At 59.7% G+C, this 461373-nt stretch carries 417 protein-coding genes, 10 tRNA genes, 1 pseudogene and 1 riboswitch (1 of these 429 only partly in view); of the genes and pseudogenes, 226 read left to right on the top strand and 202 right to left on the bottom strand.

Annotated features, from left to right (window positions below):
- Window positions 1–28, bottom strand: partial view of a porin gene (locus tag N2601_RS05880; protein ID WP_104822916.1) — the beginning only. It extends 1076 nt beyond the left edge of the window; 28 of the gene's 1104 nt are visible here — the first part of the coding sequence; it begins with the start codon at window positions 26–28; its stop codon lies off the left edge, out of view.
- A 394-nt stretch (window positions 29–422) separates the two neighbouring features.
- Between N2601_RS05880 and N2601_RS05885 the strand changes: the two genes are divergently transcribed.
- The 6 genes from N2601_RS05885 (at window position 423) to exoR (ending at window position 8743) form a co-directional block, all read left to right on the top strand.
- Window positions 423–496, top strand: a tRNA-Cys gene (locus tag N2601_RS05885).
- Window positions 497–759: 263 nt separating this feature from the next.
- A complete protein-coding gene (locus N2601_RS05890; protein ID WP_199773543.1) occupies window positions 760–1431 on the top strand; it encodes a protein-L-isoaspartate O-methyltransferase family protein in 672 nt (223 codons plus the stop codon).
- 242 nt (window positions 1432–1673) lie between these two features.
- Window positions 1674–2603 carry a DUF2497 domain-containing protein gene (locus N2601_RS05895; protein ID WP_104825080.1) on the top strand — a complete coding sequence of 310 codons (930 nt, stop codon included), beginning with the start codon at window positions 1674–1676 and terminating at the stop codon, window positions 2601–2603.
- Window positions 2604–2724: 121 nt separating this feature from the next.
- The gene (locus tag N2601_RS05900) at window positions 2725–5568 is read left to right on the top strand and encodes a valine--tRNA ligase (RefSeq protein WP_104822917.1); all 2844 of its coding nucleotides are present in this window, start codon (window positions 2725–2727) and stop codon (window positions 5566–5568) included.
- Window positions 5569–5979: 411 nt separating this feature from the next.
- On the top strand, window positions 5980–7233 hold the full coding sequence (locus N2601_RS05905) for an OmpP1/FadL family transporter (protein WP_104822918.1): 1254 nt from the start codon (window positions 5980–5982) through the stop codon (window positions 7231–7233).
- 706 nt (window positions 7234–7939) lie between these two features.
- On the top strand, window positions 7940–8743 hold the full coding sequence (gene exoR / locus N2601_RS05910) for an exopolysaccharide production regulator ExoR (protein WP_104822919.1): 804 nt from the start codon (window positions 7940–7942) through the stop codon (window positions 8741–8743).
- 9 nt (window positions 8744–8752) lie between these two features.
- Here exoR and xth read toward each other — a convergent pair whose 3' ends face one another.
- A complete protein-coding gene (gene xth, locus N2601_RS05915; protein ID WP_104822920.1) occupies window positions 8753–9544 on the bottom strand; it encodes an exodeoxyribonuclease III in 792 nt (263 codons plus the stop codon).
- A 130-nt stretch (window positions 9545–9674) separates the two neighbouring features.
- The gene (gene erpA / locus N2601_RS05920) at window positions 9675–10007 is read right to left on the bottom strand and encodes an iron-sulfur cluster insertion protein ErpA (RefSeq protein ID WP_104822921.1); all 333 of its coding nucleotides are present in this window, start codon (window positions 10005–10007) and stop codon (window positions 9675–9677) included.
- A 315-nt stretch (window positions 10008–10322) separates the two neighbouring features.
- Between erpA and N2601_RS05925 the strand changes: the two genes are divergently transcribed.
- The 13 genes from N2601_RS05925 (at window position 10323) to N2601_RS05985 (ending at window position 25936) form a co-directional block, all read left to right on the top strand.
- The gene (locus N2601_RS05925) at window positions 10323–11540 is read left to right on the top strand and encodes a deoxyguanosinetriphosphate triphosphohydrolase (protein WP_104822922.1); all 1218 of its coding nucleotides are present in this window, start codon (window positions 10323–10325) and stop codon (window positions 11538–11540) included.
- Window positions 11541–11594: 54 nt separating this feature from the next.
- A complete protein-coding gene (gene argS / locus N2601_RS05930; RefSeq protein WP_104822923.1) occupies window positions 11595–13355 on the top strand; it encodes an arginine--tRNA ligase in 1761 nt (586 codons plus the stop codon).
- Between the two features lie 62 nt (window positions 13356–13417).
- Window positions 13418–16285, top strand: a complete 2868-nt coding sequence (locus N2601_RS05935) for an SPOR domain-containing protein (protein ID WP_104822924.1) — start codon at window positions 13418–13420, stop codon at window positions 16283–16285.
- A 113-nt stretch (window positions 16286–16398) separates the two neighbouring features.
- Window positions 16399–17412 (top strand): beta-N-acetylhexosaminidase, encoded by a 1014-nt coding sequence (gene nagZ, locus N2601_RS05940; protein WP_104822925.1) that lies wholly within the window; start codon window positions 16399–16401, stop codon window positions 17410–17412.
- Between the two features lie 123 nt (window positions 17413–17535).
- Window positions 17536–18381: a segregation and condensation protein A gene (locus N2601_RS05945; protein ID WP_104822926.1), complete on the top strand. Its 846-nt coding sequence runs from the start codon at window positions 17536–17538 to the stop codon at window positions 18379–18381.
- Window positions 18382–18421: 40 nt separating this feature from the next.
- Complete coding sequence (gene scpB, locus N2601_RS05950; protein WP_260303970.1) at window positions 18422–19102, top strand: SMC-Scp complex subunit ScpB; 681 nt, start codon at window positions 18422–18424, stop codon at window positions 19100–19102.
- 235 nt (window positions 19103–19337) lie between these two features.
- Window positions 19338–19541 carry a twin-arginine translocase TatA/TatE family subunit gene (locus N2601_RS05955; protein WP_104822927.1) on the top strand — a complete coding sequence of 68 codons (204 nt, stop codon included), beginning with the start codon at window positions 19338–19340 and terminating at the stop codon, window positions 19539–19541.
- A gap of 55 nt (window positions 19542–19596) precedes the next feature.
- The gene (tatB, locus tag N2601_RS05960) at window positions 19597–20286 is read left to right on the top strand and encodes a Sec-independent protein translocase protein TatB (protein ID WP_104822928.1); all 690 of its coding nucleotides are present in this window, start codon (window positions 19597–19599) and stop codon (window positions 20284–20286) included.
- Entirely contained in the window at window positions 20283–21110 is an 828-nt protein-coding gene (gene tatC, locus N2601_RS05965) for a twin-arginine translocase subunit TatC (protein WP_104822929.1), read from the top strand. Before tatB ends, tatC begins: the two co-directional genes overlap by 4 nt.
- Before the next feature lie 100 nt (window positions 21111–21210).
- The gene (serS, locus tag N2601_RS05970; RefSeq protein WP_104822930.1) at window positions 21211–22494 is read left to right on the top strand and encodes a serine--tRNA ligase; all 1284 of its coding nucleotides are present in this window, start codon (window positions 21211–21213) and stop codon (window positions 22492–22494) included.
- A gap of 72 nt (window positions 22495–22566) precedes the next feature.
- Window positions 22567–23340, top strand: a complete 774-nt coding sequence (surE, locus tag N2601_RS05975) for a 5'/3'-nucleotidase SurE (RefSeq protein ID WP_104822931.1) — start codon at window positions 22567–22569, stop codon at window positions 23338–23340.
- Window positions 23337–23990, top strand: a complete 654-nt coding sequence (locus N2601_RS05980; protein ID WP_104822932.1) for a protein-L-isoaspartate(D-aspartate) O-methyltransferase — start codon at window positions 23337–23339, stop codon at window positions 23988–23990. Before surE ends, N2601_RS05980 begins: the two co-directional genes overlap by 4 nt.
- A gap of 170 nt (window positions 23991–24160) precedes the next feature.
- Window positions 24161–25936, top strand: a complete 1776-nt coding sequence (locus tag N2601_RS05985) for a peptidoglycan DD-metalloendopeptidase family protein (protein ID WP_104822933.1) — start codon at window positions 24161–24163, stop codon at window positions 25934–25936.
- Between the two features lie 165 nt (window positions 25937–26101).
- Here the strand turns inward: N2601_RS05985 and N2601_RS05990 are convergent, their stop codons facing one another.
- Window positions 26102–26974, bottom strand: a complete 873-nt coding sequence (locus N2601_RS05990) for an ATP-binding protein (protein WP_104822934.1) — start codon at window positions 26972–26974, stop codon at window positions 26102–26104.
- Window positions 26975–27180: 206 nt separating this feature from the next.
- On the opposite strand from N2601_RS05990, the gene yajC reads away from it, so the two are divergent.
- From yajC to N2601_RS06015, 5 genes are all read left to right on the top strand, one after another.
- Entirely contained in the window at window positions 27181–27528 is a 348-nt protein-coding gene (gene yajC / locus N2601_RS05995) for a preprotein translocase subunit YajC (protein ID WP_104822935.1), read from the top strand.
- A 166-nt stretch (window positions 27529–27694) separates the two neighbouring features.
- Window positions 27695–30232 carry a protein translocase subunit SecDF gene (secDF, locus tag N2601_RS06000; protein WP_104822936.1) on the top strand — a complete coding sequence of 846 codons (2538 nt, stop codon included), beginning with the start codon at window positions 27695–27697 and terminating at the stop codon, window positions 30230–30232.
- A 4-nt stretch (window positions 30233–30236) separates the two neighbouring features.
- Complete coding sequence (locus N2601_RS06005; protein ID WP_104822937.1) at window positions 30237–30623, top strand: Mth938-like domain-containing protein; 387 nt, start codon at window positions 30237–30239, stop codon at window positions 30621–30623.
- A 17-nt stretch (window positions 30624–30640) separates the two neighbouring features.
- A complete protein-coding gene (locus tag N2601_RS06010) occupies window positions 30641–31501 on the top strand; it encodes a phytoene/squalene synthase family protein (RefSeq protein WP_104822938.1) in 861 nt (286 codons plus the stop codon).
- Between the two features lie 75 nt (window positions 31502–31576).
- Entirely contained in the window at window positions 31577–32038 is a 462-nt protein-coding gene (locus N2601_RS06015; RefSeq protein ID WP_104822939.1) for a hypothetical protein, read from the top strand.
- Between the two features lie 6 nt (window positions 32039–32044).
- On the opposite strand, the gene trmFO is transcribed toward N2601_RS06015, so the two are convergent.
- From trmFO to N2601_RS06030, 3 genes are all read right to left on the bottom strand, one after another.
- Window positions 32045–33481, bottom strand: a complete 1437-nt coding sequence (gene trmFO, locus N2601_RS06020; RefSeq protein WP_104825082.1) for a methylenetetrahydrofolate--tRNA-(uracil(54)-C(5))-methyltransferase (FADH(2)-oxidizing) TrmFO — start codon at window positions 33479–33481, stop codon at window positions 32045–32047.
- A gap of 113 nt (window positions 33482–33594) precedes the next feature.
- Window positions 33595–33738, bottom strand: a complete 144-nt coding sequence (locus N2601_RS06025; protein ID WP_065091553.1) for a DUF1127 domain-containing protein — start codon at window positions 33736–33738, stop codon at window positions 33595–33597.
- Window positions 33739–34055: 317 nt separating this feature from the next.
- Entirely contained in the window at window positions 34056–34202 is a 147-nt protein-coding gene (locus N2601_RS06030; protein ID WP_007690983.1) for a DUF1127 domain-containing protein, read from the bottom strand.
- Window positions 34203–35106: 904 nt separating this feature from the next.
- Between N2601_RS06030 and N2601_RS06035 the strand changes: the two genes are divergently transcribed.
- The 4 genes from N2601_RS06035 (at window position 35107) to tig (ending at window position 38878) form a co-directional block, all read left to right on the top strand.
- A complete protein-coding gene (locus N2601_RS06035; RefSeq protein WP_104822940.1) occupies window positions 35107–36261 on the top strand; it encodes a DUF2157 domain-containing protein in 1155 nt (384 codons plus the stop codon).
- The gene (locus N2601_RS06040) at window positions 36258–36875 is read left to right on the top strand and encodes a GDYXXLXY domain-containing protein (RefSeq protein ID WP_104822941.1); all 618 of its coding nucleotides are present in this window, start codon (window positions 36258–36260) and stop codon (window positions 36873–36875) included. Before N2601_RS06035 ends, N2601_RS06040 begins: the two co-directional genes overlap by 4 nt.
- Before the next feature lie 144 nt (window positions 36876–37019).
- A tRNA-Leu gene (locus N2601_RS06045) sits at window positions 37020–37104 on the top strand.
- Between the two features lie 274 nt (window positions 37105–37378).
- On the top strand, window positions 37379–38878 hold the full coding sequence (gene tig / locus N2601_RS06050; RefSeq protein ID WP_104825083.1) for a trigger factor: 1500 nt from the start codon (window positions 37379–37381) through the stop codon (window positions 38876–38878).
- 349 nt (window positions 38879–39227) lie between these two features.
- On the opposite strand, the gene sthA is transcribed toward tig, so the two are convergent.
- The 6 genes from sthA to phaC form a co-directional block, all read right to left on the bottom strand.
- On the bottom strand, window positions 39228–40631 hold the full coding sequence (gene sthA / locus N2601_RS06055; RefSeq protein WP_104822942.1) for a Si-specific NAD(P)(+) transhydrogenase: 1404 nt from the start codon (window positions 40629–40631) through the stop codon (window positions 39228–39230).
- Between the two features lie 104 nt (window positions 40632–40735).
- Entirely contained in the window at window positions 40736–41332 is a 597-nt protein-coding gene (locus tag N2601_RS06060) for a dual specificity protein phosphatase family protein (RefSeq protein WP_104822943.1), read from the bottom strand.
- 260 nt (window positions 41333–41592) lie between these two features.
- Window positions 41593–42444, bottom strand: a complete 852-nt coding sequence (gene radC / locus N2601_RS06065) for a JAB domain-containing protein (RefSeq protein ID WP_445944987.1) — start codon at window positions 42442–42444, stop codon at window positions 41593–41595.
- Between the two features lie 3 nt (window positions 42445–42447).
- Window positions 42448–43284 carry a type I methionyl aminopeptidase gene (gene map, locus N2601_RS06070; RefSeq protein WP_104822945.1) on the bottom strand — a complete coding sequence of 279 codons (837 nt, stop codon included), beginning with the start codon at window positions 43282–43284 and terminating at the stop codon, window positions 42448–42450.
- A 2-nt stretch (window positions 43285–43286) separates the two neighbouring features.
- The gene (gene sfsA / locus N2601_RS06075; protein ID WP_260303853.1) at window positions 43287–44036 is read right to left on the bottom strand and encodes a DNA/RNA nuclease SfsA; all 750 of its coding nucleotides are present in this window, start codon (window positions 44034–44036) and stop codon (window positions 43287–43289) included.
- A 13-nt stretch (window positions 44037–44049) separates the two neighbouring features.
- Window positions 44050–45891 carry a class I poly(R)-hydroxyalkanoic acid synthase gene (phaC, locus tag N2601_RS06080; protein ID WP_104822947.1) on the bottom strand — a complete coding sequence of 614 codons (1842 nt, stop codon included), beginning with the start codon at window positions 45889–45891 and terminating at the stop codon, window positions 44050–44052.
- 159 nt (window positions 45892–46050) lie between these two features.
- On the opposite strand from phaC, the gene N2601_RS06085 reads away from it, so the two are divergent.
- The 4 genes from N2601_RS06085 to recJ all read left to right on the top strand — a co-directional run bounded on the left by N2601_RS06085 (window position 46051) and on the right by recJ (window position 51200).
- A complete protein-coding gene (locus tag N2601_RS06085; protein WP_104822948.1) occupies window positions 46051–46512 on the top strand; it encodes a hypothetical protein in 462 nt (153 codons plus the stop codon).
- Window positions 46513–46735: 223 nt separating this feature from the next.
- Window positions 46736–47956, top strand: a complete 1221-nt coding sequence (locus N2601_RS06090; protein ID WP_028753861.1) for an LL-diaminopimelate aminotransferase — start codon at window positions 46736–46738, stop codon at window positions 47954–47956.
- 60 nt (window positions 47957–48016) lie between these two features.
- Window positions 48017–49336, top strand: a complete 1320-nt coding sequence (locus N2601_RS06095; RefSeq protein ID WP_104822949.1) for a homoserine dehydrogenase — start codon at window positions 48017–48019, stop codon at window positions 49334–49336.
- A 58-nt stretch (window positions 49337–49394) separates the two neighbouring features.
- Entirely contained in the window at window positions 49395–51200 is a 1806-nt protein-coding gene (gene recJ, locus N2601_RS06100) for a single-stranded-DNA-specific exonuclease RecJ (protein ID WP_104822950.1), read from the top strand.
- A gap of 61 nt (window positions 51201–51261) precedes the next feature.
- Here recJ and N2601_RS06105 read toward each other — a convergent pair.
- The 5 genes from N2601_RS06105 to N2601_RS06125 form a co-directional block, all read right to left on the bottom strand.
- Window positions 51262–51336, bottom strand: a tRNA-Glu gene (locus tag N2601_RS06105).
- Between the two features lie 119 nt (window positions 51337–51455).
- Window positions 51456–51530 (bottom strand) — tRNA-Glu (locus N2601_RS06110).
- Between the two features lie 83 nt (window positions 51531–51613).
- Window positions 51614–51688: transfer RNA gene (locus N2601_RS06115), tRNA-Glu, on the bottom strand.
- A 157-nt stretch (window positions 51689–51845) separates the two neighbouring features.
- A complete protein-coding gene (locus N2601_RS06120; protein ID WP_245463955.1) occupies window positions 51846–52589 on the bottom strand; it encodes a hypothetical protein in 744 nt (247 codons plus the stop codon).
- 266 nt (window positions 52590–52855) lie between these two features.
- The gene (locus N2601_RS06125; RefSeq protein ID WP_104822952.1) at window positions 52856–53296 is read right to left on the bottom strand and encodes a VOC family protein; all 441 of its coding nucleotides are present in this window, start codon (window positions 53294–53296) and stop codon (window positions 52856–52858) included.
- 196 nt (window positions 53297–53492) lie between these two features.
- Between N2601_RS06125 and N2601_RS06130 the strand changes: the two genes are divergently transcribed.
- The 6 genes from N2601_RS06130 (at window position 53493) to N2601_RS06155 (ending at window position 57025) form a co-directional block, all read left to right on the top strand.
- Complete coding sequence (locus N2601_RS06130; RefSeq protein ID WP_028753855.1) at window positions 53493–54071, top strand: cold-shock protein; 579 nt, start codon at window positions 53493–53495, stop codon at window positions 54069–54071.
- A 1-nt stretch (window position 54072) separates the two neighbouring features.
- Window positions 54073–54585 (top strand): DUF192 domain-containing protein, encoded by a 513-nt coding sequence (locus N2601_RS06135; RefSeq protein ID WP_104822953.1) that lies wholly within the window; start codon window positions 54073–54075, stop codon window positions 54583–54585.
- Between the two features lie 129 nt (window positions 54586–54714).
- Window positions 54715–54791 (top strand) — tRNA-Pro (locus N2601_RS06140).
- Between the two features lie 562 nt (window positions 54792–55353).
- The gene (locus N2601_RS06145) at window positions 55354–56292 is read left to right on the top strand and encodes a hypothetical protein (protein WP_104822954.1); all 939 of its coding nucleotides are present in this window, start codon (window positions 55354–55356) and stop codon (window positions 56290–56292) included.
- 256 nt (window positions 56293–56548) lie between these two features.
- Window positions 56549–56854, top strand: coding sequence for an ETC complex I subunit (locus tag N2601_RS06150; protein ID WP_104822955.1), 306 nt, complete (start codon window positions 56549–56551; stop codon window positions 56852–56854).
- Between the two features lie 94 nt (window positions 56855–56948).
- A tRNA-Arg gene (locus N2601_RS06155) sits at window positions 56949–57025 on the top strand.
- 44 nt (window positions 57026–57069) lie between these two features.
- On the opposite strand, the gene N2601_RS06160 is transcribed toward N2601_RS06155, so the two are convergent.
- The 8 genes from N2601_RS06160 to N2601_RS06195 form a co-directional block, all read right to left on the bottom strand.
- Complete coding sequence (locus N2601_RS06160) at window positions 57070–58257, bottom strand: IS481 family transposase (protein WP_104822956.1); 1188 nt, start codon at window positions 58255–58257, stop codon at window positions 57070–57072.
- 153 nt (window positions 58258–58410) lie between these two features.
- Entirely contained in the window at window positions 58411–60168 is a 1758-nt protein-coding gene (locus tag N2601_RS06165; RefSeq protein ID WP_104822957.1) for an adenylate/guanylate cyclase domain-containing protein, read from the bottom strand.
- A 177-nt stretch (window positions 60169–60345) separates the two neighbouring features.
- On the bottom strand, window positions 60346–60510 hold the full coding sequence (locus N2601_RS06170) for a hypothetical protein (protein ID WP_199773544.1): 165 nt from the start codon (window positions 60508–60510) through the stop codon (window positions 60346–60348).
- Between the two features lie 153 nt (window positions 60511–60663).
- Window positions 60664–60903, bottom strand: a complete 240-nt coding sequence (locus N2601_RS06175) for a hypothetical protein (RefSeq protein ID WP_104822958.1) — start codon at window positions 60901–60903, stop codon at window positions 60664–60666.
- 152 nt (window positions 60904–61055) lie between these two features.
- Window positions 61056–61829, bottom strand: coding sequence for an amino acid ABC transporter ATP-binding protein (locus N2601_RS06180; RefSeq protein ID WP_104822959.1), 774 nt, complete (start codon window positions 61827–61829; stop codon window positions 61056–61058).
- A 17-nt stretch (window positions 61830–61846) separates the two neighbouring features.
- A complete protein-coding gene (locus tag N2601_RS06185; protein WP_104822960.1) occupies window positions 61847–63001 on the bottom strand; it encodes an amino acid ABC transporter permease in 1155 nt (384 codons plus the stop codon).
- A 1-nt stretch (window position 63002) separates the two neighbouring features.
- Window positions 63003–64193, bottom strand: coding sequence for an amino acid ABC transporter permease (locus N2601_RS06190; protein ID WP_104822961.1), 1191 nt, complete (start codon window positions 64191–64193; stop codon window positions 63003–63005).
- A gap of 93 nt (window positions 64194–64286) precedes the next feature.
- The gene (locus N2601_RS06195; protein WP_260303854.1) at window positions 64287–65312 is read right to left on the bottom strand and encodes an amino acid ABC transporter substrate-binding protein; all 1026 of its coding nucleotides are present in this window, start codon (window positions 65310–65312) and stop codon (window positions 64287–64289) included.
- Between the two features lie 370 nt (window positions 65313–65682).
- On the opposite strand from N2601_RS06195, the gene N2601_RS06200 reads away from it, so the two are divergent.
- Window positions 65683–66873: a cystathionine beta-lyase gene (locus tag N2601_RS06200; protein ID WP_104822963.1), complete on the top strand. Its 1191-nt coding sequence runs from the start codon at window positions 65683–65685 to the stop codon at window positions 66871–66873.
- Here the strand turns inward: N2601_RS06200 and N2601_RS06205 are convergent, their stop codons facing one another.
- Window positions 66874–68037, bottom strand: a complete 1164-nt coding sequence (locus tag N2601_RS06205; RefSeq protein WP_104822964.1) for an FAD-dependent monooxygenase — start codon at window positions 68035–68037, stop codon at window positions 66874–66876.
- Window positions 68038–68066: 29 nt separating this feature from the next.
- Window positions 68067–68312: a zinc-finger domain-containing protein gene (locus N2601_RS06210; RefSeq protein WP_028755005.1), complete on the bottom strand. Its 246-nt coding sequence runs from the start codon at window positions 68310–68312 to the stop codon at window positions 68067–68069.
- Window positions 68313–68511: 199 nt separating this feature from the next.
- Here N2601_RS06210 and N2601_RS06215 point away from each other — a divergent pair, with 199 nt between their 5' ends.
- A complete protein-coding gene (locus N2601_RS06215; RefSeq protein WP_104822965.1) occupies window positions 68512–69294 on the top strand; it encodes an alpha/beta fold hydrolase in 783 nt (260 codons plus the stop codon).
- Between the two features lie 9 nt (window positions 69295–69303).
- On the opposite strand, the gene N2601_RS06220 is transcribed toward N2601_RS06215, so the two are convergent.
- Window positions 69304–70104: an enoyl-CoA hydratase-related protein gene (locus N2601_RS06220; protein ID WP_104825084.1), complete on the bottom strand. Its 801-nt coding sequence runs from the start codon at window positions 70102–70104 to the stop codon at window positions 69304–69306.
- A gap of 76 nt (window positions 70105–70180) precedes the next feature.
- Here N2601_RS06220 and cysE point away from each other — a divergent pair, with 76 nt between their 5' ends.
- The 5 genes from cysE to clpA all read left to right on the top strand — a co-directional run bounded on the left by cysE (window position 70181) and on the right by clpA (window position 75334).
- On the top strand, window positions 70181–71038 hold the full coding sequence (gene cysE, locus N2601_RS06225; protein ID WP_104822966.1) for a serine O-acetyltransferase: 858 nt from the start codon (window positions 70181–70183) through the stop codon (window positions 71036–71038).
- A gap of 128 nt (window positions 71039–71166) precedes the next feature.
- Window positions 71167–71370, top strand: a complete 204-nt coding sequence (locus tag N2601_RS06230) for a DUF3126 family protein (RefSeq protein WP_104822967.1) — start codon at window positions 71167–71169, stop codon at window positions 71368–71370.
- Between the two features lie 413 nt (window positions 71371–71783).
- On the top strand, window positions 71784–72152 hold the full coding sequence (locus N2601_RS06235; RefSeq protein WP_104822968.1) for a phasin family protein: 369 nt from the start codon (window positions 71784–71786) through the stop codon (window positions 72150–72152).
- 289 nt (window positions 72153–72441) lie between these two features.
- Window positions 72442–72795 (top strand): ATP-dependent Clp protease adapter ClpS, encoded by a 354-nt coding sequence (gene clpS / locus N2601_RS06240; RefSeq protein ID WP_028755011.1) that lies wholly within the window; start codon window positions 72442–72444, stop codon window positions 72793–72795.
- 10 nt (window positions 72796–72805) lie between these two features.
- Window positions 72806–75334, top strand: coding sequence for an ATP-dependent Clp protease ATP-binding subunit ClpA (clpA, locus tag N2601_RS06245; protein ID WP_104822969.1), 2529 nt, complete (start codon window positions 72806–72808; stop codon window positions 75332–75334).
- 115 nt (window positions 75335–75449) lie between these two features.
- On the opposite strand, the gene N2601_RS06250 is transcribed toward clpA, so the two are convergent.
- The 4 genes from N2601_RS06250 to N2601_RS06265 are packed head-to-tail and all read right to left on the bottom strand — an operon-like array spanning window position 75450 to window position 78318.
- Window positions 75450–75878: an HIT family protein gene (locus N2601_RS06250; RefSeq protein ID WP_104822970.1), complete on the bottom strand. Its 429-nt coding sequence runs from the start codon at window positions 75876–75878 to the stop codon at window positions 75450–75452.
- 41 nt (window positions 75879–75919) lie between these two features.
- Window positions 75920–77107, bottom strand: coding sequence for a GNAT family N-acetyltransferase (locus tag N2601_RS06255; RefSeq protein ID WP_104822971.1), 1188 nt, complete (start codon window positions 77105–77107; stop codon window positions 75920–75922).
- A gap of 12 nt (window positions 77108–77119) precedes the next feature.
- Window positions 77120–77851 carry a glycerophosphodiester phosphodiesterase gene (locus N2601_RS06260; RefSeq protein WP_104822972.1) on the bottom strand — a complete coding sequence of 244 codons (732 nt, stop codon included), beginning with the start codon at window positions 77849–77851 and terminating at the stop codon, window positions 77120–77122.
- The gene (locus N2601_RS06265; protein ID WP_104822973.1) at window positions 77851–78318 is read right to left on the bottom strand and encodes a RidA family protein; all 468 of its coding nucleotides are present in this window, start codon (window positions 78316–78318) and stop codon (window positions 77851–77853) included. The genes N2601_RS06260 and N2601_RS06265 overlap by 1 nt, the downstream gene beginning before the upstream one ends.
- A gap of 197 nt (window positions 78319–78515) precedes the next feature.
- Here N2601_RS06265 and N2601_RS06270 point away from each other — a divergent pair, with 197 nt between their 5' ends.
- The 18 genes from N2601_RS06270 (at window position 78516) to lpxB (ending at window position 97972) form a co-directional block, all read left to right on the top strand.
- Window positions 78516–79340, top strand: coding sequence for a cell envelope integrity EipB family protein (locus N2601_RS06270; RefSeq protein WP_104822974.1), 825 nt, complete (start codon window positions 78516–78518; stop codon window positions 79338–79340).
- 219 nt (window positions 79341–79559) lie between these two features.
- Window positions 79560–80639 carry a toxic anion resistance protein gene (locus N2601_RS06275; RefSeq protein WP_104822975.1) on the top strand — a complete coding sequence of 360 codons (1080 nt, stop codon included), beginning with the start codon at window positions 79560–79562 and terminating at the stop codon, window positions 80637–80639.
- A gap of 5 nt (window positions 80640–80644) precedes the next feature.
- Window positions 80645–82216: a VWA domain-containing protein gene (locus N2601_RS06280; protein WP_260303971.1), complete on the top strand. Its 1572-nt coding sequence runs from the start codon at window positions 80645–80647 to the stop codon at window positions 82214–82216.
- Window positions 82217–82223: 7 nt separating this feature from the next.
- Window positions 82224–82841, top strand: a complete 618-nt coding sequence (locus tag N2601_RS06285; protein WP_104822976.1) for a 5-bromo-4-chloroindolyl phosphate hydrolysis family protein — start codon at window positions 82224–82226, stop codon at window positions 82839–82841.
- On the top strand, window positions 82841–83947 hold the full coding sequence (locus tag N2601_RS06290) for a substrate-binding domain-containing protein (RefSeq protein WP_260303855.1): 1107 nt from the start codon (window positions 82841–82843) through the stop codon (window positions 83945–83947). The genes N2601_RS06285 and N2601_RS06290 overlap by 1 nt, the downstream gene beginning before the upstream one ends.
- Before the next feature lie 189 nt (window positions 83948–84136).
- Window positions 84137–84904 carry a 30S ribosomal protein S2 gene (rpsB, locus tag N2601_RS06295; protein ID WP_028755022.1) on the top strand — a complete coding sequence of 256 codons (768 nt, stop codon included), beginning with the start codon at window positions 84137–84139 and terminating at the stop codon, window positions 84902–84904.
- A gap of 272 nt (window positions 84905–85176) precedes the next feature.
- Window positions 85177–86103, top strand: coding sequence for a translation elongation factor Ts (gene tsf, locus N2601_RS06300; protein WP_104822979.1), 927 nt, complete (start codon window positions 85177–85179; stop codon window positions 86101–86103).
- Between the two features lie 156 nt (window positions 86104–86259).
- The gene (gene pyrH / locus N2601_RS06305) at window positions 86260–86979 is read left to right on the top strand and encodes a UMP kinase (RefSeq protein ID WP_104822980.1); all 720 of its coding nucleotides are present in this window, start codon (window positions 86260–86262) and stop codon (window positions 86977–86979) included.
- Window positions 86980–87035: 56 nt separating this feature from the next.
- Window positions 87036–87596, top strand: coding sequence for a ribosome recycling factor (frr, locus tag N2601_RS06310; RefSeq protein WP_028755025.1), 561 nt, complete (start codon window positions 87036–87038; stop codon window positions 87594–87596).
- Between the two features lie 107 nt (window positions 87597–87703).
- Window positions 87704–88450 carry an isoprenyl transferase gene (locus tag N2601_RS06315; RefSeq protein WP_104822981.1) on the top strand — a complete coding sequence of 249 codons (747 nt, stop codon included), beginning with the start codon at window positions 87704–87706 and terminating at the stop codon, window positions 88448–88450.
- Window positions 88450–89283 (top strand): phosphatidate cytidylyltransferase, encoded by an 834-nt coding sequence (locus tag N2601_RS06320; protein WP_104822982.1) that lies wholly within the window; start codon window positions 88450–88452, stop codon window positions 89281–89283. The genes N2601_RS06315 and N2601_RS06320 overlap by 1 nt, the downstream gene beginning before the upstream one ends.
- A 24-nt stretch (window positions 89284–89307) precedes the next feature.
- A complete protein-coding gene (rseP, locus tag N2601_RS34190) occupies window positions 89308–90981 on the top strand; it encodes an RIP metalloprotease RseP (protein ID WP_104822983.1) in 1674 nt (557 codons plus the stop codon).
- 200 nt (window positions 90982–91181) lie between these two features.
- The gene (gene bamA, locus N2601_RS06330; protein ID WP_104822984.1) at window positions 91182–93515 is read left to right on the top strand and encodes an outer membrane protein assembly factor BamA; all 2334 of its coding nucleotides are present in this window, start codon (window positions 91182–91184) and stop codon (window positions 93513–93515) included.
- Between the two features lie 50 nt (window positions 93516–93565).
- A complete protein-coding gene (lpxD, locus tag N2601_RS06335) occupies window positions 93566–94633 on the top strand; it encodes a UDP-3-O-(3-hydroxymyristoyl)glucosamine N-acyltransferase (protein WP_104822985.1) in 1068 nt (355 codons plus the stop codon).
- Window positions 94626–95099: a 3-hydroxyacyl-ACP dehydratase FabZ gene (gene fabZ, locus N2601_RS06340; protein ID WP_028755031.1), complete on the top strand. Its 474-nt coding sequence runs from the start codon at window positions 94626–94628 to the stop codon at window positions 95097–95099. The genes lpxD and fabZ overlap by 8 nt, the downstream gene beginning before the upstream one ends.
- A complete protein-coding gene (lpxA, locus tag N2601_RS06345; RefSeq protein WP_104822986.1) occupies window positions 95096–95911 on the top strand; it encodes an acyl-ACP--UDP-N-acetylglucosamine O-acyltransferase in 816 nt (271 codons plus the stop codon). Before fabZ ends, lpxA begins: the two co-directional genes overlap by 4 nt.
- A 1-nt stretch (window position 95912) precedes the next feature.
- Window positions 95913–96794 (top strand): LpxI family protein, encoded by an 882-nt coding sequence (locus N2601_RS06350; RefSeq protein ID WP_104822987.1) that lies wholly within the window; start codon window positions 95913–95915, stop codon window positions 96792–96794.
- Complete coding sequence (gene lpxB, locus N2601_RS06355) at window positions 96791–97972, top strand: lipid-A-disaccharide synthase (protein ID WP_104822988.1); 1182 nt, start codon at window positions 96791–96793, stop codon at window positions 97970–97972. Before N2601_RS06350 ends, lpxB begins: the two co-directional genes overlap by 4 nt.
- Window positions 97973–98002: 30 nt before the next feature.
- On the opposite strand, the gene gltA is transcribed toward lpxB, so the two are convergent.
- Window positions 98003–99292, bottom strand: coding sequence for a citrate synthase (gene gltA / locus N2601_RS06360; RefSeq protein ID WP_104822989.1), 1290 nt, complete (start codon window positions 99290–99292; stop codon window positions 98003–98005).
- Between the two features lie 280 nt (window positions 99293–99572).
- On the opposite strand from gltA, the gene N2601_RS06365 reads away from it, so the two are divergent.
- Window positions 99573–102032, top strand: a complete 2460-nt coding sequence (locus N2601_RS06365) for a ComEC/Rec2 family competence protein (protein ID WP_104822990.1) — start codon at window positions 99573–99575, stop codon at window positions 102030–102032.
- Here the strand turns inward: N2601_RS06365 and lexA are convergent.
- From lexA to N2601_RS06380, 3 genes are all read right to left on the bottom strand, one after another.
- Window positions 102013–102735: a transcriptional repressor LexA gene (lexA, locus tag N2601_RS06370; protein ID WP_104825086.1), complete on the bottom strand. Its 723-nt coding sequence runs from the start codon at window positions 102733–102735 to the stop codon at window positions 102013–102015. The genes N2601_RS06365 and lexA overlap by 20 nt on opposite strands.
- 393 nt (window positions 102736–103128) lie before the next feature.
- Window positions 103129–103620: a DUF2721 domain-containing protein gene (locus N2601_RS06375; RefSeq protein WP_104822991.1), complete on the bottom strand. Its 492-nt coding sequence runs from the start codon at window positions 103618–103620 to the stop codon at window positions 103129–103131.
- A gap of 105 nt (window positions 103621–103725) precedes the next feature.
- Complete coding sequence (locus tag N2601_RS06380) at window positions 103726–105759, bottom strand: mechanosensitive ion channel family protein (RefSeq protein WP_104822992.1); 2034 nt, start codon at window positions 105757–105759, stop codon at window positions 103726–103728.
- A 538-nt stretch (window positions 105760–106297) separates the two neighbouring features.
- On the opposite strand from N2601_RS06380, the gene N2601_RS06385 reads away from it, so the two are divergent.
- From N2601_RS06385 to N2601_RS06450, 14 genes are all read left to right on the top strand, one after another.
- Entirely contained in the window at window positions 106298–107185 is an 888-nt protein-coding gene (locus N2601_RS06385; protein ID WP_104822993.1) for a VOC family protein, read from the top strand.
- Window positions 107182–108021: a 3-deoxy-8-phosphooctulonate synthase gene (kdsA, locus tag N2601_RS06390; protein WP_104822994.1), complete on the top strand. Its 840-nt coding sequence runs from the start codon at window positions 107182–107184 to the stop codon at window positions 108019–108021. The genes N2601_RS06385 and kdsA overlap by 4 nt, the downstream gene beginning before the upstream one ends.
- Before the next feature lie 149 nt (window positions 108022–108170).
- A complete protein-coding gene (gene eno, locus N2601_RS06395) occupies window positions 108171–109445 on the top strand; it encodes a phosphopyruvate hydratase (RefSeq protein ID WP_104822995.1) in 1275 nt (424 codons plus the stop codon).
- Window positions 109446–109719: 274 nt separating this feature from the next.
- Window positions 109720–110031, top strand: coding sequence for an FtsB family cell division protein (locus N2601_RS06400; protein ID WP_104822996.1), 312 nt, complete (start codon window positions 109720–109722; stop codon window positions 110029–110031).
- A 157-nt stretch (window positions 110032–110188) separates the two neighbouring features.
- Window positions 110189–111232 carry a pyruvate dehydrogenase (acetyl-transferring) E1 component subunit alpha gene (pdhA, locus tag N2601_RS06405; RefSeq protein ID WP_104822997.1) on the top strand — a complete coding sequence of 348 codons (1044 nt, stop codon included), beginning with the start codon at window positions 110189–110191 and terminating at the stop codon, window positions 111230–111232.
- Window positions 111233–111250: 18 nt separating this feature from the next.
- Entirely contained in the window at window positions 111251–112621 is a 1371-nt protein-coding gene (locus tag N2601_RS06410; RefSeq protein WP_104822998.1) for a pyruvate dehydrogenase complex E1 component subunit beta, read from the top strand.
- Window positions 112622–112636: 15 nt separating this feature from the next.
- Complete coding sequence (locus N2601_RS06415) at window positions 112637–113983, top strand: pyruvate dehydrogenase complex dihydrolipoamide acetyltransferase (RefSeq protein WP_104822999.1); 1347 nt, start codon at window positions 112637–112639, stop codon at window positions 113981–113983.
- 25 nt (window positions 113984–114008) lie between these two features.
- Window positions 114009–114650: an SGNH/GDSL hydrolase family protein gene (locus N2601_RS06420; RefSeq protein ID WP_104823000.1), complete on the top strand. Its 642-nt coding sequence runs from the start codon at window positions 114009–114011 to the stop codon at window positions 114648–114650.
- A 108-nt stretch (window positions 114651–114758) separates the two neighbouring features.
- Window positions 114759–116204, top strand: coding sequence for a dihydrolipoyl dehydrogenase (gene lpdA / locus N2601_RS06425; protein WP_260303856.1), 1446 nt, complete (start codon window positions 114759–114761; stop codon window positions 116202–116204).
- A 55-nt stretch (window positions 116205–116259) separates the two neighbouring features.
- Window positions 116260–116514 carry a GlsB/YeaQ/YmgE family stress response membrane protein gene (locus N2601_RS06430; protein WP_104823002.1) on the top strand — a complete coding sequence of 85 codons (255 nt, stop codon included), beginning with the start codon at window positions 116260–116262 and terminating at the stop codon, window positions 116512–116514.
- 13 nt (window positions 116515–116527) lie between these two features.
- Window positions 116528–116776: a GlsB/YeaQ/YmgE family stress response membrane protein gene (locus N2601_RS06435; protein WP_104823003.1), complete on the top strand. Its 249-nt coding sequence runs from the start codon at window positions 116528–116530 to the stop codon at window positions 116774–116776.
- A gap of 36 nt (window positions 116777–116812) precedes the next feature.
- Window positions 116813–117784, top strand: a complete 972-nt coding sequence (gene lipA / locus N2601_RS06440; protein WP_104823004.1) for a lipoyl synthase — start codon at window positions 116813–116815, stop codon at window positions 117782–117784.
- A 152-nt stretch (window positions 117785–117936) separates the two neighbouring features.
- Window positions 117937–118530 carry an AAA family ATPase gene (locus N2601_RS06445; protein ID WP_445944988.1) on the top strand — a complete coding sequence of 198 codons (594 nt, stop codon included), beginning with the start codon at window positions 117937–117939 and terminating at the stop codon, window positions 118528–118530.
- 9 nt (window positions 118531–118539) lie between these two features.
- Window positions 118540–118986, top strand: coding sequence for a type II toxin-antitoxin system RatA family toxin (locus N2601_RS06450; RefSeq protein ID WP_104825088.1), 447 nt, complete (start codon window positions 118540–118542; stop codon window positions 118984–118986).
- 15 nt (window positions 118987–119001) lie between these two features.
- Here N2601_RS06450 and N2601_RS06455 read toward each other — a convergent pair whose 3' ends face one another.
- Both N2601_RS06455 and N2601_RS06460 read right to left on the bottom strand, forming a co-directional pair.
- On the bottom strand, window positions 119002–119499 hold the full coding sequence (locus N2601_RS06455; protein ID WP_104823005.1) for a CinA family protein: 498 nt from the start codon (window positions 119497–119499) through the stop codon (window positions 119002–119004).
- The gene (locus tag N2601_RS06460; RefSeq protein ID WP_104823006.1) at window positions 119496–120716 is read right to left on the bottom strand and encodes a bifunctional 2-C-methyl-D-erythritol 4-phosphate cytidylyltransferase/2-C-methyl-D-erythritol 2,4-cyclodiphosphate synthase; all 1221 of its coding nucleotides are present in this window, start codon (window positions 120714–120716) and stop codon (window positions 119496–119498) included. Before N2601_RS06460 ends, N2601_RS06455 begins: the two co-directional genes overlap by 4 nt.
- Window positions 120717–120936: 220 nt before the next feature.
- On the opposite strand from N2601_RS06460, the gene dusB reads away from it, so the two are divergent.
- The 8 genes from dusB to hflX all read left to right on the top strand — a co-directional run bounded on the left by dusB (window position 120937) and on the right by hflX (window position 131181).
- Window positions 120937–121965 (top strand): tRNA dihydrouridine synthase DusB, encoded by a 1029-nt coding sequence (gene dusB / locus N2601_RS06465; protein WP_104823007.1) that lies wholly within the window; start codon window positions 120937–120939, stop codon window positions 121963–121965.
- Window positions 121962–123116, top strand: coding sequence for a two-component system sensor histidine kinase NtrB (locus tag N2601_RS06470; protein WP_104823008.1), 1155 nt, complete (start codon window positions 121962–121964; stop codon window positions 123114–123116). The genes dusB and N2601_RS06470 overlap by 4 nt, the downstream gene beginning before the upstream one ends.
- Entirely contained in the window at window positions 123113–124564 is a 1452-nt protein-coding gene (ntrC, locus tag N2601_RS06475; protein WP_104823009.1) for a nitrogen regulation protein NR(I), read from the top strand. The genes N2601_RS06470 and ntrC overlap by 4 nt, the downstream gene beginning before the upstream one ends.
- A 287-nt stretch (window positions 124565–124851) precedes the next feature.
- A complete protein-coding gene (locus N2601_RS06480) occupies window positions 124852–127125 on the top strand; it encodes a sensor histidine kinase NtrY-like (protein WP_104823010.1) in 2274 nt (757 codons plus the stop codon).
- Window positions 127115–128479 carry a nitrogen assimilation response regulator NtrX gene (gene ntrX, locus N2601_RS06485; protein WP_104823011.1) on the top strand — a complete coding sequence of 455 codons (1365 nt, stop codon included), beginning with the start codon at window positions 127115–127117 and terminating at the stop codon, window positions 128477–128479. Before N2601_RS06480 ends, ntrX begins: the two co-directional genes overlap by 11 nt.
- Before the next feature lie 74 nt (window positions 128480–128553).
- Window positions 128554–129417 (top strand): D-amino-acid transaminase, encoded by an 864-nt coding sequence (locus tag N2601_RS06490; protein ID WP_104823012.1) that lies wholly within the window; start codon window positions 128554–128556, stop codon window positions 129415–129417.
- 108 nt (window positions 129418–129525) lie between these two features.
- Window positions 129526–129768: an RNA chaperone Hfq gene (hfq, locus tag N2601_RS06495; protein ID WP_007693481.1), complete on the top strand. Its 243-nt coding sequence runs from the start codon at window positions 129526–129528 to the stop codon at window positions 129766–129768.
- A 48-nt stretch (window positions 129769–129816) separates the two neighbouring features.
- Window positions 129817–131181: a GTPase HflX gene (gene hflX / locus N2601_RS06500; RefSeq protein ID WP_199773572.1), complete on the top strand. Its 1365-nt coding sequence runs from the start codon at window positions 129817–129819 to the stop codon at window positions 131179–131181.
- A gap of 106 nt (window positions 131182–131287) precedes the next feature.
- On the opposite strand, the gene mazG is transcribed toward hflX, so the two are convergent.
- Together mazG and N2601_RS06510 are read right to left on the bottom strand one after the other, a co-directional pair.
- Complete coding sequence (mazG, locus tag N2601_RS06505) at window positions 131288–132124, bottom strand: nucleoside triphosphate pyrophosphohydrolase (RefSeq protein WP_104823014.1); 837 nt, start codon at window positions 132122–132124, stop codon at window positions 131288–131290.
- 25 nt (window positions 132125–132149) lie between these two features.
- The gene (locus N2601_RS06510; protein WP_104823015.1) at window positions 132150–132737 is read right to left on the bottom strand and encodes a deaminase; all 588 of its coding nucleotides are present in this window, start codon (window positions 132735–132737) and stop codon (window positions 132150–132152) included.
- A 294-nt stretch (window positions 132738–133031) separates the two neighbouring features.
- Between N2601_RS06510 and cysG the strand changes: the two genes are divergently transcribed.
- The 5 genes from cysG (at window position 133032) to N2601_RS06535 (ending at window position 138033) form a co-directional block, all read left to right on the top strand.
- Window positions 133032–134468, top strand: coding sequence for a siroheme synthase CysG (gene cysG, locus N2601_RS06515; RefSeq protein WP_104823016.1), 1437 nt, complete (start codon window positions 133032–133034; stop codon window positions 134466–134468).
- 3 nt (window positions 134469–134471) lie between these two features.
- Window positions 134472–134786, top strand: coding sequence for a DUF2849 domain-containing protein (locus tag N2601_RS06520; RefSeq protein WP_104823017.1), 315 nt, complete (start codon window positions 134472–134474; stop codon window positions 134784–134786).
- A 7-nt stretch (window positions 134787–134793) separates the two neighbouring features.
- Window positions 134794–136467: a nitrite/sulfite reductase gene (locus tag N2601_RS06525; protein ID WP_104823018.1), complete on the top strand. Its 1674-nt coding sequence runs from the start codon at window positions 134794–134796 to the stop codon at window positions 136465–136467.
- 10 nt (window positions 136468–136477) lie between these two features.
- Window positions 136478–136990: a DUF934 domain-containing protein gene (locus tag N2601_RS06530; RefSeq protein ID WP_104823019.1), complete on the top strand. Its 513-nt coding sequence runs from the start codon at window positions 136478–136480 to the stop codon at window positions 136988–136990.
- A 230-nt stretch (window positions 136991–137220) separates the two neighbouring features.
- On the top strand, window positions 137221–138033 hold the full coding sequence (locus N2601_RS06535; protein ID WP_104823020.1) for a ferredoxin--NADP reductase: 813 nt from the start codon (window positions 137221–137223) through the stop codon (window positions 138031–138033).
- A 127-nt stretch (window positions 138034–138160) separates the two neighbouring features.
- Here N2601_RS06535 and N2601_RS06540 read toward each other — a convergent pair whose 3' ends face one another.
- The 4 genes from N2601_RS06540 to N2601_RS06555 form a co-directional block, all read right to left on the bottom strand.
- On the bottom strand, window positions 138161–138775 hold the full coding sequence (locus N2601_RS06540) for a GntR family transcriptional regulator (RefSeq protein WP_104823021.1): 615 nt from the start codon (window positions 138773–138775) through the stop codon (window positions 138161–138163).
- A gap of 285 nt (window positions 138776–139060) precedes the next feature.
- The gene (locus N2601_RS06545; protein WP_104823022.1) at window positions 139061–139267 is read right to left on the bottom strand and encodes a hypothetical protein; all 207 of its coding nucleotides are present in this window, start codon (window positions 139265–139267) and stop codon (window positions 139061–139063) included.
- Window positions 139268–139439: 172 nt separating this feature from the next.
- Entirely contained in the window at window positions 139440–139697 is a 258-nt protein-coding gene (locus tag N2601_RS06550; protein WP_104823023.1) for a GlsB/YeaQ/YmgE family stress response membrane protein, read from the bottom strand.
- A gap of 136 nt (window positions 139698–139833) precedes the next feature.
- Complete coding sequence (locus N2601_RS06555) at window positions 139834–140040, bottom strand: hypothetical protein (RefSeq protein WP_158704449.1); 207 nt, start codon at window positions 140038–140040, stop codon at window positions 139834–139836.
- 462 nt (window positions 140041–140502) lie between these two features.
- Here N2601_RS06555 and N2601_RS06560 point away from each other — a divergent pair.
- Window positions 140503–140578: transfer RNA gene (locus N2601_RS06560), tRNA-Lys, on the top strand.
- 94 nt (window positions 140579–140672) lie between these two features.
- Here N2601_RS06560 and N2601_RS06565 read toward each other — a convergent pair.
- A complete protein-coding gene (locus tag N2601_RS06565) occupies window positions 140673–140906 on the bottom strand; it encodes a helix-turn-helix domain-containing protein (protein ID WP_104823026.1) in 234 nt (77 codons plus the stop codon).
- Window positions 140907–141191: 285 nt separating this feature from the next.
- Here N2601_RS06565 and N2601_RS06570 point away from each other — a divergent pair, with 285 nt between their 5' ends.
- Complete coding sequence (locus N2601_RS06570) at window positions 141192–141944, top strand: cytochrome c biogenesis CcdA family protein (RefSeq protein WP_104823027.1); 753 nt, start codon at window positions 141192–141194, stop codon at window positions 141942–141944.
- Window positions 141945–141990: 46 nt separating this feature from the next.
- Complete coding sequence (locus tag N2601_RS06575) at window positions 141991–142953, top strand: AEC family transporter (protein WP_104823028.1); 963 nt, start codon at window positions 141991–141993, stop codon at window positions 142951–142953.
- Here N2601_RS06575 and N2601_RS06580 read toward each other — a convergent pair.
- Window positions 142930–144132 carry a UbiH/UbiF family hydroxylase gene (locus N2601_RS06580; protein WP_104823029.1) on the bottom strand — a complete coding sequence of 401 codons (1203 nt, stop codon included), beginning with the start codon at window positions 144130–144132 and terminating at the stop codon, window positions 142930–142932. The two genes, N2601_RS06575 and N2601_RS06580, sit on opposite strands and share 24 nt — an antisense overlap.
- Before the next feature lie 213 nt (window positions 144133–144345).
- Here N2601_RS06580 and pcsA point away from each other — a divergent pair, with 213 nt between their 5' ends.
- The 15 genes from pcsA to N2601_RS06655 all read left to right on the top strand — a co-directional run bounded on the left by pcsA (window position 144346) and on the right by N2601_RS06655 (window position 162500).
- Window positions 144346–145071, top strand: coding sequence for a phosphatidylcholine synthase (gene pcsA, locus N2601_RS06585; protein ID WP_104823030.1), 726 nt, complete (start codon window positions 144346–144348; stop codon window positions 145069–145071).
- Between the two features lie 12 nt (window positions 145072–145083).
- Window positions 145084–146067 carry a quinone oxidoreductase family protein gene (locus N2601_RS06590; protein WP_104823031.1) on the top strand — a complete coding sequence of 328 codons (984 nt, stop codon included), beginning with the start codon at window positions 145084–145086 and terminating at the stop codon, window positions 146065–146067.
- 40 nt (window positions 146068–146107) lie between these two features.
- Window positions 146108–147682: an ABC transporter ATP-binding protein gene (locus N2601_RS06595; protein ID WP_104823032.1), complete on the top strand. Its 1575-nt coding sequence runs from the start codon at window positions 146108–146110 to the stop codon at window positions 147680–147682.
- Complete coding sequence (locus N2601_RS06600; protein ID WP_104823033.1) at window positions 147672–148757, top strand: ABC transporter permease; 1086 nt, start codon at window positions 147672–147674, stop codon at window positions 148755–148757. Before N2601_RS06595 ends, N2601_RS06600 begins: the two co-directional genes overlap by 11 nt.
- Before the next feature lie 2 nt (window positions 148758–148759).
- Window positions 148760–149680, top strand: coding sequence for an ABC transporter permease (locus N2601_RS06605; RefSeq protein WP_104823034.1), 921 nt, complete (start codon window positions 148760–148762; stop codon window positions 149678–149680).
- A 49-nt stretch (window positions 149681–149729) separates the two neighbouring features.
- Window positions 149730–150806, top strand: a complete 1077-nt coding sequence (locus tag N2601_RS06610) for a BMP family ABC transporter substrate-binding protein (RefSeq protein WP_260303857.1) — start codon at window positions 149730–149732, stop codon at window positions 150804–150806.
- Between the two features lie 149 nt (window positions 150807–150955).
- Window positions 150956–151918, top strand: coding sequence for a galactofuranose ABC transporter, galactofuranose-binding protein YtfQ (gene ytfQ / locus N2601_RS06615; RefSeq protein WP_104823036.1), 963 nt, complete (start codon window positions 150956–150958; stop codon window positions 151916–151918).
- Between the two features lie 189 nt (window positions 151919–152107).
- Window positions 152108–153631, top strand: coding sequence for a galactofuranose ABC transporter, ATP-binding protein YtfR (gene ytfR, locus N2601_RS06620; RefSeq protein WP_260303858.1), 1524 nt, complete (start codon window positions 152108–152110; stop codon window positions 153629–153631).
- Entirely contained in the window at window positions 153628–154656 is a 1029-nt protein-coding gene (locus N2601_RS06625) for an ABC transporter permease (protein WP_104823038.1), read from the top strand. The genes ytfR and N2601_RS06625 overlap by 4 nt, the downstream gene beginning before the upstream one ends.
- A complete protein-coding gene (gene yjfF, locus N2601_RS06630; RefSeq protein ID WP_104823039.1) occupies window positions 154653–155621 on the top strand; it encodes a galactofuranose ABC transporter, permease protein YjfF in 969 nt (322 codons plus the stop codon). Before N2601_RS06625 ends, yjfF begins: the two co-directional genes overlap by 4 nt.
- 15 nt (window positions 155622–155636) lie before the next feature.
- Window positions 155637–156383: a FadR/GntR family transcriptional regulator gene (locus tag N2601_RS06635; RefSeq protein ID WP_104823040.1), complete on the top strand. Its 747-nt coding sequence runs from the start codon at window positions 155637–155639 to the stop codon at window positions 156381–156383.
- 102 nt (window positions 156384–156485) lie between these two features.
- On the top strand, window positions 156486–157847 hold the full coding sequence (glmU, locus tag N2601_RS06640; protein WP_104823041.1) for a bifunctional UDP-N-acetylglucosamine diphosphorylase/glucosamine-1-phosphate N-acetyltransferase GlmU: 1362 nt from the start codon (window positions 156486–156488) through the stop codon (window positions 157845–157847).
- Window positions 157848–158066: 219 nt separating this feature from the next.
- Complete coding sequence (glmS, locus tag N2601_RS06645; RefSeq protein ID WP_104823042.1) at window positions 158067–159893, top strand: glutamine--fructose-6-phosphate transaminase (isomerizing); 1827 nt, start codon at window positions 158067–158069, stop codon at window positions 159891–159893.
- A 176-nt stretch (window positions 159894–160069) separates the two neighbouring features.
- The gene (locus N2601_RS06650) at window positions 160070–160774 is read left to right on the top strand and encodes a DUF502 domain-containing protein (protein WP_104823043.1); all 705 of its coding nucleotides are present in this window, start codon (window positions 160070–160072) and stop codon (window positions 160772–160774) included.
- A 229-nt stretch (window positions 160775–161003) separates the two neighbouring features.
- Window positions 161004–162500 (top strand): esterase-like activity of phytase family protein, encoded by a 1497-nt coding sequence (locus N2601_RS06655; RefSeq protein ID WP_445944989.1) that lies wholly within the window; start codon window positions 161004–161006, stop codon window positions 162498–162500.
- A gap of 43 nt (window positions 162501–162543) precedes the next feature.
- On the opposite strand, the gene recG is transcribed toward N2601_RS06655, so the two are convergent.
- Window positions 162544–164649: an ATP-dependent DNA helicase RecG gene (gene recG / locus N2601_RS06660; RefSeq protein WP_104823044.1), complete on the bottom strand. Its 2106-nt coding sequence runs from the start codon at window positions 164647–164649 to the stop codon at window positions 162544–162546.
- Window positions 164650–164821: 172 nt separating this feature from the next.
- Between recG and N2601_RS06665 the strand changes: the two genes are divergently transcribed.
- Both N2601_RS06665 and mfd read left to right on the top strand, forming a co-directional pair.
- Complete coding sequence (locus N2601_RS06665) at window positions 164822–165136, top strand: FAD assembly factor SdhE (protein ID WP_104823045.1); 315 nt, start codon at window positions 164822–164824, stop codon at window positions 165134–165136.
- Entirely contained in the window at window positions 165133–168633 is a 3501-nt protein-coding gene (mfd, locus tag N2601_RS06670; protein WP_104823046.1) for a transcription-repair coupling factor, read from the top strand. Before N2601_RS06665 ends, mfd begins: the two co-directional genes overlap by 4 nt.
- 12 nt (window positions 168634–168645) lie before the next feature.
- Here the strand turns inward: mfd and N2601_RS06675 are convergent, their stop codons facing one another.
- The 4 genes from N2601_RS06675 to N2601_RS06690 form a co-directional block, all read right to left on the bottom strand.
- A complete protein-coding gene (locus tag N2601_RS06675) occupies window positions 168646–169443 on the bottom strand; it encodes a class I SAM-dependent methyltransferase (protein WP_104823047.1) in 798 nt (265 codons plus the stop codon).
- Window positions 169444–169593: 150 nt separating this feature from the next.
- A complete protein-coding gene (gene ubiA / locus N2601_RS06680; protein WP_104823048.1) occupies window positions 169594–170508 on the bottom strand; it encodes a 4-hydroxybenzoate octaprenyltransferase in 915 nt (304 codons plus the stop codon).
- 140 nt (window positions 170509–170648) lie between these two features.
- Window positions 170649–171320 (bottom strand): DsbA family oxidoreductase, encoded by a 672-nt coding sequence (locus tag N2601_RS06685; protein WP_104823049.1) that lies wholly within the window; start codon window positions 171318–171320, stop codon window positions 170649–170651.
- Window positions 171321–171432: 112 nt separating this feature from the next.
- A complete protein-coding gene (locus N2601_RS06690) occupies window positions 171433–173244 on the bottom strand; it encodes an extracellular solute-binding protein (RefSeq protein WP_104823050.1) in 1812 nt (603 codons plus the stop codon).
- A gap of 266 nt (window positions 173245–173510) precedes the next feature.
- Between N2601_RS06690 and N2601_RS06695 the strand changes: the two genes are divergently transcribed.
- Window positions 173511–174170, top strand: a complete 660-nt coding sequence (locus N2601_RS06695; RefSeq protein WP_104823051.1) for an invasion associated locus B family protein — start codon at window positions 173511–173513, stop codon at window positions 174168–174170.
- A 135-nt stretch (window positions 174171–174305) separates the two neighbouring features.
- Here the strand turns inward: N2601_RS06695 and hspQ are convergent, their stop codons facing one another.
- The 3 genes from hspQ to N2601_RS06710 all read right to left on the bottom strand — a co-directional run bounded on the left by hspQ (window position 174306) and on the right by N2601_RS06710 (window position 176677).
- Entirely contained in the window at window positions 174306–174635 is a 330-nt protein-coding gene (gene hspQ / locus N2601_RS06700) for a heat shock protein HspQ (protein ID WP_104823052.1), read from the bottom strand.
- 234 nt (window positions 174636–174869) lie between these two features.
- Complete coding sequence (gene glnA / locus N2601_RS06705) at window positions 174870–176279, bottom strand: type I glutamate--ammonia ligase (RefSeq protein WP_104823053.1); 1410 nt, start codon at window positions 176277–176279, stop codon at window positions 174870–174872.
- 59 nt (window positions 176280–176338) lie between these two features.
- A complete protein-coding gene (locus N2601_RS06710; RefSeq protein ID WP_003539626.1) occupies window positions 176339–176677 on the bottom strand; it encodes a P-II family nitrogen regulator in 339 nt (112 codons plus the stop codon).
- A 350-nt stretch (window positions 176678–177027) separates the two neighbouring features.
- On the opposite strand from N2601_RS06710, the gene N2601_RS06715 reads away from it, so the two are divergent.
- Entirely contained in the window at window positions 177028–178503 is a 1476-nt protein-coding gene (locus tag N2601_RS06715) for an NAD(P)H-hydrate dehydratase (protein WP_104825090.1), read from the top strand.
- 6 nt (window positions 178504–178509) lie between these two features.
- On the opposite strand, the gene N2601_RS06720 is transcribed toward N2601_RS06715, so the two are convergent.
- Both N2601_RS06720 and uvrA read right to left on the bottom strand, forming a co-directional pair.
- Window positions 178510–179316 (bottom strand): DUF72 domain-containing protein, encoded by an 807-nt coding sequence (locus N2601_RS06720; RefSeq protein WP_260303859.1) that lies wholly within the window; start codon window positions 179314–179316, stop codon window positions 178510–178512.
- A 133-nt stretch (window positions 179317–179449) separates the two neighbouring features.
- Window positions 179450–182371: an excinuclease ABC subunit UvrA gene (gene uvrA / locus N2601_RS06725; protein WP_260303860.1), complete on the bottom strand. Its 2922-nt coding sequence runs from the start codon at window positions 182369–182371 to the stop codon at window positions 179450–179452.
- Window positions 182372–182673: 302 nt separating this feature from the next.
- On the opposite strand from uvrA, the gene N2601_RS06730 reads away from it, so the two are divergent.
- Window positions 182674–183234, top strand: a complete 561-nt coding sequence (locus tag N2601_RS06730) for a single-stranded DNA-binding protein (protein WP_104823056.1) — start codon at window positions 182674–182676, stop codon at window positions 183232–183234.
- A 75-nt stretch (window positions 183235–183309) separates the two neighbouring features.
- On the opposite strand, the gene N2601_RS06735 is transcribed toward N2601_RS06730, so the two are convergent.
- Window positions 183310–183942, bottom strand: a complete 633-nt coding sequence (locus tag N2601_RS06735; RefSeq protein ID WP_104823057.1) for a MarC family protein — start codon at window positions 183940–183942, stop codon at window positions 183310–183312.
- 225 nt (window positions 183943–184167) lie between these two features.
- Here N2601_RS06735 and gyrA point away from each other — a divergent pair, with 225 nt between their 5' ends.
- Window positions 184168–186972, top strand: a complete 2805-nt coding sequence (gene gyrA / locus N2601_RS06740; protein ID WP_104823058.1) for a DNA gyrase subunit A — start codon at window positions 184168–184170, stop codon at window positions 186970–186972.
- Between the two features lie 116 nt (window positions 186973–187088).
- Here gyrA and N2601_RS06745 read toward each other — a convergent pair.
- The 3 genes and pseudogenes from N2601_RS06745 to N2601_RS06755 form a co-directional block, all read right to left on the bottom strand.
- Window positions 187089–187274, bottom strand: a pseudogene (locus N2601_RS06745) (hypothetical protein); the annotation flags it as partial.
- Between the two features lie 366 nt (window positions 187275–187640).
- Complete coding sequence (locus tag N2601_RS06750) at window positions 187641–187799, bottom strand: hypothetical protein (RefSeq protein ID WP_162950149.1); 159 nt, start codon at window positions 187797–187799, stop codon at window positions 187641–187643.
- A gap of 94 nt (window positions 187800–187893) precedes the next feature.
- Window positions 187894–188361, bottom strand: coding sequence for a hypothetical protein (locus N2601_RS06755; protein ID WP_245464005.1), 468 nt, complete (start codon window positions 188359–188361; stop codon window positions 187894–187896).
- Between N2601_RS06755 and coaD the strand changes: the two genes are divergently transcribed.
- The 7 genes from coaD to N2601_RS06790 all read left to right on the top strand — a co-directional run bounded on the left by coaD (window position 188311) and on the right by N2601_RS06790 (window position 193943).
- Window positions 188311–188814 carry a pantetheine-phosphate adenylyltransferase gene (gene coaD, locus N2601_RS06760; protein WP_199773545.1) on the top strand — a complete coding sequence of 168 codons (504 nt, stop codon included), beginning with the start codon at window positions 188311–188313 and terminating at the stop codon, window positions 188812–188814. The genes N2601_RS06755 and coaD overlap by 51 nt on opposite strands.
- A gap of 35 nt (window positions 188815–188849) precedes the next feature.
- A complete protein-coding gene (locus N2601_RS06765) occupies window positions 188850–189422 on the top strand; it encodes a peptidylprolyl isomerase (RefSeq protein ID WP_104823060.1) in 573 nt (190 codons plus the stop codon).
- Window positions 189423–189449: 27 nt separating this feature from the next.
- Window positions 189450–189959 (top strand): peptidylprolyl isomerase, encoded by a 510-nt coding sequence (locus N2601_RS06770; protein ID WP_104823061.1) that lies wholly within the window; start codon window positions 189450–189452, stop codon window positions 189957–189959.
- 73 nt (window positions 189960–190032) lie between these two features.
- Window positions 190033–191118 (top strand): tRNA preQ1(34) S-adenosylmethionine ribosyltransferase-isomerase QueA, encoded by a 1086-nt coding sequence (queA, locus tag N2601_RS06775; RefSeq protein WP_104823062.1) that lies wholly within the window; start codon window positions 190033–190035, stop codon window positions 191116–191118.
- A 6-nt stretch (window positions 191119–191124) separates the two neighbouring features.
- Window positions 191125–192255, top strand: a complete 1131-nt coding sequence (tgt, locus tag N2601_RS06780; protein WP_104823063.1) for a tRNA guanosine(34) transglycosylase Tgt — start codon at window positions 191125–191127, stop codon at window positions 192253–192255.
- A gap of 245 nt (window positions 192256–192500) precedes the next feature.
- A complete protein-coding gene (locus N2601_RS06785) occupies window positions 192501–192941 on the top strand; it encodes a VOC family protein (protein WP_104823064.1) in 441 nt (146 codons plus the stop codon).
- 231 nt (window positions 192942–193172) lie between these two features.
- On the top strand, window positions 193173–193943 hold the full coding sequence (locus N2601_RS06790; protein ID WP_104823065.1) for a cell wall hydrolase: 771 nt from the start codon (window positions 193173–193175) through the stop codon (window positions 193941–193943).
- Window positions 193944–193964: 21 nt separating this feature from the next.
- Here N2601_RS06790 and N2601_RS06795 read toward each other — a convergent pair whose 3' ends face one another.
- The 6 genes from N2601_RS06795 to N2601_RS06820 form a co-directional block, all read right to left on the bottom strand.
- The gene (locus tag N2601_RS06795; protein ID WP_445945005.1) at window positions 193965–194378 is read right to left on the bottom strand and encodes a DUF4864 domain-containing protein; all 414 of its coding nucleotides are present in this window, start codon (window positions 194376–194378) and stop codon (window positions 193965–193967) included.
- A gap of 129 nt (window positions 194379–194507) precedes the next feature.
- The gene (gene fabF / locus N2601_RS06800; protein ID WP_104823066.1) at window positions 194508–195773 is read right to left on the bottom strand and encodes a beta-ketoacyl-ACP synthase II; all 1266 of its coding nucleotides are present in this window, start codon (window positions 195771–195773) and stop codon (window positions 194508–194510) included.
- A gap of 21 nt (window positions 195774–195794) precedes the next feature.
- The gene (locus N2601_RS06805) at window positions 195795–196301 is read right to left on the bottom strand and encodes a winged helix-turn-helix transcriptional regulator (RefSeq protein ID WP_104825093.1); all 507 of its coding nucleotides are present in this window, start codon (window positions 196299–196301) and stop codon (window positions 195795–195797) included.
- Window positions 196302–196379: 78 nt separating this feature from the next.
- Complete coding sequence (locus N2601_RS06810) at window positions 196380–196844, bottom strand: hypothetical protein (RefSeq protein ID WP_104823067.1); 465 nt, start codon at window positions 196842–196844, stop codon at window positions 196380–196382.
- Window positions 196845–196883: 39 nt separating this feature from the next.
- Entirely contained in the window at window positions 196884–198785 is a 1902-nt protein-coding gene (locus N2601_RS06815; protein WP_104823068.1) for an ABC transporter ATP-binding protein, read from the bottom strand.
- A gap of 2 nt (window positions 198786–198787) precedes the next feature.
- Entirely contained in the window at window positions 198788–200662 is a 1875-nt protein-coding gene (locus N2601_RS06820; protein ID WP_104823069.1) for an ABC transporter ATP-binding protein, read from the bottom strand.
- A 294-nt stretch (window positions 200663–200956) separates the two neighbouring features.
- Between N2601_RS06820 and N2601_RS06825 the strand changes: the two genes are divergently transcribed.
- Entirely contained in the window at window positions 200957–201613 is a 657-nt protein-coding gene (locus N2601_RS06825) for a dihydrofolate reductase family protein (RefSeq protein ID WP_104823070.1), read from the top strand.
- A 175-nt stretch (window positions 201614–201788) separates the two neighbouring features.
- Window positions 201789–202865: a D-alanine--D-alanine ligase family protein gene (locus N2601_RS06830; RefSeq protein ID WP_260303861.1), complete on the top strand. Its 1077-nt coding sequence runs from the start codon at window positions 201789–201791 to the stop codon at window positions 202863–202865.
- 170 nt (window positions 202866–203035) lie between these two features.
- Here the strand turns inward: N2601_RS06830 and N2601_RS06835 are convergent, their stop codons facing one another.
- The 4 genes from N2601_RS06835 to metG are packed head-to-tail and all read right to left on the bottom strand — an operon-like array spanning window position 203036 to window position 206707.
- Window positions 203036–203527 (bottom strand): YbaK/EbsC family protein, encoded by a 492-nt coding sequence (locus N2601_RS06835; RefSeq protein WP_104823075.1) that lies wholly within the window; start codon window positions 203525–203527, stop codon window positions 203036–203038.
- A complete protein-coding gene (locus tag N2601_RS06840; protein ID WP_104823076.1) occupies window positions 203524–204351 on the bottom strand; it encodes an MBL fold metallo-hydrolase in 828 nt (275 codons plus the stop codon). Before N2601_RS06840 ends, N2601_RS06835 begins: the two co-directional genes overlap by 4 nt.
- 4 nt (window positions 204352–204355) lie before the next feature.
- The gene (locus N2601_RS06845; protein WP_104823077.1) at window positions 204356–205138 is read right to left on the bottom strand and encodes a TatD family hydrolase; all 783 of its coding nucleotides are present in this window, start codon (window positions 205136–205138) and stop codon (window positions 204356–204358) included.
- A 15-nt stretch (window positions 205139–205153) separates the two neighbouring features.
- Window positions 205154–206707, bottom strand: a complete 1554-nt coding sequence (metG, locus tag N2601_RS06850) for a methionine--tRNA ligase (protein ID WP_104823078.1) — start codon at window positions 206705–206707, stop codon at window positions 205154–205156.
- Window positions 206708–207012: 305 nt separating this feature from the next.
- On the opposite strand from metG, the gene N2601_RS06855 reads away from it, so the two are divergent.
- Window positions 207013–207756: a sulfite exporter TauE/SafE family protein gene (locus N2601_RS06855; RefSeq protein WP_445945006.1), complete on the top strand. Its 744-nt coding sequence runs from the start codon at window positions 207013–207015 to the stop codon at window positions 207754–207756.
- Here the strand turns inward: N2601_RS06855 and N2601_RS06860 are convergent.
- The 6 genes from N2601_RS06860 to N2601_RS06885 all read right to left on the bottom strand — a co-directional run bounded on the left by N2601_RS06860 (window position 207753) and on the right by N2601_RS06885 (window position 213825).
- Window positions 207753–208790: a DNA polymerase III subunit delta' gene (locus N2601_RS06860; protein WP_104823079.1), complete on the bottom strand. Its 1038-nt coding sequence runs from the start codon at window positions 208788–208790 to the stop codon at window positions 207753–207755. The two genes, N2601_RS06855 and N2601_RS06860, sit on opposite strands and share 4 nt — an antisense overlap.
- Complete coding sequence (gene tmk / locus N2601_RS06865) at window positions 208787–209470, bottom strand: dTMP kinase (protein ID WP_104823080.1); 684 nt, start codon at window positions 209468–209470, stop codon at window positions 208787–208789. Before tmk ends, N2601_RS06860 begins: the two co-directional genes overlap by 4 nt.
- A gap of 153 nt (window positions 209471–209623) precedes the next feature.
- Window positions 209624–210838, bottom strand: coding sequence for a D-alanyl-D-alanine carboxypeptidase family protein (locus N2601_RS06870; protein WP_104823081.1), 1215 nt, complete (start codon window positions 210836–210838; stop codon window positions 209624–209626).
- Window positions 210839–210909: 71 nt separating this feature from the next.
- Window positions 210910–212088 (bottom strand): septal ring lytic transglycosylase RlpA family protein, encoded by a 1179-nt coding sequence (locus N2601_RS06875; protein WP_104823082.1) that lies wholly within the window; start codon window positions 212086–212088, stop codon window positions 210910–210912.
- A 248-nt stretch (window positions 212089–212336) separates the two neighbouring features.
- Complete coding sequence (locus tag N2601_RS06880; protein WP_104823083.1) at window positions 212337–213209, bottom strand: sigma-70 family RNA polymerase sigma factor; 873 nt, start codon at window positions 213207–213209, stop codon at window positions 212337–212339.
- Window positions 213202–213825, bottom strand: a complete 624-nt coding sequence (locus tag N2601_RS06885) for a flavodoxin family protein (RefSeq protein WP_104823084.1) — start codon at window positions 213823–213825, stop codon at window positions 213202–213204. The genes N2601_RS06880 and N2601_RS06885 overlap by 8 nt, the downstream gene beginning before the upstream one ends.
- Window positions 213826–214104: 279 nt before the next feature.
- On the opposite strand from N2601_RS06885, the gene N2601_RS06890 reads away from it, so the two are divergent.
- Window positions 214105–215772 (top strand): arylsulfatase, encoded by a 1668-nt coding sequence (locus N2601_RS06890; protein ID WP_104823085.1) that lies wholly within the window; start codon window positions 214105–214107, stop codon window positions 215770–215772.
- 264 nt (window positions 215773–216036) lie between these two features.
- On the opposite strand, the gene N2601_RS06895 is transcribed toward N2601_RS06890, so the two are convergent.
- Both N2601_RS06895 and N2601_RS06900 read right to left on the bottom strand, forming a co-directional pair.
- Window positions 216037–216126 (bottom strand) — tRNA-Ser (locus N2601_RS06895).
- Window positions 216127–216249: 123 nt separating this feature from the next.
- A complete protein-coding gene (locus tag N2601_RS06900) occupies window positions 216250–216504 on the bottom strand; it encodes a hypothetical protein (protein WP_104823109.1) in 255 nt (84 codons plus the stop codon).
- 190 nt (window positions 216505–216694) lie between these two features.
- Between N2601_RS06900 and N2601_RS06905 the strand changes: the two genes are divergently transcribed.
- Window positions 216695–217291, top strand: a complete 597-nt coding sequence (locus tag N2601_RS06905) for a DNA-3-methyladenine glycosylase (RefSeq protein ID WP_104825097.1) — start codon at window positions 216695–216697, stop codon at window positions 217289–217291.
- Window positions 217292–217414: 123 nt separating this feature from the next.
- Here the strand turns inward: N2601_RS06905 and N2601_RS06910 are convergent, their stop codons facing one another.
- The 5 genes from N2601_RS06910 to N2601_RS06930 form a co-directional block, all read right to left on the bottom strand.
- Window positions 217415–218959 (bottom strand): DHA2 family efflux MFS transporter permease subunit, encoded by a 1545-nt coding sequence (locus N2601_RS06910; RefSeq protein ID WP_104823110.1) that lies wholly within the window; start codon window positions 218957–218959, stop codon window positions 217415–217417.
- Window positions 218952–220190 (bottom strand): HlyD family secretion protein, encoded by a 1239-nt coding sequence (locus N2601_RS06915; protein WP_104823111.1) that lies wholly within the window; start codon window positions 220188–220190, stop codon window positions 218952–218954. Before N2601_RS06915 ends, N2601_RS06910 begins: the two co-directional genes overlap by 8 nt.
- Window positions 220183–220647, bottom strand: a complete 465-nt coding sequence (locus tag N2601_RS06920; protein WP_104823112.1) for a MarR family winged helix-turn-helix transcriptional regulator — start codon at window positions 220645–220647, stop codon at window positions 220183–220185. The genes N2601_RS06915 and N2601_RS06920 overlap by 8 nt, the downstream gene beginning before the upstream one ends.
- Before the next feature lie 161 nt (window positions 220648–220808).
- Window positions 220809–222443: a glycosyltransferase family 2 protein gene (locus N2601_RS06925; protein WP_245463958.1), complete on the bottom strand. Its 1635-nt coding sequence runs from the start codon at window positions 222441–222443 to the stop codon at window positions 220809–220811.
- Between the two features lie 591 nt (window positions 222444–223034).
- A complete protein-coding gene (locus N2601_RS06930; protein ID WP_104823113.1) occupies window positions 223035–223829 on the bottom strand; it encodes a helix-turn-helix transcriptional regulator in 795 nt (264 codons plus the stop codon).
- Window positions 223830–224875: 1046 nt separating this feature from the next.
- On the opposite strand from N2601_RS06930, the gene N2601_RS06935 reads away from it, so the two are divergent.
- The 5 genes from N2601_RS06935 (at window position 224876) to N2601_RS06955 (ending at window position 232252) form a co-directional block, all read left to right on the top strand.
- Window positions 224876–225805, top strand: a complete 930-nt coding sequence (locus N2601_RS06935) for a fibrinogen-binding protein (RefSeq protein WP_104823114.1) — start codon at window positions 224876–224878, stop codon at window positions 225803–225805.
- A gap of 154 nt (window positions 225806–225959) precedes the next feature.
- Window positions 225960–227987 carry a hypothetical protein gene (locus N2601_RS06940; RefSeq protein ID WP_158704453.1) on the top strand — a complete coding sequence of 676 codons (2028 nt, stop codon included), beginning with the start codon at window positions 225960–225962 and terminating at the stop codon, window positions 227985–227987.
- 24 nt (window positions 227988–228011) lie between these two features.
- Window positions 228012–230354, top strand: coding sequence for a type I secretion system permease/ATPase (locus tag N2601_RS06945; protein ID WP_104825099.1), 2343 nt, complete (start codon window positions 228012–228014; stop codon window positions 230352–230354).
- Window positions 230355–230359: 5 nt separating this feature from the next.
- A complete protein-coding gene (locus tag N2601_RS06950) occupies window positions 230360–231721 on the top strand; it encodes an HlyD family type I secretion periplasmic adaptor subunit (protein ID WP_104825100.1) in 1362 nt (453 codons plus the stop codon).
- A 39-nt stretch (window positions 231722–231760) separates the two neighbouring features.
- A complete protein-coding gene (locus N2601_RS06955) occupies window positions 231761–232252 on the top strand; it encodes a hypothetical protein (protein WP_104823116.1) in 492 nt (163 codons plus the stop codon).
- Window positions 232253–232283: 31 nt separating this feature from the next.
- Here the strand turns inward: N2601_RS06955 and N2601_RS06960 are convergent, their stop codons facing one another.
- Entirely contained in the window at window positions 232284–232565 is a 282-nt protein-coding gene (locus N2601_RS06960) for a hypothetical protein (RefSeq protein ID WP_104823117.1), read from the bottom strand.
- A 180-nt stretch (window positions 232566–232745) separates the two neighbouring features.
- Between N2601_RS06960 and N2601_RS06965 the strand changes: the two genes are divergently transcribed.
- The 5 genes from N2601_RS06965 to N2601_RS06985 are packed head-to-tail and all read left to right on the top strand — an operon-like array spanning window position 232746 to window position 238233.
- Entirely contained in the window at window positions 232746–234638 is a 1893-nt protein-coding gene (locus N2601_RS06965; protein WP_104823118.1) for a peptidylprolyl isomerase, read from the top strand.
- A gap of 25 nt (window positions 234639–234663) precedes the next feature.
- A complete protein-coding gene (trpD, locus tag N2601_RS06970; protein ID WP_104823119.1) occupies window positions 234664–235680 on the top strand; it encodes an anthranilate phosphoribosyltransferase in 1017 nt (338 codons plus the stop codon).
- A 12-nt stretch (window positions 235681–235692) separates the two neighbouring features.
- The gene (gene trpC, locus N2601_RS06975) at window positions 235693–236508 is read left to right on the top strand and encodes an indole-3-glycerol phosphate synthase TrpC (RefSeq protein ID WP_104823120.1); all 816 of its coding nucleotides are present in this window, start codon (window positions 235693–235695) and stop codon (window positions 236506–236508) included.
- A gap of 1 nt (window position 236509) precedes the next feature.
- Window positions 236510–237004, top strand: a complete 495-nt coding sequence (gene moaC, locus N2601_RS06980; RefSeq protein WP_104823121.1) for a cyclic pyranopterin monophosphate synthase MoaC — start codon at window positions 236510–236512, stop codon at window positions 237002–237004.
- Window positions 237005–237006: 2 nt separating this feature from the next.
- The gene (locus N2601_RS06985; RefSeq protein WP_104823122.1) at window positions 237007–238233 is read left to right on the top strand and encodes a molybdopterin molybdotransferase MoeA; all 1227 of its coding nucleotides are present in this window, start codon (window positions 237007–237009) and stop codon (window positions 238231–238233) included.
- Window positions 238234–238300: 67 nt separating this feature from the next.
- On the opposite strand, the gene gnd is transcribed toward N2601_RS06985, so the two are convergent.
- On the bottom strand, window positions 238301–239326 hold the full coding sequence (gnd, locus tag N2601_RS06990) for a phosphogluconate dehydrogenase (NAD(+)-dependent, decarboxylating) (protein ID WP_104823123.1): 1026 nt from the start codon (window positions 239324–239326) through the stop codon (window positions 238301–238303).
- A 432-nt stretch (window positions 239327–239758) separates the two neighbouring features.
- On the opposite strand from gnd, the gene tehA reads away from it, so the two are divergent.
- Together tehA and N2601_RS07000 are read left to right on the top strand one after the other, a co-directional pair.
- Window positions 239759–240712, top strand: coding sequence for a dicarboxylate transporter/tellurite-resistance protein TehA (gene tehA / locus N2601_RS06995; RefSeq protein WP_260303862.1), 954 nt, complete (start codon window positions 239759–239761; stop codon window positions 240710–240712).
- Between the two features lie 36 nt (window positions 240713–240748).
- Window positions 240749–241120 (top strand): VOC family protein, encoded by a 372-nt coding sequence (locus tag N2601_RS07000; protein ID WP_104823125.1) that lies wholly within the window; start codon window positions 240749–240751, stop codon window positions 241118–241120.
- Window positions 241121–241167: 47 nt separating this feature from the next.
- Here N2601_RS07000 and N2601_RS07005 read toward each other — a convergent pair whose 3' ends face one another.
- Window positions 241168–242301 carry a citrate synthase gene (locus N2601_RS07005; protein WP_104823126.1) on the bottom strand — a complete coding sequence of 378 codons (1134 nt, stop codon included), beginning with the start codon at window positions 242299–242301 and terminating at the stop codon, window positions 241168–241170.
- Between the two features lie 84 nt (window positions 242302–242385).
- Between N2601_RS07005 and N2601_RS07010 the strand changes: the two genes are divergently transcribed.
- On the top strand, window positions 242386–243474 hold the full coding sequence (locus N2601_RS07010; protein WP_104823127.1) for a citrate synthase/methylcitrate synthase: 1089 nt from the start codon (window positions 242386–242388) through the stop codon (window positions 243472–243474).
- A 29-nt stretch (window positions 243475–243503) separates the two neighbouring features.
- Here the strand turns inward: N2601_RS07010 and N2601_RS07015 are convergent, their stop codons facing one another.
- On the bottom strand, window positions 243504–244379 hold the full coding sequence (locus N2601_RS07015; RefSeq protein WP_199773549.1) for a LysR family transcriptional regulator: 876 nt from the start codon (window positions 244377–244379) through the stop codon (window positions 243504–243506).
- Between the two features lie 509 nt (window positions 244380–244888).
- On the opposite strand from N2601_RS07015, the gene N2601_RS07020 reads away from it, so the two are divergent.
- Complete coding sequence (locus N2601_RS07020; RefSeq protein WP_199773550.1) at window positions 244889–246790, top strand: TPR end-of-group domain-containing protein; 1902 nt, start codon at window positions 244889–244891, stop codon at window positions 246788–246790.
- Window positions 246791–246808: 18 nt separating this feature from the next.
- On the opposite strand, the gene N2601_RS07025 is transcribed toward N2601_RS07020, so the two are convergent.
- The 4 genes from N2601_RS07025 to N2601_RS07040 form a co-directional block, all read right to left on the bottom strand.
- The gene (locus tag N2601_RS07025) at window positions 246809–248668 is read right to left on the bottom strand and encodes a CHASE2 domain-containing protein (RefSeq protein ID WP_260303863.1); all 1860 of its coding nucleotides are present in this window, start codon (window positions 248666–248668) and stop codon (window positions 246809–246811) included.
- Window positions 248669–248681: 13 nt separating this feature from the next.
- Window positions 248682–249209 carry a FecR domain-containing protein gene (locus N2601_RS07030; protein WP_104823130.1) on the bottom strand — a complete coding sequence of 176 codons (528 nt, stop codon included), beginning with the start codon at window positions 249207–249209 and terminating at the stop codon, window positions 248682–248684.
- A gap of 87 nt (window positions 249210–249296) precedes the next feature.
- Window positions 249297–250346, bottom strand: a complete 1050-nt coding sequence (locus N2601_RS07035) for a HoxN/HupN/NixA family nickel/cobalt transporter (protein WP_104823131.1) — start codon at window positions 250344–250346, stop codon at window positions 249297–249299.
- 142 nt (window positions 250347–250488) lie between these two features.
- The gene (locus N2601_RS07040; RefSeq protein ID WP_104823132.1) at window positions 250489–250881 is read right to left on the bottom strand and encodes a rhodanese-like domain-containing protein; all 393 of its coding nucleotides are present in this window, start codon (window positions 250879–250881) and stop codon (window positions 250489–250491) included.
- 65 nt (window positions 250882–250946) lie between these two features.
- Between N2601_RS07040 and ftrA the strand changes: the two genes are divergently transcribed.
- Window positions 250947–251984, top strand: coding sequence for a transcriptional regulator FtrA (ftrA, locus tag N2601_RS07045; RefSeq protein ID WP_104823133.1), 1038 nt, complete (start codon window positions 250947–250949; stop codon window positions 251982–251984).
- On the opposite strand, the gene N2601_RS07050 is transcribed toward ftrA, so the two are convergent.
- The 4 genes from N2601_RS07050 to N2601_RS07065 all read right to left on the bottom strand — a co-directional run bounded on the left by N2601_RS07050 (window position 251947) and on the right by N2601_RS07065 (window position 256198).
- Window positions 251947–253575, bottom strand: a complete 1629-nt coding sequence (locus N2601_RS07050; RefSeq protein ID WP_260303864.1) for a CTP synthase — start codon at window positions 253573–253575, stop codon at window positions 251947–251949. The two genes, ftrA and N2601_RS07050, sit on opposite strands and share 38 nt — an antisense overlap.
- 144 nt (window positions 253576–253719) lie before the next feature.
- Entirely contained in the window at window positions 253720–254274 is a 555-nt protein-coding gene (gene secG / locus N2601_RS07055; protein WP_104823136.1) for a preprotein translocase subunit SecG, read from the bottom strand.
- Between the two features lie 115 nt (window positions 254275–254389).
- Window positions 254390–255160 (bottom strand): triose-phosphate isomerase, encoded by a 771-nt coding sequence (gene tpiA, locus N2601_RS07060; RefSeq protein ID WP_260303866.1) that lies wholly within the window; start codon window positions 255158–255160, stop codon window positions 254390–254392.
- A gap of 141 nt (window positions 255161–255301) precedes the next feature.
- A complete protein-coding gene (locus N2601_RS07065) occupies window positions 255302–256198 on the bottom strand; it encodes an alpha/beta hydrolase (RefSeq protein WP_260303867.1) in 897 nt (298 codons plus the stop codon).
- A 200-nt stretch (window positions 256199–256398) separates the two neighbouring features.
- Between N2601_RS07065 and parE the strand changes: the two genes are divergently transcribed.
- The 3 genes from parE to N2601_RS07080 all read left to right on the top strand — a co-directional run bounded on the left by parE (window position 256399) and on the right by N2601_RS07080 (window position 261062).
- Window positions 256399–258462, top strand: coding sequence for a DNA topoisomerase IV subunit B (parE, locus tag N2601_RS07070; RefSeq protein WP_260303868.1), 2064 nt, complete (start codon window positions 256399–256401; stop codon window positions 258460–258462).
- 148 nt (window positions 258463–258610) lie between these two features.
- Window positions 258611–259744 carry an esterase-like activity of phytase family protein gene (locus N2601_RS07075; RefSeq protein WP_260303869.1) on the top strand — a complete coding sequence of 378 codons (1134 nt, stop codon included), beginning with the start codon at window positions 258611–258613 and terminating at the stop codon, window positions 259742–259744.
- A gap of 139 nt (window positions 259745–259883) precedes the next feature.
- Window positions 259884–261062 (top strand): AI-2E family transporter, encoded by a 1179-nt coding sequence (locus N2601_RS07080; protein ID WP_104823141.1) that lies wholly within the window; start codon window positions 259884–259886, stop codon window positions 261060–261062.
- Between the two features lie 64 nt (window positions 261063–261126).
- Here the strand turns inward: N2601_RS07080 and N2601_RS07085 are convergent, their stop codons facing one another.
- The 4 genes from N2601_RS07085 to N2601_RS07100 form a co-directional block, all read right to left on the bottom strand.
- Window positions 261127–261591, bottom strand: a complete 465-nt coding sequence (locus N2601_RS07085) for a GNAT family N-acetyltransferase (protein ID WP_199773551.1) — start codon at window positions 261589–261591, stop codon at window positions 261127–261129.
- Between the two features lie 34 nt (window positions 261592–261625).
- Window positions 261626–262765 (bottom strand): DUF2336 domain-containing protein, encoded by a 1140-nt coding sequence (locus N2601_RS07090; protein WP_445944990.1) that lies wholly within the window; start codon window positions 262763–262765, stop codon window positions 261626–261628.
- A 130-nt stretch (window positions 262766–262895) separates the two neighbouring features.
- On the bottom strand, window positions 262896–263501 hold the full coding sequence (locus N2601_RS07095) for a flavin reductase family protein (protein WP_104823143.1): 606 nt from the start codon (window positions 263499–263501) through the stop codon (window positions 262896–262898).
- The gene (locus N2601_RS07100) at window positions 263501–264088 is read right to left on the bottom strand and encodes a nitroreductase family protein (protein ID WP_104823144.1); all 588 of its coding nucleotides are present in this window, start codon (window positions 264086–264088) and stop codon (window positions 263501–263503) included. Before N2601_RS07100 ends, N2601_RS07095 begins: the two co-directional genes overlap by 1 nt.
- A 110-nt stretch (window positions 264089–264198) precedes the next feature.
- On the opposite strand from N2601_RS07100, the gene N2601_RS07105 reads away from it, so the two are divergent.
- Window positions 264199–265329 carry a hypothetical protein gene (locus N2601_RS07105; RefSeq protein ID WP_104823145.1) on the top strand — a complete coding sequence of 377 codons (1131 nt, stop codon included), beginning with the start codon at window positions 264199–264201 and terminating at the stop codon, window positions 265327–265329.
- Between the two features lie 35 nt (window positions 265330–265364).
- Here the strand turns inward: N2601_RS07105 and N2601_RS07110 are convergent, their stop codons facing one another.
- The 5 genes from N2601_RS07110 to N2601_RS07130 form a co-directional block, all read right to left on the bottom strand.
- Complete coding sequence (locus N2601_RS07110) at window positions 265365–266204, bottom strand: lysophospholipid acyltransferase family protein (RefSeq protein ID WP_104823146.1); 840 nt, start codon at window positions 266202–266204, stop codon at window positions 265365–265367.
- Window positions 266205–266349: 145 nt separating this feature from the next.
- Entirely contained in the window at window positions 266350–268338 is a 1989-nt protein-coding gene (gene thrS, locus N2601_RS07115; RefSeq protein WP_104823147.1) for a threonine--tRNA ligase, read from the bottom strand.
- A 126-nt stretch (window positions 268339–268464) separates the two neighbouring features.
- Entirely contained in the window at window positions 268465–268992 is a 528-nt protein-coding gene (locus N2601_RS07120) for a DUF1697 domain-containing protein (RefSeq protein ID WP_260303870.1), read from the bottom strand.
- On the bottom strand, window positions 268989–269426 hold the full coding sequence (gene yidD / locus N2601_RS07125; protein ID WP_260303871.1) for a membrane protein insertion efficiency factor YidD: 438 nt from the start codon (window positions 269424–269426) through the stop codon (window positions 268989–268991). The genes N2601_RS07120 and yidD overlap by 4 nt, the downstream gene beginning before the upstream one ends.
- A 15-nt stretch (window positions 269427–269441) precedes the next feature.
- Window positions 269442–269903 (bottom strand): iron-sulfur cluster assembly scaffold protein, encoded by a 462-nt coding sequence (locus N2601_RS07130; protein ID WP_260303872.1) that lies wholly within the window; start codon window positions 269901–269903, stop codon window positions 269442–269444.
- Between the two features lie 293 nt (window positions 269904–270196).
- On the opposite strand from N2601_RS07130, the gene folE reads away from it, so the two are divergent.
- The 3 genes from folE to N2601_RS07145 all read left to right on the top strand — a co-directional run bounded on the left by folE (window position 270197) and on the right by N2601_RS07145 (window position 272364).
- Window positions 270197–270820, top strand: coding sequence for a GTP cyclohydrolase I FolE (gene folE / locus N2601_RS07135; RefSeq protein ID WP_104823151.1), 624 nt, complete (start codon window positions 270197–270199; stop codon window positions 270818–270820).
- Window positions 270821–270845: 25 nt separating this feature from the next.
- Window positions 270846–271295 carry a phosphoribosyl-AMP cyclohydrolase gene (gene hisI, locus N2601_RS07140; RefSeq protein WP_260303873.1) on the top strand — a complete coding sequence of 150 codons (450 nt, stop codon included), beginning with the start codon at window positions 270846–270848 and terminating at the stop codon, window positions 271293–271295.
- 103 nt (window positions 271296–271398) lie between these two features.
- The gene (locus N2601_RS07145) at window positions 271399–272364 is read left to right on the top strand and encodes a patatin-like phospholipase family protein (RefSeq protein ID WP_104823153.1); all 966 of its coding nucleotides are present in this window, start codon (window positions 271399–271401) and stop codon (window positions 272362–272364) included.
- Between the two features lie 172 nt (window positions 272365–272536).
- Here the strand turns inward: N2601_RS07145 and N2601_RS07150 are convergent, their stop codons facing one another.
- Window positions 272537–272971, bottom strand: a complete 435-nt coding sequence (locus tag N2601_RS07150; protein ID WP_104823154.1) for a CBS domain-containing protein — start codon at window positions 272969–272971, stop codon at window positions 272537–272539.
- Between the two features lie 173 nt (window positions 272972–273144).
- Window positions 273145–273906 carry a rhomboid family intramembrane serine protease gene (locus N2601_RS07155; RefSeq protein ID WP_445944991.1) on the bottom strand — a complete coding sequence of 254 codons (762 nt, stop codon included), beginning with the start codon at window positions 273904–273906 and terminating at the stop codon, window positions 273145–273147.
- Window positions 273907–274228: 322 nt separating this feature from the next.
- On the opposite strand from N2601_RS07155, the gene N2601_RS07160 reads away from it, so the two are divergent.
- From N2601_RS07160 to N2601_RS07190, 7 genes are all read left to right on the top strand, one after another.
- Window positions 274229–274858 (top strand): PAS domain-containing protein, encoded by a 630-nt coding sequence (locus N2601_RS07160; protein WP_260303874.1) that lies wholly within the window; start codon window positions 274229–274231, stop codon window positions 274856–274858.
- Between the two features lie 84 nt (window positions 274859–274942).
- Entirely contained in the window at window positions 274943–275572 is a 630-nt protein-coding gene (locus tag N2601_RS07165) for a PilZ domain-containing protein (RefSeq protein ID WP_260303875.1), read from the top strand.
- A 70-nt stretch (window positions 275573–275642) separates the two neighbouring features.
- Window positions 275643–276605 carry a prolyl aminopeptidase gene (gene pip / locus N2601_RS07170; protein WP_260303876.1) on the top strand — a complete coding sequence of 321 codons (963 nt, stop codon included), beginning with the start codon at window positions 275643–275645 and terminating at the stop codon, window positions 276603–276605.
- Window positions 276606–277007: 402 nt separating this feature from the next.
- Complete coding sequence (locus tag N2601_RS07175; RefSeq protein WP_445944992.1) at window positions 277008–277613, top strand: transglutaminase-like cysteine peptidase; 606 nt, start codon at window positions 277008–277010, stop codon at window positions 277611–277613.
- 440 nt (window positions 277614–278053) lie between these two features.
- On the top strand, window positions 278054–278812 hold the full coding sequence (locus N2601_RS07180; protein ID WP_104823160.1) for a hypothetical protein: 759 nt from the start codon (window positions 278054–278056) through the stop codon (window positions 278810–278812).
- Window positions 278813–278941: 129 nt separating this feature from the next.
- Window positions 278942–280471 carry a serine hydrolase gene (locus tag N2601_RS07185; RefSeq protein ID WP_104823161.1) on the top strand — a complete coding sequence of 510 codons (1530 nt, stop codon included), beginning with the start codon at window positions 278942–278944 and terminating at the stop codon, window positions 280469–280471.
- Window positions 280472–280603: 132 nt separating this feature from the next.
- The gene (locus N2601_RS07190) at window positions 280604–280879 is read left to right on the top strand and encodes a hypothetical protein (protein ID WP_104823162.1); all 276 of its coding nucleotides are present in this window, start codon (window positions 280604–280606) and stop codon (window positions 280877–280879) included.
- 54 nt (window positions 280880–280933) lie between these two features.
- Here the strand turns inward: N2601_RS07190 and N2601_RS07195 are convergent, their stop codons facing one another.
- Both N2601_RS07195 and N2601_RS07200 read right to left on the bottom strand, forming a co-directional pair.
- Window positions 280934–281371, bottom strand: coding sequence for a DUF1489 family protein (locus N2601_RS07195; protein ID WP_104823163.1), 438 nt, complete (start codon window positions 281369–281371; stop codon window positions 280934–280936).
- Between the two features lie 59 nt (window positions 281372–281430).
- Window positions 281431–282837 (bottom strand): L-serine ammonia-lyase, encoded by a 1407-nt coding sequence (locus N2601_RS07200; RefSeq protein ID WP_104823164.1) that lies wholly within the window; start codon window positions 282835–282837, stop codon window positions 281431–281433.
- Window positions 282838–283036: 199 nt separating this feature from the next.
- Here N2601_RS07200 and N2601_RS07205 point away from each other — a divergent pair, with 199 nt between their 5' ends.
- The 3 genes from N2601_RS07205 to N2601_RS07215 all read left to right on the top strand — a co-directional run bounded on the left by N2601_RS07205 (window position 283037) and on the right by N2601_RS07215 (window position 285272).
- The gene (locus N2601_RS07205; protein WP_104823165.1) at window positions 283037–283729 is read left to right on the top strand and encodes a DUF599 domain-containing protein; all 693 of its coding nucleotides are present in this window, start codon (window positions 283037–283039) and stop codon (window positions 283727–283729) included.
- A gap of 67 nt (window positions 283730–283796) precedes the next feature.
- Entirely contained in the window at window positions 283797–284786 is a 990-nt protein-coding gene (locus N2601_RS07210; RefSeq protein WP_104823166.1) for a DUF1624 domain-containing protein, read from the top strand.
- A 12-nt stretch (window positions 284787–284798) separates the two neighbouring features.
- Window positions 284799–285272, top strand: coding sequence for a methyltransferase family protein (locus N2601_RS07215; protein ID WP_104823167.1), 474 nt, complete (start codon window positions 284799–284801; stop codon window positions 285270–285272).
- A 26-nt stretch (window positions 285273–285298) separates the two neighbouring features.
- Here N2601_RS07215 and N2601_RS07220 read toward each other — a convergent pair whose 3' ends face one another.
- The 3 genes from N2601_RS07220 to mgtE all read right to left on the bottom strand — a co-directional run bounded on the left by N2601_RS07220 (window position 285299) and on the right by mgtE (window position 287771).
- A complete protein-coding gene (locus tag N2601_RS07220; protein ID WP_104823168.1) occupies window positions 285299–285748 on the bottom strand; it encodes a hypothetical protein in 450 nt (149 codons plus the stop codon).
- Between the two features lie 95 nt (window positions 285749–285843).
- Window positions 285844–286230, bottom strand: a complete 387-nt coding sequence (locus N2601_RS07225) for a MerR family transcriptional regulator (protein WP_104823169.1) — start codon at window positions 286228–286230, stop codon at window positions 285844–285846.
- Window positions 286231–286352: 122 nt separating this feature from the next.
- Entirely contained in the window at window positions 286353–287771 is a 1419-nt protein-coding gene (gene mgtE, locus N2601_RS07230) for a magnesium transporter (protein WP_104823170.1), read from the bottom strand.
- Between the two features lie 196 nt (window positions 287772–287967).
- Here mgtE and N2601_RS07235 point away from each other — a divergent pair, with 196 nt between their 5' ends.
- Complete coding sequence (locus tag N2601_RS07235; protein ID WP_104823171.1) at window positions 287968–288462, top strand: peptide deformylase; 495 nt, start codon at window positions 287968–287970, stop codon at window positions 288460–288462.
- A gap of 84 nt (window positions 288463–288546) precedes the next feature.
- Here N2601_RS07235 and N2601_RS07240 read toward each other — a convergent pair whose 3' ends face one another.
- A complete protein-coding gene (locus tag N2601_RS07240) occupies window positions 288547–289062 on the bottom strand; it encodes a hypothetical protein (protein WP_104823172.1) in 516 nt (171 codons plus the stop codon).
- A gap of 187 nt (window positions 289063–289249) precedes the next feature.
- Between N2601_RS07240 and N2601_RS07245 the strand changes: the two genes are divergently transcribed.
- Window positions 289250–289399: a hypothetical protein gene (locus tag N2601_RS07245; protein WP_158704454.1), complete on the top strand. Its 150-nt coding sequence runs from the start codon at window positions 289250–289252 to the stop codon at window positions 289397–289399.
- A 559-nt stretch (window positions 289400–289958) separates the two neighbouring features.
- Here N2601_RS07245 and N2601_RS07250 read toward each other — a convergent pair.
- A tRNA-Leu gene (locus N2601_RS07250) sits at window positions 289959–290043 on the bottom strand.
- Window positions 290044–290286: 243 nt separating this feature from the next.
- Between N2601_RS07250 and lipB the strand changes: the two genes are divergently transcribed.
- Window positions 290287–291003, top strand: coding sequence for a lipoyl(octanoyl) transferase LipB (lipB, locus tag N2601_RS07255; protein ID WP_104823173.1), 717 nt, complete (start codon window positions 290287–290289; stop codon window positions 291001–291003).
- A gap of 6 nt (window positions 291004–291009) precedes the next feature.
- Here the strand turns inward: lipB and N2601_RS07260 are convergent, their stop codons facing one another.
- On the bottom strand, window positions 291010–291432 hold the full coding sequence (locus N2601_RS07260) for a helix-turn-helix domain-containing protein (protein ID WP_104823174.1): 423 nt from the start codon (window positions 291430–291432) through the stop codon (window positions 291010–291012).
- Window positions 291433–291650: 218 nt separating this feature from the next.
- Between N2601_RS07260 and N2601_RS07265 the strand changes: the two genes are divergently transcribed.
- The 8 genes from N2601_RS07265 (at window position 291651) to N2601_RS07300 (ending at window position 299028) form a co-directional block, all read left to right on the top strand.
- Window positions 291651–292586, top strand: a complete 936-nt coding sequence (locus N2601_RS07265) for a DMT family transporter (RefSeq protein WP_104823175.1) — start codon at window positions 291651–291653, stop codon at window positions 292584–292586.
- An 80-nt stretch (window positions 292587–292666) separates the two neighbouring features.
- Complete coding sequence (locus N2601_RS07270) at window positions 292667–294676, top strand: acetyl-CoA carboxylase biotin carboxylase subunit (protein ID WP_104823176.1); 2010 nt, start codon at window positions 292667–292669, stop codon at window positions 294674–294676.
- A gap of 101 nt (window positions 294677–294777) precedes the next feature.
- Window positions 294778–295905, top strand: coding sequence for an S-(hydroxymethyl)glutathione dehydrogenase/class III alcohol dehydrogenase (locus N2601_RS07275; RefSeq protein ID WP_104823177.1), 1128 nt, complete (start codon window positions 294778–294780; stop codon window positions 295903–295905).
- A gap of 145 nt (window positions 295906–296050) precedes the next feature.
- Window positions 296051–296488, top strand: a complete 438-nt coding sequence (locus tag N2601_RS07280) for a VOC family protein (RefSeq protein ID WP_104823178.1) — start codon at window positions 296051–296053, stop codon at window positions 296486–296488.
- Window positions 296489–296602: 114 nt separating this feature from the next.
- Complete coding sequence (gfa, locus tag N2601_RS07285; protein ID WP_104823179.1) at window positions 296603–297178, top strand: S-(hydroxymethyl)glutathione synthase; 576 nt, start codon at window positions 296603–296605, stop codon at window positions 297176–297178.
- An 89-nt stretch (window positions 297179–297267) separates the two neighbouring features.
- Window positions 297268–297732 (top strand): YaiI/YqxD family protein, encoded by a 465-nt coding sequence (locus tag N2601_RS07290; protein WP_104823180.1) that lies wholly within the window; start codon window positions 297268–297270, stop codon window positions 297730–297732.
- Window positions 297729–298562, top strand: coding sequence for an S-formylglutathione hydrolase (fghA, locus tag N2601_RS07295; protein ID WP_104823181.1), 834 nt, complete (start codon window positions 297729–297731; stop codon window positions 298560–298562). Before N2601_RS07290 ends, fghA begins: the two co-directional genes overlap by 4 nt.
- 151 nt (window positions 298563–298713) lie before the next feature.
- Window positions 298714–299028, top strand: coding sequence for a DMT family transporter (locus N2601_RS07300; protein WP_104823182.1), 315 nt, complete (start codon window positions 298714–298716; stop codon window positions 299026–299028).
- A 116-nt stretch (window positions 299029–299144) separates the two neighbouring features.
- On the opposite strand, the gene N2601_RS07305 is transcribed toward N2601_RS07300, so the two are convergent.
- From N2601_RS07305 to N2601_RS07340, 8 genes are all read right to left on the bottom strand, one after another.
- A complete protein-coding gene (locus N2601_RS07305) occupies window positions 299145–299528 on the bottom strand; it encodes a DoxX family protein (RefSeq protein ID WP_104823183.1) in 384 nt (127 codons plus the stop codon).
- Window positions 299529–299666: 138 nt separating this feature from the next.
- Complete coding sequence (locus N2601_RS07310) at window positions 299667–300059, bottom strand: DoxX family protein (protein WP_104823184.1); 393 nt, start codon at window positions 300057–300059, stop codon at window positions 299667–299669.
- A gap of 120 nt (window positions 300060–300179) precedes the next feature.
- Window positions 300180–301712 (bottom strand): acyl-CoA carboxylase subunit beta, encoded by a 1533-nt coding sequence (locus N2601_RS07315; RefSeq protein WP_104823185.1) that lies wholly within the window; start codon window positions 301710–301712, stop codon window positions 300180–300182.
- A gap of 62 nt (window positions 301713–301774) precedes the next feature.
- The gene (locus N2601_RS07320) at window positions 301775–302251 is read right to left on the bottom strand and encodes a hypothetical protein (RefSeq protein ID WP_104823186.1); all 477 of its coding nucleotides are present in this window, start codon (window positions 302249–302251) and stop codon (window positions 301775–301777) included.
- A 69-nt stretch (window positions 302252–302320) separates the two neighbouring features.
- Window positions 302321–303106, bottom strand: coding sequence for an ATP12 family chaperone protein (locus tag N2601_RS07325; RefSeq protein WP_104823187.1), 786 nt, complete (start codon window positions 303104–303106; stop codon window positions 302321–302323).
- A gap of 9 nt (window positions 303107–303115) precedes the next feature.
- A complete protein-coding gene (locus N2601_RS07330; protein WP_104823188.1) occupies window positions 303116–303769 on the bottom strand; it encodes an HAD-IA family hydrolase in 654 nt (217 codons plus the stop codon).
- Window positions 303766–304764: an RluA family pseudouridine synthase gene (locus tag N2601_RS07335; protein WP_104823189.1), complete on the bottom strand. Its 999-nt coding sequence runs from the start codon at window positions 304762–304764 to the stop codon at window positions 303766–303768. The genes N2601_RS07330 and N2601_RS07335 overlap by 4 nt, the downstream gene beginning before the upstream one ends.
- A gap of 206 nt (window positions 304765–304970) precedes the next feature.
- Entirely contained in the window at window positions 304971–305504 is a 534-nt protein-coding gene (locus tag N2601_RS07340) for a copper chaperone PCu(A)C (protein WP_104823190.1), read from the bottom strand.
- Window positions 305505–305687: 183 nt separating this feature from the next.
- A riboswitch (glycine riboswitch) is annotated at window positions 305688–305775 on the top strand.
- 147 nt (window positions 305776–305922) lie between these two features.
- On the opposite strand from N2601_RS07340, the gene gcvT reads away from it, so the two are divergent.
- From gcvT to N2601_RS07360, 4 genes are all read left to right on the top strand, one after another.
- Complete coding sequence (gcvT, locus tag N2601_RS07345) at window positions 305923–307059, top strand: glycine cleavage system aminomethyltransferase GcvT (protein WP_104823191.1); 1137 nt, start codon at window positions 305923–305925, stop codon at window positions 307057–307059.
- Between the two features lie 28 nt (window positions 307060–307087).
- Window positions 307088–307450 (top strand): glycine cleavage system protein GcvH, encoded by a 363-nt coding sequence (gene gcvH, locus N2601_RS07350; protein ID WP_104823192.1) that lies wholly within the window; start codon window positions 307088–307090, stop codon window positions 307448–307450.
- Entirely contained in the window at window positions 307450–310314 is a 2865-nt protein-coding gene (gene gcvP, locus N2601_RS07355) for an aminomethyl-transferring glycine dehydrogenase (protein WP_104823193.1), read from the top strand. The genes gcvH and gcvP overlap by 1 nt, the downstream gene beginning before the upstream one ends.
- 240 nt (window positions 310315–310554) lie before the next feature.
- Window positions 310555–310839, top strand: a complete 285-nt coding sequence (locus tag N2601_RS07360) for an addiction module antidote protein (protein WP_104823194.1) — start codon at window positions 310555–310557, stop codon at window positions 310837–310839.
- 23 nt (window positions 310840–310862) lie between these two features.
- Here the strand turns inward: N2601_RS07360 and sufA are convergent, their stop codons facing one another.
- From sufA to N2601_RS07395, 7 genes are all read right to left on the bottom strand, one after another.
- Window positions 310863–311252: a Fe-S cluster assembly scaffold SufA gene (gene sufA, locus N2601_RS07365; protein WP_104823195.1), complete on the bottom strand. Its 390-nt coding sequence runs from the start codon at window positions 311250–311252 to the stop codon at window positions 310863–310865.
- 76 nt (window positions 311253–311328) lie between these two features.
- Window positions 311329–311709 carry an SUF system Fe-S cluster assembly protein gene (locus tag N2601_RS07370; protein ID WP_104823196.1) on the bottom strand — a complete coding sequence of 127 codons (381 nt, stop codon included), beginning with the start codon at window positions 311707–311709 and terminating at the stop codon, window positions 311329–311331.
- 11 nt (window positions 311710–311720) lie between these two features.
- Window positions 311721–312962, bottom strand: a complete 1242-nt coding sequence (locus N2601_RS07375; protein WP_104825103.1) for a cysteine desulfurase — start codon at window positions 312960–312962, stop codon at window positions 311721–311723.
- Between the two features lie 14 nt (window positions 312963–312976).
- On the bottom strand, window positions 312977–314251 hold the full coding sequence (sufD, locus tag N2601_RS07380) for a Fe-S cluster assembly protein SufD (protein WP_104823197.1): 1275 nt from the start codon (window positions 314249–314251) through the stop codon (window positions 312977–312979).
- A gap of 22 nt (window positions 314252–314273) precedes the next feature.
- The gene (gene sufC / locus N2601_RS07385; protein ID WP_104823198.1) at window positions 314274–315029 is read right to left on the bottom strand and encodes a Fe-S cluster assembly ATPase SufC; all 756 of its coding nucleotides are present in this window, start codon (window positions 315027–315029) and stop codon (window positions 314274–314276) included.
- Between the two features lie 74 nt (window positions 315030–315103).
- The gene (gene sufB, locus N2601_RS07390; RefSeq protein WP_104823199.1) at window positions 315104–316573 is read right to left on the bottom strand and encodes a Fe-S cluster assembly protein SufB; all 1470 of its coding nucleotides are present in this window, start codon (window positions 316571–316573) and stop codon (window positions 315104–315106) included.
- A 148-nt stretch (window positions 316574–316721) separates the two neighbouring features.
- On the bottom strand, window positions 316722–317888 hold the full coding sequence (locus N2601_RS07395; RefSeq protein WP_104823200.1) for a cysteine desulfurase family protein: 1167 nt from the start codon (window positions 317886–317888) through the stop codon (window positions 316722–316724).
- A 233-nt stretch (window positions 317889–318121) separates the two neighbouring features.
- Between N2601_RS07395 and N2601_RS07400 the strand changes: the two genes are divergently transcribed.
- Entirely contained in the window at window positions 318122–318799 is a 678-nt protein-coding gene (locus tag N2601_RS07400; protein ID WP_104823201.1) for an alpha/beta hydrolase, read from the top strand.
- A gap of 35 nt (window positions 318800–318834) precedes the next feature.
- On the opposite strand, the gene N2601_RS07405 is transcribed toward N2601_RS07400, so the two are convergent.
- Window positions 318835–319350, bottom strand: coding sequence for a GNAT family N-acetyltransferase (locus N2601_RS07405; protein WP_104823202.1), 516 nt, complete (start codon window positions 319348–319350; stop codon window positions 318835–318837).
- Window positions 319351–319505: 155 nt separating this feature from the next.
- On the opposite strand from N2601_RS07405, the gene tyrS reads away from it, so the two are divergent.
- Both tyrS and N2601_RS07415 read left to right on the top strand, forming a co-directional pair.
- Complete coding sequence (tyrS, locus tag N2601_RS07410; RefSeq protein WP_104823203.1) at window positions 319506–320762, top strand: tyrosine--tRNA ligase; 1257 nt, start codon at window positions 319506–319508, stop codon at window positions 320760–320762.
- 148 nt (window positions 320763–320910) lie between these two features.
- Window positions 320911–321237, top strand: coding sequence for a hypothetical protein (locus N2601_RS07415; RefSeq protein ID WP_104823204.1), 327 nt, complete (start codon window positions 320911–320913; stop codon window positions 321235–321237).
- A gap of 30 nt (window positions 321238–321267) precedes the next feature.
- Here N2601_RS07415 and N2601_RS07420 read toward each other — a convergent pair whose 3' ends face one another.
- Entirely contained in the window at window positions 321268–324687 is a 3420-nt protein-coding gene (locus N2601_RS07420; protein ID WP_104823205.1) for a YhdP family protein, read from the bottom strand.
- A 130-nt stretch (window positions 324688–324817) separates the two neighbouring features.
- Here N2601_RS07420 and N2601_RS07425 point away from each other — a divergent pair, with 130 nt between their 5' ends.
- The 5 genes from N2601_RS07425 (at window position 324818) to N2601_RS07445 (ending at window position 329734) form a co-directional block, all read left to right on the top strand.
- Window positions 324818–325300, top strand: a complete 483-nt coding sequence (locus N2601_RS07425) for a peroxiredoxin (RefSeq protein ID WP_104823206.1) — start codon at window positions 324818–324820, stop codon at window positions 325298–325300.
- Entirely contained in the window at window positions 325300–326130 is an 831-nt protein-coding gene (locus N2601_RS07430) for a ferritin-like domain-containing protein (protein WP_104823207.1), read from the top strand. Before N2601_RS07425 ends, N2601_RS07430 begins: the two co-directional genes overlap by 1 nt.
- 116 nt (window positions 326131–326246) lie before the next feature.
- Complete coding sequence (locus N2601_RS07435) at window positions 326247–327578, top strand: M23 family metallopeptidase (protein WP_104823208.1); 1332 nt, start codon at window positions 326247–326249, stop codon at window positions 327576–327578.
- 198 nt (window positions 327579–327776) lie between these two features.
- A complete protein-coding gene (locus N2601_RS07440; RefSeq protein WP_104823209.1) occupies window positions 327777–329297 on the top strand; it encodes a DEAD/DEAH box helicase in 1521 nt (506 codons plus the stop codon).
- A 14-nt stretch (window positions 329298–329311) separates the two neighbouring features.
- Window positions 329312–329734, top strand: a complete 423-nt coding sequence (locus tag N2601_RS07445; RefSeq protein ID WP_104823210.1) for an NUDIX domain-containing protein — start codon at window positions 329312–329314, stop codon at window positions 329732–329734.
- 3 nt (window positions 329735–329737) lie between these two features.
- Here N2601_RS07445 and N2601_RS07450 read toward each other — a convergent pair whose 3' ends face one another.
- Genes N2601_RS07450 through N2601_RS07480 form a run of 7 tightly spaced genes read right to left on the bottom strand, consistent with a single transcriptional unit; the run spans window position 329738 to window position 335481 of the window.
- Window positions 329738–330058 carry a TfoX/Sxy family protein gene (locus N2601_RS07450; protein WP_104823211.1) on the bottom strand — a complete coding sequence of 107 codons (321 nt, stop codon included), beginning with the start codon at window positions 330056–330058 and terminating at the stop codon, window positions 329738–329740.
- A gap of 3 nt (window positions 330059–330061) precedes the next feature.
- Window positions 330062–331696, bottom strand: coding sequence for an NTP transferase domain-containing protein (locus N2601_RS07455; protein WP_104823212.1), 1635 nt, complete (start codon window positions 331694–331696; stop codon window positions 330062–330064).
- Window positions 331693–332400 (bottom strand): XdhC family protein, encoded by a 708-nt coding sequence (locus tag N2601_RS07460; protein WP_104823213.1) that lies wholly within the window; start codon window positions 332398–332400, stop codon window positions 331693–331695. The genes N2601_RS07455 and N2601_RS07460 overlap by 4 nt, the downstream gene beginning before the upstream one ends.
- Window positions 332400–332729, bottom strand: coding sequence for an XdhC family protein (locus tag N2601_RS07465; RefSeq protein ID WP_104823214.1), 330 nt, complete (start codon window positions 332727–332729; stop codon window positions 332400–332402). Before N2601_RS07465 ends, N2601_RS07460 begins: the two co-directional genes overlap by 1 nt.
- 7 nt (window positions 332730–332736) lie before the next feature.
- Window positions 332737–333984 (bottom strand): vWA domain-containing protein, encoded by a 1248-nt coding sequence (locus tag N2601_RS07470; protein WP_104823215.1) that lies wholly within the window; start codon window positions 333982–333984, stop codon window positions 332737–332739.
- 4 nt (window positions 333985–333988) lie between these two features.
- Window positions 333989–334927: an AAA family ATPase gene (locus tag N2601_RS07475; protein ID WP_104823216.1), complete on the bottom strand. Its 939-nt coding sequence runs from the start codon at window positions 334925–334927 to the stop codon at window positions 333989–333991.
- A 35-nt stretch (window positions 334928–334962) separates the two neighbouring features.
- The gene (locus N2601_RS07480; RefSeq protein WP_199773472.1) at window positions 334963–335481 is read right to left on the bottom strand and encodes a flavin reductase; all 519 of its coding nucleotides are present in this window, start codon (window positions 335479–335481) and stop codon (window positions 334963–334965) included.
- A 144-nt stretch (window positions 335482–335625) separates the two neighbouring features.
- Here N2601_RS07480 and N2601_RS07485 point away from each other — a divergent pair, with 144 nt between their 5' ends.
- The 4 genes from N2601_RS07485 to purB all read left to right on the top strand — a co-directional run bounded on the left by N2601_RS07485 (window position 335626) and on the right by purB (window position 339399).
- Window positions 335626–336708, top strand: a complete 1083-nt coding sequence (locus N2601_RS07485; RefSeq protein WP_104825105.1) for a branched-chain amino acid ABC transporter substrate-binding protein — start codon at window positions 335626–335628, stop codon at window positions 336706–336708.
- Window positions 336709–336801: 93 nt separating this feature from the next.
- Window positions 336802–337488 (top strand): ribulose-phosphate 3-epimerase, encoded by a 687-nt coding sequence (gene rpe / locus N2601_RS07490; RefSeq protein WP_104823217.1) that lies wholly within the window; start codon window positions 336802–336804, stop codon window positions 337486–337488.
- On the top strand, window positions 337475–337996 hold the full coding sequence (locus N2601_RS07495; protein ID WP_104823218.1) for a hypothetical protein: 522 nt from the start codon (window positions 337475–337477) through the stop codon (window positions 337994–337996). The genes rpe and N2601_RS07495 overlap by 14 nt, the downstream gene beginning before the upstream one ends.
- A gap of 101 nt (window positions 337997–338097) precedes the next feature.
- The gene (gene purB, locus N2601_RS07500) at window positions 338098–339399 is read left to right on the top strand and encodes an adenylosuccinate lyase (RefSeq protein ID WP_104823219.1); all 1302 of its coding nucleotides are present in this window, start codon (window positions 338098–338100) and stop codon (window positions 339397–339399) included.
- A 5-nt stretch (window positions 339400–339404) separates the two neighbouring features.
- Here the strand turns inward: purB and N2601_RS07505 are convergent, their stop codons facing one another.
- Window positions 339405–339875: a low affinity iron permease family protein gene (locus N2601_RS07505; RefSeq protein WP_104825106.1), complete on the bottom strand. Its 471-nt coding sequence runs from the start codon at window positions 339873–339875 to the stop codon at window positions 339405–339407.
- Window positions 339876–340059: 184 nt separating this feature from the next.
- Window positions 340060–340866, bottom strand: coding sequence for a DUF2189 domain-containing protein (locus N2601_RS07510; protein WP_104823220.1), 807 nt, complete (start codon window positions 340864–340866; stop codon window positions 340060–340062).
- A gap of 176 nt (window positions 340867–341042) precedes the next feature.
- On the opposite strand from N2601_RS07510, the gene N2601_RS07515 reads away from it, so the two are divergent.
- From N2601_RS07515 to N2601_RS07535, 5 genes are all read left to right on the top strand, one after another.
- Window positions 341043–341597: an RBBP9/YdeN family alpha/beta hydrolase gene (locus tag N2601_RS07515; RefSeq protein ID WP_104825107.1), complete on the top strand. Its 555-nt coding sequence runs from the start codon at window positions 341043–341045 to the stop codon at window positions 341595–341597.
- Window positions 341598–341860: 263 nt separating this feature from the next.
- Entirely contained in the window at window positions 341861–342625 is a 765-nt protein-coding gene (gene purC, locus N2601_RS07520; RefSeq protein WP_015340039.1) for a phosphoribosylaminoimidazolesuccinocarboxamide synthase, read from the top strand.
- A gap of 17 nt (window positions 342626–342642) precedes the next feature.
- Window positions 342643–342885 (top strand): phosphoribosylformylglycinamidine synthase subunit PurS, encoded by a 243-nt coding sequence (purS, locus tag N2601_RS07525; RefSeq protein ID WP_104823221.1) that lies wholly within the window; start codon window positions 342643–342645, stop codon window positions 342883–342885.
- Between the two features lie 104 nt (window positions 342886–342989).
- Window positions 342990–343661: a phosphoribosylformylglycinamidine synthase subunit PurQ gene (purQ, locus tag N2601_RS07530; protein WP_104823222.1), complete on the top strand. Its 672-nt coding sequence runs from the start codon at window positions 342990–342992 to the stop codon at window positions 343659–343661.
- Window positions 343662–343794: 133 nt separating this feature from the next.
- Window positions 343795–344199 (top strand): hypothetical protein, encoded by a 405-nt coding sequence (locus N2601_RS07535; protein WP_104823223.1) that lies wholly within the window; start codon window positions 343795–343797, stop codon window positions 344197–344199.
- A 250-nt stretch (window positions 344200–344449) separates the two neighbouring features.
- On the opposite strand, the gene N2601_RS07540 is transcribed toward N2601_RS07535, so the two are convergent.
- Complete coding sequence (locus N2601_RS07540; RefSeq protein ID WP_158704455.1) at window positions 344450–345376, bottom strand: TlpA family protein disulfide reductase; 927 nt, start codon at window positions 345374–345376, stop codon at window positions 344450–344452.
- 474 nt (window positions 345377–345850) lie between these two features.
- Window positions 345851–346006 (bottom strand): DUF1127 domain-containing protein, encoded by a 156-nt coding sequence (locus tag N2601_RS07545; protein ID WP_445944993.1) that lies wholly within the window; start codon window positions 346004–346006, stop codon window positions 345851–345853.
- A 188-nt stretch (window positions 346007–346194) separates the two neighbouring features.
- Between N2601_RS07545 and N2601_RS07550 the strand changes: the two genes are divergently transcribed.
- From N2601_RS07550 to N2601_RS07565, 4 genes are all read left to right on the top strand, one after another.
- Window positions 346195–347613 (top strand): aminotransferase-like domain-containing protein, encoded by a 1419-nt coding sequence (locus tag N2601_RS07550; RefSeq protein ID WP_260303877.1) that lies wholly within the window; start codon window positions 346195–346197, stop codon window positions 347611–347613.
- A gap of 152 nt (window positions 347614–347765) precedes the next feature.
- Window positions 347766–348383, top strand: a complete 618-nt coding sequence (locus tag N2601_RS07555) for an acyloxyacyl hydrolase (RefSeq protein WP_199773473.1) — start codon at window positions 347766–347768, stop codon at window positions 348381–348383.
- 155 nt (window positions 348384–348538) lie between these two features.
- Window positions 348539–350749: a phosphoribosylformylglycinamidine synthase subunit PurL gene (purL, locus tag N2601_RS07560; RefSeq protein ID WP_260303878.1), complete on the top strand. Its 2211-nt coding sequence runs from the start codon at window positions 348539–348541 to the stop codon at window positions 350747–350749.
- 17 nt (window positions 350750–350766) lie between these two features.
- Window positions 350767–351000: a BolA family protein gene (locus tag N2601_RS07565; protein ID WP_004108912.1), complete on the top strand. Its 234-nt coding sequence runs from the start codon at window positions 350767–350769 to the stop codon at window positions 350998–351000.
- Here N2601_RS07565 and N2601_RS07570 read toward each other — a convergent pair.
- Together N2601_RS07570 and N2601_RS07575 are read right to left on the bottom strand one after the other, a co-directional pair.
- Complete coding sequence (locus tag N2601_RS07570) at window positions 350986–352191, bottom strand: hypothetical protein (RefSeq protein ID WP_104823229.1); 1206 nt, start codon at window positions 352189–352191, stop codon at window positions 350986–350988. The genes N2601_RS07565 and N2601_RS07570 overlap by 15 nt on opposite strands.
- A 142-nt stretch (window positions 352192–352333) precedes the next feature.
- Entirely contained in the window at window positions 352334–352633 is a 300-nt protein-coding gene (locus tag N2601_RS07575; protein WP_104823230.1) for a hypothetical protein, read from the bottom strand.
- Window positions 352634–353008: 375 nt separating this feature from the next.
- On the opposite strand from N2601_RS07575, the gene grxD reads away from it, so the two are divergent.
- From grxD to N2601_RS07590, 3 genes are all read left to right on the top strand, one after another.
- Window positions 353009–353344 (top strand): Grx4 family monothiol glutaredoxin, encoded by a 336-nt coding sequence (grxD, locus tag N2601_RS07580; RefSeq protein ID WP_104825108.1) that lies wholly within the window; start codon window positions 353009–353011, stop codon window positions 353342–353344.
- A 140-nt stretch (window positions 353345–353484) separates the two neighbouring features.
- Entirely contained in the window at window positions 353485–354717 is a 1233-nt protein-coding gene (locus N2601_RS07585) for a multidrug effflux MFS transporter (RefSeq protein ID WP_104823231.1), read from the top strand.
- Between the two features lie 13 nt (window positions 354718–354730).
- On the top strand, window positions 354731–356011 hold the full coding sequence (locus N2601_RS07590) for a multidrug effflux MFS transporter (protein ID WP_104823232.1): 1281 nt from the start codon (window positions 354731–354733) through the stop codon (window positions 356009–356011).
- Window positions 356012–356034: 23 nt separating this feature from the next.
- Here the strand turns inward: N2601_RS07590 and N2601_RS07595 are convergent, their stop codons facing one another.
- The 12 genes from N2601_RS07595 to N2601_RS07650 form a co-directional block, all read right to left on the bottom strand.
- The gene (locus tag N2601_RS07595; protein ID WP_104823233.1) at window positions 356035–356955 is read right to left on the bottom strand and encodes an adenylate/guanylate cyclase domain-containing protein; all 921 of its coding nucleotides are present in this window, start codon (window positions 356953–356955) and stop codon (window positions 356035–356037) included.
- A gap of 142 nt (window positions 356956–357097) precedes the next feature.
- Window positions 357098–357922 carry an inositol monophosphatase family protein gene (locus N2601_RS07600; protein WP_104823234.1) on the bottom strand — a complete coding sequence of 275 codons (825 nt, stop codon included), beginning with the start codon at window positions 357920–357922 and terminating at the stop codon, window positions 357098–357100.
- Window positions 357923–357940: 18 nt separating this feature from the next.
- Window positions 357941–358768 carry an inositol monophosphatase family protein gene (locus tag N2601_RS07605; RefSeq protein ID WP_104823235.1) on the bottom strand — a complete coding sequence of 276 codons (828 nt, stop codon included), beginning with the start codon at window positions 358766–358768 and terminating at the stop codon, window positions 357941–357943.
- A gap of 89 nt (window positions 358769–358857) precedes the next feature.
- Window positions 358858–359730: a tRNA 2-thiocytidine(32) synthetase TtcA gene (gene ttcA / locus N2601_RS07610; protein ID WP_104823236.1), complete on the bottom strand. Its 873-nt coding sequence runs from the start codon at window positions 359728–359730 to the stop codon at window positions 358858–358860.
- A gap of 60 nt (window positions 359731–359790) precedes the next feature.
- Window positions 359791–360720, bottom strand: coding sequence for a glutaminase (locus N2601_RS07615; protein WP_104823237.1), 930 nt, complete (start codon window positions 360718–360720; stop codon window positions 359791–359793).
- Between the two features lie 71 nt (window positions 360721–360791).
- Window positions 360792–361409 (bottom strand): 30S ribosomal protein S4, encoded by a 618-nt coding sequence (rpsD, locus tag N2601_RS07620; protein WP_104823238.1) that lies wholly within the window; start codon window positions 361407–361409, stop codon window positions 360792–360794.
- Between the two features lie 232 nt (window positions 361410–361641).
- Window positions 361642–363159: an ATP-binding protein gene (locus tag N2601_RS07625; RefSeq protein ID WP_104823239.1), complete on the bottom strand. Its 1518-nt coding sequence runs from the start codon at window positions 363157–363159 to the stop codon at window positions 361642–361644.
- A 128-nt stretch (window positions 363160–363287) separates the two neighbouring features.
- Window positions 363288–364433, bottom strand: coding sequence for an alpha-hydroxy acid oxidase (locus tag N2601_RS07630; RefSeq protein ID WP_104825109.1), 1146 nt, complete (start codon window positions 364431–364433; stop codon window positions 363288–363290).
- A gap of 88 nt (window positions 364434–364521) precedes the next feature.
- The gene (locus N2601_RS07635) at window positions 364522–364986 is read right to left on the bottom strand and encodes a GNAT family N-acetyltransferase (protein WP_104825110.1); all 465 of its coding nucleotides are present in this window, start codon (window positions 364984–364986) and stop codon (window positions 364522–364524) included.
- A gap of 2 nt (window positions 364987–364988) precedes the next feature.
- The gene (murI, locus tag N2601_RS07640) at window positions 364989–365789 is read right to left on the bottom strand and encodes a glutamate racemase (RefSeq protein WP_104823240.1); all 801 of its coding nucleotides are present in this window, start codon (window positions 365787–365789) and stop codon (window positions 364989–364991) included.
- Window positions 365770–366612 (bottom strand): RNA methyltransferase, encoded by an 843-nt coding sequence (locus tag N2601_RS07645; RefSeq protein ID WP_104823241.1) that lies wholly within the window; start codon window positions 366610–366612, stop codon window positions 365770–365772. The genes murI and N2601_RS07645 overlap by 20 nt, the downstream gene beginning before the upstream one ends.
- Window positions 366613–366771: 159 nt before the next feature.
- On the bottom strand, window positions 366772–367362 hold the full coding sequence (locus N2601_RS07650; RefSeq protein ID WP_104823242.1) for a hypothetical protein: 591 nt from the start codon (window positions 367360–367362) through the stop codon (window positions 366772–366774).
- 235 nt (window positions 367363–367597) lie between these two features.
- On the opposite strand from N2601_RS07650, the gene N2601_RS07655 reads away from it, so the two are divergent.
- Both N2601_RS07655 and N2601_RS07660 read left to right on the top strand, forming a co-directional pair.
- Window positions 367598–368812, top strand: a complete 1215-nt coding sequence (locus N2601_RS07655) for an NADP-dependent isocitrate dehydrogenase (RefSeq protein ID WP_104823243.1) — start codon at window positions 367598–367600, stop codon at window positions 368810–368812.
- 118 nt (window positions 368813–368930) lie between these two features.
- Entirely contained in the window at window positions 368931–369557 is a 627-nt protein-coding gene (locus tag N2601_RS07660; protein ID WP_260303879.1) for a glutathione S-transferase family protein, read from the top strand.
- Between the two features lie 46 nt (window positions 369558–369603).
- Here N2601_RS07660 and N2601_RS07665 read toward each other — a convergent pair whose 3' ends face one another.
- The 3 genes from N2601_RS07665 to recA all read right to left on the bottom strand — a co-directional run bounded on the left by N2601_RS07665 (window position 369604) and on the right by recA (window position 374591).
- Window positions 369604–370455 (bottom strand): AraC family transcriptional regulator, encoded by an 852-nt coding sequence (locus tag N2601_RS07665; protein ID WP_104823245.1) that lies wholly within the window; start codon window positions 370453–370455, stop codon window positions 369604–369606.
- A 135-nt stretch (window positions 370456–370590) separates the two neighbouring features.
- On the bottom strand, window positions 370591–373251 hold the full coding sequence (gene alaS / locus N2601_RS07670) for an alanine--tRNA ligase (protein WP_104823246.1): 2661 nt from the start codon (window positions 373249–373251) through the stop codon (window positions 370591–370593).
- Between the two features lie 254 nt (window positions 373252–373505).
- Complete coding sequence (recA, locus tag N2601_RS07675; RefSeq protein ID WP_104825111.1) at window positions 373506–374591, bottom strand: recombinase RecA; 1086 nt, start codon at window positions 374589–374591, stop codon at window positions 373506–373508.
- A 239-nt stretch (window positions 374592–374830) separates the two neighbouring features.
- Between recA and N2601_RS07680 the strand changes: the two genes are divergently transcribed.
- Both N2601_RS07680 and N2601_RS07685 read left to right on the top strand, forming a co-directional pair.
- Window positions 374831–375775: a carbohydrate kinase family protein gene (locus tag N2601_RS07680; RefSeq protein ID WP_104823247.1), complete on the top strand. Its 945-nt coding sequence runs from the start codon at window positions 374831–374833 to the stop codon at window positions 375773–375775.
- A gap of 46 nt (window positions 375776–375821) precedes the next feature.
- Window positions 375822–376748, top strand: a complete 927-nt coding sequence (locus N2601_RS07685; RefSeq protein ID WP_104823248.1) for a pseudouridine-5'-phosphate glycosidase — start codon at window positions 375822–375824, stop codon at window positions 376746–376748.
- A gap of 47 nt (window positions 376749–376795) precedes the next feature.
- Here N2601_RS07685 and trpS read toward each other — a convergent pair whose 3' ends face one another.
- Both trpS and cckA read right to left on the bottom strand, forming a co-directional pair.
- Window positions 376796–377812 carry a tryptophan--tRNA ligase gene (gene trpS, locus N2601_RS07690; protein ID WP_104823249.1) on the bottom strand — a complete coding sequence of 339 codons (1017 nt, stop codon included), beginning with the start codon at window positions 377810–377812 and terminating at the stop codon, window positions 376796–376798.
- A 304-nt stretch (window positions 377813–378116) separates the two neighbouring features.
- Entirely contained in the window at window positions 378117–380735 is a 2619-nt protein-coding gene (gene cckA / locus N2601_RS07695) for a cell cycle histidine kinase CckA (RefSeq protein ID WP_260303880.1), read from the bottom strand.
- Between the two features lie 288 nt (window positions 380736–381023).
- On the opposite strand from cckA, the gene N2601_RS07700 reads away from it, so the two are divergent.
- Window positions 381024–381998, top strand: coding sequence for a flagellar biosynthetic protein FliO (locus tag N2601_RS07700; protein WP_104823251.1), 975 nt, complete (start codon window positions 381024–381026; stop codon window positions 381996–381998).
- Between the two features lie 92 nt (window positions 381999–382090).
- Here N2601_RS07700 and dksA read toward each other — a convergent pair whose 3' ends face one another.
- Entirely contained in the window at window positions 382091–382510 is a 420-nt protein-coding gene (dksA, locus tag N2601_RS07705; RefSeq protein ID WP_028753038.1) for an RNA polymerase-binding protein DksA, read from the bottom strand.
- Window positions 382511–382790: 280 nt separating this feature from the next.
- Here dksA and N2601_RS07710 point away from each other — a divergent pair, with 280 nt between their 5' ends.
- From N2601_RS07710 to N2601_RS07725, 4 genes are all read left to right on the top strand, one after another.
- Window positions 382791–383282 (top strand): SixA phosphatase family protein, encoded by a 492-nt coding sequence (locus N2601_RS07710; RefSeq protein WP_104823252.1) that lies wholly within the window; start codon window positions 382791–382793, stop codon window positions 383280–383282.
- A 124-nt stretch (window positions 383283–383406) separates the two neighbouring features.
- Entirely contained in the window at window positions 383407–384882 is a 1476-nt protein-coding gene (locus N2601_RS07715; protein WP_260303974.1) for a YcjX family protein, read from the top strand.
- Window positions 384879–385967: a YcjF family protein gene (locus tag N2601_RS07720; RefSeq protein ID WP_104823253.1), complete on the top strand. Its 1089-nt coding sequence runs from the start codon at window positions 384879–384881 to the stop codon at window positions 385965–385967. Before N2601_RS07715 ends, N2601_RS07720 begins: the two co-directional genes overlap by 4 nt.
- A gap of 112 nt (window positions 385968–386079) precedes the next feature.
- Entirely contained in the window at window positions 386080–386634 is a 555-nt protein-coding gene (locus N2601_RS07725; protein ID WP_104825113.1) for a hypothetical protein, read from the top strand.
- A gap of 108 nt (window positions 386635–386742) precedes the next feature.
- Here the strand turns inward: N2601_RS07725 and folK are convergent, their stop codons facing one another.
- The 3 genes from folK to folP form a co-directional block, all read right to left on the bottom strand.
- Entirely contained in the window at window positions 386743–387192 is a 450-nt protein-coding gene (folK, locus tag N2601_RS07730) for a 2-amino-4-hydroxy-6-hydroxymethyldihydropteridine diphosphokinase (RefSeq protein WP_245463978.1), read from the bottom strand.
- 61 nt (window positions 387193–387253) lie between these two features.
- Window positions 387254–387616 (bottom strand): dihydroneopterin aldolase, encoded by a 363-nt coding sequence (gene folB, locus N2601_RS07735; protein WP_104825114.1) that lies wholly within the window; start codon window positions 387614–387616, stop codon window positions 387254–387256.
- Window positions 387617–387621: 5 nt separating this feature from the next.
- Window positions 387622–388485 carry a dihydropteroate synthase gene (folP, locus tag N2601_RS07740; RefSeq protein WP_104823255.1) on the bottom strand — a complete coding sequence of 288 codons (864 nt, stop codon included), beginning with the start codon at window positions 388483–388485 and terminating at the stop codon, window positions 387622–387624.
- A gap of 103 nt (window positions 388486–388588) precedes the next feature.
- On the opposite strand from folP, the gene N2601_RS07745 reads away from it, so the two are divergent.
- Window positions 388589–389209, top strand: coding sequence for a DUF922 domain-containing Zn-dependent protease (locus tag N2601_RS07745; protein ID WP_104825115.1), 621 nt, complete (start codon window positions 388589–388591; stop codon window positions 389207–389209).
- A gap of 425 nt (window positions 389210–389634) precedes the next feature.
- Here the strand turns inward: N2601_RS07745 and N2601_RS07750 are convergent, their stop codons facing one another.
- Window positions 389635–389955 carry a 2Fe-2S iron-sulfur cluster-binding protein gene (locus N2601_RS07750; RefSeq protein ID WP_104823256.1) on the bottom strand — a complete coding sequence of 107 codons (321 nt, stop codon included), beginning with the start codon at window positions 389953–389955 and terminating at the stop codon, window positions 389635–389637.
- Between the two features lie 151 nt (window positions 389956–390106).
- Window positions 390107–390475, bottom strand: a complete 369-nt coding sequence (locus tag N2601_RS07755) for an Hpt domain-containing protein (protein WP_104823257.1) — start codon at window positions 390473–390475, stop codon at window positions 390107–390109.
- A gap of 492 nt (window positions 390476–390967) precedes the next feature.
- Between N2601_RS07755 and N2601_RS07760 the strand changes: the two genes are divergently transcribed.
- Complete coding sequence (locus N2601_RS07760; RefSeq protein ID WP_104823258.1) at window positions 390968–398071, top strand: apolipoprotein A-IV repeat region-like domain-containing protein; 7104 nt, start codon at window positions 390968–390970, stop codon at window positions 398069–398071.
- A 135-nt stretch (window positions 398072–398206) separates the two neighbouring features.
- Here the strand turns inward: N2601_RS07760 and N2601_RS07765 are convergent, their stop codons facing one another.
- The 10 genes from N2601_RS07765 to N2601_RS07810 form a co-directional block, all read right to left on the bottom strand.
- Window positions 398207–398533 carry an RcnB family protein gene (locus tag N2601_RS07765; protein ID WP_104823259.1) on the bottom strand — a complete coding sequence of 109 codons (327 nt, stop codon included), beginning with the start codon at window positions 398531–398533 and terminating at the stop codon, window positions 398207–398209.
- A 203-nt stretch (window positions 398534–398736) separates the two neighbouring features.
- Window positions 398737–400347, bottom strand: a complete 1611-nt coding sequence (locus N2601_RS07770) for a glycoside hydrolase family 43 protein (protein ID WP_104823260.1) — start codon at window positions 400345–400347, stop codon at window positions 398737–398739.
- A 123-nt stretch (window positions 400348–400470) separates the two neighbouring features.
- Window positions 400471–401502, bottom strand: coding sequence for an L-glyceraldehyde 3-phosphate reductase (gene mgrA, locus N2601_RS07775; protein WP_104823261.1), 1032 nt, complete (start codon window positions 401500–401502; stop codon window positions 400471–400473).
- A gap of 69 nt (window positions 401503–401571) precedes the next feature.
- Window positions 401572–402705 (bottom strand): Gfo/Idh/MocA family protein, encoded by a 1134-nt coding sequence (locus tag N2601_RS07780; protein ID WP_104823262.1) that lies wholly within the window; start codon window positions 402703–402705, stop codon window positions 401572–401574.
- Window positions 402706–402715: 10 nt separating this feature from the next.
- Window positions 402716–403477, bottom strand: coding sequence for a sugar phosphate isomerase/epimerase family protein (locus N2601_RS07785; protein WP_104823263.1), 762 nt, complete (start codon window positions 403475–403477; stop codon window positions 402716–402718).
- Window positions 403478–403558: 81 nt separating this feature from the next.
- Window positions 403559–406036 (bottom strand): beta-mannosidase, encoded by a 2478-nt coding sequence (locus N2601_RS07790; protein ID WP_104823264.1) that lies wholly within the window; start codon window positions 406034–406036, stop codon window positions 403559–403561.
- 56 nt (window positions 406037–406092) lie between these two features.
- Window positions 406093–407184, bottom strand: a complete 1092-nt coding sequence (locus N2601_RS07795; protein ID WP_104823265.1) for an ABC transporter ATP-binding protein — start codon at window positions 407182–407184, stop codon at window positions 406093–406095.
- Window positions 407185–407187: 3 nt separating this feature from the next.
- Window positions 407188–408117 (bottom strand): carbohydrate ABC transporter permease, encoded by a 930-nt coding sequence (locus tag N2601_RS07800; RefSeq protein WP_245463980.1) that lies wholly within the window; start codon window positions 408115–408117, stop codon window positions 407188–407190.
- Between the two features lie 4 nt (window positions 408118–408121).
- Window positions 408122–409027 (bottom strand): carbohydrate ABC transporter permease, encoded by a 906-nt coding sequence (locus N2601_RS07805; RefSeq protein WP_104823267.1) that lies wholly within the window; start codon window positions 409025–409027, stop codon window positions 408122–408124.
- 218 nt (window positions 409028–409245) lie between these two features.
- Window positions 409246–410481 (bottom strand): ABC transporter substrate-binding protein, encoded by a 1236-nt coding sequence (locus tag N2601_RS07810; RefSeq protein WP_104823268.1) that lies wholly within the window; start codon window positions 410479–410481, stop codon window positions 409246–409248.
- A 461-nt stretch (window positions 410482–410942) separates the two neighbouring features.
- Between N2601_RS07810 and N2601_RS07815 the strand changes: the two genes are divergently transcribed.
- Window positions 410943–411977, top strand: coding sequence for a LacI family transcriptional regulator (locus tag N2601_RS07815; RefSeq protein WP_104825116.1), 1035 nt, complete (start codon window positions 410943–410945; stop codon window positions 411975–411977).
- Between the two features lie 64 nt (window positions 411978–412041).
- Here N2601_RS07815 and gndA read toward each other — a convergent pair whose 3' ends face one another.
- Window positions 412042–413469: an NADP-dependent phosphogluconate dehydrogenase gene (gene gndA, locus N2601_RS07820; protein ID WP_104823269.1), complete on the bottom strand. Its 1428-nt coding sequence runs from the start codon at window positions 413467–413469 to the stop codon at window positions 412042–412044.
- Between the two features lie 287 nt (window positions 413470–413756).
- Between gndA and N2601_RS07825 the strand changes: the two genes are divergently transcribed.
- On the top strand, window positions 413757–414155 hold the full coding sequence (locus tag N2601_RS07825) for an SRPBCC family protein (RefSeq protein ID WP_104823270.1): 399 nt from the start codon (window positions 413757–413759) through the stop codon (window positions 414153–414155).
- A gap of 90 nt (window positions 414156–414245) precedes the next feature.
- Here N2601_RS07825 and N2601_RS07830 read toward each other — a convergent pair whose 3' ends face one another.
- From N2601_RS07830 to N2601_RS07860, 7 genes are all read right to left on the bottom strand, one after another.
- Window positions 414246–414863, bottom strand: coding sequence for an ABC-type transport auxiliary lipoprotein family protein (locus N2601_RS07830; protein WP_104823271.1), 618 nt, complete (start codon window positions 414861–414863; stop codon window positions 414246–414248).
- A gap of 38 nt (window positions 414864–414901) precedes the next feature.
- Window positions 414902–416272, bottom strand: a complete 1371-nt coding sequence (locus tag N2601_RS07835; RefSeq protein ID WP_104823272.1) for an MlaD family protein — start codon at window positions 416270–416272, stop codon at window positions 414902–414904.
- 9 nt (window positions 416273–416281) lie between these two features.
- Window positions 416282–417145: an ABC transporter ATP-binding protein gene (locus N2601_RS07840; protein ID WP_104823273.1), complete on the bottom strand. Its 864-nt coding sequence runs from the start codon at window positions 417143–417145 to the stop codon at window positions 416282–416284.
- Window positions 417146–417157: 12 nt separating this feature from the next.
- Window positions 417158–418318 carry an ABC transporter permease gene (locus N2601_RS07845; RefSeq protein WP_104823274.1) on the bottom strand — a complete coding sequence of 387 codons (1161 nt, stop codon included), beginning with the start codon at window positions 418316–418318 and terminating at the stop codon, window positions 417158–417160.
- Window positions 418319–418472: 154 nt separating this feature from the next.
- Window positions 418473–419693, bottom strand: a complete 1221-nt coding sequence (locus N2601_RS07850; protein ID WP_104823275.1) for an MFS transporter — start codon at window positions 419691–419693, stop codon at window positions 418473–418475.
- A 166-nt stretch (window positions 419694–419859) separates the two neighbouring features.
- Window positions 419860–420666, bottom strand: coding sequence for a UDP-2,3-diacylglucosamine diphosphatase (locus N2601_RS07855; RefSeq protein ID WP_104823276.1), 807 nt, complete (start codon window positions 420664–420666; stop codon window positions 419860–419862).
- 112 nt (window positions 420667–420778) lie between these two features.
- Window positions 420779–421534: a glycerophosphodiester phosphodiesterase gene (locus tag N2601_RS07860; protein WP_158704456.1), complete on the bottom strand. Its 756-nt coding sequence runs from the start codon at window positions 421532–421534 to the stop codon at window positions 420779–420781.
- Window positions 421535–421770: 236 nt separating this feature from the next.
- Here N2601_RS07860 and N2601_RS07865 point away from each other — a divergent pair, with 236 nt between their 5' ends.
- Window positions 421771–424083: an NADP-dependent malic enzyme gene (locus tag N2601_RS07865; RefSeq protein WP_104823278.1), complete on the top strand. Its 2313-nt coding sequence runs from the start codon at window positions 421771–421773 to the stop codon at window positions 424081–424083.
- A 229-nt stretch (window positions 424084–424312) separates the two neighbouring features.
- On the top strand, window positions 424313–425071 hold the full coding sequence (locus tag N2601_RS07870; RefSeq protein ID WP_104823279.1) for a hypothetical protein: 759 nt from the start codon (window positions 424313–424315) through the stop codon (window positions 425069–425071).
- Here the strand turns inward: N2601_RS07870 and N2601_RS07875 are convergent.
- From N2601_RS07875 to N2601_RS07885, 3 genes are all read right to left on the bottom strand, one after another.
- On the bottom strand, window positions 425031–426788 hold the full coding sequence (locus tag N2601_RS07875) for an ankyrin repeat domain-containing protein (RefSeq protein ID WP_104823280.1): 1758 nt from the start codon (window positions 426786–426788) through the stop codon (window positions 425031–425033). The genes N2601_RS07870 and N2601_RS07875 overlap by 41 nt on opposite strands.
- Window positions 426789–426954: 166 nt before the next feature.
- Window positions 426955–427782, bottom strand: a complete 828-nt coding sequence (locus N2601_RS07880; protein WP_104823281.1) for a TolB family protein — start codon at window positions 427780–427782, stop codon at window positions 426955–426957.
- Between the two features lie 29 nt (window positions 427783–427811).
- Window positions 427812–429491 carry an NAD+ synthase gene (locus N2601_RS07885; RefSeq protein ID WP_104823282.1) on the bottom strand — a complete coding sequence of 560 codons (1680 nt, stop codon included), beginning with the start codon at window positions 429489–429491 and terminating at the stop codon, window positions 427812–427814.
- 190 nt (window positions 429492–429681) lie between these two features.
- Between N2601_RS07885 and N2601_RS07890 the strand changes: the two genes are divergently transcribed.
- Window positions 429682–431610, top strand: coding sequence for an LTA synthase family protein (locus N2601_RS07890; protein ID WP_104823283.1), 1929 nt, complete (start codon window positions 429682–429684; stop codon window positions 431608–431610).
- A gap of 190 nt (window positions 431611–431800) precedes the next feature.
- Window positions 431801–432349, top strand: a complete 549-nt coding sequence (locus N2601_RS07895; RefSeq protein ID WP_104823284.1) for a DUF1003 domain-containing protein — start codon at window positions 431801–431803, stop codon at window positions 432347–432349.
- 89 nt (window positions 432350–432438) lie between these two features.
- Here the strand turns inward: N2601_RS07895 and N2601_RS07900 are convergent, their stop codons facing one another.
- The 5 genes from N2601_RS07900 to rpiA all read right to left on the bottom strand — a co-directional run bounded on the left by N2601_RS07900 (window position 432439) and on the right by rpiA (window position 437350).
- On the bottom strand, window positions 432439–432864 hold the full coding sequence (locus tag N2601_RS07900; RefSeq protein ID WP_104823285.1) for a GFA family protein: 426 nt from the start codon (window positions 432862–432864) through the stop codon (window positions 432439–432441).
- Between the two features lie 156 nt (window positions 432865–433020).
- Entirely contained in the window at window positions 433021–434394 is a 1374-nt protein-coding gene (locus N2601_RS07905) for a class II 3-deoxy-7-phosphoheptulonate synthase (protein ID WP_104823286.1), read from the bottom strand.
- Between the two features lie 147 nt (window positions 434395–434541).
- Complete coding sequence (gene gor, locus N2601_RS07910) at window positions 434542–435927, bottom strand: glutathione-disulfide reductase (RefSeq protein WP_104823287.1); 1386 nt, start codon at window positions 435925–435927, stop codon at window positions 434542–434544.
- Window positions 435928–436065: 138 nt separating this feature from the next.
- Window positions 436066–436635: a DUF2059 domain-containing protein gene (locus tag N2601_RS07915; RefSeq protein ID WP_104823288.1), complete on the bottom strand. Its 570-nt coding sequence runs from the start codon at window positions 436633–436635 to the stop codon at window positions 436066–436068.
- A 13-nt stretch (window positions 436636–436648) separates the two neighbouring features.
- Entirely contained in the window at window positions 436649–437350 is a 702-nt protein-coding gene (rpiA, locus tag N2601_RS07920; protein ID WP_104823289.1) for a ribose-5-phosphate isomerase RpiA, read from the bottom strand.
- A 195-nt stretch (window positions 437351–437545) separates the two neighbouring features.
- Here rpiA and N2601_RS07925 point away from each other — a divergent pair, with 195 nt between their 5' ends.
- The gene (locus tag N2601_RS07925) at window positions 437546–438220 is read left to right on the top strand and encodes an HAD family hydrolase (RefSeq protein ID WP_104823290.1); all 675 of its coding nucleotides are present in this window, start codon (window positions 437546–437548) and stop codon (window positions 438218–438220) included.
- A gap of 185 nt (window positions 438221–438405) precedes the next feature.
- Entirely contained in the window at window positions 438406–439575 is a 1170-nt protein-coding gene (locus tag N2601_RS07930; RefSeq protein WP_104823291.1) for a TIGR02281 family clan AA aspartic protease, read from the top strand.
- A 184-nt stretch (window positions 439576–439759) separates the two neighbouring features.
- Here the strand turns inward: N2601_RS07930 and N2601_RS07935 are convergent, their stop codons facing one another.
- The gene (locus N2601_RS07935; RefSeq protein WP_104823292.1) at window positions 439760–441661 is read right to left on the bottom strand and encodes a L,D-transpeptidase family protein; all 1902 of its coding nucleotides are present in this window, start codon (window positions 441659–441661) and stop codon (window positions 439760–439762) included.
- A 417-nt stretch (window positions 441662–442078) separates the two neighbouring features.
- On the opposite strand from N2601_RS07935, the gene fumC reads away from it, so the two are divergent.
- Window positions 442079–443470, top strand: coding sequence for a class II fumarate hydratase (fumC, locus tag N2601_RS07940; protein ID WP_104823293.1), 1392 nt, complete (start codon window positions 442079–442081; stop codon window positions 443468–443470).
- A 65-nt stretch (window positions 443471–443535) separates the two neighbouring features.
- Here fumC and N2601_RS07945 read toward each other — a convergent pair whose 3' ends face one another.
- On the bottom strand, window positions 443536–444201 hold the full coding sequence (locus N2601_RS07945; protein WP_104823294.1) for a glutathione S-transferase family protein: 666 nt from the start codon (window positions 444199–444201) through the stop codon (window positions 443536–443538).
- Window positions 444202–444490: 289 nt separating this feature from the next.
- Here N2601_RS07945 and N2601_RS07950 point away from each other — a divergent pair, with 289 nt between their 5' ends.
- The 3 genes from N2601_RS07950 to N2601_RS07960 all read left to right on the top strand — a co-directional run bounded on the left by N2601_RS07950 (window position 444491) and on the right by N2601_RS07960 (window position 448572).
- Window positions 444491–445543: an AraC family transcriptional regulator gene (locus N2601_RS07950; protein ID WP_104823295.1), complete on the top strand. Its 1053-nt coding sequence runs from the start codon at window positions 444491–444493 to the stop codon at window positions 445541–445543.
- A gap of 162 nt (window positions 445544–445705) precedes the next feature.
- A complete protein-coding gene (locus N2601_RS07955; RefSeq protein WP_104823296.1) occupies window positions 445706–447313 on the top strand; it encodes a fumarate hydratase in 1608 nt (535 codons plus the stop codon).
- A gap of 191 nt (window positions 447314–447504) precedes the next feature.
- Entirely contained in the window at window positions 447505–448572 is a 1068-nt protein-coding gene (locus tag N2601_RS07960) for a GGDEF domain-containing protein (protein WP_104823297.1), read from the top strand.
- 66 nt (window positions 448573–448638) lie between these two features.
- Here the strand turns inward: N2601_RS07960 and N2601_RS07965 are convergent, their stop codons facing one another.
- Entirely contained in the window at window positions 448639–449247 is a 609-nt protein-coding gene (locus N2601_RS07965) for a pyridoxamine 5'-phosphate oxidase family protein (protein WP_104823298.1), read from the bottom strand.
- A 58-nt stretch (window positions 449248–449305) separates the two neighbouring features.
- Window positions 449306–450277, bottom strand: coding sequence for an alpha/beta hydrolase (locus N2601_RS07970; RefSeq protein WP_104823299.1), 972 nt, complete (start codon window positions 450275–450277; stop codon window positions 449306–449308).
- A 45-nt stretch (window positions 450278–450322) separates the two neighbouring features.
- On the opposite strand from N2601_RS07970, the gene N2601_RS07975 reads away from it, so the two are divergent.
- Window positions 450323–450805 carry a MarR family winged helix-turn-helix transcriptional regulator gene (locus N2601_RS07975; RefSeq protein ID WP_104823300.1) on the top strand — a complete coding sequence of 161 codons (483 nt, stop codon included), beginning with the start codon at window positions 450323–450325 and terminating at the stop codon, window positions 450803–450805.
- Here N2601_RS07975 and N2601_RS07980 read toward each other — a convergent pair.
- Window positions 450802–452001: a low temperature requirement protein A gene (locus N2601_RS07980; RefSeq protein WP_104823301.1), complete on the bottom strand. Its 1200-nt coding sequence runs from the start codon at window positions 451999–452001 to the stop codon at window positions 450802–450804. The genes N2601_RS07975 and N2601_RS07980 overlap by 4 nt on opposite strands.
- A gap of 25 nt (window positions 452002–452026) precedes the next feature.
- Entirely contained in the window at window positions 452027–452401 is a 375-nt protein-coding gene (locus N2601_RS07985) for a gamma-butyrobetaine hydroxylase-like domain-containing protein (RefSeq protein WP_104823302.1), read from the bottom strand.
- Window positions 452402–452536: 135 nt separating this feature from the next.
- On the opposite strand from N2601_RS07985, the gene moaA reads away from it, so the two are divergent.
- Window positions 452537–453586: a GTP 3',8-cyclase MoaA gene (gene moaA / locus N2601_RS07990; protein ID WP_104825117.1), complete on the top strand. Its 1050-nt coding sequence runs from the start codon at window positions 452537–452539 to the stop codon at window positions 453584–453586.
- Between the two features lie 81 nt (window positions 453587–453667).
- Here the strand turns inward: moaA and N2601_RS07995 are convergent, their stop codons facing one another.
- Window positions 453668–456202, bottom strand: a complete 2535-nt coding sequence (locus tag N2601_RS07995; RefSeq protein WP_104823303.1) for a methyl-accepting chemotaxis protein — start codon at window positions 456200–456202, stop codon at window positions 453668–453670.
- 329 nt (window positions 456203–456531) lie between these two features.
- Here N2601_RS07995 and N2601_RS08000 point away from each other — a divergent pair, with 329 nt between their 5' ends.
- From N2601_RS08000 to mobB, 3 genes are read left to right on the top strand one after another with little or no spacing between them, the layout of a single operon-like run.
- Window positions 456532–457443 carry a DMT family transporter gene (locus N2601_RS08000; protein WP_104823304.1) on the top strand — a complete coding sequence of 304 codons (912 nt, stop codon included), beginning with the start codon at window positions 456532–456534 and terminating at the stop codon, window positions 457441–457443.
- An 11-nt stretch (window positions 457444–457454) separates the two neighbouring features.
- Window positions 457455–458105, top strand: coding sequence for a molybdenum cofactor guanylyltransferase MobA (gene mobA / locus N2601_RS08005; protein ID WP_104823305.1), 651 nt, complete (start codon window positions 457455–457457; stop codon window positions 458103–458105).
- Window positions 458102–458635, top strand: a complete 534-nt coding sequence (gene mobB / locus N2601_RS08010; RefSeq protein ID WP_104823306.1) for a molybdopterin-guanine dinucleotide biosynthesis protein B — start codon at window positions 458102–458104, stop codon at window positions 458633–458635. The genes mobA and mobB overlap by 4 nt, the downstream gene beginning before the upstream one ends.
- A gap of 46 nt (window positions 458636–458681) precedes the next feature.
- Here mobB and N2601_RS08015 read toward each other — a convergent pair whose 3' ends face one another.
- Window positions 458682–461096, bottom strand: coding sequence for an OmpA family protein (locus N2601_RS08015; RefSeq protein WP_104823307.1), 2415 nt, complete (start codon window positions 461094–461096; stop codon window positions 458682–458684).
- Between the last annotated feature and the right edge of the window lie 277 nt (window positions 461097–461373).

The raw sequence follows: 461373 nt of genomic DNA on the forward strand, positions 1-461373 counted from the left end.
AGCCGAGAAGAAGGCTCTTGATGTTCATAATAACTCCAATCTTTTCCTGATTGGGCATGAGATATCGCGCCGAAAAGACGACGTGCCCAACCCCATCCCGTTCATGTTCCCTATCAGTAGGTGCGAAGTAATAAGCCTCGCGAACTATTTCCTGAACCCGTCTCAATGATTTGACAAGATACTAAGACTGACGAACTATTCGCACGCTACTCGAAAAAGAATCTTGTTGCAAAAATGACGCAATCCGCCAATTGGCGGCCTTCGGAGGTTTAGTTGGTGCTTAATAAATCGTTAAGCTTTGCCGCGCCTTGCCGAGTTCATAGGCTGGAAATCAAGTTATTTGATCATCAGCCGCGATAGGTCTTGCGCTCCAATAAGATTCGTTCTAAACGCCCGCCATCACTCGCCTTTACAAATCGGATGGCCTCGTGGCGGAGTGGTTACGCAGAGGACTGCAAATCCTTGAATCCCGGTTCGATTCCGGGCGAGGCCTCCATCCTTCTCCTATCTCATCTCTAATTGGTTGATTTCGGCCCGCCTTTTGGAAGATGTGGCAGTTTGTTCCTGCTTTAGCGTCCATTGGCTTCGGGTTGAGGCATCGATTTGACTGGCACAATAGGGAACGCCTGTTGTTGCGCCGCGACGCCATGCCATGAATCTCTGCGCCCGACGCTGCGATGCCTTGAAAGCGTAGCCGCACGCGATTAAGACACGCTGAGCATACAGCAACCCCGGCTTTGCCTTTGGGCGCGAGAGGATATGATGGATTTCGAAGCAGCACGCGTGAAAATGGTCGAGAACCAGATCCGCACGACGGATGTCACCTCCCATTCCGTGTTGAACGCGTTTTTGACGGTACCGCGCGAGAATTTCGTGCCGGAGAAGTCGAAGCTCCTGGCCTACATCGACAATGACATTGAGGTCAGCCCCGCAGCTTCCGGCAAGCCGGCGCGTTTCCTGATGGAAGCCTCGCCGCTGGCAAAGCTGCTGCAGCTCGGTGAAATCACCAAGGAAGACAAGGTTATCGATGTCGGCTGCGGCACGGGTTACGTCTCGGCACTCCTGTCGATCCTTGCAGGCACCGTTGTCGCACTTGAATCCGATGAGGCGCTGGCTGCAGAAGCCAAGGCCAATCTCGCCGCGCTCGGTCAGGCAAACGTGACCGTCGTTACCGGCGAGTTGGAAAAGGGCCATGCCGGCAGCGGTCCCTATGACGTGATTTTCGTCGATGGTTCGGTCGAAGAAGTGCCGCAGGTGCTTCTTGACCAGCTTGGCGAAGGTGGCCGGTTGATCGTCGTCCTCGGCTATGGCCACGCCGCGCGCGCCACCGTCTTCATACGCGAGCGTGGCGCCCTTTCCGAAAACGTCTTCTTCAACGCTTCGGTCAAACCGCTGCCGGGCTTTGCCAAGGCCAAGGCATTCGTATTCTGACCGCTTAAGCGGTTGAACCATCCTTTTGAGACGGGCGCTTCGGGCGCCCGTTTTTCGTTGGGCATTTGGAGAGAGAAGTCCACAATATCAGGTGATTCGCAGCCACCGTAACAAAACTGTGCATCAGGTGGCTTAGTGCTATCGCGGTGATTTTTTTCCCAAGGGTAGTATTCTACGCTGGCGCTGATTCGGGCGCTGCTTTGGCGGGAATCCGGTCGTTGTCTGGGAAAACGGGGATGAATATGGCTCAGCCAAGTGTAGTGCGTGAACCGTCCATGGAAGAGATTCTGGCGTCGATCCGCCGGATCATCGAGAACAACGAGCCCGGCGCCGGCAAATCCATTTCGCCGTCTCTGCCTGCTGTTTATACCCTTGCCGATGATGAGCAGGATGACGATATCCACCTGACGGTCGATGATCAATTTGCTGCTGCCGAAATGGATGACGTGCCGTCGGCCGCAGCCGCTGTCCCCGAGCCGCGTTTTGTCGCCGCCAATTCGCAGATTCCGATGCGCGAGCCGGAAGCGCCCGCCCGCACCATGTCGCTCGCCGATGTCGCCGCGCGCGTTCGTGCCGCTTCCGAGCGCAATGCCGCACAACTGAATTCGGCGCGCGAAACGCCGCAACCGCGCGAATTGCCGCCGGCCATGGCCGCGCGTCTTGCCGAGCCGCGTGTCGATCCGGTCGCCGACGTGCCCTTGCGTAGCGCGATCGCCGAAGCGCCTGCACCGGCAGTGACCTCGCCGGTCGTGGCCCCGCCCGCCGCTGCCCTTCTCGCCGAAGCTGTGGTTGCACCAGCCAAGATCGAACCACAGCCTGAGTCGATCGAAGAGCGCAAGGCTGCTGCCATTGCTCCTACTGCGGCCGCTTCAGTTGAGATGCCGGTTTTCAATCAGCCGCCATCTACGACAGCCGCGGATCGCTACCTGCCGCAAGTGCAGGCTGAGCTTACATCCTCGTTGATGTCGGAAGCGGCCGGTGCGCAGGTTGCCCGTTCCTTCGGCGAGCTCGCGGCTGCCATCGACGGCAGCGAGCGCCGGTCGCTTGACGAAATCGCCCAGGAGATGCTGCGGCCGATGCTGCAGGAATGGCTGGACGATAATCTGCCGACTCTGGTCGAGCGTCTCGTGCGCGAGGAAATCGAACGAGTGGCCCGCGGCCCGCGTCGCTGACAGCCTGAGCCCCGGGTAGACGATCCGCCGCTCCGGCTTCCGGGGCGGCTTTTTTATTGACTTGCCCGCGACCATCCTATTTACAACCCGCATCACCGAACCCTCCAGATCCGGTCCCCAAATGCTCGACAAGACCTATGATTCCGCCGCCGTCGAACCGAAGATCGCCCAGAAATGGGATGAGGCCGACGCCTTTCGCGCTGGTGCGAACGCCAAGCCCGGCGCGGAAAGCTTCACCATCGTCATCCCGCCGCCGAATGTCACCGGTTCGCTGCACATGGGCCATGCGCTGAACAACACGCTGCAGGACATTATGGTGCGGTTCGAGCGCATGCGCGGCAAGGATGTGCTCTGGCAGCCGGGCATGGACCATGCCGGCATTGCCACGCAGATGGTTGTCGAACGCCAGTTGATGGAGAGGCAGCAGCCCGGCCGCCGCGACATGGGTCGTGACGCCTTCATCGAAAAAGTCTGGGAATGGAAGGCGGAATCGGGCGGCCTGATCTTCAACCAGTTGAAGCGCCTGGGCGCTTCCTGCGATTGGTCGCGCGAACGCTTCACAATGGACGAGGGCCTGTCCAAGGCTGTTCTCGAAGTCTTCGTCACGCTCTACAAGGAAGGACTGATCTATCGCGACAAGCGGCTGGTCAACTGGGATCCAAAAATGCTGACGGCGATTTCGGATATCGAAGTCGAGCAGCATGAGGTCAACGGCCATCTCTGGCATCTGCGCTATCCGCTCGAAGAAGGCGTCACCTATCAACATCCGATCGCTTTCGATGAAAGTGGCAAGCCGACGGAATGGGAAACGCGCGACTATCTCGTTGTCGCCACCACCCGCCCGGAGACCATGCTCGGCGATACCGGCGTCGCCGTTCATCCGAGTGACGAGCGCTACAAGGCGATCGTCGGCAAGCATGTTATCCTGCCGATCGTCGGCCGGCGCATTCCGATCGTTGCCGACGAATATCCGGATCCGACCGCGGGTACCGGCGCCGTCAAGATGACGCCGGCGCATGATTTTAACGACTTCGACGTCGGCCGGCGTCGCGGCCTGCGCGTCGTCAATATCCTGACAGCCGATGCCCATATCACCATCAAGGATAACGAGGATTTCCTCGAAGGTGTCGACAATCCGGCGGCGTTGCATGGCGCCTGGGATGAGCTTGAGGGTAAGGATCGTTTCGAAGCCCGCAAGATCATCGTCCGCATCTTCGAAGAGGCTGGTCTGCTCGATAAGATCGAGCCGCACAAGCATACCATCCCGCATGGTGACCGTGGTGGTGTGCCGATCGAACCGCGCTTGACCGAACAATGGTATGTCGATGCCAAGACGCTTGCCGAACCGGCAATCGCCTCCGTTCGCGAAGGCCGCACCAAGCTCGTTCCGAAGAGCTGGGACAAGACCTATTACGACTGGATGGAGAACATCCAGCCCTGGTGCATTTCCCGACAGCTCTGGTGGGGCCACCAGATCCCGGCATGGTATGGTCCGGACGGTCAGGTCTTCGTCGAGAAGACGGAAGAAGAGGCGCTGCAGGCCGCCATCCAGCATTATCTTTCGCATGAAGGGCCGATGAAGGCCTATGTCGAGGACTTGCTGGAAAACTTCAGGCCGGGCGAAATCCTGACGCGTGACGAAGACGTGCTCGATACCTGGTTCTCCTCGGCGCTCTGGCCGTTCTCGACGCTCGGCTGGCCGGATGAGACGCCGGAACTGGAGCGCTACTATCCGACCAATGTGCTGGTCACCGGCTTCGACATCATCTTCTTCTGGGTTGCCCGCATGATGATGATGGGCCTGCATTTCATGCAGGACGAAAACGGCGAGCCCGTCGAGCCTTTCCACACGGTCTATGTTCACGCCCTAGTGCGCGATAAGAACGGGCAGAAGATGTCGAAGTCCAAGGGCAACGTCATCGATCCGCTCGAACTGATCGACCAGTACGGCGCCGATTCCCTGCGCTTTACGCTGGCGATCATGGCGGCGCAGGGTCGCGACGTGAAGCTCGATCCGGCCCGCATCGCCGGCTACCGTAATTTCGGCACCAAGCTTTGGAACGCTACGCGCTTTGCCGAGATGAACGGCGCGAAGAGTGATCCGCATTTTGTCCCGGAAGCAGCCGAACTCACTGTCAACCGCTGGATCCTGACGGAGCTTGCCCGCACTGAGCGTGATGTTACCGAAGCGTTGGAGGCCTATCGTTTCAATGATGCCGCCGGCTCGCTCTATCGCTTCATCTGGAACCAGTTCTGCGACTGGTATCTCGAACTCTTGAAGCCCGTGTTCAGCGGTGACGACGAGAACGCCAAGGCGGAGGCGCAATCCTGCGCCGCCTACGTTCTGGAAGAGACCTATAAGCTGCTGCATCCCTTCATGCCCTTCATGACCGAAGAGCTGTGGGCGCATACGGCAGGCGAGGGCAGGGAACGCCATGGCCTGATCTGCCATGCGGACTGGCCGGCGCCCTCCTATGCCGACGATGTCGCTGCCGATGAGATCAACTGGTTGATCGATCTCGTCTCAGGTTTGCGCTCCGTACGCTCGGAAATGAACGTGCCGCCGGCCGCCACCGCGCCGCTGGTGCTCGTCGGCGCCAACAGCCTGACGCGCGAACGCCTGTTCCGCCATGACGCGGCGATCAAGCGGCTGGCGCGTGTCGAGAAGATTTCGCTCTCCGACACCGCGCCGAAGGGTGCGGCGCAGATCATCGTCGGCGAAGCGACAGCCTGCCTGCCGCTCGGTAACCTCATCGACCTCGCTGCCGAAAAGGCGCGTCTCGAAAAGGGGATCGCCAAAAACGAACAGGAAATGGCCCGCATCGTCGGCAAGCTCTCGAACGAGAAGTTCGTCGCCAATGCTAACCCGGATGTCGTCGCCGCCGAGCGCGAGCGCTTGGGCGAACTCGAAGGCCAACTTTCGAGCCTCAAGGTTGCGCTTGACCGGGTCAGCGAAGCCGGCTGAAGAAGCTGTAACAATCTGAATGTAAGGGTACGCAGCGAAGGCAGCGTGCCCTTTTTCTTTGCGCGGCTGATTCGATGGCAAGCGTCAGAAAAATGTGTCGCTTTTCAAGACACTCCAGCTTCGCACAGGCAAGAAAGGTTACCCCTAAATTGGTAGGGTTTATTGAAAAGCCGGACTGTTGTCAGATTGTAACAGAATTGTTGCAGTGTGGAATGAAAATCTAACCGGGGCCCATTATAGAGATTAGAGAAGCAAAAAATGCCTAAACTTGGCTATGATTGGGCGTGCAGATCACTTTCTTACGTAAGTCAATCAATATCTCACAACATTGTGGATTGCCGGCGCCGCATTGCCAATTCGGGTGATCGTCGCAACAATCGGATTAATGAATACGAAATCGGGGGAGACACAATGGCATTTCGTATTGCGCTGAGGGGCGCATTTGCATTCATTATCGGCTCGTCATTCGCCAGCGCCGCTTTTGCGGGCGGGCTTGATCGCGCCGGCTACGATATTGACTTACTTTTCGATAAGGGACGTTACGTTTTCGAGTCCGGCGTGACCTATGTGATGCCCGACCGTAAGCTGAAGAATGCAAAGGACATCGATCCGACCGATGGCAACCTCAATGGCCGTCCGCATTCGGTCGATGCCGGCGAGAATTTTGCGGTGCCTTATATCGGCTTCAAGATCGGCATTACCGATGACATCGACTGCATGGCCGATTACTCCGAGCCGTTCGGCGCACACACCAATCCGGGTCTGAACTGGGCCGGCGCCAACAATGAAATCGAGACCAAGGTGCGTACGCACAATTATGCGGCGACCTGCTCTTACAAGTTCGATGCGGGTCCGGGTCAGCTACGCCTGATCGGCGGCGGTTTCTATCAGGAAGTCAGCGGCTACAAGTCCCGTCTGGTCTCCGTCGTTCCCGCTCCGTTTTCCGCCGTCTATGACGGTGTCGGCTCGCTGGATGTCGACGGTCATGGCTGGGGCTGGCGCGCCGGTCTTGCCTATGAGATCCCCGAATATGCCCTCCGTACCAGCCTCGTTTACAACAGCCGGGTCAAATACGATAACCTCAAGGGCACCGTCGATCTGACGGAACTGCCGCCGGTCCGCGCGTTCTTCGGCAAAGCCACGTCCGTCTTCGGTTCGGCCGATGCACCGGACTCCTTGGAATGGAAGGTGCAGAGCGGCATCGCGCCGGACTGGCTGGCCTTCGGTTCGGTCAAGTGGACCAACTGGAGCGTTCTGCAGAGCATCGCGCTTTGCCCGACCTCCACGCGTGGCATATCCTGCCATACGGGCGGCGCGACCGAGCTCACCTCGCTCGATCTGCTTTACCAGGATGGCTGGACGGTCACCGGCGGCATTGGTCATAAGTTCAATGACCAATGGAGCGGCGCGCTCAGCTTGAGCTGGGATCGCGGCACAAGCCAGGGTTATGGCTTGAGCTCGGATACTTGGACGCTCGGTGCTGGTCTTTCCTACAAGCCGACCGAACATGTCGAGTTCACCTTCGCCGGCGCGCTGGGCCTGCTGACCAGCGGCAAATCCGGCACCATCACCTCCAACGGCATCACCTACGGCAATGACGCGACCTACAGCTACGGCAATGATCTCGTCGCGGCATTGTCGACGTCGATGAAGGTTAGATTCTAAGCATAAATCATTGAACTGAAGCAGCTTTCGAGGTCTCGTCCTCGCCGCTTCAAGCGATTCCCGCGCCGCGAGCCCTTTTTGGTCTCGCGGCGTTTTAATTCCAAGTTTGGCGCCAAGCCGTTTTCAGATCCGACCGGCAAAACCGTCTCACCTAGCGTTTCGTGGTTAACGAAACCTCAAGATCGGCAAACTCTTTGTGACGAATCAGCAACACTTTATTTCAACAGATTACGGGCGTGTATCCGGCGCCCAATTTGTCCATTTCCCGCCACAAATGGGGAGCAGCGATTATACGGGCACAGGGGAAGGCCTTAGTAGAAAGTGCGTAAACGGTTGATGGGTCAGTTTACACTTCGGAAAAAAGAGCAATTCGGGATCGGAACGGTGACGTTCACGACGCAGCCGGAAACGCATTATTTCCCGAAGGAATCATACACCCGTTCGATCGTAAATCTCTCTCTTTGGACAGCGAAGCGGCGGGCTGTTTCAAGGGCGACATGTGACCGCGTCAGCGTGGATGCTCGTTTGGACATAATTTCAGACTACGCTCGGAAATGTGGCGAACGGCGTTGGGCTGGTGTCCTGCAGACCTCCTCAAAAGGGGATCTCGCTGGTTTGCGCGCCGGTAGGGAATACATTCGCAGGCCTTACGGTGCAGATGGGATCACCGTAGCGGATGCGAATGGAGCGAAAGAAATCGACTGTTATGTTTAAGTCCGAGTTCATATCAGCGAGAATGATGATGCTCAGCCTGTCGCTTGCCACCTCTGTGGCACTCGCAGGCCAAGCCCTGGCATTCGATATCAATGCGGGTGTCACAAAGGAATCGGGGCCCTTCGATCTCTTCAAATTCGGCTTCCGGGCCTACAAGAATGGCCAGAAGGAAGAGGCGGTCGAAGCCTATCGTTACGCCGCCGAGAAGGGGCACACTGGCTCGCGTTGGGCGCTGGCCAATATGTATGCCGACGGCGATGGCGTGACCCAGGACGATTTCGAAGCCTTCAAGATCTATAGCGAGATCGCCCAGCAGGGTGTAGAGCCCGGCTCCGAAGATACCGGCTTCTTCATCAACGCACTGCTTGCGCTCGCCAATTACTACAAGACCGGCATTGCAAACAGCCCGGTCAAGGTCGACCTCAATCAGGCGCGCCAGCTCTATTTCCAGGTCGCATCGACCTTCGGCGTTCCCGAGGCGCAGTTTCAGCTCGCGCAGATGATGCTGGCAGGTGAGGGCGGCTCGGCCAATGTGCAGCAGGCCAAGAAGTGGCTGAACCAGGCCCGTAAGAGCGGCCATCCCGGCGCAATGTCCGTCTTTGGCAATATTCTCTTCCAGGAAGGCCAGTCAGTGCGCGGCCTCGCCTTCATGACGGCGGCGCTCGAAAAGTGCAAGCCGAAGGATTGTCCATGGATGCAAGACCTGCAGGAGCAGGCCTTCTCGATAGCCAGCGAAGACGACCGTCGCGTCGCCGTTTCCATGGCGCATCAACTGGACGTCGCCGGCGCCGAATAATCCCCGATCTCAGCCTTGAAAATCGAAATGCGCAATGACGGGAACGTGGTCCGACGGCTTTTCCCAGGCACGCACGTGCTTTTCGATTGCAGCCGACGTCAGGCGATCGGCCGCTTCCGGCGAAAGCATTAGGTGATCGATGCGAATGCCGTTGTTCTTCGGCCAGGCGCCCGCCTGGTAATCCCAGAAGGAATAAAGCTTGGTCGCGTCCGTCGTGGCGCGCACCGCATCGGTGAAGCCGAGATGCTCGAGCTGGCGGAAAGCCTGGCGGGTTTGCGGCAGGAACAGCGCATCGTTTTCCCAGACTTTCGGATCGAAACAATCATGCGGTTCCGGGATGACGTTGTAGTCGCCGGCGAGGATGATCGGCTCCTCAAGCTCCAGCCGACCGACGGCGAATTTCCGCAGGCGTTCCATCCACGCGAGCTTGTAGGGATATTTTTCCGTATCGATGGGATTGCCGTTCGGTAGATACAGGCAGCAGACACGAAGCGCGCCATGCCCCGGCACAGAGAACACCGCTTCGATGAAGCGGGACTGCTCATCGGCGTCATCGCCAGGCAGGCCGCGCGTCACTTCGTCGGGCTTCATCTTGGACAGGATCGCCACGCCGTTGAAACCCTTCTGCCCATGCGTCTCGGCGTGATAGCCCAGCGCTTCAATCTCAAAGCGCGGAAAGCCTTCGTCGACCGTCTTGATCTCCTGCAGGCAAACGATATCGGGATCGGAGTCCTTCAGCCACTGGCACAGGTTCTCGATACGCGCCTTGACGCCGTTGATGTTCCAGGTGGCGATCTTCATGAAGGGACGGCTCCTCTGCTTCGGTTTTTCTTTTATCCGCAGCAAACGACCTTGGCCACCCGTCCAAATGAAAACCGGCCGTAAGCAACAGCTTCCGACCGGCAATCAATCTGTGGAAAAATCAGCAGAGTCAGATCGAAAAACTCGTGCCGCAGCCGCAGCTTGCGACCGCATTCGGATTCTTGATCTGAAAGGACTGACCGAGCAGATTATCGACGAAATCGATCTCGGAGCCGGCCATATAGACCAGCGACAATTGGTCGATCAGTACCGTAGCGTTGCCCTTTTCGACAACGATATCATCTTCTTGCGGTCCGTCGGCAAGATCGAATTTGTAGGAGAAGCCGGAGCAGCCGCCGCCTTCGACGGCGACGCGAAGCGCTCGCTTGCCGGTTTCGGCGCTGACGATGGCGGCGATTCGCTTTGCCGCTGCATCCGATAGGGTTACACTCGTCTCAGTCATGCCTTCCTCCTGCCGGGGTCAAGATCCGGAGAGAACCAATGAGCCGTCCGCCTTTCAAACGGCTGATATCCATAGCCTTTATCATGAAAGTGCGGCCGTTGACAGCTATGGTTTCATGGTTGAGCCATGTGCCATTTTGCTGTTTTTCTTTGGTATAGGTATGAAGGCCGTGAAGCGGCGTCAATGGGCCAGAGCATCCCGCGTTTGAATGGCATCATCAAAATGCGGAGAAGATGCTCTGGATTGGAAGGAATGGGGCGACTTTCACGCGTTCAATCGAAAGCGCGGGCGCTCTAACGCCGGAATGGATGGATAATGACGATCGACAGGCATGCATTGGGTTTCGGTTATGGTGAGCGGGCTATCTATGCGACCGATCCCCGGGAATCGCGTGGACGGCTTTATGAAGAGGGATCGAGCCCGACGCGCTCCGATTTCCAACGCGACCGCGATCGCATCGTGCATACCACCGCTTTCCGACGGCTGAAGCACAAGACGCAGGTTTTTATCGCGCAGGATGGCGATCACTATCGTACGCGCCTGACGCACACGATCGAGGTGGCGCAGATCGCCCGCGCCTTGGCGCGCGCCCTGAAGCTCGACGAGGATCTTGCCGAAGGCGTGGCGCTCGTCCACGATTTCGGCCACACCCCCTTCGGCCACACCGGTGAAGACGCGCTGCATGAGGTGCTGCTGCCCTATGGCGGCTTCGATCACAACGCGCAATCGCTGCGCATTGTGACGAAGCTCGAGCGGCGTTATGCCGAATTCGATGGTTTGAATCTCACCTGGGAAACGTTGGAGGGGCTGGTCAAGCACAACGGTCCGCTGCTGACATCAGATGGCAAGGGCACGCGCGGCCCCGTGCCGCAGCCGATCCTCGACTATTGCGAAATCCACGATCTGGAGATTGCGACCTTTGCGAGCCTTGAGGCGCAGGTGGCGGCAATCGCTGACGACATCGCTTACAATACCCATGACATCGATGACGGCCTGCGCTCCGGCTATCTGAATTTCGAGATGCTGGAGGAGATTCCATTTCTTTCGGCGCTGATGGCCGAGGTGAGGGCGCTTTATCCGCATCTGGAGCCGAGTCGCTTCACGCATGAGATCATGCGCCGGCAGATCACCCGCATGGTGGAGGATGTGATCTCCGTTGCGCAAAAAGCGCTGGGCGAGATCAGGCCGAGCAACGTTGCCGATATCCGCGCTGCTGGCCGCATCATCGCCACCTTCTCTCCGGAAATGGCCGAGACGGACAAGCAGATCAAGCAGATGCTCTTCAAACGTATCTACCGCCATCCGGATATTATGCGCATCCGCGCCGGCGCAGCACAGATCGTCACCGATCTGTTCCGCGCCTATATGGACAATCCCCAGGAGATGCAGAGCCATTATTGGGTCGACCATATCGCCGGCCTCGCCGTTGCCGCCAAGGCTCGCCATGTCGGCGACTATCTAGCGGGGATGACCGATACCTACGCCATCAGCGCCCACAGGCGTTTGTTTGACCAGACTCCCGATTTGCGATAGGCAGCGGCGGCGTCGGGCCGACAGGGCCCGCCCAAGCTATGCGTGGACACTATGATGAACCTTTTCACCGATTTCGAAGTCAGAATTAAGAACGCTCTTGAACAAATTGATATTGTGAAGGAAAAGCGATCCGAACTCGACTTTGGACGCATCGGCGTGGAGCCGCCGCGAGATCCCAGCCACGGCGATGTCGCCACCAATGCGGCCATGGTGCTGTCGAAGCCGCTCGGCACCAATCCCCGCGCGCTCGCTGAGATCATCATCGGCAAGCTGAAGGAAGATGCCGATGTTGCCGAGGTTTCGGTGGCTGGCCCCGGCTTCATCAATATTCGCCTTTCGGTTGGCTATTGGCAGCGCCTGCTGGCGACGATGATCTCCGAAGGCCAAAAATTCGGACGCTCGACCCTTGGTGCAGGCCAGAAAGTCAACGTCGAATATGTCTCCGCCAATCCGACGGGGCCGATGCATGTCGGCCATTGCCGCGGCGCCGTCGTCGGCGATGCACTGGCGAATCTGCTCGGTTTTGCCGGCTATGACGTTACCAAGGAATATTACATCAACGACGCCGGCTCGCAGATCGATGTGCTGGCGCGGTCGGTCTTCCTCCGTTACCGCGAGGCGCTTGGCGAGCAGGTCGGCGACATCCCGGCCGGTCTCTATCCCGGCGACTATCTCGTTCCGGTCGGTGAGGCACTGGCGAAGGAATTCGGCACCAAGCTGCGTGGCATGCCGGAAGATCAATGGCTGCCGATTATCAAGGAACGCGCCATCGACGCGATGATGGCGATGATCCGTGCCGATCTGGAAGCGTTGAACGTCCATCATGACGTCTTCTTCTCCGAGCGGACGCTGCATGCCAATGGTGCCGCCCTGATCCGTACCGCGATCAACGACCTGACCTTCAAGGGATACGTCTACAAGGGCGCGCTGCCGCCGCCGAAGGGACAGTTGCCGGAAGATTGGGAAGATCGTGAGCAGACCCTGTTCCGTTCGACGGAAGTGGGTGACGACATCGACCGTCCGCTGATCAAGTCGGATGGCTCCTATACCTATTTCGCCGCCGACGTCGCCTACTTCAAGAACAAGTTCGACCGCGGCTTCAACGAGATGATCTATATTCTCGGCGCCGACCATGGCGGCTACGTCAAGCGGCTGGAAGCCGTGGCGCGTGGTGTTTCGGACGGTCAGGCGAAACTGACGGTGCTGCTGTGCCAGCTCGTCAAGTTGTTCCGTAATGGCGAGCCGGTGAAGATGTCGAAGCGCTCTGGCGACTTCGTCACGCTGCGCGACGTGGTCGAAGAAGTCGGCCGCGATTCTGTACGCTTCATGATGCTGTACCGGAAGAATTCCGAACCTCTGGACTTCGACTTCGCCAAGGTGACCGAGCAGTCCAAGGACAATCCTGTCTTCTACGTGCAATACGCACATGCGCGCTGCATGTCGGTTTTCCGGCAGGCCAAGGAAGCCTTCCCCGATCTCGATATTGCCTCGCTCGATCTGGCAAAAGCGGTCAGCGGCGCGATCTCCGATCCGACCGAATTACAGCTCATCGCAAAGATTGCGGAATTCCCGCGAATCATTGAGGCTGCAGCCCAGTCGCAGGAGCCTCACCGCATCGCTTTTTATCTTTACGATCTGGCAAGTTCCTTCCATGGACATTGGAATAAAGGTAAAGATTTACCTGAATTACGATTTGTTAACGATAAGAACCGAGAATTAAGCATTGCCAGACTTGGGCTGGTGCACGCTGTCGCGTCGGTTTTGAAGTCAGGTCTTGGTATAACCGGGACCGCAGCACCGGATGAAATGCGATAAACGTCACCATTTACCCACATTGCGCTGGCATTTATCTGTAGCGTTTGCGAGTGGATTGGGTGATGGCAGAAAAACAGTTGGCGTATCGCGCAAGCGGAAACGACGAGTTCTTTGCGGATGATGATCCGCTTGCCGAACTCGCCCGCATCGTCGGTTTCGAGCCGCGGCCTGCCGCCCAGGCGGCGCCCGCAGCCCAGCGGCAAGAGCCGGCCTTCGATCTCGAAGATGAGCTCTTGCGGGAGTTCGAGCGTTATGATGCGCCTCGTTTGAGTCCTGCTGATGACATTCCGGTCTCGCCGGAAGATCAGCCTTTTGCCGGCGAAGCCCAGCTCTCGCATCCGGTCGAGCCGGTGCGCAGCGAACCTCAGTTTGCCGAGTTGCCGCAGCCAGTGGCTCCGGCCAAGCCAACCGTCGGTGCACGCGATCTGATCGACGAACTGGAAATGTCGATCGCGCCGGCCTTGCAGCCAGCTCCTGCTCCGCAGCCCGTTCCGGCACCGCAGGCGGTAGCTCCGGCTCCGAAGCCTGCGCCGCTGCCGCAGTCCGCTGCCGCCACCGTGCGGCTGCCGCTTGCTAATTTCACCGTTGCGGCTCCGACGCAAGCAAAGCCTTTGGCTCAAGCTCCGGTCGCGCCGCCGGTTGTTCAGGCGCAGCCGCCCATCGAAACGGCGCTCGATTTCGATCTGCCGATGATGCAGGACCTGCCTCAGCCTCGGCCCGCCGTGGCTCAACCGGATGCGCCGGTCGCCAGGGCGCCGGAGCCCGTCCAGATGGACGCTGCGGCTCTTTCCGCCGAAATCGACGATCTGCTGGCCGATGTCGACCGCTATCCGGTTCCCTCCAGGGGTGCCGCGCCGACGGCGAAGGTCGAGCCGAGCTTCGATATTTTCGGCTTGGAGCCCAAGGCGCCGGCAGCACCTGTTGATGCCCCCGTCGCTGCTGTGACTGCGCCCGTTGCTGTGCCTCCGCAGCGCGAAGAGCCAAAGCCGATCGCTCTGGAAGCCGAAGATCCCTTCGCCGGCCAGGACTTCGAGTTCGATCTCGCAGATATCGAGATGGAACTTGCCGAGCTCGATTTTGCCGAAACGAACAAGTCCGCACCGATCCCGCAGCCTGCGCCCGCTCCGGTGGTTGCGCAGCAGCCTGCTCCGATTGTCTCTCGGGCAACCCCGGTAGCGCCGCCTCCGGCTGCTCCCGTCGTCACTGTGGCAGCGATGACTGCCGCAGCTGCTGCGCCCAGCGTCATGCAGCCTCCGCGTCAGGAGCCGGCTCCGCAGCGCCCGGCTGAGCCCGTCGCTGTTGCTACAGCTCCGATGGCCCGCAAGGCTGCGCCTGTTCTTGATGCCGATCAGGCTCTGCCATTCGATCCGTCCGAAATCTCCGATACTGAAGATCGTGTCGAGAACTTCGAAGGCTCGCATGTTCCAAACCTGCCGCCGGTCGAGCCGGAAGAGCCGATCGTGGTGCCGCCGGAATATGATTTCGACATCGACTCGGAGATGGCGAGCCTGTTCGGTACGCCCGCCAAGGAAGCGGCCCCCGAGCCGATCAAGCCGGCTGCCGCAGCCGCCCTCGGCGGCGCCGCGATGGCCGCATCCTGGTCCAAGAATGCGGCAGCAAAGCCTGCTGCTGTGGCCAAACAGCCTGCAGAGGAATTCGACGAGTTCGAACGGGCGTTGGAAGAGGATTTCCGCCGCAGCTACCGTGAAGCGTCCAATCCGGTCGAGAACGTCGCCCGCATGACGCTGAACCCGGCCGCTGTGGCCGGCCGTCGTCCGGCGCGCTCGTTCCGTGGCATGGCGACCGCCGCTGCCGTCATCGCAGTTCTGGGTCTTGGCGCCTATGGTATCTACGGCTGGGTTCGTCACGGTTCGCCGATTTCGACCTTCTCCGGCGAGCCGCGCGTCATCACTGCCGATGCCGATCCGGTCAAGGTCGCTCCGGAAAATCCAGGCGGCACGGTTGTTCCCAATCAGGACAAGGCTGTCTACGACCGCGTGGCCGGCGACAGCACTGCGGCGCCGAAGCAGAAGGAACTGGTTTCCTCCAATGAGCAGCCGGTGGATGTCGTCCAGAAGACGCTGATCCCCGAATCTGTATCGCCTGACGACGGCAGCGACGATCAGGTCACTCCGACTCCGGTCGGCGAAACTGAGGATCCGCGGCTGTTGCCGAACCAGAACGGCAACAATGCCAATACGGCCGCCAACGATGATTCGCAGGTTCCGTCGGTATCGCCGCGCAAGGTGCGCACGATGATCGTCAAGCCAGATGGCTCGCTGGTTGCCCGCGAGGAGCCGGCTGTCGACAACACCACGACGGCCGCCTCTCCGGCTTCGACACCGAAGACGCCGGCTGCAAAACCGCCGGTCGGCAATCAAGTCGCCTCCGCCGATCTTCGCCCCTCGACGGCAGAGACGCAGGCCTCGCAACCGGCTGCGGACCAGGCCGACGACGGCGACTCAGCCAGCGCCGAAAGCACGCCGATCCGTGTCGTGAAGACGACTCCGGTTCCGACCTCGCGTCCGGCACAGCAGCCGGCCAAGGCCGCCCCCGCCGTCCCTGCCGCTGCCACAAATAACGCCGCCGCCGCGCACCCGGCTCCGGCTCAGCCGAAACCGCAACAGGTCGCGTCGGCGAGCCCGGCTGCGGCCCAGGCTGCTCCGGCCGCGTCGGCAAGTGCAAGCGGTGCTTACGGCGTTCAGATCGCTTCGCTGCCTTCCGAGGCGGAAGCGCAGAAGTCGCAGGCCAATCTGAAGGTCAAGTTCGCCAGCGTCATCGGTGGTCATCCGCTCGAAATTCGCAAGGCCGATATCGCTGGCAAGGGCACCTACTATCGCGTCCGCGTCGTCGCCGGCTCCAAGGATGAAGCTGCCGACATCTGCCAGCGTTACCGCGCCGCAGGCGGCACCTGCCTGATCTCTAAATAGGAGATCGAGGCCCCAAGATTGTTGAAAGCGGCGGGCCGAGGCTCGCCGTTTTCTTTTGTGTATCTCGGTTTGAGGTTATTCGCATTTCGCGAGGTGGCCTTTATGATTCGAACATGACCGAATCAAAATCCATGATCCTCGGCTGTAGCGGCCATTCCATCACGCCCGAAGAGCGTTCCTTCTATCAGTCGGAACAGCCATGGGGCTTTATCCTGTTTGGACGCAACATTTCCGAGCCCGCGCAGATAGCCGATCTCGTCGCTTCGTTACGCGATAGCGTCGGCCGTGATGCACCGGTATTGATCGATCAGGAGGGGGGCAGGGTGCAGCGCATCCGTCCGCCGATTCTGCCGCATTATCCGTCCGGCCAAGCACTGGGCGATATCTATCGCAAAGATCGCGAACAGGGCCTGCGCGCCGCCTGGCTGATGTCGCGGCTGCATGCCTTCGATCTCCTGAAGTTCGGCATCAACGTCGATTGCCTGCCGGTGCTCGACGTGCCCGTCGAAGGTTCGAGCAATGTTATCGGCAACCGCGCCTATGGCGGCGATCCCGCGACGGTGACGGAGATGGGGCGCGCGGCCGCCGAAGGTCTGAAGGCTGGCGGCGTGCTGCCGGTGATGAAGCACATGCCCGGGCATGGCCGCGGCTTTGCCGATTCGCATCATGAATTGCCGGTCGTCACGGTTCCGCGTGCGGAGCTGGAGGCGCATGATTTTCCGCCCTTCGTGGCGCTCAAGGACGAGTTGATGGCAATGACCTGCCACGTCGTCTTTACCGACATCGACCCCACCAATCCGGCGACGACGTCGCGCAAGGTCATCGACGAGATCATTCGCGGCCATATTGGCTTCCAGGGGCTGCTGCTTTCCGACGATACCTCGATGAACGCTCTAGCCGGCACAATCGGCGAGCGGGCGGCGAATATTGTTGCGGGCGGATGCGATATCGTGCTGCACTGCAATGGCGTCATGGATGAGATGCAGCAGGTGGTGCGTAATGTTCCGGTGCTGGCCGGAGCTTCTCTGGCGCGTGCGAAAGCGGTCGAGGCAGCCTTCGGCCGCAACGACGGTGCCGACGAGGCTTCGATCCGCGCTGAATTCGACGCGATATTTGCGGTGGCGTAAGACCGAACTCTACAGCGCCGCGCGTCTTTTAAGACGCGCTAAGGACGCTGTAGCGCTTTGAAATGCTGCATAATTCCTTAAATCGGTACCGATTTAAGGAATTATGCAGTAGGGATCTGAAAGGTGAACAAGGTGGACGGCACGGAAAACAGCCTGCAGGCGGCGGCGCCGATGGACAAGCTGTGGCAGGACAATAGTGCCGAGCGCGGCATGCATGAGCCTGCCCTGGTCGTCGATATCGCCGGTTTCGAAGGCCCGCTCGACCTTCTGCTGCATCTTGCCCGCAACCAGAAGGTCGATCTGTCGCGTATCTCCGTGCTGGCGCTCGCCGAGCAATATCTGTTGTTCATCGAGCGTGCCCGCCGGATCCGTATCGAGCTTGCCGCCGATTACCTAGTCATGGCCGCCTGGCTCGCCTATCTCAAGTCGAAGCTGCTCATTCCGCAGCAGAGCAAGGAAGACGGTCCGACCGGCGAGGAAATGGCCGCAACGCTTGCCTTCCGGCTGAAGCGTCTGGAGGCGATGCGGGATGCGGCAACCGGCCTCGTCAACCGCAATCGTCTCGGCCGCGACGTCTTCGTCCGCGGCGCGCCCGAACATATTCCCGACCGGCGCCAATCGGCCTATGACGCAAGCCTCTATGATCTCTTGACTGCCTATGCCGGCCTGCGTCAGCGCCAGGCGATCACGCAGGTAACGATCGAGCGTCGCCGCGTTTGGTCGCTGGTCGACGCCCGGACGATCCTCAACCGCATGATCGGCGAGATCACCGACTGGACTGCCTTGGAACACTATCTGCTGCGCTATATGACCAGCGCGAGCGAGCGTGTCACCGCCATCGCCAGCGCCTTTGCCGCCTCGCTGGAACTCGTGCGCGAGGGCAAGCTGGAAATCCGCCAGGAGGGCGCGTTTCAGCCGCTCTATATGCGTCGCGGGCCGAACCATATAGAACTCGAAGCGGCGGAATAGAGCAGGAGCGAGCGTGACCGGCCCGGACGACGACCACCATATGGACGATGAAGCGGCTGCGCCGACAGAGCCGGCCGTCGACGAACACCTCATCCGCGAGGCCGAACGCATCGCCGAGGCCTTGGTCTTCGCCTCCGCTCAGCCGGTGTCCGAAGGTTTTATCGCCGATCGCGTTCCCCGCGGCATCGATGTGCGCTCCATCATGCAGCGTCTGAAGGCCGATTATGCGACGCGTGGCGTCAATCTGATACAGGTCGACGGCGCCGCCGATCTTTCCTTCGTAATTCGCCGCGATGACAACGAGGTGCGAAAACTGTCGCGTGCAGCACTCGAAGTCCTGGCCATCATTGCCTATCACCAGCCGGTGACGCGCGCCGAGATTGAAGATATCAGAGGCGTGCAGACCTCCAAGGGGACGTTGGACGTCCTGATGGAATCCGGCTGGGTTCGGTTTCGCGGTCGCCGGCGCACCCCCGGCCGTCCGGTGACGCTGGGTACGACGCGGGATTTTCTCGATCATTTCGGGCTGGAAGAGCTGCGAGACCTTCCCGGTCTCGAGGAATTGAAGGGGGCAGGGCTGCTTTCGGGCCGTATTCCCGCCAACTTCAACATTCCGTCGCCATTGATGAGCGACGAATTGACCGAGGACGAAGATCCGATCACGCAACTGGATCTGGAGGAACTCGGCCTTCTGGCGCCAGGCGGCGCTTCGGACGAATAAGCGGGTCGTTGCAGGCCGATTGGCCGCGCAAAGCTTTTTTCCAGACAGTGACAGCAAGTCTCGGTTTTGCCATTAGCGGCTTCTAATATGTGGGCCGTTCTCCTCATTTGGAGATGTTCGACTGCGGCTTTGGCGCTCGCTATCCCCAAGTGCGCCGGTGCAGCACATTTTGGTGTTTGAAAAACGTCCGTAAACGTCTTACATCGGGAAGACGTTGAAATTGGGAGTTATCGCAATGGGTTCTCTAAGCATATGGCACTGGCTTATCGTCCTGGCCATCGCGCTGTTGTTGTTCGGCCGTGGAAAGATCCCGGAGCTGATGGGTGACGTTGCCAAGGGCATCAAGAGCTTCAAAAAAGGCATGAGCGACGAGGATGAGACGCCGTCTCAGACGACAGCGTCCCGCACGGTTGAACACAAGGCCGACGAATCGAAATAATCATGTCGGGTGCGCAGGGAGTTGAGACGCTCGCTGTCGGCCCAGGAGCCTTTTCATGTTCGACGTAGGCTGGTCTGAGCTGCTGGTTATCGCCGTCGTGGCGCTTGTGGTCATTGGCCCTAAGGAACTGCCGGCAACGTTGCGGACAATCGGCAAAATGACGGCGCGGGCCCGAAAAGTGGCGGGCGAGTTCCGCGCGCAATTCGATGAGGCCATGCGCGAGGCGGAGCTGGACGATGTGCGCCAGACGATCTCCGATGCGCAAAAGCTCAATCCGGTCAATTCATTGCGGGAAGCAATGAACCCGCTGCGGCAGATGGGCAACGAGATCAAGGCCGACTTGCAGCGTTCGACGACCGCCGATCAGCCCGTCGCGGCAACATCGACACCGGCCGAACCTGTGTCCGAGCCGTCCATGGGGCTGCCGGAAATGCCTCCAATCGTTCCGGCAGCTAACGAGGCCGCACCGGCCGTATCGTCCGCGCCGCTTATGCCGCAGCCGGCCGCCGTTGCTGGGGAAGCGCCTGCTAAGCCGAAAGCTGTTCGCAAGCCTCGGGCAAAAGCACCGGGCAAGACGGACGAGGTCGCTGCTGCGCTGGTCGACACATCGGTTGTCGCGGAAAAGCCGAAGCGGGCGCCTCGCAAGGTTGCAGCGGCCACGGCCGATGCTCCAGCCGCCGCGGCCTCTCCCAGGAAGCGCCCTGCAGCGAGCAAAACAACGCCTAAGAAGAAGGACGAGGCATGACGGGTGACATCGACGATAAGCCGCAGCCGCTTATCGAACACCTCATGGAATTGCGCACGCGGCTGATCTGGTCGCTGGTGGCGTTTTTCATTGCCTTCATCGGCTGTTTCGCCTTTGCCAAGCACCTCTTCAACTATCTGGTCTACCCATACAAATGGGCTGTCGTCTGGGCGCATCTCGATGTTACCAAGGCCGAGCTGATCTATACCGCACCGCAGGAGTTTTTCTTCACGCAGGTGAAGGTCGCCATGTTCGGTGCGCTGGTGATCTCTTTCCCGATCATCGCTGCACAGGTCTATAAATTCGTCGCGCCCGGGCTCTACAAGAACGAGCGTTCTGCTTTCCTGCCGTTCCTGATCGCATCGCCGATTCTGTTTTTGATGGGCGCCGCACTCGTCTACTTCTTCTTCACGCCCATGGTGATGTGGTTCTTCCTGAAGATGCAGCAGGCACCGGCCGATGGTCAGGTGGGCATTGCGCTGCTGCCGAAGGTCTCGGAATATCTCAGCCTCATCATGACGCTGGTCTTCTCCTTCGGTCTCGTCTTCCAGCTTCCGGTCATCACTACGCTGCTGGCGCGCGTCGGCCTGCTGACATCGGCTTGGCTGGCGCAAAAGCGCAAGTTCGCGATCGTCTTCGCCTTCATCGTCGCCGCCGTGCTGACGCCGCCGGATCCGATGTCCCAGATCGGCCTTGCACTGCCGACGATCCTTCTCTACGAGATTTCCATCTACGCGGCGCGACTCGTGGAACGCCAGCGTGCCCGGCAAGCGCTCGAGGAGAGTGACGAGACGTCCGATGTCGCCAAGACGGATAGCGTCTGAGCGGCAGGTCCGCATCGTCTTTCCATAAGGTTCTGCCGGTTTAATCTCCGTCCGAAATCTCGGGCGGAGTCATCATCTTGTGCAACGACCTGGAACGACGATGCTTGATATCAGATGGATTCGTGAGAATGCCGAGGCTTTGGATGCAGCGCTTGCTAAGCGCGGAGCCGAGCCTTTGTCGCAAAGCCTCATTGCGCTCGACGAGAAGCGCCGCTCCGTCATCCAATCCGTCCAGGATATGCAGTCTCGCCGCAACGCCGCTTCGAAGGAAATCGGCGCGGCCATGGCGCAGAAGAACACCGAGCTTGCCGAGAAGCTGAAGGCGGAGGTCGCCGAGATCAAAACGTCGCTGCCGGCCGCGGAAGAAGAGGAGCGCGTGCTGACGGCCGAGCTCAACGACGCCCTGTCGCGCATTCCCAATATTCCGCTCGACGACGTGCCGGTTGGCAAGGATGAGCACGATAATGTCGTCAAGCATGCCTGGGGCGCCAAGCCGACCTGGAACCATCCGCCGAAGGAACATTACGAGATCGGCGAAGCGCTCGGCTACATGGATTTCGAGCGCGCTGCCAAGCTCTCCGGCTCGCGTTTCACCGTGCTGACCTCGCAGCTTGCGCGCCTGGAACGGGCGCTCGGCCAATTCATGCTGGACCTTCATACAGGTGAACACGGCTATACCGAAGTCAGCTCTCCGTTGATGGTGCGCGACGAGGCCATGTTCGGCACCGGCCAATTGCCGAAATTCGCCGAGGACCTGTTCAAGACCACGGATGGCCGTTGGCTGATCCCGACTGCCGAAGTAACGCTGACCAACCTCGTCTCCGGTGAAATCCTCGATCAGGAGAAGCTGCCGCTGCGCTTCACGGCGCTGACGCCGTCTTTCCGGTCGGAAGCAGGTTCGGCCGGTCGCGATACGCGCGGCATGCTGCGCCAGCACCAGTTCTGGAAATGCGAACTCGTTTCCATCACCGACGCAGAAAGCTCGATTGTCGAGCACGAGCGGATGACCGCCTGCGCCGAGGAAGTGCTGAAGCGTCTTGGCCTGCATTATCGTGTCATGACGCTGTCGACCGGCGACATGGGCTTCGGCGCCCGCAAGACCTACGACCTGGAAGTATGGCTGCCGGGGCAGGACACCTATCGCGAAATCTCCTCCTGCTCGGTCTGTGGCGATTTCCAGGCGCGGCGCATGAATGCCCGCTATCGCGGCAAGGACGACAAGGCTACGAAATTCGTCCACACGCTGAACGGCTCCGGCACTGCCGTTGGCCGCTGCCTGATCGCCGTTGTCGAGAATTATCTGAATGACGACGGCTCAGTCACTGTTCCGGACGCACTGCTGCCATATATGGGTGGTCTGAAGAGAATCGAGCGGGCAGCCTGATTTGACGGGACATGATTTTGTCCGAAAACCGCTTCGCGCTATTCGGGATCATGTTTTTGAGCGGTGGGGGCAATGCGGATACTTCTGACCAATGACGACGGCATTCATGCCGAAGGACTGGCCGTGTTGGAGCGCATCGCCCGCACCATGTCCGATGACGTCTGGATCGTGGCGCCGGAGACGGATCAAAGCGGCCTTGCCCATTCGCTGAGCCTTTCCGAACCGTTGCGTCTGCGCAAGGTCTCCGACAAGCATTATGCGCTGCGCGGTACGCCGACGGATTGCGTCATCATGGGCATCCGCCAGGTCATGGACATCAAGCCGGACTTGGTGCTCTCAGGCGTCAATTCCGGCTCCAACGTTGCCGACGATGTCACCTATTCGGGCACGATTGCCGGCGCGATCGAGGGTACGCTGCAGGGCGTGCGCTCCATCGCGCTGAGCCAAGCCTATGTGCATGAGAACGGGACACGGGTCGTTCCCTGGGAGGTGGTGGAGGCGCATGCGCCCGCGCTTCTCAGCAAGCTTATCGATGTCGACATGCCCGACGGCACCTTTCTCAACTTGAACTTCCCGAACTGCCAACCGGACGAAGTTTCGGGCACAGAAGTCACCGCGCAGGGCAATCTCGCCTTCAATCTCCAGGTCGAGGAACGGGCCGATGGCCGTGGTTTCCCGTATTACTGGTTGCGCTTCGGCGAACGCAGCGGCATCTTTCGCCCCGGCACCGATATCCATGCCTTGAAACAAAATCGTATTTCGGTAACTCCTTTGAAACTCGATTTAACGGATTATTCGGCGCAAGACCGCGTGGCGCGGGCGCTCGGGTACGGAGTAGCGGATTGACATCTCGTCTGGTCGAGAAGGAAGGCTTTGCAGCCGTCGTGCTGCGGCTGCGGGCCGAAGGCATATTGGACATCGATCTGATGACGGCCGTCGAACAGACGCCGCGCCTACCCTTCGTGCCGCTGCAATTTGCCGATGATGCCTATTCCAGCCGAACGATCCCGATCGAATGCGGTGCCTTCATGGAAGGCATCGATCTCGTCGTCCGCATTCTGCATAGCCTGAAGATCAAGCCAGGCCATCGCGTTCTCGAAATCGGAACCGGCAGCGGCTTCACTGCTGCCGTCATGGGCCGCATTGTCGAGCGGGTGCTGACGGTCGATCGCTACAAGACGCTGACGACGGCAGCGCAGCAGCGCATGGATACGCTCGGCCTGCGCAATGTCATCATCCGCCAGGCTGACGGCAGCGTCGGTTTGCCGGGCGAGGGGACTTTCGATCGCATCCTGGTGACCTCCGCCTTCACCACCATGCCGCGCTTCTTTGCCGAGCAATTGGTTTCCGGCGGGTCGATGATTGCGCCGTTGATACTTTCAGACAATGTCTGCCGCATGGTGCGTCTCACCAAGACCGGCAGTCGCTTCGAGCGCGAGGAACTCTTCGATGTTCCTTATCAGCCGATCGTGCCGATGCTCGCCTCTTATCTTTGAGGCCTAATTTAGATTGAAATCCTTGGAAGTATCCCGCGAACGCGGGGTTTCATCTTCTATGGTTAGCAATTCCTCAAAAAAACACATGTGACGCCAGTGCTTTAACCGCATGGTAAGATTAACGCGCTTTAATCGACCCATAATCGGTTGCGTCTCAAGTGGGTCGAGTCATGGGTTTCAGTCTTTCGTCAAACTTCGGTAAATCGGCAGGGAAAGTCTTGGTGGCCGTTCTCCTGGCGAGTACCGCGACAGCTTGTAGTTCGGACACGACGCGCTTCGGCGGGCTCTTTGCGGGCTCTCCGGATCAGACGACGACCGGCTCGATCAATCGTCGCGGCTTGAATGGGGCAGATGGCGATCCCGTGCCGCGTGCCGATCTCGCCCAGGGCGGCGGTTATCAGCAGCAGGATTATTCGCAGCAGAACGCACCGGTGACGAGGCCATATCCGAATTCTCCGGCCCGTTATAATCCATCCTATTCGAGTGCTCGCGTATCAAGCGCTCCCGTCGCGATCCAGCGGACCGAGCTTGCAGCGCCGACTGCTTCCGCAGCGCCGGTTCGCTCGCATGTCGCCTCCAAGGGAGAAAGCGAAGCGCTTGCCCAGCCGTTCCCCGCATCGCGTGGCAAAGCTGCGGTATCCCGCGCAGAACCGGCTCTGGCTCCGGATACGATGTCGACCGGCACGATCAAGGCGCCGACTGCCGCAGCACCTTCATCCGGCTGGACGGCAGTCAACGCGCCAAGCGTCACGCTGCGTCCCGGCGAAAACATAAGCCTGCTGTCGCGCCGCTACGGCGTTCCGGAAAAAGAAATCCTGCGCGCCAACGGCTTGAAGAACAGCGCCAGCGCTCAGCCCGGCCAGCAGATCATCATCCCGACCATGAACGGTGCCGGTGCTCCGAGCCCGGCCAAAGTGGCCTCGGAAGCGACCGACCTTTCCAAGGGTGGCAAGATGCCCGCGCCGGTCAAGGCTCCGGAGCAGGATGCCGTGGTGCTGCCATCCAACGGTCAGATGCGTGGCAAGTCGCAGGCCGGCCTCGCCGATCCCAGCAAGCTCGCTGCCGGTAACGGCAAGGGTCCGCAGCCGAAGGGCGATGGCACCTATGTCGTCAAGCCGGGTGACTCGCTTGCCAGGATCGCGAAAAACGCCGGCGTCAGCGTCGATGCGCTCAAGCAGGCAAACCACATACAGTCGGGCGGCGGCGTCCGTATCGGCCAGACGCTGAAGCTGCCGCACGGTGCAGTTGCCGAGGCCGAACCGGTGAAACCCGATCCGGTAAAAACCGCCTCGATCGAGCCGCAAAAGTCCGCCGTGAAGTCTGTTGCAGTGCCGGCCATGGAGCCGAAGCAGGCGGCTGCTGAGCCGACCGTAAAACCGGCTGCGAAAGCCGCCGCGACTAAGACTGCCGCCGCAGAGCCGGCAGCAAAGGCAGCGCCCAAGGCCGTCGCCGCAGCGCCGGCCGCCGATGCCGCCAAGCCCCAGGCGGTCGCGGCCGCAGCGCCGACCCAGTCCGTCGGCGACGCCGCCGCCAAGGCCGACGTGCAGGCGGATGCTCCGGAAGCGACGGGGATCGGCAAATACCGCTGGCCAGTCCGCGGCGCGGTCATTGCCGGCTATGGCTCCAACGTCAACGGCAGCCGCAACGACGGTATCGACATCTCGGTTCCGGAAGGCACCCCGATCAAGGCCGCTGAAAACGGTGTCGTCATCTATGCCGGCAACGGCCTGAAGGAACTCGGAAACACCGTCCTCGTCCGTCACGACGACGGCACGGTCACGGTCTACGGCCATGCCGATGCACTTAGCGTCGCCCGTGGCCAGAAGGTTCAGCGCGGCCAGACGCTGGCCACGTCCGGCATGAGCGGTGACGTCAAGCAGCCGCAGCTTCACTTCGAAGTCCGCAAGAATTCGGCCCCGGTCAACCCAATGACGTTCCTTGAATAGGTAGTGCGTCTCAAGGAGTCTGCAAAAAGCCCGGCTACCACCGGGCTTTTTGTCGTTCTAAAGCGCATCGCGATCTCTGGGATCCGCTCTTTGCGCATTAGGTTCTTAATTTTGCGCATGTCGTTGTCGCACGGCCGCTGCGCGACATGATTTGGAAGGCGATGGTCAATCCCGCTCCAGCACGATCCGCTGCCGACCGGCAAGATCCTGGATATATTGCCACGCCACGCGCCCGGAGCGGGCGCCGCGTGTCGTTGCCCATTCCAGCGCCTCGTGATGCATCTGGGCGCGATCAAGCGTGAGCTTGAAATAATCGGCATAGCCGTCGATCATCTGCAGATAATCTTCCTGACTGCACTTGTGGAAGCCGAGCCAGAGACCGAAACGGTCGGAGAGCGATACCTTTTCCTCCACCGCTTCCGAAGGGTTGATGGCCGTCGATTGCTCGTTTTCCATCATATGCCGCGGCAGCAGGTGGCGGCGGTTCGATGTGGCGTAGAACAGCACATTGTCCGGCCGGCCTTCGACACCGCCGTCCAGCGCCGCCTTCAGCGATTTGTAGGCGGTGTCGTCGTGATCGAAGGAAAGGTCGTCGCAGAAGACGATGACCCGATGCGGCGTGGCTTTCAGGATATCGAGCAGTACCGGCAAGGAGGAAATATCCTCTCGATGCACTTCGACCAGCTTCAGCGAGACGCCGGTGGCGCGGCGCACATCCTCATGCACGGCCTTGACGAGCGACGACTTGCCCATGCCGCGCGCACCCCAGAGCAAGACATTGTTGGCGGCGAAGCCTTCGGTGAAGCGCAGCGTATTTTCGTGTAAAATGTCGCGCACATGGTCGACGCCCCGGATGAGGGTCAGCGCCACGCGGTTCGGCCGGGCAACGGGCTGCAGATAGAGCCGGGTAGGGGCCCAGACGAAGCAATCGGCAGCGTCCCAATCGTTGACGGCCGGTGCCGGGCCGGCGAGGCGTTCAAGCGCGTCGGCGAGGCGGCGGACTTCCGCAAGGATCAGCGTGTTTTGATCTTCGGTCACCGTTTTTCCTCCAGAACGTTAGTCGGGAAAGGAGTAAAATGCTCCCTGTCTTGGCGGGTACCATGCTCCTTTCGGGCCCGAAAGGCTAAGAGGCCTGGAAAACAGTACGGTCCGCGGCTGTTTTTGTTGCATTCGCGATGATCACAACTATATTCCGGCCACCTGACGCGGGGCCCGTTCCCGCAAGGAGTTCAAGGGAGTTCTCGATGTTTATCACCAACGCATATGCGCAGAGCGCGACAGATTCAGCCGCAAGCGCCTTTGGCGGTTCCGGCTTTGAAATGATCATCCTGTTTGTGCCGCTGATGGTGGTTTGGTATTTCCTTCTTATCCGCCCGCAACGCGCACAGGCGAAGAAGCGTGAGGAAGTCCTGAAGAATATCCGCCGCGGCGACCAGATCGTCACGAGCGGCATCGTCGGCAAGGTCACCAAGGTCGTCGACGACAAGGAACTGGAAGTCGAAATCGCCGAAGGCGTCCGCATCCGCGTTGTGCGCAGCGCCATCACGGAAGTCCGCGTCAAGGGCGAGCCGGTCAAGGCTGACGCTGCGTAAGGTTTGACGGGCAGGTGGGGCCGAGCAGCTTGCCACGCCAGCGTGCAGTTTCGAAAATCGGATTCGACTTTCGAAGAGAACTGTGCGCAAATTCAAAGTGTTACTGCGCCTTTGTGTGTCCCGGTGATTGTGGGGGCGCAGTGAGAAGCCAAAACTCGAGAGAGCGATGCTGCACGTCTCCTGGTGGAAGACCGTCCTGATCTGGTTCGCCGTTCTCTTGAGCGTTCTCCTTGCCGTGCCCAATCTGCTCAGCGATCAGCAGCTCTCCTCTTTTCCGGCCTGGTTTGCGCGAAGCAAAGTCGGACTCGGGCTCGATCTTGAGGGCGGTTCACATATCATGCTCAAAATCGAGCGTGGCGATGTCGTCCGGGATCGGCTGGAGACTGTTGTTGGCGATATCAGCGCCAGGCTGCGCACGGTCAATATCAGCTATTCCGGTCTTACCGGCACTGGCCAGAAGATCCAGCTCCGCATCAACGATCCCGCGCAGGTGCAGGCTGCTGTAACTGCCTTGAAGCCGATCACCAGCGGCAAGACGGGAGTGGTCTTATCGCAGGGCGACAATGGTGCCCTGACCGTCGATATTACCGATGCCGGCATCGATGAGCGTGTCTCTGCATCGATGACGCGCTCGCTGAAAGTCATCCGCAATCGTATCGCTCAGTTGGACGTCGGTGAGCCACTGATCCGCCGGCAAGGCGCGGATCGTGTCGTCATTCAGGTGCCGGGCCTTGCCGATCCGCAGCGCCTGAAGAACCTCCTGAACCAGCCAGCCCAGCTCAGCTTCCGTCTGATCGATCAATCCATGTCGGTGCAGGATGCCATCAATGGCCGCCCGCCCGCCGGTTCGGAAGTGCTGTTTTCCGAAGATGACCCTCCAGTTGGCTATCTCGTCCAGAAGCAGCCTCTCCTCTCGAATATCGACTTTGCCGATGCTGTGGCGGTGTCCAACACCCAGAACAATAACGGCAATATCTCCGTCAAACTGACGGCCGAAGCGACCACCCGTTTTGCACAGACGACGGCTGCCAATCTCGGCAAGAATGTCGTGGTCGTGCTTGACGACCAGGTCATCTCGGCGGCCGCCTTGAAGACCGCAATCACCACCGGCGATATCGATATACCCGGTGATTTCACGGCGCAGGGCGCGCAGGATCTCGCCGTCATGCTGAAGTCCGGGCCATTGCCCGCGACGCTGACGACGGTCGAAGAGCGAACCATCAAGCCCGGTTTGGGCAATGAAACGATGCGCTCCGGCATAACCGCTTGCATTGTTGCCGCCATTTTCGTTGCCGCGCTGATGATCGGCTTCTACGGACTGCTCGGCGTCGCCGCGACGATTGCACTTGTCATCAACATCATCATGGTTCTGGCAATCATGGGGCTGTTCGGCATCACGCTGACCTTGCCCGGGATTGCCGCCATCGTTCTCATCATTGGTATCGCGCTCGATGCCAATGTGTTGATCTACGAACGCGTCCGGGAAGAAGAAAAGAAGACCCATCTTCTCGTCGACGCGTTGCGCCACGGCTTCAACCGAGCCGCTGCCACCGTAGCCGATGCCAACCTCACGCTGCTCATCGTCGCGGCCATCCTCTTTTATGTCAGCAGCGGCGCGGTGCGCGGCTTTGCCGCGACCTTGATAGCAGGCGTTTTCACCACCTTCTTTACCGCTTGCTTCGTGACGCGTTCGCTCGTCGACGCCTGGATTTCGCATCGCAAGCCGCGCGTGCTGCTGGCGGGTGTGCGAAGCGGCATCTTCGACGGCGCCAATATTCGCTTCATGGGTATCCGCCGCTATTCGTTTACGGTGTCGGCGGCGCTGTCGGTCGCAACCCTGCTTGCCTTCGCAACGATCGGCATGCATCTCGGTATCGATTTTACCGGCGGGTCGATCATCGAAGTTCGCGCCAAGCAGGGCGTTGTCGATCCGGCCAATATTCAATCGCGTCTGCAGGACGTCGTTCCGGGCGATGTACAGGTCGAGCGGCTCGACGATCGGCTAAGTGCGGTGATCCGAGTGCATGCGCAGCAGGGCGGCGAGAACGCCGAACAATCCGCCGTGACCCTCGTGCGCGACGAACTAGGCAGGGAATACGACTTCTCCCGTGTCGAGGTCGTCGGCCCTGCCGTTTCCGGCGAAATCAGCGCGACGGCGTCGCTTGCGGTTCTCGCGGCGCTGGCTGCGATCCTCATCTATATCTGGCTGCGTTTCGAGTGGCAGTTTGCCGTTGGCGCGATTGTCGCCACGCTGCATGACGTCATCCTGACGCTGGGCCTCTTCGTGCTGACCGGCATGGAATTCAACATGACGGGCATTGCGGCACTTTTGACCATCGTCGGCTATTCGCTGAACGATACCGTCGTCGTCTATGACCGGATGCGCGAGAATCTCAGACGCTATTCGCAGATGCCGTTGCCGATTCTGATTGATGCCTCCATCAATCAGACGCTGTCGCGCACGGTTCTGACCTCGGCGACGACTTTGCTGGCGCTGCTCGCGCTCTGTATATTCGGCGGCGAGGTGATCCGCTCCTTCACCTTCGTCTTGCTCTTCGGCGTCGCGGTCGGCACCTTCTCTTCGATCTATATTGCGGCCCCGGTCCTGATCGTCTTCAAGCTACGCCCGGATAGATTCCAGGCTGGCGGCGAAAACAAGGGACAGGCAGGCGGCGACGTTCAATCAGGCAAACCAGCGGTGTGACAAAGTGGCAAAAGGCATAGAAATACGGAACGCGCATTTTCCCGGCCGCGCACCGATCGACGCTTATGGCAATGGCGGTTTTCGATTTGCCGACATGTCGCATCGCGGCTCGCTGCTCTGCCTGCCCTCCGGCATTTACGGCTGGGACATGACGCTGGAGGATGCGTTGACGCCGGCGCATTTCCAGAAAGTGCTCGATGAGGCTGCCGAGATCGAGGTGTTGTTGGTCGGCACCGGCCTGGAACTGCGGCCTTTGCCATCGGAGCTGAGGGCGGCTTTCCGCGCCAGGCAGATTTCTTCCGATTCGATGAATACGGGAGCGGCGGTGCGCACATTCAACATCATGCTGGCCGAGTCGCGCGCCGTTGCCGCGGCGCTGATCGCCGTTTGACGAGGATCAGGCAGGGCATGACGACATTAGCTGCGCCCCGTAGCAACCAGGATCTTTGCCTGGCGACGCTTCGCGACACCGATCGCGACCGCTATCTTGCCTGTCTGCTGGCGCCGGAGGATAAGCGCGGCGCTCTCGCCGCACTCTACGCCTTCAATGCGGAGCTGGCGCGCATCCGCGATTTGGTCCACGAGCCATTGCCGGGCGAAGTGCGCATGCAATATTGGCGCGATCTGCTCGAGGGACAGGCGCATGGGTCGAGCGCGGCCAATCCCGTGGCTGCCGAGCTGCTCGCCGCGATCGAGCTGCATCGCCTGCCGCGTCAAACGCTGATCGATATGATCGATGCGCGCATCTTCGATCTCTACGACGACCCGATGGAAACGCGCGGTACGCTGGAAGGCTATGCCGGCGAGACGGCGTCGGCGCTGATCCAGCTTGCGAGCCTCGTGCTGTCGCCGGAGGATGCCCGCCGCTCGGCCGACGCTGCCGGCCATGCCGGCGTGGCACAGGCGATTGCCGGGCTGCTGTTGCTGATGCCGATGCACCGCCATCGCGGACAGCTCTATCTACCGTTGGAAATCTTGACGGCAACCGGTCTCGATCGAGATGCTTTTCTCGCTGGCGAGGACAAGGCACGCATTTCTGCCGCCATCGAAGCTTTCGCCGGCCTCGGCCGTGAGCATCTCGCGAAGGCGAGAGCTGCCGGCAATATTTCGCCGGCGGTATTTCCGGCTTTCCTGCCGGTGGTTCTGGCAGAGCCGGTGCTGAAACGCGCGCAGGCGCTGGGCGCCGACCTGTTCGATCGATCGTTCCTGCAGCCACAATGGCGCCGGCAGATGCGCATGGCTCTGGCCTCGGTGACCAGGAAAATCTGAAACTGACCACGTTCGCGCAAGTCTCAGAGCTTATAGAGATTGCCGAATATTTGCCCGCATCCCAGGAGAGCCGCTATGGGCATCATCGTCTGGTGCATACTCTTTGCGATCGTCGTTTTCTTTGCCTTCTTCGCAACGCGCATGGCGTCGCAGAACAAGGAAGATGGTCTGCACGATACCGGTCTTGCCATTCTGGAGTTCGGCCGCGCTTTTCCGACGGAAGCCATCCGGCAATTGCAGACCACGGCCAATGGCCAAGCGGTTTTCGTGCGCTTGCATGATGACAAGGCCGGCTTCATGCGGAGCCTGCGCAATCACTTTGCCGTTCATCTGATCGAGCCGGGCAGGGCACATGCCAAGGATTCGGGAAGCGGTCGCGGCTTGACCATCGATTTCCTGGACGCCCCGCACCATAACGGCACATTCGAATTCGCGACGCCCGCGGAGGCAGCAGAGGTCTCACTCTGGCTGCTCGGCAATTATGTTGCGAGCGATGATTCCAAGTCCTCGGCTACCAAGCCAGCGGCAAAGGCCTAAAGAGGCTCAGGCGCTTTTGATGATCGCGGGTGCCTGAACCCCCAGCCACGCAGCGCAATCCGCCAGTGCCCGCTTGGCGATCAGTTGCCGTTTCATGATCGTCTTGTCCTTGCCGCGGAAGCGCTTGACGCCCTCCGGCTTGACGATCGAACCCGGTTCCAATTCCGGAAACAGCCCGAAATTGATGTTCATCGGCTGGAAGGAGCGCTTGCCCGGCTCTTCATCGGAAACGATATGGCCGCCGGTAATGTGGTTGAGCAGCGAGCCCAGCGCCGTCGTGTCTGGCGGCAGGGACGGCGACTCGCCCCTGTGCTCGGCTGCCGCGAAGCGACCGGCCAGCAGACCGATGCTGGCGCTTTCGACATAACCTTCACAACCGGTGATCTGGCCGGCAAAACGCAGGCCCCGCCGCGATTTCAGCGAGAGCGAGCGGTCGAGCAGCGTCGGCGAATTGATATAGGTGTTGCGATGCAGGCCGCCGAGCCGTGCGAATTCGGCATTCTCCAGGCCTGGGATCAGCCGGAAAATCTCGGCCTGCGCGCCATATTTCAGTTTCGTCTGAAAGCCGACTATGTTGTAGAGCGTGCCGAGCGCATTGTCCTGGCGTAGCTGTACGACCGCATAGGCCTTGACGCCGGGGTTATGGGCATTTGTCAGGCCCATCGGCTTCATCGGCCCGTGGCGCAACGTCTCGCGCCCGCGCTCGGCCATGACCTCGATCGGCAGGCAGCCGTCGAAATAGGGCGTGCCTTCCCATTCCTTGAAACCAACGGCGTCGCCGGCGATCAGCGCGTCGACGAAGGCGTTATATTGGGCTTCGTCCATCGGGCAGTTGATGTAGTCCTTGCCCGTGCCGCCCGGTCCCACCTTGTCGTAGCGGGATTGGTGCCAGCAAATGTCCATGTTGATGCTGTCGCGGTAGACGATCGGCGCGATGGCGTCGAAAAAGGCAAGTGCGTCCGCGCCCGTCTCTGCCTGGATGGCACTGGCAAGCCCCGGCGCGGTCAGAGGCCCGGTGGCGATGATCGCCCGACCCCACTCCGTCGGGGGCAGGCCCTGGACTTCCTCGCGAACGACCGTGATCAGAGGGTGGTTTTCGATCGCCTGCGTTACCGCCTCCGAAAATCCGTCGCGATCTACCGCCAACGCGCCGCCGGCGGGAACCTGATGCTTATCGGCGCAAGCCATGATCAGCGAGCCGGCCAGGCGCATTTCCGCATGGATGACGCCGACCGCATTGCTGGTCGCATCGTCTGAGCGGAAGGAGTTGGAACAGACGAGTTCGGCCAGACCGTCGGTCTTGTGCGCCTCGGTGCCACGCACGCCACGCATTTCATGCAGGATGACGGGCACGCCGGCGCTGGCGATCTGCCAAGCGGCTTCGGAGCCGGCAAGGCCGCCGCCGATGACATGGATGGGAGAAATGGAGTTGGTATTTGTCATGCGCGCGTCATTACCACGGGCAGGCCGGCGATCCAATTGCTTTACGCGGAAGCCGGAATCAAAAACGGCGCCGAAGAGCGCCGTTTTGAAGCAGTCCACTCAGTCCGTTGCGATTAACGGAAAGAGCGGGAAGCGATGTTGCGGATTTCGTAGCGGCTAACGCCGATATCCGACAGGGTCTGGCTGGAGAGGTTGCCGAGCTCGTTCAGGGTGCGGCGATAGCTAATCCAGTTCTTGGCAATACGAAGCGGGTTCATTTTCTTGTCCTCAGTCATCTAGTTGCGAGCGGCACGATTGCCGCCTCAGCGCTTGATATTCATATAGGCGCGAGAACGAATATTTTGCAGTGCAAATAAAAAGCGTCTGCTATGCATTTGTGCAATATGACGCCCAAAAAGCCATCACTGCCCAAATTTTATATGACATGTTAGAGCGTATGACTTGAAGCGTGGCAGTGATTGCTTGCGAGGGCAAACGGCGTGCACAAATGACGCGCAAAAAAGAACGCCCGCCGCGGTTGTCCGCAACGGGCGTTGTGTAGGCTGTCGCTATTTTAGCGAAGCCAATCCGGCAGTTAGCGGCCGGTGGCTTCGCGAGCTACGCGATGGATGTCCGAACGGTCGATGCCGAGGTCGTGCAGTTCGCGAGTGCTCATGCGGCCGAGTTCGGTAACGGTCTGACGGTACTTGCGCCAGTTGTTGAAAGAGCGGGTCAGGTTCATTTTATATCCCTTTCGAGGATTTGGAGATCTCGTCGGTTCCGCGATTGGTTCCGTCCTCGATCTGATGAATGCGAATATATGCTGCACTGCGAAAATCAAAAAGAGCGATTGCTACATGCCACCTATGCGCAAGATGCAATCCAATAGGGGGGTTGGTTAACGCGGTGACCGCTTTTTGTGCATAACGGAGTTGCGCGAAAGCAGCCATTTGGCATGCAATTGGTTGAATTTGCGAACTTTAGCTCAAATCATGAGCAATTGATCGGGCGCCGCCCATCCGCGGTCGGATCCATATCATCCTGCGAGCCCGTAACGGATTGTAGATCGCTAGAGATTGAGCGCACGAGAAAATTCCCGTTGCCGCATGCTTTGCGCTCTTCCAAATCCTTGAGCCGCCTAAAAGGGGCGCGCAAACGATCTCCGCCGATTCGTAGGGCAATAACCGATTTAATGGGAGATAAAAAATAACGCCCACCGCGGGAGGAGGATGCGGTGGGCGTCATTTGTGGTGATTGACGACTGGGAGGAGGAGTGTCGTCAATCCATCGGAGCGCACTGGGAGGAGGAGTGTGCGGCTCCGAATTCTATATGAGGAATTCATCCTCAGGCTCTTTCCGGCTTTCGCCGAAGCGGCGCGCCACGCCGTCCTTCGATGCTCATAAAATAGTATGACTTTTGATTTTTGTGCAGCGCAATAATTTCATAGGAGGTATGCTTCATATGCATACGTTGACGCGCATCAATACCGCAAACGACCATTATGCGAAGTAAGCCTTAACTCTGCATTAACACGGTGCGGCCTTGCGCGAAGCTCGGCCTGTTTTGAAACGCGAAAGAGCGACCTCGATCGCACCCATTTTGTGATAAGACACTCAGGGATGTTGGAATCGCTGTCAGGGGCGCGATGTACCGGGCTAGGCTGGAGCGTGATCTTAAGGTCTGGGTGAATAAGGGGTTGGTCGATGGGCCGGCAGCGGCAGCGATTCTCAATGAATATGACAGCCGCCCGGCAAGCTTCAGCCTTGGCCGCGTGCTCGCCGTCATGGCGGCGCTGTTAGTCGGCGCCGCGATCCTGTTGTTCGTCGCCTCGAATTGGGAGGCGATTCCAAGGATCGTCAGGCTCTTAGGGCTTATAGCGCTGATCTGGGCCTTTTATCTTGGCGGCGCCTATTCATTCGCGCGCGGCCACCCGGTTCTCGGCTCGGCGGTGCTGATTCTCGGTACGATGAGTTTCGGCGGCGCCATGTCGCTTGTCGGCCAGATGTATAATCTATCCGGCGACGAGCTGACGATGATGATCGTCTGGTTCGCGGTTGCCGCCGTCGCTGCCGTATTGTTTCGCTCGAGCGGGCAGGTGGCACTTGCCGGCTTCCTCGCTTGGGGCTTTTGCGGCTTCTATCTTTGGGATCATTTCGACGTTTGGTACGGCATCATGCCCTGGGCGCCGCCGGTTATGGCGGCCGTGCTGATCGCCCTTGTCCGATACGTCGATGCGCCAAGATCCCGGCATCTTGCCTATCTGATGCTTGTTGGCTGGCTGACTTGGATTTTCGCACAGTATGAGAGCCTGCATGCGGCTATCCTGCTTGCTACTGCCGGCATGATTGCCTTCCTGGCCGCCAGCCTCCAGATCTCGCCATTGACGCGGATCGCACGCACTGCCGGGGCAGCGCCGGCCTTCTACAGCTTCCTCATCGCTGCCATCGGTCTCTTCGCAATTCATGGAGAGATCAGCGACGGCGTTTTTGAGAATAATATATGGGTTGCAAACAAGCTGCCTCTCATCGTGATCGCTTTCGCGACGCTCGCAAGTGCGATCGTTGCCATCATTCTGAGCGGCCGCGATAACGGTGCTGTGCGCTATCTCGCTTATGTCGTCTTTGCCGGTGAAATCCTCTATCTCGCCGGCGAGACGGTCGGTTCGATCATAGGCACATCGGGATTCTTCCTGATCTGCGGTGTATTGGTCGCGATCGCCGCCTGGCTGGTCATCCGGTTGGAGCGGCGATTTTCCCATCATGACGGCGCTGAGAGTGACAGGCAGGGGGCGCGGGCATGACGATGACAGCCGAGCCGGGCACCGTTGTACGCAATGTCAGCCGCCGCATGTGGATTGCCGCTATGATCGTCGCAGCGCTGCAGACGGCCATCCTCGGCTATATGGTTGGCGAGCGGGCTTGGGGCCTGCGGAGCGGCGTCGAGGTTCTGTTGAAAACCGCCCCGATCGATCCGCGCGATTTGCTGCGCGGCGACTATGTGACGCTGAACTACGATATTTCGCGAGTGCCGGTGTCGACCGTGATCGGCGGAGTGCCGACGGAAAATCGGAAAAACCAGATTTTGTCCGTCCGCCTGAAGAAGCAGGATGACGACTATTGGGGCATCATCGAATCGTCCTTCGGGGCACTGGAGCCGAAACCGGACACGGTCGTTCTCAAAAGCCTGCCTTTCGACTATTTTTCTTACAGCGATAGCGCGCCGTCGCACGCGACGATCTGGGTCACCTACGGTATCGAACGCTATTATGTGCCTGAAGGCGACGGTCGTACCATCGAGGATGCGCGCAATCACGACCGCGTCGCGATTGCCGCCCGCGTTTCGTCCGATGGCGCGGCGCATATCAGAAGCCTGCTTCTCGATGGCAAAGCCGTCTACGAAGAGCCGCTTTACTGACAGCGTTTCCCTATAAAACCAAACAAGGTTCATGGACGGTCGTAGAACCGTCATTTTTCCTTTGCGTGGTTGAAAACGGGTGATATAGAGACGCCGCGCTCCGGAAGGCCCCATGGGCAGGCATTGCCGTGCGGTTTTGGGAACGCGGGTATGGTGAAATTGGTAGACACGCCAGATTTAGGTTCTGGTGCCGCAAGGCGTGGGAGTTCAAGTCTCTCTACCCGCACCAAGGCTGCCTTGTGGACGGGAGAGGCTTAACGGTCTGTCTCCTGACCCGCGGTGGACGCGCCATTTTGCCTAGAGCATCCCGCTTTCTGATGGAAAGTGGACAAGATGCCCTAGATTCCGAGAGGAAGAGCGACCTTTGCGCATTCGTTCGAACGCGCGGCGCTCTAGCAAAATGATGAGGAATTGCATCCAAGCCACGCTCGGGATTTTCCGGCGTCGTGCTCATCGAAACGAACGGCTGTCTGGGCACGGCCGCCATGAATGAAGGTAGGACAATGCAGGTTATCGAAACGCTCGCTGAAGGGCTGAAGCGCGAAATCAAGGTGGTCATCCCGGCCAAGGACATGGAAGTTCGCATGAACGAGCGCCTGGCCGAGGTCAAGGACAAGGTCCGTATCAACGGTTTCCGTCCGGGCAAAGTGCCGGTTGCGCATCTGAAGAAGGTCTATGGCAAGTCGATCATGGCCGACCTCGTCAACGAGATCGTTCGTGACCAGCCGCCGGCAATCCTGACCGAGCGCGGCGAAAAGTCGGCAACCCAGCCGGAAATCGCCATGACCGAGGACAAGGACGAGGCTGAAAAGATCCTCGCCGCTCAGGCCGATTTCGAATTCACGCTCTCTTATGAAGTCATCCCGGCAATCGAGCTGAAGTCGGTCAAGGGCATCAAGGTTACCCGCGAAGTTGCCGAAATCGGCGAGGACGAAGTCACTGAGCAGATCCTCAAGATCGCTGAAAGCGCCCGCAGCTACGAGACGAAGAAGGGCAAGGCCGCCAACGGCGACCGCGTCACCATAGACTACCTCGGCAAGGTTGACGGCGAAGCCTTCGACGGCGGCAAGGACGAAGACGCTCAGCTCGTCCTCGGCTCCAACCGCTTCATCCCGGGCTTCGAAGAGCAGCTCGTCGGCGTCAAGGCGGACGATGAAAAGACCATTACCGTGACGTTCCCGGCCGACTACCCGGCCAAGAACCTTGCCGGCAAGGAAGCCACCTTCGACATCAAGGTGAAGGAAGTCGCAGCTCCCGGCGATATCGAAATCAACGACGAACTCGCCTCCAAGCTCGGCATCGAATCCGCCGACCGCCTGAAGGAAATCGTCCGCGGCCAGATCGAAAGCCAGTACGGCTCCGTCACCCGCCAGAAGGTCAAGCGTCAGCTCCTCGACCAGCTCGACGAGATGTACCAGTTCGACACCCCTCAGAAGCTGGTTGAAGCAGAATTCGCCAGCATCTGGCGTCAGATCCAGACCGATCTCGATGAATCGGGCAAGACCTTCGAAGACGAAGACACGACCGAAGAAAAGGCACGCGAAGAATATCGCAAGCTTGCCGAGCGCCGTGTCCGCCTTGGCCTCGTTCTCTCCGAAATCGGCGAAAAGGCCGGCGTCGAAGTGAGCGAAGACGAAATGCAGCGTGCGCTCTATGCGCAGCTCCAGCAGTTCCCGGGCCAGGAAAAGGAAATCCTGAACTTCTTCCGCAACACCCCCGGCGCTTCCGCCAACCTGCGCGCGCCGATCTTCGAAGAAAAGGTCATCGACCACCTGCTGACCGAAGTCGACGTCACCGACAAGACCGTTTCCAAGGAAGCGCTGCTGGCTGACGACGAAGCTGAAACGGAAGACAAGCCGGCCGCCAAGAAGGCTGCTCCGAAGAAGAAGGCTGCTGCCAAGGCTGAAGCAATCGAAGTCGCCACCGAAGGCGAAGAAGCTGCCGCCGCTCCGAAGAAGAAGGCCGCTCCGAAGAAGAAGGCTGCTGAAGACAGCGCCGAATAATTCGGATTTGCTCCGGAACTGATCAGAGCCCTGCCGTTCGCGGCGGGGCTTTTTTTTGTGCAGATCAGGGAAAAACTCCCTCTCCCCGTCAAAACGGGAGAGGGGCTGGGGTGCGGGGCAACAAACTATCCGCGAAGACTGAAATCTAGGATTTGGGAGCAGGCGCGAAGCGCAGGTCAGACGCTTCAGCGTCATTGTCCGATTGGCGCAGAACACGGGCACGTTGGGTTATCTCAGATTTCGGGCCACGCAATTGACGGTCCCCGCGGAAAGCCTCTCACCCTAACCCTCTCCTCGCAGGCGGGGAGAGGGACTCCCCCTCGATCCGTCGCGCTTGCACAGCCTCTACTCAAAGCTCCGACTTGATATCGCCCATGCGGTTCCATGCATCCAGGCCGGCGATTTTGTAGGCTTCGGCGAGCGTCGGGTAGTTGAAGGTGTTTTCGACGAAATATTCCACCGTGCCTTTGAGGTTCAATACCGCCTGGCCGATATGGACGAGTTCGGTCGCGCCTTCGCCGACGATGTGGACGCCGAGAAGGCGGCGGGTCTTCAGCGAGAAGATCATCTTCAGGAGGCCGGTGTCGAGGCCCATGATATGGCCGCGCGACGTCTCGCGGAAACGGGCGATGCCGCACTCGTAGGGAATGTGACGTTCCTTGACCTCTTCTTCGGAAAGACCGCAGGTGGAGATTTCCGGCACGGCATAGATGCCGTAGGGGAAGTATTTCGGTGGCTCCTTGGCGATGGCACCGACGGCGACGCGGGCGGCGATGCGGCCTTGTTCCATCGAGGTTGAAGCAAGGCTCGGAAAGCCGACGACGTCGCCAGCCGCAAAGATATGCGGGACGTTGGTGGCAAAGGTTTCGGGATTGACGCTGAGGCGGCCGCGATTGTCCGCCTCGAGGCCGGCAGCAGCCAGATTGAGCGTGTCGGTGGCACCCATGCGGCCGGCGGCAAACAGCACCATGTCGGTGATGATGCGGCGACCATTGTCCAGCAACAGTTCCACCTTGCCGTCCTGGCGGGTGACCTTTTCGGCCTTTTGCCCCAGCAGCAGCTTCATGTTGCGGTCGCGTAGCTGATAGATGAAATCCTCGACGATTTCCTTGTCGATGAAGTCGAGCATCGTCGATTTCGGATCGATCAGCGTCACCTGCGTGTCGAGCGCGCTGAAGATCGTCGCATATTCGATTCCGATGACGCCGGCGCCGATGACGACCATCGAACGCGGCAAATCCTCGATCTCCAGCAATTCGTCGCTGTCGAGAACGGTCTTGCCATCGAAGGGCATATAGTCGGGACGGAAGGGCTTGGTGCCGACCGCGAGCAGAATGCTGGCGCCCGTGACATGGACGACTTCGCCGTCGTCCTTGACCACCTGCATGGTCTGCGGATCGACGAAGCTCGCCTTGCCGCGTATATGCTGTACCCGGTTGCGAGCGAATTGATGCTCCAGAACTTCGACTTCATGGTCGAGAGTGATCAACAGGCGGCGACGCAGGTCCGCGGCGCTGATTTCCTGCTTCACGCGATAGGCGCGGCCGTAGAAGCCGCGTTCGCGCCAGCCGGAGAGATTGAGCGCGGTCTCGCGCAGCGTCTTCGACGGAATGGTGCCGGTATGGACGGAGACACCCCCGACACGCTTGCCCTGTTCGATCACCAGCACCCTCTTGCCGAGCTTGGCGGCCTGAATGGCGCCTCTGCGGCCTGCGGGGCCGCTGCCCACGACTATGAGATCGAATTGGTCCATCGGAAGCCTCGGGTGATTGGATTTATGGAATCAATGTCGCAACGCAACATGCTGTCCGTCAACCGGTAGCGGCTCAATGTTACAGATTATCTAACAGGAAATGATCAGGAGCTGGAAAGGCCGAGCCAAGGCTCCAGCTTTTCGAAAGTCCGGTCCATGGCATAGGCATGGGTGAAGGAAAGCGGCAGATGTCCGTAGATGATCGACATCTGATCTTCCGCGGCCGCTTCGCCGGCTTTGGCGATAGCAGCGAGATAGAGGGCCGAGGCAAGCCCCGTGCGATCTGCGCCGGCCTGGCAATGGATCAACAACGGCTTCGGCGCATCGCGCATGATCTCAACAAGCCGCGCTGCCTGCTCCTGGGTCAGCTCGTGGCCGGAGGACATGCGAAAATCAATATGATTGATATTGAGTTCCTTCGCCTGGGCGACTTCGTTGTCGTACCAGGTGCGGCCGCTATTGTCGCCGCGCAAGTTGATGATGGTCTTGATACCATATTGCTTCTGCAGTTCCGCGATCGTCGCCGGCGATGGCTGAGAAGAGCGGTAGACCTCGCCTGCGATGACGGGATGGAAATTCGTCGTCCACAGCATATGGGCGTAGAAGCCGCCGGCAATCAGCGCAAAAGGAGAAAATGCAAGAAGGACACCACGACCGATGCGGCGCAGACGACCAGAAAGCAGCAATGACGTCTTCGGCATGTAGTCTCCGGGGTACGCCGCAGCTCGAGCGGATAAGGCGCAAACAAAACAATCGCTTCCGTGTGCAAACGCACCGATCTGGAGGCGTTATCCTTGTGTCAGAACATCCTGACAAATACCTGAAAAGCGCAAGGGGAGGTGCTGAGGCAGGAAACTATCGATAGGTCAGAATTCAACGGTATTGCTTATGTCGTAAAGTATAATAAAAACAAATTATTATGCGGGTATTCTGATGTTGCAATCTATCCAGAGGTGTCGATTCAGACTAGCCGCAACGCCCTGAAGCTGACATGGCCGTTCTTGCCGATGATAATATGATCGTGAACGGTGATACCCAAAGGGCCGGCCGTGTCGATGATCGTCTTTGTCATGTCGATATCGGCGCGCGAGGGTGTAGGGTCGCCGGAAGGATGGTTGTGCACGAGAATCACGGCCGTGGCCGAGAGTTCGAGCGCACGTCTGACCACCTCGCGCGGATAGACCGGCGTATGGTCGATCGTTCCCAAACCCTGCACCTCATCCGCGATCAGGGCATTGCGCTTGTCGAGAAACAGGATTCGAAATTGTTCGCGCGTCTCATGCGCCATTGCGGTGTGGCAATAGTCGATCAGAGCCTTCCAGGAGGAGAGCACCGGCTTGCCCGTCAGCTCGCTTTTCAGCATGCGCTGCGCCACGCTTGCCACCAGCTTCAGATCGAGCGCCACGGCTTCGCCGACGCCGCTGATTTCCTGCAGCAGATTGGCCGGCGCGCCGAAGACGCCGCCGAGCGTGCCGAAGCGAGCAAGCAGCGCCTTGGCGATCGGCTTGGTGTCGCGGCGCGGAATCAGCCGAAACAGCAGGAGTTCGAGGATTTCGTAATCGGCAAGCGCCGCATTGCCCCCATCGCGATAGCGATTGCGCAGGCGTTCCCGGTGACCGTGATAATGAGCCTCGGCATTGGCCGGCACGCTCGGCGGCTTCGCCGGTTTGTCGCGCAGCGCGGTTTTGGTGGATTGATGGGCGAAAAACAGCCGCTCGTCGAAAAGCGGAGCTTCTTCAAGGCTATCCGTCGCGCCGCCGCTATCGATGGGCATGTCGCCATGTCCGGAGGAAGAAGCGGGGCGCTTCGCCATGCATTACCCCTGCAGCGGTGGCAGGCCGGGACGGTCGAGGCCGCCGGGCGACAGGGTGAAGATCTCGCAGCCGGTGGCAGTGACACCGACGGTGTGCTCATACTGCGCAGATAGCGAGCGATCTCGGGTGACTGCCGTCCAGCCGTCGCCAAGCACTTTCACATGCGGTCGTCCGAGATTGATCATCGGCTCGATGGTGAAAATCATGCCTTCACGCAGTTCCGGGCCCTCGCTGGCGCGGCCGTAATGCAGGATGTTCGGGGAATCATGGAAGAGGCTGCCGACGCCGTGGCCGCAGAAATCGCGCACGACGGAGCAGCGCTCCGCTTCGGCATAGGCCTGGATCGCTTCGCCGATTGCGCCGGTGCGAGCACCGGGACGCACGGCGGCGATGCCGCGCATTAGCGATTCGTAGGTCACTTCCAGCAGCCGCTCCGCCGAGCGCTTGATCTCGCCGACGGGATACATGCGGCTGGAATCGCCGTGCCAGCCGTCGAGCACGTAGGTCACGTCGATATTGACGATATCGCCGTCGCGCAGCGGCTTGTCGTTGGGAATGCCGTGGCAGACGACGTGATTGATCGACGTGCAGGAGGATTTCATATAACCGCGATAATTCAATGTCGCCGGGTAGGCGCCATGATCCATGCCGAATTCGAAGACGAAGCGATCGATGACATCAGTCGGTACGCCAGGCCCGACGATGGCGGCCAGTTCGTCGAGGCAACGAGCGGTCAACTGGCATGCCTTGCGCATTCCTGCGAAAGCGTCGGGGCCGTAGAGGCGGATGGCGCCTGTGTTTTTCGACGGCGCCGTTGCCGCTTCGATGTAATTCACCATGATCAGCCTTCAGCAGAAATCTTTATACTGGTATTTAATGCAGCTATGCCGGGTTCGTCTATCGGGATCAACCCTGCGGGCGTTATTTCCGTCGGCGAGACCTTGCATTTGACAGCATAGACTTCGACGCCGCGCTTCAAAGCTCGCTCAAACGCCGCGGCGTAGACGGTATCGAGATCGCCACAGACGCGAAAGCGCCGGCAGTCGTGCCGCTGGATCACGAATAGCATGACGGCGCGGTATCCCGCTTGCGCCATATCGCCGAGTTCTTCGAGATGCTTGGCGCCACGGGCTGTCACCGTATCGGGAAATTCGGCAAGGCCCGGCTGGCGCATGAAATGCACATTCTTGACTTCGACATAGGTGGTTGTCCTCAAGGGATCGGTCAAGAGCAGGTCGATGCGGGAATTGCGGCCGTAATTTTGCTCACGCCGAACGGTCGTGTAGTCGCCGAGATCGGAAATCTGCCTGAGCGCGATTGCCTCCGCCGCCAACCGGTTCGGCATGGCGGTGTTGACGCCGACCGTGGTGCCATCTGCTTCGATCAATTCGAAAACGTGCCGATATTTACGCTTCGGACTGTCGTGTTCTGAAAGCCAGATGCGCGAACCGGGTGTTGTCAGGCCCTGCATCGAGCCGGTGTTTGGGCAGGAGCCGGTGATGATCTCGCCGCTCTCCAGTTCGGCATCGAAAAGGAAGCGTTTATAGCGGGCGATCAGCCGTGCGGGGACGAGGGGCGGGTCGAACAGCATGAATGGTCGCCGCTTAGGCGCGTTCCATGACGAAGCTGCCGGGTGCTTCCTCAATGGCGTTCAGCGCCGCGCCACCTGGCTTGCGGGCGGGAACCATGCGGCTGTCGTTGCCTTTGATCCATTCAAGCCAATGCGGCCACCAGGAGCCCGGCGTCTCCTTGGCTTCGCCCAGCCAATGATCGTAATCGCCCTTGACCGGGCCGCCGGTCCAGAACTGATATTTGTGCTTGTCCGGCGGATTGACGACGCCGGCGATATGACCGGAGCCAGTCACCACGAATTCCACTGGCCCGCCGAAGAACTGACTGCCGATGAAGACGGATTTCGCCGGTGCGATGTGATCCTCACGTGTTGCCAGATTATAGACGGGTATCTTGACGTCCTTCAGCGACAGCTTTTTGCCGTCGAGCACCATCTTGCCCTGGCTCAAAGCATTGTCGAGATAGCAATTGCGCAGATAAAATGAATGGTTGGCGGCCGCCATTCGCGTGGAATCGGCGTTCCAGAACAGAAGATCGAAGGGTAGGGGTTCCTGGCCCTTCAGATAGCTGTTGACGAAATAGGGCCAGATCAGCTCCGAGGCGCGCAGCATGTTGAAGGCTGTCGCCATTTTCGAGCCCTCGAGATAGCCGACCGCCTTCATCTGCTCTTCCAGCGCCGAGATCTGCTCTTCATCGACGAAAACCTTGAGATCGCCGGCAAAGGTGAAATCGACCTGCGTGGTCAGGAAGGTGACGGTGCGGATGCGTTTGTTCTTTTCCTTGGCATGCAAAGCAAGCGTTGCCGCCAGCAGCGTACCGCCGACGCAATAACCGACGGCATTGACCTCTTTCTCGCCGGTTGCCTTCTCAATCTTATCGAGCGCGAAATCGATGCCTTCGCGCGCATAGGACGTCCAGTCCTTCGCCGCGTGGCGCTTATCCGGGTTCACCCAGGAGATGACGAAGACCGTGTGCCCCTGTTCGACACACCATTTGATGAAGGATTTCTGCGGGTTGAGATCGAGAATGTAGAATTTGTTGATCCAGGGCGGGCAGATCAGCAGCGGCCGCTTCAACACTTTATCCGTTGCCGCTTCATATTGAATGACCTGGCAGACATCGCTCTGCGCAATCACCTTGCCGGGCGTCAATGCCATGTCTCGGCCAACAGCGAATTTCGTCATGTCGGTCTGGCGCAACCGCAATTCGCCGCGACCGGCGCTGATATCCTCGGCAAACATTTTCATGCCGCGCACGAGGTTTTCAGCGTTGGAAGCGACAGTCTCGCGATAAAGCTGCGGATTGGTGGCGACGAAATTGGCCGGCGATAGCGCCGCGGTGATCTGCTTGGTGTAGAAGGAGGCCTTGTGGCGTGTGTGTTCGTCCAGCCCTTCGGCGTCGGTGACCATCTTGTCCGCCCAACCGGCGGTCAACAGATAGGTTTGACGCAGGAAATCGAAGAAGGGATTTTTCTGCCAATCCTCGTCGGCGAAGCGCCTGTCTTTGACCGGTTCAGGCTCGGGTGCCGAATCACCGCTGAGGCGCTGCATGGTTTTCGTCCATAGGCCGAAATAGCCGGATAGCAGATAGGTCTGTGCCTCCAATGTCCGGCGCGGATCGGAAAGCCAGTATTCGCTGACCTTGGAAAGCGTCTTGACGATATCGGTCATCGGATCGGCGACGGTGTCGACCTTCTCGCCGCGCTCGCGCGGCGCAAGCCATGCGGAAGCGGCCTTGCCGAGATTTTCCAACGCGCGGGCAAAGTTGACGGCCATCGCCTCGGGATCCCTAACGATGTAAGGCTCGACTGACTTAGGGTCGAAGCCGGCAAAGGCGCCGTTGCCTTCACTATGGTCCCGCTTGCTGTCGGTCACGCATCATCCTCCCGGCGGCAGCTCTCTTTGTTTTCCATTTGTACATCTTGCGGGAAAAGGAATACAAGTCGAATGAAACGCAACCCTGCTCTTGCTTTGCTGCTGCGACAAATTTAACAGTCGCAACCCACGGCAAGGCAATAGGGCAGGACGGACAATATGGGCGGCGGCATGGTGGCAAGACTCAACCGGTATTCCGTACTCTGCGGTGCTTTGTGCGCCTGTCTCGCGCTGGCGCTTGCCGGCTGCTCGACGCCTGCGGAAAAGGCAGCCTTTGCCAAGAGCAAGCAGGCGCCGCAAGCTGTGGTCGTCAAGTCCGCTGAAGGCAAGCCGGTCGATGAAGGCAACACGCAGCAGCACTACAAGGACGGTTACCCCTCCTTCAACGCTCCTCCGACGGCGGCGAATGTGCAGATCAACGACCAGCAGGCGGCCGATATCGGCAAGCAATTGACGGCGCTCGGTGCGCAGCGCAAGGCCGGCACGATTTCGGAAGCGGAATATCAGAAACGTGTCGCCGAGATGCGCAAGCTCGCGGCCGAACACGGCCAGGATACGCTGTCGCAAATCCAGCAGCAGAGCGCCGAGCCCAGCCAGACGCCCGCGCCGACGCAGAATTAGCCTTGCGTTTCAGGCGATTTGGACGCAAAGCGTTCAGCTAGGCTGAATTTCGATGTTTCTTCCTGGGTTGATAGTGCATTGCGTCTATAACCGCCAAAGATTCACCGTATCCTTCGCGTCAGTATAGTTGCGGCGCCGCGATTCCGGAGTTCGTATCGCGGCTCACCGGGAGATTGACGAACTTCATTGCGGTTGTGAGGGCCGCTGTCCCATGGGGAAAGAAATGGAAGAGTTTCATAAAGTCCGGCGCTTGCCGCCCTACGTCTTCGAACAGGTCAACCGTTTGAAGGCCAGCGCGCGAGCGGGCGGGGCCGACATCATCGACCTCGGCATGGGCAATCCGGACCTTCCGACCCCCAAGGCCATCGTCGATAAGCTGTGCGAAGTGGTCCAGGACCCGCGCACGCATCGCTATTCCTCGTCCAAGGGCATTCCGGGACTGCGCCGTGCGCAGGCCGCCTATTATGCCCGTCGCTTCGGCGTCAAGCTCAATCCGGATACGCAGGTGGTCGCCACCCTCGGCTCCAAGGAAGGCTTCGCCAACATGGCGCAGGCGATTACGGCGCCGGGTGATGTAATCCTTTGCCCGAACCCGACCTATCCGATCCATGCCTTCGGCTTCCTGATGGCAGGCGGCGTCATCCGCTCGATGCAGGTCGAGCCGGACGACAGCTTCTTCCCGCCGCTGGAACGGGCCGTGCGCCACTCTATCCCGAAGCCGCTGGCCTTGATCCTCAACTATCCGTCGAACCCGACGGCCTATGTCGCGACGCTCGATTTCTACAAGGAAGTCATCGCTTTCGCCAAGAAGCACGACATCATCGTGCTCTCGGATCTGGCCTATTCGGAAATCTATTTCAACGACGATCCGCCGCCGTCCGTTCTGGAAGTTCCGGGCGCGATGGATGTCACCGTCGAGTTCACCTCGATGTCGAAGACCTTCTCCATGCCTGGCTGGCGCATGGGCTTTGCAGTCGGCAACGAGCGCCTGATCGCGGCGCTGACACGCGTGAAGTCCTACCTCGATTACGGTGCCTTCACGCCGATCCAGGTGGCGGCAACGCATGCGCTGAACGGTGACGGCTCCGATATTGCGGAAGTTCGCAACATCTACAAGCGCCGCCGTGACGTGCTGGTCGACAGCTTCGGCAAGGCCGGCTTCGACGTGCCGCCGCCGGCAGCGACGATGTTTGCCTGGGCGAAAATCCCGGAAAAATTCCGTCATCTCGGCTCGCTGGAGTTCTCGAAGCTTCTCGTCGAGAAGGCCGACATCGCGGTGGCGCCCGGCATCGGCTTCGGCGAGCAGGGCGACGACTACGTCCGCATCGCGCTGGTCGAGAACGAGCATCGCATCCGCCAGGCAGCGCGCAATCTGAAGCGCTTCCTCTCCACAGCGGATGAGACCATGCATAACGTGATTTCACTGAACGCTCACCGCTCTTAATTTCTCACGGCAGCCGTTCCCGCGGCTGCCGTGTCCCAAGACATTGATCAGGAATTGTTCATGGCAGATGCCCTCAAAATCGGCATTGCGGGCTTGGGCACCGTTGGTGCCTCGCTCGTCCGTATCATTCAGAGCCGCGCCAACGAGCTTGCCGTCACCTGCGGCCGCCCCGTCAAGATCGTCGCCGTAACCGCCCGCGATCGCACCAAGGATCGTGGCATCGACCTCACCGGCATCGAATGGTTCGGCGGCCCGGTCGACCTGGCGCAGAAGGCCGACATCGACGTCTTTGTCGAGCTGATCGGCGGTGCCGAAGGCGCGGCCAACGCCGCCGTGCGTGCGGCTCTTGCCCGTGGTCTGCATGTCGTCACCGCCAATAAGGCGCTGCTCGCCTATCACGGCGTCGAACTTGCCGAGATTGCCGAGGAGAAAGGCGCACTGCTCAACTTCGAAGCGGCCGTCGCCGGTGGCATTCCCGTCATCAAGGCATTGCGTGAATCCCTGACCGGCAACACGATCTCGCGCGTCTACGGCATCATGAACGGCACCTGCAACTACATCCTGACCCGGATGGAGAAGGAGGGCCTGTCCTTTACCGATTGCCTGAAGGAAGCCCAGCGTCTCGGCTATGCCGAAGCTGATCCGGCCTTCGACATCGAGGGCAACGACACGGCACACAAGCTCGCCATCCTGACGACGCTTGCCTTCGGCAACCGCATCGCGGCCGATGATATCTATCTCGAGGGGATCACCAATATCTCCATCGAGGACATCCGCGCCGCAGCCGACCTTGGCTACCGCATCAAGCTGCTCGGCGTCGCCCAGCGCACCGAAACAGGCATCGAACAGCGCGTTCACCCGACCATGGTGCCGCTCGAATCGGTCATCGCCCAGGTCGATGGCGTCACCAATGCCGTCGCGATCGAATCGGACATTCTCGGCGAACTGCTGATGGTCGGCCCCGGCGCCGGCGGCAACGCGACGGCTTCCTCCGTACTCGGCGATATTGCCGACATCGCCAAGAGCCAGCCGGGTGCGCAGCGCGTGCCGGTGCTCGGTCACCCTGCCAAGGCGCTGGAACCCTATCGCAAGGCGCAGATGCAGAGCCACGAAGGCGGCTATTTCATCCGCCTGACCGTTCTCGACCGCACCGGCGTTTTCGCCAGCGTCGCGACCCGCATGGCGGAAAACCACATTTCGCTGGAATCGATCGTGCAGCGCGCGACGCAGCATCTGGCGCCGGCCCATCATCAGACGATCATCCTCGTCACCCATGCGACGACGGAGGATTCGGTGCGCAAGGCTGTCGCCGCGATCAAGACCGAGGGCTATCTTGTCGGCGAGCCGCAGGTCATCCGCATCGAGCGGCCGAAGGAATAATTCCGACGACTAAGGCCCGCTCCGGTAAATCGGAACGGGTCTTCCAATTCTGGGAGAGATGGTGGAACAGCCGGCAGATCCTGTGCAGCGGGCATTTCTGGGCGTCGAACGCTCCGTCTCCGGCAATCGCTGGATTTCCCGGCTCGACCAGGCCGGCCAGAATCGGGCGCTGGCCATCGCGCAAACGCACGGGCTGCCGGATCTGATTGCCCGCGTTCTCGCCGGCCGCGGCGTCGGCCTCGAAGAGGCCATGGCCTTCCTCGACCCCACGATCCGCAGCCTGATGCCAGACCCCCATCTGCTGACCGACTGCGAGAAGGCAGCACAACGTCTCCTGCGCGCCGTTAAGGCGGGCGAGACGGTTGCGATCTTTGGTGACTACGACGTCGACGGCGCGGCATCCTCGGCGCTGCTCTACCGCTTTCTCACCCATTTCGGCGTGCCGGCCAGCATCTATATCCCAGACCGCATCTTCGAAGGCTACGGCCCGAATCCCACTGCCATCAACCAGCTCATCGATAATGGCGCAACGCTGATCGTTACCGTCGATTGCGGTTCCACCAGCTTCGAATCGCTGGAAGCGGCGAAGGCCCGCAATATCGACGTCGTCGTCATCGATCATCACCAGGTTGCGCATGAGCTGCCGCCTTGCCATGCGCTGGTCAATCCGAATCGAGAGGACGATCTATCGGGGCAGGGACATCTCTGTGCTGCCGGCGTTGTCTTTATGGTTCTGGTCGCGGCCCTGCGGCAGTTGCGCGAGGCTGGCGATGCCCGTGTGCGCTCCATCGACCTGCTTGCCTGGCTCGATATCGTCGCGCTGGCAACTGTCTGCGATGTCGTGCCGCTGAAAGGGCTGAATCGTGCTTACGTCGTCAAGGGCCTGATCGCCGCGCGCCATCAGGGCAATCCCGGCCTGGCCGCCCTATTTCGAAAAGCTGGGCTCGGCGGCCCTGTGAGCCCGTATCACTTTGGTTTCATGATCGGCCCGCGCATCAACGCCGGCGGGCGTATCGGTGATGCCGCGCTTGGCGCCCGGCTGCTGACGCTCGACGTTGCCTCCGAGGCCGAGACGATCGCGGAGAGGCTGGACGAGCTCAACCGCGAACGCCAGGCGATGGAAGCCGCCATGTTGCAGGAGGCTGAAGCTGAAGCGCTGGCCGAATACGGCAACGGCGACGGAGCCTCCGTTATCGTCACGGCACGGGAAAGCTGGCATCCCGGCATCGTTGGCCTGATTGCCTCTCGGCTGAAGGATAAGTTCCGCCGCCCCGCCTTTGCCATTGCCTTTGATTCGATGGGGCGAGGCACTGGCTCCGGTCGCTCGATCAACGGTTTCGACATGGGCCGCATGGTGCGCGCTGCCGTCGATGCTGGCCTGCTCGTCAAGGGCGGCGGTCATGCCATGGCGGCGGGTCTGACGGTCGAGCGCGCCAATCTCGGCAAACTCCGGGCCTTCTTCACGGAGAAGGCGGAGAGACAAGTCGCCGGCCTCGTCGCCAACGAAACGCTGAAGATAGACGGTGCTCTCGGTGCTGGCGGCGCGACGGTGGAGCTGGTCGATCAGCTTGAAACTGCCGGCCCCTACGGTTCCGGCCATCCGCAGCCGATCTTCGCTCTTCCGAGCCACCGCCTGCGCGATTCGCGCTTGGTCGGCCAATCCCATATCAAGATCACCCTGGAGGCCCAGGACGGTGGCCGCCTCGACGGCATCGCCTTCCGCGCCGTTGAAACGCCCCTTGGCGAGCTGCTGCTCTCCTCCCGCGGATCCCAGATCCACATCGCCGGCACCCTCGGCGCCGACCATTGGCAGGGCGCAAGGCGTGTCCAGTTGCGTGTCATGGATGCCGCCAAGGCGCCATGAGCTGCGCACGGAAACTGTCGCGTTAATGATGAAGAATCAGAGCTTTAGGGAAGGGAAACAGTGGCACGCCCTAGGGGAGTCGAACCCCTCTTTACAGAATGAAAATCTGTCGTCCTAACCGATAGACGAAGGGCGCGTGCTGTGGCGCCCTTATAGTCAGCACCTTTTGTTCCCGCAAGCGGAAAATCGAGAAAAATCTACGGGTAAGGGCGAATTTTTCGAGGTACTTGTGGAAAAGTTCGTGGTGGGTCCGATTGGTACGCCCTAGGGGAGTCGAACCCCTCTTTACAGAATGAGAATCTGTCGTCCTAACCGATAGACGAAGGGCGCAGGCTGCGCTTGCGACCATATAGGAATAGCGCAAAGCCACCGCAAGCGGAAGGTAGCTCATTGTTGTAGGAGAGGAAGAACAGTGGCACGCCCTAGGGGAGTCGAACCCCTCTTTACAGAATGAAAATCTGTCGTCCTAACCGATAGACGAAGGGCGCGTGCTGTTGTGTGGCGCGCTTATAGCGGGGTGATTTCATTCCCGCAAGCGTCTATTTCGCTTTTTCTTGGAAAAAATGACAGAAGCGTAACGGCGCATCGAAGCTTGAATAAGCTCGCCTTAACAGCATGTTGCGGGAGTTTGCAGATGGGACCGGTTTAGAACCCCGATCCGCTCTGCGGCTGGGTTATCAGCGGCTTGCCATCCTGGCCCTGGCCCTTCGACGCAACGATATGCGCCAGCATCAGTGCTTCCTTGCTGTCGATTCTGCGGGCACTGGAGCCGCGGGCGGGCAAAATTTTCGAGGGCGTGGCGTCCGCTGTCGGCCTCATCGGGCTTCCCGACGCGTTGGCGGCGTTGCGGATGACGGGCGGAGGGATGACCGCCTCGGATGTCTGGTCGACGGGCATGCCGCCATTGCCCTGTTGTGGCGTGACATTCTGCGTCGCACTGGGCGGCATACTGTAGACGCTGCGCATGATCGGACTAGGTCCCTGCGGCTGTCCGCCACCCGGCTGGGTGGCCAGCGTTCCATCCGGATTGACGGCAATCGGCGCGGGCGTCGAATAGATGCTGCTTCTATTGGCATTGACCGCGGTCGGCTGCGTCACCAGGCCGGCCATGCCGGCCGGCGCGTCTGTTGCCACAGGCGCTGCCCCGGCGGGTGCCGGCGGGAAAAAGGATTGATTGCCCGTGGCTTCAGCTACCATCTGCGGATGCGCGCCGTGAACGCTGTGTACCAGCGGATCGCGATAGGCGTCGCCCTTTTGCCGTTTCGCGTCGGCTTTGGTGTTGAGAGCGTCGGCGAGCTCTTCGGCAGCATTGGGCTTCGGCTCGACCTCGGCTGCCTGTTTCGGCTTGCTGCCTGTCGTCGCGCAGCCGGCGAGCATCAAAAATGACATGGCGATGGCAATAGTGCTTGCGAGCTTTTTATTGCCGGATAGAATCTGCCGATCGCACAAAGGACGTTCCCCGCTTAAAAGTTGGCACCGGAACGGCCTCTTGCGAGGGACGATGATGTCGAGCGGCTTCCTACTGGGAACGATGACCGCGCGAAATCCGATGCATGATGCTTCGAGTCGTCCAAGCATGCCGGAGAGCGGGTGCGGCCGGCAAGCGCGAAACCGGTGGCTCCGCGCGCGCCGTAAGCCTCGCGAAAGCTAGCGCCTCACCAGGCGCCGGTATTGGGCATCGAAGCCCAGGGCTCGGCCGAAGCAAGGTCGGCACCCTTCTGCAGGATCTCGATGGAAATGCCGTCCGGAGACCGCACGAAAGCCATGTGACCATCGCGGGGCGGCCGGTTGATAGTAATGCCATTGTCCATAAGTTTCTGGCAGATTGCGTAGATGTCATCGACCTCATAGGCGAGGTGACCGAAGTTCCGTCCTCCGGTATACTCTTCAGGGTCCCAGTTGTAGGTGAGTTCCAGACTGGGCGCGCCGCTGCTTCGGGATGCGTCTACATCCTCGCTGGCAGCAAGGAAAACGAGAGTGAAACGGCCTTTCTCGTTTTCGTAGCGACGGGTTTCGGTGAGGCCGAAGAGAGTGCTATAAAAGTGTAGTGAGGCGTCGAGATCGGTAACGCGGACCATGGTGTGAAGATAACGCATTCTGTTTCCTCTCTAATGTTTGTGCTGAGACGATCTGAAACGAGACACCAGCTTCAGGCAAGACTCGGCGCGCTAATCTACGGATGGGAATAAACGAAAACTAGGACTTGCGCTTTTCCGTTACCAAGATGTTAATCTTGATTTCAAGGAATCAGTTAACTGTAACAGTGTGACGCGTAATCGAGGGTTGGCTAAGATGGGTGACAGAATTTCATCGAAGGGTATCGTCGACTTCGGAGAGATGTCGGGCGAAGCCGTCGAGCTCATCGAAATCTCCGGCGTCGTCAAATGGTTCGATGTCGCCAAGGGTTTTGGCTTCATCGTTCCGGATAACGGCATGCAGGACGTTTTGTTGCATGTGACATGCCTGCGCCGCGACGGTTATCAGACCATTCTCGAGGGCACGCGCATCGTCGCGCTGATTCAGCGCCGTGAACGTGGCTATCAGGCTTTCAAAATCCTCTCGATGGACCAGTCGACCGCCGTGCACCCGTCGCAGATGCCGCCGGTGCGCACCCATGTCCAGGTCACTGCGACAAGCGGCCTCGAGCGCGCCTTGGTCAAGTGGTTCAACCGCACCAAGGGCTTTGGTTTCCTGACGCGCGGTGAGGGCACAGAGGACATCTTCGTGCACATGGAAACGCTGCGTCGTTTCGGTCTGGCGGAGTTGCGGCCGGGACAGGTAGTCCTTGTCCGTTTCGGGCCGGGTGAGAAGGGCCTGATGGCGGCAGAGATCCATCCGGATGCGCCAAGCCCGGTGACGCGGCCGCATTGATATGACCACCAGAGTTATGTTTTCTGCTGTTTTGAAGAGCGCCATCGTGGCGCTTTTTCTTGTCGGGGCATCCGCTCCCGCCTTTGCCGCGCAAGCGGCCAGCGAAAAATCGATGGCGTTCGATTCGGAGCCGCTATCGATCAAAACGGCCAAGGGCGTAACGCACAAGTTCACCGTGGAATTGGCATTGACCGAGCCGCAGCTCGAGTTCGGCCTGATGTATCGCAAGAGCATGCCGGACGATCACGGCATGCTTTTCGATTTCGGTGCGCCGCGCCCGGTCATGATGTGGATGAAGAATACCGTGCTACCGCTCGATATGCTTTTCCTGGACAGGAGTGGCGTCGTCACGCACATTCAGGAAAACGCCGTACCCTATTCTGAAACGATCATCAGCTCCGGCGGGTCAGTGCTTTACGTCATCGAGCTGAACGGCGGCATCGCAAGAAAACTCGGCCTTGCCGTCGGCGACAAGGTGACGAGCGCTACGATTTCCGCAAAACTCGGCAAGTAGATTTTCCCCGGGGATCGGAGCTTCAACGCCATTTTAGCTGTTGCAGCACGAGGATGAACCGTGTATCTCCGCACTCGTTCTGCAAAGCGGGACGACGCGGTCTCCTCAAAGAGATTATGCGTGAGGGTACGGAGTGTAGCGCAGTCTGGTAGCGCATCTGGTTTGGGACCAGAGGGTCGGGAGTTCGAATCTCTCCACTCCGACCATGTTTTCCCTGTGAAATACCTGTGCCTCTTTGTTTGGCGAGCCGCAGCGGTTCGAATTCGATTCCGTTGTGATGCAAGATCTCATGCCTGTTGCGGATGAGAGTACAAGGACGAAATGCGCACTTTCTACGCGACATTCTTTGTATGTCGACCCGTGTGCATCGGCGCGCCGTCCAGATTTGCGTCCCTTCTTAATGAGCGCTGACGCGAATCCTTGAAAATCATTTTCCTGCATTTCTTGTAGGTAAATGCCAAATGATAACAGCTTTCCACATAGCGTGCTCGAATGAGTTATCTTCGCAGAAGATATGATGCCAACCGAGAAAATTAAAAACTCTGGGTTGTCAAATAGCTAATTAGTATTATGTTGTATTCGCATTGCTAATGAATAGTGCTTATCAGGCGTGTTTTTGAATGCTCGGCCTCGGTCGAGATGATGATTCCAACCATTCAATCAGGAGAGAGAAGGAAGCGCTCAGTCGCCAGGGATGGCGCGTGAGTGCGGCCAAAATTGAACGCGTTGGTGCATTCCTCACTCGCGCATCTAAAGGAGGATATTTCGATGAACGCAGTGACTGTTCCAGTCGCGGGTCAGATCGCGGCTCCCAATGGTGAGATACCTGCCGGCACCACCATGCAATTGAACCAATGGGCGATAAGCCCAAATAATCTGTACGTGTTGATAATGCAGACCGACGGCAATCTGGTGCTTTACCAGGTCGATGGCGCGCCGCCGAAGCCAAATTCAACTTTCCAGGGCTACGCGATATGGTCGTCGAATACAGACGATGACATCCCATTTGTCTTCGCTATTCAGACCGACGGCAATCTCGTGATCTACAACGAATCCGTTAATCCGCGCCAAGTGATGTGGAGTCCAAACACGCAGAGCTCCTCACCAGCGTACCTTGCGGTGCAGGCCGACGCTAACCTCGTTTACTATGACACGTCCAAGGGCGTGATCTGGACGTCAAACACCCAAGTCTACATGCCGCCGATGGTGCCGACGTTAGCGAACGGCGCTACCGGCCGGTTCGACTGGAGGGACGTTGCCTGGCACAGTCTCAACAACGAAGGTGACAATGGATCGATCCCAACAGTTTCGCTAAGCAGCGATACCTTGACATTCTCGGGCGGCTTTCAGTGGGAAGCCCCCGTTATCGGGTCTGGAACGGGCGACATTTACATCCAGATCTCGTTAACGCCAGTAACTTGCTCGGTCACGATAAAGATGACCGGGTATCCACTTGACGGCAATAACATGTCTCAGTCGGGAACTTGGCAACTGACCCCGGGGGACGAACCCGTCTTGACGTGCAATCTCGATAATGGGGGAACTCTAATCATAAGCACCTTTGACGGCGGTGGAATCTGGTGGCCTGGGGTCGAGATCGAATACATGTATGGTTTTGATCTCTGCTTCGAGAACATGTCCGGCGCTTCGGCTTCCGCAATCGCTACACAGCAGACGCGTGAATCTCCGCTGAGAAACGCGGTTTGATCAGATCTGTAGAGACTGGGATCGGCATGCTGATATCAGCATGCCGATCCATCTCCGATTCCAAGCAGGATTGTCCGCGGTCACAAGTCGAACGCGACGGTGTCGCCTAAGTGAAGCTTGGGCAGCCCGCCTTTTTGCTTGAAAACAAAGGGATTCGCGGCTAAGCAAATCCCACAATGCTCAGCCTTCATGGGGCCGGGCGAAGACGAGAGAAGCAAAGGCGGGACTGTCCCGCTTATCCGGAGGCGCTGCAGCGATGCCTGCCAAGATTTACCGTCCCGCAAAAACCGCCATGCAATCCGGCAAGGCCAAGACCCATCTGTGGGTTCTGGAATTCGACCAGGAAATCCCGCGCAAGATCGATCCGATCATGGGCTATACATCGTCGGCCGATACGCGCCAGCAGCTCAAGCTGACTTTCGAGACGCAGGAGCAGGCCGAGGCCTATGCCCAGCGCAACAGCATCGAATACCGCGTTCTCGCTCCCAAGGACGCCAACCGCCAGGTGGTTTCCTATACCGATAACTTCCGTTTCAATCGCATCCAGCCCTGGACCCATTGATCCGGCACACGTCGAATTCGCTGCCTATTGAGTTTGACGGAAGTTTCAGGCATGTGTTGCCAGCCGCGGGCAGTTCGCGGCGGCTTGGCTTTCAGGCCCCTTAGCTCAGCTGGATAGAGCACCTGCCTTCTAAGCAGGTGGTCGCAGGTTCGAATCCTGCAGGGGTCGCCAAAAACCTTCTTGTCCATACCGAAGAGATAGGTAACAGTTTGTCCCTAAGAGATGGGTGACAACCTCGTGCCGAACGGGTTGTCGATGGTTTGCAAGGTCCTCTGTTCCAGGTCGATATATCCCAGATCATAATGCATGAAGCTGACGAGCCAAATGCCGTCGTCGACTTCTTTGATGCCGAGTTTTTGTCCTGCCATAACGGTCGAGATATTGATCTTCTTGCGGTGCATGCAGATGCGGCCGCAGTTGGTGACGAGCGCATCCCTGTCGTGGAAGGGGTAATTGATCTCCGGCAGGCCCTCATAGGATCTCGATGATGAGACATAGAGGCTGCCCGGCGTTCTCATGTTCAGTGCCTCGTGCGGCCGTTCGGTATTGAATTCGCTGACGAATGCATCGAAGCGGGCCTGCTGCTGCAGGATGTTTCTGCCGGGCGGACGGGTAGCCTCTTTCTTCAGCGTCAGGTGCATACGCTCGTGCCGGCCGTTGTCTTGCGGATGGCCTGGCCTGATGCGTTCGAGCACGATGCCGAGTCTCAGCCACCAAACGGACAGCTTGGACAGATTGTAGAGGCCGTTGGGCGAGGCAAACGGCAAGCCGTTGTCGCTGCGGATGGCGAGCGGCAGGCCGCGCTCGGCAAACAGCCGGCAGAAGGCCTCGAACACGCCCTGCTCGCGCGTTGATTCAAAGGCTTCGCAGGCAAGAAGGAAACGCGAGGCCTGGTCGGTCACCGTCAGCGGGTAACAGTATCCGCCATTGCCAAGTTTGAACTCGCCCTTGAAGTCGGCGCACCACAGATCGTTCGGCATGAGCGCCTGGGATAAGGCCGTTCCCTCGGCTCGATGGCGTTGCCGCTTGCGGGCATGAGCGACCAGCCCGTGCCGGTCGAGAATGGCATGCACCGTGCTTTTGGCGGGCACACGTATATCGCCGGCAAGCTTCCTGACCAATAACTCGCGGATCTTACGCGCACCCCAATGCGGCTTGTCCTTCTTGAGCCGCACGATCATCGCCTCGACCGGCTCGGGCAACTGATTGGCATAGCGCACCGGCCGACGTGACCGATCCGTCAGTGCCTCCAACCCCTCGTCCTTGTAACGGTTGAAGATCTTGTAACCGGTCTTGCGCGAGATGCCGAACGCACGGCACACATCGCTCATGCCTTCGCCCTCAAGCAGACGGGCGACAAATCGAAGACGTTCCTCCATAACCGAAGTCTCTCTCCACGGCATCAACACCTCCCGCCAAAGCGAAAAGTGTCACCCATGTCTCCGGTACAAAACGTCACCTATCTCTCAGGTCGGGCATTCATTAAACAATGCGTTATGTGATTTTTGGTGGGTTTCAACCTATTTTACGACGCTGTGTGCGACGATATGGCACGGCTACTGAATGGCTAATCCCGCGCGAAATGCACCATTTCTGATTGCTGCAAGCGCCGGAGGATTGGTGACCGGATATCCCTCTATGAATATCTCGGCAGAAAAGCCGGGAGCGCTGTCATGCAGACAGGCGGAAAACCTTGCCGATTCAGATTTCTGCTCTAACATCGCGAAGGCCATAGACAAAAACAGGAGTGTGGCAGGCGCTTGTGGTGGAGCGTGATGGAGTGCCGCCACACTCTCTCTGTAGAATCCGGCGATAAAGCAGCAGCGGCCGAGCATACCGTAATACCAGGGAATGTGGGGGTTCAAGCGGATGGCTCTCCGCGAGAGTTCGCAGGCCTGCTCCGGACTACCGGCCACTAGGGCTAAGTTTCCGGCCAGCAGCGCAAGGGTGTCGGCATCATTTGGGTATGCCTGTAAGACGAGGCTATGCTCGTCCAACGCGGCTTCGAAGTTCCCTTGCAAAGCTCGGAAGCTGGCGCGGCAAAGCCGAGCCGCGGTGTCATCCGGATCGAGCGCCAAGGCTTGTTCGATGCAGCTTTCAAAGCGTTGTATCCAGGCTGAATTATCTCTAGCAAAACCGTTATAGACCCCTGAGGAATATGCGAGCCCCAAGATGGTCCAGGCTCTTGCGAGTGTTGGATCGAGTTCGACTGCGCGGGACAGAAAACGGATTGCTTCAGCGTTAGACGCGCGCGTGAACAGGTCGTGTTGTTCGTGGCCGAGGAGGTAGCAATCATATGCTTGCAGGCTGGCTGGTTTCTTACGCCGGACAACATCCCGTCGAAATCCCAGAAGTTTACCGCAACAGGTACCAAGAACGTTGACCACGTTCTCGGTGACCATGTCCTGCATCGTAAACAGGTCATCGGCCGATTGATCGTATCGAGCCGTCCAGAGGCTAGCTCCACTGCAGGCATCGACAAGCTGTACTGAAATCCGGACGTGCTGTCCGGCTGCTTGCAGGTTTCCCTCAAGAACGTAGTCAGCTTTCAGGTCGCACCTGATTGATCGGAAGTCGTTCTGTCCCCCTTTGTACAAAGCCATGGTTTGACGGGAAATCACCGCAAGGTCGGGATATCGCGCGAGGTCGGCAATGATGTCAGCGGATATTCCGGCGGCAAGCCGTTCCCATCGGTCGTCTGCACTCAGATTGTCGAACGGGAGCACGGCGATAATCGGTGGCCCAGAGATATCTTTGGCGACCGACGACCGAGACGGAATGCCACTCCTTGCCAACCCCGCCGTATCCCAATTCACCTGAAAAACGGGAATGGCCTTGGGAAGGTTCTTCAAAGCATACTTGCCGAGGCTAGTCAGCCTAAACGGCACCTTGCCGTCAATATGCTCTCGGACTGATCCGGAAATGTATATCCCTGACGCGACTGCGATCCCTTGCAATCGCGCAGCCACATTGACGCCGTCACCCAGCAGATCGTCTCCCGCTACCACGACATCGCCGAGATTGATGCCAATACGGAATTCCAGCGGGCGGTCATCTACAACATCGTTAGTTCGATCTGCGAGGTTGCGTTGAATTTCCACCGAACAGCGAACCGCCTGAACGGCACTTGGAAACTCGGCCATGATACCGTCACCGGCCAAGCCGAAAATGCGGCCGCCGTGTTCTTTCACAAGGCTGTCGATCTTTTCGCGACACTTGTCCAGCGCCCGTATCGTCCCCTCTTCGTCAAACGCCATCATACGGCTGAAGCCGACAACGTCAGCCGAAAGGATGGCTGCAAGCTTTCTATCCACAGTACGCCCCCGCGACAGATCACTTTCATGACCAATATGCGCCAATCCGTAATCAAACGACAGGGTTGCTATTGGAGTGAATGCTAAAATATGTCGGGCGGCGAGCTAAGACGAGTAACAATCTGTTCTGTAAGGCACACGGTAGATAAAGATTAACAGTGGTCTGCCAGGTCGTGATTAGAAACGCGTCTCCATTGGCCAACCGCCAGCATCCGCCGGTCTGGTTGCATTCACTGCCATGTCGATGAGGTCATAACCGGCCACTGCACCGATCACTCTTACGACGATGATTGCCGCGCCGAGAAACGCCAGCGCAGCGATTATCCTGTCGCTTTTCTTCACGTCCCGTCTCGTCCCCCCAATGACTACAAACTGCATCCCCACGCAGCCGGCGGCAGTATATCGGGTTTATAGTGGGGCGCTACGGCTATATTTAGGTCGCCGACCTTTGCATTAAGCGCGCTTGAGACAGGACGCCTTCGGGCGATGATTCGGTCAGGCGGCGTTCAAGTCGGCGATCTCGCCGTGCCGTGCCAGGAGGCGAGGGGACGTCATGTCGCCGGTCTCTTCGTCGACCATGACCGCATAGGCGGCAACGCCGACGAAACGCGCGGCCATGGAAAGGGCGATCTTTTCGGCGCTGGCGGCGCTTGACGCCTGCCGCATCTCTCCCGGCACCAGATTTCCGCGGTTCTTCTTATAGGGAAGGATAATAAACTTTTCGCCGGATGCCATTGTGCTCGCCCTGATTTGTTCACACAATGTTCTGGTTTGCGTGGAGTGTCAATATGGTTAATCGTAACCGCCGTCGCAATTCCGACCCACATATTGAAAAACCCGCCGGCTGCGTCACAGCCGACGGGTTTTTGATCATCGGCATGGTCCGCTTAGTGCAGGATCTGGCTCAGGAACAGCTTGGTGCGTTCGTGCTGCGGGTTTTCGAAGAATTCCTTCGGTGAGTTCTGTTCGACGATCTGGCCTTGGTCCATGAAGATCACGCGGTTCGCAACCTGGCGGGCGAAGCCCATTTCGTGGGTGACGCAGAGCATGGTCATGCCTTCTTCGGCCAGACCCACCATGGTATCCAGCACTTCCTTGATCATTTCCGGGTCGAGCGCCGAGGTCGGCTCGTCAAACAGCATGATCTTCGGGTTCATGCAGAGCGAACGGGCAATCGCGACACGCTGCTGCTGACCCCCGGAAAGCTGGCCAGGATATTTCTTCGCCTGCTCCGGGATCTTGACGCGGGTGAGGAAGTGCATCGCGATTTCTTCCGCCTGCTTCTTCGGCATCTTGCGCACCCAGATCGGCGCCAGCGTGCAGTTTTCCAGGATCGTTAGATGCGGAAAGAGGTTGAAGTGCTGGAACACCATGCCGACTTCGCGGCGCACTTCGTCGATCTTCTTCAGATCGTTGGTGAGTTCCACGCCATCGACGATGATCTGGCCCTTCTGATGCTCCTCAAGGCGGTTGATGCAGCGGATCATCGTCGACTTGCCCGAGCCGGAAGGCCCGGCAATAACGATGCGCTCGCCGCGCATGACCTTCAGGTTGATGTCGCGCAGTACGTGGAAATCGCCGTACCACTTGTTCATGTTGATCATTTCAACCGCGACTTCCGTGTCGGAAATGGTCAGTTTTTTTGGTTGGGCGTCAGCCATATTTTTTCCCTCGGTTTTTATCGTTTGTGGCCAGTATCGAGATGGCGTTCCATGAAGCCTGAATAGCGCGACATGCTGAAGCAGAACAGCCAAAATATGAAACCGGCAAACACCAGTCCCGTAATCGGCGTCACGGCGCTTGCCCAGTTCGGGTCGGAAAAGTTCTGACGAACGATACCGAGCAGATCGAACATGCTGATGATCGACACCAGCGACGTGTCCTTGAACATGCCGATGTAGGTGTTGACGATCCCGGGTATCACCAGCTTGATCGCCTGCGGCAGAACAATCAAGCGCATCTTCTGCCAGTAGCCGAGACCAAGCGAATCGGCACCTTCGAATTGGCCCTTCGGCACAGCCTGAAGACCGCCGCGGATAACTTCGGCGATGTAGGCCGAGGTAAACATCGAGACACCGACCACGGCGCGCAGCAATTTGTCCACCGTCCAGCCCTGCGGAAGGAAGAGCGGCAGCATGACGCTGGCCATGAACAATACCGTGATCAGCGGAATGCCACGGATGATTTCGATGTAGAGCACTGACAGCATGCGGATGACGGGCATTTTCGAACGCCGTCCGAGTGCAAGCATAATGCCGAGCGGAAAGGAGACCACGATCGCGACAAAGGAAAGGACCAGCGTCACCATGAGGCCGCCCCATTTCTGCGTTTCCACGACCTCCAGGCCAAAGCCACCGTAAAGCAGGAAAAATGCGACGATCGGCAGCACGATGAATGCCAGGATGGCATTCAATCCTTTTCTCGGCACCGACGGTATCAGCATCGGCACAAACAGGATGATGGTGATAATCGCAACGAGAGCCGGCCGCCAACGTTCTTCCGGCGGGTAAAGACCGACCATGAAGATGGTGAACTTCGCCCGGACGAACGCCCAGCAAGCGCCGCTCCAGCCATCCGGTTGTGTTCCGCCTTGCACGGTGGTCGCACAGAAGGTGCGATCGGCACCGCTCCAGGCGGCTTGGATGAACAGCCAGTTGACAATATGCGGAACGGCCCAAGCGAGGAAGGCTATCGCAAGGATGGTCAGAACCACGTCTTTCGGCGTCGCCAGCAGATTTTTTCTGAGCCAGTGAACGACGCCTTTTTCGCTCGATGGAGCCGGCAGTTGCGGAAGGATTGTTTTGCTTACAAAGCTTTGGCTTCCGTTGGACATCTTATCTCTCCACCAAAGCCATCTTGGCGTTGAACCAATTCATGAACAGGGAGGTCGCTATGCTCAGCGCAAGGTAGATGACCATCCAGATCACAAAGACTTCGATCGCGCGGCCGGACTGGTTGAGAATGACGCCGCCGACGGCGACCAGATCGGCATAGCCGATCGCAATCGCGAGCGAGGAGTTCTTCGTCAGGTTGAGATACTGGCTCGTCAACGGCGGAATGATGATGCGCATTGCCTGCGGAATGACGATGAGCCGGGTGATGGCTGGGGCGCGAAGCCCTAGCGCGCCGGCCGCTTCCGATTGCCCCTTGGCCACGGCGCGAATGCCGCCGCGAACGATTTCGGCGATGTAGGAGGCGGTGTAGAAGGAAAGCGCGAGGAACAGCGAGATGAATTCCGGCCCAATGACAGAGCCGCCGGTCAGATTGAACTTGCCAGCGACCGGATAGTCAAAGGACAGCGGCATGCCGGCTGCGAAGAAGGTCAGGAGCGGCAAGGCGATGAATATGGCCACAGACACCCAGATGGTGTGAAACTGTTGACCGGTCGCCGCCTGGCGCTTGTGCGCCCAGCGGGCCATGAAGAATATGGCCACGATGGCGACCACAATCGCGATGCCGACAGCCCACATGCCGCTTGCGAAAATCGGGCTCGGAAAGGCAAGGCCGCGATTGCTGAGATAGCTGGAGAACGGCAGATGCACGGCCTCACGCGCCTGCGGCAGCAGCACCAGAACGCCGCTATACCAGAAGAAGATGACGAGCAGCGGCGGGATATTGCGGAACAGCTCGACATAGGCCTGGCAAAGCTTCGCGATCAGCCAGTTGTGCGAAAGCCGGCCGATGCCGACGATGAAGCCGATGATTGTCGCCGCAATGATACCTGATACTGCGATGAGAACGGTATTGAGCAGGCCGACGATGAGCGCTTGGATGTTGGTGGAATCGCTCGAAAATGGAATCAGCGCTTGGCCGAGATTGAAACCGGCGCGTCCGCCGAGAAAAGCAAATCCAAAAGGCTGGTTCGACGCACGCAGATTTTCGACGGTGTTGTGAATAATGAATCCGACGAGCGCCAACAGAATGATGACGGTAAGAACCTGGTAAACCAGACCTCGGACTTTGGGATTATTGATCGCTGATCCGGACGAGCGTTCGCCTTCGGGCGAATTTATTGTAATTGCCATGCAGACTTTTTCCCCTCTATGCCCGTTTCGGGCTTGTTTTCTTAAGGGAGGAAAGGCGGCGAGCCGCCTTTCCCAATGTCATACGATCACGGTTCAGCGAATCGGCGGTGCGTACTGAATGCCGCCCTTGTTCCAGAGGGCGTTCAGGCCACGCTGAATCTTCAGCGGGCTGCCGGCGCCGATGTTGCGGTCGAAGACTTCGCCATAGTTGCCGACGCCCTTGATGACGTTGTAGGCCCAGTCGTTGGTCAGGCCGAGGTCGGTGCCGATGGTCGAGCCCTGCTCGACGCCGAGGAAGCGCTTGATATCCGGATTGGCCGAACTCTTCATCTCGTCGACGTTCTTCTGCGTAATGCCGAATTCCTCGGCATTGATCAGAGCATAAGCGGTCCAGCTTATGATATCGAACCACTGGTCGTCGCCCTGGCGAACGGCCGGTCCAAGCGGCTCCTTGGAAATGATTTCCGGCAGAACGACGTTGTCGTCAGGGTTCTTCAGGGTCAGGCGCAGGGCATAGAGGCCGGACTGGTCGGTGGTGTAAACGTCGCAACGGCCGGAGTCGTAAGCGGCGTTGACTTCTTCGAGCTTGTCGAAGACCACCGGATTGTACTGAAGATTGTTGGTCTTGAAGTAGTCGGCGAGGTTGAGCTCGGTCGTCGTACCGGATTGAACGCAAACGGCCGCGCCGGAGAGTTCCAGAGCCGACTTCACGTTAAGTTCCTTACGAACCATGAAGCCCTGGCCGTCATAGTAGGTAACCGGACGGAAGTTGAGGCCGAGCGCGGTATCGCGGTTGATCGTCCAGGTGGTGTTGCGAGAAAGCAGGTCGATTTCACCGGACTGCAGTGCAGTGAAGCGGTCTTTCGCGCTAAGAGGGGTGTATTTTACCTTGGTTACGTCGCCAAAGACAGCCGCAGCGACGGCCTTGCAAAGATCGACGTCGAAACCGGCATAGTTGCCAGAGGCATCGGGCTGCGAGAAGCCAAGAAGGGCGCTATTCACGCCGCATTGAACAAAGCCCTTGGCCTTCACATCGCTGAGCGTCGAAGCCGACGCGCCAGAAGCGGTGTATGCCAAGGCTGCCGCTCCGAGGAATACGGACAGAGCAATCTTTTTCATCTTTCCCAACCTTTGTCTATTATAGTTAAAGCGTATCGCTCCCGAAGCAGGCTCTCGGAGAACCGTGTTCCTCACTCTCCCGGTGCGAGTGGTTCTATCACAGTCGCAAATGCATTTCCGGTCAAGACGCCGCCTAAATTATTGAGAAATAATTCGGAGTTTTCATCTGTTTCGGCTCGAAAGCGAGCGGTTGGCTTCTATTTGGGCAGCATTTTGCCAAAAAACTGCGCGGAAATGACGTATTTATTCCGCCATTCCGGTATTTTAGCTAATACCTAATATTAGGATTCGCTGGATCGCTCGGGGTTGACCCCGCCGGGCTTGGCAGCCACTAATCGAAGTCCCCACAGCGCCAAAGGCATACCCAGACATGAAAGACAAAGACACATTGCTGCAAAACGCCGGCATCAACACGCGTTTGTCCCACATCGGCAATTCGCCCTCCGATTTCCATGGTTTCGTCAATCCGCCGGTCGTGCATGCCTCGACGGTACTGTTTCCGAATGCGCGAACCATGGAGACGCGCGATCAGAAATATACCTATGGCACGCGCGGCACGCCGACGACCGATGCGCTTTGCGACGCTATCGATGCGCTGGAGGGATCAGCGGGAACGATCCTGGTGCCCTCCGGGCTTGCGGCGATCACCGTGCCTTTCCTTGGCTTTCTCTCCGCAGGCGACCACGCCCTGATCGTCGATTCGGTTTATGGGCCGACGCGTATCTTCTGCGATACCATGCTGAAGCGTCTCGGCGTCGAGGTCCAATATTACGACCCGTTGGTCGGCGCCGGCATCGAGCAACTGATCAAGCCGAACACCAGGCTGGTGCACACCGAAGCGCCGGGCTCCAATACCTTTGAAATGCAGGATATTCCCGCGATCTCGGCCGTCGCTCATCGCCATGGCTGCGTCGTCACCATGGACAATACCTGGGCAACGCCCCTTTATTTCAAGCCGCTGGATCATGGGGTCGATATCTCCATTCATGCGGCAACGAAATATCCGGCTGGGCACTCCGATATTCTGCTGGGAACGGTATCCGCCAATGCGGCCCATTGGGACCAGTTGAGGGAAGCCAATATCCAGCTCGGCATCTGCGGCGCGCCGGACGATGCCTATCAAGTGCTGCGGGGCCTGCGCACCATGGGCGTGCGCCTGGAACGGCATCAGGAAAGCGCGCTCGCCATAGCGCAGTGGCTCGAGAGCCGCGAGGACATCGCGCGCGTGCTGCATCCGGCATTGCCAAGCTTCCCAAGTCATGAACTTTGGAAGCGCGACTTCAAGGGATCGAGCGGCATCTTCTCCTTTGTGTTGGCCGTCGACCGTCCGGAGAAATTCAGGGCCAAGGCGCACGCCTTCCTCGACGCGCTGCGGATTTTCGGTCTGGGTTATTCCTGGGGCGGCTTCGAGAGCCTCGCACTGCACGTCAATCTCAACGACCGGCGCATTAGCAAGGCGCCGCCGGAAGGGCCGGTCCTGCGCCTGCAGATCGGTCTTGAGGATGTCGCCGATATCAAGGCCGATATCGAAAAGGGTCTCGCTGCAGCGAAAGAGGCCTGATCAGCCGATAGCGCGATAGCCGTAGATCCAATCCAGGTCCGCCGCGAGACTTTGCGGCGGACGCATGGAGAGAACAAAATCACGGGCTAGTCGCACCGGTCCGCGAGCATGATAGGCAAATTGGTTGAAGGCGGCGCGCTGGCGCAGGCGCGCAATGCGCGGCATACGGTGCTTTTCGAAAAGATCGAGCGCTTCGGCGAGGGGGCGTGAGGCCACCATGCCGGCAAGTTCGAAGGCATCCTCGATTGCCATGGCGGCACCTTGGGCCGCAAAGGGCATCATCGCATGCGCCGCATCGCCGATTAATATGACATCCTTGCCATTGTGCCAGCGGCCGACGCTCGCTTCGTAGAGCGGCCAAAAGGTGGCTTGCTCCTGGCGTTCGAGCATTGCCGTGATGGCATCGTTCCAGCCTGAGAAGCGCTGCAGAAGATGCTCGCGTTGCGCCTTGGTGCCGGCGGCGCTCCAATCATGGCCCGAAGTGCTTCCGGAGATGTTCGCCACGATATTGAAGGCGGCATGTTCCTTGATCGGATAGCAGACGAGGTGTGCCGAAGGACCGAGAAACGCCGTCACGCTCGATCTGTCGAGTACGCTTGGGGCGGATGCCTCGGGGATGATGAAACGCCAGGCGATATTACCGGAGAAATGCGGCGAAGGGCCACCGGGCACCAATGCGCGCGTCTTCGACCAGACGCCATCGGCACCGACGATCAGATCCACGTCCATGCCACCGATCTCGTTCAATCCGTTTTCGTCTATCCTATCGATATCGTGGCCGAGATGCAGCGTGCAAAGCGGATTGGCTGTCACCGCATCGAGAAGCGCCTTTTGCAGCGTCGCGCGATGAACGGCGCCATAGGGAGAGCCCCAGCGCTTCCTGGCGAAGGTGCCGCAGGGTACGGATGCGATCAGCCGCAAGGATGAGCCGGAGACCAGCCGCACTTCCGTCGGTTCCAGCCAGACAGGCTGGAGAGTATCGAGCACGCCGAGCGTGTCGAGGATGCGGGATGCATTGGGAGAAATTTGCAGGCCGGCGCCGACCTCGGTCAGTGCTTCGGCCTGTTCGAAAATAGCGGCACGAATGCCGTGCCTCGCCAGCGCCAGCGCCGCGGTAAGGCCGGCTATTCCGGCACCGATGATCGCGGCGGTCTTGATCGGCATTCAGCTATGTCCGATCCGCTCTCGGGATATCAAGCGGCCTTGAAGTGGAAGACGCAGCCGGCCGGATTGGTTTCGTCCGCTTTCAGCGACGGATTGTAGCGATAGAGCGTCGAGCAGTAGGAGCAGACCTTCTCGCTTTCATCGCCCATGTCGATGAAGATATGCGGATGGTCGTAGGGGACCGAGGCGCCGGTGCACATGAATTCCTTCACGCCGATCTCGATAACGCGGTGTCCGCCGTCGTTCTGGAAGTGGGGAATATTGTGGCCGGCCATGATGATCTCCGAATGCGTCTTGCCTAGATGGCATGAATGTTGCGCCAGACTTGATTGCCCCTCTTTATAATCCTTCTCGCCGATTGTGTAGTGCGAAAGTCCGGCTCGGCGCACAGATTTTCGCAAGCGCGGGGTTCACCTGATATTGTCGATAAAATAAGGTCCGCAGCAAAGAGACGATGTTCACGAAGATCTTGCCATGAATTTGAATAGTCCTGCCTTTTCCTATTTCACCAATGACGGGCTCAAGCTGGCCTATTTCGACGAGGGCGATCCGAATGGCGCGCCGGTCTTGTTGATTCATGGTTTTGCCTCGACCGCGATTGCCAATTGGGTCAATCCGGGCTGGCTGAAATCGCTGGGCGAGGCTGGTTACCGCGTCATCGCCATCGACAACAGGGGCCACGGCTTGAGCGACAAAGCCTATGATGCCGAGGCCTATCGTCCTTGGGTCATGGCGGAAGACGCGGTTGCGCTGCTCGATCATCTCGGCATCCCGCAGGCCCATATCATGGGATATTCCATGGGCGCGCGCATCTCGGCTTTCCTGGCGATGGCCCATCCCGATCGTGTCCGCTCGCTCGTATTCGGCGGGTTGGGCATCGGCATGATCGATGGTGTCGGTGATTGGGATCCGATCGCCGATGCGCTATTGGCGCCATCGGTTGACGATGTCACGCATCTGCGCGGCCGCATGTTCCGCGCCTTCGCCGATCAGAACAAGAGCGACCGTGAGGCGCTTGCCGCCTGTATCAGAGGCTCGCGTGATCTGGTCGCCAAGGAAGATGCGGCAAAGATTAAGGCGCCGACCCTAATCGGCGTCGGCACCAAAGATGACATTGCCGGTTCGCCGCAGGAACTCGCGGCGCTGATGCCGCATGCCGAGGCGCTGGATATCCCGAACCGGGACCACATGCTCGCCGTCGGCGACAAGGTATTCAAACAGGCTGTCCTGGAATTCTACCAACGCCTGGCGAATTGATGGATTAAGTCACTTCCCGGTGAAATGCGGTTTTCGCCGCGCGGCAAAGGCTGCGCGGCCCTCGGCATAGTCGGCGCTGTCGAAGGTCTCGGCACCGATCACCTCCGCCTCGCGCAGCAGGTCGCTATCCTGTTCGAGCACGGCACGAACCGCGAGCTTCGAGGCATGCAGTGCGATCGGCGCATTGGCGGCAATCGCGCGGGCGAGAGCCGAAACTTCGCCGTCGAATGCGTCGACTGCGATCTCTTCCAACAGAAAGCCGGCCGCGACCATCTTGCCGGCCGACATCGGTGCGCCGGTGAAAAGCGTGACCTTGGCCATCTGCGGTCCGAGCGCGTTGACGATGTCTTGCACCGCGTCCGCAGGGTAGGCGATGCCGAGGCGCACGGCTGGCACCGAGAAACGCGCGCCTTCCTCGGCGACACGCAGATCGCAGGCGGCGGCAATGCCAAAGCCGCCGCCGTAACAGATGCCGCGGATCGCCGCGATCGTCGGTACTCGGCAATGGCGGATCGCGGTGAAGGCGGCGCTGTTCAGCGCCTCGTAGGCGACAGCAGTTTCGGCATCCTTGCGCAGGCTGTCGAATTCGCTGATATCGGCGCCGGTCGAAAAATCCTGCGCCGCGCCGCGGATGACGATCACATGCGCATGTGCCTTGTCGGTCAAAAGGCGAATGGCCTGGGGTATGGCGCGCCACATCGCCGCAGTGAGGGCGTTCTTGCGGTCGGGATTATCGATGGTGAGAGTGCCAATGGCGTCGCTGCACGTAGCGCGCAGGAAACCGCCAGCAAAATCATGCTCAAAACTCATGCGCGCCGAACCCATTTATGTTGCCGGAGTTTTACTCTATATAATGTTTCACCGACAGGAAATCAGGAGACCGTCAATGGTCGCAGCAACGGACATTCGCCAGGTTGAAGGCGTGGGGCCGGTAAAGGTCGTCGATCCCATCTGGGGCAGCGTGCGCGAGGAAGCACGCGCGGCCGCCGAGCGGGATCCGCTTCTGGCCGCCTTCCTCTATTCCACGATCATCAATCACCGGTCGCTTGAAGAATGCGTCATCTATCGCATCTGCGAACGTCTCGACCATCCGGACATGCAGGGCATCCTGCTGCGCCAGACCTTTGAGGAAATGCTGGCCGATTGGCCGGAATGGGGCTCGATCCTGCGCGTCGATATTCAGGCCGTCTACGACCGCGATCCGGCTTGCCTGCGCTTCATGGAGCCGGTCCTCTATTTCAAGGGCTTCCACGCCCTGCAGACGCATCGTCTGGCCCATTGGCTGCTCAATCGCGGTCGCCGGGATTTTGCGCTCTATCTGCAGAGCCGCTCCTCCAGCGTTTTCCAGACCGATATCAACCCGGCTGCGCGCATCGGCAAGGGCATCTTCCTTGATCATGCGACCGGCCTGGTGGTCGGCGAAACGGCCGTTATCGGCGATAACGTCTCGATCCTGCACGGCGTCACTCTCGGTGGCACCGGCAAGGAAGGCAGCGACCGTCATCCGAAGATCGCTCATGGAGTGCTGATCGGCGCCGGCGCCAAGATCCTCGGCAATATCCAGATCGGCCATTGCTCACGCATCGCTGCCGGCTCGGTGGTGCTGAAGGAAGTGCCGCCGAAGACGACGGTGGCCGGCGTGCCGGCCAAGGTGGTCGGTGAAGCCGGCTGTTCGGAGCCATCCCGCTCTATGGATCAACTCCTAGCCGAGCAGGTCGACCAAATCATGGGTGCCGGAATCTAACGGAAATCCCACCTGAATGTCAGGGTTTTGCGCTGCCGGCAAAGGCTGAAGGCGCGCTTCCGGTCTTTACACCGCCGCTTTTCCTATGCAAGAAGCGGCCAAGCTGAGAATCCTCACGGAGATGAATTGTGAAGCCTGACGAAATCAAGAAGCTCGACACCTACTTCAAACGCACGTTCAATCCGCAGATGGTGGTCAAAGCCCGCCCGCGCAAGAACGATTCCGCAGAAGTCTATCTTGGCGAAGAGTTCTTGGGCGTTGTCTACATCGACGACGAAGACGGCGACCGTTCCTACAATTTTTCCATGGCCATCCTGGACGTCGATCTCTAATCGACAGCGTGGCCGTTTGGCGCGCTCGACCTCTGGTCGATCCCGCGGTTTCCAACAAAGCTGGTATCAGAGAACCGCATTTCACTGAAATGCGGTTCTTTTTTTGAAAAAAACCCTGCAGTAGGCTAAACGCTACTCATTTGCGATCGAATTTAGTCGATTGCCTGCCGAAATTCTTTTTTTCATCGAAATCGAATATTTCTGCCTAAGCCTTAAGTTGTAGCTCGTTTGATATATATTAGCAAAAACAGAAGGATGCCTTCCACGCGCTCCTACGGTCATTGCTTTGTCATTGGAAATGCAATCTTGAGTCGATATTGCGCCGCACAAGACTACTTGACTATTTGTGCGTCGCATTTAGATTTTTTCCCGTAACCCGGCCGTCGGCCAAACCAACAAAGGGACGGAGAAGTATGTTCAATTTCGATGAAGCGAACAAGAAGGGCAAGGAAGCCATGGACACGGCGCTGAAGAGCTATTCCGATGTCACCAAGGGTTTCCAGGCGATTGCTGCTGAAGCCGCCGAATACTCCAAGAAGTCCTTCCAGGACGGCGTTGCGCATTTCGAAACGCTGGCCGGCGTCAAGAGCTTCGAGGCTGCTTTCGAACTGCAGACCGGCTTCGTAAAGTCTTCCTATGAAAACTTCGTTGCCGAAGCGACCAAGCTGGGCGAAATGTACGCCGATCTCGCCAAGACCGTGTACAAGCCGTACGAAGCTCCGGTTGCCGCCGCCACCAAGGCTGCCGGCAAAACCCCCGCTTCGGTTGCACCTGCTGCATAAGCACCTCGCTTAAGCACAGTGAATTTACGAAAGACCGGCTGCGCAACCCGCGGCCGGTCTTTTGCGTTGCCGATTTCCGATCTTGGCCCGATCGTCGCCGCGACTTTTTTGATCATGACCCACTTTGGCAACGAATTCTGATTGCAGTGTCCGGTAGGGGGCTTAAAATCGCACCAATATGAACTAAGTTAGGGGTTCGGATATCCGGCCCGACAGAGTCAGTTACCCAATCCAGTTTGCCAAGTCGGAATGCGATAGCTTCTGCCGGATGATTTGAGGAATGAATGAAATGATCGCTGAGCCGATCCGGATGCAAAACGACAGCGAAAGGAACGGGGACAACGGAAATCGCGGGACCTCGGTGATCACGCGCACCAAGCCCAAAACCAAGAAACCCAACCTGTACCGCGTGCTGCTTCTGAACGACGACTACACGCCCATGGAATTTGTGATCCATATCCTGGAGCGTTTCTTCCAAAAGGATCGAGAGAGTGCCACCCGCATCATGCTTCATGTCCACAATCACGGCGTCGGCGAATGCGGGATATATACATATGAAGTAGCTGAAACGAAGGTGAGCCAGGTGATGGATTTTGCCCGGCAGCACCAGCATCCGCTGCAATGTGTTATGGAAAAGAAGTGAGGATCTGAACGTGCCAACATTTTCGCCTAGTCTTGAGAAGGCGCTGCATCAGGCACTGACCTACGCGAACGAGCGGCATCACGAATATGCCACGCTGGAACATCTGCTTTTGGCTTTGGTGGACGACGCCGATGCCGCGGCTGTCATGGGCGCGTGCAATGTTGATCTCGACGCGCTCCGTAAGACGCTGACTGAATACGTCGATAATGAACTTTCAAATTTGATCACCGGTTATGACGAGGATTCGAAGCCGACGTCCGGTTTCCAGCGCGTCATCCAGCGCGCCGTCATCCATGTTCAATCCTCGGGCCGCGAGGAAGTAACGGGTGCCAACGTTCTCGTCGCGATCTTTGCGGAACGGGAAAGCCATGCGGCCTTCTTCCTGCAGGAGCAGGAAATGACCCGCTACGATGCGGTCAACTACATCTCCCACGGCATCGGCAAGCGGCCGGGGTCCTCCCAGACCCGGACACCGCGCGGCGCCGAGGATACCGAATCCGAAAGCAAGCCGACCTCCCGCGGCGAGCAGGAGGAAGGTAACAACAAGAAGCAGCAGGATGCTCTGAAGGCCTATTGCGTCAATCTCAACGAGAAGGCGAAAAGCGGCAAGATCGACCCGCTGATCGGCCGCAACTCCGAAGTCAGCCGCACCATCCAGGTGCTGTGCCGCCGTTCGAAGAACAACCCGCTCTACGTCGGCGACCCCGGCGTCGGCAAGACCGCCATCGCCGAAGGTCTTGCCAAGCGGATTGTCGAGGGCAAGGTGCCCGAAGCTTTGGCCGACGCCACCATCTTCTCGCTCGACATGGGCACGTTGCTTGCCGGTACCCGCTATCGCGGTGACTTCGAAGAGCGCCTGAAGCAGGTGGTCAAGGAGCTGGAAGAATATCCGGGCGCCGTGCTGTTCATCGATGAGATCCATACCGTCATCGGCGCCGGTGCTACCTCCGGCGGCGCTATGGATGCATCGAACCTGCTGAAGCCGGCCCTGTCTTCCGGTGCGATCCGCTGCATCGGTTCGACCACCTATAAGGAATACCGTCAGTTCTTCGAAAAGGACCGGGCACTCGTCCGCCGCTTCCAGAAGATCGACGTCAACGAGCCGACCATTGAGGATGCTATCGAAATCATGAAGGGCCTGAAGCCCTATTTCGAAGAGTATCATCACCTTCGCTACTCGAACGACGCCATCAAGACGGCGGTCGAGCTGTCGGCTCGCTATATCTCCGACCGCAAGCTGCCGGACAAGGCGATCGACGTGATCGACGAAACGGGTGCTGCGCAAATGCTGCTGCCGCCGTCGAAGCGCCGCAAGCTGATCACCGAAAAGGAGATCGAAGCGACGATCGCGACCATGGCCCGCATTCCGCCGAAGACGGTTTCAAAGGATGACGAGATGGTTCTCGCCAACCTCGAGCAGGAACTGCGTTCGGTCGTCTACGGTCAGGATACGGCAATCGAAGCGCTTTCGACCTCGATCAAGCTCGCCCGTGCCGGCTTGCGCGAACCGAACAAGCCGATCGGCTGCTACGTCTTCTCTGGCCCCACCGGTGTCGGCAAGACGGAAGTCGCCAAGCAGCTTGCTTCCTCGCTCGGCGTCGAGCTGCTGCGCTTCGACATGTCGGAATATATGGAGCGTCACACGGTTTCCCGTCTGCTCGGCGCACCTCCCGGCTATGTCGGCTTTGATCAGGGTGGTCTGCTGACCGACGGCGTCGACCAGCATCCTCACAGCGTCGTCCTGCTCGACGAAATCGAGAAGGCGCATCCGGATATTTTCAATATCCTGCTGCAGGTCATGGACCATGGCGCGCTGACCGACCACAATGGCAAGAAGATCGACTTCCGCAACGTCATCCTGATCATGACGACCAATGCGGGCGCATCGGAAATGGCCAAGTCCGCCATCGGTTTCGGTTCGTCCAAGCGTACGGGCGAGGATGAAGAGGCTCTCAACCGGCTCTTCACCCCGGAATTCCGCAACCGTCTGGATGCGACCATTCCGTTTGCAGCGCTGCCGACCACGGTCATCCACAAGGTCGTGCAGAAGTTCATCATGCAGCTCGAGGCTCAGCTTTCCGAACGGAACGTTACCTTCGATCTGCACGAGGACGCGATCGCCTGGCTGTCCGAGAAGGGTTACGACGACAAGATGGGTGCCCGCCCGCTGGCACGCGTCATCCAGGAACACATCAAGAAGCCGCTGGCGAACGAAATCCTCTTCGGCAAGCTGAAGAAGGGCGGCGTCGTCAAGGTCACCGTCGGTAAGAAGGAAGACGGTACGACCGGCATCCTGCTCGACTCCATCGCAGATACCGCGCCGATCCGGCCGAAGCCGGAAGCCGAAGTGGTCGACTCCGTGGTCGATGTGGAAGAGGATGACGGAGACACCGTCAAGACCAGAAGCCGCGTCGGCAAGGCTGGCAGCGCTTCCGACGCTCGCCGCTCGCCGAAGACGCCGTCCTCTGCCAGCGATGGCGAGTCGGATAACAAGTCGTTGCGCAAGGGCAGCACGGTGCCGAAGGTGCCGCGCAAGTAACCGGCGATTGGTCGACCGAAAAAATAGAATGGCTGCATTGGCGACAATGCAGCCATTTTCATATGTTTATAAACTATATCTCATAAAAAGATTTAAGAAGATCGGCGCCTTTCGATCAGTGCAGGAGTTCGATGATCTTCTTGGCATTCTCCGCTAGAACCGCACCATCTTCCATTTTGCCCGAATGCGGCTTCAGGGCGATGCCCTCATGGCGCGGGATGATGTGGAAATGCAGGTGGAACACCGTCTGACCGGCGGCCGGCTCGTTGAACTGGGCGATATAGACGCCATCCGCATCGAAAGCCTCCTGAATCGCGATGGCGACTTTCTGGACCGTGGTTATCAGATGAGGCAGGGTGCTCGGATCGGCGTCGAGAAGATTGCGCGAAGGGGACTTCGGCAGCACCAGCGTATGGCCGGGCGCCTGTGGCATGACATCCATAAAGGCGACCGTGTGTTCATCCTCGTAGACACGATAGGACGGGATCTCGTCTTTCAGGATCTTCGCGAAAATATTGTTGGCGTCATAGGCGGGGCTGGTCATCCAGGGTCTCCTCGTCTTCCGATTACAATTGTCCAGAGCAGCTAGATATCTTGCCGCTCGCCTTTGCGGAAGGGGCTGTGCTCGGCCAGAATTTCACTCATCTCCTCCACTTGCTCGCGCTCGTGCTTGAGATAGTCGGCAACCGCGCGGCGCAAGCCCTGATGGCCGATATAATGCGCCGAATGCGTAATGACCGGCAGATAGCCGCGGGCGAGCTTGTGTTCGCCCTGTGCGCCGGCTTCGACGCGCTTCAGCCCCTTAGCCAGCGCGAAATCGATCGCCTGATGATAGCAGACTTCAAAGTGCAGGAAGGGATGATCTTCGATGCAGCCCCAATGCCGCCCATAGAGCGTTTCGCCGCCGATGAAATTGATCGCCCCGGCGATATAGCGGCCCTCGCGTTTGGCCATCACCAGCAGGATATCGTCGGCCATCCGCTCGCCGATCAGCGAGTAGAACTTGCGGGTGAGATAGGGCCGGCCCCATTTGCGGCTGCCGGTATCCATATAGAAAGTGAAGAACTGGTCCCAGATCCGCTCGGTGAGATCGCTGCCGGTCAGCCACTCGATGCTGATGCCGCCTTCAAGGGCGGTGCGACGCTCCTTTTTCAGCGCCTTGCGCTTGCGCGACGCCAGCGTTTCCAGGAAGGCGTCGTGATCGGCATAGCCATCGTTGATGAAGTGGAACTGCTGGTCGGTACGATGCAGATAGCCATCGCCTTCGAAGACGGAAATCTCTTCTTCCGGCAGGAAGGTAATGTGGGCGGAGGAAACGCCAAGCTGCCGGGTTACCTCCTTCAGGCTTTCGGCGAGTGCCGGCTGGATCACAGTGCGATCCTGCCCCTCGGCAACAAGCAGGCGCGGACCGGTTGCCGGCGTGAAGGGAATGGAGCACTGCAGCTTCGGGTAATAACGACCGCCCGCGCGCTCAAAGGCATCAGCCCAGCCGTGATCGAAGACATATTCACCCTGGCTGTGATTCTTGAGGTAGCCGGGCACGGCGCCGATCAACTCGCCGCTATCGGTTTCGAGCAGCAGGTGATTGCCGAGCCAGCCGGTTTTATCAGTGGCGGAGCCTGACTCCTCCAGTGAGGACAGAAAAGCATGCGAGACAAACGGATTATACGGCAGCACCGTACCCGCTCTCGATGCCCCGGCGAGCTTGGACCAGCCCTCCGGAGCAATGTTTTTGAAGGAACGCTCGACTCGAATGGATAATTCGTCTGTCATCAAATTCGTCTGTTACGAAGAAAGGGCAGGGCTCTCCCTTGGGTCGAACCCTTCGAAGGTCATTTGGTCTGCGTTGGCGAATGTGTGTTTACGGGCCGCTTCGTCGCGCACGGTCCAGGTGATGACCGGGATGCCGCGCTGGCGCTGCGCCGTGATGAAGGGGTTCGGCAGGTGGCCATAGAAATATGAGATGAAGTCTAGCCCAAGCTGCATGGCTTCGTCATGCTTAAAAAATGTCTCGGGCTCGTTTCCATCCGCCGTCAGGCCGACAGGGTAGGGTGCGTTGAGCGCCTTCAGATCCTTGAGCAGCCAATGGTCGAAGCTCATCAGCGCGACATGACCCTTGTAGCCTTCCAGCACCTCCAGCACGGATTCCGCAAAGCCCTCATCGTCGCCTTCGCGGCCCTTAAGCTCCAGCACCAAAGGCACCTTGCCGTCGCAGAGCCTGAGGAGCTGTTTCAGCGTCGGGATCTTGTCGTTGGTGCCGCCGACCGAAAGCAGGCCGAGTTCGGCAGAGGTACGGTCGCGAAGCTGGCCGGGGAGATTGCAGACGCGCTGCAGGTCGTCGTCATGAAAGACGACCGGAACGCCGTCGGCTGCATAGTGCAGATCGCATTCAATGGAAAAATCCGCCTCGATTGCCCGGCCAAAGGCCGACAGCGTGTTTTCCCAAACCTGCTTGTTCATGTCGTGATAGCCGCGATGGGCGACAGGACGTTCGGTAAGCCAGGCAATCTTGCTCATTATGCGATTTCCATGATGGCATCGATCTCGACGGCGGCGTTCAGCGGCAGCGCCGCCATGCCGACCGCGGCGCGCGCATGCTTGCCAGCGTCGCCAAGTACATTTGCCAGAAGATTGGACGCGCCGTTGATCACAAGATGTTGTTCGACGAATTCGGGTACCGAAGCGACGAAACCGTTCAGCTTGATGATGCGCTTGATGCGGCCGAGATCGCCATCCAAGGCCGCCTTCGCCTGGGCGAGGATATTGATGGCGCAAAGCTCGGCAGCGCGTTGGCCGCCGGCAACGTCGACATCCTTGCCGAGAAGGCCGGTGACGCCGAGCTTGCCGTTTTCCATCGGCAACTGCCCGGACAAATAAAGAAGATTGCCGCTGATGACATAGGGTACATAGTTTGCGGCCGGCGCAGCGGCCTGAGGCAGGACGATGCCAAGCTCCTTCAGACGGCTCTCGATAGCGTCGGACATTTTCATCTCCCGTTTTGTTGTAAAATCTTCAAAAATCCGGCATCAAGCTTAGATTCCCTTTGCCGGGCGCGAGGCGATCTTGGACGAGATAACGCCAAATCAAAAGGCAGAGCGAGATGACGAATTGATGACGGGCCGCCTCACTCTAGCCGAAGCGTTCTTATAGCATCGCGTGCGAGTCCAACAGGAGATAATGAATGTTCCGCTCGAGTCTTGCCGCCGTTATCGTTTCGAGTTTAGGCGTCGCGTCTCTGGGCGTGTCCGCCGCCGCGGCGGGTCCGACTGGGTTGATCGCGCATCGCGCCGTCTACGATCTCGAACTGAAGGACGCATCAGACCGATCGGGCATCGCCGGCATGTTCGGCCGTATGGTCTATGAGTTCGACGGCTCCGATTGCACCGGTTTCACTACCAATTTCCGTTTCGTCACACAGATCGACACGGGTGATTCAACGCGCGTCAGCGACCAGCAGACGACCACATTCGAGGATCTCGTCAAGCGCACTTTCCGCTTCGAGACCAAATCCTATACGGACGATCAACTCGACAAGGACGTGCGCGGCGCGGCGGCCGACGATCAGAAGGGGATTAAGGTCGATCTGACCCAGCCAAAAGCGAAGCAGATCGAACTCATCCAGAGCCGCTTTCCGACAGAGCATATGCTCGACATCATCCATAATGCCAAGCTGGGCAGGAATTTCTTCGAGGCCGAGGTTTTCGACGGCTCCGATGATGGGGATAAGTCGTTGATCGCAACAACCGTCGTCGGTAAGCAGGCGACTCCTGCAACCGATGACCCCGATGCCGAAAAGGCCGGCATCTTCGCCAAAACGCCGTTCTGGCCGGTTACCGTCGCCTATTTCAACGACAAATCCAAGGGCGACGCCATTCCGGTCTATCGCATGTCGTTCAAGCTCTATGAAAACGGCATCACCCGCGACCTCACCATGGACTATGGTGATTTCGTTCTGACCGGCAAGCTCTCCAAGCTTGAAGTGCTCGACACCAAGGCCTGCCAATAGGCTTTGCGAGGCGCAGGCCACAAGGCAAATCTTCGTCATAAAACTGTGTCCGAAGCTTCACTATTCTGGGAAGCATTCGGCACGCCCTTGAGTGAGTCTCAGTTCCGCAGTGCCGATCTGAAATTGTAGCGGGCCATGCGGGCCGAGCCGGTTATTGAAGAATGATCGGCAGATGTTCCGTAGTCCAGGTCCGTGTTGATAGACGAGAAAGCACGAGCTATGGCCAATACTGATCTCGCCCCGACCGCAAGTACCACTTTGCCGGTCGTTGCCGCCGATCCGGCGGAAATCGCCCGCATCGGCGACACCATCGATCTGACCGACCGCGCCGGCATTTCTGTTTATGGCGACCGCGCCCAGCAGTCTGTCTCCGACTATTCTGACCGGATTCTCCGCGAGGTCCGCAATCGGGATCTCGGCGAAGTTGGCAAGTTGCTGACCGATATCATCATCAAGTCGAAGAAGCTCGACCCGGCATCGCTGAAGGATGAGGGCTTTCTTTCCAAAATATTCTCGTCGTTCAAGGCCCGCCTGGAGCGCTTCAAGGAGGAATTCGAGGATGTGGCCGGCCAGATCGACCGCATTGGCCTCGAGCTCGACCGGCATAAGGATACGCTGCGCCGCGACATCGCACTTCTCGACGATCTTCACGAGGAGACGAAGCAGTCCATCCTGCAGCTCGACGCCTATGTGCAGGCTGGCAAGACTTTCGCAGAGCGTTTTCGCAGTGTCGAACTGCCGAAGTTGAAAAGTGCCGCCGAGGCCGCGGCTGCCAATCCCGGCGGCGGTATGCTGGAGGCTCAGACCTATCAGGACAGCTTGCAGGCCCTCGACCGATTGGAGAAGCGGGTGTTCTACCTGCAGCAGGCGCGCCAGCTCGGCATTCAGCAATTGCCGCAGATCCGCATCGTGCAGGCCGGTGACGAGACGCTGATCGAGAACCTGCAGGCGACGTCGGCGCTGACGGTGCCGGCCTGGAAGCAGAAGATGGTGATCCTGCTTGGGCTGTCGAGGCAGAAATCAGCGCTTGAGCTGCAGAAGACCGTGACCGACGCCACCAACGACATGATCCGACAGGCGTCCGAGATGATGAAGGACCAGGCGATTGCCATCGAACAGCAGTCGCAGCGCGGTATCGTCGATATCGATACGCTCGCTGCCGCCAACCGTGACCTGATCGATACGATCAACGGTGTCCTGAAGGTGCAGGAAGAAGGCCGCAGGAAGCGCGCTCAGGCTGAGCAGCAGATGGAGAAAATGACCATCGATCTCAAGAAAGCGATGATCGAGGCGCGATGAGCGGCATGATGATCCGCACACTCCTCACCGGCCTGGCGCTGACGGCAGCTCTAGCCCTGACGGGCTGCAATTCCGGCGCAGGACCGAAGTTCTCGATCGTCTCCGGCTCGGAAAACACCGTTATCCAGCCGATCGTCGAAGAATTCTGCAAGCAGAAGAGCGCGACCTGCAGCTTCACCTACGAAGGCACGCTGGATATCGGCCTTGCGCTGCAAAGCAATGAGGGTGTCGAGCAGGACGCGGTCTGGCCGGCATCGAGCGTCTGGGTTGACATGTTCGACACCAAACGCCGGGGGAAGTCCCTGACCTCGGTGGCGCAGACACCGGTCATCCTCGGCGTGCGCAAATCCAAGGCACAGGCGCTCGGCTGGATCGGCAAGCCGGTCTTTATGAAGGACATATTGGCGGCAGTGAAGAGCGGCTCGCTGAAGTTTCTCATGACCTCGGCAACCCAGTCCAATTCAGGCGCGAGCGCCTATTTGGCTATGCTCTCCAGCGCGCTTGGCAATAAACCCGTCATCGAGCCGGGCGATCTCGACAAGCCCGACCTCCAAGGCACCGTCAGGGCGTTGCTTGCTGGGGTCGAACGCTCGTCCGGGTCCTCCGGCTGGCTCGCGGACCTCTACACGGACTCCGCTGGCAAGGGCGTGCTCTACGATGCCATGTGGAATTACGAAGCGGTGCTGAAGGAGACCAACGACAAGCTTGTCGGCATGGGCAAGGAGCCGCTCTATGCGATCTATCCGGCCGACGGTGTGGCGATTGCGGATTCACCGATCGGCTTTATCGATCATGGACGCGGTCCTGAGGTCGAGACCTTCTTCAACGAACTCGTTGCCTATCTGCGTTCCGCGCCTGTGCAGAAGCGTATTGCCGATACCGGCCGCCGCATTCCGTTGGGAGACGTCGCCGCCAAAGCGGACCCGAATTGGAATTTCGATCCGACCCGGCTCGTAACGGCGATCCGCATGCCGGAGCCGGCTGTGATTCGCCAGGCGCTCGATCTCTACCAGGGCGCTTTGCGTAAGCCTTCGCTGACGGCTCTTTGTCTCGACTTCTCCGGTTCGATGGGAGGCAAGGGCGAACAGCAATTGCAGGCGGCCATGCAGTTTCTGTTCAATCCAAATGAAACTGGCAAGGTGCTGGCGCAATGGACGCCGGCGGATCGCATCATGGTCATTCCTTTCGACAGCCGCGTGCGGACGACCCTTTTGGCGACGGGCGACCCGGCGCAACAGAAGAGCCTTGTCGAGAAGGTGTCGCTGCAGCATGCCGATGGCGGTACCGATATGTACGCCTGCGCAAGCCGAGCGCTTGATCGCATGAAGGATACCCCAAATCTGTCGTCCTATCTGCCGGCGATCGTCATCATGACCGATGGAAAGTCCGAGGATGCAAGCCGCGATTTTCTGAGCGAGTGGACGGCAACCAACCCGCATGTGCCGGTCTTCGGCATCACCTTTGGCGACGCCGACAAGTCGCAGCTTGATGCCTTGACCAAAGCGACATCGGGGCGTGTATTCGATGGCCGCGGCGATCTCGTCAGCGCGTTCCGCGCTGTGCGTGGTTACAACTAGGACAGCAATGCGTAACTGGTTCGGCAATGACTGGAATTGGATCGTGGCGGGGCTTGCCGCTGCGATCGTCGTTCCCGTCTTGAGCTTCTTTGCGAAGATGCCATTGTGGATCGCGGCCGTCATCGGTCTGCTCGTCTTTGCAGGTCTTGTCTTCACTCTGTCGCCGCGCCGGCTTTTCGAAGGTCTGGATGCCAAAGCCATCGGCAGGGGACGTCTCGATTTCGCGCGCGATCTCTTGAATGCGGCTGCACCGGCGGCGCAGAGGCTGGAAGCCTCGGCGGACCACATTACCAATAAGGTGACGGCAAAGCGCGTGCGGCATCTGGCCGAAATCGCCGCAGATGTCTTTGCCAAGGTGGAGGCGAGCCCGGAAAGCGCCGGCACCGTACGGCGGTTCCTCAGTTACTATCTGCCGCGCGCGGCTGAAGTCGCCGAGGGTTTCGCCACCCTCGAGGCCAAACGCGTGCCCGACCAAAAGCGATTGCAGGATGTGGAGCTGGTGCTCACCAAGCTTGAGGACGCCTTCGTGCATTATTCGGATAGCCTCGTCGACGACAGGCTCGACACGTTGGACACGGAGCTGCGCCTTATACAGGCTTCGCTCAAAGAGGATATCGGACGCTGATGGCCATTTCTCGCCGCGCCTTTGGAGTGGGACTTCTTGCTGCCGGCGTCGCCGGCACCGGCGGCTATTTTGCCGCGAAGGACCGGCCGGAGTTCCAAGGGCTACTCGGCAACCGCACGAAACTCTTCGGCTTCATCGGCGGAGAGAAGGAAGCGTTTCTGGCTGACGAGGATGTCGTCGGCGCTCTGCGGGGCTACGGACTGGATATAGATACGCGTGTGGCCGGCTCCGTCGAGATGGTGCGCGAGCAGGCGCTTCTGCAGCAGAACCCCGCTTTCCTCTGGCCATCCTCCTCGATCATGGTCGATATCGCCCGGCAGAACGGCATCAAGATCCGCAACGACCGTGTCGTGCTGAATACGCCGGTGGTTGTCTACACCTGGCAGCCGGTGGTCGACGGATTGATGAAATCCGGGCTGGTTACCGTGACACCCGCGGGACAGCATCAGCTTGATCTGAAGGCATTGCTCGATGCCGTCCTTGCGGGAACGCACTGGTCCAAGCTCGGGGTCGCCTCGCTCTACGGGCAGGCGCGTATCGTTTCGACCGATCCGAATCGCTCCAATTCCGGCTTCATGTTTGCCGGATTGGTGCTGAGCCTATTTGCCGGCAACGTCGCGACTGCCGCCGATCTCACACAGTCCGGCGACAAGGCACAGACGATCTTTCGCAACATGGGCTTCAAGTCGCCGTCATCCGGCAAGCTTTTCGATCAATATCTGGCCGGCGGCCTTGGTGGCGAACCGATGATCGTCGGCTACGAGAATCAGTTGGTCGAATGGATCATCGCCGATCCCGAACGCTGGAAGCGCGTTCAAGCGAGCTCGACGGCAAAGCCCGTCGTCCTCTACCCGCATCCGACCGTCTATTCCTCGCATCCTCTGATCGTCGTCGACGAGACCGCCAACCGGCTGATGGATGCGCTGACAAGCCCGAAGCTGCAGGAACTTGCCTGGACCAAGCACGGTTTCCGTGGGCCATTGGGCACGGCAACCGGAAATGCACATGACGCCATTGCGGGCCTGCTGCCGGATGAAATCGACGCGGTCTTGCCCATGCCGGACGCCAACGTCATGCTGGCGCTGCTCAATAAGGTCGCGAGCTGAGGGCAGGGGTCTGTCGCATTTTTTCTGCGTAAGCCTTGCATTCTCGGTAAATCGAATGTATGGGCAGCCGCATTCCACACGTAAGGCATGGGATTGTCCGGGAGAAATCCGGATCGTTCCGCCCGGTGGCTTCCTCGAAGAGGAGGCTGTTCGCCTTGCGGAGGTTCAACCGGAAAAGGAGTCAAAGGCATGGCATTGCCTGATTTTTCTATGCGTCAGCTTCTGGAAGCTGGTGTACACTTCGGCCACCAGACGCATCGCTGGAACCCGAAGATGAAGCCGTACATCTTCGGCGATCGTAACAACATCCACATCATCGACCTCGCCCAGACGGTTCCGTTGCTGAGCCGCGCTCTGCAGGTTGTCAGCGACACCGTTGCCCGTGGCGGCCGCGTCCTGTTCGTCGGCACCAAGCGCCAGGCGTCCGAACTGATCGCCGACAGCGCCAAGCGCTCGGCTCAGTACTACGTCAACGCCCGCTGGCTCGGCGGCATGATGACCAACTGGAAGACGATTTCGAATTCCATTCAGCGTCTGCGCAAGCTCGACGAAATCCTCAACGGCGAAGCCCAGGGCTTCACCAAGAAGGAACGTCTGAACCTTGAGCGCGAGCGCGAAAAGCTGGACAAAGCTCTCGGCGGTATCCGCGATATGGGCGGCACTCCGGACCTGATGTTCATCATCGACACCAACAAAGAAAAGATCGCGATCGACGAAGCCAAGCGCCTCGGCATTCCGGTCGTCGCCATCATCGACTCGAACTGCGATCCGGACCTGATCGACTATCCGATCCCGGGCAACGACGACGCCTCGCGCGCCATCGCTCTCTACTGCGACCTGATCTCGCGCGCTGCCATCGACGGCATCGCCCGCCAGCAGAGCGCATCCGGCCGCGACCTCGGCGCTTCCGTCGAAGCTCCTGTCGAGCCGACCCTGGCGGACGGCACCGAAGCCTGATCGCGTCTTGTGGCGGACAAAAGCTTGTCCGCCCGAGCGTATTGATATCCGGGATAAGGCCGTTTGCGACTTCAAGGAGTTCGAGCGGCCTTATCGCGTTTTTGGTAACGCCTCGCCTGGGCGGAAAATCCAGGCATGTTCCAAACAGAATTCCACAGTATGACGCTGCTTCATAACGCTGTCATACTTACGGGTACATTTCGTCCCTCAAATCGGTGCCGCTTCGGCTTAAAGCCGTTTGCCGCACCGTATGAACCGACAAGAGGAAGCTTATGACCGAGATTACGGCTGCACTGGTGAAAGAACTGCGCGAAAAGTCTGGCGCAGGCATGATGGACTGCAAGAAGGCGCTGACCGAGACGAACGGGGATATCGAAGCCGCGATCGACTGGCTGCGCGCCAAGGGCATCTCCAAGGCCGACAAGAAGTCCGGCCGCACCGCCGCTGAAGGCTTGGTCGCCATTGCCGGCGCCGGCCACAAGGCCGTCGTGGTCGAGCTCAACTCTGAAACCGACTTCGTTGCCCGTAACGATGCCTTCCAGGATCTTGCTCGTGGCATCGCCGAAGTTGCGCTGTCCACCAACGGTACTGTCGAAGCCGTTTCGGCTGCGACCTATCCCGCCTCCGGTAAGCCGGTCGCCGACACCATCAAGGACGCGATTGCAACCATCGGCGAAAACATGGCGCTTCGTCGTGCGGTCAAGTTGGAAGTTGAGCACGGCGTCGTGGCGACCTACATTCACAACGCTGCTGGCGACGGTATCGGCAAGCTGGGCGTTCTGGTTGCCCTGAAGTCGGTCGGTGACAAGGCCGTTCTGACGTCGATCGGCCGCCAGGTTGCCATGCACATTGCTGCTACGAACCCGCTCGCCATCCGTCCGGAAGAAGTTGACGCTGCCGTCGCCGAACGCGAACGTAACGTCTTCATCGAGCAGTCCCGCGCCTCCGGCAAGCCGGACAACATCATCGAAAAGATGGTCGAAGGCCGCATGCGCAAGTTCTTCGAAGAAGTCGCTCTTCTGTCGCAGGCTTTCGTCATTAATCCGGACCTGACCGTCGCCGCTGCCCTCAAGGAAGCTGAAAAGACCGCCGGCGCGCCGATCGAAATCACCGGCATGGCTCGTCTGCTTCTCGGCGAAGGCGTCGAGAAGGAAGAGACCGACTTCGCTGCCGAAGTCGCCGCTGCCGCCAAGGGCTGATCAACGAATTCATTTCGTCTGTTGACGAAACGAAACCATATCCCAGATAGGTGAAACCATATCAGGGGAAACCCGTGGGCATCGCGTGACAACGCGGTGCCCTTCGTGTATCCGGCATTCACAATTATTACCCCGCGATCACTTCAAGGAGCGACAATGTCCCAGCCGATCTACAAGCGCGTATTGCTCAAGGCCTCCGGCGAAGCTCTGATGGGCAGCCAGGGGTTCGGTATCGACGTTACCGTCGCTGACCGCATTGCATCCGATATTGCCGCAGCGCGCGAAATGGGTGTCGAGGTCGGCGTCGTCGTCGGCGGCGGCAATATCTTCCGTGGCGTTGCCGTGGCCTCCAAGGGCGGAGACCGCGTGACCGGCGACCACATGGGCATGCTCGGCACCGTCATCAACGCTCTGGCGCTGGCCACCTCGCTGCGCAAGCTGGACATCGATACGGTGGTGCTCTCAGCCATTTCCATGCCGGAGATCTGCGAGAGTTTCTCGCAGCGTGCGACGCTCTATCATCTGTCGCTCGGCCGCGTGGTGATCTTTGCTGGCGGCACCGGCAATCCCTTCTTCACCACCGATTCCGCCGCAGCGCTGCGTGCCGCCGAAATGGGTGCGGAAGCGATCTTCAAGGGAACGCAGGTCGATGGCATCTATTCCGCCGATCCGAAGAAGTTCCCGGACGCCGAGCGTTTCGAACATTTGACCCACAGCCAAGTGCTGGAAAAGGGCCTCGCCGTCATGGATGTGGCCGCCGTGGCGCTTGCACGGGAAAATTCAATTCCGATCATCGTCTTTTCCATTCATGAAAAGGGCGGTTTCGCAGAAATCTTGACCGGCGGCGGTCGTAAGACCATCGTATCCGACAATTGACGTTCCTGTGGCACCGGGCCTTCCCGGCGCCGCCTATTACACGGGAGTATAAAAACATGAGTGAAGGCACCGACCTCAAGGAACTGAAGCGCCGCATGGACGGCGCCATCGCGGCATTCAAGAGCGATATCGCCTCGCTGCGCACCGGGCGCGCGTCCGCCAACATTCTCGATCCGGTCACAGTTGAAGCCTATGGTTCGCGCATGCCGCTGAACCAAGTTGCCAACATCACCGTGCCCGAGCCGCGCATGCTGACCGTCTCCGTTTGGGACAAGTCGATGGTTGGCGCCGTCGAGCGCTCGATCCGCGAATCCAATCTCGGCCTCAACCCGATCGTCGATGGCCAAAATCTGCGTATTCCGTTGCCGGAACTCAACGAGGAGCGCCGCCGTTCTCTGGTCAAGGTCGCCCATGAATATGCCGAGAAGGCGAAGGTGGCGATTCGCCATGTCCGCCGCGATGGCATGGACGGTCTCAAAAAGGCCGAAAAGGACGGTGTAATCGGTCAGGATGAAAGCCGTGCCCAGTCCGAGCGTGTACAGAAGATGACGGACGATACGATTTCCGACATCGACCGCTTGCTAGCCGACAAAGAAAAGGAAATCATGCAGGTCTGATTGCGCGCTAGAGCATCCCGCTTTCAATGGGGAAATATTGAAAGCGGCGAGGGTGCGCTAGATTTGAAGCCCTAGAGCATTTTCCTGCCTAACGAAACCGGATCCATATGACAGTTCCCACGTTCTCTGCCATACCTGATCACGTGGCCATTATTATGGATGGCAACGGGCGTTGGGCCAACGCGCGCAGTCTGCCGCGCACCATGGGCCACCGCAAGGGCGTGGAGGCTGTGCGCGAAACTGTACGGGCGGCCGGCGATGTCGGTATAAAATATCTGACGCTCTTTGCCTTTTCCTCGGAGAATTGGCGTCGTCCGGAAACCGAGGTGAGCGATCTCCTCGGCCTGCTCAAGGCGTTCATCCGCCGGGATCTTGCAGAACTCCATCGCCAGAATGTCCGCATCCGCGTGATCGGCGATCGTTACAATCTGCGCAGCGATATCCTGCCGTTGTTGATCGAAGCGGAAGAGACCACCAAGGACAACACGGCGCTGACGCTGGTAATCGCCTTCAATTACGGCTCCCGCGATGAGATCACCCGTGCTTTCGTCAGCCTCGCCAAGGATGTCGAGACCGGGCGCCTGCGCCCGCAGGACATCCGTCCCGAATTGATCGATGCACGGCTGGATACCGCCGGAATTCCCGATCCCGATCTCATCATTCGCACCAGCGGCGAAGAACGGCTGTCGAATTTCCTGCTCTGGCAGGCCGCCTATTCGGAATTCATGTTCATGCCGGAATATTGGCCGGACTTCAGCCGCGACCTGTTCTTCTCCGCGCTGGAAAAATACGCTGCGCGTGATCGACGCTTTGGCGGTCTTTCCGCCAAACAGGCGGCGGCCGTGGGGTCCTGATGAGCCGCGAACTCAGGCTGCGCATCATTTCCGGCATCGTTCTTGCCGTAGTCGTTCTGGCTGCCACCTGGTATGGCGGTCTGAGCTTTCGTATTCTGGCGGCGGCGATCGGCCTGCTCGTCTATTACGAATGGTCGACGATAACGGACCTGCATGGCCGCGATCCACAGGGCAATGCGCTTGGCTGGCTGGGCCTGGTGCTCATAGCCGGCGCGACGCTGATGGCGGAATCCGTCTATTCCCTCGAGGTGTTAGTCATCTTTGTTGCGGTCACGGCGATCATGGTCGCCGTGCGCCATAAGAGCTGGTGGTTGCCCGGTGGAATATTCTATGCGGGACTGACGGCGATCGCCCTTGCCGAGATTCGGGATGACGATCTGCGCGGCTTCGTGCTGATGCTGTTCATTTTCGCCACCGTTTGGGCGACGGATATCTTTGCCTATTTCGTCGGTCGCGCCATCGGCGGTGCCAAGCTTGCGCCGCGCATATCGCCTGGCAAGACCTGGTCGGGCGCCATCGGCGGCGCCATCGCCGCGGTGGTGGCCGGAACAGCGGTCGTCTGGAGCTTTTTCTCGGCAGATGGTTTATGGATTCCTGCGCTTACGCTGGTTCTGTCAATCTGTAGTCAAATTGGCGATTTATTCGAGTCTTTCATCAAACGCCGCTTCGGCGTCAAGGACTCCAGCCACCTGATTCCAGGCCATGGCGGCGTCATGGACCGGGTCGATGGACTAATTTTTGCTTGTTTTGCGGCGTTTTTGTTGGCTATCGTAATATCACTGACAATGAGCGGCGAGACTATGTCATTGGGCGGCGTTCTGCTCGGTGTCTGAAATCAACGCGAACAGGATCGTTGCATGGGTAGCGTGGCAGGCATCATCGGCTTCTTGACGAACAACGTCATCACGTTTGTTTTCGTTCTGTCATTGCTCGTCTTCGTGCACGAAATGGGTCATTATCTGGTCGGGCGCTGGTCCGGCATCCGTATTATGGCCTTTTCGATTGGCTTCGGTCCGGAAGTCGCCGGCTTCACTGACCGCCACGGCACGCGCTGGAAGCTATCGGTCATTCCGCTCGGCGGCTATGTCCGCTTCTTCGGCGACGAGGATGCCTCCAGCAAGACCGATGTCGATCAGCTCTCGGCCATGACGGAAGAGGAGCGCGCCCGGTCTTTCGCCGGCGCCAAGCTGTGGAAGCGAGCCGCAACTGTCGCGGCAGGTCCGATCGCCAACTTCATTCTCGCCATCGCAATCTTCGCCGTTCTCTTCGGCGTCTATGGTCGTACCGTCGCCGATCCGGTCGTGGCCGTGGTCATGCGCGGCGGTGCCGCCGCTGAAGCGGGGATCGAACGCGGCGACCGTCTCGTCGCGATCGACGGCACCAAGGTGACGACGTTCGACGAGGTGCAGCGTTATGTCGGCCTGCGGCCCGGTCGCAATATCGTTCTGACCGTCGAACGCGACGGTCAGAAGCGCGACTTCCGCATCGTGCCGAAACTCGTGGAAGACACCGATCAGTTCGGCAACAAGATGGAAATGGGGCGCATCGGCATCGCGCTCGTCGATCCGCTGGTAACGGCGATCGAGCCGGGCGGACCGGCAGCGAAGGCGGGCGTGCAGGCGGGCGATCGCCTGATCGCCGTCGACGGCAATAATGTCGCGACCTATTATGATATCGCCCGCTATGTCACCGATCGCGCTGGAAAAAACCTCGTTTTGACGGTCGAACGCAACGGCCAGACGCGCGATTTTCCGATGGTGCCGGAAACATTGACCGCGACAGACGCTTCCGGAAAGAAGAAGGACGTCGGCAGCATCGGCATTTCGCCGATCGACCCGCTCGTCGCTTCAATCGCACCGGATAGCCCAGCGCAAGAGGCTGGCATCGCGCTTGGCGACCGTATCCTCTCCGTGGACGGGCGTGTGATCGATTCCATCGGCGAAGTGCAGCGTTATGTGGCGTCCCGTCAGGACAAGCCCGTGACGTTGTCCGTCAAGCGTAGCGGCGGGACACTTGACGTCCAGGTCACTCCGAAGAAGACCGAAGAGCCGGATGCCTTCGGCAACGAGATGGAGATCAACAGCATCGGGATTACCGACGGCCAGAAGCCCTTCAAGCTCCGTTATGAGGCATATGGCCCGTTTCAGGCGCTGGGCGAAGGCGTCAGGCAGACCGGCAGCATCGTGTCCGGCACCTTCGAATATCTCGGCAATGTCATCGGCGGTTACATGAAGGCGGATCAGCTCGGCGGCCCCATTCGGGTGGCTCAGCTTTCCGGCCAAATGGCAACCCTGGGCTTTTCGGCGGTGCTCCAATTCGCCGCCATACTTTCTGTTTCCATTGGGTTATTAAATTTGATGCCGGTGCCGGTACTTGATGGCGGGCACTTGATGTTCTATGCGATTGAAGCCGTGAGGGGAAAACCATTGGGTGCTCGGGCACAAGACATCGCTTTCCGAATTGGTTTTGCGATGGTGCTGTCACTCATGGTGTTTGCGACATGGAATGACATCAGCTCCAGGATAGGCTGATGGGGCATTTAGAGAGGAAATTACGATTTATTTACGATGTTTCAAAGCTGTAGTGGCGAATGAGCCACGGTTTGAAATGAAGTAAACAGAAATTAACTTGCTCCCTTGCTTGTATGTCAAAAGCGGGTAAAACGACACACGTGGCCGGAATCGGGTTCGCTCGGGGCTGGGGACGACTGATAAAAAGGTAAGAAGTGAAAATGAAGGCTGGTTCAAGATTATTGAACGCAGTGTCGGCGGTAGCGCTGTCTGCAGGTGTTGTTGCGTCGGGCGCTGGTGTTATCACCCTTGCTTCTGCCTCAGTCGCAGAAGCCGCTGTCATACAGCGGGTCGATGTCAGGGGAGCTGGACGCGTTGGTGCAGAGGCTGTTCGCGACAATATCACGATCAAGCCCGGCAAGAGCTTTTCGCCAGCCGACATCGACAATTCGGTAAAGCAACTTTATGCCACCGGATACTTCTCCGATGTAAACATGACTGTCTCTGGCAGCACGCTGGTCATTGCCGTCAAGGAAAACCAGTTGATCAATGCCGTGGTTTTCAACGGCAACCATAAGATCAAGGACGACAAGCTCCAGGGCATCGTTCAGACCCATGCCGCCGGTCCTTACAGCGAAACCCAGGTCCAGGCCGACATCAAGACCATCAAGGACGCTTACGCCGCAATTGGCCGTAATGAAGTCCAGGTGACGACGCAGACCGTTCCGGTCGCTGAGGGCCGCATCAACGTGGCCTTCGTCATCAACGAAGGTGACCGCACCAAGATCGACAAGATCAATTTCTCGGGCAACCAGGCTTACAGCAGCGGCCGTCTTGCTTCGGTGATCAGCACCAAGAAGTCGAACTTCCTGTCGTTCCTGACCCGCAAGGACGTTTATAGCGCCGAGCGCCAGCAGGCGGACCAGGATGCGCTGCGTCAGTTCTACTACAATCACGGTTATGCCGACTTCCGCATCGTCAGTGCCGATGCGACGCTGAACGAGCAGAACAACGAATACACGCTGAACTTCAACGTCGATGAAGGTCCGCGCTACACCTATGGCGACATCAACGTGGTGTCGACGGTCGAGGGCATCAATGCGGACGACCTGAAGAGCCTGGTCATCACCCACAAGGGCGATGTCTACAGCGCCAAGGATATCCAGACCTCGATCGAGAACATTTCCAAGCGCGTTGCTGCGGCCGGCTATCCGTTCGCCCGCATCACGCCGCGCGGCAATCGTGACCTCACCGGCCACACGATAGGTATTGAATATTTGGTCGATCAGGGCGAACGCGCCTATGTCGAGCGCATCGAAATCCGCGGCAACACCCGCACGCGTGATTACGTCATTCGCCGCGAGTTCGATCTCAATGAAGGCGATGCCTTCAACCAGGAAATGATCACCCGCGCCAAGCGTCGCCTCGACGCCCTCGGCTACTTCACCAAGGTTGACATTAGCACGGCCCAGGGCAGCGCTCCGGATCGCGTCGTCGTGATCGTCAACGTCGAAGACCAGCCGACCGGTTCGTTTGGTATCGGTGCTGGTTACGCCGTCGGCAACAACGGCGGTCTGCTGCTCGAAGCTTCGGTCGAAGAAAAGAACTTCCTCGGTCGGGGCCAGTACATCCGTATCGCCGCAGGTGCCGGCACGGAAGGCAACCGTACCTATAACATCTCGTTCACCGAGCCCTATTTCCTCGGCTATCGTCTGGCTGCCGGCTTTGACATCTTCAGGAACCAGACCTCGAGCGACGATTTCTACGATTATTCGGAAGAAGGCTTCTCGCTGCGCGTCACCGCGCCGATCACCGAGAACCTGGCGACGACCCTGCGCTACAACTACAAGCGTCTTCAGTATGATGGCACCGACGATTGGGAGAACAATCTGTCGGCTCCGTATCTGAATCTCGTGAACAACAGCCCGTGGGTGCAGTCGACGATTTCGCAGACCTTTACCTACAACACGCTCGACGATCAGAACCTGCCGCGCGAAGGTATCATCGCCAAGTTCACGCATGAATATGCGGGTCTGGGCGGCGACTCCGACTTCTACAAGCTGAGCGGCAAGGCGCGTTACTACAAGATGATCAGCGACGAAGCCGACATCATCGGCTCGCTGACGGTTGGCGCCGGTTATGTCATGCCGACAGGCGATCACCTGAACGTCTTCGATCAGTTCACGCTCGGTGGCCGTGAAATCCGCGGCTTCGAGAATGCCGGTATCGGTCCGCGTTCGTCGCATGGCGATGCGCTCGGCGGCACGACCTACTTCACGGCTTCGGCTGAAGCAAGCATGCCTATGCCGGGCGTTCCGCAGGATATCGGTCTGCGCGTCGCAGCCTTTGCCGATGCGGGTACGCTCTACGGCAACAAGGCTGACCTCTTCGGTGACGTACTGCACAACGACAGCTCGATCCGTGCTTCGTTGGGTGCGGGCCTGATCTGGTCGTCGCCCTTCGGCGTCATCCGAGTTGACTATGCCGTGCCGGTTCTCAAGGAAGACTACGACAAGACTGAGAATTTCCGGTTTGGCATCGCCAACCAGTTCTGATATCGGCAGCCCAGAACTGCGGGCTTAACACCGTTCTGGAGCTGGTGCTTATGGAACATATCGATTTTTTCCCGTCCCATGATGGCGTCAGCCTTCGTGCGCTGGCCGAGTATCTTGGGGCGGAACTTGCTGACGAGGCCTTTGCCGGCGTCGTCATCAAGTCCATCGCTCCCGTCTACCGGGCGGGCGAAGGCGACGTTTGCTACATTCTCTCCCGGAAGAATCGTGCGGAACTGGAGACCTGTCGGGCTTCGGCGATCATTTGCTTGCCGGCGCTGAAGTCTTTCGTTCCCGCGCATATCCCGGTCCTCCTTTCCAGAAAGCCGCACACGGATTTCGCGCTGGCGGGCGCTCTGCTGCATCCGCAAGCCATGCGTCCGGTTGCACTGACCTCTGCGCCAACGCTGATTTCGCCGGCGGCCTTCATCGATCCGACCGCCAAGCTTGAGGCTGACGTCGGCGTTGAGCCGTGCGCGGTTATCGGACCGGGTGCTGAGATCGGGGAGGGTACGCGCATCGGAGCCGGCGCGATGATCGGGCCGGGTGTCAAGATCGGGCGCAATTGCACGATCGGCGGCGGCGCCAGCGTGCTTTGCTCCTACCTCGGCAATGGCGTCATCATTCACAATGGCGCGCGTATCGGCCAGGATGGTTTTGGATATGCGCCAAGCCCGCGTGGTATGGTGAAGATCGTGCAGATCGGCCGTGTCATCATTCAGGACAATGTCGAGATCGGCGCCAATACCACGATCGATCGCGGCACCATGGATGACACTGTCATCGGCGAGGGCACCAAGATCGACAATCAGGTGCAGATCGGACATAACGTCCGCATCGGCCGCCACTGCGCGATCGTCAGCCAGGTCGGCATTGCCGGCAGCACGGTGATCGGCGACGGTGTGCAGATCGGTGGTCAGGCGGGCTTGAACGGCCATATTCATATCGGCGACGGTGTTCAGATCGGTGCCAAAAGCGGCGTGATGAACAGCATTCCGGCGGGCGAGCGCTATGCGGGCCTTCCGGCACGGCCATTGTGGGATTTTCTAAGAGAGTCGGCGGAGATCGCAAAACGGTCAGGAGCCAGAGAAAAGAAGGACGGGAGTGCGGAGCATGACTGAAGAAGCCAAGACGTCGCTGTCGTCGGCAGACGTCATCGAGATCATGAAGCTTTTGCCGCATCGCTATCCCTTCCTGATGGTCGACAAGATCATCGAGATCGATAGCGATAATTCCGCGATCGGCATCAAGAACGTCACCGCAAACGAACCGCAGTTTACCGGCCACTTCCCGGGATCGCCAATCATGCCGGGCGTTCTGCTCATCGAAGGTATGGCGCAGACGGCAGGCGCGATCTGCGCCCGCAAGGACGGAATCGGCGGCAATCTCGTCTACTTCATGACGATCGACAATGCCCGCTTCCGCAAGCCGGTCGTACCTGGCGATCGTGTTGAATTCCACGTTGTCAAGCTGAAGCAGCGCGGTACGATCTGGAAGTTCCATTGCGACGCCAAGGTCGATGGCTCGCTGGTTGCCGAGGCCGATATCGGCGCGATGATCGTACGGAAGGACCAAGAGCAGGCATGAGCAGTATTGCAAAAAGCGCGCGCATTCATAAGCTCGCGGTCGTTGAGGATGGAGCGGTCATCGGCGAGAATGTCGTCGTCGGCCCGTTCTGCCATGTCGGCCCCAAGGTCGTGTTGCATGATGCTGTTCAGCTCTTGACGCATGTGGTTGTGACCGGCCGGACGACGATCGGCAAGGGCACGAAGATATTCCCGATGGCGGTCGTCGGTGGCGATCCGCAGAGCGTGCATCACGGCGGCGAAGAGACGACGCTGGACGTCGGCGAGAATTGCACGATCCGCGAAGGCGTGACGATCAATACCGGTACCGCCGACTACGGCGGCAAGACCATCATCGGCAACAACAACCTGTTCCTTGCCAATTCCCACGTCGCCCATGATTGCCGCGTCGGCAACAACGTCATCATGTCGAACAATGTCATGCTGGCCGGGCATGTCACCGTCGAAGACCGCGCCATCCTCGGCGGTGGCTGCGCGGTGCATCAATTCACCCGCATCGGCCGTCAAGCCTTCATCGGCGGTCTTTCGGCCGCCAGCTATGACGTCATTCCCTATGGCATGCTGAACGGAAATCCAGGCGTACTCTCGGGTCTCAATATTGTCGGCATGACGCGCGCCGGAATTGAGCGCTCGGTCATCCATACGGTTCGTCGCGCCTATAAGAGCATTTTCGAAGGCGAAGGCTCGATCCGCGACAATGCGGCGGCGATCCGCGAAGAATATGCCGATTGTAAGGAAGTGATCGAGATCCTCGATTTCATCGCCGCCGAAAGTGATCGCGCATTGTCGTCACCCAATCGCGGTAAGGGCTGAGGTGGCCGCGAGCGGTCAAAACCATGCGGGCAGGCTGGCGATCATCGCAGGCAGCGGCTTTTTGCCGGCCTATGTTGCCGATGCCGCCCGGCAGGCAGGCGAAAATCCCGTTATCATTGCGCTGACGGATGAGGCGGATCGCGACTGGTCCGCTTTCGATCATGCCAATCTCGGCGTCGGCAATTTTGCCGGCCTGGAGGCCATGTTTCGCCGCTATGGAGTCGACCGGGTCGTCATGTCCGGCGCTGTCGCGCGTCGTCCGCCCTGGCGCGATGTGCGTCCGACCTGGCGCGTGATCAAGGAATTGCCGTCGACCATCCGCACCCTTCTTTCCGGCGGCGACAATGCTGTGCTGCAGATGGTTATCCGTTTGATCGAGGCCGGCGGTGTCCGCGTCGTCGGCGCGCATGAGATCGCGCCGGATCTGCTGGCGACCACCGGGCCGCTCGGCCGTTTCTCGCCATCGGAAGAGGATCTGCGCGATATCGCGCAGGGAGCGAAGGCAGCCATTGCCCTTGGATTGCTGGATGTCGGGCAGGGTGCCGTCAGCGTCGGCGGCCGTGTCGTGGCGCTGGAGGGCGCCGAGGGCACAGACAAGATGATCGAGCGCGTCTCCGGTTTGCGAGCCGAAGGGCGCATATCGGCGCGTCGCCGGGGCGTATTGGTGAAGCTCTGCAAGCCGCAGCAGGACGTGCGCGCCGACCTTCCGTCGATCGGGGTTTCGACCGTGTTCAACGCAAAGAAGGCCGGCCTTGCCGGCGTCGCCGTCGAGGCGGGCAGGGCGCTGGTGCTGGAGCGCGAAGCGGTCATTGCGGCTGCCGACGAAGCCGGGCTGTTCGTCTGCGGCATCGATCGCGGCCTTAGCGCGGAGGGCTTTATGTGAGCGGTGTGCCGTTAAAGCTTGCCGTCGTAGCCGGCGAGGTCTCCGGCGATCTGCTCGGCGGCGATCTCGTCGCGGCATTGAAGCAACGTTACGATGGCGCCGTCGAACTGATCGGCGTTGGTGGCGATGCCCTGGAAGCACAGGGTCTGCGTTCGCTTTTTGATTATTCCGAACTGTCGATCATGGGTTTTGCGCAGGTCATCAAGCGACTGCCGAAACTGCTTGCCCGCATCCGCCAGACGACGGACGCCATTATCGCAGCCAAGCCGGACGTGCTCCTGATCATCGATAGCCCGGATTTCACCCATCGCGTTGCCAAGAAGGTGCGCGCGGCGCTGCCGGACTTGCCGGTCGTCGACTATGTCTGCCCGAGCGTGTGGGCGTGGAAAGAATATCGCGCGCAGAAAATGCTCGCCTATGTCGATCATGTCCTCGCCATCCTGCCGTTCGAGCCGGCAGCGATGCAGCGCTTGGCGGGGCCGGCCACGACCTATGTCGGCCATCGGCTGACGGTGGATTCGAGCTTGGTCGAAACCCGCCGCCGGCGTGCGCTTCGCCCTTTCGGCGCGCCTGACGGAGAAAAGACGATCCTGTTGCTTCCCGGTTCGCGTTCCTCGGAAATCCGTCAGCTTCTGCCGGTTTTCGAGCAGGCGGTAACGGAGCTTAGCCGGCGAAACGATCGCGTTCGTTACGTGTTGCCGACCGTTCCGCGACAGGAGGCATTGGTGCGCTCCCTCCTTGAAAACTGGCGCGTCAAGCCAGATGTCTTCGTCGGCCAGGATGCCAAATGGAACGCTTTCGCGGAAGCGGATGCGGCGATGGCGGCTTCCGGCACCGTGGTGCTGGAATTGGGCCTTGCGGGCGTTCCCGTCGTCTCGGCCTACAAGACGGAATGGCTTGCCCGATTCGTACTCTCGCGCATCAAGACCTGGACGGCAGCTCTGCCGAATTTGATTGCCGACTATGCCGTCGTGCCCGAACTGATCAACGATGTGCTGCGCCCCGGTCTGCTGGCGCGCTATATGGAGCGGCTGTCGAGCGATACGCCCGAGCGTGCAGCCATGCTTCAGGGTTACGATCTGGTCTGGCAGCGGATGCAGACCGAGGAGCCGCCCGGCGAAAAGGCCGCGGCGATCGTTCTCGATGTCCTGTCCAAGAAAAAACCCGGCCATTTCTGACCGGGTTTTTTGTTGTCTCGCTTCTTCGGCTTAACGCTTGGAAACCGGAACGTATTCGCGCTGCGGTTCGCCGGTATAGAGCTGGCGCGGGCGGCCGATACGCTGTTCCGGATCTTCGATCATCTCGTTCCACTGGGCGATCCAGCCGACGGTGCGGGCAAGCGCAAACAGCACCGTGAACATGGTCGTGGGGAAGCCGAGAGCCTTCAGCGTGATGCCGGAGTAGAAGTCGACATTCGGGTAAAGCTTCTTCTCGATGAAATAGTCATCGGTCAGCGCGATACGCTCCAGTTCGATCGCGATGTCGAGCAGCGGATCGTCCTTAATGCCGAGTTCGCCGAGAACCTCGTGCGCCGTCTTCTGCATGATCTTGGCGCGCGGATCGTAGTTCTTGTAGACGCGATGACCGAAGCCCATCAGCCGGAACGGATCGTTCTTGTCCTTGGCGCGGGCGATATATTCCGGAATGCGGTCAACCGTGCCGATTTCCGTCAGCATGTTGAGCGCAGCTTCGTTGGCGCCGCCGTGAGCGGGACCCCAGAGGCAGGCGATGCCGGCGGCGACGCAAGCGAAGGGATTGGCGCCGGAAGAGCCCGCGAGGCGAACCGTCGATGTCGACGCATTCTGCTCGTGATCGGCGTGCAGGATGAAGATGCGGTCCATGGCGCGGGCAAGCACCGGGTTGACCACATATTCCTCGCAGGGCACGGCAAAGCACATGCGCAGGAAGTTCGACGCATAATCGAGGTCGTTCTTCGGGTAAACGAAGGGCTGGCCGATATGGTACTTGTAAGCCATGGCGGCAAGCGTCGGCATCTTGGCGATCATGCGCAGGCTTGCGACCATGCGCTGGTGCGGATCGGTGATGTCGGTGGAGTCGTGATAGAAGGCCGACAGAGCGCCGACGCAGCCGCACATGACGGCCATCGGATGCGCATCGCGACGGAAGCCGGTGAAGAAGCGAGACATCTGTTCATGCACCATGGTGTGGTGCACGACCCGGTAGTCGAAGTCCTTCTTCTGGGCTGCGGTCGGCAATTCGCCGTAGAGCAGCAGGTAACAGACTTCGAGGAAGTCGCCGTGTTCGGCAAGCTGTTCGATCGGATAACCGCGATGCAGCAGAACGCCTTCGTCGCCATCAATAAAGGTGATGCTGGATTCGCACGACGCAGTCGAAGTGAAGCCAGGATCGTAGGTGAAAGTGGAGGTGTTCTTATAAAGGGCACCAATATCAATGACACTTGGGCCGATGGTTCCGGACTTAACCGGCAAATCCACCGTCTTTTCACCCCAAGTTAGTTTCGCGCTTTGTTCCGTCATGCTGATCCTCCAAGATTTGGCGGGATTGGCGCCTTAAAAAGCGCCAAAGGGTTAAGCGACTAACGATTAGCTATATGATCCAGAGCCTAATGCCAAGTTATCCTTACGCCTATTTGTGCATTGCAGTATCAACTTTTGGGCACTGCGGTAGAAGGGACCGTTTTGCGCAAGCGTGAATTAGCGTCTTTTGTCGGCGATGATGCCGATTTCAGTTGAAATCACTGGCCGGTGACGGCAAAACTCCCGCTATAGCTGTAGTTTTGCGTGGGCGCTGGAATATATGCCTAATTTAGAGGCACCGGATCCGCAGGTAGATAGTCGGGAATTGGCTGCGGTTGCCGTGCGCGAGCAGGGCGTGGGCGCCGTTATTTCTCGTGCCAAAGCGTCGCGGCCGGAGCGGACACAGGACCACGCCGCGCTTATTGCCCGTCTTCGCCTCGCGGCGGGCAGCATCCGACTCGGCATTTACCATTTAGCCGAAGAAGAGGCGGCGCACGGTCGCGCGATGCTATTTGCGCCGGTCTACATCGGCGCCGGCGCGATCGTCTGGTTCTCAGTCGGAGCCGATCCGCCGCCGCAGGCTGTTTTTACGGCCCTCCTTATCTTCGCTGTCGCATTCTTCCGCCAGCAGCAGGCGGGGCGAGTGCTACAGCACATATTGTTTGCCGGCATGCTGGTGTGCTCCGGCATGGCTCTGGCGCAATGCGAAACCTGGCGCGCATCGACGGTGATGCTCGACTCTGCGGTGACGACCACCATCACCGGGCGGATCGAACGGCGTGAAGCCGACGACAAGGGCCGTTGGCGCTATGTCGTCGCCCTGGAGGCAACGGAAAAACCGACCATTCGCAGGCCGCCGGCGCAGATCACCATTTTCGTGCGCAAACAGCTCCAGCCCTTCGAACTCGGCGACCGCATTCAGGGTAGAGCGCGGTTGACGCCGCCGGCCGGACCTGCCTTGCCCGGCCTCAACGATTTCGCCTTCAGCGCCTATTTCGATGGCACCGGCGCGAATGGCTTTGCCTATGGAACGCCGACACTATTGTCACCGACTGGTGATGTAGTTCAGGGATCGGTCCTCGACAAGGCGGATATCTGGCTTGCCGGTTTGCGCAGCCATATCGGCGATAGAATCAGGACGCTTTTGCCCGGAGACACCGGCGCCTTTGCGGCTTCGCTTGTCACCGATGAGAGACGAGCGATCTCAGACGATACGACGGAAGCGCTGCGGACCTCGGGTCTTGCGCATATCATTGCCATCTCCGGCCTGAACATGGCGCTCTCCGCGGGCATCTTTTATGTCGGTTTACGCTACGCCCTCAGTCTGTTTTTCGGCGTGGCACAGGCTTGGCCAACAAAGAAGATTGCGGCCTTCGGCGCGCTAGTTACAGTGACGGCTTATTATCTCATTTCCGGCTTCGGGGTATCCGCGGAGCGTGCCTTCATCATGATGGCTATCATGCTGATCGCCGTGCTCTTCGACCGACCATCCATTAGCCTGCGCAACGTGGCGCTATCGGCGATAGTCATTCTCATACTGTCGCCTTCGCAGGCGCTCGGACCAAGTTTTCAGATGTCTTACGCCGCGACCCTGGCGTTGGTGTCCGGCTATTCGCTCTGGGCGAGGAGGCCGCATCGGGAGAGCGTTCTCTCCCGGTTCCGGGTCATGCGTCCGCTGCTCTTCGTTTCCCGTTTCTTCGGAAGCATATTGTCGACCTCTTTTATAGGCGGCGCATCGACGGCAATCTTCTCGATAGAACATTTTCACCGGTTGGCGACATATGGCCTCGTTGCCAATCTGGCGGCTATGCCGGTCGTCTCCTTTGTCGTCATGCCGTTTGGCATGGCGGCGACGCTACTGATGCCATTTGGCGTTGATGCCCCTTTCTGGCAGATAACCGGCTGGGGACTTGATGTCGTCATCGTCATTGCCAAAACGGTTGCCGCCTGGGGCGGTAATATTCCCTTCGGCCGGCTGCCGGTCTGGCTGTTCCCGACGGTCATAGCCGGCTTCTTGCTGATGACCTTGCTGAGAACATGGCTGCGACATGCAGGTGCGCTCTTGATCACCGGTTCGGTCGCAGTCGTGGCGCTCGGCCCCGGTGTCCTGAAGCCTGATCTCATGATCTCCGAGGACGGCACGCTGGTCGCCTTGTTGCGCAACGGTGCGTTGACGACAAACCGCGAAAAACCGCCGGATTTCATCTTCGAGCAATGGCAAAGAGCATTGGCGATCACCGAGCAGCAACCGCCAACGATGCTTCCGCCGGATAGTCAGCTCCCCAAAATCAGCAAATCAGACAAGCATCGTCGCCTGAATTCCGAAGAACAGAGCGCCGTTCGAAAGGCGATGGATGCGGCATTAGACGCGGCCGGGCCGGGCGGTTTCGCCTGCCAAAAAGGTGCATGGTGCGTGGCAATGCTGGATAATGGCGACATGCTTGTCACCATTGAAGATGCCGCCTATCTCGCTCCGGCCTGCGACACGGCCAATATCGTCATCACCTCCGTACGGCTGCGTCTTGATCGCTGCCGCTCTGGCGCCACGCTCTTCACAGGTGCAACATTGCGCCGCACAGGGTCCATCGAAATGAGCCTTAGCACCGATAAACCGATAATGACGGCAGCGTTTGAAAACCTTTCGCGGCCATGGAGCCTGCATCGCTCCTACGACTGGCGAACAGACACTTTTGGCGCGCCGCTCAAGCCGGCGTCACCGGTCAGTGATAGCGGCGAATGAGACCGACGAGCTTGCCTTGTACCTTCACTCGATCCGGCCCAAAGATGCGGGTTTCGTAAGCAGGGTTTGCCGCTTCAAGCGCGATCGAGGCTCCCTTGCGGCGGAAGCGCTTCAATGTCGCCTCTTCATCATCGACGAGAGCGACGACGATGTCGCCGGGATTGGCGGTCGTGGCGTTGCGGATGATGACGGTATCGCCGTCAAAGATGCCGGCATCGATCATGGAGTCGCCCTTGACCTCCAGCGCATAATGCTCGCCGGAGCCGAGCATGTCGGCGGGAACGGTGATGTCGTGAGTATTGTTCTGGATGGCCGAGATCGGAACGCCGGCGGCAATGCGGCCCATGACGGGTACCGAAACCGAACTGTTGTTGTCCTCACTCACCGGCTTGGTGGGTGCGGGCGGCGGCACAAGTTGCGGCTTGCCAAGGCTACCCTCGATGACGCTTGGCGAAAAGCCGCGGCGAGGCTGCAGGCTCGGGCTATAGGCCTCCGGTAGCTTGATGACCTCCAGCGCCCGGGCCCGGTTCGGCAGGCGACGGATGAAGCCGCGTTCTTCCAAAGCCGTGATGAGACGGTGAATACCGGATTTGGACGCAAGGTCCAGCGCATCTTTCATCTCGTCGAAAGATGGCGGAACACCGGACTCCTTCATTCGTTCGTGAATGAAGAGAAGCAGTTCCTGCTGCTTGCGCGTCAACATCGTTTTGAACCTCGGGACTGAGAAGGTGTCGTGAAACAAATCCAGAACGGACACTATATGTTCCATATGTGTTCCGCAAGCCCTTAAATTTCGGTGAACATTTTGTAGGTGCATCAAATAAATGGGAACATAACAGGTCCCGGGCAGATGACTTTTTTCCCGGCACCTTCAAACTAAATAGCAGAAATATATGCGGAATCGGGCGAAGCAAAATTTCGGACGATCCCAAAACGGATTATCTCCAAGGCGGCGAAAAGCCATGTTCTTCGTTCTATAAGCTCTTTGGAGGACGACACTCTCCGAACCATGGAGAGCAAGCTATGGATCTGACTGGGAATCCGGATTTCTGAGGGGCCGGGATTGGTGCCATCCGTAGTAATATTCGATGGGATATCAATAGGTTGAACTTTTCCTCGAACTCCCGTGCCGGTGCTCGAGCAAGGTACGGTCGTTGGCGATCTGCCTTAGCATGCTGCGCCCGGCCAGAATCATCTCGACGAGAAAGGCCACAAAGGCGCCCATGAGTGCGAAGACGGCAAGGCCAAAGAGCCAGAGCAGCAATTGCTCGCGAAATTGCTGTCGAATTGCACCGCCCATGAGGCCGAGCGTCGCAAGGCATGTGAACACGCCCGATGCCGTGCCGAGCAGAACTGCGATCTCCAGCGCCAATGTTCGCCGTCGCAGATAATAGAGCTGCAGCAACCGCGTTTCATCCGGGTCCTCAGAGGTCACCCGTTCGAAAAGGCTGTTGACCCGGTCGGAGACGCGGGCGAGCCTGGCCGAGAAGACATTGAGGCACCCGGCGGTGCCCGCCAGCAGAAAGACCGGTGTCAGCGCTATTTGAATAACGTGCGCGGCAATAGACGTCAGATGGTCATTCAGCACATTGGATCTCCTTTCTGTCCAACGTCATCCGGTATCGGCTCCAGGGTTGTCGCCTTGCCAAAGAGGGCGCGGAGATGAGGCTGGTGACTGATCTCGCGCGAACGTTCAGGTCGGCGGCGCTGCCGATTGCGTCATTTGCTCAGCGATCTTCTTTCTCTGCAGTGTCATGGCTGCGATCGCGGCATCGGATTTTTCCTCGCCACCCACCTGCACTGTCGGCTGAGCGAAGTCGATGCCGTTTTCCATGAAGGCGTCGCGGATCATGGTATAGGCCTGGCGCCGTATGTAGGTTTGCCGACCGGGGAGGGCGGTAAAAGCAAAGCTCAGTTCGATACCGAAGTCGCCAATTTGCTCCACCCCCTTCATTTTCAGGGTCTCAAGAATCTGCGGTCCGATTTCCGGATCTTCTTTCAACTGCTCTCCGATTTGCTTGACGATCCTTTTCGCCTTGGCGACGTCGGTATTGAACGGAACCCGTAGCAGGAATTTATCGATCGCCCAGTCGCGGCTCATGTTCTGAACGGCGCCGAGTTCGCCGAAGGGAACTGTGAACACCGGACCATGATGATGTCGAAGCCTGACGGAACGCAGGCTGAACGATTCCACGGTTCCCTTGTAGCTGCCGCTTTGAACGTATTCGCCGACGCGGAAGGCATCGTCCATCAGGTAGAAAATGCCGCTGACGATATCCTTGACGAGCGTTTGCGAGCCGAAGCCGATCGCCACGCCGAATATGCCGGCCCCCGCAATCAACGGCCCGATCTGCACGCCCATTTCGGACAGCACGGTGAGGACGGCGGCTGCGATAACGATGGCTGCCAGTGCGTTGCGGAAGATCGGCAACAGGGTGCGAAGGCGGCCCGCGCGCGCGGCTTCCGCCGATGGCGAGGAGGCACTGCTATCGGCGGCGCTCAATTTCTCGTCAATGAATGCCCTCGACAATTGCCAGCAGAGATCGGCCAAAATCAGAACGACGACGCTCTTCAGCGCACCGCGAACAGCGGCGTCGATCGCCGGATTTTCTCGTGCGAGGATGTTGGGATCATAGTGCCAGACGACGGTAATCCAGGCGACCGCGGCTACGATGACGAGCGCCCGCGCACCGCGGATGGCCAGCACCATGCGCGCACTGTTCTTGTTGTCACCAGGCCAGCGTCCCTTTGCGAATGCTTCGGCCGTCCGTCCGACGGCAGTCAATAGCCCCGGAAGAACAACGACATAGATGCCAAGCCAGAAAAGGCCGACGAAGTTGGCCACCCAAAGAAGCCAGAGGCAGGCAACGTAGAGTGAATAAAGGATGTTCATAAGCGTCAGCTGTCGGGCAGCGGTTTCCTTGCCCGGTCGCCGCCATACGGCTTCGAGCGTAATCAGCAATAGGAGAATGGAGAACCCGTGGGAGACGACGGTGCCGACATCTCCGTCGATGGAGAGCGGTCTGGTCAGCGACGTCGTGGCGCCGGCTATCGCCAAAACGGCAATGAAGAGACAAGCCCTACGATAGCCGAAGGCCGACAGAGAGCCCGCGTCCATCGATAGTCTGCAGACGGCAAATGCGAGGCGAGCGGCAATGAATGCCGTCAGATAAAACAGGATCACCACATGCAGTAGCGGCGGCCAGTCAATGGCTAGGAAAATGGCGGAGCTGACGAGGGTGAAAGTAATCCACGGTCCTAATTCTCCGATCGTATGTGCGACAAGAGGATTTGGAAACTGGGCTTTCAGGACGGTTTTCTTGAAAAACCATTCCGCAGCGAGACCGACGCAGACCAATGCGGCGAACATGACGACGGCAGGCGCAAAGCCGTTGTTCCTTGCCTGCTCACGCACCCTGCTCGCTGCAGCGGCGAGCTGCCCCGGTACATTGGGAATCGCCGACCGTAGCGCCTTATATCGGGCGCGAGCGCGGGCCTCTCCGGTTTCGACCAGCGTCGCCGTCGCCGAAGGTGCCGGCTGTTGCTCGGCTGCTTGCCGCTTTTCCAGCCATTGGCGCAGCTCCGGATCATTCATCAGACGCAGCAATTCCGATAGCTTTGCAGGCGGTGCTGTGGGGGCCGTTTCGGGGGTCTGCGCGTGGCACAGTTGCGGCGCAATAGCCGTGAAAACAAGGATAAGTGCAACGGCGACCAAGCCGCTGGGCATAAGGGAAATCAAGCGAGCGACAGAATCCGTGAACCTTCGGACGTGGCCCACCAGGGCCAGACAAAGAGAAGCCGTCAAATGTAAGACCGGGCGTATGGGCGCCCCCTCGACGAGCATCAAGCGCATGTCTCCCCCAAGCACCCGACAATCAGATTGAGTACTGCTGCAAAGATAGAAGTAACGACGGGCCGCTTTTCTGCCTTTCCGAGATCGGATGGTGAATTGCGTTGCCGTTGGACAATCCGAACTGAAGAATGCGCGTCTTTGTCTTGCTGCCGGGAAACGGACTTTTCGGCGCTATCCTCACCCGTATCACTTACCTGTTGCCGCACTACAGGTCATTTATTGCAGTATGATGCGGATATTGCTCGAATTATTGCCCTCTCACAAGGGAGAGTTTGGTGCCAGCACATATATAATTCGGCTAGTTCGCGTGCGGATTTTTGCGGGAGCGCTCTTCTGTCGTCTGCTCCGACGCTTTGATCTTGAATTGAGCGGCAGATGGGCGCAAACCTGCCGACGAATGAAGGGGGAGACCATGACCTCATCGCCGCATCCGCTGGATCATCTCGTTCTGCCGACGGTCAATATCGCCTTGGCGCGGGAGCGGCTGGGCAAGCTTGGTTTCACCGTAGCGTCCGATGCCCGACATCCCTTCGGCACGGAGAATGCCTGCGTTTTCTTTGCTGACAGGACCTATCTGGAACCCTTGGGTGTTGCATCGCAGGAGCAGTGCGAGGCGAGCGTGGGGGAGGGCAATGTTTTCGTCGCCCGCGACCAAGCCTACCGTTTTCGCATCGGCGATGAGGGATTTTCGGCCGTCGTTTTCGGCACGGACGACGCGGTCGCCGATGACGAACGATTCCGGGTCAACACCATATCAGCCGGAAACATGCTGGATTTTGCCCGGCCGATGCGTATGCCGGATGGCTCGGAGGTGACGGCAGGTTTCCGTCTTGCTTTCGCAGCCGATTTGCGTTCGCCGGATTTCTTCACCTTCTGCTGCCAGCGCATCAATCCATTGCCGGCCGATCGCGGCGCCCTGGAGCGGCATGCCAATGGCGTGACCGGCATAGCAAGGGTTGCCGTCTCGGCGCCGAATCCGGCTGCGTTCCGTGGCTTTTTCGAGCAGGTCGTCGATGGACCAAAGATATCGGATCATTCCTTCGGCTTGACGATCCACGCGGCCAATACCGGGATCGAGGTTCTGACCCCGGAGGGCATGGAAGCCTTCTACGATCTATCCTTGTCGGGGGACGATCCCGGCCTTCGCGCACGGGCAATCCTTTTCAAGACGCGCGATCTTTCCGTGACATCGTCGCATTTGGCTGCTAACGGCGTCACATACACGCGTAAGAACAATCGTATTTTGGCAAAGCCCGCCCCCGGACAGGGCGCGTTGTTCGCCTTCGAGGAGATAGCATGAGCACCAATTCCGAAGTGATCGTCGGCGAGGGCGCATCCAAGGTTCTGTTTTCCAATAGCGCCAAGCTGTCGCTGATCGCCGGCCCCTGCCAGATGGAAAGCCGCGATCATGCCTTCATGATCGCCGGCGTGTTGAAGGAACTCTGCGACAAGCTCGGTATCGGTCTTGTCTACAAGTCGTCCTTCGACAAGGCGAACCGCACGTCGCTCTCCGGCAAGCGCGGCATCGGGCTGGAAAAGGCATTGGAGGTCTTTGCCGATCTCAAGAAGGAATATGGCTTTCCCGTCTTGACCGACATCCATACGGAAGAACAGTGCGCCATTGTCGCCAAGACGGTCGATATTCTGCAAATCCCGGCCTTTCTGTCGCGCCAGACCGATCTTCTTGTCGCAGCCGCCAAGACCGGCCGCGTCGTCAACATCAAGAAGGGTCAGTTCCTCGCGCCCTGGGACATGAAGAACGTGCTCGCCAAGCTGAATGAGAGCGGCAATCCCAATGTGCTTCTGTGCGAGCGCGGCGCGTCCTTCGGTTACAATACGCTCGTTTCCGACATGCGCTCGCTGCCGATCATGGCGGCGATGGGTGCGCCGGTGATTTTCGATGCGACGCATTCCGTACAGCAGCCGGGCGGACAGGGTGGTTCGACGGGCGGCGACCGCCGATTCGTCGAAACCCTGGCGCGCGCAGCGGTCGCTGTCGGCGTCGCCGGCCTCTTCGTCGAGACGCATGAGGATCCGGACAATGCCCCTTCGGACGGTCCGAACATGGTTTATCTGAAGGACATGCCGCGGCTTCTGGAAAAGCTGCTTGCCTTCGACGCGATCGCCAAGGCCTGAGAAATGGGAGGCGTTCAACAGGCTGACATGAATTTGCGCTACGCGGCCTGTAGGCGCTTCAATCGAGGATGCGGGGCGGCATTGTAATTTCCGCACCTTCGACTTAGACAGATTTCAATCGATTATAACCCAGCGAGCAGGAAGCTATCATGACCGCAATCACCGACATTATCGCCCGCGAGATTCTCGACAGCCGTGGCAATCCCACCGTCGAAGTCGATGTGTACCTGGAAGACGGCAGCATGGGCCGCGCTGCCGTTCCGTCGGGCGCTTCGACCGGCGCGCATGAAGCCGTCGAAGTTCGCGACGGCGGCAAGCGTTATCATGGCAAGGGTGTCGAGAAGGCCGTCGAAGCCGTCAACACCGAGATCTTCGATGCGATCGGCGGCATTGACGCGGAAAACCAGATCCAGATCGACAACATCATGATCGAGCTCGACGGCACGCCGAATAAGTCGCGCCTCGGTGCCAACGCCATCCTCGGCGTATCGCTCGCAACTGCCAAGGCTGCCGCCCAGAGCGCCAACCTGCCGCTCTACCGTTACGTCGGCGGCGCTCACGCCCGCCTGCTGCCGGTTCCGATGATGAACATCATCAACGGCGGCGCTCATGCCGATAACCCGATCGACTTCCAGGAATTCATGATCCTGCCGGTCGGCGCAGATACCCTTCGCGACGCCGTCCGCATGGGCTCGGAAATCTTCCACGTCCTCAAGAAGGAACTGGCATCGCAGGGCCACAACACCAATGTCGGCGACGAAGGCGGTTTCGCGCCCGGCCTTTCCAGCGCGCCGGCTGCGCTCGACTTCATCATGAAGTCCATCGAAAAGGCCGGCTACAAGCCCGGCGAAGAAATCGCTCTCGGCCTCGACTGCGCTTCGACGGAATTCTTCAAGGACGGCAAGTACGTTCTGGAAGGTGAAGGCCGCACGCTGGAATCCGGTGCCATGGCCGAGTACCTCGCCGAACTCGCCGCCAAATATCCGATCATCTCGATCGAAGACGGCATGGCCGAAGACGATTGGGAAGGCTGGAAGATCCTGACCGAACTGACCGGCAAGAAGACGCAGCTCGTCGGCGACGACCTGTTCGTCACCAACTCGGCTCGTCTGCGCGATGGTATCCGCATGGGTGTGGCCAACTCGATCCTCGTCAAGGTCAACCAGATTGGCTCGCTGACGGAAACGCTTGACGCCGTCGAAACCGCGCACAAGGCCAACTACACGGCCGTCATGTCGCACCGTTCCGGCGAAACCGAAGATTCGACCATTGCCGATCTCGCTGTTGCCACCAACTGCGGTCAGATCAAGACCGGCTCGCTGTCGCGCTCGGATCGTCTTGCCAAGTACAACCAGCTCATCCGCATCGAAGAAGCGCTCGGCCCGCAGGCTCAATATGCCGGCCGTTCCATCCTTCGCGGCTGATAATGCATACCCCTGAAAATCCAAGGGATTTTCGCAAAGGCCTATTCTGCGTCGGGTAACAATCCGAGTCGCCTTATAAGCCAATAATTTCCAGCTCTTGAACCGCGCCTTCGGGCGCGGTTTTTTGTTGGAAAAATGGCAGAGTCAACGGATGGTTAATCTCTGGCGGCTAGTGTTGTCATAGATGTTTGATTTAGCATGATCTTATCCGGAAACCCGTTGTGCGGACCTGAGGTCGGGATCATTCTCGGTAGAGCCTTTTGAGCAAGCGAGTATGTGGACAAAATATCATAAGAAGAGAAAGTTCGGCCGTTTCGTTCTCCCCGCTATCACGGTCGCCTTCGTGAGCTATTTCGGCTACCACTGCGTTCACGGCGACTACGGTCTGAAGGCAACCGAGGTTTTCGAGAAGCAGCGCATCGACCGCGGCAAAGAGCTTGCCGATCTCGTCGCCAGGCGCGAACACCTTGAAAAGGAAGTAGCTTTGCTCAGCGATGGCTCGCTGGACAAGGATATGCTCGACCAATATGCGCGCTATCAACTGACCTATTCCAAAGCCGACGAGATCGTTATTTTCAACAAATAGCCGCAATTAACCGAATTTCGGTTAATTGCCTTTTTTGTAAGCATATCAATCGCTTGCAAAGAATATGAGCCATGCAATTATAGCATTGCTGTGGCGAGCAATCTTCCCTATGTTACGCGGCACTACAAAACGAGGCTACTCACATAGGGAGGGTTGAATGGCGCCGCGAAAAACCGCGTCCGTTTCCAGCCGTAAGACAACATCCAAGCCTGTCAAAGACACCAATGGTGGTGCGATCGCGGATTTCGACCGCGATGAGGAGCTCAAGGCCTATCGTGAGATGCTCCTGATCCGCCGCTTCGAAGAGAAGGCCGGCCAGCTCTACGGCATGGGCTTCATCGGCGGTTTCTGTCACCTTTACATTGGCCAGGAAGCTGTCGTCGTCGGCATGCAACTGGCGCTGAAGGAAGGCGATCAGGTCATCACCGGCTACCGCGACCACGGTCACATGCTGGCAACCGGCATGAGCGCCCGCGGCGTTATGGCCGAGCTTACCGGACGCCGGGGCGGCTATTCCCGAGGGAAGGGTGGCTCCATGCACATGTTCTCCAAGGAAAAGAACTTCTACGGCGGCCACGGCATCGTCGGCGCGCAGGTCGCGCTCGGCACGGGCCTCGGCTTCGCCAACTGGTACCGCGGCAATGACAATGTCAGCGTCGCCTATTTCGGCGATGGCGCCGCCAACCAGGGCCAGGTCTCCGAAAGCTTCAACATGGCGCAGCTCTGGAAGCTGCCGGTGATCTACGTGATCGAGAACAACCGTTACGCCATGGGCACGTCGACGGCGCGCGCCACCGCGCAGGCGGACTTCTCCAAGCGCGGCTCCTCCTTCGGCATTCCCGGCATTCAGGTCGACGGCATGGATGTCCGCGCCGTCAAGGCCGCTGCCGACGAAGCTGTCGAATATTGCCGGTCCGGCAAGGGCCCGATCATTCTGGAAATGCTGACCTATCGCTACCGCGGCCATTCCATGTCGGACCCGGCCAAGTATCGGTCCAAGGACGAAGTGCAGAAGATGCGCTCCGAGCATGACCCGATCGAGCAGGTTCGCGCCCGCCTTCTGGAAAAGGGCTGGGCGTCGGAAGACGATCTGAAGGCGATCGACAAGGATGTCCGCGATATCGTCGCCGACAGTGCCGATTTCGCCCAGAACGATCCGGAGCCGGATGCTTCCGAGCTCTACACCGACATTCTGCTCTAAATCGGGGAGGGACGATCCATGCCCATCGATATTCTCATGCCTGCCCTCTCTCCGACGATGGAAGAGGGCACCCTTTCCAAGTGGCTCAAGCAGGAAGGTGACAAGGTCACCTCCGGCGACGTCATTGCCGAAATCGAGACCGACAAGGCCACGATGGAAGTGGAAGCCGTCGACGAAGGCACGATCGGCAAGCTGCTGATCGAAGCCGGCACCGAAGGCGTCAAGGTCAACACCAAGATCGCGATCCTGTTGCAGGACGGCGAATCCGCTTCGGACATCTCGACGGCGAAGGCCGCTCCGGCCGCCGAACCGGTCAAGACCGAAGCGCCCGCCGCCGCTGCCCCGGCGCCCGTTCCGGCACAGCCGAAAGCCGCCCCTGCCGATCCGGAAATTCCGGCCGGCACGGAAATGGTGTCGATGACAGTGCGTGAAGCGCTGCGCGATGCCATGGCCGAAGAAATGCGCGCCGATCCGGACGTCTTCGTCATGGGCGAAGAAGTTGCCGAATACCAGGGCGCCTACAAGGTTACCCAGGGCCTGCTGCAGGAATTCGGCCCCCGCCGCGTTGTCGATACCCCGATCACCGAGCACGGCTTTGCCGGTGTCGGCGTCGGTGCTGCCATGGCCGGCCTTCGCCCGATCGTCGAGTTCATGACCTTCAACTTCGCCATGCAGGCGATTGACCACATCATCAATTCCGCTGCCAAGACGCTCTACATGTCCGGCGGCCAGATGGGCGCTCCGATCGTCTTCCGCGGCCCGAACGGCGCGGCAGCCCGCGTCGCCGCTCAGCACAGCCAGGACTATGCGGCCTGGTACAGCCAAATTCCGGGCCTCAAGGTCGTCATGCCCTATACGGCAGCCGACGCCAAGGGCCTGCTGAAGGCCGCGATCCGCGATCCGAACCCGGTCATCTTCCTTGAAAACGAAATTCTCTACGGTCAGCACTTCGATGTGCCGAAGCTCGACAATTTCGTTGTGCCGATCGGCAAGGCCCGCATCCATCGCTCCGGCAAGGACGCAACGGTCGTCTCCTTCGGCATCGGCATGACCTATGCCACCAAGGCGGTTGCCGAGCTCGAAGCCCAGGGCATCGATGTCGAGCTAATCGACCTTCGTACCATCCGCCCGATGGACCTGCCGACCGTCATCGAATCGGTCAAGAAGACCGGTCGCCTGGTGACCGTCGAGGAAGGCTATCCGCAGTCCTCCGTCGGCACGGAAATCGCAACCCGCGTCATGCAGCAGGCCTTCGACTATCTCGATGCGCCGATCCTGACGATCGCTGGCAAGGATGTGCCCATGCCCTACGCCGCCAATCTCGAGAAGCTGGCGCTTCCGAATGTCGGTGAAGTGGTCGATGCGGTGAAAGCCGTTTGCTACAAATAAGGGGAGGGCTCTTCGATGCCTATCAACATCACCATGCCTGCCCTCTCGCCGACCATGGAAGAGGGCAACCTCGCCAAATGGCTGGTCAAGGAAGGCGATAAGATCAAGTCCGGTGACGTCATCGCCGAGATCGAGACCGATAAGGCGACGATGGAAGTCGAGGCCGTCGATGAAGGCACCGTTGCCAAGATCGTCGTTCCCGCCGGCACCGAAGGCGTCAAGGTCAATGCGCTGATCGCGGTTCTGGCTGGCGAAGGCGAGGATGTCTCTGCCGCTGCCTCGGGCGCCGCTGCTCCGGCTGCTGCGGCACCTGCACCTGCGCCGAAGGCAGACACGGCTCCAGCCCAGTCCGCACCGGCCGCTCAGCCGGCGCCGGCCGCGCCTGCGGCTCTCTCGACGGATGGTCATCGCACCTTCGCATCGCCGCTCGCTCGGCGTCTTGCTAAGGAATCCGGCATCGATCTGACTGCGCTCGTCGGCTCCGGCCCGCATGGCCGTGTGGTCAAGAAGGACATCGAAGCCGCCGTCTCCGGCGGTGTTGGCAAAGCCGCTCCGGCGGCTGCTCCCGCCGCCCAGCCGGCCGCTGCTGCACAGGCTCCGGCCGCAGCCGCGCCGAAGGGCATGTCGGACGATGCCGTCCTCAAGCTGTTCGAGCCCGGTTCCTACGAGCTCGTGCCGCATGACGGCATGCGCAAGACGATCGCCAAGCGCCTGCAGGAATCCAAGCAGACGATCCCGCACTTCTACGTCTCGGTCGATTGCGAACTCGACGCGCTGCTGGCGCTGCGCACGCAGCTCAACGATTCGGCACCGAAGTCGAAGGACGGTGCGCCGGCCTACAAGCTCTCGGTCAACGACATGGTCATCAAGGCCCTGGCGCTGGCGCTGCGCGACGTTCCGGATGCCAATGTGTCGTGGACCGACAGCAGCATGGTCAAGCACAAGCATGCCGATGTCGGCGTTGCCGTTTCCATTCCGGGCGGCCTGATCACGCCGATCATCCGCAGCGCCGAACTGAAGACCCTCTCGGCCATCTCCAACGAGATGAAGGACTACGGCAAGCGCGCCAAGGAACGCAAGCTGAAGCCCGAGGAGTATCAGGGCGGTACGACGGCCGTGTCCAACATGGGCATGATGGGCGTCAAGAACTTCGCCGCCGTCGTCAACCCGCCGCATGCGACCATCTTGGCCGTTGGCGCGGGCGAGCAGCGTGTGATCGTCAAGAAGGGCGAGATGGCCATCGCCACCATGATGACCGTCACGCTGTCGACCGACCATCGCGCCGTCGACGGTGCGCTTGGTGCGGAACTGCTGGCGGCCTTCAAGGGCTACATCGAAAATCCGATGGGGATGCTCGTCTGAGCCTTGTCGTCAAACGGAGGCATGCATGACCAAGACCGTTCTGTGTTATGGCGACTCGCTGACATGGGGCTATAGCGCCGAAACGATCGGTCGTCATGCTTTCGAAGATCGGTGGCCGAGCGTGCTGCAAAAGGCGCTCGGCGATCAGGTCCGGATGATTCCGGAAGGGCTGAACGGCCGCACCACGGCTTTCGATGACCATCTCGCCGATTGCGACCGTAACGGCGCGAAGGTATTGCCGACGATCCTGCAGACGCATGCGCCGCTCGATCTCGTCATCATCATGCTGGGCACCAACGACATGAAGCCGGTGATCGCCGGTTCGGCCTTTGCTGCCTTGCAGGGCATCAGCCGGTTGATTCAGCTCATACGCAATCATACATGGGCGTTCGAATATGATGTCCCCGACATTCTGATCGTCGCGCCTCCCGTCATCACCGAGACCGCCAATCCGGCTTTCGCCGCTCATTACCTCGGCGCGATCAAGGAGTCGGCGAAGCTTGCGACGCTCTACCGCGATCTGGCCGACGAGCTTGGCTGCGGTTTTTTCGATGCAGGCACGGTTGCCGTGACGACGCCGCTCGACGGGGTGCATCTCGATGCGGAAAACACCCGGGCGCTCGGTCGTGGCCTCGAGCCGATCGTGCGAATGATGCTTGGACTTTAACTATTTGATTGAGCACGATCTTGCTCGCCGCTTCGGTTCGGCATCGTGCTTCGGGAAAATTAAGGCAGGCTGCGCTTCGATCGGCCGCCAACCAAAGGCAGGAAACATATGGCTGAGAATTACGACGTCATCATCATCGGCTCTGGCCCTGGCGGCTATGTCGCCGCCGTGCGCGCCGGCCAGCTTGGCCTGAAGACGGCGATCGTCGAACGCGAGCACCTGGGCGGCATCTGCCTGAACTGGGGCTGCATTCCGACCAAGGCGCTGCTGCGTTCGGCCGAAATCCTCGATCATTCCAATCATCTGAAGGACTACGGTCTTGTCCTCGAAGGCAAGGTAACGCCGGATGTCAAGGCGGTCGTCGCCCGTTCGCGCGGTGTTTCCGCCCGCCTCAACACGGGTGTTGGCTTCCTGATGAAGAAGAACAAGGTCGATGTGATCTGGGGCGAAGCCAAAATCACCAAGCCCGGCGAAATCGTCGTCGGCAAGTCGACCAAGCCGGTTGTCGAGCCGCAGCATCCGCTGCCGAAGAACGTCAAGGGCGAGGGCACCTATACCGCCAAGCACATCATCGTCGCCACGGGCGCCCGCCCGCGCGCGCTGCCCGGCATCGAGCCGGATGGCAAGCTGATCTGGACCTATTTTGAGGCACTGAAGCCGGATTTCCTGCCGAAGTCGCTGGTGGTCATGGGTTCCGGCGCGATCGGCATCGAATTTGCGAGCTTCTATCGCTCGATGGGTGTCGATGTCACCGTCGTCGAAATCATGCCGACCATCATGCCAGTCGAAGACGCCGAAGTCTCCGGCATCGCCCGCAAGCAGTTGGAAAAGCGCGGCCTGAAGATCTTCACCAAGACGAAAGTCACCAAGGTCGACAAGGCTGCGAACAGCATCACCGCGCACATCGAGACCGAGGACGGCAAGGTACAGCAGATCACGGCTGACCGCATGATCTCCGCCGTCGGCGTGCAGGGCAACATCGAAAATCTTGGCCTGGAAGCGCTCGGCGTGAAGACCGATCGCGGTTGCGTCGTCATCGACGGCTACGGCAAGACCAATGTGCCGGGCATCTATGCGATCGGCGACGTCGCCGGTCCGCCGATGCTGGCGCACAAGGCCGAGCATGAGGGCGTGGTCTGCATCGAGAAGATCGCCGGCCTGCCGAACGTGCATCCGACCGACAAGAGCAAGGTGCCGGGCTGCACCTATTGCCAGCCGCAGGTCGCCTCTGTCGGCCTGACGGAAGCCAAGGCAAAAGAACTCGGCCGCGACATTCGCGTCGGCCGCTTCCCGTTCACCGCCAACGGCAAGGCGATCGCGCTTGGCGAGGACCAGGGCCTCTGCAAGGTCATCTTCGACAAGAAGACCGGCGAACTGCTCGGCGCGCATATGGTCGGCGCCGAAGTCACCGAACTGATCCAGGGCTTCGTCGTCGCCATGAACCTGGAGACGACGGAAGAGGAACTGATGCACACGATCTTCCCGCATCCGACCGTTTCGGAAACGATGAAGGAAGCCGTGCTGGACGCTTACGGACGCGTGCTCAACGCTTGATAATCTCCTGGCTCGCCCTTTATCCAGAGGGTGGAAAACAGGAAAGGAAATCAATATGTCTATCACTACGGAAGGTTGGGTCGTCTTTCTTCTTATCGGTCTGGTCGCGGGCTTTCTCGCGAGCCTGGTCGTCGGTGGAGGCGGGCTCATCAGTTGCCTGGTGAGCGGCGTGATTGGTGCTTTCGTGGGCGGTTTCCTGTTCCATTATTTTGGGATTTCGCTCGGCATTGAAAATGCACTGGTGGTGGAAATCATCCATGCCACCGTCGGTGCGATCATCGTGGTGCTATTGGCGAGATTAATCGCCTGAGATCGGGGATGTGATGGAAAGTGTCGGCTGGCTGGGTCTGGTCATCATCGGCGGTCTCGCGGGCTGGCTTGCGGGAAAGCTGATGGAGGTGCGCTACGGCATCATCCTCAACATCGTGCTTGGCATTGCCGGCTCGGTCGTTGCCGCTGCCATTTTGGTGCAATTGCATGTCGGCGTGCCCGGCGGCCGGATCGGCTATTTCGTCACCGGTTTCATTGGTGCGTGCATTCTGATATTTCTCGCCAAACTCGTCCGGCGATGAATGGGCCGCGACTGAGCGGCGGAAAGTAGACATTTCATGGTCACGATTCTCGACACGATCAATCCAGACGCAAAGCGGGTCAGGCATCCGGAAAAGGCGCATCGGCCGGATACGGAAGTCCTGCGCAAGCCGGATTGGATCCGTGTCAAGGCGCCGACATCGAAGGGCTATGCCGAGACCCGCTCGATCGTGAAGGAACACAAGCTCGTCACGGTTTGCGAAGAGGCCGGCTGCCCGAACATCGGCGAATGTTGGGACAAGAAGCACGCCACCTTCATGATCATGGGCGAGATCTGTACCCGCGCTTGTGCCTTCTGCAACGTCTCTACCGGCAAGCCGAACGCGCTCGATATGGCCGAGCCTGAAAACGTCGCCAAGGCCGTCAAGGAAATGGGCCTCAGCCACGTCGTCATCACCTCCGTCGATCGCGACGATCTGGAAGACGGCGGCGCCGAGCACTTCGAAAAGGTGATCTGGGCGATCCGCGCCGCTTCGCCGACAACGACAATCGAAATCTTGACGCCGGACTTCCTGAAGAAGCCGGGCGCATTGGAGCGCGTCGTCGCCGCCAAGCCGGACGTCTTCAATCACAATATGGAAACCGTCGCCGGCAACTATCTGACCGTACGTCCCGGCGCCCGCTATTTCCACTCGATCCGCCTGCTGCAGCGGGTCAAGGAACTCGATCCGACCATGTTTACCAAGTCCGGCATCATGGTCGGTCTCGGTGAAGAGCGCAATGAAGTGCTGCAGTTGATGGATGATCTCAGGACGGCCGATGTCGACTTCCTGACCATCGGCCAGTATCTGCAGCCGACACGCAAGCATCATCAGGTCATGAGCTTCGTCACGCCGGATGAATTCAAGTCCTACGAGACGGTTGCCTATACCAAGGGCTTCCTCATGGTCGCCTCCAGCCCGCTCACCCGCTCTTCCCATCACGCCGGCGACGATTTCGCCCGGCTGCGGGCTGCCCGCGAGAAGAAGGTTCTGCTGGCCGCAGAGTAAAATACAAGTCTCTTGCCTTTTGAACGAACCGCGGCGATTGTGCCGCGGTTTTTCGTTCGCGCCGTCACCTGTTCGTCATTGGAGCGGCCTAAGGGACACGCCGCCGTTTGTTACCGGTTTCGGCGCTTTAGAATCGACTATGGAGCTGGACCGTGGAGCAGATCGTCGCGCCGCAGGCGCTCCCTTATGCCGTCGATATAGAGACGGCAGTGTCTATTCTCAGAAGTGCCAACCGGATTCTCGTCATCGGCTGTTCCGGTGGAGGCAAGTCGACGCTGGCGCAGAAGATCGTTGTTTGCCTGGACTTGCCTTACGTCTCAATGGATCGGGAGTTTTTCTGGCTGCCTGGCTGGATGAAGAGAGACAAAGCGGAAGAGCGCAATCTAATTGCGGGGAAAGTCGCAGAGGATCGCTGGCTGATTGATGGGACAGGGCCGTCAAGCTTCGATCTGAGATTACCGCGGACCGAACTTGTTCTTTGGGTGCGTATGCCGCGCTGGCTATGTATGTGGGGGGCTCTATCGAGAGCGTTGCGATGGCTGGGACGGTCGCGCCCCGATATGGCGCCGGGTTGTCCAGAGCGCATCGATTGGGAGTTCCTGCGTTACATATGGGATTGGGAGCGGAAATTTGCGCCGAAAGTGCTCGCGGGCCTCATCGAACACGGCCCCGATGTGCCTGTTCTGCAGCTAAAATCCCGCGGCGAAATGCGTCAGCTTCTTGATCTTCTGAACCGTCCTGCTTAATTGCCGCTCATGCCTCAGTTCGAAACGCACCGCCCCGTCCCACACTCGCCTGAACAGATGTTCGACCTCGTCGCCGATGTCGAGCGCTATCCGGAATTCCTGCCGCTTTGCGAGGCGCTGATTGTCCGCAATCGCAAGGAGCGCGACGGCAAGATCCTGCTGATTGCCGATATGACTGTCGGCTACAAGGCGATCCGCGAGACCTTTACGACGCAGGTGCTGCTCAACAAGCCGGAACGGGCGATCGACGTGAAATATATCGACGGGCCGTTCAAATATCTCGACAATCGCTGGCGCTTCACGCCATCGGAAAACGGCGGCTGCAGCATTGATTTCTTCATCGACTATGAGTTCAAGAGCCGCATCCTCGGCGCCCTGATGGGGTCGATGTTCGATCGCGCTTTCCGTATGTTCACGGATGCCTTCGAGACACGCGCGAAGAAGATCTACGCCTGAGGCGGGAGTTAGGCATTACTTGCCGAGAGTGATCAGCATTTCCAATGCGGTCTTCAAGGTGGCGAGCCGAACCTTGTCGCGGCCGATATCGCCATAGCGCATTTCATGATGGATGAGTGCGCCGTTACGCGCCTTGGCGGCGAGGTGGACCAGCCCCACGGGCTTTTCCGCAGAGCCGCCAGCGGGTCCGGCAACACCGGTGACTGCGACGGCAAAGTCAGCCCGGGAGCGGAAAAGGGCGCCATGCACCATCTGCAGCGCCGTCTCCCTGGAAACAGCACCGAACTGCACGAGCGTCTGCTCCTGCACGCCGAGCATGTCCATCTTCGCCGTATTCGTATAGGTCACGAAGCCGCGGTCGACGACGGCTGAGGAACCGGGAATTTCCGTCAAAGCGCCCGCGATCAGCCCGCCGGTGCAGGATTCCGCCGTGGCGACCATCCAGCCTTTGGCGGCGAAATCGGTGATGATGCCCTGGGCGAGCGCGAGAATATCGTCGGGAAAATGCGTCATGCCTTGCCTCCGCGATAAACCACCGTTGCCGTCGCGATAGCTGCGATGCCCTCGCGGCGGCCAACGAAGCCGATCTTTTCGTTTGTGGTCGCCTTCACCGAGCAGCGCTCCAGGCTGATTCCCAGGAACTCGGCGAGTTTCGCGCGCATCGCCTCACGGTGCGGTCCGACCTTCGGCGCTTCGGCAATCAACGAGATATCGGCATTCATGATGGTGCCGCCGTGATCGCGCACGATCTTTGCCGCATGTTCGATGAAGATGCGGGAGGGGGCGCCCTTCCATTGCGGATCGGAGGGCGGAAAATGGTCGCCTATATCGCCGGCGCCACAGGTGGCGAGCAAGGCGTCCGTCAGCGCGTGCAGGGCGACATCGGCGTCGGAATGGCCCTTCAGCTTTTGGTCATGCGAAATGAAGACGCCGCAAAGTGTTACGCCGTCGCCCGGCTCGAGCTGGTGGACATCGTAGCCGTTGCCAGTGCGCACATCCGGCAGCAGGCCTGCGGAAAGCTTTTCATCGGCCATGGCGATATCCCTTTTGATCGTCAATTTCACATTGTCCGAACTGCCGGCAACGAGCGTCACCGGCAGGCCGTTCCATTCGGCGATCGCGGCATCGTCGGTGAAATCCGTCTTATTCTCGGCGGCGGCTTTTTCATGCGCCGCTAGAATATCGGCGTATCGGAAAGACTGCGGTGTCTGCGCGGCGTAAAGGCCCGAGCGGGGTACGGTTTCGGTTACTAGTCCAGCCGCATCGGCCCGTTTCAGCGTATCCGTCACGGGCATGGCAGGCAGCACGGCAGGTGCACCGGCAGCCAGCGCGGCGGCGACGCGATCGAGCAGATCATGGTCGAAGAAGGGGCGTACGGCATCATGGATCATGACATGCGTGACGCCGGCATTTTCCAGTTTCCGCAACCCCGCAAGCACCGATTGCTGACGGGACACGCCGCCAAAAGCAATCTCGACCTCGGACGAATCGGCAGCCTGTTGCAGCGCGGCTTGGAGCAATGTCTCGTCGTCGCGATGAATGACAACCACGATCTTTGCCGCCTGCGGCCATGTCACGAATTTTTCAAGCGTATGCGCAATAACCGACCGGCCGCCGATCGGGCGATATTGCTTCGGACCTTCTTCGGGCGATCCCGCCCGCTCGCCACGTCCGGCTGCAACGATCACGATTCCGATCGACATCGGTTGCAATGAGTGCATTTGCGTCATAAACCCCCAGGGATGAAAGGCTTTCGCTCCAGCATGATCCCCAAAAGTGTGAAGCGGTTCTTGGATGGGATCATGATAAGCAGATCGCCAAAGCGGGATCTCGCTCTAGCAGGGTCTATCGCCTCGAATAGGTATTTTCCAGCATTTGCCCAAAAAATATCGGCGTTCTCCGAAACCTCTTGGCAAGCTCCGCAAGACTGTCTAAAAATAGTGCAAATATATGGTGTGCCTGAAAGATAATCATTTGTTTCCGTCCGAGCTTGCAGCCCCATTTTCCATCGGCCCGGTGCCCATCCGCAATCGCGTGATCCTCGCGCCGATGTCGGGGGTCACCGATTTGCCTTTCCGGCAGCTCGCCTTGCGCTATGGGGCCGGCCTGGTCGTGACGGAAATGGTCGCCAGCCGTGAATTGGTGCAGGACACGGCGGAATCCTGGGCGCGCCTGAGAAGTGCCGGCCTGAAGCCGCATATGGTGCAACTGGCCGGCCGCGAGGCGCATTGGATGGCCGAGGCGGCGAAAATTGCCGCCGACAATGGCGCTGACATCATCGACATCAATATGGGATGCCCGGCCAAGAAGGTCATCGGCGGCTATTCCGGCTCGGCGCTGATGCGCGATCCGGATCACGCGCTGAGCCTGGTCGAGGCGACGGTTAAGGCGGTCGATATTCCTGTGACGCTGAAGATGCGGCTCGGCTGGGACGAAAATACCATCAACGCGCCGCTTATCGCCCGCCGAGCCGAGGAAGCTGGAATCCAGCTCGTGACCATCCACGGTCGCACGCGCATGCAGTTCTACGAGGGCAGGGCGGATTGGGATGCGATCCGCGCCGTTCGCGATGTCGTCTCCATTCCGCTGGTGGCCAATGGCGATGTCGACACGCCTGAGGATGCGCTTGAGATACTTCGCCGCTCCGGCGCTGATGCGGTCATGGTCGGTCGCGGCTGTCAGGGGCGGCCGTGGCACGCGGGCGTGCTTGCCGGCCATCGTCACCCGGACCGCAGCGAGATCGCCGATATCGCCTTAGAACATTATCAGATGATGCTCGCGTTCTATGGCGAAGCCGTTGGTATTCGTCATGCCCGTAAACATCTCGGCTGGTATCTGGACCGTTACGCTCCCACCATAACAGGCGCTGAAAAGGCAGGGGTCATGACTTCGAAAGACAGCCGGGAAGTGGCGGCATTGTTCCATGCGGCTCTGCGGACCGCGTCCGATCTCGCCCAAGGCGTCCAGGAGGCCGCATGAGTTCCAAATCCGATTCCGGAGCCGCGGATCATATGGGCAGCGTGGCCATGGCCGTTCTCAACGCGATCCAGAACCCGGTCGTGATGGTCAACGAGGCCGGCCTGATCGCTTTTGCCAACTGGGAGGCCGAAGCCTTTTTCGGCGCCAGCGCCTCGCATCTGTCCCGCTATGAGATTTCCACCTTCATTCCCTTCGGCAGTCCGCTGCTGGCGCTGATCGATCAGGTGCGCGAACGCCGTGGCCCGGTCAACGAATACCGCGTCGATCTCAGCTCGCCGCGTCTCGGCCAGGACAAGCTTGTGGACATTTATGTCGCGCCGGTTTCAAGCGAACCCGGCTCTGTGGTGATCGTCTTTCAGGAACGGTCGATGGCCGACAAGATCGACCGGCAATTGACCCACCGGGCTGCCGCCCGTTCGGTGACCGGCCTTGCGTCGATGCTGGCGCACGAGATCAAGAACCCGCTCTCCGGCATCCGTGGTGCGGCTCAATTGCTAGAACAATCGGTGGAGGATGATGATCGCGGGTTGACGCGCCTCATCTGCGACGAGACCGATCGCATCGTCTCGCTGGTCGACCGCATGGAGGTCTTTTCCGATGAGCGTCCGATCGACCGTGTGCCGGTCAACATCCATTCCGTCCTAGATCACGTGAAGGCGGTCGCCAAGGCCGGTTTTGCGCGCAATATCAAGGTCACCGAGAATTATGACCCGTCATTGCCGGCTGTTTATGCCAATAGAGACCAGCTCGTGCAGGTCTTTCTCAATCTGGTGAAGAATGCTGCCGAAGCCATCGGCGATCGGCCGGATGGCGAGATCATGCTGACGACGGCCTATCGCCCGGGCATCCGCCTTTCCGTGGCCGGCACGCGCGAAAAGATTTCGCTGCCGCTGGAATTCTGCGTGATCGACAACGGCCCGGGCGTGCCCTCCGATCTTCTGCCGCATCTCTTCGATCCGTTCATCACGACGAAGACGAACGGGACCGGCCTCGGCCTCGCGCTGGTCGCCAAGATCATCGGCGATCATGGCGGCATCGTCGAATGCGATAGCCAGAATCACCGCACCACTTTCCGCGTCCTGATGCCGGCCTCCAAAGGCATTACGCTTGAAGACGCTCCTCTTCCGAACTCCACAGGGACTACTCGATGACAGCTACGATCCTTGTCGCTGATGACGATGCGGCCATCCGTACCGTGCTCAATCAAGCCTTGAGCCGCGCGGGTTATGATGTGCGCATCACATCCAATGCCGCCACGCTCTGGCGTTGGGTTTCCGCCGGCGAAGGCGACCTCGTTGTAACCGATGTCGTGATGCCTGACGAAAACGCCTTCGACCTGCTGCCGCGTATCAAGAAGGCGAGGCCGGAGCTGCCTGTTCTGGTCATGAGTGCGCAGAATACCTTCATGACGGCGATCAAGGCCTCTGAAAAGGGCGCCTATGATTATCTGCCGAAGCCCTTCGACCTGACGGAGCTGATCGCCATTATCGGCCGCGCTTTGTCCGAACCGAAGCGCAAGCCCGCCAAGCTTGATGACGACATACAGGACGGAATGCCGCTGGTCGGCCGCTCTGCCGCCATGCAGGAAATCTACCGTGTGCTGGCGCGTCTGATGCAGACCGATCTGACGCTGATGATCACCGGTGAATCCGGCACCGGCAAGGAGCTCGTCGCCCGCGCGCTACATGATTACGGCAAGCGCCGCAATGGTCCCTTCGTCGCCATCAACATGGCGGCAATCCCGCGCGACCTGATCGAATCCGAATTGTTCGGTCATGAGAAGGGCGCCTTCACCGGCGCGCAGACGCGCTCGACCGGCCGCTTCGAGCAGGCCGAGGGCGGCACGCTGTTTCTCGACGAAATCGGCGACATGCCGATGGACGCCCAGACGCGTCTGCTGCGCGTCCTGCAGCAGGGCGAATATACGACCGTTGGCGGCCGTACGCCGATACGCACCGACGTCCGTATCGTTGCCGCCACCAACAAGGATTTGAAGCAGGCGATCAATCAAGGCCTCTTCCGCGAGGACCTCTATTACCGCCTCAACGTCGTGCCGCTGCGCCTGCCGCCGCTGCGCGATCGTGCCGAGGATATTCCCGATCTCGTCCGCCATTTCGTGCAGCAGGCTGAGAAAGAGGGGCTGGGCTCCAAGCGTTTCGACCAGGAAGCTCTGGAACTAATGAAGGCCTATCCTTGGCCTGGCAACGTGCGTGAGCTGGAAAATCTTATCCGTCGGCTGATGGCGCTCTATCCGCAGGATGTCATCACCAAGGAGATCATCGATGCCGAACTGCGGGCTGATGTGCCCGACAGTCCGATCGAAAAAGGCCCGGTCCGCACGGGGAATATGACCATCGCCCAGGCGGTCGAGGAGAATATGCGCACCTATTTCGCGAGCTTCGGCGACAATCTGCCGCCGCCCGGGCTCTATGATCGCATCCTCACCGAAATGGAATATCCGCTGATCCTTGCGGCATTGACCGCAACCCGCGGCAATCAGATCAAAGCCGCCGATCTGCTCGGTCTCAACCGCAATACACTGCGCAAAAAGATCAGAGAACTGGGTGTTTCCGTCTATCGAAGCTCCCGGACGGCTTGACAATGTGATCGGATGCGTTGCATTTTCGCCACAATGCGTTGCTTAAAGGTCACGCAGCCGGTTCACTGTTTTTATGGTAATGATTCGTCGGGTGTGTTCCCACGCAAGGGGAAATTGTTCAGCAGTTTCAGTTCATTGTTCCAATGATTTGAAGCGGAGGTTTTGCGTCGAGCGCGAGGCCGGATGACGGTTCCCACCTTTGCCTGTCACTCCTGCTGCTGCCAAAACGGTGCTGATGCAATTTTGGCCAAGGCGCCGACCGCCGCCTGGGCCCGGAGACGATGGGAATGAAGCAGGACGCGGTGTCGCCGCAAGCGAGCGACGAGGCGGTCGTCAAAGTGACGGACCGTCGAGCATCCTTCGCCCTCCCTGGCCTGATCTTGGCCGGCGGCGCGCTTTTGTGCGCGATTGCGACGCTTCTGATGCTTCTGGGGCTGACACCGATTGCCCCTACATCCTCTGTCGTCTTCACCTCCGTTGTGATCAACGGCCTGTTCGTTCTGGGGCTGATCGCCCTGATCGCACGCGAAGTTGCGCGCCTTGTGAAAGCGCGCAGTCGCGGCCGCGCGGCGGCGCGTCTGCATATCCGCATCGTCGTTCTCTTTTCCATCGTTGCGATCACCCCGGCGATCCTCGTGGCCATTGTCGCCAGCTTGACGCTGAATGTCGGCCTAGACCGCTGGTTTGCGCTGCGCACGCAGCAGATCATCAGTTCCTCGCAGAATGTCGCCCAAGCCTACCTGATGGAGAACGCCAGCTACCTGCAGGGCCAGACCGTTTCCATGGCGAACGATCTGGAGCGCAATCGCACGCTCTACAGCCTCGACCGCACCGGTTTTGCCGATCTGATGACCCGCCAGGCCAAGGGCCGCGGTTTGCTGGGCGCGTTTCTGGTGCGCCGTGACGGCAGCGCGATCGTTCAGGCCGACATCAAGACTGAGCGTCCGCTGCCGGCCATTCCGAAGGATGCGCTCGACGCCTCCGCGGACGGCCAGCCGACGCTCATACCGCCCGGAGTGACCAACCTCGTCGGCGCCATCCTCAAACTGGACGAGATTCCCGGCTCCTTCCTCTATACCGTCCGGGCCGTCGATCCGCGCGTCATGAACGCGATGCGCATGGTCGAAGACAACACGGCCGAATACAAGGCGATGGAAGCAGGACGCATGTCCCTGCAGATCGCCTTTGCCGTGCTCTATATCGGCTTTGCGCTGATCGTGCTTCTGGCGGCGATCTGGACCGCGATCGCGGTTGCCGACCGCATCGTTCGGCCGATCCGGCTTTTGATCAGTGCAGCCGACAATGTCGCCTCCGGCAACATGAATGTGCTGGTGCCGGTGCGCGCGGCCGATGGCGACGTCGGCAGCCTGTCGCGCACCTTCAACAAGATGATCGCGGAGATACGCACCCAACGCGACGAGATTCTTGAAGCCAAGGACGAGGTGGATGACCGCCGCCGCTTCATCGAAGCGGTGCTCTCCGGCGTCACTGCGGCCGTGATCGGCGTCGAACACGACCGGCGCATCACCATTGCCAACACATCTGCCGAAGAGCTGCTGACCCTGAAGAGCGATGAGCTTGTCGGCAAGAACCTGGCGGAGATAGCCCCTGAGGTCGAGCAGGTGGTGACGGAAGCGACGACCCGGCATCGCAATGATTTCCGCAAGCAGATCAGCCTGGTGCGCGGCGGTACGGTGCGGACGCTGAGCGTCCAGGTGACGCGCGAGGAGTCGCGCGACGCGAATGAATCCTACGTCATCACGCTCGACGACATCACCGATCTGGTCATCGCCCAGCGCTCGACCGCTTGGGCCGATGTCGCCCGCCGTATCGCGCATGAGATCAAGAACCCGCTGACGCCGATCCAGCTTTCCGCCGAGCGCATCCGCCGCCGCTTCGGCAAGAATATCGCCGAGGCCGATCGCCCGGTCTTTGATCAATGTACCGACACGATCATCCGCCAGGTGGGCGATATCGGTCGCATGGTCGATGAATTCTCGTCATTTGCCCGCATGCCGAAACCGACGATGGAACCGAGCGATCTGCGCGACATCCTGCGCGACGCGGTGTTCCTGCGCGAAATGGGAAACAATCACGTCAAGTTCGAGCGCGAACTCGGGGACGAGCGACTGGAAGGCATGTTTGACACGCGCATGCTGGGTCAGGCTTTCGGCAATCTCATAAAGAACGCCGTCGAGGCGATCGAGGGCGTGCCGAGCGGCGAGACCCGCGAGGAGCCTAAGGTCCTTGTACGTTCATCCCTGGATGCTGAGCGCGATCGCTTTACGGTCGACGTCATCGACAATGGCCGCGGCCTGCCGGTCGAGAATCGGCACAGCATTCTCGAACCTTACATGACGATGCGCGAGAAGGGGACGGGCCTCGGTCTCGCGATCGTCAAGAAGATCATTGAAGACCATGGCGGGCAGCTCGAATTGCATGATGCTCCCGCCGATTTCGACCAGGGCAGGGGTGCCATGATCCGCGTGCATTTGCCGCGTCGTGAGCAGGCCGCCGTCGCCCAGACAGCAAGTGACAAGGAAAGCGTATATGGCATCTGATATTCTCGTGGTGGATGATGAGGAAGATATCCGCGAAATCGTTTCGGGAATTCTTTCAGATGAGGGGCATGAGACTCGCACTGCGTTTGATAGTGACAGCGCTTTGGCGGCGATCTCCGACCGCGCGCCGCGGCTGATCTTCCTCGATATCTGGATGCAGGGCAGCAAGCTCGACGGACTGTCGCTGCTGGATGAGATCAAGACACGGCATCCGGAGCTGCCTGTCGTGATGATCTCCGGCCACGGCAACATCGAAACCGCCGTCTCCGCCATCAAGCGCGGCGCCTTCGATTTCATCGAGAAGCCGTTCAAGGCAGACCGGCTGATCCTGATCGCCGAACGGGCGCTGGAAAATTCCAAGCTGAAGCGCGAGGTCTCGGAGCTCAAGCGCCGCACCGGTGATGCCGTCGAGCTGATCGGCACGTCGGTTGCCGTTTCGCAGCTTCGCCAGACCATCGACAAGGTCTCTCCCACCAATAGCCGCGTGATGATCTTCGGCCCCTCCGGTTCCGGCAAGGAGCTGGTGGCCCGTATGATTCACAAGAAGTCGTCGCGCGCCAATGGTCCTTTCGTCGCCTTGAATGCCGCAACGATCACGCCCGAACGCATGGAGATCGCCCTGTTCGGGACCGAGGGTTCGCCCGGCCAGCCACGCAAGATCGGCGCGCTGGAAGAGGCGCATCGGGGCATCCTCTATCTCGACGAAGTCGGCGAGATGCCGCGCGAGACGCAGAACAAGATCCTGCGCGTGCTGGTCGATCAGCAATTCGAGCGCGTCGGCGGCTCGAAGCGGGTGAAGGTCGATGTGCGCATCATATCGTCGACGGCCTACAATCTGGAAAGCCGGATTGCCGAAAGCCTGTTCCGCGAAGATCTCTACCATCGCCTGGCCGTGGTGCCGGTGCGGGTGCCTGCTCTCGCCGAGCGGCGCGAGGATATTCCATTCCTCGTCGATCAGTTGATGCGGCAGATTTCCGAGCAGGCCGGCATCCGCTCGCGCCGGATCGGCGACGACGCCATGGCGGTGCTGCAGGCGCATGATTGGCCGGGCAATATTCGCCAGCTTCGCAACAATATCGAACGCCTGATGATCCTGGCGCGCACCGATGGCCCGGATACGCCGATTACGGCGGAGATGTTGCCGACCGATCTTGGCGACATGCTGCCGAAGGTCTCCGCCAAGAACGACTATCACATCATGACGTTGCCGCTGCGTGAAGCGCGTGAAATGTTCGAGCGCGACTATCTGATTGCCCAGATCAACCGCTTCGGCGGCAATATTTCGCGCACGGCCGAGTTCGTCGGCATGGAGCGCTCCGCGCTGCATCGCAAGCTGAAGTCGCTCGGCGTCTGAAATCATTTGCGCGGCGGTGACGACCTGCCGCGCAACTCCTTCATGTCCTTATAAAACTCTGCTCAGGGTCCGCCATGCCGAGAATAGCTTATGTGAACGGCCGTTACGTCAAGCACAGCGACGCGATGGTCCATGTGGAGGATCGCGGTTATCAATTCGCCGACGGCGTCTACGAGGTTTGCGAGGTCCGTCACAGCCTGATCGTCGATCTGACCCGGCATCTCGACCGTCTCAACCGCTCCCTCGGCGAGCTGCGCATCGCCTGGCCGATGAGCCGCGCGGTGCTGATCCATGTGATTCGCGAGACTCTGCGCCGCAATCATGTCCGCAACGGCCTTTTCTATCTGCAGGTTACGCGCGGTGTTGCCCGGCGGGATCATGTTTTCCCGGCCCCAGGGACGCCGTCCTCGATCGTCGTCACCGCCAAGAGCACCGATCCGTCCATCATCGCCAAGAAAAATGCCAATGGCATCAAGGCGATTACCGTGCGCGACAACCGTTGGGATCGGGTCGACATCAAGTCGGTCGGGCTTCTGTCGAACGCGCTGGCTCGCCAGCAGGCCAAGGAAGCCGGCGCGCAGGAAGCCATCTATATCGACCACAACGGCATGGTGAAGGAGGGGGCAGCGACCAACGTCTGGATCGTCGATTCCGATGGCAACCTGGTCACGCGTCCGGCCGAGCACGGCATTCTGCGCGGCATCACGCGCACGACGCTGATCGACGTTGCCGCGAAATTGGAGCTTCCCATCGTCGAGCGGTTTTTCTCCGTCGAGGAGATGATGGCGGCGCGCGAAGTGTTCATCACGGCGGCCACAAGCATTTGTTTTCCGGTGGTCGCCATCGATGGCGAGACGATCGCCAACGGTCATCCGGGAACCGTTTCGCAGAAAATCCGCGAAGCCTTTTTCGACGTTGCGGAAAAGACTGCGATTTGATACCAACATTCGCTGGAGAGGGGAGAATGAGGGTATCTCCTGTCCGGGGTCTCAGTATATCTTGATATTTCACCGGCTTAGGCCGGCAAAAAAGAAAGAAGCGGCGCGATGGCGGAACGTTCTCAGAACTTGCAGGACCTATTTCTCAATACTGTTCGCAAGCAAAAGATTTCACTCACAATCTTTTTGATCAATGGCGTAAAGCTCACGGGCGTTGTTACGTCTTTTGACAATTTCTGCGTCCTGCTGCGCCGAGACGGCCATTCTCAGCTCGTCTACAAGCATGCGATCTCGACGATCATGCCTGGCCAACCGATGCAGATGTTCGAGAGCGAAGAAGTCGCATCCTAACTAGGATTTGCCGTTATCACGACACGCGATACGAAAAACGATTCCATCATCCCGGAAACAGCAAAGCATCGGGATGATACGCATGCTGTCGTCATTGTGCCTGTCCTGAAGCAGGCGCGCGCATCGCGCACCGCGCAGGCAGATGGTGCGACGACGACTACACGTTCCCCCGAAAGCCGGCTCGAAGAAGCCAAGGGTCTGGCGCTTGCCATCGACCTGGACGTCGTCAATGGCTCGATCGTGCCGATCAGCGATCCGCGTCCAGCGACGCTTCTCGGCACAGGCAAGATCGAGGAAATCCGCGCGCTGCTCGATGAATTTAACGCCGGCCTGGTGATCGTCGATCATCCGCTGACGCCGGTACAGCAGCGCAACCTCGAGAAGGAATGGAACGCCAAGGTCATCGACCGCACGGGTCTCATTCTCGAAATCTTCGGCCGCCGCGCCTCCACCAAGGAAGGCACGCTGCAGGTCGATCTCGCACATTTGAATTACCAAAAAGGCCGGCTGGTTCGAAGCTGGACCCACCTTGAGCGCCAGCGCGGCGGTGCGGGCTTCATGGGCGGCCCCGGTGAAACCCAGATCGAGGCCGACCGGCGCATGCTGCAGGAGCGGATCATCCGGCTCGAGCGCGAACTGGAACAAGTGGTGCGCACCCGTCAGCTTCACCGTGCCAAGCGCAAGAAGGTGCCGCACCCGATCGTGGCATTGGTGGGCTATACCAATGCCGGCAAATCGACGCTGTTCAACCGAATTACCGGCGCCGGCGTCCTGGCCGAGGACATGCTGTTTGCGACGCTCGATCCGACGCTTCGGCGCATGAAGCTGCCGCATGGCCGCACCGTGATCCTCTCCGATACCGTCGGCTTCATTTCCGACCTGCCGACCCATCTGGTGGCCGCTTTTCGCGCTACGCTGGAAGAAGTCCTGGAAGCCGACTTGATCCTGCATGTGCGCGATCTTTCGGATGACGACAACCCAGCGCAGAGCGCCGATGTCATGCGCATCCTCGGCGATCTCGGCATTGGCGAGGCGGAAGGGGCGGAGCGCATCCTCGAGGTCTGGAACAAGATTGATCGACTGGAGCCGGAGGCGCACGATGCCATCGTCCAGAAGGCATCAACCGCCGAAAACGTGATCGCGGTCTCGGCAAGGAGCGGTGAGGGCGTCGATCGCCTGATGAACGAAATCAGCCGCCGGCTTTCCGGTGTCCTGACCGAGACGACGATCACGCTGCCCGTCGACAAGCTGGCATTGTTGCCCTGGCTTTACAATCACGCCATCGTCGATAACCGGGAAGACAACGAGGACGGCACGATCACGTTGGATCTGCGCTTGACTGAGACGGAAGCCGCGGAGCTGGAACGGCGCATGGGCAACGGCCCGAAGCCGCAGCGTGAGGATTGGGAATAGGCGTCCTCGAGCGGTTCAGCTTTTCACGGAATGGCAGAACCGCTCTATCCTTTTGTTTTTTCGCAATTCCGGACGGAAAACCGCTTCGCACTTTTCCTGGATTGCTCTACTCGGCGAGCTGACGCTCGATCGCCTTCGCCGCCTGCCAGATATCTTCCATCCGTTCCAGAGAAGCGCCGTCCAGGGTTTCCCCTTCGGCGGCAAGTGTCGTTTCGATGTGATTGAAACGGCGGCGGAACTTCGTGTTGGTGCCGCGCAATGACTGCTCCGGGTCTGCCTTCACATGCCGCCCGATGTTGACGACGGCGAAGATCAGGTCGCCCAGTTCGTCGCCGACCTTGGCCTTGTCGCCGCTCGCAAGCGCCACCCGCAATTCATCGATCTCCTCCTCGATCTTGTCGAGGATCGGCTCGGGTGCTGACCAGTCGAATCCGACTTTGGCGGCGCGTTCCTGCAATTTCAGGGCCTCGGTCAAAGCGGGGAATGTGCGCTGCACCGAGCCGAGGAAACCGGTTTTGAAATCTTCGGCAATACCCCGCCGCGCCCGCCGCCCGGCGCGCTCGCGCTTCTCTTCCGCCTTGATCTCCTCCCATTGCAGCTTCACAGCGTCGGGCGTGTCGGCGCCGGAGACGGCAAAGACATGCGGATGCCGGCGGATCATCTTGCGGGTAATGGCTTCCACCACATCGCCAAAGGAGAACTCGCCCGCTTCCTCGGCCATGCGAGCGTGGAAAACGACCTGCAGCAGGAGATCGCCGAGCTCCTCGCAAAGATCGTCCATATCCCTGCGTTCGATCGCATCGGAAACCTCGTAGGCTTCCTCGATCGTATAGGGCTTGATGGTCTCGAAGGTCTGGACAATGTCCCAGGGGCAACCGGTCTCGGGATTGCGCAGCGCCGCCATGATTTCGATCAGGCGGGATATGTCTCTCGATGCTTGCATCGGGGCCTCTATAGTCTTGTCTATCTCAGTTCAGTGGAATGTCATTGTCGCTCTTGGTCGCCTGATAGCTATCAGAGAGCGCGTTATAGGCGGCCTTGATGCGCGCCGTCTGTTCCTTGAGTGCCGCCTTCAGCGGGTCCGCCTCGGTTTCGACGAGATCGGCGACGGCAAAGCTGTTCCAGAAGGCGTTCTGCCGGCGATAGTCGCCCGGTTCCAGTCCGAAGACTTCTTTCAGGATCTTCAGGTCATGCGGGATCGCGAAGGCGTCGCGGGAATCCTCATGGCTGAAGAAGTAATAGAAATTATCGAAACCGGCCCAGGTGATTGCCGACATGCACATGCTGCAAGGTTCGTGCGTAGAGAGGAAGATCAGCTCCTTGGTCGCAGGCTTCTCGCCGAGTTCGTAGAAGCGCTTCAACGCATGCACTTCGCCATGCCAAAGCGGATTTTCGAGTTCGTTGTTCGTTTCGGCAATGACCAGCGACAGGTCGGATTTGCGCAGGATCGCGGCGCCAAACACCTTGTTTCCGGCGGCAACGCCCCTTTGCGTCAATGGCAGGATATCGTGTTCCATCACATCGAGGAGGCGAGGGGCGATGGTGTTGGCGGACAAGCGGCACACTCCGAAACTTTTTCCCTATCTTAACGGCATCGTCGGCCCTGCGGAATGCGCAAATGACGTATGGACTCCATTTGCCACAGGCAATAGGAATATCCGTGATAGCAAGAAGTCCTAAAAGTCTATGGATTTCCTGTATTTATGCTATTCTGACTGACTGGTGAGTTTTGCTCAAATCGGACAGATGTCGAGCAAAAGAATACGGACTCGGCGGAGCATTAGAATTTCTGTTTCTTCAATCTCCTGGCCGGTAAGGTGATATTCGGGCAATCTCGAAGTGGAATGATAATGCCTCCCAGGACTCAACAGCTTTCGGTGTTTCCCGCCTTCTTTCGCGTGGAAGGAAGGATCGCGGCTGTCTTCGGCAATGGTGATGAAGCCTTTGCCAAGACGCGGTTGCTGATGAACACGCAGGCGAAGATCGTCGCCTATACGCAGACGCCGGAGGCCGATTATCACTCCTTCCTGATTGCCAACCGCATCGAGACGGTGCGTGCAGCCTTTTCGCCGGATCAGGTCCAGGGCGCTGCCCTCGTGTTCGCCGCCACTGGCGATGCCGAAGCCGATCGCGCTATTGTTGATGCCGCCCGCGCCGAAAGAATTCCGGCGAACGCCGTCGATCAGCCGGACTATTGCGATTTTTACACCCCGGCGCTGGTCAATCGTGCCCCTGTGGCCGTTGCGATCGGTACCGAAGGCGCCGGCCCCGTGCTGGCGCAGATGATCCGCGCGCAGATCGATCAGATACTCTCGCCCTCGCTCGGCAAGCTCGCTGAACTGGCGACGAGCTATCGCAAATCCGTCGATCGTCTCGTGCCGCGCGGCGTCGCTCGCCGCGTCTTCTGGCGCCGCTTTTTTTCCGGTCCGGTTGCTGACGCCGTCAGTGCGGGCCATTTGCTGCAGGCGGAACGCGCTGCGGACAGCTTGCTGTGCTCGATGCATAAGGTCGAGGGCCATGTGTGGCTGGTCGGTGCCGGTCCTGGCGCGGAAGATCTGCTGACCCTGCGCGCCCAGCGCGTGATGATGGAAGCTGATGTCATCGTCTATGACGCGCTCGTCCCGCAGGCCATTGTTGATATGGGCCGCCGGGACGCTGAGCGTCTTTCCGTCGGCAAGCGCAAGGGCTGCCATACCAAATCCCAGGAAGAGATCAACGATCTGCTGGTGCAGCTTGGCCGCGACGGCAAGCGCGTTGTGCGGCTGAAATCCGGCGATCCGCTGGTCTATGGCCGGGCGGGCGAAGAGATGGCTGCCCTGCGTGCCGCTGGCGTTACCTATGAGATCGTTCCGGGCATCACCTCGGCCTTTGCTGCGGCTGCCGATTTCGAGCTGCCGTTGACATTGCGCGGCGTTGCTTCATCGCTGGTCTTCACCACTGGTCACGACCTGACCGGCGACGTTCTGCCGGATTGGGCAAGCCTTGCCGTATCCGGCGCGACCATCGCCGTCTATATGGGCCGTACGGTGGCCGCATCCGTTGCTGGCCGCCTGATGGACGCCGGGCTTCCGCCTGAGACGACTGTTGCCGTCATCGAGAACGCCAGCCGCCGCGACCGGCGCCTGATGCACGGCACATTGAAAGATTTGCCGGACCTGGAGCATCGCGATGAGCTGAGCGGTCCGGTCATGGTTATCATAGGCGATGCCGTCGCCGGCGCCAATTTCGAACAGTCCGAGCCGCTGGTCCGTCAGGAGACCGCTGCTCAAGAATTTGCAAGGAGCTGATCCATGGTCGACAAGGTTCTGACCGCAAACCGGCTGACCGACGGCATTGCCGTCTGGTGGAATGCCAATGGTGAGTGGGCAACCTCGCTGCAAGGGGCGCTGGTCGCTCGTCATGCCGAGGCGGAAGCCGCGCTCGAGGCGATCGGCAAGCAGGCCTATGCCGACAACAAGGTTGTCGATGTTGCTCTGATCGAGATCCAGGAAACCGGCGGCAAGCTCTGGCCGCTGCGCCTGCGCGAGCGCATTCGCGCCGAAGGTCCCACTATGGAATACGCGCCGGGCTATGCCGCGGCCGATCCGGAATTCATTGCAGTCTGAGGAAATCATGTATCGTTACGACGAATTTGACCACGCCTTTGTTGCGGAACGGGTTGCACAGTTCCGCGATCAGGTGCAGCGGCGCCTTTCGGGTGAACTCTCGGAAGATGCGTTCAAGCCGCTGCGGCTGATGAATGGCGTCTATCTGCAGCTCCATGCTTACATGCTGCGCATCGCCGTTCCTTATGGCACGTTGAGCTCACGCCAGATGCGTATGCTCGCCCATATCGGGCGCACCTATGACCGCGGTTATGGCCATTTCACCACCCGCCAGAATCTGCAGTTCAACTGGCCGAAGCTGTCCGATATACCCGATGTGCTTGCCGACCTCGCTTCCGTCGAGATGCACGCCATCCAGACGTCGGGCAATTGCATTCGCAATGTCACAGCCGACCATTTTGCCGGTGCTGCCGCTGACGAAGTCGCCGACCCGCGTCCCTATGCGGAAATCCTGCGGCAGTGGTCCTCGGTCCACCCGGAGTTCTCCTTCTTGCCGCGCAAGTTCAAGATCGCCGTCACCGGCGCCGAGCGCGACCGCGCCGCCATCCAGGTGCACGACATCGGCCTGCATCTGAAGAAGAACGACAAGGGCGAAATCGGCTTTGCCGTCTACGTCGGTGGCGGGCAGGGCCGTACGCCGATGGTCGCCAAGCTGATCCGCGACTTCCTGCCGGAAGAAGACCTGCTGTCCTACACGACCGCCATCGTGCGCGTGTACAATCTGCACGGCCGCCGCGACAACAAATACAAGGCCCGCATCAAGATCCTCGTGCACGAAACCGGGGCTGAGGAATTGACCCGCCAGGTCGAGGCCGAGTTTGTGAAGCTGAAGGACACCGAACTGAAGCTTCCCGAAGCGGACGTTCAGGCGATCGCTACCTATTTCGCGCCGCCGGCTCTGCCCGAGCGTGCCGAAGGCTGGGAAAACCTTGCCCGCTGGAAAAAAGCCGATCCGGATTTTGCCCGCTGGGTGCAGCAGAATGTGCAGCCGCACAAGAACCCCGATTATGGCATGGTGACGATCTCGCTGAAGCCGATCGGCGGTATTCCGGGCGATGCTTCGGATGCGCAGATGGACGTGGTCGCCGATATCGCCGAAGAATATGCTTTCGACGAAATCCGCGTCAGCCATGAGCAGAATCTGATCCTGCCGCATGTGGCGCTGGCCGATCTCGAGGCCGTCTATCGCGGTCTGGTCGCCGCCGGTCTCGAAACGGCTAATGCCGGCCTGATCACGGATATTATCGCCTGTCCGGGGCTGGACTATTGCGCTCTCGCCAATGCCCGTTCGATCCCGGTTGCGCAGGAAATTTCCAAGCGCTTCGGTTCGGCCGAGCGTCAGGCCGAAATCGGTGAGCTGAAGATCAAGATTTCTGGCTGCATCAACGCCTGCGGTCACCACCATGTCGGCCATATCGGCCTGCTCGGCGTCGAGAAGAAGGGTGCGGAACTCTATCAGATCACGCTTGGCGGTTCCGGCGACGAACATACCTCGATCGGTGAGATCATCGGCCGCGGCTTTGAGCCGGACAAGGTGACCGACGCGATCGAGACAATCGTCGATACTTATCTCGGCCTGCGCTTGGAACCCTCCGAAACCTTCCTCGCCGCCTACCGCCGCGTCGGACCGCAGCCTTTCAAGGACGCGCTCTACGGCTCGGCTGCGGCTGAAGCGGCGTAAGGAGATGGCCATGACGAAGATTTGGCGGGAAACCGGTTTTGTCGCAAACGATCTCTGGATCATCGAGACCGATGAGCCGAAGGCGACCGAAGAGCAGAAGCCTCTGCTTGGCCTCGATGCCTTGATTGCCAAGGCCGAGGAAAGCAACGATGTCGGCCTTGGCGTATTGATCAAGCCGGCTGACGATGTGACGCGGCTGGAGCCCTATCTCTCCCGCCTGGAGATCGTCGCCGTAGCGTTTCCGGCTTTCAACGATGGCCGCGCCTTCAGCCATGCTTCGCTGCTGCGTCAGCGCCTTGGTTATGCCAATGAGCTGCGTGCGGTCGGCGATGTGCTGATCGACCAGATTCCGTTGATGCTGCGTGTCGGTATCGACAGTTTTGCGGTTACCAACGAGACGGCGCTGAAGAGGCTTTCGGAGCAGCGCCTTCCGGGCATTCCGCATCACTATCAGCCGACCGCCCGGCAAGCCGAAGATGGCCAAGCCTTTAGTTGGCGCCGTAAGGCGGCTAAAACGGCCTAATTCGGCTTCTAGCCCAGGGATGCCGGCAATGCGAAATACATCGGATTGCCGCATTCTTGGTATATACGGCTCACATGATGCGTGAATCCTGACCGGAACACGCATATTTTATGCCGGCGCCGTGGGATGGAATAGAATGCCTTTAAATCGGGGCTATATTATAATATCAGCCTCGCAAAACGCAGCCTGCCAAGAATGACGTGTACGACGAATACGGGATCCGATACCGAATGAACGCCCCTGCCAAGACCGAAGAGTTTGTTTCCGCAGTGCCCGCCGGCGTCTTTGCCGAGAAGGTACTGAGCGTGACACATTATACCGACCGGCTCTTTCGCTTTACGATGACCCGGCCGCAGGGCTTCCGCTTCCGCTCGGGCGAATTTGCGATGATTGGCCTCATGGTCGACGGCAAGCCGCTTTATCGCGCCTATTCGATCGCGAGCCCCGCCTGGGCCGACGAGCTTGAATTCTTCTCGATCAAGGTTCCGGACGGTCCGCTGACCTCGCATCTGCAGAACATCAAGCCGGGCGACGAGGTGCTGATGCGCAAGAAGCCGACGGGTACGCTGGTGCTCGACGCGCTGACGCCTGGCAGAAGGCTCTATATGTTCTCGACCGGCACCGGCATCGCGCCCTTCGCCAGCCTGATCCGCGACCCTGAGACCTACGAGAAGTTCGAGGAAGTGATCCTCACCCATACGACCCGTGATGTCGCCGAGCTGAAATACGGCTTCGACCTCGTCGAGGAAATTCGCAACGATGAAATCCTGAGTGAAGTCGTCGGCGACAAGCTGCGCCATTATGCGACCGTCACCCGCGAAGAGTTTCCCTTCAAGGGCCGCATTACCGATCTCATCGAAAACGGCAAGCTCTTCACCGATCTCGGCGTCCCCGCATTGGATCCTGCCATCGACCGCGGCATGATCTGCGGCTCCTCGGCGATGCTGAAGGATACCAAGGATCTGCTTGAGAAGGCAGGTCTTAGCGAGGGCGCCAACAGCAAGCCGGCCGAATTCGTCATCGAACGCGCCTTCGTCGGCTAAGGCCGTTTTCCATCCGGGATTGCAAAAAAGATAAAGCGGTTCTGCGTTCCCATGAAAGGCTGAACCACTCTCTGAACCTTCGGATATCGGAATAGGCAAGGCGGTCTCGACAGCGAGGCCGCCTTTTTCATCTGTCGCTGAGATAATCGATCAGAGCCGCCATCGTCTTGCGGGCATCTTCGCTGTTGCCCCCATGGATCGCCCTGATGACGCTGACATGCAATGCGATCGAGCGGTCCATGCCGTCAGGCGTCGCGGTCGAATACCAGAGCCGACGTGAATGGGTCTGCACTGGCCCAAGTGCGGCCGTGATGAAGCCGTTCGGACAGGCATCCTCGAGAATTTCATCAAACGTCTTGTCGGCGGCAAAGAAGCCCGGCAGATCGCGCGTTGCGGCGCACTCGGTCATCAGCCGGGCGCATTCGAGCAGTTGTTCCCGCTGTTCCTCAGTGGCATGGCTGGCGACCAGCGACGCGGCGATCGGTTCGAGTTCGCGCCTGACCTGCATGACATGCATATGGTCTGCCAGCCGAATCTCCGCGATCTGCAATCCCACGCGCGGCCGTACATGGATCAGCCCTTGCCATGCCAGCTTCTGGATTGCCTCGCGCACCGGCGTGCGCCCATGGCCGGCCAATTCGATCAGTTGCTTTTCCGTGACCAGTGCACCCGGTTTCAGCGCCAGCGTAACGATCCGATGCTCGAGGGCGAGATAGGCGCGGTGGCTTTGCGAATTCTGCATTCCCGGATGATTCCATTGATACATCAAAAGTTGGCATGTCGTTGCCGCGATGGCAAGCGACTGTGATATATCAGGCAAGGGCGATGCAGGCGTAGCCTATTTGCACTCCGGTCGAACGATCGTGCTCACGTGGAATGCCTGCTGCAGTCGGGCGAACTCGCAGCAAAGTCTTTCCCGTATCGGGAAGGTGCTGGCGAGCGGACCTGTCGAAGTTCTGATTTGGTGGAGTCAACCGGTCAAAGGGCCGGGCGAGAGAGCCCGGCATTCTCTAGCCGTGATAGGGGATCAATAGCCGATTGCGGAAGAAAGGCTGGGCGGCTTCCGCTTGGCAGCCATCAGCAAATCCAGTTCCGTAGCAGATGGTCCGAACTTGTCGAAGAGCCGCTTGGCTTCCTTGTCATCGAGGCGATACTTTCGTGCGAATTCGGCGATGCTGTAGGGGCGACCGCGTATTACCTTCCGGCCCGGCGTCTGATTGGCGCTTTGGGTCATGCTTCCAACCTCCTCTTCCGTCTACCAACAAAAGCTAGGGCTGCGGGCGAGGTTGAAAAGGGTTGTGAAAGCCAAAATGTCACATAAATACAATAAAAAAGGGAAGGCGAGATATCCCCGTCTTCCCCTTGACTATCTCTGTCCTGACGGATTTTGCTCGCTGAGCGGGCGCCTATCGTCTGATCAACCGACCGACGAAAATCAGGATGCAGGCGCCGATGAAGCCGGTGATCAGATAGTTGATCCATGCGTTGAACGGCAATGCGATGTGCAGAATCCCCAGGAGCCAGCTAGCAACAATCGCCCCGACAATGCCGAGGATGATGTTCATGATAAGACCCATGTTGCTTTCCATGAGCTTTTCGGCGAGCCAGCCTGCGAAGCCGCCAATGATGATTGCTGCGATCCAACCGACGTGTGCGTCTTCCATAGAAATCCTCCTGAGGGAATCGGCGGGTTGCCAATAAATTTCGATATACACCAAAAGCGATTCGGGCCGCAAACAATTGCGTCTGGGTTGCGATCAGAGCCGCTGGCGTGCAGATCCCGATTATTAAGGAAGAATGTTACCGTTGTTCCGGCGTGGCGAAGCAAGCTCTGAGATCGGCAAGCTGTTTTCTCAGCTCCTCGGCGACTTCATCGGTCGTGTCGATGAACCGGTTGTTTTCGACGGCGTGTACACGAATGCGGCCCTGCTTCAGACAATGCAGATGGAAACGCAAAAATTGCTCCTGTGCCTTGCACCATTTATCGAGTTCGGATTTCTGCTTCATTGGCGTCCCCGACCCAGTGCCGGCCTCAACCTGATTCTGAACTGATGTCTCAAGAATTCAGGCGTCAAGCATTCAAAAAATCATCCTATCATACCGTGGTAACATTCTGAGGCAGTGATTGCCGAGTCAGTCATTTGAATGAGAAAAGCGTAGTTGCCACTCTAAAGGTGTGCGGCAAATCTCCCGAAAAGGCAGGTATAACCTATAAGATAATCCTTAAATTGAGGAATTCTGCGGTTTCCTATCATCAAAACGACCAATCCTTGCTTTTTTCGCGAAGAAAGACGCGGCTTCCTATGCTGATCTTCCCGATTTGCGCATCGACACAGGCAGCTTTCACCACTTCGACATGCGGAAAAGCGTTGTACGTCGTCGTAACCGCGATTTTATGGGTTGACCGCAATAGGGCGTCTGCATATGTTCCGCGCACTTCCAGCCGGGGTGCAATCATCCGCGGACGGGGAGAGCGTAGCTCAGCCGGTAGAGCAACTGACTTTTAATCAGTAGGTCATGGGTTCGAATCCCATCGCTCTCACCAAAAACTCAGTAAAATTAGCAGCTTAAGGTGTGGGCACGGCGGGATATATGATTCGCTGCACCGAAGAATCACGACTTGGTCCGTGGCCGGCTTATTATCCGGCGGATGCGCGCTCTACATAACGCATGATTCTGGTTACGGTCGATCGACTGACGCCAGCCTCGCGGGCGATGCAATCCATCGACTTTCCTTCGGCTTTTAGCCGCAACACGCACTCGGCTTTATGCCTCATCGCACCGGCAGACGAATCGTGTACCGGAATCATGCCAAGGGAACCGCTATTTTCGATCCCTAAGGCTTCGAAATGCTGCATATCAACAGACGCCATAACACGCTCCTCGCAGTCGTGGGACGATTAGGAACAATGGTGCCCATGTCGAGCGAGGTAAATTCGGATATTAGCAGTATGTGAAAAAGGCACTAATTGGTGAACTGCTTCCGCCATCCGTATATGCCGCTGCACAGTGCCATGGTTCAGGCGGGATCCTCCTGGCCGATTTTTCATCCAAGGATCAATGAAATGGCATCGCTCGCGCGCCCCTCGAAAAGGTGATTGGCCTTCCGGCTCCAGCAACGCTAGTAAGACGGCTGAATGACATAGCCGGAGTCTATCGTGTCGCTTGCCGATATCTCGCTTCTGAGCGCCTTGCTCGCCGGAGCCCTTTCGTTTCTTTCGCCCTGCGTGCTGCCGCTGGTGCCGCCTTATCTCTGCTATATGGCCGGCATTTCCGTCGAGCAATTTCGCGGTGGCGGAGCGGCCGTCGCGGCCGGGCCAGGCGTTCGCGGCAATGTCCTGTTTTCGGCGCTGTTCTTCACGCTTGGCTTTGCGACCGTGTTCATTGCGCTTGGCGCTGGCGCGTCCTCGATCGGCATTCTGCTGCGCCAGCATCTCGATATCCTAGCGAAAATAGGCGGCCTGATCATCGTCGTCATGGGCCTGAATTTCCTCGGCGTTTTCCGGCTCGGCATTCTCGCCCGCGAGGCGCGTTTCCAGGGCGGCGGCAAACCGGCGACGCTGACAGGCGCCTATATCATGGGTCTTGCCTTCGCCTTCGGCTGGACGCCCTGCATCGGTCCGGTGCTGGGCGCGATTCTCGGCGTTGCGGCTTCGCGTGAGACGATCGGCGCGGGCGCGGGGCTGCTCGCCATCTATTCGCTCGGCCTTGCTATCCCCTTCTGGATCGCTGCCGGTTTTTCCGGTGCCTTCATGACCTTCCTTGTTCGCTTCCGCCGCCATCTCGGCACGGTGGAGAAGGTCATGGGCGGGCTTCTGGTGCTCACCGGTCTGGCGTTCATATTCGGTTATGTCAGCGACATGGCGATCTGGTTTCAGCAGACCTTTCCAATCCTGACGCAAATCGGCTAAGCAACTCCAGTCTCCCTTTCCAATCACCCAAAATGGGATATGCCCGATGGCTGACATTGTCGGTCTGTTGCTGCCGTTCTTCGGCCTGATCGTAATCGGTTACATCGCCGCGCGCATCACCAGACAGCCGGCGGAAGCACTTGGCTGGCTCAATACCTTCATCATCTATGCGGCGCTGCCAGCCCTGTTTTTCAAGCTCGTCTCGCAAACGCCGATCGAACAATTGACGCGCGCCGATTTCATCATCACCGATCTGGCCGCGACCTATCTGATCTTCCTGCTGCTGTTCCTGGCCGGATGCTTTCTGCGCCGCAATTCGCTGGCCGACAGCACGATCCAGGCTTTCGCCGGCGCCTACGGCAACATCGGCTATATGGGGCCGGGTCTGGCGCTGCTGGCGCTCGGCGAAAAGGCCGCCGTTCCTGTCGCCCTGATTGTCTGCTTTGAAAATGCGCTGCATTTCATCGTCGCGCCGGCGCTGATGGCGATCGAGGGCGGCGACAAGCGATCGTCCGGACGGCTTGTCGCCGACATTGCCAGAAGAGTGCTGCTGCACCCCTTCATTGTGTCGACCGCGCTCGGCTTCGTCGCCGCTGCTTTTTCGGTCGGCCAGCCGGTCGCCTTCCAACACTTTGTCGACTATCTGGCGCAGGCCGCCGCACCCTGCGCATTGTTCGCCATGGGCGTGACGTTGGCGCTGCGGCCGCTGAAGCGTGTCCCGACCGAGATCGGCTATATCGTTCCGGCCAAACTCATTCTGCATCCGCTGGTCGTTTATGTCGCGCTGCAGGCAGTCGGCGGCTTCGATCCGATCTGGATCGAATCAGCGGTATTGCTCGCCGCCCTGCCAACGGCGACGAATGTATTCGTCATCGGCCAACAATATGGCGTCTGGCAGGAGCGGGCCTCCGCGACGATCCTCATCACCACCGCTTGTTCAGTCGCGACGGTCTCGCTGGTGCTTTATTTGATCAAGTCCGGTGCCCTACCGGCGCAGCTTTTCCCGTAACATCGACGGAAAACCGCGTAAGCCGCCGCCCGGCTCGATGCCTTCACGCATGACGATGTTGCGCAGTGGCGGAATGGCCGAAAGGACGTGCAGCCCCGCGGCTCGCAGCATCTGAACGGGGAGAAAATCCGAAAGCAGAGAGCGGTTCAAGAGATCGACGCTCGCTGTGCGGCTAATGATATCGACGCGGCGACGGCGGTCGAAACTGCCGCCGGCGGATGCTGAAATCGGCTGTCCGGTGGGGCTTGCCAGAATTTCGACGAGCGTCAGTATATCGCGCAGGCTGAGGTTCAGCCCCTGGGCGCCGATCGGTGGGAAAACATGCGCGGCCTCACCGATCAGCGCGGTGCGGCCCTTGCCGAAGCGATAGGCCGTCATGCCGGAGAGCGGCCAAACCTGCACGCTGTCCTCGACCGTAACCTTGCCGAGCATCGATTGCATGCGGTCCTCGATCAGGCGGCCGAGATCTTCCAGCGATTTTTCGGCATTGGCAGCGGCTTCCGCCGGCTTTTGTACCCAGACGAGGCTGGAGCGATTGCCGGGCAGGGGGACCTGGGTGAACGGCCCGCTTTCTGTGTGGAACTCCGTCGAGATGTTCTGATGCGGCAGCGAATGCGCAAAGTTCAGCACCATGGCCGATTGCGGGTAGGACCAGGTCTTGACCTTGATCCCGACCGTTTCCCGCACCATCGAATTGCGCCCATCCGCACCGACGACAAAGGCAGTGTCGAGCGTTTCGCCGTCTTCGAGGGTGACGGTGACGCCATCGTCGCGGACAGTGACCTCGGAGGCCGCCATTTCGATAAGCGTGATATTGCCCTCCGCTTTTACGGCTTCGCTGAGGGCGCTGAGCAGTGCGGCGTTCGGTATATTATAGCCGAAGGCGTCGAGGCCGATTTCAGAGGCGCGAAAGGCGACGGTCGGCGCACGCAGCAGCCGCGTCGTGCCGTCGATGATCTGCATGGTGGTCAGGGGGGCGGTCGAAGGCGCAATCCTGTCCCACAGCGCCAGCCGCTCCAGGAAGCGAATCGATTGGTCCATCAGCGCCGTGGTCCGCCGGTCGGCCTTGTTATGCGGCTGGGCTATGAGGGCAATGGCTCGCCCACCGCGCGCCAAGGCTATCGCCGCGATCATGCCCGCCAGACCGCCGCCGATGACGGCCACTTCAACCTGCTTCATATCGATGCCTCAATTATCTTTCTTTCTGAAAATAGACGCTTAGCCTGTTGAAATCCATGGGATGAAACATCGCAGCGGGTGAAAATGACAAGAACTCGCGCTAGCCTGTGGTACATGGACGCTTTTGCGCTGGCAGCGCCGCGTAAAGGGTGCATATTAGCAAGAAAAATCGCCTGCCGGGGCAGGTAGATAAGCAGGCGAGTAACGGGGCGGATGAAAATCTTCAATTATAAGCGGGTGCCTTACGCGGAAATCCGTGCCTTTTCCGTACATATATTGACGGCATCCGGCTCGTTCCTTGCCTTTCTCGGCGTTGTCGCGGCGGCGGAACATCGCTTTGTCGATATGTTCTGGTGGCTCGGTCTGGCTCTGCTTGTCGATGGCATCGATGGACCGATCGCCCGCAAGGTCAGCGTCAAGGAAGTGTTGCCGAACTGGTCCGGCGATACGCTGGATAACATCATCGACTACGTGACCTATGTGCTTCTGCCCGCTTTCGCGCTTTACGAAAAAGGCATGATCGGCGAGCCCTGGTCCTTCGTCGCTGCGGGGATGATCGTCGTCTCCAGCGCCATTTATTATGCCGATATGGGCATGAAGACGGAGGAATATTTCTTCTCCGGTTTCCCGGTCGTCTGGAACATGGTGGTCTTCACGCTCTTCGTCATCGACGCTAGCGCAACAACCGCCATGGTCCTCGTGGGCGTCTCCGTCGTCCTGACCTTCCTGCCGATCAATTTCTTGCATCCGGTGCGCGTCAGGCGGCTGCGGCCGCTCAATCTTGGTATATTCCTGCTTTGGTCCGCCCTCGGAATCTATTCATTGCTGATGCATTTCGTCATGCCGCAATGGGCTGTTGTCTTGTTTATCGTCAGCGGCATCTATCTTTATTGCATCGGCGCCGTGCTGCAGTTTTTCCCGTCCCTCGGGCGTCAATGAGGATTGCGCATCATGAAGAAGACTAAGGCCATTCGCATCCACGAAAATGGCGGTCCTGATGTCATGAAGTTCGAGGAGGTCGATCTGCCGTCTCCGGGCGCCGGCGAGGTGCAGATCCGTCACGCTGCGATCGGCCTTAATTTCATAGACGTCTATTTCCGTTCGGGCCTTTACAAGGCACCCTATTTTCCTCTGCCGCTCGGCAAGGAAGCCGCGGGCACGATCACGGAAGTCGGGCCGGGCGTGACCGATTTCGCCGTCGGCGATCGTGTCGCCTATGTCGGCAGCGACGGCGCCTATAGCATCGAGCGCAACATAGAAACCCGCCATCTGGTCAAGGTGCCTGACGATATCCCACTCGAAACCGCGGCATCGATGATGCTGAAGGGGATGACGGCCGAATACCTCTTGAACCGCACCTTCAAGGTCGGCCCCGGAACGACGCTGCTGTTTCATGCCGCAGCAGGTGGCGTCGGCTTGATCGCCGGCCAATGGGCCAAGGCTCTCGGAGCCGGCACCGTCATCGGCACTGCCGGTTCTGCGGAAAAGGTCGAACTGGCATTGGCGCACGGCTATGACCACGTCATCGATTACAGTAAGGAGAGCTTTGCCGATCGTGTCCGCGAGATTACCGGCGGCAAGGGCGTCGACGTCGTTTACGACTCGGTCGGCAAGGACACGTTCCCACATTCGCTCGATTGCCTGAAGCCGCGCGGCATGTGGGTGACCTTCGGTCAATCGTCCGGCCCGATCGAGAACTTCAATCTCGCCATCCTCAATCAGAAGGGTTCGCTTTTCGCCACGCGGCCAAGCCTTTTCGCCTATGTCGCAACGCCTGAGGAGCTGAGAGCCAGCGCGAAAGCATTATTTGCTGTTGTGCAAAGCAGCAAAGTGCGTATCAATGTGAACCAGACCTATCCGTTGAGCGATGCGGGGCGCGCGCACACGGATCTGGAAACAAGAAAAACGAGTGGAACTACGCTGCTGATCCCATAGATCCGAAAGGGCAGGACAGTGGGAAGGAAATGAGGGGAACGTGTCGTCATTCGATGTGCCGGCAACCGGTGCGTTATTGTCGGTTCGCAAACTGACTAAGCTGTTCGGTAGCTTTGCTGCCTGCAATGGAATTGATCTGGAAATTCAGCCCGGCGAGATTCACGCTCTGCTCGGTGAGAACGGCGCAGGCAAATCCACTCTGGTGAAGATGCTGTTCGGCGTTTTGGAGCCGACCGAGGGCGAAATCGCCTGGCAAAACCAACTCGTCTCGATTGGCTCGCCGGGCGAAGCACGCAAGCTTGGCATCGGCATGGTGTTTCAGCATTTCTCCTTGTTTGAGGCGCTGACGGTCGCTGAGAATATCGCCCTTTCCCTTGATGACAGCATTCCGATCGGCAAGATCGCTGAGGAGGCTGCCAGCCTGTCGCAAGCCTATGGCCTGCCGCTGGATCCCCATGCTCATGTCGCTGACCTTTCCGTCGGCGAGCGCCAGCGTATCGAAATCGTCCGTGCGCTGCTGCAGAATCCGAAGCTGATCATCCTCGATGAGCCGACCTCGGTGCTGACACCGCAGGAAGCCGACCGCCTGTTCGAAACGCTCTTCCGGCTCCGGGACGAAGGCCGTTCGGTGCTCTATATCAGCCACCGCCTGGAGGAGGTGCAACGCATCTGCTCCCGCGCTACGGTGCTGCGCCATGGCAAGGTAACCGGTGCCTGTGACCCACGGCAGGAAACGCCCGGCTCGCTCGCCCGCATGATGGTCGGCAGCGATGTTGCCAGCGTGCAGCATGAAGGCCTTGGCAAGAAGGGCGATATCCAGCTCGAGGTCGCCGGTCTCTCTGTGCCCGCGCGCGCGCCCTTTGCCATGTCGCTGAAGAATGTTTCGCTCCGCGTACGCGCGGGCGAGATTCTGGCGATCGCCGGCGTTGCCGGCAACGGGCAGGGGGAGTTGTTCGATGTCGTTTCCGGCGAACATACCGTGCCTTCAGACGATTTGATCCTGGTGCGTGGCCAGGCGGTCGGCACCAAGGGTATCAATACGCGCCGCCTGCTGGGTGCCGGTTTCGTGCCGGAAGAGCGGCATGGCCATGCGGCGGTGTCGGGGCTGAAGCTTTCAGACAATCTCGTGCTGGCCCGCAGCAAATCGGACCGCCGGGCCTTCCTCGGCGGTGGTTTCCTGAAGGTGATCCGTCGGGGCGCGGTCAAACAGGCGACCAAGCGCATTTCCGAAGCCATGGACGTGCGCAAAAGCGGCGAGGACCCGACTGCGGGCTCGCTCTCTGGCGGTAACCTGCAAAAGTTCATCGTCGGTCGTGAGCTGGACCGGCAGCCGACGGTGCTGGTGGTCAATCAGCCGACCTGGGGTGTCGACGCGGGTGCCGCAAGCCATATTCGTCAGGCGCTGGTCGATCTTGCCCGCAACGGCTCGGCCGTGCTGGTCATCAGCCAGGATCTCGACGAAATATTCGAGGTGGCCACCGATATTGCCGTCATTTCGGAAGGACGGCTGTCGCCGGCTTATCCGGCGGGCGAGCTGACACGGGAAAAGATCGGTCTCCTAATGGGCGGCCTGCATGAATCAAAGACGCATCCGGAGCCCATGCATGCGCATTGAACTTGAAAGGCGCCCGCAGGCTTCGAAACTGTTCGGCTTCCTGTCGCCGCTGCTCGCCCTCGCGCTGGCGCTGATTGCCGGTACCATTATGTTCGCCGTCCTCGGCAAGGACCCGGTGGAAGCGCTGGACGCTTTCTTCGTCGAGCCTCTGCTGGAAGTCTGGTCGCTGCACGAACTGGCGATCAAGGCGGGGCCGCTGATCCTGATCGCGGTCGGCCTTTGCGTCTGCTATCGGTCCAACAACTGGAACATCGGCGCCGAAGGCCAATTTACCATCGGTGCGGTCGCCGGCTCCTACATTCCGATTGTCTTCACCGATTGGCATTCGCCGATGGTCCTGCCACTGATGCTGATCGCCGGCGCTGTCGGCGGGGCGCTCTATGCCGCCATTCCGGCGTTGTTGAAGGCGCATTTCAACACCAATGAGATCCTGACGAGCTTGATGCTCGTTTATATCGGGCAGCTCTACCTGGATTGGCTCTCACGCGGCCCTTGGCGCGATCCGCAGGGCCATAATTTCCCGCAGAGTATCGATTTTCCGCCGGAGGCGGTGCTGCCGGCGATCTGGGCGGACTCCGGTCGGGCGCATTGGGGGATCGTCTTTGCCATCGTCGCGGCGATCCTTGCCTGGTTCATGATGAAATACACGCTGAAGGGCTTTGAGATAACCGTTCTTGGCCAATCGGAACGAGCAGGCCGCTTCGCCGGCTTTTCCTCCAAGAAAATGGTCTGGTTCGGCTTCCTCTTCTCCGGCGCGCTGGCAGGCCTTGCCGGCATTTCCGAGGTTGCGGGTTCGATCGGCCATCTGCAGCCGGCAATATCGCCGGGCTACGGCTTTACCGCCATCATCGTTGCTTTCCTGGCGCGTCTCAATCCGCTCGGCGCGATCCTTTCCGGCTTCGTGCTGGCGCTGACCTATCTTGGCGGCGAGGCGGCGCAATTATCGCCCGGCATCTCCGCCAAGGCGGCGAGCGTCTTCCAGGGGTTGTTGCTTTTCTTCGTGCTCTCCTGCGATACGCTGATCAACTATAAGATCCGGCTGGTCTGGTCGCGGGTTCGGGGAGGTGCGGCATGAGTATGAGTGTCTTTGAAGCGATCCTCCTCACCATCATCACGGCCTCGACGCCGCTTGTTATCGCCGGCCTCGGCGAACTTGTGGTGGAACGCTCCGGTGTGCTCAATCTTGGCGTCGAAGGCATGATGATCATCGGTGCTGTCGCCGCCTTCGTCGGCGCACAGGTGAGCGGATCGCCCTATGTGGGCCTCATCGCCGGCATTGCCGGCGGCGCGCTATTTTCGCTGTTGTTCGGCTTCCTGACGCTGACGCTGGTGACCAATCAGGTGGCGACGGGTCTGGCGCTGACCATCCTTGGCCTCGGTCTCTCCGGCATGATCGGGGAAGGTTATGTCAGTGTGCCCGGAGTGCAGTTGCGGGAAATCGTCTTCCCGGTCTTGTCCGATATTCCGCTCGTCGGGCCGGTGCTGTTCAAGCAGGATCTGACTTTCTATCTGTCGATCGCGCTGCTCATCGGGGTCAACTGGTCCCTCTTCCGCAGCCGCAGTGGCCTGAAGCTGCGCGCCATCGGCGACAGTCATGGCTCGGCACATGCCCTCGGCATCGACGTCATCCGCACGCGCTATCTCGCCGTCATGTTCGGCGGCGCCTGCGCCGGGCTCGCTGGTGCACAGTTGTCCCTGGTCTACACGCCGCAATGGGTCGAGAACATGTCGGCCGGCCGCGGCTGGGTGACACTGGCCCTTGTTGTCTTCGCGTCGTGGCGGCCGATGCGCGTCCTGGCCGGCGGCTATCTCTTCGGCGCAGTGACGATCCTGCAGTTTCATGCGCAGGGCTTCGGCGTCGGCATTCCCTCACAGTTTCTGTCGATGCTACCCTACGCATCGACTATTGTGGTTCTCATCATCATCTCTCAAAATCGTCGGGCGACATTGATCAACACGCCAGCGTCGCTTGGCAAGGCCTTCGTTCCGGAGCGCTAAGAACAACAACCGGACGGATTTCGTAAATATCAAACCAGCAGGGGTAACCATGAAAAAACTAGCACTCGCACTCGCCACCACGGCCGCTGCCATTGTCGGCTTCGGCGCTGCGGCCGAAGCGGCTCCGACCAAGGTCTGCTTTGTCTATGTCGGCTCGCATACGGACGGCGGTTATTCGCAGGCGCACGATCTCGGCCGTCAGCAGGTCCAGAAGGAGTTTGGCAACAAGATCGATACGCCTTATCTCGAAAACGTACCGGAAGGCCCGGACGCCGAACGCGCCATCGAGCGACTCGCCCGCTCCGGCTGCTCGCTGATCTTCTCCACATCGTTCGGCTTCATGGACGCGACCGTCAAGGTCGCCGCGAAGTTCCCGAAGGTTAAGTTCGAGCATGCGACCGGCTTCAAGAGCGGCCCGAATCTCGCCACCTACAACTCGCGCTTCTATGAAGGCCGCTACATCCTGGGTCAGATCGCTGCCAAGACGTCGAAGAATCACGGTGCCGCCTACATCGCTTCCTTCCCGATCCCGGAAGTGGTGATGGGCATCAACTCCTTCGAGCAGGGCGCGCGCTCGGTCGATCCGAGCTTCAAGCTCAAGGTCGTCTGGGTCAACACCTGGTTCGATCCCGGCAAGGAAGCCGACGCTGCCAAGGCCATGGTTGACCAAGGCGTCGATATCTTGACGCAGCACACCGATACGACGGCACCGATGCAGGTGGCTGAAGAGCGCGGCATCCATGCCTTCGGTCAGGCGTCCGACATGATCGCCTCCGGCCCGAAGGCGCAGTTGACGGCCGTCGTCGACACCTGGGGCAACTACTACTCCAAACGCGTCCATGCGCTGCTTGACGGCACCTGGAAGGCCGAACAGAGCTGGGATGGCCTGAAGGACGGCATTCTGAAGATGGCGCCGTACACCAACATGCCCGACGACGTGAAGAAGATGGCTGAAGAGACCGAAGCCAAGATCAAGTCCGGCGAACTCGCGCCCTTTACCGGCCCGATCAACAAGCAGGACGGTACGCCCTGGCTGAAGGCCGGCGAGAAAGCCGATGACGGTACTCTGCTCGGCATGAACTTCTATATCGAAGGCGTCGACGACAAGCTGCCGGCTTCAAAATAAGAAAATCAGGCGGAAAACGCTTGAGTTGAAAAGGGCGTCCAAGGGACGCCCTTTTTTGTTGCAGTGCGTCATAGAATCCCGATTTACAAAAGTATTACTATATGATTTTTTGCCTTCGGCCGTAGGAGTTGGCCAATTGGGAGGACATCATGAAATTTAAGACTGCACTGGTGAGTGCCACGATTCTTGCTGCTTGCATGTTTACGACCGCATCGGCAAAGAATTTGGTCGTCGGCTTTTCGCAAATCGGTTCGGAATCCGGCTGGCGTGCGGCGGAAACGACGGTTACGAAACAGCAGGCTGAAAAGCGCGGCATCGACCTCAAATTCGCCGATGCCCAACAGAAGCAGGAAAACCAGATCAAGGCGATTCGCTCCTTCATCGCGCAGGGTGTCGACGCGATTCTCCTGGCGCCCGTCGTGGAAACGGGATGGGACTCTGTTCTGAAGGAAGCCAAGGAAGCCAAGATCCCCGTCATCCTGCTTGACCGCACGATCAACGCCCCGAAGGATCTCTATCTGACCGCCGTTACCTCGGACCAGATTCACGAAGGCAAGGTTGCCGGTGACTGGCTTGTGAAGACTGTCGGCGACAAGAAGTGCAATATCGTCGAGCTGCAGGGCACCACCGGTTCCTCGCCGGCCATCGCCCGCAAGAAGGGCTTCGAAGAAGCCATCAAGGGCCATGACAACCTGAAGATCGTCCGCAGCCAGACCGGCGATTTCACCCGCGCCAAGGGCAAGGAAGTCATGGAAAGCTTCCTGAAGGCCGAAAATGGCGGCAAGGACATCTGCGCGCTCTACGCTCATAACGACGACATGGCCGTTGGCGCTATCCAGGCGATCAAGGAAGCCGGCCTGAAGCCGGGCAAGGATATCCTGACCGTATCCATCGATTCGGTTCCGGACCTCTTCAAGGCCATGGCGGCCGGCGAAGCAAACGCGACGGTGGAACTGACGCCGAACATGGCCGGCCCCGCCTTCGATGCCCTCGACGCGTACCTCAAGACCAAGAAGGAGCCGCCGAAGTGGATCCAGACCGAGTCGAAGCTGTACACACAGTCTGACGACCCGCAGAAGGTCTACGAGGAGAAGAAGAACCAGGGCTATTGATGTAAAAAAAGCGAACCGCATCGGCTGGCAAACGGCCGATGCGGGCTTTTCTACGCGGCATTGCGGGCGGGGAAGCTTCCGCATTTAGGTGAACTACCCGAATGCGAGTAAGATGTACGCACGGCGCTTTAGCGAGCGGCGTATTTCGCACCTTTGCATACCGGCTCAATTCAAGGAAATTCTTGCTCCATGGCTCACGATGTCGAGCGTCTTCTGACGGCTACCGGCTTCTGCAAATATTTTCCCGGCTCCACCGCTCTGGATCATGTCGATTTTACGTTGCGGCGGGGCGAGGTTCATGCGCTTCTCGGCGAAAATGGTGCTGGGAAATCGACGCTGATCAAGTGCATGACCGGCGCCTATCGCCGCGACGCAGGCAGCCTTGTTCTCGATGGCGCCGAAATCGACCCGCACGATACGCTGGCGGCGCAGAAGCTTGGTATCGGAACGGTCTATCAGGAGGTGAACCTCCTTGCGAATTTGAGTGTAGCGGAAAATCTGTTTCTCGGCCGGCAGCCAAGACGGCTCGGCATGATCAGCAGCCGTGCGATGAACAGCATGGCGAAAGACCTGTTGTCGCAATACGGCATAGACATCGATGTCAGCCGTCAGCTCGACCGTTTCTCCGTCGCAATTCAGCAAGTCATCGCGATCGCACGTGCCGTGGATCTCTCTGGCAAGGTTCTGATCCTCGACGAGCCGACGGCCAGCCTCGATACGCACGAAGTTGCCATGCTTTTCGGTATTATCCAGAATCTGAAGCAGCGCGGATTAGGAATTGTTTTCATTACGCATTTTCTTGAGCAGGTCTATCAGATTTGCGACCGCATAACCGTTCTGCGCAACGGCCGCCTTGTGGGCACGCGCGATGCGGAGGGCCTTTCCCGGCAAACCCTGATCGCCATGATGCTGGGCCGCGAACTCGCGCAGGTCGAAGCGACCGCGAAGCAGGCGGTCGGCGAAAGCGGGCCGGTCAGATACCGCTTCACCAATTTCGGCAAACGCGGCAAAATTAAGCCCTTCGACCTGGAGGTTCGGGTCGGAGAAGTGGTTGGGATTGCCGGTCTGCTGGGCTCAGGACGCACGGAAACCGCGGAAGTGCTCTTCGGCGTCGAGCGCGCCGACAGCGGCGAGGCAAAGATCGAGGACAGGAATGTGACCCTTTCGGGCCCTCGCGCTGCCATCAAGAGCGGCTTCGGCTTTTGCCCCGAAGACCGCAAGACGGATGGCATCATCGGCGATCTTTCCATCCGCGAAAACATAGTCATGGCGCTCCAGGCCCGCCGCGGCTGGGCGCGCCCATTACCGCGCAGCGAGCAGAACGCGATCGCCGATCGTTATATCAAGGCGCTGGATATCCGCACCACCGACCGCGAAAAGCCGATAAGGCTGCTGTCCGGCGGCAATCAGCAGAAGGCCATTCTGGCGCGCTGGCTGGCGACCAATCCCAATTTCCTGATCCTGGACGAGCCGACGCGCGGCATCGATGTCGGCGCGCACGCGGAGATCATCCGACTGATCGAAGATCTTTGCCAGCAGGGAATGTCGCTAGTCGTGATCTCGTCCGAGCTGGAGGAACTCGTGGCCTATAGTTCCCGCGTCATCGTGCTGCGTGACCGCGAACATATTGCCGAACTGACAGGCGACAAGATTACCGCCAGCCATATCGTCGACTCGATCGCGACGGGCGAGAGCAAGCGGGAGGAAGCATGAGTTCCCAGATCAAGGCCCTGTTGCTTCGATTGGCCCCGCAGCTCATTGCGCTGTCAGCGATTCTTCTATTGAATTTCATTATGTTCCCACAGTTCTTTCATCTGGAACTGCAAAATGGCAGATTGTATGGCAGCATCATCGATGTTCTCAATCGCGGTGCGCCCGTAGCGCTTCTGTCCATCGGCATGACGCTCGTCATCGCCACCAAGGGCATCGATCTCTCGGTCGGCGCGGTGATTGCAATTTGCGGCGCCGTTGCCGCATCCGCCATCGTCTCCGGACATTCTCTCGCCTATACGCTGATACTGACCATCGGCGTCGGGCTTGCATGCGGGCTTTGGAACGGGTTCCTCGTCGCGGTTCTCGATATTCAGCCGATCATCGCCACGCTGGTGCTGATGGTCGCCGGCCGCGGGATAGCCCAATTGATCACCGAAGGCGTCATCATGACCTTCAATGACGATGGGCTCATCTTCTTGGGAAGCGGGTCCTTCGGCTCCCTGCCGATGCCTGTCGTCATCTGGCTGTTGGTGGCATTGGCGGTTATTCTTCTGGTGAGACGCACGGCTCTCGGCATGCTCGTCGAGGCGATCGGCATCAACCGGCGGGCCAGCACGCTGTCGGGCATTCAGACGCCGGTGCTGCTGATCGCCGTCTATGCGCTGAGCGGCCTGTGCGCTTCGATCGCCGGCATCATCGTTTCCGCCGATATCAAGGGCGCCGATGCGAACAATGCCGGTCTTTGGCTCGAACTTGACGCGATCCTGGCCGTCGTCGTCGGTGGCAATTCCCTTCTTGGCGGCCGTTTCAGCATCGTCGGCTCACTGATCGGCGCGATGATCATCCAGTCGGTCAATACCGGCATTCTGCTGTCCGGCTTCCCGCCGGAGTTCAATCTGGTGATCAAGGCCGTCATCGTCATCATCATTCTGGTCATCCAGTCTCCAGCTCTCCAATCCGTCTCGTCGTTTTTCTGGCGTCGGCGGGGCGCGGCGCAGATGATCCATGAGGAGCAGGCAAAGTGAATTCGAAATATCTTCCTCTGCTCGTGACGATCGTCATTTTCCTGCTGGCCTACACCGGCTGCGTGATGGAGTTTCCGACCATGCTGTCGACGCGCGTCGTCGGCAATCTGCTGACGGATAACGCTTTTCTCGGAATTGCCGCCGTCGGCATGACGTTTGTCATCCTTTCCGGCGGCATCGATCTGTCGATCGGTTCGGTCATCGCCTTTACCGGCGTCTTCCTGGCTATCATTCTGCGAGATACCTCGATCCATCCGTTGCTCGCCTTCGCGCTTGTTCTGGCGATCACGACGATCTTCGGCGCGGGCATGGGTGCCATCATCCACTATCTCAGCATGCCGCCCTTCATCGTCACTTTGGCGGGCATGTTTCTCGCGCGCGGCATCGCTTTCGTCCTCTCGATCGACAGTATCCCGATCGAGCATGATTTCTATTCGCAACTGAGCGATCTCTATCTATTGCTGCCAGGCGGCGGCCGTCTGACGCTGATCGGCGGTATCATGCTGATCGTCTTTGCAGGCGGCATTGTGCTGGCGCATCGCACCCGCTTTGGCGCCAACGTCTATGCGTTGGGCGGCGGGGTGCAGACGGCTCAGTTGATGGGTGTGCCGGTCGGCCGCACAACGATCCAGATCTATGCGCTGTCCGGCTTTCTCGCCGGTCTATCCGGAATCGTTTTTTCGCTCTATACGTCGGCAGGATATTCGCTGGCTACGGTTGGGGTCGAGCTGGATGCCATTGCCGCCGTGGTCATAGGTGGAACATTGCTCACGGGGGGAGCAGGGTTCGTTGGAGGAACTCTCATCGGAATTCTCATACAGGGCTTGATTCAGACTTATATCACCTTTGATGGAACGCTCTCCAGTTGGTGGACTAAGATATTAATCGGGCTGCTGCTCTTTGCGTTTATTCTGATGCAGAAGGGACTTCTGCTGCTTTCCCGCTTCAATCGACGTTACGCTTAGGGAAGGACAGAGTGTTTGCGCGGCCGATTGCTTGAAACCAGGAAAACCGAAGGAAAATCCCGAACGAGCCATGCTCAGGTCGTGGATGATCTTGGAAAAGCGATTGTGTCCGGCGCCTTTCCCATCGGCAGCATTCTCCCTGGCGACAGCGATCTTCTGCAGCGGTTCAAGGTGTCGCGCACCGTGCTGCGCGAGAGCATGAAGACGCTCGCGGCAAAAGGATTGGTCGTGCCGCGCGCCCGCGTCGGAACCCGTGTCACCGAAAAGATCCATTGGAACATGTTCGACAGCGCGGTGCTGACCTGGCACTTTGAAAGCGGCGTCAACGAGGAGTTCCTTCTCCACCTCTACGACATTCGTTTGGCCTTCGAGCCGTTTGCCGCCAGCCTCGTGGCGAAGCGGGCCAGCCCCGAAGAAATCGAGTCGTTGCGAAAGCTGGCGATGGCCATGGCCGCGCCGGAACATACGCCTGATAGTCTCGCCGTCGCCGATCTTCACTTTCACCTGGCGATCACGGAAGCCTCCCACAATCCCTTCATGCGTTCGCTCGGCGGCCTGATCGAAGCGGCCCTCGTCGGCATGTTCCGGATGAGCGCACCTCCGACCAGCAACGGCTTCGGCAATATTGCCGATACGCATATGGCGATCGTCGACGCTATCGCCGCCGGCGACGAATTGGCGGCGCACAAGGCGATGGAATTCGTTATTTTCGACGGCCGCCGGCATGTCCAGCAAGCCTTCGCGGCGCTCGCGGACGCTTGACGTCTACGTCTAATTTCGCCGTAGTTCACCGCTCAACTAGTTGCTATGAGGAGATGAGGCCTGCTCTCGGGCCTCATCGGACCGTATCTTTCGGAGCTTGAAATGGAACGCACCTGCCTCGCCATCATCCTCGCCGCCGGCGACAGCACCCGCATGAAGTCGTCGATCTCCAAGGTGCTGCACCCAATCGCCGGCCGTCCGATGATTGCACATGTGATGGACGCGATTGCCAAGACCGATATTTCTGCTGCCGCGCTCGTGGTCGGCCGCAACGCGGAGGAGGTCACTGCGGCGGCCGCCGTCGGCGGCGTCAAGGTGGAAGCCTATCTGCAGAAAGAGCGTCTCGGCACCGGCCATGCAGTGCTTGCGGCGCGCGAGGCGATCGCCAAAGGGTATGACGATATTCTCGTGGCCTATGGCGACGTACCGCTGCTCACCGATGCGCCGCTTCGCGCGGCACGTCAGGGGCTAGCCGATGGCAATGACATCGTCGTCATCGGCTTTCATACGGAAAACCCCAACGCCTATGGCCGGCTGCTCGTCAAGGACGGCGAGCTGATCGCCATCCGTGAGGCAAAGGACGCGACCGACGCCGAGCTTGCGGTTACCTGGTGCAATAGCGGCCTGATGGCGATCAACGGCCGCAAGGCGCTCGATCTGCTCGACCGTATCGGCAACGACAATGCCAAGCGCGAATATTATCTGACCGATCTCGTCGAGATCGCCCGCTCTCTCGGCGGCCGCGCGGTCGCCGTCGATGCGCCCGAAGTGGAGATGACCGGCTGCAACAACCGCGCCGAACTCGCCGTTATCGAGCGGCTCTGGCAGGAGCGGCGCCGTCATGAGCTGATGCTTTCAGGCGTCACGATGATTGCGCCAGAAACGGTGTTTCTTGCCTATGACACGGTAATTGGCCAGGACGCGCTGATCGAGCCGAACGTCGTCTTCGGCCCCGGCGCCGTCATCGATGGCGGCGCGGTCATCCATGCCTTTTCGCATATCGAAGGCGCCCATGTCAGCGCCGGCGCCACGGTCGGCCCCTTCGCGCGGCTGCGTCCGGGTGCGGACCTTGCCGGCGGCTCGAAGGTTGGTAATTTCTGCGAGGTGAAGAACGGCAAGATCAGCGAGGGCGCGAAGGTCAATCACCTGACCTATATCGGCGATGCCACGGTCGGCGCCGGCAGCAATATCGGCGCGGGCACGATCACCTGCAACTATGATGGCGTCAACAAGCACGAGACGCATATCGGCGCCAACAGCTTCATCGGCTCGAACTCGTCGCTGGTTGCGCCCGTGCGTATCGGCGACAACGCCTATGTCGCCTCAGGCAGCGTCATCACCGAGGATGTGCCTGCCGATGCGCTTGCCTTCGGTCGCGCCCGCCAGGAGGTAAAACCTGGCCGTGCCAAGGTCATTCGCGAGAGAGCCTTGGCCATCAAGGCAGCGAAGAAGGGCAGCCACTAAGCCTAAAGTCCAGCGCATGAGCCCTTAAATCGGAATCGATTTAAGGAAAGGAATATGCGCTACTCTAAAGTCCTACTGCGTTCTCAACGCGTCCTTTGGATCCGCGTTGCAGTAGGGTCGCGTAACGGTCGGAAACCGAAAGTGACCATCGCGGCAATTGAGAAAACTATAAGAATCATTAGGACTTGCGCCAAGATTTTGGGCCAGACGGAGAATTGCATGTGCGGCATTGTCGGGATTGTCGGAACGAAGCCTGTGGCGGCACGATTGGTGGATGCCTTGCGGCGTCTCGAATATCGCGGCTACGATTCGGCTGGCGTTGCCACCATCCATAACGGCGTCATGGACCGCCGCCGCGCCGAAGGAAAACTCTTCAATCTCGAAAAGCGACTGGATGTCGAGCCGCTACCGGGCGTCACCGGCATTGCTCACACCCGCTGGGCGACCCATGGCGTTCCCAACGAAACCAACGCCCATCCGCATTTTGTCGAAGGCGTCGCCGTCGTTCACAATGGCATTATCGAGAATTTCTCCGAGCTGCGCGAGGAATTGAAGGCCGAAGGCCGGGTCTTTGCCACACAGACCGATACGGAAGTTGTTGCGCATCTTCTGGCGAAATATCTCCGCCAGGGCCTCGATCCGCGCGCAGCCATGCTGAAGATGCTGAACCGCGTCACCGGTGCCTATGCACTGGTCGTCATGTTCCAGAACGATCCCGACACGCTCATGGCGGCCCGCTCCGGCCCGCCGCTCGCCATCGGTTTCGGCAATGGCGAGACATTCCTCGGCTCCGACGCGATTGCGCTGGCGCCCTTCACCAACGAGATTACCTATCTCGTCGACGGCGACTGCGCGATCATCACCCGCGATGGCGCCACGGTTGTCGATTTCAGCGGCCAGGAGGTCAGCCGCGTTCGGCAGATATCGCAGGCGACTGCCTATGTCGTCGACAAGGGCAATCATCGCCACTTCATGGAAAAGGAAATTTACGAGCAGCCGGAGGTGATCTCCCATGCGCTCAGCCAATATGTCGATTTCGCCAGTCATCGAGTGCGCCCGAATGCGTCGGCGATCGATTTCAGCGCGGTGTCCAGCTTGGCGATTTCAGCCTGCGGCACGGCGTATCTTGCCGGCCTGATCGGCAAATATTGGTTCGAGCGTTATGCCCGCCTGCCGGTCGAGATCGATGTGGCTTCCGAATTCCGCTATCGCGAAATGCCGCTATTGCCCTCGCAGGCTGCGCTATTCATCTCGCAATCCGGCGAAACGGCGGATACGCTTGCATCGCTGCGCTACTGCAAGGATCATGGCCTGAAGATCGGTGCCGTGGTCAATGTGAAGGAATCGACCATCGCGCGCGAATCCGATGCGGTGTTCCCGATCATGGCCGGCCCCGAAATCGGGGTTGCCTCTACCAAGGCCTTCACCTGCCAGCTTGCTGTGCTCGCATCTTTGGCGATCGGTGCCGGCAAGGCGCGTGGTACGGTCAGCGCTGAGGACGAACAGGCGATGGTGGGTCATCTCGTTGAGATGCCGCGCATCATGGCCCGGGTGCTGAACATCATCCAGCCGCAGATGGAAAGCCTTGCCCGTGAGATCTCAAAGTTCAACGACGTGCTTTATCTCGGACGCGGCACCAGCTTCCCGCTCGCCATGGAAGGCGCGCTGAAGCTCAAGGAAATCTCCTACATCCACGCCGAAGGCTATGCTGCCGGCGAGCTGAAGCACGGTCCGATCGCGTTGATCGACGAGAACATGCCTGTTATCGTCATTGCGCCCTATGACCGCTTCTTCGACAAGACCGTCTCCAACATGCAGGAGGTGGCGGCCCGCGGCGGCCGCATCATCTTCATCACCGACGAGGCAGGGGCTGCGGCTTCCACCTTGCCGACAATGGCGACGATCACCCTGCCGGTTGTCGATGAAATCATCGCACCGATCATCTTCTCGCTGCCGATCCAACTGCTCGCCTATCACACGGCAGTCTTTATGGGCACGGACGTCGATCAGCCGCGCAATCTCGCCAAGTCGGTGACGGTAGAATAGGCCGTATTCCCCGCTCTTTTCCTAAAATAACGTCGTCGTGAATGGGGCGCCGATTCCCATTGATGACATGACTGCCGGGTTGTGCGACGCGCCGATTTCTGGCACGTTTTACGGAGGAGATGGTGGGGGAATTTGCCGGTTAGCGGTGGCGACGGAACGGAGTTTTCGAACGGCGAATGACGGAAAAACCCATCAAAGTGTCTGTGGCAACGCGGATCAGAAATAATTTCCTGGCGGGCCTGATTATCTGCGCGCCGATCGCCATTACGCTCTGGCTCACTTGGTCTGTGGTCCACTGGGCCGATAGCTGGGTCAGGCCCTATATTCCGGCCCGCTATGATCCCGAAAGCTATCTGAACTTCGCGGTTCCTGGCACCGGCTTGGTGATCGCGATGATCTTCATCACGATCGTCGGTTTCCTCGCCAAAAACCTCATTGGCCAAAGCATCGTCCGTTTCGGCGAATCGATCGTTCATCGTGTGCCGCTGGTGCGAACCATCTATAAGAGCGTGAAGCAGATTTTCGAAACCGTGCTGAAAGAGCAGGGCACGTCTTTCAAGAAGGTTGGCCTAATCGAATATCCGAGCCCCGGCCTCTGGTCGATGGTGTTCATCTCGACCGATGCCAAGGGTGAAATCGCCTCCAAGTTTAACGCTATGGGGCATGACATGGTGGCCGTTTTCCTACCGCCGACGCCGGTGCCGACAGCCGGTTTTCTGGTTTTCGTTCCGCGTGAAAAGATCACCATTCTCGACATGAGCCCGGAAGACGGCGCCAAACTGCTGATCTCCGGCGGATTGGTCTCACCGGAATATCGGGAAAAGCTGATCGGCAAGGAACTGCCTCCGCCGGCGCCTGTTCCCGCAAAGACTTTGTCTTAGAGCCAGCCATTTCCTGATCTCCCCCTCTATCGCCCACGCGTTTGGGGCGAGTTGTCATGTCCTTATCATGTTGCCGTCTTAGACCGTCTGCCAGAAAGGCAATCGGGCGCATCTCATTGTCGAATGTCTGGGCTCAGTGCCGGACGTATCGTTCGACGCGGCTTCAGGCCGGGTCTGGAGGTGAATGCCGTTCCAGCCAAAAGGGCTTTTTCATCAGGAGGATATTGCCGTGAAAAATGTGCATTCAATGACTTTGCCGCTGCTCTCCGTAGCGCTCGCCACTTTCGTTTTTGCTGCGCCGGCCGCAGCCCTCGCCGATAATTCCGTTACCGTCGGCAATGTCACGCTGGTCAACAAGGGCCGCGTCGCCGTCGGGCGCATCCCGGCCAATCAGCGCGACAAGTTCGGCGAGACCTTCGGCTCCGGTTCGGGCATGTCCATCGACACCAAGAGCTGGGTGCGCAATGCCGATGGTTCCTACAAGGGTTCGCTGTGGCTGCTGCCGGATCGTGGCTATAATGCTGTCGGCACTACCGACTATCGTCCGCGCCTCAACACCGTCGATATCCAGTTGACGCCGGTTGCTCCGGGCGCAACACCGCCGGCCGGCAAGGAACAGTCTGGCGTCGTCGCCAAGCTTGCCGACACCATACTGCTCACCGACAACAAGGGCGCCGATACGACCGGTCTCGACCCTGCTAACGGCACTCGCCATCCGGAAGGCAGCATGCCGCTGCTGCCTCAAGCGCCGAACGGCAAGATCTCGCTCGACAACGAGGCCATCGCCCGTCTGTCCGACGGCACGATGTTCATCAGCGATGAATATGGCCCCTATATCTACCGCTTCTCCGCTACGGGCCTAATGATGTCTGCCACCCAGCCGCCGGCTGCACTGCTGCCGATGCGCAATGGCGCGGTGAACTTCGCTTCCAACAATCCGGGGCCGGGCGAAACGGCTCCCGATCCGAAGGATCCGACGAGCGGCCGCCAGAACAACCAGGGCCTCGAGGGCATGTCGATGACCCCGGACGGTAAGTTCCTGATTGCCGTGCTGCAGTCGGCAACCCGCCAGGATGGCGGCGATTCCAGCTCGACCCGACAGAACACCCGCGCGCTGATCTACGATGCCGCTGATCTGGCGCATCTGAAGCTCGTGCATGAATATGTCGTGCCGCTGCCGGTCTTTAAGGACGACAAGGGCAAGACGCTCGTCGCTGCCCAGAGCGAAATCGTGGCCCTGTCGCCGACAAACTTCCTGATGCTCGCTCGCGATAGCGGCAATGGTTACGGTGTGAAGGGCGATAAGTCGCTTTACCGCAGCATCAACATCGTCGATGTCTCGGCGGCCACGGATATTGCCGGCAGCAAATTCGATGCCGACACGGCGCTCGCTCCCAAGGGCGTTCTCGATCCGTCGGTAAAGCCGGCTGCGGTCAGCCAGTTCATCGATATCAACGATAGCGCCGATCTGGCTCGTTTCGGTCTCCACAATGGCGCGCCGAACGATCGGAACAACCTCTCCGAAAAGTGGGAGGCCATGTCGCTCGTCAGCGTGCAGGATCCGAAGCTGCCGGATGACTACTTCCTGTTTGTCGCCAACGACAACGATTTCCTCACCCAGGACGGTTTCCAGGTTGGCGCGGCCTATAAGGGCGATGGCGGAGGCGATGTCGACACCATGTTCCAGGTGTTCCAGGTGACGATCCCCGGCCTGTCGGCCAAGTAACGGCCTTTTGATCTGGATGGACGCGATTGCCGCGTCCATCCACCTATCCCGCCCTAAGGAACCGGATCGCCTCGTCGCGGCGGAAAAGATAGAGCAGGGTGCGCACCGCCATGCCGCGCTCGCCCGTCAGCTCCGGATCGCGCTCAATGAGATAGGCGGCGTCCTTGCGAGCGATTTCCAAGAGATCGGCATGGGCTTCGAGGCTGGCGATGCGGAAGCCCGGCGTGCCCGACTGGCGCGTGCCAAGCAACTCACCCTCGCCACGCAGCTTCAGGTCTTCCTCGGCAATTCGGAACCCATCCTCCGTGTCGCGCATGATCGAGAGCCTCGCATGGCCGGTTTCGCCGAGTGGCCCCTTGTAGAGCAGGATGCAGGTGGATGCCTCGTCGCCACGTCCGACGCGCCCACGCAACTGGTGCAACTGCGCCAGGCCGAAACGCTCGGCATGCTCGATCACCATGATGGTCGCATCCGGCACATCGACGCCGACCTCGACGACAGTCGTAGCAACCAGCAGGCGGATCTCGCCATTCTTGAAGGCCATCATCACGGCATCTTTTTCCGGTCCGCTCATGCGGCCGTGAATGAGCCCGATGCCGGGTCCGAGCGCCTTGGTCAAACTTGCGTGCCGCTCCTCGACCGACATTAAATCGGATTCTTCGGTTTCCTCCACAAGTGGGCATATCCAATAGGCCTTTTTGCCTTCGGATAAAGCGCTCTTCAGCCGTGAAACGATATCGCCGGTTCGTTCCGTCGGAATGGTGATCGTCTGGATCGGCTTGCGTCCGGCGGGCTTTTCCGTGAGCTTGGAGACATCCATGTCGCCGAAGGCGGCGAGCACAAGCGTCCGCGGGATCGGCGTTGCCGTCATGACCAGCATATGCGGCGAGATACCCTTCGCCGTCAGCCGCAAGCGCTGGTGTACGCCGAAGCGGTGCTGCTCGTCGACGACGGCCAGCATGAGATTGGCGTAGGTCACGCTGTCCTGAAACAGCGCATGCGTGCCGATGACAATCTGCGCTTCGCCGGAGGCGATACGTTCCAGGATGGCGTCGCGCTCGCGGCCCTTGGTGCGCCCGGTCAGCACTTCGACGGAGAGATTGGCACCGGCCGCGAATTTCGAGATCGTCGCATGATGTTGCCGCGCCAAAATTTCGGTCGGCGCCATCAACACCGCCTGACCGCCGCTTTCGATGACCGCGGCAATCGCCATCAGCGCCACCAGCGTCTTGCCGGCGCCGACATCGCCCTGCAGCAGCCGCAGCATGCGCTCCGTTCCGGCCATATCCTTGAGAATATCGGCCACGGCCTCCCTCTGACTGTTCGTCATCGAGAAGGGAAGGGATTCCAATATGTTCTGGCTGATTGTTCCCGTGGGATGCACAGGCTGCCCGGCAACCTTGCGCAGACGCTGACGCACCAGCGACAGCGACAACTGCCCGGCGAGGAATTCGTCATAGGCAAGCCTACGACGGGCCGGCGCCTGGGGATCGATATCGGCGGCATCCCGCGGCGCGTGCAGCATGTGAAAGCTGTCTGAGATGGAGGGGAAGCCCTGCTTCTGCGTGAGCGCCGCATCGTCCCATTCGGGCAGTTGCGGCATGCGCGTCATCGCCCCTTCAATGGTCTTGCGCAGGAATTTCGGCGAGAGCCCGGCGGTCAGGGGATAAACCGGCTCGACAAGCGGCAGGTTCTCCGCCTCGCTTTCGCGCATGATATAGTCCGGATGCACCATCGACGGGCGGCCGTTGAACCAGTCGACCTTGCCGCTGACGGTCACCACCTCATCGATCGGCAGTTGCTTTTCCAGCCATTGCGCCTTGCCACGGAAGAACACCAGACCGAGTTCGCCGGTTTCGTCATGCAGGAAGACGCGATAGGGCACATTGCTGCGTGGATTCGGCGGCGGCTGATGGCGGTCGACGCGGCCCGTGATGGTGACGATCGTGCCCTGGGGCGCGCGAGCAATGCCCGGCTGCTCGCGCCGGTCGATGATGGAATGCGGTGCATGGAAGAGCAGATCGATGACGCGGCAGTCGTCTATGCTCTCCCGATCGAGCAGCTTCACCAGCAGTTCGGCAAGCTTCGGCCCAACGCCGGGCAGCGAAGAGACGGAAGCAAAGAGTGGATCGAGCACGGCGGGACGCATGGCCGGCAAAATGCGACGGGGAGGGTGGCTTGGCAAGGCCTGACGGTCATGCTGGCCTTTTCGAGGCGCACACTCCCCGGAAAATTGCACGCCGCATGCTTTTTTCCGAAAAACCGGTTCCCACCTTTCAAGGCTGGTTTTATAGAGACGCATCAACATAAAGGTGTTTTTGATGACTGGGCTGACTCTCAGCAGTGCCGATCTCGATCCCCGCCGCCGGCGCATTCTGTTTCGCTGTTGGCATCGCGGTATCCGCGAGATGGATCTTGTGTTCGGTCAGTTCGCCGACAACGAATTGCCCGGGCTTGCCGAGGCCGATCTCGATGAACTCGAGCGCATCATGGCCGAGGAAGATAACGATCTCGTCAAATGGATACTCGGAACGCAGCCGGTACCGGAGCATCTACGGACGCCGCTGTTCATGCGCCTTGCCGCCTATAAGCCCGATTTCGAGCAGATCGCCGAAAAGCTTGGGATAACCAGATGATCCCTGGTTTCGACGCGAAGAAACTGATCGCGGCAAGCGAGCCGCTGACGATCGGCCACGTTCCCGCCGGCCTGGAGCCTTTCCTGCTGGCTGAACTGGCGAGAACCGGCCAACCGGTTGCCTATGTCATGTCCGACGGCCAGCACATGGCCGATGTCGAACAGATGCTCGGCTTCATCGCGCCCGAAATTCCGGTATTGACGCTGCCCGCCTGGGACTGCCTTCCCTATGACCGCGTTTCGCCAAGCTCCGATACCTCAGCCCGCCGTCTGGCGGCACTCTCAGGCCTCATCGCCCACCATCACAAGCCGCATGCGGCGATCGTCCTGGTGACGGTCAATGCTATGCTGCAGAAGGTCGCGCCGCAGGATGTGATCGAAAGCCTGGCCTTCTCGGCCCGGCCGGGCAATCAGGTGCGCATGGACGACATCGCTAGCCGTCTGGAGCGCAATGGCTTCGATCGCGTTGCGACCGTGCGCGAAGTCGGCGAATATGCCGTGCGTGGTGGTATCCTCGATGTCTTCGTGCCGGGCACGGAAGAGCCGGTGCGCCTCGATTTTTTTGGCGACACGCTGGAAAGCATCCGCAGCTTCGATCCCGCCAGCCAGCGCACCACCGGCCAGATCCGCTCCCTCGATCTCAATCCGATGAGCGAGGTAACGCTGACGCCGGATACGATCAGTCGTTTCCGCAAGAACTATCTTTCCGCTTTCGGCGCGGCGACGCGCGACGACGCGCTCTATGTCGCCGTCTCGGAAGGCCGCCGCTATGCCGGCATGGAACACTGGCTACCGCTGTTCTACGAGAAGCTGGAGACTGTTTTCGATTATCTCCGCGGCTTCCGGCTCGTCACCGACCATACGGTGCGCGAAGCTGCCGAGGAGCGCTCCAAACTCGTTTTCGACTATTACGATGCTCGTCTGAATTCCGGGCAGGCGGCCAAGGGGCAGATGGCGCAAGGCACGCCCTATAAGCCGGTAACGCCCGGCCAGCTCTATCTTGACGGCGGCACCTTCGCCAAAGCGCTCGATGCCTTCGATGCCATGCGCATCTCGCCTTTCAATGAACACGAAGGCGAGGCCCGCCGCGTTGTCAGCGTCGATGCCCGGCAGGGGCCGCGCTGGGCGCGGTCCGCGACCGAGAGTGCCGACAGCGAGCGCGTCAACGTCTTCGATGCCGTCGTCAAACATATTGCCGACAAGCGGGCTGCGGGCGGCAGGGTGCTGATTTCAGCCTGGACGGAAGGTTCGCTCGATCGCCTGTTGCAGGTGTTGGCCGAACACGGGCTGGCTCGCGTCAAGACAATCGAGGCTTTCAAGGACCTCAACACCCTGGCGAAAGGCGAGGCGGCTGCGGCCGTGCTGAGCCTGGAAGCAGGCTTCGAGGCTGGCGATCTCATCGTCATCGGCGAGCAGGACATTCTCGGCGACCGCATGGTGCGCCGCTCCAAGCGCCGCAAGCGCGCCGCCGATTTCATCTCCGAAGTGGCCGGTCTCGACGAGGGTTCGATCGTCGTTCACGCCGAGCACGGCATCGGCCGTTTCGTCGGTCTGCGCACCATCGAGGCCGCCGGCGCGCCGCATGCCTGTCTTGAGCTACAGTATGCGGACGAGGCCAAGCTGTTCCTGCCGGTCGAAAACATCGATCTCCTGTCGCGCTACGGCGGCGAGGGCACCGAGGCGCAGCTCGACAAGCTTGGCGGCGGCGCCTGGCAGATGCGCAAGGCCAAGCTCAAGAAGCGCCTGCTGGATATGGCGGGCGCCCTGATCCGCGTCGCGGCAGAACGGCTGACGCGGCATGCGCCGGTGCTGACCTCGCCGGAAGGGCTCTATGACGAGTTCGCCGCGCGCTTCCCCTACGACGAGACCGAAGACCAGATGAACGCCATCGATGCGGTGCGCGACGATCTCGGCGCCGGCCGCCCGATGGATCGCCTCGTCTGCGGCGACGTTGGTTTCGGCAAGACGGAAGTGGCCCTGCGCGCCGCCTTCGTGGCCGCCATGAACGGCGTGCAGGTCGCCGTCGTCGTGCCGACGACGCTGCTTGCCCGTCAGCATTTCAAGACCTTCTCCGAGCGTTTCCGCGGTTTGCCGATCCGTGTGCAGCAGGCTTCGCGCCTCGTTGGCGCCAAGGATCTGGCACTGACCAAGAAGGAAGTGGCCGACGGCAAGACCGATATTGTCGTCGGCACGCATGCGCTGCTCGGCGCCGGCATCCAATTCGCCAATCTAGGCCTGCTGGTCATCGACGAAGAACAGCACTTCGGCGTCAAGCATAAGGAGCGCCTGAAGGAGCTGAAGAGCGACGTGCATGTGCTGACGCTGTCGGCAACGCCGATTCCGCGCACGCTGCAGCTTGCCATGACGGGCGTGCGCGAACTGTCGCTGATCACTACGCCGCCGGTCGACCGTATGGCGGTGCGCACCTTCATCTCGCCCTTCGATTCGCTAGTCATCCGCGAAACGCTGATGCGCGAGCACTATCGCGGCGGCCAGAGCTTCTATGTCTGCCCGCGTCTGGCCGATCTCGCCGACATCCACGCCTTCCTGCAGTCCGATGTGCCGGAGCTGAAAGTGGCCGTCGCCCATGGCCAGATGCCTGCCGGTGAGCTCGAAGACATTATGAACGCGTTCTATGAAGGGCGCTATGACGTGCTGCTCTCGACGACCATCGTCGAATCCGGCCTCGACGTGCCAACGGCCAATACGCTGATCGTCCACCGCGCCGACATGTTCGGCCTGGCGCAGCTCTATCAGTTGCGTGGCCGCGTCGGCCGGTCGAAAGTGCGCGCCTTCGCCCTGTTCACCCTCCCGGTCAACAAGGTGCTGACGACGACGGCGGAGCGCCGCCTGAAGGTGCTGCAGTCGCTCGATACGCTCGGCGCCGGCTTCCAGCTCGCCAGCCACGACCTCGATATTCGCGGCGCCGGCAATCTGCTGGGCGAGGAGCAGTCCGGTCATATCAAGGAAGTGGGCTTCGAGCTTTATCAGCAGATGCTCGAAGAGGCTGTTGCCGAGGTCAAGGGCGTTGACGAGATCCAGGACACCGGCTGGTCGCCACAGATTTCCGTCGGCACGCCCGTCATGATCCCCGACGATTACGTGCCGGACCTGCACCTGCGCATGGCGCTCTATCGCCGTCTCGGCGAGATCACCGAGATCAAGGAGATAGACAGTTTCGGTGCCGAAATGATTGACCGCTTCGGCCCGATGCCCATCGAAGTGCAGCATCTCCTCAAGATCGTCTACATCAAGTCGCTCTGCCGCGTCGCCAATGTCGAAAAGCTCGACGCCGGCCCGAAGGGCGTCGTCGTGCAATTCCGCAATAAGGAATTCCCGAACCCCGCCAACCTCGTCGGCTATATCGCCAAGCAGGGCACAATGGCGAAAATCCGCCCCGACCAGAGCGTATTCCTGACGCGAGATCTTCCGACGCCGGAAAAGCGGCTGCAGGGCGCGGCTGTGGTTATGACGCAGTTGGCGGAATTGGCGAAGTAGACGGGAGGCTCATCAGTCGCCTTTGCGGCTGATGAAGAGCCCCGTTTCCTTCTCGGTTTCAAGCACGCCGTTACCAGCCTCGAACGCCTCGGCAATTGCCTTGCGAAATTCGGCAAGCTGCGCCTCGTCGGCCTCATCGCCGGGAGGATAGGAGGTGAGGGCGCGGTACACGTCTTCCGGCTCCGTCACGCGAAGGCGAGCCGGATGCTCGGTCATCCTGACATTTCCGAATTGGCTCTGCATGAGCCGTTCAGCGGCATCGTAGCCGAAGGCCGCGCCGGCGGGGTCATAGGGCGGGCTGCCGAATACGGTGGTCAGCTCGTACATCTTGCGCATGTTGCCGGCTCCGTTGGTCGTCACTGCGAGGAAGCCGCCCGGCTTCAGCACGCGATGCATTTCCGCGATGGCTTTGAAAGGGTCCGGCAGGTGATAGAACATATGCATCGCGATGACGGCATCAAAGGAGCCATCCGCAAAGGGCAGGGCCGCAGCATCGGCCCGCTCACCAGTGACGCCGGCAAAGGGCAATGCCCTGCATCGCTCCATGGCTTCTTGAATCATGCCGGGAGAAAGATCGGCAAGCGTCAGGTCCAGATTTGCCGGTAGTGACGCGACCGTTGCCGCCCAGAACCAAGCGGGGCCACAGCCGATATCGAGAATGCGATCTCCGGATTTCAACGGAAGCTGCTGGGCGACCCATGGAAACCAGCCGATTTCTGCAACGGCATATTCGCTGTTCAGCCGGCCGCGCGCAGCCAGCTTTCTGCTATCCGCATATTGCTTGTCATTGACAGAGGTTATCGACGACATATCCGGTTGTCTCCCGATCTGGTGCCGAAAATCCCGCGTTTTTCCTTCTAGCGCAGCCCCGAAACATGCAAGTCTCAGCGGTCCGCCAATTGCGATCCGCAGCCTACAATAGACGCCTGTTGAACGCTAACTCTCTTTATGGTTGGCTTATTATAGCGTTCCGGCGAAGGCCGCTGCAGCCAGCAATACGCCTGTAAGAATGTTCGCCAGAAACAGTCGGTAATTCACCTCGGGGCGCGAAAGATCGAGGCGCCAGGTCTGCCAGCAGAGATGTGCGGCGATGACAAGCATCCCGATGACGTAGGGCAATGACATGCCGACCATCCATCCACCAACCGACCATGCTGCAACGGTCATGGCGTAGAACAAGCCGATACACGCCTTGCCGTGCTTACCAAACAGGATTGCGGTCGATTTCAAACCTAGTCGCCTATCGTCGCGAACATCGACATAGGCATAAACGGTATCGTATCCGATCTGCCAGGCGATAGCTCCGAGCCACATCAGAAGCGCACCGGCCGGGATCTTGCCGATGACCTCCGACCACGCCATCAGCATTCCCCAATTGAATGCCGCGCCAAGAACGGCCTGAGGCCAATATGTGAACCGCTTGCAGAGCGGATAGACAAAGACGAGGGGCAAAACGCAGATTGCGACGAGGCGTGTATAGGGCGTCAGGAAGAACAGAAGCAAAGCGGCCAGCGTGAGTTCCGCCGCCAGAAACATGAGCGCCTGTGGCACGCCGATCTGCTCGCTCGCCAAAGGTCGAAAGCGGGTCCGTTCCACATGGCCGTCGAACTTCCGATCCGCAATGTCGTTGACCGTGGAGCCTGCGCTCCTCATCAGCAATGCGCCGAGCGAGAAGATGAACAGATGCCGAAGGTCCGGAAAGCCTTGCGAGGCTTGGATAAGCGCGGCCCAGCACGGGAAAAGAGTGAGCCATATGCCGACCGGGCGATCCAGCCGTGCGAGCCGCGTATAGGGTCTCAATGCCGAAGGCAAACGGCGATCCACCCAGTCGCCTAGCTTTATATCGCTTAAATCGGGGCGGGCAGAAGCGCTCATCATCCAAATCCGGCGGCTAAATCGAGGACGCAAAATAGAGGCTTTTGCGCATGCTGCAACAGCCGGAATCGGCCTGCGCCAATTTGGCCTGGACATTGCCGACGACATCCACCGCCCGGCGCCAAAACCCCAATCTTCCCTCAGTTCATCCCAGCCCGCGCCTCGGCCTTCATCTTGGCGATATCGCGCAGCGCCCCAACCAGCACATCCGGCGTCTGCGCGCCGCTCACGGCATATTGCTGGTCGAAGATGAAGAAGGGGACGCCGGTGACGCCGATCTTCTGGGCGGCGTCGATTTCGCCGATGATGAGAGCGCGGTCCGCATCCGAGGCGAGCAGGGTGGCGATGACGGAGCGGTCGAGCCCGGCCTTTTCGGCGATATCCAGCAGCACGGCATGGTCGCCGACATTGCGGCCTTCCTCGAAATTGGCCTTGAACAGGGCGCTGACCACCTTTTCCTGCTTCTCGCGATCCTCCGTTCCCGCCCATTGGATGAGGCGATGGGCGTCAAGGGTGTTTGGGCCGATCTTGATCGCGTCGAAATCGAAGTTGATGCCCACTTCGCGGCCGAGATCGGTCAACATCTTGTGCCCCTGCGCGACACGCTCCGCGCCGCCAAGCTTCTGCTCAAGCGCCTTCTTCTGGTCGACGCCTTCGGGCGGATAGTCGGGATTGAGGCGATACGGTCGCCAGTTGATATCGACGCCCACTTCGTCCTGCACTTCGGCGATTGCCAGCTCCAGCCGGGCCTTGCCGAGATAGCACCACGGACAAACGACGTCCGAGACGATATCGATCGTGATGCGTTCCATGGCTCAATCCTTCCACTCTATGGGGCTTCAAGGTCCCATCTAGGCCGGTTGGCTGGCAGCTTCAACCGGTTACCGAAAAGGAACCGGGTAAACATCTGCCGGCAAAGGCGTTTTATTGCACCGACGCATCCCACCAGACGGGCAACTGATAGCCATAGAGCGGCAGGACATCGGGATGGGCGATGCGGCTGCGCCGCGCCACCCATTGCTGGTCGATATGGTAGAGCGGCACGAGGTAATAGCCCGAGATCAGGATGCGGTCGAACGAGCGCACGGCATCGCGGAAATCCTCGGCCGAGTGGGCCGTCAGGAAATGCGACATCAGCGTATCGACATCCGGGTCGGCGACCCCGGCGAAATTGAAGCTGCCTTCGGTCTTGGCGGCGATCGAGCTCCAGCGCCCGAGCTGTTCGGTGCCTGGCGACAGCGACGAGGGATAGGACTTGATGATCATGTCATAGTCGTAGCTGATCGTACGACGCTGATACTGCGAATCATCGACCGTGCGGATCGTGACCGCGATGCCAAGCAGCGCCAGCGACCGACGGTAGGCGATCGCGATGCGCTCCTGGTCGGCGTTCTGCGTCATGATCTCGAAGCTGAGCTGGCGCCCGGCGCTGTCGACCATCTTTTCGCCCTGGATCGTGTAGCCGCCTTCCTTGAGCAGATTTACGGCCTTGCGCAGGATAGCCCGGTCGCGGCCGGAACCGTCGCTGACGGGCAGCTTGTAGGTGCCATCAAGCACATCGCGATCGATGCGATCCTTGATCGGGCCGAGCATGGCGAGTTCATGCGCATCCGCGGGCACACCGAACGACGAGAGGTCGGAGTTTTGCCAGTAGCTTTCGCTGCGCGTATAGGCGCTCGAGGAAAGGTTCCGATTCACCCATTCGAAGTCGAAGGCGAGCGTCAGTCCCTGCCGAATCTTCTTGTTGGCAAAAATCGGCCGCCGCGTATTGAAGACAAAGCCGAACATGCCGCTTGGCAGCTTCGGCCTGAAGACGTCCTTGATGACAGCGCCTGAAGTCACGGCCGGGAAATCATAGGCCGCCTGCCAATGGCCCGGACTGCCGTCAGGATAGATGTCGATATCGCCTTTCTTGAAGGCTTCGAACAGCGTGGTCTCCTGCAGGAAATAATTGACGGCGATCTCGTCGTAATTGTCGACGCCAACCTTCGACGGAATACCCTTGCCCCAATAATCGGGATTGCGCTCAAAGACGATGCGTTGACCGGGATCAATGCTCTTGACCCTGTAAGGGCCGGAGCCGATCGGGATGCTGAGCGTCGTCCGATCGAAACTGTCAGGGTCTGTCGCGTGCTTCGGCAGGATCGGCAGCGATGATGCGATAATCAGTGGCGTTTCGCGATTGGCCTTGTCGTTGAAGCGGATCAGCACGCTATGATCGCCGACCTTCTCGACGCTGCCGACAGTGTCGAGCCAGGAGGAAAACGGCACCCGCCCCTTGTCGTGCAGCAGTTGGAACGTGAAAATCACATCCTCGGGCGTCACCGGCTGCCCGTCCGACCATTTGGCGTTTGGATTGAGGTTGAACCGGATATAGCTTCGGCTGTCGTCCCATTCGGCCGTTTGGGCCAACAGACCGTAGAGCGTGAAGGGTTCGTCGCGCGAGCGCTGCATCAGCGATTCGTAGATGAGATTGCCGAAATCCGGATCCCACATGCCCCGCGCAGTCGTGCGCATGCTCTTCAGAATAAAGGGATTGAGATTGTCGAAGGTGCCGACGACGCCATAGTTGATATGGCCGCCCTTTTTGACGTTCGGATTGACGTAGGGAAAATGCGTATAATCCGCCGGCAAGGCAGGATCTCCATGCATCGCGATGCCATAGAGCGGCTCGGCGGCCGCCGCACTGCAGAATGCTGAGAAGAACAGGAAAATAGCGATCCGGAGCGCTTGCATGGCATCCTTTCCGGTAAGGGGCATGATTCTGCGGAACCTTATCATGAGAGTGCCGAATCCAACACGCGCCCACCGGAATTCTTGGATCTTGACAGAAAAGACCAAAGAAAAGCTGGATATCCGCGCCCGTGCGATGTAACAGGAGTGCCGGGTTTCCCGGGTCATGCATTTGCCTTAATCTTTCGACAGGTGGACGGCGGTTTGACCCGATTGGCATGGGGCGGCAGGCTGTCGTCCCGCATCGGATTTCAGGAGGCGGTTTCGCTATGACGTTCAAGACTGACAACAAAATGCGGGCAGGACTCTCTGCTCTGGCTCTCATGATCGGTGCAGCGCTTCCGGCTGCTGCTTTCGCTCAGGATGCCTCGGATGCAGCTCCCGCTGACGGCGGCGCCAACGCCAACCAGCCGCGCCTCGGCTGGTACAAGACCTGCACCAAGCAGGACGACGCCGATATCTGTATCGTTCAGAACCTGATCATGGCCAACAACGGCCAGTTGGTGACCGCAGTCGGCCTCATCTCGGTCGACGGCAAGGTCAACCGCAAGATCCTGCAGATCTCCGTTCCGACGGCACGTCTGATCGCTCCGGGCATCACCATGCAGGTCGACGGCGGCAAGGGCCAGAAGATCGACTACGCTGTCTGCCTTCCGGACAAGTGCACGGCCGAAGTCCCGCTGACCGACGCCATGATCGCGGCCCTGAAGAAGGGCACCGACGTGACCTTCACCTCGATCAACTTCCGTCGCGCTCCGAACCCGATCAAGATCTCGCTCGACGGCTTCGGCGCTGCCTATGACGGCGCAGCGATCTCCGACTCGAAGCTGGCCGAAAGCCAGAAGAGCCTGCAGGACAGCATGCAGAAGAAGGCCGAAGAAGCCCGCAAGAAGCTGGAAGACGCTCAGAAGGCCGCAAAGCAGCAGTAAGCCGCAGCGCTTTCAAGATTTTACAAAAAAGCCCGGCTCTGCGCCGGGCTTTTTTGTAATGGCCATAAGTCCAAAAACACGAAAGGGAAGACGTTGGGAGCGTCTTCCCTTCGAAAACTTGCATGAAATTGACGCTTAGTGGGCGAAGCTCATCTTGGGCTTGAACTCGCCTGTAGGCGCTTTATCGAAGATCTGAGCAATCTGCGGGTTACGAAGCGGGACACCGCTCTCGTCGCTGATCAGGTTCTGCTCGGACACGTATGCGACATATTCCGTCTCGTCATTTTCGGCGAGAAGGTGGTAGAAGGGTTGGTCCTTGCTGGGCCGCACTTCTGCCGGAATGGAATTCCACCATTCTTCAGTATTGGCGAATTCCGGGTCGACGTCGAAGATGACACCGCGGAAGGGAAACATCCGGTGCCGAACCACGTCGCCTATGTTGAATTTTGCGTAGCGTTCTTTCATGGCGCGACTTCCTTTCAAGCAATCATGTGGTGAATTCCACCGCCGATATCAAGGATTCTGCCCCGATTCCTTCATTCAGTTGTCACATTCGAACAACGCTGTTCGCCCTACATTGTTCGATTGCGCGATACACGAATTGTAATGTCCAGCAAGGCAGCCGTGACCGAAAATACGTCTGCCTCACGCTTGCCAGCAAGCAAAAGCCCCGGCTGACCGAGGCTTTCGCCTCGGTTCTTATGCCGAGTAATACATGTCGTATTCGACCGGATGCGGGGTCATTTCGAAGCGCATGACTTCCTGCATCTTCAGTTCGATGAAGGCATCGATCTGGTCGTCGTCAAAGACGCCGCCGGCGGTCAGGAACTTGCGGTCCTTGTCCAGGCTTTCGAGCGCTTCGCGCAGCGAGCCGCAGACCGTCGGGATCTTCTTCAGCTCCTTCGGCGGCAGGTCGTACAGGTCCTTGTCCATGGCCTTGCCCGGATGGATCTTGTTCTTGATGCCGTCGAGGCCGGCCATCAGCATGGCGGCAAAGGCGAGATAGGGGTTGGCGGTCGGGTCGGGGAAGCGGACTTCGACGCGCTTTGCCTTGGGGTTGGAGCCGAACGGGATGCGGCAGGAGGCGGAGCGGTTGCGGGCCGAATAGGCGAGCAGAACCGGAGCCTCATAGCCCGGCACGAGACGCTTGTAAGAGTTCGTCGACGGGTTGGTGAAGGCGTTGATCGCCTTGGCATGCTTGATGATGCCGCCGATGTAGTAGAGGCAGCTCTCGGAGAGGCCTGCATATTCATCGCCCGCGAAGGTCGGCTTGCCGCCCTTCCAGATCGACTGGTGAACGTGCATGCCCGAGCCGTTGTCGCCGAAGATCGGCTTCGGCATGAAGGTTGCCGTCTTGCCGTAGGCATTGGCGACCTGGTGAACCACGTACTTGTAGATCTGCATCTTGTCGGCGTTGCGCACCAGCGTGTCGAACTTGATGCCAAGTTCGTGCTGAGCAGCCGCGACCTCGTGGTGATGCTTTTCGACGACGACGCCCATCTCGGCGAGAACCGTCAGCATTTCCGAACGCATGTCCTGGGCACTGTCGACCGGCGGAACCGGGAAGTAGCCGCCCTTGACGCGCGGACGGTGGCCGAGGTTGCCGGTTTCATAATCGGTGTCGTCGTTGGACGGCAATTCGCTGGAGTCGAGCTTGAAGCCGGTGTTGTACGGATCGGCCTTGTACTTGACGTCGTCGAAGACGAAGAATTCGGCTTCCGGACCGAAGAAGGCGGTGTCGCCGATGCCGGATGCCTTAAGATAGGCTTCGGCCTTCTTTGCGGTGCCGCGCGGATCGCGGTTGTAGGCTTCGCCCGAGACCGGATCGAGAATGTCGCAGAGGATGACCATGGTGGATTGCGCGAAGAACGGATCCATGTGAACCGTTTCGGTATCGGGCATCAGCACCATGTCGGATTCGTTGATGGCCTTCCAACCCCCAATCGAGGAGCCGTCGAACATCACGCCGTCGGCGAACATGTCCTCGTCGACGCAGACGACGTCCATCGTGACATGCTGCAGCTTGCCCTTGGGATCCGTGAACCGCAGGTCAACGAACTTGACGTCGTTATCCTTAATTTGTTTGAGAATTTCGCTTGCGGTCGTCATTAAAATTACTTCCCTTGACTTAGATGACGATTACGAGCCTGGCCGCAACAGCCGGGCGGTTAGATGGCGTCTATACCTGTTTCTCCGGTGCGGATTCGAATGACCTCTTCCACATTGGAGACGAAAATCTTTCCGTCGCCGATCCGGCCGGTCTGCGCAGCCTTGCGGATGGCGTCGATCACCGCTTCCGCATTCTCGTCCGCCAATACGACTTCGACCTTCACCTTAGGCAGGAAGTCGACGACGTATTCGGCGCCACGGTAAAGCTCCGTGTGGCCTTTCTGACGACCGAAGCCCTTCGCTTCCGTGACAGTGATGCCTTGCAGACCGACTTCTTGAAGGGCTTCCTTCACTTCGTCCAGCTTGAAAGGCTTAATGATCGCTTCGATCTTTTTCATGAGAAAATGTCTCTCCGCTTCTCCCGTTACAGCAGGACCATTCCCCGCTTGCCCAACCTGATGCACGTATCATGCCAGTTCACAGAGGCCTGCCGTAAAAAATCTCGGCGAATTGGCGCCGAGACCCCGGATTGATGAGGATTTTTCGGAAAAATGGAAGCGTTTTCGCACCGAAACGCGTGAGATGAAGCAAAATTTTGCAAAAAAGTGCTGTATTTCTCACAATTGTACCTCAAGCGCATTTTGAGTGCGTTTGCGTAATTATTATGCAAATGCATTCTGGTTGAGCAAATGGTGCCTCGAAATCATGGTTGTTTTTCAGGCAGGTTTCGCATTCAATGATGGCCATCATGATGTCACCGCTCGCCGATCTGCTTCTTTCACCCGAGGATATGGCCGCCGTCGATCGAGCGGCCGCCGCGTCTGGCATCGACTCCTACGGACTTATGGAAAGAGCAGGCCAGGCGGTCGCCGCGAGCGCCCTGCGGCATTTCCCCGAGACATTGCGATTTATCGTGCTCTGCGGCCCCGGCAACAATGGCGGCGACGGCTACGTCGCGGCGCGTGCCCTGCGGCAAACCGGCGTGGAGGTCCAACTCTTTCACCTCGGCGATCCCAAAACGCTGAAAGGCGATGCCGCCCGGGCCTTTGCGGAGTGTCCGGTTGGTGGCGAGACACTCGGGCGCTATTCGCCGCGCCCGGGAGACGTCGTCATCGACGCCATTTTCGGCGCCGGCCTCTCCCGTCCCGTCCCCGATGAGGTAGCGGCGATCATCGCGGAGATTGCTGAGGCTCATATTCCCGTTATTGCCGTCGACTTGCCCTCCGGTCTCGATGGTCGCAGCGGCCAAGTGCTGGGTGCCGCTTTTCGCGCCGTGCGTACAGTCACGTTCATGACCCGTAAGCCTGGTCACCTGCTAATGCCGGGGCGCGATCTTTGTGGCGTGCTGGAAGTTTTCGACATCGGCATTCCCGCGCGCATTGTCCGTGCCCATGCGAACGGCCTGATCGCGGAAAACACGCCGGCGCAATGGCAGGCCGACCTGCCGGCGGCTGCCACGGATATCCACAAATACAAGCGTGGCCATCTGGTGGTCTTTTCCGGCGGAGCGACCGCTACGGGCGCAGCGCGCATGTCGGCCATGGCGGGGCTTAAGGCGGGGGCAGGGCTCGTCACCATCGCCTCCCCGGAACAGGCGCTGATGGTCAACGCGGGACTGTTGACGGCAATCATGCTGCACGGGGTCGACGATGAAGCTGCGTTACGCGCTTGGCTCACCGACCAGCGCCTCTCGACGTTCGTCCTCGGCCCTGGCTTCGGCGCCGGCGAGAAAGCCAGGCAATTCGCATTGGCCGTGAGTGACCGCCATCTGGTCCTGGATGCCGATGGCATCACGTCGTTTCGCGATGAACCCCAACGCTTGTTCGATGCTTTCGCCAATGGCCCGACGCGGCTGGTGTTGACGCCGCATGAGGGGGAGTTCGCGCGCTTATTTCCCGATATCGCCGCCGATGAGGCGTTGAGCAAGGTCGAGAAGGCGAGGGCAGCGGCGGCGCGCGCTCATGCCGCCATCATCTACAAAGGCGCCGACAGCGTCATTGCCGCTCCCGACGGCCGAGCCTTGATCAATGCCAATGCGCCGCCCTGGCTTGCCACCGCCGGCTCCGGCGACGTGCTTGCAGGCATCATCGGCGGACTTCTGGCACAGGGCGCGTCTGCGTTCGAAGCGGCGGCGGCTGGCGTTTGGCTGCATGGCCTGGCCGGACAGCGCGCGGGAAAAGGGCTGACGGCCGAAGACCTCGTTGCCCGTGTCGCTCCCTTTTGAAAACAACTATTTCGCCACTCCCTCCTGCAGCGCGATCGCGCCATGCGGAGCATTGACCTTGCCCTCATGGATCATGAAGGCAAAGACGTCGCGAGGCTCAGCCTTGACCTTGCGGGTCTCATCGATCAACGGCAGGTCATCGGGTATCTTGCCTTCGGCCCATGTTTGCAACCGCTTCGCCCAAGCCTTCAAATCTTTCGGCGGATAGCAGGTCTTGATATCGTCGGAGCCCTTCTGCAGACGGGCATAGACGAAATCGGCGGTCACATCCGCGATCATCGGATATTCGAAATGCTCAGCGCAAACCGGCGCGATATTGTATTTGGCGAGCAGAGCGATGAATTCCGGCACCTTGAACGAGTCATGCCTGACCTCGACCACGTGTTTCAGCGCCAAGCCGTCCTGCTTATCCGGCAGCAACTTCAGGAATGCCTCGAAGTCATCCGGATCGAATTTCTTCGTCGGTGCGAATTGCCAAAGCAGCGGCCCAAGATGATCGCCCAATTCGCTGATGCCGGAGTCGAGGAAGCGCTGCATCGACTCTCCCGCTTCGGAGAGCACGCGCCGGTTGGTGACGAAACGTGTCGCCTTGAGAGAGAAGATGAAACCATCCGGCACATCGGCAGCCCATTTCGCAAAAACCTCCGGCTTCTGCGTGCTGTAATAGGTGCCGTTGACCTCGATCACCTTCAGCCTGCGGCTGGCGAAATTGAGCTCGTCCTTCTGCTTGAGCGTGTCGGGATAAAATGCCCCGCGCCAGGGCTCAAAGGTCCAGCCGCCGATGCCGGTTCGGATCGTACCTGCAGTGGTCATTCTCTCCTCCATTGATCGGCTAGTGCATGTCGCGCAAAAGTGTGCAGCGGTTTTGCGATAACGACATGCACAAAACCAAAAACTTAAAGCGCAAGAAGCGAGTCTGAAAGATCGCGACGCGCTTTAAGCTAGCTCACTCCGCGGCTACCACCTTTTTCATCGGCCGCCGCTCCAGCAATTCCTTCAGGAACTGACCGGTATAGGAACGCTTCTCCTTGACGACAGTCTCCGGCGTGCCTGCCGCGACGATCTCGCCGCCGCCATCTCCGCCTTCGGGACCGAAGTCGAGGATCCAGTCGGCCGTCTTGATGACCTCGAGATTGTGCTCGATCACAACAACCGAATTGCCCTGGTTGACCAGTTCGTGCAGCATTTCCAAGAGTTTGGCGACGTCGTGGAAGTGCAGGCCGGTGGTCGGTTCGTCTAGGATATAGAGCGTGCGACCAGTCGATCGCTTCGACAATTCCTTGGCCAGCTTGACACGCTGCGCTTCGCCGCCCGAAAGCGTATTGGCCTGCTGACCGACCTTGATATAGCCGAGGCCGACATCTTTCAGGGACTGCAGCTTGTCGCGCACGGCAGGAACGGCCGCGAAGAAATCGACGCCCTCTTCGACCGTCATGTCGAGCACATCGGCGATCGACTTGGTCTTGAAGGTGACGTCCAGGGTCTCCCTGTTGTAGCGCTTGCCGTGGCAGACATCGCAGGTAACGTAGACGTCCGGCAGGAAGTGCATCTCGATCTTGATGACGCCGTCACCCTGGCAGGCTTCGCAACGGCCGCCCTTGACGTTGAAGGAGAAGCGGCCCGGCTGATAGCCGCGCGCCTTGGCTTCCGGCAGACCGGCGAACCAATCGCGGATCGGCGTGAAGGCGCCGGTATAGGTTGCCGGGTTCGATCGCGGCGTGCGGCCGATAGGCGATTGATCAATGTCAATCACCTTGTCGATATGTTCGAAGCCATCGATGCGGTCATGATCGGCCGGGATTTCGCGCGCGCCCATGACGCGGCGGGCTGCCGACTTGTACAGCGTCTCGACCAGGAACGTGGACTTGCCGCCGCCGGAAACGCCGGTGACTGCAGTGAAGACGCCGAGCGGGATCGAGGCCGTCACGTTCTTGAGGTTGTTGCCTCTCGCGCCGATAACCTTGATCTCCTTGCCCTTCTTGGCCTTGCGACGCTCGTCGGGGACTGGCACGCCGAGCTCGCCGGAGAGATATTTGCCGGTCATCGATTTCGGGTTGGCCATGATGTCCTGCGGCGTGCCATGCGCCACCACTTCGCCGCCATTCACGCCGGCGGCCGGGCCGATATCGACGACGTCATCCGCCGTCAGAATGGCATCCTCGTCGTGTTCGACAACGATGACCGTATTGCCGATGTCGCGCAGATGTTTCAGCGTTTCCAGCAGGCGGGCATTGTCGCGTTGATGCAGGCCGATCGACGGTTCGTCAAGAACATAGAGCACACCCGTCAGGCCTGAGCCTATCTGCGAGGCCAGGCGAATACGCTGGCTTTCGCCGCCGGACAGCGTGCCGGAATTGCGCGACAGGCTCAGATATTCAAGGCCGACATCGTTGAGGAAGCGCAGGCGATCACGGATCTCCTTGAGGATACGCACGGCGATCTCGTTCTGCTTGTCGGTGAACGTCTCCGGCAGCGCGTTGAACCAGTCGCGGGCAATCCGGATCGACATTTCAGCCACCTGGCTGATGTGCAGCTTATTGATTTTTACCGCCAGCGCTTCCGGCTTCAGGCGATAGCCGTTGCAGGCAGGGCAGGGCGCGGCCGACATATAACGTTCGATCTCCTCGCGCGCCCAGGCGGAATCCGTTTCCTTCCAGCGCCGCTCGAGGTTCGGCACGATGCCTTCGAAATTCTTATGCGTCGTATAGGAACGGGCACCGTCGGCGTAGTGAAACTCGATCTTGTCCTCGGTGCCATTCAAAATGACATCTTTTGCCGTGTCGGACAGGTCGCTCCAGCGGCTGCCGAGCTTGAAGCCGTAATGCTTGCCGAGTGCTTCGAGCGTCTGATTATAATAGGGCGAGGTCGATTTGGCCCATGGCGCGACGGCGCCGTCGCGCAGCGTGCGCTCAGGTTCCGGCACGATCAGCGCCGGATCAATCTTTTGCAGCGAACCCAGCCCGTCGCAGGAAGGGCAGGCGCCAAAGGGATTGTTGAACGAAAACAGCCGCGGCTCGATTTCCGGAATGGTGAAGCCGGAAACCGGGCAGGCGAACTTTTCCGAAAAGAGCACGCGCTCATGCGTCTCGTTCAACGATTTGTTGGCCGAGCCGCCGGCCGCGGTTTCTTCCGGCGGCAACGGCTTGTCGGCGAATTCCGCAATGGCAAGGCCCTCGGCAAGATGCAACGAGGTTTCGAAGCTGTCCGCCAGGCGCGCCGACACGTCGGGCCTGACGACGATACGGTCGACCACCGCGTCGATATCGTGCTTGTATTTCTTGTCGAGCGCCGGCACATCGGCGATCTCATAGAACTGCCCGTCGACCTTGACGCGCTGGAAGCCCTTTTTCATGAGCTCCGCCAGTTCCTTCTTGTATTCGCCCTTACGGCCGCGCACGAGCGGCGCCAGGATATAAAGCCTGGTGCCTTCACCGAAGGCAAGCACGCGGTCGACCATCTGGCTGACCGTCTGGCTCTCGATCGGCAGGCCTGTGGCCGGCGAATAGGGCACGCCGACGCGGGCGAACAGAAGGCGCATGTAATCGTATATTTCGGTAACGGTGCCGACCGTCGAGCGCGGATTGCGCGACGTGGTCTTCTGCTCGATCGAAATCGCCGGCGATAGGCCGTCGATCTGGTCGACATCCGGCTTTTGCATCATCTCCAGGAACTGCCGCGCATAGGCCGACAGGCTCTCGACATAACGGCGCTGCCCTTCGGCATAGATCGTGTCGAAGGCGAGCGAGGATTTGCCCGAGCCAGAAAGGCCGGTCATGACGATCAGCTTGTTGCGCGGAAGATCGAGATCGATCCCCTTGAGATTGTGCTCGCGCGCGCCACGTATGGAAATAGTCTTCAGTTCACTCATCGTCGTCTGCGGTCCCTTGGTGTCTGCCCTTATTTAGTGATGCCCGCCCGCGAGTCGAGGCTGAAATGAAGGGCAACGCCAGGTTTTCGATTCGGTTGACAGGATCATAGAGGTGAATTAGAACAAAGAAAGAACAAATTTGCCTTCGGGTCAAGGCCGCGTATCATTTCGCATTTCATATAATGTCTGTGGATGAGCGCAGCAGATGGGGCCACGTAAATAGCGCCTGATGGCGGCAATGGTCTAAGGTGCGTGGATAGAATTTCAGAGCCGTCGATGGGCGGCAAGCAGGGTAGGTAATCATGGCCGGTAGTGTGAACAAGGTAATTCTGGTTGGAAATCTCGGGGCGGACCCGGAAATCCGCCGTACGCAGGACGGCCGTCCGATCGCCAACCTCAACATCGCGACGTCGGAAACCTGGCGCGACCGCAATTCCGGCGAGCGCCGGGAAAAGACGGAATGGCACCGCGTCGTGATCTTCAATGAAGGTCTCTGCAAGGTTGCCGAACAATATTTGAAGAAGGGCGCCAAGGTCTATATCGAGGGCGCACTTCAGACGCGTAAATGGCAGGATCAGAACGGCCAGGATCGTTATTCGACCGAAATCGTGTTGCAGGGCTTCAATTCGACGCTGACCATGCTGGATGGCCGTGGCGAAGGCGGCGGCGCTGTCGAAGGCGGTCGGGGTGGACGCGGCGGCGGTGACTTTGGCGGTGGTTATGGTGGCGACTATGGTGGTGACGACTACGGCCAGCCCTCGTCGCAATCGTCGGGCCGTGGCGCCAGCGGTGGCCGTGGCGGCGCCGCAAGCGGCGGCGGCAGCAACTTCTCGCGCGATCTGGACGACGATATTCCGTTTTGATCCCGTCGCTTTGATCGGCAAGTCGTATCGAGTTGAGTTGAACGGCCCGTCTTTCCGGCGGGCCTTTCTGTAAGTTTATGTGAGCTTGAGCGCCGCTTTCGCGCCATCCACGACGAATTGGGCAGCGAGCGCGGCGAGGATGACGCCGAGCAGGCGCGTGAGGATGGCGCGGCCCGTTGACCCCAGCATACGGTCAAGCCTCTCGGAAATAGCTAATGCCGCATAGACCAGCCCGAGATTGATCGCGATAACGAGGATCAATTGAGCTCGGTCGAGCATTGTCTGAAGCGAACCGGCCAGCAGGATGGTTGCCGAAATGGCGCCAGGACCCGCGATCAGCGGCAGAGCCAAGGGAAACACCGCGATATTCTGGATATGATCCTTGGTGATTGCGACTTCCGTCGTCTTTTCCTTTCTGTCCTGCCGTCTCTCGAACACCATCTCGAAAGCGATCCAGAAAAGCAGCAGGCCGCCCGCTATACGGAACGCACCGATGGAGATGCCGAGAATGCCAAGCACGCTGGCGCCGAACAAGGCAAAGGCCGCCATGATGAAGAATGCGATCAGCGAGCCGCGCAATGCCACCTGATGGCGTTGAGCCCGGTTCATGCCAGCCGTAAGGCCGATGAACAGCGGAGCAAGACCTGGCGGATCGACTGTGACGAGCAGCGTTGTGAAGGCATTGATCAGCGTGTCCGCGCTCGCCATATGATCCCCGGCATTTGTTTCTATTTGTTGTTGGCCCATTGATATGCGAGGAATGACGTTTCGCAAAGCGCAATGCGGGCTCGCCAAAACGTTCTGCCACGGAAATGTTCGATTTAGCGGGTTAAGAGGGCAAAAGCCTGTTCAAAAGCACCCGTCAAAATTGGCGCTTGCAGGGCCTTTCGGCTATAAATTTCGCAGTGATTCTAAAAGAGATCGTGATCTGTTTTGACTGAGCAAACACCACCCGGCGGCGGGAAGCTCCCGCCAGGCATCGAGCCGATTTCCATCATGGAGGAAATGCAGCGGTCGTATCTCGATTACGCGATGAGCGTGATCGTCAGCCGCGCACTTCCCGATGTTCGCGATGGTCTCAAGCCCGTCCATCGGCGCATTCTGTACGGCATGTCGGAACTCGGGATCGACTGGAACAAGAAATACGTAAAATGCGCTCGCGTCACCGGTGACGTGATGGGTAAATACCATCCGCACGGCAACCTGGCGATTTATGACGCGCTCGCGCGCATGGCGCAGCCCTGGTCGCTTCGCCTGCCGCTGATCGACGGTCAGGGCAATTTCGGCTCCGTCGACGGCGATCCGCCGGCGGCCGAACGTTATACGGAATGCCGCCTGCAGAAGGTCGCGCATTCGCTGCTCGACGATCTCGACAAGGAAACGGTCGATTTCCGCGAGAACTATGACGGCACATTGAGCGAGCCCGTCGTCGTCCCGGCAAAGTTCCCGAACCTGCTGGTCAACGGCTCCGGCGGTATCGCCGTCGGCATGGCGACCAATATTCCGCCGCACAATCTTTCCGAAGTGATCGACGGCTGTATCGCGCTGATCGACAATCCGGCGATCGAGCTGCCGGAGATCATGCAGATCATCCCGGGTCCGGATTTTCCGACCGGCGCGAAGATTCTCGGCCGTGCCGGCATCCGCTCGGCCTACGAGACCGGACGCGGCTCCATCGTCATGCGCGGCGTCGCGACGATCGAGCCGATGCGTGGCGACCGCGAACAGATCATCATCACCGAGATTCCTTATCAGGTGAACAAGGCGTCGATGATCGAGAAGATGGCCGAACTCGTGCGCGAAAAGCGTATCGAAGGCATCTCCGACCTGCGCGACGAATCCGACCGCCAGGGCTATCGCGTGGTGATCGAGCTGAAGCGCGACGCCAACGCCGAGGTCATCCTCAATCAGCTTTATCGCTATACGCCGCTGCAGACCTCTTTCGGTGCAAACGTGGTGGCGCTGAATGGCGGTAAGCCGGAGCAACTGACCCTTCTCGACATGCTGAGGGCCTTTGTGTCCTTCCGCGAGGACGTGGTCAGCCGCCGCACCAAATATTTGCTGCGCAAGGCGCGCGAACGCGCCCACGTCTTGGTCGGTCTCGCCATCGCGGTCGCCAATATCGATGAGGTGATCCGCGTTATCCGTCATGCGCCCGACCCGCAATCGGCGCGTGAAGAGCTGATGACCCGCCGCTGGCCGGCGGCAGACGTCGAATCCCTTATCCGGCTAATCGATGATCCGCGCCACCGCATCAACGAAGACGGCACCTATAATCTGTCGGAAGAGCAGGCGCGCGCCATTCTCGAGCTGCGTCTTGCCCGTTTGACGGCACTTGGCCGTGACGAAATCGGCGACGAACTCAATAAGATCGGCGCCGAGATCAAGGACTATCTCGATATCCTGTCGTCGCGTGTTCGTATCCAAGCCATTGTAAAAGAAGAGCTTGCAGCCGTTCGCGACGAATTCGGCACGCCGCGCCGCACCGAAATCGTCGACGGCGGCCTGGAGATGGATGACGAGGACCTGATTGCCCGCGAGGACATGGTCGTTACCGTTTCCCACCTTGGCTACATCAAGCGCGTGCCGCTGACCACCTATCGCGCCCAGCGCCGTGGCGGCAAGGGCCGCTCCGGAATGACCACGCGTGACGAGGATTTTGTTACCCGGCTATTTGTTCTCAATACGCATACGCCGGTTCTCTTCTTCTCGTCGCACGGTATCGTCTACAAGGAGAAGGTCTGGCGCCTGCCCATCGGCACGCCGCAGTCACGCGGCAAGGCGCTGATCAACATGCTGCCGCTGGAGCCCGGCGAGCGCATCACCACGATCATGCCACTTCCGGAAGACGAGAGCACCTGGGACAATCTCGACGTCATGTTCTCGACGACGCGCGGCACCGTGCGCCGCAACAAGCTGTCGGACTTCGTTCAGGTCAATCGCAACGGCAAGATCGCCATGAAGCTGGAGGAAGAGGGCGACGAAATCCTCTCCGTCGAGACCTGCACCGAGCATGACGACGTACTGCTGACCACGGCGCTCGGCCAGTGTATCCGTTTCTCGGTTTCGGACGTACGCGTCTTTGCCGGCCGCAACTCGATCGGCGTTCGCGGCATCAGCCTTGCATCCGGCGACCGCATCATCTCGATGACCATCGTCCGCCATGTGGACGCGGAACCTTGGGAACGCGCGGCTTATCTCAAGCGCTCCGTCAGCGAGCGTCGCTCGGCGACGGGCGAGGACGAGGAAATCGCGCTGGTTGGCGAAGAAGTCACCGAAGAGGGACAGCTCAACGACGAACGCTATGAAGAGCTGAAGGCGCTCGAGCAGTTCATCCTGACTGTCTCTGAAAAAGGCTTCGGCAAGCGCTCGTCTTCCTACGATTTCCGCATTTCCGGCCGCGGCGGCAAGGGTATTCGCGCTACCGACACGTCGAAAACCGGCGAGATCGGCGAGCTTGTGGCCGCCTTCCCGGTTGAGGAGGGTGATCAGCTCATGCTGGTGTCGGACGGGGGCCAATTGATCCGTGTTCCCGTCGGCGGCATCCGCATTGCCAGCCGCGCTACCAAGGGCGTCACCATCTTCTCGACCGCCAAGGATGAGAAGGTCGTTTCGGTCGAGCGTATCAGCGAGCCGGACGGCGAGGACGATGCGAGCGACAATGGTGCCGAGGACGACGCTGCGAACGGCGATGCGGAAGTCTCGAACGGCGATGCCGAGGGTACGACCGAAGAATAAGGTTCAGTGAACTCAGCACATGGAATGACGACCGGGCGGCTTGGCTGCCCGGTTTTTTGTTGATCTCGTGGTTTTCGGGCAGCCGCGCAATGGACGATCGCATCCGCACCCGTCAGCACTTTGCGCAACAGCACGGCGTCCGCAAAATCTCCGACGACATGCGTCGTCGAAAACGGCGAACGATCGATCCCGACAACCGCGTGATTTGTCGCCAAGGCGTTAAAGATCGCACGGCCAAGCCGCCCGGAACTGCCTGTAAGAGCAATGCGCATATCGATCCCTCTATGAGACTGGATAGCCATAGCACGATTGAAGCGATTGCCGCGCTACTTGTCGCAAGAGCAGCGCCCCGTAGTGGCGCCGGGGATCGGGGAAAGGCTCGCGGGCGTAACGGCATAAAAAAACCGGACGCTGGGGGAGCGTCCGGTTCGAATTAACCCGAGCGATTGGAGGGCCGCACTCGGGATCAGGAAATATCGCAACACCCTTTGGTTCAGAGGGCCTTATGGTGTTTGTTCAGCTTCTTGCTCTCCTCGCTTTCGCGGTGGAGCGCTGAGATTGTGGACGCGACGGATACAACGAACATGCTGCTGATGAAGAGCGTAAGCACCGTTAATATCGTGAACATGATCGCTCCCTTCCTCTCGTGGAACTAGCGTTCAGATCCCTTAATACTGGCTGGTGGTAACGAAGGGACGAGCCGAAGCAAAGGGACCGTAGATCTTCGACTGGTCAGGCTTTTGATCGTAGAGAGCGATTGTCGCTGCAAGCATTCCCGAAATCATGGTCATCCAAACGACGTTAATAAGGGTGATCTTATCGGGCATACTCTGTTTCCTTCTTACCGCAATGAGCAAATCTAAGGTTCGGGCTTTAACGCGGCGGCCGATGAATGGTTCCGCCTTGATGTTGAGCGTCTGTTTACCAACGTCCATCTGAAGCGACCTTGAATGCCTTGTTCATCTGGCGTTCAGATTCGCGATGCGTTTTGCGCATGGCGTTGGCGATTTCTTGAGCAGAATTGGTGGTGTTAGCCGGGGAAGCCCATTCTATTTCGTAGTTGTTCGCGAAAAGATGAACGGCGTATTCAAGAGCGAAAGAGCCGATAACGGCGACTGCAACAATAAGGACCAACATGGCCTGATCTTCCTTGAGCCAGAGGCGGGTGAGCCGATGAAAGCGGCCCGTTTCGATGTTGGTGCGAATAGAGCATTGTTGATCTGAAACGGGCTTGAACGCCGCATTCATCTGCTGTTCAGAGGCAGCCAAGTGGTTGTAAATGACTTGCGATACCGGCCCATCCGTGACAAAAGGCTGCAAACAACGAGCCGGTCTGGTATGACGACAGCCTTTTATCCTGGATCTTTCGATCCGATGACCAATGGACATCTGGATGTCCTCGTGCAGGCGCTGAATGTCGCCTCCAAGGTTATTGTCGCGATCGGCATTCATCCTGGCAAGAAACCGCTTTTCTCCTTCGAGGAACGCGCGGAATTGATCACCCGGTCGCTTGCCGAAGCGCTGCCGCAGAAGGTTGGGGATATCTCCGTTGTCGCCTTCGACAATCTGGTGGTCGACGCGGCGCGCAAGCATGGCGCGAGCCTTTTGGTGCGCGGCCTGCGTGATGGCACCGATCTTGACTATGAAATGCAGATGGCCGGCATGAACCGCCAGATGGCGCCTGATATTCAGACCCTGTTTCTGCCGGCCGGCACGGCATCGCGGCCTATAACCGCCACATTGGTGCGGCAGATCGCATCCATGGGCGGCGATGTCAGCGCTTTCGTGCCCGCAGCGGTTCTTGAAGCCCTGACAGGCAAGCTAAAAGATACGGTCCAATAAAGACTGGCCGAAATCATTTTCCGAACGGAGCACCCATGAAACTCTTTCATCTCGCATTGGCAGGTTTTCTCAGCCTTGCCGCCTTCGCAGGCAGCGCCTTCTCGGCCGCGGCCGACGATTTTCTGACGATCCAGCTCAAGGATGGCCCGGTCGTCATTCAGTTGATGCCGGATGTTGCTCCGAAGCATGTCGCACAGATCGAAGCGCTGGCGAAGAAGGGTGCATATGACAATGTCGCCTTCCATCGTGTCATCGACGGCTTCATGGCACAGACCGGCGACGTGCAGTACGGCAACATGACCAAAGGTTACAATCCTCAGAAGGCCGGTACCGGCGGCTCCGATATGCCCAATCTTCCGGCCGAATTCTCCAAGGTTCCGTTCAAGCGTGGCACGGTCGGCATGGCGCGTGCCCAGGATCCGAATTCCGCTAACTCGCAGTTCTTCATCATGTTCGCCGACGGCGACTTCCTGAATGGCCAGTACACGGTCGTCGGCAAGGTCGTCTCCGGCATGGAATTCGCCGACAAGATCAAGCGCGGCGAAGGCCAGAACGGCGAAGTGAGCAACCCCGACCGCATGGTCAAGGTCACGGTCGGCAAGAAGTAAAATTCGAGAAGAGAAGAGGAAACAAAAATGGCTGAGATCAAGGATCCCGAAAACACCCTCGTCCTGGAAACCACCAAGGGTCAGGTCGTCATTCAGTTGCTGCCGCAGGTAGCGCCCGAGCATGTCGCCCGCATCAAGGAACTTGCCCGCGAGAAGGCTTATGATGGCGTCGTTTTCCACCGCGTCATCGACGGCTTCATGGCCCAGACCGGCGACGTGCAATACGGCAAGCAGGGCAGCGAGAGCTTCAATCCCGGCCGTGCCGGCATGGGCGGCTCCTCGAAGCCCGACCTGAAGGCCGAATTTTCCGCAACGTCGCACATTCGCGGCACCTGCTCGATGGCTCGTTCGCAGAACCCGAACTCGGCCAACTCGCAGTTCTTCATCTGCTTCGCCGACGCTCCGTGGCTGAACAAGCAGTACTCGGTCTGGGGCCAGGTCATCTCCGGCATGGAAATTGTCGACCAGATCAAGCGCGGCGAGCCGGTGAAGGATCCGGACTCGATCGTATCCGCTCGGGTTGCCGCTGACGTCTGATCGTGATTATTCCTGAAGCCCGCCTCTCGCGCTTTGGCGTGGGGGCGGGTTTCGCTTTGCTGAGATTACCAGAATGCGCGTTGACCTTTTCGATTTCGACCTGCCGGATGAGCGCATTGCGCTGAGACCCGCCGAGCCGCGTGACAGCGCGCGCCTGCTCGTCGTCGATCCGAATAATGGCGAGGCGGCTCTGAGCGATCATCACATCCGCGATCTGCCATCTTTCCTGCGACCGGGCGATGCTGTCGTCTTCAATGACACTAAGGTCATCCCGGCCCAGTTGGAGGGCATTCGTCATCGGGAAGGCGCGCCCGGTCAGCAGGTGTCGGCGACGCTGCATATGCGCGCCGCGCCCGACCGCTGGAAAGCTTTCGCCAAGCCGGGCAAGCGCATCAAGATCGGCGATCGCATCCAGTTCGGCCATGGCGAAAATGTTTGCATCCTTGGCGCTCTTGACGCCGTGGTCGAGGAGAAGGGTGAGGGCGGCGAGATCACGTTGCGCTTCGATCTCTCCGGTCCGGCGCTGGATGAGGCGATTGCCGCAGTAGGCCATATTCCGTTGCCGCCCTATATCGCCGCCAAACGGCCGGAAGACGAGCGCGACCGCACGGACTACCAGACAATCTACGCTCGTGAGGAGGGCGCCGTTGCTGCGCCGACCGCGGGCCTGCATTTTACCCCGTCGCTGTTTACCGCGCTTGATATCATGGGCGTCGAGCGGCATTTCGTGACGCTGCATGTCGGCGCCGGTACGTTTCTGCCCGTCAAGGCCGACGACACTGAAGACCACAAGATGCATTTCGAGATCGGCTATGTCGACGCGACGACGGCGGCGAAGCTGAATGCGGTGAAGGCGAGGGGCGGGCGCATCGTCTGCGTCGGCACGACCTCGCTACGGCTGATCGAAAGTGCCGCCGGCGATGACGGAACGATCAAGCCCTGGCACGGCGCGACCGGCATCTTCATCACGCCCGGCTATCGCTTCAAGGCGGTCGATCTCTTGATGACGAATTTCCATCTGCCGCGTTCGACGCTGTTCATGCTGGTATCGGCCTTTGCCGGCCTTGATACCATGCGCGCGGCCTACACCCATGCTATTGAGACAGGCTATCGCTTCTATTCCTATGGCGATGGCAGCCTGCTCTACCGGAAAGACTAAGACGAGATGAGCGAGAGCTTTCAGTTCCAGTTGAAAAAGACCGATGGCGGTGCCCGTCTCGGCGAAGTTTCCATGCCGCGCGGCACGATCCGCACGCCGGCCTTCATGCCGGTCGGCACGGTCGGTACCGTCAAGGCGATGTATCTCGATCAGGTACGCGAGACCGGCGCCGACATCATTCTCGGCAATACCTATCACCTGATGCTCCGCCCGACCGCGGAGCGTGTCGCCCGCCTCGGCGGCCTGCACGAGCTGATCCGCTGGCAGCATCCGATCCTTACTGACTCCGGCGGCTTCCAGGTCATGTCGCTCTCCGGCCTGCGCAAGCTCGACGAGAAGGGTGTCACCTTCAAGTCGCATGTCGACGGCAGCACGCATCACATGTCGCCGGAGCGCTCGATCGAGATCCAGGGCCTGCTCGGCTCCGACATCCAGATGCAGCTCGATGAATGCGTGGCGTTGCCGGCGACGCCGAAGGAAATCGAGCGCGCCATGGAAATGTCGCTGCGCTGGGCCGAACGCTGCAAGGTGGCTTTCGGCAATCAGCCCGGCAAGGCGATGTTCGGTATCGTGCAGGGCGGCGATGTTCCGGAGCTTCGCGTCCGTTCCGCGCAGGCGCTGAGCGGCATGGACCTCAAGGGCTATGCCGTCGGAGGTCTTGCCGTCGGCGAGCCACAGGAAGTCATGCTACGCATGCTTGAGATCACTCTTCCCGAGCTGCCGACGGAGAAGCCGCGTTATCTCATGGGCGTCGGCACGCCGGACGATATCCTGAAGTCCGTCGCCCGCGGCATCGATATGTTCGATTGCGTGATGCCGACCCGCTCGGGCCGTCATGGCCTCGCGTTTACGCGTAGGGGCAAGGTCAATATCCGCAATGCCCGTCACGCGGAGGACATGCGCCCGCTCGATGATCAATCGAGCTGCCCGGCCTCGCGCGATTATTCCCGCGCCTACCTGCACCATCTCGTCCGCGCCAACGAAGCGCTCGGCGGCATGCTGCTTTCCTGGCACAATCTTGCCTACTACCAGGAACTGATGCACGGCATTCGCCAGGCGATCGCCGAGGGCCGCTTTGCCGATTTCATGGCAGAGACTCAGGAGAATTGGGCAAGGGGCGATCTCGAGCCGGCGTGATTCAAGAACGGCTAGAGTGGCGATGCGCTGCTCTTGAACATGTCCCGATTCCGCGCTAATTGAAGCCTGTCGAAAAAGGCAGGGTTGGTTTCGGTAGGCCCAATCCCTTCCATCCGGAAGCTCTGCTCCATGCCATAGGCATGAGGGCCCGCGACGCGGAACTTGGCCATTGTGGCCGAGTACCCCGCGTTGGTGTGGGCCGTTTCGAGCGACACGCCTCTGCGGGGAGACCCCTTGGAGCTGTCATGCGACTGAATCACCTGGATTTACATGTTCCCGACGTCGCCGCGACGCGGGATTTTTTTGTTTCCGTCTTTGATTTCACCGAAATCGAAACCCGTGGAGCGAACGGCCTCGCCATCCTGCGCGACGATGCCGGGCTCGAACTGGTCATCAGCCATCCGGTCGAGAGGTTCGGCGGAGCTGATTCAATATCGGTCGGCCGCAACACCTATCACATCGGCTTCATGCTGCCGTCGCGCGAGGCTGTGGACGCACAATTCGAGCGCGCCAAATTGGCCGGCTGCGAAATCTGGAAACCGCCGTCGGCTATGCGGGGCGGTTGGTTGTTTTATTGCTTCGCACCAGGACGAATTCTGGTCGAAGTCGGCTGGCGTCCGGAACCTAAATATCAATTAGAAAATATAATATCCGCAATGGCTTATGTCTCAGTCTTTGTCTCATGAATTAGGCGTTTTCAGGTGGTCTAACTGGGCTCTTCCGAAAGGCCGCCTGAGACGACGGCGCGATAAGAAAGCGTTTGCAAAAACAGCGAATCGTAATAAATGATCCTTCAGCCGGTGGTAAGATCCACTGACTATTTTGGTGCTTTGCGTTTGAAATTCCTTTGAACTTCGGCTACAAAGCGTTCCACTTTATCGATAAGGGCTCACTAATAATATAGGAGGCACCTGCCGTTGAGGGCGCAACGCGCATTGGGGACCTGTCTTTCCGGACTCATATTTGTCGGATTGGCAGCGACGGGCTGCACGACGGTGGCGAAAGCACCCTCGACCAGCCAAAACTCTTCCAAGTCCATTCGACCGACGAAGGTAACCTACAATTACACCGCAAAAGATCGCGACTGTTTGAAGCGAGCGATGTATTTCGAGTCCGAGCATTCGGACCATGATGGATACATGGCAGTGGGATCGGTCGTGATGAACAGATTGACCTCCGGTGCCTACGCCTCGTCGATCTGCGGCGTCGTCGCGCAAAAAAGGCAATTTGCGCCAGGCGTGATGACGAGGGTGGTCAGCGACCTGGCCGAACCTGATCTCAACCAGGCGGCATCGGAGGTTCTCAATGGAGAACGACATCCGGGTGTCAAGGATGCGATGTTCTTCCACACGGACGGTCTGAAATTCCCTTACAATAACATGCACTATGTCGCCGTGGCCGGCGGAAACGCTTTCTATGAGAAGCGTGGGCAGGATGGCGCCCTTGAAACGCCAGCGCCACTTCCGGCCTACGAAGTTGCGATGAACTATGTGCCTGTGCAAACGGTCACAACAACGCAATTTCCGGTTTTGTTGCCACCTGCAGACCAGATTCCGATCCCGGCGCCGGATCCAATGACGACTGCAAGCATCAGCGCAACGCCAACGTCTACTGTAGCTGTTCCCTTACCGCGGCCAGCATTGGATGCGGCGGTTCAGCCTGTCAGTTTCAGCAGGGCAGGTGGCTAAAAGAGGCGAGGGGAATTCTGATCAGATTCCCTCGCTTGTCGCGTTCGGCAGGATCTGCACGCCGTTGATCTTATAACTGCCATCGGGCTGACGGGCGATCTGATAGATCGCCGTCCAGTCCTTGCCGTCCGTGCCGGTGATCAGCACTTCCTGATAGACGACCGCGCCGTTGTCGATGGCGCGGCTCTTGCCGAAGGCGTAGTTGCCTGGGTGATAGACCGGCTGATAGCTCTTCTTCACCATGGCGAAGAAGCTGTCCTTGTCCGGAAAAAGCGCCTTGATGCCGGGGGCAGCGAAGGAATAGGCCGAATCCGCATCATTGTGCAGGAAAGCTTCGATCTGTTCCTGAATCAACGTCTGCGCCGATTGCACGGGGTCTTCCGCTCGTGCGCCGGGGCGAGGGCGAGGGTAATGCAGAGGGCGGCTGCAAGAGATAAAGCGCGCATGGACGATCTCCGGCAATATCCAGGAGAGCATAGCGCGCTTTATGCCTTTGCAGAAGGGATGCAGAGTATCGCAGGGATCAGCTATGTAGTCGCCGAAGCCCGGAGAAGCCGAACCCGATCATTGCCAGCGGCGGAACAGAGCACTGGCATTCACGCCGCCGAAACCGAAACCGTTGGAGATGGCATATTCCATTGCCATCGGCCGAGCTGTTGCGCCAACAATATCGATACCGTCGGCCGCCGCGTCCGCCTCCTGCAGATTGCGGGTCGGAGGCGCAATCTGGTCGCGCAACGCCATGATGGTGAAGACCGCTTCCAGGCCGCCGGCAGCGCCAAGAAGATGGCCCGTCGCTGCCTTCGTGCCGCTGACGGCGATGCCGCCGTCGCGGCCGAATACCGTTTTGATCGCTTCCATTTCGCCACGGTCGCCGACCGGCGTTGAGGTGGCGTGGGCATTGAGGTGCTTGACCTCACTGGGAGAAATCCGCGCCTGCGACAGTGCCGCCAGCATCGCCCGGCGCGCCCCGTCGCCATCTTCCGGACCGGCGGTCATATGATAGGCATCGGCGGCGGTACCATAGCCGACGAGTTCGGCGAGCGGCGTAGCGCCGCGGGCGAGAGCGTGGTCCAGTGTCTCGATTACCAGCATGCCGGCGCCTTCGCCCATGACAAAACCGTCGCGGCCGGCGTCGAAGGGGCGAGAGGCTTCCTCCGGCCGGTTGCTGAAGCCGGTGGAGAGCGCCCGTGCCGCGGCAAAGCCGCCGAGGCTGACCTTGTCGATGCAGGCCTCCGCGCCACCGCAGATCGCGACATCGGCTTCACCGGCACGGATGAGCCGCGCCGCATCGCCAATCGCCTGGACACTTGCCGCACAAGCGGTTACCGGCGCGCCGAGCGGCCCCTTATAGCCATAGCGAATGCTGACCTGGCCGGCTGCCAAATTGACGAGGAATGAGGGGACGGTGAAGGGCGACAGCCGCCGCACGCCGCGCGCCTCGGCAGTGCGCACCGCGTCGGCAATTGCCGGAAAGCCGCCGATACCGGAGGCGATGACCGTGGCGGTGCGTTCGAGTTCTGCGGGATCGGTCGGCTGCCAGCCGGCTTGCCTGATTGCTTCTTCTGCGGCCGCCATGGCGAAGAGGATGAAGCGATCCATCTTCTTCTGGTCCTTCACCGGCACGTAGCGATCGGCATCGAACCCGGCTTCGCTATCCTCCTCAAGGCTCGGCACGACACCACCGACCTTGGCGGCCAGATCGCCGACCATCGTCTCCGGCAGAAGCCTGAGGCCCGAGCGCCCTTCGACCAGCCGCTTCCAGGCGGCATTGACGCCGACGCCCAGCGGCGAAACCAGTCCCATGCCCGTTACGACGATTCGATCCATAATGGAGTACTCCTATCTTTATCAGGCGTCGAAGCCCAGGAACCATGCCTTCATCTGCGCGATCCGTTCATGCACGGCCTCGTCGGCCGCCGGTCCGGGAACCAGAATCGTATCTTCGGGATGAAAAGCGCGGCCGGTTACGCGGTCGATGAGAAGGGGATCGCGATCCTCACCCGTCGCCGGGTCGACCAGCCGCATGGCAACCTCCTCGGGCGGCAAATGCCGGTTGCCCCAGGTAAACAGCGCCATGAGAACGGGAAAGAAGTCGCGCCCCTTTTCCGTCAGCACGTATTCGTAGCGTGGCGGCCGCTCATTGTAGAGGCGGCGTTCGAACAGGCCCTCGTCCGTCAGATGTTTCAGCCGCCGCGTCAGGATATTCGGCGCAACACCAAGATTCTTCTGGAATTCATCAAAGCGCGTCAGACCCTGAAGCGCATCGCGCAAGATCAGAATGCTCCACCAGTCGCCGACGCTTTCGAGCGCACGGGCGGCAGGACATTTGAAGGCGCTGAAGCTTGTTCTCTGCATGGCCGAGGCGAATAGCATGAGTTACTATCATCATGCAAGTCACTAGGCTTGAATGGCGGGGTGTCTCGCTAAACAGCGTTACGGAAGCTCGGCCAAGGGCTTGAGTTTTCCTTGGTATCTGAAGGAAATGAGAAAAATATAGATCAATAATAAGAGAAACGGTGTTGAGCGGACAATGGCGACCCATACGTCGGTTGACGCATACAGGGCTAAGAATGCGTCTAGCGCTGCCAAAGCCAATGCCCACGCAAAAAGCATCAAGTAGATTTCACGCCACACCTCGCCCGTAAATAATGAGCTTTTCTCGAACAATATTGTTCTGGCAAGGGATCTCCAGAAGGCAAGAACAAGGAAAATCAGCGCAAAATATGTGGCTCGCAAGACCGGTTCGAGCTTTATGCTGAATTCCGTGCGTTCGACGAAATGTTGAAAGATCTGATCTGGAGCGCCGTTAAATATCACGCCTCCGATGAGTACGATCAGACAAACTCTCCACAGTATCGACAACGAGGCCTTTGCATAGCGTCTGAAAAATGTGATCAACGCTTCAGTCTCCAGGTCTTCAGTTTTAAAAGCGAACTGCTAGGTGCGCGATTCCACTGGCACCGAAGCACTCACTTCCTCCTCCGGAATATCGTCGAAGGACGCATAATTGAGGTTATAAAGCTTCGAATAGAGCTTGCCATTGGCCATGAGCTGATGGTGATTGCCGCTCTCGATCAATTGGCCGTTCTGCAGGACGATGATGCGATCGGCCTCGCGGATGGTGGCGAGGCGGTGAGCGATCACAAGGCCGGTGCGTCCCTCGAGCAGCTTCACCAGCGCCTTCTGGATCAGCATTTCGGTATAGCTGTCGATGTTCGCGGTTGCCTCGTCGAGCACGAGTATCTTCGCGTCGGCGACAAGGGCGCGGGCAAAGCTGACAAGCTGGCGCTGGCCGAGCGACAAGCCGCTGCCACGTTCACCGAGAACGGTATCGTAGCCATCGGCAAGCCGCATGATGAACTCATGCGCACCCACCGCCTTTGCGGCCTCGACGATCTCTTCGCGCGTCGCTTCAGCCTTGTTGTAGCGTATGTTCTCCAGCACGGTGCCGGTGAACAGGAATGGCTCCTGCAGCACCATTGCGATCTGTCGGCCGAGCGAATCCTGGGTGAGGGAGCGCACATCATGGCCGCCGACGAGCACCTGACCCTGCTGCACCTCGTAGAAACGATGGATCAAGGCCATGGAGCTCGATTTGCCGGAGCCGGTCGGGCCGATCAGAGCTACAGTCTCGCCGGGATTGACCTTGAAGCTGACATTCTTCAACACCGGATGCTTCGGATCATAACCGAAGACGACGTCCCGGAATTCGACCGAGCCGTCCATATCCGCCGACAGCACCTTGGCGTCCGGCGCATCCTTGATATCGACGGGCACGTCGAGCACGTCCGTCAGCCGCTGGCCGGAGGCCATGGCGCGCTGCATGACGGAATATTGCATGGTGAGCGAGCGGATAGGGTCGAAGAAGCGCTGAATGTAGAACAGGAAGGCGACCATGACGCCAACGTCGAGCCTGTGGTTCAGCACCATCGAACCGCCCACGATGATGACGATGGCCATCGCCATGCCCGTCAGCGTATCGACGATCGGCACCATGATCTGTGCGTATCTCGCGGCGGTCAGATGTGCCTTGAGGTTAGTATATGCCTTATCGTCGAAGAGACCGAAATTGACGCTCTGCCGGTGCATGCCCTGAACGGCGCGCACTCCATGGATCGCCTCGGCCAAGGCGCCATTGGTGACGGAGTTTGTCTCATGCGCGTTCATGAAGGCGACGCGTGCCTTCGGAAGCCAGAATAGGCGGACAACGAAAAGGATCGGCATGACCGATAGCGTCAGCAGGCCAAGCCGGAAATCGAGCGAGAGAATGACGATGACGATGCCGAAGAGCAGGGCAATATCGCCGACGGAAAGCACCGATGTTTCAAGGAATTCCTGCATGGAGTTGACGTCGCCCTGCAGGCGCGACATCAACCGGCCGACTTCGGTCTTGTCCATGAAGGAGAGTGATACCCGCTGCAGATGCGCAAACATCGCCCGGCGGATATCGAAGAGCACTTCCTCCGCGACCTGGCCGACAAAGGTCTCCTGCACATAGCTGGCAGCATAATTGACGAGAATCGCCGCCGTGAAGATCGCCAGGGCCAGCCAGAGCGCCGAATAGTTGGTCGCGCCAGGCGCCATCGCGTGATCGATCGCATAGCGGATGACGAGCGGGATGACGATCTGCGACCCGGTGAAGAGAAGCACGGCTCCGACGGAAATGTAGATCTGGCGGCGGTAGGGGCTGACGAACGCCCAGATGCGGCGGATGATCTTGCCGTCGAAGACCTTGCCGAAAATCTCTTCCTCGACGCGATGGGAGCCGACCACAGCGCGGGGAGGGCGGCGCCCGTCTTCGCGCACGTCGTTGCGTTCGGTTTCAATGGTTTCCGACATCGTCAGGCCTCCCTTTTCGCCGCTACGACCCTGGAGACATCGCTGTCCGGGCGGACCTGCAGGTCGTACAGCGCCTTGTACCGCCCACCGGCAGCAAGGAGCTGCTCGTGGGTTCCACGCTCGACGATCTCACCGTCTTCGACAAACAGGATCTGGTCGGCATGCATCAGCGAACTCAGGCGATGGGCGACAACGAGGGTCACCCGATCGCGGGCAAACCGCTTCATGGCGCTGCGGATGCGTTGCTCGGTTGCGGCGTCAATGGCAGCGGTCGAATCATCGAACACCATCACCGCTAGCTTCAGCATCAACGTGCGGGCGATCGTCAAACGCTGGCGCTGGCCGCCGGAAAGCGACACGCCGCGTTCGCCGACGACGGTGGTATAGCCGGCCGGCAGGCCGAGAATATAGTTGTGCAGTTGGGCGGATTCGGCGGCGCGCTCGATGCGCTGTTCCTTCGCCCAGGGATCGCCGTAGGCGATATTATTTTCGATGCTGGTCGTGAACAGGAAGGAATCCTGCTGCACGACGGCCACCGACTGGCGCAGCGACTGCAACGTCGCCTTGCGGATATCCTGGCCGTCGATCGTGATCCGTCCGGATGTGACGTCATAGAAGCGCGGGATCAGATGCGCGATGGTGGATTTGCCGCTGCCGGGCGGGCCGACAATGCCGATCGTTTCGCCGCGCTTCGCCTCGAAGCTGACATTCCTGAGGATGGGGCGGTTTTCCGAGCCGGGATAGGTGAAGCCGACACTTTCGAAGCGCAGAACGCCGTCCGTAACGGCAAGCGGCTTGGCGTCCGGCGCATCTTTGATGGCGATGTCGAGGTCGAGCAGGGCGAACAGCCGCGAGCCGCAGGTCGATGCGCGGGCAAACGCGTTGACCATCAGGCCGAGCTGGCGCACCGGCATCTGCAGAATGGTCATGAAGGTCAGGAACGAGGCGAGGGTGCCGACACTGATCTCGCCCGCAATCACCTTGGTGCCGCCAACCCAGAGCACGAGGCCCATGGCGGCGAAAAAGGAGAAGTTCATGGCGCTGGTATTGACGACGCGGATACCGACGCGTTTGTGAGCAAGGGTGAGCGCATTGTGCGAGGCCCTATCGAACTTCATCAGTTCGTGGGCCTGCGCCGCGAAGGCGCGCACGACACGAATGCCGCCGAGGTTTTCCTCCATCACGCGGGTCAGCACCGATAGCCGTTCCTGCAGTTCGAGCCAAGTCGAACGCAATCTGAGCTGTGTCACGGAGGAACGCCAGGCAACGAAGGGCACGAAGCTCAGCGCCAGGAGCCCGAGCAGGACATCGGTCGACAGCAGCATGTAGGCGCCGACGCCGATCAGCATGGTGAGTAGCACCATGCGCACCAGCGCCGTCGAAAAATACATGCGCACGCCTTCGAGATCGAGCAGGCCGACGGTAATCAGATCGCCGGAATGCACATTGTCGTGGAAGCTGAAGGAGAGCTGCTGGATCTTTTCATAGCAGGCGAGCCGCAGCTCGTAGCCCATGTGGTGTCCGACGGCTTCGCTGAAATAGTTCTGCACCATCGTGAAAAGGCCGCGCAGGATGCTGACGATCAGCAGGAGTAGGGCGGTCGTCAACAATGCATTTTCCGCGAGCTGGCCGGCCGCGCCGCCGGCAACCACCGTTTGTGTTTGATCGACCGCGCGGCCGAGCAGGCGCGGGATCGAGAGCTGCAGCGTCGCCGCAACGAATGTTGCGCCGATCGCCAAGCCGGTCTGCCAGGGATGGCGCAGCGTCATATGCGTGATCCGCACGATGGTGGAGAGACCCCGACCCCAACCAGCCGCATTGACATGCGCCAACGAAGCCAATGGCTTCGCCGCGCTTCTTGATGAATCGCTGCTCACGCTCTTATCCAGGCATTTTTGAACGAGGCGGGCCCGAAATCGGGTTCGGATCGCAAAGGGAATATTGGTAGGACGAATGTCGCCGATTCCGGACCGTCATTCAAGAGTCAAATGGTCACAAGTGCCACCTGGGCGTTAGATTGCGTGTTCGGCGATGGGCGGTATTCGACTGTGTCGCGCGGCGCAATTCGAGCTCGGACCTGAAAAGCTTCGGACAAAAATTTCAAGCGTCTGTCGGTTTCACCTGGAGAGAAACGTCCTCGGATCGACAAACCCAAACTCAAGGAGGACATCATGCGCAGGATCATCGCAGCCACATTCATCAGCCTCGACGGGGTCATGCAGGCGCCGGGCGCTCCGGAGGAGGATCCGACCGGCGGATTTCGGTTCGGTGGCTGGACGTTTCCCTATTTCGACGAAGCGACGGGTTCAGCCCTGGGCCAGATATTCGGCAAGCCCTTCGACCTGCTGCTTGGCCGCAAGACCTACGATATCTTTGCTGCTTATTGGCCCTATGCCGGCGAAGATGACTCTATCGGCGTGTTGTTCAACAAGGTCACCAAATATGTTGCGACCCGCGGCGATATCAGGCTTGATTGGAACAACAGCCAATCGCTCGGAACTGACGTTACGGCAGCGCTGACCGAGCTTAAGAAAGGCGAGGGGCCGGATCTCCTGATCCAGGGGAGCGGCAACCTTATTCAGACCCTGCTTCGTCACGGATTGATCGACGAATATACGGTGCTGACCTTCCCTGTGCTGCTTGGCAAGGGCAAAAAGCTGTTCGCCGAGGGAACGGTTCCGGCCGCGCTGAAACTCATCCGCTCGCAATCCTTCCCGAGCGGCGTCATCATGGCGACTTACGAGCCAGCCGGTGACGTCAAGACCGGTTCCTTTGCCCAGCAGGCCCCGTCTGAGGCCGAGATCCGGCGCCGTCAGAGCTTGGAATAGCCTGCAGATGATAGCACCATCCCGCCATACCCGCGTCCGTCGGGCATGGCGGACTTTGCCGTACTTCAGCCGGAAACATCGGAGATGAGGATGCAGCTCGCCACCGCATTTTCGCCAATCGTGGCGTTGCGATTGGCTCCCGACCTCGCAACCCGAACCATTCCGGAGAACATTTATGACAGACGCCGCGGCATCCTCGAAACTGCGCATCGCCGTGCTTTTTGGTGGGCGTTCCGCCGAGCACGACGTCTCGGTGCTGTCTGCGACGAATGTCATGCGTGCCCTGCAGCCGGCCAAATACGATGCCGTGCCCATCTTCGTCACCCGCGAGGGAAAGTGGCTCCTGAGCTCTTTCGAGGACGGCAAACTGTCGACGCCGGAGAGCGGGACAGAAGTCTGTCTTGTGCCCGGTGGGCGCGGACGGATGATCGCGATTCCGGCTGGCGATAGCCCCCGCGACCTGCCGAAGATCGATATCCTGTTTCCCGTCCTGCATGGGCCGCATGGCGAGGATGGCTCGTCCCAGGGGCTTGCCGAAGTCGCCCGGGTGCCGCTTGTCGGATGCGGTATCCTCGGTTCGGCGGTTGCGCTGGACAAGGACATCGCCAAGCGGCTGCTGAACCAAGCAGGTCTGGCTACGGCGCGAGGAGTCACCATTCACGAGACCGGCGCGCCTTCCTTCGCCGATCTCGAACGCATGCTCGGACTGCCCGTGTTCATCAAGCCGGCGCGTCAGGGATCGTCGGTCGGCGTCAGCAAGGTTATGACGGCCAGTGAATATGAAGCAGCGCTCGCGGAAGGCTTCAAGCATGACCGCAAGCTGCTTGCGGAGGAGTTCATCCGAGGCCGCGAGATCGAATGCAGCGTGCTGGAGGATACAGCAGGCAATCTCTTCGTTTCGCGTCCTGGCGAAATCGTGCCGGCAGAAAGTCATGGTTTTTATAGCTACGACGCAAAATATATCGACGAGAACGGCGCGGCTTTGAAAGTGCCGGCTGAGCTGCCGGAGGAGATCGAGCGCCGGCTCCGCGAGACGGCAGGCAATGCCTTCCGGGCGGTTGGCTGCGATGGCATGGCGCGCGTCGATTTCTTCGTGACCGCGGACATGCAGTTTCTCGTCAACGAGATCAACACGATTCCCGGTTTCACCGATATCAGCATGTATTCCAAAGCCATGGCGGCGAGCGGCATCAGCTATGCGGAGACCATCGACCGGCTTGTGGCGCACGGGCTGGCACGCGCCGCGCGATAAGTCATAGTGCGGCGCCGCTGCGAAATTTCTGAATTTCTGCGGCGGCGGCAAGCTAAGGAGGGAAGAACGTTGTTGCAGTTCGAACTGGAACGTTCCCAGCTACAAACGAAAGTCAGATAAGATAGATTATGGAACAAAAATCGATATCAGGCGAGTGAGCTGAACTCGCCTCAAGCCGCCTTTACGCGGATGATCTGGGCTCCGGTCTTCTCGGCCAAGGTTTTGGGATCGCAAGCAAAGATGCTGTCTGGCCGTCCTGCTGCGCACCAAACCTGGTCGTAGCCCAACAGGCTTTCGTCGATGAAAACCGGCAGCTTCACACGATGGCCGATCGGGCCGACGCCGCCGATGGCGAAGCCGGTTTCGTCGCGGACGCGGTCGATGTCGGCGCGCTTGAGGCGCAGCCCGCAAGTGGTCGCGATATATGCCGTATCGGCATTGTGGGCGCCGGAAACAAGGAGCAGCGTCAGGCCGTGGGTCTCCGCATTGACGAAGACCAGCGATTTGACGATCTGGCCGACGGCGCAGCCGGCCGCCTTGGCCGCTTCTTCGGCTGTGCGGGTCGATTGCTCCATGCGCTTGATGACGATGTCGAGGCCGAGATCGCGGGCCGCCTGTTCGACGCGTTCCAGACTTGAAAGCTTTTTGCTGTCCTCGCTCATAGATCATCATCCTCCACATCGAGTTCGATCCGCATCTGGTCGTAAGCCGGCTCGACATTCTCAGGTGTTTCCGCAAGCACGGTCGCGTAGTCGAGTGGTGTGTGCATATGCGTCAGGATCGCGCGGCGTGGCTGCAGCCGTTCGATCCAGGCGAGCGATTGTTCCAGCGAGAGATGGCTTGGATGCGGCCGGTATTGCAGCGCATCGATGATCAGGACGTCGAGATCTTGAACTCTCTCGACAGATTCCGCTGGGAAGTCGCTGATATCGCTGCAATAAGCAAGGCTGCCGATGCGAAAGCCAAGCGAGTGGATGTCGCCGTGCTGCTGCCTGTGCGGCCAGAAGCTGATCGGACCGCCCGGCCCTTCGACCGTGAAACTCTTGTCCAGGCTTTCGATGATGATCGGCCGGACGATCGGCGGATAGTTACTGCCTGGCGGCGTCTCCAGACAATAGCCGAAGCCCTCGCGGATGCGGTCCATGGTCGGCTGATCGGCATAGATCGGAATGCGCTCATGCGAATTGTGGAAGAAACCACGCAGGTCGTCGATGCCGTGAATATGGTCGGCATGGGCGTGCGTATAGAGCACCGCATCGACAGAGCCGACGCCAGCGCGGATCATCTGCTCGCGAAAATCCGGGCCGGTATCGACGACGACGGTGGTGATGCCGCCATCCGGCGCGATCTGCTCGATCATGAAGGCAGCACGCGTGCGCCGGTTTTTCGGATTCTTCGGGTCGCAGGCGCCCCAATCGCCGGTAATGCGCGGCACCCCCGGCGACGACGAGCAGCCCAATATGGTGAAGCGCCGCCGGTGTGTCACGCCGTCAGACCCTCGTCATGCGGGAGAAGCAGCGGAACGCATTCTGGGTGGTGATCTCTGCGATCTCGTCCATGCTGACGCCGATCGTATCCGCCAGCACCTCGGCTGTGTTGACGACGTAGGATGGCTCATTGCGTTTGCCGCGCCAGCGCTTCGGCGCAAGGTATGGCGCATCCGTCTCGACCAGCAGCCGGTCATGCGGGATCGTTTTGGCGATCTCGCGCAGCTCTTCCGATTTCGGGAAGGTCAGAATACCGGAGAAGGAAATATAGCCGCCAAGCTCGACGCCGGTGCGGGCGAGGGCCGGGCCGGAGGAGAAGCAATGCAGGATGAAGGGGAAGGCCCCCTTCCCTGTTTCCTCGGTCAGGATCGCGGCCATGTCCTCATCGGCGCTGCGGCTGTGAATGACCAGCGGCAGCTTCGTTTCGCGTGCGGCCGCGATGTGGCGCAGGAAGCCGGTCTTCTGATCTTCCGGCTTGACGGTATCGTAGAAATAATCGAGACCCGCCTCGCCGATCGCGACGATCTTCTCGTGCTGGTTTGCCAGCCGCACAAGGTCTTCCGTCTGGATATCCAGTTCCTGGTCGGCGCTGTTCGGATGCGTGCCGACCGAGCAGAAAACCGAGGGATAGCGCTCTGTTATCGCAAGCAATCCATCGAGCTTTCTGACCTTGGTCGAGATGGTGACCATCTGCTTGACGCCAACCTCATGGGCGCGCGCGACGATCGCGTCGCGTTCCTCCGCGAAGTCGGCAAAATCCAGATGGCAATGCGTATCGATCAACATGGCAGTAGAAAAACCTTATTCGACTTCCGGCGCCACATAGCGCGGGAAGACGGGCTTGGGCGCTTCCAAGGGCGTTCCGGGGATAAGGCGGCCGGCCTCGCCGAGCGCCGCGAAATCGCGCTTGTCGGCGGGAATAGCGATCAGATCCAGCAGCTTGGCAGAAGACTCCGGCATGAAGGGCTGCAAGAGAATGCCGATCTGGCGGACGACATCGGCGGTAACGTAGAGCACGGTCGCCATGCGAGCCGGATCGGTCTTCTTCAGTGCCCAAGGCTCTTGGCCGGCGAAATAGCGGTCGCTTTCGGAGACGACGGCGATGATCGAAGCCAGCGCGCGGTGGATGAGCTGCTTGCCCATGTCCTCGCGCGTGGAGGCCAGCAGCGCATCGGCCTGCGCCAGCAGCGCCTTGTCCACGTCGGTCAGCTCTCCGCATTCTGGGATCTTGCCGTCGCAATTCTTGACGATCATCGAGAGCGACCGGCTGGCGAGATTGCCGATGCCGTTGGCAAGATCGGAGTTGATGCGGGTGCCGATCGCCTCTTCGCTGTAGCTGCCGTCCTGGCCGAAGGAGACTTCGCGCAGGAAGAAATAGCGCACCTGGTCGAGGCCGAAATGGTTCACCAGATTGACCGGATCGACGACGTTGCCGAGCGACTTCGACATCTTCTCGCCCTTGTTGAGCAGGAAGCCATGGGCATAGACGCGCTTCGGCAGCGGCAGCTTGGCCGACATCAGGAAAGCCGGCCAGTAGACGGCGTGAAAGCGGATGATGTCCTTGCCGATGATGTGCACATCGGCCGGCCAGTATTTCGCCCGCGGATTGTTCCGGTCCTCGATATAGCCGGTCGCCGTGATGTAGTTCGTCAGTGCATCGACCCAGACATACATGACATGGGCGGGATCGTTCGGCACCTTGATGCCCCAGTCGAACGTCGTGCGTGAAATCGACAGGTCCTTGAGGCCTGATTTGACGAAAGAGATCACCTCGTTGCGGCGCTCGGCCGGACCGATGAAATCGGGGTTCTCCTCGTAGTGCTTCAGCAGTCGGTCTTGGTATTCCGAGAGCTTGAAGAAGTAGCTCTCCTCCTGCACCCATTCTACCGGCGTGCCCTGAGGCCCGTAACGGACGCCATCGGCGCGAAGCTCGGTCTCATTTTCCTGGTAATAGGCCTCGTCGCGCACCGAATACCAGCCGGCATAGGAATCCTTGTAGATGTCGCCGGCATCGGCCATCAGGTTCCAGATGTTCTGCGAGGTCTCGTGATGGCGGGCCTGCGTCGTGCGGATGAAGTCGTCATTCGAGGCATTGAGCAGCTTGCCCATGGCCTGGAACTCGTCCGAATTGCGGTCGGCTAGCTGCTGTGCCGTCAGGCCTTCGGCGCGCGCCGTCTGCTGCATCTTCTGGCCGTGTTCGTCCGTGCCGGTCAGGAAAAAGACATCGAGCCCGTCCAGCCGCTGGAAGCGCGCCATGGCGTCGGTGGCAATCAGCTCATAGGCATGGCCGATATGCGGCTTGCCGTTGGGGTAAGCGATCGCAGTGGTGATGTAGAACGGGGTCTTGTCGGTCATATCAGGCAATGGTCCGGTTTACGGTTTCGTCATTGTTATTCTTGCACTCGCTCGCTTTAGCGCATGTTTGCTGGGAGTGAAACACCAAGTTTCGCGCTCGCAGCATTCCACGTTCCGTGGACGTCCTCGCTTGACTCGATCCAGCCCCGGCTTTACCCCTTCAGAAAACAAAAGCGCAGGACAGGGACCGCCGTGAATACTATTTCCATTTTTAATAGCCTGTCCAACGGCTTGAAGGGGCCGTGGCTTTGATTTTTCCGGCCGCGTTTCAACCCCTTTATTCCTTTTCCGGTTTCTTCGTCGGCATGCTGGTGGGTATCACCGGCGTCGGTGGCGGGTCGTTGATGACGCCATTGCTGGTTCTGTTGTTCGGTGTGCATCCGGCCACCGCCGTTGGCACGGACCTCCTTTATGCCGCGATCACCAAGACCGCGGGCACCGCGGTTCATGGCATGCACGGGCGGGTGAACTGGAAAGTGGTGGGCTTGCTCGCCTCCGGAAGTGTGCCCGCCGCGCTTGCGATGCTGTGGATCATGGCGGGCGTCAATCGCGAGAGTCCGGCGGTTGCCCATACGATCACGGTGTCCCTGGGCTGTCTCCTGTTTCTGACGTCGTTGATGCTGATCTTTCGCGGCCAGGTGCTGAGCGCCATCCGGAAATGGCGAGGCGAGCGCGGGACGCTTTCGCCGCGTAGCATCGCGCTGCTGACGCTCGTCCTTGGCTTTGTGCTCGGCACCCTCGTCACCATGACCTCCGTCGGCGCCGGCGCGCTCGGCGTCACCGTGCTGCTGGTGCTCTATCCGCATCTCGATGTGCGCGAGATCGTCGGCTCGGATATCGTCCATGCCGTACCGCTGACATTGATCGGCGGCATGGGTTACTGGTTCATCGGCGAGATTAACTGGACGATGCTGTTTGCACTGCTGCTCGGCTCGGTTCCCGGCATCGTTGCCGGCAGCCTGCTGGCGCCGCGTTTGCACGAACGGATAATCAGGACGGTGCTTGCCGTCACCTTGATGATCGTCGCCTGGAAATTACTCTTTCCCTAAATGGAAAGCTGCTGCTTGAGCTCGCCGAGAATCGTGATGATCGTCTGCTTGCGATCGAGATTGTAGGCCTGCGATACGGTGAGCCGCTCGGTGACGTCAGAATAGAGGCGAGCGAGTCTTTCGGCCACAGTGAGGCGTCCCTCCAGCGCCGCCGCCCTCGCCCGCGCCATGATGTCGTCGCCGATATGGGACACGAAGAATCCGAAGATCGTGTCGCTTTCCTTCGCCGACAAGGCATCGGCGAGGCGATGCATTGCCCGGCGCGCCGCAGGCCCATCCGTTGAGATGACCTGCTCGTAGGCCGCAACGATTTCGCCACCGCCATAGTTCAGCAGTTTCAGAGCCTCGCCGACGCTCCCCTTGGCCGCGGCAAGCAGGTCCGCACCCTGCCCCGGCGACAGGCTGATACCAAGATGCGCAAGCGCGTTCCCTAGAGCATCGTCGCTCAGCGGCGTCAGCCTCAGTGGCAGGCAGCGCGAGCGGATGGTCGGCAGCAGCTTGCCCGGCGCGTGCGACAGCACGAGGAACAGTGCCCGCTTCGGTGGCTCCTCGAGGATCTTCAATATGGCATTGGCAGCGCTTCGATTGAGATCATCGGCCGGATCGATGATGACGATACGCCAATTGCCCGTGCCGGAGGTCTGTGAGAAGAACTTGCCGGCGCGGCGCACCTCATCGACAGTGATCGCAGACTTTACCTTTCCGGTCTTGTCGTCGACGGGACGGGCAAGATGCAAGAGATTGTGCGAGGCACCGCCGGAAATCTGCCGACTGATGGCGGAAGCCGGATCGGGGTCGCCGATCATTTCCGGCGCCATGGCGGGGTCGGGATGAGACAGAACATGATTGGCAAAACGAAAGGCAAGCGTTGCCTTGCCGATGCCTTCTGGCCCCTCGATCAGGACGGCATGGTGACCTTTGCCCGAGCGATAGGATTGCGACAGGAAGGCTTCCGCCTCCTCGTGGCCGAAGAGACGGGTGTTATCCTGGGGCGGAATCGCACCATCGAGAACCCCTGGCCGATCTTCGCTCATTGCGCCACTTCCGGTCTGATGGACGGCATATCGTCTGCCGATGTCAGCCGTTCTTCGACTATGCTGGCAATTTCATTGGCAATGGCATCTTCGGAGCGCTGCGCATCGATGACGTGACAACGGCCCGGATCGCGCGCGGCAATATCGAGAAAGGCTTCCCGACGCTTCTCATGCGTCTGCATTTCTTCTTTTTCGAAGCGATCCGGTGCGGCACTGGCCGAAGCACGCTTGCGGGCCCGCTCCAGGCCGATTTTGGCGGGAATATCAAGGATCAGCGTACAGTCCGGCACCACGCCGTTGACCGCGACACGCTGCAGCGCCTCGATGAAATCAGGTTCGAGATTTCCTGTTATGCCCTGATAAACGCGCGAGGAATCCATGAAGCGGTCGCAAAGCACGATCGTGCCGCGCGCAAGCGCCGGGCGGATGACCTCTTCGACATGATCGTTGCGTGCCGCGGCGAACAGGATCGCCTCCATGCGCGTGCCGAACATTTCCGCCGCGCCCGAAAGCAGCACATGGCGTACGGCCTCCGCCCCCGGCGAGCCGCCCGGTTCGCGCGTCACCAGGACGTCATGACCGAGCCCGCGCAACCGTTCCGCCAGGCGGCGAATCTGGGTCGATTTACCGGCCCCTTCCCCGCCTTCAAAGCTCACGAACAATCCGGTTGCATCAGCCAATGATCATGTCCTGCACTTGTTTTCCGCATTTTTGCCGTAGCGTGACGTGTGCCCTGTTTAACTCAAGATGCGCGCTCGTGAAACCACGCAAAGCATCTGAGCCTGACATTCTATATAGGCTGTAAACAAGGGAATTCACGAGGCGGGAAACAATCAAGTCGACGTCGGGGTGTCCCAAAGCCAGGAGAACAGCAGCGATTCCGTCAGCTCCATGAAAGCATCGAAAGCGCGGCTGCTGAGCGTTCCCTGGGCGACGGCATCCTTTGTATAGAGGGGCAATTCGCGCAACAGCCGTGCGCCGGAAAAGACGCGGAGCGTTCCCGCTTCGTAGCCGACGGCGACCGGTGCCGTCAGCGGCCACCGATAGACGATGCGGGCCGACAGGCGGTCGGGATTGTTGAGCGGCACATAGACATCGACCGGTACCTTGGCGATGAGGCCGACCGTCGACTCCGCGCCGCCATAGACGCTGGCGTCGCCGATCACCTCGCCATCGGCAAAGATGCGCTGGCTCTTGAAGTTGCTGAGGCCCCATTCCAGCACGCGGCGGGTTTCCTCGGTGCGTTCCTTGTCCGTTTTCAAGCCGCCGAGCGCCAGGAACAGCCGTCGGCCGCCGCGCTGGATGGAGGCGACGATCGAATAGCCCTCGCCCTCGGTAAAGCCGGTGCCGAGGCCGTCGACGCCGATGTTCAGGGGGAGCAGCGGATTGCGGTTGCGCTGGTAGATCTTGTTCCAGGTAAAATCCGCCTGGCCGAAATATTTGTAGAGATCGGCGTGTTTCTCCTGCAGGTCCTGTGCCAGCGTCACCAGCTCGTGCACCGAAATCTTGCTGCCGTCATTGGGGTCGTCAGGGTCCGGAAGGCCGGTCGAATTGGTAAAGACCGCTCTCGGCATGCCGATCTCGCGCGCATGCGCCGTCATGCGCCGGGCGAATTCCTTTTCATTCACGGACATGCCTTCGGCAAGGATCATGCAGCCGTCATTGGCCTGCTGCACGGCGACGCCCTGGATCAGATCGCCGACGCGCACGCGCGATTTCAGGGCGGCGAACATGGTCGATGCACGCGACGGTGCACCGCCCTTGCGCCAGGCGTTTTCGGAAACGGGATATTCCGTATCAAGCGAAATCTCCCCTCGCCCGACTGCATCGAAGACGACATCCATGGTCATTAGCTTCGCAAGCGAGGCCGGGGAAATCGGTTGATTCTCATCCTTGGCAAGCAGGATCGTGCCGGTGGAGGCTTCGATCATGAAGGCCTGCGCGGCCTTGGTGTCGAAAGCCGGCGCCGGCGCCTGTTGGGCGACGGCCGGCAGGCACTCAATTCCGATAAGGAAGAAGGAAAACGCGAAAAACAGGCGTCTCAACATGCCGGCTCCCCAATCCGTTCGACCCCGAAATCATATTAGCCCAGGGGTGAAGATTCAGGCAATGACGCCGATTATTCGACTTGCGTTTGAGCTTGATGCTGACGGTGATAGGCGGAGAGGATCGACTCCTGCGTCAGCCCGTCATTGCGCACCATGACAGCGTCGAAAGCGAGATTGACGTAGACTGTCTTGACCGGTGCTTCCTGGTAGGCAGCGACCGTGGAGGCGAGCGACGGCGCATCAAGGCTCGCCATGCCCGGTGCGAAATCCGGACGCTCGTAGGGAATGGGGCCAATAGTAGGCAATACGACCAGCGTTGGCTCGGCAGGATCGACCGACGGCATGGCGCCGCCGTTCCAGGTCATCGGCGGCGGATTGTTGCGCTTGTTGCCACTATAGGACGCTGTCGGCGTGGAGCCGGCAAAGGCGGTTGCCGAATAAGGCGATTGCTGCGGGATCGGCGCAAGCGCCGGCGCAGCACTCGCGGTGTTGAAGCTGCGCTGCTGGCGGCTGGGCTGGCGGATATTGTCCGAATCCGGCAGTTGGTCGGCGGTAATGCGGCCATTCGAAGCGACCATTACGCCCGTTGCGATCTGGCCGCCGGGATTGATGCTCGGCAGGCGCGAGCCCTTCGGAATGTAGGAGGCCATCAGATAGGGATCGTCGTGGCCGTCCATGCGGGCGCGGCCGACATATTGCACGCGCACGTCGCCGGTGCCGCTATGCTGCAGATCGAGGAGCTGCGCCGTCTTGTTGGAAAGGTCGATGATGCGGCCGGGATGATAAGGGCCGCGATCGTTCACGCGCACGATGATGGAGGAACCGGTTTCGACATTGGTGACGCGCGCATAGCTCGGCAGCGGAAAGGTCGGATGGGCGGCGGTGAGCGCCTGCTGGTCATAGACTTCGCCGTTTGCGGTCAGGCGTCCGTGAAAGGCCGAGCCGTACCAGGAGGCGATGCCGACCTTGTTATAGGCATAATCTTCCTTGGGATAATACCATTGGCCCTTGACCTCGTAGGGATTGCCGACCATGAAACGACCGCCGCCCTTCGGGATCGGTCCATTGAAGGCAACGCGCGGGCTCGCCTTAACGCCGTATTCTTTTTCGGAGAAATATTCCTTGCCATGCTGACGCTTCGTCGCAACCTGCTGAGAGGTTCCGCAGGCGGTAACGGTGGCGCACATCAGAGAGAGAGCAAACCAACGCATACCCGTTGCGTATGTCACCGCACGATTATCGAATTTCATCTGTCCCACGCCGTTAATCAAATTACTATGGCAAGGCATGCACCGGCATATCCCTCAACCGGTATCCTGCTACGCCTCAATCACCTAACGGTACTTTAATCATGATTGCATGTTGTCGAATTTGCGATCGGATTTGAGCGAATGTGGGTATTTCCGAAAATTATGGTTAATGAATGGTTAAAATGCGGCAGCTTCTGCGGTCGCATTTGATGCCAGTTTCGTTGCCGATCGACCGATAAGTGCAACTATTAATGAGCCATGGCGCCGATGATGTGCTGCAGCTTGTCCGGGTTGCGCGTGCAATAAATGGCAACGATCTTTTCCTGCTCGATGTGTAGAGCGGTCGTCTGCGCGACGTTGCCGCCTTCTACCGTTACGAAACCTGGCAAGCCATCGATGACGGCATAGTGGATCAGTTGCGACGGTTGCGTGCGGAAAATTCGCGCCAACTGCTCATGGAGCAGCATGACGGCCGCGAGACCGATGTGTGGCCGCCGCGATGTCGGTACCTTGCCGCCGCCATCGGCATAGACAACGACATCCTCGGCAAGCAAGGCTTGAAGAGCCGCCATGTCTCCCGTTCTCGACGCCGTAAAGAAGGCTGTGGCAAGCTTCAGCCCCTGCTCTCTGCCGACGGCAAAGCGTGGTCGGGTCTCGGCAACATGCGCCCTCGCCCGGCTTGCGAGCTTGCGGCAAGCGGGAGCTTCGCGGCCGATCGCCGAGGCAACGTCATCGAAATCCATGCCGAACACGTCATGCAGGAGAAAGGCGGCACGCTCCAGAGGCGACAGACGCTCCAGCGCCAGCATCAGGGGCAAGGTGATATCATCAGCGGCATCGCCGTCCTCCGGATCGAAGATGGGCTCTGGCAGCCAGGATCCCACATAGGACTCCCGGCGGCGACGCGCCGATTTCAGCTCGTTGAGGCAAAGTCTGGTGACGATGGTGCGAAGAAACGCAGCCGGCTCACGCACCGATGCACGATCAGTCGCCAGCCAGCGCAGCGAAGCATCCTGCACGATATCCTCCGCATCCGCCACGGATCCGAGCATTCGATAGGCAAGCCGGACGAGGCGCGGACGCAGCTCGGAAAAGATCGGGTCGGAGGGCGTTTCACTCATGGGCGGCCAGAGCGTATTGGAGGGGCGCGGCTTGGCGTCCGCGAACGAACTGCAGCGTCGTCAGCGCCACACGCCGCCCGAGATAGCGCGCTGTAGCGAGATCGGATGCTGGCGGCGCGGTCTCCGGGCCCTCATCCGTGTTCGCCTGTGCCGCCGCACCTACCCAGAAGCCGAGACGGTTCATATCCTCTTCGGAGCCGGTTGAAGAGCAGTTCGCCGGCGGAAGATCGAGACCAACCCAATGCATTCCGTGCTGTGCCGCAAAGACCACCATCTGCATCAACGTCGAGAGCTTGTCACCGGACCGTGACCCTGAGGTGGTGAAGCCGGCCGCGATCTTGTCCTTCCACAGATAACCCTTGGCGAGAACGGCATTCGACGTTGCCTCCTGGAACGCTTTAAACGACGCGGAAACCGCGCCCATATAGGTTGGCGACCCGAAGATGATTGCCTGCGCGGCATTGAGATCATCCCAGTGGCGATCCACCTTGTCCACCGTGAGCAGCAGGGCCTCGACGCCCTCGACCTCATCAACCCCCGCCTTCACGGCTTCCGCCTGCCGGCCCGTGTGCCCATAGCCGCTATGATAGACGATTGCGATACGCTGCCGGGTCATTGTCATCTCCTTCGAACATGGTGTTGCGAAGGAGATGACAAGGGATGGGGTCTGATTGTGACATGCCTTGGCACTTTTTTGACGGTAATTGGCTTGCCATCCTCTCAAAAGACGCAGGATCTGCAGCTTGCTTGCATCGGCCAATGCAGACATGGCGGCGTATTCCCAAGTCTGAGCTGTTGTTACTGTAACGTACTTCCATTTTACGTCTTTCTCGCATCTCATCTACTCGCATGGACGTGCACTGCGAGATTGGGACCATGCGAGAGGGAGGAAACCATGAACACGGCAGAACATCCCAACAGCCCAGACACAAAAGTCCCCGAAGGCATTAGCCGGCGTACCGTCTTACTCGGCGGCACCGCGCTCGTAGCAGCCACGGCGGCGCTCTCATCGGCGCAAGGCGTCCGGACTGCGTCGGCGCAGCCAGCCGGTGGTAAGCCGAACATCCTTGTCATCTTCGGCGACGACATCGGCTACTGGAACATAAGCGCCTACAATCGCGGCATGATGGGCTATCGCACGCCCAATATCGATCGCATCGCCAAGGAGGGCGCGATCTTCACCGACCTCTACGCCCAACAATCCTGCACAGCCGGACGCGCCGCCTTCATCACCGGCCAGAGTTGTTTCCGCACGGGCTTGCTCAAGGTCGGGTTGCCGGCGGCAAAGGAAGGGTTGTCGGACAAGGACCCGACACTCGCCGAATTGCTCAAGCCGCAGGGCTACGCCACCGGCCAGTTCGGCAAGAACCACCTCGGCGATCGCAACGAGTTTCTGCCTACGGTCCACGGCTTCGACGAGTTTTTCGGCAACCTTTATCACCTCAATGCCGAGGAGGAGCCGGAGAATATCGACTATCCGAAGAGCCCGGATTTCAAGGCGAAGTTCGGACCGCGTGGCGTGCTGAAATGCGTTGCCACCGAAACGGACGATCCGACCGAGGATCCGCGCTTCGGCCGGGTGGGAAAGCAGAGGATCGAGGACACCGGCCCGCTGAATAAGAAGCGCATGGAGACCGTCGACGAGGAATTCCTGACGGCTGCGATGGACTTCGTTGACCGGCAGCACAAGGCTGGCAAACCGTTCTTGTGCTGGTTCAACTCGACGCGCATGCACATCCACACGCACCTCAAACCTGAGACTAGCGGCAAGACAGGCCTTGGCCTTGAGGCAGATGGAATGACGGAGCTCGACGGAATGGTTGGCCAGCTTCTCAAGCAGCTCGACGACCTCGGCATCGCCGACAATACGATTGTGCTGTGGACCACCGACAACGGCGCAGAAGAATTCTCATGGCCGGACGGCGGCACCACACCGTTCCACGGTGAGAAGAATACAAGCTGGGAGGGCGGCTACCGCGTTCCAGGCGCGATGCGCTGGCCGGGCGTCATTAAGCCAGGCACCGAGATCAACGACATCGTGTCCCATGAAGATTGGGTGCCAACGCTCGTGGCCGCTGCCGGCGAGCCCGAGGTAAGTCAAAAGCTTTTGACCGGCTATGATGCGGCTGGCAAAACCTTCAAGGTCCATCTCGACGGCTACGATCAGCGCGAGCTCTTGGCCGGAACCGGCCCGAGCAAGCGCAAGGAGTACTTCTTCTGGACTGACGACGGAAATCTCGCCGCCATTCGCTATGACCGCTGGAAGGTTCTGTTCATGGAACAGCGGGCCGAAGGGTTCGACGTGTGGCAAGAGCCGTTTGACACCTTGCGGCTGCCGAAGATTTTCGATCTGCGCGCTGATCCTTTCGAACGCGCAGAACATGAAGCGAGCGAATACGACTTCTGGCGCCTCGACCGGACATATCTCCTCGTGCCGGCGCAGGCCTTCGTGGCCCAGCACTTGCAAACCTACGTGGACTTCCCGCCACGGCAGAAGCCGGGTAGTTTCTCGCTCGACCAAGTTTTGGAGAAGCTGCAACGGGCCGGTGAGGGCAAGAACTGAAAGCGGTTGAGGGCGGAGACCGCTCAGACTGGGCGATCTGGAGGAGATCCAACAGAGCGCTAACTGGCCGGCGCTGCTCGGGGTCATCGAAGATGGGAGATTGTATCTTTATCGGGCACGGGTGCGTGCTGCGCCATTTTAACTTGCCTTGGCAAGGGCTTGCTCGGCGACGGAAGGGAAAGCTGTGCAGGTGCAAGAAACATATAAGCGTCACAACGCTTATCGAAAAAATTCTATAATTTCCAAATATTTAGATGAGAGAGATGGCGGAAGAGGTGGGATTCGAACCCACGGTACGGTTTCCCGCACGCCGGTTTTCAAGACCGGTTCCTTAAACCACTCGGACACTCTTCCTGTCGCTGAAGCGCATTGCCTCAGTAAATGTGGTCGGCTGGCTTTACAGCTATTCGGGCCGGAGCGTCAACCGGCCTGATTGAACTCCGCACCGAACGAATTGGCGCAGCCAGGCAATGGGCCCTATGCCCTCGGCTCGCCGCCGGGCGCGTAGTGAGATTTGCGCTTGAATGGGAAGACACTGCCGCAGCGGCAGCGGATCATGTATTTCGCCGGATCGTTCGATTTGCGCTCGTCGAAAAAGCCCGCCGGCATTTCGTCCACGAGAAAGCCGGGGTTTTCACGGCGCGGATTGTCATCCTCCGAAACCTCGGCGAAGCCGCTATTGCCACACTGAGAGCATTCGAGCTTTCTTGAATATCGATCCCGCGCAGCCATTTTCTTCCAGTCCGAGTCTCACAACCTCCCTTCCCTATCAGAGAACATTTCGTTTCTGAACCCGCGTAAAGAAATGATACAGATCGATGCGCTGAAATCCCATCCGGCTATGATTTCAGCGAAAGGGATTATCGAGACGAGAGCTTCGCAAGATTCGGCTTCGAATAACCAGTGGACACCGCCCTCGCCCATGACGCCTGACGACCAGCCCTTATCAATCGGCCCCAAGCCTTTGGCTGGCCCCGCCCTCACCGCCTTTTTCTCCCGCGATGCGGTCACCGTAGCGTCCGATCTCATCGGCGCGCGCCTCGCGGTCGCCGGTGCCGGCGGGCGAATCGTCGAGACGGAGGCCTATCGGCCGGATGATGAGGCATCCCATAGCTTTCGCGGACCGACGGCGCGCACGGCGGCGATGTTTGGGCCGGCGGGCCGGGTCTATATCTACCGCTCCTACGGCATTCACTGGTGCCTGAATTTCGTCTGCCAAGGCGCCAGCGCCGTGCTCATCCGGGCATTGGAGCCGGAAAGCGGCATCGCGGACATGGTCCGGCGGCGCGGTGTTGCCGACTTTGTCGATCTCTGCAATGGCCCGGGAAAGCTGACGCAGGCCTTGGGCGTGGATATCAGCCTGAACGGCCTGGCGCTGGACGCCTCGCCTTTCGAGTTCATCTTGGCCGAGCCGGTGCCGGTGGTCGCAGGCAAGCGGATCGGGATTACTAAAAATGTCGATCCGCTATGGCGCTTCGGCGCCGCCGGCTCACGCTTCGTCAGCCGCCGGTTTCCTTAGAGCGCCACGCAATTTCGGACGAAAAACCGCTGCGCACTTTTCCTGAAATTGCTCTGAAAAAGACCGCCGGGGTGGAGCCCGGCGGTCATGCTGCCGCGTAGTGAAACTGGAAAGACTACGCAGCTACTCCATCGCGATGCTGTGGTCGACGGCCGGCGGCGCCTTGGGCTTGCGCAGCAGCAAAAGCAACGGCATGGCGAAGATCGACATCAGCATCAGCAGTTTGAAATCGTCCATATAAGCGATGATCGTCGCCTGCGTGGTAATCACGCCGTCGAGTGCTGCGCGGCCGACAGCGGTCACGGGGCTGATGGCTTGCGCGGCCGTGGCATCGAAATAGCGGTTGAACGGCGTCACATAGGCGGCGATAGTCGAGTGGTTGACCTGGGTATTTTCGGTGATCAGCGCCGAGACGACAGAGATGCCGACGCTCGAGCCGATGTTACGCGAGAGGTTGTAGAGGCCGGTACCCTCGCCGCGCATCTGCGCAGGCAGCGTCGCAAAGGCGATCGTCGTTAACGGCACGAACAGGAAGCCGAGCCCCGCCCCCTGGACGAAACCGACTGAAATCAGCGTCCATTGCGAAACATCTGGCGTCCAGCCGGTCATGTCGTACATCGCCCAAGCGGTCAGGGCGAGGCCAAAGAACAGCAGCCAGCGCGTATCCACCTTGCCGATCAGCCGCCCGACGACGAACATGCACAGCATCGTGCCGAGCCCGCGCGGACCCATGACGATGCCGGCGGTGACGACCGGGTAGCCCATCAGCGTCTGCAGATAGGGCGTCATCAGCGCCAGCGACGCCAGATAGGTGACGCCGACGACGAAAATGAACAGCATGCTGACGGCGAAATTCTGGTCCAGGAACAATCGCGGGTTCACGAAGGACCGTTCCGCCGTAAACGTATGCACCAGGAAGAGATAGAAAGCGCAGACGCAAACCAGAGCCTCGATGATGATTTCGCCTGAATAGAACCAATCGAGCTGCTCGCCGCGATCGAGGAAAAGCTGCAGGGCGGCAATGGCGATTGACAGCATGCTGAAGCCGAAGAGATCGAGCTTGGCGAGCGCGTCGAGCTTGGTTTCCGTCACGTAGATGACGATGCCGGCAAAGGCGAGCGCGCCGATCGGCACATTGATATAGAACACCCAGCGCCAGCTCATATTGTCCGTCAGCCAGCCGCCGATGACCGGCCCCAGCACCGGACCGACCATGACCGAGACACCGAACAATGCCATGGCCTTGCCGCGCTCTTCGACATTGTAGATGTCGAGAAGAATCCCCTGCGACAGCGGTACGAGCGCTGCGCCGAACAGGCCCTGCAGCAGGCGGAAGCCGACGATCTGGTTCAGCGACTGCGCCAGGCCGCAGAGAACGGAGGCGACGACGAAACCGGCGATCGCCACCAGCAGCACGCGCTTGCGGCCGAATTTTGCCGAGAGAAAACCCGACGGCGGCGTCATGATGGCGGCGGCGACGATATAAGATGTCAGAACCCAGTTGATTTGATCGGCGCTCGCTGAAACGTCACCCTGGATATGGGGCAGAGCGACGTTGGCGATGGTGGTGTCCAGCGCCTGCATGATGACCGCCAGGATGACGCAGGCGGTAATGGCACCGCGATTGGCGATCGGGCCGGAGGGTGAAGCAGCAGCAGCGTTACTCATGGTCCTGACCGTGGGATTGGCCCAACAGGTTTGCAACGAAGTCCGGCAGGCCACGGGCATGGCCAGTATCGACATCGGCGACGACACTCATGCCGACACGCAGCGGCGGCTTGCCCTGCATGTCGTCGATGCTGACGATCATCGGAATCCGCTGTACGACCTTGACCCAGTTGCCGGTGGTGTTCTGCGCCGGCAGCAGCGAGAAGCTCGCGCCCGAGGCCGGCGAGATGCTGGCGACGGTGCCCTTCCAGGTCACGCCCGGATAGGCATCGACCGAGATCGAGACCTTCTGACCGGGCCGGACATGCGTGAGCTCGGTTTCCTTCGGGCTGGCATTGATCCACATATGGGTGGTGGAGACCAGCGAGAAGCCCTGCTGTGCGGCCGTCAGATAGGCGCCGACCTGGAGCGACGGAACATTGGCGGTAATACCGTCGAAGGGTGCACGCACGACCGTGTCGTCAAGCTCACGCTGCGCATTGTCGACGGCGGCCTTGGCCTGCAGGTAAACCGGATTCTGCTCCACCGGCTGGTCGGCATTGCCGCCGAGCTGCGCGAGCGTGGTTGCAGCCTGCGCCTGGGCGACGGAGACCTTTTGCTGTGCCGCATCGAGATTGTGCTTGGCCTGATCATAGGCGGCCTTGGAGGCGACCGAGCTATTGATCAGGTTCTGCTGGCGGTCGTATTCGGTCTGGAAATAGGGAATATCGGCCTGCGCCTGGGCGATTTCCGCCAGCGATTGCTTGTAGCTAGCCTGCAGGTTCAGGATCTGGTTGCGGGCATTGCCAAGCTGCGCCTCAGCGCCTTCCAGCGCAATACGGAAGGAGTCGGGCTTCAGGCGGAAGAGCACCTGCCCCTTCTTCACCACCTCGTTTTCATGCACGTCGACCGAAATCACCGTGCCGGAAACGTCGGTGGAAACACCGACCATATCGGCCTGAATATAGGCATTGTCGGTGGACATTATCTGCCCGCCGGTGACGTAGTAATAGCCGCCGATGACAAGGGCGACCGGCAGCAGCGCGAAGAGGATCGGCCGCGTCGGGCTGCGGCGCTTGCGCGGCTTTTCGGGAGGAGCAACCGGAGCGGCGGTGCCGGCAGCGGCGGGTGCCGGAGCGGGATTGGAAGACGGCGCCTCGGCGACTGCGGCTTGGTTCTGCTCGATTGCGGTCTGTTCGTTGGCGGAGTTCACGTTTGCGGGAACGCGAAGCGAAGAAGATGCGTCAGCCATGATTTGTCTCTTTGTCGCCCACCGTTGCGCGGCAGGCCTGGACCAGGTTCGATTTCATAAGGGTGAGCAACTGATAAAGGCGCTCATGATCTTCGGAAGAGACCCCATCCAGGGCCTCCTTGCGGGTTTGGTCGCCTATGCTGCGCATGGTGTCGAGCAACGGCCGCGCTTCCTCGCGCATGTAAAGCATCCAGCTTCGCCGATCGTTCGGGTGCTGGCGGCGTTCGACCAGGCCGCGTTCGGCCAGCTTGTCGAGGATGCGCACCAGCGTGATCGGCTCGATTTCCAACATCTCGGCAAGACCCGCCTGGTGGATCCCTTCATTGTTCGAGAGATAGGCGAGCGTTTGCCACTGCGAACGCGTCAGTCCCATATCTTTCGCACGCTGCTCGAACCGCTTCCGAAGAAGCCGGGCAACGTCATGCAGGAGAAAGCCGAGAGTTGGTGTCGAATTCATGGGATAAGAAGCCTGCTATTCATAAGCAACCTTATAATGCTGTCACGTATAGTAAGTAAGCATGCGATACAAGGGGCCAACGCACGATCTTGTGCAGATCGTCAAAAATGTCGCAGGAGGTGTCGCAAAGATGTCGCAGGCTCGCGGGGTTAGGCGAGCGCTTAACGGGAAGGCATGCTTTCCGTTCTATGCCGGGCGATGATCAGACCGATCAGCGCCGCATAGATCAACGTATTGATCGCGGCAAAGATAAAGAGGCCTTGGGCAGCCTCCCGATCCGCAGCAAAGACCATCGCCAGCGCGGAAGCAAGGCTGATCGCGATATAGGGCGCCAAGACGCGAAGCGGCAGCGCACGTGCTTCTGCGATCCTCTCGGGCGCGACGCGGGAATCGCTCGGAGAACGCGTGAGACGATCGCGAATTGCGGCTGCGCAGCCCATCAGCGACCAGGGCCAGCGCAGGAGCAGAAATGCCATGCTCTCCCAGCTTATGATCCTGGCATCGGCGGGTCGGAATGCACCGGTGGCGCGCCAGATGAAAGCGATCGCGATCATCGCGCCAGCGATCGGCAGGAAATGCAGCAGGAAAGCGGGATAGGTGACATCGGCAAAGCTGTGGCCGGTCAGAAGCGCGACGATCGGCAGCATGAAGATGATAGCCAAGCCCAAGGAAAACAGCGGATACCAAAGCTCGGAGAATAACAACTGGAATTTCAACCATCCAGGCAGTTTCGGCATATAGGCCGTCGAATACCGCAACAGGGTGGTCATTCGGCTGCGCGACCGGTCAAATTCCTGCATCATGAGATCTGCGAAGGTCGCCGGACCGTCGCCATGGGCGATCGCATCCAGCGCATGGGTACCGCGCCAGCCGCTGGCATTCATCGCCAGTGTCGTCGAAAGATCTTCCGCCGGTTCCGGCCCGGGGCCACCGATTTCCTTCAAAGCCGCGGTGCGCACAGCATAGTGCGTGCCCATACAGAGCGGTGCCCAGCCATTGTTGTAGCCGGACTGCAGCACCCCCTGAATGCCGGCGTCGGCAGAGAGCCTGCCCCTCGCCGCCCAGCTCGATGCCGCATCGGCGTCTGAGATACTCGGCGCCGACACATAGCCAACGGAGGGATCGCGGAATGGCCGAACAATTTCGCGGAGATAGATCCTTTCGGGCACATGGCCGGCATCGATTTGCACGACGAAATCATATCTTTCATAGCCGAAGTGATCGTAGAAAGACCTGAGATTGCCTTGCTTGCAATGCGGCGAAAGATCGGGAGCGTCAGCCCCGGCGCTCCCGCGCGTCGTGGAGGTGAAGACGCCGTGTTCCATGCACCATTTCATCATTTCCAGGCTGGGTTTTTCCTCCGCCAACCAGACATCGAAATCGCAGCCCGTTTGATCGAGCATTGCCCGCAAGGTCGTTTGCACGAGGGAAAGAGGGTCGGATGATGCTCTGGTAACGACCATGGCGATGCGCCCTGCTGGCAACGGTCCGCCAGCTTGCGGCATCCGCCGCGCATCATGGACGATGACGATGAAATAGGCGGGCAAGCCGGTGATCCAGGCAAGAACGAGCGTCACCAGCAGATAGGATGGCCAGCCGATGATGTGATCGCTGCGCAGCCACCACAGCCAGAAGAAGGTCATGGTTGCCGTCCAGACGGTGATGCCGATCAGATTGGCAAAGCGCATCCTGCCTTCGAACACCCGCTCCGTCGCCGGACCAATATCGGCGGGTTCGACGGAAGGCTGAAGCATGGCGTGGATTACAGCGGCTTTGACGGCAGGGATCTTGCCCATCGTGTCACCTTCAGAACGAAAGAGAGGGTGGCGGTGTTGCGCCGCTGACAAGAGCCGTTTCAGCTTGATGTGTAAGGGTGGATGGCAACCCTTTTGAGGAGAAAGGACCGCCATCCATGGGAACAAATCTACGCACTACACCTCCCTCCCCGTATCAAATAACGGCTCCTATAGGCCGCATGCTGTACTTAAAATACATTGATTGAGAGGAGTAACGTAAATTTATTTACAGTAACAATTCGTGCATATTTACAATTTTCACCAGTATCGAATCGGACGTTAACTTGGTGAATGAGACAATGATAAAACTACTTTACGCTACGTCAACGGAAATCTGATGAATGATTAGGCAAACTATACTAAATAGCTATTTCACAGGTGAGATATTGGCTGCGTCGTGCATGGAATATAGTCCGCTTTCAGGAGTGACCTAAGCGGCGGGATTAACGCAACGGCAGTGGAAATACGGGGCGGCCTGGGTCGGGCCTTCGTTTCGAGCGATAAGATATTTCGGCCCGGAACCGGTGAAGACAGAAAACGGCCGCCCACGATGTCGCGAACGGCCGTCCCCTCTCAATTCCTATCCGTGGATCAGTTTCTCCAGCGACGCGATGGATCCCGATCCAGCCCGTTGTCCGAATTGAAGAAGCGTGAGGCCGCTTCCGTTCGATTGCGGACATTCATTTTCTTGTAGATGTTGCGGACGTGAACCTTGACCGTATTTTCGGACAGGCTGAGCTGGTCCGCTATGATCTTGTTCTGTGTCCCCTTGCAGATGAGATCCAATATTTGGACCTCGCGCGTGGTCAGTGCCTGCAGACTGCCGTTGCGCATGGCGATAGCATCCTCATAGGGTCTATGGCTCGTGGCAAAACGCGTCTGTGCCTGATAGAGCGGCTGACTGAGATGCGGCGTGTCCCCAGAGAGCCGGCGTAGAAGCGCCGAGGGGAAGTGTTCGCCACCTTTCATCAGCAGGTCGATCGCTGCCATGAACACGTCGAGGCGCAGATTGAGCGGCAGAACGCCGTGTATATTCCGTCCTTCGACAAGTCTGGCCACGTATGGATCGTGCAGATCGATCGTTTCAACGACCAGCCCGATCGATATTCCGGGCGAATTCGCCCTTATTGCATGTAAAGTGTCCTGCATTTCCTCAGATTGAAGATGGTACAGCAGGATCAGTTTAACGCCCTCCAGAACTTTGCCCTGAAGTGCCTTCGGGTCGGTAATGCTAATGATGTCATATGCTGCAAATCTGGTGCCTAAAGTCTGCACCAGGCATTCAGAAAAGAGATCGGCATCCGCCAGTACGACGATAGTCTCTCTCAAGTTTATGATGTTATGATTGTCCTCAGCATCCCCTGTTCTTACGCTTGCGATGTACATTTGTGCATCCCCCAAAGCTCGCAGCCATGTGTGTTAACCCGCTTTTTGCCGGAATGTTTTTTATGAGCACGGTGCCCTGATAGGACTGTTTATGCAGTCTTCTTAATTAATATAAAACTATATTAATCCATGCGATCGTACTTGGAAATTGCCCAAAGGGGTTAGTTTTGCCGCAAAAACTTTAAAAATTATCACAAATGTGGGAATTTGGCCAAATTGGGTGCCGTATTTGTGCTCAGTTTTGCACATTTCCGGGCATTTCTGTTTAATCAGCTAACCTAAGGTGGAGGTCACCTGGCGACTGACAATAGCCCAAATCGACCGAAATCGGTAGACCGACTCGGGTGAGCCGAAGACTGGCTTAAAGCATAGTAAGCGTCGATATACTTTTTATTACAATTTGAAATTTCATTGACGTGGTCCGTTTTTGCAACGACCGCAGACTTAGTTAGATTTTTGAAATATATTACTTGGATGCACCGCCACAATTTCTGATCCCTTAAGTCGGACGGATTAAGACTGCGTAAGCGAACGGTAACGCTCATTGATGCCAATCAGGCGGTCGATAGCTCACAAAATCTGGAAAAGACGAGTGACAACAGCGCTTTAAATCCTGCGCACTCATCGGATGAAATCCGATTTACGAAACCGAAACAGGGCGGTAGCCCGAATTGGTATCTATGAGCTTGTGTTGTTTTCGGTCAAAGTCCCACTGTTCCGCACCAACCGCGGAGCTTGGGGAAAATGGCATTCCGGTCCTTTGTCTCGCGTCCCGGACAACCTCCTCCTCCCCTAACTTCTTAGAGACAACAGAAAGCAGAAGGCGTTGGACGCTCTAACTGAGCGCCAGGGCGGATTTGCGTACTTTGTTTTGCGTAGCTGCAAATCCCAAGAGGCCAGGTCTGAACCAACAGGCCGGTTTTGACGGTAGTCCTGTAGTGCGTACACCTGCCGCAACGTTAACAGAGTTGGGGCCGCCGCGAGTCAATCCCGTTTAGATGAGAGGGATTCCCCGAGACGGCCTCCTCATTTGGAGGAAATGTATGATGTCTCCTGATTCTGATATCGCCAACATCAGCGCCGATGACGACCTGAAAGTTGGCGCGTTGGCGGATGGTCTCGCGACCAGCGCCGTCAATTCGACGGAAGTGGATGACGGTTCGACCGGTCTTGTCGGCGTCGCCAACACCAATAACAGCAACAATACCAACACCACCGATACGGATGTCGACGTCAAAAACAACGGCGACAATCGCGACAACACCAACAACGGCGACAATCGTGATAACAGCTATAACTGGGATTACGACAATAAGGTAATCACCAAGACCGACACGGATACGGACATCAACATCAAGGATAATGGCGATAATCGCGACAACAGTTACGATTATGACTACAAGGCCATTACCAAGACGGATACCGACGTCCACACCGAAGCCAACAACAACGGTGACAATCGCGACAACTACAGCGACTCCAGCACTCATTCCGATTACGATTTTGGAACGATCAAGGATGTCCATGATGTCGGAAATCTCGGCGTAGCCGGTGGCGATCTGACCTTCAATCTCGGAGACGATTACTCCTTCAACCTCAATATCGATGGCGTGCTCAACAATGCGCTGGGCGGCGGCGGCAATGACACAGGCTTTAGCCTGGTTCAGGCCAACAATCTCGCCGACCAGGATCAGGCCTATGATCTGCGGATGCAGAACCAGGATGCCAGCATTAACCTGACAGCAGACGGTGGTCATTCCCATGCGGATGGCCTCGATCTCGACCCGACCCTGAATTGGAACGGGGTGCCGAGCGTGGGCCACGACATGACCGGTACGGCGTCGGCGGATTCTTCCGCTATCATCGCCAACTCCGGCTTCCATCAGGAAGTGGTACAGGGGGCGAACCTGCTCACCAACTCTGCGGATATTGCCGTTGTCGGCGGCGATCATCACGTGACAACTGGCGACACCTGATTTCGAAGCGAGAGCCACGCCTTTTGTGCGCCGTCCGGAGGACCGGCCGGCGCACATATGTGGCTTGAACCTGGATTTCGCTGAAATGACAGCCGTCGGTAGCGACGGCTTCGGTTCGGATAGACCAGGCGTTTCCGAAAATTGGGGGTTCGTCATGCACGCGGAAAAAATATCGGAGATCATAGCCCACTTTATCGGGCTCTTCGACACGCAGATCGAGGATCTGCGTCTGCGGCTGGGCTACACGGATGGGACATCGACGGAGGACAGTCCGTCGGAACAGACAGACCCGACCCTGGCAAAGGACGACTTTGCATCGGGGCTGACGATGGTCGACTACGCTCCCGACGTGAAATACATCTCCTCGCCTTACGACTTCCGTTATGGCTATGTACGCCTGCATGATGATCCCTACCATGTGCGCATAAACGGTCCCGATGGCGTTGCGCCGGTGGAGATCCCTGTCGTCCACCGCCCCTCCGACATCCAATTCCAGCCTGCTGCTCTGCCGTATAAACTCGACGTCCACGTAGGGCCGGGTTCGGAGACCGCTCATGTGGTGCAGGCCAATGTCTTGCGCGATGACGACGTGCTGGACATGACGAATTCTTCCCATCATCTCGTTCGCGATGTCTCCGATGTCTACGATTGGCTGGGCCAAGCGACGGTGAAAGCCGAGGAACTATCGCCCCTTGACTCCCTCCAGCGGACGGAGAGCACCGAGGGGATGATGAAGCTCAGCGACGATCTGCACGCATTTATCAAAACCATCGAGGCGAACGGCGGCGCCGACATACAAGGCCCCGACGGCAGCCATTACTTTGCGATTGCCGGCAATCAGCTCGACGGCATCTTTGTCAACGGTGAGCAGGTCAGCAGCGTCCCGGATCTCGAAGATTCCATGCCCGATCGCGGCCTTGCCGCGCAAAAAGCGGTGATCGAAGGAACGGATGAAACCGTTCATCAGACGGGACTAGGGCCGAACTCCCTCAACATCGAGGCCGGCGGCAATGTCGTCGCAAACCTCGTCAACATCATCGACACAAATGTGATCGCGCATGTGATGGCAGTGATGGGCGACTATCATTCCATCGACGCGATCTCACAGAGCTATGTTTACAGCGACAACGATAAAGTCGATTGCACCTCAGGCGATAACGACCAGTCTTCGCAAAGCGCCTTGACGATCGGCAGGAATATCGCGGTTTTCGAGCACACCCAGTTTCAGGTGAGCTCGACATCAGACCATACCGACGACGGCAATCCGGTTTTCCCGAGCTTCTGGCGCGTCAGCGTCATCGAGGGCGACGTCTCGTTCCTGCACTGGACGGAGCAATATAATTTCCTCTCCGACAACGACACGATGCGGGTGACGACCACCGGCGCCGAGACGACGCTGCTGACCGGCGGCAATACATTGGTCGACCTTGCCTCCTTTTTCAGTCTTGGCATGCAGTACGATCTGATGATCGTCGGCGGCCACGCGTTCGACATCAATTCGATCAGCCAGATCTCGGTGCTCTACGACAATGACGTGGTGTCGACCCTTCAAGGCGGCGAACATGTTCAGACCGGCGGCAACCTGCTCTGGAACCTCGCCTCGATCAACAATGTCGGGCTGTCCGATCGTTTCACGACGATGCCCGATTTCATCAACGACACGGTCAAGAATATCCAGGACCACACCGACGAGATACCGGACGGGCTTGCCCACGACTCCAACTTCGCCGGTCACGAGGCGCTGAATGTTCTTTACATCACCGGCAACTTCTTCGACGTCAACGTCATCAAGCAGATCAATATCGTCGGCGATTCCGATATCGTGCATCAAGTCGCAAGCGATGTGGTGGCGAACAATCAGAACGCCACGGTATCGATCGACACCGGCAGCAATGCCCTGGTCAATATCGCCAATATTACCGATTACGACAGCGTCGGTCATACGACCTATCTCGCCGGCAATCTCTATTCCGATACCGTCCTCATCCAAGGCGGCCTGGTCGATCACGATCAGACCAATACGACCAATGCAAACCAGCAAAGCCAACCGCTGGCCAATGAAGCGATCGCTTTCCTCGGTGATCACGATCAACAGCCCGCGCAGAATGAAACCATCGATCTCGGCCACGACATGTCCTGGCACAACGGCCCTGTCGGCGACGTCATGCAGACCGTCACTTAGCCAGAGACATAGGGGATGCTCCTGATGAACCAGATTTCAAAGCTGAGCATGGCGGAAAGCCGGACATTGCACCTCACGTCGCTGGCGTCGGGCGAGGAGGAGCGGACGGCCGAGCGCGACACCGCCTCCTATATGGCGGCCATAGAAGACGCTGTGGAAAGCTTGAAACGGTTGCGGCGCGAGCCTAAGGCCGCCGTGGTTCCCTCCCCCCTTTCTCCCCAACCGTCGATACTGGACGTGACGACTGTGGCTGCCGTGGAAACTGAGACGGTTCCCGCCCCTGCGGAGTTTTCCGTTGTGACGAAGGTTGATGAAGGGGCCGCCACCTCGACGACCGAGATCGAGATGCGGCTGATATCGCCCGCTCCAGAGGTCGCTCCGGAGCCTGTGATCGAACCGGCGCCCCGGCTGCCGGAAGCGGAAATGCCAAAGCCCGAAATGCCCAGGCCTGAGATGCCAAAGCCTGAGATGAAGGTGAATCAATCGCAGCCTTTGCCTCGGACGATCGACAACGACTCCGGCCCGTTGCGTGAGAACGAGCGCCGGTCGCTTGCCGGCGGTGGCGGTCACGGTGGCAATAACGAGAGCGGCAAAGGCGGAGGTGGCGGAGGCAATGACGGCGGCATCTTCCACAAACGCAGCGCCCAGCCGATCAATTTCGCCGCCAGTCTGCGCAAGGGTATTTCGGTCGTTCAGCGCAACATGCTGATCGTCATGATCTTCACCCTGGCCATCAATGTCCTGGTGCTGGCAATCCCGATCTATCTGTTTCAGATTTCCGACCGCGTTCTGACTAGCCGCTCGATCGATACGCTGGTCATGCTCACGATCGCTGTCGTCGGCGCCATTCTCCTGCAGGTCATCATGGATTCCGTGCGCCGTTTCATCCTGATGCGCACAGCCGTCGAATTGGAAGTGCAGCTCGGCGCGCCGATCCTGAGCGCGGCTGCCCGTGCGTCCTTGAACGGCAACGGCCGCGACTACCAGACGCTTGCCGATCTGCAGCTACTCCGGTCCTTTTTGACCTCGGGCACGCTGCTTGCCTTCCTCGACGCGCCATTGATGCCGCTCTTCGTCGTCGTTGTCTATCTCGTGCATCCGCATCTCGGCGTGATCGTCATGACGTGCTGCGCCGTCCTGTTCGTAATCGCCTATCTCAATCAAAAGATGACGGCGAAACAGTTTGCCGAAGCCAACGCCTTCGTTACCCGCGCCAATTTCCATTTGGATTCCATGGCGCGTAATTCGCAGATCATCAATGCCCTTGCGATGATCCCCGAAGCCGTGAAGATGTGGGGCCGTGAAACTGCTGGATCGTTGAAATCGCAGGTGGCCGCCCAGGACCGCAATATCGTCTTTTCCGGTCTCACCAAGGCTTGCCGCCTGATCACCCAGGTCACCCTGCTCGGCTGGGGCGCGCATCTCTCGCTCTCCGGCCAGTTGACCGGCGGCATGGTGATTGCGGCCTCGATCATCTCCGGCCGAGCATTGGCGCCGGTCGAAGGGGCGATTGAGGGCTGGAATCAGTTCAATCATTCCCGCGCCGCATACGGCCGCATCAAGCAGCTATTGCTGAATTCGCCGCTGAACTTCCCGCGGCTGCGCCTGCCCAACCCGGAAGGACGGCTCGATGTGGAGCGCATTCTCTTCGTCCCGCCGCCGCAGAAACGGGTCGTTTTGAACGGCATCTCCTTTTCCTTGAAGAAGGGGGAATCGCTTGCCGTCATCGGCAATTCCGGGTCCGGCAAGACGACGCTCGGCAAGATGCTGGTGGGCTCGATCCTGCCGACCTCCGGTAATGTGCGGCTCGATCTGATGGATCTGCGCAACTGGGATCAGCGGCAATTCGGCGAGAGCATCGGCTACCTGCCTCAGGACGTGCAGCTCTTTCCGGGTACGATCAAAGCCAATATCTGCCGCATGCGCGACGACGTCGAAGACCGGCTGATTTACGAGGCGGCCGTCCTTGCTGACGTGCATGAGCTGATCGCGACTTTTCCGCAGGGCTATGAGACGGTGGTTGCCGCCGATGGCGCGCCGCTTTCCGGCGGCCAGAAGCAGCGTATCGCGCTTGCCCGTGCCTTCTTCGGCAATCCGAAATTCGTCGTTCTCGACGAGCCGAATTCCAATCTCGACACCGCCGGCGAGGCGGCGCTGGCCCGGGCGCTCATCCACGCCAAAAAACAGGGCATCACCACAGTGACGATCACCCAGCGCCCTGCCCTGCTGCAATGCGTCGATAAGATCCTGGTTCTGAAGGACGGCTCGGTGGCGCTGTTCGGAGAGCGTACCGAGGTACTGAAAACGCTCAGCAACAAACCCAGCAATGAAATCGGCAATCGGCCACCGGCAAGGATCGAAGGGTGAGCGCCATGTTCGGGAGAAACAAGAATAAGAAAAAAGAAGACAACGAACAGGGGCAACTCGAATGGTATAGCGAGGTGCCACGGTCGATCAGGCTCTACAGCGTCTCGGGTCTGGCGATCCTGTTCGCTTCTTTCGGCGGCTTCGGCTATTGGGCCGCCACCGCGCCGATCGCTTCGGCCGTCATCGCTCAAGGCAGTTTCGTCGCGACCGGCAACAATAAGATCGTTCAGCATCTCGAGGGCGGCATTATCAAGGAGCTGATGGTGAGCGAAGGACAGGTCGTGCAGGAGGGGGATATCCTGCTGACCCTCGATCCGACGGCGGCTCTCGCCAATGATCGGGCGCTGAAACTGAGACGGCTGCGGTTGGAAACTGTGGTCGCCCGTTTGAAAGCCGAGGCCCAGGGCAATGAAGAGTTCAAGGTCCCCGATATCGTCACGGCGGAGGCCGACGATCCCGATGTGACCTCTCTGATCCAAAGCCAGGTTGTGGTTTTTCACAGCAAACAATCCAAGCTGCAGGAACAGCTCAACCTTATCGAAAAGAACATCCGTTCGCTCGAATATCGCACCCAGGGATATCAGGGCCAGCGGCAGGCCTTCGTGACGCAGCTCGGCCTTTTGACCGATGAACAGGCATCGAAAGAGAAGCTTGCGAATATCGGCGTTGTCAGGCGTTCCGACCTTCTGGCCGTGCAGCGCGCGGTCGCCGATGCCATGGGCGACCTTGCCCGCATCGATGCTGAGTTGAACGAGAACGAAGCCCAGGTCGCCAAGTACCGCCAGGAAGCGATCATTGCCATCAACACCAACAAGCAGGCAGCGCTCGACGCGTTGGAAACGGCCGAATCCGATTTGGACAGCGTGCGCGAGCAGGTGCGTGAGGCTGCGGGCGTGCTCGACCGCACCGTCATCCGCTCACCGGTCAGCGGCACGGTCATTCGTTCCTATTATCATACCGCCGGCGGCGTCATCACGACGGGCAAGCCGATCATGGAGATATTGCCGAACAACGTGCCTTTGATCATCGAGGCACAGGTGCTGCGCACCTCCATCGACCAGTTGCGCGAAGGTGAATCCGCCTCCATCCGCCTGTCGTCCCTCAACCGGCGCACGACACCGGTGCTGAACGGTAAGGTATTCTACGTCTCAGCCGACTCGATCGAGGACAATTCCGGTTCGACGCAGCGCGATGTCTATGTTGTTCGCGTCCAGATCCCGAGTGAGGAGATCAAACGCATTCCGGGCTTCAAGCCCGTACCTGGCATGCCCGCGGATGTTTTGATCCAGACGTCCGAACGCACCTTTTTCGAATATCTCTCCAAGCCGGTGGTCGACAGCATGTCGCGCGCCTTCAGGGAGCGGTGATGAATTTGTACTTTGGCTGATTGAGCATAGGACCGCGCCATGCCTGCAATGTCCGATATTCTGCTTCGCGTCGGCCGCCTGAACTATGTCTGGACCAATACGGAAAGCCTTCTGATCTACATCATTGCGCATCTGCTGAGGGTGGAGAAGGATGCGGCCATCATCGTCTTCCTGACGCTGAACACCACGCGCGCGCGCATTGATTTGGTCGAACGTCTGGCAAAACTATCCTCGACGCCGGCGGAAGACAGCCATGCGGTGCTGGCGCTGATGAGCCGCTTGAAGCGGGAATCGAAGATGCGCAACAAATACAATCACTGCATCTATTCCTTCGACGAAAACGGCGAAATCTCCAGCACGCAGCTCATGCGTCTGGTGGAGGACGACCGGCACGTCAAATACGGCAAGGTGGAACAACTGGATCTGCGCGAAATCGAACGGCTGGAGAGCTCGATCAAGGAGATTGTCGAGATCAGCAAGGCGCTCTGGACATTCATCCGCGCCAGCCCGCGTTTTCACGACGAGCTTTGAAAAGAACCGCTATCCGTAAGCGAGCATTGACCTAGCGACGGCTGAGCAGGCCGATCAGATAACCGATGCCGGCGGCTGCCGCGACCATGAAGATCGGCTCCTGGCGAACCCTTTCGCGCAGTTGATCGGTTATTTCCTGAGCCTCCTCGGTGACGACGGACTTCGCGCCTTGCCCGACCGCGGCCATGCTGCGCGAAAGTTTCGTCAGATCCTCCCGAAGCGCGGCGATCTGCAGGTTAAGGTCTTCGACGGCTGTTTCAGCTTGTACCTGAGCTGAGGCAGTTTGGGCGGAAGCGGATTTCGTCTCGGCCATCGTCGGCTCCTCTGTTTACCTCAGCTTTCAACGTCAATCCCAGGCAAAGGTTCCGGGTCTGCAGCGCTAGGCCCGGTGATTTCCTTGCTGGCTCTTCAATTCCGGTTCGGATTGTTCTAAGGAACTCCGATTGCTTCGCCTGCGGGCGAAGACTGTATTGATGACGAGGTTTGCCTTCCGATGTTCGACGTGTTGAGAAAAATCGCCCAGACCTGGGTTGCCAAGGGCTTGATGCTTATTTTGGCGGCGGCCTTCGGCATATGGGGGGTTGAGCGTTCGCTCATCAGCGGCGGCGGAAGCAATACCGTCGTGACGGTCGGCGATCAGCAGATTGGTACCAATGAATTCCGCCTCGCCTATCGTCGCCAGATCCAGGCCATCAGCCAGCAACTGCGCATGCAGATCACGCCGGAGCAGGCGCGCGCCTTCGGCATCGGACAGCAAACGGTCGCCCAGCTCGTTGCCGGCGCTTCGCTTGACCAGCTTGCCGCCGATATGAACCTTGGCCTGTCGCAGGATCGCCTCGCCCAGCTTATCGGCGACGATCCCGCCTTCAAGGCGCTGAACGGCAGCTTCGACCGGCAGAAATTCGAGAGCTTGCTGCGCAACAGCAGCATCAATCCCGACGACTACATCAAGGAGCGCAGTAAGGTTGCGATCCGTAGTCAGATCGTAGAAGCGGTCTCCAACGGCTTTACTGCGCCGAAGGTTCTCGTCGATGCCGTCAAGCAATATCATGACGAAAACCGCAGCATCGATTATCTGCTGTTGACCAACGCCAATATCGACCCGATCAAGGCGCCCGCCGAAGACGTGCTGCAGAAATGGTTCGATGGCGTCAAGCCGAAGTACCGCGCGCCCGAATACCGCAAGTTCGCCTATGTGACGCTGCAGGCCGAAGATGTTGCCAATCCCGCGAGCGTGACCGACGATGCGGTTCGCGCCGAGTTCGAGAAGCGCAAGGATAGCTTCACGACGCCGGCAACGCGCACGATCGAGCAGCTCACTTTCGCCAACAAGGACCTCGCCAACGCTGCCGCCGACGCGCTGAAGACGGGCTCGACATTTGACCAGTTGGTCACCGATCAAGGCAAGAAGCCCGCCGACGTGCTGCTCGGCACCTTCACCAAGGATCAGGTTCCGGATCAGACAATCGCCCAGGCTGCCTTTGCCGTTATCAAGGAAGGCGGCACCACGCCTGTCATCGACGGTTCATTCGGCCCGGTGATCCTGCGCGTAACCAATGTCAAGGCGGAGACGGCGAAGAGCTTCGACGAGGTCAAGGAAGACATCCGCAAGCAGATTGCGCTCAACAATGCCGCCGATGAAATCACCAGCGCTCACGACAAGTTCGAAGACTTGCGCGGCTCGGGTGCGTCGCTGCAGGAAGCCGCACAGCAAATGAAACTGAAGCTGGTGACCGTTGATTCGGTCGATGCCACCGGCCTCGACTCAAGCGGCAACGAGATCAAGGACCTGCCTGCCAAGCAGCAATTGCTGGCCGAAGTCTTCAAGGCGGACCAGGGCGGCAATGCTGCACCTCTGACCATCGGCAACAATGGTTACGTCTGGTACGATGTGCTGAACATCACGGCTGATCACGATCGCCCGCTTTCCGAGGTGCATGACAAGGCCGTTGCCGACTGGACTGCCGAGCAGCAGAAGGTTGCGCTCGCCGCCAAGGCAACCGAGCTGAAGCAGGAAGCGCAGAAGGGCAAATCGCTTGCCGACATCGCTGCGCCGCTTGGCATCGCCGTCGAAAACAAGTCTGGTGTGACCCGCACGACGGATGATCCCGTTCTCGGTCGTGGTGGCGTTGCGGCCTCGTTCTCTGGTCCGGCCGACACGGTCGCCAACGCGGTCGGCGCAGACGACACGACGCAGATCCTCTTGAAGGTCACCGAGGTCAACGACAATCCGACGACGGATGCGCTGAACAATGCCGATCAGCAGGCAGCTCAGATTGCCAATGCCGCCGGCGACGACATTCTTGACCAGATGGTCAGCGACCTGCAATCCAAATACAGCGTCACGGTCAACCAGAGCCTCGCCGAACAGGCGATGTCTCGCTAGGCCCGGTCGGGAGGATCGATAGCCGATGGCTGAATTGAAACCTTTCCTCGCCAAGGTCGCCAACCGCGAGGTGCTGACACGGGATGAGGCCCGTCAGGCATTCGAGATCCTGATGTCGGGCGAAGCCACGCCCTCGCAGATCGGCGCTTTCCTGATGGCGCTGCGCGTGCGCGGCGAGACGGTCGATGAAATCGTCGGCGCCGTCACAACGATGCGCGCCAAGATGCTGCCGGTGGAAGCACCTGCGGATGCGATGGATATCGTGGGTACCGGCGGTGACGGTGTTGGCACCTATAATATCTCCACGCTCGCCGCCCTGATCGTGGCCGGTGCTGGTGTGCCGGTCGCCAAGCATGGCAATCGCGCCCAAAGCTCCAAGGCTGGCACGGCCGACACGCAGTCCGTGCTCGGCATCAAGCTCGATGTCGGCCCCGAGACGATCGCTCGCTGCATTCGCGAAGCCGGAATCGGCTTCATGTTCGCGCAACTGCATCATTCCTCAATGCGCCATGTCGGCCCTTCGCGCGTCGAGCTCGGAACGCGCACGATCTTCAATCTGCTAGGGCCGCTGTCCAACCCGGCCGGCGCACGCCGCCAACTGCTCGGCGTCTTCGCGCCGCAATGGGTCGTGCCCCTTGCCGAGGTGCTGAAGGATCTGAATGCGGAAAGCGTCTGGGTCGTGTACGGCAACGGTATCGACGAGATCACCACCACCGGCCCGACGAATGTCGCCGCGCTTGAAGACGGCAAGATCCGCACCTTCGAGCTGACGCCTGCCGATTTCGGCCTGCCGCATGCCTCGCTGGCAGACCTCAAGGGCGGCGACGGCGTCTTCAATGCGGCAGCGCTGCGCGACGTGCTCAGCGGTGCGAAGAACGCTTATCGCGATATTTCGCTCGCCAATGCCGCGGCATCCCTCGTGATTGCGGGCAAGGCGGAAACGCTTCATGATGGCATGAGGCTCGCGGCTCAGTCGCTCGACAGCGGCGCGACCGCCGCCGCGCTGGAAAAGCTGATCGCCGTCTCCAACGCCGAAGAATAGGATTAGGACGTCATGACCGATATCCTCCAGAAGATCGAAGCCTACAAGCGCGAGGAGATCGCCGCCGCGAAGGCCAAGGTCTCGCTTGCCGATCTCAAGGCGATGCAGGCCGGCCAGTCCGCGCCGCGCGGCTTCCATAAGGCATTGGTCGCCAAGAAGGATGTCAGCGCCTTCGGCCTGATCGCCGAGATCAAGAAGGCAAGCCCGTCCAAGGGGCTCATTCGCCCCGATTTCGATCCGCCCGCCCTTGCCAAGGCCTATGAGTTGGGCGGCGCTGCCTGCCTCTCTGTGCTGACGGACAGCCCAAGCTTCCAAGGCGCACCGGAATTCCTGACCGCCGCCCGTGCCGCCTGCTCTTTGCCGGCATTGCGCAAGGATTTCATGTTCGAAACCTATCAGGTGCATGAGGCTCGCGCCTGGGGTGCCGATTGCATTCTCTTGATCATGGCCTCGCTTTCCGACAGCGATGCCGAGCGCCTCCAGGACGAAGCCTTCGGCCTCGGCATGGATGTACTGGTCGAGGTGCACGACGCCGAAGAAATGGAGCGGGCATTGAAGCTGTCTTCGCCGCTCGTCGGCATCAACAATCGCAATCTGCGCACCTTCGAGGTCAGCCTGACGGTCAGCGAAACCCTGTCCACCATGGTTCCCGAAGGCCGGCTGCTGGTCGGCGAAAGCGGTATTTTCACCCATGCCGACTGCAAGCGTCTCGAAGCCGTGGGCATCACCACCTTCCTCGTCGGCGAAAGCCTGATGCGCAAGGACGACGTGGCGTCCGCGACGCGCCTGCTGCTTACCGGCGAAACCGGCGTTCTGGCGGCAGAGTGAAATGAGCACGGAGAAAGCCGGCCTGACCCATATCGGCGCCTCCGGCGAGGCGCATATGGTCGATGTCGGCGACAAGGCCGAAACGGTTCGCATCGCCACCGCTGAAGGCCATGTGAAAATGAAGCCGGAGACGCTGGCGCTGATCCGCGAAGGCAATGCCAAGAAAGGCGATGTCATAGGCACGGCCAGGCTTGCCGGCATCATGGCCGCCAAGCAGACCGCCAATCTCATCCCGCTCTGCCATCCGCTGATGCTGACCAAGGTCACGGTCGATATCACCGAAGATGCTGCCCTGCCCGGCCTGCGCGTGACTGCTACCGCAAAGCTCACCGGCCGCACGGGCGTCGAGATGGAGGCGCTGACGGCAGTTTCCGTTGCCTGCCTGACGATCTACGATATGGCCAAGGCCGTGGACCGGACGATGGAAATCGGCGGTATCAGGCTCTTGGAGAAGTCCGGCGGCAAATCCGGCGACTTCCGTCATCCAGGGGCCTGAAGATGAGTCTTTTACCCGTTGTCGACGCCCAAGAACGTCTGCTGAATAGCGCAACGCCGCTCCATCGCGTCGAAAGCGTTGAACTCGACATGGCGGAAGGCCGGGTTCTCGCCAAGGATCTGGCTGCACGCCTCACGCAGCCGCCCTTCGATGCCTCGGCGATGGATGGCTATGCGCTGCGTTTCGAGGATGCCGCCGAACCGGGAGCGGAATTGACCGTGATCGGTGCTTCCGCCGCCGGTCACGCTTTCGAGGGTGTGGTCGGCAAGGGCGAAGCGGTCCGTATCTTCACCGGTGCGCTAGTTCCGGCCGGAGCCGATACTGTGTTGTTGCAGGAGGACGCGCTACGGCTGGAAGACGGCCGCATCCGCACCACCTATCCCCTGCGTAAGGGGCAGCATATCCGCCCGCGCGGCCAGGACTTTGCCGAAGGTGAAGTCGTGCTCGCGAAAGACACGGTGATGGATTTTTCGCGACTGACGGTTGCCGCCGCCATGAACCATCCGGCACTCGATGTGTATCGGCGTCCATTGGTGGCGATCCTTGCGACAGGCGACGAGCTGGTGACGCCGGGCAGCGAGCCCGGTCCCTCACAGATCATCGCATCAAATACATTCGGCATTGCCGCTCTCGCCCGCAACGCCGGCGCTCATGTGCTCGATCTTGGCATTGTCCCGGACGACAAGGCGGAAATCACCGCCGCGATTGGCCGCGCGCAGGTGGCGAAGGCCGATGTCATCGTCACGCTCGGCGGGGCCTCGGTCGGTGATCATGATCTGGTGCAGGCCACCATGGTCGAGGTCGGCATGCAGCTTGATTTCTGGCGCATCGCCATGCGTCCCGGCAAGCCGCTGATGGTCGGCAGCCTCGGCGAAACCCACGTCCTTGGGCTGCCAGGCAATCCGGTTTCCAGCCTCGTCTGCGGCCTCTTGTTCCTGGAGCCGCTGATCCGCAAGCTCGCTTTATTGCCGCCCGTGAAGCGTGAAGCCATGGCGCGGACCACCGTAACGCTCGCCGCCAACGATCAGCGCCAGGACTATATCCGGGCAACGCTGACGAAATCCGCGGATGGCGGCTGGCTGGTCGAGCCTTTTTCCAAGCAGGATTCCTCGATGATGAAGGTCTTTTCCCGCTCGGATTGCCTCATTATCCGCCCGCCGCGCACGCCCGAGCTTGTGGCCGGCTCTCCCTGCCCGGTTCTGTTGCTGCGTCCGGAGCTGATGAGCTAAGCCGGATATGAAAATGCCGGGCAGTTTGACCCGCCCGGCGCGAATGTCTTCCAATCGAAAGGGAAAATTACTTCGCCGGCTTCTCGTGATGGCCGCCGAAGCCTGCGCGCATAGCAGACAGCACCTTGTTGGCGTAATCGTCATTACCGCGCGAGGCGAAACGGCCGTAGAGAGCGGCGCTTAGCACCGGCGTCGGTACGCCTTCGTCGATCGCAGCCGAAATGGTCCAGCGGCCCTCGCCCGAATCCGAAACGCGGCCGGCATATTGCGACAAGGCCGCGTCGCCATGTAGTGCGTCGGCGGTGAGGTCGAGCAGCCAGGAGGTGATCACGCTGCCGCGGCGCCAGACCTCGCTGATTTCGGCGATGTCGAGGTTGTACTGATAATATTGCGGATGCGACAACGGCGCGGTTTCGGCGTCGGCTTCGGTGGTCTGCAGGCCGACATTGGCATGACGCAGCACATTGAAACCTTCGGCGTAAGCGGCCATCAGGCCGTATTCGATGCCGTTATGAACCATCTTGACGAAGTGGCCGGCACCCGACGGACCGCAATGCAGGTAGCCCTGCTCGGCGGTGCTGACGCTTGAGGCCGCTTCGGAGCGCATTTTCGACGGAGCGACATCGCCGACGCCGGGTGCGAGCGTCGCGAAGATCGGCGACAGGTGTTGCACCGTCGCCTTTTCGCCGCCGATCATCAGGCAATAGCCGCGCTGCAGGCCGAAAACGCCGCCGCTGGTGCCGACGTCGACATAGTGAATGCCTTTCGGCTTCAGCTCTTCGGCGCGGCGGATGTCGTCGTGGTAATAGGAGTTGCCGCCGTCGATGACGATATCGCCGTCTTCAAGCAGCGGAACGATCTTGGCCAGCTCCTTGTCGACGATCGCAGCCGGCAGCATCAGCCAGACGGCGCGAGGACGGGAGAGCTTCGATACGAAATCTTCGAGCGACGTGCTGCCGGTGGCGCCGAGCTTCTCAAGCTCCGTGATGCTTTCCGGACGCGCGTCGAAAACGACGGCGCTGTGGCCGCCCTTCATCAGGCGCTGCACCATGTTGCTGCCCATACGGCCAAGGCCAATCATTCCGATTTGCATGTGTCGGTCTCCTGGGAAGTTTAATCGGTTTGAAAACTCCATAAAGACATTTCGCAATCTTTGCCAATGAACAAATGACGGGCGAGCCATGCAGGCGTGCAGGATTGGGCGGAAAACGCCGCGTTCACGCATCTGTGATATTGCCCGTCGCTATCCCTTGCTTTCGCGGTGCAATAAGCCAGAATATCTGCACCATTTTGATAGCCCGATTTCGCTTCGCTGGCTTGAACAGAAACGTCTAATTCAACAAAACTATCACAATTCGTTGTCGTAAGCTGCGTAGGCGAAATTCGATGCGAAATGGGGTAAGTTTCGTGATCGATCCGGTTTTCTTCAGAGCTCGTCTACGAAGGCGTTTAACGTTACGTCCGTCAACGGAGGCACCATGGCCATCCCTTAAAACTGCCGCTCGTTCCGGCTGCATTCTTTGGCATGGTGCTCGGCCTTTCCGGTCTTGCCAACGCTTGGCGTGTGGCGGCGCGGGTCTGGCAATTGCCGGCGGCAATTGGTGAGACGATCACCTTCGTCTCGATAGCCGTCTGGGCAGTGCTGATCGTGCTTTACGTGCTGAAATGGGCGGTGGCCCGTGAAGAGGCGTCGAGGGAAGTGGTCCATCCCGTGCAATGCTGCTTCATCGGCCTCGTCGGGGTCGCCACCATGCTGGTCGCCGGTGGCTTGCTGCCCTATTCCCGCGTTGGCGCCGAATCTCTGTTTATCCTCGGCGCCTTATATACGCTTGCCTTCTCGGTCTGGCGCACCGGCGGTCTCTGGCAGGGCGGGCGCGACGTCACCACCACGACCGCCGTGCTTTATCTGCCAAGCGTGGCCGGAAGTTTCGTGACTGCGAGCGTCGCAGCCGCCCTCGGCTTTCCCGATTGGGGTCAGCTCTTCTTCGGCGCCGGATTTTTCGCCTGGCTGGCGATCGAATCCGCGCTGCTGCACCGTCTTCTGACAGCGCCGGCATTATCATCGCCGCTACGCCCGACGCTCGGCGTTCAACTTGCACCGCCGGCCGTCGGCGCGATTGCCTATATCAGCGTCACACAGGGAGCGCCTGACCTTATCGTGCATGCCATGATCGGCTATGGCATCCTGCAGGCCTTGATCATGCTGCGCCTCCTACCGTGGATCACGAAGGAGGCCTTTAGCCCCGCCTATTGGGCCTTCACCTTCGGTGCGACGGCGCTGGCGACTGCACCCTTGCGCCTGATCGAGCGCGGCGACATTGGCCCCGTCGCACAACTTGCGCCGATCCTGTTCATCGCCGCCAATATCGCCGTGGGATTGATTGCGTTCGCGACGATCTGGCTGATTGCCAACCGCAAACTGACCATCGGCTGGGTCGAGCTGTCGCGTCAGGACACCGGCGCTCTCGGACAGCGTTGACCGGCCGAGGCCTGCCGGAGAGTTTCAGGAGTGAATATGCTGGATCACGTTACAATTGGAGTTAGCGATGTGGAACGGTCGAAGGCCTTCTACGATGCGGCTTTGCTCCCGCTCGGGATCGAACGTCTATATGGCGAGGGTGCGATTTTTGCCGGATACGGGATCAGGCCGAGAGCCTTCTTCTGGATAGGACATCGCGACACGCCGCAAACTGGCGTTCATGTCGCCTTTGCCGCTGAAAGCAGAGCAATTGTTGATCAGTTTTATGAGGCGGCGCTGGCAGCCGGCGGGCTGGACAATGGACCGCCAGGCATCCGATCCCACTACCACCCAGACTACTACGGTGCGTTTGTTCTCGATCCAGACGGACACAACATCGAGGCTGTCTGCCGCTCGGCGGTGGGCTAAATCTGTCCGCAGATTGATTTCGGGGATCTGGCAGAGGCACCTGCCGGTCACTCCACCGGCGGACCGACGTAACGGGCGCGTGGCCGGATGAGATGACCGCTCGCGGATTGCTCCATGGCGTGCGCCAACCATCCGACAGTGCGGGCAAGCGCGAAGATGATCAGCGGCGCGTCCTGCGGCAGACAGCAGGCGGATGTCATCGCCGTCAGGGCAAAATCGACATTGACGGGTTCGCCGATCAATTCTTCCGCCGCCTTGCGCACCTTCGCGAACAAAGGCGGCAGCGTAAAGCAGGCAAGCAGCGCCCGGGCGCGCGCATCGCCGTCGGGATAGAGCGGGTGGCCGACCGCCGCCAGCGACCTCCCCTCGGCAAGATAGCTACGGACCGCCTCCTCAGCGCCGATTGAAGCAGCAAGGTCCATCAGCGAGCGCACGCTTTGCCACGCGCCGCCATGCAGCGGCCCGGTCAGTGTTGACAGGCCGGAAAGTGCCGCGGCCGATAGTGTCGCACCAGCAGAGGCGGTGATCCGCGCTGTGAAGGTCGAGGCATTGAGTTCGTGGTCGGCTAAGAGCACGAGAGAACGGCGAATGAGTTCGCCCGCATCAGGCTGGTTCCATGCTTCAGCAAGGCGCAGATGCAGTGGCACATGGGATAGGCCCGGTGCCAGCGCATCGGCAACCGTACCGAATACGCTTTCCGCTTCATTTCGCAGCGCCGGGAGCGAGCGCCCGAGCGACGGCAGGTCGGTTGAGGCGCGCTCGGCCAACGCCGAAAAGACCGCCGCTAGGGCGGATGACTCGTAATTGCCACCTTGCCCCTCCAGCCGCAAGGGCCGTTTCATGTCCCACAGGAGACAGGCCACTTCCTCCAAGGTCGCGTATTCGGCGAGCTTCGCCGCATCCTGCCCGCGATAGAACAGCCGGCCATGCGAAATTGTCGACAAGGCCGAAGGCAGCACAGGATCACCCCACTGGATGGCATCGGCTGCAACGGCCTCGGTCTTTCGCCGTCCCGCGTGGCGCGCCGCCAGCCGCTTGACGTCATCGGCGAAATAAAGGCTTCGCCGCGTGTCGGTTGGATCGGGTTTCGCACGGATGCGGCCACGGCTGACATTCGCGTAAAGCGTCTGTGATTTGGTGCCCAGGAGGTTCAGCGCCTGCTCTGCCGTCAGCCAGCTCATGGTTCCTCATATTGATCAATTGCATCAAGATTGACGTCAATGAAAATAGGACTGATCTAAGTGGGTAGTCAAAGGAGAAAAATGATGAAAAGTGGTCTCGAAGATATCATTGCTGCCGAAACCAAGTTGTCCGATGTGGACGGTGCTGCCGGCCGCCTGATCATCCGCGGTGTGTCGCTGGACGACTTGGTCGCGACCAGCCGCTTCGAGGATGTCGCCGCGCTACTGCTAGAGGGCTTGTTCGAGGAACATGTCGATGCCGCAAGCATCAGGGCGCAATTGGGCGCCGCGCGCGTGGAACTGTTCGCACATGTGAAAGCGGCTGATGCGGTCTTGCTGGCTCTGCCGCCGGTGGAAGCCATGCGGGCGCTGCTGGCTCGCATCGGAGACGGCGATGATTTTGCCGCGGTCATCCGCCTGATGGCGGCGCCAGCGGTCTTCCTGCCTGCCGTGCTGCGCCTTCAAAACGGCAATCGGCCGGTCAGGCCGGATGCCTCCCTATCTCAATCCGCCGACATCCTGCGCATGCTGACGGGCAAGCGCCCGACGCCACAGCAGACCGCCGGCCTCGATGCCTATCTGGTCACGATCTCCGATCATGGATTGAATGCTTCCACCTTCGCCTCTCGCGTCATCGCCTCGACCCATGCCGGCCTGACCTCCTCGGTATTGGCTGCGATCAGCGCTCTCAAGGGACCGCTGCATGGCGGTGCTCCCGGCCCGGTGCTCGATATGCTGGATGCGGTCGGTGAGCCCGCTAATGCCCGCGCATGGCTGTCGCAGGCGCTTGACCACGGAGAACGGCTGATGGGCTTCGGTCACCGCATATACCGCGTCCGCGATCCCCGCGCCGATGCACTGAAGACGGCGCTGCGGCCGATCTTTGCGAGCGGTCAGGCCGATGCTGGCCGCATCGCGCTCGCCGAGGCGATCGAAGCCGCGGCTCTGGCTCTGTTGAAGGAGCGCAAGCCCGACCGTCCGCTGGAAACCAATGTCGAATATTATACCGCCCTGCTGCTCGATGCTCTCGGTTTCCCGCGTAACGCTTTCACCGGCGTCTTTGCGATCGGCAGGACGGTGGGTTGGATCGCCCATGCGCGCGAGCAGATGCTCGATGGCCGCCTGATCCGTCCGCAATCGCGCTATGTCGGGCCTTTGCCGAAGGCTGCATAGTATTTGGCGGCTGGCGAGCCGAATGATCCTCAAGCGGCCGCCATCTGTCGCGGCCGCATCAACCCTTCGCGGATATGGCGGGCAAGTTCGGTTGCCGGCGGTGTCGCTCCGCTTTTAGACAAATGGAGGTTGATGGAAAAGACCGGCAGGTCCGGCAGACCATCGCCTGCGCCGAGAATATCGAGGTCGGCGGGAACGGTAGAGGCAAGCCAGGCGGTGATCGCAAGATCGGTGCGCACAGTGGCCGTCGTCGCTTCGATATTGCCGTTCTCGAACACGGTGCGCCAGCGTCGCCCGTCGTCTCGGAGCGCCGCGAATACCGACGGTCGGAAGGCGCAGGTATCGGCCACCATCGAAATCGGCAGCGGATTCTTCCGATGGGCGCCGCCCGCTTTTGCACCCACCCAAACCAGCCGGTCGATCGCCAGGCATTCGCCCTTGGACGTGCCGAGCGGCTCTTCGATGACGCCGAGATCGATCACGCCATTGTCGAGCGCCTGCATCAACTCGGGCGATGAGCCACAGACCAGAGAAATCTCTACCTGCGGATGACGTTCCGCATAGGACCTTAGAACCGGCGCCAGAACCGTTCCGACGAGATCATGGGGCACGCCGAGCCGCACGCTGCCTTCTACGGTGGTTTCCGCCATGTCGGCCCAGATATCATCATTGAGGATCAGGAGCCGGCGGGCATTGCCGAGCATCCGCTCTCCCGCATCCGTCAATCGCAGTCCGCGATTTTCCCGCTCGAAGAGAGCACAGCCCAGCATCTCCTCCAGTCGCTTGATCTGCTGGCTGACAGCGCCTTGCGTCATGTGCAGCATTTTGGCGGCAACTGTCATGCTGCTGTGATCGGCAACGGCGGCGAAAGTCCTGATAAGGGCGATATCGAAGTTTCTGGCCATGTCCGCATCATAAACGCTAATGCATCTGGCCTTCAACATTCGTTTTTCTGATGGCTGCCATGCACCTATGTCTCTACTGGAAATGGAGACCAGCCCGCGTGACCATTGAAGCCTTGCTATTCTGATTCTCTTTACGCTCGTCTCGACTGTCACGCCAGGCACCGCCGCGACGCTTCCCAAAGTTCTTGGCGCGTTCTCAATTTTTCGTCGCCTGCCTCCCTGTGATTTTCATCATTCCCATGGGGCACGGATAAAACCAAAAATGGCGAATATACCGCCAAATATGTGGGATTTTGCGTAGTTCGGGCTAGCGAAAATGGTGAAACTATAGCCCTTACCACAAAGGGACTAACCACAAAGACCGCTCGCTTCTTGGTGTGGAATGGTGCTATCTGCGCGCCCTAAATGTTTTCCAACTGCCACGGTGCAATATGGAACGCTACGCACGACATTGTGACAATATCGGCGTAAACTGCAGCCTTAGACCACGGGATGAATTCGGGGGGCACTTGGAGCGCCGACTGACTGCCATTCTTGCTGTGGACATCGTGGGCTACAGCCGCTTAATGGGGATGGACGAGGCCGGCACGCTGGCAGCGGTCAGGCAGCATCGTGCCGAAGTTCTGGACCCCAGGATCACCGAACATAAGGGGCGCATCGTCAAGCACACCGGCGATGGCATGCTGGTCGAATTTTCGAGCGTAGTGAATGCAGTCGCCTGCGCCGCCGAAATTCAGCGCGATATGCTGACGCGAAACGAAAACGCGCAGCAGGAGCGCCGCATCGAGCTGCGTATCGGCATCAACCTCGGCGACGTCATTGTCGAGGATGGCGACATCTTTGGCGAAGGCGTCAATCTGGCGGCCCGCCTAGAAGCCATTGCCGAGCCGGGTGGCATCGCCGTCTCCGCTTCGGTGCGCGATCATGTCGGCTCTCGCCTTGGCGTTTCCTTCGAAGATCGTGGCGAGCATTCCCTGAAGAACATCGCCCATAGCGTTCGCGTCTACACCGTTTCTCTCAGCGCGCCGACGACGTCATCGGTCATCGCTCTGCCGAGGCGGGATGGCCGCAAACGGCTGGTGGCGGTGCTGCCTTTCGTCAACATGAGCGACGATCAGGAGCAGGAATATTTCTCCGACGGGATTACCGAGGATCTGATCACCGATCTCTCGCAGATTTCGGACCTCAATGTCGTCGCCCGCAACACCGTCTTCACCTACAAGGGCAAGTCGGTGAAGGTGAAGCAGATAGCGCAGGAACTAGGCGCCGATTTCGTGTTGCAGGGCAGCGTCCGCAAGGCCGCCCAGCGCGTACGTATCACCGGCCAGCTTATCGACGCCCGCAACGGCGCGCATCTCTGGGCCGGCCGTTTCGATCGCGACCTGACCGATATTTTCACCATTCAGGACGAGATTACTCATGCGATCGTCGACCAACTGAAGATCAAGCTCCAGCCGGAGGAGAAGAAGGCGATCGAAAGCGAACCGACCGCCAACATCGAAGCCTATACCTACTATCTTCGGGGGCGGCAGTTCTCGCATGCCTGGACGCGGTCATACCTGCTGCTGGCGCGGCGTATGTTCCTGAAGGCCGTCGAGCTCGATCCGGATTACGCCCGCGCCTATGCCGGCATAGCCGATTGCGACTCGGCGCTGAGGGACTGGAGCCCGCGCGAGTTTCCGCTGGAAAACATCATGGCGATGAGCGCCAAGGCGCTGGAACTCGATCCCAATCTGGCCGAGGCCTATGCTTCGCATGGCCTGGCTTTGCATCAAAGCGGCCAGAACGAGGAAGCGACGGCCGCCTTCGCTCGGGCCATGGCGCTGCAGCCGAACCTTTACGAAGCGAATTTCCACTACGGCCGCTTCCTGTTCATGCAGGGCCGGTTCGAGGAGGCCGTGCATTATTTTGAGCGCGCGGCAACGATCCGCACCGATGACTATCTGTCGCCCGTGCATCTCATCAGTGCCTTCCGCTCGCTCGGAAAGACGGAGGACCTGGAGCATTGGGCAAGGATTGGCGTCGAGCGTGCGGAACGAGCGCTCGATCTCAATCCGGAAAACTCAGGCCCCGCCCACCGCGGCGCTATCGCCCTCGCCCATCTTGGCGAGGCCGGGCGAGCCCGGGAATGGGCTGCGCGTGCGCTCACGATCGATCCGGACGACGTTTGCACCCAATATAATGTTGCCTGCGCCTATGCCGTACTTGGGGATCGCGAAGCAGCGCTGGACCTGCTCGAAAGATTGCTGCCGATGAGCTCTGCCTATCAGGTGCTCTGGTTCAGCAATGATTCTGATCTGGATTCGCTGCGTGACTCGCCGCGGTTCCACAAAATGTTCGAGAGGTTCAATGTGGGGCATGCCCCGGCGGAGGAGCACAGAGTATCCAGCGAAGACGAAGCTCTTTGCTAGAGCTGCACTCTTCCGGGATCAGGCCCGGCTGCGCCATAACCAGACGGCAAGAGAACCGGCACGACCGCGCAGGCTCGCTTCGATCGGACCATCGAGCTGGCCTTCCGTATAGGGTTCGCTGTCGCGTCCGGCAGATTGCAGCAGGTCGTCGCTGAACGCAATCTCGGCATTGCTGCGGGCAGCCACCTCCATCAGGCGGCTGGCGACATTGACGGTGTCGCCGGTCGCCGTGATCTGCTGGCGGCCGTGACCGCCGAGCCTGGAGGCGACGACGGTGCCGAAATGCGCGCCGATCTTGAAGCCGATGCGGGAGGCGATGGACTCCGGCAGGGTTCCAAACCAGCCTCTCATTCGATCGGCCAGGCGAATGCAGCAGCACGCCGCATTGGCGGGATCATCCCTCTTCGGCTGCGGCAGGCCGAACAGGATCATGGCACCATCGCCCATGAAGCTGGTGATGGCACCGCCGCAAGCTGACACTTCCTCGTCGACGAGATCGTAGAAGCCGTTCAGCAGCTCGCGCACCGCCGTTGGGCCGATCGCTTCGCTGAGGCCGGTGAACCCGTTGAGATCGATGAAGACAATGGCCGCTTCCTGGCGCACCGGGTCCGCCAGGAAGCCGGGATCGCGGGCAAGATGTTCGGCAAGGCCCGGCGCCTGAATGCGCTGCAGGAGTTCGCTCTGCTGCTCGAAATGCCTGGCCTGCTTGCGACCCAGCCAGAGCTGCACGGCACCGAACAACAGTGCCGGCGGTATCGCAGCCGCGATCGGCACGGCGGCACTTAGCCAGATGCCATGCTTGAAGGCGCTGATGTTGATCGACAGCCAGGCAAGGATGACGCAGAGCGCTATGATCAGGCCGATAGTGTTGCGCCGCCAGGCAAGCAACCCGACGAGAACGACCGGCAGGCCAATGGCAAAGCCGAGGTCAATGAGGCGCACGTCGCGGTCGCGGACCAATCCATCCCCGGCAATCAGATGCGTGATTGAAGTGGAAATGACCTCGACGCCCGGCAGCACCGGATCGAAAGGCGTCGGAAAGACATCGCCGCCGCCGGTAACGGTCGCGCCGATAACGACGATGTGGTCCCTGATCGCCTCCTCCGGCAATTGCCCTGTTAGCGCTGCACTGGCGCCGATGGTGCGGATCGTGCCACGCGGACCGTAGAAAGAGAGCGGCAAGAGATAGCCGGTATCGGTATGCACCAAACGATCGCCAAGCTTGATGTGGTCGGAAATGACCGTCGTAGGCTCGCCGGTGGCGGCGGAAACGACACGCAGCGAGAAGGATGGTTCGATCCGCCCGCCGCTGCGAAACAGCATGGGCACGAAACGCGGCGTTCCGGTCTTGTCGGTCTGGACGTTGACGACACCATAGCTCGCTGCCTGCGCAAACCGAGGCAGCGGCTCCAGGAATTGCAGGGCGCTGGGGACGCGCGCAAGCGGCTCCTTGCTGTAGTCGGCAACACGCTGGCGACTTTCGGGAAAGATGCCGGCGACGGCCAGCACGGCGTTGGTCTTTCTCAGCGATTGTGCCAGCGCTGCATCGTCGGCCTCCGCGCCAGGATCCACCAAAAGCATGTCGAGCCCGATTGCTTTCGGCTTCAGCGCGGTGATGGCATCGACGACTTTCGCGAGGGTGGCACGGGGTAGCGGATAGTGGCCCGCTTGACGGGACGCCTCGTCATCGATGGCGACGATGGTAACGATATCGGGCGGTTGCCGGGTACCGCCGAGCACGTTCCTGAGATTGGTCAGCGTCGCCTCGGCACCGTCGATAAAGGGAATATCGCCGCGCAGATGAGCGATGCCAAGGCCCGCACCCCAGACGGCAGTCAAGACGAGCGCAATCAGCGTCTGCAGCGGTGGTCTGCGCATGGGAATCAGGATCTCACTGGCCGAGGCGGCCCATCAGCGCGCTTATGCGTGGTTGCTTCCAATTCGTAACGCGCAGGGGACCGCGGCTGCGATCGACATCAACCCCCTGCCCTCGTCCAAGCGTAACTCCTTGCCCGGTCGAAACCTTGTTAACGGCGACGCGGCCGCGCAAAACCAGTACGGATGTCTTGCCGCGCCCTGCGTCGACCGCCCATCGTGTGCCGCGCACCGCAGCGATCGCCTGCGGTGTTACCACTTCGAACCCACCCTTGATGCGGCTGTTGTCGACATCGACCAGCGCCGCCTTGCTGTTGAGCACGACAGCGTCCACCTGGCCGTCGCGATTGCGGTCGGCAAGCCGGTAGCTTGCTCCGCGCTCGATAGTAATGCTGAGGCCCGGCTCACAATTGAGCGTCTGGCGCTCGGCACTCACCGCCGCTCGCAGCGAACAGCCGGTCGTTTGTGCAGAGGCCGAGCCGGTCCCGGCCACGCACAGAACGGCTATTCCGGCAGCGGTGAGAAAACGGTTTGTCTGGATCATGATTGTGCCCCTTCACGAAATATGATTGTGGTCGCGGACACTAAATTCCAGCCGCGGCAATATAAATCTGTGAGAAGTGATGATGCGTCAGGAGTGGTTAATCTGCAAGTTGTCGTAGCCCTTGGCTTTGTAGAGGATGGTCGAAACCAGCCAGCTCAGCAGGAAGATGCCTACGACCGCGAAGCCGAAGTTGGCGAGATTGTCGTTGAGATCGCCGATGAAGCTCCAGACGCCGCCCTCAAGACCGAGCTTGTCGGAGATCAGCCCCAGGGCCTCGATACCGCCAATGAAGATCGCAACGACAACCGAGGCCGCGGTGATGGTCAGATTGTACCAGAGCTTGCGCACCGGCTTGACGAAAGCCCAGCCATAGGCGCCGGTCATCAATATGCTGTCGCTGGTGTCCATCAGCGACATGCCGGCGGTGAAAAGCGCCGGGAAGACGAGAATGGTCCAGAAGGACATGCCCTGTGCCGCCTGCGCCGCGGAAATGCCAAGCAGGCCGATCTCGGTCGCCGTATCGAAACCGAGACCGAAGAGAAAGCCGATCGGGTACATATGCCAGGAACGGGTGACGACCTTGAACATCGGGCGGAAGATACGTCCCAGGAAACCACCGCCGGCAAGCAGCGTATCAAGATCCTCCTCCGCGATCCTCCCGCCCCTTTGCGCTCGTCTGAAGGCGGACCACACGCCCTTGAGGACGAAGAGATTTGCAATGCCGATCAGCAGCAGGAACGCGGCCGAGACCGCCGTGCCGATGACGCCGCCAATATCGTGGAAGGAATCGAGTTGGCTCTGCATGGCGGCCGCCGTTGCGGCGATGACAACAGATGCAAGCACGACGATGGTCGAGTGGCCCAGCGAGAAAAAGAAACCGACCGCATAGGGCTGTTTCGGCTCCTGCATCAGCTTGCGCACGACGTTATCGATCGCGGCGATATGATCGGCATCGAAGGCGTGGCGAAGCCCGAACATATATGCGAGAAACGCAGTGCCCAGCAGCGACGGCCTGTCGGCGAAAGCGGCCCAGGCCCAGATCCATGCGGCAATATTGAATGCGATCAGCAGCACGAAAGTGAAAGCTATCTTGGCTCTGGATCTTTCCGCGCGATCGTCAAATGGATTGAGAATCATACTTTTTTCCCGCTATGCTTATGTGCACAGTGCCACGGAGCGGGAAACGGCGCGACAGTCAAATAGCGTATATGCCAAGTTTTTCCGCACTGTCACAAAAATGAGCAAACCCGGCGAAGGCCGGGCTTATCTTGTCGATTTGTCAGCCCACTTCGAACGGATTGCCCTCATCCGCCCAGCCTGTGATGCCGCCGATCATCACCTTTACGCGCTTGCCGAGCGTGCCGAGACGTAACGCCGCCTTGTCAGTGCCGTTGCAATGCGGTCCTGCGCAATAGACGACAAACAGCGTTTCGTCGGGCCACTCACTCATCTTCCGCGCGGTCATTTTGCCATGCGGGAGGTTGATCGCGCCGGGAATATGCTGCTCCTGAAACAGGGCCGGCCCGCGCACGTCGATCAGGACAAAGTCCGCGTTGCCTGATGTCATCGCCTGATAGACGTCGGAGCAATCGGTTTCGAAAGCAAGCTTCCGGGCATAGTGCTCTGCGACGACACTCGGCGCTGCGGCAGGGATTTCACTGACTAGGGACATGTAACGCTCCTTCTTCCGTTCGGTGCATTCATGCCTGAGCGGTCCCAGAGTTGAAATTGGCCGAAATGCCATATAGCGTCAACATCATGCCAAATGCAGACACCACCAATCTTTTCGGCCCGCATGTCGTCACCCTCGTCTATGACGGGCTTTGCACGTTCGAATTCGGCGTCGCTTATGAAATCTTCGGCCTGCCACGCCCGGAAATGGGCAACGACTGGTACCGGTTTTCCGCCTGTGCAATCGAGGATGGCCCGCTTCGTGCCGCCGGCGGGCTGACGGTGCAGGTCGACCACGGGCTTGAGATCATTGCCGACGCCGATCTGATCGTCGTGCCTGGTTGGCGCGGCATAGGGACGCTCGTTCCTGCCCCACTGCTCGCCGAGCTGCAGGCAGCCAGCCGCCGCGGCGTGCGGATCATGTCACTATGCTCGGGCGTCGCAGTCCTTGCCGCCGCCGGATTGCTCGCGGGCCGAAAGGCGACGACGCATTGGCGCTACGTAGATTCCATCGCCGCGCGCTACCCGGACATATCAGTGGACGCCGATGTTCTCTATGTCGATGAAGATAGCGTGCTGACCGCCGCCGGCAGTGCGGCCGCTATCGATCTCTGCCTACATGTCGTGCGCCGGGATTACGGATCTGACATAGCCAATAGTGTCGCCCGTCGTCTCGTGGTGCCGCCGCATCGCGAAGGCGGTCAGGCGCAATATATCGAGACCCCGGTTCTGAAACAACGCGAGGGCGCGCGCTTGGGTCCCTTGCTCGAATGGATGCGCGAGCGTCTGCAGGAAGATCAGCCCATTGCTGTGCTTGCAGCGCGGGCGGGAATGAGTGTGCGGACCTTCCAGCGTCGTTTCGAGGCGACTACCGGCATGGCGCCGGGCGAATGGCTATTGAGCGAGAGGCTGCGGCGCGCTCGGGATCTGCTCGAAAAGCAGGCTGCCATTTCGCTTGACGATGTGGCAGTGGCGAGTGGATTTGGATCGCTTGCCACCATGCGCCATCATTTTCGGGAGAGGCTTGCGGTCAGTCCGAGCGACTACCGCAAGCGATTTGCCGCCCTTAAACCAGTCGGCTCTGTTCCGTCGCCGCTTCGATGAAGCTCGAGAACAGCGGGTGCGGTTCCAGCGGTCGGGACTTCAGTTCCGGGTGATACTGGACGCCGATGAACCACGGATGATCCGCATATTCGATCGTTTCCGGCAGGACGCCATCCGGTGACATGCCCGAGAAGGTCAAGCCGCAATCTTCCAGCTTGTCCTTGTAGTCGATGTTGACTTCGTAGCGGTGGCGATGACGCTCGGAAATGTCGGTCGAACCGTAGATTTCGGAGATCTTGGTGCCCTTCTTCAGCGCCGCCTTGTAGGCGCCAAGCCGCATCGTGCCGCCGAGATCGCCGGATGCCGTGCGCTTCTGCAGTTCGTTGCCCTTCAGCCATTCCGTCATCAGGCCGACGACAGGTTCGTTGGTCGGACCGAATTCGGTGGAGGATGCGTGTTCGACACCGGCGAGATTGCGGGCCGCTTCGATGACAGCCATCTGCATGCCGAAGCAGATGCCGAAATACGGCACCTTCCGCTCGCGCGCGAAGCGGGCCGCGTGAATCTTGCCCTCGGAGCCCCGCTCGCCAAAGCCGCCGGGCACGAGAATGCCGTGGACCTTTTCGAGATACGGCGCCGGATCTTCCTTCTCGAAGACCTCCGACTCGATCCATTCAAGCTTGACCTTGACGCGATTGGCGATACCGCCGTGGTGCAGCGCTTCGATCAGCGACTTATAGGCATCCTTGAGGCCGGTATATTTGCCGACGATGGCGATCGTTACCTCGCCTTCCGGCGTGCGGATGCGGTTGCAGACCTCTTCCCATTGTTCGAGCCGCGGCTTCGGCGCCGGCTCGATGCCGAAAGCGGCGAGCACCTCATTGTCGAGGCCTTCCTTATGGTAGGCCATCGGCACATCGTAGATGTTAGCGACGTCGAGCGCCTGGATGACGGCGGACGGACGAACGTTGCAGAACAGCGAAAGCTTGCGGCGCTCGGCCTCCGGGATCTCGCGATCCGCACGCACGAGCAGGATGTCCGGATGAATGCCGAGAGCCTGCAGCTCCTTGACGGAGTGCTGCGTCGGCTTGGTCTTCAGCTCGCCGGCAGCCGGGATGTAGGGCATCAGCGTCAGGTGGACATAGATCGCAGTGCCGCGCGGCAGGTCGTTGCCGAGCTGGCGGATCGCTTCCATGAAGGGCATCGCTTCGATGTCGCCGACCGTGCCGCCGATCTCGCAGATGACGAAATCATAATCGTCATTGCCCTCGATAACGAAATCCTTGATCTCGTTGGTGACATGCGGAATGACCTGAACGGTGGCGCCCAGATAGTCGCCGCGGCGTTCCTTGTCGATGATGTTCTTGTAGATGCGACCCGTCGTGATGTTGTCGGTCTTGGTGGCCGAACGACCGGTGAAGCGTTCGTAGTGGCCGAGATCGAGGTCGGTTTCCGCGCCGTCGTCGGTGACGAAGACTTCGCCGTGCTGGGTCGGGCTCATCGTGCCCGGGTCCACGTTCAGATAGGGGTCGAGTTTGCGCAGGCGGACCCGATAACCGCGGGCCTGCAACAACGCTCCGAGAGCCGCGGCCGCAATTCCTTTTCCGAGGGAAGAAACCACGCCGCCAGTGATGAATACATATCGCGCCATGGGAGTCACCGGATACCTTTTAACAAATGATTCCGCCAGCCCTAAAATTCGTTTCCGGAATTTTGGACACAGAACGCGGAATGTTGACAAAACAAAACCGGCAGATCCAAGGACCTGCCGGAGGATGATCGTAGCTGACCGGGCTTACTGGCCGGTCGGAACGCCGTTGCCACCCTGGGCCGGCGTTGTTGTCGTCGCAGGAGCCGTCTGCTGACCGGTGGCCGGAGCAGGCTGCGTCGTGGTAGTTGTGGGCTGGGTCGCCGTAGCGGCCGGTGCCTGTTGGGTTGCCGTCGGAGCAGGCTGGGTCGACGTCTGAGACTGCGGAGCAACCGCGCCGCTGTTCGGAACGCCGTTATTGTTGGCTGGCTGGGACTGGCCGCCTGCCGGTGCTGCGCCCTTCTGGCCGCCGAGCGAATCGAGAATGCCGTTGCCCTGGCCCGCCGTGCTCGGAATACGGTTGAGAATGTCGGTCGGACGTCCCTCGAAGCGAGACAGCACGTTCATGCCGAGCGCCAAAACGAAGAACAACGCCGCCAGGATCGCCGTGGTCCGTGTCAACGCGTTGGCCGTGCCGCGTGCCGACATGAAGCCCGATCCGCCGCCAATGCCCAGGCCACCGCCCTCCGAGCGCTGAATCAGCACCACGCCGATAAGAGCGATGACAACCATGAGATAGATGACAAGCAGTACGGTTTGCATAGGTCCAGTCCTGCCCGCGGGCGCGGGCATCAAAAAGAAAAGCTCGCGGCTCTTTACATGAGGCTCTCGCCTATTCCAAGTCCTTTTAAGAACGGAATACAGGCAAGTGAAACCTTCAGGCGAACTGCCGTTCGAATGCGCCATAAATGGCGAGGAAGTCGACGGCTTTCAAGCTTTGGCCACCGACGAGCAAACCGTTGACATTGGCGACAGCAAGCAGGTCGGCCGCATTCGCGCCGTTGACCGAGCCGCCGTAGAGAAGACGAAACTTTTCGCCATCGGCGCCGAAGCGCGCCACCAATTCCTTGCGGATGAAGGCATGTGCTTCCTCGACATCCGCTGTGGTGGGAACCTTGCCCGTGCCGATCGCCCAGACGGGCTCATAGGCGATGACGGTCGTTTCCGAGACGGCGCCATCGGGCGTGGAACCGGCAAGCTGACGCTTGAGCACATCCAGCGTCTGGCCATTGTCGCGCTCGTCCGCCGTTTCGCCGATGCAGATGATAGTGACGAGCTCGGCCGCAAGCGCCGCTTCCGCCTTGGCGCGCACCAGCGCGTCGCTTTCAGCGTGATTCCTGCGGCGCTCGGAATGGCCGACGATCACATGTGTGCCGAAGCAATCCGCGATCATCGCGGCGGAGACGTCGCCGGTATGCGCGCCGCTGACCAATTGATGGCAATCCTGCGCTCCGATTGCCAGCGGACTGTCGTCGCAGAGCGCGGTCGCAACATAGAGAAGGGTTGCCGGCGGGCAGAGCAGCGTATCGATCTTCTCGGATAGCGGCGCTTTCACGCCCTCCGCGATAGCCTTGACTTGGTCCAGGCTGGCCCGCGTGCCGTTCATCTTCCAATTTCCCGCCAGAAGCGGTCGTATTTTTTGCGTCATTCGGCGTTTCCCTCCCGTCAACTCTCTGTGGCACTAACAAAACTAAGGCAGAAAGAAAAGTTGTCGAAAGCGGCCGGAACAAGTTCAAACCGTTTAAAAAATCGCTTTTCCGAAATTAAATCGAAATTTTTTCGAAGAAAATTATGACGGCTGTGGATCAAGGAGCCAATTCAGCACCTTCCGCCAGTCGGTCATGCGTACCGGTGTGCCATGGTTGCCGGTGGCAAACAGGGTGAATCGCGTCGGGTAATGCGTCTTGTAGAGTTTTTCGAACAGAGCTTCCTGGTCAGTAGCGGCGTAGACCGGGTCCTTGCTGCCATGGGTGAACCAGACCGGCAACTTCGCCTTGTAGAAAGCGCTTTTGACGAAATCCGGATCGGTGACTCCGCTCAAAATCGCCATCCCTTTCAGACGCTTGACGCTTTCAGCGTCGCGCGTGATACTCCAGCAAATGAAGCTGCCCATGGAAGCGCATGTGAGGATGACAGGCCTGCCGCCGGATTGCTCGTAGGAATATCGGATCAGGGCCGCGATGTCGGCGACGCCGTCGCTGTCGAAGCTCTTTACGCTCGGCGCGTAGTATGTACCGCCGCTGATATAGGCGAGGTTCTTCAGCCGGTTGAAATTGCCGCCGAACGTGTAGTCGTTCGACCCCAGCCTGCGGTCGCCGCCGCGGCCGTGGATGAAGATCACTGTGAAGGCCTGCTTGGATGCCGGGCCGATGCGGGTGACATCGAGCTTGCGGTCGCCGAGCGGCAAAGTTTCGTCCTCTTGCGCTTTCCATCGCACGCCGGTGGCGACATAGGCCGGCTTGACGCGCCGTTCCGGCACCTCGTCGCGGCCGTTGATGTCCCGCATTTCCTGGTAGTCGATCGTCTGGAAAGCACCATTGTCATGGCTTTCGAGGACCGTCTGATTGGAAAACAGGTCATCCTTGAAAGGCTTCAAGGCCTCTGCGGCGGCACCCGACGCGGCTGCTAGCGGCAAAAACGCCGCAATTGCTGCTAAAATCGACAAATGAGCTGTGGACATTCGCATGCGGACACTTCCCTCGATAGGCCCACGGGCTTGCCATTCGCCGCCCGGCAACGCAAATCTTTTTTCCGAATTTGCCCCGTTACCGGGGTGCCATCGCGCTCGCGCGTCGTTTCTGGCAGAATCACGGTGATTCGCGAAACTGACGGCAAATGCGGTGATTTTGGGGTATGACCCCTTCAAGGACAAATCTGAACAGTTCCATGGATAACAGCAACGATCTCTTCTCCGGACTGCCCCTTTCGCCGAAACCTGAAGCGGCGGATAAGCCGGTCGTCAAGGCTGAAAAGCCTGTGGCCGCCCCTGCCCCGCGCCCTGCGCCGGCCACCTCGACTGCCGAGGAGTATGGGGCGAATTCGATCCGCGTTCTCGAAGGGCTGGAGCCGGTGCGCATGCGCCCCGGCATGTATATCGGCGGCACGGACGAGAAGGCGTTGCATCATCTCTTCGCCGAAGTCATCGACAATTGCATGGACGAGGCTGTCGCCGGCCATGCCGATTTCATCGAAGTGTATCTCGACCAGCGGGGCTATCTGACCGTCACGGACAATGGCCGCGGCATTCCGGTCGAAAACCATCCGCAGGTGCCGGGCAAGTCGACGCTCGAAGTCATCATGACCAAGCTGCATGCCGGCGGTAAATTCGACGGCAAAGCCTATGAGACCTCGGGCGGTCTGCACGGCGTCGGCGTGTCTGTCGTCAATGCGCTGTCCGATGATCTCGAAGTCGAGGTGGCGCGCAATCGCAAGCTCTATCGCCAGCGCTTTTCGCGTGGCCTGCCCCAGGGCGGGCTGGAAGAACTCGGCGATGTCCATAACCGTCGCGGCACCCGCGTCCGTTTCCATCCTGATCCGCAGATCTTCGGCGAGCACGCCAAATTCGATCCTGCTCGCGTCTTCCGCATGGCACGCTCCAAGGCCTATCTCTTCGGCGGCGTCGAAATCCGCTGGAGCTGTGATCCGGAATTGGTGCACGGAGCCTCCGATGTTCCGGAAAAAGCGGTCTTCCATTTCCCCGGCGGCCTGAAGGATTACCTCAAGGCGACGATGGGCAACGAGTTCACCGTCACCCGCGAGATTTTCGCCGGCAAGTCGGAGAAGGCAAGCGGCCATGGTTCGCTGGAATGGGCGATCACCTGGTACGGCGGCGACCCGCAGATCCATTCCTATTGCAATACCATTCCGACCCCCGAAGGCGGTACGCATGAAGCGGGCCTGCGCATCGCGCTCACCAAGGGCCTGAAGAACTATGCCGAGATGACTCAGAACAAGCGCGCGGCGGGTATCACCACCGACGACGTGATGATCTCCGGCGTCGGCATGCTTTCCATCTTCATCCGCGAACCGGAATTCGTCGGCCAGACCAAGGACAGGCTCGCGACCGTCGAAGCGCAGCGCATTGTCGAAAATGCATTGCGCGATCCCTTCGATCATTATCTCACCGACAATCCGGCCGAAGCCGAAAAGCTGCTGGAATGGGTGATCGAGCGTTCCGAGGAGCGCCTGCGCCGCCGCAAGGAGAAGGAAGTCAACCGCAAGACGGCGGTGCGCAAGCTGCGCCTGCCGGGCAAGCTCGCCGATTGTTCGCAGAATACTGCAGAAGGCGCCGAACTCTTCCTCGTCGAAGGTGATTCGGCTGGCGGCTCCGCCAAGCAGGCGCGCAACCGCACGAACCAGGCGATCCTGCCACTACGCGGCAAGATCCTCAACGTCGCCAGCGCCGGCCGCGAAAAGCTGTCCGCTAACCAGCAGATCGCCGATCTCGTCCAGGCGCTCGGCTGCGGCACGCGCTCGAAATATCGCGAAGAGGACCTTCGCTATCAGCGCATCGTCGTTATGACCGATGCCGACGTCGACGGCGCCCATATCGCCTCGCTGCTGATCACGTTCTTCTATCAGGAAATGCCCGAGCTGATCCGTGGAGGCCACCTTTTCCTGGCCGTGCCACCGCTCTACAAGATCACGCAGGGGTCGAAATCCATCTACGCCCGCGACGACGCCCATCGGCTGGAGCTGATGGAGACCGAGTTCAAAGGCAAAGGGAAGGTCGAGATCAGCCGCTTTAAAGGCCTTGGCGAAATGCTTCCTGCCCAGCTCAAGGAAACGACGATGGACCCGGCGAGACGTACGCTCTTGCGTGTCGAGATCGACGAGGTGGATTTCGAGGGCACGCGCGAAGCCGTCGACAATCTCATGGGCACCAAGGCGGATGCCCGTTTCCGCTTTATCCAGGAGCGTGCGGCATTTGCAGAGAATCTGGATATTTAGCGGCTGCGTCTCCGGCTGCGGCAAAAGCGACTTCGCGATATTTTTATCGAACTGACCGATATCCGTAACGAAAGCGTCACGGGCGGATGCATAGATGCGGCATCTTTGCGAACCCGCCAACTCATGATCCGGATGTGACGATATCGCCATGTTGAAGCCCTTTTTGATGACTGCCGCCGCGGCCCTTCTTTTCGGTTCCACCGCTGCCCGCGCCACCGACATCGGTACGATCGATGTCCCCTGCCCCTTCGGTGACTGCAAGGCGGGTATCAGCCTCTCCTATCTCGGCGAATACGACATTCCGACGGGCTTCATGGAGAACGGCGTTGAAGTCGGCGGTCTCTCCGGCATCGATTTCGACCCTTCGACCGGCCATTATGTCTCCATCAGCGACGACCGCTCCGAAAAGGCACCAGCGCGCTTCTACGATCTCGATATCGATGTCAGCGCCGCCGGCCTCAAGGGCTTGACGGTGCTCGATCACGTGACGCTGAAAGATAAGAACGGCCAGCCATTCGCTACCCGCACGGTGGATTCGGAGTCGATCCGCATCGGCAAGGACGGCATCTATTGGAGCAGCGAAGGCGACGGCAAGGCGCTGCTGCCGCCTTTCGTGCGGGTTGCCAATCGCGACGGCAGCTTCGTCCGCGAACTGCCGCTGCCCGCAGGCTTTGCACCGACCGCCGACAAGAGCACCGGCATCCGCGACAATCTGGCTTTCGAGGACCTGACCTTTCTCTCCGGCGGAGATCTTCTCGTCGGCATGGAATCGGCGCTTTACCAGGACGGGCCGATAGCGACGCTGACCAACGGCGCGCTTGCCCGCCTGATCCGCTATGACACGGCCACCGGCGAACAGAAGGCGCAATATGTCTATCCGGTCTCGCCGATCCCGCAGGCGGCTGGCAAACCTGGCGGCTGGAATGATTTCGGCATGTCGGATTTCGTGGCGCTGGACGACCGGCACGTGCTGTCGATCGAACGCGGCTACGCGCAGGATGTCGGCAATTCGGCCGTCATCAATATGTTCGATCTCGAAGGCGCAACCGATGTTTCGAACATCCCGTCCTTGGCGAAGACCGATCAGCGTATCGTGCCCGTGCGCAAGGCCCAGGTCATGGATCTGCGCGCGCTCGGCCTTGCGCCTGACAACATCGAGGGCATCACCTTCGGCAAGGCGAAGGACGGCACGGATGTGTTGATTTTCGTTGCCGACAACAATTTCAATCCGACGCAGAAGACACAGTTCTTCGCCTTCAAGGTCATCCGCCGGCCGCAATAATAGGCGGTCTACTCTCGCGTCGGTAGTCGTCCGGCTGTCACGGCAACGGAATATATAGGCTTTCAAGTAGAGGCCCTTGAAACAGCCTAGATCATACCCCATAACCGGTTGATCTAATAAAAAGAGTGAAGCAAGTCCGGTGGGTGTATTCGAACGTCATAAGCCAAGGGAGCCGCGTTGGCTGGGGCCGAGCGCGCCCGCGCGCATGGCCCTTATTCCGTCGATTTCGGCGGCGCGTTGGCTGCTGATCCTGATTGCCGCTGCCGGCATCTATTTCTTCTACGGTTTTCTCGTTCCCGTGCTGGCCGCGGCGGTGATCGGTTTCGCCACCTGGCCGCTTTATAGTGACCTCGTGCGCCGCACCAACGGTAACACGACGCTTGCAGCAACCATCGCCATCGCCTTCATCGTGACCTTTCTGGTGCTGCCGATCGTGCTCTCGGCCATCTATATGGTCGGCGAGGTGCGCGAATGGTTTACCTGGGCAGTACATGTCAACCGCGATGGTGCGCCACCGCCGCAATGGATCCTGGCGCTGCCGATAATCGGCTCCTGGCTTGGCGATCAGTGGACGCAATATGTCGGCAGCCCCGGTTCCATCGGCGAATTGGCGCAGCTCGTCAGCGGCGCCCATATCGGCAATATCTATCGGGCAGTGCTTGCCGCCGGCGGCGGCGCCTTCCATGTCGTGTTGACTTTGCTGTTCATGCTGATCGCCCTGTTTTTCATCTATCGCGACGGAGCCAGCTTCGTCCGTCAGGTCGATCTTTTGGGCGAACGTATCCTGCCGAACCGTTGGGAGCGCATTTCTCGCGTTGTGCCGGCAACGATCAGCTCCACGGTCATGGGCATGACGTTGATCGCCATCGGCGAAGGCGTCGTGTTGGGCGTTGCCTATTGGATCGCAGGCGCGCCATCGGCAGTCACGCTCGGCGTTCTGACGGGGGTCATGGCGCTCGTGCCTGGCGGCGCGCCGCTCTCCATGTCGCTCGTCTCCATCTATCTGCTCGCCAGCGGCTCACCCTGGGCGGGCGCTGGGCTGTTTGTTTGGGGGACGGTCGAACTCTTCATCGTCGACAAGACGCTGCGGCCGAAGCTGGTCGGCGGTCCGATCAAGCTGCCTTTCCTGCCGACCTTTTTCGGTCTTGTCGGCGGGGTCAAGACCATGGGCTTCCTCGGTCTGTTCATCGGGCCGGTGCTCATGGCCATCATCGTCGCCATCTGGCGCGAATGGATCCGCGAGGCGGAATTGACCGAGGAACAGCACGCTCAGGAGCCGGAACTGCAATTGCGTATCCGGGACGGTTCGGACGGCTGATTAGGGCGCCGTACGTTCATTCGAGCGCGCAAAAGGTCGCTCCAATCTCTGGAATCTGGGCGTCTTATCCCTGCGGGAAAGTCTTCTCCATGAACAGGCTGAGCGGATCAAGCCCGTAGCCGCCGAACGGTCCGATCTCCGTATAGCCGAACTTGCTGTAGAGGCTGATTGCCTCCGGCTGATATATGCCGGTTTCGAGCCGTAGCGCCGTCAGCGTCCTTTCCGTCGCTTTTTCTTCCAGCGCTTCCATCAGCATCTGTGCGACCTTGCGTCCCCTGGCAAGCGGATCGACAAACATACGCTTGATCTCCGCGGTGCCATCCCCCGCCTCGACCAGCGCGCAGCAGCCGACCGCATTGCCATCGAGCCGCGCGACCCAGAAGGTCACTTCGGGCCTCTCCAGCGATTCCAGATCGAGCAAGTGGTTGCTCTCCGGCGGATAGAGCGACTGCGCATAGGCACTGGACATGTCGAGAAGACGGATAACGCCGTCTTGGCGCGGTGATTCAACGGCAATTGTTAGCGGCAAGATAGATTCCTAAAGCTGCAATAGTCGATGACTATCACGCTGCGGCAAGAGCTGCCAGAGCCGCGAATGTCCGCGCCGTCTGCCGGCGCTCCGCATTGGCAAGCTTCTCCACCATGTCCAGCAATTGCAATGCCGCGATGGGCGATTGTTCTGCAAGTCGGAACTTACGCATCAACCGCGCCGAAACATTTTCCAACATGGTGCCGCCATTGGCGCGCGATGCCTCACGCCAGATCAATGTCGCCTCGACAAAGACCAGGCTGATATCGCGCGACAGGCCGGCGGATTCATAAAGCGCGCGGACGGCATAAACGCGGCCGGTGGAAAGGATGGAGCGCACGCGCCGCTCGTCGCAGGCCGAAAGATTGGTGATCGCGCCGGCGAAGAAGTCCACCTTGCCGGAGCAAAGCGCATGCATCAGGAAAGCCGGCGTCAACCAGCCGGACTGCCTGAGGTGCTCGACCAGATCGGGAATGTCCTCATGCTGCACTGTGCCGGCGATGGAAACCGTCGCCGCCTCACTGGCCTCCCGCGTAAGGTGCTGAAGCCTGCCCGCGCCGATCGTGGCCTGAATGAGACTTGAGCCCGCCAGCGCCTCGCTGACATGCCGCATCAGAAGGTGACGGATGTCAGACGGCAGCGCGTCTCGATCCAGAAGCAGACCGCGTATGTCGGCGTGATCGCCAAGGCGCTCGGCGATCCGCTTCAACGAAGCGCGCGACAACGAGGCGCCGTCGTTTTCCAATAGGCAAAGGATTTCGGTCTCACCGCCGATTTCGGCGAGCGCTGCGGAAACCGACCGCGATACCCGTCCGCGCGAGGCGATCAGCACGCGCGTCACATTGCTACCGCGCAGCGCGAGGTCGACAAGATCTGCATCGGTGAACACAGGGGAAAACAGAATGACCTGCCCCGCGATCTCGGGTTGATCTTCCGCCAGCGACAGGATGACGTTACGCGGCGCATCCGGGGAACGGGCTACGGCCTCGGCCAGCGAGAGGCGCACGCGCGGCGATGGATCGTCGAGCATATAGGTCATCGCCATCTCGGCGGCGGCCCGCTCTTCTCGTGGCATCACCGATTGCAGATAGGCCCGCCCGAGTGCATTGGCAGCCCTCGCCCTACCCTCTGCTTTGGCGGTCTCGGCCCAGCGAAGAAATGCTTCTATGATCACGTAACGCCTCGATATCGGCGGGACGATTCTCGGCCCGCAAACTCATATCGGATACGTTAACGATGAAAGGTTTACGGGCCGTTTACCTTATTTATTAACCACTAATGCGAGGCCCGGCAGAGCACTGATGTCACGGCGCTTTTGGCCGCAGCAGTTCGAAGACATCGCTGCCCTCGCTATAGTCCATGTAGCCCATGCGTGCGACGGGCCGCGCCAGCGCCATATCCAGCCGGCCGTCCCGAATGATTGCCTCATCGATATGGATGCCGACGACCTGGCCGAGGACCATGATATTTTCCGATGGCTCGCCGTTCAGCCCCTTAGGCTGCATGACCTCGGTCACCCGGCATTCGAGCACGGCAAAGGCTTCGGCGACATAGGGAGCGTCGACCAGCCTGCCGGGTTCGGCAGTCAGCCCGGCCAGGGAGAACTCGTTGATACCGTAAGGCACGGCGATCGAGGAATGGTTCATCTTTTCGATGAGGTTGCGGCTGACGAGGTTGGCGGTGAAAACGCCGGTTTCCTCGACATTGCGAACGCTGTCCTTCCGGCCCGCCGACGAGAACATTACCAGCTTTGGCCGGTCGCTGACTGCGTTGAAGAAGGAGTAAGGCGATAGATTGAGCGAACCGTCCCTGCCCTTGCTGCCGATCCAGCCGATGGGCCGCGGCGCAACGATGGCCTTGAAGGGATCATGGGCCAAGCCATGGCGATTGGTGTCCGTCGTGTAGAACATCACGCGTCTTCGCCGCCGACCCAGGTCACGGTCTCGGTCAATTCCGGGCGCGGGCGCTCGGTAGATGGGAAGGTGGAAGAACCGATATGGATAAAGCCGGCTACCTTTTCGCCCGGCTGGACGCCGAGCAGCGGATAGGCACGTTCGTCATAGGCGAACCATTCGGTCAGCCAGTTCGAAACCCAGCCATGGGCATTCGCCGCGATCAGCAGGTTAAGGCAAAGCGCGCCGGCCGACATCAACTGTTCCCATTCCGGGATCTTGAAATGCGGCCCCGCCTTGCTGACGACTGCAATAACGACCGGCGCGCGGGTGAACCGCGTACGCTCGACCTGGATCATCTCTTCGGACAAGTCCGGCTTAGCTTCGAGCGCGAGCTTCAATAGCTCTTCGCCGATCCGCGCGCGCTCTTCGCCGCGATAGACGATGAAGCGCCACGGGGCGAGTTTGCCGTGATCCGGCACGCGCGAGGCGAGCCGCAGAATATCTTCGATTTCGGCTTTATCCGGGCCGGGTTCCATCATCTGAAAAGCGGGAATGGATCGGCGCACCGCCAGATAATCGACCAGCTTGATATCGGTTTTCATGGAATGATTGCTTTCATTTTCATGCGCGGGAGGAAGTGGGTCTTGAATTTGCCACTGCATTGGTCTTGAAGTGGCGTGTGTTTTACCGGAAGTCAATCGGTTAGGAACTCATGTCAGGCATTTCATCCGCTCGCCGATTGGGTACGGCTTTCGCGATACTCGCGAGCCTGAGCACTGTTGCGTCGGCGCAGGATGCCTTCAAGGAGTTCAAGCAGCTCGACGGTAGCGTGAAGATGCCGAAGCTCAACGCCTTCATCGCGCCGGGCGGGGAAAATTCATCCGCTCAAACGCTGCGCGACGTCTCGCTCGAGGCGAAGCTGGGGCCTGACAGCGGCCCGCAATTGCAGGGCCTTTCCTGGTATGTCTTCAGCCCCTTTGCCGGTGCCGACGGCAAGCTGCCGCTGGTTGCGAGCTCGAAAGGCGGCTCGGCGTCCTTTCATCTCATGCCCGGCGATTATTTCGTCAACGTCTCCTTCGGCCGCGCCGGCGTCACCAAGAAGTTGACCGTGCCTGAAAGCGGCGTGCTGCAGAAGCAGATCATGGTCCTCGACGCCGGTGGCATGGTGCTGAACGCCGTCTCCGGCTCCGACGTACGCATCCCGCCGGATGAGCTGAGTTTTTCGATCTATTCCAACGATGCGAAGGAAGACGGCGAGCGCGGTCTCGTCATGTCCGGTGTCAAGCCGAACACGCTGGTGGGCCTCAGCGCCGGCACCTATCACGTCGTCTCCGAATATGGTGCCGTCAACGCCGTCATCCGTGCCGACATCCAGGTGGAAACCGGCAAGGTGACCGAAGCGACGATTCAGCACAAGGCGGCGAAAATCACCTTCAAGCTGGTGTCGGACGCCGGCGGTGAGGCGATCGCCGATACGGCCTGGTCGATCCTGACTTCTTCCGGCGATATCGTCGGCGAAAGCCTCAGCGCCTTCCCCACCATGGTACTTGCGGAGGGCCAATATACGGCCATTGCCCGCAACAAGGACAAGATCTATCAGCGCGACTTTGCCGTCGCGGCCGGCAAGAATACCGATATTGAAGTGCTGATGAAGGAACAGCAGCCGCAGGACGCCAACGATCAGCAGCAGCCCGCGCAGCAGATTCCCATCCCGTCGGCACAGGTGCAGCAAAACCAAGCCCCGCAAACGAAGCCGGCCGCCTCTGGCCAGCAGCACCCGTTGCCGACCTACGAGCAATTGGCACCGTCGGCTGGCGGCGACGATGGCGAAAGCATGGACTGAGGCGAGACGGGCTTCGAATTTGCGTGCGCCGGTCTTTATACGGCCTTCTTCCGTAGCGCCCGCCTTGGAGGCGCCATGGAAAATACCGCACTGTAGAGCTTCGACAACAAATCCTTGCGGTCGTTGCCTTCGCTGAGTGCCTCCCAGCTCATCAGCCTGCCGACATGAGCAGTGATGGTGCTGCCGGAAAGACGGCGGAACTCGCGGATCAGCAGCGAGATGCGCAGGGTCATCGAGACGCGGCTGGCAAGATGGAAGAGCCGGCCGTTTTGCCCTTCGAAATAGATGGGAATGACGCTGGCGCGCGCCGCCTGAATGAGCTTTGCCGGAAAGATTTTCCACGGCAAGTCCTCGGCGCGGCCAAAGCCCTTCTTGGCCGTTGCGACGCCGCCGGCGGGAAAAACGATGATTGTCGTTCCTTCCTTGAGCAGGCGAACGGCCTCGTGGCGCGTCTTCATATTGATCGCCATCGCCTCCTTGGTTTCCTCGAACGAAACCGGCAGCGAATAGTCGTTCATCTCAGGCACTTTCAACAGTTCGTTGTTGATTAGCACTTTGAACGGACGGCCGAGCTGTTCGGCGAGTGCCAGGACGGCGATCCCGTCGCCGATACCGAAGGGATGGTTGGCGACGATGACGATCGGCGCATCGGGAATGTCCTGCGGCGGCCATTCGCCCTTGGCAATCAAGCGCACATCGATGAGATCGAGCATCTTGCCAAAGACACGTTCGCTTTTGCCGACGATATCGCTGCGCCAGATGTCGTAAAGCCGGGCATAGCGATCGCGCCCCGAAAGGCCCTCGATGGAGCGGATGAACCAGCGCTTGATGCGCGTATCCCGTTCATTGGCGTAGGATAATTCTTTGAAATCCAAATCCGCGACGGGCTGCCCCGCTCCTTGAATTCAATTGCGCCGAATGTCAGGAAAGGCGCGCAACAGTTTGATTCATCATATATATTAAAGTTTCATGTCAGTTGTCTGACGGCTCCTTGAAGGTGCCGTCAGACAACATCTGATATCAAGCGGCCTTGGCCCGCTTGGCTTCACGTTTGCGCAAGACATCCGGCGGCGTCGCTTCGAGCGCCAGCGAGGCAATGGCTTCGTCGAGCGACATTGCCGTCTGTGCCTGGCTGCCGAGGCGGCGGATGTTGACCGAGCGCTCCTCGGCTTCCTTCTTACCGCAGACGATGATCACTGGAACCTTCGTCACCGAATGCTCGCGGATCTTGTAGTTGATTTTCTCGTTGCGGAAATCGGTCTCGACATCGAGCCCGGCGTCGCGCAGCGCTTCAGCAACCTCGTTGCCATATTCGTCGGCTTCCGAAGTGATGGTCGCGACCACCACCTGCAGCGGCGAGACCCAAAGCGGCATATGGCCGGCGAAGTTCTCGATCAGAATACCGAGGAAGCGCTCCATTGAGCCGCAGATGGCGCGATGGATCATCACCGGCTGCGTCTTTTCGGAATGCTGGTCGATATAGAAGGCGCCAAAGCGTTCCGGCAGGTTGAAGTCGACCTGCGTCGTGCCGCACTGCCATTCACGGCCGATTGCGTCCTTCAGCGTATATTCGAACTTCGGCCCGTAGAAAGCGCCCTCGCCCGGCAGAATGCCGGTCTTGATGCGTCCTTCGGACTGCGCCTCGATGGTCTTCAGCACGTCCATCATCACGCTTTCGGCGCGGTCCCAGAGGTCGTCGGAACCGACACGCTTGTCCGGGCGTGTCGAGAGCTTGACGACGATCTCCTTGAAGCCGAAGTCCTCATAGACCGACAGGATGAGGTCGTTGATCTTCAAGCACTCGGCGGCCATCTGCTCGTCAGTGCAGAAGATGTGGGCATCGTCCTGCGTGAAGCCGCGCACGCGCATCAGGCCATGCAGAGCACCCGATGGCTCGTAGCGATGCACTGCACCGAATTCCGCAAGCCGTATCGGCAGTTCGCGGTAGGACTTCAAGCCATGCTTGAAGATCTGGATGTGGCCGGGGCAGTTCATCGGCTTCAGCGCGAAGACGCGATCGTCATCGGTGTCATCACCGGCGACGGTAACCTTGAACATGTTGTCGCGATACCAGCCCCAGTGACCCGAGGTTTCCCAAAGCGACTTGTCGAGCACCTGCGGCGCGTTGACTTCCTGATAGTCGCCCTGCAACCGCCGGCGCATATAGGACACCAGCGTCTGGAACATCCGCCAGCCCTTGCCGTGCCAGAAGACGACGCCGGGGCCCTCTTCCTGGAAATGGAACAGGTCCATTTCGCGGCCGAGACGACGATGATCGCGCTTCTCGGCTTCCGCAAGAATGTGCAGGTAGTTATCGAGATCGGCCTGCTCGGCGAAGGCCGTGCCGTAGATGCGGGTCAGCATCGGATTGTTGCTGTCGCCGCGCCAATAGGCGCCCGCCACCTTCATCAGCTTGAAGGCCGAGCCGATCTGCCCGGTGGAAGCCATATGAGGACCACGGCAAAGGTCGAACCAATCGCCCTGGTAATAGATCTTGAGATCCTGCCCTTCCGGAATGGCATCGACAAGTTCAACTTTGTAGCGCTCGCCCTTGGAGGCGAAGACTTCCTTTGCCTTTTCGCGCGACCAGATCTGCTTGGTGAACGGCGCATTGCGCTGGATAATCTCGCGCATCTTCTTCTCGATGACCGGCAGGTCATCGGGCGTGAAGGGTTCGTTCTTGGCAAAGTCGTAGTAGAAGCCGTTTTCGATGACCGGGCCGATGGTGACCTGCGTGCCGGGCCACAGTTCCTGCACCGCTTCCGCCATGACGTGCGCCGCATCATGCCGGATCAGTTCCAGCGCTCGGTCGTCGTTGCGGGTGATGATCTCGATCTTGCCTTCGGTGATCGGATCGGAAAGGTCACGCACGGTGCCGTCGATCGCAACGGCGACGGCCTTCTTGGCAAGCGACTTGGAAATGGATTCGGCAACATCCCGGCCGGTTGCGCCAGCATCGTAGCTGCGCACGGAACCATCGGGAAATGTCAGGGAAACGGATTGGGACATCGAAATTCTCCTTGTCCAGTCCCGCCAACGAATGCGGGTGGTTTTGAAAGATGCGGTCAATCAATCTTGATTGAATGCGGTCGCCTGATAGCGATATTTAGCGATTTAGTAAAGGAAAAGCAGCCTTTACTTGCCGATCATCTTGGCCAATCCGCGCACGGTGTTCCAGTTGCGCAACGTGCCGACGCCGAGGCGTTTGGTGGTCAGCGCTGGCAGCAGACGCGTCTCGCTTGCCTTGCCGCCAAAGTCGATCCAGAGGTCGCCATCGACGATTGTGATGCGCTCGGTGCCACGATTCTTATCGAACCCAGCAATAACAGAAGCATCGAGCGGCTTGCGCATGACGCGGACGATGACTTCGCTGCCCTCGCCATCCTTGAACGGATTGCCAGCGGCAAGTTTCTGCCATCCCTCGGCATCGCGGCCGATAATGTCGACGGATTTGCCGAAAGCCTTGGTAAATCCCGCCTCAAGACGCGCCTCGATTTCCGCCATCGGCTGTTCTTCCGCTTCGAAAACGAGGTTGCCGGTCGCAACAAGCGTTCTGGCGTTGGAAAAGCCAAGCCCCTCGGCCATTGCCTTGAGATCGCTCATGACCACCCTGCGTCCGGCACCGAGCACGATGCTGTGGAGCAATGCGACGTAAGTCTTCATGCCGCTCCGGCCGGTTTCCGGCCGATGAAAAAGTAACGCCAGGGCATCCACCAATGATAGCGGGTCCCCATCGTCTCCGGCACGGGATCGAGACCGCTGGTGCCTCCTGGCCCGCAGCGCGCCACTCGGAAGAGCGTCATCCAACCGCCGGCCCATAGACCGTGACGGGCGACGGATTCGTAGCCGTATTCCGAGCAGGTCGGGATATGACGGCAAGAATTGCCGATGAAACCGGAAAGGGTCAGTTGATAGAAGCGGATGAGACCCATGCCGAGGAGCCGGTCGGGCGTCTTGCGGAAGGGGCCGGAATAATTGCGGGAATGGCTTGGCTTTCCATTGTGGTGAGGAGGTATTTTGTCGCGCCGTAGCCTTTTGGAGCTCGCAGCCGCCCCTCCGTCATCCTCGTCATCTTGCATGGAGCAGAGATGGCACATCCCGTGCGGCCCCGATTAAACGGCTTCGGCCGTTATGGCCTCGTTGGAGCCGCGCGCCGCCTCGATCTGGCCGACCGCATCCACGACGGCATCGAAGGTCAGCATCGTCGAGGCATGCCGCGCCTTGTAATCCTTAACCGGCTTCAAATAGCGCATATCCTCGAAGCGTCCTGTTGGCCCCTCGCCGTCCGCCTTCAGCATGGCGAGCATGTCTTCGCGTGCCTGGCGTACTTCGGAGGCGGTAGCGCCGACGACATGGCGCGCCATGATAGAGGAAGATGCCTGTCCGAGGGCGCAGGCCTTGACGTCGTGGGCAAAATCGGTCACGACGTCGCCGTCCATTTTGAGCCAGATCTTGACGCGGGAGCCGCAAAGTCTGGAATGGGCCTGAGCGCTTGCATCGGCGTCGGAAAGGCTGCCGATGCGTTCGATATTGCCGGCAAATTCCAAGATCTTGCTGTTGTAGATGTCGTCCATGATCGCTTTGCTCCGACGCGCCCCGTTTTGTGTTTCATAACAAAAAACACAGCGTGTCTCGTTAGGATACTTTCACAGGGACAATGCCATACTATATGTATGTCGTTCGAAGGCCATCAAATTGCAATGGTCTTCTGTAAGTTTGATGGGAAACCGTGCAGGACGGCAGGCTTGTCCGCCAGCCAGAACGCCCCGGAGCCCGCCAAAGGTGCATAGTTCTCCACGTTCCGGAGGATACCAGTGGCGAGTCCGACAAAATGAGATCCGCGGTGCGGATCAGGAGACCACAGGTAATGGACGCCATTGTAAAGAACTTTCCGCAAGCGCTTGAATCCAATCCGGTATCGGACCGCCCGTCGCAAAAGGAAGCCGAAGACGCTGTCCGCGTTCTGCTTCGCTGGGCAGGTGACGATCCGGAGCGCGAAGGCCTGCTCGATACGCCGACGCGCGTCGCCAAGGCTTACCGCGAACTCTTCTCCGGCTACGAGATGAACCCCGAGGACGTGCTCGGCCGCACCTTCGAGGAGGTTTCCGGCTACGATGACATGGTCCTCGTGCGCGACATTCCATTTTTCTCGCATTGCGAACATCACATGGTACCGATCATCGGTAAGGCGCATGTCGCCTATCTCCCGAATGGCCGCGTTCTTGGCCTGTCGAAGATCGCCCGTGTCGTTGAAATCTTCGGCCGCCGCCTGCAGACGCAGGAGGCCATGACCGCCCAGATCGCCAACGCCATCGATGACTCGCTGCGCCCGCGCGGCGTCGCCGTCATGCTCGAAGCCGAGCATATGTGCATGGCGATGCGTGGTGTGCAGAAGCAGGGCTCGTCGACGTTGACGACGACCTTCACCGGCGCCTTCAAGGCCGATCCGGCCGAGCAGGTCCGCTTCATGACCATGGTCCGGAGCCGCTGATAGGGCTTTCCACGAAAGAGCCGAGATGAACCTGGTATTCAACGAGCCTTCTGAAGATAAATCTGAGCTTGAGGATGCGGGCGATTTCACGCCCCGTTTCGATGATCGCGGTCTGATCACCGCGATCGTCACCGACGCCCATGACGGTGAATTGCTGATGGTCGCGCATATGAATGCCGAGGCCCTGGCACTGACCATTAAGACAAAAACGGCGCATTACTTCAGCCGTTCGCGTGGGAAAATCTGGAAAAAGGGTGAAACCTCCGGAAATCTGCAGACGGTGAAGGAGATGCGTACCGATTGTGATCAGGATGCTATCTGGCTGAAAGTTGAGGTCGCCGGTCACGATGCAACATGCCATACTGGACGACGTTCCTGCTTCTATCGCACGGTCGAGCTGGAGGATGGAAAGCCTGTGCTGAACGTCGTCGACGATCATCTGCATTTCGATCCCGGCGAGGTTTATGGGCACTAAGCACCGCCCGACGGCTTGGTCAGCAACAGCCGAATATACGATTTGGAAACAAAAAAGGGACAGTATTTCAGCAAGAGGCAAGTATACGCCTCGGAGGAAAGCCATGTTGAACTGGGGGTTGATTCGTCAGAGCGCCGGGCAGGTTCCTGCCGGTTCAGGTCCGACCATCTCACAGGACACACCCCCTCCACCCGCTGTTCCCGCTCCCCCTAAGAAAGTAAAGATCGCGCTGGCACTCGGCGGTGGCGCCGCCCGGGGCTGGGCGCATATCGGCGTATTGCGTGCCCTCAATGAGGCAGGTATCGAGGTCGGCATGATCGCTGGCACCTCAATCGGCGCCCTGGTCGGCGGCTGCTACCTCGCCGGCAAGCTTGACGAGCTTGAGGGTTTTGCCCGCTCACTGACCATGCGCCGCATTGCCAGCCTCCTCGATCTCACGATCGGCGGCAGCGGTCTTTTTGGCGGCATGCGGCTCACAAAGCGCATGCAGGAACACCTGGAAGGCTTCGCAATCGAGGATCTGGACCGTCCCTTCGTGGCCGTCGCTTCGGAACTAAATACCGGCCACGAGGTCTGGATCACAAACGGTTCTCTGATCACGGCACTCCGGGCATCCTATGCCCTGCCCGGCATTTTCGAGCCGGTGCGCACCAATAGCCGCACGCTGGTCGACGGGGCGCTGGTCAATCCGGTGCCCGTTTCCGTCTGCCGTGCCTACGAGCAGCCGCTCGTGGTCGCCGTCAACCTGCATTACGATCTTTTCGGCCGTTCGGCCGTCGTCAAACATAATTCCGGTCCATTGAATGGCGAGCCGCAACGCCGGGATGAGGCGCCCTATACCAAGCTCGGCATGACCGGGGTGATGGTGCAGGCTTTCAACATCATCCAGGATCGGATTTCTCGCGCACGCCTCGCCGGCGATCCGCCGGACCTGGCGCTGCATCCGCGCCTCAGCGACATCGGTCTCTCAGAGTTTCATCGCGCCGGCGAAGCGATCGAGCGCGGCTATGAAGAGACCTCCATCCGGCTCGCCGAAATCAGGCGCATGCAGGAAGCCTTTGCCCGATAGGGCATGACTCATTCGGAAATGAAAGGATGCTGCCGATGCGGAGCCGATTTCGGCTCCGGCGAGCCGGATAGCTCCGCTAATGCCGCGCTATCCGGCCTTGCTTTGGGCTCAGCGCGTTCGTCGCGGCAATCGACCCACTGGGTCGATTGCTTCGGTGATGCCGAACCGCTCCTCACCCGGCGATGTAAGCCTTGATCTGTTCGGCCTCGAGCTCGATTTCGCGGATGCGCCATTTTACGACGTCGCCGATTGAGATGATGCCCGTGAGCTTGCCTTTGTCTTCGACCGGAACATGGCGGAAGCGGCGGTGTGTCATCAGTTCCATCAGCTCGTCGGTGGTAGTGTCTTCCTTGCAGCGGTGCACCTTCGCCGTCATCAGTGAAGCAATCGGCTGGTTGAGGCAGTCTGGGCCGTGCTTGGCGACCGCGTTGACGACATCGCGTTCGGTGAAAATGCCGGAAATCTTGCCCGCCATCCCGACGACGACGATGGCGCCGATGCGGTGTTCACTCAGAATCTTGGCGGCTTCTGCAAGGGTCGTATTTCCCCCGGCGGTGGTGACATTGCGACCTTTGGCATCAAGTATGGCTTTAACGGAAACAGACATTCGATCCTCCCATCTCGAAAGCAAAGTGAACAAATGAGCCTCGGATTTGTTCCGAATCGCCTCCGGACCTGGACCGATGCTGCCTTCATCGATCCGCGTCGGTCTCCTCCCTTCGCGGCCGATAAGTGTCAATGGTGCGCTAGCGGGGCCAAGAAAGCAACAGGTTCATCCGCCTATGGAGCCGAGTTTTCGAGTTCGATACGGGGTTCCCGGTCGAACAGGGAAAACAGTAGGAAGCCGAAAAGGAAGCCGCCGATATGCGCATCCCAGGCCACCGGCTGCGTGCTGTCGCCTACGATCGTGATGCCGAAAGCGACGAGCGCATTGCCGGCGATCCACATCACGATATAGGCGACGACCGTGCGGCTGCGCAGCGAGGCCAGGATCGACAGCCGCGGATTGAGATGCGCCTGCCGAATGCCGACACGACGGCCATCCATGGCGGGAAAGGCAAAGCGGCAGGCCGCTCCCATCAGCCCTGAAACGACGCCCGATGCGCCGATCAGCAAGCTTTGGTCGCCCCAATAGAGGGCGGCATGCAGGAATGCCGACGCAGCCGCCGAAAGAACCCAGAAGATCACGTAACGCACAACACCGATCCGGCGCGCGACGGGAGCGGCAAAGACCATAAGCCACAGCCCGTTGAAGACGATATGCTCGATGCTGCCATGCAGGAGCGAATAGGTAACCGGCGTCCACAGCCATTCCAGCCCCTGTTGCGACAGCGGAAAGGCGTAACGCGCGGGAATGAAGCTGAAGGTGAAATACAGCCAATTCAGCGTATCGTCCGACCACCAGGGCAGGTTTTGAATAGCGAAGACAACGATGAGCAGGCCGAGGCTTGCGAGGATAACGGGCGGCAGGTTGAAGGCAGGAACCCGCTTCGGCGGCCGATTTTCCTCGGGCTCGTGGCGCGGCGGCTCTGCATCATCCATGATTTGCTCTGATATCTTGAGAAGGGACTCGAGACATACAGCAGCGAATATCAAAAAAAAAGCCGCCCAACCCCGTCGGACGGCTTGTTCGGGCGCTCCTCGCTGGGATGTGCCGCAATGGTTATGTCCCACGCCCGAGAATAGTTTGTGCTGAAGGTCACCCTCGTGAAGTGATGGTCTATTCTTCCCACTCATGGCCCCGCAAGGCAAATGAAAGCCTCTGTTAACCTTAATGGCTCGGCCGTGGCACGAAATAAGCAAGGCATGACGTAAGGGCAATGAATGCCCCGGCATCTGAATTGAAATGGGACACAGGCGCGTCATGCGGCAGAAAACCAGCACAGAGATATTTACCTATTGGGAGCAGCTTCGCGGCAACGCGGATGCTCCCCTGCGCAATTTGATACAGCCTTCAGCGGTCCGCCATATTCTGCCACAGCTCTTCATTCTGGAGTCGATGCCGGATGAGGCGCCGCGTTTTCGGCTGGCCGGAACGGCGATCTGCGGCTTCATGGGCCGCGAGCTTCGGGGCGAGAGCTTTGCAGCATTGTGGGCGGGAAGCCAGCCTGACGATCCCGTGCGCATCGCCGCCGGCGTGATGGCACATGTCGTTCCTGCCTTGATCAACGCGACAGGTTACAGCATCAGCGGCCGCAACATGGCCTTCGAAATGGTGCTGATGCCGGTGCGTTCGGCCGGCGATATCTGCGATCGGCTGCTTGGCTGCCTGACGCCGGTTGCCCATGCGTCATGGCTCGGTGGCGAACGTCTGGAGTTCCTGGCGCTCGACCGCAGCCGCCTGCTGTACGAGCGTCCCGCCCGGCGCGTCGAATTGCCGCCGCATCTCGATCCCGTCGATTTGACCTCTCATCACGCCCTAAATCCTAAGGCGGGTGGACGCGATGAAGGACCGGTTGATCCATCGCGATACAGATTCAACCGTCTTCTCTGAGCTATCCCTCAGAGAAGACAACCTTACCTTAAGAAGTTTCGGCTAGTGATTGCATGAGACATAATCGGTTGAAGAAGCCTTTTCATGCATTCATTCCAGTCAGCCCAGACGACGCGGCCAAATCAATTGGCGGGGAATGCGCCGCGCATGGATCAGCGGACCTTTCAGCGGGTTCCGATCAATATGCAGGGCCGCCTGATGCTGGCCAACTACGAAGAATTCGAATGCCTGGTCACGGATATGTCGCCCGGCGACATGTACGTCACCTGCCCGGGCCGCCCACGCACCAATGAGCGTGTCGTCGCCTATATCGACCATCTCGGCCGGGTTGAGGGCCATGTCGTCGCCGTCGACGCGCGCGGCTTCAGCATGTCGATCAACGCCACCGACCGCAAGCGCGAGAAGCTCGCCGCTCAGCTCACTTGGCTGGCCAACAAGCATGAGCTCGGTCTGCCGGAAGATCGTCGTCACGACCGTCTGACACCGCGCAACACCCTCAGCGAACTGACGCTGGAAGACGACACGCGCTATGTCTGCCGCATCATGGACCTGTCGCTTTCGGGCGCGGCAGTCGATGTCGAGGCACGCCCGCCGATCGGCACGCCGGTACGCCTCGGCAACATGCGCGGCCGTGTCGTACGCCACTTCATGGAAGGCGTCGCGATCGAATTTCTCTCGCTGCAATCTCGCGAGACCTTGCGCGAATTTCTCTAATCCTGTCATCGTGCTGTCACGTCGGCTGGTGAAATAGCGGCGTTTCGCCCCTCTGCCTATGTGACGGCCGATGAAGACGCTTTATCCTGAAATCGAGCCCTATGATCAGGGCATGCTTGACGTCGGCGATGCGCATCGCATTTGCTGGACGCAATCGGGCAATCCGAACGGTGTTCCAGTCGTCGTCCTGCATGGTGGTCCGGGTTCCGGCAGTTCCGCCAGTACTCGCCGCTTTTTCGATCCGGAACATTATCGCATCATTCAATTCGACCAACGCGGCTGCGGCGGAAGCTTGCCGCATGCGTCGGAGCCGCAGGCAGACCTTTCCGCCAACACCACATGGCATCTGGTTGGCGACATCGAGCAGCTTCGGCTCTTCCTCGGCATCGAGCGCTGGCTGGTCTACGGCAATTCCTGGGGCTGTACTCTGGCGCTGATCTACGCCGAGACGCATCCGCAACGCGTCGCAGCCCTCATTGTCGTTGGGGTCACCATGACGCGGCAATCTGAGATCGATTGGCTCTATAACGGGCTTGCCCGCTTCTTTCCTGAAGAATGGGCTCGCTTCCGTGCTGGCGTGCCAGAGAGCGAGCGCAATGGCGATCTGGTGGCCGCATATTATCACTTGCTCCTTAATCCGGATCCGGCCGTCCATGCCAAAGCCGCCAAGGACTGGCACGACTGGGAATCGGCTTCGATCCTCGTCGATACCCAAACGACTTTGCCCAGCCGCTGGTCCGATCCCCGATATCTCACTGCAAGAGCGCGCATCATCACGCATTACTTCCATTATCGCGGCTGGCTGGAAGAGAGCCAGATATTGCGGGACATCAACCGGCTCGAGGGTATCCCCTGCACGATGATCCAGGGCCGGCTCGATCTGGAGGCACCCGTCATTACCGCGTGGGAGCTGTCGCGGGCATGGCCTGCGGCAAGATTGGTCGTGGTTCCCAATTCCGCCCATTCGCCGGCGACGTCGAAGATAGCGGCAGCCATTGTCGAAGCGACGGACGAATTTCGCGTCATCGGCTGATGGCAACGAAAAAACTCAAAATTTTTTTGAGCACGCCTTTTCCCAAAATGGCACAGCCTGAGGGGATTTCCGACATTCGTGAGGTTCGGGCGATGTGCCGAGACGAAGCTACCGTCCTATTTCGGCGCTGCTGCCGGCAAACGGTGTTCCTCGCCGACATTTGTGGGCGAAAACAAAATTATTTAAAAACAAGCGGATACGCAGAATCTCCATACGGAACCCCAAGCGGAAAAACATTCGAATTTTAATCGAATTCCCCGAAAATTTGATTCAAGTTTTGCGCTCATTTTATGACAATTCTACGCGCATTTGAATCAACTAAGTCCTTAATTTGACTACGTAATTTTGCGTCGGATAAAAGCCTGCATGTCATTCTGGTCCCAATAAAACAGGGACACGGACATGGGCTTTCAATTCCTTCTTCGCGGTTATGCCGCAATGGCTCTTTTTACCTTTGGCTGTCTCGGCTTCGCCCATGCGACGCCGGCCAATATGACGATCACCGGCGATGCCGCGCCGCCGATCGGTCACTATGAGTTCTGCAAGGAAAATCCGAGGGAATGCGCCTATGTCGGCGGCGATGCCGGTCCCGCTATTCTTACCGAAGATCGTTGGAAGACCATCCTGAAGATCAACTACACGGTCAATACGACGATCAAGCCTATGACCGATATGGATCTCTATGGCGTCGAGGAAAAATGGGCGATCCCGACCACTGCCGGCGATTGCGAGGATTTCGCTCTGCTGAAGCGCAAGGAGCTGATCGACGCCGGCTTTTCGGCCTCCGACCTGCTGATGACGGTCGTGCTGCAGCCGAACGGTGAAGGCCATGCCGTGCTGACGGTGCGCACCGATCGCGGCGACTTCGTTCTCGACAATATGCGCAATAAGGTGAAGCTTTGGTCGGATACCGAATACACCTTCCTGAAGCGTCAGTCCGCTGACGATCCGGCTCGCTGGGTCAAGATACAGGATGGCCGCGCCGTTGCAGTCGGCAGCTTGAAGTAGGTCGTGTTTCCGCCACGTGATCACCGGTGACCTAGCACCGGTGGTCTCAGTCAAGGCCCCGGTCTGTCTCCGCATTTCTGTCCTGACCGGCGCCTCTGAGCCGTTCCCGCTGTCCCGGGAACGGCTCTTTTCGTTTCCGGGGTGTGCCCAGGGCAATTGCCCGAAAAAACGCCCGGCGGTTCATCCGGCATTGCGAAGGGGCAAAAAGATAGATCGGCTCCCATGATTTCGTGAAACGATCAACCCCTTCAGCCCGAAATCCGCCCCGATTTTCGCAAAGGTATTTGTGCCGATAAATATGCAAGCCGACGCATTCTTAATGGCTCATTAACCAATGTGGCGGCAATCATTCCACAGCGAGACTCATCAGGGGTCTTGAGCCGCGGCGGACGCGTCATTGACGACGGTTTCCAAGGCGGGATGGAACCGAAGGCAAGAGCATGACCCCTCCTCTGTCATCCGCCTCCTCGATCGACGAACAGCCGCTGATATCGAGCGGCCTCGTTTATCGTCTCACGGCCGGCGTTGCCGTACTCGCCGCACTTACCGTTGCCATCACCATTGGTGGCCGTTGGCTCGGCGAAAAAATCTCACTGGCCGGCCACACTGCCGATATCAAGCCGATCACAGTGACGATCGGCGAGGATACGTTGCGTCTTGGCGCCAACACCATCCGTTTCCCGAGCGAACGCGTAAACGGCGTCGCGGAACGCGTCGATCTCTACCTCACCTGGCCGCAGATGCAGGGCTATAGCGATGCCGACCGCTTGCGCTTTGACGATATTTCCCAATCCTCCTCGCTGATTTTCCTACAGCTCAGCCAGAGCACGATGTCACGCGACATGTCCGGCCGGCTGGAGCCGATCTATTCGCATCTGATGGAAGGCGACGCCTTCGCCGGTCCACATGGGCTGACGGCCCATCGTCTGCGCGCCGACGCCGGCTATAGTGGCGAAGTGCTTCTGACCGCGCCGCGCGCTGGCGAGCCGGATTATGTCGTGCGCTGCATCTTGCCCTCCTCGCCCGCTGGGGCGACCAGCGGCGATTGCCAGCGGGACATCAGGGTCGGCAAGGATCTCAGCGTGCTTTATCGGTTTTCCAGTCATCAGCTTGGCGACTGGCAGACGATGGATGCCGCTGTCCAGAATTTCGTGAAGACACGCCTTGTCGATGCGGCCGGCACGACGGAATCTCCGTAAGTGGTGACTAAAATGATGCGGAATCCTGAAACCAACTGTTCATCATAAACCGATTGGTAACGCTAAACCTCTACTCTTGAGAGCCAACGGGCGCTCATGGAGGCGGCGGCCGGATAATTGAGAACGTAAATGCAAGCAGAGAGTGAAGTAGTGTCCAGATCAATTTTTTCCGCATCCTCATCAAGCTCCGGCAAGTTTTTGGCGAAGGTGCTGTTCGGTTTTGCAATCACGACTGCGACGGTGACCGTTACCGTCGATGTGTCGAATGCAGCCGGAGGCTCGAAATACGCGGGCATCGTTATTGACGCGAACACGGGTAATGTTCTCTACAGCGAAAATGCGGATACGCTTCACTATCCCGCTTCGCTTACCAAGATGATGACCGTCTATCTGACCTTTGAGGCGCTTGAGGCCGGTCGGATCACACTCGATACTCCTGTCGTCTTTTCGAAAAATGCAGCCTCGCAGGCCCCGACCAAGCTCGGCATCGGTACCGGCCGCTCGGTGACCGTTCGCGAGGCGATTCTCGGTATCGTCACCAAGTCCGCCAACGATGCGGCGATGGCGCTTGGCGAAATGCTTGGCGGCTCGGAAGACAATTTCGCCCGCATGATGAACAACAAGGCCCGTGCGCTTGGAATGACGCGGACGACCTACCGCAATCCGAACGGCCTGCCGAACACCGCCCAGATGACGACGGCGCGCGATCAGGCCCGCCTGGGCGTCGCCCTGCGCGAGCACTTCCCGCAATATTACGGCTTCTTCTCTGAGACGAGCTTTCGCCTCGGCAACAGAGTGATCCCGGGTCACAACCATCTGCTCGGTTCGGTCCGTGGTGTTGACGGCATCAAGACGGGTTACACGCGTGCTGCCGGATACAATCTTGCCACTTCGGTGAAGGTCGACGGCCGCTCGATCGTCGGCGTCGTTCTCGGTGGCGCCTCGACGCCCGCCCGCGACAACCAGATGCGCAAGCTGATCGCCGCTTACCTGCCGCTGGCATCCACGAAGCATATCGACTCCAATGTCGTCGCCCAGACGAAGGTGGAAACGCCCAACGTCCAGGCTGCAAGCGCCCGCATGGCGGCTGCCGGCAGCGCGAAGATGAGCAAGGACGAGACCGCCGAGGCTGACGACGACCAGCAGCCGTCGAGCGCCGCGGCTTTTGCGGCGATCACGCCGAAGTCGAGCAATCCGTTGCTCACGACCAAGCAGAAGCAACGCGCCGCATCCGATGAAGTGGCTTCCATCGAACCGACATCGGCGACTACGGATGAAAGCGATACGGATGAGGTCGACGCCGTCACGACGGCCTCGACCTCCAGATCGGATACCAAGATCATTAAGACCCAGAAGGTCGAGAAAACGGAAAAGGCTGAAAAGCCTGAGAAGGTTACCAAGGCGAGCAAGGATGAGGCGGGCCCGACCGGCTGGGTCGTCCAGATCGGCATCTCCTCCAGCAAGGACGGCGCCAGCGATCTGCTCGATACCGCCAAGAGCAAGGGCGGCAAGGCATTGCGCTCGGCCAAGGCCTATACGCTTGCCTTTGATGGCGGTTACCGCGCCCGTTTCGGCGGCTTCGAGGACCAGAATGCGGCTGTCAACGCCTGCAAGGCTCTCAAGAAGGCCGGCGTGAAGTGCTGGGCGAGCTTGGAATAAGGATGTGACACGGCTTTCCGTGCCGCATCGTTCAGAAATCTACTGGATTTTGCGTAGCGATATCCGGTTCTTCCGGCCTTGGATGATCATGAGGCCGGCCCTGAGTTTGTAATGTGTTACGGGGATGTGAAAATGGCAATGAACGAGAACTTTCCGGGTTTCTCGCTCGATGGCGGGGGAAAGATGAAATCGAAGGGCTTTGCTCTTCATCCGCTGCATGAGGCAGCCATGCGGTTGGCCGATCTCGGCCTCAGCCGTTCGCGTTCGCGCAGCAAGACGAAGGACCTGATCTCCGTCCTGCTTTGCCACGGAGCCCGCGCCTGGCGCTATTCCCAGCCGGAAGCCCACATCCACCTGCACATTACCGCGCCGAATGGCCAAGCTCCGGTATTGATGCGGCTGCGCTAATCAGGAAAAGTGCAAGGATGGAGCGGTGCTGCGGCTCCCGAGGCGGCCGCCGCTCTACAGCAATCCCAATTCGGAAAGCTCGCGACGCAGATCGGCAGGCAACTCATTGACGCCGCCGCCAAGGCTGTCGAGATCGCGCGGCACATCTTCCTGCGGCAAGTAGCGCCAGCCCTGGAAGGCGCGACGCGGCTGGCTGGCGGTTTCGACTACGCTCGGATCGAGAATAAGCCGGCAGCGGTGGATTCCATCGACATCCGTGAACGTCTCGATACCGAGCAGCTTTTGCCGCGCCTGTACCTGCCCCTTGATCACCCAGTAAAGCGAGCCGCCGTCCAGCAGCTCATCCACGCGCTTCGGCACCATGCGGGTCGTATGGGTGGTGTGCGGTTCCAGACCGGCGGCGATGGCGCTCATCGCCCGCTCGGAGACCCATTCGCGCAGATCCTCAAGCGAATCCGCGCCCACGCACAATTTGATGATATGCAAAGCCATGACGCCGTTGAAATCCTTTTGACCGGCAGCGTCAAGCTTTTAGAATCAAGCGTCCACACTCAGCATTCGACGACATTCACCGCGAGGCCGCCTGTTGAGGTTTCCTTGTATTTCTCGCTCATGTCGTAGCCGGTCTGGCGCATCGTCTCGATGCAGGCATCGAGGGGCACGAAATGCTGGCCGTCGCCTTTGATCGCGAGCGATGCAGCCGTCACTGCCTTGACGGCGCCGAGTGCGTTGCGCTCGATACAAGGCACCTGCACGAGGCCGGCAACGGGATCGCAGGTCATGCCGAGATGGTGTTCCAGCGCAATCTCCGCGGCATTTTCGATCTGCTCGGGCGTCGCGCCCATGACGGCGGCAAGCCCCGCGGCCGCCATCGCAGCCGCCGAGCCCACTTCGCCCTGACAGCCCACTTCAGCGCCGGAGATCGAGGCATTGTGCTTGATGATGCCGCCGACGGCAGCCGCGGTCAGCAGATAGTTGCGGATGCCATCCTGGTCCCAATCCTCATGGAAATGCTGGTAGTAGCGGATCGTTGCTGGAATGACCCCGGCCGCGCCGTTGGTCGGCGCGGTGACGACGCGGCCACCCGCGGCATTTTCCTCGTTGACGGCCATGGCGTAGACGCTCAGCCAATCATTGGCGAGCAGCGGATTGATGCGGTTGCTGCGCCATTCTTCCTGCAGCTTGTCATGGATGGCGCGCGCCCGGCGGCGCACCTTCAGGCCGCCCGGCATGATGCCCTCGACCTTCAAGCCGCGATCGATGCAGCTATTCATCGCCGCCCAGATGCGATCGAGCCCGGCGTCGAGCTCTTCGCTGCTCATGCGCGTCTCTTCATTGGCGCGCTTCATCTGCGCAATCGAGAGACCGGAGCGCTCGGCCATATCGAGCATCTGCTTGGCGGTGGCGAAGGGGAACGGAATTCGCTCGCCGGAAGAGGCCTTCTTCTTGTCGGCACGCATCTGCTCGAGCTCGGTATCGGTGACGACGAAGCCGCCGCCGACGGAATAGTAGATGCGCTTGACGAGCAGGCGATCGTCCTTGTCGAAGGCGGAAAAGCTCATGCCGTTGGCGTGGCCGGGCAGCGGCACCTTCTTGTCGAAGATCAGGTCGGTCTTCGGTTGGAATTGATAGGCCGGATGGCCCGGCGGCGTGATGTGCCCGGTGCGCTCCACCTCATCGATAACGGCATCCATCCGGTCGGGATCGACCGCATCGGGCCGCTCACCCATCAAACCGAGGATAACCGCCCTGCCCGTGCCATGCCCGATGCCAGTATGGGCGAGCGAGCCGTGCAGGCTGACCTTGATCGAAGCAACATGCACATTCGAGGACGGGCGTGGCCACTCGTTTGACAGCAGGAGATCCAGGAAACGATTGGCGGCCGACATCGGACCCATCGTGTGCGAACTGGAAGGCCCGACGCCGATTTTGAAAACATCGAAAACTGAAAGAAACATGGACCTTTGGTGCCTCCTCGGCAAATCGCGTAATGGCAAGGCTACGCCAACGGAACAGCCCTGCACGGCGATCAACCGACATCGGATTTCATGCCTGCGACATTATATGTAGGCACGATGCGGCGCAAACATAAGGCCATTGCGCCCGAATGGCCGTAGGTTACAGTCGGCGGCATATGGACTTGGAGAATCTGCCTTTATGACGACCGCCGACTATGTCGCCCTCGCCCTCTTCGTTTTTCTCTGGGTCGTGCTGAACTGGATCACCAGCAGCGCCCGCTTCTTCAATCGCACCAGCCTGACATTGGCCATGAACGAGCGCCGGCGCGAATGGATTTACAATTCGCTGCGCCGCGATTTGAAGATGATCGATACGCAGATTCTATCTGGCCTGCAGAACGGCACCGGTTTCTTCGCCTCTACCTCGATCTTCGCCATCGGTAGCTGCTTCGCCTTGCTCGGTGCCACTGACAAGGTCAACGCCTTCTTCTCCGACATGCCCTTCGTCTTCAATAGCGGCCGCACCGCCTTCGAGATCAAGGTGGCGGGACTTGCCTGCCTGTTCGGCTATGCCTTCTTCAAATTCGGCTGGGCCTATCGCCTGTTTAACTATTGCACCATCCTCTTCGGCTCCTTGCCGATGCTGGCGGATGCCGAGCTCGACCCTGTGCGGGCGGAGCGCGCCGCGGAGCGGGTGATCCGCATGAATGTCATCGCCGCGCGCAACTTCAATGCGGGTCTGAGAGCGATCTTCCTGTCGATCGGCTATCTCGGCTGGTTCCTCAGCCCCTATGTTTTCATCACGACGACGGTCTTCATCATTATCGTCCTGATCCGCCGGCAGTTTTTTTCCGATGCGCGTCTGGCCATCATGGATATCGATGTGCCATGACATCGCCACGTCGGCAGTCATCAAACCGGCGCCGATGATTTGAATTCATGCCTGGAAGGACCTGCCAATGGCTGTTATCGCCGAGAGCATCGATGCGCCGCAGAAAACGCCCCGCATCGGCATTCTGGACACGGCCCGCGGTGTCGCCCTTCTGGCGATGGCGAGCTATCATTGCACCTGGGATTTCGAGTTCTTCGGCTATCTCGCACCGGGCACGGCGGAGACTGGCTGGCTGAAAATCTACGCCCGCGTCATTGCCAGCACCTTCCTGTTTCTCGCCGGCTTCAGCCTCGTGCTGGCCAACACGCCCGAAATCCGCTGGCGCCCCTATTTCAAGCGCCTTGGCATGATCGTGGCCGCTGCTGCGGCGATTTCCATCGTCACCTTCATCGGCATGCGCGACGGCTGGATCTTCTTCGGCATCCTGCACTCTATCGCCGCCGCCAGCATCATCGGTCTGCTCTTCCTGCGCCTGCCGTCTTTCGCAACGCTGCTAATCGCTGCCCTGCTCCTCATCGGCATTGTCGTCGATAATGTCATCGCGCCGTTTTCGCTGCATTCCGCCGTCTTCGACGTGCCATGGCTCTATTGGCTCGGCTTGTCGGAGCACCTTCCGCGTTCGAATGATTACGTGCCGGTCTTCCCCTGGCTGACGCCATTCCTTTTCGGCCTCGGCATCGCGCAACTGACGACAACGCTCGGATGGCTCAGATCATTGGCAAAGCTCGGTCCCGGCCGCAATCTGATTGCCCGCGTCGGGCGCCACAGCCTGATTTTCTACCTCGTCCACCAGCCGGTGCTTATCGGTCTCGTCTATCTTCTTTCGCTGATCGCGCCCGCACCGGCGCCCGATCCTACGGTCACCTATATCAGGCAATGCCAAGCCTCCTGCGTACGCTCCGGCAGCGAAACCATGTGCCGCAGCTTCTGCCAGTGCACACTCGATAAATTGCAAGCGCAAAACCTGTTTTCACCCCTGGAATCCGGTGCAATCAAAGCAGATAGCGATGAGCGAATAAACCGAATCGCGTTACAGTGTTCGGAGCAAGCGCAATGACAGGGTTATTCTATGAATGCCTATCGTTCCAAGTCGCTGAGTTTTCCATGGCCGCCTTTAATTTATAGTCTTGCAGTTATAACGGCGCTTTATTTGAATCAGGACTATCCCGTGCGCATGTCGTACCTCGGGGCCTTGATCGCTTGGGGCATTGGCGCGCTTTTGACAGTTGTCGCGGTGACATTGAATGTCTGGGCGGTGAAGACGCTGTTCGAAAGCGGCACGACCGTGCTAACGCAACGCTGCACGGCGCATCTGGTGACCAAGGGACCGTTCCGCTTTAGCCGCAACCCGACCTATCTCGGATATACGCTGCTGACGGCAGGCCTCGGCCTGGTGATCGGCAATCTCTGGTTCGTCACCATGGCAGCCGTGGCGGCGGCGCTGACCACGCCACTGGTCATCCGTTGCGAGGAAATGCACCTGCTCTCTCGTTTCGGCTGTGAATTCGAGTTCTACTGCAAGCGTACGCGGCGCTGGATTTGAAAGCGGGAGGTGCCCGCAGTCGCTGCTTATCGGTATTCAGCGAGGAGTAAAATCCGACCGATCTTTGTTCTCGTACGTTGCACGAGATCCATCGCGACTGAATCATTTTCACCGGCATAAAGATCGAATTCACGAACTTTTTTCCCATCAGAAACCTCTTCCAGCCGGGTCGATGTTTTCCAAGTCCGAAAAGAGCAGCCGAGGTCGCCACACCGGACGCTGATGTCGCCCGCCAAATATCGATTCGAATCGATGGTAACGCTTAGCTGAACGTGAGTGTCCTGATTGTCGATAAGCTGGCAGCGAACATGAATTTGGCAATTGAGTTGGCCGTAGATCGCATCCTTGCCGTCAAGCAAAAGGGCGTAGGCAACCGGAATATCGGTATTGTTGTTATCGGCCGCTTGAGTCTTTCCGACATTGAACGGAACGAGCGCGATCCCTATCGCTAAGACGAAGCTAAACCTTGCCGCCATTTGCCACAACCCTCTGTGAATGCTTGGCTTTTCTACAAAGCATTCTCGTTAGAATTGCGGCGACTACGATGCGTCTTATACTTTGACGGTGGTAGTCACGTCCCCACGCCGATTTCGGCCAGGCGGCCGAGACAGGCTTCTTCGACATTGTCGAGTTCGGTCAGAGTGTCCTCAATATCCTTGCGCTTCTGGCGCAGTTCCTCGCGCTTTTCGTCGACGCGCTTCATCAGGAGCTTCAACTGGCCGATCTCGCCTGGCGGCTCCTTATAGACCTGAATGATCTCGCGGATTTCGGCGATGGTGAAGCCGATGCGGCGGCCGCGCAGGATTTCCTGGATCAGGCGGCGGTCGGCTGGCCGGAAAAGGCGCGTGCGGCCTCTGCGCTCGGGATGGATAAGACCTTCATCCTCGTAGAAACGCAATGTCCGAGTGGAAACGCCGAATTCCCGCGTGAGCTCCGTTATGCTATAAAACCTGTCCAACAATAGTCCGCCTCTCTGGTGCAGAGCCTATAATATTGACTTTTACGTAATAGTCAATTTCAGCAAGGCCCCGATGGACTTTCGATCGTCAAAGATGTGTTGAATTCAAAGGCCTAGCGGCCTTAGTGAATGGAAAACCACCAGGTCGCCAGACCCAGGAACGCAAAATATCCCGTGCAATCCGTGACCGTAGTGACAAATGCCGACGAGGCGATGGCCGGGTCGGCGCCGAATCGATGCAGCACCAGCGGCAGCAGGATACCACCAAGGGCCGCCGCGACGAGATTGATGATCATCGCAGCGGCGATGACGATGCCGAGCTGGAAATCATGGAACCAGAGGGTGGCGATCGCGCCCATGATGATGGCAAAGAGAATGCCATTGAGAAAGCCGACACCCGCCTCTCTGCGGATGACGCGGAAGGCATTGTAGATATCGAGGTCGCCGGTTGCGAGTGCGCGCACGGTGACCGTCATCGTCTGCGTACCGGCATTGCCGCCCATCGAAGCGACGATCGGCATCAGCACGGCAAGCGCAACCATTTTCTCAATCGCACCGTCAAAGATATTGATAATGCTGGACGCCAGTATCGCCGTGATCAGATTGACTGCCAGCCAGACAAAGCGTGAGCGCACCGTGGAGGTGATATTGTCGGACAGCTCTTCGTCGCCGACGCCGCCGAGGCGCTTGATGTCCTCGTCCGCCTCTTCATGGATGACGTCGACCACGTCGTCGATGGTCAATACGCCGACGAGGCGGTCGTTTTCATCGACGACGGCGGCGGACAGAAGGTCGTATTGTTCGAAGACCTGCGCCGCCTCTTCCTGGTCCATGACGGCCGGAATCGGATGCGAGGTCTCGCGCATGATGCTCTCGACCTTCGTCTGTCGCTTGGTACGCAGAATGCGGTCGAGATCGACGCTGCCGAGCAGCTTGAAGGTTGGGTCGATGACGAAGATCTGGGTGAAGGCTTCCGGCAATTCCTCCTCTTCGCGCATGTAGTCGATCGTCTGGCCGACCGTCCAGAACGGCGGCACGGCAATGAATTCCGTCTGCATGCGGCGGCCGGCTGACTGCTCCGGATATTCAAGGGCGCGCCGCAGTCGTACCCGCTCGGTGAACGGCAGTTGCGACAGGATCTCGTCGCGGTCTTCCTGGTCGAGGTCTTCGAGAATGTAGACGGCATCGTCCGAATCGAGTTCGCCGATCGCGGCGGCGATCTGGTCGTTCGGCAGTTGGTCGACGATCTCCATGCGGATCGCTTCGTCCACCTGCGTCAGCGCCGTCATGTCGAAGTCGTCGCCGAGCAATTGCACCAGCGTCAGACGTTGGTCGGGATGCAGCGATTCCAGCAGGTCGCCGAGCTCGGATTCGTGCAGCCGGGCGACGTTCTGTTGCAGGAATGGAATATCACGCCGCTCGATCGCGTCGTTGACCTCAACGAGGAAATCGGAGCGGACGACGCCGTCCTCGTCGTAGATGTCGGGATTGGTCTTCTCGGAGGCCTTGCGAACGCGTTCGTCTTCGTCGGTCGTCGTCATTTGCCGCCTCCCATTCCGTTCTGCCTATGAAAATCTAGGATTCCGTCATGGAGAATGACGGCAAAAAGCTGATTGTCAACAATTGGATAGGAGGGAAAGCTGACATTTTGTGTCGTGTCTGTAAGACGGTGGCGCTGGCGACGTCTTACCCCTATCCTTAGGCTGCGAACATGTCGTTCCGTTAACAGAGAGAGCCGTGCCAGTCCGTCCCATCATCCGCTTCCCCGACCCATTATTGAAAACAGCCTGCGCTCCCGTCGCCGCCTTTGACGACGACTTGCGTAGGCTCGCCAACGATCTCCTGGACACCATGCGCGCTGCTCCCGGCGTCGGAATCACCGCCGCTCATATCGGCGTGCTTCAGCGCATAACCGTAATCGAACTCAGCCGCGAGGATGGTGTGCACACCTATGTCAATCCGGAGATCACCTGGTTTTCCGATGAGACGATGCGGCATATGGAGGGCAGTGTCTCCATGCCCGGTTTCACGGACGAGATCGCCAGGCCGAAAGCAATCCGCTTTCGCTACCAGGATCTGGACGGTCGGGCGCACGAAACTGAAGCCGAAGGCTTTCTTGCTATCTGCATCCAGCACGAAGTCGACCAGCTCGACGGTCTGTTCTGGCTGCAGCGCCTCTCGAAATTGAAGCGCGACCGGCTGGTGAAGAAATGGGAAAAAGCGAAGGCGTGATCGGTCCTGCGTGTCTAAATGTCCGCACATAAAAATGCGGGCGCCTCGAAGACGCCCGCCTGTTTGTCTGCATGAAGCGGCGGATCAGCCCTTCAGCTTGGTGTTGCAGAGGCTGTAGTAGCCGCCGCCCTTCTGGATCCACTTCAGGCCGTTAAGGGTATTCTTGGTCTTGTTGTCGTTATAGGCGTCGACGCAGGTGTGGAAGCGGCCCTTGCCGGGCGTTTCGCTCGAATATTTGGGATCGACGGCCTTCGGGAAGGTCACGCCGGCCGGCGCTGCGGTCGTAGCCTTCGGCGGCTCCTTGGCCGGCGGCTTGGTGGCATCAGGCTCATCGGCAGCCGCCGTCGTCTTGGCGGTGGCAGTGGTCTTTGCCGGCGCGGTGGTTGCCGGTGCAGTGGTGGTAGCGCTTGCGTCGGCAGCGCACTGCGAAGCACGGAAATCATTCCACGTCTGGCCGTTCAGGGTACCGGCAGCCTTGGCCGCCTGATACTTGGTGCTGCACTCTTTCATGGTTAGCGCAGAAGCCGGCGATGAGAGGGCCATCGAGCCCACAACTGCAAGAGACGCAAAAGACATCAACAGGATGGCACGACTGGTCATTGGCAAATCCTCCGCTCTATGACGAATGTCGAAACTATTAATCATCCCCGCCCCTTCGGTTGTCAATTGACGCACGAGTCGCGGGCAAGCAACGACACCATATGGGGGAGAACATGAACGGTAACTGTACGGAAACAGCTATCAGAGAGAGTACCTTCGCCTGAGACGCAACTTTTAAAGGAATGTGGTGACGGCGATCGCCAGAAGGAAAAAACCGCCGAAGCGGGTTTCTGGTGTGGTCGAGAAGAAAACGGGTATTGGTGCCGAGCTGCCCGTTAACCTCGTCCGTCAACCATTATCGCAGGTTCAGATTGCCGGCGCATTAATAGATCAGTAACCATCTTTTCGATTGCAAGCTTAGAGATGGAATACGAATGCCCCCTATTGAAATTCCTTTCGAATACAAAATTGAAACAAAAGAAGTGCGACTCGGTCGATGGGTCTATGTGATTCATTTGAACGAGGACAGAAGCCGGCCCAGCAGAAAATTTCGAACGCAGGAAGCTGCTCTCGACGACGCTTACGAGATGCTCTCCTACATGCTCTGATCCGTTATCGTGTCCGTGCGAGTCGAGTGAGATGCAAACATTTTGCTAATTGCGGAGCGGAACGTACTCCGCAAGACCGACGCGGTGCGATTCCTTGGAAGGCCACAGACCTCATCGTGCTGGCCCGGATCGGCTGCCGAATCGAAGGCACCCCATGCTTGGTTGCCAGCACGATATCACGGCAATCCTGGGCCATTTCCGAAGCGAAGACGAGCGAGGTTTATAGTCGTGGAGCGGAACGCTGGAAGCTTGCCCTTGGAGCGATGGAAAAGGTCTCCCAGGCTCTGTTCTGACGTCGGACACTTGGCAAAGAAAAAGCCCGCAAAGGCGGGCTTTTCTTAATCAACTTGGTGCGGTCGAGAAGACTCGAACTTCCACGGGTTGCCCCACAGCGACCTCAACGCTGCGCGTCTACCAATTCCGCCACGACCGCATCGTGGTAGGGCCGGATTGCTCCGGCGCGGCTGCATGTAGCAAAAGCATTCGGGGGGCACAAGAGCGATATGTCAGTTTTTTTAACATTCGCCCACAGCTCCCTTAAACGCGCCTTTGGATTCACGGCATCCGTCTCGTAGATGTTTGAATTCCTGGCCAAATGCCTCCATATGTTGATAACCTATCGGCGCGCCAAATTTCCAAGGGAGCTGTCTGCCGAACAGGCGCAAAGGACTGGCTGATGCTACGCACCGATCTCCAACATCAAATGTTTCCCCCTGCCGGCTCTCCGCCCGTGCGTTGGCGTATCGCCGATGGTCTCGTGCCCTATGATGAAGCAGTGGCGGTCATGGAGGCGGAGGTGGCGGCGATTGCCGAGGGTCAAGCGCAGGAGCTTGTCTGGCTGGTCGAGCATCCACCTTTATATACAGCAGGCACCAGCGCCAATGCGGCCGATCTCATCGAGCCCGATCGTTTTCCCGTCTTCGCCACCGGGCGAGGCGGCGAATATACCTATCATGGCCCCGGCCAGCGCGTTGCCTATGTCATGCTGGATCTGAAGCGCCGGCGTCAGGATATCCGCGCCTTCGTTGCCGCATTGGAAGAAGTCATCATCCGCACCCTCGATTCGATGAATGTTCGCGGTGAGCGGCGTGAAGATCGTGTCGGCGTCTGGGTGCGCCGTCCGGAGAAACCGCTGCTGCCGGATGGGACCGTGGCTGAAGACAAGATCGCCGCCCTCGGCATTCGCGTGCGCAGATGGGTGACGTTTCACGGCCTGTCGCTGAACGTCGATCCCGATCTCGGCCATTTCACCGGTATCGTGCCCTGTGGAATTTCCGCCTATGGGGTCACCAGCCTCGTCGACCTCGGCCTGCCGGTGATGATAGCGGATGTGGATATCCGTCTGCGGGAAGCTTTCGAAGAGATATTCGGCGAAACCACCAATGAACCCTGATGAGGCTTAGTGCGCGACGTCCTTGCTGACATTGCGCAGCCGGATTTGATGGTCGAGCCTTTCGATCTGGCGCGTTGTCGTCTCGATCAGCCGGCCGATTTCCTGATGGGCGGACCGTAGGCGCGAAAGCTCGATTTTGACGGCCTCCAGTGCCCGTTCGTCGCTGTCCTCACCCGGTCCATCGCCGGAGCCGGTCATCAGCCAAGTCGGCGACACGGCGAACATGGCGGCCAATTTGACCAGAACGGATGGTTGCGGCTCCGAACGGTCCGATTCCCAGGCAATTATCGTCTCCTGCCTTAAGCCCAACTGGCTTGCCAGCGATTCGAGGCTGATGCCGGCGGCGTCGCGGGCCATGGAAAGGCGTCCGCCCAGGGTATCGTCGCCTTCATCCGAAAAAACGGTCGTCTCTTGTTCCGTCTTCAACATCGGTGCGATCCTTGTTGGTTGCGCCGGTGAATTTCTGAGCGGCGCGCTTATTTTTTAGCGGATTTTCCAAGCAGACATAGGTCTAGGGGCGTCATGTCACCACCGCGATCTGTCTGAATTGGCAAAGTCCGCGATTTTTGCGCCAAATGGTGTGATGAATTGGCAACGGCGTTGATGCCCGTCTTGATCGGACGGGATTCCTGTGTTTGATCTCCCGCATGTCCCAAATCTCAGTCGTCCCCGCCCATCAGAATCCGCTGCAAGGCATGGCCATCATGGCCAGCGCCATGATCGTCCTGCCGGTGATGGATGCGATCGCCAAATATATGGCGACCTTCGAGGCGATGTCGCCGGGACAGGTGACGTTCTACCGCTTCTTCTTTCAACTCGTCTGTACTATGCCGCTGCTCTTTGCCGCCTTTGGATGGGCAGCGCTTTCGGCCAAGCGCCCCTGGGTGAACCTTTTGCGCGGCGCGCTGCACGGCGCGGCAAGCCTGCTGTTTTTCGTGGCGGTCAAATACATGCCGCTTGCCGATGTCTTCGCCATCTATTTCGTCGAACCTTTCATGCTGGCCGCTCTTTCGGCTCTGTTTCTTGGCGACAAGGTCGGCTGGAGGCGCTGGCTTGCCATCGTCGTCGGCTTCGGCGGCGCGATGATCGTCATTCAGCCAAGTTTCGAAATTTTCGGCTGGAAAGCGCTGCTGCCGGTCGCCTGCGCCTTTCTCTTTGCGCTTTATCTCTTCATGAACCGTGCCGTCGGCGAGGCGGATTCGCCACTTACCATGCAGACGATGGCCGGCATCGGCGGCACGATCTTCATGGCCGGTGCGCTTTCGATAGGGGCATCGGCTGGCGTTGCCGATTTCGTACCGTCCCTGCCCGCTTCCTGGCTCGGTCTCGTGTTGCTGCTGATTCTCGGCTCGATCTCCGGCTATGCGCATATGCTCGTCGTGCGCGCCTTCCGGCTGGCGCCACTGTCGCTGCTGGCGCCTTTTCAATATTTCGAGATCATTTCGGCTACCATTCTCGGCTATGCGCTGTTCGGGGACTTTCCAAATGTTTCCAAATGGATCGGCATCCTGATCATCGTCGGATCGGGTCTTTTCATCATCTGGCGCGAGCGCGTTCAGTCGCGTTCGACGAAATCGGCTTGAGTACGCTCATCTTCCGCATGGACCGCTGGCGCAATTTATGACTAAAACGCTGATAGGGCTATGCATTGGGCGGAGTTTTGATGTTCAAGAAAATCCTGATCGCCAACCGGGGCGAGATCGCTTGTCGTGTGATCAAGACTGCGCGGCGGATGGGGATCTCGACCGTCGCGGTCTATTCCGACGCCGATCGTGACGCCTTGCACGTCGAAATGGCCGATGAGGCCGTGCATATCGGTGCAGCCCCTGCCGCCGAGAGTTATCTCGTAGCCGAAAAGATCATCGCCGCCTGCAAGGAGACCGGCGCCGAAGCGGTGCACCCCGGTTATGGCTTTCTCTCCGAGCGCGCCTCTTTTTGTGAGGCGTTGGAGAAGGAAGGCATCATCTTCATCGGTCCGAAGCCGAAGGCGATCAGGGCGATGGGCGACAAGATCGAATCGAAGAAATTCGCCAATGACGCCAAGGTTTCCACCGTGCCCGGCTATCTCGGCGTCATCGACGATGCCGACCATGCCGAAACAATTGCCGCCGAGATCGGCTATCCCGTCATGATCAAGGCTTCGGCGGGCGGCGGCGGCAAGGGCATGCGCATCGCCTGGAGTAGTGAGGAAGTGCGCGACGGTTTCGAGCGTGCGCGCTCCGAGGCGAAAAGCTCCTTCGGCGACGATCGCGTCTTCATCGAGAAATTCGTCGTCGATCCGCGGCACATCGAAATCCAGGTGCTGGCGGATTCCCACGGCAATGTCGTCTATCTCGGCGAGCGTGAATGCTCGATCCAGCGCCGGAATCAGAAGGTCGCCGAAGAAGCGCCCTCGCCTTTCCTTGACGAGGTGACACGCAAAGCCATGGGCGAACAGTCCGTCGCGCTTGCCAAGGCGGTCGACTATCAGAGCGCCGGGACGGTCGAATTCATCGTCGACCGCGACCGCAATTTCTATTTCCTAGAGATGAATACCCGCCTGCAGGTCGAACATCCCGTTACGGAACTTGTTACCGGCATCGATCTTGTCGAACAGATGATCCGCGTCGCCGCCGGCGAAGAGCTGCCCTTTGCCCAGGATGATATCAAGCTGAACGGCTGGGCGATCGAAAGCCGCCTCTATGCCGAAGATCCCTATCGAAACTTCCTGCCGTCGATCGGCCGGCTGACGCGCTATCGTCCGCCGCATGAAGGTAAGAGCGGCAATGTCGTGATCCGCAACGACACCGGCGTCTTCGAAGGCGCTGAGATCTCCATGTATTATGACCCGATGATCGCCAAGCTCTGCACCTGGGCGCCGACGCGGCTTGAAGCGGTTGAGGCCATGGGTGAAGCGCTGGACGGTTTTGTTGTCGACGGCATCGAACATAATGTGCCGTTCCTGTCGGCACTGATGAAGCATCCGCGCTGGCGCGAAGGCCGGCTTTCCACGGGCTTCATCGCGGAGGAATATCCGGACGGTTTTGCGCCGATGACGCCGGACAAAAGCGAATCTGCGGTGCTTGCCGCCGTCGCACTCTCCTGCGGCCTTGTCGATGCCAACCGCCGCGAACGCTATGCCGACCGGTTGCGGCCGGCGACGGGGCCGTTGCGTGAGGAGTGGGTGGTCAAGCTCGGCGCGGACTATGTTCCAGTGACGCTGCAGGACGGGCTCGTCACCATCCCATTCGAGATGGACATGCAGATCAACGGCGGGATTTTGGCGGTCGCGACCGATTGGCGCCCGGGCGACGCCGTCTGGGCCGGAACGGTCAGTGGGCGGAAGGTGACGGCCCAAATCCGTCCTTTCCTCAACGGGCTGCGCATCGACTGGCAGGGCCTTTCGGTCCGCGCCAGGATATTTACGCCGCGCCAGGCGGAACTTGACAAGCTGATGCCGGTCAAACTGCCGCCGGATACGTCAAAGTTGTTGCTCTGCCCCATGCCCGGGCTCGTCGTCGCTATTGCTGTTGCGCAAGGCCAGGAGGTCAAGGCGGGGGAAACGCTGGCGATCGTCGAGGCGATGAAGATGGAGAACGTCCTGCGCGCTGAGCGCGACTTGATCGTCGGCAAGATCAATGCGAAGCCGGGCGAAAGTCTTGCCGTCGACGCGGTGATCATGGAATTCGCCTAATCCGTATTCGCTACGAAACGCTCGATTTTTCGCTTGAGCCATCCGGCGCGGCCATGCCAATGTCGCGCTAACCAAATCATTAATTTAGAAGGGATGAAACGATGGACGTACGCGCCGCCGTAGCCGTTGCCGCCGGTAAACCGCTGGAAGTCATGACCGTTCAGCTCGATGGCCCGAAGGCCGGCGAGGTGTTGATCGAGGTCAAGGCGACCGGCATCTGCCATACCGACGATTTCACCCTGTCGGGCGCCGATCCGGAGGGCCTGTTTCCGGCAATCCTCGGCCATGAGGGCGCCGGCATCGTCGTCGATGTCGGCCCGGGGGTGACCTCGGTCAAGAAGGGCGACCACGTCATTCCGCTTTATACGCCCGAATGCCGCGAATGTTATTCCTGCCTCAGCCGCAAGACCAACCTCTGCACCGCGATCCGCGCCACGCAAGGCCAGGGCCTGATGCCGGACGGCACCTCGCGCTTTTCGATCGGCAAGGACAAGATCCATCACTATATGGGCTGCTCGACCTTCGCCAATTTCACCGTGCTGCCGGAGATTGCCGTTGCCAAGGTCAACCCGGACGCTCCCTTCGACAAGATCTGCTATATCGGCTGCGGCGTCACCACCGGCATCGGTGCGGTCATCAACACCGCCAAGGTGGAGATCGGCTCGACGGCGATCGTCTTCGGTCTTGGCGGCATCGGCCTCAACGTCCTGCAGGGCCTGAAGCTTGCCGGCGCCGACATGATCATCGGTGTCGACATCAACAACGACCGCAAGGCCTGGGGCGAGAAATTCGGCATGACGCATTTCGTCAATCCGAAGGAGGTCGGCGACGACATCGTGCCTTACCTCGTCAACCTGACGAAGCGCAATGGCGACCTCATCGGCGGGGCCGACTATACGTTCGACTGCACCGGCAACACCAAGGTGATGCGCCAGGCGCTGGAATCGTCGCATCGCGGCTGGGGCAAGTCGGTCATCATCGGCGTTGCCGGCGCCGGCCAGGAAATCTCGACCCGTCCGTTCCAGCTCGTCACCGGCCGCAACTGGATGGGCACGGCCTTCGGCGGCGCCCGTGGCCGCACCGATGTTCCAAAGATCGTCGACTGGTACATGCAGGGCAAGATCCAGATCGACCCGATGATCACCCACACCATGCCGCTCGAGGACATCAACAAGGGCTTCGACATGATGCACAAGGGCGAAAGCATCCGCGGCGTCGTGGTCTATTGAGAGACCGTTTGAAAACGGGGGCGGTTTGCGGCGGTCCATGATTCAGGATTCTGATGTGAACAGCAGCGAATCGGCCCCGGATGGCGGTCGGTGTTGGAGCAACTCAAGCGTCCGTTAGACTAGGCGACACCCTGGAGATTGGAACATGGCGCTCAAGCGGATGGACAACGTCGGAATCGTCGTCGAAGACCTCGAAGGGGCGATTGATTTCTTTCGCGAACTCGGCCTTGAGCTCGAAGGGCGGGCCACGATCGAAGGAGAATGGGCCGGACGTGTCACCGGACTGGGCGATCAGCATGTCGAGATTGCCATGATGCGCACGCCGGATGGCCACAGCCGGCTTGAGCTCTCCCGCTTCCTCAGGCCGCCGGTCGTCGCAGATCACCGGAACGCCCCGGTCAACGCTCTGGGCTACCTCCGCGTCATGTTTACCGTGGACGACATCGACGAGACGCTTGAAAGGCTCCGCACGCGCGGCGCGCAGCTCGTAGGCGAAGTCGTCCAGTATAAAGACGCGTATCGGCTCTGCTACATCCGTGGGCCTGAAGGGATTCTCATCGGACTTGCCCAAGAACTCCGCTGAGCGCAAATCGAGACGGCACGGGAGATTGCTGCACGACTTTGAATGGCACGCGGCCTTTTCGCAAACCGATCCTGGTTTGGCGGCCGCGGGCAAAGAAGGAGGAGGAAGCTGAACATGCCAAGTCAAGTATCGATACACCCGGCGCTCGACGGCGGAGTGAAGGCGGGACAGGCGAATTTTAGTGGTGGGACGCTCGTCTGCGCCTGCACCGATCGCCCCGTCAAAGTCGCCATCACCGGCGCGATTGCTCATAACCACGCCTGTGGCTGCACGAAATGCTGGAAGCCGAATGGTGCTGCCTTTTCGATCGTAGCCGTCACCGCGCATGAGAATGTCAAGGTTCTGGAAAACGGCGACAAGCTCGCGGTCGTGGATCCCGACGCCCTGATCCAGCGGCACGCCTGCAAGGCTTGCGGCGTGCACATGTATGGGCCGGTGGAGCGCGACCATGCCTTCAAGGGCCTGGATTTCATTCATCCCGAGCGATTTCAGGAAAGCGGCTGGCCCGAACCCACCTTCGCAGCTTTCGTTTCGTCGATCATCGAGTCGGGAACGCCGCCATCAGCCATGGCGTCCATTCGCAGCCGGTTGAAGGAGCTGCGCCTTGAGCCCTACGATTGCCTGAACCCGACGCTGATGGATGTTCTCGCAACCTGGGTCGCGAAAAAGGCAGGCACATTGAGGGAATAGGTCTGGCCCATGACGGCGGACTTCGCTAAACCGCGACTGCGCGTTCGGCCGGACGCGCAGCGCTCTCCAATGAAGCACGTTCTGTTCCTATGATCTATGTCGATGCCGATGCCTGTCCGGTCAAGCCGGAAATTTTGAAAGTGGCCGAGCGCCACGGCATCGAGGTGACACTGGTCGCCAATTCCGGCCTCCGCCCCTCGCGCGATCCGATGGTGAAGAACGTCATCGTCTCCAATGCTTTCGACGCCGCTGACAACTGGATCGCCGAACATGCGGGGCCAGGCGATATCGTCGTGACGGCCGATGTGCCCCTGGCCGGGCGCTGCGTCGTCTCCGGCGCGCTGGTGACCGGACCGACCGGCCGTGTTTTCGACAACACCAATATCGGCATGGTCACCGCGATGCGCGATCTCGGCGCGCACCTGCGTGAGACCGGCGAGAGCAAAGGCTACAACGCCGCTTTTTCGCCACGCGACCGCTCCGCCTTTCTTGAAACCTTCGATCGCCTTTGCCGGCGTGCCAAAGCTCACAATTCGTCTGGAGGTCAGCCTTGAACATCATTTCCCAGAACACCGCTTTCGGCGGCATGCAGGGTGTTTTTTCACATGAGTCCGAGGCCTGCCAATGCGAGATGACCTTCGCGGTCTTCGTGCCGCCGCAGGCGATCAAGGAGCCCTGCCCGGTCCTCTGGTATCTCTCCGGCCTGACCTGCACCCATGCCAATGTGATGGAAAAAGGCGAATATCGTCGCATGGCAGCCGAACTCGGCCTGATCGTGGTCTGCCCGGACACCAGCCCGCGCGGCAATGACGTCCCCGATGAATTGACCAACTGGCAGATGGGCAAAGGTGCCGGCTTCTATCTCGACGCCACCGAAGAGCCCTGGGCCGAGAACTATCGGATGTACACCTACGTCACGGAGGAATTGCCCGCCCTCGTCAGCCGGCAGTTCCGCGTGGATATGAGCCGGCAAGGCATTTTCGGCCATTCCATGGGCGGCCATGGCGCGATGACGATTGCGCTGAAGAATCCGGACCGCTTCAAGAGCTGCTCCGCCTTTGCGCCGATCGTGCAGCCCTCGACGGCCGATTGGTCAGCGCCGGCTTTCGAGAAATATCTTGGCGCCGACAAGGCGGCCTGGCGGCAATACGACGCCTGCGCACTCATCGAGGATGGCGCTCGCTTCCCGGAATTTCTGATCGACCAAGGCAAAGCCGATGGTTTCCTCGAAACCGGTCTGCGGCCCTGGTTGTTCGAAGAGTCGATCAAGGGCACCGATATCGGCCTGACGCTGCGCATGCACGAGCGCTACGATCACTCCTACTATTTCATCTCGACCTTCATGGACGATCACCTGAAGTGGCATGCCGAACGGCTAGCATGAAACGGGTGGCATAGCAGCCATGCAGTCCCCAGCTTGAAAAGCCAATTTAGCTGAGGCATATATTTCCCCGCGCAGACGACTGCGGCGGCCGGCATAGATTGCCGACCGCAAGCACCGCGGGGACGGCCTCGCTCTTAAAAAGGAGCGTAACATGGCTTGGTTCCTGCTTTTCCTCGCAGGTTTGTTCGAAATCGGTTGGGCTGTCGGCCTGAAATATACCGAAGGCTTCACACGGCCGATCCCGACCGGTCTCACCGTCATTTCGATGGTGGTCAGCCTCGTCTTGCTCGGCCTTGCGGTGGAGACCTTGCCGATGGGCACGGCCTACGCTGTGTGGACCGGCATCGGCACGGTCGGTACCGTCCTCCTTGGCATCTGGCTGCTGGGTGATCCCGCGACCGTCGTTCGCCTGTTCTGCATCGGCCTGATCGTCGCGGGCATTGCCGGGCTCAAGCTCGTCGCCTGAACCTCATTTGCGTCACTAGAGCACTTCCAGGAAAAGTGCGAGGCGGTTTTCCGCCAGGAATGCGTAAAAACAAAGAGATAGAGCGGGAAAGCGATTCCGTGAAACGCTGAACCGCTCTAACGCTGGCGATTGTCCAGTGCCCAGAGGCCGGGGCCTGCAAACACCAGGAACAGGAAGATGAAGCAGAACAAGATCGGGCCGTCGCCCTCGTTGTTGGCTGGAAAGAAGCCCATCTGCGCGTGCACTAGGAAATAGGCGAAGGCCATTTCACCGCTGAGGATGAAGGCAACAGGCCGGGTGAAGAGCCCGAGCAGGATCAGAATGCTGCCGACAAGCTCAATCACCCCGGCGACGAAAAACAGTGTCGAGATTTCAAAGGGCGCGGCGGGAAAATTGAAGAGCTTTTGCGTGCCATGCTCTAGGAACAATAGCGCGGTCACAATTCTGAGAACCGCAAGGGCGGCGGGCTGATATTGGGACAGGCGCTCGAAAGCCGGCATGAAAATCTCCGTTTTAACTGAGAAGGCGGCCAGTATCTCTAGGAGATATGGTCGCTTTCCGCTGATATCTGAGTCAACACGCGAACGGCGAAATTATTCGCCGGGCTCGGATATCGATCCAAGCCCGGCGATTGCATATTATTTCCTGCGACCGTCGATGGCCAGGAGGCCTGGGCCTGCGAAAACCAACAGCAGGAAGACAAAGCAGTACAGGATGGCCGCATCGCCTTCATTGTTGACCGGGAAAAAATTCCTCGGCATGTGCGCCATGAAATAGGCGACCGCCATGTTGCCGCTAAGGATGAAAGCAACAATCCGCGTAAACAGGCCGAGAACAATCGCCAGGCCGCCGACAGCTTCCAGAATGCCCTGGATCAAGATCAGGGTCGGCAGCGGACCATCGAAATGACCGCCGGCCGGAAAAGCCAAAAGCTTCTGCGTGCCGTGCTCCATAAACAGTAGACCGGTCATGATGCGCAGCGCCGCCAGGGCGTAAGGCTGATATTGATTCAGTCGATCGGAAAGTGCCATTTTGTACTCCAGTTTTGGTTTCTGAAGCCACCATTAGTTTGTGTGCACGCGAAGGTGAAGACACGGCTTCTGACGCCCAATCAATTTTCCGTGTAGAATCCGTGACTTGTTGTCACATGCTCAAAGCGGAATATTGTCGTGCTTTTTCCAGGGATTGGTCAGATCCTTATTGCGCAGCATCCTGAGCCCCTGTGCCAGCCGCCGCCGGGTAGAGTGCGGCATGATCACTTCGTCAATATAACCGCGCTCGGCCGCGACGAAAGGAGACAGGAAGCGATCCTCATACATCTTCGTATGCGCCGCGATCTTCTCAGGATGGGCGATATCCTTGCGGAAAATGATCTCGACCGCGCCCTTGGCACCCATGACGGCGATCTGCGCGGTCGGCCAAGCATAGTTCAGGTCACCGCGCAGATGTTTCGACGCCATGACGTCGTAGGCGCCGCCGAAGGCTTTGCGAGTGATGACAGTGAGTTTCGGCACGGTAGCTTCCGCATAGGCAAAGAGCAGCTTGGCGCCATGCTTGATCAACCCGCCATATTCCTGCGCGGTTCCCGGCAGAAAGCCCGGTACGTCGACAAAGGTGACGAGCGGAATATTGAAGCAATCGCAGAAGCGCACGAAACGCGCCGCCTTGCGTGAGGCGTCGCTGTCGAGCACGCCCGCGAGCACCATCGGCTGATTGGCGACGAAGCCGACCGTCGCGCCCTCGATGCGGCCGAAGCCACAGACGATGTTCTTGGCAAAGCTTGCCTGAATTTCGAAGAAATCGCCCTCGTCCGCCACCTTCAGGATCAGCTCCTTGATGTCGTAGGGCTTGTTGGCATTGGCCGGGATTAGCGTGTCGAGCGAGGAATCGGGATCGGTGACCGATTGATAGCACTCGATCTCCGGGAGATCAGCGGTATTCGACTGAGGCAGGAAATCGATGAGCCGGCGCACCTGCAGCAGCGTATCGATGTCGTTGTCGTAGGCGGCATCGGCGATCGAGGATTTCGTCGTATGCACCGAGGCACCGCCAAGCTGCTCCGCCGTCACCGTTTCGTTGGTGACAGTCTTCACCACGTCCGGGCCGGTGACGAACATGTAGGACGTGTCGCGCACCATGAAGATGAAATCGGTCATAGCCGGCGAATAGACGTCGCCGCCGGCGCAGGGACCCATGATGATCGAGATCTGTGGAATAACGCCGGAAGAGAGCACGTTGCGCTGGAATACCTCGGCATAGCCGCCAAGCGCCGCCACGCCTTCCTGGATGCGCGCGCCGCCGGCATCATAGATGCCGATGATGGGGGCGCGGTTTTTCAGCGCCATATCCTGAACCTTCATGATCTTCTCTGCATGCGCTTCTGAAAGCGAGCCGCCGAAGACCGTGAAATCCTTGGCAAAAAGAAAGACCGTGCGGCCGTTGACCGTGCCCCAGCCAGTGACCACGCCGTCGCCGGCGATCTTGGTCTTGTCCATGCCGAAATCGATCGAGCGGTGTTCGACGAACATGTCGAATTCCTCGAAGGAGCCTTCATCGAGGAAGATTTCGATGCGCTCGCGCGCGGTCAGCTTGCCGCGCGCATGCTGCGCATCGATACGCGCCTGCCCGCCTCCGAGCCTCGCGATCTCCCGGCGACGTTCCAGTTCCTGCAGGATCTCTTTCATGATGGCCCTCTTTTCCGCTTATCCGGCTTAGCATGGCGCAGCAGCAGTTTGAAGCCGAAGGCTCAGTTCACCAGCGGCGGTGCCTTCAGCACGAAGATGGAACGGATGCGGGCGGCGATATCTTCAGCCATCAGATTGTCGGCTGCGTTCGGGTCCGGTGTGAAATTCGCCGTATCGAAGGAGGCGATGGCAAGCACCGCACCGGTATCGACCGAATCGACGTCGATATTGATCTTTGCCGTATTGCGATCGTGGTTGAAGCTTCCGGCCTTGCGGACATCGGTCAGGCGGATGGTGAGTGCCACCTTCGGCAGCACTGTATCGCGGGTGGTCACGGCGATGGCGGCATTGACGCGTTCGTTGATCGCCGAAAGCAGTACAGGCGAGACAGGCGGCACGGCTTGATCGGCAACGACGGTGGCGCTGCGCACGTCATAGGCTGGAGGTGCAGGCGGCGCCGTGCCCGGCCAGCTCGTGCATGCAGCCAACGCCAAACATCCCACGAGTGCCGATACCGCACCCGACCTCCACAACAACATGATTCGCGTCCCGAATTCCCAACCCTTGAGATGCAGATTTCGATATAACGGACTGCAAATCAACAATATTCAACTGCGAAGCGCGGAAAAAACATCGGTGGCTGCCTGAAACTCTTCGAAGCGCTGAGCGCGGCGCTGCTCGGCCTCTTCGTCACGGCCCCAATGTTCGATCGTCCAATCCTCGTCGAGATGGGCGAGCGCCCAGACTTCATCGAGCGGCAGTCGGCCTTCGGCGAAAGCAAGCGCCAGGATCGCCGAACCCGTCAGCGTCGTGATCGTATGCAGGCTGGCGAGTTCCAGCGGCGTGTCGTATTTGCGCAACGTCACGGCAAAGGCGGCGATCGCCTCACGCGGCTGCTCCTGATGCATGACGCCTTCGGCCAGGATGAAACGGGCACCGAGTTCGTTTGCGGCCCAGTCGATCAGCGGGTTCCACTGCTCCGATTGCCGCTCCACCAGGCGCTCCGGTCCATCGGCGCGATAGCAAAGCATATCTGTGGAGGAAAAGCGCAGGATGTCCTCGAATACCGCCTGGCTATCGATCGCCACACCGTCGAGCGCCGTGTTGACCAGCCGCGTCACCGGCATGGTCGCAGGATCGATGACCTCGACCTGCCGCGTCCATTCGGCTGCAACCAGCTTTGCGAGCGCCTCGGTCGGGACGGCGAGCGATTGGCGCGCAGGCGTCTTCACCACCTTGCCGTCGAGCTCGATCACGTGGCCGTCTTCGCTCTCGCGGACGCTTACATCCTTGTAGAAGCGCTTCGGCAGCGGCTTCTTCATCTGGATCTGAGCCCGGCGAATGGGATCGGGATGGCTCAGGTCTTCGGAAAGATCGTTCAACAGGTCGCGCATGGCGTCACCTCAGAGAATATGGCTCAACAAGTCGTTCGGGTGATGGGCAATCGTGTCGGCACCTGCCGCCAGCAGTTCTTCCACCGAAGCATAGCCCCAGGCAACACCGATCGCGGTCGCACCGGCCGCTTTCGCCATCTGCATGTCGTAGACGGCATCGCCGATAACGATTGTATCATGCGGATCCATGCCGGTCTCGCTGCAGCATTCCGTCACCATCGCGGGATGCGGCTTGGAAGGGCAATCATCAGCGGTGCGCGAAACGGCGAAATAGGGCGTAAAGCCGTTCGCTTCAAGAACATGCTCCAAGCCCCGGCGGGACTTGCCGGTCACCGCGCCGATCAGCAATTCATCGCGGGCGGCGAGCGTCTCGATCAACGGTTTGATCCCGTCGAAAAGCGGCGTCTGCATATCGCCCTCGTCGCGCACGTCGGGGAAGATCGATTTGTAGTGCGCCGTCATGGCAATTGCCTCGTCATCGACATGCGGCTTGCCCTGCATACGGGCAATCGCGATGTCGAGTGAGAGACCGATAATCGACTTGGTGGAGGCGACATCGGGACGCTTGTGGCCGAAATCGACGAAGGTGCGCGCCATGACCTCGTGGATCAGCCGGACGCTGTCGACCAGCGTTCCGTCACAATCGAAAAGCACCAGCTTCATTCGTCGTCCGGCTCCCCGGCCGATGCCTCGTCAAAGCCGAGGAGGTTCCAGGTTTGCACCATATGCGGCGGCAGCGGCGCGGTGATGCGCAGGCGCCCGCCGCTCGGATGCGGGATATCGATATGGCGGGCATGCAGGTGCAGCCGCTTCTGAACGCCGCCGGGAAAGTCCCAATTCGGGTCGTCCTCGAAATATTTGGGATCGCCGATGATCGGATGGCCGATATGCAGCGCATGGACGCGGAGCTGGTGCGTGCGGCCGGTATAAGGCTCCATTTCCAGCCAGGCGAGACGCTGGGCGGCGGTTTCGACAACACGGTAATAGGAGACAGCGTGATCGGCACCCTCCTCGCCGTGTTTGGCGATGCGCATCCGGTCGCCATCGGCGGTGGCTTCTTTCACCAGCCAGGTCGAGATCTTGTCCTCGTGCTTGCGGGGCACGCCCTTCACCAGCGACCAATAGGTCTTCTTGGTGTCGCGCTCGCGGAAGGCGGCCGTCAGCTTCTGTGCGGCACCGCGGGTGCGGGCGACGACGAGAACGCCGGAGGTATCGCGGTCGAGGCGATGCACTAGGCGCGGCTTTTCACCCTTCTGGCTGGTCCATGCCTCCAGCATCTTGTCGATATGGCGGCTGACGCCGGAGCCGCCCTGCACGGCGAGGCCGGCCGGCTTGTTCAGCACGTAGACCTTGTCGTCCTCATGCAGCAGCATGCGCGCCAGCAGCTCGGCGTCGCCGGAATGCTTCAGCTCCTTGCCTGCGATCGGTCCGCTTTTCGGCCCCTTGGCGTCGACATCCAGCGGCGGCACGCGCACCATCTGTCCCGGCTGCACACGCGCATCTGTCTTCACGCGCCCGCCGTCGACACGGACCTGGCCGGAGCGCATCAGCTTCTGTAATTGCCCAAAGCCCAGCCCTGGAAAATGCACCTTGAACCAGCGGTCGAGGCGCATGCCGGCCTCGTCGGGCTCGACCTTTATATGCTCAATCCCGGCCATTCGTCTTCTTTCAAGAACCGCGACATGACCCCGAAAAGCGCGAAATGGTTTCGGACAAGATCATGCCAAATCAAAGGACTGGGGCGGCCTTGCCCCAGGGCCGGGTCATCCGGCCTTTTGAGGTGGCTTTAGAGCATTTCGACGAAAAGTGGAAACCTGAATTGTCTGCCCGACGGGAATTTTGTGACAATGGTGCCCGGTAAACCTCATTTTGCGTTCGGCGCCACGACAGGAAGGTTGATATCGACCATTCCCGCCTTATCGAACATCAGCATCACCGGCACCGTGCCGCCCTGCTTGAACGGCGTCTTCACCTTCTTGAACATCATGTGCAGGCTGTTGGGCGAAAGCGTCACCGTGGCCCCAGCGGGGATGGCAACACCCTCTTTGAGTTCCCGCATCTGCATGACCTCGCCCTGCATCTTCATCTCGTGCAGCTCCACCTTGCCGGCGGCCGCTGAGGTCACGGACGTCAACCTGTCGTCGCTGCTGCCGCCATTGTGAATAGTGATGTAGCCGCCACCGACCGGCTGCCCCGGCAGCATGGCGCGGACATAGCCGCCGCTGATGTCGAGATCGCCGAGCTTGGCTGCAGCCGAACCCGCCGGCGCTTTGCCGGCATCCATATGCATCCCGGGCATTTTGCTCATGTCGTCGCTCTGCTGCGCCATGACGGCGACAGCCGAGAATGAAAGTGTGGTCGCCGAAATCAGCAATGCGGCGGCGAATTTGCGGTTCATCATTGTCTCCTGCCCGGCTCCTATATTGGCACCATGGGATAGCTTCTCGAAGCGCGATTGCAAAGTCCCCTGCATCCATCGGTCGCGCGTACCGGCCTCCGCTCATCAAGTCGCCACGACAAAAATTTGTTTCAGAGCGACATTTGCCCCTTGCCATCTCTGGCGACTACCAGATAATGGCACCCAACCCTGTTGGGAGAATCCGGCGCAAGCCGGTGCCGAAGGAGCAACCGCCCCGGAAACTCTCAGGCCAAAGGACCAACATGGGGCAGACGGAACTCTGGAGAGTAGCGCGCAAGCGCTCGCCGAAGGGATAACAATCTCAGGCAAACAGACAGAGGGGGCTCATCGAAGGCGCAGCCGCGCCTGAATTTTGAGCTCTGCGCTTTTAGCCAAGCGCAAAACCCGGAGGCGTCATTTGGACGAGACCGCTGCCCTCAAGAAGACACCCCTTCATGCCCTGCATCTGTCGCTCGGTGCCCGTATGGTTCCCTTCGCCGGCTATGACATGCCGGTGCAATATCCCGCGGGCGTGCTCAAGGAACATCTCTGGACCCGCGCATCGGCCGGCGTGTTCGACGTCTCCCACATGGGTCAGGTCACGATCCGAGCCCGTTCCGGAAGATATGAGGATGCGGCGCTTGCACTGGAAAGCCTAGTGCCGGTCGATATTCTCGGGCTCGCCGAAGGCCGTCAACGCTACGGTTTCTTCACCGATGACAACGGTGGCATTCTCGACGATCTGATGATCACCCACATGGACGACTACCTCTTCGTTGTCGTCAACGCCGCCTGTAAGGATGCAGATCTCAAGCATCTTCAAGATCATATCGGCGATAGCTGCGAAGTCACTTTACTTGATCGCGCCTTGATCGCGCTGCAGGGGCCGCGTGCCGTTTCAGTGCTTGCCGAACTCTGGGCGGATCTCGCCCATATGAAATTCATGGATGTCCGCCATTGCCGCCTGCATGACGTTTCCTGTCTCGTCTCCCGCTCCGGCTATAGCGGCGAAGACGGCTTTGAGATTTCCGTACCGGCCGACAAGGCTGAGGATATTGCCCAGCGGCTGCTCGAACATCCCGATGTCCAGCCGATCGGCCTCGGCGCCCGCGATTCCCTGCGTCTCGAAGCCGGGCTCTGCCTCTATGGCAACGATATCGATCAGACGACGACGCCGGTGGAAGCCGCGCTCGAATGGGCCGTCCAGAAAGCCCGCAAGACCGGCGGTGCCCGCGCCGGCGGCTTTCCCGGTGCCGGCCGCATCCTTGCTGAATTCGACAATGGTGCCTCGCGCCGCCGTGTCGGTCTGAAGCCGGAAGGCAAGGCGCCGGTGCGTGGCCACGCCCAGCTTTATGCCGACGCCGAGGGTAAGACCGAGATCGGTGAAGTCACTTCCGGCGGCTTCGGGCCGAGCGTCGAAGGCCCCGTTGCCATGGGCTATGTGCCAGTTGGTTTCGCCGCACCGGGAACACAGGTCTTTGCCGAGGTTCGTGGCAAGTACCTGCCCGTCGCTGTCTCTTCCCTGCCCTTCATCACTCCCACCTACAAACGCTGAAAACGTCATATTCCAGAGAGGATCTTCCATGCTGAAATTCACCGAAGAACATGAGTGGCTCAACATCGAAGGCGATGTCGCGACCGTTGGGATCACGGCGCATGCCGCCGAACAGCTCGGCGATCTGGTTTTCGTGGAATTGCCCGAGGTCGGCGCCAGCTTCTCCAAGGGAGACGATGCGGCGACGGTCGAATCCGTCAAGGCGGCGTCCGAAGTCTATTGTCCGCTCGACGGCGAGATCACCGAGATCAACGAAGCCATCACCGCCGATCCGGCGCTCGTCAATTCTGATCCGATGGGCGCTGGCTGGTTCTTCAAGCTGAAGCTGAAGAATATTGCTGATGCCGATGGTTTACTTGATGAATCCGGATATAAGGAGTTCATTGCGTAATGAATACGCCTACGGAATTCACATTCACCGACTACCAGCCCTACGATTTCGCCAATCGCCGCCATATCGGTCCCTCTCCGTCTGAAATGGCTGATATGCTGAAGGCGATCGGCTATGACAGCCTCGACGGGCTGATTAATGCGACGCTGCCGCCCACCATCCGCCAGAAGGCGCCGCTCACCTGGGCTGCGCCGATGACGGAACGTGAGGCGCTCGACAAGCTGCGCGAGACCGCCAACAAGAACAAGGTCCTCGTCTCGCTGATCGGCCAGGGCTATTACGGCACGATCACGCCTCCGGTCATCCAGCGCAATATCCTGGAAAATCCCGCCTGGTACACGGCCTATACGCCCTATCAGCCGGAAATCAGCCAGGGCCGCCTCGAGGCGCTGCTGAACTACCAGACGATGATCTGCGATCTGACGGGCCTCGATGTTGCCAACGCCTCGCTGCTCGACGAAGCAACCGCTGCCGCCGAAGGCATGGCGATGGCCGAGCGCGTGGCGAAATCAAAGGCCAAGGCTTTCTTCGTCGATGCCGATTGCCATCCGCAGACAATCGCATTGATCAAGACCCGCGCCGAACCGCTTGGCTGGACCGTCATCGTCGGCAATCCCTTCACCGATCTCGATCCGGTCGATGTCTTCGGCGCCATCTTCCAATATCCGGGCACGCATGGTCACATCAACGACTTCACCGGCTTGATTGCAAGGCTGCATCAGACCGGCGCCATCGCCGTGGTCGCCGCCGATCCACTGGCCTTGACGCTACTTAAATCGCCCGGCGAAATGGGCGCGGACATTGCCGTCGGCTCATCGCAGCGCTTTGGCGTGCCAGTCGGCTATGGCGGACCCCATGCGGCCTACATGGCCGTCAAGGATGCCTATAAGCGCTCCATGCCCGGCCGCTTGGTCGGCGTTTCCGTCGACGCCCGCGGCAACCGCGCCTATCGCCTGTCGCTGCAGACTCGTGAGCAGCACATTCGCCGTGAAAAGGCGACGTCGAACATCTGCACCGCGCAGGTGCTGCTCGCCGTCATGGCTTCCATGTATGCCGTCTTCCACGGCCCCCAGGGCATCAAGGCGATCGCCCAGCAGGTGCATCAGAAAGCCGTGTTGATGGCAAAGGGCCTGGAAAGGCTCGGCTACAAGATCGAGCCTGAGACTTTCTTCGATACGATCACCGTGGAGGTCGGCCATATGCAGGGCCTGATCCTGCGCGCGGCTGTCGCCGAAGGCGTCAATCTGCGCAAGGTGGGCGAAACCAAGATCGGCATGAGCCTTGACGAGCGAAGCCGTCCGGCAACGCTGGAAGCCGTCTGGCGTGCCTTCGGCGGCAATTTCCGCCTCGCCGACTTCGAATCCGGCTATCGATTGCCGAAGAACCTGCTGCGCACCAGCGAATATCTGACGCATCCGATCTTCCATATGAACCGTGCCGAAAGCGAGATGACCCGCTATATCCGCCGGCTCTCCGATCGTGATCTGGCGCTCGACCGCTCGATGATCCCGCTCGGCTCCTGCACGATGAAGCTTAATGCAACGGCTGAGATGTTGCCGATAAGTTGGCCGGAATTCGCGGATATTCATCCTTTCGTCCCGGCCGATCAGGCGCTCGGTTATCGTGAAATGATCGATGACCTGACGGAAAAACTTTGCGCTGTGACGGGCTATGACGCCTTCTCCATGCAGCCGAATTCCGGCGCGCAGGGCGAATATGCCGGCCTGCTCACCATCCGCAACTATCACATCGCCAACGGCCAGGGTCATCGCGACATCTGCCTGATCCCGACCTCGGCCCACGGCACCAATCCGGCTTCTGCACAGATGGCAGGCATGAAGGTGGTCGTCGTCAAGGTCAGCGATGACGGCGATATCGACATGGCGGACTTCCGCGCCAAGGCGGAGCAATATGCGGCCAATCTCTCCTGCTGCATGATCACCTATCCGTCGACGCACGGCGTCTTCGAAGAGACGGTGAAAGAGATTTGTGATGTCGTGCATATGCACGGTGGCCAAGTCTATCTCGATGGCGCCAATATGAACGCCATGGTCGGCCTCTCTCGTCCCGGCGACATCGGCTCCGACGTCAGCCACCTGAACCTGCACAAGACCTTCTGCATTCCGCACGGCGGCGGCGGCCCCGGCATGGGGCCGATCGGCGTCAAGGCGCATCTGGCGGCGCACCTGCCCGGCCATCCGGAGATGGACGGCCGCAGCGGTGCGGTCTCCGCCGCAGCCTTCGGCTCTGCTTCGATCCTGCCGATTTCCTGGAGCTACTGCCTGATGATGGGCGGCGAAGGGCTGACGCAGGCGACGAAGGTCGCAATCCTCAACGCCAACTATATCGCAGCGCGGCTGAATGGCGCTTACGACGTGCTCTACAAGTCGAAGACTGGCCGCGTGGCGCATGAATGCATCATCGACACGCGCCCGCTGGTCGACAGCGCCGGCGTCACCGTCGATGACGTCGCCAAGCGCCTGATCGATTGCGGCTTCCACGCGCCCACCATGAGCTGGCCGGTTGCCGGCACGCTGATGATCGAACCGACCGAATCGGAGACCAAGGCCGAACTCGACCGGTTCTGCGAGGCGATGCTTGCGATCCGCGAGGAGGCCCGCGCCATCGAAGAAGGCCGGATGGACAAGACTGACAACCCGCTGAAAAATGCGCCGCACACGGTTGAAGACCTCGTCGGCGAGTGGAACCGGCCCTATTCCCGCGAGCAAGCCTGCTTCCCGCCGGGTGCATTCCGGGTCGACAAATACTGGTCGCCCGTCAACCGTGTGGACAATGTCTTCGGCGATCGGAATCTCATCTGCACCTGCCCACCGGTCGAGGCCTACGCCGAAGCTGCCGAGTAAGCGCTTTTCCGAAAAAGTGAAGCGGTTCAGCCGCTTCACTCCTGTCCGACATAAATCTATCGCGAAAAATCTCTATGACAGCGCCGCGTGTCCGATCGGACGCGCGGCGTTTTTGCTCGTAAAAAATCAATTTGAGAACTGCCATGCGGATGTCACCGCCCATGTGTGCCTGCGGACATGGCTTACATGAGAGCGAAGCTGCGCTCATCCGCGACTGGCTTATACGGAAAGGCATATGGGATGGATGGGGAAAAGCTCATCAGCATGGACGCCATGGATGGCTATATTGCAGCCGCTTTCGAAACCGACGATCCCTCTCACATCGCCAGGGCCCTCGGCGCCGTGGCGCGAACGCGCAACATGAGCAAGCTTGCCAAGGATGTCAGCATGAACCGCTCAGCGCTCTATCGGGCGCTCAGTGGCGATGGAAATCCGGAATTTGCGACGATTCTAAAGGTCGTGAAAGCACTTGGCTTGAAACTGACGCCGGTGCCGGTGGCCGACCGCAAATCGGACGCTGCCTGATACTAAGGCGGCGAAAGGTTTGTTCAGACCGCCGGAGCGGCCTGACGCTGCGCAGCCAGGGCCGCGAGATCGGCGGGCTTCAACTCGACGGATTCGCCGCAGCCGCAGGCCGACGTCTGGTTGGGATTGGTGAAGGTGAAGCCGGAACGCAGCGTGGTGGTTTCGAAACCCATCTCGGTGCCAAGGAGATAAAGCACGGCCGACGGCTCGACCCAGACCTTGGCGCCGTTGCGCTCGATCAGGTCGTCCTTGGCATTCGGTTCGGTCACCAGGTCGATGGTATATTCCATCCCGGCGCAGCCGCCCTTCTTGATGCCGACGCGAACGCCCTTGGCATCGGGACCGGAATTTTCGACGATCGCCTTGACGCGCGCTGCCGCGTCATCCGTCATGCTCATTACTGCAAAGCCCATGGGCCCATTCTCCTTCCACAACCGGGGTCAAGATCCGGTGCTTCGAGTCATAATGTAAAGCGGGCGGCTTAAAGCTTCAATACCAGCCGACGGCCACCTGCGCCTCTTCGGACATGCGATCCGGCGTCCACGGCGGATCGAAGGTCATGCTGACTTCGACGCCGGAAACCCCTTCGACAGCACCGACCGCATTTTCGACCCAGCCAGGCATCTCGCCGGCGACGGGGCAACCCGGCGCGGTCAGCGTCATGACGATCTTCACCATGCGATCGTCCTCGATGTCGATCTTGTAGACGAGACCGAGTTCGAAGATGTCGGCAGGAATTTCAGGGTCATAGACCGTCTTCAGCGCGCTGATGACATCCTCGCTGAGGCGCGCCAGTTCGGCCTCGGGAATGCTGGAATGCACGATGCCCTCGCGCACGTCGATCTTCTGTTCGCTTTCATCGAGTGACATCGCTTGCCTCCTTAGGCAAAGAATTTTCGCGCATATTCCAGCGCATCGGCCAGGGCATCCACCTCGGCACGGGTATTGTACATGCCGAACGATGCACGGCATGTGGAGGTCACGCCGAAGCGTTTCAAGAGCGGCTGGGCGCAATGTGTGCCCGCGCGTACGGCAACGCCCTGCCGGTCGATCACCATCGAAACATCGTGGGAATGGATACCCGCGAGTTCGAAGGAGAAAATACCACCTTTGCCGGGTGCCGTGCCGAAAACGCGCAGCGAATTGATCTCCCGCAGCCGCTCCGCCGCATATGCCGCGAGATCGGCCTCGTGCCGGGCGATCGCCTCTCGGCCGACGCTTTCCATATAGTCGAGCGCGGCGCCAAGTCCGATCGCCTGAACGATGGGCGGAGTGCCGGCTTCGAAACGATGCGGCGGATCATTGTAAGTGACGTTATCCTCGGTGACGTCGAAGATCATCTCGCCGCCGCCCTGGAAGGGCCGCATCTCGCGCAACCTGTCCTTCTTGCCATAGAGCACGCCGATCCCCGAAGGGCCGTAGAGCTTGTGGCCGGTCATGACATACCAGTCGCAATCAATGTCCTGCACGTCGACGGGCAGGTGCACGGCGCCTTGCGAGCCGTCGATCAGCACCGGAATGCCGCGCTCATGCGCGATGCGGCAGACTTCTTTGACCGGAACGATGGTGCCAAGCGCATTCGACATGTGGGTGATCGCAACGAGCTTGGTACGTTCCGTCAGGCTCTTTTCGAAATCCTCGATATGGAAGGCCCCATCGTCATCCACCGGCACCCAGACCAACTTGGCGCCCTGCCGCTCGCGGATGAAATGCCAGGGCACTATGTTGGAGTGATGCTCCATAATGGAGACGACGATCTCGTCGCCCTCGCCCAGCTTGGGCATGCCCCAGCCATAGGCGACGGTATTGATCGCTTCGGTGGAATTCTTGGTGAAGATGATATCATCCACCGACGGCGCATTCAGGAAGCGGCGCACTTTTTCGCGCGCAGCCTCATAGGCCTCGGTGGCCGCATTGGACAGGAAATGCAGCCCGCGATGCACGTTCGCATATTCGCGAGAATAGGCATGCGAGATCGCGTCGATCACGACCTGCGGCTTCTGTGCTGATGCACCGTTGTCAAGATAGACCAGCGGTTTGCCATGGACGGTCGTCGACAGGATCGGAAAATCCCGGCGGATTGCTTCGACGTCATAGGCGGTGGCTGGTACGATCTTGTCCACGAGCATTGCTCCAATCAGGCGTGATTTTCGAGCCAGTCCGAGATAACGCCTTCCAGCGCCTCGACCAGGGCTTCGTCTTCCAGCTCTTCGATAATCTCGGCCACGAAGGCATTGACCAGCATGGCGCGGGCCTTGTTCCTGGGGATACCGCGCGCCATCATGTAGTAGAGATGGTTCTCGTCGATATCGGCAACCGTGGCGCCATGGCCGCACTGCACATCGTCGGCGAAGATTTCCAGCTCCGGCTTGACCGAGAACTCGGCATCGTCGGACATCAGCAGCGTGTTGCAGGCCATGCGGGCATCGGTCTTCTGCGCATCCGGAGCGACCCGGATCATGCCTTGGAAGACACCGCGAGCGCGGTCGAACACCACGTTGCGCATGATCTCCGTCGAGCCCGTATGCGGTACGTCGTGGCCAAGCACCAGCGTCACATCGGTATGCGTATCGCCACCGAGCAAATTGACGCCGCGCAGAACAAGGTCGGAGCCCTCGCCTGTGACTTTTACATGCAGCTCCTGGCGCACCAGCTTGCCGCCGGCATTGATGACGAACAGCTTCAGCTTAGCCTGCGCGCCGAGGTCGACGCGAATCTGGCCGAGATGCGTATCCTCGGTTCCCTGCTCCTGCAGGATGATCCAGGTCACTTCGGCACCCTTGCCGATCTTGATATCGCTGACCGAGGAGACCATTGCCGCAGCACCGGGCACGGCCTGGTGGCGTTCGATCACGGTCGCCTTGACATCGGCGCCGAACGAGACCGGCAGACGGCTATGGATCTGGCCACCGGCATGGATGAACTGGATTTCGAGCGGCGCATCAAGCTCAGTCCCATCCGGAAATTCGATGACATAGCCGTCGCGCACGAAGCTGCCGTTGATGCGGCCGATGGCGTCATCCCTTCCTAGCGCGGTCAGCCGAGCGGCGGCGGTACCGTCAGCCAGACTATCGGCATAACGGCGGACAACCAGGCCATCGACCGAGGTTTTGCCGCTCGTGCTGCCCTGCAGAACCGATAGCACGGCCGAACCGGGAACGGTCGGCGATAAGGGCTCGACGCTGCCGGCGCCTATGTCTGTCGGGACGGAACGCAGCAGGGTCTTGAAATCGGTATAATGCCAGGCTTCGAAACGCCGCGTCGGCAGGCCAGCGGTCTTGAGATCGTCCAGCAAACGGTCGCGGACGGCGAGCACGTCGCCATCACCCGGCAAATCGCCCAACTGGTTGTTATAAGCCTCGATCAGCGCCGTCTCAGCGGCGGTCAGACGGCTCGTCGTCTGAATGTTCATCGACGTATCCTTTCCGCCCCGATCAGGCCGCAGCCCCGATGATGTCGGCATAGCCGTTGGCTTCGAGCTCATGCGCCAGCGTCTTGTCGCCGGACTTGATCACCTGGCCCTTGTAGAGCACGTGCACGGTGTCCGGGATGATATAGTCGAGCAGGCGCTGATAGTGGGTGATGACGATCACGGCGCGATCGGGAGAACGCAGCGCATTGACGCCGTCGGCGACGATCTTCAGCGCATCGATATCGAGACCGGAATCGGTTTCGTCCAGCACGCAAAGCTGCGGCTCGAGGAGTGCCATCTGCAGGATTTCGGCGCGCTTCTTCTCGCCGCCGGAGAAACCGACGTTCAGCGGGCGCTTCAGCATCTCGGTGTTGATCTGCAGCTTGCCGGCAGCGTCCTTGACGCGGCGCATGAAGTCAGGCGTCGTCAGTTCGGCTTCGCCGCGCGCCTTGCGCTGCTCGTTCATCGCCACCTTCAGGAACTGCATCGTGGCGACGCCGGGAATTTCGACCGGATATTGGAAAGCCAGGAAGATGCCCTTGGCGGCGCGTTCGGCGGCGTCGAGTTCCAGAATGCTCTCGCCATTGTAGAGGATATCGCCTTCCGTGACTTCGTAATCGTCGCGGCCGGAAAGAATGTAGGAGAGCGTCGACTTGCCGGAGCCGTTCGGACCCATGATGGCAGCCACTTCGCCAGCCTTCACCGTCAGGTCCAGGCCGCGGATGATCTCGGTGCCGTCTTCGGCGATGCGGGCGTGCAGGTTCTTGATTTCAAGCATAGTAGAATCCTATCGAAGGAATGAAGGTGCGGCGCGCCGCTTGCGCGCCAAAAACATGTCTCTTGTCGAGGGCTTTACCCTACGCTGCCTTCCAGCGAGATGCCGATCAGCTTCTGCGCTTCAACGGCGAACTCCATCGGCAACTCCTGCAGGACTTCCTTGACGAAGCCGTTGACGATCAACGCAATCGCCGCTTCTTCCGGGATGCCGCGCTGCAGGCAATAGAACAACTGGTCCTCGGAGATCTTCGACGTGGTGGCCTCGTGCTCGAAATGCGCCGACGAGTTCTTCGCCTCGATATAAGGCACCGTATGCGCACCGCATTTGTCGCCGATCAGCAGCGAGTCGCATTGCGTGAAGTTGCGGGCGTTGGTCGCGCGGCGATGCGCCGAGACCTGGCCGCGATAGGTGTTCTGCGATACGCCGGCGGCGATGCCCTTCGAAATGATGCGGCTCGACGTGTTCTTGCCGAGGTGGATCATCTTGGTGCCGCTGTCGACCTGCTGGTGGCCGTTGGACACGGCGATCGAGTAGAACTCGCCACGGCTGTCGTCGCCGCGCAGGATGCAGGACGGGTATTTCCAGGTGATCGCTGAGCCGGTCTCGACCTGGGTCCAGGAGATCTTCGAGCGATCGCCGCGGCAATCGCCACGCTTGGTGACGAAGTTATAGATGCCGCCCTTGCCGTGCTTGTCGCCCGGATACCAGTTCTGAACGGTCGAATACTTGATCTCTGCGTCGTCCAGGGCAATCAGTTCGACGACAGCCGCATGCAGCTGATTTTCGTCGCGCTGCGGCGCGGTGCAGCCTTCGAGATAGGAGACATAGGCTCCCTCTTCGGCGATGATCAGCGTACGCTCGAACTGGCCGGTGTTCTTCTCGTTGATGCGGAAATAGGTGGAAAGCTCCATTGGGCACCGCACGCCCTTCGGCACGAAGACGAAGGAGCCATCGGTGAACACGGCCGAATTCAGCGTCGCATAGAAATTGTCGGTCGTCGGAACGACGGAGCCGAGATATTTGCGCACGAGATCAGGATGCTCGCGGATCGCCTCCGAAATCGACATGAAGATCACGCCGGCCTTCTTCAGCTCTTCCTTGAAGGTGGTGACCACCGAGACCGAATCGAACACCGCATCGACGGCGATCTTCGGCTTCTCGACGCCAGCAAGGATCTCCTGCTCACGCAGGGGGATGCCGAGCTTTTCATAGGTCTTCAGCAGCTCCGGGTCGACTTCGTCGAGCGATTTCGGACCGGCAAACTTCTTCGGCGCTGCGTAATAGTGAATATCGTTGAAGTCGATCTTCGGATAGTCGACGCGCGCCCATGTGGGCTCTTCAAGCGTCAACCAGCGACGATAAGCCTCGAGGCGCCATTCCAGCATCCATTCCGGTTCCTGCTTCTTGGCAGAGATGAAGCGGATAATGTCTTCGGAAAGACCCTTGGGAGCCTTTTCCACCTCGATGGTGGTCTCAAAACCGTACTTATACTGGTCCACATCGATCAAGCGAACCTGATCGACTGTTTCCTGGACTGCAGGCATGTCGTTCTCCAATCTCGCCGGATCCAAGGTCCGGCAGCTTGTCAACGTTGCGGCAGACTGAAATGTCTACCCTCTATGTAGTCGGCCAAAAGGGACTTTTCAGCCCGCTTGGCAAGCGGAAATTTCTGTTTCCGCAAAATTGTGGCCGTTAGGCCGCAGCTCCGGCAAGTTTACGCCGTCCCGCAATTCGGGCGAACGCAGCAATCGCGCGTTCGACATCCTCTTCGGTCGTCGTAAATCCAAGCGAAATGCGCAGCGCCCCGAGCTTGGGATCGCAGCCCATCGCCATCAGCACATGGCTTTCACCCACCTTGCCGGAAGAGCAGGCGGAACCTGCCGAAATCGCCACCCCTTCGAGATCGAAGGCGATCTGTCCGGTTTCGGACTTCAGCCCCGGCAGGGTGAAGAAACTGGTATTCGGCACGCGCGGGCCGCCTTCGCCGTGAATGATGACATCGGGCGCGGCAAGCCGCATGCCCTCCTCCAGTCGGTCACGGAGTTTCGCAGCGGCCGCATTGCGGCTGTCGAACTCGGCGGCGGCCGCGGCCGCGGCCGCGCCGAAGCCGACGACGGCCAATGCGTTCTCCGTGCCGGAACGATGCCCTTTTTCCTGTCCGCCGCCATGGATCAGCGGCTTCGGCATCAGCACTTCGCCGCGAGAGACGAGCGCGCCGGCCCCTTTCGGTCCGCCGATCTTATGCGATGAGATGACGAGGAAGTCGGCGCCGATCTCGTTGATATCGATCGGAACCCGGCCTGCCGCCTGCACGGCGTCGACGACCAAGAGGCCGCCGAATGCCTGCACGATCTCAGCCGCTTCGCGCACGGGCTGGAGAATGCCGGTTTCGTTGTTAGCAAGCATGATCGCCACCATCGGCAGCCCACTTGCCTTGTCATGGGCCGAAAGCATCGCTTCCAGCGCAGCAAGATCGACAACACCGTCCGATGTCACCGGTATTTCGCTGATCTTTTCCTTCGGGAATCGGCCACCCTCCCTGAGGGCTGGATGCTCGATTGCCGATATATAGAGATGGCCGATCGCAAGGGGCGTACGGCCCATGCGGAATTCCGGCGTCAGCACCATGTTGGCGGCTTCCGTTGCGCCGCTGGTAAAGACGACATGAGCCGGTTCGGCCCCCGTCAGACTTGCGACCTGCCGGCGCGCAGCTTCGATCGCCGCCCGCGTCGCACGCCCTTCGCCATGAACAGAATTGGGGTTTCCATAGAGGTCCAAGGCGTGCAACATAGCGTCGCGCGCCGCCGGATGAAGCGGTGCGGTGGCATTCCAGTCGAGATAAAGGCGCGTTGCCGCCATAATCTTCTTCCTGCCTGACGAAGCCTTGTTGTGCCCGGCTCATTTTCCTTGAAATTTCAGCCGGGCATGCCTTATGACACGTTCGACAAACCGTTGCACAAACAACGCATGGAAGATCGTGCCAAGTTTCGAATTGTTCTAAACTGCGTTCTAGAAAAGATGAGCGCATTAGTCAAGTCAACTTGCTGCGTCCCGCCTAGTTTGAACGCAGAAAAAGAAGAGCCGGAGTATCGATGCCCGAAGTTATTTTCAACGGCCCCGCAGGCCGCCTTGAAGGCCGCTATCAGCCATCCAAGGAAAAGAGCGCCCCGATCGCTATTATCCTGCACCCTCATCCGCAATTCGGCGGCACGATGAACAATCAGGTCGTCTACCAGCTCTTCTATATGTTCCAGAAGCGCGGCTTCACGACGCTTCGCTTCAATTTCCGCGGTATCGGCCGCAGCCAGGGCGAATTCGACCATGGCGCCGGCGAATTGTCTGACGCCGCTTCGGCGCTCGACTGGGTGCAGAGCCTGCACCCGGATTCGAAGAGCTGCTGGGTCGCCGGCTATTCCTTCGGCGCCTGGATCGGCATGCAGCTTCTGATGCGCCGACCGGAAATCGAAGGCTTCATGTCGATCGCACCACAGCCGAACATCTATGATTTCTCGTTCCTGGCGCCCTGCCCGTCCTCGGGCCTGATCATCAACGGTGATTCCGACAAGGTCGCTCCGGAAAAGGACGTCAACGGCCTCGTCGAAAAGCTGAAGACGCAGAAGGGCATCCTCATCACCCACAGGATCGTCCCCGGCGCCAACCATTTCTTCAATGGCCAGGTCGATACGCTGCTCGGCGAATGTGAAGACTATCTCGATCGTCGTCTGAATGGCGAATTGGTGCCAGAACCGGCAGCCAAGCGGATCAGGTGATTTACCCCTTCTCCCTTCGGGGAGAAGGCTTTCCGTTACCGCGACATCTGAAAACTGAGACCTGAAACGCCGTCGATCACAATCGGCGCGCGATATTGCATGCCGATTTTACGGAGAACCCGCTGCGACGCGGCGTTTTCCGGATGGGTGAAGGCGATGAACTGGCGAGCGAAACCGCGTTGGAAAAACCAGTCCGCAAGCGCCCCTGCAATTTCGGTGGCATAACCATTTCCCCAGGCTTCCCGACGGATGGAATAACCGAGTTCGAATTCGCCGCGTTCGCTCTCCTCAAACCGGGAAAAGCCAGCCCGTCCGATGAAACGGCCGTCGTCGCGTCTGAGCATCTTGTATTTGGTCACGCCATCGCGCGCCTGTTCATTAAACCAGCTTTTGAGGCGCGCCTCGGCCTTCTCAAGAGTCCATGGCGCGGCGCCCGAGAGATAGCGAGTCGTCTCGATCGTCGAATGCAATTGTCTGATGAGCTCGGCGTCGCACTTGTCCCACATCGTCAGAATGAGACGCGGGGTCTCCAATATAATGGTGTCGCTCATTGGTCGCGTCGCTTCCCAATCCTGCTCAAACTTCCCACGCGGCAGTCAACCAAAATGGTGACGAGCCGATAAATCAGTGCTAAACGCGCCGCGACGGTTCAACAATAGCGATTTCGCCGCATGGCACACCTGCGGCGCCCCGAGAGACCAAGATCATGGCTGAGTTCAAATCCGATTTCCTGCGCACCTTGCAAGAGCGCGGCTTCATCCACCAGATTTCCGATGAAGCCGGCCTCGACGACCTCTTCGCCAAGGAAACCGTGACGGCCTATATCGGCTTCGACCCGACGGCGCCGAGCCTGCATGCGGGCTCGCTGATCCAGATCATGATGTTGCATTGGCTGCAGGCGACCGGCCACCGTGCCGTCTCGCTCATGGGTGGCGGTACCGGCATGGTCGGCGATCCCTCTTTCAAGGAGGAATCGCGTCAGTTGATGACGATCGATACCATTGAAAGCAACATCGCCTCGATCAAGCGCGTCTTCTCCAACTACCTGACATACGGCGAAGGCCCCAAAGATGCGTTGATGATCAACAACGCGGAGTGGCTGCGTTCGCTCAACTACCTGGAATTCCTGCGCGACGTCGGCCGCCATTTCTCGGTCAACCGCATGCTCTCCTTCGATAGCGTCAAGACGCGCCTGGATCGCGAGCAGTCGCTGTCCTTCCTCGAATTCAACTACATGATCCTGCAGGCCTACGACTTCGTCGAACTGGCCAAGCGTTACGACTGCCGCCTGCAAATGGGTGGTTCGGATCAATGGGGCAATATCGTCAACGGTATCGACCTCGGTCACCGCATGGGGACCAAGCAGCTTTTTGCTCTGACCTCGCCACTGTTGACCACCTCCTCGGGTGCCAAAATGGGCAAGTCGGCCTCCGGCGCGATCTGGCTGAACGCCGACCTGCTCTCGGCCTATGATTTCTGGCAATACTGGCGCAACACCGAGGATGCGGACGTCTCCCGCTTCCTGAAGCTTTATACCACGCTGCCGATGGACGAGATCGCCCGCCTTTCCGCCCTCGCCGGCTCGGAGATCAACGAGGTCAAGAAGATCCTCGCCACCGAAGTCACCGCGATCCTGCATGGCCGCCAAGCCGCCGAACTTGCCGCCGAAACCGCGCGCAAAACCTTTGAGGAAGGCGGGCTTTCTGAAAACCTGCCGTCCGTCGATCTTCCCGCATCCGAACTCGACGCCGGCATCGGGCTGCTCTCGCTGATCGTCCGCGCGGGTCTCGCCGGCTCGAACGGCGAAGCCCGCCGTCATGTCCAGGGCGGCGCCGTGCGCATCAATGATCAGGCGATCAGCGACGAACGCAAGGTGATCGGCAACGGCGAAGTCACCGCCGATGGCGTCATCAAGCTGTCGCTCGGCAAGAAGAAGCACATCCTGATCCGCCCTGCTGCTTAATAGGCTGCCTGACACCGAAACACGAAAGCCGGCGCAACCCGCCGGCTTTTTTACGCTTTCAGCGCCTCCGCAGCAATTTAATGCACGGTCATGTCGGACCATGGCATTTCCGTTCGTCTTTTGTAGAGATCAACTCTGGAGGCGAGTTATGGACGAACTGCCGGTAATCGAAACGAGGCGTAAAGGTAAAAGCCTCACGCAGAGCATGCTGATTCCCAGCAAGGACATGGTTGCTCGGGCACTCCGGGCCGCCCCTCCTGGCGAATTATCTGACATTGCCAAGATAAGACGGGCGCTCGCCAGGGAATATGGAGCGGATGCCTGCTGCCCCGTGACCGTCCAGCGACATCTGGTGCAAATCAGTCAAGACGGCACTGCCCCGTTCTGGCGCGTGGTCGATCCTGAGCGACCTTCCGCCCGGCGCATGATCGGCGGACCTGAACGCATACGCGAGCGGTTGGCGAACGAACGATGATCGGTTTGGCCTGCGTGCTCGGCGTGAAGCTCAGAACTCGAAGATCTGCCGGAACACGCCCGGTGCGATGATCGACAGCGGGTTGATCTGCAGGTTCGGTTTTTCAAAGTTTCCGGTGAGCCTGAACGTGATGCCGATCAGGCCGCGGTCGCTGCCGTTGCCAAGGATGAATCCGACGATCGGCACTTCGGCGAACAGCCGGTTGAGGCCATAGGCGGGCATGAACGTGCCCGTCAGGTCCATGTTGCCGTTCGCGTCCTTCACCGTGCCTTGAAACGTCGCGCCCACCTGTACGCCGCGGACAACGCCATTTTCCACCGCAAGCGTCCCCTTACGCAGCACCAAGCGCGCGAAACCGCGCTCGAAACTCTGGGATCGCGTATCGATATTCTGTTTGACGGCCGAATTCAGGCTTCGCCCATTTTTGCCGCTCGGTGTGGAAACGATGGTCGAAAGCTTCTTTTCGTCGATGATGGCGAAGTTACGGATATCGAGCGAACCGTCCCAGGCATCAGTTCCCGTGGAGCGTAGCGACAGATTGAGCAGGCCGCCTTGCAGATGCTTGTAGAGATCGGCAAAACGCGCCACTGCGCCCGCATCGCCGCTGGTGATGCGAATAGTTCCGCCGTCTCCGCCCTTGCTCACCTGGCTGACGACGGCCTCGCCGCTGTGCGTGAGGCCGGAGAAATCCGCAGCTATCGTGCGGCCGCCGACGATGGAATAGACGCCCTTGAGATTTCCGATCGACTCATCGTTGAAGCCGACGACCTTATCGAGATTGGCCCGGATCGTTGCACCGGACGAATCATCCTTGTTGTCACTTTTGTCGCTGGATGCTGTTTTCAGCCGCGCCAGAACTGGCCGGAGATCGGCCGAATTGCCGGCGACGGATATGTCGTAGTTGCCGCTTTTGCCGTGCTTGATCGACAGCGCGAAATCATCGAGCGCGGAAAGCTTGACGCTATCGAAATTTGCCGAAGACAGGCCACCCTTGCTGACGACGAGATCGCCGCTGACACCGAAGCCATCTCCTTTGAGGACGAAATTTTTGAGCACTGTCTGGCTGTCCGGCCCGGAGGCCTCGAATTGGGCGGTGGCTGGAATGCCGCTGCCTTTCGACCAGCCGACCCACGGAACGGTCAAGGCCGCCTTGGCGAGGTCGATCTTGACGCCCTGCCGATCGTCGTCGATGCGCGTGAGTTCTATCTTAATCGGGCCATCGATAATGTCATTGAGACCCGGTATGACGCTGTTACGTTGGGCATCGGTGAGCGTGGCAGTGATCACGCGACTGCGTTTGGCCGTTGATTTGCCGTCCGTCGGTTCGACCATATCGATTTGCGCTGGAATGCCGTCGATCTGCGCCTGGGCATCCAGATGCACGGATTGGGGATCGGCGTCGATCTCGCCCGTAAGATTGGAAATCTTGCGGTTGTTCATCGGCTTCAGCAGATCGACGTCATCGAGCTGCAAGTTCGCCTTCCAGACCGGCGGCGGCGGCTTCTGATCGCTGATCAGGCCGATTGTCGCATCGACCTTGGCGACGATCTTGCCGTTGAAGTTCTCCGGTTTGAACTCGGTTCGCTGCAGCACTTCCAGCGGCTTATAGGTCAACAACTCGCCGATGGAATCGCCCGTGCCGGATATTTCCAGCGTGAGGGTGGCCATCAATGGCTTGTCGTAGGCCGACGGGATCGAGAAATTGCTGTCGTTCAGCGTCACCGAGCGGCCTGAGGGGAAATAGGAGGTGCCGCTCGCAATATCGACGCTCATCGTCGGACCGGTCAGATCGAAATGCGCCTGGGTGTCCCGGATTGGCGGAATCTCGCCTGGCACGTCGAGGCGCGCCTCATCGATATCGAAGGCGATGTGCAATTCGTTCTTTCCGAGCTGCAGCTTGCCCGTTTTCGCCGCTTCCGCCAGTCGTCCGGCGGGGATGAAGACCGAAATGACCCCATTGGTCACCGTGCCGCCGAAGAGGTTTTTCTCCACCCAGACCCGAGGTTTCGAGGCCATCCAGAACGGCCAGAGCTGCTTGATCGCGGTCGTATCGAGCTTGTCGGCGCGGCCGCCGAAGCTGATCTCCGGCGAGCTGTCTCCGAGTTTCAGATGCAGGGAGCCAAACAACGCGCCCAGCGGCGTGGAGATGCCGAGATTTTCGAATTGCAGTTCCTTGGTCGCCGCCAGGAAACGCCCCGTCGCCTGCCCGTCGAAGCTGACCGGCTGTTCGCCCGAAATGGAGGATGCTGCCGTGCCGCCACGAATCAGGAAGTCGATGCCGAAGCCCTTGCCGGCATTGGCGTCGATATGGTCGAGGTCGATCAGCGCCCCGGAGAATGGCACAATAGTGCCGACGAATTGAGCCTTAGACGGCGCAATCTCAAGCGTGTGGTGGGCGAAGTTGTAGGCGAGATTGATGTTGGCCTTTGTCAGCTCCTGCGGGTCGCGGTCCATGTAGAGCGTGCCGGGTTGGACATCGATCGAGGCGCTGAGCTTTGGTTCTATCCCTGAACCACCACGCATGGCGGTCACCGTCATTCCGGCGAAACTCATGATGCCCTGGCGCGGCGTGCCGTTCTGATCATAGGCCATCGTTAACGGCTTCAGGTCGAGATTGGTTACCTTTGCGGTCAGGGAAGAACTGCGCCCAGCCTCCTGTTGATCGGCGGTGACATCCAGCGTCGCGACGGAGCCGTTGACCGCAACCTGTCCATAAAGATGCAGCGATGTCGGTCCGCTGCGCTCGAAGGTGAGGCTGTCGACCACGAGCGAGATCGGCTCGCCGCCCTCCTGTCGTGCCAGCTTGACGGCAAAGCCGGAAATGCGCACCGAGTTCGTGCCGCCGCGTTCGACGAAACGCTCGAGGAAATCGAGATTGTCGAAGGCTGACTTCAGCGCTTGCGGTAACGCATCGACGCGCAGCATCGTCAGGTCGACGGGATCGCCCTGCGGCAGCAGCGACGTGTCGAGCGCGATGCCCTCTGCCGCCACATTGGCCACTTCGACACGGCCTTCGACAAGCGCCAGCGGATCGAGCACCATGCTGACCGCCGACATGGTCGACAGGTGCTTGCCGCTCTCCTGGTCGACCACATTGACGTTGCGGGCTTCCAGCTCCAGCCGCAGGGTGGGCGTAAAGCGGACCACGGTCGAGCCAACCTCCGCTTTGTAGCGAGGCCCGATCGCGCGATCGAGGGCAAGCTGTGCCTTCTGCGACAGGGGTTCATCGAAAATGCCGCCCTCGATGGTCGCGATGACGGCGCCGGCGATCAGGGCGAGAAAGGCGATGAAGACAAGGGTGATGCGGCAGACATGCCAGACATGCGAGCGCTTGCGCCGTTTGCGCTCGGGGACATGCACGATCATAGGATCGTCGACCTGAGCGGAAGGCAAGTGGTCGAGCGAGACGAGATCCTTCTTGCGGAATATAATCTTTTCGCCTCGGATCACTCCCGTGCGTCCCTTTCTTTTTTTGCAATTTTGTTGGTGACGCTGCGTCCGATGTGGACGGCATACCGGCGCAGTATATATGGCTGGTATTTAGTGTCATCCAAAATCCCGGCAAAAGAAAGGTTTTCCCGTGACCGAAATCTCTCTGGTTGAATTGGGCATCGGCGACAGAGCGCCAGATTTCGATCTTCCGCGCGATGGCGGCGGCCGTGTGAGCCTTGCTGATTTTGCCGGCAAGCCATTGGTGCTGTTCTTTTATCCCAAGGACGATACGACCGCCTGCACGACCGAATCGATCGCCTTCACAGCGCTTGCCGCCGACTTCGAAAGGGCGGGCGCGGCCGTCCTCGGCATGTCGCCGGATTCGGTCAGGAGCCATGACAAATTTGTGAAGAAGCACGCCCTCTCCGTCCCCCTCGCTTCCGATGAAGAGAAGACCGCCGCCGAGGCTTACGGCGTCTGGCGGGAAAAGAGCATGTATGGCAGGACCTACATGGGCGTCGTGCGTTCGACTTTCCTGATTGGGGCGGACGGCAGGATCGTCAAGATTTGGAGCAAGGTCAAAGTGGCCGGCCATGCCGAAGAGGTCTTGGCTGCTGTCCAGGAACTCTGATGCCGGTGGAAATCGAGACCATCACTTCGCTGCGCGGCGGCGCGATAGCCGCTATCTGCTCTGCCGATCTCGATCGCAAGACGGCGCTTGCCCAGGAATCGGCGACCCGCTGGTTTGCGCGCACGCTGTCGCTGCGCTCGCCGCTCGATCCGGCTCTTGCCGATCGTCCCGGCCGGCCGGAAAAGCCGGAGCTGGTGCCGCCAAAGCATATGAAGAAGCGCTCGCTGCACACGGTCAAAGGTCGCATTGCGCTGCTGCATGCCATCGCCCATATCGAGCTCAACGCCATCGATCTGGCGCTCGACATCGTCGCGCGCTTCGCCACCGAACCAGTGCCCAATTCCTTTTTCGACGGCTGGATGCAGGTTGCTTTCGAAGAAGCCAAGCATTTCCGCATGGTGCGGGCGCGTCTGCGCGATCTTGGCGCCGACTATGGCGATCTGCCCGCCCATGACGGCCTGTGGCAGGCCGCGCACGCAACCCGCAACGACCTCACTGCACGTCTTGCCGTCGTTCCGCTCATTCTCGAAGCTCGCGGCCTCGACGTGACGCCGGCGCTGCAGGCGAAAATGCGCGAAACGGGCGACTTGGAGAGCGCTGCCGTCCTTGATGTCATCTACAATGACGAGAAAGGGCATGTCGCCGTTGGCGCCAAATGGTTCCGCTTCCTCTGCGCCCGCGAAAGGCGCGATCCGGCCCGCACCTTCCAGGATTTGGTGCGCGCCAATTTCCGCGGTTCGCTGAAGGCGCCGTTCAATGACATCGCCCGCGCCGAGGCCGGTCTGACGCCTTCCTTGTACCGCGCCCTTACGTCTACAAGTAATGCATAACATACTAAACTATAAGAGTTTTTTGGTTTTCTAGGGGTGAGGCGGAAAGCAATCGTTAACCATAATTCCGTGTAGTCTCCAGTGGATGCCGATGTGCATCGATTGGGAGATTCTCGGTGACAGCCAAGCCTCAGAACCGGGTTTTCGGCAAACAAAAACGACAGTACACCATTATCGTGGCGAGCGGCGATACGGTGCGCCACATGACCGTGCGCCCGTGGATGGCGGCGCTTGTCGTGTGCCTCATCGGCATCTTTTCGATCGGATATCTCCTCGCCACCTCCTATCTCGTCCTGCGCGACGACCTGATCGGCGCCACCATGGCCCGGCAGGCGCGCATGCAATATGACTATGAGGATCGCATTGCGGCGCTGCGCGCCCAGGTCGACCGTGTTACGTCCCGTCAGCTTCTCGACCAGCAAGTCGTCGAGGAGAAGGTCGACAAGCTGATGGAGCAGCAGCAGGCCTTGTCATCGCGCCACGGCAAGCTCGATGCGCTGCTTGACCGCGCCGAGAGTTCCGGCCTGATGAACAAGAATGCCTCTGGAGATGCCAGTGCGGCGGCCAAAGGCGACCACGCGGAATTGACGGGAGGGCTGAAGTCGATTGAGAGGCTTCTGTCGAGCGGCAAGCCCGCCGATGCGACCCCCGACAATTCCACCCTCGCCTATGTTCCCGCCCCTGAAACCGTCGCCGACCGTGCCGACCGGGTGTTCTCCAGGGTGACATTGTCACTGAAACATATCGAACAGGATCAATTGACCCGCGTACGCCATCTGACGACCGGCGCGTCGGAGACCGCCGATGAGATCCAGTCGATCATGCAGAATGTCGGCGTCAAGGTTCCGACCGTGATGGCCAGCGCTGCGAGCAAGGATGAGAGCGTCGCAAATGATGATGGCGGCGTCGGCGGTCCTTATGTCGCACCGGAAAATGTCGATCAATTCGATCAGTCCATGGCCAATCTCGACACGGCACTGACGCGCCTCGAGACAGTACGCGGCGCAGCCGAAAGCCTGCCTTTTCGTAATCCGGCGCCGGGCAAGCTGATCACCAGCCCCTTCGGCAATCGCAAGGATCCCTTCTTCGGCAAGCTGGCACTTCATACCGGCACCGATTTCCACTTCAGCCCTGGGGAAAAGGTCAAGGCGACGGCGCCTGGCAAGGTCGTCTCCGCCGGCTGGACAGGTGGTTATGGCAACATGGTGGAGATCGACCACGGAGACGGCATTTCGACGCGTTACGGCCATATGGAAGAAATTCTGGTCAAGATCGGCGATACGGTCAAGGCCGGCGACGCCCTCGGTCTTGCCGGTAGCACGGGACGTTCGACCGGCACGCATCTTCATTATGAAGTGCGCGAAAACGGCCGTGCGATCGACCCAATGTATTTCATCAATGCAGGCACGAAGCTCGCAAGTTATATCAATGGACTAGGGACAATCTGACCGCGAGAATTGTGACAAACGAGCAACAAAGGTGGCGCTAATCTAAAAATTGCGTTATCTATTGGTCTGAAGCTTTCTGAACCACCTGCTTTCCTTGACTTCGCGGGTATTTGGTTCTATGTCGCGCTGCATTGCGGCATGCTAGGGCATGTCGACTCACGAGTGTTCGACCGAACCGGAACGGAAATAGTTTTCCCTTTGACAACATTTGCTGACCTTGGCCTGAGCCAAAAAGTCCTATCCGCGGTAACTGACGCGGGCTACACCACACCGACTCCGATCCAAGCCGGCGCAATTCCGTTTGCGCTGCAGCGTCGCGATATCTGCGGGATCGCCCAGACGGGTACCGGCAAGACCGCCTCCTTCGTTCTGCCGATGCTAACGCTCCTCGAAAAGGGTCGTGCCCGCGCGCGCATGCCGCGCACGCTGATCCTAGAGCCGACGCGCGAACTCGCCGCACAGGTCGCGGAGAATTTCGAGAAGTACGGCAAGAACCATCGCCTGAACATCGCCCTGCTGATCGGTGGCGTTTCTTTCGAAGACCAGGATCGCAAGCTGGAGCGCGGCGCCGATGTGCTGATCTGCACGCCCGGCCGCCTGCTCGACCATTTCGAGCGCGGCAAGCTGCTGATGAGCGCCGTCGAAATCTTCGTCATCGATGAAGCCGACCGTATGCTCGACATGGGCTTCATTCCCGATATCGAGCGCATCGCCAAGCTCATTCCTTTCACGCGCCAGACGCTGTTCTTCTCGGCCACCATGCCGGGCGAAATCCAGAAGCTGGCAGATCGCTTCCTGCAAAATCCGGAACGTGTCGAAGTCGCCAAGCCCGCTTCGACGGCAAAGACCGTCACGCAGCGTTTCGTCGCTTCGCATGGCAAGGATTATGAGAAGCGCGCGACGTTGCGCGATCTCATCCGCTCCCAGACCGATTTGAAGAACGCCATCATCTTCTGCAACCGCAAGAAAGATGTCGCGGATCTCTTCCGCTCGCTGGAACGCCATGGCTTCTCGGTCGGCGCGCTGCACGGCGATATGGATCAACGCTCGCGCACGACCATGCTGCAGAACTTCCGCGACGGCAATATCCAGCTTCTAGTCGCTTCCGACGTTGCGGCACGCGGCCTCGATCTTCCCGATGTCGGCCACGTCTTCAATTTCGATGTGCCGATCCATTCGGAAGATTATGTCCACCGCATCGGCCGCACCGGCCGTGCCGGTCGCTCGGGTTCCGCCTTCACCATCGTGACGAAGCGCGATACCAAGCATGCCGATGCGATCGAAAAGCTGATCGGCGAAGATGTCGAATGGCTGAACGGCGACCTGTCGTCGTTGCCCCCGGTCGAAGAAAGCCGGGACGACGATCGTTCTTCCCGTCGCCGTGACTCTAAAAGCAGAGGCCGCGACCGGGATCGTGGCCGCGGAGGCCGGAGCGCCTCGAGTCATAAATCTGATATCGACGTCGAGGATAATAGCGTCGAAGTGATCGAAGCAGCAGCACCAGCAAAGGCCGAAAGCGTGAGAAACGAGCGCAAGTCTGAGAACAGCAACAAGTCCCACAACGGTTCTCGCAACAATCACCGGCCCTTCCCTGCTGCCAACGACGACAACCGCGAGCGTCGCAATCGCTATCGCGATCAGGACGACGGCCCGACCCCGGTCGGCTTCGGCGACGATATCCCCGCCTTCATGCTGATTGTTGCCAACGCCAAGGGCTGACGGGCCTGCGGCGCATGGGGAAGCCCGGCATCGATTTCCCAGGATTAGGAACCGGTCTCGCAATTTTGCGAGACGGAAAGCTGTTGCTCTATAAGCGCCTGAAGGCGCCCGAAGCCGGCTTATGGAGCATCGTCGGCGGCAAGGTCGATCATATGGAGCCTGCCGCCAGGGCCGCCGTCCGCGAAGCGGAAGAGGAAAGCGGTCTCTCCATCGGCAAGATCGACTATCTCTGCACGACAGAAGTCATCATCGAGGCCGACCGCCAGCACTGGATCTCACTGATCTATATCTGCAGGGACTTTTCCGGCGAGCCTCGCCTGATGGAGCCCGACAAGCTCTCCGATTTCGGCTGGTTTGGCCGTAACGAATTGCCGACTCAACTTTCCGATTTCGCCAAGGCAACCATCGCCCATTTGAGCGAAGACGATTTTCGCTGAACTCTATTTCTCCGCCCGCACCGCCGCCTCGTAAGCCAGTCTCACCCAGCGCGCCATGATGTCCGGATCGTCGAACGCATCGTCCGGGATCGACCAATAGGGCATGTTGACGGGTTTGCCTTTCTTGCCTTCATAGGCCCAGCGCCGGGCGCCGGCTGCCTCGAATTCCGGAGCGCTGATTTCGTCAGCTTTCAGCAGCATCTCGTCGCTTACTTCGACGGCGACGATACGGCCCATGTGGTAGACGCCCTTGCCGCCGAACATGCGCTTGATCGTCACCGGCCCAAGCGCCTGGAACATCTCCTCGATCTCGATATTATCCATTCCCTACCCCTTCAAAATGCCACCGGCGGCCAATACGGCTTCGGGCGTATCTACATCGAGATGAGCGGCATCGCCAATGTCGACATCGATGACGGCAAGCCCCGCAGTTTCGATGATATGCCGGGCGCCGACATCACCTTCGAGCCGCATCACAGCGTCGAACACGGCGCGCGGCAGGATGACGGGATTGCCACGTTTGCCGCGCGATACCGCACGGACGATCGCCTGACCGTTCGCCTTCCGGAAGGCCGCAATCAGCGTCTTCAGGTCGTCGCTGGTGACACCCGGCATGTCGGCCAGCATGACCAATGCGCCATCGGCGCGTTGCGCGAACGGCGCGCTGATGCCGGCGACCAGCGAGCTTGCCATGCCGGACGCATAGTCTGGATTGTGCACGCGCTCGATCGCCAGACCGGCGAGCGCCTGCTCGATCTCCTCGCGGCGATGGCCGGTAACGACGATGACAGCGGAAGCCCCGCTTGCCATAGCCGTCGCAGCCGAGCGTCGCACCAGGGGGATGCCATCGAACTCCGCCAACAGCTTGTGCGGCCCGCCCTCGCCCATGCGGCGTGCTTTGCCGGCCGCAAGAAGCACAACAGCAACAGAGATCTGAGCCTCCGGCTTGACGGCGATATCACGTGGTCTTGGCCGCGATTGGATTTCCATGAGAAGTCCCCCGACGCCCATGCCGCTGATCTCATGCGGCGTCGGCTTTTCGCCGGCAAGGATACGATCCAGCACCCAGTCGAAACCATTCTCTTTCGGGCTGCGAGCGCAGCCGGGCGCGCCCACGATATAGACATCGCCGATCCGGCCGAGCACCAGCAGATTGCCGGGATCGACTGGCATGCCGACCTGGATCACCTGGCCTTCCGCAAGCCGGATTGCCTCAGGAATGACGTCGCCGGCATCGATGACAGCCGACGCACCAAAGACGATGACGAGTTTTGGCGATTGATCCTCCGCCCGCAGTGCCTTGCCGATCGCTTCCGCGACCGCAGGCGCACGATGCGCCACGCGCTCTTCCCGCTCCAAAGTGCTGCCGGCAAGCTGAAGCCGCTGCGCAAGGATGCGCGCCGTCTTGTCCATCACGGAGGTCTTCAGCGACGGCAATTCGGTCGCGATCAGCGACACCGCATGCGGCTGGAATGGCTTGACCTCGAAGACCGTCGTCTGCCGCAGGATGTCGATGCCCGCAGCAACCTTCTCACCTGAAACTGCCAGCGGAATGATCTTGAAGGTCGCTACCATATCGCCGCGACGCACCGGCACATGATCGGCAAGACAGGCAAGCGTGATGGCCGGATCGACGCGATTCAGCCGGTCTACGGCGGCGCGGTTTGCGACGAACAGGCCATCGACCGCGCTGTGGACATTGACGCGCCCCGTAGCCGCTTCGGAAAACGTCAGATGATCCGGGGCAATCGCCCGCGCCAATTGCGCCGCGGCCTCATCCTCCATGAGATCGTCAGGCGCGATTCTGGCGGCGGTGACATGGGAGATATTGGCAGCGATGAGACGGTCGAGATCGGCGCGGTCAAGGACATGGCCCTTGGCGAGACTGCCGTCTGGCAATCGGATGGAATGCGCAAGCACGGCGCCTTCGGCTTCCGCTGTCGCAAAATCACCGAATATCATCGCCTGTCACCCTTCGGTGATGAGACGTCACGGCCGCGCAGCGCGGCGATGATCTCGGCCAAGATGGCAACGGCGATTTCCGCCGGGCTCGATGCGCCGATGGGAAGGCCGATTGGGGCATGAATTCGGGCAAGATCGGCGTCCGTCAGCCCCTCATGCTTCAATCGTTCCACGCGGCTCGCATGCGTCTTGCGACTGCCGAGCGCGCCAACATAAAAACAGCCTGCTTTCAGCGCCTCGGCGATCGGGAAATCATCGATCTTAGGATCGTGGGTGACAGCGACCAACGCCGTATAGGCGTCTAGCGGGCGCTCCTTCAAAACATCCACCGGCCAGTCGGCAACGAGATCGACGCCATCGAATCGCTCCGGTGTCGCAAAAGCGGTGCGCGGATCAATGATGCGGATGTCAAAGCCGGCCAGCTCGGCCATACCAGCCAAAACCTGGCTGATATGCACGGCGCCGATGACAACGATTTGCGGGGGCGGCAAATGTACGTTGAGGAAGAGGCTTTCCCCTGCGATATCCACTGCCGAGGATTTTCCCGAGCGGAAGGCGGAAGCCACCGCGTCGGCAAACGGGCCGTCGAGAGCTTCGCCCTCGACAATCAGCCGATCAGGTCCACCGGAGAGATCGGTGACAAGGACAGCCGCTTGCCGCGCGCGCCGCAGAGCATTCAGTTTCGCCAGTATCTGACGGTCCATCAGCCAAGCCTCTCGACATAGACGCGAATGCGGCCGCCGCAGGACAGGCCGACGCGCCAGGCGGTCTCATCCGCGACGCCGAATTCCAGCATGCGAGCCTTGCCGCTATCGATCACATCCAGTGCCTCGGTGATTACGGCGCCTTCCACGCAACCGCCGGAGACCGAGCCGTGAAAATTGCCCTCGTCGTCGATGACGAGATGGCTGCCGGTCGGGCGCGGTGCGGAACCCCAGGTATCAACGACGGTCGCCAATGCCACGCTGCGGCCGGCGGCGGCCCATTCCTCCGCGACAAAAAGCGGATCCAGGCTTTCGGGTGTATGCGTCATGGGTGCCTCACAGCTTGGCGAGAAAACGGCGTGGATCATAGGCGCTGGCACGACCGGCGCTCAGGGCTGATACGAGATCGGCTAGAGATAATAGATTGTGAACCGGACGGAATTCGTCAACATGCGGCAGCATGGCGCGAACGCCACGGGCGCGGGGTTCGAAGCCTTCGAAGCGCAAGAGCGGATTGAGCCAGATCAGCCGCCTGCAAGAGCGGTGCAGCCTGTCCATTTCGCTTTGCAGAAGCTCCACGCCCTCCCGCTCCAATCCATCGGTGATGAGGAGAACGATCGCGCCCTGCCCCAGCACCCGCCGTGCCCAGAGCCGATTGAACTCCTTCAGGGTCTCGCCGATACGCGTGCCGCCAGACCAGTCGCGGACGGCGGCGGCGCATTCGTCGAGCGCCTCGTCCGGGTCCTTGTGGCGCATCTGCCTGCTAACATTGGTCAGCCGCGTGCCGAACAGGAACGTATGCACGCGCCTGCGCTTCTCGGTCAGCACATGCAGGAAATGCAGGAATATCCGAGTATACTGGCTCATCGAGCCTGAAATATCGGCAAGCACCACCAAGGGCGGCTGCATCTCCTTGGCCTCGCGGTAACGCGGCAAGATCAGCGTGCCTCCGGTGCGAAGTGCCACCCGCATCGTCGCCCGTGGATCGACCTTGGCGGACACATGAGACGGCACGAAGCGGCGGGTGCGGACGCTGTCGAGCGGCAATTCCAGCCTCGCCAGCTCTTTCCTCGCGGCGGCAATTTCCGCAACCGACATCTGGGCGAAATCCATGCGGCGCAGGAGTTCGTTACCCGATGTCGTGAAGCGGGCATCGATCTCGATATCCGGCGCCTCGCGCTGTGGCCGGCGGTCGTCGCGGTCGCCAAGCAAAGCGTCGCTCACACGGGTTTCGCCCGGTTTCGGCTTTTCCTTCTCACGATTATCGGGCGCGACCGGCGACATCATCGCGATCATCTTCTGCACGAGATCGCGCGAACGCCAGAACAGCCGGAATGCTTCGTCGAAAACCGCAAGATCCTCATGCCGTTTGACGAAGATGGAAGACAATGCCGCGTGAAACTCTTCGCGCGAACCGATGCCGATCGTCTCGACCGCTTCGATGGCGTCGGCAATGGCCGCCGGCCCGATCTTCAGGCCGGCCTTGCGTAAAGCTCGTGCGAAGAAGACGATATTATCTGCAAGACGTCCGTCACCGAGCGGTGACGGCGGGACGATGGCGCCATCTCGCGTTGCCGATTCCATCGTCTCATCCCGTTGCCAGCAGTTCGGATTTGACCTCGTCCAGCACCCGGTTGCCTTCGCCGCCCTGGATGCGGGCAATATCGTCCTGGTATTTCAGAAGGGTGCCGAGCGTATCGGAAATCGTTTCGGGATCGAGCGCCAGCCGGTCGAGCTCGGTCAGCGCCGTCGCCCAGTCGATGGTTTCGGCGACGCCGGGATTCTTGAAGAGGTCGAGCGTGCGTAGCTTCTGCACATAGGCGACGATCTGGCGCGACAGCGCCTCGTTACAGCCCGGCACTTTGCGGCGGATGATGTCAAGCTCCTGTGCCGCTTCGGGGTAATCGACCCAGTGATAGAGGCAACGCCGCTTCAGAGCATCATGCACCTCGCGGGTGCGGTTGGTGGTGATGATGACGATGGGCGGTTCGGCGGCGCGAATGGTGCCGAGCTCGGGGACGGTCACCTGGAAATCGGAAAGCACTTCGAGCAGAAAAGCTTCGAACGCCTCATCGGTGCGGTCCAGTTCATCGATCAGGAATACCGGCGCACGCCCTCCCGTGCCCGATAGCGCCTGCAGCACGGGCCGCCGAATGAGATAACGCTCGGAAAAGATATCGGCCTCGATACGGTCACGGTCGGTAAGACCCGACGCTTCGGCAAGGCGGATTTCCAGCATCTGCGCCGGATAGTTCCACTCATAGACGGCGGAGGAAACGTCGAGCCCTTCATAACATTGCAGGCGGATCAGCGGCCGGTCGAGCGCCTTCGACAGCACTTTGGCGATCTCGGTCTTGCCGACGCCGGCCTCGCCTTCCAGAAAAAGCGGCCGTTTCATTTTCAGCGCCAGAAACAGCACTGTGCCGAGCGCACGCCCCGCGAGATAGTCGTGAGTGCCGAGCATGTCGATCGTTTCGTCGATCGAACTCGGCAGCGACGGTGCACGATGATGATGATGATCAGGCATAGTCTCTCGATCCAAGCGATTATGCGCTAGGGAGGTTATAACGTGTGATAGTCCCTGTTCATATAGAGCAGCGCCGGCTTTGTTTCATCGAAATGCACCGCCACCACTTCGCCGAAGATGATGTTATGCGTCGAAGCCCGTTTGATTTCGGTGACGCGGCAATCGAAGGCTGCCAGCGCGTCGGTAAGAACCGGCGCACCGGTCACGAGCGTATCGAACTTGCCCGTTGCGAAACGCTCTTCATTGGTCAAATTCGTCTTGCCGGAGAAGGCATCGGCGAGCGCCTGATGATGGGCGCCGAGAGCGTTCAGGGCAAAGATGCCGCTTTTGAAGAAGATTTCGTTCTTCGCATTGTTGTTGTTAAGGCAGATCAGGATTGTGGCTGGATTGTCCGAGACCGAGCAGGCAGCCGTGATCGTTACCCCGCGCCGTTCATTGCCAAGTGCGGTGGTCACTAGCTGCACATGCCCCGCATAACGGCTCATGGCGTCGCGATAGTCAGCCGGATCCATACGCTGCTTGTCTAGCACGATTGCTTCCCTCGTTTTCGTCATTTCTCGTTTTCATTCAATATGGCGGGCACACGTTAGCTTTTCTACAATAGGATTATTGAAATCAGAGAGATTTCGCTGCTTTTTCTTTGACGACGACCTTCAGGCGGATAAAAGGGCAGGAGAATTGTCCGGGATACCATGTCGATGAACGTTCTGCGCCGCACACCGCTACTGATTGCGCTGCTTCTGGCAGCGGGCAGCAGCTATGCCGCCGGTGTCAATATCGGCATCGTCGCGCCGCAGAACGGAAACTTTGCACCCCTCGGCGCCCAGATCACCACGGGCGCCAATTTTGAGGTGCAGGCGCTACAGGATTCGGCCACCGTCGTCGACGAGCCCTGCACGGAGGATGGCGGCAGGGCAGTGGCCGAGTCGTTGATCACGGCCAAGGCGCAAGTCGCGATCGGCTTTCTCTGCAGCGAGACGCTGGAAGGGGCACTGCCGCGGCTGAAGGAGGCCGGTATCCCCGTCATCACCGTTTCCGTGCGTTCCCATATCGTGATGGAGGATGCGTTCAAGAACGGCTGGCCGTTTTTCCGTCTCGCTCCAGTCGACAGCACCGAAGCTGCCATGGCGGTCGACACCATCCTGAAGAGCTGGGTAGCCGAGCCGATGGCGCTTATCGAAGACGGCACGATCCACGGCCGTGAACTGGTGGAAGCGGTGCGCAATGCGCTTGAAGAGAAGGGCCTGAAGCCGGTCTTCACCGACACCTATCGCCCCGGCCAGGAACAGCAGATCGCCCTTGTCCGCCGGCTGAAGAAGGCCGGCGCCACCCGTGTCTTCGTCGGCGGCGACCGCAGCGATGTGGCGGTCATTGCCCGCGATGCTCACAGCGAGAATATCCCGTTGACGTTGATGGGTGGTGATGCAATGCGCGCCGCCAACCAGCCGGTGCCTCTGGCAGACGGCGTGGAGGCCATCGCCCTCCCCGATTACGCCAGCCTGCCCGTTGCCCAAACGACCGCGCAGGCGATGCGTGCCAAGGGTATCGAACCGGATGGTTATATTCTGCCGGCGGCGGCCGCCGTGCTGATTGCCAACCAGGCCGCGGAAAGTGCCAAAGCGGAAAACAAATCGATTGCCGACAAGCTGATCGGCACGGCCTTTCAGACGCCGATCGGCCAAATCACCTTCGGTCAGAACCACGAATTGATGGAAAATCCCTACCGGCTGTTGGAATGGCGCGGCAACGCCTTTGTGCCACCGACACCGCCGTCGAACTGATATGGTCCATGCAAGGCTGGCGGATTAGGTTGTTTGCCTGCCGAACCGGTGATAAGCCAAGCGCGATAAAATCAGACGGAGTTCAGCCATCTCATGACCTTGCCGATCCGCATTGCGCCCTCCATCCTCGCGGCCGATTTCGCCAAGCTCGGACAGGAAGTCAAAGATGTAACCGAAGCCGGGGCGGACTGGATCCATCTCGACGTCATGGATGGACATTTCGTGCCGAATATCTCGTTCGGCCCCGATGTCATCAAGTCGCTGCGTTCCTATACCAACGCCACCTTCGACTGCCATCTGATGATCTCGCCCGCCGATCCCTATCTCGAAGCCTTCGCCAAGGCCGGCTGCGACCGCATTACGGTTCACGCCGAAGCCGGCGCGCATCTGCATCGCTCGCTGCAGACCATCCGTCATCTCGGCAAGAAAGTCGGCGTCACCCTCAATCCGGCAACGCCCCTGTCCGTTCTGGAAAACGTGCTGGATGATATCGACCTGATCCTGATTATGTCGGTTAATCCCGGTTTCGGCGGCCAAAAGTTCATTCCCGCCATGGCGGACAAGATCCGGAATGCCCGCCTTCTGATCGGGGACCGTCCGATCGAACTCGAGGTCGACGGCGGCGTCACCGTCGATACGGCTCCGATCGTCACCGCCGCCGGCGCCAATGTCCTTGTCGCCGGCTCGGCGATCTTCAAGGGTGAATCCGTCGAGGCCTATCGGCAGACGGTTTCCGACCTGCGCTCTGCGGCAGAACGAGGCCGCGTTGGATCAAATTAATCCGGCCAGCACTGTCGCGACTACCGGGCGGCTGAGGGCCGCCTTTCCGTCCTATCGACAGCTCTTGTTCGGGGCGCCCTGCTGGGGCGTAGCGATGGCGAGTTCGGCGCTATCGGTGCTCTACCTGCGCAACGGTCTTCTGACGAGCCATTTGCCCGCGCTGATGGCGGTCTATTTCTTCGGCGGCGCGCTTGCCTGGCCGTTCACGCTACCGCTCGCGCGTCTACTCGCGCATCGCCGGCCGCTCGAAGCGCGTTTTGCCGCTTTCTTTCTGGCGCTGTCGCTGGGCACCGTCGCGATGACCGCCTTTCTTTTCGCACTGGACTATCGCTGGTTTTATGCCCGATGGCATGCGCCTTTCGGCACGCTCGTCTGGGCATTTCAATTTGCCTTCACCAGCGCCAGCGCCCTCTATCAGTTCGCCATCCTCGGCCTTGGCCTGTTCCTGCCGTTCGGCTTCATCTTCCTGGTGATGGCGAGCCTTTATCTCGCCAGACATATGCGTTGAGTTGAAGGAAAGAATAAGCCAAGAAATGTTGAGATTGCCTCCCGTCTTTGTTATGGGGGCGCCGAGGATTTGTTTCCCCTTACCTAAGAAAGCTTGAGCCCATGATCCCGCGCTACTCTCGACCGGAAATGGTCGCCATCTGGTCGCCCGAAACCAAATTCCGCATCTGGTTCGAGATCGAAGCCCATGCTTGCGACGCGCTGGCCGCGCTCGGTGTCATTCCGAAATCGGCGGCCGAAACCATCTGGGAAAAAGGCGGCAAGGCGACTTTCGACGTTGCCCGCATCGACGAGATCGAAGCCGTCACCAAGCACGACGTCATCGCCTTCCTTACCCATCTTGCCGAAATCGTCGGTCCCGATGCCCGCTTCGTGCATCAGGGCATGACCTCCTCCGACGTGCTCGACACCTGCTTCAATATCCAGCTCGTTCGCGCCAGCGACCTTCTGCTGGCCGATATCGACAAGCTGCTGGAAGCCCTGAAGCGCCGCGCCTTCGAGCACAAGGATACCGTCACTATCGGCCGCTCGCATGGCATCCATGCCGAACCGACCACCTTCGGCGTCAAGCTGGCGCTGGCCTATGCCGAATTCGAGCGCTGCAAGCAGCGCCTGATCGCGGCTCGTGAGGAAGTTGCCACCTGTGCGATCTCCGGCGCCGTCGGCACCTTCGCCAATATCGACCCGCGCGTCGAAGAACATGTCGCCGCCGCTCTCGGCCTGAAGCCGGAGCCGGTGTCCACGCAGGTTATCCCGCGCGACCGTCACGCCATGTTCTTCGCCACGCTCGGCGTCGTCGCCTCCTCGATCGAACGTCTCGCCACCGAAATTCGTCATCTGCAGCGTACCGAAGTGCTGGAGGCCGAGGAATATTTCTCCCCCGGGCAGAAGGGCTCTTCGGCCATGCCGCACAAGCGTAACCCGGTACTGACGGAAAACCTGACCGGCCTTGCCCGCATGGTCCGCTCCTATGCCATGCCGGCGATGGAGAATGTGGCGCTCTGGCATGAGCGCGATATTTCCCACTCTTCCGTCGAGCGCATGATCGGCCCGGATGCGACGGTGACGCTCGACTTCGCGCTGGCTCGACTGACCAGCGTCATCGACAAGCTTTTGGTCTATCCGGACAATATGATGAAGAATATGAATAAGTTCCGCGGACTTGTTCATTCGCAGCGCGTGTTGCTGGCACTGACCCAGGCAGGCGTTTCCCGCGAGGATTCCTATCGCCTCGTCCAGCGCAACGCCATGAAGGTTTGGGAACAGGGCAAGGACTTCCTTGAAGAATTGCTTGCCGACCAGGAAGTCCGCGCCGCTCTGTCGGAGGAAGATATCCGCGAAAAGTTTGACTTGGGCTACCACACCAAGCATGTCGACACGATTTTCAAGCGTGTATTTGGCTGATCAATCTATTGGTCGAGATTTGACGAGGCGGCGCCGACAATGCGCCGCCCTTTCTGTTTTATGGGAGGCTTCCCAGCAGTCTCGTCCCCTTCTCCGCTGCCGCTAGGCCTGTCTCCATCGCGCTTGGCTGCCTTCGCCACTAGGCGATCGAGATGTTTCAAATCTTCTTCGTCAAGGTTCTCTATGCCGATGAAACGGTTTTCGGCGGCGCTGGTCAGGATAAGTTCGTTGAGCTTGGCTTGAATGGCGCGCGTGTCGCGCGTCTGGGCGTTCTGCAAGAGGAAGACCATCAGAAAGGTGATGATGGTCGTGCTGGTGTTGATGACCAGTTGCCAGTTTTCGGAGAAATCGAAGACCGGTCCGGTGATGCCCCAGACAATCACTGACAGCAGAGCCAGTATGAAGACGACCGGTTTTCCAGCCCATTCCGAAACGATGGTGGCAAAACGGGAGAAAATATGCCTGAGCCTTGCCATATGATCCACATCTTCCGCCGAGGGCCGCATGTCCGGAACGGACATGCGAAGATCTGAGCCTAGTTCGCAACGCCTCTCCCGAATGCGCTAGGATTCGGAAGAGGTGGGCGAGTTGATGCGGATCAACGTTGCAATGTCACGACCGGTTCCATTCGATGCGACGGGAACCATGACGCGGCTGAATTCAGCTCAATGCGGCCGGTGCCACGAGTTTGCGATAGAGATGCCAGGTGGCATGTCCGAGAATGGGCATGACCACTGCAAGCCCCGCAAAGATCGGGATCGTACCGACAACAAGAAGCCCCGCCACGATCAATCCCCAGATTGCCACCGGCACCGGATTAATGAGTGTCGCGCGAATGCTTGCGTCGATCGCAGCCACGGCACCGACATCTCGGTCGAGCAGCAGCGGGAAGGTAACGACGGTGGTTGCCAGTACGACGAGCGCAAAGACGAAGCCGGTGAGGTTGCCCCAGAACATCATGCTCATGCCCTGCGGCGTCGTCAGCACGTTCGAGATGAAGGATGACAGAGTTGCCGGGACGCTATCGCCGAAATAGGCGGTATAGATGGTCTGCGCGACGACAAGCCAGACGATGAATAAGCCAAACAGCATAAGGCCGACCACAATGATGGAGGGCAACGCCGGAGAGAAGCGGACGTCAAAAGCATGCCGCCAGGACGTGTCCAGCCCTTGCTCCCGCCGCCGGCTGATCTCATAGAGCCCGATCGCTGCCAGTGGCCCGAGCAGCGCGAAGCCGGACATCAGCGGAAACAGCAATGGCAGTAGATTCGCACCGGAACTCCAGATCGCTAGTGCTATGCCCGCGATCGGATACATGAGACACAGGAATACGTAATGGGATGGTTTTTCGCTGAAGTCGTCCAGCCCCAGTTTCAGGGCGTCGATGAGATCGGCAATGCCGATCTTGCGGATGGCCGGACGCGTAAAGGTGTGATTTGCGCCAGCCATGACATGAAATGCCGTCATAGTATTCCTCCTCCTCATCAGCCAAAATGCGTTTAGCTGGCGGCACGAAAATGTCGGGCAACAAGAGGCGCCGACATCATCATTCGCTACCGGCAGGCGGGATCCTAGCAAATTTTGCCGTAATTGTCGCCTTTTCCCTTGACACCTCGGTCTTCCTTTTCCACATCGGCGCCATCATGAAAGCCTCCGACGCAGATATTCTCATCATCCCCGGATACACCAATTCCGGCCCGGACCACTGGCAGACGCGCTGGGAGCGGAAGCTCTCGACGGCGCGGCGGGTGGAGCAGGCCGAATGGTCGAAGCCCGTGCGCGAGGATTGGGTTGCCCGCATCGCCGAAGAAGTGAACGCCTCGACCCGGCCCGTGGTGCTGGTGGCGCATTCGCTTGGCGTGCCCTCGGTGATCCACGCGATCCCGCATTTCCGCAACAAGGTGGCTGGCGCCTTCTTCGTCGCGCCGCCCGACGTCGCCAATCCGAAGATCCGGCCGAAGCATCTGATGACGTTCGGTCCTTACCCGCGCGATCCCCTGCCTTTTCCATCGATCACCATCGCCAGCCGCAACGATCCCTTCGGCAGCTACGAGCATGCCGATGAAATGGCGGGGAGCTGGGGCTCGCTGTTGATCGACGCCGGCGAGGCCGGCCATATCAACGCCGATTCCGGCCATGGTCCCTGGCCGGAAGGCACGATGGTCTTTGCCAAGTTTCTCGGCAACCTCAAGCCGTGATTGCGGCCGAGCCGTGATAGAATGGCGCAAACTGGCTCACTAGCCTGTGAAGTACAGGGCGGCTTTCATTCCATCGTCAAATAAAAGCCTGTAGAACATGAAAGGACAGGATCGCGATTCTCGCATTGGTATAGAACCAAAGCCGGAATTCCGAGGAAGGAGGCGCTGGCGGATTGTGAATTCGCTTCTTATCCGTTATGGGGACGCCCACAGATCGATCCACTTGCGCTATCTCAAAGCGCTAACGACAGAGAACAATACCGATGAACCGTCGCCGCCGTATTTACGAGGGCAAGGCCAAGATCCTTTACGAAGGGCCTGAGCCGGGCACGCTGATCCAGTTTTTTAAGGATGACGCCACCGCCTTCAACAAGAAGAAACACGAAGTTATCGATGGCAAGGGCGTTCTGAACAATCGTATTTGCGAATATATTTTCAGCCATCTGAATAAGATCGGCATTCCCACGCACTTTATCCGTCGTCTCAACATGCGCGAGCAGTTGATCAAGGAAGTGGAGATGATTCCGCTCGAGATCGTCGTGCGCAACGTCGCTGCCGGCTCGCTCGCCAAGCGCCTCGGTATCGAAGAGGGCGTTGTGCTGCCGCGCTCGATCATCGAATTCTACTACAAGTCCGACGCGCTCGAAGATCCGATGGTCTCCGAAGAGCACATCACGGCGTTCGGCTGGGCCAATCCGGCTGAGCTTGATGACATCATGGCGCTCGCCATCCGCGTCAACGACTTCATGACCGGCCTCTTCCTTGGCGTCGGCATCCAGCTCGTCGATTTCAAGATCGAATGCGGTCGCCTGTTCGAAGGCGACATGATGCGGATCATCCTCGCGGATGAAATTTCGCCGGATAGCTGCCGTCTCTGGGATATCGAAACCCACGAGAAGATGGACAAGGATCGCTTCCGCCGCGACATGGGCGGTCTGTTGGAAGCCTATTCCGAAGTCGCCCGCCGGCTCGGCATCATCAATGAAAACGAACCCGTGCGCGGCACGGGCCCGGTTCTCGTCAAGTAAGCGCAGGAAGGACAATCGTGATCAAGGCTCGTGTAACCGTCACGCTGAAAAACGGCGTTCTCGATCCGCAGGGCAAGGCAATCGAGGGCGCGCTCGGCGCACTCGGCTTCGACGGCGTCCATCAGGTCCGCCAGGGTAAGGTTTTCGACCTGGAGCTTGACGGCTCCGACAAGGCCAAAGCCGAAGCCGAGCTGAAAACCATGTGCGAAAAACTCCTCGCCAACACGGTGATCGAGAATTTCAGCATTTCGATCGACTGATTGCCGTTTTCCAAGAGCCATTCTTCCTTTGTCAAAGACAATGAAGTATGGCTCTTCGATCCCATTCCTAGCCAGTATCTTTCGCTTATGTCGGGAGCAGAATCATGAAATCAGCAGTCGTTCAACTTCCCGGCCTCAATCGCGACCGTGACATGATCGCGGCGCTGACCAAGATTTCCGGCAATGCGCCTATCACGGTCTGGCAGACGGAAACCGAGATCCCGGATGTCGATCTGATCGTTATTCCCGGTGGCTTTTCCTATGGCGATTATCTGCGCTGCGGCGCGATCGCAGCCCGCATGCCGGTCATGCAGGCGATCAAGGAAAAGGCCGACAAGGGCGTCAAGGTTCTCGGCGTCTGCAATGGCTTCCAGATCCTGCTGGAAGCCGGCATGTTGCCCGGCGCGCTGATGCGCAATGCCTCGCTGAAATTCGTCTGCCGCGAGATCAAGCTCGAGGTCGCCAATGCCGAAACGGATTTCAGCCGCGCCTACGCCAAAGGTCAGGTGATCCGCTGCCCGGTCGCCCACCATGACGGCAATTATTTTGCCGACGCGGAAACGCTGGCGGCGATCGAAGGCAATGGTCAGGTGGTGTTCCGCTATGCTGAAGGCACCAATCCAAACGGCTCCATCAACGATATCGCCGGTGTTATCAACAGCAAGGGCAACGTGCTTGGCATGATGCCGCATCCGGAGAACCTGATCGAAGCGGCCCACGGCGGCGCCGACGGTCGCGGTCTCTTCGCCTCCGCCCTCGACGTGATCGCCGCCTGAGGCGATGCGTCCGCACCAACATTAGGATTGCCAAACCAGCCGACGTTTTGCCTCGAACAGAACCTCGGAAAGGTTCCGATTCACATCATCATCGGCTAAGAGCTGCCCAACCGATTTATTGGAAGAGAGATTGATGCGCCCTCGCCTCGTTACCGGATTGTATTCTGCCGCCACTCTCGCAGCACTTGGCCTGCTCTTCACGTCCTGCACGACGCGCGCTCCGACTGTCACCACTGAGCAGCATAGCGCTCTGTCGACGATGGAGCGCGTCATGCTCAATGCCAATGCCTGCTGGTTCAAATCGGCCGATCCGGCCTTTGCTGGCTACCAGCTCGCTCCCGAACTCAATTCCTACACCGGCCGCCCGCGCATTCTCGTGGTTGACAAGAAGCACCCGACCGGCCGGCCGTCTCTCGTCGTTCAGGCGGAAGGCAATCCGGCGCAGTTGCAGGCCTTCGGCCCGATGATGTCAGGCGCCTCCGGCGGCCGCATCACCGGGGATGTCAACCGCTGGGCCGCGGGCACGAAGGGCTGCTGAGGCAGCGGCGACGTCGTCATTATAGCGCGGACAATCAGCGTTGCCGGAAAGGACGGGCCTGCAATTTCGGAGCCAGTGCAGCCACTTGTGCCGCACTGAACCAGTCCCATCGCTATGACACATGTGTTCCTAGCTTTAAACGCCGTTTAGCAGGTTATGAGGTCAATTAAACGCGGCACGTTTTGGATACATTCCTGGGAAAGCACACCGTGATTTCCCAGGAATAGCGCGAAAACAACAAGTTGCAGCGTCACGTAAGACCGATCCAAGGTCCGCCTGTCAATGCCACCCCCGCCAACGCGGAAAGATCTAGCTGGAGTTGGTCAAGGTCGAAGCCTTGCTGGAAGTGGCGAATAACTCCGTCAGAGTCGATAAGCACGTATGTTGGGTAAGCAGCTTCCGGAATATTGTTTGCAAGGGTGTACTTGTTAACGAGCCACCGCAAGTCCGATTTCGGGTCACCCCCGCAATGAACCACCGCTTCCTTTGGATCGAAGTTGTACTTTGTCGCCCATTGTTGCGCCGTTACCTGCGATGAAGCCCTATAACTCCGGTCATCGACGAGCACCGTAAAAGGTGTCAACTTCAGCTTCGTACCCTTGGTGACGTTTACATTGTCAATAAATCCGCGGGTTTTTTCAGCCGCAAAATTACAAGGACCGCACCACTGGGCGCAGATATCGACCAAAATCCAATCCTTGTTCGGGCTATACTTGCTAAGTTGGACAGTTTTGCCGGACTGATCCTGCCCGACGATGTCAGCGGCTTTGTCGCCGACGCGATAGCCCTCTAGGGTTGGTAATGCGAAGAATGCCAGCTGTCCGGTACCCCAGCCGGCACCGCCGGGGATCTGGGTGTTGTATTGGAAGCGCTGTCCGTTCGAGTTGGGATGAACGTAGATTGGTATCGTTCCCGTCCTCGGCTGAGTCGACGGATAGGCGTAAAATGGATCTTCTCCACCAGTCCAACCGTCGTGCGCTCCTTCGATCGTATCTATCTCAAAGCGATCCCCCGATCGATGACGATAAAAAGGTATCGTCCCTTCCTGCGGGGCAGAGTAGGCGTAGAACGCAATGGTCTTGTTTTGATCCCATCCATTCTCCGCGGTCATTTGGGTGCCGTACCGGAAAAATTGCTGGCTTTTCGATTGCGCGTAAATAGGAACTGCATCTGTCATTTGAGTGTCCCCCGATAATAAATGATTGGGCATCTACAAGCGGATGTTTCGAGTCCGAGTAGCGTCAATTGAACATGCGAGTTACGCCACAGGGGGACTTGCGGCCATAATATGTGCCGCGCACGAATGACCGAAGCGCGGCGTTAAACACAACGATGTCAGCGCTCCCTCCGGTTGCATCGATGCGACCAGACGCCAAGACGGCGATCGAACTTGGCTCCCCCATTGCTAGTTGAGCGCGTGAGGGAACGATACCACTGCCGCCCACTTAGTCAAGTATTCACTAATATAATACTATCAGCGGCGCTTCGCGAAAAGCTGCCTACCATTCATCGGCGTTGACCCACCCTCTGCGACCTCTCCGCAGCGCTAGGCATGGAAATAATGGAAATATATGTCGCCGACCGCGAACGAAGGCATGATCTTCGCCGCCGCTCGGCTAGATCTCGTCGCAATCGCCTCTTGCCGGCACGCTCAGTCCCAGAAAAACGATTTGTTCACCTCGTCCATCGCCTCCTCACGGGTCAGGCCGATGTCGCGCAGCTCATCATCCGTCAGATACCGCAAAGTCCAGCGGCTTTCCCGCTTCTGCAGCCAAACCGCAAAAGCGTCGACAAGACGATGCGCCAAGCGCGATACTCGCGCGGAGATGCTCGGCGACCTTTCGTCAGCTAGGGGACTCTTGCTGAAGTGAATTGTATCTATTGTATCCATTTCTTGCTCGCTTGATCGTGACAATCGGAATGTATCGAGCCAAACGACACAAATTGACTCATAATATTGACTCCCTTTGCGAAGCAATCTAAGAAATTGTCATTATGACAAATTGGCTGCCTGACATATCCAGCGGAACCGGCCCGGTTTACATTCGCGTTGCCGACAGCATCGAGAACGCGATTACGCATGGCGTGCTGCCGCCGGGCACGAAGCTGCCGCCGCAACGCAATCTCGCCTACGATATCGGCGTGACGATCGGCACAGTCAGTCGTGCCTATGCGCTGGTGCATGAGCGCGGCCTCGTGGCCGGTGAGGTCGGGCGCGGCACCTATGTGCTCGAGCGCGCCAACGGCAAGCAGATCGAGCCCGTGGACCCGATCACGCAGGCGCTTGCTGGCACCCGCGGTCTCGAGGTCCCCGGCGACAAGATTCGTTTCGACACGACGGCAGCACCCGATATTGGCCAGGGCGAGATCATCGGCCAGCTCTTTGCCGATATCAGCCGCGAGCATCGGGCGGAGATTTCCTCTTATTCACGGAACTTCCCGGCCAACTGGTTTCGCGCAGGACAGGTCTGGCTTGCCCGCAACGGCTGGCAGCCGGCGATCGAAACGATCGTGCCCACCCTCGGCGCTCACGCCGCCGCTATCGCCGTCATCTCCGCCGTCACCTCACCGGGCGACAAGATCGTCTTCGAGAACCTGACCTATACGCAGGTCAGCCGCGCCACCCGTCTTCTCGGCCGCCGCTCCATACTTGTGAACTCCGATGAGCATGGCATTATCCCTGACGATTTCGAACGGCTTTGTCAGCAGCAGCATCCGCGTCTCGCCTTCCTTATGACGACGGCGCACAATCCAACCCTGGTGACCATGCCGGAGGCGCGTCGCCGGGCAATCGCCGCCATAGCGCGCCGGCACAGCGTCTGGCTGATCGAAGACGATCTCTATGGGGGGATGACCGAAGATCAGAATCCGCTGATGGCAGCTATTGCGCCCGAGCGCACTTTCCTCGTCAGCGGCCTGTCGAAATCGGTGACCGCGGGCGTGCGCGGCGGCTGGGTCGCCTGCCCGCAGCATTTCGCCCAACGCATCAAGGTCACTCACAAGATGACGACTGGCGGCTTGCCCTTCATCTTGGCGGAAACCTGTGCCCGGCTGGTGCTTGGCGGCCATGCGCTGACGCTGCGCCGACGGGCTGTGGAGGAAATCCGCATCCGTGAGCAATTGGCGCGGGAAGCCCTGTCTGGCTTCGAATTCACCTCGCATCCGCACGTGCCGTTCCTGTGGCTGAAACTGCCGGAACCCTGGCTTTCGGGTACATTCAAGAATGCCGCCCTCGCCGAGGGCGTTCTTGTCGATGACGAGGACGAGTTCAAGGCCGCCCGCACGGACAGGGCCTATCACCGCGTTCGCGTCGCTTTTTCTTCACCGCAGCGGCGTGACGACGTCGCAAGCGGCTTCATGACGTTGCGTCACCTTCTGGAAAACGGATCGGCAGGTTACGACAGCCACATATGAGGCTGACGGCCATTTATGACGGCACTGTTGCACTTTCGCTTCAGTTTTTGCCAAATGCACTGTCATATAATTACCCCTACTTTACCCCGACCTTAAGGATGCTACCACTTGGTTAACGACTGCGAATCGCTTGCCATCTGGGGGTTGGGTGCATGGCTTTTGACGCTATTTCTGGTGGCCGGTTTTGGACGAGTGCGATCACCGCTTTGGCAATGACTGGTTCGGTTATCGTCGCTGAATCCGCTGCCGCCGCCGACATTGCGGACACAAAACCAGCCCCGGAGATCAAAATATTCGATGAACTTCGCTTCGGCGCCAGCGGCTCCATCCAGACTGGCCATGACCATGAGGCCGGCGTCTTTCCGGAAGTCGAGGTGTTGTTCAATCCATTCGGCTACAATCCGACGGACAATTGGAAAGATCAGCTTTTACGCCCCCGCATCCATTTGGGCACCTCGATCGGCACCACGGACACAGCGGCGACGCAAGTCTTTACCGGCCTGTCCTGGACGCTCACCCATAGCAACGGCATCTTCACCGAAGCCGGTTTCGGCGGCACCGTCCATACCGGGAATCTCGACGATTGGACCAAAGACGGCCCAATGCTCGGCTGTCGCCTGCTTTTCCACGAATATGCCGGGGTCGGCTATAATTTCGACAATCATTGGAGCCTGATGGCGCAAGTGGCGCATTCCTCGCATGCCAATCTCTGCGATGGGCCGAATGCCGGCATGACGCGCGCCGGGCTGCTGGTCGGCTACAAGTTCTGATCGCCAGGCAGCAATTGAAAATAGCGATGCCCGCTCTTCACCCATTGTGAATCGCGGGCATTTTCCTGTCGCACGATGGGTTCACATGCGCTAAAGAGACCTCGATCCCCTGACCGGCCTTCAAACCCTTTACAGGCAAGGACCATCGAGCGCCCATGACCCTTTCGAATTCGATCCAGATCACCCCGGAACTTATTGCCGCCCACGGCCTGAAGCCGGACGAATATCAGCGCATTCTGGATCTGATCGGCCGCGAGCCCACCTTTACCGAACTCGGCATTTTCTCGGCGATGTGGAACGAGCACTGCTCGTACAAATCTTCGAAGAAATGGCTTCGCACCTTGCCGACCAAGGGGCCGCGCGTCATCCAGGGCCCGGGCGAAAATGCTGGCGTGGTCGATATCGATGACGGCGATTGCGTCGTCTTCAAGATGGAAAGCCATAACCACCCGTCTTATATCGAACCTTACCAGGGTGCGGCGACCGGCGTCGGCGGCATCCTGCGCGACGTCTTTACCATGGGCGCCCGCCCGATTGCCGCCATGAATGCGCTGCGCTTCGGCGAGCCGGATCATCCGAAAACCCGCCATCTGGTTTCCGGCGTCGTTGCCGGTGTCGGCGGCTATGGCAACTCCTTCGGCGTACCGACCGTTGGCGGCGAAGTCGAGTTCGACGCGCGTTACAACGGCAATATCCTGGTCAATGCCTTTGCGGCCGGTCTCGCCAAGTCCAATGCTATCTTCCTGTCGGAAGCCAAGGGCGTCGGCCTGCCGGTCGTCTATCTCGGTGCCAAGACGGGCCGCGACGGCGTCGGCGGCGCGACAATGGCGTCGGCCGAATTCGATGAATCGATCGAGGAAAAGCGCCCGACCGTTCAGGTCGGCGACCCCTTTACCGAAAAGTGCCTGCTGGAAGCCTGCCTGGAATTGATGCAGACCGGCGCTGTCATCGCCATCCAGGACATGGGTGCGGCCGGCCTCACCTGCTCCGCTGTCGAAATGGGCGCCAAGGGCGACCTCGGGATTGAGCTCGATCTCGATAAGGTGCCGGTGCGCGAAGAGCAGATGTCGGCCTATGAGATGATGCTGTCGGAAAGCCAGGAGCGCATGCTCATGGTACTGCAGCCGGAAAAGGAAGCCGTCGCCAAGGCGATCTTCGTCAAATGGGGACTGGATTTCGCCATCGTCGGCAAGACCACGGACGACCTGCGTTTCCGTATCATCCACCAGGGTCAGGAAGTCGCCAACCTGCCGATCAAGGATCTCGGTGACCAGGCGCCGGAATATGACCGCCCGTGGCGTGAGTCCAACAAGCGCGCCGACTTGCCCGCAAATCTCGTCGCCGCCCCTGAGGATTATGGCCAGACCCTTTTGACACTCGTGGGCTCGGCCAACCAATCCAGCCGCCGCTGGGTGTACGAACAATACGACACGCTGATCCAGGGCAATTCGTTGCAGCTTCCCGGCGGCGACGCCGGCGTCGTCCGTGTCGAGGGCCACCCGACCAAGGCCCTCGCCTTCTCCTCCGACGTCACCCCGCGCTATGTCGAAGCCGATCCGTTCGAAGGCGGCAAGCAAGCCGTGGCCGAATGCTGGCGCAATATCACGGCAACCGGCGCCGAGCCGCTGGCCGCGACCGACAATCTGAACTTCGGCAATCCGGAGAAGCCCGAAATCATGGGCCAGTTCGTCGGCGCCATCAAAGGCATCGGCGAAGCTTGCCGCGCACTCGACTTCCCGATCGTCTCGGGCAATGTCTCGCTTTACAACGAGACCAACGGCGTCGCGATCCTGCCGACGCCGACGATTGCCGGTGTCGGGCTTCTGCCGGACTGGAAAGCGATGGCGCGTATCGGCTCGGCCTCGGAAGGCGATCGGATCATCGTGTTCGGCGTCGACGGCAGCCATCTCGGCTCTTCCGTCTATCTGCGCGATATCCTTGGCTCCACGGACGGCCCGGCCCCGGAGGTCGACCTCTTTGCCGAGCGCCGCAACGGCGATTTCGTCCGTTCAGCCATCCGCAATGGTCAGGTCACCGCCTGCCTTGCGCTGGCACTGGCCGAAATGGCAATGGCGTCAGGCAAGGGTCTGCGCATCGATCTTGCTGAATGCAAGGGCTTGCCGCACGCCGTACTCTTCGGCGAAGATCAGGCGCGGTATGTCGTCGCCGTGCCGGCCGATGTCGCCGATTTCGTCTGCATCAATGCGGAAAGCGCCGGCGTGCCGTTCCGTCGCCTCGGCGAGGTCGGCGGCGATGCGCTTGCCGTCGACGGACTGCTGTCCGTTTCCGTTCGGCAGTTGCGCGAGGCGCATGAATCGTGGTTTCCTGCCTTCATGGATGGCAGTGCACTCGTCGCTGCCGAATAAAGTGAGGTAAATCACTGATGCCAATGAATCCCGGCGATATTGAAGACATGATCAAGGCCGGCATTCCCGGCGCCAAGGTGACGATTCGCGACCTGGCCGGGGATGGCGACCACTATGCGGCCGAAGTCGTGGCCGAAGCCTTCCGTGGCAAAAGCCGCGTACAGCAACACCAGATGGTCTATGACGCGTTGAAAGGGAATATGGGCGGCGTGCTGCACGCCCTGGCGTTACAGACCTCAGCGCCCGATTGAGGAAAGCCGGGCGTTTTCGCCATCATTGCCGGCGCCGAAAGTCAGATCCGGCATGTTGGCGTGGGTGAATGTTGCAAAGCTGGAAGCCGGCAGTGGGCTGGCCGTCAAAAGCGTGAAATCAAAGGAAGCTCGGACATCTGGTCCGAGCACATATTGCCTGTGCACCCGCAGGAAATCGCGCTTGATCTTGGCGTAGTGCTGCGACGTCAGCATCTTCTTGAAGCGGACGAATATGATCGTGGGCTGCAGACCGTCCGCATGTCCGCAGACGGCGGCAACCTTCGTCTTGTAGAAATGAATCGCATCGGTCAGGCAATGGACGTCGAGCCAGAATATCTCCTGGCAGCGGGCCAATAGGCCAACGCGCGAGCGCAGCACGGCGGCGGGCCGCATCAATGCGCATTGCAGGATGGCGCTGCCGAGCGTCGTGAACACGACGCGCTTACCCTGGAATAGTTCCGGCTCCCGTTCGAGCAGCAGCCCGATCACATGCGCGGCGACGCTCGAGCCCATGCTGTGGGACGAGATGACATATTCGTCGGCCGGCTCGTCAAGCGCCTGGCGGGCACTGATGGCGCAGGCTTCGATCCACTGTTCGGCACCGATACCGTTCAATCCCGCCATGGCGACGGCCATTTCCCAGTCGGCAAAGAGATGCAGCGTATGCAGCCGCTCGGCCTGCGGCAGGAAGACATAGATGAAGAAGGCCACCGCCAAGGGGATGCTGCCGATATGGCTCCAAGAGGGAAGCCCGAACGCAAAAGGCGAGAGAGCGATGGACAGGCTGATAAGCAGCCCGACCAGCATCAACAGGAACGGAAAGATGAAGAACAGGCCAAACCGCCAGGCATGCCGAAAGTAGCCTATTAGGCCGCCTGATAGCGCGACCTTGGCAGCGGCGAGATAACCCTGCCTCAACCGCACGGAAAAAGGCCTGCCGTTCAGCTTGGCGACCAGATCATTATGATCGAGGATGTGGATGCGGCTCTGGGTTTCCCAGCCCGCTCCCTCGGCATTGACGTCGAAATACGGCGCCCTACCGAAATTTCGAAGCGTATCGACGGCAACCGAAAAATCCCACGCGGCGGCACTTTGTTTGGCGGAGCGCTGGTAACGCGCCCTGTGCGCAGCGGCATCCAATGGTTCGAAGCCGGGGAAGTGAAGGACCACCCTCTTTTTTATGCTATTCATTATGTTCTTAATTCCCGGCGGGTTGGCGGCGTCACGAAGACGTAGGATACTGCTGACACCATGACCTGTCGGCTTTTTCATGGCAGCTCATCGTCAAAGCCGTGCGAGAAACTCCCACGATATGGTTAAGGAATCTCTGACATCAGCAATCGCTGCGGGCATACGGCGAAAGTTCGGCACAGGAATCGCTCGACGGAGCGATCATGATCTTCTGAACGGTCGCAGATTGTACTTCCGGCGCTGGCGTGGTGGATGCGCGATAGCCGAAAGCGATGCTGAGAACCAAAACGATGATGCTGACCGTGATGGTGCTGTTCAATATCGATGCTCTAGGAGTGCGAACATGCTCGTAATATTCCCGTTCGCCCTCACTCGTCTCACTGGCGCCATAAAACTCGCGCTCTTCGCCGACCTGGCCGTCGGAATAGTGATGATGGCTCATGGTGCCCACTCCCTCGAAAATGCAATGTAAAAAAAGGGACTGGTACCCGCACACCGCCTTCGGCGGCATGCCTCGAAACTTCCCGCCACCGGCAAAAATAGGCCGGCAACACGATACTAAGCGTCCCTTGTTTATTCCCTATGTGTGTTGTTCAGCTTCCACGTTGAAGGAGTGATTTCAAAACGCACTGTTCAAGAAAAGTTGCTAATTCCAATGTCGCGCCATGATTCGGAACCATTGTTGCGCGAAAGCCCATTCATGCGATGAAAAACATATCGAGTGCATGATTGCGGCTGGAAATCGAAGCTTCACCTTGCTATTTAAGGAAAAGATTTGAAGCTGCGGACCTTGAACCCGCATGTGAAAGGACGAGACATGAGCGGCATCAACGAATTTATCGACAATGAAGTGAAGAACAACGACGTCGTTCTCTTCATGAAGGGTACTCCGCAGTTCCCGCAATGTGGTTTCTCGGGCCAGGTCGTCCAGATCCTCGACTATATCGGCGTCGACTATAAGGGCATCAATGTTCTGGCCGATTCGGAAATTCGCCAGGGCATCAAGGACTATTCCAATTGGCCCACCATTCCCCAGCTCTACGTAAAGGGCGAGTTTATCGGCGGTTGTGACATCGTGCGCGAAATGTTCCAGGCGGGCGAGTTGCAGCAGCACTTCCAGGAACATGGTATCGCCGTCCGCGGCGCCGCCTGACCGGTCACCGGGCTCTATCGTCCGGTTTCCATAGTCCAATTCAGTTGATAAGGCGCTGCCACCGGGCGGCGCCTTGATATGTTTATGGGAAAAAAACCGTGACGACTACATCCCAGGCTACGGCCCATGGGCAATTACCCATGGGCAAACGCGAGTTCATTGTGCTCGCGGCCTTCCTGATGGCGGTCAATTCGCTGGCCATCGACATCATGATCCCCGCCCTTCAACAGATCGGCTCCAGTCTCGGCGTGGAAAACGAAAACCACCGGCAATATGTCGTGACCGCTTATCTGATCGGTTTCGGCTCGGCGCAGCTTTTTTACGGCCCGCTGTCTGACCGATTCGGCCGCCGCGTGCCGCTGCTGATCGGCCTTGCCGTCTATATCGTTTCCGCCTTCGGCATTGCGCTGATCCCGTCCTTTGCCGGCCTGCTTGCCCTGCGCTTCATCCAGGGCCTGGGCTCCGCGGCAACCCGCGTCATCACCATCTCGATCGTCCGCGACGTTTTCGGCGGCCGTCAGATGGCCGAGGTCATGTCGTTGATCATGATGGTCTTCATGATCGTTCCCGTCATCGCACCGGGAAGCGGGCAGATCATCATGCTCATGAGCACCTGGCACATGATCTTCGTCTTCATCGGCACGATGGCGACGCTTGTCGGCATCTGGATGTACTTCCGGCTGCCGGAAACGCTCAAGCGGGAGAATGTCCGCCCCCTCACCGTAAAATCCGTCGTTTCCGGCTTCGGTATGGTTCTGACGAACCGTGTCGCTCTTTGCTACACGATTGCCAACACCTTCCTGTTCGGAGCGCTGTTCGGTTTCATCAATTCGGCACAGCAGGTCTATAACGACATATACGGGCTCGGCGCCTACACACCCCTTGCCTTTGGCGGCGTGGCGCTGTTCATGGCACTGTCATCCTTCATAAATTCGCAGCTCGTCGGACGCTTCGGCATGCGACGGCTGTCGCATGCGGCCCTGCTCGGCTTCGCCACCATCACGTTCCTGTGGCTGATGGTGCAGCTCAACGGACCGGCACCGATGCCCTTCCCGCTGTTCATGATCCTCTTCGCACTGGCAATGTTCCAGTTCGGATGGATCGGCTCGAACTTCAATTCGCTCGCCATGGAACCATTGGGCCATGTCGCCGGCACGGCGTCTTCGGTGCTCGGCTTCATGAGCACGGTCGGCGGCGCCTCGATCGGCGCGGCGATCGGTCAGCTCTATAACGGAACGGCGACCCCGATGATCGTCGGCTATTTCACGGTCTCGCTGATCGGCATCGGCTTCGTGCTCGTCGCCGAAAAGGGCCGCCTCTTCCGCCCGCAGAATGCACCGCCGCCTTCCGATTCATCTCTCGCCCTGCATTGATAGGCACATTGACATGAACCCGATCCAAACCAAGCCTGCGGAGCAATCCGGCTCCGCCCGCATCGGCCTCGGCATCGTCGAATTCATCATCACCATCGCATTGATGACGGCGAGCATCTCGATGGGCATAGACAGCATGCTGCCGGCCCTGCCGAATATCGGCCAATCGCTGGCAGTCGCCAATCCCAATGACACGCAATTGGTCATCGGCGTCTATTTCCTCGGCTTCGGTATCTGCCAGCTATTTTTCGGCAGCCTGTCCGACGCCTACGGCCGGCGGAATATTCTCCTTGGCGGCCTCATCTTCTACACGGTAACGCTGTTCGCGGCGGCTTGGAGCGGCAGTCTCACAACGCTGCTTGTGTTGCGCTTCATCCAGGGCGTCGGTGCCGCCGCTGTTCGTATCACCACCTTGGCGATCGTGCGCGATTGCTTCGGCGGCCGCGAAATGGCGCGGGTCATGTCCTATGTGACCATCGTTTTCATGATCATGCCGATGGTAGCGCCCTCCGTCGGTCAGTTGATCGTCGCCCATTCGAACTGGCAGTGGATCTTCATCGCCTTGGGTATCGCAAGTGCCGTTCTCTTTCTCCTCGCGTTTTTTCGCATGCGGGAAACATTGCCTGACCATGAGCGTCTGCCGCTCTCGGTCACTTCGGTCATATCCGGCTTTAAGACTGTGCTGACCGACCGCATCACCTGCGGCTACATGATTGGCCTGACGCTCTTTACCGGCGTCATCTGCGCCTATGTCGTGTCGGTTCAGCAGGTATTCGGCGAGGTCTACGGGCTCGGCGAGTGGTTCCCGATCGCGTTTGCCGCGACGGCGGCGGGTACTGCGGTCGCACAATTCGCTAACGGCTATTTCGTTCGCAGCTTCGGCACGCGGCGCATTTCGCATGCGGCGATGATCATCTTCACGCTCCTCGGCGCCTTCGGCTATGTCGTCGGCATGACCGGTCAGCCGAGCTTTCAGTTCACCTATGCGCTGATCTCGGTGATGCTGATGATGTTTGCGGTCATCACCACCAATTTCATGGCCATAAGCCTGGAGCCGATGGGGCATCTGGCGGGCACAGCCGCCGCCATTACCAGCTCCGTTTCCACCACCGGCGGCGTCGTGCTCGGCGGCATCGTCGGCCAGATGTTCGATGGAACCGTTCAGCCGCTGATTGCCGGTTTCACCGTTTTCGGTGCCTTGACGATTGTTGCAACGCTATGGGCAGAAAAGGGCAGGCTCTTTACCCATCCAGGCGACAGCCCGCAGCTCGAACCTGGCATGGGTCACGTCTGAGTGACCGTCTCTCAACGCGGCGATCAAATGTCGCCGCGTTGGCGCTTGACCCAGTGGATACCGGCAAGAACTGCCAGGCCCAAGAGCGGCCATATCACCCAGGGCGTGCCGTGCCATGACAGAAGGTTGATCCCCACGAGGCCGGCGCCGACCACTGCGAAAATGGCAAGGCGGCGATCGAATTGTGTGTTCGTTCGCGCCCAGCGAAGCCCCGCCGCCATAGCTATACCAAGCACGGGCCACGCCGCCCAAAACTCACCATGCCATGTCAGAATGTTGAGCACGACCAAACCTGCAGCGATTACCGCAAGCACGCCGTAGCTCCGCTCGCCTCGTAACCTGGTTCCAACAATGGTCGTGGCCGCACTCGGCACTTGTTCGCGCACGCTGCGAGGGTTTGTCGATGCCGTGGCGGTTTGCGGTTCACCGATCCGCACCGCATAACTCGGCACGCCGCCATCGACATTCTTGACCTCGAGTTGGCCAAGAAAATCGAACCCAACAGCCACCTTGTTGCGGACCTGGTCGTAGACCGTATTCGAAATGACGATGCCGCCGGCCACCGCACATGCCTGAAGGCGGGCAGCGATGTTGACGCCGTCGCCGTAGATATCGTTGCCCTCGGCGATGACGTCCCCGAGATTGAGGCCTATGCGGAAAAGCATCTGCGTATCGGGGTCGCTGTTGGCATTATAGCCGGCAAGTTCGTTTTGGACGTCGATTGCCGCGCGCAAGGCCTCGACAACGCTGGGGAATTCGGCAAACACCCCGTCACCCCAGGTATTGATCACCCGGCCGCCATGCGCTTCGATCAGTCGCGCCATGGCGTCGCGATATCGCTTCAGCGTTGCGAGTGTGCCTTCCTCGTCGTTCCGCATCAAGCGCGTATAGTCTTGAACGTCGGCGGAAAAGATGGTCGTCAGCTTGCGGCTCGTTTCGGTCATCTCGCTTGTCCCAGCCGGAAATCCCGCCGAAGGGCGGTTGCATAACGTGGGTGAAGATAATGTTCCGCTCGCGACTTTCCAAGGGGAATCACAGGTAGAAGCCGCGCCGCGGCATCCGCCTGACGCTGCGACAACCGCTATCTCAAATGGTGAAAACCTCTTGCCTCAAGAGTTCCCATGATGCTCTGTCCGGTGTCACCAATACGCCGCCCTCGACATGATGCGGCAGATAGGGCGAGCCGTCGAGGCGCCTGGCGTAAGCGCCCGCCTCCTCCGAGATCAGTACGCCAGCCAGATGATCCCAAGGCATCAGCTTGTTGTACATGAGATAATGAACGTGCCCGCCGGCAAAGGTGCGGTATTCATGGGCAGCGCAGCGGTAGTTGGTGAGAAAGCGCACTTTGGCGAGATTGCCCATGATCTCGGCTCGTTTGACCTTCGGGAGGTAGCCGGTGGAGGCCATGCCGACCATCTCTTCCAACGCAACCGGCGTTGCCACCGAGAGGCGCTGCGCCTCGCCGTCCGGCCGCCGGAGCCAGGCTCCGCCGCCCTTTTCCGCCAGCACCCAATCGTCTCCCATCGGATCGAAGATGATGCCGGCGACCGTCTCCCCCTTGGAGATCACCGAAGCCATGACGCCGAATGCCGGAACGCCAGCGGCGAAATTGAATGTGCCGTCGACGGGATCGACGATGATGGCCAACTCCGCCCCATATATCTTGTCGAGCAGCGCTGGATCGGCCGCAACCGATTCCTCGCCGATGAAAAGCGCGTCGGGCCAAAGCTGTTTGACCTCCGCCTTGATCATCCGCTCGGCCTGTTCATCTGCTTCGGTCACGAGATCAGTCGCCTCGCTCTTGGCGCGAACATCTTCGCTGCCGAGCCGGCGGAAGCGCGGCAGGATTTCCGTCTGCGCCGCACGGCGCAAAAGGTCGGCAAGGGTCGTAACGTCAACGGACGATGTCATAATGCGGGTCCTTTCCTGTCAGCCACCAATGATCTCGCGGCGTATGATCCGCCAGCTTTCCTCATCCGGCGCCGAGATAATGCCGCCAGTCGTTTCACCGGGACGATAGGGCGTACCGTCGAATTTTGCCGTAAAGCCACCGGCCTCCTGATGTACCAGCACTCCGGCAAGATGATCCCAGGGCATCAGCTTCGGGTGACCATTGAAGTGAATCTTGCCCGAGGCGACCAGCCAATATTCGTAAGCCGAGCAGTTCAGTGAACGGGGCATACGCACCTTCGCCATATTGGCGCTGACGCGCGAGCGGTCCGGCTCGTCCATATAGCTCCAGGATATCGAGCCCACCATCTCACTCAACGGTACTGCCGGCGCAACCGTGAGCCTGCTCACCTGCCCTCCCCGTCGCCGCTCGTAAGTGCCGGCGCCGCGCATGGCGGTCACCGTGTCGCCCAGCACGGGATCATGGATGATCCCGGCAATGGTCTCGCCCTTGGCAACAACGGCGAGGATCGTTCCGAAGGCTGGCAATCCGGATGCGAAATTGAGGGTGCCGTCCACGGGATCGATGACAAAGGCCAAATCCGCATCCGCCAGCGCCGGGACAACGGACCTGTCGGCCTCATAGGCCTCCTCGCCCACCACGAGCGCGCCGGGAAAGCGCGCTTTCAGCGCAGCCGTGATATGCCTCTCCGCCAACAGATCGGCCTCCGTCACTGGATCGACGGCCGAGGTCTTTTCAGAAATGTCGCCGACGCCAAGATTACGGAAGCGCGGCAGGATCTCACGCGCCGCAGCCTCGGCTACAGTCGCCATAAGAAATTCGAAGTCTGTATCGGAGAAGGTCATCGGTGGCCTTTGTCTGAAGAGAAGCCTCCTCTTATGCCCGATTCGATGAAGCCAATATGGCAAAACCGATTAAATCCGACGACCGCAGCTCAGGTGCTTTTCGTCATCAACGCGGCAAAATCGAAAAGCTTGGGGTCGAGCAGGTGCGACGGGTTCACATGCGCCAGTGCCCGCAGCATCGTATCCTTGCGACCTGGCATGCGGCGTTCGATATCGGCCAGCATGTCCTTCATCGCATTGCGTTGGAGACCGTCCTGCGAGCCGCAGAGATCGCAAGGGATGATCGGGAACTGCATGGCGGCGGCAAATTTGGCGAGATCGTCTTCGGCAGCATAAGCGAGCGGACGCAGCACCATCAGGTCGCCCTCGTCGTTCAAGAGCTTCGCCGGCATCGAGGCCAGCCGACCGCCGTGGAAGAAATTCATGAAGAAGGTTTCGAGGATGTCCTCACGATGATGACCGAGCACCAGGGCATCACAGCCCTCTTCACGGGCGATGCGATAGAGATTGCCGCGGCGCAGGCGTGAACAGAGTGAGCAATAGGTGGCGCCCTCCGGCACCTTTTCCTTCACGATCGAATAGGTATCGCGATATTCGATCCGGTGTTGAACACCGATTTTTGTCAGATACTCCGGCAGGACATGCTTCGGAAAATTCGGCTGGCCCTGGTCGAGATTGCAGGCGATCAGCTCCACCGGCAGCAGGCCGCGCCATTTCAGATCGAGCAGGATCGACAGCAACCCATAGGAATCCTTGCCGCCGGATAGGCCGACCAACCAGCGCCGCTGGCCCTTCAGCATCTGGAAATCTTCGAGCGCCTGACGCACCTGGCGCAGCAGGCGCTTGCGCAGCTTGTTAAAGGAGACCGACCGCGGCGCATTGGCAAACAGTGGATGGACGGCAACATCGCCATCCTCAGCTTCGATATCGAGCTCGTCTGCCACTGTCGTTGCGATATTCATCTTGTCATACCTCGGCCATCGCCACGCTGATACCAGAAAGCGCGGCGGGAAGACACCATATCAATCACCGAAGACCGACCATCCGGTATGGGCGGCGAGCATTTCCAGCGCCACCGCGCCAAGCTGCGAATTGCCGACCTTGTTCAGCCCCGGCGACCAGACGGCAATCGAGCCGATACCCGGCGCCACCGCGAGAATGCCGCCGCCGACGCCGCTCTTACCGGGCAAGCCGACATGATAGGCGAAATCACCGGAACCGTCATAATGGCCGCATGTCAGCATCAGCGCATTGATGCGCCGCGCCCGCTTCGGCGAAACGACGGAGTGGCCGGTGATCGGATTGCTGCCGCGGGCCGCGAGATAAAGCCCCGCCTTGGCCAGTTGCTCGCAAGTCATCGACAGGGCGCATTGATGGAAATAGACGCCAAGTACGTGCTCGACGGGATGATCGAGATTGCCGTAGGCGCGCATGAAATTGGCGAGCGCGACGTTGCGGAAACCGGTCTGCGTCTCCGAGCGCGCCACCTTGTCGTCAATGGTGATGGACTCGTCATCGGCAACGTAGCGCACGAAGCGCAACAGCTCGCCGATCGCCTCTCGCGGCGCATGGCCGGAGAGCACGATATCGCTGACGGCGATCGCCCCGGCATTGATGAAGGGATTGCGCGGTATTCCCTCCTCACGCTCGAGCTGGACGATGGAATTGAAGGCAGTACCGGACGGTTCGCGCCCGACCCGCTTCCATAGGCCTTCACCCACCTTGCCCAACGCCAAGGTCAACATGAAGACCTTGGAGATGCTCTGAATGGAAAAGGGAATATCGGCATTGCCGACGCTGCGGACATTACCGTCCACCGTCGCAATCGCCATGCCGAACTGGTTCGGATCGACTTTGGCGAGCTCAGGAATATAGTCGGCGACCTTGCCTTCGCCGAGGCGCGGCAAAAGCTCCGCATGGATGCTGTCGAGAATTGCCTGCAAATCGCTCATCGGACGCTCCAAAGACAAAAAAGCCGCTCGAAAAGAGCGGCTTTTGCATTCGCAAGAAAGATATCCGCCTATTAACGCGAATAGAATTCGACGACCAGATGCGGTTCCATGACGACCGGGTACGGTACGTCGCCGAGAGCCGGAACGCGAGCGAAGGTCGCAACCATCTTGTTGTGGTCGGCTTCGACGTAGTCCGGAACGTCGCGCTCAGCGAGAGCCACCGATTCCAGAACGGTGACGAGCTGCTTGGACTTTTCGCGAACTTCGATAACGTCGCCAGCCTTGCAGCGGTAGGAACCGATGTTGACGCGAACGCCGTTTACGGTGACGTGGCCATGGTTGACGAACTGACGGGCAGCGAAGACAGTCGGAACGAACTTGGCGCGGTAGACGATCGCGTCGAGGCGCGATTCGAGAAGGCCGATCAGGTTTTCCGAGGTGTCGCCCTTGCGGCGGTTGGCTTCGTCGAAGATGGCGCGGAACTGCTTTTCACGCAGGTCGCCGTAATAGCCCTTCAGCTTCTGCTTTGCGCGGAGCTGCACGCCGAAGTCGGAGAGCTTGCCCTTGCGACGCTGGCCGTGCTGGCCCGGGCCGTATTCGCGGCGGTTAACCGGGGACTTCGGACGGCCCCAGATGTTCTCGCCCATACGGCGGTCAATTTTGTACTTGGACGATTCGCGCTTGCTCATCGCATTTCCTTTCAAAGTGTTGAGCGGCCCGTTGCCAAGCCGCGAAGGAAACACGCCCTCCTCTGAACTCCGTTTTCGAGCTCTGACAGGTCTCTCACGTTAGCGAACGGACGAGACCACGGGACATGTCAAATGAAACACCGGACATTTCTGCCCGGCGTTGGCGCGGTCTGTAAGGGGTCGTCATGAAAATGTCAACAGCGCCAGACGCGCTTGTGCAAGATTACAGCAGCTATTCCGCCGCCGCCTGTTCGCTGCTATCCAGATCAGGCGCATTGGCGTCGCCTGGCGCAGTCTGGGAACCCATATCCGGGAAAGCGACGATGCGCTTGCCGGAAAAGTCCGTATGGACGACGACGCTGCCTTGTTCTTCGAAATAGCTGAGCAGGCGCCGGGCGCGGCGGGCCGAGTGGGTGCCGTAGGCGCGGGCGATGCGGGCGTCGGATGGACATGGCTCACCACAGATGGCCGCCTTGGCAAGCATCAGGAAAACACCCTGCAGATCGTCGGTAACGCTGGAGGAGAGTGACAGCGCGGTTGCCCAGGCATCCGTCGCCATCGTCGCCTCATCGGCGCCGGAGCGCACGATCGCGACGCGTCGGCGAAACTCCGGCAGCGATATCGGCACACCCGGTACGCGACGCATGCGCAGCCGCACGAGGAACTCCTGATAGAGCACCGAATCCGTGCGGAAGGCCGAGGCTGAGTCATCGAGAATTTCCGAGAGCACGGCACTCACCCGCGCCTCGCGGTCCTCAGGCGATAATTCCGGCTGGCTGACCTTCGGTTCAGCCGGCGCGGCGCCGGCCGCAGGCGCGGAGCGGGAGAGCTCCGCCAGGATATCCGTCGTCGGACGTGGCGCAGGCGCAGCGCGACGAACGACCGGCCGTGAGAATTCCTCCGGATCCGGCGTGAAGATCAAATCCTCCACGTCCTGCGGCGCATCCGGCAGCGGCATCAGCTTGGGGCTGGAGGAGCGCGCCGACGTTTCAACCGCGCCGATGGTGATCGGCAGCGGCCGGCGCGACAGAGCCGGACCGAGCGCGACGAAATTGCCGCGCTTCAGGTCACGGAACATTTCCGCCTGCCTGCGGTCCATGCCGAGAAGGTCGGCGGCGCGGGCCATGTCAATATCAAGGAAGGTACGCCCCATCAGGAAGTTGGACGCCTCGGCCGCAACGTTCTTGGCAAGCTTCGCCAGGCGTTGTGTGGCGATGACGCCGGCAAGCCCGCGCTTACGGCCACGGCACATCAGGTTGGTCATGGCGCCGAGCGACATCTTGCGCGCGTCTTCGGAGACGTCGCCGCCGACGGAAGGGGCAAACATCTGCGCCTCGTCGACGACGACGAGCACCGGATACCAATATTCGCGATCGGCATCGAACATACCGTTGAGGAAAGCGGCCGCGGCGCGCATCTGCTGCTCAATATCGAGCCCTTCGAGCGTCAGCACGCAGGAAACACGATGTTGGCGGATACGGTTGGCGATTCCGGCAAGTTCGGCCTCGGTGCGCTCGCCGTCCACCACCACATGGCCGAACTTGTCGGCCAGCGTGACGAAATCACCTTCGGGATCGATGATGACCTGCTGTACCCACTGCGCCGACTGCTCCAGCAGACGCCGCAACAGATGCGATTTCCCGGAGCCGGAATTGCCCTGCACAAGGAGACGGGTCGCCAGCAGCTCCTCGATATCGAGTTGGGCGCTGGTCCCGCCGGACGCCGTTCCCATGTCGATGCCGACCTGCAATGCACTACCCCTTTGACAAGACTCAAATGTGAAGACGCCCATCTTTCAGAAACAGGGCGTCCCCGTCTATCAAAGATTTCCAAGCTTCGCGTCCGTGGATTGAAAAAACCCACAGGCAATTGCGGGGCTTATCTGAACCGCAGATTGGCCCGCGACAGCTCGCTGACGGAGGTGCATCCCATCAGCTTCATGTCGCGCTCGATCTCGGTGCGCAAATGCCGCAATGCGCGCTCCACACCTGCCTGACCGGCAGCGGCCAGCGGATAGAGGTAGAAGCGGCCGATACCGACAGCCTTGGCGCCGAGCGAGAGGGCCTTCAGCACATGTGTGCCGCGTTGGATGCCGCCATCCATCATCACATCGATGCGGTCACCGACGGCATCAGCGATTTCCGCCAGTTGATCGAATGCCGAGCGCGAGCCGTCCAATTGCCGGCCGCCATGGTTCGAAAGCACGATGCCGGTACATCCGATGTCGACAGCACGCTTGGCATCCTCGACCGACATGATGCCCTTCAGGCAGAACTGTCCGTTCCAGTACTTCACCATCTCGGCGACATCGTTCCAGTTCATCGACGGATCGAGCATTTCGGTGAAATACTTTCCGATCGACATAGCGCCGCCGCTCATGTCCACATGTTCATCAAGCTGCGGCAGACGGAATTTCTCGTGCGTGAGATAGTTGAGCGCCCAGGCCGGCTTAATGGCGAACTGGGTGACACCGGCCAGATTAAGCTTGAACGGAATGGAGAACCCGGTGCGAAGATCGCGCTCGCGATTGCCGCCGGTAATGCTGTCGACCGTCAGCATCATCACATTGACGCCGGCTTCCTTCGCCCGCTCCATCATAGCCCGGTTCAGCCCGCGATCCCTGTGGAAATAGAACTGGTAGACCTGCGGGCCTGGATACTTCTTGCGGATTTCCTCAAGGCTGACGGTCCCGAGCGAGGAGACGCCGAACATGGTGCCGAGCGAGGATGCTGCAGCGGCCACTGCATTTTCGCCCTGGTGATGGAACAGCCGCTGCAACGCCGTCGGCGAGCAATAGAAGGGAGTTGCGAGCTTTTGTCCCATGACGGTGACAGACATGTCGATCTCGCTGACGCCGCGCAGGACGTTCGGAACGAGATCGCAGCTTTCGAAGCTTGACGTGTTACGCCGCAGCGTCACCTCATCGTCGGCGGCACCGTCGATATAGTTGAAGATCGGACCGGGAAGGCGCTTTTTCGCAAGGAGGCGAAAATCATGGAAGTTGTGGCATTCACGCAGACGCATGGCTTGCCTCGACAACGACACCGCAATCATTCTCAAAAGACATCAAACATCGACCTCCCAATATCCCGCCGCTCAGTCCGATCGTGAACTACAGCCGATGCAAGCGTGCTTCCCACTTGTAAAGCACATCCGGCTCTTTCTCCTCATTGCCTGCTCCGTCAGACTCGTCAACCACGAAGAAGCCGTGCTTCTCATAAAAGCGGCGCGCGGGCTCATTTCTCTTGAATGTCCAGAGTGAGAGCACCGGATAGGTCGATTTGGCAACATCAAGTAGGCGGCTGCCGATACCATGCCGCTGCGCCTCGGGCAGAACATAGAGCTGATCGATCCAATCCTCGAGAAAGGCGATGACGCCGACGAGGCGACCGCCCTCCTCCGCGCCCCAGATCTGGCAATCTTTGAAAACCACCGCGCTCCAGAAGCCGACATCCTCTTCCGGGGTATGAAGCCCGGCAAGCATCGGCAGCCGCTCATTGAAGGACGCGCGATGGACGGCCGCAGCCGCCGGCATGTCCGCGAGATCGAGTTTACGAAATGAAACTTTGTCAGTCATCATCAAGCCTTGAGCCCGAAACCCTGCATTAGCCGCCGAGTCGAAAAATCCGGCGTACCGGAAGTGAAGACGGCGAAATCGAAATTGTCCGGATGTACGGCATCGGCCACCAGCGGCACCAGGCTGCGGGCGCGGCGTGCGATCGCTTCCGCAGGATCGAGCCAATCGACCGGCCAGGGAGCCAACCGGCGAAAGACATTGGCCATGAAAGGATAATGCGTGCAGGCGAGCACGACGATATCGGTCCTGCGTCCTTCCTTCTCCACGAAGCACTGAGCGATTTCGGAGAGGATGGCATCGTCCGAGACGGTATCGCCGCGAATATAGGTTTCGGCCATGCGCGCCAGATTCTCGGAACCGACTAGGCGGACATGGCATTGGGTCGCAAAGGACTGGATGAGATCGCGCGTATAGGCGCGTTTGACGGTGCCTGGCGTCGCCAGCACCGAAACCAGCCCAGAGCGCGTGCGCTCGGCAGCCGGCTTGATTGCCGGCACGGTGCCGACGAACGTCATCTGCGGAAAGGCGGCGCGCAGATCGGCGCCGGCGAGCGTGAAGGCCGTGTTGCAGGCGATGATGCAGACTTCGGGATCATGCTCGGTCAGCAGCTTCGCGAAAAGGCCGACAATGCGCTCCCGCAAAGCCTGTTCTTCCCAGCCGCCATAGGGAAAGCCGGCACTGTCGGCGACATAGATAAAGCCGCGCTCCGGCATCAGCACGCGCGCCTCGCGCAGCACGGTCAGGCCGCCGATGCCCGAGTCGAACACCAGAATGGGTTTCAGCTCATTCGCCGTTGCTGTCATCGTTTGTGGTTTCCTTGGGCGCGGCAGGGGATCGGGGATGCGAGCCGCTGCCGCGCGGAGATTTGCGCGAGAAGCGGTCGAGGGATGAGATCACCCCGCGCAGGACGCTGATTTCCTGTTCCGTAAACGCCCGGCGCGAGAGGACCGCGCGCAGATTGTCGACCATTTTCGGCTTTTTCCCGGCAGGATGGAAATAGTTGCGTGCGTCCAGCGCTTCTTCGAGCTGATCGAACAGGCCGAAGAGCTGCTCCTTGGTGGAAGGCCTCTGTTCCATCGCCTGGAAGGGTACGGAGGCTAGATCCTCCATGCCGGATTTCATCCATTCGTAGGACATCAGCAGCACCGCCTGTGCGATGTTCAGCGAGGCGAAGGCGGGGTTGACGGGAAAGGTCACGATCTCGTCGGCGAGTGCCACTTCTTCGTTGGTCAAACCCCAGCGCTCGCGGCCGAAGAGAATGCCGGTACCCTCGCCGGCTGTGAATTTTGCCCGCAGCGTTTCGGCGGCGGCGACGGGAGAACGCACGGGCTTATAGCCATCGCGTTCACGCGCGGTCGTTGCGTAGACGAAATTGAGATCCGCGATCGCCTGCTCCAGCGTGTCGTAGACTTTGGTTGCCTCGATGATGTGATCGGCCTTGGAGGCAGTCGCCTGCGCCCTCTCATTCGGCCAGCCGTCGCGCGGATTGACCAGGCGCAATTCTGCCAGGCCGAAATTTGCCATGGCGCGGGCCACCATGCCGATATTCTCGCCCATCTGCGGCTCGACCAGAATGATGGCCGGCCCTTCGGCCAGAAGTTGACGCTCGCTGTTGGTACCTGCCATGAACTCAAATCCCCATGCGGTAAGCATACCGCGCTAATGAGGGCCGGAATAGCGGCGCGGGCCTCAATCGGCAAGGGCGAAGTCGGTTGTCGGCATCGATCGGGCTATACCGGCAGGCCGCAAGACCGGCGAGATAAGAACCCGCCGGCCACGACCCGATCACTGCTGCGGCTGATCCTGCTGCGGCGTCTGATCCGATGGCTGCTGTTGTTGCTGTTTGACGATGTCCTGCATGACCGATTTCAGCGAATTGGACTGGCCGCCGTCATCGACCGTGATGATGTCGTCGATCACGGGCTTTCCGGCCTCCTGGATGATTTCGAAGCGCACAGTGGTCGTTTTCTGATAGTCCGCATCCGTGCCCATGCAGACAGATTTCTTGAAGGTGGCAATCACCTCTGTCGTATCGCCCTTCGGCGGTTGCGGCGCGATATTCAGTTCCTGCAGCGGGCATGCATCCTGCCCGCCAACGATGACATCGTAATCGAAGGGCGAAATGCCATCTTCATCCGCGGCGGGGAACTGCGCCGCCGCCTGGTATTTCGCAACGAAATCCTTGCTGTAGATGTCCTTCAGCTTGCTATCGTCGAAAATATCCTGCCAATCGCTGTCACCGCCCGCCCAATTGGAAACGGTCGCGTCCATCACCGTCTTGACCGGCGCCATCACGTCGGCCGCCCCGGCCGAGCTGGCGCCCAGCGAGAGCGGAAGGAAAACGGCGAAAAGCGCGGCAGCGGCAATTTTTTGCATGATAAAAATCCGTGATGATCGGCGAAGCATTCGCGCGACATTAGTCGCATCCGGCGCTTTGGCAATGGCTCGATCTTGAAAAGCATGCGTCTCGATGAAGGGGACGTGATCGGCAAAAACGCCGTTTCGGCGCCTCTATCGGCTTTGCGTTCGAGACTTGCGGTGCTATAGCCCTCGGGACTTCATATCACTCACAGGGACATCCGGTCCCCATCAGCTTAAACGAGGCAGAAGCATGAAGAAGATCAAGGTCGCTAACCCGGTTGCCGATCTCGATGGCGACGAAATGACTCGCATCATCTGGCAGCTTATCAAAGAAAAACTGATCTTCCCCTACCTCGATATTGATATCGACTATTACGACCTCTCGGTCGAAAACCGCGACGCCACCAATGATCAGGTGACCGTCGACGCCGCCAACGCCATCAAGAAGTACGGCGTCGGCATCAAGTGCGCCACGATCACGCCGGATGAAGCCCGCGTGAAGGAATTCAACCTCAAGGAAATGTGGAAGAGCCCGAACGGCACGATCCGCAACATCCTCGGCGGCGTCATCTTCCGCGAGCCGATCATCTGCAAGAACGTTCCGCGTCTGGTTCCGGGCTGGACGCAGCCGATCGTCGTCGGCCGTCACGCCTTCGGCGACCAGTATCGCGCCACCGACTTCAAATTCCCGGGCAAGGGCAAGCTGACCATCAAGTTCGTCGGCGAAGATGGCACGGTGATCGAAAAGGAAGTCTTCAACGCTCCTGGCGCCGGCGTTGCCATGGCCATGTACAACCTCGACGAATCGATCCGCGAATTTGCCCGCGCTTCGATGATGTACGGCCTGATGCGCAAGTGGCCGGTCTACCTGTCGACCAAGAACACCATCCTCAAGGCCTATGACGGCCGCTTCAAGGATATCTTCGAAGAAGTCTATCAGAACGAGTTCAAGGCGCAGTTCGACGAAGCCGGCATCACCTACGAACACCGCCTGATCGACGACATGGTCGCTTCCGCGCTGAAGTGGTCCGGCGGCTACGTCTGGGCCTGCAAGAACTACGACGGCGACGTTCAGTCCGACACGGTTGCCCAGGGCTTCGGCTCGCTCGGCCTGATGACCTCGGTTCTGCTGACACCGGACGGCAAAACGGTCGAAGCCGAAGCTGCTCACGGCACAGTCACCCGCCACTACCGCCAGCACCAGAAGGGCCAGGAAACCTCGACGAACTCGATCGCCTCGATCTTCGCCTGGACCCGCGGCCTCGCGCATCGCGCCAAGCTCGACGACAATGCCGAACTCGCGAAGTTCGCCGCGACGCTCGAAACCGTCTGCGTCGACACCGTCGAAGCCGGCTACATGACCAAGGACCTGGCACTGCTGATCGGCCCCGACCAGCCGTGGCTCTCCACCACCGCTTTCCTCGACAAGATCGACGAAAACCTCAAGAAGGCCATGGCTGCCTAAGCCTCGCCGACTTCGAGACCTGCGGGAACCCGGCCTTGGTGCCGGGTTTTCTTTTGCCCGAAATCTTGCCGCCTTGACCGACCGGCGGCTAGAATGCGCCCAACAAAGGGAGAGACAGATGGCTGAAGAACTCGTTTTCTATACCAACCCGATGTCGCGCGGACGCATTGCCCGCTGGATGCTCGAGGAGATCGGCCAGCCCTACCGCACCGAATATCTCGACTTCGGCACGACGATGAAGGCGCCCGAATACCTCTCAGTGAACCCTATGGGCAAGGTGCCTGCCATCAAGCACGGCGATACCATCGTCACCGAATGCGCTGCCATCTGCGCCTATTTGGCCGAAACCTTTCCTGAAGTCGGTCTTGCGCCGACAGCAGCCGAACGCGGCAATTACTTCCGCTGGATGTTCTTTGCTGCCGGCCCGATGGAGATGGCCGTGACCAACCGCGCGCTGGGCTTCGAAATCCCTCCCGAACGCCTGCGCATGGCGGGTTGCGGCAGTCTGGAACATGTCTTCGACACTCTGGAACAGGCGGTTAGCGCCTCACCCTTCATCGCTGGCGACCGTTTCACGGCCGCCGACGTCTATGTCGGTTCGCATGTCGGCTGGGGCCTCAATTTCGGCACTATCGAGAAGCGTCAGGCTTTCATTGATTATTGGGGCCGCATCAGCGACCGCGACGCCTACCGCCGCGGCAACGAATTGGACAATGCGGCGATGCCAAAGCAAGCGAATGCTTGAAAAGACAATGGACTAGAGCCAACTTCTCATTCAGCACATCATACGGTTATTGCAGCGGCATATGGATTTCCGTCAGCAACTCGGTCGGCGGCACATCGCGTGGATTGTTGAGATATTCTTCGAACATCACCGCATCGCGCAGTTGCCGGCCGGAGGCAGGAAGCCATTCGGCATAGAGCCACTGATAGGCCTTGTACATATCGGCATACGGCCCTTTGTGCCGTAACACAGCATACTCGCCACCGTCGATTGTCCGCCGTTCCAAGGGCGCCTCGGCGGCAATATCGTCGCCAGCATTGACGCAGGCATAGGAGCGCAATTTGTCGACCGCGATCAGGTCGGGATCATCCAGATAGACGCCGATCATCCGCATATCGGGCCTGGCAAGACCGCGAGCGAAGATGGTGCCGAACAGAATTTCGAAAGCCTGGCCGATCTGCATGTAGGAGCCGCGATGGGCGACACCGATAAGCGAAATCGGCGAGAGGATGCGAAGCGTAACGTCGAACATGACCGTGATCCTTCCTTGGGTACTGGGTTCGAAGATCGTGTGGCTTCCCTCATTCCGATATCGCGCCGGCGGGGTGCCGTAGACGGATTTGAAGATGCGGTTGAACGACTGGAGGTTGGGATAGCCCGACCGCTTTGCAATGTCGTTGACAGATAGACGGGTGTTGACGAGATCGCCGGCGGCACGGTGCAGCCGCAGCCGCTTGACGGTCGCCGCCGCCGTCTCGCCATAGATCGCCCGATAGATCCTGTGCCAATGATAGCTGGACACGCAGGCGATCTCGGCAAGCTTTTCCATATCGAGCTCGTCATCCAGATGCTCGTGGATATGGGCCGAAACCCGCCGCAGGCGGGTCTCGTAAAGCGCCCATGCCGTTCCGCCACTCATGTCAAACCCCTTGCAAATCGATCGGCCTCAAAAGACCATATCTCGATTTGACAAATCCTGCTGAGTTTGGCGGACAAAACAAAAGCGGCGGGGCCATCAGCTCCCGCCGCTTCTGATCAGTGTAATAAAAAACTCTTAGCCGGCGAGTGCGGCAGCAACTGCCTCAACCGCTTCATCAGCCTTGGCGCCATCCGGACCGCCGGCCTGGGCCATGTCGGGACGGCCGCCGCCGCCCTTGCCGCCGAGCGCGGCGGAGGCAATGCGGACGAGATCGACAGCGCTGAAGCGGCCGGTCAGGTCTTCCGTGACGGCAACGACGGCGCTGGCCTTGCCGTCTTCCGAAACGCCGATTAGCGCCACGACGCCGGAACCGAGACTGGTTTTGCCGTCATCGGCAAGACCCTTGAGATCCTTCGGGTCGACGCCGGAAATGGCCTTGCCGAGGAACTTGACGCCATTGACGTCACGGACCGCATCGGCGGAACCGCCTTGGCCGCCGCCCATGGCGAGCTTGCGCTTGGCGTCAGCCAGTTCGCGCTCCAGCTTGCGACGCTCATCCATCAGCGCCTCGACGCGCGACACGACATCGCCCGGCTGCACCTTCAGCGTCGAGGCCAGCGTCTTCACGCGCTCATCCTGCTCGGTCAGATAGTCGCGAGCGGATTCGCCGGTCACCGCTTCGATACGGCGGACACCGGCGCCGACGGCACTTTCGCCAAGGACACGGATAAGGCCGATCTGGCCGGTGGCGGAGACATGTGTGCCGCCGCACAGTTCGACGGAATAGGGCTTGTCAGCCTTGGCACCGCGCACACCCTGCCCCATGGACACGACGCGGACTTCGTCGCCATACTTCTCGCCGAACAGCGCCATGGCGCCCTCGGCAATGGCGTCATCGACGCTCATCAGGCGGGTCGTGACCGGCGAGTTCTGCAGCACGATTTCGTTAGCCATATCCTCGACCACCTTCAGCTCTTCAGCCGACATCGGCTTCGGATGCGAAACGTCGAAACGCAGACGCTCGGGCGCCACCAGCGAACCCTTCTGCGCCACATGGGTGCCAAGTACCTCGCGCAACGCCTCATGCAGCAGATGGGTCGCGGAGTGGTTGGCGCGCAGGCGCGACCGCCTGTTGTGATCGACCGTCAGCACGACGGCGTCGCCGATCTTGATCTTGCCTTCAGACACTTCCGAGCTATGAACGAAAAGGCCTTCGCCCTTCTTCTGCGTGTCGCTTACGGTGAGCTTGCCGTGGTCGCTAGAAACCACGCCGGTATCGCCCATCTGACCGCCGGATTCGCCGTAGAACGGCGTCTGGTTGACGATGATCTGCACCCTGTCGCCGGCAGATGCGCTGTCGACGGCAACACCGTCCTTGACGATTGCCTGGATAACGCCTTCAGCGGCCTCCGTGTCGTAGCCGAGGAATTCGGTGGCGCCGAACTTTTCCTTGAGCTCGAACCAGATGGTTTCGGTTGCCTTGTCGCCGGAGCCAGCCCAATGCGAGCGGGCTTCGGCCTTCTGCCGTTCCATCGCGTCGGTGAAGCTCGATATGTCGACGCCGATGCCGCGGGCGCGCAGCGCATCCTGCGTCAGGTCGAGCGGGAAGCCATAGGTGTCATAAAGCTTGAACGCGGTCTCGCCATCAAGGCTGTCGCCCTTGTGAAGCGTCGAGGTTGCATCGGCAAGCAGCGACAGACCACGCTCCAGCGTCTTGCGGAAACGGGTCTCTTCCAGCTTCAGCGTCTCGGAAATCAGCGCTTCGGCACGCACGAGCTCGGGATAGGCGCGGCCCATCTGCTGGACGAGCGTCGGCAACAGCTTCCAGACCAGCGGCTCCTTGGCGCCGAGCAACTGCGCATGGCGCATGGCGCGGCGCATGATGCGGCGAAGCACATAGCCGCGGCCTTCGTTCGACGGCAGCACGCCGTCGGCGATCAGGAAGGCGGAGGAGCGCAGGTGATCGGCGATGACGCGGTGGCTGGCGCGGCGTTCGCCCTCGGCCTTGACTCCGGTCGCCTCTTCCGAAGCCTCGATCAATGCGCGGAACAGGTCGATGTCGTAATTGTCATGCTTGCCCTGCAACACGGCAGCAACGCGTTCGAGACCCATGCCCGTGTCGATCGACGGACGCGGCAGGTCGACCCGCTGCTCCTTAGTGATCTGCTCGAACTGCATGAAGACGAGATTCCAGATCTCGATGAACCGGTCGCCATCCTCTTCCGGCGAGCCGGGAGGGCCGCCCCAGATATGGTCGCCGTGATCATAGAAGATTTCGGAACATGGGCCGCAAGGACCGGTATCGCCCATTGCCCAGAAATTGTCGCTGGTGGCGATGCGGATGATCTTGTCGTCCGAAAGACCGGCGATCTTCTTCCAGAGATCATAGGCGACATCGTCGGTATGATAGACCGTCACCAGCAGGCGCTTGGCGTCGAGGCCGAATTCCTTGGTGATCAGGTTCCAGGCAAGCTCGATGGCGCGCTCCTTGAAATAGTCGCCGAACGAGAAATTGCCGAGCATCTCAAAGAAGGTATGGTGACGGGCGGTATAGCCGACATTGTCGAGGTCATTATGCTTGCCGCCGGCGCGCACGCATTTCTGTGCCGTCGATGCAGTCTTGTAGGGGCGCTGCTCCAGGCCGGTGAAGACGTTCTTGAACTGCACCATGCCGGCATTGGTGAACATCAGCGTCGGATCGTTGCGTGGAACAAGCGGGCTCGACGGCACGATCTCGTGGCCGTTCTTCTTAAAATAGTCGAGAAAGGTCGACCGGATTTCGTTCACACCGCTCATATTGGGCCCTTCAGTCCTTGCCTCGAGCGAGATGTCCCATCTCGCTCATGTTCCTTCACCTAGCATGGTCTTGTCCAAAAACCGCTTCGCACTTTTGGGGATCACGCGTTGGCAATATTTAACAAATCCAGTGGCTTTTATCGTCCGCTCCCGGCCCTGTCCAGCCGCACAAGCAAAACCGGCCGTACATCCCTTGGACAATACGGCCGGTTTTGAATTTTAGTCTTGGTTAGTCCTGAGCTTGGTCGCGGAAATTACGCGTCCGCGGCGTCGCTGTCATCAGCGTCTGGTCCGCCATTCTGCAGGAAGCGATCGGCAATAAGACCTGCATTCTGGCGCAGCGACAGCTCGATCTCGCGAGCAAGATCCGGATTGTCGCGCAGGAAGAGCTTTGCGTTTTCGCGGCCCTGCCCCAGACGCTGGCTGTTATAGGAGAACCAGGCGCCGGACTTCTCGACGATGCCAGCCTTGACACCGAGGTCGATCAGCTCACCAGTCTTGGAAACGCCCTCGCCATACATGATGTCGAATTCCACCTGCTTGAAGGGCGGTGCCATCTTGTTCTTGACGACCTTGACGCGGGTCTGGTTGCCGACCACCTCTTCGCGCTCCTTGACGGAACCGATACGGCGAATATCGAGACGGACGGAGGCATAGAACTTCAGCGCATTGCCGCCGGTCGTCGTTTCCGGCGAGCCGAACATGACGCCGATCTTCATGCGGATCTGGTTGATGAAGATGACCATGCAGTTGGACTTCGAGATCGAAGCGGTAAGCTTGCGCAGCGCCTGGCTCATCAGGCGGGCCTGCATGCCCGGCAGGCTGTCGCCCATCTCGCCTTCGATTTCGGCACGCGGCGTCAGCGCGGCAACGGAGTCGACGACGAGAACGTCGATGGCGCCGGAACGCACCAGTGTATCGGTAATTTCAAGCGCCTGTTCGCCGGTGTCCGGCTGCGAAATCAGGAGGTTCTGCAGGTCGACGCCGAGCTTGCGGGCATAGACCGGATCGAGCGCGTGTTCGGCGTCGACGAAGGCGCAGATGCCGCCCTTTTTCTGGGATTCGGCGATGGTCTGCAGCGCCAGCGTCGTCTTGCCGGAGCTTTCCGGCCCGTAGATCTCGATGATGCGCCCCTTCGGCAAGCCGCCAATGCCGAGAGCGATATCGAGGCTCAGGGAGCCGGTGGAAACTGTTTCGATTTCGACCACGTTCTCGTTCGAGCCGAGCTTCATGATCGAGCCCTTGCCGAACGACCGCTCAATTTGAGAGAGTGCCGCTTCAAGTGCCTTGCTTTTATCCACCGATTTGTCCTCTACAAGCCGCAAAGAATTCTGAGACATCCGATCCACCTTTAGGTTATTGAAGCCGCTCAAGCAATGTCGCCGCTGATGAGAATTGTGTACTCTATTTGTTCTCATGTCGCAAGAGCACAACAAGCAATTGAAAGAAAAAGGTAAAATGAATTTCGTTCTACATTTGTTTTCTTCTTTCATAGCAAGCACTTACGTGTCCTTGCCGGGCATTTTGCGTGAGATATCAGCCGGCTCGATTCGCCTTTGGAAGCGCTGAGGAGATCGATATGGCGAAGAAGATTCTCGTTTTGGGTGGTGCCCATATCGACCGGCGCGGCCGCATCTTCGGCGAGACGGCGCCGGGGGCCAGCAACCCGGGCGCATGGTTCGAGGAACCGGGCGGTGGCGGCTTCAACGCGGCACGCAATCTGGCCCGTCTCGGCTTTGATGTGCGGCTGATCTCGCCGCGTGGCGGCGATGCGGCCGGCGAGATGGTGGCGGAAGCGGCGCTCAATGCCGGCGTCGACGACAAGCCCTTCGTTTTTCTCGATCGCAAGACGCCGAGCTATACGGCAATCCTCGAACGCGACGGCAATCTGGTGATCGCCCTCGCCGACATGGAGCTCTATAAGCTGTTCGTGCCGCGCCGGCTGACGATCCGCGCCATCCGCGATGCCTTCGAAGCCACTGACCTGATCCTTTGCGACGCCAATCTACCCGCCGAAACGCTGGCCGCCATCGCAATGCGCGCAGCCGATTGCGGCAAGCCATTGGCCGCGATCGCGATTTCGCCGGCCAAAGTGGTGCGCCTGAAGCCCTGCCTTGCCGGCATCGACCATCTTTTTCTGAACGAGGCCGAAGCTGCGGCGCTGACGGAGAGCCGTCCGGACGATCCGCGCCATTGGATCGCCGGATTGCGGGCACTCGGCCTCAGGGGTGGTGTCATTACACGTGGCAAACGCGAACTGATCGCTTTTTCCGGCGATGCCGCCGTCAGCCTGCAGCCGCCCGTTATCGATGAGGTTGCCGATGTCACCGGTGCCGGCGATTCGCTCGCCGCCGGTGTTCTGGCCGCCCTGCTTGCCGGTCACGATCTCGGCGAGGCGGTGCGCTATGGGGCAGCGGCCGCCGCGATTACCGTGCAATCACCATTCGCCACGGCGGAGGATCTTTCGCCCGACCTTCTGAAGGCAATACTGGCTCTTGTTCCCGAAGCCGCTATTTTGTCATGAAGCGCGCGATTTTCGCATTTCCCAACTCAGCCAATCGGACACAACCATGACCAAGCCCATTTCACCCCTGCTGCCGATCTCCTATTCGAAGGAGGTTGCTTCAGCAAAATTGCGCGGCGCTCCATTGGTGGCATTGGAATCGACCATCATCACCCATGGCATGCCCTATCCCGGCAATATCGAGATGGCGCGTAGCGTCGAGGCGATCATCCGGCAGGAAGGCGCCGTGCCGGCGACAATCGCCGTCATTCATGGCGTGCTGCATATCGGCCTGGAGCCTGAAGAGCTGGAGGCGCTCGCTCAGACAACTGGTGCGATGAAGGTTTCGCGCGCCGACCTCGCCTTCGCCATTGCAGAGCGCCGCACGGGCGCCACCACGGTTGCCGCGACGATGATCGCCGCAGCGCGGGCCGGCATCAAGGTTTTCGCGACCGGCGGCATTGGCGGCGTGCATCGCGGCGCCGAGGAAAGCTTCGATATCTCGGCCGACCTGGAAGAGCTCGCCCGCACTGACGTCATCGTGGTCTGCGCCGGCGCCAAGGCCATCCTGGATATTCCGAAAACGCTGGAAGTGCTGGAAACCCGCGGCGTGCCCGTCGTCACCTACGACAGCGCCGAATTCCCCGCCTTCTGGTCGCGTTCCTCCGGCCTGCCGAGCCCGCTGACCTTGAACAGCCCTGCCGCGATCGCCAACTTCCAGGTAACCCGTGAACAGCTTAGCATCAACGGTGGCATGCTGATCGCCAATCCAGTTCCGGAAGCCGATGAAATCCCGCGTGAGGAGATGGAAATCTACATCGAACGCGCCTTGGACAGCGCCGAGCGCGACGAAATCGCCGGCAAGGCGGTCACTCCCTATCTGCTCAGCACCATCTTCGACATCACCGACGGCCGCAGCCTGAAGACCAATATCGCGCTGGTCGAAAACAATGCGCGCCTTGCCGCGGAAATCGCCGTTGCTCTGGCGGAATGATCGGAAGCGAGTCGCGTCGATAACGGATGGCAACCCGCGCAGCCGCCTTAGGTCAATGTGAACAGACCTAACGCGGCGCGCAATTCCGCAAGGGTTGCCTCCGTCCGCTGCCTTGCCCTGAGCGTACCTTGCCGCAGGACTTCCAGGGCGTAACCGGGATCGGCGGCATAGTGGGCACGGCGCTCGCGGATCGGGGCCAGCAGAGCTTGCAGAATATCTTCAAGATGCTGTTTCACGACCATGTCGCCAAGACCGCCCCTTCGATAGCGCTCCTTTAGCTCTTCGACGAAAGTCCTATCCTCGGCAAAGGCATCGAGATAGGTGAAGACGACATTGCCCTCGATCTTTCCCGGATCGGCGGCGCGCAGATGAGCAGGATCGGTGTACATCCGGCGCACGGCTTGCCGAATATCGTCCGGCGATGCGGATAGCGGGATGGCATTGCCCTGCGACTTGCTCATTTTGGCTTTGCCATCGACGCCCGGCAGGCGTCCGATCATCGGGATCATTGCCTTGGCTTCCGCAAGAACCTCGCGGCCGGCCTGCCGGTTGAGACGACGCACGATTTCGTTGGTTTGCTCGATCAGCGGAGCCTGATCTTCACCCACCGGAACGATCGTCGCCTTGAACGCGGTGATGTCAGCCGCTTGAGCGACGGGATAGCAAAGAAAACCCGCTGGGACATCACGCTCAAAGCCGCGAAGCTGAATTTCCGTCTTGATGGTCGGGTTGCGCTCCAGCCGTCCGACGGTCACGAAGTTCATATAAAGCACCGTCAGTTCGGCCAGCGCCGGCAATGCGGATTGAAGGCAAATTGTCGTTTCGGCCGGATCGATCCCCACGGAAAGATAGTCGAAGACGACTTCCAGCACGTTCCGGCGAATCTTCTCCGGATCATGCGCGTTGTCGGTCAGCGCTTGCATATCCGCCAGAAGCAGGAATTGCCGATGCGTATGCTGGAGGGCCACGCGGTTCCTCAGAGAACCGACGTAGTGACCGAGATGGAGGGGACCTGTAGTCCGATCGCCTGTGAGAATGACCGGGCGATTATCGATAGGTGACATTTAGTTGCTCCGTTAAGGAGCCGCCGCGATCGGAAAGATGCCGGGAAATGACCATGCCTGCCGGATCACGGCGGCAAGGGTCGATTTCAAGAAATGACGACTGCCGCTCCTAGAAGGAGCGCCACCACATCCGCAGGCTGGCGTTAGCGAGGTCGGTCATATCGGTTTGATGCCACGGATCAGATTGGAATGGCAATGGTGAACGTTGGACTTGTGACGCCGGTATCGTCCAAAGCTTGCATATTTCTTTGGTTCGCAGAGCGATAAAGCGCATCAAAACAGCGCTTTACCCGGCCTCCCTCACTTAGCGATCCAGCGTTTCCCTGACCACGACGGCAAGCTGCTTCAGCGAGAAAGGCTTCGGCAGGAAGCCGAACTTGGCATCGGCCGGCAGGTTGCGGGCAAAGGCATCTTCGGCATAGCCGGATACGAAGATGAACTTCATATCGGGATATTTCTTGCGCAATTCACGCAGCAGCGACGGTCCGTCCATCTCCGGCATGACGACGTCGGAAACGACGACATCCACCTGTCCGTCGAGTTCATCCATGATATCGAGCGCTTCGACGCCGGATCCCGCCTCATAGACGGTATAGCCACGCGTCTCGAGCATGCGCTTGCCACCCCTGCGCACCGCCTCCTCGTCCTCGACAAGCAGAACGACGGCCGATTTGCCGGTGAGGTCCGCAGGCTCCTCCGGCGGCGGGACGACAGCGGCAACGCTCTGGTCCATCGCCGAGATATCCCGGCTTTCGGAGGCCTGGCCTTCGATAACAGTCGGAATTTCGACGATATGGCGCGGCAGGAAGATGCGGAAGGTCGTGCCCTTGCCGACTTCGGATTCCGGGTGGATGTAGCCGCCCGATTGCTTGATGATGCCGTAAACCATGGCAAGGCCAAGCCCGGTGCCCTTGCCCACTTCCTTTGTGGTGAAGAAGGGCTCGAAGATCTTGTCCATGATGTCGGGTGCGATCCCCGTACCCGTGTCGCTGACCTCGACCAGCACCATTTCCTCATGCGGCAGATAGGCATAGTTGAAGGCAGCCACGTCCGTTGCCGACAAATTGCGGGTGCGCAGCGTCAGCGTGCCGCCCTCGGGCATGGCATCGCGGGCGTTGACGCAGAGGTTGATCAGCACCTGCTCGAACTGCGACAGGTCGGTCTTCACCGGCCAGAGATCGCGGCCATAATCGACATCCAGTTTGACATGTGTGCCCGACAGCAGCCGGTCCACCAGCATGCGCAGGTCGCCGATCACATCCGTCAGATTGAGGATCGTCGGCCGCATCGTCTGCTTGCGCGAGAAGGCCAGCAACTGCCGCACCAGCACGGCGGCGCGGTTGGCGTTGCGCTTGATCTCCATCAGATCGGCGAAGCTCGCGTCGGATGGCCTTGCCTGCAGCAGCAGATGATCCGACGACAACAGGATCGCCGTCAGCACATTGTTGAAATCATGCGCAATGCCGCCGGCGAGCGTGCCGACTGCATTCAGCTTCTGCGTCTGCGCCATCTGCGTTTCCAGCGCCTTCTGCTCGGTCACTTCGACAGCGTAGACGATGGCCGCTTCTTCGGGCGCTTCGTCGGTCTGATCGATGACGGCATTGATATAGAAGCGGAAATGCCGTGTATCGTCCTTCGGATTGCGCGAATCGATCGGCGGGATATCGCCCTGCCGATCCTTGGCGGCGGCAAGTGCCTGTTCCAGCCGCGGCCGGTCAGCGTCAAAGACGATGCTCTCGAGGGCGGCGCCACGCTCGATATCGTCGCGCGAAACGAGATCGGAGAAGAGCTTCAGGAAGGGTGCGTTAGTGCGCAGAATGCGACCTGCACCGTCCACGGAGGCGATCGCCATCGGCGTGTTGTTGAAGAAGCGACTGAAGCGCATCGCCGCAACGGAGGCCGACTGATCGTTGTCGCCTCCATTCTGCCGTGTCAGCACGATGGTGCGGCTTTCGCCAGGCGCCCCGTCACGCATCGAAGTGACACTGTGGACGATCTGCACCGGCAGGCTTTGGCCGTTGGCGCGGCGCAGATCGAGATCGAGCGTCACCGTCTTTTTCAGGCCGGGTTCGGCCTGGACCGACTGGATCAGCGTCAGACCCTCGCCGGCCACGAGATCGCCGATAGTCATCGAGCCCGGCGTGAATTTGGTCAGATCGAAGCCCAGCCATTCAGCGAGCGTCGCGTTCAGATAGAAGATTTCGCCCTTGCGGCCGGCAGAAAAGAAGCCGGCCGGCGCATGATCAAGATAGTCGATGGCGTTCTGCAATTCCTTGAAGAAACGCTCCTGATCATCCCGCTCCGAAGTGATGTCGGTGATCTGCCAGATATGTAGCGCTTTGCCGCGCCCCTGCTCAGGCGGCAGCACACGCGCCTTTAGGCGATACCAATGCGCGCCGTTGCCATTGCTTTCCCCGGGGCCGAGCGGCTTCAAGAGCCGGAACTCCTCCGAACCCTCCTTGCCGTCGCGCAGCCCGTTGGCAAGGCGATAAAGCGCTTCATTGGATTCGCGATTGCGGGACAGCAGCGTTTCCAGCGATTGGACGTCGGTCGCCTTGGACGCGCCCGTCAACCGGCCATAGGCGCCGTTGGCGTAGACGATGCGGCCCTTTTCATCCGTGATCAGCGTGCCGTCCGGATGGCTGTTCAGGAATGAGCGCGCCAGGCTGTCAGACTGCGTCTGCGGCATGACTTCCACGAAACCGATAATCGAGGAGACGAGAAAGAAGATGCCGACCATGGCGAGAATGCCGAGCCCGCCAAGCACGGTTTCATTGTCGAGCTGGTCCTTGAAAACGACAAAAGCAGCGGCGGCGGCCACCAGCACCAGGGCGAGCAGGATGATGCGCAGCACGGTGCCCGAACGAACCCCGCGATCCACCAGCGGCACGCTATACTCGTCGGACTGACGCTGCTTCGTCATAAACCCCTCGTCTCCGCCCTCTTCCCTCTCACGTCACGCACTTGACGGATCGCCGGATTCGGAACTTTCGAATCTTCTTTAGCAATTTGCCGCATCAGCAAAAAGCTTTGCGGGGCTAGAAAGGCCTGTATTCACAAGGAAGAGCGCTGGACAAAGAACGATCTATCTTGTTTCCGGAGCGGACCTGTCCATATGATCGCCTCATATCGAGACAAAGGTGCGGACGCGGGACCGGTCGTTTTAACGGCAAGGCTGCGGCATTGGGGAACAATTACGGAGTATCTCGAAATGTGGGACGAAATCGCCGGGGCCTATGGCAGTCGCTTCTTCCTTGCAGCCGGTGGGGTCGGCATTGCCCTCCTCCTCTTGATCTGCATCCTCTGGATCTTCCGCAGCCGAGCGCCCTCGCCCTTCGTGCGCGGCGGCAAGAACCGCCAGCCTCGCCTGCAGGTGCTTGACGCCGCCGCCGTCGACGCTCGCCGCCGGCTGGTGCTGGTACGGCGCGATGGCATAGAACATCTTATCATGATCGGCGGCCCGACCGATATCGTCATTGAGTCGGGGATTTCCGATGCCGCCAAAGCAGGCATGCCGGCACCGACCCCAGTCGGAACGCCGCTGGCCTACGAACGCCGGTTGGAACCGGCGCAGGAGGCCCCGCGCCTCGATCATTTGCCGGCGACCGCTTCCGAGCCACCCGTCCTCCAGAAAGCTGCGGTCGAAGCCCATATGCCGCCGGAACCCAGTGCTGCCGTTGAACCGGCTCATCTTCATGTCGCGCCGGCGGCCGAGCGCCCGCAACCCGCCTTGGCGCCACAACAGCGCACGCCCGAATCGGTGGCGATGCTGGGGGAAGCGGAAGTCGCCGATATTCTCGATGCCGCTCGTCGGCACGTATTACCGCAAGAGCCGGCGCGTGTCGCTGCCGCCCCACAGCCTGTCCACCAGCCCATGGCCGCCTCTCCGCAGCCGATCCGCCAGCCGATTGCGCCCGCAGTCGCTTCGGCGCCGCCCGTGGTGGCACCGCCGCCAGTGCGCGAGCCCGGCGCCGATTTCCAGCGCATATTGGAAGCGGAAATGTCAAACAATCTTACCGCGGAACGGATCATCCCGAATGTGCCGCAACGGCAGATTCAGCAGCCTGCGGCCTCCCCGGCGCAGCGCCGCGATCCGGAACTGCCGCCGATGACCGGGGCGGATACCGCGCTTCAGAAAGAGGTCGCCCGCATTTTCGGCGAAATGAGCGTCAACCGCGACAAATGAGGCGCGGCCAACCGCTCCTGCGAACATGAAAAAGGCACGACGGAAATCTCCGCCGTGCCTCAATTTTTCGCTCCAATCGGAGGGTCCGAGACCTATTCGTCGCGATAGACCTTCTCGCGGCGCTCGTGGCGTTCTTGCGCCTCGATCGACAGGGTCGCGATCGGACGGGCGTCCAGACGCTTGAGACCGATCGGCTCGCCGGTTTCCTCGCAGTAACCGTAGGTGCCATCTTCGATGCGCTGCAACGCGGCGTCGATTTTCGAGATAAGCTTGCGCTGACGGTCGCGGGCCCGAAGTTCGATGGCTCTGTCGGTTTCGGAAGAAGCCCGGTCAGCGAGATCGGGATGATTTGCGCTTTCTTCGGCCAGGTGGTCGAGGGTTTCGCGCGCTTCTCTTAGGATATCATTTTTCCAGGCGACTAACTTTGCGCGAAAGTAAGCCCGCTGGTTCCCATTCATGAACTCCTCGTCTTCCGAGGGCACATAATTGCTAAGATCGATCTTCTCACTCAACGCGATTCTCCTGAAGAACATCTCATATGGCGCGCTGTATATCCCAACCGGTAGTATCGATTCAAGCCAAATAGACGTGGTAAATGGATTTTTAAATTTGTCATAAAAGTTGGCTAAAGGTTTATTTTTCCATTATATATTCGCGATGACGCAAATGTGATAGAACCATAACCTTCGCGTGAATGACCGCCAACCCCTCCGTATTGCCGTTCGCCCCGCAGTTGACGGCATATAGGATCAGGCGGTACGTCAAAGGCAAATCGAGCACGGGAATTCCGCTATGACCCGCATCACGCCTCCGCCGTCCCGGATTTACCTGTTGCGTCATGCCAAGGCCCTGCGGCCAACTCCTGGTCAGAAGGATTTCGACCGCGCGCTTAGCAGTGATGGCTATGCCGCCGCTGAAATTGTCGCCAAAAAAGCCGTCGACAAAGGCTACAAGCCGGAACTCGTGATATCCTCGACAGCGTTGCGATGCCGCCAAACCGCCGACGCCATTCGCCACGCCATGAGCCCCTCTACCAAGTTCCGTTACGTCGACGCGCTGTATGACGCCACAACAGAGATCTATCTCGAAATCATCTCATCGCAGGTGACCGAGGACTCCGTCATGTTGGTCGGCCATAACCCGATCATTGAAAGTACGCTGCAAGCACTAATTGGCCATCACGCCTTGGTCTCCGCGATTCCCAAAGGCTTTCCGACCGCCGGACTCGCCGTTGTTGACTCGACGCCGTCGGGCTGGGTCCTCACGGATTTCTTCAAAAAATAGGTTCAGCAGAAAAATATCAGGCGAGCGACGATTTAGAGGGCGTGATCCGCAAAGCCCAATCATCTTTTCTGCTATCGCATTGCTTCCTATATTGACCGTGACGCTGTCACTCTGGGATTTCGCCTTGCCGCCGAGCCTGACCTCCTTCACAGACGACGCCCTGATCGCCTTCGATAATCTCGTCGACCGCACGACAGGCCTCGTCAATCCGACGATCCGGCTCGGAGTTACCGGCCTTTCCCGTTCCGGCAAGACCGTTTTCATTTCCTCCCTGGTGCACAATCTGCTGAACGGCGGTCGCCTGCCGCTGTTCGAGCCGGTGCAATCCGGCCGGGTCTCCGCCGCACGCCTCGAGCCGCAGCCGGACGATGCGGTCCCACGTTTCCAATATGAGGATCATATCCGCGCGCTGGTGAAGGAGCGTGTCTGGCCGGATTCGACGCGGGCCATCTCGGAACTGCGCATCACGCTGGACTATCAGAGCGCCAGCGGCTGGAACCGGCTGTTTTCGCCGGGGCGCCTTTCCATCGACATTGTCGATTATCCCGGCGAATGGCTGCTCGACCTGCCATTGCTCGGCAAGGACTTCCGCGCCTTCAGTGAGGAAGCACTGATGCTGGCGAAAACCGGTATTCGCGCGGAGCTGTCGCGTGCATGGCTGGCGATAACGCAGGCAACCGATGCTTCCGCATCCGCGGACGAGACAATTGCGCGCGAACTCGCCGCCGCTTTCTCCAGCTATCTCAAAGCCTGCAAATCTGACGAACGTTCGCTGTCCACCTTGCCCCCCGGCCGTTTCCTGCTGCCCGGCGATCTCGACGGTTCACCGGCACTGACCTTCGCGCCGCTGGTGCCTCCGCCTGAAGGCAAAGCGCAGAAGAACTCGCTGTGGGCAATGATGGAGCGCCGCTATGAGGCCTATAAGTCCGTCGTCGTAAAACCCTTTTTCCGCGAGCATTTCGCCCGCCTCGACCGGCAGATCGTCCTCGTCGACGCATTGCAGGCCATCAATCGTGGCCCGGAAGCGGTTCAGGATCTGGAGCGCGCTCTGACGGATGTGCTTGCCTGCTTCCGTCCTGGCAGCAATTCCTTTTTCTCCTCGCTGCTCGGCCGCCGCATCGACCGCGTACTGGTCGCCGCAACCAAGGCCGATCATCTTCATCACGAAAGTCACGACCGGCTGGAGGCTCTGACCCGCCGCCTGGTGGAACGCGCCATCGAACGGATCGGCATGGCCGGCGCCGGCATCGAGGTCATGGCGATCGCCTCTGTTCGTGCCACGCGTGAGGCCACGGTAAAACGCGACGGTCATACGCTTCCCGTCATCGTCGGCACGCCGATGGATCGTGAGGCCATCGCCGGCGAGACATTCGACGGCAACCGCAAAACGGCTGTTTTCCCCGGCGACCTCCCGGAAAATCCGCGATGGCTGTTCGATGCGCTTGAACCAGGTGCCGCAAGCATCCATCTGCCCGAGGTCAGCGTCGTCCGCTTCCGTCCGCCGGAGCTGGACGAGACCGGCGCCGGCATTAAACTTTCCGTGCCGCATATCCGCCTCGACCGCGCCATGCAGTTCCTGTTCGGAGACCGCCTCGCATGACGAAGCCGACCGCAGACGATCCCAGAGGCAGTTCCCGCCGTCCCGCCGCCTTTTCGGTCGAGCCGGAAATGTCGAAAGGCGATGCGGCTGCAAAAGCGGCAGCAGAGGCGCCCCGCCGTAAGCCACAGAGTTTCGATACGGAAATCGTGCTGACGCCGGATGAGGAAGATCCATTCCTCAACCCTGCTCTCGCCGCTCCCGATACTGAAACCGCAGTGGCCGCGCCGCGCCGCAGAGGTTTCTCCTTCGGCAAAATCGCCGCCGGCGCCTTCGGCATTCTCGTGTCGCTCGCCTTCGGTCTGTGGACCGATCAGTTGATTCGCGATCTCTTCAGCCGCGCCGACTGGTTGGGCTATACCGCCCTTGCGGTGCTCGGCATCGGCATCCTCGCCGTCCTCGCCATCGTCATTCGCGAGACTGCGGGCGTGATGCGGCTTGCGGCCGTGCAGACGATCAAAGCCGAGGCCGAAGCCGCCAGTGTGGAAACACGTCCGGCACGCGCAAAAGCCCTGGTCCAAGGCCTCTGCTCGCTTCTGGAAGCCAATCCGGAAACGGCGAAGGGCCGCGCGACGTTGAAAGCGGCGGAAAACGATATCATCGACGCGCCGCATTTGATCGACCTCGCTGAACGGGAACTGCTGGGTCCACTCGATCGCCGAGCCCGGGCGCTGATTCTCGGCGCGTCCAAACGCGTTTCGGTTGTCACGGCCGTTAGCCCGCGTGCGCTGGTCGACATTCTCTACGTGCTCTACGAATCGGCCAGGCTGGTGCGCGCCATGGCAGAGCTCTATGGCGGCAGGCCCGGCACGCTCGGCATGATCAGGCTAATGCGCGACGTGCTCGCTCACCTCGCGGTTACCGGCTCCATTGCCGTCGGCGACAGCATCGTGCAGCAGTTGATCGGCCACGGTTTAGCCTCGAAACTCTCGGCCCGGCTGGGTGAAGGCGTTGTCAACGGCATGATGACGGCGCGCATCGGCATCGCTGCAATGGATCTCTGCCGGCCATTGTCGTTCAAAGCGCTGAAACGGCCGGGGATCGGCGATTTCGTCGGGGATCTGGCGCCAAACGTGACCGGCCGCTGAGTGCAGCAAACGCCTGTAAAGGCGGCTTTTACCTCCATAAGAAACCAAGCATTAACCATTCTAAGGCAAAAGTGGAAACCAGTTTCCGGTTCCTCTTCGTTAGGGAATGTCCATGTTTTCGCGCCAATTTCTTCTTGTTTGCGGCTTTGCCGCCGCAGCCCTCTCTGCAGGAGCTTGGGTGCATTCAGCCGATGCGGCATCCCGTGACAAGGCCTTCTTTCAGTCCGTCGCCGGCTCATGGCGAGGCCCGGGCGAGATCGTCGCCGGCAAGTACAAGGGCACGAAATTCACCTGCAACCTGACGGGCCAGGCGCTCAACGGCGGCACGGCCGGTGTTAAACTCGACGGAACTTGCCGCGTTGGCGTCTTCCAGCAGCCGATGACGGCGGAAATCACCCAGAACGGCGGCAGCTATACCGGGAAATTCCTGGACGGCGCGGCCGGCAAAGGACTGGACGTCACATCGGGCACCGTCAACGACGGCACCGTGGTCCTCGGCCTCAATCGTCAAAAGCTGAACGGCGCCATGATCGCCCGCGTCGCGGACAACAAGACGATGAACGTAACGATTTCCGTCAAGGTCAACGATCAGATGGTGCCCGTCATCGGTGTGACGCTGCAGCGGGCCGCTGATATCGATCAGATGGCTGTCGGGTCAATCCAGTAACGTTTATGCACTGACGGCAATGACGCCTCCGCCTGATGTGATCAGGCGGAGGCGTTTTTCGTTTCCGACCGAGACGCCTTCATCGAGCAGGGGACGGCAGCATTGGCGTTACGCCGGTTTCCACCAATCGCGGCTTTCGTCCGCCACTTCTATTCCCTGCACATCCGCTTCGCTCAACCAATCCGCCACCTTGCGACCACTCACCACGAGATCGGCCCCGAAATCCGCGAGCGGCATCAGCACGAAGCCGCGTTCCGTCATGCGCGGATGCGGGATCTCCAACAGCGGTTCGGCCCGTTCAAGATCGCCATAGGTTAGGATGTCGATATCGATCGTCCGCGGCCCCCAGCGTTCGATACGCACCCGCTTCATATCCCGCTCGATACCAAGGCAAACATCGAGCAGCGCCTCCGGCGACAGCGTCGTATCGACCGCTGCGCACGAATTGTAAAAGAAGGATTGGTCCGTCTTGCCCCAGGGCGGCGTGCGATAAAGGCGGGAAACCGCAGCGACGTGGCAGTCCGTGCGCACATCAAGCGCGCGCAAGGCAAGCGCCATGGCTTTGACGGGATTGTCGAGGTTGCCGCCGAGGCCGAGGGTGGCGCGCGTTTGTCCGGTCTCAGGCAAAATGCTCAACGCTCACCTGCACATAATCGAGAACGCCCGGAACCGGGGCATTGGGTTTGCGCACCGAGATCTTCGCCCGGCGCACGCTCGGAAAGCGCCGGCACAATTCCTTCGCGACATCGAGGGCCAGCGCCTCGATCAGATAGCGACGGCGCCCGGTGACGATCTCTTCGATAACGCTGAAGGCGATGCCGTAGTTGACGGTATCGTCGATCGAATCCTGCTCCAATGCACCGCCGGCTTCGACATCGAGCTCGGCATCCACGAAGAAACGCTGGCCGAGGAATTCTTCTTCGTCGTGCACGCCATGGCGGGCGAAGAAAGCGCAGTTCTGAAGGGTGATGGTGTAGATCATATCGCTCATGGCGTCCTGCCGCCTAGTTTCGCCCGTGTCCTGAGGATAGCATCGGCAACCGCCAGGGCATCCCTGTTGATTGCGACATTGTGTACCCGAAAAATTGCAGCACCCTGCAAACGCAATATAGCGCTGGTCGCCGCAGTTCCCACATCCCGATCCGGCGCATCCCGTCCGGTCACCGCACCGATGAATCGTTTGCGCGATGTGCCGGCCAGCAAAGGCAGTTCGAAGCGGAGCAGTGCCGTGAAGCGCGCCATCAGCTCCAGATTCTCCTCGACATCCTTGGCGAAACCGAAACCGGGGTCGAGGACGATATTCTGCCTGTTCACGCCGGCGGCTGCCGCGATATCGAGCGATCGGCTGAGAAACAGCACCTGATCGTCGATGACATCGGGAAGCTTTGCCCGTTCGCGGCCGGTATGCATAATGCAAAGCCCGGCGCCGGTCTTGGCTGCCAATGCCGCGATTTCAGGCTCGCGCTGCAGGCCGAAGACATCGTTGACGATATGCGCGCCGGCGCTGATCGCCAGTCTAGCGGTATCGGCACGATAGGTATCGATGGAGATCAGCGCATCCGTCTTGCCGCGCAACGCCTCGATGACGGGCAGAACACGACCTTGCTCCTCCGTGGCGCTGACTACCTCAACGTCTGGCTTGGTCGATTCCCCGCCGATATCGATGATCGCAGCGCCCTCCTCCACACAGGCAAGAGCATGTGCGACCGCGGTGTCGACGGCCTCGTAGTGTCCGCCGTCGGAAAAGGAATCCGGCGTCACGTTGACGACCGCCATGATGGCGCTCCGTTCGCCGACATCGAGGCTGCGCCCATGCGCGACATGCCAGCTATGGCTGCGAAGCTCTGTCACGATCCGTCCATCCCATTGAAAATGAAAAAACCTCGCGCCGGATATTGCGCTTGCAGTGGCTATGCCGCAAGCTCCGCCGAAGTTCAACCTGGTAGCAGCACGAATGCCGTTTGCACCCCGACAGATCCGGGTCTCGCTTATCCTGTTGCTTCTGTGCGGCATTTCCAGCGGCGCCGATGCGGAGGTGGTTGCTCACAAATCCGTCTCTTATTTCGATATCAAAGGAGACAGCGCCGATGCGCTCGATGCGGCATTGAATGCGCACGGACCGGTTACGATGGGTTCCAGCAGCCGCCATCCCGGGGCAACCAAGGTTCGCTTCGGCGGCAATGCGACATATGCGGAGCGGAACGGCCGCTGCTATATTTCCGACGTCAAGATCACGGTCGATACCGAAATCATTCTGCCGCGCTGGCGCGACCGTCGGCATGCGACCCGGCAGCTATCGATGATTTGGGATACGCTTTCGGCGGATATCCGCCGCCACGAGGATCGGCATGCGGAAATTGCGCGCGAACATGCGCGGCGGATGGAAAAGTCGATCCTTGCCCTGCCTTCGGCAAAGGACTGCGACACGCTTCAGGACCAGGCAAACGAAGTGACCACGCAGGAAACGCAGTTGCATGACGAGGATCAGGCCCGATTCGACAAAATCGAAGCGATCAATTTTCAGAGCCGCATCCAGAGGCTGATGACCTATCGCAGCCAGCAAACTGGTGAATGACAGGTCGCTAACAGATCTTTTTTCGCGAAATGGCGCTCTGATCACAACAATCTGTGTGAAAACTGTCACTATACCTGTGAATCATTCACAACTTCTCATTTTTGAACTTTACGAGAATCTGAAATAGGTTTTTCCTATTGCATATCGCGTCGATCCGCTCAGCCGGATTGTTATCGGAAGCCAGAGGGGTTTTCGCAAAGACCGATCAAAGTTTTTGCGTGACGGGTTCGTTCGTCCCGCCGCGCTGTCGAGTTCAGTGTTTAACGCGTGTGCCCAGTGTTCTCCTGGCGCGTCCTGAAGCCGCAGGTGTTTCCTCCCTTGCCTGTTGGTGATGCGCCCGCCTTGCCTCGCTCGCTGCGACAAGCTGAGCGGGGCTTCTTTTTTGTGGACGCGTCCCAAACGGCTCGCATTCCCGGGAGATGGACTTAGGCCTGGCGCTCCGGAACATGCACGACGAGGCCGTCAAGTGCCTTCGTCACCTTGATCTGACAGGACAGACGCGAAGTCGGACGGACATCGAAGGCGAAGTCCAGCATGTCTTCTTCCATTGCTTCCGGGCCGCCGACCTTTTCGGCCCAGTCCTCATCGACGTAGACATGACAGGTGGCGCAAGCGCAGGCGCCGCCGCATTCCGCCTCGATGCCCGGCACGGAATTGCGCACGGCATTTTCCATCACGGTGGAGCCCTCGTCGGCGTCGAGATCAAAACGGGTGCCGTCGAAAGCAACGATGGTCAGTTTGGTCATGTGAATGAATTCCGGTATTCGTGAGTGAAGGGAGGATCCGGAATTTTTCTTCCAACAATTCCCGGGGGCAGTCAACAATTGCGCCGCCGAAACGGCAGAAACCGTTTGGCAGCGCAAGGGCAAACATTAGGTGATTTCGGGCGGCGTCAGCTCAACGCGACAACTTCAAAATGAAATTCTCAGCCTCGATGACGCAGGCCGTGACCGCAGCCATGCGCGCGGCGTCACCGACATCGCTCTCAAGCGCATTGGCGGCGTCGGCCACCTTGAACGCGCCGACGGCACTTGCCGCACCCTTCAACCGATGCGATGCGGCGATCGCGCGCTTGCGGTCGCCGCAACCGATTTCCTGCAGACAGGAACGTGCCTGCCGGGCAAACATCTGAAGCACTTCCACTTCCAGAGCCTTGTCGCCCATCGTCTGCTTTGCCAGGTGAACCAGATCGATCGCCCGTTCCCGCGACGGCGCTGCGCCCCGCGAATTGTCCGGGGCTTCGAATGCGATATTCAATGCTGCCATATGCCAACTCTCCCGTCTTATATCTATAACTGTCTCTGGGATTTGCCGTATGGTTGCGGCCTGCCGATGGCGATCGAGTTAAATTTTGGGACAGTTGGACCTTAAATCTGCCGACATGGTTAACGCGCGTTAAACATGGCTAAATTATTAGGTTTTCAGGAATTTGCGCAGACGAAAAGTGTTAACAATGACTTAATGGGACAGTGTCCCAACCGTGGAATTAATTGTCACGCTTGGGGGAATGTGTCACTACGGTACTGGCAAATTGGGTTCATGGCGCATGCCTTTGCCCAAGGGGTGGATAGTGGTAATGTTTTAATATCATCCGTTTGAAAAAGCGGGTATCCACTATGAAATGTAATGGGAAATCCATCTCCGGTCTCAGCCGAAGGCGGGTAACCTAACGGGAGGCAGGTTCGTCTTTTCCGGACGTTGGCGGATTTCCGGAGAAGACACGGCAGGCCCGATCGAGTTGTAACGAGGCGTAACCGTATGGCGAACAAAAAGTACATCGAGTCGATCGAGGACAAGGCCTTTCAGGCTTTGGACGAAGCTTTGCAGATCGATTTCAGTGACGAGAACTTGGAGCCTCGCAGCGGTTCAACGCCTGACACCCCGGAGACAAGAGTGTCTGAGCCATCGAATCCGCCTGCAAGACAGACTCAGGATGATGCGGCACGCAAGGCAGCCGCTGCGCGGAGCGCCGCCGCAGCGGCTCGACCGACCGAAGTGCCGAAGAGCCCGATCTTTGCTCCGGCCAATGACGCCAATCGCGTCAGCCCGGCCAGCATCCTGAAATCCCTCGATGGCGGTTCTCAGAGCCGCGCCGTACGCAACGCGACCATCTTCTCGCTGTTCTGGATCGTCGGCGGCATCGGCCTCGCTTTCCTGCTTTACGGCCCGCAACTCTTGAATATCCGCACGGTCGCCGATCTCGCCGCCCTCCCCGGCGTCATCGCCTGCATCATCGGCATCATCGTTCCCGTCCTTCTGTTCTATGCTTTCGGCATAATGATTTCGCGCGCGCAGGATATGCGCAATGCAGCTCGTTCGATGGCGGAAGTGGCGCTGCGGCTCGCCGAGCCGGAAACCGTCGCTTCCGAGCGCATCATGACGGTCGGTCAGGCCGTGCGCCGCGAAGTCTCGGCCATGAACGAAGGCATCGAGCGGACGATTGCTCGCGCCACCGAACTCGAGACGCTCGTTCATACCGAGGTCAACGCGCTGGAGCGCAGCTACGCCGACAACGAACTGCGCGTGCGCGGCCTCGTGCATGAGCTCGGCTCCGAACGCGATGCCATCGTCAACCACGCCGAACGCATCCGCTCGTCGATCGTCGGCGTGCACGACCAGATCAAGGAAGATCTGTCGCTGGCGACCGAAGAAATTGCCGTGCGGCTGTCGACCTCGGGCGAAGCTTTCGCCTCCATGATCGATACGCGCGCTGCGACGCTGATGGAGAAAACGGATACCGCCGTAGAGGCGCTCGGCACCCTCCTCGCCGCCAAGACCGATAGCCTGCTGCAAAATCTCAATGCATCCGGCTTTGCGTTGAGCCAGGAATTCGACACGCGTCTTGAATCGCTATCGTCGACGCTGGCGGAACGCGGCAAGGAGCTGTTGGGGCAGTTCGAAACCCGCGCCTCCACGCTCGATGCCAACACCGAGAAGCTGAACACCGCGCTCAACGAACGCGCCCGTCAGTTGAACGAGACGCTGGTCGCCCGCACGCGTGAAATCAGCGAGAGCTTGACCGGTAGCGAACGCTCGATCACCGGCACGCTCGATGATGTGCTCTCCAAGCTCAACACCGCGCTCGATGAAAAGGGCGCGAGCTTCCGCCAGAGCCTGCAGTCCACCGCAGACGACACCATTATGGACATCGACCTGCGCTCCGGCTTCTTCGAGGAGCGTATGCAGTCGACCGTGGCGCAGATTTCGACCGCCTTTGACGAGCGCGTTTCGGAATTCACCTCCGCTTTCGACAAGCGCGCCGGCTCGCTGGACAGCAAGCTGTCGGAAAGCCTGACACGGATCAATGAAACGCTGAGCGGCGGCTCGGATGCCATCGACGGCATCCTGAATTCCAGCATTGAACGCCTCGGCTCTTCGCTGACCGACCAGTCCTTTGCCCTGGCGACGACGCTTGCCACCAGCCAGGAAGTGCTGGAAAGCGCGATCGGCTCCAAGGCCGGCGAGATCGCCTCCGCTCTCGAAGGGGCAACAAACGGGATCACCTCGGCCCTGACCTCGGGCACCAGCGAACTGAACTCCGCCCTCGCCTCGCATGCCGGCAGCTTCACGTCCGCGGTCCAGGGCGTGACGCGCGATGTCTCCGCCGCCCTGCAAAGTGGCACCGAGGAACTGACATCAGCTTTTGCCGGCCGCTCCGGCGAACTTACGGACACGCTTGCGGCACATTCTGGCGAATTCAGCAAGGCGCTGCAGACGGCGACCTCGGACATCTCCTCCGCCTTGAACAAGGGCACGAGCGAGCTGACCAATACCTTCCTTGGCCGCGCCAGCGAGATCAACAATACGCTGTCGGCCCGCACCGGCGAAATCACGCAGGCACTCGGCTCCGCTCACGAGCGCATCGACGCCGTCATGGCCGAACGCAGCAGCGCCCTGTTCGGCGCGCTCTCCGACAACCAATCGCGCTTCGAACAGACGCTGGCCGATCGCTCCGAGGGTATCATCAACGCCGTCACCGGCAGCCACGAGCATCTGACCGCGGCTCTCGACGAGCGCACCTCGATGCTGGCCATTTCGCTTGCCGAAAACCAGCTTCGCCTTGAAAACACGCTCGCCAGCCGCGCCGATACGATTGCCAGCACGGTTGCCGAAACCCACAGCAAGCTGGCCGACACTCTGGACGACAAGGTCATGGCGCTCGCCATCGCGCTGTCGGACGGACAGTCGCGCATCGAGGACACTTTGAGCGGCCGGGCCGAGAGTCTGACCAGCGCGCTGGCGGAGACCCACAACAAGCTCACCGACACGCTCGACGACAAGACGATGGCGCTGGCCATTGCTCTCTCCGACAGCCAAGCGCGCCTGGAAGACACATTGTCCGGTCGCGTCGAGGGCTTCACCGGTGCGATTGCCGATACGCACAACGCGCTGGCAACTACCCTGGACGACAAGACGAGAGCACTGGCCGCCGCACTCAGCAACAGCCAGTCCCGTATCGAAGAAACGCTTTCCGGTCGCGTCGAAGGCCTGACCAGCGCGATTGCCGATACCCATAGCAAACTTGCCGACACGCTCGACGACAAGACGATGGCACTTGCCGTTGCGCTCTCCGAGAGCCAGTCTCGCATAGAAGAGACACTCTCCGGTCGCGTCGAAGGTCTGACCAGCGCCATTGCTGATACCCATAGCAAACTCGCCGACACGCTCGACGACAAGACGATGGCACTTGCCGTTGCGCTCTCCGAGAGCCAGTCTCGCCTGGAGGATACCCTGTCTGGCCACGCCGAAGGCGTCGCCGATACGTTGGAGGGCAAGACCAAGGCTCTCACGGCAGCATTGACGAGCGGCCAGGCGCGCCTCGAGGAAACGCTTTCCAACCGCGCTGAAGCGATCGCCAACGCTTTCACGGGCAGCCACACCGCCCTTGCCGATACGCTGGACGAAAAGGCGATGGCCTTGGCCATTTCGCTGTCCGATACGCAATCGCGCCTCGAAGATTCGCTTTCCAACCGACTGGACGCGCTCTCCGAGACGGTCGCCGGCACGCACGACAAGATCGTCAACAGCCTCGACGACAAGACGCTGGCGCTTGCCATCGCCCTGTCGGACAATCAGGCTCGCATCGAGGAAACGCTGGCAAACAGCGCCGAGGCGATCGCCCACTCCGTTACCAGTGGCCATGCGGCGCTAACCGATGCGCTCGATGACAAGAGCATGGCATTCGCCATCACGCTCGCCGAAAATCAGAGCCGTTTCGAAAGTGCCCTGGAAGCACGCGCCGATGCTCTTCTCGACAGCGTATCCGGTGCGGAATCCCGCGTCGCCGGCGCGTTTGGCGACAAAGCCGATGCAATCCGTGCCGCCTATACCGAAAACCAGGATCGTCTCGATCGCTCGCTCAGCGCCCATACCGAAGCGCTCTCCGGCCTACTCGGCAGCAGCAGCAACCGCATCGAAAACGTCGTTGGCGGCTCGGCCGAGCGCATCGAAAATGCGCTCAACACCACCACGCGCCAGCTCGAAAATACGCTGGGTGTCGGCCTGTCGCAGATGGATGAAAACCTTGCCTCCGCCTATGAGCGGATGCGCAACACCTTGGAAGATCGCAGCAACGCCATCAGCCTGACGCTCCGCGATGCCCATGCCCAGCTCGACAACACGTTGACCGAACAGGCGACCGCGATCGGCACCTCGATCGCCACCAGCGCCAGCATGCTGGAAATGTCGCTCGAAGATCGCGAAGTTTCGCTGCGCCAGACCATCGACGCCAGCGCGCGAGCGCTCGAAGAGCGGCTGCATGGCGGCGCCGGCGATATTGCCGGTCGCATTCAGCAGGCAGCCGGCGATATCACGCGCTCGGCAGAGACCTTCTCGACCAACCTTAACCAGTCGATCGACGGCATGACCAGCCGCTTCGCCGAAACCGGTTCGCGGGTCGAAGCCAGCCTGTCCGCCCTCGAAAACCGCATTCATGATGGCGTCGGCGGCGTTGCCGCCCAGGTCGATGCCGCCGGCAACCGACTGTCCGACACGCTTTCGAGCGGTATCTCTCAGATCGACCGCAGCGGCGACGACGCTGCAGCCCGCATTGCAGCCGCGCTCGACAACCGTCTGGCAACCATGGCAGAGGCGATCGACAGCCGCACCGCCAATCTGAGCCAGGCGCTCGAAAGCGGCAGCGCCCACATCGAAGAGCGCCTGTCGACCATGGACCGCGCCCTGAATGTCGGTCTGGAAGCCGTCAACCGCACCATCGAAGGCAAGGCCACCAACCTCGCCACCACGCTGCGCACTGCAGTTGCCGACGCCGCTCAGGGCATGGACAGCGAGGCGACCCGCACGGCAGACCTGCTCGCCCGCACCGGCCAGCAATTCGCCGACGATCTCGGCAATCGCAGCGATGCCTTTACTCGCTCCATGAACGAGCGTTCCGAAGAGATCGTGACGCGCGTCTCGGAAACACATAACCGTCTGGCGAGCCAGGCGGCTGCAGTCGCTCAGACTTTCTCGGAGGCTGGCAACGCGATCGTCAACAAGGTCGCCGAGGCCGAGGGTCTCGTCGGCAATCAGGTCAACGCCATCTCGCAGGCCCTGTCCTCCGCAGAGCAGTCGCTGGAGGCCCGTGGTGCTGCCATCCGCAACACGCTCGCCGGCGGCAGCGAACAGATCGCCTCCACCATGGCGCAGGTCGAACGCACGCTCGACGAACGCAGCAATGCGATCCGCACCAGCCTGGAAGATCGCGCTCGCGAGATCAACGCGACGCTTGCCGATGTCGACAAGGCTCTTGAGGCCCGTGGCACCTCGATCCGCTCTTCGCTCGACGAGCGCACGCGTGAGCTGAACTCCATGCTTGCCGGTCGCTCTAGCGAGCTGTCGCGCCTGATCGAAGAGAAGGCCCGCCCGATCGTCGACCGCTACGCGGCCACCGGGCAGGAAGCGGCAGCGCTGATCTCGGCCGCAGCTCAGGAAAGCAGCGATCGCCTGCGTGCAGAAAACGCCGCTTTGATCAACGCGATCGCATCGCGTACCAACGATACGCTGGCGGCGATCTCGGCCCGCACCGAACACGCCGCCAATGCAGTCAGCGCGCTGGAGAACAATCTGCTTGCCAGCGTCAACGGCATCATCGAGCGATTGGCGGAAAACAATTCTGCGATCGCTGGTATGCTGAGCGGCGCCGCCGAGGAATTCGCCACCATCGACAACCGCCTCAACGCGACGTCAGCCCGGTTTGCCGACTCCGCATCGAAGGCAGGCGAGATGGTTTCCGCCTCGACGCGGCTTCTCGAAGGCAAGGTCGACAAGCTCTCGGATATTTCCGGCAAGACATTGTCGCAGGTCGGCGGCATCATCGGCCGCTTCGACGAACATTCCAAGGTCCTGTCCCAGGCCTCCCAGCTTCTGGGTGCCGCGCAATCGAACCTCGTCTCGACGCTGGAAGAGCGCGAAACGGCGCTGCAGAACCTATCCATCGGCCTGGTTCAGCGCTCGGAGGAAATCGAGAACACCATGCGCGCCCTCGGCAGCATGGTGGAAAGCGCCTTCGACCGCGCAGAACAGCGCTCCAACCAAGTCACCGGCAACCTGCGTCAGGGCGTTCAGTCCTCCTTCGCCGATATCGGCCGAGTGCTCTCCGATGCGGAATCCCGCGCCGAACAGGCGGCAGAAAGCATGCGCAGTGCGCTGCAGAAGGCAGGCGAAGAGGCCAACCAGACGATCGACGGTACCTTTGCCAATGCCGAGCGTCGCTCAGGCGAGCTGACGAACCGTCTGCGCGGCGGTCTCTCCGCTTCGATCGCCGACATCGAGAATATGCTGACGGAAGCCAGCAAGACGTCCGATGGCGCAGCCCAGCAATTGCGCGAGACGCTGCGCGTCGCCGTTGACGATGCCGTCGGCCGCTTCTCGGGCGCAACCGACGAGATCCGCCGCTCAGCAGGCGATATCCGCCGGGAACTCGACCTGACCCGCAGCGAACTGAAGCGCGGTGCCTTCGATCTGCCGGAAGAGGCCAAGGAAAGCGCGGCCGCCATGCGCCGCGCCGTCGCCGAGCAGATCAAGGCGCTGCAGGACATTTCGCAGATTGTCGGCCGCTCGACGCAGCAGTTGGAGATCTCCGAGCCTTCGGCCCGTGCGCTGGCCGATGCGCAGCCAGCTCCGCGTCCCCGTCCGGCGGCACCTGCCCCGGCAGCGCCGGCTCCGGTTGCGGCAGCTCCCCGGCCCCAACAGCCTGCCCCGCAGGCGCCCGTTCAGCCGGTAGCACAGCAACCGGCGCCGCAGCAGTCGATAGCGCAGCAGCCAGCGCCTCAGCCACAGCAGCCGCCGATCGAGGCTTTGGGCCTTCGCGGCACCATTGCGGAGCGTCCGGTTGCGCCGCAGCCGCGCCCGATCGAGACGCCGGCTCCGGCCCGCCAGGAAACGGCGGCAGGCGGCGGCTGGATCAGCGATCTTCTGCGCGGTGCATCGCGCGACGACCTTGCCGACCTGCCGCCGGCTCGCCAGTCTGCACCACGCCCGCAGACGGAAGCAGCGCCGGTTGCGCGTAATCCGCGGCATGTGGTCGAATCGCTGAACTCGCTTTCGGTCGATATCGCCCGGGCCATCGACCACGATGCTTCGGTTGATCTGTGGCGGCGTTATCAGCGCGGCGAGCGGGATGTCTTTACCCGCCGCCTCTACACGCTGAAGGGCCAGCAGACCTTTGACGAGATCAAGCGCAAATACGACCGCGAGCCGGAATTCCGCACCGCCGTCGATCGCTATATCGCCGATTTCGAAAAGCTGCTTGCGGACGTCGCCCGCACCGACCGCGACCGCAGCGTGACGCAATCCTACCTGACCTCGGACACCGGCAAGGTCTACACCATGCTGGCCCACGCGGCGGGACGCTTGAGCTGATAACTTAGATACTGCGCAAACAGAAATCCCCGGTCATCGTGCCGGGGATTTTTGATTCAAGCCGGAATACAGGAAGTTCGGTCACAAAGGGCGGCCCATCGGACCGCCTTTCTCATTGCCGATATAAGGCTGAACTCAGCGAACGACTTGCACTTTGGAGATCAAGCCGCTGGTGATACCGACGAGCAGGAAGCTGTTGTGGATGCGGACCCAATGATAGCCGCGCGGCGGAGCCGACAGGTGATGACGACGATAGTCGACGCGGGTAGCCCGGCTACGATCGGCGGTAGATAGCCGGCGGCCGGTAACCCAGCCGCCCTTGCGCACGACAATCTTCTTCTTCTCGACATTTTTCTCGACGACAGCCTGCTTGTTTGCCGGCGCAGCATTGGCTTCAGGCGTCATCGCTAGCGGAGTCGCCAAAACCGAAGCGGTGAGCAGGACCGAGAAGAGCTTTTTCATCGAAGTGTTTCCTCAATTTATATCTGCGGACAAATTACCCCAAAAGCAATGAAACGAAACTGAAGATAGTGTTACAATTTCGTAATAGAAATATATGTTTGCGAGCATTTGTTAATCGAGTGAGTGCTTAAAGTTGGCAACTCAAAAAATTCGCCCGCCTTGCAAAGCATGGCGGGCGAATGATCGATCAAAAGTCGAAACAATCAGAGCTCGTCGTAATTGAACCAGTCGAAATCGGCCGTCTTTGCCCGACCCGACGTATCGAAGGCGAACATGCCGGCAAAGGCGCCCGTGAAGGAGCCATGTTCCCCGCGACCGCCCTCGTCCGAAATGACGCCAGCGTCGAGAACCGGGCCGATAGCCAGCCATGCTCCCATGCCCTCGGCCTGCCAGAAGAACTGCAGGTTGTTGTCGCGAATCTCCATGGCGAGCTGGATGCGTCCATTCGGAACGGAGATACCACCTCCGATCGGGAAGCTTAGCCGGCCATTCGGATAATCGCCGGCGCAGGTCATGATGGTGACCGAGCGGCCGAGTTTCTCATGCAAAGTGACGGCAATCGCATGCAGTTTGAACCTGTTATAGTAATGAGTCAGGCCGGCGACCTGCTGGTAGGTGTCGGGCTGGAACTCGACGACCGTTTCGGCGCGAAAGCTGTGGTGCTCCTGCCGGCGGGCGACGAGCGCCTGTTCGAACCATGAGCCTATGCTTTCCCGAGCAAACAGACGCAGATGCCCAGGCCGTTCCGTCAGGCTGAAGATGCGTTCCGGCTGCGGCGTGCGCAACCACTGGAAATCCATCGGCAGCTTGTCGCCATCGAAATTGTAGCCGCTGCGGCGCGGCTTCTCGACCAGCAGGGCGTTGCGCAGACCCTGTACTTCGACATCGGGAACAACCGTGCCGTTTTCGAGATAGAGCCAGCCGTCCTCTCTCCAGACGCATTTCTGCAGGCTGGTCTCGCGGCCGAGCGTGCAGCGGCGATGCGGCGACAACGGCCGGCCGGAGAGATGCGTGTGGTAAAACTGTCCGTCCGGTGTCTCGACATATTGGCCATGCCCTGCCCGCTGTAACGCTGCTTCCGGATGATCCTTCGAGGTGATGAGATGCTTGTTCGGATGCAGCTCATAAGGTCCGTCGATGTTGCGCGAGCGCGCCATGGTGACGGCGTGGTCGTAGCCCGTTCCACCTTCGGCCGTCGTCAGATAGTACCAACCGTTTCGCTTGAAGAGATGCGGCCCCTCGACCAAGCCAAGCTCGGTGCCTGCAAAAATGTTTTTGATCGGCCCCTTCAACGATTTCGTAGCCGGATCCCACTCCTGCAGCAGGATACCATCGAAGGCGGGCGTCTTCGGCGAGCCGCCGTAGCTTTCGGTGCGATGGTTCCATTGCATGTTGACGAACCATTTGCGGCCGTCATCGTCATGGAAGAGTGAGGGATCGAAACCCGAGGAATTGACATAGGAGGGCTCGGACCATTCGCCTTCGATCGTCGACGACGTCACGATGTAGTTATGCGCATCCTTGAAATTGCCGTCGTAGCGTTTGACATCGGTATAGACCAGCCAGAACAGGCCATCGGCATAGGAGAGGCATGGCGCCCAGATGCCGCAGCTATCCGGCTCGCCGCGCATGTCGAGCTGCGAGGCCCGCTCCAGCGGTCGGCGCGCCAGCGTCCAATTCACCAGATCCCGCGAGTGGTGTATCTGCACACCCGGATACCATTCGAAGGTCGAAGTGGCGATGTAATAGTCCTCGCCGACGCGGCAGATGGATGGATCGGGGTTGAAGCCCGGCAAAATCGGGTTGCGGATCATGGGACCATCTCCTTCAGAGAACTCGTCAATATGCGCCGTTCGTACGGCAATGGAAACGATGCACCGGTCACGACGAGGACCAAGCAAAACGCCCGGAACCTGGTTCCGGGCGTCTTTGAATGTTTATTCGCGCTCGGCCGACTTGGCCCAGAGATTGATATCGGCCTCGCGGGCGTAGACATCGATCTCCTTCAGCTCCTCCGGGGTAAACTCGAGATTGTCGAGCGCCTTGACGCAATCGACGATCTGCGACGAGCGGCTGGCGCCGATCAGCGCGGAGGTGACCCTGCCGCCGCGCAACACCCATGCAATCGCCATTTGCGCCAGCGTCTGGCCGCGCTTCTCAGCGATCCCATTGAGCTTGCGAATATTATCGATGATCGACGGACGGATGAAGTCGCGTTTCAGGAAATGGTTCTGGGCGGCGCGGCTGTCCTCGGGAATGCCGCTCAGATATTTCGTCGTCAACATGCCCTGGGCGAGCGGCGAGAAGACGATCGAGCCGATGCCGAGCTCTTCCAATGTGTCAACGAGACCGTCATCCTCGACCCAGCGGTTCAGCATGGAATAGCTCGGCTGGTGGATCAGGCAAGGCGTGCCGAGATCCTTCAAGATAGCGGCTGCCTCGCGCGTACGCTGCGAACTGTAGGAGGAGATGCCGACATAAAGCGCCCTGCCCGAACGAACGATATGGTCGAGCGCAGCGCAGGTCTCTTCCAGCGGCGTATCCGGATCGAAACGGTGCGAATAGAAGATATCGACATAGTCGAGGCCCATGCGCTTCAGGCTCTGGTCGCAGGAGGCGATCAGGTATTTGCGGCTGCCCCATTCGCCATAGGGACCCGGCCACATGTCGTAGCCTGCCTTGGAGGAGATGATCAGCTCGTCGCGCAGACCGGCGAATTCGGTGCGCAGGATCTCGCCGAAAGCGGTCTCGGCGCTGCCGGGAGGCGGGCCGTAATTGTTGGCGAGGTCGAAATGGGTGATGCCGAGATCGAAGGCAGTGCGGCACATATCGACCTTGCGGTCGTGCGGGGTATCACCGCCGAAATTATGCCAAAGCCCCAGCGAAACCGCCGGCAGCTTCAGACCGGAGCGGCCGGTTCTGTTGTATTTCATGTTCGCATAGCGATCGGATGCCGGTTGCCAAGCCATGGTTCCAATTCCTCTGAGATGAAAAGCGCGCGGACTCCTCGCCCGCGCGCAAACTAGCTTTTCGCGCGCTTACTTCAAGAGCGCCTGCGCCTCTTCGATGCCGAGAGCAGCCGGCTGCGTGCAGGTCGTGGTCAGATCGACGAAGCGGTTCTCCGCACCCGATTTCAGGATCGAGGTCATGACATCGACGCCGTGCAGTGTACGGTCGAGCGAGCAGCGAGCATCGCGGCCATCGATCAGCGACGCCGCCAAGTCGGCGAGACCAGCCGTGCGATAGTTGGCACGCGCGCCGTTCGGGCTCTCCTGATTGACAATGCCGAAAGGATGGGCCCATTCGCCGAGCGGCTCGATGTCCTTGCTGCGACCGCTGGCCTCGACCGTGCCGCCAAAGAAGTTCGGATCGGGCACGTAGAGGGAACCTTCGGTGCCGTAGAGCTCCATGTTGGCATGGCGATGCGACCAGACATCCCAGCTTGCCGTTAATGTCACCGTTGCGCCGCTGACGAATTCCAAGAGCGCCTGGATCGTCGTCGGCGTCTTCACGGGGATGACCTCGCCACTGCGCGGCTCGCTCGTGATGGTACGGGTTTCCGACGCCATCGACGTCATGGCGCCGACGCGCTTGACCGGGCCGATCAGGTTGATGAGATTGGCGATGTAGTACGGTCCGAGATCGAGGATCGGGCCGCCACCCGGCAGGAAGAAGAAGTCCGGGTTCGGATGCCACATTTCCATGCCTGGGCTCATGACGTAGCACGCGCCTGAGGTGATACGTCCGATGCCACCGTCGTCTACGAACTTACGGGCGAGCTGATGGGCGCCGCCGAGGAAGGTGTCGGGAGCGCAGCCGACGGCAAGCCCCTTCTCCTTGGCGATGCGGCGCAATTCTTCGCCCTGCTCCAGCGTCAGCACCAGAGGCTTTTCGGAATAGACGTGCTTTCCGGCCTCCAGAATGCGCTTGGAAACCGCGAAGTGCGCGTCCGGGATCGTCAGATTGACGATGACGTCGAGCTCATCATTGGCGAGCAACTCGTCGATGGTCTGCGCTTTGACCTTGTATTCCTCGGCGCGCAAGCGTGCCGCGTCCATGTTGATATCAGCGCAGGCGAGCACTTTCAGGCCCTTGAAGAGCGGAGAAAGCTTGAAATAGGTGGTTGAAATATTGCCGCATCCGATGATGCCGACGCCAAGTTCCTTAGTCATGTGGGATGCCTCAGTAGGTCTTGAAGGATGCGATGGAACGGGTGATCAAGCGATCGATATCGCTCGGATTGTCGTGCTCGAGCACATAATGCTTTGCCTTGGTGCCAGCGAGCGCCTTGATCAGCTTCGGCCACGGAACCGTCCCATGACCGAGATCGGCCCAGCCGTCTTCATCCTTGTTTTCGCCGAGCGCAGCGATGTCCTTGACATGCACGGAGGAAATGCGCGAACCGAGCTTTTCGATCCAGGCAAAAGGATCGGCACCGCCACGGATCACCCAGGCGATGTCGGCTTCCCAGGATATCTCCGGAGCGCCCTCGAAGATCTGCTCGATCGGCAACGAACCGTCGGCCTGCTTGACGAATTCGAAGTCGTGATTGTGCCACCCGAACTCGAAGCCGGCATCCTTGTAGGGCTTGCTCATCTCATGCAGGCGTTTGCCGAAAGCCAGCCAGCCGGCGGCATCCTTCGGGCGCTGATCGGCGCCGATATGCGGCGCATAGATCGAATCCATACCGAGAATTTTGGCGATGGTCAGCGACTTCTGCACTTCGCCATCGAGGAAATCCGGGCTGAAATGGCCGCTCGTCATGCTAAGGCCATTTTGGTCGAGCTCAGCACGCAGGCTCTTCAAACCAGCTTCGTCCAGATCGGAATAGATGCCGCCAAAACCTTCGACTTCCGCATACCCGGCCTTGCCGAGCTTTACGAGGATATCCGAATAAGGCTGAAAATTGCGGGCGCTATAAAGCTGGAATCCAAGTTTCGTCATCGATATTTCCTCCAATGGCCTCGCGGCCTGTTGTTTTGGGCCTCAGGCCCGTAAATCGCCGCCGAAAGGCGGCCGGATATCTCAGTCTACCGATTGGCTGGCCAACGATTGACTGGAGTGCAAGTCGTAGAAGCGGAAATCGGGAACGCTGCCGGCAATCGGCTTTGTCGGCGTGAAGACGATGCGGCGGCTCTCGCCGGCGGCGAGATCGAACGCATTGTCGGAGTAGCGCCCTTCCGTCTCGCTTTCGATCATCACGAACAGGGCCAATCCCTTCGCCGTCACGGTGAGTTCCAACGTGCCGTTCTCCTCGATCTCCTCCCGCAGCACCGTCAAACCCGCAGGCCGTAGCTCCAGAGCCTTATAGGTGCCGTGAACATAGTGCCCCTCGCCGCCCATTCCGTTCGATGCGGTGAAATGCCACGCCAACAGGCAATCGGCCGGCACCTGGGACGCATCGATCGACAGCGCCGTGACGGCTGCATCCGGTGTGCAGACCGCATGCGCGGTCGTCAGCGGGACTCGCTCGCCATCGAGCTTGAGCAATGACACCGCGATGTCGGCGGTGACGTCCGCATTGGTGTCGTTGACGAGCGAGAAACGAATGGTCCTGTTGTCTTCTGACGGAATGGCGGCGACAGAAACCGGCTGGAAGAAACGACGCACCAGATAATGCATCACCTTCCAGCGCCCGCCGTAATCGAGGCTCGACCAGGAAGCCACCGGCCAGGTGTCGTTGAGCTGCCAGTAGATGGTGCCCATGCAATGCGGCTTGAGCGACCGCCAATATTCGACCGCGGTCTTGATGGCGAGGCCTTGCTGCACCTGGCTCAGATAGACGAAGTTGGGAAAATCCTTCGGAAAGCGGAAATAGCGGAACATCGTGCCGGCGATGCGCTCGTTGCCGCCGGCATTCTTCTGGTGCAGCTCCATGACCGGCGATGCGATATTCATATCCTTGGCGTCGGCATAGGTCTTGATGACAGGCAGCGAGGTATAAGACTGGAAGCCGAATTCCGAGCAGAAGCGCGGACGCACGGAACGGTAATTGTCGAAGGACTTGTTCTCGTGCCAGACCGACCAGTAGTGCATGTCGCCGGAGCCGTCGGCATGCCAGGCATCGCCGAAATTGAGATAGCCGGAGGCCGGGCTCGACGGCCACCAGATCGCATCCGGCGCGGCTTTCTTAGTGGCCTGTTCGATCGTCCGGTTGAGGCGGTCGTAGGAGACGAGATAGCGGTCGCGGTCTTTGCGGGATTCCTCGAACCAGGTAAGCGCCCCCACCAGCTCGTTGTCGCCGCACCAGAGCACGATCGACGGGTGCGTCGCCAGACGCTTGACCTGATAGCCGACCTCAGCCTCGACATTCCCGAGGAAATCGGCGGTCGAAGGATAGAGATTGCAGGCGAACATGAAGTCCTGCCAGATCATCAGCCCCAGGCGGTCGCAGATATCGTAGAACCAGTCATGCTCGTAAAAACCGCCGCCCCAGATGCGGATGATGTTCATGTTCGCTGCCGCGGCCGATTGCAGCAAGTCCTCGGTCAAGGCCGGGCTCGAACGTGAAAACAGCGCATCCGCCGGGATCCAGTTGGCGCCGCGGGCGAATATCCCGCGCCCGTTGACCTTGAGTGCGAAACGGCTGCCCGCCTCGTCCTTGTCGGTGATCAACTCGACGGTGCGCAGGCCGATTTGCCGCGTCACAGTCTCGGAATTGGTCTCGACAGAGAGAGTATAGAGGGTCTGTTCGCCGCTGCCGGCCGGCCACCAGAGCTTCGGCCTGTCGATATGGAAGACATGCGTCACCGAGGTCTCGCCCGCATTGACGCCGACATCAAGCCGCAGACGCTCGTCGTCGAGCGAGAAATAAAGCTGAGCAACGCCAATACCCTTCGCAAACAGCGCTACAGTGACGATGAGATCGACCGAGCCGTCGCCATTGTGCTCCTGCCGGGTGACCATATTCTCGATGCGGGCGATCTCGAGCTTCTTCAGCGCGATCGTGCCGTAGAGGCCGAGCGGTGCCACCGCGATGTTCCAGTCCCAGCCGAAATGGCATTGCGGCTTGCGCAGCATATTGCCATTGGGGATCGGCGAATTGGCGGTGCTGTAGGGAATGTAGAATGGTTGCCTTGCCTGCAGTTCGGCACCCGCCTTGATGCTGGAATGCAACACGATGCGGATGGTATTCTCGCCTGCCTTCAGGGCTTTCGAGACATCCGGCCGATAGCGCTGGAAGCAATTATTGCCTTCGAGAACGAGGGTGTCGTTGACATAAACGCTCGCCACCGTGTCGAGATAGTCGATGTCGAGATACCAGTCGCCGTCTGCGTCATCGAGCGTAAAGCGGCGCTCAATTTGCCAATCCTGCTTCGCGACCCACTGCACCACTTCTTCGTTTCGGCCGAAATAAGGATCCGGAATAACGTCTGCGGCATGAAGAGCGGTGTGGACATCGCCCGGCACAGGCATGGAAAGAGAATGATCGCTGTCCGGCGAGGTAAGCCGCCACTGACCAGCCAGATCGATAATAACAGTGCCATTGAATGAAGACGACATCGGACCTCCGGAACCCGCTGCAGATGGAGGCGACAGTGCCGCCTCCATTCATATGATCATATTCTGAGTTCTGTTTGTGCGTCAAAGAGCGAAGCGAGCGACATATCGAAGCCGAGCTTCACGGGCGTCGCCGGGCTGAAACGCCGCGCTCCGTTGATGCGCACCGACATGGTATGGCCGGCGTGCTTGAGCCAGAGCAGGTTGTCGGCGCCCATCGGCTCTTCGATATCGACCGTTGCGTTGTGCACCTCGGTGTCGGGACCCAGATCCTCATTCACCTTGATATGCTCGGGCCGGACACCAAGAATGACCTTGCGGCCCGGCTCCAACGCCTCGCCGGCATTATAGCCACCGAGCGAGAAAATCACATTGTTGGTGGCGAAAGCTATCCTGCCCTCCCGGCTCACCAGTTCGCCATGCAGGAAATTCATCGACGGCGATCCGATGAAGCCGGCAACGAAAAGATTGCGCGGCTTGTTGTAGATCGTCGTCGGATCATCGAGCTGCTGGATGATACCGCTCTTCATGATGGCGATGCGGTCGGCGAGCGTCAGCGCCTCGATCTGGTCGTGGGTGACATAGATCATCGTGTTCTTCAGCGACTGGTGCAGACGCTTGATTTCGACGCGCAACTCCGATCGCAGCTTAGCATCGAGGTTCGACAAAGGCTCATCGAACAGGAACACGTCGACATCGCGCACTAGGGCACGGCCGATCGCCACACGCTGGCGCTGGCCGCCGGAAAGCTCCGCCGGTTTGCGCTTGAGCAATGGCTGGATCTGCAAAATCTCGGCCGCCCGCGCAATGCGCTTGTCGATCTCTGCCTGCGGCACCTTGGCGACGTGCAGCCCGAAGGAAAGGTTCTTTTCGACCGTCATCTGCGGATAAAGCGCATAGGACTGAAACACCATGCCGATGCCGCGGTCCTTGGGCTCTTCCCAGGTGACGTTCTTGCCCTTGATGAAGATCTTTCCTTCTGTGATATCAAGCAGGCCGGCGATGCAGTTGAGCAATGTCGACTTGCCGCAGCCGGACGAGCCGAGCAGCACGAGGAACTCACCGTCGTTGATCTCAAGGTTGAGGTTCTTCAGAACGGTGACCGCGCCGAAATCGAGCGACAAGTCTTTGATGGAAACGCTGCTGTTCATGGATCACCCCTTCACTGCGCCGGCGGCGATGCCACGGACGAAAAGCCGCCCGGAGACGAAATAAACGACCAGCGGAACAAGACCCGTGAGGATTGTTGCCGCCATGTTGACGTTGTATTCCTTCACGCCTTGGACGGAATTGACGATATTGTTGAGCTGCACGGTCATCGGGTAATACTCCGGCCTGGTGAAGACGACACCGAACAGGAAGTCGTTCCAGATACCCGTAATCTGCAGGATCATGGCGACAACGAAGATCGGCAGCGACATGGGCAGCATGATGCGCAGGAAAATCTGCCAGAAACCCGCACCATCGATACGCGCAGCCTTGAAGAGCTCCACCGGCAGCGATGCGAAATAATTGCGGAACAACAAGGTCAGGATCGGCATGCCGAAGATGCAGTGCACCATGATAAGCCCGCTAAGCGTGCCGTAGATGCCGATTTCGCGCAGCACGATGACGATCGGATAGATCATCACCTGATAGGGGATGAACGCGCCGATGATGAGGATCGAGAAGAAGAAGTCCGCCCCCTTGAACCGCCAGTTGGCGAGCGCATAGCCGTTGACCGAAGCCACAGCGATCGAGAAGATCGTGGACGGCACGGTGATGCGGACGGAATTCCAGAACCCGCGGGAAAGACCGTCGCAATTGAGACCGGTGCAAGCCGTTGCCCAGGCTTTCACCCAGGGTTCGAATGTGATCTCCAGTGGCGGCGAGAAGATGTTGCCAAGCCGGATTTCCGGCATCCCCTTGAGTGAGGTGACGATCATCACATACAGCGGCAACAGATAGTAGGTGGCGGCAACGAAGAGCGTGCCGTAGAGCATGATGTTGCGGCCGGAAATCACGCGGCGCGGCTTGGCACCCTGCGGTTCCGAATATGTCTGGTCAGTCGAGGCGAGACCGCTGTTCGCATTCTTGAGAGTGATGGTATCAGACACGTTTGCGCCCTCCGCCGAATTCCAGATAGGCCCAGGGGATGATGACGATCGCGACAGTGACCAGCATCATGGTTGAAGCTGCAAATCCCTGACCGAGGTTCTGCGCCTGGAACATGTAGTCGTAGACGTATTTCGCCGGGACCTCCGAAGCGATGCCGGGCCCGCCGCTCGTTTGCGCGACGACGAGGTCATAGACCTTGACGATACCGCTGGCGATGATGACTAGCGTGGTGATGAAGACCGGGCGCATCATCGGAATGACAATGAACAGATAGGTCTTCCACATGGGGATCCCATCGACACGCGCTGCCTTCCAGATATCTTCATCGATGCCGCGCAGGCCGGCGAGCATCAAACACATTACAAGGCCCGTTCCTTGCCAGAGGGCGGCGATCAGCACGCCGTAGATTACAATGCTCGGCGTATAGAGCGGATCGAAAGTGAAGGTCGTCCAACCCAGCGAACGCACCACCGACTGGATGCCGAATTCGGGATTGAGCAGCCACTGCCAGACAAGGCCGGTGACGATGAAAGAGAGGGCGAAGGGATAAAGGAAGATCGTGCGGAAGGTGTTTTCGAACCGGATCTTCTGATCCATCAGCGCAGCCAGCACAAAGCCGATGACGAGGCTGAAGATCATGGAAAAAATGCCGTAAACGGCAAGGTTTTCAATGGATACGACCCATCGCGGCGCCGCCCACAAGCGGTAGTATTGGTCCAGTCCGACGAAGCTCAGACGTGGCAGCAGCTTCGAATTGGTGAAGGAATAAACGACCGTCCAGATCGTGCCACCCATAAAGATGACGACAGCCGTTAAGATCATCGGAATGGATGCAATCTTCGAATTCAGATTGCGCAGAAATTGATTTGGCCGGTCGGCTTTCGCATGACCCGTCATTGTACCTCCTTCTGAAGCGCGACTGCTTCGGTGATCGGGAACCGGGTCAGTGGCCGCGGCTCCTCTCACTCCCTCCTCGTCCACGGTCGAACATCACATCCGTGCAGGTTCGCCGCCCATAAGGATCGCTGCAGCTAGCCGGCTCACAACATGTGTCCAGCCGTGATACCGGACCCGCCATAATGGGGGCCGGTATCACTACAGCGAGACGATTGAGATCAATCAGCCGCAGCGATGATCTCGACGAAGCGCTTCTGAGCCGCTTCCGGCGTCATCGAAGGATTGGCGAAGAATTCGGAGAACAGGTCCTCCTTCTGCTTCTGGCTGTCGGCAGAAAGAAGCTGGTCCGTACCCTGGATCACGTTACCCTTCTTCAGGATCTCCAAGCCCTTCTTCATGCAGTCGTTGGCGGAGGCAAGGTCCACGTCGCCACGCACGGGCAGCGAGCCCTTCTTCAAATTGAAGGCAACCTGCGTCTTCGGATCGAGCAGCGTCTTTGCGAGCGCTTCCTGAGCCTTCGACTTGGCCTCGTCCTTCAGCAATGGGAAGTAGAACGCGTCACCGCCCGTCGAGATGACTTCGTTGACGCCGAGACCCGGGAGGCAGGTATAGTCCGTGCCGGCCTTCTGGCCCGCCAAGGCGAACTCGCCCTGTGCCCAGTCGCCCATGATCTGGCCGCCGGCCTTGGCGGTGATGACCATGTTCGTCGCCTGGTTCCAATCCTGAACGTTGGAGCCCTTGGACATTTTGCGGGCGTCGTCGGCAGCCTTGAAGACCTTGGCGATCTCCGGTCCGGCGGCCACTTTCGCATCCTTGTCGCTAAACACCTTCTGGAAGGTGTCCTTGCCGGCGATGGCGACCATCAAGACGTCGAAAGCGCCCGCAGCCTGCCACGGCTGGCCGCCGACGGCGAGCGGAACGATGCCTGCCTTCTCCAGCGCGGGAGCGGCGGCGACGAACTCATCCCAGTTCTTCGGGACCGGAACGCCGGCCTTCTTGAAGGCGGCATTCGAAAGCCAGAGCCACTGCCAGGAATGGATATTGACCGGCGCGCAATAGATCTTGCCGTCGATCGTGCAGGAGTCGAGCAGGCTGGATGGGCGAATGATGTCCTTCCAATGCTCCTGCGTAGCGACATCGGTCAGATCACGCATGAGGCCGGCCTGCACAAGCTCTTCGGCCTGGCGGCCATGGTTGAACTGGGTGGCGCCCATCGGATCACCTCCAGTAAGTCGGCTGATCATGATCGGACGCGCCGTGCTGCCGGAACCGGCAATCGCACCATCGACCCAGTGATTGCCGGTCGCGTCGAATGCCTTTGCCAATTCGGCCACGGCGGCGGCTTCACCGCCGGACGTCCACCAATGGGTCACTTCCAGGTCGGTCGCCTTGGCCGCACCAAATGGTAACACGACGGAAGCAGCCAATGCGACAGCCATCAAACGAATATTCATGAGTTCTCCTCCCTCACTGAAACGTTACCGGAAAAACGTAGTCCAATCATTTTAAACGCGCAACCGCTCGCCCGCAAAATTTTTTCGCAAATTCAAATATACGACTCCAGATTACATTTCTCATTTCGGAAGAAGCCAACATGTCCGGCAATTCAACCGGCTAAATCATCTGAATCCTAATCAACAAATCTTTGATTTAATTATCATATATCGAGAATTTTCCGCTAAGATTTCTTAAACTCCTTTCGCAATTGCAAAAATTTTTGGCAGAGCCTGTGGATTCAACTACTGGGTATTCCGGCCTCCCCGACGTCAGAAAAAGCGCTCGACTTTTCTACTGTATCGTTACAGATTTTCGAAACGGAGGAGGAGTGACCACATCGCGCATATGCTTGCGGCGCCGCTGCAGGCAATATAAGCGGATGGTCGCGGGAGGCGGCCGGGAGGCAGCATTGCACGACATGGACAGTAAGAAGATTTCCGGCAGCGGCACTACACAATCGACGCACGAACGACCGACGCTCAAAACGATCGCCTTCATGACCGGGCTCGGAATAACCACCGTGTCGCGTGCCCTAAAGGATGCCCCGGATATTGGCGCCGAAACCAAGGAGCGGGTGCGCATGGTCGCCCGTCAATTGGGTTATCAGCCCAATCGCGCCGGCGTGCGCCTGAGGACCGGCAAGACCAACGTTATCGCGCTGGTCCTTAGCATCGACGAGGAAATCATGGGTTTCACCAGCCAGATGGTCTTCGGCATCTCCGAGGTTCTGGCCGGCACGCAATATCACCTCGTCATTACGCCGCACTCGCACAGCAAGGATCCGTTGGTCCCCGTGCGCTACATTCTCGACACCGGCTCGGCCGATGGCGTTATCATATCGCGCACGGAGCCGGACGATCCGCGTGTGGAACTCATGCATGAGCGCGGGATGCCCTTCGCCACGCATGGACGGACGAATATGGGGATTTCCCATCCCTTTCACGACTTCGACAACGAAGCTTTCGCACGCGAAGCGGTGCGCGCGCTGGTCGGCAGGGGACGACGGCGCATCGCGCTTTTGCAGCCGCCGGCCAAGCTCACCTACTACCTGCACACCCAGATCGGCTTCCAAACGGGCCTGCGTGAATGCAACGCCCAGGAGGTTCCGCTGAGAGCCAGCACCGACACGGCGCTTGCGGACATCAAGGATACTGTCGAGGAATTGATGCGCTCCTCGCATGCGCCTGACGGCTTCGTCTGCTCCAGCAGCGCCGGCGCCATCGCCGTCAATGCCGGCCTCGAAGCGGCGGGTCTTCGCCTCGGCCACGATATCGATATGGTCGCCAAGCAATCGACTGATGTGCTGAGCTGGATACGCCCGGAAATCATCTCGATCCTCGAGGATTTTCGCCAGGCCGGTCGGGAATTGGGTAAGGCGGTCATAGCGCGCATAGACGGCGTCGAGCCCGAATTGCTGCAAAGCATCAGCCCACCCGTCTGGCCGAAGAGCTGACAGGAAAAAGGCCCACCGGGATGTCCGGCAGGCCCTTTTGTCTCGTCAATCCGAAAGTGTACGATTAGCCGTTCGCGCCGCTGCCCCAAGGGCCGTGATGGATGTCCTTGCCATCGACGCGATCGAAGCCGTGGGCGCCGAAGAAGTCGCGCTGCGCCTGGATGAGGTTTGCAGTGCCGCGGGCCTGGCGATAGGCATCGAAATAGGTCAGCGCCGAGGCCAGCGCCGGAACCGGCAGGCCGGATGCCGTGGCCGCCGAAACAATGCGGCGCAGCGACGGGATCGATTCCTTGACCATGCCGGCGAAGGCCGGCGTCACGATCAGATTGGCTGCATCCGGCGCCTTGGTGAAGGCGCTGGTGATCTCGTCAAGGAACTGCGAACGGATGATGCAGCCCGCGCGCCAGATCTTGGCGATGACCGGCATCGGCAGCGACCAATTGAACTCCTTCGAGGCCTCCGCCATCACGGCAAAGCCCTGTGCATAGGCACCGATCTTGGCGGCGAAGAGGGCCAGTTCCAGGTCTTTCAGCAAATCGGGACCAAAGCCGATGGGGAACTTATAGTCCGGTGTGCCGAAAATCTCCTGAGCGGCTTCGCGCTGACCCTTGATGGCCGATAGGCTGCGGGCTGCGACGGCAGCTTCGATGGCGGTCGCCGGGATGCCCATGTTCTGTGCCTCGATTGCCGACCACTTGCCGGTGCCCTTCTGGCCGGCCTTGTCGAGGATGACATCGGGCATGGCGCTGCCAGTCGCCGGGTCCTTGGCGGCCAGAACCTTCTCGGTGATCTCGATCAGGTAGGAGTTCAACCGGCCCTTGTTCCATTCGCCGAAGATGTCGCTGATTTCGGCCGCGCTCTTGCCGAGGCCGTCGCGCAGGATGCCATAGATTTCGGCGATCATCTGCATGTCGGCATATTCGATGCCGTTATGGATGGTCTTGACGAAATGACCGGCACCATCGTTGCCGAGCCAGGCGACGCACGGATCGTCCTTGTACTTGGCGGCGATCGACGTCAGCACTTTCTCGACGCGTTTGTAGGATTCTTCGGTGCCGCCGACCATGATCGACGGACCATGGCGCGCGCCTTCTTCACCACCCGAGACACCCATGCCGATGAAGGTCAGGCCGGTATCCTTCAGGCGATCGAAACGCGCAATCGTATCGCGGAAATTGGCATTGCCGGCGTCGATCATGATGTCGCCCTTGTCGAGATGCGGCTGCAACGCCGCCATCTGCTGGTCGACCGGCTCGCCGGCCTTGATCATGATGATGATCGGCCGCGGCGGACGGATCGCGTCGACGAACTCCTCGATCGTCTTGCAGGGAATGATCTTGTCTTTCAGCGCACCGGCGTTCGCATAGAACTCATCCGTCACTTGCGGCGTGCGGTTGAATACCGCGATTTTATTGCCCTTTTCGGCAATGTTGAGCGCCAGATTCGATCCCATGACAGCGAGACCGATCAGTCCGATTTCTGCCTTTTCCACGACAATCCTCCAATGGGCTGCTTACTGCGCTGCACGACCTTGAGACGCAGTAACACTTTGAAATGACACATAACCCGGAAATCGACTCCGATTTTCGGGTCAGGCGTTAGTCCGATGTTGTTGCACTCCGGGCGTGAAACGGCAAGCCTTTGCCAGCTTCGAATCGTCTCCATTGCAGGACCGTGCAAGAATGCCCCAGGATTCTTCAAAACTGCAGCCTTTCCATTGAGCCGCCTGCGACCCAATTCTGCAATTCATCAAACGCGAATATACAGGAGGAGGCATCCATGTCGACCATGACCGCAAGGATCGTTCATATCTCCATCGATCGCCATTGGAAGGAAGTCTATGGCTTTGCCGGCCGTCCAGAGAACATGCCGCTCTGGGCCTCCGGGCTCGCATCCGGATTGGAGCAGGATGGCGAGGACTGGGTTGCCAACGGCATTCTCGGCACTGTCCGCGTCAGTTTCACGCCTCGCAACGAATTCGGCGTCATCGATCATACCGTGACGATCGAATCCGGCCTGAAGGTCCATAACGCGCTTCGGGTCGCACCGAATGGCGATGGCTGCGAGGTCATGTTCTTGCTGCTGAAGCTGCCGGGGATGACTGATGAGCAATTCGCCGCAGACGCAGCGCATATACAGAAGGATCTGGGCACGTTGAAGTCCCTGATGGAACGATAGACAGCGGACGGTTCTACCTTTTACCGAACGGAGAACCGCACCGTCTTTTGTTCTCGGCAGGAAAACGGCTTTTGCCGTACCGGAGCTGCCCTAAATGGAGCGTAGCGTCCAATCGACGATCTCTGCCGTCACGCCCGCAAAGGCCGTGTCGAGCCCTCGAACGAAATCGGTATTGCTGCCGCCGCTGACGGGCACGACTTTGCGGAAGACACTCTGCGTCTTGACCGTGCCCGAGCGGTCATTGAGGATTTTGACCGAAATTTCGACACTTGCCGATTTCTGGCCCGGCGCCGTATCGATCTCGAAGGAGCGGATGTCCGTGACAATCTGATAATCGATCGCCAGCCCCTGCCCCGGCACGCCGACGCCGCCGAGCTTGCCGGTATTTTCGAAGGCTTCGACCAGCTTCGACTGCACTATCCGGGTCAGCTTGTCGCTCCACTGCGACTTGCTGAGATACTGGATTTCCGACGGCGAAACGCGGATGACGATCTGGTTGCTGTCAAGCGCCTGCAGCGCCGTCGGCTGCGGTATCAGAATTTGCCGGCTCTTGACCGAGGGGCCGCTCGCCTTGACCGAAGCGGAGAGATCATATGTGTCGTTGACTGCGGCAGAGCCGCAGCCGCTCAGCAAGGCTGCAAGCAATGGCAGAATAAAAGCCGCCCTCCGGTACACATGATGACGCTCACGCGAAACGCAACCGACCATATTCCGCCTGTCCCCTGCAGCCCAAAAATCGCTATTCATCAACGCCGCGCCCGGCCATCATATTGCTTGACGGTATCGCCGCCGAAAATCAGGCGCTGCGGATTGCGGTCAAAGTTAGTGATTGTGTTATTAAGATTGTCAACCGTGCCTCGCATATCATTGATGAGAGACTGCACGTCGCGCAGGCCGCCACTCGAAAATTTCTGCAGGTTATCGGCGATAGGCCCGATCCGGGCGTTGAGATTGTCCGCCATCGTCTTGAAGGACTGGAGCGTGTCCCTGGCTTCCGCAAACAGCGACTTCGTATCACCGGAGCCGAGCAGCGAATCGACCTTGGTAAGAATGCCGTCGACCTTGTTGGAGGCGGAATTCAGCTTGTTGGAAATATCCTTGGCATTGGCGATCGTCACGTCGATATCTTGCTGATGGGCCGCCACCGAATTGGCGACATCGCGAATGGATATGACGGCCTTCCGGGCGTCCTTGGTCACCTCTGCGATATCGTCCATCGACCCCTTCACCTTGTTCGGATCGATCTGCGCCACGATCGCGTCGACGCGGTCGAGGGTCTTTTGCGCGTTCTGACCGAAGGTGGTGTAGGTATCGGCCGTCTGCTTGAAGGAGGCGATCGTCGCCTTCAGATCGGTCGTCGCGTCAGCCACATTGGCGGTGATCTTGTCGGCATTGTTGACGACATCGTTGATCTTGTTGGCATCGACCGCGCGCACCAGCTTCTCGACCGCATCCAGCGTCGATTCGACGCGTGGCGACACGCTCTTGATGGTATCGGAGAGCTGTCCGACGCTGGCGAGGAATTTGTCGATATTGTCGGAATTGTCAGCCAGCGCCTTGGAGAACTTCTGGGCGTTGCGCACCGTATCGGTCAGCGGCCCGCGGGAATCAGTGATGAAACCCTGTATGTCGCCGATCGTGTCGTTGGCGCGGTTCAAGATCTTGTCGGCGGTGGTGAGAAGGTTTGTCACGCTCGACTGATCGGCGAGCAATACCGCCCGCTTACCGGTTTCGATCGAGCGCTTGAGGATGTTCTCGTCACCCTTGCGGCCGCCCGAAAGCTCGATATAGGCGGCACCCGTCAGGCCCTGGATTTCTAGAATGGCCTTGGTGGACGTATAAACCGGTGCGTCGGCGCGCACCTCGGTAAAGGCCAGCGAATAGTTCGGATCATCGGCATCGATCGAAAGCCCTTGTACCGAGCCGACCTGAATGCCGTTAAAGCGCACGGGCGAGCCGACGCTGAGGCCGTTTGCCGAACCGGGAATGCGAACGACCAGCTCGGCCATTGGACCGCCGCGGCCATATTCCGCCATCCAATAGACAAAGCCGAAGGCAGCCGCGATAACCAGCAGCGTAAAGAACCCGACGATCGTATAATTGGCTTTGGTTTCCATAGTCTCTAGTCACTTCCCGCGGCTGTGGGCGCCTGCGCCATTGTCGTCGTTGCGATGCCCGATGTCCTCCCGCGGCACGATTGATCGCGCACGTTTGCCTCGGAAATAGGACTGCACCCATGGGTCATCACAGGCCAGCATGTCCTCAACCGTACCCTCCACCAATACCCGTTTCTGTCCGAGAACGGCAATACGGTCGCAGACGGAAAAAAGGCTGTCGAGGTCGTGGGTCACCATATAGACGGTGAGGCCAAGCGTATCCCGCAGCTTGGCAATCAGCTCGTCGAACTCCGCCGCGCCGATCGGATCGAGGCCGGAGGTCGGCTCATCCAGGAAAACGAGGTCGGGATCGAGCGCCAAGGCCCTGGCGAGGGCGGCACGTTTGATCATGCCGCCGGAAAGCTCGGACGGGTATTTGTCGGCGGCATCGGCGGCGAGCCCTACCATCCGGATTTTCAGATGCGCCAGCTCGTCCATCAGCGCCTGCGGCAGATCGAGATATTCCCGCATCGGCACCTGAATGTTTTCCTTCACGGTCAGGGAAGAAAACAATGCCCCCTGCTGGAAAAGCACGCCCAGGCGCATATCGAGCCCGTTGCGTTCCGGCTCCGAGAGCTTGTCGTAATCTTCGCCGAGAATCTCGATGACGCCGGAACGGCGCGGCAGCAGTCGCAATACCGTGCGCAGCAGCACCGATTTGCCCGCACCGGAAGCGCCGACGAAGCCCAGAATTTCGCCGCGGTAAATATTCAGGTTCAATTTATCGAGCACCACTTTCGATCCGAAAGCGACGGTGACATCCCGTGCCGATAGCACGACGTCTCTGCCTTGCTCATCCTTATCCATCGGGATTTCCGAGTGAAGCGCGCTCATCCTTGGCAACCCTCAGAAATCGATCGCTGCATAGAACATGGCAAAAAGCCCGTCCATGAGGATCACCACGAAAATCGATTTCACAACGGACTGCGTCACATGCTGACCGAGAGACTCGGCGCTGCCACCCACCTTCAGCCCTTCGACCGCAGCAACGATGCCGATGACGAGCGCCATGAACGGCGCCTTGATCATGCCCGAGATGACGGTGGAGAGACTGATTGCTTCGTGCAGGCGCGAAACGAAAGTGGCGAAGGTGATACCGGAATAGGCCCAGGCAACCACCGCCGCACCGCCAAGCGAGGCGAAGTTTGCAATGATCGTCAGCAAGGGCAGCGCGACGGTCAACGCCACCAATCGCGGGAAGATCAGAACGCCGACCGGATTGAGACCCATGACCTTCAGCGCATCGACTTCTTCGCGCATCTTCATCGATCCGATTTCGGCAGTAATGGCGCTGCCCGAACGGCCGGCGATCATGATGGCGGTCAGAAGCACGCCGATTTCACGCAATTGCAGGATGCCGACGAGATCGACGACGAAGATTTCGGCGCCGAAATAGCGAAGCTGGAATGCGCCCTGCTGCGCGATGATGGCGCCGATCAGAAAAGACATCAGCAGGATGATCGGCACGGCGCGCACCGCCATGTGGTCGATCTGATTGACGATCGAAGCGGGCGACACACCGCTGCCGCGCCCAAACTTGAGCTGCGCGCCGCGCACCGCCGAACCGAGAATGTACATGGCCGCGATGAGGTTGCCCCAGATTTCGTAGACGCTTTCGCCGATCGGCGCAAAAAACCGTTCCGCCAAGGATTTCCTCGGCTTGGGCTCCGCGACCTCTTTGTCCGGTTCCTCGGTAAAGGCGGTCAACAGCTCATCGATATGGGGGTTTGAGCCCTCGATCCTGACGCTGGCGCCATGCCCTTCCTGGCTCTCCTTCAGGCGCCGGATCAGTAGCGCACCGGCGGTATCGACATCGGAGAGATCGGAAAGATCGATCACCACCTGATAGCCGCCGCGCTGTTTCGTAAGCTGATCGATCTGCCGCAGCACGCCATGCACATTGGCGCTGCGCCAATTGCCTTCCAGCCGATAGCGATGCCCGTTGCCATCGGGCTCGTCATCGATCCTTGGTGCATCGGGTTTCTGTTCGGCTGCTTTCAAACTCATGCGTCTTTCAGGTCTTGCGTCACAATCGCCGACTCAGGAATCCCAGCTCGACGCAAATGGTTAATATCCGAGTGCATACGCGATTTCCATGCCAAGCCGATGTCAAAATAGGCCATAGCATTTTGATATCCAAATGAATTCGTTTCGCACGGCCTCAGGAGGCCTCGCCCGCCCTTTCGCCAAACGCGGAACTGCGCGGTTGAAGATTGCGGGCAAGGATCACCATAGCGAGGCCGAAGGCGGCAACACCGGCCATGACATAGTAGCTGGAAGGACCGAGCCACGCGTAAAGATAGCCGGACGCCAGGGTCATCAGCCCGAGGAACATGCCGTTATAAAAGAAATAGGAGCCCTGGGCCGATGCTTCCTGAGTTTCCCGCACCGAAGCAACGATGCGGCGCTGTATGCCGGTGTGGACGCAGGCATAGGTGCAGGAGTGAAGACATTGCAGCACGAGATAGCCGGCGAAACCGAGATTGATCGGAAACAGTATCCAGCGCAGGACGCACACGCTCGAACCGAAGAAAATCAGCGTCCAGGCACTGAAGCGACGGCTCAGTGTTTTCGACAGGAAGAAAACCATGACCTCCGCCGTTACCCCTGCGCTCCAGAGGATGGCGATCTCCGTGCCTGAAAAACCGAGTTTGCGCCAATAGATCGATGCAAACGTGTACATCACGGCATGGCTCGACTGCTGTATCGACACACCGATCATGGTGATCAGCAATTGCGGCGAGCGCAGCCCACCGCCGGTCGGCGCCTGCAGGTTGATCGGCTGATTGCGCCGGCGTGTCGGCCCGATGCGCGGACAGAAGAAAGCCATCATGGTTGTCAGGAAGAAGCCCCCGACCATGGTGGGCAGAACCATGGTGGCACCCCATTTGCCGATCATCTGACCGCCGATAAGGGTCGAGAAGATGAAGGCGATCGATCCCCAGACGCGCATCGATCCATAATCGAACCCCCAGCGCCGCACGCCGGAAATGGCAATCGATTCTACGACAGGGACGTAAGGCGCGTATGTCGCCCCCTGAATGGCGTAGACCAGCAACACCGGCCAGAAATCATTCGTCCAATAAAGCGCGATCGCCGTCAGCAGTGACAATGCGCCCGACCAGAACAACACGTTCGCGCGTTCATCCACGCGATCGGCAAGTATTCCGACAATGGGCACGACGAGAACGCGCACCACCATCGGCACGGCGAGGATAAGACCGATCTCGCGGTCACCGAAATTCAGTCCCGTCAGCCAAACCGGGAAAAACGGCAGAGCAATGCCGTTGACGAGCAACGGAGCACAATAGGACAAGGCGGTGCGCAGACGAAAATGCGGAGGCGCGCCCTCGCCCGGGAGAGATTTTGTCGCGGGAATCATGACAGACCTGAAGGGAAACTGATTGTTCCCTATCACTCCATCGTGAATACGACTATGGCGAGAAATAGCCGAACCGAAACGTTTCGGATAAAATATGAGGCTGTCGTCAGATTGCAGCGATCAAGAATTGTGACGGGCCGTTATCGGACCCGTGAAGCGGCGCAAATTACGCCGCCTGTGCCCCGAGCGCTTCCGACACGTCCTCGACGGCGGCGCTGACCGGCTGTGCCTCGGTGATCGACTGCCAGGTGATCAGCTCGAACGTGCCGTCTTCATGCTCGGCGATCGCCGTGCAGCTTTCGACCCAGTCGCCTGTGTTGATGTAGCGGATGCCATCGAAGTCCTCGATGACGGCATGATGGATGTGGCCACAGATGACGCCGTCGGCATCGTTGCGCTTGGCCTCTTCGACCACGACACGCTGGAACTCGCCGATGAAATTGACCGCATGCTTGACCTGAAGCTTCGCCCAGGCCGAGAACGACCAATAGGGCATGTTCAGGCGGCGGCGAACGGCGGCAAGGCCGACATTGATCAGGATGGCCATATCGTAGGCCCAATCGCCGAGATAGGCGAGCAGGCGCGCGTTGCGAACGACGACGTCGAATTCGTCGCCATGCAGGACGAGATACTTCTTGCCGTCGGCGGTCTCGTGGATCGCCCGCTCGGCCACTTCGATGCCGCCGAAATGCATGCCGGGGAAATCACGCAGGAATTCGTCGTGATTGCCGGGGATATAGACGATGCGGGTGCCCTTGCGCGCCTTGCGCAGCAGTTTCTGCACCACGTCGTTGCAATCTTGCGGCCAGTACCAAGTGCGCTTCAGCCGCCAGCCGTCAACGATATCACCGACAAGGAAGATGGTGTCCGCTTCGTGATGACGCAGAAAATCGATCAGATAGTCCGCCTTGGCTGCTTTCGAGCCCAGGTGCACGTCAGAAATGAATAGCGTTCGAAACCGCCTGACATTCATGTTTTCATTCACGAACTCAATGTCCGTGCCCTATCCTACGTTGGCTATTCCAAAATCAGACTCGTGTTTCAGGATGATGACAAATCCTGTGCTAGAGGCCTGTTGCGGACGATCAGCCGCGCTTTGCAGCTATGGCGAGATCCGGCCGATCGGTTGTGAAACTTGCGACGCCGAGGCGAAACATCGCCCTTGCCGCTTCACTCGTATGCGCCGCCCAGCCATGCACCGTCACGCCGCTTTTCCGAAAAAGGTCCATCACTTCGGCATCGATGGTGTCGGCCCGCAAGGCAATCTCGTGGACGCCAAACCGGCCAAGCGCGGCAAGAATACCTCTCCAGCCGATTTGCGCGGCTGTCTGCGGCGAACAGAGAAAGATGAGGCCGAGAAGCTCGCCGACATTCAGGCCACGCTCCTCAAGCGCGGCACTGAAGGCTTCCAGGCGCGGGAGCGCGAAACTGGTCACCATTGTCCGCTTCAGCATGTCGGTCGCCAGCAACTCGTCCGCAATACGGCCTTCCATGCCGGCATAGGGTTTGCCGTCCAGCCTCGTCTTGATCTCCAGCCGAAGGTCGACCGCGGACGGCCCGAAGATGTCGATGGTTTCGGCAAGTGTCGGGATGGTCTCGCCGCCGCTGCCGATGACGATATGGCGCATCAGTTCGTCATAGCTTAAATCGGCGATCGCGCCCTTGCCGCCCGTCATGCGGTCGATCAGCGCGTCGTGATGGACGACGAGCTTGTCGTCACGCGTCTGATGCACGTCGAATTCGACGAGATCGACATCGAGTTTAGCGGTTTCGGAAAAGGCGAGCCGGGTGTTTTCGGGCCAAAGATGCGAACCGCCGCGGTGGGAAGCGATGAGGGTCATGAGGGCTCCTCTGTTTTTTGCCCTCATAGGCTCACGCCATGAACCCCTTATGACGCATTCACTTTTCGCTTACCATCGGGCTCGAATGTCACCGTTGCGGGACAAGAAAAACAATTGTGAAAACGGCGCTGCAAAAAACCTTTCCTCTGCGTCAATTGCATACTGTGCACCCTGAGTGATTGATGTATGCAGGGACTCAAAAAGCGCGAGTGCGCAAGCAGAAACGGAGAAGCGTGATGGATACGCACGACACATCGAAGGCAGCCAAGAACATGGCGAGCGGCAATCTCGACGAACAGGCTCTCTTCTTTCATCGCTATCCCCGCCCCGGCAAGCTGGAAATCCAGGCGACGAAGCCGCTCGGCAACCAGCGTGACCTGGCGCTTGCCTATTCTCCCGGCGTTGCCGCGCCCTGCCTTGCCATCCGCGACAATCCGGAAACGGCTTTCGACTACACCTCGCGCGGCAATCTCGTCGCGGTCATATCCAATGGTTCGGCCGTCCTCGGTCTCGGCAATATCGGTCCGCTTGCCTCCAAGCCGGTGATGGAAGGCAAGGCCGTACTCTTCAAGAAATTTGCCGGCATCGACGTCTTCGACGTCGAAATCGCCGCGCCTACCGTCGATGAGATGGTCAGCACGATTTCGGCGCTGGAGCCGACCTTCGGCGGCATCAATCTCGAGGACATCAAGGCGCCCGAGTGCTTCGACGTTGAACGTCGCCTGCGTGAGAAGATGGAAATCCCGGTCTTCCACGACGACCAGCACGGCACTGCCATCATCGTTGCCGCCGCTATTCTCAACGGGCTGGAATTGGCCGGGAAGAAGATCGAGGAGGTCAAGATCGTCGCCTCGGGCGCTGGCGCCGCCGCGCTCGCCTGCCTCAACCTGCTGGTGATCCTTGGCGCCAAGCGCGAAAACATCTGGGTCCACGATATCGAGGGCCTCGTCTATGAGGGCCGTACCGAGCTGATGGACGAATGGAAGTCCATCTACGCGCAGAAGAGCGACAAGCGCGTGCTTGCCGAGTCGATCCCCGGCGCCGACGTCTTTCTGGGCCTCTCCGCCGCCGGCGTGCTGAAGCCCGAGCTGCTGGAGCAGATGGCGGAAAAGCCGCTGATCATGGCGCTCGCCAATCCGACACCCGAAATCATGCCGGATCTCGCCCGTGCCGCCCGGCCGGACGCGATGATCTGCACCGGCCGCTCGGATTTTCCGAACCAGGTCAACAACGTCCTCTGTTTCCCCTACATCTTCCGGGGGGCGCTCGATTGCGGCGCCAAGACGATCAATGAGGAAATGAAGATGGCCGCAGTGCGCGCCATCGCCTCGCTTGCCCGCGAGGAGCCGTCCGATGTCGCCGCCCGCGCCTATAGCGGCGAAACGCCGGTCTTCGGGCCGAATTATCTGATCCCCTCGCCCTTCGATCCGCGTCTGATCCTGCGCATTGCGCCTGCCGTTGCGAGAGCTGCGGCCGAAAGCGGCGTGGCCCTGCGCCCCATCGCCGACTTCGACGCCTATATGGACGAACTCAACCGCTTCGTCTTCCGCTCGGGCTTCATCATGAAGCCGATCTTCGCCGCCGCGAAGATCGCAGAGCGCAAGCGCGTCGTCTTCTCCGAAGGCGAGGATGAGCGCGTACTGCGCGCTGCCCAGGTTCTTCTCGAAGAGGGCACCGCTGCTCCGATCCTCATTGGACGTCCCTCCGTTATCGAGACCCGTCTGAAGCGCTATGGCTTGAAGATCCGGCCGAACACCGATTTCGCCGTCATCAATCCGGAAGACGATCCGCGCTTCCGCGAATATGTCGACCTCTACTTCTCGCTTGTCGGCCGCAGCGGCGTCATTCCGGAAGCGGCGCGAACGATCGTACGCACCAACACCACGGTCATCGGCGCCCTGGCAGTAAAGCGCGGCGAAGCCGACGCGCTGATCTGCGGCCTCGAAGGCCGTTACGAGCGCCATCTGCGCATCGTCCGCCAGATCATCGGCAAACGCTCCGATGTTCGCGACTTCTCGGCGCTCAGCCTGCTGATCTCGCAGCGTGGCGCGACGTTCTACACCGACACCTATGTCAACTTTAATCCGAATGCGGAGGAGATCGCCGAGTCAACGGTGCTGGCGGCCGAAGAAATCAAACGTTTCGGCATCTCGCCCCGCGCCGCCCTCGTTTCGCATTCGAACTTCGGTTCGCGGGAGTCGGAAAGCGCAACCAAGATGCGCATGGCGCTGGCGCTTGTCCGCGAGATGGCACCGGAGCTGGAAGTCGACGGCGAAATGCACGGCGACAGCGCTATTTCCGAAAGCCTGCGCCGCCACGTCATGCCCGACAGCACGCTTTCCGGCGAAGCGAACCTGCTCGTCTTCCCAAATCTTGACGCGGCCAACATCACGCTTGGTGTGGTCAAGACCATGACCGATGGCCTGCATGTCGGCCCGATCCTGCTCGGCACGGCGCTTCCGGCGCACATCCTGTCGCCCTCCGTCACGTCGCGCGGCGTCGTCAACATGGCGGCCCTTGCTGTGGTCGAGGCTTCTCAGCCGAATTGAGCGAATAGCTCGTCGCGGCCGTCCTCTGAGGCGGCCCCGACGAGCTATTGGCGGCCGGATTCAACTACAGCCCGGCGATCTCACCAGGCGGTGACAAGTGGCGGCCTGAGCCGCATCCGCGATCATTTCGCAAGAATTTTCCCACCCGAACCGTATTTCTGATAGGTTTGTTGTTAAGCTCCACGCTGTATCGTTTTTCAAAGTCGAACCGCTTTCGAAGAGCAAAATCGTGAACCGCGGCAGAAATTACGTCTCTTGTCTTTTACTGTCCCTGCTGGCTGCATCGCCGGCTTTTGCACAGACGAATACCATCTGCGACGAACTGCATGGCCGGTATGCTAATATCACGGAAGTCGTCGGCGCCAGCACTGAGACACGGCAGCTTTCGCGCGCCATCGCCCAACAAAATACCATGATCCGCCGGCTCAAGAGCGATATGCGTATTCAGGGCTGCTCTTACGACAGCAGCATGGTGAATATCGGCGGCTCAGGCGATAGCGGCGACTGCGATGAAATGGAGAACTCGCTGGACCGCATGGAGCAGGACCTGGGTTCACTGATGGATGAACGTGAGCTGAGCTTGACCCGGATCGACGCTGAAAGGGCACAGCGTCGGCAATTGCTCATTGCCATGCAACGGCAGGGCTGCAACGCCCCGGCGTCGGCCCAGCCGGACACTGTTATCAATACCCGACTGAAGCCGGAACCCTATGCGCCACAAGAACAGTCGCTGGCGGAACCGGAAAGCTCGGTGACGACCATCGAGACGCAGAAGCCCCGGACAGACGCGACACTCCCACAACGGCAGATGCCGGCGACACCGGCACCGTCGATTACCCAAATTCAGCCCAGACAAATGCCAGCGGACCGGCCTTACGATCCCTCAGCAAACAAGGTGCGCCAGGTCGGGCCGCAATTCCTCGCGACCGACCAGGGCAGCCTCGATCTCAAACATCCAAAGGCGGCTGGTCCTCAACCGGCACAATAGGCGCTTTGAGCAGCGAGACGATCGCCTCATTGCCTGTCTCCCGCGCTAGATCCCTGTATGAGCGGCCGGATGCATCCCTCACCGAACGATCCGCGCCGCGCTCCAGCAGAAGGCGCATCGCATCGACTTGAGCATTGCGGATCGCAAAGCCGAGCGGCGTCAACCAGTCGCGCTCTGCGCTCGCCTGTCCGTGTGGACGGAAATCGCCGAAGCGGATGTTCATCCGGTCAGGATGCGTATTCAGATATGCGGCCAATCGCTCAACTTGGCCAAAGGCAGCCGCGGCAAAGATATCGAGTGGTTGTGTCTTCAAGAATTCAACCATCTCCTCCTTGCCGTTATACTCCGCCCAATCGATCGGCGGTGAATAGTAATAGGCATCGCGGATGGAGGTGTCGGCCCCATGCTCGATCAGCAGCTTCGCCATATCGATGTGGCCATGCAAGGCAGCCTCATGCAGCGGCGTGCGGCTGGTCATGGCGTTGACGTCGAGGCCGAGCGCCAGCATGCGGCGGACGGGCTCGAAGGCATTGTCCGCCGCAGCTTCGTGCAGCATTGCTGGGTGGGTTCGCCGCATCGCCGCGGGAATGTCGAGGTCCGGCACCATTCGTCTCATTTGGTCAATCGATATTTCGCCGGTCATTATTTGAAGGTAAAGCCAATCCTCCTGCTTCAAGCGAACGGCAACAGCGCCCTTCTGTACAAGGTATAGCGCAAGATCCTTGTCGTCACCGATCCGCGCCCATTCGAAGGGCGTTCGGCCATTGACCGGCTTGTTGACGTCAGCCCCATTCTCGACCAGCAGCCTGACGCGCGCGCCCATGCGCTTTTCACAGGCCCAAGCCAGTTGATAGTCGAACACCGTCTGCGAATTCGCCACCATCAGACCGTCTTCGCGCACCAGCCAATTGTTCTTGTCGGCGGCGGAAAGCCCGTATTCAAGCAGCAATTCCAGGCAGGAATTGTCGGGCTCGAACATCCGGTTATAGAGCGCCTGGCTGTCATTCACTTCCGCGCCGGCGTCGAGCAATAGGCGCGCGAAAGCCTCCCAATCAGGGTGTGGCGGCTGCCGGACCTTGCCGGCTTCGCCCTCTCCGAAGACGCCGGTCAACGCCGTGAAGCGATATTGGCCGCCGTCGAGGAAGAAGGCGTCGGGACCGGCCCCACGCTCGACAAGGACTCGCGCCGCCGACAAGCTGGACCGACCGGGCAAACGAGCATAGGCGGCATAGAGCAAGGGCGGCCAATCGTAAGGCCCGCCTTTCCGATCGAGAAGCTGTGGCTGGCGATCGAGCCAGCGCGCCACACCGGCGGCGTCGCCAAGCGCCGCGGCAATGTAGATGCTGTCCCCGGTAATTTCAGGATGAGCCTCCAGCAATTGCAGCGCCTCCTCGAAGCGTGCCGGATCTGCCGGAACATGGGAGAAATAGGAAACCGTCGCCAGCGACAGGAATTGATTGGCAAGCTGATCTAGGGGAGTTTGCTCGCGATTGGCGCCTTCCAGATGCGCCTTGAGTTTCGTCCAGCTTGAGAAGCCATATTCGCGGGCAAGAACAAGCTGGATGTCCTGAAGCCCGACTTCGAGCGCATCGGCGAAATACGGTGCGACGCGACTGCGTGCCGATGAATCACCGGAATGAACGGCTTTCAGAAAAGCCTTGGCCTGTTTTTTCAGGGAATCGACGGTGGCATTGCCCGCCAGAGAGCGCGTGGTCACGAAAGACCTCCTTTCATTCACGTCCGGTATCCGCGCCCACAGACTGAAAAGAGGTGTGGCAGTCTTACGTTCTATACATCAGGTGGGCCTTGCCCTTCCCGCGGATCGGATGCGCCCTGCGAACGATCCGGAACTTATCGCGAGCCGTCTGGCCTGTCCAGAGCGATCAGGCCGGCTCGTAGCGGACATAGGCGAACTCATCGCCATTGGGCGCCCAGTTCGGCACATTGATCGTCCCCTGCCCGCCGAAGAGCTCGAACAGCGTCGTCAGATTGCCGCCATCCATATCCATCAGCCGCAGCCGGACATGGAGATCGCGCGGATGGTCGAAGACATCTGGATCGTAGGAGATCAGCACGACCTTATCGTTCTTCGGCGACGGATGGGCGAACCAGTTACCGTAGTTGTCGTTGGTGATCTGTTGTAGCCCGGTCCCATCGGGATGGATGCGCCATATCTGCATCAGACCAGTGCGGCTGGAGTTGAAATAGATCCATTGCCCATCGGCGGAATAGTCAGGGCCGTCATTGCGTCCCTCGCCATGCGTCAGCCGTGTCTCTTCGCCGCCGTCGATCGAGATCGTATAGATATCGAAGATATCGTCACGAATGCCGCAATAGGAAAACCGCCGCCCATCGGGCGACCAGCCATGCCAATAGGAGGGCAAATTGCGCGTTACCTGTCGCGGCGTACCGCCTTCGGCCGGCAGCACATAGATGCAAGACTTGCCGTGTTCCGTCTTGTCGGAAATGACGATCAGCGAACCGTCGGGCGATATGCCGTGATCGTTGTTGCAGAGCGTCGCGAAACCGGTATCGACCTGAACGGCCTCGGCCTTGCCGTCTAGCGGAAGCCGATAAAGCAGGCCATCGCCGTTCAGCAGGAGGTGGCGCCCATCCGGCGAAAAGTTCGGCGCCTCGACCAGCCGCTCGGTCTGCCAGACGACGCGGTTTTCACCGGTGCGGATATTGTAGATCTCGACCGAGCTGCGCATTGCCTCTCCATTCGCCACGGGCGTTGCGATCAACGATCGCGGAACCGGTTGGTGATCGGATAGCGCCGATCGCGACCGAAATTCTTCTTGGTGATCTTCACGCCCGGTGCCGACTGGCGGCGCTTGTATTCGGCGAGATAAAGCAGATGCTCGACGCGGTGGACGGTTGCGACGTCATGCCCGCGCGCAACGATCTCCTCGACCGCCATTTCCTTTTCCACCAGGCACTCGAGGATGTCGTCGAGCACCGGATAGGGCGGCAGCGAATCCTGGTCCGTCTGGTTCGGCCGCAGCTCGGCAGACGGCGCCTTGTCGATGATGTTGAACGGGATCACCTCGCCCGATGGGCCAAGCGCTCCCGGCGGCACATGCAGATTGCGCCAGCGCGACAGCGCATAGACCTGCATCTTGTAGAGATCCTTGATCGGATTGAAGCCGCCGTTCATGTCGCCATAGAGCGTGGCATATCCAACAGACATTTCCGACTTGTTGCCCGTGGTCACCACCATCGAGCCGAATTTGTTGGAAATCGCCATGAGAATGGTGCCGCGGGCACGGCTCTGCAGATTTTCCTCGGTAATGCCGCTGTCGGTCCCTTCGAATAGATCGGAAAGCGCCGAGGTGAAGCCGGTCACCGGCTCCTCGATCGGCACGATGTCGTAGCGGCAGCCGAGTGCCTTGGCGCAATCGGCCGCATCCTTCAGGGAATCTTCCGATGTATAACGGTAGGGCAGCATGACGGTACGCACGCGCTCCTCGCCCAGCGCATCGACGGCAATCGCAGCGCAGATCGCCGAGTCGATGCCGCCGGAAAGACCAAGCACGACCGATTTGAAGCCGTTCTTGTTCACATAGTCGCGGAAACCCAGCAGGCAGGCGCGATAATCTGCCTCCTCGCCTTCCGGAATATGCGCCATCGGACCCTCGGCGCAATGCCAGCCATTGCCGTTCTTCTTCCAGCTCGTCACCGCCAACGCGGTTTCGAACTGGCTCATCTGGAAGGCCAGAGTTTTGTCGGCGTTGAAGCCGAAGCTTGCACCGTCGAAAACCAGTTCGTCCTGACCGCCAACCTGGGCCGCAAAGATGAGCGGCAAACCCGACTCGATCACTTGCCGTAACGCGACCTGGTGACGGACATCGACCTTGCCGCGATAGTAGGGCGAGCCGTTCGGAACCAGAAGAATTTCCGCCCCGCTTTCGGCTAGCGTTTCGCAGATGCCGAGATCGTTCCAGATTTCCTCGCAAATGGGGATACCGATGCGAACACCCCGAAAATTGACCGGCCCCGCAACGGTACCTTCATCGAAGACCCGCTTCTCGTCGAACTCGCCATAGTTCGGCAGATCGACCTTGTCTCTGATGAAGATGATCTTGCCGCCGTCGAGCACAGCGACCGAATTGTAGCGACCGGTGTCGTCCTGGCGGGGAAAGCCGATGACAACGCCCGGGCCGCCATCGACAGTATCCGCAGCAAGGCTCTCCACAGCTTTCCGGCAGGCGCGGATAAAGGCCGGTTTCAACACCAGATCCTCCGGCGGATAACCGGAGATGAACAGCTCCGTCAGCAACACGAGCTGCGCGCCCTCGCGCGCCGCCTCGGCCCGCGCTTCCCGCGCCTTGGCAAGGTTGCCGGAGACATCGCCGACTGTCGGGTTGAGTTGCGCGACAGCGATGCGGATGGTCTGGGTGATGGGGCTTTGTTCTGTCATGCCATATATTTAGCGAGCGCCACCCCGTTCCGCAACAGCCTTCGGCCCTCTTCAAGCGCCAAAGATGGCGCTGCTCTTAGAGGACATATTTCGCCACCAAAAAATACTAAGTAAGCCTTGCGGTTCAGCCGCCATTCATGACAGAGAGGCGACAATTATGTGACGGTTTTGTAACAATTGGAGAGGGCCGTTGGTCGCCTTGATCCCCAGTTCCGTGTTGGCTGGCAGATTTGCCATTCTGCAAAAGCTTGGTGCGACGAGCCGACGATCGACGGTTTTACGCCAGCTTCAGAGCCTTGCGCTGACCTTCCTGCTTGCGCTCTTCACCGTCATCGCCGTCGAGTGGATTGCGCGTGGTGAGCTGACGGATCTTCCCGGCTATTTCGATTCGCCTATTCATCCCGGCTTCACCACGATCGGCATCGTCATGCTCCTGATGCTGGCGCTTGACGCCGTGTTCGGCCGCGCGCATCCATCGATCTTGGTGGTTGTGCCTCTGGTGCTGGTTCCGGCCCTTATCTCCAACCAGAAACAGTATTATCTTTCCGATCCCCTCTATCCTTCGGATTTCCTTTTTGCGCACCAGATCCTGGAACTCATGCCGGTGATCGTGCGCGAGCGCCCGTGGACCGCGGTTGCGGTCGCTGTCGGCGTCATCGCCTCGATTGTCGCGCTCGCCTTCCTCTGGCGCTACGCCTGGCGACATGCGACAGCGCTTTCGCGCAATGAGAGGGTTGCGCGGCTCTCCGTCTGCCTGCCGCTCATGACCGTCTTCGTCTCGCAGATGGATCCGACGCAAAATTCGTTCATCCGCGAAAAACTGCGCATCATCCCCATCGTCTGGGATCAGAAGGAAAATTACGCTTACAACGGCTTCATCATCGCCTTCTCGCTCAATCTGCCGATGGCGGACGTCAAAGCGCCTGGCGGATATGGACAAAATGCGATCGACGCCATACCCGCCCGCAATTATGGCTATCTTTCCGGCCCACGCGAAAAGCCCGACATCATCATGCTGATGAGCGAGTCTTTTTGGGATCCGACAAGGCTTTCCAATCTGACCTTCACGCCCGATCCCATGCCGAACATCCGCGCGGCGCAGTCGGGCTATGTCTTCTCTCCCGAATTCGGCGGCATGACCGCCAATGTCGAGTTCGAGGCACTGACCGGCTTCTCCAACGCCTTCCTGCCCTATGGCAGCATTCCCTATCAGCAATATGTCCGCCGGCCGATGCCCTCACTTGCCACCTTCTTCCGCGGCGAAGGCTATGCAGCGCGTTCCATCCATCCGTTCAGCGGCTGGTTCTGGAACCGCAACGAAGTCTACAAGGCTTTTGGTTTCGAGGAGTTCCGCACCGAGGAGACCATGCCGCCTATGGAAAAACGCGGCCTTTTTGCCTCCGACGACTCGCTGATGAAGGAGATCATGCGCGAGGGCGACGCCATGGAGCGGCCGTTTTTCTTCTTCGCCGTCACCCTGCAGGGTCACGGTCCCTATGATGCGCATCGCTACGCCGAGAATACGGTCGATATCAAAGGCGATCTGAGCGACGCCGATCGCGACACGCTCGCGACCTATGCGCAAGGCGTTCGGGAAGCCGACCAGAGCTTGAAAACGCTGATGGATTGGGCTTCGAAGCGCGATCGCGAGACGATTATCGTCCTCTGGGGCGATCATCTGCCGCCGCTTGGCACGGTCTATCCGGATACGAATTACATGCCCGAACAGGTGGCGACCCGAAAAGCGTCGCTCGATGTGATGAAGCGGCAGCATGAAACACCGCTGGTCATCTGGTCGAGCAAAAAGGGCGTGCGCAGGGATGTTGGAACGATCAGCCCGTCGCAACTGCCCTATCATATCCTGAAGACCGCCGGCTACGAGCATCCTTTCTACACCGGCTTTCTCGGCCGCTTGCAGAAGAAATACACCATCATCGATCGCTATCAGCTCGCGACGCGCGACAATCAGGCGTTTCCGGATTGGGCTCGCAAAGAGCAAAACCTCGATCCGCTGATACGCGACTACCGCTCTCTACAGCATGACATGATGTTCGGACATGAATATGGGCTCGACCGCTTCTTCCCATCAAATGCCTGGCTGGTCAGCCAGGGCAGTTAGAGCAATTCCAGGAAAAGTGCGAAGTATCCGTCTTAGTCAAGCTTGTTGGTACGTCCAAAAGCGATCCTCTCGGATGAGAGCGATTCCGTGAAACGCTGAACCGCTCTACACTGCAACCCTTTTTGCATTGCAATTCCATCGGGCAGTCGAATACTTGCGGCCAAAGCGACCAAGTCTTCGGAGCGTTCCCATGTATAATCTACCCAATTTCGTTCATCAGCATTTCGACAAAACGGCCGAGGAACTCGGCGAGATCGAAAAGCGTGTATTGAAAAAGGCGCATGAGCGGAAAATCGTTTCCACCGACATCAACGCCGCCTTTTCTGCCGAGGCATCCACGGGCGCACGCCTCGCCGACAGCATTGCCCGCGTCGGCGGCTCCTGGTCTTTCATACTCGCCTTCCTGGCGTTCCTCGTCGTCTGGTGCGTCGTCAACACCATCGTGCTGATGACCCGCGCCTTCGACCCCTATCCCTTCATTTTCCTCAACCTCGTCCTCTCCATGCTCGCCGCGATCCAGGCCCCGATCATCATGATGTCCCAGAACCGCCAGGCCGAACGCGACCGCTTCGAGGCCGCAAAGGACTACGAAGTCAATCTCAAGGCGGAACTGGAAGTTCTCTCCCTGCATCAGAAGATCGACCTGCACGTTCTGACGGAACTATCCGCCTTGCGCGAGGAATTCGCACGGCTGAGCAGTAGGATCGAAGACAAGAGTAGCGGCGGGTCGATCGTCTAAGCTGGCTGACCTCGGGCAGCAGATAGTCGGATCGCCCGTCGAGGCGGTAGTTGCGAGGCTTTGGAAGTGTCGCGCCAGCCGACAAGAACCTAATCCGAAGGCCCCGCCGTCAGCAATCCCGGCCGGCCCTGTCTGTATTGCGGCAATCCATCGTCGATCTCGTAAAAATCGCCCTTGTCGGCGCAGTAGATATGATAGGCCAGTTTCAGATCGCTAGGGCTGTCGAAGAGGCCGGCCATGATCGAGATTTCCTTGGCCTCGTCAGCTACCCAGAAAAGCGCCGAACCGCAGGTTCGGCAGAAACCGCGACGGGCAAAGGAGCTGGCGCGGTACCATGTGATCGCGTCTTCGCCTTCGATCGTGATGTTGTCGAGGGGGACATTAGTCGCCGCGTAATAGAGCCCCGTCTGCTTGCGGCATTGCGAGCAGTGGCAGCCGACCACCTCCCGCAATGGGCCATGTGTCTTGAAACGTACGCTGCCGCAAAGGCAGGCACCGGTGTGATCGTCGTTCATGCTGATCCTTCTCTTTTTCAGCAAGTTTGACGATGATGACGTTCTCGTCAAATGCAAAGAAATGAAGCAGGATTCAGCGAGATTGATTGCAAGAGCACAAAAGAAAAGGGCCGGCGTAACCGACCCTTTTCGCAGATGATGATTTTACAGCTTCGATCAGCCGTGCGCGCGCAGACGCTTTTCGTCGCGGCCGCCCTTCATGCGTTCGGCGAGCAGGAACGCCAGCTCGAGCGCCTGGTCGGCATTGAGACGCGGGTCGCAATGGGTGTGGTAACGATCCTGAAGATCCTCGGCGCCGACGGCGCGGGCGCCGCCCGTGCATTCGGTCACATCCTTGCCGGTCATCTCGATGTGGATGCCGCCCGGATGCGTGCCTTCGGCGCGATGGATTTGGAAGAAGCTTTCCACTTCCGACAGGATGCGTTCGAACGGACGCGTCTTGTAGTTGTTGAGCGTGATCGTATTGCCGTGCATCGGATCGCAGGACCATACGACTTTGCGGCCCTCGCGCTCGACGGCACGGATGAGGCGCGGCAGGTTGTCGGCAACCTTGTCGTGGCCGAAGCGGCAGATCAGCGTCAGGCGGCCGGCTTCGTTCTGCGGGTTCAGAACATCGATCAGGTTGATGAGATCGTCCGCCTGCAGCGAAGGACCGCACTTCAGACCGATCGGGTTCTTGATGCCACGGAAATACTCGACATGGGCATGATCGGCCTGGCGCGTGCGGTCGCCAATCCAGAGCATATGGCCCGAGGTCGCATACCAGTCGCCAGTCGTGGAATCGACGCGGGTGAAGGCTTCTTCATAGCCCAGAAGCAGCGCCTCATGGCTGGTGAAGAAATCGGTCTCGCGCAGGCTCGCATTGCTCTCGGCCGTGATGCCGATCGCTCTCATGAAATCCATGGTCTCGCCGATACGATCGGCAAGCTTGCGATAGCGCTCGCCCTGCGGGCTGTCCTTGACGAAGCCGAGCATCCACTTCTGCACGTTTTCCAGGTTGGCGTAGCCGCCCATGGCAAAAGCACGCAGCAGATTCAGCGTCGCGGCAGACTGGCGGTAGGCCATCATCTGACGATCCGGATTGGGGATACGCGCTTCTTCGGTGAACTCGATGCCGTTGATGATGTCGCCGCGATAGCTCGGCAGCGAAACACCATTCTGCGTTTCGATGTTCGAAGACCGCGGCTTGGCAAACTGACCGGCAATGCGGCCGACCTTCACGACAGGCAGTTGCGCACCAAACGTGAGGACGACGGCCATCTGCAGGAAGGCACGGAAGAAGTCGCGGATCGTGTCGGCGCCATGCTCAGCGAAGCTTTCGGCGCAGTCACCACCCTGCAGCAGAAAACCATTGCCTTCGGCGACGTTGGCAAGATGCGCCTTCAGACGACGAGCTTCACCGGCAAAAACGAGCGGCGGATAGCTTGCAAGCTGCGCTTCGGTAGCCTCCAGCGCTGCCTGATCCGGATATTCCGGCACCTGCTGGATCGGTTTTTGCCGCCAACTGCTCGGTGTCCAATTGTCTGCCATCTCACTCACCTGTTTCCGCACCCGGTCTTCGCCAAGTGTCCCGTCGCCATAAATAACGCGCGCTTATAAACCTTTGCCCGCCGCTTGCAAAGGCGAACCATCTCTTCGAGAGGTCTTTGATGCACCGTGGAATTACTAGCCTATTCCTTATACGCGCTCGCCGTTGCGGATGCGATAGCTTGGCGTGTACATCGTCACCAGCTCTTCGGAGGCCGTCGGGTGAACGGCCATGGTGCGGTCGAAATCTTCCTTGGTGCAGCCGGCTTTCACGGGAATGCCAAGCAACTGCGCCATCTCGCCGGCGTCATGGCCGAGAATATGCGCTCCGATCACCTTGCGGTCGGCGGCATTGACGATCAGCTTCATGATCATCTTCTCACTACGACCCGACAAGGTCGCCTTCATCGGCCGGAACTGGGCGCGATAGACTTCGAGTTCCGGATAACGCTTGGCGGCTTCCTCTTCAGTCAGGCCCACCGTGCCGATCTCCGGCTGCGAGAAAACGGCAGTGGGGATCAGTTCATGATCCGGACGGGTCGGATTGTTCTTGTAGACGGTTTCGATGAAGCACATTGCCTCGTGGATCGCCACCGGCGTCAATTGTACCCGATCGGTGACATCGCCAAGCGCATAGATGTTCGGCACCGATGTCCGCGAATATTCGTCGACGATGATGGCGCCGAGTTCGTTGATCGCTACGCCGGCAGCTTCGAGCCCGATATTCTTCGTGTTCGGCGTGCGGCCGAGCGCCAGCATCACCGTGTCCACCGTCAGCCGCTTGTCGTTCTTCGTCAGAACGCTCAGGCCATCGTCCGTCTTCGTCACGCTCTCGATGATGTCATGGCAGAGGATGCGAATGCCCTTGGCCTCCATTGCCTCATGCAGGCCCTTGCGCAGGTCCTGGTCGAAGCGCGAAAGGATCTCGGCGCCGCGATAGATCAACGTCGTCTCGACACCGAGCCCGTGGAAGATGTTGGCGAATTCCACGGCGATATAGCCGCCGCCGGCGATCAGGATGGACTTCGGCAGCTCCTCCAGGTGGAAAGCCTCGTTGGAAGAGATGCAGAGTTCGTGGCCGGGCAGCGCCGCATGGAGGTTCGGCGTACCGCCGGTGGCGACAACGATCGTTTCGGCGGTGACGGTTCTGCCTGTTTTCAGCAGACGGATCGTATGGGCATCCACCAGCTCGGCGCGAGTATCGAAGATCTCGGCCTTGGCATTGTCGAGCCCCTTGCGATAGAGCCCTTCCAGGCGGGCGATTTCTTTATCCTTCGCTTCGATCAGCTTCTTCCAGTCGAAGGTGCTTTCGCCTACCGTCCAGCCGAATCCCGCCGCATCCTCAAAATGCTCGCTGTACTGCGAAGCATAGACGAAGAGCTTCTTCGGAACGCAGCCGCGGATAACGCAGGTGCCGCCATAACGATATTCCTCCGCGATGCCGACCTTCTTCCCGAGGGACGCGGCGACGCGCGCGCCGCGTACGCCACCGGAACCACCGCCAATGACGAAAAGATCGAAATCGAAGGAAGACATCGAATACTCCTGCAGAAATGGAAGGGCGCGCGACGCGCCGAAAAGGGGTCGGCACTGATATAGGATTTCGAAGGGCAAAAAGAAAAGCCCGGAACGATATCCGGGCTTTGAAATTCGAGGGCCTGGAAAGGATCAGGCTTACTTCTGCTTCTGCGTCGGTGCAGGCTGAGCGTTGTTGGTGGCATCCGTCGGCGGGGAAACGATCGGAGCCTTCACCACCTTCTGCAGAGCATCGCTGCTCTGGTTGGCGAGATCGCGCGAAATGCCCTGACCCCAGATATCGGCGGCCTTGTAGAGCGCGCGCGTTGCGATCGGGCCGTCCTTGAGAAGCTTCTTGCCAGCCGGGGAGTTGTAGAAATCGGCGATCGCCTTCAGCTCGTCGGTGCTGAAAGCCTTTGCGTAGGTCACAGCGGCTTCCCGCTCGAGGTCGGCGCGGCGCGGCGCCAGAGCCAGTGCGGTTGCGTCGACGGACGAATTGATGGCGTCACCGAAGTTCGGGTTCGCCTGGATCATCGTGCTCTTCAACTGCTCGGCGAGATTCGGCAGGATGTTGTCGAACTGGTTCGTGATGCCAAGCGCGTTGATCGCCGCCCGTGCGGCCTTGATCTGCTCTTCCGTGACTTCCTGAGCGCTTGCGGAACCGAGCGCGATGCCTGAAAGAACGATGGTCGCAGCGGCAAAACGGCCAAGACCCGCTATTTTGATCATGAGTTCAGTGCTCCTATGTATTGTTCGCCTGCAACGTGCGCGCGCCGGCGGGACCGGCAATGATCGCAAGTGTCGCCATGTTGATGAAGAGCCCGTGTTCGACAACACCGGGAATCGAATTCAGCTCAATCGACAGCGCCTCTGCATCAGGAATGCGGCCAAAAGATGCGTCGATAATGAAATGCCCGCCGTCGGTAACGAAGTTGCCGCCACCCGACTGGCGCAGGCTGAGCGCGCCGGAAAGGCCGAGGCGGGACGCCACCTTCTCGATCTGGATACGGGTGGAAACGAGGCCGAAGGGATTGACCTCGATCGGCAGCGGAAACGCGCCGAGCGTCTCGACGACCTTGCTCTCGTCGGCAATGACGATCATCCGTGCCGACGAGCCCGCGACGATTTTTTCGCGCAGCAACGCACCGCCGCCGCCTTTGATCAGCCGCAGGGCGCCATCCACCTCGTCTGCACCGTCGATGGTGAGGTCGAGCTCTGGAAGTTCATCGAGCGACTTCAGCGGCACGCCGAGTTCGACACAGAGCCGCGCGGTACGCTCGGAGGTCGGAACGCCTTCAATCACAAGGCCTGCCACAACCTTTTCGGCGAGCAGCCGGACGAACTCTTCCGCCGTGCTGCCCGTGCCGATCCCGAGCCGCATGCCGCTCTCGACATGGGCCAGAGCCGCTCTTGCAGCTTCGATCTTCAATTGGCGGGCGTCCATGCGCCACATGCTCCCGTTTATTACGTTGGAGTGCTGTTTACACGGCTCTCCCTGCAAACGAAAGCCAAAATAACGGCGCTTCATAGAAATCCGCGGCCATATTCGGCGGGGCTTAAAGAGGCTTTGGTTGCAATTGCCAGCCCGATCTTTTAACTCCAAAAGACCCGCTTCTTCTTACCCAAAGGCCAATTCCTCGTGAAATCTCCCCTTGTCGTATTCGATCTCGACGGCACGCTGCTCGATACCCATGCGGATCTCGTCGAAAGCCTCAACCACACGATTGCCGCATTGGAATTGGCGCCGGTCAGCTATGGCGACCTGACCTATCTCGTCGGCAACGGCGCTCAGGTCATGATCGAACGCGCCTGCAAGCTGCGTGGCTATATATTGAAGCCGGAGGAACTGCCGGCGCTATTGCAGCGATTCATCGCCCACTACACCGAAACGATGCCCGGCCTGACGCAACCCTATCCGGGTCTGCTTGCCGCGTTAGAGGTATTGAAAACGCAAGGCTACAAGTTCGCCGTCTGCACAAACAAGATGGAGGCGCTCGCACGCACCCTTTTGGACCGGCTTGGGCTTACCCACTATTTCGAGGCCATCACCGGGGGCGATACCTTCACCGTTCGCAAACCGAATGCGGAGCACCTGATCGGCACCGTCGAGCGCGCCGGCGGCGACCTTCGCCGGACGGTGATGATCGGCGACAGCATCAACGACATTCTGGTTGCCCGCAATGCCGGCGTCCCCTCCATCGCCGTCCCCTTCGGCTACTCCGACGTCAGCGTCGACACGCTCGGTCCGAGCCGAGTCATCGCGCATTATGACGAACTGACTCCGGCGCTCGTACGCGATCTGTTAGCGGCATAGAGCCGGATATCGGCAGCAATCCGTTGGTAAAGTTGTAGCGGCCCTTGCGCGATTCACGCTGCTACGCCACAACTTATCGACGCTTCAATACAAACGTGATGTCGGCCGGAAATTGCGACGCAAATCAGCCAGCAGTCTGCACCAAGGAGGAAGCGCAGAGGGCAATTTGATGGCGGAGCGCGCGCTTGCTGGTAGCAGATCCTGAAGACCGCAATGGCGGTAGATTGCCCTCTCGCAGAGGATGGCTCGCGCCAATCATTCGCACACTTACAATCTTTGCCGCCCTATGCGCGGCACTGGCATTCTATATCTATGGCGACCGCGTCGTCGGCTATCTCGAAGAAGCAACCGCCGCGAAGCCCGACCCAGCACTGCTCGCCGTCTATGAAAAATACGAAATTGAGCCGCTGCCGAACGTCGTTGCCGGCCGCAAATCAATGGCCAACTACCTCGACATGCTGCGCCGGGAGCCCTGCGACTGGAATGCGCTCTATAATTTTTCCGCTGAATTGCAGACGCAAGGGTATCGCCGCGAAGCCGCGAAAGCGCTGGTCGCGTTTTCCCGCAAATGTACGCCTTCCAATATCGCGCTCCAAAATGCGGCAAGCATTCTTCTCGGCCTCAGCGACTTTGGCGAAGCGATGAAGGTCTCGGACGAGTTGGTTGCGATGACGCCGGGCATACCGGACTTCTATTTTCTGCGCGGACAGATCCGGCAAGGCGCAAAGAAATACAGCGATGCCATCGACGACTATTATTCCGTTATCGGCCTTACCGATAACGTCGCCACCTTGAACAGTCTCGTGTTCCAGGGCATTTCCGACAGCTACCGCGCTCTCGGCGACTACTGCGCGGCGATCACGCCACTTCAGACCTGGGTATCGATCAATCCCGATCATAACGACACTGCGGTGGTGCGCGGAATCATCAAGAATTATACCGCGCAAGGAAAATGCGCGACGACCTATGCGACGGGCAGCGACCGCTTTCCAACCCAGGGCAAGAACGTGATCGTCACCAAGGTCAACATCAATGGCATGGACGGCAAATTCATCGTCGATACCGGCGCGAGCTTCATTGCCGTCACCAAGGCATTCGCGGCGCGAGCCAAGCTGCCCCTTGACGAAGCCGGCGACATTTCGCTGCAGACCGCCAATGGCGTCTCACAGGGTACGCGCACGACATCCACAACGGTCAAGGTCGGACACGTGGAGGCCAACGACGTCACCACCATCGTTCTCGGCGACGAGGCGGCCTTGGGAGACGACATAGATGGCTTGCTGGGTCGGTCGTTCCTGTCACGTTTCGATGTAACATTCGGAAGCCGCGAATGGCGGATCGAGACGAAAAACTGATCCGCTATCGGCCAAGAACAGCACCCATCGCCTGCGGCCGCGATTTTCCTTGAGGCAATTCCAGGCGCTTCTCAGACCTTATTTAGCGCCGGAAATGAGCAACATACCGACGACGACGAAAGTCAGCACATGAAAAAGGCGGCCCGAATGGACCGCCTTTTCTTTTTCAAACACGAGCCTGCAATCAGATCTGTGCGGTGCGCGCCTTCGTGGTCGCGTCGAGCGCCTTCTGTGTTGCCGCATCGCGATCGTAGACATCGTTGAAATACTGCACGACGCCGTCCTTGTTCGGCCAGGCGGTGAAATAGGCGATGTAGATCGGGAACTTCTGCGGCACGGGTACCGCCTTGTTCTGGCCGGTGGCGATCTGCTTTGCGATGTCGTCCACCGTCGTGTTCAGCACGGCAGCGGCCATGGCGCGCGGATCGGCGAGGCGGACGCAGCCGTGGCTGAGCGCACGCATATCCTTCTTGAAGAAGCTTTTTTGCGGCGTGTCATGCATGTAGATCGCATGCGAATTCGGGAAGAGGATCTTTAACTCGCCCAGCGCATTGTCGCTGCTCGGCGGCTGGCGCACGGAGACATTCTGTGTCGAACCGTACCAATCGACGCTGGATGACGCGACGGCATGGCCACCGACTTCGACCTGGTAGCCCATACGGTCGAGATAGTTCGGATCGGCGCGCAGCTTCGGCAGCATTTCGTTGATGATAATCGACTGCGGAACGCCCCAGAACGGGTTGAACTCGACCGTCTGGACCTGATCCTCAAAGAAGAAGGTCTGATGTTCCTTGCCGCCGACGACGACGCGCATCGACAGTTGTTCATGGTTGTTGTTGTGGTAGTAGACCATGAAGGCCGGCTGGTTGATGAAGACGTAGCGCGGGCCAAGTTCACTCGGCAGCCAGCGCAACTGCTCCATGGCGATGACCAGCTTCTGGACCTTCGTATCGTTGTTTTCACCGACCATGGCGCGAACGGAAGACTGGCCGATGACGCCGTCTGCCGTCAGGCCTTTTTCCTTCTGGAAGTCTTCGACCAACGAGACGAGCTCGGGCGTATAGTCCGGCGTGCCTTTGTAGGCAGCAAGCGTCACGGCGTTCTTGACCTTCAGCGCATCCGAGCCGCGATGCTGGATAGCCTTGACGATGTTTGCCATCTCCGGCGAGCTGCCGCCCGGCTTCAGGGTGCCGTTCAGCGAGATGGAGATGTGCGTGCTGTCGTTGCCGCTTTCTGCGTGAAGCTTGGCAAGCTCAGCCTTCAGCTCCGTGAACTCCTGGTTCGAAGGGCTGCGGCTGTTGAGATAGGCGGCAACATCCGGGCTTGCACGCAGCAGGCCGAGAACCGGCGTCAGGTTGACGTCCTTGCGCTTGAAATCGTGATAACCGGAGATCTTGTTCGGGTCGAGACGGCCACGGATCGTATCCTGAACGAACATCAGCACCTTGCCGGAAAGTGCAAGCTCGAATTGCATCAACGCGCGGTCCCGCATTGTCGGGTCGACGCTTGCCGGATCGAAGCTCGGCGCCTGCACGGCATAATCGGCCGGGTCGAGGCCAACGGAACCCGCGTCGGCCAGAACCGCCATGGCAGCCTTGGCCTTGTCGTTGATGACATTGTCGGCAACCCAAAGGAGCGGCTTGCTCTGATCGGCGTAGTAGGCCTCGAGCGCCTTGGCGACATCATTCGTCGCCATCACGCGAGCTTCGGTCAGATAGCGACGCTGCGAAGCGCTGGTGTCGACAGCGACCGGCGTCGAAGACGCATCAGCGACCGCCCCCGTCACCACCGGATCGGCAAAACGGTTGGATGCCACGAGGCGCATAGCCTCGGGCTTGTAGGTATAATATTTAGGCGCACTGACGCTGGGCAGCGGCTCTTTTGCCTGTGTTGGCGCGGTGGCGCCAATACCAGTCTGTGCCGGATTGGCAGTGACCGGGGCGGAAACTTGAGTGCTCTGCTGACGCCCCTGCCCGCCGCGAATGAAATCCATGAGGGTCATCGCGTTCGCGGATGTCGCGCCGGCGGCGGAGAGGCAGCAGGAAAGAGCCAGAACGGATGCTGCGGCTTTCATGACAAGTTTCATTCTCTAATCAGTCCCCGTATCAAGCGGTATCTTCGAGACAGACGGTGCTGTTTTCCAATCAACTCGGCCGCGATGTTCCAAACACCGTTTAACCATTAGAATGAAAACGGCCAGACCCCGTCTTTCGTTCAATGCCTCAACTTTGTGTGAAAAAGCGAAAGCAGGCTTCGCGATTTAGTTCACACAAAATTATGAAATTATTAGTTAATTTTTTATTGAATTTTCGCGTGGTTTTTGAGTGGCAATAAGGACGCCACGAAGAATATCTATCGAGCGTGTTAAAAAGAACACGGCTTTCCTTATCGCGTCGAAAACATGACGAAGACTATCATGAAATCCCCCTTCTCTGTTTTCTTGGGCACCATTCGGACCTATATGACAACTATCCTTTTCAACGGAAAAGCAGGACCAGGGATAATGACCTCCACCCGCACTGAAACCGATACTTTTGGCCCGATCGAAGTGGCTAGCGACCGCTATTGGGGCGCGCAGGCGCAGCGCTCGCTCGGCAACTTCAAGATCGGTTGGGAGAAGCAGCCGCTGTCGATCGTACGTGCCCTCGGCATCGTCAAGCAGGCCGCTGCACGGGCCAACATGGAGCTTGGCCAGTTGGATCCCGCTCTCGGCAAAGCGATCGTCGAGGCCGCCCAGGAAGTGATCGACGGCAAGCTCAACGAGCATTTCCCGCTGGTGGTCTGGCAAACCGGCTCCGGCACGCAGTCGAATATGAATGCCAATGAGGTGATCTCGAACCGCGCGATCGAAATGCTGGGCGGCGTCATGGGCTCCAAGAAGCCGGTGCATCCGAACGATCACGTCAATATGAGCCAGTCGTCGAACGACACCTATCCGACCGCGATGCATATCGCCTGCGCCGAGCAGATCGTTCATCATCTGCTGCCAAGCCTCAAACATCTGCATGCGGCATTGGAAAAGAAAGTCGCCGACTTCGCCCACATCATCAAGATCGGCCGCACCCACACGCAGGATGCCACGCCGCTGACGCTTGGCCAGGAGTTTTCCGGCTACGCCGCACAGGTCGCGTCCTCGATCAAGCGGATCGAGCTGACCTTGCCCGGCCTTTGCGAACTCGCCCAAGGCGGCACCGCGGTTGGCACCGGCCTGAATGCGCCGATCGGTTTTGCCGAAAAGGTCGCCGACGAGATCGCCAAAATCACCGCCCTGCCCTTCGTTACCGCTCCAAACAAGTTCGAAGCGCTGGCGGCCCATGATTCGATGGTCTTCAGCCATGGTGCCATCAATGCCGCCGCTGCCGCTCTCTTCAAGATCGCCAACGATATCCGCCTGCTCGGCTCCGGCCCCCGCTCCGGCCTCGGCGAATTGGCGCTGCCGGAAAACGAGCCGGGCTCGTCGATCATGCCGGGCAAAGTCAATCCAACGCAATGCGAAGCCCTGACGCAGGTCTGCGCCCACATTTTCGGCAACAATGCCGCGCTGACCTTTGCCGACAGCCAGGGTCATTTCGAGCTCAACGTCTACAATCCGATGATGGCCTACAATTTCCTGCAGTCGGTGCAGTTGCTCGGCGATGCCGCCGTCTCCTTCACCGACAATTGCGTCGTCGGCATCGAGGCGCGCGAGGAGAATATCAGGGCTGGCCTCGAACGTTCGCTCATGCTGGTGACCGCACTTGCCCCGAAGATCGGCTACGACAATGCCGCCAAGATCGCCAAGACGGCGCATAAGAACGGCACGACGTTGAAGGAAGAGGCTTTGGCGAGCGGGCTGGTTTCGGCGGAAGATTACGATGCGATCGTCCGGCCGGAGACGATGATTGGGCCGAAGTAGACTCTGCGAAGTGGGGAGGCGCTTCCGGCATCTGCCGAAAGCGCGCCCTGTTACGGTGATTACAATCAGGCAGCGACCTTCGTCTCGCCTTTGGCGATAGCCCTTCGAAAGCCGTCGCGCTGCGTAATCCTACCCAGATATTCCAAGAATGCGTCACGCTTCGGGAGGGTTTCGAGCCCAAGGCCCCAGCCGATATGCGATCCGACGTAGACGTCGGCCGCGGTGAAACGATTTCCTGCGATGTAGGGATTCGCGCTCACCGCGCGTTCCAATTGGTCCACGGTGCGCTCGTAGCTGCCGTGCCCGAAAAAGAACTCCTGCTCCGGCGCGGGAACGAAGCCGGCCCGATGATTGGTCACAGCTTGTTCAAGCGGTCCGGCCGCGAAGAACATCCACCGGTAATAATCCGCCCGCTCGTCCGCGGTTGGCGCCAATCCGGCGCTGGCGAAGACCTCGGCGAGGTACACGCAGATAGCGGCGCTCTCCGTTATCACCCGGCCGTCATGAACGATCGCCGGCACCTTGCCCATCGGGTTCACCTCCGTGAAGAAGCGGCCGCGCTGGCTGGAAGCGTCGCCAGGGCGCGCAAGCGCTGCGCCACCCCATCGGTCGGCGGCACTGGAGCGTTCGTAATCGAGCAGAACGGTGTCGTACTCGCACCCCACCTCTTCGAGCATCCATTGAACGATGCGGCCGCGGGAATTGGGGTTGGTGTAGAATGTAAGTGACATGGTCGATCTCCTGAGAAACGGATCCGCATGTTTGCCGCTGCCGGTCACTCGGCCAGTTAGCAAGGTGCGTAGAGTGGAGATAAAGGCCGGGCCGCTTGGCCGCATCAGCACAGAGTGCCAATTTACTTGCGAAATACGCCAAAGTGCTCGAGTGTCCGATTTCGGAGGGATCTGCCCCTAAACCAAACAGAAGGTATGCCCGTCCAGGCGGCGACAGTGACCAAGTCCCATGGATGATTGGGCTCAGGACACTACCAGCCAAAGGCTGCCCTTGTTGAATAGGAAAACGATGAAGGTTGTTCGCGCGGATCGTTGCAGGCTACCCCAAGCATTCTGGCGTGCCGTCGAGCTTCTAGGCTTGCAGCCGACAACTGTACTGAGACAAGCGCGCCTTCCCGCCACGCTTCACCACGATCCCACGGCGATTATCAGCACAGCACAACTTTTCAGGATTTGGCGTGCAATCGAAGCGCTGTCCGGCGACGCGGGGTTCGGCATCAAGATGGTCCGCGAAACCAGCACCGCAACCCACAAACTGGCATTCCTCGCCGCTTCCTACGCAGAGAGCTATCGCGACGGTATTGCGCGGCTTGTACGGTTCAAGCTGCTTTGCAGTCCCGATGAGCTTCTCTGCGACGAAAAGAATGGCCGGGCTGTTCTCACTATAGAGTGGCCGCCGGACACGGAGCCGGAACCGGCTCTCGCCGTCGACGCCAGCTTTGCGATGCTGATCGAACTCGGACGGCGGGGCACAGGGCAGGCTCTTAGCCCGGTCGGGATCGAATTCGAGCGGGCTGGCCCATCCACCGATTTACACGATGCCTTCTTCGGCTGTCCGATCCGTTTCGAGGCGTCCAAAAATCGACTTATCCTTGCGTCAGCCGACCTCGACCGCCGGTTCATCGACCACAATCCTGAGCTATTGCATATGCTGACGCCAGCGCTTTCGGAGGCAATGCGTGATTTGGAGTCGGGAAGCAGCTTCGTCGATCAGGTCAAGTCGGTGCTGAAGCGCGCTATGGCGAGCGGCCGCCCCGAAGTGGACGATGTCGCGCGCGATATGGGCATGAGCAAGCGGACGCTACAGCGCCGAATTACAGCGGAGGGCATGACGTTTCGATCTCTCCTCGACGAAGCACGCCACGAACTTGGCATTCAACTGCTGGCCGACCCCACGATCAGGGTCGAGGAGGTAGCTTGGTTTCTAGGATATCGAGATACGAATTCCTTTTATCGGGCGTTCAAAGCATGGACCGGTATGACGCCGATGCGATGGCGGCAGACCAACGAGCTTGCGGCCTGGCCAGCCTCATTGGGCACCTCGCCCGGCCTCTTGCGGTAAAATGCGCTCCCTGCTGACCGTTATCTCAAGAGCTCGGTTTGGGCGCCAATTGTCTATGGGGATATTGAGTTGCCGTATCCAACCAATTGCATTTGGACCTTGCCGGATTTAGACCGTTCGCAACGTCTCTTCCGCCACATCAAGGCATTGAAAGGTCCACGCATGGCTGACGATCTCTTTCCCCTCGGCGACGACGCCACTCCCTATCGCAAGATTTCCGGAGACTATGTTTCCGTCGACACGTTCAAGGGCCAGGACATCCTGACCGTCGATCCCGAGGGTATCCGGCTGCTCGCCGAAACCGCCTTTGCCGATATCAACCACCTGCTGCGTCCCGGCCACCTGCAGCAGCTCGCCTCCATCCTCGAAGATCCGGAAGCGACCGACAACGACCGTTTCGTTGCCTATGACCTGCTGAAGAACGCCAATATCGCCGCCGGCGGCGTGCTGCCCATGTGCCAGGACACCGGCACGGCGATCATCATGGGCAAGAAAGGCCGCCGCGTCTGGACCGAAGGCGGCGACAGCGCGGCTCTGGCAAAAGGCGTGCTCGACGCCTACGAGAAGAAGAATCTGCGCTATTCGCAGCTCGCGCCCATCAAGATGTTCGAGGAAAAGAACACCAAGAACAATCTGCCGGCGCAGATCGACATCTATGAGGAAGGCACCGACGCCTACGAATTCCTCTTCGTCGCCAAGGGCGGCGGCTCGGCCAACAAGACCTTCCTCTATCAGGGCACGCCGTCGCTGCTCACCCATGACCGCATGCTGGATTTCCTCAAGGAGAAGATCCTGACGCTCGGCACGGCCGCCTGCCCTCCCTACCATCTGGCGATCGTCATCGGCGGCACTTCGGCCGAGATGAACCTGAAGACGGTCAAGCTGGCCTCGACGCGCTATCTCGACTGTCTTCCCACGGAGGGCTCCGAAAGCGGACATGCCTTCCGGGATATCGAAATGGAAAAGGAAATTCACAAGCTGACGCAGAGCCTCGGCGTCGGCGCGCAGTTCGGCGGCAAATATTTCTGCCACGACGTCCGCGTCATCCGCCTGCCCCGCCACGGCGCTTCGTTGCCGATCGGCCTCGGCGTCTCCTGTTCCGCCGATCGTCAGGCCAAGGGCAAGATCACCCGCGACGGCATCTTCATCGAGCAGCTCGAAACTGATCCGTCGAAATACATGCCTGAAATCGACGAGGCCAAGCTTTCCGAATCGATGGTCCGCATCGATCTCAACCGGCCGATGCCCGAGATCCTGGCGGAATTGTCGCGGCATCCCGTCAAGACCCGGCTGTCGCTGACCGGCACTATCATCGTCGCCCGCGACCTGGCGCACGCAAAAATCCGCGAGCGCCTGGAAAAAGGCCTGGGCATGCCGGATTACCTCAAGAATCATCCGGTTTATTATGCCGGCCCGGCCAAGACGCCTGCCGGCTACGCCTCCGGTTCCTTCGGCCCGACGACGGCCGGACGTATGGACAGCTATGTCGACCAGTTCCAGTCCTTCGGCGGCTCCATGGTGATGCTCGCCAAGGGGAACCGCTCGCGCGCCGTGCGAGAGGCCTGCAAGTCGCATGGTGGTTTCTATCTCGGCTCGATCGGCGGTCCGGCCGCCCGCCTCGCTCAGGACTGCATCAAGAAAGTCGATGTGCTGGAATATCCCGAACTTGGCATGGAAGCAGTCTGGAAGATCGAAGTCGAAGATTTCCCGGCTTTCATCGTCATCGACAACAAGGGGAACGATTTCTTCCAGGAACTCAACCTCGGCTGAACTTTGTCAATAGTCAGACAAAAAGGAAGGCACCGTCTCGGTGCCTTCCTGGTAAGTATTTCCACTTTATAATAAAACTAAACCCAAGTCCGAACTTATAAGATTTTACATTCATTGCCTTAATCTTTTTCAAAGATTCTTAGGCTAACTAAAAATAGTGCTTTCATGAAATCAATTAATGGAGTTCGCCGATGAGTACGGTGGTTGCGCCCAAGGCGCAAGTTCCCGACGTGGCAGGACAGATTACCTATGCCATGCGATCCATGGGGGTCGCGCCGATCCCGCGCAACTACGAACTTTTCTACGAAGCCTATATTGGTTCCAATCCTGCCTTGACCCGCGAGCTTGCCGCACTCGGCAGCAACGCCACGCAAGAAGAACTGGATGCACTCGGCGCCCAGCATTTCTCCCACCATGCCGGCCGCGTTTTCGATGACGCCCACGCCCGCCTGATCTCGGAACTCGATGCCGTGTTGCGCACGCTGCGACAGGAACAGACGTCGCTTGAAAGCTACAATCGATTGCTCGGCGAGACCTGCCAACGCATCACGTCCAAGAACAACAATAGCGTCGATCTGCTGCGCAGCGCCATCGACATCCTGGCGGAAGCGACCGGCGACACGATGGCGCACGGCGAAAAGACCGTCGAGAATGTTGCGCAGCGCAGCCAGGAAATGGACCAGGTGCGCAAGGAACTGGACGAATACAAGCGCATTGCCAATACCGACTCTCTGACGCGCCTCTCCAATCGCCGCGCCTTCGATGATCGCCTGGCCACCATCTTTGACAATCAGATGGCCCGGCCCGTAACGGCGCTGGTGCTGGCCGATATCGATTACTTCAAGAAAGTCAACGACACATACGGCCATCCGGTCGGCGACAAGATCCTCGCAACCGTCGCCTCCCTCATCCGCGCCAATGTCCGTCGCGACGCCTTCGTCGCCCGCACCGGCGGCGAGGAATTCGCGCTGATCCTGGAAGGCAATACGTCGGAAGAGGTTATGGCGGTCTGCGAGCGTATCCGCCGTGCACTGGAGACGACGCCGTTCAAGAACTCCCGCACAGGAGTGAATTACGGGCCGATCACCCTCTCGCTCGGCATCTGCATGGCCTCGGAAGCCGGAGATCCCGGCGAACTCTATAGCAAAGCCGATATTGCGCTCTATTGCGCCAAGAATGGCGGCCGCAACTCCAGCTATATTTATCAGGAAGGCATGCAGAAAGACTTCTCGAAGAGCTGGCTCATCTACAAAAGTTAGAATCGGACCAGAGTTAAAGTCTTATCCGCCGGTGCTGCTTCCCCAAGCGCGCCGGCGGATTTTTTGTTACCACATGCTCTTGGCGGCTCGCGCCGGCCATTCGCGGTCATAGGTCTCCTGATCGAAATCGCCCTTCGCCGCCTTCAGCAGCATGCCGGGCGTCGGCAGGCTTGCCGGATCGACGAATGTCTCCGTCTTCCAGAGTTCGGCACGCATCACGGCCCGCGCGCATTGAAAATAGACCTCGTCGATGGTGATCACCACGACACTGCGCGGATGCTTGCCCTCCATCTCGAAACTCGCAAGCAAACTTTCCTCGATGGAGACCACCGCGCGACCGTTAAGGCGCATCGTGGTGTTTGAACCGGGAATTAGAAACATCAGTGCAATGCGGGGATCCCTGACGATATTGGCCAGCGAGTCGACGCGATTGTTGCCGCGCCAGTCGGGAAGCAGCAGCGTCTTGTCGTCCTGCACGCGCACGACGCCGCCCAAGTCACCGCGCGGTGAGCAATCCAGCCCCTCCGGGCCGACCGTCGCCAGCGCCATGAAGGGCGATACCTCGATCATCCTGCGATAGAGCGGCGTCAGCGCAGTCGTCACCTTGGCGATCGATGCCTCGCTCGTGCCGCCATAAAGCTCATTCAGTTCTTCAACGGAAGTGATGATCCGCATGTTGCCTCACGTCTTTTTGATCCAGATACTAGCGGGTTAGACGCAAGGCGTGACGTTGCTATGACACACGCCGCACCGACGTCCGAAGAAAGGATATAACCGTTTCGCCGTCGCTTTCGAATGCATTTTCTTCAGCAGATGCCGGCGCTTCCGCCAGGAATTCGCCGATCGCCTCCAGCACGGGAGCGGCGCTGACGATACGGCGATGGCCGAAGCCGTTGGCCCAGAGGAGGCGAACATGATCGCCGGCGCGGGCGTAGGCGCGGGCATGATCGGCGCTGACTTCCTTGTCGTCCTCGGCGTGGATGACCAATACCGGCCTGCCGAGGTCGCGAACGCTGTGTTCGGCAACATACTCATCGAGCGCCCTGCCAGTGACATGACCGACCTCCGCTTCAAGTGCTGCCTGCACTTTAGGATCGAGCCGCATCATCCTGCCGAAATCCGTGAACAGCCAGCCCATTGCGCTCGGTGCGCCGATCAGCACCAGGCGATCCGTCAGAGTCGGCTCTGTGCCCGGCAGAAAGCCGGCCGCGGCCATTGCAATGGAAGCACCGCCGAACGAATGGCCGATGGTCGCGTCGAAAGCGCCGAAGCGCTCCGCCGCAGCCACGATGGCCGAAACCGCAAGGCGCACATTGAGGAAGCGCCCCGGCGAGCGGCCATGGCCCGGCAGGTCGAGCGAGATCACTTCGGCACCCGCATTTGCGAGGAAGACGGCGAGCTCCGACATGTATTCGCTACTCGAGCCCCAGCCATGGACGACAAGAAAGCGTTTCCGCTGGCCCTTGGCCCCGCCGTTCAAGCGATAGGCCATCGCCCGTCCGCCGCGAAAAGACAGCATGATCTGCTCGGCAGAATTCAGACGCGCCCTGCCCTGTGAATGCGCAGCCTCCGCCTTGGCGCCCTGCGGCCGGCGCGACGGTGTCAGACAGAAAAGCTTGAAGGCGGCTTTGCCGGCAAGCTGCGGCGAAATCCTGCCAAGGCTGGACAATCCTAGCCGGGTGACCTTAAGCGCAAAGGATGGCATAGTGGGAATCCAATAATGTTCAATCATGAACAATAAAGTACAACGATGAACAAAAATCAATCCCTACCTTGGGACCATCCGCGTTTTCGTAGCTGGATTGCCGTCGCCCGCGCCTGCCAGCTCATGCAGCAATCGCTCGGCCGGGCACTTGCGCATCTCGACATCAAGCCGCCGCATCTAGACATTCTCGTCAATCTCTTCCGCTTCGAAGGCATCTCGCAGCAGGAATTGGCCCACAAGCTGCTAGTCGGTCGCTCCAACATGAGCATGCTCCTGCCGCAGATGGAAAAACGCGGCCTGATCGAGCGTCGCGGCGATAAACACGACAAGCGCGTGTGGCGGCTTTATCTGACCACGGAAGGCCGACGCTTGACGGAAGAAGCCATGGCCATCCAGACCGACCTCATCGACCGCATGCTCTCGGACGCACCACTCGACGAATGCGAAATCATGACGGCCCACATGGAACGCATTGTCAGCCTGTTGCTGCAGGAAGAACGCGAGCCTCTGGAAACAATAGGCGATTAGTGATTGCCCGGCGGGCGCGCCAAGGGCACCGCGCGGTTCAGCGAAGCGAACTCCCATATCGCCACGACGATAAGGACCGCCGTGGCAAGGATGCCGAGCTGGTAGACATCGACCTGGGAAACCGCGAGAACCAGTAGCGCCAGCCCGGCGAGGCCGACGAAATGCGATAGCGGCGGCCGCCCGGTCGTCGCCCCCTTGAACCAGAGATTGCCGACAAGGAACACGGCCGGGCCACCAAGGATCGCCGCCGCCATATGTATGTCGGCCGGGTCATGGGGATGGGAGAACAAGAATTCGTCGCCGACGACGCTCAGAATGATGCCCGCCAGGATCGGGATATGCGCATAGGTGAAAGCCTGTCGCGCTAGGCTGCCGGGCGTCTCGTCCTGCTCGATGCGATGGGCGGCACGTTCATGGCCGAACTGGAAATAGATCCACCACATGGCGACGGTGCCGACGAAGACCGTGACGAATACCGCAACGATCAGCGGCGAAAGCGGCTGTTCTGCAAATGTCTTGCCCGCCTGCAGGATTGCCTCGCCGAGGCAGATGATGATGAAGAGCGCGCAGCGCTCGGCAAGATGCGCACCGGAAACATCCCAATCCGCCGCGGTCGACTTGCCAAGGCCGGGCACGGCGAAACCGAAGGCGGGTGCTGCATATTCGATCGCCAGCGCAGCGAGCCACAGCGACACCCGCGTCTCGCCCTCCATCAGGGCGCCGGCAATCCAGAAGATCCCCGACACGATCAGCCAGCAGGTGATGCGGACGAAATTGCGATGATTGGCCGGGCTGACGTCTTTTAGGGTATAGACGGTAAATAGCGAACGGCCCACTTGCATGAACACATAGGCGCCGGCGAAGAAAATGGCTTTCCCGGCAAAGGCATCCGGAATGGACGCTGAGAGAACCAGCCCGGCAAACATCAGCACGAAGAGCATGATGCGCACCGGCATGCGATCGGGATCGAGCCAGTTCGTCACCCAGGCGGTGAATATCCATACCCACCAGACGGCAAAAATCAGCATGCCGGCTTCGAGAGCGCCGAGGGGAGTGAAATGGCTGGCCAGCGCATGCGAAAGCTGCGAGATCGAGAAGACGAAGACGAGATCGAAAAACAGCTCGACGAAAGAGACCTTGCTTTCGTTCTTGCTACCTTTGGCGCGCAGCCAGCTTCCCGTATCCCCACCTGCCATGCCTGTCCCCTTGCTGCTGACAGTGCTAGTGCGGCTTGCCCGCCACGTCGCGGCTCAAGCCCTTTTCCTTCAGTTCGGCCTCATAGGCGGCGAAAAGCTCGGAACCTTTCTCGCCGAGCTCGCGAAGATAGGCCCACGTAAAAATGCCGGTATCATGCATGTCGTCAAAACCGATGCGGACGGCATAGTTGCCGGTCGGCGTCATCGACATGATCCCGACATTGCGTTTGCCCGGCACGGTGATCTTCTGCCCTGGCCCATGTCCCTGCACTTCGGCCGATGGCGACAGCACGCGCAACATTTCCGCCGACAGATCGAAGCTTGCGCCGTCATTGAAGCTCACCACCAGATGATGGCGGTCCTTCGACACTCTCAGTTCGGTTGGCCAGACGTCGCTCATCGATTTTCCCATGCGTTTCAATGCGTACCCGGAGAAGTAGGCCGCCAGTCGTTAACGCGCAAGTGCATTTGAAAATGCATTTCCCTTGACGCAACAATCGCCTATGCACACATTAACATGACAACGGAGGTTTTCGTGAACAGCATTGTCGGTACGATAGGCAACGGATCGCCGCTGGTGGCGGATGCGTCACCGATGATCGACCCTTTCGGGCGGGCGGTCACCTATCTGCGCGTCTCCGTGACCGACCGCTGCGATTTCCGCTGCACCTATTGCATGGCGGAAAACATGACCTTCCTGCCGAAAAAAGATCTGCTGACGCTGGAAGAGCTGAACCGGCTCTGTTCCGCCTTCATTGCTAAAGGCGTCCGTAAGATTCGCCTGACCGGCGGCGAGCCGCTGGTGCGCAAGAACATCATGTTTCTGGTGCGCGAGCTCGGCAAACGCGTTCAAGACGGTGGCCTGGAGGAGCTCACGCTGACGACAAACGGGTCGCAGCTCTCGCGCTATGCAGAGGAGCTCTATGATTGCGGCGTGCGCCGCATCAACGTTTCGCTCGACACGCTCGATCCCAATAAATTCCACGCCATCACCCGCTGGGGCGATTTCGCGAAGGTGATGGAGGGTATCGACGCCGCGCAGAAGGCGGGCCTGAAGATCAAGCTCAATGCCGTGGCGCTCAAGGATTTCAACGAGGCGGAGATACCCGAGCTGCTGCGCTTCGCCCATGGCCGCGGCATGGACCTGACCGTCATCGAGACGATGCCGATGGGTGAGGTCGAGGAAGATCGCACTGACCGGTACCTGCCGCTCTCCAAATTGCGCGCCGATCTCGAACAACAATTCACGCTGACCGACATTCCATATAAGACCGGCGGTCCGGCCCGTTATGTCGAAGTCGCCGAAACCGATGGCCGCCTCGGCTTCATCACGCCGCTGACCCATAATTTCTGCGAGAGCTGCAACCGCGTGCGCCTCACCTGCACCGGCACGCTTTATATGTGCCTCGGCCAGAACGATGCCGCCGACCTGCGCACGGCGCTGCGCGCCACCGAAGATGACGCGCTCGTCTACGCCGCCATCGACGAAGCGATCACCCGTAAGCCGAAGGGTCACGATTTTATCATCGACCGCACGCACAACAGACCGGCTGTCGCCCGCCATATGAGCGTCACCGGCGGCTGATCTTCCCATACCAAGACAAGAAAACGCCGGGCGATAAGTCCGGCGTTTCTATTGGTTGCTGTTGTTTTCTGAAGTAACGCCTCAGGCGGCGCGATACCCATAGCCTTCATGTGCCCCGTCGCCATCGCCCGTGCGGAAGCGGTCGATCTTGTCGGAGAGCATATCGACGCGTTGGCGCAGGCCATGAATCTCGGCGTTGTTTTCTTCCACCATCGCCGCATTTCTTTGGGTGATCAGCTCGACTTCGCCGACCGCTCGCGTCACTTCTTCGATCCCGGTCGACTGCTCGGCCGTTGCCGCGGAAATGTCGGCGACGAGCTTCTGCACGCCGGTCACATGGCCGATGATTTCGGCGAGCGCAGCACCGGTCTGCTCGACCAGATGGACGCCATTTTGCACCTGCGAGGAGCTTGCCGAAATCAGGCCCTTGATCTCCTTTGCCGCGTTGGCGCAGCGCTGCGCCAGTTCGCGCACTTCCTGCGCGACGACAGCAAAACCTCGACCGGCCTCGCCGGCGCGGGCGGCTTCGACGCCGGCATTCAGCGCCAGCAGGTTGGTTTGGAAGGCGATTTCGTCGATGACGCCGATGATCGTGACGATCTTTTCCGACGAGCGGTTGATCTCACTCATGGCGCCGACGGCCTTGGCGACGACTTCGCCGGATTGCGTTGCGTAAGCCTGGGTCTCGTTGACCGAGACCGCCGTCTGCTTAGCGCGGTCGGCGGTGGAACGCACGACGTCGCTCAGACGGTGGAGTGCCCGCGAACTTTCCTCGAGGGCAGCCGCCTGCTGCTCGGTGCGGCGTGCGAGATCGTCGGCGGATGCGGCGAGATTGCCGGTACCGCCCTTGATCTCCTCGGCCGTGTAGCGGACATCCGTCAACGTCTCGCGCAGGGCTTCGACAGCGTGATTGTAGGTGAATGCCATTTCGACGAAATCGGCGGAGAGGTCTTCGCGCATGCTCTCTTCCAGATTGCCATCCGCAAGCTTGGAGAGAACGTCTGCCAGCGCATTCAGCGCCTGCTTCTGCTCGGCTTCGATGCGGGCGCGGTCGGCGGCGCGGCGTGCGGCATCCTCCGCCGACAAAGCGCGTGCGCTCTCGGCCTCCCGCTCCAGGCGGACATTTTCCACGGCAGCGTCGCGGAAGACGGTGACGGAACGCACCATATCGCCGATCTCGTCGCCGCGATTGCGGCCGTCGATCGCCACTTCCAGATCGCCGCTGGCAAGCCGCGTCATGATTTCGGTAACCCGCTTCAGAGGTCCACGCAGCGTTTCGACCAGCATTAGACCGCCGACGATGGCAAGCAACGTACCGAGGATCATGGCAATGACGGAGACATTGGCGGAGCGCTCGCTGTCTTCCTTGCCGATCTCCTGCGCTTGCGCAACGAAGCTGCGCAGCGACGTCATCGCATCCGCCAGCAAGCTGTTGGAATCGACGCGCGTCTTTTTCCAGTCGGACGCAGTCTGCAACAGATCGGCCGAACCCTTGGTCACGCTGTCGATCAAAGGCTGAGTACGAGCAGAAAAATCGCGCATCGTAGAATTGGTCTGGCCTAACGCAGAGATCTTTACGCCGGCGTCTTGCAGATCCTTCAGATCGGCAACGACGGCGTCCCGCGAGGCAGCGTCGCGCACATTCTCCATCCGTGCGGTATGCAGCGTCAGGCGATCGATGATGCCCAGCGCCTGGTCGACGTGATCCAACAATTCTTTCTGGCCGTCGATGATCTTGTCGAGGCTGACGAAGCGATCGGCGGCAGTATCGCTGTTCTTGGCCGATTGCAGGGTCATATCCCCTTCGATCTTCACGAAGCTCTGCAGAATCGGTCCCATGGCCTGGACCTTCAGATCGGCGGTGTCGCCGCCCTTCAGGACTGCGTCAAGCTTATTGGCAGCATCGGCCGCGCCGTTGACCAGCGCGACGCCACGCTTGGAAACAAGAGCTTTCGACGTGGCGACCTGCTTGAGGATCGCATCCGTATAGGTACGCGCATCGGAGATTTCCTCATTGGAATCCGCGGCCATCTGCACCTGGATGCGCAGGTTGCTCATCTTGTCCGACAGGCCCTTGAAGGCAGCGGCATCGTAAAGCAGTTCCTTGGCGAAGGTTTCCTTGTCGCCGAACTCCTTGCGGATGATGTCGATCTGCTTTCCAGCCGCCTTGCCGCTGGCTTCGAGCCCCGACACTGCCTTCTGGATCGCGTCGACATCGCTGTCCTGCTTTTGCTTGATGTTCCAAAGGGCGGCCGTCTGCGTGCGCATCTTGTCGGCCAGATCGCTGACGGCGGAGATCTTGGCGCGTTGATCATTGCTGAGCAGGCCGCTCAGACGCTGGACGCCGGCCGCCTGCGCATCGATCTTGTCCGCAAGCGTCTTGCGCGTTTCATCGGATGGCGACGTGGTGAACTCCTGCAAAGCAGCCTGCAAGTTCTCGAAGTCGCTGATATTTTCGATCGTCGCCCGCGTCACGGTCATATGGCCGTTGAGAATATTGGCCGTGTGATAGCCAACCAGGCCGATGCCGGCGATGAGCACCACCAGCGGTACGACGAAGATAAGAACCTTGGTCACGATCCGGCGGCTTTGCAGAAGACGATCAATGAAGAACATGCCACGCCCCAATGAAATTCGTTGGTATCCGGCGAAGGCGGGACCGTCATTCCCTGCTGCGCTGCGGTAGAGCTTCTGCCTCATGCAAAACTGAGCCGAGCGTCCGGAAATTAGATTGAATAAGGATTAATCACGAACGTAAAAGATCGCACATCTCCCAAAAATCGACAGTGCTGTCCCGATTTTGCGATTTCGGCGTGATTGCACTCGCCATCAGCTCACGTTTTCATTGCGACGCACAATCGAATTTGATCACGACTACACCGGCAATGATTCCAATTTGCGGAAAACCGCAGTAGAGCGAGCTGATATATCCAGGGAATCGCTTTATGCCGCGGACGAAGAATACGCAGGGCGCGCTCTACATGGCCGCAGCTATGGCCGGCTTTTCCTGCAGCGACGCACTTTCCAAATCAGTCATCGCGGTCATGAACGCAGGAGAGATCATGTTTCTCCGCGGGCTTTTTACCAGCATCTTCGTCTTTCTGCTCGCCTGGAATATGGGAGCCCTGCGCTCATGGAAAGTCATTCTGCAGCCGATGATCGCGCTGCGCGTCGTCTGCGAAGGAATTGCGGCAGCAACCTATATCACCGCGCTCGGCATGATGCCGATTGCCAATGCCTCCGCCATCCTGCAGGCATTGCCGCTCGCCGTTACCCTCGGCGCAGCCCTGTTCCTGAAGGAACCGGTCGGCTGGCGGCGTTGGACGGCGATCGTCGTCGGCTTTGTCGGCGTGCTCATCATCATCCGCCCCGGCCCCGATGGCTTCACGACGGCTGCCCTGCTCGTGGTCGCCAGTATGTTCGCCACAGCCGCCCGCGATCTGGCGACGCGTTGTGTCAGCAAGGATGTGCCGTCGCTGATGGTGACGGTCTGTACCGCTGTCTCGATTTCCATCTTCGGCGCCCTGTCGATCGCTCCGCTCGGCGGCTGGCAGCCGATCACTTTCACCCCGTTCTCGCACATCCTGCTCGCATCGATCCTGGTGCTCGTTGGCTATCAATCGGTGATCCAGGCGATGCGCACGGGCGAGATCTCCTTCGTCGCACCGTTCCGCTATCTAAGCCTCATCTGGTCGGCATTGCTTGGCTTGCTGTTCTTCAGTGAGATGCCGGATGCCTGGACCATGATCGGCTCCGCCATTGTCATCGCCTCCGGTCTCTATACATTCTACCGGGAGAGCAAACGGCAAGCGGTCGAGCGCGTCGCCCAGGAATCCGAGCCGCGTGTGCCCGCCTGAGGTCGCCCAACATGCCCGGCTTCATCCCCGATCCCGCCGATATCCCGCCCTATCTGCTCGCCGGCGGTCGCTCCAGCCGCATGGGTGCGAACAAGGCGCTTGCACTTCTCGGTGGCGAAACTCTTCTGACGCGTATAGCCGCTCGCATCGGACAGCAGCAGCGAAAGCCGGTTGCGTTGAATGCCGATGCCGATTGGTCGGATACGGAAGGGCTGCCGTTGGTTCCCGACACCATCCCCGGCAAGCTCGGCCCGCTGGCGGGCGTGCACACCGCCATGCGCCATGCGGTGATGAGGCACCCGGACGCGTCGCATATCGCTACGGCGCCGATCGACAGCCCGTTTTTTCCAATCGATCTGGTCGCCCGGCTGGCCGAAACGATCGAAGACCGAGACGAAATCGCGATAGCCACATCATTGGGTCGCGATCATCCGGTGTTCGGCGTGTGGCCCGTCTCGATTGCCAACGATCTCGCGACCTGGCTTGTCAAGGATGACAAGCGACGCGTCAGGGACTATCTCGCGCGTCATAGTGTCCGAACGGTCGAATTTGCCATGATCCAAACGCCGATCGGTTCCCTCGATCCCTTCTTCAACGTCAACACACCAGAAGACCTGATCGCCGCAGAAACATGGCTCGCGGCATTGGAGCAGACATCATGACAACCAAGCGACCCAAAATCTTCGGCATCGCCGGCTGGAAGAACTCCGGCAAGACCGGCCTTGCGGTGCGGCTTGTCACCGAATTCACCCGCCGCGGCTACAAGATTTCGACCATCAAACATGCCCACCATGACTTCGACATCGACAAGGTGGGCGCCGACAGCTTTCGCCATCGCGAAGCTGGAGCGCATGAAGTCACCATCGTTTCCGGCACGCGCTATGCCATCATGCACGAACTACGCGGCGAGCCGGAGCCGAGCTTCGAGGAAATCCTGGCGCGGCTTGCCCCTTGCGACCTCGTCTTGATCGAAGGCTACAAGCGCGAGCCGATCCCCAAGATCGAAGCTCGTCGCCTCGAGGCGGCCAACCGCGTGCCCTTGGCGCCGCAAGACCCGCATATCGTCGCCATAGCCACCGACCATCCGGTGGAGGATGCCGGCGCACTGACCGTCTTCGATCTCGACGATACCCTGGCGATCGCCGATTTCATCGCTGCGACGGTTGGCCTCGGCGAACTGGCAAAAGAATAAGGCCGCCGGTTTCCCGACGGCCTTACGCGTTTGAGACAGGAAAAGCTTACTGGGTTGAAGCGACCGGACGCACCAGCGCCGTGACACGGCGGATGGTAACGCGACGGTTTTCCTGCTCGGGCCCCTGCGTATTCACCTTGAGATATTGCTCGCCGTAACCCTGGGTCACCAGGTTTTCCGGCGGAATGCCATAGACGTCGCTAAGGACCTTGGCGACGGATTCGGCACGCTGATCGGAAAGGACCAGATTGCTTTCCGGAGTGCCGACGGCATCCGTATGGCCTTCGATCATGAAGGTCTCGGTCGGGTCCTTCTTGACGATCTTGCCCATGGCGTCGGCAACGCCGCGCAGCGTACTCGCCTGCGACATCGGGATTTCCGCACTGCCGGTCGCGAAGGTGATCGTATCGAGGTCGATACGGCGCACCTTGTCGCGGATGCGGGCGGAATAACGCACTTCGTTCAGCGAATAGACCCGCTCGACTGGCTCGACCGGCGGTTCGCGCAGGAAGTCGTAATAATCCGCCTCGCGGTCCGTGCCCGTGTCGATGATGTACTGGTTCAGCGGAATGCGCAGGCGCATCGGCGGCAACTCGTCGCCCGGATCGCGGAAGTAGTCGTCGCGGTCCGGCTGATCCTCCAGTTCCGGGGAGTAGAACAGCACGTATTCACGGCCGCGAGCGTCGATGCGCGAGCGCTGAATGACGTCGCCATAGCGATTGCGCACGGTAATAATGCGATCGCCATCCGGCTGATCGATCGTTTCGCGGTAACGGTCGCGCGGAAGCTGCTCATAGATCGGACGTTCACCCTCACGGATGAAGCGCGCGCTATCATCGTGACGAACGACGTAGGTATTGTCGATATTCAGGATGACGCGGCCGCCCTGATTGCCGTTCGGCTGGAGTGCAACGCCTTCCGGCGACGCGAAATCCGGCCTGCGGTCGAGGCGACGCCCCTGCTCGCTGGTTATGGCTTCGATCCTCACAGGCTGTTGCTGCTGCTGGCCAGCGAGCGCGCGTTGAGCTTCGGCATCGGATGTCGGCGCCTTAGCATAGGCCTGCGGCTGTTGCACCGGGGCGTTCTGCGCTTGCCCAGTCTGAGCCTGACCGGCACCAGTCTGAGCCTGCCCGCCGGCAGCTTGGCCACCCTGACGGAAGCCGCGCCGCGCCGCATCCTTGTCGCTATCCAGCACGGCAGCGCCATTCTGCACCGGCAGAATAACCGTCTCGTTGCTGGCTGCAGGATTTGCAGCGATCTTCTTGCGACGCTCCAGTTCCTGCGGCGAAACCTGCTCACCTCCAGCGGCGGGGGCCGCTGTCTGGGCGCCCTGCTGCGCGGCACCATTGGCAGGCGCCTGCACGGCGTTACCCTGAGCGGGAGCACCGGTTTCGACATTCGGCTGCTGCTGTTTGCCGACCTGCGGAGCTACCTCGTTCTGCGGCTGAGCCTGCTGTCCCAGGTTCTTCTGAACTGGCTTTTGTTCGGGAGTGGCTGCAGGCTGTTGCGCGCCCTGCTCAGTCTGCGGCAGTTTGCCGGTCGCCGGCTTCTGGCCCTGCTGCGTGCCGGGCTCGACCTGATTTCCAGGCTGAACCTGGGTCTTCGGTTGGGCCTGCTCTGTGGCGGGAGCCTGTTGCAGGGCCGGTGCTACCTTCTGTTCTGCTGGTTGCTGAGCTGGGGCTACCTTCTGTTCCGCCGGTTGCTGCGCCGGTTCAGCCGATTGGCCCTGCAGCTTCTGATGCTTCTTCTTCTCAGGCTGGGCGGGGGTTTCCGGCTGGGCCTGTCCGCTCTGAGTCGGCTGTGCAGCCGGCGCCTGTTGCTGCGCGGGCGCGGCCTTCTGTTCGGCTGGCTGCTGTGCCGGTTCAGCCGATTGATCTTGCTTCTTCTGACGTTTCTTGAGTTCGGGCTGGCCTTGCGGTTGCGTTTCAGGGGCAGCCTGTTGCTGGGCCGCTTTCGGCTGCGGCGCTACTTCCGGCTGCGCCGCTGGCTGTTGCTCCGCATTCTGCTTGTGCTTCTTTTGCTCCGGCTGAGCCTGCTGGGTTTCCGGTACCGCCTGCGGCTGCAGCGCCTTGGGCTGCTGTGTTTCCTGCTGCTGCTTGGCGGGCTTTTGCTGTTCAGGCTGCCCTTCGGGCTGGGCTTCCTTCATCTTGCGCTGTGGCTCGGCTCCGCCCTGCTGTGCTGGTGCGGCCTGATGCTTCTGGCCCTGCGGCTCGCCCTGTTCCGCACCGCCTGGCTTCTTGCGCTTTTTCAGCTCCTCTTCGGACTGCCCGTCCGGAGCCGGCTGCTCCTGGGCAACCTCGAAACTTGCATTGCCGTTGACGGCGACCGATCCGGCGGCAGCATTGCTCAACGGTGCGATGGCTTGGTCGCGCAGCGCTGTGGCGGCAGCCGGCTCAAATGCCAGTGATAGAGACAGCAGTGGAAATGCTGCACTGGCAAATAGTCTGGATCGCTTTCCCATAGTTGGGATCTCCTTTTCTTATCATTATCCGCCAAGGTGCGGATCTCAGCCCGCGGAACAGATGCCCCATGATCCCGGCCGATTTTCGGTGTCCATAGGGCTGAATCGCGGCAAACGGTGATATGTTCCAAAGAATTAGATACGGAAAATTAACCCCGCCTGAACGCGCCGGAAGGCTTCCGTTCAGCTTTGCGGGATCGCGCAAGCGCTTTGGAGATAGTGTGTGCGATGCAAACCGGCTTCGTAATTCCAGTTGCAATTTGCGAAAAAAAAGTAC

Source organism: Rhizobium sp. CB3060 (assembly GCF_025200735.1).
Lineage (GTDB): Bacteria > Pseudomonadota > Alphaproteobacteria > Rhizobiales > Rhizobiaceae > Rhizobium.

Bases quoted from the DNA above. Each gene is read 5' to 3' on its own strand.
- N2601_RS05890 (WP_199773543.1), top strand. From the start codon at position 760: ATGATGGATTTCGAAGCAGCACGCGTGAAAATGGTCGAGAACCAGATC.
- N2601_RS05895 (WP_104825080.1), top strand. From the start codon at position 1,674: ATGGCTCAGCCAAGTGTAGTGCGTGAACCGTCCATGGAAGAGATTCTG.
- N2601_RS05900 (WP_104822917.1), top strand. From the start codon at position 2,725: ATGCTCGACAAGACCTATGATTCCGCCGCCGTCGAACCGAAGATCGCC.
- N2601_RS05905 (WP_104822918.1), top strand. From the start codon at position 5,980: ATGGCATTTCGTATTGCGCTGAGGGGCGCATTTGCATTCATTATCGGC.
- exoR (WP_104822919.1), top strand. From the start codon at position 7,940: ATGTTTAAGTCCGAGTTCATATCAGCGAGAATGATGATGCTCAGCCTG.
- xth (WP_104822920.1), bottom strand. From the start codon at position 9,544: ATGAAGATCGCCACCTGGAACATCAACGGCGTCAAGGCGCGTATCGAG.
- erpA (WP_104822921.1), bottom strand. From the start codon at position 10,007: ATGACTGAGACGAGTGTAACCCTATCGGATGCAGCGGCAAAGCGAATC.
- N2601_RS05925 (WP_104822922.1), top strand. From the start codon at position 10,323: ATGACGATCGACAGGCATGCATTGGGTTTCGGTTATGGTGAGCGGGCT.
- argS (WP_104822923.1), top strand. From the start codon at position 11,595: ATGAACCTTTTCACCGATTTCGAAGTCAGAATTAAGAACGCTCTTGAA.
- N2601_RS05935 (WP_104822924.1), top strand. From the start codon at position 13,418: ATGGCAGAAAAACAGTTGGCGTATCGCGCAAGCGGAAACGACGAGTTC.
- nagZ (WP_104822925.1), top strand. From the start codon at position 16,399: ATGACCGAATCAAAATCCATGATCCTCGGCTGTAGCGGCCATTCCATC.
- scpB (WP_260303970.1), top strand. From the start codon at position 18,422: ATGGACGATGAAGCGGCTGCGCCGACAGAGCCGGCCGTCGACGAACAC.
- N2601_RS05955 (WP_104822927.1), top strand. From the start codon at position 19,338: ATGGGTTCTCTAAGCATATGGCACTGGCTTATCGTCCTGGCCATCGCG.
- tatB (WP_104822928.1), top strand. From the start codon at position 19,597: ATGTTCGACGTAGGCTGGTCTGAGCTGCTGGTTATCGCCGTCGTGGCG.
- tatC (WP_104822929.1), top strand. From the start codon at position 20,283: ATGACGGGTGACATCGACGATAAGCCGCAGCCGCTTATCGAACACCTC.
- serS (WP_104822930.1), top strand. From the start codon at position 21,211: ATGCTTGATATCAGATGGATTCGTGAGAATGCCGAGGCTTTGGATGCA.
- surE (WP_104822931.1), top strand. From the start codon at position 22,567: ATGCGGATACTTCTGACCAATGACGACGGCATTCATGCCGAAGGACTG.
- N2601_RS05985 (WP_104822933.1), top strand. From the start codon at position 24,161: ATGGGTTTCAGTCTTTCGTCAAACTTCGGTAAATCGGCAGGGAAAGTC.
- yajC (WP_104822935.1), top strand. From the start codon at position 27,181: ATGTTTATCACCAACGCATATGCGCAGAGCGCGACAGATTCAGCCGCA.
- secDF (WP_104822936.1), top strand. From the start codon at position 27,695: ATGCTGCACGTCTCCTGGTGGAAGACCGTCCTGATCTGGTTCGCCGTT.
- N2601_RS06010 (WP_104822938.1), top strand. From the start codon at position 30,641: ATGACGACATTAGCTGCGCCCCGTAGCAACCAGGATCTTTGCCTGGCG.
- N2601_RS06015 (WP_104822939.1), top strand. From the start codon at position 31,577: ATGGGCATCATCGTCTGGTGCATACTCTTTGCGATCGTCGTTTTCTTT.
- trmFO (WP_104825082.1), bottom strand. From the start codon at position 33,481: ATGACAAATACCAACTCCATTTCTCCCATCCATGTCATCGGCGGCGGC.
- N2601_RS06025 (WP_065091553.1), bottom strand. From the start codon at position 33,738: ATGAACCCGCTTCGTATTGCCAAGAACTGGATTAGCTATCGCCGCACC.
- N2601_RS06030 (WP_007690983.1), bottom strand. From the start codon at position 34,202: ATGAACCTGACCCGCTCTTTCAACAACTGGCGCAAGTACCGTCAGACC.
- N2601_RS06035 (WP_104822940.1), top strand. From the start codon at position 35,107: ATGTACCGGGCTAGGCTGGAGCGTGATCTTAAGGTCTGGGTGAATAAG.
- N2601_RS06040 (WP_104822941.1), top strand. From the start codon at position 36,258: ATGACGATGACAGCCGAGCCGGGCACCGTTGTACGCAATGTCAGCCGC.
- tig (WP_104825083.1), top strand. From the start codon at position 37,379: ATGCAGGTTATCGAAACGCTCGCTGAAGGGCTGAAGCGCGAAATCAAG.
- sthA (WP_104822942.1), bottom strand. From the start codon at position 40,631: ATGGACCAATTCGATCTCATAGTCGTGGGCAGCGGCCCCGCAGGCCGC.
- N2601_RS06060 (WP_104822943.1), bottom strand. From the start codon at position 41,332: ATGCCGAAGACGTCATTGCTGCTTTCTGGTCGTCTGCGCCGCATCGGT.
- radC (WP_445944987.1), bottom strand. From the start codon at position 42,444: ATGGCGAAGCGCCCCGCTTCTTCCTCCGGACATGGCGACATGCCCATC.
- map (WP_104822945.1), bottom strand. From the start codon at position 43,284: ATGGTGAATTACATCGAAGCGGCAACGGCGCCGTCGAAAAACACAGGC.
- sfsA (WP_260303853.1), bottom strand. From the start codon at position 44,036: ATGCTGTTCGACCCGCCCCTCGTCCCCGCACGGCTGATCGCCCGCTAT.
- N2601_RS06085 (WP_104822948.1), top strand. From the start codon at position 46,051: ATGGGCGGCGGCATGGTGGCAAGACTCAACCGGTATTCCGTACTCTGC.
- N2601_RS06090 (WP_028753861.1), top strand. From the start codon at position 46,736: ATGGAAGAGTTTCATAAAGTCCGGCGCTTGCCGCCCTACGTCTTCGAA.
- N2601_RS06095 (WP_104822949.1), top strand. From the start codon at position 48,017: ATGGCAGATGCCCTCAAAATCGGCATTGCGGGCTTGGGCACCGTTGGT.
- recJ (WP_104822950.1), top strand. From the start codon at position 49,395: ATGGTGGAACAGCCGGCAGATCCTGTGCAGCGGGCATTTCTGGGCGTC.
- N2601_RS06120 (WP_245463955.1), bottom strand. From the start codon at position 52,589: ATGTCATTTTTGATGCTCGCCGGCTGCGCGACGACAGGCAGCAAGCCG.
- N2601_RS06125 (WP_104822952.1), bottom strand. From the start codon at position 53,296: ATGCGTTATCTTCACACCATGGTCCGCGTTACCGATCTCGACGCCTCA.
- N2601_RS06130 (WP_028753855.1), top strand. From the start codon at position 53,493: ATGGGTGACAGAATTTCATCGAAGGGTATCGTCGACTTCGGAGAGATG.
- N2601_RS06135 (WP_104822953.1), top strand. From the start codon at position 54,073: ATGACCACCAGAGTTATGTTTTCTGCTGTTTTGAAGAGCGCCATCGTG.
- N2601_RS06145 (WP_104822954.1), top strand. From the start codon at position 55,354: ATGAACGCAGTGACTGTTCCAGTCGCGGGTCAGATCGCGGCTCCCAAT.
- N2601_RS06150 (WP_104822955.1), top strand. From the start codon at position 56,549: ATGCCTGCCAAGATTTACCGTCCCGCAAAAACCGCCATGCAATCCGGC.
- N2601_RS06160 (WP_104822956.1), bottom strand. From the start codon at position 58,257: ATGCCGTGGAGAGAGACTTCGGTTATGGAGGAACGTCTTCGATTTGTC.
- N2601_RS06175 (WP_104822958.1), bottom strand. From the start codon at position 60,903: ATGGCATCCGGCGAAAAGTTTATTATCCTTCCCTATAAGAAGAACCGC.
- N2601_RS06180 (WP_104822959.1), bottom strand. From the start codon at position 61,829: ATGGCTGACGCCCAACCAAAAAAACTGACCATTTCCGACACGGAAGTC.
- N2601_RS06185 (WP_104822960.1), bottom strand. From the start codon at position 63,001: ATGTCCAACGGAAGCCAAAGCTTTGTAAGCAAAACAATCCTTCCGCAA.
- N2601_RS06190 (WP_104822961.1), bottom strand. From the start codon at position 64,193: ATGGCAATTACAATAAATTCGCCCGAAGGCGAACGCTCGTCCGGATCA.
- N2601_RS06195 (WP_260303854.1), bottom strand. From the start codon at position 65,312: ATGAAAAAGATTGCTCTGTCCGTATTCCTCGGAGCGGCAGCCTTGGCA.
- N2601_RS06200 (WP_104822963.1), top strand. From the start codon at position 65,683: ATGAAAGACAAAGACACATTGCTGCAAAACGCCGGCATCAACACGCGT.
- N2601_RS06205 (WP_104822964.1), bottom strand. From the start codon at position 68,037: ATGCCGATCAAGACCGCCGCGATCATCGGTGCCGGAATAGCCGGCCTT.
- N2601_RS06210 (WP_028755005.1), bottom strand. From the start codon at position 68,312: ATGGCCGGCCACAATATTCCCCACTTCCAGAACGACGGCGGACACCGC.
- N2601_RS06215 (WP_104822965.1), top strand. From the start codon at position 68,512: ATGAATTTGAATAGTCCTGCCTTTTCCTATTTCACCAATGACGGGCTC.
- N2601_RS06220 (WP_104825084.1), bottom strand. From the start codon at position 70,104: ATGAGTTTTGAGCATGATTTTGCTGGCGGTTTCCTGCGCGCTACGTGC.
- cysE (WP_104822966.1), top strand. From the start codon at position 70,181: ATGGTCGCAGCAACGGACATTCGCCAGGTTGAAGGCGTGGGGCCGGTA.
- N2601_RS06235 (WP_104822968.1), top strand. From the start codon at position 71,784: ATGTTCAATTTCGATGAAGCGAACAAGAAGGGCAAGGAAGCCATGGAC.
- clpS (WP_028755011.1), top strand. From the start codon at position 72,442: ATGATCGCTGAGCCGATCCGGATGCAAAACGACAGCGAAAGGAACGGG.
- N2601_RS06250 (WP_104822970.1), bottom strand. From the start codon at position 75,878: ATGACCAGCCCCGCCTATGACGCCAACAATATTTTCGCGAAGATCCTG.
- N2601_RS06255 (WP_104822971.1), bottom strand. From the start codon at position 77,107: ATGACAGACGAATTATCCATTCGAGTCGAGCGTTCCTTCAAAAACATT.
- N2601_RS06260 (WP_104822972.1), bottom strand. From the start codon at position 77,851: ATGAGCAAGATTGCCTGGCTTACCGAACGTCCTGTCGCCCATCGCGGC.
- N2601_RS06265 (WP_104822973.1), bottom strand. From the start codon at position 78,318: ATGTCCGACGCTATCGAGAGCCGTCTGAAGGAGCTTGGCATCGTCCTG.
- N2601_RS06270 (WP_104822974.1), top strand. From the start codon at position 78,516: ATGTTCCGCTCGAGTCTTGCCGCCGTTATCGTTTCGAGTTTAGGCGTC.
- N2601_RS06275 (WP_104822975.1), top strand. From the start codon at position 79,560: ATGGCCAATACTGATCTCGCCCCGACCGCAAGTACCACTTTGCCGGTC.
- N2601_RS06280 (WP_260303971.1), top strand. From the start codon at position 80,645: ATGATGATCCGCACACTCCTCACCGGCCTGGCGCTGACGGCAGCTCTA.
- N2601_RS06285 (WP_104822976.1), top strand. From the start codon at position 82,224: ATGCGTAACTGGTTCGGCAATGACTGGAATTGGATCGTGGCGGGGCTT.
- N2601_RS06290 (WP_260303855.1), top strand. From the start codon at position 82,841: ATGGCCATTTCTCGCCGCGCCTTTGGAGTGGGACTTCTTGCTGCCGGC.
- rpsB (WP_028755022.1), top strand. From the start codon at position 84,137: ATGGCATTGCCTGATTTTTCTATGCGTCAGCTTCTGGAAGCTGGTGTA.
- tsf (WP_104822979.1), top strand. From the start codon at position 85,177: ATGACCGAGATTACGGCTGCACTGGTGAAAGAACTGCGCGAAAAGTCT.
- pyrH (WP_104822980.1), top strand. From the start codon at position 86,260: ATGTCCCAGCCGATCTACAAGCGCGTATTGCTCAAGGCCTCCGGCGAA.
- frr (WP_028755025.1), top strand. From the start codon at position 87,036: ATGAGTGAAGGCACCGACCTCAAGGAACTGAAGCGCCGCATGGACGGC.
- N2601_RS06315 (WP_104822981.1), top strand. From the start codon at position 87,704: ATGACAGTTCCCACGTTCTCTGCCATACCTGATCACGTGGCCATTATT.
- N2601_RS06320 (WP_104822982.1), top strand. From the start codon at position 88,450: ATGAGCCGCGAACTCAGGCTGCGCATCATTTCCGGCATCGTTCTTGCC.
- rseP (WP_104822983.1), top strand. From the start codon at position 89,308: ATGGGTAGCGTGGCAGGCATCATCGGCTTCTTGACGAACAACGTCATC.
- bamA (WP_104822984.1), top strand. From the start codon at position 91,182: ATGAAGGCTGGTTCAAGATTATTGAACGCAGTGTCGGCGGTAGCGCTG.
- lpxD (WP_104822985.1), top strand. From the start codon at position 93,566: ATGGAACATATCGATTTTTTCCCGTCCCATGATGGCGTCAGCCTTCGT.
- fabZ (WP_028755031.1), top strand. From the start codon at position 94,626: ATGACTGAAGAAGCCAAGACGTCGCTGTCGTCGGCAGACGTCATCGAG.
- lpxA (WP_104822986.1), top strand. From the start codon at position 95,096: ATGAGCAGTATTGCAAAAAGCGCGCGCATTCATAAGCTCGCGGTCGTT.
- gltA (WP_104822989.1), bottom strand. From the start codon at position 99,292: ATGACGGAACAAAGCGCGAAACTAACTTGGGGTGAAAAGACGGTGGAT.
- N2601_RS06365 (WP_104822990.1), top strand. From the start codon at position 99,573: ATGCCTAATTTAGAGGCACCGGATCCGCAGGTAGATAGTCGGGAATTG.
- lexA (WP_104825086.1), bottom strand. From the start codon at position 102,735: ATGTTGACGCGCAAGCAGCAGGAACTGCTTCTCTTCATTCACGAACGA.
- N2601_RS06380 (WP_104822992.1), bottom strand. From the start codon at position 105,759: ATGCCCAGCGGCTTGGTCGCCGTTGCACTTATCCTTGTTTTCACGGCT.
- N2601_RS06385 (WP_104822993.1), top strand. From the start codon at position 106,298: ATGACCTCATCGCCGCATCCGCTGGATCATCTCGTTCTGCCGACGGTC.
- kdsA (WP_104822994.1), top strand. From the start codon at position 107,182: ATGAGCACCAATTCCGAAGTGATCGTCGGCGAGGGCGCATCCAAGGTT.
- eno (WP_104822995.1), top strand. From the start codon at position 108,171: ATGACCGCAATCACCGACATTATCGCCCGCGAGATTCTCGACAGCCGT.
- N2601_RS06400 (WP_104822996.1), top strand. From the start codon at position 109,720: ATGTGGACAAAATATCATAAGAAGAGAAAGTTCGGCCGTTTCGTTCTC.
- pdhA (WP_104822997.1), top strand. From the start codon at position 110,189: ATGGCGCCGCGAAAAACCGCGTCCGTTTCCAGCCGTAAGACAACATCC.
- N2601_RS06410 (WP_104822998.1), top strand. From the start codon at position 111,251: ATGCCCATCGATATTCTCATGCCTGCCCTCTCTCCGACGATGGAAGAG.
- N2601_RS06415 (WP_104822999.1), top strand. From the start codon at position 112,637: ATGCCTATCAACATCACCATGCCTGCCCTCTCGCCGACCATGGAAGAG.
- N2601_RS06420 (WP_104823000.1), top strand. From the start codon at position 114,009: ATGACCAAGACCGTTCTGTGTTATGGCGACTCGCTGACATGGGGCTAT.
- lpdA (WP_260303856.1), top strand. From the start codon at position 114,759: ATGGCTGAGAATTACGACGTCATCATCATCGGCTCTGGCCCTGGCGGC.
- N2601_RS06430 (WP_104823002.1), top strand. From the start codon at position 116,260: ATGTCTATCACTACGGAAGGTTGGGTCGTCTTTCTTCTTATCGGTCTG.
- N2601_RS06435 (WP_104823003.1), top strand. From the start codon at position 116,528: ATGGAAAGTGTCGGCTGGCTGGGTCTGGTCATCATCGGCGGTCTCGCG.
- lipA (WP_104823004.1), top strand. From the start codon at position 116,813: ATGGTCACGATTCTCGACACGATCAATCCAGACGCAAAGCGGGTCAGG.
- N2601_RS06450 (WP_104825088.1), top strand. From the start codon at position 118,540: ATGCCTCAGTTCGAAACGCACCGCCCCGTCCCACACTCGCCTGAACAG.
- N2601_RS06455 (WP_104823005.1), bottom strand. From the start codon at position 119,499: ATGACGCATTTTCCCGACGATATTCTCGCGCTCGCCCAGGGCATCATC.
- N2601_RS06460 (WP_104823006.1), bottom strand. From the start codon at position 120,716: ATGACGCAAATGCACTCATTGCAACCGATGTCGATCGGAATCGTGATC.
- dusB (WP_104823007.1), top strand. From the start codon at position 120,937: ATGGTGTGCCTGAAAGATAATCATTTGTTTCCGTCCGAGCTTGCAGCC.
- N2601_RS06470 (WP_104823008.1), top strand. From the start codon at position 121,962: ATGAGTTCCAAATCCGATTCCGGAGCCGCGGATCATATGGGCAGCGTG.
- ntrC (WP_104823009.1), top strand. From the start codon at position 123,113: ATGACAGCTACGATCCTTGTCGCTGATGACGATGCGGCCATCCGTACC.
- N2601_RS06480 (WP_104823010.1), top strand. From the start codon at position 124,852: ATGAAGCAGGACGCGGTGTCGCCGCAAGCGAGCGACGAGGCGGTCGTC.
- ntrX (WP_104823011.1), top strand. From the start codon at position 127,115: ATGGCATCTGATATTCTCGTGGTGGATGATGAGGAAGATATCCGCGAA.
- N2601_RS06490 (WP_104823012.1), top strand. From the start codon at position 128,554: ATGCCGAGAATAGCTTATGTGAACGGCCGTTACGTCAAGCACAGCGAC.
- hfq (WP_007693481.1), top strand. From the start codon at position 129,526: ATGGCGGAACGTTCTCAGAACTTGCAGGACCTATTTCTCAATACTGTT.
- mazG (WP_104823014.1), bottom strand. From the start codon at position 132,124: ATGCAAGCATCGAGAGACATATCCCGCCTGATCGAAATCATGGCGGCG.
- cysG (WP_104823016.1), top strand. From the start codon at position 133,032: ATGCCTCCCAGGACTCAACAGCTTTCGGTGTTTCCCGCCTTCTTTCGC.
- N2601_RS06520 (WP_104823017.1), top strand. From the start codon at position 134,472: ATGGTCGACAAGGTTCTGACCGCAAACCGGCTGACCGACGGCATTGCC.
- N2601_RS06525 (WP_104823018.1), top strand. From the start codon at position 134,794: ATGTATCGTTACGACGAATTTGACCACGCCTTTGTTGCGGAACGGGTT.
- N2601_RS06530 (WP_104823019.1), top strand. From the start codon at position 136,478: ATGACGAAGATTTGGCGGGAAACCGGTTTTGTCGCAAACGATCTCTGG.
- N2601_RS06535 (WP_104823020.1), top strand. From the start codon at position 137,221: ATGAACGCCCCTGCCAAGACCGAAGAGTTTGTTTCCGCAGTGCCCGCC.
- N2601_RS06540 (WP_104823021.1), bottom strand. From the start codon at position 138,775: ATGCAGAATTCGCAAAGCCACCGCGCCTATCTCGCCCTCGAGCATCGG.
- N2601_RS06545 (WP_104823022.1), bottom strand. From the start codon at position 139,267: ATGACCCAAAGCGCCAATCAGACGCCGGGCCGGAAGGTAATACGCGGT.
- N2601_RS06550 (WP_104823023.1), bottom strand. From the start codon at position 139,697: ATGGAAGACGCACACGTCGGTTGGATCGCAGCAATCATCATTGGCGGC.
- N2601_RS06555 (WP_158704449.1), bottom strand. From the start codon at position 140,040: ATGAAGCAGAAATCCGAACTCGATAAATGGTGCAAGGCACAGGAGCAA.
- N2601_RS06565 (WP_104823026.1), bottom strand. From the start codon at position 140,906: ATGGCGTCTGTTGATATGCAGCATTTCGAAGCCTTAGGGATCGAAAAT.
- N2601_RS06575 (WP_104823028.1), top strand. From the start codon at position 141,991: ATGGCTGACATTGTCGGTCTGTTGCTGCCGTTCTTCGGCCTGATCGTA.
- N2601_RS06580 (WP_104823029.1), bottom strand. From the start codon at position 144,132: ATGAAGCAGGTTGAAGTGGCCGTCATCGGCGGCGGTCTGGCGGGCATG.
- pcsA (WP_104823030.1), top strand. From the start codon at position 144,346: ATGAAAATCTTCAATTATAAGCGGGTGCCTTACGCGGAAATCCGTGCC.
- N2601_RS06590 (WP_104823031.1), top strand. From the start codon at position 145,084: ATGAAGAAGACTAAGGCCATTCGCATCCACGAAAATGGCGGTCCTGAT.
- N2601_RS06600 (WP_104823033.1), top strand. From the start codon at position 147,672: ATGCGCATTGAACTTGAAAGGCGCCCGCAGGCTTCGAAACTGTTCGGC.
- N2601_RS06605 (WP_104823034.1), top strand. From the start codon at position 148,760: ATGAGTGTCTTTGAAGCGATCCTCCTCACCATCATCACGGCCTCGACG.
- N2601_RS06610 (WP_260303857.1), top strand. From the start codon at position 149,730: ATGAAAAAACTAGCACTCGCACTCGCCACCACGGCCGCTGCCATTGTC.
- ytfQ (WP_104823036.1), top strand. From the start codon at position 150,956: ATGAAATTTAAGACTGCACTGGTGAGTGCCACGATTCTTGCTGCTTGC.
- ytfR (WP_260303858.1), top strand. From the start codon at position 152,108: ATGGCTCACGATGTCGAGCGTCTTCTGACGGCTACCGGCTTCTGCAAA.
- N2601_RS06625 (WP_104823038.1), top strand. From the start codon at position 153,628: ATGAGTTCCCAGATCAAGGCCCTGTTGCTTCGATTGGCCCCGCAGCTC.
- glmU (WP_104823041.1), top strand. From the start codon at position 156,486: ATGGAACGCACCTGCCTCGCCATCATCCTCGCCGCCGGCGACAGCACC.
- glmS (WP_104823042.1), top strand. From the start codon at position 158,067: ATGTGCGGCATTGTCGGGATTGTCGGAACGAAGCCTGTGGCGGCACGA.
- N2601_RS06650 (WP_104823043.1), top strand. From the start codon at position 160,070: ATGACGGAAAAACCCATCAAAGTGTCTGTGGCAACGCGGATCAGAAAT.
- recG (WP_104823044.1), bottom strand. From the start codon at position 164,649: ATGCGTCCCGCCGTGCTCGATCCACTCTTTGCTTCCGTCTCTTCGCTG.
- N2601_RS06665 (WP_104823045.1), top strand. From the start codon at position 164,822: ATGACTGGGCTGACTCTCAGCAGTGCCGATCTCGATCCCCGCCGCCGG.
- mfd (WP_104823046.1), top strand. From the start codon at position 165,133: ATGATCCCTGGTTTCGACGCGAAGAAACTGATCGCGGCAAGCGAGCCG.
- N2601_RS06675 (WP_104823047.1), bottom strand. From the start codon at position 169,443: ATGTCGTCGATAACCTCTGTCAATGACAAGCAATATGCGGATAGCAGA.
- ubiA (WP_104823048.1), bottom strand. From the start codon at position 170,508: ATGAGCGCTTCTGCCCGCCCCGATTTAAGCGATATAAAGCTAGGCGAC.
- N2601_RS06685 (WP_104823049.1), bottom strand. From the start codon at position 171,320: ATGGAACGCATCACGATCGATATCGTCTCGGACGTCGTTTGTCCGTGG.
- N2601_RS06690 (WP_104823050.1), bottom strand. From the start codon at position 173,244: ATGCAAGCGCTCCGGATCGCTATTTTCCTGTTCTTCTCAGCATTCTGC.
- N2601_RS06695 (WP_104823051.1), top strand. From the start codon at position 173,511: ATGACGTTCAAGACTGACAACAAAATGCGGGCAGGACTCTCTGCTCTG.
- hspQ (WP_104823052.1), bottom strand. From the start codon at position 174,635: ATGAAAGAACGCTACGCAAAATTCAACATAGGCGACGTGGTTCGGCAC.
- glnA (WP_104823053.1), bottom strand. From the start codon at position 176,279: ATGACGACCGCAAGCGAAATTCTCAAACAAATTAAGGATAACGACGTC.
- N2601_RS06710 (WP_003539626.1), bottom strand. From the start codon at position 176,677: ATGAAAAAGATCGAAGCGATCATTAAGCCTTTCAAGCTGGACGAAGTG.
- N2601_RS06715 (WP_104825090.1), top strand. From the start codon at position 177,028: ATGATGTCACCGCTCGCCGATCTGCTTCTTTCACCCGAGGATATGGCC.
- N2601_RS06720 (WP_260303859.1), bottom strand. From the start codon at position 179,316: ATGACCACTGCAGGTACGATCCGAACCGGCATCGGCGGCTGGACCTTT.
- uvrA (WP_260303860.1), bottom strand. From the start codon at position 182,371: ATGAGTGAACTGAAGACTATTTCCATACGTGGCGCGCGCGAGCACAAT.
- N2601_RS06730 (WP_104823056.1), top strand. From the start codon at position 182,674: ATGGCCGGTAGTGTGAACAAGGTAATTCTGGTTGGAAATCTCGGGGCG.
- N2601_RS06735 (WP_104823057.1), bottom strand. From the start codon at position 183,942: ATGGCGAGCGCGGACACGCTGATCAATGCCTTCACAACGCTGCTCGTC.
- N2601_RS06750 (WP_162950149.1), bottom strand. From the start codon at position 187,799: ATGCCCGATAAGATCACCCTTATTAACGTCGTTTGGATGACCATGATT.
- coaD (WP_199773545.1), top strand. From the start codon at position 188,311: ATGACGACAGCCTTTTATCCTGGATCTTTCGATCCGATGACCAATGGA.
- N2601_RS06755 (WP_245464005.1), bottom strand. From the start codon at position 188,361: ATGTCCATTGGTCATCGGATCGAAAGATCCAGGATAAAAGGCTGTCGT.
- N2601_RS06765 (WP_104823060.1), top strand. From the start codon at position 188,850: ATGAAACTCTTTCATCTCGCATTGGCAGGTTTTCTCAGCCTTGCCGCC.
- N2601_RS06770 (WP_104823061.1), top strand. From the start codon at position 189,450: ATGGCTGAGATCAAGGATCCCGAAAACACCCTCGTCCTGGAAACCACC.
- queA (WP_104823062.1), top strand. From the start codon at position 190,033: ATGCGCGTTGACCTTTTCGATTTCGACCTGCCGGATGAGCGCATTGCG.
- tgt (WP_104823063.1), top strand. From the start codon at position 191,125: ATGAGCGAGAGCTTTCAGTTCCAGTTGAAAAAGACCGATGGCGGTGCC.
- N2601_RS06785 (WP_104823064.1), top strand. From the start codon at position 192,501: ATGCGACTGAATCACCTGGATTTACATGTTCCCGACGTCGCCGCGACG.
- fabF (WP_104823066.1), bottom strand. From the start codon at position 195,773: ATGGATCGAATCGTCGTAACGGGCATGGGACTGGTTTCGCCGCTGGGC.
- N2601_RS06805 (WP_104825093.1), bottom strand. From the start codon at position 196,301: ATGCAGAGAACAAGCTTCAGCGCCTTCAAATGTCCTGCCGCCCGTGCG.
- N2601_RS06815 (WP_104823068.1), bottom strand. From the start codon at position 198,785: ATGTCGGAAACCATTGAAACCGAACGCAACGACGTGCGCGAAGACGGG.
- N2601_RS06825 (WP_104823070.1), top strand. From the start codon at position 200,957: ATGCGCAGGATCATCGCAGCCACATTCATCAGCCTCGACGGGGTCATG.
- N2601_RS06830 (WP_260303861.1), top strand. From the start codon at position 201,789: ATGACAGACGCCGCGGCATCCTCGAAACTGCGCATCGCCGTGCTTTTT.
- N2601_RS06835 (WP_104823075.1), bottom strand. From the start codon at position 203,527: ATGAGCGAGGACAGCAAAAAGCTTTCAAGTCTGGAACGCGTCGAACAG.
- N2601_RS06845 (WP_104823077.1), bottom strand. From the start codon at position 205,138: ATGTTGATCGATACGCATTGCCATCTGGATTTTGCCGACTTCGCGGAG.
- metG (WP_104823078.1), bottom strand. From the start codon at position 206,707: ATGACCGACAAGACCCCGTTCTACATCACCACTGCGATCGCTTACCCC.
- N2601_RS06855 (WP_445945006.1), top strand. From the start codon at position 207,013: ATGCTGGTGGGTATCACCGGCGTCGGTGGCGGGTCGTTGATGACGCCA.
- N2601_RS06860 (WP_104823079.1), bottom strand. From the start codon at position 208,790: ATGAGCGAAGATCGGCCAGGGGTTCTCGATGGTGCGATTCCGCCCCAG.
- N2601_RS06870 (WP_104823081.1), bottom strand. From the start codon at position 210,838: ATGTTGAGACGCCTGTTTTTCGCGTTTTCCTTCTTCCTTATCGGAATT.
- N2601_RS06875 (WP_104823082.1), bottom strand. From the start codon at position 212,088: ATGAAATTCGATAATCGTGCGGTGACATACGCAACGGGTATGCGTTGG.
- N2601_RS06880 (WP_104823083.1), bottom strand. From the start codon at position 213,209: ATGAGTGAAACGCCCTCCGACCCGATCTTTTCCGAGCTGCGTCCGCGC.
- N2601_RS06885 (WP_104823084.1), bottom strand. From the start codon at position 213,825: ATGACCCGGCAGCGTATCGCAATCGTCTATCATAGCGGCTATGGGCAC.
- N2601_RS06890 (WP_104823085.1), top strand. From the start codon at position 214,105: ATGAACACGGCAGAACATCCCAACAGCCCAGACACAAAAGTCCCCGAA.
- N2601_RS06900 (WP_104823109.1), bottom strand. From the start codon at position 216,504: ATGGCTGCGCGGGATCGATATTCAAGAAAGCTCGAATGCTCTCAGTGT.
- N2601_RS06905 (WP_104825097.1), top strand. From the start codon at position 216,695: ATGACGCCTGACGACCAGCCCTTATCAATCGGCCCCAAGCCTTTGGCT.
- N2601_RS06910 (WP_104823110.1), bottom strand. From the start codon at position 218,959: ATGAGTAACGCTGCTGCTGCTTCACCCTCCGGCCCGATCGCCAATCGC.
- N2601_RS06915 (WP_104823111.1), bottom strand. From the start codon at position 220,190: ATGGCTGACGCATCTTCTTCGCTTCGCGTTCCCGCAAACGTGAACTCC.
- N2601_RS06920 (WP_104823112.1), bottom strand. From the start codon at position 220,647: ATGAATTCGACACCAACTCTCGGCTTTCTCCTGCATGACGTTGCCCGG.
- N2601_RS06925 (WP_245463958.1), bottom strand. From the start codon at position 222,443: ATGGGCAAGATCCCTGCCGTCAAAGCCGCTGTAATCCACGCCATGCTT.
- N2601_RS06930 (WP_104823113.1), bottom strand. From the start codon at position 223,829: ATGTACATCGCAAGCGTAAGAACAGGGGATGCTGAGGACAATCATAAC.
- N2601_RS06935 (WP_104823114.1), top strand. From the start codon at position 224,876: ATGTCTCCTGATTCTGATATCGCCAACATCAGCGCCGATGACGACCTG.
- N2601_RS06940 (WP_158704453.1), top strand. From the start codon at position 225,960: ATGCACGCGGAAAAAATATCGGAGATCATAGCCCACTTTATCGGGCTC.
- N2601_RS06945 (WP_104825099.1), top strand. From the start codon at position 228,012: ATGAACCAGATTTCAAAGCTGAGCATGGCGGAAAGCCGGACATTGCAC.
- N2601_RS06950 (WP_104825100.1), top strand. From the start codon at position 230,360: ATGTTCGGGAGAAACAAGAATAAGAAAAAAGAAGACAACGAACAGGGG.
- N2601_RS06955 (WP_104823116.1), top strand. From the start codon at position 231,761: ATGCCTGCAATGTCCGATATTCTGCTTCGCGTCGGCCGCCTGAACTAT.
- N2601_RS06960 (WP_104823117.1), bottom strand. From the start codon at position 232,565: ATGGCCGAGACGAAATCCGCTTCCGCCCAAACTGCCTCAGCTCAGGTA.
- N2601_RS06965 (WP_104823118.1), top strand. From the start codon at position 232,746: ATGTTCGACGTGTTGAGAAAAATCGCCCAGACCTGGGTTGCCAAGGGC.
- trpD (WP_104823119.1), top strand. From the start codon at position 234,664: ATGGCTGAATTGAAACCTTTCCTCGCCAAGGTCGCCAACCGCGAGGTG.
- trpC (WP_104823120.1), top strand. From the start codon at position 235,693: ATGACCGATATCCTCCAGAAGATCGAAGCCTACAAGCGCGAGGAGATC.
- moaC (WP_104823121.1), top strand. From the start codon at position 236,510: ATGAGCACGGAGAAAGCCGGCCTGACCCATATCGGCGCCTCCGGCGAG.
- N2601_RS06985 (WP_104823122.1), top strand. From the start codon at position 237,007: ATGAGTCTTTTACCCGTTGTCGACGCCCAAGAACGTCTGCTGAATAGC.
- gnd (WP_104823123.1), bottom strand. From the start codon at position 239,326: ATGCAAATCGGAATGATTGGCCTTGGCCGTATGGGCAGCAACATGGTG.
- tehA (WP_260303862.1), top strand. From the start codon at position 239,759: ATGGTGCTCGGCCTTTCCGGTCTTGCCAACGCTTGGCGTGTGGCGGCG.
- N2601_RS07000 (WP_104823125.1), top strand. From the start codon at position 240,749: ATGCTGGATCACGTTACAATTGGAGTTAGCGATGTGGAACGGTCGAAG.
- N2601_RS07005 (WP_104823126.1), bottom strand. From the start codon at position 242,301: ATGAGCTGGCTGACGGCAGAGCAGGCGCTGAACCTCCTGGGCACCAAA.
- N2601_RS07010 (WP_104823127.1), top strand. From the start codon at position 242,386: ATGAAAAGTGGTCTCGAAGATATCATTGCTGCCGAAACCAAGTTGTCC.
- N2601_RS07015 (WP_199773549.1), bottom strand. From the start codon at position 244,379: ATGGCCAGAAACTTCGATATCGCCCTTATCAGGACTTTCGCCGCCGTT.
- N2601_RS07025 (WP_260303863.1), bottom strand. From the start codon at position 248,668: ATGCGCAGACCACCGCTGCAGACGCTGATTGCGCTCGTCTTGACTGCC.
- N2601_RS07030 (WP_104823130.1), bottom strand. From the start codon at position 249,209: ATGATCCAGACAAACCGTTTTCTCACCGCTGCCGGAATAGCCGTTCTG.
- N2601_RS07035 (WP_104823131.1), bottom strand. From the start codon at position 250,346: ATGATTCTCAATCCATTTGACGATCGCGCGGAAAGATCCAGAGCCAAG.
- N2601_RS07040 (WP_104823132.1), bottom strand. From the start codon at position 250,881: ATGTCCCTAGTCAGTGAAATCCCTGCCGCAGCGCCGAGTGTCGTCGCA.
- ftrA (WP_104823133.1), top strand. From the start codon at position 250,947: ATGCCATATAGCGTCAACATCATGCCAAATGCAGACACCACCAATCTT.
- N2601_RS07050 (WP_260303864.1), bottom strand. From the start codon at position 253,575: ATGGCGCGATATGTATTCATCACTGGCGGCGTGGTTTCTTCCCTCGGA.
- secG (WP_104823136.1), bottom strand. From the start codon at position 254,274: ATGCAAACCGTACTGCTTGTCATCTATCTCATGGTTGTCATCGCTCTT.
- tpiA (WP_260303866.1), bottom strand. From the start codon at position 255,160: ATGACGCAAAAAATACGACCGCTTCTGGCGGGAAATTGGAAGATGAAC.
- N2601_RS07065 (WP_260303867.1), bottom strand. From the start codon at position 256,198: ATGCGAATGTCCACAGCTCATTTGTCGATTTTAGCAGCAATTGCGGCG.
- parE (WP_260303868.1), top strand. From the start codon at position 256,399: ATGGATAACAGCAACGATCTCTTCTCCGGACTGCCCCTTTCGCCGAAA.
- N2601_RS07075 (WP_260303869.1), top strand. From the start codon at position 258,611: ATGTTGAAGCCCTTTTTGATGACTGCCGCCGCGGCCCTTCTTTTCGGT.
- N2601_RS07095 (WP_104823143.1), bottom strand. From the start codon at position 263,501: ATGTTCTACACGACGGACACCAATCGCCATGGCTTGGCCCATGATCCC.
- N2601_RS07100 (WP_104823144.1), bottom strand. From the start codon at position 264,088: ATGAAAACCGATATCAAGCTGGTCGATTATCTGGCGGTGCGCCGATCC.
- N2601_RS07105 (WP_104823145.1), top strand. From the start codon at position 264,199: ATGTCAGGCATTTCATCCGCTCGCCGATTGGGTACGGCTTTCGCGATA.
- thrS (WP_104823147.1), bottom strand. From the start codon at position 268,338: ATGTCCCAATCCGTTTCCCTGACATTTCCCGATGGTTCCGTGCGCAGC.
- N2601_RS07120 (WP_260303870.1), bottom strand. From the start codon at position 268,992: ATGAAGACTTACGTCGCATTGCTCCACAGCATCGTGCTCGGTGCCGGA.
- yidD (WP_260303871.1), bottom strand. From the start codon at position 269,426: ATGTGCCATCTCTGCTCCATGCAAGATGACGAGGATGACGGAGGGGCG.
- N2601_RS07130 (WP_260303872.1), bottom strand. From the start codon at position 269,903: ATGGACGACATCTACAACAGCAAGATCTTGGAATTTGCCGGCAATATC.
- folE (WP_104823151.1), top strand. From the start codon at position 270,197: ATGGACGCCATTGTAAAGAACTTTCCGCAAGCGCTTGAATCCAATCCG.
- hisI (WP_260303873.1), top strand. From the start codon at position 270,846: ATGAACCTGGTATTCAACGAGCCTTCTGAAGATAAATCTGAGCTTGAG.
- N2601_RS07145 (WP_104823153.1), top strand. From the start codon at position 271,399: ATGTTGAACTGGGGGTTGATTCGTCAGAGCGCCGGGCAGGTTCCTGCC.
- N2601_RS07150 (WP_104823154.1), bottom strand. From the start codon at position 272,971: ATGTCTGTTTCCGTTAAAGCCATACTTGATGCCAAAGGTCGCAATGTC.
- N2601_RS07155 (WP_445944991.1), bottom strand. From the start codon at position 273,906: ATGGATGATGCAGAGCCGCCGCGCCACGAGCCCGAGGAAAATCGGCCG.
- N2601_RS07160 (WP_260303874.1), top strand. From the start codon at position 274,229: ATGCGGCAGAAAACCAGCACAGAGATATTTACCTATTGGGAGCAGCTT.
- N2601_RS07165 (WP_260303875.1), top strand. From the start codon at position 274,943: ATGCATTCATTCCAGTCAGCCCAGACGACGCGGCCAAATCAATTGGCG.
- pip (WP_260303876.1), top strand. From the start codon at position 275,643: ATGAAGACGCTTTATCCTGAAATCGAGCCCTATGATCAGGGCATGCTT.
- N2601_RS07175 (WP_445944992.1), top strand. From the start codon at position 277,008: ATGGGCTTTCAATTCCTTCTTCGCGGTTATGCCGCAATGGCTCTTTTT.
- N2601_RS07180 (WP_104823160.1), top strand. From the start codon at position 278,054: ATGACCCCTCCTCTGTCATCCGCCTCCTCGATCGACGAACAGCCGCTG.
- N2601_RS07185 (WP_104823161.1), top strand. From the start codon at position 278,942: ATGCAAGCAGAGAGTGAAGTAGTGTCCAGATCAATTTTTTCCGCATCC.
- N2601_RS07190 (WP_104823162.1), top strand. From the start codon at position 280,604: ATGGCAATGAACGAGAACTTTCCGGGTTTCTCGCTCGATGGCGGGGGA.
- N2601_RS07195 (WP_104823163.1), bottom strand. From the start codon at position 281,371: ATGGCTTTGCATATCATCAAATTGTGCGTGGGCGCGGATTCGCTTGAG.
- N2601_RS07200 (WP_104823164.1), bottom strand. From the start codon at position 282,837: ATGTTTCTTTCAGTTTTCGATGTTTTCAAAATCGGCGTCGGGCCTTCC.
- N2601_RS07205 (WP_104823165.1), top strand. From the start codon at position 283,037: ATGACGACCGCCGACTATGTCGCCCTCGCCCTCTTCGTTTTTCTCTGG.
- N2601_RS07210 (WP_104823166.1), top strand. From the start codon at position 283,797: ATGGCTGTTATCGCCGAGAGCATCGATGCGCCGCAGAAAACGCCCCGC.
- N2601_RS07215 (WP_104823167.1), top strand. From the start codon at position 284,799: ATGAATGCCTATCGTTCCAAGTCGCTGAGTTTTCCATGGCCGCCTTTA.
- N2601_RS07220 (WP_104823168.1), bottom strand. From the start codon at position 285,748: ATGGCGGCAAGGTTTAGCTTCGTCTTAGCGATAGGGATCGCGCTCGTT.
- mgtE (WP_104823170.1), bottom strand. From the start codon at position 287,771: ATGACGACGACCGACGAAGACGAACGCGTTCGCAAGGCCTCCGAGAAG.
- N2601_RS07240 (WP_104823172.1), bottom strand. From the start codon at position 289,062: ATGACCAGTCGTGCCATCCTGTTGATGTCTTTTGCGTCTCTTGCAGTT.
- lipB (WP_104823173.1), top strand. From the start codon at position 290,287: ATGCTACGCACCGATCTCCAACATCAAATGTTTCCCCCTGCCGGCTCT.
- N2601_RS07260 (WP_104823174.1), bottom strand. From the start codon at position 291,432: ATGTTGAAGACGGAACAAGAGACGACCGTTTTTTCGGATGAAGGCGAC.
- N2601_RS07265 (WP_104823175.1), top strand. From the start codon at position 291,651: ATGTCCCAAATCTCAGTCGTCCCCGCCCATCAGAATCCGCTGCAAGGC.
- N2601_RS07270 (WP_104823176.1), top strand. From the start codon at position 292,667: ATGTTCAAGAAAATCCTGATCGCCAACCGGGGCGAGATCGCTTGTCGT.
- N2601_RS07275 (WP_104823177.1), top strand. From the start codon at position 294,778: ATGGACGTACGCGCCGCCGTAGCCGTTGCCGCCGGTAAACCGCTGGAA.
- N2601_RS07280 (WP_104823178.1), top strand. From the start codon at position 296,051: ATGGCGCTCAAGCGGATGGACAACGTCGGAATCGTCGTCGAAGACCTC.
- gfa (WP_104823179.1), top strand. From the start codon at position 296,603: ATGCCAAGTCAAGTATCGATACACCCGGCGCTCGACGGCGGAGTGAAG.
- N2601_RS07290 (WP_104823180.1), top strand. From the start codon at position 297,268: ATGATCTATGTCGATGCCGATGCCTGTCCGGTCAAGCCGGAAATTTTG.
- N2601_RS07300 (WP_104823182.1), top strand. From the start codon at position 298,714: ATGGCTTGGTTCCTGCTTTTCCTCGCAGGTTTGTTCGAAATCGGTTGG.
- N2601_RS07305 (WP_104823183.1), bottom strand. From the start codon at position 299,528: ATGCCGGCTTTCGAGCGCCTGTCCCAATATCAGCCCGCCGCCCTTGCG.
- N2601_RS07310 (WP_104823184.1), bottom strand. From the start codon at position 300,059: ATGGCACTTTCCGATCGACTGAATCAATATCAGCCTTACGCCCTGGCG.
- N2601_RS07315 (WP_104823185.1), bottom strand. From the start codon at position 301,712: ATGAAAGAGATCCTGCAGGAACTGGAACGTCGCCGGGAGATCGCGAGG.
- N2601_RS07320 (WP_104823186.1), bottom strand. From the start codon at position 302,251: ATGTTGTTGTGGAGGTCGGGTGCGGTATCGGCACTCGTGGGATGTTTG.
- N2601_RS07325 (WP_104823187.1), bottom strand. From the start codon at position 303,106: ATGCGCGACCTGTTGAACGATCTTTCCGAAGACCTGAGCCATCCCGAT.
- N2601_RS07330 (WP_104823188.1), bottom strand. From the start codon at position 303,769: ATGAAGCTGGTGCTTTTCGATTGTGACGGAACGCTGGTCGACAGCGTC.
- N2601_RS07335 (WP_104823189.1), bottom strand. From the start codon at position 304,764: ATGGCCGGGATTGAGCATATAAAGGTCGAGCCCGACGAGGCCGGCATG.
- N2601_RS07340 (WP_104823190.1), bottom strand. From the start codon at position 305,504: ATGAACCGCAAATTCGCCGCCGCATTGCTGATTTCGGCGACCACACTT.
- gcvH (WP_104823192.1), top strand. From the start codon at position 307,088: ATGCTGAAATTCACCGAAGAACATGAGTGGCTCAACATCGAAGGCGAT.
- gcvP (WP_104823193.1), top strand. From the start codon at position 307,450: ATGAATACGCCTACGGAATTCACATTCACCGACTACCAGCCCTACGAT.
- N2601_RS07360 (WP_104823194.1), top strand. From the start codon at position 310,555: ATGGATGGGGAAAAGCTCATCAGCATGGACGCCATGGATGGCTATATT.
- sufA (WP_104823195.1), bottom strand. From the start codon at position 311,252: ATGGGCTTTGCAGTAATGAGCATGACGGATGACGCGGCAGCGCGCGTC.
- N2601_RS07370 (WP_104823196.1), bottom strand. From the start codon at position 311,709: ATGTCACTCGATGAAAGCGAACAGAAGATCGACGTGCGCGAGGGCATC.
- sufD (WP_104823197.1), bottom strand. From the start codon at position 314,251: ATGAACATTCAGACGACGAGCCGTCTGACCGCCGCTGAGACGGCGCTG.
- sufC (WP_104823198.1), bottom strand. From the start codon at position 315,029: ATGCTTGAAATCAAGAACCTGCACGCCCGCATCGCCGAAGACGGCACC.
- sufB (WP_104823199.1), bottom strand. From the start codon at position 316,573: ATGCCTGCAGTCCAGGAAACAGTCGATCAGGTTCGCTTGATCGATGTG.
- N2601_RS07395 (WP_104823200.1), bottom strand. From the start codon at position 317,888: ATGGCGGCAACGCGCCTTTATCTCGACTGGAATGCCACCGCACCGCTT.
- N2601_RS07400 (WP_104823201.1), top strand. From the start codon at position 318,122: ATGCCCGAAGTTATTTTCAACGGCCCCGCAGGCCGCCTTGAAGGCCGC.
- N2601_RS07405 (WP_104823202.1), bottom strand. From the start codon at position 319,350: ATGAGCGACACCATTATATTGGAGACCCCGCGTCTCATTCTGACGATG.
- tyrS (WP_104823203.1), top strand. From the start codon at position 319,506: ATGGCTGAGTTCAAATCCGATTTCCTGCGCACCTTGCAAGAGCGCGGC.
- N2601_RS07415 (WP_104823204.1), top strand. From the start codon at position 320,911: ATGGACGAACTGCCGGTAATCGAAACGAGGCGTAAAGGTAAAAGCCTC.
- N2601_RS07430 (WP_104823207.1), top strand. From the start codon at position 325,300: ATGCCGGTGGAAATCGAGACCATCACTTCGCTGCGCGGCGGCGCGATA.
- N2601_RS07445 (WP_104823210.1), top strand. From the start codon at position 329,312: ATGGGGAAGCCCGGCATCGATTTCCCAGGATTAGGAACCGGTCTCGCA.
- N2601_RS07450 (WP_104823211.1), bottom strand. From the start codon at position 330,058: ATGGATAATATCGAGATCGAGGAGATGTTCCAGGCGCTTGGGCCGGTG.
- N2601_RS07455 (WP_104823212.1), bottom strand. From the start codon at position 331,696: ATGATATTCGGTGATTTTGCGACAGCGGAAGCCGAAGGCGCCGTGCTT.
- N2601_RS07460 (WP_104823213.1), bottom strand. From the start codon at position 332,400: ATGGACCGTCAGATACTGGCGAAACTGAATGCTCTGCGGCGCGCGCGG.
- N2601_RS07465 (WP_104823214.1), bottom strand. From the start codon at position 332,729: ATGACGCATACACCCGAAAGCCTGGATCCGCTTTTTGTCGCGGAGGAA.
- N2601_RS07470 (WP_104823215.1), bottom strand. From the start codon at position 333,984: ATGGAATCGGCAACGCGAGATGGCGCCATCGTCCCGCCGTCACCGCTC.
- N2601_RS07475 (WP_104823216.1), bottom strand. From the start codon at position 334,927: ATGCCTGATCATCATCATCATCGTGCACCGTCGCTGCCGAGTTCGATC.
- N2601_RS07480 (WP_199773472.1), bottom strand. From the start codon at position 335,481: ATGACGAAAACGAGGGAAGCAATCGTGCTAGACAAGCAGCGTATGGAT.
- N2601_RS07485 (WP_104825105.1), top strand. From the start codon at position 335,626: ATGAACGTTCTGCGCCGCACACCGCTACTGATTGCGCTGCTTCTGGCA.
- rpe (WP_104823217.1), top strand. From the start codon at position 336,802: ATGACCTTGCCGATCCGCATTGCGCCCTCCATCCTCGCGGCCGATTTC.
- purB (WP_104823219.1), top strand. From the start codon at position 338,098: ATGATCCCGCGCTACTCTCGACCGGAAATGGTCGCCATCTGGTCGCCC.
- N2601_RS07505 (WP_104825106.1), bottom strand. From the start codon at position 339,875: ATGGCAAGGCTCAGGCATATTTTCTCCCGTTTTGCCACCATCGTTTCG.
- N2601_RS07510 (WP_104823220.1), bottom strand. From the start codon at position 340,866: ATGACGGCATTTCATGTCATGGCTGGCGCAAATCACACCTTTACGCGT.
- N2601_RS07515 (WP_104825107.1), top strand. From the start codon at position 341,043: ATGAAAGCCTCCGACGCAGATATTCTCATCATCCCCGGATACACCAAT.
- purC (WP_015340039.1), top strand. From the start codon at position 341,861: ATGAACCGTCGCCGCCGTATTTACGAGGGCAAGGCCAAGATCCTTTAC.
- purQ (WP_104823222.1), top strand. From the start codon at position 342,990: ATGAAATCAGCAGTCGTTCAACTTCCCGGCCTCAATCGCGACCGTGAC.
- N2601_RS07535 (WP_104823223.1), top strand. From the start codon at position 343,795: ATGCGCCCTCGCCTCGTTACCGGATTGTATTCTGCCGCCACTCTCGCA.
- N2601_RS07540 (WP_158704455.1), bottom strand. From the start codon at position 345,376: ATGACAGATGCAGTTCCTATTTACGCGCAATCGAAAAGCCAGCAATTT.
- N2601_RS07550 (WP_260303877.1), top strand. From the start codon at position 346,195: ATGACAAATTGGCTGCCTGACATATCCAGCGGAACCGGCCCGGTTTAC.
- N2601_RS07555 (WP_199773473.1), top strand. From the start codon at position 347,766: ATGGCTTTTGACGCTATTTCTGGTGGCCGGTTTTGGACGAGTGCGATC.
- purL (WP_260303878.1), top strand. From the start codon at position 348,539: ATGACCCTTTCGAATTCGATCCAGATCACCCCGGAACTTATTGCCGCC.
- N2601_RS07565 (WP_004108912.1), top strand. From the start codon at position 350,767: ATGCCAATGAATCCCGGCGATATTGAAGACATGATCAAGGCCGGCATT.
- N2601_RS07570 (WP_104823229.1), bottom strand. From the start codon at position 352,191: ATGAATAGCATAAAAAAGAGGGTGGTCCTTCACTTCCCCGGCTTCGAA.
- N2601_RS07575 (WP_104823230.1), bottom strand. From the start codon at position 352,633: ATGAGCCATCATCACTATTCCGACGGCCAGGTCGGCGAAGAGCGCGAG.
- grxD (WP_104825108.1), top strand. From the start codon at position 353,009: ATGAGCGGCATCAACGAATTTATCGACAATGAAGTGAAGAACAACGAC.
- N2601_RS07585 (WP_104823231.1), top strand. From the start codon at position 353,485: ATGGGCAAACGCGAGTTCATTGTGCTCGCGGCCTTCCTGATGGCGGTC.
- N2601_RS07590 (WP_104823232.1), top strand. From the start codon at position 354,731: ATGAACCCGATCCAAACCAAGCCTGCGGAGCAATCCGGCTCCGCCCGC.
- N2601_RS07595 (WP_104823233.1), bottom strand. From the start codon at position 356,955: ATGACCGAAACGAGCCGCAAGCTGACGACCATCTTTTCCGCCGACGTT.
- N2601_RS07600 (WP_104823234.1), bottom strand. From the start codon at position 357,922: ATGACATCGTCCGTTGACGTTACGACCCTTGCCGACCTTTTGCGCCGT.
- N2601_RS07605 (WP_104823235.1), bottom strand. From the start codon at position 358,768: ATGACCTTCTCCGATACAGACTTCGAATTTCTTATGGCGACTGTAGCC.
- ttcA (WP_104823236.1), bottom strand. From the start codon at position 359,730: ATGAATATCGCAACGACAGTGGCAGACGAGCTCGATATCGAAGCTGAG.
- N2601_RS07615 (WP_104823237.1), bottom strand. From the start codon at position 360,720: ATGAGCGATTTGCAGGCAATTCTCGACAGCATCCATGCGGAGCTTTTG.
- rpsD (WP_104823238.1), bottom strand. From the start codon at position 361,409: ATGAGCAAGCGCGAATCGTCCAAGTACAAAATTGACCGCCGTATGGGC.
- N2601_RS07630 (WP_104825109.1), bottom strand. From the start codon at position 364,433: ATGCGTCTGCGTGAATGCCACAACTTCCATGATTTTCGCCTCCTTGCG.
- N2601_RS07635 (WP_104825110.1), bottom strand. From the start codon at position 364,986: ATGACTGACAAAGTTTCATTTCGTAAACTCGATCTCGCGGACATGCCG.
- murI (WP_104823240.1), bottom strand. From the start codon at position 365,789: ATGACAGCAACGGCGAATGAGCTGAAACCCATTCTGGTGTTCGACTCG.
- N2601_RS07645 (WP_104823241.1), bottom strand. From the start codon at position 366,612: ATGGCAGGTACCAACAGCGAGCGTCAACTTCTGGCCGAAGGGCCGGCC.
- N2601_RS07650 (WP_104823242.1), bottom strand. From the start codon at position 367,362: ATGCAAAAAATTGCCGCTGCCGCGCTTTTCGCCGTTTTCCTTCCGCTC.
- N2601_RS07655 (WP_104823243.1), top strand. From the start codon at position 367,598: ATGAAGAAGATCAAGGTCGCTAACCCGGTTGCCGATCTCGATGGCGAC.
- N2601_RS07660 (WP_260303879.1), top strand. From the start codon at position 368,931: ATGGCTGAAGAACTCGTTTTCTATACCAACCCGATGTCGCGCGGACGC.
- N2601_RS07665 (WP_104823245.1), bottom strand. From the start codon at position 370,455: ATGAGTGGCGGAACGGCATGGGCGCTTTACGAGACCCGCCTGCGGCGG.
- alaS (WP_104823246.1), bottom strand. From the start codon at position 373,251: ATGAGCGGTGTGAACGAAATCCGGTCGACCTTTCTCGACTATTTTAAG.
- recA (WP_104825111.1), bottom strand. From the start codon at position 374,591: ATGTCTCAGAATTCTTTGCGGCTTGTAGAGGACAAATCGGTGGATAAA.
- N2601_RS07680 (WP_104823247.1), top strand. From the start codon at position 374,831: ATGGCGAAGAAGATTCTCGTTTTGGGTGGTGCCCATATCGACCGGCGC.
- N2601_RS07685 (WP_104823248.1), top strand. From the start codon at position 375,822: ATGACCAAGCCCATTTCACCCCTGCTGCCGATCTCCTATTCGAAGGAG.
- trpS (WP_104823249.1), bottom strand. From the start codon at position 377,812: ATGTCACCTATCGATAATCGCCCGGTCATTCTCACAGGCGATCGGACT.
- cckA (WP_260303880.1), bottom strand. From the start codon at position 380,735: ATGACGAAGCAGCGTCAGTCCGACGAGTATAGCGTGCCGCTGGTGGAT.
- N2601_RS07700 (WP_104823251.1), top strand. From the start codon at position 381,024: ATGTGGGACGAAATCGCCGGGGCCTATGGCAGTCGCTTCTTCCTTGCA.
- N2601_RS07710 (WP_104823252.1), top strand. From the start codon at position 382,791: ATGACCCGCATCACGCCTCCGCCGTCCCGGATTTACCTGTTGCGTCAT.
- N2601_RS07720 (WP_104823253.1), top strand. From the start codon at position 384,879: ATGACGAAGCCGACCGCAGACGATCCCAGAGGCAGTTCCCGCCGTCCC.
- N2601_RS07725 (WP_104825113.1), top strand. From the start codon at position 386,080: ATGTTTTCGCGCCAATTTCTTCTTGTTTGCGGCTTTGCCGCCGCAGCC.
- folK (WP_245463978.1), bottom strand. From the start codon at position 387,192: ATGGCGCTTGCCTTGCGCGCGCTTGATGTGCGCACGGACTGCCACGTC.
- folB (WP_104825114.1), bottom strand. From the start codon at position 387,616: ATGATCTACACCATCACCCTTCAGAACTGCGCTTTCTTCGCCCGCCAT.
- N2601_RS07745 (WP_104825115.1), top strand. From the start codon at position 388,589: ATGCCGTTTGCACCCCGACAGATCCGGGTCTCGCTTATCCTGTTGCTT.
- N2601_RS07750 (WP_104823256.1), bottom strand. From the start codon at position 389,955: ATGACCAAACTGACCATCGTTGCTTTCGACGGCACCCGTTTTGATCTC.
- N2601_RS07755 (WP_104823257.1), bottom strand. From the start codon at position 390,475: ATGGCAGCATTGAATATCGCATTCGAAGCCCCGGACAATTCGCGGGGC.
- N2601_RS07760 (WP_104823258.1), top strand. From the start codon at position 390,968: ATGGCGAACAAAAAGTACATCGAGTCGATCGAGGACAAGGCCTTTCAG.
- N2601_RS07765 (WP_104823259.1), bottom strand. From the start codon at position 398,533: ATGAAAAAGCTCTTCTCGGTCCTGCTCACCGCTTCGGTTTTGGCGACT.
- N2601_RS07770 (WP_104823260.1), bottom strand. From the start codon at position 400,347: ATGATCCGCAACCCGATTTTGCCGGGCTTCAACCCCGATCCATCCATC.
- mgrA (WP_104823261.1), bottom strand. From the start codon at position 401,502: ATGGCTTGGCAACCGGCATCCGATCGCTATGCGAACATGAAATACAAC.
- N2601_RS07780 (WP_104823262.1), bottom strand. From the start codon at position 402,705: ATGACTAAGGAACTTGGCGTCGGCATCATCGGATGCGGCAATATTTCA.
- N2601_RS07785 (WP_104823263.1), bottom strand. From the start codon at position 403,477: ATGACGAAACTTGGATTCCAGCTTTATAGCGCCCGCAATTTTCAGCCT.
- N2601_RS07790 (WP_104823264.1), bottom strand. From the start codon at position 406,036: ATGTCGTCTTCATTCAATGGCACTGTTATTATCGATCTGGCTGGTCAG.
- N2601_RS07795 (WP_104823265.1), bottom strand. From the start codon at position 407,184: ATGAACAGCAGCGTTTCCATCAAAGACTTGTCGCTCGATTTCGGCGCG.
- N2601_RS07805 (WP_104823267.1), bottom strand. From the start codon at position 409,027: ATGACGGGTCATGCGAAAGCCGACCGGCCAAATCAATTTCTGCGCAAT.
- N2601_RS07810 (WP_104823268.1), bottom strand. From the start codon at position 410,481: ATGAATATTCGTTTGATGGCTGTCGCATTGGCTGCTTCCGTCGTGTTA.
- N2601_RS07815 (WP_104825116.1), top strand. From the start codon at position 410,943: ATGGACAGTAAGAAGATTTCCGGCAGCGGCACTACACAATCGACGCAC.
- N2601_RS07825 (WP_104823270.1), top strand. From the start codon at position 413,757: ATGTCGACCATGACCGCAAGGATCGTTCATATCTCCATCGATCGCCAT.
- N2601_RS07830 (WP_104823271.1), bottom strand. From the start codon at position 414,863: ATGGTCGGTTGCGTTTCGCGTGAGCGTCATCATGTGTACCGGAGGGCG.
- N2601_RS07835 (WP_104823272.1), bottom strand. From the start codon at position 416,272: ATGGAAACCAAAGCCAATTATACGATCGTCGGGTTCTTTACGCTGCTG.
- N2601_RS07840 (WP_104823273.1), bottom strand. From the start codon at position 417,145: ATGAGCGCGCTTCACTCGGAAATCCCGATGGATAAGGATGAGCAAGGC.
- N2601_RS07845 (WP_104823274.1), bottom strand. From the start codon at position 418,318: ATGAGTTTGAAAGCAGCCGAACAGAAACCCGATGCACCAAGGATCGAT.
- N2601_RS07850 (WP_104823275.1), bottom strand. From the start codon at position 419,693: ATGATTCCCGCGACAAAATCTCTCCCGGGCGAGGGCGCGCCTCCGCAT.
- N2601_RS07855 (WP_104823276.1), bottom strand. From the start codon at position 420,666: ATGAATGTCAGGCGGTTTCGAACGCTATTCATTTCTGACGTGCACCTG.
- N2601_RS07860 (WP_158704456.1), bottom strand. From the start codon at position 421,534: ATGACCCTCATCGCTTCCCACCGCGGCGGTTCGCATCTTTGGCCCGAA.
- N2601_RS07865 (WP_104823278.1), top strand. From the start codon at position 421,771: ATGGATACGCACGACACATCGAAGGCAGCCAAGAACATGGCGAGCGGC.
- N2601_RS07880 (WP_104823281.1), bottom strand. From the start codon at position 427,782: ATGCGCAGCTCGGTCGAGATCTACAATATCCGCACCGGTGAAAACCGC.
- N2601_RS07885 (WP_104823282.1), bottom strand. From the start codon at position 429,491: ATGACAGAACAAAGCCCCATCACCCAGACCATCCGCATCGCTGTCGCG.
- N2601_RS07895 (WP_104823284.1), top strand. From the start codon at position 431,801: ATGTATAATCTACCCAATTTCGTTCATCAGCATTTCGACAAAACGGCC.
- N2601_RS07900 (WP_104823285.1), bottom strand. From the start codon at position 432,864: ATGAACGACGATCACACCGGTGCCTGCCTTTGCGGCAGCGTACGTTTC.
- N2601_RS07905 (WP_104823286.1), bottom strand. From the start codon at position 434,394: ATGGCAGACAATTGGACACCGAGCAGTTGGCGGCAAAAACCGATCCAG.
- gor (WP_104823287.1), bottom strand. From the start codon at position 435,927: ATGTCTTCCTTCGATTTCGATCTTTTCGTCATTGGCGGTGGTTCCGGT.
- N2601_RS07915 (WP_104823288.1), bottom strand. From the start codon at position 436,635: ATGATCAAAATAGCGGGTCTTGGCCGTTTTGCCGCTGCGACCATCGTT.
- rpiA (WP_104823289.1), bottom strand. From the start codon at position 437,350: ATGGACGCCCGCCAATTGAAGATCGAAGCTGCAAGAGCGGCTCTGGCC.
- N2601_RS07935 (WP_104823292.1), bottom strand. From the start codon at position 441,661: ATGAAACTTGTCATGAAAGCCGCAGCATCCGTTCTGGCTCTTTCCTGC.
- fumC (WP_104823293.1), top strand. From the start codon at position 442,079: ATGACCTCCACCCGCACTGAAACCGATACTTTTGGCCCGATCGAAGTG.
- N2601_RS07945 (WP_104823294.1), bottom strand. From the start codon at position 444,201: ATGTCACTTACATTCTACACCAACCCCAATTCCCGCGGCCGCATCGTT.
- N2601_RS07950 (WP_104823295.1), top strand. From the start codon at position 444,491: ATGAAGGTTGTTCGCGCGGATCGTTGCAGGCTACCCCAAGCATTCTGG.
- N2601_RS07955 (WP_104823296.1), top strand. From the start codon at position 445,706: ATGGCTGACGATCTCTTTCCCCTCGGCGACGACGCCACTCCCTATCGC.
- N2601_RS07960 (WP_104823297.1), top strand. From the start codon at position 447,505: ATGAGTACGGTGGTTGCGCCCAAGGCGCAAGTTCCCGACGTGGCAGGA.
- N2601_RS07965 (WP_104823298.1), bottom strand. From the start codon at position 449,247: ATGCGGATCATCACTTCCGTTGAAGAACTGAATGAGCTTTATGGCGGC.
- N2601_RS07970 (WP_104823299.1), bottom strand. From the start codon at position 450,277: ATGCCATCCTTTGCGCTTAAGGTCACCCGGCTAGGATTGTCCAGCCTT.
- N2601_RS07975 (WP_104823300.1), top strand. From the start codon at position 450,323: ATGAACAAAAATCAATCCCTACCTTGGGACCATCCGCGTTTTCGTAGC.
- N2601_RS07980 (WP_104823301.1), bottom strand. From the start codon at position 452,001: ATGGCAGGTGGGGATACGGGAAGCTGGCTGCGCGCCAAAGGTAGCAAG.
- N2601_RS07985 (WP_104823302.1), bottom strand. From the start codon at position 452,401: ATGAGCGACGTCTGGCCAACCGAACTGAGAGTGTCGAAGGACCGCCAT.
- N2601_RS07995 (WP_104823303.1), bottom strand. From the start codon at position 456,202: ATGTTCTTCATTGATCGTCTTCTGCAAAGCCGCCGGATCGTGACCAAG.
- N2601_RS08000 (WP_104823304.1), top strand. From the start codon at position 456,532: ATGCCGCGGACGAAGAATACGCAGGGCGCGCTCTACATGGCCGCAGCT.
- mobA (WP_104823305.1), top strand. From the start codon at position 457,455: ATGCCCGGCTTCATCCCCGATCCCGCCGATATCCCGCCCTATCTGCTC.
- mobB (WP_104823306.1), top strand. From the start codon at position 458,102: ATGACAACCAAGCGACCCAAAATCTTCGGCATCGCCGGCTGGAAGAAC.
- N2601_RS08015 (WP_104823307.1), bottom strand. From the start codon at position 461,096: ATGGGAAAGCGATCCAGACTATTTGCCAGTGCAGCATTTCCACTGCTG.